This is a genomic window from Arthrobacter sp. YC-RL1, from assembly GCF_001454985.1.
In the GTDB taxonomy this organism is placed as follows: Bacteria; Actinomycetota; Actinomycetes; order Actinomycetales; family Micrococcaceae; genus Glutamicibacter; species Glutamicibacter soli.
Map to the genome: position 1 here is coordinate 3,133,344 of NZ_CP013297.1, position 458,450 is coordinate 3,591,793.

The 458,450-nt window shown below is 63.7% G+C and carries 397 protein-coding genes, 13 tRNA genes, 7 rRNA genes, 1 other RNA gene, 9 pseudogenes and 4 riboswitches (1 of these 431 only partly in view); of the genes and pseudogenes, 230 read left to right on the forward strand and 197 right to left on the reverse strand.

Features of this window, described 5'->3' with window-relative positions:
* Positions 1 to 48: 48 nt before the first annotated feature.
* Positions 49 to 1,164 carry a mannose-1-phosphate guanylyltransferase gene (locus tag ATC04_RS14480; protein WP_113606804.1) on the reverse strand — a complete coding sequence of 372 codons (1,116 nt, stop codon included), beginning with the start codon at positions 1,162 to 1,164 and terminating at the stop codon, positions 49 to 51.
* Positions 1,165 to 1,442: 278 nt separating this feature from the next.
* Between ATC04_RS14480 and sdhC the strand changes: the two genes are divergently transcribed.
* The 4 genes from sdhC to ATC04_RS14500 all read left to right on the forward strand — a co-directional run bounded on the left by sdhC (position 1,443) and on the right by ATC04_RS14500 (position 4,911).
* A complete protein-coding gene (sdhC, locus tag ATC04_RS14485) occupies positions 1,443 to 1,823 on the forward strand; it encodes a succinate dehydrogenase, cytochrome b556 subunit (protein ID WP_082123805.1) in 381 nt (126 codons plus the stop codon).
* A 3-nt stretch (positions 1,824 to 1,826) separates the two neighbouring features.
* The gene (locus ATC04_RS14490) at positions 1,827 to 2,270 is read left to right on the forward strand and encodes a succinate dehydrogenase hydrophobic membrane anchor subunit (protein WP_047118410.1); all 444 of its coding nucleotides are present in this window, start codon (positions 1,827 to 1,829) and stop codon (positions 2,268 to 2,270) included.
* A 71-nt stretch (positions 2,271 to 2,341) separates the two neighbouring features.
* Complete coding sequence (gene sdhA, locus ATC04_RS14495) at positions 2,342 to 4,129, forward strand: succinate dehydrogenase flavoprotein subunit (RefSeq protein WP_047118409.1); 1,788 nt, start codon at positions 2,342 to 2,344, stop codon at positions 4,127 to 4,129.
* The gene (locus ATC04_RS14500) at positions 4,129 to 4,911 is read left to right on the forward strand and encodes a succinate dehydrogenase iron-sulfur subunit (protein ID WP_047118408.1); all 783 of its coding nucleotides are present in this window, start codon (positions 4,129 to 4,131) and stop codon (positions 4,909 to 4,911) included. The genes sdhA and ATC04_RS14500 overlap by 1 nt, the downstream gene beginning before the upstream one ends.
* 258 nt (positions 4,912 to 5,169) lie before the next feature.
* On the opposite strand, the gene ATC04_RS14505 is transcribed toward ATC04_RS14500, so the two are convergent.
* The 6 genes from ATC04_RS14505 to ATC04_RS14530 all read right to left on the reverse strand — a co-directional run bounded on the left by ATC04_RS14505 (position 5,170) and on the right by ATC04_RS14530 (position 9,547).
* Entirely contained in the window at positions 5,170 to 5,688 is a 519-nt protein-coding gene (locus tag ATC04_RS14505; protein WP_047118407.1) for a 2'-5' RNA ligase family protein, read from the reverse strand.
* 1 nt (position 5,689) lies between these two features.
* Positions 5,690 to 6,700, reverse strand: a complete 1,011-nt coding sequence (gene trpS / locus ATC04_RS14510) for a tryptophan--tRNA ligase (RefSeq protein ID WP_047118406.1) — start codon at positions 6,698 to 6,700, stop codon at positions 5,690 to 5,692.
* Between the two features lie 9 nt (positions 6,701 to 6,709).
* Positions 6,710 to 7,522, reverse strand: a complete 813-nt coding sequence (locus ATC04_RS14515; RefSeq protein ID WP_047118612.1) for an exodeoxyribonuclease III — start codon at positions 7,520 to 7,522, stop codon at positions 6,710 to 6,712.
* 163 nt (positions 7,523 to 7,685) lie between these two features.
* A complete protein-coding gene (locus ATC04_RS14520) occupies positions 7,686 to 8,129 on the reverse strand; it encodes an NUDIX domain-containing protein (RefSeq protein WP_047118405.1) in 444 nt (147 codons plus the stop codon).
* A 51-nt stretch (positions 8,130 to 8,180) separates the two neighbouring features.
* A complete protein-coding gene (locus ATC04_RS14525) occupies positions 8,181 to 8,678 on the reverse strand; it encodes a hypothetical protein (protein ID WP_047118404.1) in 498 nt (165 codons plus the stop codon).
* 68 nt (positions 8,679 to 8,746) lie between these two features.
* Positions 8,747 to 9,547 (reverse strand): GAP family protein, encoded by an 801-nt coding sequence (locus ATC04_RS14530; RefSeq protein ID WP_052772261.1) that lies wholly within the window; start codon positions 9,545 to 9,547, stop codon positions 8,747 to 8,749.
* 110 nt (positions 9,548 to 9,657) lie between these two features.
* Here ATC04_RS14530 and ATC04_RS18940 point away from each other — a divergent pair, with 110 nt between their 5' ends.
* Positions 9,658 to 10,839 (forward strand): histidine kinase, encoded by a 1,182-nt coding sequence (locus ATC04_RS18940; protein WP_152666790.1) that lies wholly within the window; start codon positions 9,658 to 9,660, stop codon positions 10,837 to 10,839.
* Entirely contained in the window at positions 10,820 to 11,437 is a 618-nt protein-coding gene (locus ATC04_RS14540; RefSeq protein ID WP_120990033.1) for a response regulator transcription factor, read from the forward strand. The genes ATC04_RS18940 and ATC04_RS14540 overlap by 20 nt, the downstream gene beginning before the upstream one ends.
* Before the next feature lie 34 nt (positions 11,438 to 11,471).
* Here the strand turns inward: ATC04_RS14540 and ATC04_RS14545 are convergent, their stop codons facing one another.
* Together ATC04_RS14545 and ATC04_RS14550 are read right to left on the reverse strand one after the other, a co-directional pair.
* Entirely contained in the window at positions 11,472 to 11,828 is a 357-nt protein-coding gene (locus ATC04_RS14545) for a VOC family protein (RefSeq protein ID WP_047118401.1), read from the reverse strand.
* 49 nt (positions 11,829 to 11,877) lie between these two features.
* Complete coding sequence (locus ATC04_RS14550) at positions 11,878 to 12,786, reverse strand: LysR family transcriptional regulator (RefSeq protein WP_231735991.1); 909 nt, start codon at positions 12,784 to 12,786, stop codon at positions 11,878 to 11,880.
* 108 nt (positions 12,787 to 12,894) lie between these two features.
* Here ATC04_RS14550 and ATC04_RS14555 point away from each other — a divergent pair, with 108 nt between their 5' ends.
* Both ATC04_RS14555 and ATC04_RS18945 read left to right on the forward strand, forming a co-directional pair.
* The gene (locus ATC04_RS14555) at positions 12,895 to 14,262 is read left to right on the forward strand and encodes an MFS transporter (protein WP_047118399.1); all 1,368 of its coding nucleotides are present in this window, start codon (positions 12,895 to 12,897) and stop codon (positions 14,260 to 14,262) included.
* 90 nt (positions 14,263 to 14,352) lie between these two features.
* A pseudogene (locus ATC04_RS18945) lies at positions 14,353 to 14,502 on the forward strand (GlsB/YeaQ/YmgE family stress response membrane protein); the annotation flags it as partial.
* A gap of 113 nt (positions 14,503 to 14,615) precedes the next feature.
* Here the strand turns inward: ATC04_RS18945 and ATC04_RS19450 are convergent.
* Both ATC04_RS19450 and ATC04_RS14565 read right to left on the reverse strand, forming a co-directional pair.
* Entirely contained in the window at positions 14,616 to 14,906 is a 291-nt protein-coding gene (locus ATC04_RS19450) for a hypothetical protein (protein WP_146955906.1), read from the reverse strand.
* 215 nt (positions 14,907 to 15,121) lie between these two features.
* Complete coding sequence (locus ATC04_RS14565) at positions 15,122 to 15,574, reverse strand: MarR family transcriptional regulator (protein WP_231735992.1); 453 nt, start codon at positions 15,572 to 15,574, stop codon at positions 15,122 to 15,124.
* Positions 15,575 to 15,883: 309 nt separating this feature from the next.
* Between ATC04_RS14565 and ATC04_RS14570 the strand changes: the two genes are divergently transcribed.
* The 3 genes from ATC04_RS14570 to ATC04_RS14580 all read left to right on the forward strand — a co-directional run bounded on the left by ATC04_RS14570 (position 15,884) and on the right by ATC04_RS14580 (position 18,252).
* Complete coding sequence (locus ATC04_RS14570; RefSeq protein ID WP_152666789.1) at positions 15,884 to 16,345, forward strand: hypothetical protein; 462 nt, start codon at positions 15,884 to 15,886, stop codon at positions 16,343 to 16,345.
* Positions 16,346 to 16,582: 237 nt separating this feature from the next.
* Positions 16,583 to 16,921, forward strand: coding sequence for a hypothetical protein (locus tag ATC04_RS14575; RefSeq protein ID WP_047118396.1), 339 nt, complete (start codon positions 16,583 to 16,585; stop codon positions 16,919 to 16,921).
* Positions 16,922 to 17,865: 944 nt separating this feature from the next.
* Positions 17,866 to 18,252: a hypothetical protein gene (locus ATC04_RS14580; RefSeq protein ID WP_047118395.1), complete on the forward strand. Its 387-nt coding sequence runs from the start codon at positions 17,866 to 17,868 to the stop codon at positions 18,250 to 18,252.
* 506 nt (positions 18,253 to 18,758) lie between these two features.
* Here the strand turns inward: ATC04_RS14580 and ATC04_RS18950 are convergent.
* A pseudogene (locus tag ATC04_RS18950) lies at positions 18,759 to 18,890 on the reverse strand (bifunctional methylenetetrahydrofolate dehydrogenase/methenyltetrahydrofolate cyclohydrolase); the annotation flags it as partial.
* A 61-nt stretch (positions 18,891 to 18,951) separates the two neighbouring features.
* Positions 18,952 to 19,872 (reverse strand): LysR substrate-binding domain-containing protein, encoded by a 921-nt coding sequence (locus ATC04_RS14585; protein ID WP_047118394.1) that lies wholly within the window; start codon positions 19,870 to 19,872, stop codon positions 18,952 to 18,954.
* A 111-nt stretch (positions 19,873 to 19,983) separates the two neighbouring features.
* On the opposite strand from ATC04_RS14585, the gene ATC04_RS14590 reads away from it, so the two are divergent.
* From ATC04_RS14590 to ATC04_RS14605, 4 genes are all read left to right on the forward strand, one after another.
* Positions 19,984 to 21,246, forward strand: a complete 1,263-nt coding sequence (locus ATC04_RS14590) for a cytochrome P450 (protein WP_082123800.1) — start codon at positions 19,984 to 19,986, stop codon at positions 21,244 to 21,246.
* Between the two features lie 23 nt (positions 21,247 to 21,269).
* Positions 21,270 to 21,593 (forward strand): 2Fe-2S iron-sulfur cluster-binding protein, encoded by a 324-nt coding sequence (locus ATC04_RS14595; protein ID WP_047118393.1) that lies wholly within the window; start codon positions 21,270 to 21,272, stop codon positions 21,591 to 21,593.
* A gap of 2 nt (positions 21,594 to 21,595) precedes the next feature.
* Positions 21,596 to 22,828 (forward strand): FAD-dependent oxidoreductase, encoded by a 1,233-nt coding sequence (locus tag ATC04_RS14600; protein WP_047118392.1) that lies wholly within the window; start codon positions 21,596 to 21,598, stop codon positions 22,826 to 22,828.
* Positions 22,829 to 22,915: 87 nt separating this feature from the next.
* Positions 22,916 to 24,313 (forward strand): MFS transporter, encoded by a 1,398-nt coding sequence (locus tag ATC04_RS14605; protein ID WP_052772260.1) that lies wholly within the window; start codon positions 22,916 to 22,918, stop codon positions 24,311 to 24,313.
* Between the two features lie 90 nt (positions 24,314 to 24,403).
* Here ATC04_RS14605 and ATC04_RS14610 read toward each other — a convergent pair whose 3' ends face one another.
* On the reverse strand, positions 24,404 to 25,270 hold the full coding sequence (locus ATC04_RS14610; protein ID WP_047118391.1) for a bifunctional methylenetetrahydrofolate dehydrogenase/methenyltetrahydrofolate cyclohydrolase: 867 nt from the start codon (positions 25,268 to 25,270) through the stop codon (positions 24,404 to 24,406).
* A 201-nt stretch (positions 25,271 to 25,471) separates the two neighbouring features.
* Here ATC04_RS14610 and ATC04_RS14615 point away from each other — a divergent pair, with 201 nt between their 5' ends.
* The 4 genes from ATC04_RS14615 (at position 25,472) to ATC04_RS14630 (ending at position 28,743) form a co-directional block, all read left to right on the forward strand.
* Positions 25,472 to 26,524, forward strand: coding sequence for an NAD(P)/FAD-dependent oxidoreductase (locus ATC04_RS14615; protein ID WP_231735993.1), 1,053 nt, complete (start codon positions 25,472 to 25,474; stop codon positions 26,522 to 26,524).
* 230 nt (positions 26,525 to 26,754) lie between these two features.
* Positions 26,755 to 27,264, forward strand: coding sequence for a hypothetical protein (locus tag ATC04_RS19455; protein WP_152666788.1), 510 nt, complete (start codon positions 26,755 to 26,757; stop codon positions 27,262 to 27,264).
* Positions 27,265 to 27,342: 78 nt separating this feature from the next.
* Positions 27,343 to 28,185 carry a formyltetrahydrofolate deformylase gene (gene purU / locus ATC04_RS14625; RefSeq protein WP_047118389.1) on the forward strand — a complete coding sequence of 281 codons (843 nt, stop codon included), beginning with the start codon at positions 27,343 to 27,345 and terminating at the stop codon, positions 28,183 to 28,185.
* 39 nt (positions 28,186 to 28,224) lie between these two features.
* Positions 28,225 to 28,743: a gamma carbonic anhydrase family protein gene (locus ATC04_RS14630; protein ID WP_047118388.1), complete on the forward strand. Its 519-nt coding sequence runs from the start codon at positions 28,225 to 28,227 to the stop codon at positions 28,741 to 28,743.
* 20 nt (positions 28,744 to 28,763) lie between these two features.
* Here the strand turns inward: ATC04_RS14630 and ATC04_RS14635 are convergent, their stop codons facing one another.
* A complete protein-coding gene (locus ATC04_RS14635) occupies positions 28,764 to 29,627 on the reverse strand; it encodes an AraC family transcriptional regulator (RefSeq protein WP_047118605.1) in 864 nt (287 codons plus the stop codon).
* Between the two features lie 790 nt (positions 29,628 to 30,417).
* Between ATC04_RS14635 and ATC04_RS14640 the strand changes: the two genes are divergently transcribed.
* Complete coding sequence (locus tag ATC04_RS14640) at positions 30,418 to 31,506, forward strand: hypothetical protein (protein WP_152666787.1); 1,089 nt, start codon at positions 30,418 to 30,420, stop codon at positions 31,504 to 31,506.
* A 66-nt stretch (positions 31,507 to 31,572) separates the two neighbouring features.
* Here ATC04_RS14640 and ATC04_RS20050 read toward each other — a convergent pair whose 3' ends face one another.
* From ATC04_RS20050 to ATC04_RS14660, 5 genes are all read right to left on the reverse strand, one after another.
* Complete coding sequence (locus ATC04_RS20050) at positions 31,573 to 31,698, reverse strand: hypothetical protein (protein ID WP_286158850.1); 126 nt, start codon at positions 31,696 to 31,698, stop codon at positions 31,573 to 31,575.
* Positions 31,699 to 31,884: 186 nt separating this feature from the next.
* On the reverse strand, positions 31,885 to 32,217 hold the full coding sequence (locus tag ATC04_RS14645; protein ID WP_147407226.1) for a hypothetical protein: 333 nt from the start codon (positions 32,215 to 32,217) through the stop codon (positions 31,885 to 31,887).
* Positions 32,218 to 32,380: 163 nt separating this feature from the next.
* Positions 32,381 to 33,586 carry a cystathionine gamma-synthase gene (locus ATC04_RS14650; protein WP_047118385.1) on the reverse strand — a complete coding sequence of 402 codons (1,206 nt, stop codon included), beginning with the start codon at positions 33,584 to 33,586 and terminating at the stop codon, positions 32,381 to 32,383.
* Positions 33,583 to 34,899 (reverse strand): aminotransferase class I/II-fold pyridoxal phosphate-dependent enzyme, encoded by a 1,317-nt coding sequence (locus ATC04_RS14655; protein WP_047118384.1) that lies wholly within the window; start codon positions 34,897 to 34,899, stop codon positions 33,583 to 33,585. Before ATC04_RS14655 ends, ATC04_RS14650 begins: the two co-directional genes overlap by 4 nt.
* A gap of 140 nt (positions 34,900 to 35,039) precedes the next feature.
* A riboswitch (SAM riboswitch) is annotated at positions 35,040 to 35,130 on the reverse strand.
* A 221-nt stretch (positions 35,131 to 35,351) separates the two neighbouring features.
* Positions 35,352 to 36,293, reverse strand: coding sequence for a LysR family transcriptional regulator (locus ATC04_RS14660; RefSeq protein ID WP_047118383.1), 942 nt, complete (start codon positions 36,291 to 36,293; stop codon positions 35,352 to 35,354).
* 122 nt (positions 36,294 to 36,415) lie between these two features.
* On the opposite strand from ATC04_RS14660, the gene ATC04_RS14665 reads away from it, so the two are divergent.
* The 3 genes from ATC04_RS14665 (at position 36,416) to ATC04_RS14675 (ending at position 38,798) form a co-directional block, all read left to right on the forward strand.
* Positions 36,416 to 37,408 carry a putative oxygenase MesX gene (locus ATC04_RS14665; protein ID WP_047118604.1) on the forward strand — a complete coding sequence of 331 codons (993 nt, stop codon included), beginning with the start codon at positions 36,416 to 36,418 and terminating at the stop codon, positions 37,406 to 37,408.
* A gap of 37 nt (positions 37,409 to 37,445) precedes the next feature.
* A complete protein-coding gene (locus ATC04_RS14670; RefSeq protein WP_047118382.1) occupies positions 37,446 to 38,486 on the forward strand; it encodes a methionine synthase in 1,041 nt (346 codons plus the stop codon).
* Between the two features lie 75 nt (positions 38,487 to 38,561).
* Positions 38,562 to 38,798 (forward strand): flavin reductase, encoded by a 237-nt coding sequence (locus tag ATC04_RS14675; RefSeq protein ID WP_052772258.1) that lies wholly within the window; start codon positions 38,562 to 38,564, stop codon positions 38,796 to 38,798.
* A gap of 352 nt (positions 38,799 to 39,150) precedes the next feature.
* Here ATC04_RS14675 and ATC04_RS19460 read toward each other — a convergent pair whose 3' ends face one another.
* On the reverse strand, positions 39,151 to 39,429 hold the full coding sequence (locus tag ATC04_RS19460) for a hypothetical protein (protein WP_152666786.1): 279 nt from the start codon (positions 39,427 to 39,429) through the stop codon (positions 39,151 to 39,153).
* A gap of 27 nt (positions 39,430 to 39,456) precedes the next feature.
* Here ATC04_RS19460 and ATC04_RS14680 point away from each other — a divergent pair, with 27 nt between their 5' ends.
* Both ATC04_RS14680 and ATC04_RS19465 read left to right on the forward strand, forming a co-directional pair.
* Positions 39,457 to 40,020 carry a recombinase family protein gene (locus tag ATC04_RS14680; RefSeq protein WP_047118381.1) on the forward strand — a complete coding sequence of 188 codons (564 nt, stop codon included), beginning with the start codon at positions 39,457 to 39,459 and terminating at the stop codon, positions 40,018 to 40,020.
* 170 nt (positions 40,021 to 40,190) lie between these two features.
* Positions 40,191 to 41,867, forward strand: a complete 1,677-nt coding sequence (locus tag ATC04_RS19465) for a hypothetical protein (protein WP_152666785.1) — start codon at positions 40,191 to 40,193, stop codon at positions 41,865 to 41,867.
* A gap of 142 nt (positions 41,868 to 42,009) precedes the next feature.
* Here ATC04_RS19465 and ATC04_RS14690 read toward each other — a convergent pair whose 3' ends face one another.
* Entirely contained in the window at positions 42,010 to 43,122 is a 1,113-nt protein-coding gene (locus ATC04_RS14690; RefSeq protein ID WP_152666784.1) for a hypothetical protein, read from the reverse strand.
* Between the two features lie 336 nt (positions 43,123 to 43,458).
* Between ATC04_RS14690 and ATC04_RS14695 the strand changes: the two genes are divergently transcribed.
* The 8 genes from ATC04_RS14695 to ATC04_RS14725 all read left to right on the forward strand — a co-directional run bounded on the left by ATC04_RS14695 (position 43,459) and on the right by ATC04_RS14725 (position 49,767).
* Positions 43,459 to 44,034: a recombinase family protein gene (locus ATC04_RS14695; RefSeq protein ID WP_060617040.1), complete on the forward strand. Its 576-nt coding sequence runs from the start codon at positions 43,459 to 43,461 to the stop codon at positions 44,032 to 44,034.
* A 126-nt stretch (positions 44,035 to 44,160) separates the two neighbouring features.
* Positions 44,161 to 45,324, forward strand: coding sequence for a YihY/virulence factor BrkB family protein (locus ATC04_RS14700; RefSeq protein ID WP_052772257.1), 1,164 nt, complete (start codon positions 44,161 to 44,163; stop codon positions 45,322 to 45,324).
* 203 nt (positions 45,325 to 45,527) lie between these two features.
* A complete protein-coding gene (locus ATC04_RS14705; protein ID WP_157359295.1) occupies positions 45,528 to 46,409 on the forward strand; it encodes a hypothetical protein in 882 nt (293 codons plus the stop codon).
* Between the two features lie 78 nt (positions 46,410 to 46,487).
* Positions 46,488 to 46,874, forward strand: a complete 387-nt coding sequence (locus ATC04_RS14710) for a phage holin family protein (protein ID WP_060616989.1) — start codon at positions 46,488 to 46,490, stop codon at positions 46,872 to 46,874.
* Positions 46,871 to 47,449, forward strand: a complete 579-nt coding sequence (locus ATC04_RS14715) for a DUF3618 domain-containing protein (protein ID WP_060617041.1) — start codon at positions 46,871 to 46,873, stop codon at positions 47,447 to 47,449. Before ATC04_RS14710 ends, ATC04_RS14715 begins: the two co-directional genes overlap by 4 nt.
* A gap of 118 nt (positions 47,450 to 47,567) precedes the next feature.
* The gene (locus tag ATC04_RS14720; RefSeq protein WP_047118375.1) at positions 47,568 to 47,756 is read left to right on the forward strand and encodes a CsbD family protein; all 189 of its coding nucleotides are present in this window, start codon (positions 47,568 to 47,570) and stop codon (positions 47,754 to 47,756) included.
* 757 nt (positions 47,757 to 48,513) lie between these two features.
* Positions 48,514 to 48,954, forward strand: a complete 441-nt coding sequence (locus ATC04_RS19470) for a hypothetical protein (protein ID WP_152666782.1) — start codon at positions 48,514 to 48,516, stop codon at positions 48,952 to 48,954.
* Between the two features lie 378 nt (positions 48,955 to 49,332).
* On the forward strand, positions 49,333 to 49,767 hold the full coding sequence (locus ATC04_RS14725) for a hypothetical protein (protein ID WP_047118374.1): 435 nt from the start codon (positions 49,333 to 49,335) through the stop codon (positions 49,765 to 49,767).
* A 204-nt stretch (positions 49,768 to 49,971) separates the two neighbouring features.
* Here the strand turns inward: ATC04_RS14725 and ATC04_RS14730 are convergent, their stop codons facing one another.
* Positions 49,972 to 50,277, reverse strand: coding sequence for a hypothetical protein (locus tag ATC04_RS14730; RefSeq protein WP_047118373.1), 306 nt, complete (start codon positions 50,275 to 50,277; stop codon positions 49,972 to 49,974).
* Positions 50,278 to 50,577: 300 nt separating this feature from the next.
* Entirely contained in the window at positions 50,578 to 50,790 is a 213-nt protein-coding gene (locus ATC04_RS19475; protein WP_152666781.1) for a DUF2188 domain-containing protein, read from the reverse strand.
* A 281-nt stretch (positions 50,791 to 51,071) separates the two neighbouring features.
* On the opposite strand from ATC04_RS19475, the gene ATC04_RS14740 reads away from it, so the two are divergent.
* From ATC04_RS14740 to ATC04_RS14770, 10 genes and pseudogenes are all read left to right on the forward strand, one after another.
* On the forward strand, positions 51,072 to 51,548 hold the full coding sequence (locus ATC04_RS14740; RefSeq protein ID WP_231735994.1) for a transporter substrate-binding domain-containing protein: 477 nt from the start codon (positions 51,072 to 51,074) through the stop codon (positions 51,546 to 51,548).
* Positions 51,549 to 51,556: 8 nt separating this feature from the next.
* Positions 51,557 to 52,531: a cation diffusion facilitator family transporter gene (locus ATC04_RS14745; RefSeq protein ID WP_047118371.1), complete on the forward strand. Its 975-nt coding sequence runs from the start codon at positions 51,557 to 51,559 to the stop codon at positions 52,529 to 52,531.
* A 264-nt stretch (positions 52,532 to 52,795) separates the two neighbouring features.
* Positions 52,796 to 53,164, forward strand: coding sequence for a winged helix-turn-helix domain-containing protein (locus ATC04_RS14750; protein WP_047118370.1), 369 nt, complete (start codon positions 52,796 to 52,798; stop codon positions 53,162 to 53,164).
* On the forward strand, positions 53,161 to 55,101 hold the full coding sequence (locus tag ATC04_RS14755) for a cation-translocating P-type ATPase (protein WP_047118369.1): 1,941 nt from the start codon (positions 53,161 to 53,163) through the stop codon (positions 55,099 to 55,101). The genes ATC04_RS14750 and ATC04_RS14755 overlap by 4 nt, the downstream gene beginning before the upstream one ends.
* Positions 55,102 to 55,440: 339 nt before the next feature.
* A complete protein-coding gene (locus ATC04_RS18955; protein WP_197413537.1) occupies positions 55,441 to 56,151 on the forward strand; it encodes a GntR family transcriptional regulator in 711 nt (236 codons plus the stop codon).
* Between the two features lie 13 nt (positions 56,152 to 56,164).
* Positions 56,165 to 57,316, forward strand: a complete 1,152-nt coding sequence (locus ATC04_RS18960) for an FAD-binding oxidoreductase (protein WP_082123796.1) — start codon at positions 56,165 to 56,167, stop codon at positions 57,314 to 57,316.
* A 31-nt stretch (positions 57,317 to 57,347) separates the two neighbouring features.
* Positions 57,348 to 57,497, forward strand: coding sequence for an AbgT family transporter (locus ATC04_RS19480; RefSeq protein WP_152666780.1), 150 nt, complete (start codon positions 57,348 to 57,350; stop codon positions 57,495 to 57,497).
* Between the two features lie 24 nt (positions 57,498 to 57,521).
* The gene (locus ATC04_RS14765; RefSeq protein WP_082123795.1) at positions 57,522 to 58,892 is read left to right on the forward strand and encodes an AbgT family transporter; all 1,371 of its coding nucleotides are present in this window, start codon (positions 57,522 to 57,524) and stop codon (positions 58,890 to 58,892) included.
* Between the two features lie 158 nt (positions 58,893 to 59,050).
* Positions 59,051 to 60,274 (forward strand): NAD/NADP-dependent octopine/nopaline dehydrogenase family protein, encoded by a 1,224-nt coding sequence (locus ATC04_RS18965; RefSeq protein ID WP_082123794.1) that lies wholly within the window; start codon positions 59,051 to 59,053, stop codon positions 60,272 to 60,274.
* 189 nt (positions 60,275 to 60,463) lie between these two features.
* A pseudogene (locus ATC04_RS14770) lies at positions 60,464 to 61,872 on the forward strand (L-serine ammonia-lyase).
* Positions 61,873 to 62,230: 358 nt separating this feature from the next.
* Here ATC04_RS14770 and ATC04_RS14775 read toward each other — a convergent pair.
* Entirely contained in the window at positions 62,231 to 62,497 is a 267-nt protein-coding gene (locus tag ATC04_RS14775; RefSeq protein ID WP_047118367.1) for a hypothetical protein, read from the reverse strand.
* 335 nt (positions 62,498 to 62,832) lie between these two features.
* Here ATC04_RS14775 and ATC04_RS14780 point away from each other — a divergent pair, with 335 nt between their 5' ends.
* From ATC04_RS14780 to ATC04_RS14805, 8 genes and pseudogenes are all read left to right on the forward strand, one after another.
* Positions 62,833 to 63,240: a four-helix bundle copper-binding protein gene (locus ATC04_RS14780; RefSeq protein ID WP_038992381.1), complete on the forward strand. Its 408-nt coding sequence runs from the start codon at positions 62,833 to 62,835 to the stop codon at positions 63,238 to 63,240.
* 277 nt (positions 63,241 to 63,517) lie between these two features.
* Positions 63,518 to 65,590 carry a copper-translocating P-type ATPase gene (locus ATC04_RS14785; protein WP_231735995.1) on the forward strand — a complete coding sequence of 691 codons (2,073 nt, stop codon included), beginning with the start codon at positions 63,518 to 63,520 and terminating at the stop codon, positions 65,588 to 65,590.
* A gap of 187 nt (positions 65,591 to 65,777) precedes the next feature.
* Positions 65,778 to 66,164, forward strand: a complete 387-nt coding sequence (locus tag ATC04_RS19925; protein WP_082123833.1) for a DUF6153 family protein — start codon at positions 65,778 to 65,780, stop codon at positions 66,162 to 66,164.
* Between the two features lie 121 nt (positions 66,165 to 66,285).
* Entirely contained in the window at positions 66,286 to 66,891 is a 606-nt protein-coding gene (locus ATC04_RS14790; protein WP_047118365.1) for a DUF305 domain-containing protein, read from the forward strand.
* 84 nt (positions 66,892 to 66,975) lie between these two features.
* Positions 66,976 to 67,851 carry a F510_1955 family glycosylhydrolase gene (locus tag ATC04_RS14795; protein ID WP_047118364.1) on the forward strand — a complete coding sequence of 292 codons (876 nt, stop codon included), beginning with the start codon at positions 66,976 to 66,978 and terminating at the stop codon, positions 67,849 to 67,851.
* Positions 67,848 to 68,525, forward strand: a complete 678-nt coding sequence (locus ATC04_RS18975; protein ID WP_047118363.1) for a GNAT family N-acetyltransferase — start codon at positions 67,848 to 67,850, stop codon at positions 68,523 to 68,525. Before ATC04_RS14795 ends, ATC04_RS18975 begins: the two co-directional genes overlap by 4 nt.
* Positions 68,526 to 68,809: 284 nt before the next feature.
* Positions 68,810 to 70,336 carry a multicopper oxidase family protein gene (locus tag ATC04_RS14800; RefSeq protein WP_038992533.1) on the forward strand — a complete coding sequence of 509 codons (1,527 nt, stop codon included), beginning with the start codon at positions 68,810 to 68,812 and terminating at the stop codon, positions 70,334 to 70,336.
* Positions 70,337 to 70,527: 191 nt separating this feature from the next.
* A pseudogene (locus ATC04_RS14805) lies at positions 70,528 to 70,797 on the forward strand (TlpA disulfide reductase family protein); the annotation flags it as partial.
* Positions 70,798 to 71,063: 266 nt separating this feature from the next.
* Here ATC04_RS14805 and ATC04_RS14810 read toward each other — a convergent pair.
* Entirely contained in the window at positions 71,064 to 71,453 is a 390-nt protein-coding gene (locus ATC04_RS14810) for a heavy metal-responsive transcriptional regulator (RefSeq protein WP_047118362.1), read from the reverse strand.
* Between the two features lie 106 nt (positions 71,454 to 71,559).
* Here ATC04_RS14810 and merA point away from each other — a divergent pair, with 106 nt between their 5' ends.
* From merA to ATC04_RS14860, 11 genes and pseudogenes are all read left to right on the forward strand, one after another.
* Positions 71,560 to 72,990, forward strand: a complete 1,431-nt coding sequence (gene merA, locus ATC04_RS14815; RefSeq protein WP_047118361.1) for a mercury(II) reductase — start codon at positions 71,560 to 71,562, stop codon at positions 72,988 to 72,990.
* 274 nt (positions 72,991 to 73,264) lie between these two features.
* Complete coding sequence (locus ATC04_RS14820; protein ID WP_047118360.1) at positions 73,265 to 73,858, forward strand: recombinase family protein; 594 nt, start codon at positions 73,265 to 73,267, stop codon at positions 73,856 to 73,858.
* Positions 73,859 to 74,095: 237 nt separating this feature from the next.
* Positions 74,096 to 74,887 (forward strand): cytochrome c biogenesis protein CcdA, encoded by a 792-nt coding sequence (locus ATC04_RS14825; protein WP_047118359.1) that lies wholly within the window; start codon positions 74,096 to 74,098, stop codon positions 74,885 to 74,887.
* A 491-nt stretch (positions 74,888 to 75,378) separates the two neighbouring features.
* Positions 75,379 to 75,678: pseudogene (locus tag ATC04_RS14830) on the forward strand (DNA polymerase V subunit UmuC); the annotation flags it as partial.
* 154 nt (positions 75,679 to 75,832) lie between these two features.
* Entirely contained in the window at positions 75,833 to 76,945 is a 1,113-nt protein-coding gene (locus ATC04_RS14835) for a tyrosine-type recombinase/integrase (RefSeq protein WP_231735996.1), read from the forward strand.
* A 2-nt stretch (positions 76,946 to 76,947) separates the two neighbouring features.
* Positions 76,948 to 77,277 carry a helix-turn-helix transcriptional regulator gene (locus ATC04_RS14840; RefSeq protein ID WP_047118356.1) on the forward strand — a complete coding sequence of 110 codons (330 nt, stop codon included), beginning with the start codon at positions 76,948 to 76,950 and terminating at the stop codon, positions 77,275 to 77,277.
* Between the two features lie 2,153 nt (positions 77,278 to 79,430).
* Positions 79,431 to 80,852 (forward strand): MFS transporter, encoded by a 1,422-nt coding sequence (locus ATC04_RS14845; RefSeq protein ID WP_082123792.1) that lies wholly within the window; start codon positions 79,431 to 79,433, stop codon positions 80,850 to 80,852.
* Between the two features lie 171 nt (positions 80,853 to 81,023).
* Positions 81,024 to 81,575 (forward strand): annotated as a pseudogene (locus ATC04_RS14850) (DNA polymerase V subunit UmuC); the annotation flags it as partial.
* A gap of 84 nt (positions 81,576 to 81,659) precedes the next feature.
* Complete coding sequence (locus ATC04_RS20110) at positions 81,660 to 81,977, forward strand: hypothetical protein (protein ID WP_353580000.1); 318 nt, start codon at positions 81,660 to 81,662, stop codon at positions 81,975 to 81,977.
* Complete coding sequence (locus tag ATC04_RS20115) at positions 81,978 to 82,226, forward strand: YdeI/OmpD-associated family protein (RefSeq protein ID WP_353579999.1); 249 nt, start codon at positions 81,978 to 81,980, stop codon at positions 82,224 to 82,226.
* Positions 82,227 to 82,693: 467 nt separating this feature from the next.
* Positions 82,694 to 83,437, forward strand: a complete 744-nt coding sequence (locus tag ATC04_RS14860; RefSeq protein ID WP_047118355.1) for an SDR family oxidoreductase — start codon at positions 82,694 to 82,696, stop codon at positions 83,435 to 83,437.
* Between the two features lie 67 nt (positions 83,438 to 83,504).
* Here the strand turns inward: ATC04_RS14860 and ATC04_RS19485 are convergent, their stop codons facing one another.
* Positions 83,505 to 83,699, reverse strand: a complete 195-nt coding sequence (locus tag ATC04_RS19485; RefSeq protein WP_152666779.1) for a hypothetical protein — start codon at positions 83,697 to 83,699, stop codon at positions 83,505 to 83,507.
* 143 nt (positions 83,700 to 83,842) lie between these two features.
* On the opposite strand from ATC04_RS19485, the gene ATC04_RS14865 reads away from it, so the two are divergent.
* The 3 genes from ATC04_RS14865 (at position 83,843) to dgt (ending at position 87,196) form a co-directional block, all read left to right on the forward strand.
* Positions 83,843 to 84,769 carry a 2-hydroxyacid dehydrogenase gene (locus ATC04_RS14865; protein WP_047118354.1) on the forward strand — a complete coding sequence of 309 codons (927 nt, stop codon included), beginning with the start codon at positions 83,843 to 83,845 and terminating at the stop codon, positions 84,767 to 84,769.
* A gap of 59 nt (positions 84,770 to 84,828) precedes the next feature.
* Complete coding sequence (locus ATC04_RS14870; RefSeq protein ID WP_047118353.1) at positions 84,829 to 85,503, forward strand: GntR family transcriptional regulator; 675 nt, start codon at positions 84,829 to 84,831, stop codon at positions 85,501 to 85,503.
* Positions 85,504 to 85,663: 160 nt separating this feature from the next.
* Positions 85,664 to 87,196 carry a dGTP triphosphohydrolase gene (dgt, locus tag ATC04_RS14875; protein ID WP_047118352.1) on the forward strand — a complete coding sequence of 511 codons (1,533 nt, stop codon included), beginning with the start codon at positions 85,664 to 85,666 and terminating at the stop codon, positions 87,194 to 87,196.
* Positions 87,197 to 87,388: 192 nt separating this feature from the next.
* Here dgt and ATC04_RS14880 read toward each other — a convergent pair whose 3' ends face one another.
* From ATC04_RS14880 to ATC04_RS14890, 3 genes are all read right to left on the reverse strand, one after another.
* Positions 87,389 to 87,868: a GtrA family protein gene (locus ATC04_RS14880; protein WP_047118351.1), complete on the reverse strand. Its 480-nt coding sequence runs from the start codon at positions 87,866 to 87,868 to the stop codon at positions 87,389 to 87,391.
* 340 nt (positions 87,869 to 88,208) lie between these two features.
* Positions 88,209 to 90,443 (reverse strand): NADP-dependent isocitrate dehydrogenase, encoded by a 2,235-nt coding sequence (locus tag ATC04_RS14885; RefSeq protein ID WP_047118350.1) that lies wholly within the window; start codon positions 90,441 to 90,443, stop codon positions 88,209 to 88,211.
* 213 nt (positions 90,444 to 90,656) lie between these two features.
* Positions 90,657 to 91,250 carry a TetR family transcriptional regulator gene (locus tag ATC04_RS14890; RefSeq protein ID WP_052772254.1) on the reverse strand — a complete coding sequence of 198 codons (594 nt, stop codon included), beginning with the start codon at positions 91,248 to 91,250 and terminating at the stop codon, positions 90,657 to 90,659.
* Between the two features lie 145 nt (positions 91,251 to 91,395).
* On the opposite strand from ATC04_RS14890, the gene ATC04_RS14895 reads away from it, so the two are divergent.
* Both ATC04_RS14895 and ATC04_RS19490 read left to right on the forward strand, forming a co-directional pair.
* Positions 91,396 to 92,853 (forward strand): MDR family MFS transporter, encoded by a 1,458-nt coding sequence (locus ATC04_RS14895; protein WP_052772253.1) that lies wholly within the window; start codon positions 91,396 to 91,398, stop codon positions 92,851 to 92,853.
* A 160-nt stretch (positions 92,854 to 93,013) separates the two neighbouring features.
* Positions 93,014 to 93,166: a hypothetical protein gene (locus ATC04_RS19490; protein WP_157359296.1), complete on the forward strand. Its 153-nt coding sequence runs from the start codon at positions 93,014 to 93,016 to the stop codon at positions 93,164 to 93,166.
* An 87-nt stretch (positions 93,167 to 93,253) separates the two neighbouring features.
* Here the strand turns inward: ATC04_RS19490 and ATC04_RS14900 are convergent, their stop codons facing one another.
* Complete coding sequence (locus tag ATC04_RS14900) at positions 93,254 to 95,359, reverse strand: catalase (protein ID WP_047118349.1); 2,106 nt, start codon at positions 95,357 to 95,359, stop codon at positions 93,254 to 93,256.
* A 247-nt stretch (positions 95,360 to 95,606) separates the two neighbouring features.
* Between ATC04_RS14900 and ATC04_RS14905 the strand changes: the two genes are divergently transcribed.
* From ATC04_RS14905 to ATC04_RS14920, 4 genes are read left to right on the forward strand one after another with little or no spacing between them, the layout of a single operon-like run.
* The gene (locus ATC04_RS14905) at positions 95,607 to 96,365 is read left to right on the forward strand and encodes a 5-oxoprolinase subunit PxpA (protein WP_047118348.1); all 759 of its coding nucleotides are present in this window, start codon (positions 95,607 to 95,609) and stop codon (positions 96,363 to 96,365) included.
* Positions 96,362 to 97,996, forward strand: coding sequence for a carboxyltransferase domain-containing protein (locus tag ATC04_RS14910; RefSeq protein WP_047118347.1), 1,635 nt, complete (start codon positions 96,362 to 96,364; stop codon positions 97,994 to 97,996). The genes ATC04_RS14905 and ATC04_RS14910 overlap by 4 nt, the downstream gene beginning before the upstream one ends.
* Positions 97,993 to 99,735 (forward strand): biotin carboxylase N-terminal domain-containing protein, encoded by a 1,743-nt coding sequence (locus ATC04_RS14915; RefSeq protein ID WP_047118346.1) that lies wholly within the window; start codon positions 97,993 to 97,995, stop codon positions 99,733 to 99,735. The genes ATC04_RS14910 and ATC04_RS14915 overlap by 4 nt, the downstream gene beginning before the upstream one ends.
* 41 nt (positions 99,736 to 99,776) lie before the next feature.
* Positions 99,777 to 100,472: a GntR family transcriptional regulator gene (locus ATC04_RS14920; protein WP_047118345.1), complete on the forward strand. Its 696-nt coding sequence runs from the start codon at positions 99,777 to 99,779 to the stop codon at positions 100,470 to 100,472.
* A gap of 21 nt (positions 100,473 to 100,493) precedes the next feature.
* Here the strand turns inward: ATC04_RS14920 and ATC04_RS14925 are convergent, their stop codons facing one another.
* Entirely contained in the window at positions 100,494 to 101,762 is a 1,269-nt protein-coding gene (locus tag ATC04_RS14925; RefSeq protein ID WP_047118344.1) for an MFS transporter, read from the reverse strand.
* Between the two features lie 307 nt (positions 101,763 to 102,069).
* Here ATC04_RS14925 and ATC04_RS14930 point away from each other — a divergent pair, with 307 nt between their 5' ends.
* From ATC04_RS14930 to ATC04_RS14940, 3 genes are all read left to right on the forward strand, one after another.
* Positions 102,070 to 102,822, forward strand: a complete 753-nt coding sequence (locus tag ATC04_RS14930) for a GntR family transcriptional regulator (protein WP_047118343.1) — start codon at positions 102,070 to 102,072, stop codon at positions 102,820 to 102,822.
* Positions 102,822 to 103,481, forward strand: coding sequence for a cache domain-containing protein (locus ATC04_RS14935; protein WP_052772252.1), 660 nt, complete (start codon positions 102,822 to 102,824; stop codon positions 103,479 to 103,481). Before ATC04_RS14930 ends, ATC04_RS14935 begins: the two co-directional genes overlap by 1 nt.
* A gap of 85 nt (positions 103,482 to 103,566) precedes the next feature.
* Positions 103,567 to 105,072 carry an amino acid permease gene (locus tag ATC04_RS14940; protein ID WP_047118342.1) on the forward strand — a complete coding sequence of 502 codons (1,506 nt, stop codon included), beginning with the start codon at positions 103,567 to 103,569 and terminating at the stop codon, positions 105,070 to 105,072.
* A gap of 78 nt (positions 105,073 to 105,150) precedes the next feature.
* Here the strand turns inward: ATC04_RS14940 and ATC04_RS14945 are convergent, their stop codons facing one another.
* From ATC04_RS14945 to ATC04_RS14965, 6 genes are all read right to left on the reverse strand, one after another.
* Positions 105,151 to 105,960: a putative hydro-lyase gene (locus ATC04_RS14945; RefSeq protein ID WP_047118341.1), complete on the reverse strand. Its 810-nt coding sequence runs from the start codon at positions 105,958 to 105,960 to the stop codon at positions 105,151 to 105,153.
* A gap of 12 nt (positions 105,961 to 105,972) precedes the next feature.
* Complete coding sequence (locus ATC04_RS14950; RefSeq protein WP_047118340.1) at positions 105,973 to 107,193, reverse strand: NRAMP family divalent metal transporter; 1,221 nt, start codon at positions 107,191 to 107,193, stop codon at positions 105,973 to 105,975.
* Between the two features lie 40 nt (positions 107,194 to 107,233).
* A complete protein-coding gene (locus tag ATC04_RS19495) occupies positions 107,234 to 107,422 on the reverse strand; it encodes a hypothetical protein (protein WP_152666776.1) in 189 nt (62 codons plus the stop codon).
* A 91-nt stretch (positions 107,423 to 107,513) separates the two neighbouring features.
* A complete protein-coding gene (locus ATC04_RS14955) occupies positions 107,514 to 109,400 on the reverse strand; it encodes a BCCT family transporter (RefSeq protein WP_047118339.1) in 1,887 nt (628 codons plus the stop codon).
* A 530-nt stretch (positions 109,401 to 109,930) separates the two neighbouring features.
* Positions 109,931 to 111,601: a bifunctional phosphoribosylaminoimidazolecarboxamide formyltransferase/IMP cyclohydrolase gene (purH, locus tag ATC04_RS14960; protein ID WP_047118338.1), complete on the reverse strand. Its 1,671-nt coding sequence runs from the start codon at positions 111,599 to 111,601 to the stop codon at positions 109,931 to 109,933.
* Positions 111,602 to 111,697: 96 nt separating this feature from the next.
* The gene (locus ATC04_RS14965; protein WP_047118337.1) at positions 111,698 to 112,357 is read right to left on the reverse strand and encodes a hypothetical protein; all 660 of its coding nucleotides are present in this window, start codon (positions 112,355 to 112,357) and stop codon (positions 111,698 to 111,700) included.
* A 268-nt stretch (positions 112,358 to 112,625) separates the two neighbouring features.
* On the opposite strand from ATC04_RS14965, the gene ATC04_RS14970 reads away from it, so the two are divergent.
* Positions 112,626 to 113,963: an MFS transporter gene (locus ATC04_RS14970; RefSeq protein ID WP_047118336.1), complete on the forward strand. Its 1,338-nt coding sequence runs from the start codon at positions 112,626 to 112,628 to the stop codon at positions 113,961 to 113,963.
* A 9-nt stretch (positions 113,964 to 113,972) separates the two neighbouring features.
* On the opposite strand, the gene ATC04_RS14975 is transcribed toward ATC04_RS14970, so the two are convergent.
* On the reverse strand, positions 113,973 to 114,548 hold the full coding sequence (locus ATC04_RS14975; RefSeq protein WP_047118335.1) for a TetR/AcrR family transcriptional regulator: 576 nt from the start codon (positions 114,546 to 114,548) through the stop codon (positions 113,973 to 113,975).
* A 451-nt stretch (positions 114,549 to 114,999) separates the two neighbouring features.
* On the opposite strand from ATC04_RS14975, the gene ATC04_RS14980 reads away from it, so the two are divergent.
* Entirely contained in the window at positions 115,000 to 118,008 is a 3,009-nt protein-coding gene (locus ATC04_RS14980; RefSeq protein ID WP_060617042.1) for a glycoside hydrolase family 38 C-terminal domain-containing protein, read from the forward strand.
* Positions 118,009 to 118,115: 107 nt separating this feature from the next.
* Here ATC04_RS14980 and ATC04_RS14985 read toward each other — a convergent pair whose 3' ends face one another.
* Together ATC04_RS14985 and purN are read right to left on the reverse strand one after the other, a co-directional pair.
* Positions 118,116 to 119,627 carry an SDR family NAD(P)-dependent oxidoreductase gene (locus ATC04_RS14985; RefSeq protein WP_047118334.1) on the reverse strand — a complete coding sequence of 504 codons (1,512 nt, stop codon included), beginning with the start codon at positions 119,625 to 119,627 and terminating at the stop codon, positions 118,116 to 118,118.
* A 32-nt stretch (positions 119,628 to 119,659) separates the two neighbouring features.
* Complete coding sequence (gene purN / locus ATC04_RS14990) at positions 119,660 to 120,226, reverse strand: phosphoribosylglycinamide formyltransferase (protein ID WP_047118333.1); 567 nt, start codon at positions 120,224 to 120,226, stop codon at positions 119,660 to 119,662.
* A gap of 147 nt (positions 120,227 to 120,373) precedes the next feature.
* Between purN and ATC04_RS14995 the strand changes: the two genes are divergently transcribed.
* Complete coding sequence (locus ATC04_RS14995; RefSeq protein WP_047118332.1) at positions 120,374 to 120,895, forward strand: DinB family protein; 522 nt, start codon at positions 120,374 to 120,376, stop codon at positions 120,893 to 120,895.
* 18 nt (positions 120,896 to 120,913) lie between these two features.
* Here ATC04_RS14995 and ATC04_RS15000 read toward each other — a convergent pair whose 3' ends face one another.
* From ATC04_RS15000 to ATC04_RS15015, 4 genes are all read right to left on the reverse strand, one after another.
* Positions 120,914 to 122,224 (reverse strand): DUF6350 family protein, encoded by a 1,311-nt coding sequence (locus tag ATC04_RS15000; RefSeq protein WP_231735997.1) that lies wholly within the window; start codon positions 122,222 to 122,224, stop codon positions 120,914 to 120,916.
* Positions 122,225 to 122,308: 84 nt separating this feature from the next.
* Positions 122,309 to 123,118 carry an aldolase/citrate lyase family protein gene (locus ATC04_RS15005; protein ID WP_082123788.1) on the reverse strand — a complete coding sequence of 270 codons (810 nt, stop codon included), beginning with the start codon at positions 123,116 to 123,118 and terminating at the stop codon, positions 122,309 to 122,311.
* Positions 123,103 to 123,888, reverse strand: coding sequence for a 2-oxo-hept-4-ene-1,7-dioate hydratase (gene hpaH, locus ATC04_RS15010; RefSeq protein ID WP_047118331.1), 786 nt, complete (start codon positions 123,886 to 123,888; stop codon positions 123,103 to 123,105). Before hpaH ends, ATC04_RS15005 begins: the two co-directional genes overlap by 16 nt.
* A gap of 240 nt (positions 123,889 to 124,128) precedes the next feature.
* On the reverse strand, positions 124,129 to 124,815 hold the full coding sequence (locus ATC04_RS15015) for a CE1759 family FMN reductase (protein WP_047118330.1): 687 nt from the start codon (positions 124,813 to 124,815) through the stop codon (positions 124,129 to 124,131).
* Positions 124,816 to 124,970: 155 nt separating this feature from the next.
* Between ATC04_RS15015 and kynA the strand changes: the two genes are divergently transcribed.
* The gene (kynA, locus tag ATC04_RS15020) at positions 124,971 to 125,834 is read left to right on the forward strand and encodes a tryptophan 2,3-dioxygenase (RefSeq protein ID WP_047118329.1); all 864 of its coding nucleotides are present in this window, start codon (positions 124,971 to 124,973) and stop codon (positions 125,832 to 125,834) included.
* On the forward strand, positions 125,824 to 126,663 hold the full coding sequence (locus tag ATC04_RS15025) for a PaaX family transcriptional regulator C-terminal domain-containing protein (RefSeq protein ID WP_052772250.1): 840 nt from the start codon (positions 125,824 to 125,826) through the stop codon (positions 126,661 to 126,663). The genes kynA and ATC04_RS15025 overlap by 11 nt, the downstream gene beginning before the upstream one ends.
* On the opposite strand, the gene ATC04_RS15030 is transcribed toward ATC04_RS15025, so the two are convergent.
* Positions 126,660 to 128,033, reverse strand: a complete 1,374-nt coding sequence (locus ATC04_RS15030) for a CoA transferase (protein ID WP_052772249.1) — start codon at positions 128,031 to 128,033, stop codon at positions 126,660 to 126,662. The two genes, ATC04_RS15025 and ATC04_RS15030, sit on opposite strands and share 4 nt — an antisense overlap.
* Before the next feature lie 141 nt (positions 128,034 to 128,174).
* Positions 128,175 to 128,927, reverse strand: a complete 753-nt coding sequence (locus ATC04_RS15035; RefSeq protein ID WP_047118328.1) for a transglycosylase family protein — start codon at positions 128,925 to 128,927, stop codon at positions 128,175 to 128,177.
* 594 nt (positions 128,928 to 129,521) lie between these two features.
* Here ATC04_RS15035 and ATC04_RS15040 point away from each other — a divergent pair.
* Positions 129,522 to 130,697: a YihY/virulence factor BrkB family protein gene (locus tag ATC04_RS15040; protein ID WP_052772248.1), complete on the forward strand. Its 1,176-nt coding sequence runs from the start codon at positions 129,522 to 129,524 to the stop codon at positions 130,695 to 130,697.
* Here the strand turns inward: ATC04_RS15040 and ATC04_RS15045 are convergent.
* The gene (locus ATC04_RS15045) at positions 130,680 to 131,399 is read right to left on the reverse strand and encodes a M50 family metallopeptidase (RefSeq protein ID WP_052772247.1); all 720 of its coding nucleotides are present in this window, start codon (positions 131,397 to 131,399) and stop codon (positions 130,680 to 130,682) included. The two genes, ATC04_RS15040 and ATC04_RS15045, sit on opposite strands and share 18 nt — an antisense overlap.
* 176 nt (positions 131,400 to 131,575) lie before the next feature.
* Between ATC04_RS15045 and ATC04_RS15050 the strand changes: the two genes are divergently transcribed.
* Together ATC04_RS15050 and ATC04_RS15055 are read left to right on the forward strand one after the other, a co-directional pair.
* A complete protein-coding gene (locus ATC04_RS15050) occupies positions 131,576 to 131,890 on the forward strand; it encodes a hypothetical protein (RefSeq protein ID WP_047118327.1) in 315 nt (104 codons plus the stop codon).
* A gap of 79 nt (positions 131,891 to 131,969) precedes the next feature.
* Positions 131,970 to 135,428, forward strand: coding sequence for a bifunctional RecB family nuclease/DEAD/DEAH box helicase (locus tag ATC04_RS15055; protein ID WP_047118326.1), 3,459 nt, complete (start codon positions 131,970 to 131,972; stop codon positions 135,426 to 135,428).
* A gap of 38 nt (positions 135,429 to 135,466) precedes the next feature.
* Here ATC04_RS15055 and ATC04_RS15060 read toward each other — a convergent pair whose 3' ends face one another.
* Positions 135,467 to 136,738 (reverse strand): polysaccharide deacetylase family protein, encoded by a 1,272-nt coding sequence (locus ATC04_RS15060; protein ID WP_231735998.1) that lies wholly within the window; start codon positions 136,736 to 136,738, stop codon positions 135,467 to 135,469.
* 221 nt (positions 136,739 to 136,959) lie between these two features.
* Between ATC04_RS15060 and ATC04_RS15065 the strand changes: the two genes are divergently transcribed.
* Genes ATC04_RS15065 through ATC04_RS15075 form a run of 3 tightly spaced genes read left to right on the forward strand, consistent with a single transcriptional unit; the run spans position 136,960 to position 142,436 of the window.
* Positions 136,960 to 138,420, forward strand: a complete 1,461-nt coding sequence (locus tag ATC04_RS15065; protein ID WP_047118323.1) for a DUF3375 domain-containing protein — start codon at positions 136,960 to 136,962, stop codon at positions 138,418 to 138,420.
* Positions 138,417 to 139,109 (forward strand): DUF4194 domain-containing protein, encoded by a 693-nt coding sequence (locus ATC04_RS15070; protein ID WP_047118322.1) that lies wholly within the window; start codon positions 138,417 to 138,419, stop codon positions 139,107 to 139,109. The genes ATC04_RS15065 and ATC04_RS15070 overlap by 4 nt, the downstream gene beginning before the upstream one ends.
* A 3-nt stretch (positions 139,110 to 139,112) precedes the next feature.
* Positions 139,113 to 142,436: an ATP-binding protein gene (locus tag ATC04_RS15075; protein WP_047118321.1), complete on the forward strand. Its 3,324-nt coding sequence runs from the start codon at positions 139,113 to 139,115 to the stop codon at positions 142,434 to 142,436.
* A gap of 86 nt (positions 142,437 to 142,522) precedes the next feature.
* On the opposite strand, the gene ATC04_RS15080 is transcribed toward ATC04_RS15075, so the two are convergent.
* The 5 genes from ATC04_RS15080 to ATC04_RS15100 form a co-directional block, all read right to left on the reverse strand.
* Positions 142,523 to 142,852: a DUF6176 family protein gene (locus ATC04_RS15080; protein WP_047118320.1), complete on the reverse strand. Its 330-nt coding sequence runs from the start codon at positions 142,850 to 142,852 to the stop codon at positions 142,523 to 142,525.
* A 103-nt stretch (positions 142,853 to 142,955) separates the two neighbouring features.
* Entirely contained in the window at positions 142,956 to 145,463 is a 2,508-nt protein-coding gene (locus ATC04_RS15085) for an ABC transporter permease (protein ID WP_047118319.1), read from the reverse strand.
* Between the two features lie 3 nt (positions 145,464 to 145,466).
* On the reverse strand, positions 145,467 to 146,216 hold the full coding sequence (locus ATC04_RS15090; protein ID WP_047118318.1) for an ABC transporter ATP-binding protein: 750 nt from the start codon (positions 146,214 to 146,216) through the stop codon (positions 145,467 to 145,469).
* Positions 146,217 to 146,343: 127 nt separating this feature from the next.
* The gene (locus ATC04_RS15095; protein WP_047118317.1) at positions 146,344 to 147,270 is read right to left on the reverse strand and encodes a cation diffusion facilitator family transporter; all 927 of its coding nucleotides are present in this window, start codon (positions 147,268 to 147,270) and stop codon (positions 146,344 to 146,346) included.
* A 4-nt stretch (positions 147,271 to 147,274) separates the two neighbouring features.
* Complete coding sequence (locus tag ATC04_RS15100; RefSeq protein WP_047118316.1) at positions 147,275 to 147,646, reverse strand: metalloregulator ArsR/SmtB family transcription factor; 372 nt, start codon at positions 147,644 to 147,646, stop codon at positions 147,275 to 147,277.
* Between the two features lie 80 nt (positions 147,647 to 147,726).
* Here ATC04_RS15100 and ATC04_RS15105 point away from each other — a divergent pair, with 80 nt between their 5' ends.
* Positions 147,727 to 148,323, forward strand: coding sequence for a DNA-3-methyladenine glycosylase I (locus ATC04_RS15105; RefSeq protein ID WP_047118315.1), 597 nt, complete (start codon positions 147,727 to 147,729; stop codon positions 148,321 to 148,323).
* A 326-nt stretch (positions 148,324 to 148,649) separates the two neighbouring features.
* Here ATC04_RS15105 and ATC04_RS15110 read toward each other — a convergent pair whose 3' ends face one another.
* The 3 genes from ATC04_RS15110 to ATC04_RS15120 all read right to left on the reverse strand — a co-directional run bounded on the left by ATC04_RS15110 (position 148,650) and on the right by ATC04_RS15120 (position 151,135).
* Positions 148,650 to 149,522, reverse strand: a complete 873-nt coding sequence (locus tag ATC04_RS15110) for a siderophore-interacting protein (RefSeq protein ID WP_342352846.1) — start codon at positions 149,520 to 149,522, stop codon at positions 148,650 to 148,652.
* 63 nt (positions 149,523 to 149,585) lie between these two features.
* On the reverse strand, positions 149,586 to 150,053 hold the full coding sequence (locus ATC04_RS15115; RefSeq protein ID WP_047118314.1) for a thioesterase family protein: 468 nt from the start codon (positions 150,051 to 150,053) through the stop codon (positions 149,586 to 149,588).
* The gene (locus ATC04_RS15120; protein ID WP_047118313.1) at positions 150,053 to 151,135 is read right to left on the reverse strand and encodes a phosphatase domain-containing protein; all 1,083 of its coding nucleotides are present in this window, start codon (positions 151,133 to 151,135) and stop codon (positions 150,053 to 150,055) included. Before ATC04_RS15120 ends, ATC04_RS15115 begins: the two co-directional genes overlap by 1 nt.
* 95 nt (positions 151,136 to 151,230) lie before the next feature.
* Between ATC04_RS15120 and ATC04_RS15125 the strand changes: the two genes are divergently transcribed.
* Positions 151,231 to 151,665 carry a pyridoxamine 5'-phosphate oxidase family protein gene (locus tag ATC04_RS15125; RefSeq protein ID WP_047118312.1) on the forward strand — a complete coding sequence of 145 codons (435 nt, stop codon included), beginning with the start codon at positions 151,231 to 151,233 and terminating at the stop codon, positions 151,663 to 151,665.
* Positions 151,666 to 151,745: 80 nt separating this feature from the next.
* Here the strand turns inward: ATC04_RS15125 and ATC04_RS15130 are convergent, their stop codons facing one another.
* From ATC04_RS15130 to ATC04_RS15140, 3 genes are read right to left on the reverse strand one after another with little or no spacing between them, the layout of a single operon-like run.
* The gene (locus ATC04_RS15130; RefSeq protein WP_047118311.1) at positions 151,746 to 152,606 is read right to left on the reverse strand and encodes a 3-hydroxyacyl-CoA dehydrogenase family protein; all 861 of its coding nucleotides are present in this window, start codon (positions 152,604 to 152,606) and stop codon (positions 151,746 to 151,748) included.
* Between the two features lie 37 nt (positions 152,607 to 152,643).
* A complete protein-coding gene (locus ATC04_RS15135) occupies positions 152,644 to 154,110 on the reverse strand; it encodes an aldehyde dehydrogenase family protein (RefSeq protein ID WP_047118310.1) in 1,467 nt (488 codons plus the stop codon).
* Between the two features lie 34 nt (positions 154,111 to 154,144).
* Complete coding sequence (locus tag ATC04_RS15140; RefSeq protein WP_047118309.1) at positions 154,145 to 155,323, reverse strand: acyl-CoA dehydrogenase family protein; 1,179 nt, start codon at positions 155,321 to 155,323, stop codon at positions 154,145 to 154,147.
* Positions 155,324 to 155,494: 171 nt separating this feature from the next.
* Between ATC04_RS15140 and ATC04_RS15145 the strand changes: the two genes are divergently transcribed.
* Positions 155,495 to 157,039 carry a PucR family transcriptional regulator gene (locus ATC04_RS15145; protein WP_047118308.1) on the forward strand — a complete coding sequence of 515 codons (1,545 nt, stop codon included), beginning with the start codon at positions 155,495 to 155,497 and terminating at the stop codon, positions 157,037 to 157,039.
* A 9-nt stretch (positions 157,040 to 157,048) separates the two neighbouring features.
* Here ATC04_RS15145 and ATC04_RS15150 read toward each other — a convergent pair whose 3' ends face one another.
* From ATC04_RS15150 to ATC04_RS15165, 4 genes are all read right to left on the reverse strand, one after another.
* Positions 157,049 to 158,212, reverse strand: coding sequence for a CaiB/BaiF CoA-transferase family protein (locus ATC04_RS15150; protein WP_047118307.1), 1,164 nt, complete (start codon positions 158,210 to 158,212; stop codon positions 157,049 to 157,051).
* Positions 158,213 to 158,353: 141 nt separating this feature from the next.
* A complete protein-coding gene (locus tag ATC04_RS15155) occupies positions 158,354 to 159,535 on the reverse strand; it encodes a hypothetical protein (RefSeq protein ID WP_052772246.1) in 1,182 nt (393 codons plus the stop codon).
* Between the two features lie 83 nt (positions 159,536 to 159,618).
* Positions 159,619 to 161,178 (reverse strand): MFS transporter, encoded by a 1,560-nt coding sequence (locus ATC04_RS15160; RefSeq protein ID WP_197413538.1) that lies wholly within the window; start codon positions 161,176 to 161,178, stop codon positions 159,619 to 159,621.
* Complete coding sequence (locus ATC04_RS15165) at positions 161,171 to 161,677, reverse strand: MarR family transcriptional regulator (protein ID WP_052772245.1); 507 nt, start codon at positions 161,675 to 161,677, stop codon at positions 161,171 to 161,173. The genes ATC04_RS15160 and ATC04_RS15165 overlap by 8 nt, the downstream gene beginning before the upstream one ends.
* 101 nt (positions 161,678 to 161,778) lie before the next feature.
* Between ATC04_RS15165 and ATC04_RS15170 the strand changes: the two genes are divergently transcribed.
* Positions 161,779 to 162,648, forward strand: a complete 870-nt coding sequence (locus ATC04_RS15170; protein ID WP_231736000.1) for an inositol monophosphatase family protein — start codon at positions 161,779 to 161,781, stop codon at positions 162,646 to 162,648.
* Between the two features lie 67 nt (positions 162,649 to 162,715).
* Entirely contained in the window at positions 162,716 to 162,934 is a 219-nt protein-coding gene (locus tag ATC04_RS15175) for a hypothetical protein (protein ID WP_146955929.1), read from the forward strand.
* Positions 162,935 to 163,020: 86 nt separating this feature from the next.
* Here ATC04_RS15175 and ATC04_RS15180 read toward each other — a convergent pair whose 3' ends face one another.
* The 3 genes from ATC04_RS15180 to ATC04_RS15190 form a co-directional block, all read right to left on the reverse strand.
* Positions 163,021 to 164,685: a thiamine pyrophosphate-binding protein gene (locus ATC04_RS15180; RefSeq protein ID WP_047118305.1), complete on the reverse strand. Its 1,665-nt coding sequence runs from the start codon at positions 164,683 to 164,685 to the stop codon at positions 163,021 to 163,023.
* Positions 164,682 to 165,671 carry an agmatinase gene (gene speB, locus ATC04_RS15185; RefSeq protein WP_047118304.1) on the reverse strand — a complete coding sequence of 330 codons (990 nt, stop codon included), beginning with the start codon at positions 165,669 to 165,671 and terminating at the stop codon, positions 164,682 to 164,684. The genes ATC04_RS15180 and speB overlap by 4 nt, the downstream gene beginning before the upstream one ends.
* A gap of 216 nt (positions 165,672 to 165,887) precedes the next feature.
* The gene (locus tag ATC04_RS15190) at positions 165,888 to 167,243 is read right to left on the reverse strand and encodes an aminotransferase class III-fold pyridoxal phosphate-dependent enzyme (protein ID WP_047118303.1); all 1,356 of its coding nucleotides are present in this window, start codon (positions 167,241 to 167,243) and stop codon (positions 165,888 to 165,890) included.
* An 81-nt stretch (positions 167,244 to 167,324) separates the two neighbouring features.
* Between ATC04_RS15190 and ATC04_RS15195 the strand changes: the two genes are divergently transcribed.
* Positions 167,325 to 168,833 (forward strand): PucR family transcriptional regulator, encoded by a 1,509-nt coding sequence (locus ATC04_RS15195; protein WP_047118302.1) that lies wholly within the window; start codon positions 167,325 to 167,327, stop codon positions 168,831 to 168,833.
* A 66-nt stretch (positions 168,834 to 168,899) separates the two neighbouring features.
* Here the strand turns inward: ATC04_RS15195 and ATC04_RS15200 are convergent, their stop codons facing one another.
* The 3 genes from ATC04_RS15200 to ATC04_RS15210 form a co-directional block, all read right to left on the reverse strand.
* A complete protein-coding gene (locus ATC04_RS15200) occupies positions 168,900 to 170,429 on the reverse strand; it encodes an amino acid permease (protein ID WP_082123786.1) in 1,530 nt (509 codons plus the stop codon).
* A 134-nt stretch (positions 170,430 to 170,563) separates the two neighbouring features.
* Positions 170,564 to 170,989: a hypothetical protein gene (locus tag ATC04_RS15205; RefSeq protein ID WP_047118301.1), complete on the reverse strand. Its 426-nt coding sequence runs from the start codon at positions 170,987 to 170,989 to the stop codon at positions 170,564 to 170,566.
* A 148-nt stretch (positions 170,990 to 171,137) separates the two neighbouring features.
* Positions 171,138 to 171,701 (reverse strand): helix-turn-helix domain-containing protein, encoded by a 564-nt coding sequence (locus ATC04_RS15210; RefSeq protein WP_047118300.1) that lies wholly within the window; start codon positions 171,699 to 171,701, stop codon positions 171,138 to 171,140.
* Between the two features lie 201 nt (positions 171,702 to 171,902).
* Here ATC04_RS15210 and ATC04_RS15215 point away from each other — a divergent pair, with 201 nt between their 5' ends.
* The 3 genes from ATC04_RS15215 to ATC04_RS15225 all read left to right on the forward strand — a co-directional run bounded on the left by ATC04_RS15215 (position 171,903) and on the right by ATC04_RS15225 (position 174,131).
* On the forward strand, positions 171,903 to 172,502 hold the full coding sequence (locus ATC04_RS15215; RefSeq protein ID WP_047118581.1) for a DinB family protein: 600 nt from the start codon (positions 171,903 to 171,905) through the stop codon (positions 172,500 to 172,502).
* A gap of 74 nt (positions 172,503 to 172,576) precedes the next feature.
* A riboswitch (SAM riboswitch) is annotated at positions 172,577 to 172,690 on the forward strand.
* 15 nt (positions 172,691 to 172,705) lie between these two features.
* Positions 172,706 to 172,972, forward strand: coding sequence for a hypothetical protein (locus tag ATC04_RS15220; protein ID WP_047118299.1), 267 nt, complete (start codon positions 172,706 to 172,708; stop codon positions 172,970 to 172,972).
* 55 nt (positions 172,973 to 173,027) lie between these two features.
* Positions 173,028 to 174,131: a VIT1/CCC1 transporter family protein gene (locus tag ATC04_RS15225; RefSeq protein ID WP_047118298.1), complete on the forward strand. Its 1,104-nt coding sequence runs from the start codon at positions 173,028 to 173,030 to the stop codon at positions 174,129 to 174,131.
* Between the two features lie 69 nt (positions 174,132 to 174,200).
* Here the strand turns inward: ATC04_RS15225 and ATC04_RS15230 are convergent, their stop codons facing one another.
* Complete coding sequence (locus ATC04_RS15230; protein WP_047118297.1) at positions 174,201 to 175,379, reverse strand: LOG family protein; 1,179 nt, start codon at positions 175,377 to 175,379, stop codon at positions 174,201 to 174,203.
* A gap of 87 nt (positions 175,380 to 175,466) precedes the next feature.
* On the opposite strand from ATC04_RS15230, the gene ATC04_RS15235 reads away from it, so the two are divergent.
* Both ATC04_RS15235 and ATC04_RS15240 read left to right on the forward strand, forming a co-directional pair.
* The gene (locus tag ATC04_RS15235; RefSeq protein WP_052772243.1) at positions 175,467 to 178,817 is read left to right on the forward strand and encodes a DEAD/DEAH box helicase; all 3,351 of its coding nucleotides are present in this window, start codon (positions 175,467 to 175,469) and stop codon (positions 178,815 to 178,817) included.
* Between the two features lie 113 nt (positions 178,818 to 178,930).
* Entirely contained in the window at positions 178,931 to 179,263 is a 333-nt protein-coding gene (locus ATC04_RS15240; protein WP_047118296.1) for a hypothetical protein, read from the forward strand.
* A 184-nt stretch (positions 179,264 to 179,447) separates the two neighbouring features.
* Here ATC04_RS15240 and sucD read toward each other — a convergent pair whose 3' ends face one another.
* The 3 genes from sucD to pcrA all read right to left on the reverse strand — a co-directional run bounded on the left by sucD (position 179,448) and on the right by pcrA (position 184,163).
* Complete coding sequence (gene sucD, locus ATC04_RS15245) at positions 179,448 to 180,350, reverse strand: succinate--CoA ligase subunit alpha (protein WP_047118295.1); 903 nt, start codon at positions 180,348 to 180,350, stop codon at positions 179,448 to 179,450.
* A gap of 16 nt (positions 180,351 to 180,366) precedes the next feature.
* Positions 180,367 to 181,539 carry an ADP-forming succinate--CoA ligase subunit beta gene (gene sucC, locus ATC04_RS15250; protein ID WP_047118294.1) on the reverse strand — a complete coding sequence of 391 codons (1,173 nt, stop codon included), beginning with the start codon at positions 181,537 to 181,539 and terminating at the stop codon, positions 180,367 to 180,369.
* A gap of 242 nt (positions 181,540 to 181,781) precedes the next feature.
* Positions 181,782 to 184,163, reverse strand: a complete 2,382-nt coding sequence (gene pcrA, locus ATC04_RS15255; RefSeq protein ID WP_047118293.1) for a DNA helicase PcrA — start codon at positions 184,161 to 184,163, stop codon at positions 181,782 to 181,784.
* An 88-nt stretch (positions 184,164 to 184,251) separates the two neighbouring features.
* Between pcrA and ATC04_RS15260 the strand changes: the two genes are divergently transcribed.
* Positions 184,252 to 184,917, forward strand: a complete 666-nt coding sequence (locus ATC04_RS15260; protein WP_052772242.1) for a hypothetical protein — start codon at positions 184,252 to 184,254, stop codon at positions 184,915 to 184,917.
* A 65-nt stretch (positions 184,918 to 184,982) separates the two neighbouring features.
* Positions 184,983 to 185,059: transfer RNA gene (locus tag ATC04_RS15265), tRNA-Arg, on the forward strand.
* Positions 185,060 to 185,202: 143 nt separating this feature from the next.
* On the opposite strand, the gene ATC04_RS15270 is transcribed toward ATC04_RS15265, so the two are convergent.
* Positions 185,203 to 186,432 carry an ROK family transcriptional regulator gene (locus ATC04_RS15270; protein WP_047118291.1) on the reverse strand — a complete coding sequence of 410 codons (1,230 nt, stop codon included), beginning with the start codon at positions 186,430 to 186,432 and terminating at the stop codon, positions 185,203 to 185,205.
* Positions 186,433 to 186,619: 187 nt separating this feature from the next.
* On the opposite strand from ATC04_RS15270, the gene ATC04_RS15275 reads away from it, so the two are divergent.
* A complete protein-coding gene (locus tag ATC04_RS15275) occupies positions 186,620 to 187,030 on the forward strand; it encodes an NUDIX domain-containing protein (RefSeq protein WP_047118290.1) in 411 nt (136 codons plus the stop codon).
* 30 nt (positions 187,031 to 187,060) lie between these two features.
* Here the strand turns inward: ATC04_RS15275 and ATC04_RS15280 are convergent, their stop codons facing one another.
* From ATC04_RS15280 to ATC04_RS15295, 4 genes are all read right to left on the reverse strand, one after another.
* On the reverse strand, positions 187,061 to 187,555 hold the full coding sequence (locus ATC04_RS15280; RefSeq protein WP_047118289.1) for an HNH endonuclease: 495 nt from the start codon (positions 187,553 to 187,555) through the stop codon (positions 187,061 to 187,063).
* Between the two features lie 230 nt (positions 187,556 to 187,785).
* Entirely contained in the window at positions 187,786 to 188,667 is an 882-nt protein-coding gene (locus ATC04_RS15285; RefSeq protein ID WP_047118288.1) for a C40 family peptidase, read from the reverse strand.
* Positions 188,668 to 188,672: 5 nt separating this feature from the next.
* A riboswitch (cyclic di-AMP (ydaO/yuaA leader) is annotated at positions 188,673 to 188,837 on the reverse strand.
* Positions 188,838 to 188,967: 130 nt separating this feature from the next.
* Positions 188,968 to 189,993 (reverse strand): M23 family metallopeptidase, encoded by a 1,026-nt coding sequence (locus ATC04_RS19500; RefSeq protein ID WP_052772241.1) that lies wholly within the window; start codon positions 189,991 to 189,993, stop codon positions 188,968 to 188,970.
* Between the two features lie 2 nt (positions 189,994 to 189,995).
* Positions 189,996 to 190,174: riboswitch (cyclic di-AMP (ydaO/yuaA leader) on the reverse strand.
* 75 nt (positions 190,175 to 190,249) lie between these two features.
* On the reverse strand, positions 190,250 to 190,948 hold the full coding sequence (locus ATC04_RS15295; protein ID WP_047118287.1) for a metal-dependent transcriptional regulator: 699 nt from the start codon (positions 190,946 to 190,948) through the stop codon (positions 190,250 to 190,252).
* Positions 190,949 to 191,203: 255 nt separating this feature from the next.
* Here ATC04_RS15295 and serC point away from each other — a divergent pair, with 255 nt between their 5' ends.
* Positions 191,204 to 192,325: a phosphoserine transaminase gene (serC, locus tag ATC04_RS15300; RefSeq protein WP_047118286.1), complete on the forward strand. Its 1,122-nt coding sequence runs from the start codon at positions 191,204 to 191,206 to the stop codon at positions 192,323 to 192,325.
* A gap of 80 nt (positions 192,326 to 192,405) precedes the next feature.
* Here serC and ATC04_RS15305 read toward each other — a convergent pair whose 3' ends face one another.
* Both ATC04_RS15305 and ATC04_RS15310 read right to left on the reverse strand, forming a co-directional pair.
* Positions 192,406 to 193,020, reverse strand: coding sequence for a DUF3027 domain-containing protein (locus tag ATC04_RS15305; RefSeq protein ID WP_047118285.1), 615 nt, complete (start codon positions 193,018 to 193,020; stop codon positions 192,406 to 192,408).
* 3 nt (positions 193,021 to 193,023) lie between these two features.
* Complete coding sequence (locus ATC04_RS15310; protein WP_047118284.1) at positions 193,024 to 193,407, reverse strand: cold-shock protein; 384 nt, start codon at positions 193,405 to 193,407, stop codon at positions 193,024 to 193,026.
* 251 nt (positions 193,408 to 193,658) lie between these two features.
* Between ATC04_RS15310 and ATC04_RS15315 the strand changes: the two genes are divergently transcribed.
* The 4 genes from ATC04_RS15315 (at position 193,659) to ATC04_RS15330 (ending at position 196,621) form a co-directional block, all read left to right on the forward strand.
* Entirely contained in the window at positions 193,659 to 193,877 is a 219-nt protein-coding gene (locus ATC04_RS15315) for a hypothetical protein (RefSeq protein WP_047118283.1), read from the forward strand.
* A 58-nt stretch (positions 193,878 to 193,935) separates the two neighbouring features.
* A complete protein-coding gene (locus ATC04_RS15320; protein ID WP_047118282.1) occupies positions 193,936 to 194,643 on the forward strand; it encodes a response regulator transcription factor in 708 nt (235 codons plus the stop codon).
* 40 nt (positions 194,644 to 194,683) lie between these two features.
* A complete protein-coding gene (locus tag ATC04_RS15325) occupies positions 194,684 to 196,234 on the forward strand; it encodes a HAMP domain-containing sensor histidine kinase (RefSeq protein ID WP_047118281.1) in 1,551 nt (516 codons plus the stop codon).
* Positions 196,235 to 196,330: 96 nt separating this feature from the next.
* Positions 196,331 to 196,621, forward strand: a complete 291-nt coding sequence (locus ATC04_RS15330) for a WXG100 family type VII secretion target (RefSeq protein ID WP_047118280.1) — start codon at positions 196,331 to 196,333, stop codon at positions 196,619 to 196,621.
* A 108-nt stretch (positions 196,622 to 196,729) separates the two neighbouring features.
* On the opposite strand, the gene ATC04_RS15335 is transcribed toward ATC04_RS15330, so the two are convergent.
* On the reverse strand, positions 196,730 to 197,998 hold the full coding sequence (locus ATC04_RS15335) for an LPXTG cell wall anchor domain-containing protein (RefSeq protein ID WP_047118279.1): 1,269 nt from the start codon (positions 197,996 to 197,998) through the stop codon (positions 196,730 to 196,732).
* A gap of 233 nt (positions 197,999 to 198,231) precedes the next feature.
* On the opposite strand from ATC04_RS15335, the gene ATC04_RS15340 reads away from it, so the two are divergent.
* Positions 198,232 to 199,128 carry a DUF4031 domain-containing protein gene (locus tag ATC04_RS15340; RefSeq protein WP_047118278.1) on the forward strand — a complete coding sequence of 299 codons (897 nt, stop codon included), beginning with the start codon at positions 198,232 to 198,234 and terminating at the stop codon, positions 199,126 to 199,128.
* A 96-nt stretch (positions 199,129 to 199,224) separates the two neighbouring features.
* On the opposite strand, the gene groL is transcribed toward ATC04_RS15340, so the two are convergent.
* From groL to ATC04_RS15355, 3 genes are all read right to left on the reverse strand, one after another.
* Positions 199,225 to 200,859 carry a chaperonin GroEL gene (groL, locus tag ATC04_RS15345; RefSeq protein WP_047118277.1) on the reverse strand — a complete coding sequence of 545 codons (1,635 nt, stop codon included), beginning with the start codon at positions 200,857 to 200,859 and terminating at the stop codon, positions 199,225 to 199,227.
* A gap of 297 nt (positions 200,860 to 201,156) precedes the next feature.
* A complete protein-coding gene (locus ATC04_RS15350; protein ID WP_047118276.1) occupies positions 201,157 to 201,768 on the reverse strand; it encodes a LytR C-terminal domain-containing protein in 612 nt (203 codons plus the stop codon).
* A 46-nt stretch (positions 201,769 to 201,814) separates the two neighbouring features.
* Complete coding sequence (locus ATC04_RS15355; RefSeq protein ID WP_047118275.1) at positions 201,815 to 202,105, reverse strand: DUF3263 domain-containing protein; 291 nt, start codon at positions 202,103 to 202,105, stop codon at positions 201,815 to 201,817.
* A 157-nt stretch (positions 202,106 to 202,262) separates the two neighbouring features.
* Between ATC04_RS15355 and ATC04_RS15360 the strand changes: the two genes are divergently transcribed.
* Entirely contained in the window at positions 202,263 to 203,036 is a 774-nt protein-coding gene (locus ATC04_RS15360; protein ID WP_306462527.1) for a uracil-DNA glycosylase, read from the forward strand.
* Between the two features lie 6 nt (positions 203,037 to 203,042).
* Here ATC04_RS15360 and ATC04_RS15365 read toward each other — a convergent pair whose 3' ends face one another.
* Positions 203,043 to 204,713: a threonine/serine exporter family protein gene (locus ATC04_RS15365; protein WP_047118274.1), complete on the reverse strand. Its 1,671-nt coding sequence runs from the start codon at positions 204,711 to 204,713 to the stop codon at positions 203,043 to 203,045.
* Between the two features lie 210 nt (positions 204,714 to 204,923).
* Between ATC04_RS15365 and ATC04_RS15370 the strand changes: the two genes are divergently transcribed.
* Positions 204,924 to 205,982: an LLM class flavin-dependent oxidoreductase gene (locus ATC04_RS15370; RefSeq protein WP_047118273.1), complete on the forward strand. Its 1,059-nt coding sequence runs from the start codon at positions 204,924 to 204,926 to the stop codon at positions 205,980 to 205,982.
* 55 nt (positions 205,983 to 206,037) lie between these two features.
* Here the strand turns inward: ATC04_RS15370 and ATC04_RS15375 are convergent.
* Positions 206,038 to 206,111 (reverse strand) — tRNA-Val (locus tag ATC04_RS15375).
* Positions 206,112 to 206,519: 408 nt separating this feature from the next.
* Here ATC04_RS15375 and ATC04_RS15380 point away from each other — a divergent pair.
* A complete protein-coding gene (locus ATC04_RS15380) occupies positions 206,520 to 207,278 on the forward strand; it encodes a GNAT family N-acetyltransferase (protein ID WP_231736001.1) in 759 nt (252 codons plus the stop codon).
* Here the strand turns inward: ATC04_RS15380 and ATC04_RS15385 are convergent.
* The 5 genes from ATC04_RS15385 to ATC04_RS15405 form a co-directional block, all read right to left on the reverse strand.
* Entirely contained in the window at positions 207,275 to 208,201 is a 927-nt protein-coding gene (locus ATC04_RS15385) for a hypothetical protein (RefSeq protein ID WP_052772240.1), read from the reverse strand. The genes ATC04_RS15380 and ATC04_RS15385 overlap by 4 nt on opposite strands.
* A 2-nt stretch (positions 208,202 to 208,203) precedes the next feature.
* A complete protein-coding gene (locus ATC04_RS15390; RefSeq protein WP_231736002.1) occupies positions 208,204 to 209,853 on the reverse strand; it encodes an N-6 DNA methylase in 1,650 nt (549 codons plus the stop codon).
* 104 nt (positions 209,854 to 209,957) lie between these two features.
* A complete protein-coding gene (locus ATC04_RS15395) occupies positions 209,958 to 210,908 on the reverse strand; it encodes a DUF808 domain-containing protein (RefSeq protein WP_047118270.1) in 951 nt (316 codons plus the stop codon).
* A gap of 234 nt (positions 210,909 to 211,142) precedes the next feature.
* Positions 211,143 to 211,216, reverse strand: a tRNA-Thr gene (locus tag ATC04_RS15400).
* A gap of 171 nt (positions 211,217 to 211,387) precedes the next feature.
* On the reverse strand, positions 211,388 to 212,257 hold the full coding sequence (locus tag ATC04_RS15405; RefSeq protein WP_047118269.1) for a thioredoxin domain-containing protein: 870 nt from the start codon (positions 212,255 to 212,257) through the stop codon (positions 211,388 to 211,390).
* Between the two features lie 420 nt (positions 212,258 to 212,677).
* On the opposite strand from ATC04_RS15405, the gene ATC04_RS15410 reads away from it, so the two are divergent.
* The 3 genes from ATC04_RS15410 to ugpC all read left to right on the forward strand — a co-directional run bounded on the left by ATC04_RS15410 (position 212,678) and on the right by ugpC (position 216,080).
* The gene (locus tag ATC04_RS15410) at positions 212,678 to 214,123 is read left to right on the forward strand and encodes a trehalose-6-phosphate synthase (protein ID WP_047118268.1); all 1,446 of its coding nucleotides are present in this window, start codon (positions 212,678 to 212,680) and stop codon (positions 214,121 to 214,123) included.
* A 49-nt stretch (positions 214,124 to 214,172) separates the two neighbouring features.
* On the forward strand, positions 214,173 to 214,952 hold the full coding sequence (otsB, locus tag ATC04_RS15415; RefSeq protein WP_047118576.1) for a trehalose-phosphatase: 780 nt from the start codon (positions 214,173 to 214,175) through the stop codon (positions 214,950 to 214,952).
* A 66-nt stretch (positions 214,953 to 215,018) separates the two neighbouring features.
* Positions 215,019 to 216,080: a sn-glycerol-3-phosphate ABC transporter ATP-binding protein UgpC gene (ugpC, locus tag ATC04_RS15420; protein ID WP_047118267.1), complete on the forward strand. Its 1,062-nt coding sequence runs from the start codon at positions 215,019 to 215,021 to the stop codon at positions 216,078 to 216,080.
* A gap of 162 nt (positions 216,081 to 216,242) precedes the next feature.
* Here the strand turns inward: ugpC and rrf (ATC04_RS15425) are convergent.
* The 15 genes from rrf (ATC04_RS15425) to ATC04_RS15495 all read right to left on the reverse strand — a co-directional run bounded on the left by rrf (ATC04_RS15425) (position 216,243) and on the right by ATC04_RS15495 (position 238,219).
* Positions 216,243 to 216,359: ribosomal RNA gene (gene rrf, locus ATC04_RS15425) — 5S ribosomal RNA — on the reverse strand.
* 716 nt (positions 216,360 to 217,075) lie between these two features.
* Positions 217,076 to 217,192 (reverse strand): 5S ribosomal RNA (gene rrf / locus ATC04_RS15430).
* A 155-nt stretch (positions 217,193 to 217,347) separates the two neighbouring features.
* A 23S ribosomal RNA gene (locus tag ATC04_RS15435) occupies positions 217,348 to 220,486 on the reverse strand.
* A gap of 580 nt (positions 220,487 to 221,066) precedes the next feature.
* Positions 221,067 to 222,592: ribosomal RNA gene (locus tag ATC04_RS15440) — 16S ribosomal RNA — on the reverse strand.
* Together the 16S, 23S and 5S rRNA genes form the textbook arrangement of a ribosomal RNA operon.
* A gap of 1,543 nt (positions 222,593 to 224,135) precedes the next feature.
* Positions 224,136 to 224,208, reverse strand: a tRNA-Glu gene (locus ATC04_RS15445).
* Positions 224,209 to 224,254: 46 nt separating this feature from the next.
* Positions 224,255 to 224,326: transfer RNA gene (locus tag ATC04_RS15450), tRNA-Gln, on the reverse strand.
* Positions 224,327 to 224,534: 208 nt separating this feature from the next.
* Positions 224,535 to 224,611 (reverse strand) — tRNA-Pro (locus ATC04_RS15455).
* Between the two features lie 109 nt (positions 224,612 to 224,720).
* Positions 224,721 to 226,127: an FAD-linked oxidase C-terminal domain-containing protein gene (locus tag ATC04_RS15460; protein WP_047118265.1), complete on the reverse strand. Its 1,407-nt coding sequence runs from the start codon at positions 226,125 to 226,127 to the stop codon at positions 224,721 to 224,723.
* A 1,655-nt stretch (positions 226,128 to 227,782) separates the two neighbouring features.
* Positions 227,783 to 227,899, reverse strand: a 5S ribosomal RNA gene (gene rrf / locus ATC04_RS15465).
* 154 nt (positions 227,900 to 228,053) lie between these two features.
* Positions 228,054 to 231,192, reverse strand: a 23S ribosomal RNA gene (locus ATC04_RS15470).
* A gap of 580 nt (positions 231,193 to 231,772) precedes the next feature.
* A 16S ribosomal RNA gene (locus ATC04_RS15475) occupies positions 231,773 to 233,298 on the reverse strand.
* A 577-nt stretch (positions 233,299 to 233,875) separates the two neighbouring features.
* Positions 233,876 to 234,823, reverse strand: coding sequence for a 23S rRNA (guanosine(2251)-2'-O)-methyltransferase RlmB (gene rlmB, locus ATC04_RS15480; protein WP_047117919.1), 948 nt, complete (start codon positions 234,821 to 234,823; stop codon positions 233,876 to 233,878).
* Positions 234,824 to 234,850: 27 nt separating this feature from the next.
* Positions 234,851 to 236,302 carry a cysteine--tRNA ligase gene (cysS, locus tag ATC04_RS15485; protein ID WP_047117920.1) on the reverse strand — a complete coding sequence of 484 codons (1,452 nt, stop codon included), beginning with the start codon at positions 236,300 to 236,302 and terminating at the stop codon, positions 234,851 to 234,853.
* Between the two features lie 91 nt (positions 236,303 to 236,393).
* Positions 236,394 to 237,629, reverse strand: a complete 1,236-nt coding sequence (ispD, locus tag ATC04_RS15490) for a 2-C-methyl-D-erythritol 4-phosphate cytidylyltransferase (protein ID WP_047117921.1) — start codon at positions 237,627 to 237,629, stop codon at positions 236,394 to 236,396.
* A gap of 104 nt (positions 237,630 to 237,733) precedes the next feature.
* Entirely contained in the window at positions 237,734 to 238,219 is a 486-nt protein-coding gene (locus ATC04_RS15495) for a CarD family transcriptional regulator (protein WP_047117922.1), read from the reverse strand.
* 355 nt (positions 238,220 to 238,574) lie between these two features.
* Here ATC04_RS15495 and ATC04_RS15500 point away from each other — a divergent pair, with 355 nt between their 5' ends.
* Positions 238,575 to 239,111 carry a hypothetical protein gene (locus ATC04_RS15500; protein WP_047117923.1) on the forward strand — a complete coding sequence of 179 codons (537 nt, stop codon included), beginning with the start codon at positions 238,575 to 238,577 and terminating at the stop codon, positions 239,109 to 239,111.
* Positions 239,112 to 239,222: 111 nt separating this feature from the next.
* Here the strand turns inward: ATC04_RS15500 and ATC04_RS15505 are convergent, their stop codons facing one another.
* Complete coding sequence (locus ATC04_RS15505; RefSeq protein ID WP_047117924.1) at positions 239,223 to 239,903, reverse strand: response regulator transcription factor; 681 nt, start codon at positions 239,901 to 239,903, stop codon at positions 239,223 to 239,225.
* Entirely contained in the window at positions 239,900 to 241,114 is a 1,215-nt protein-coding gene (locus ATC04_RS15510) for an ATP-binding protein (protein ID WP_047117925.1), read from the reverse strand. The genes ATC04_RS15505 and ATC04_RS15510 overlap by 4 nt, the downstream gene beginning before the upstream one ends.
* A gap of 211 nt (positions 241,115 to 241,325) precedes the next feature.
* Here ATC04_RS15510 and phoU point away from each other — a divergent pair, with 211 nt between their 5' ends.
* On the forward strand, positions 241,326 to 241,979 hold the full coding sequence (phoU, locus tag ATC04_RS15515; protein ID WP_047117926.1) for a phosphate signaling complex protein PhoU: 654 nt from the start codon (positions 241,326 to 241,328) through the stop codon (positions 241,977 to 241,979).
* 195 nt (positions 241,980 to 242,174) lie between these two features.
* Here the strand turns inward: phoU and ATC04_RS15520 are convergent, their stop codons facing one another.
* The 4 genes from ATC04_RS15520 to ATC04_RS15535 form a co-directional block, all read right to left on the reverse strand.
* Positions 242,175 to 242,477, reverse strand: coding sequence for a DUF4193 domain-containing protein (locus tag ATC04_RS15520; RefSeq protein WP_038993831.1), 303 nt, complete (start codon positions 242,475 to 242,477; stop codon positions 242,175 to 242,177).
* Positions 242,478 to 242,678: 201 nt separating this feature from the next.
* Positions 242,679 to 243,422, reverse strand: a complete 744-nt coding sequence (locus ATC04_RS15525) for a phosphoglyceromutase (protein ID WP_047118194.1) — start codon at positions 243,420 to 243,422, stop codon at positions 242,679 to 242,681.
* Positions 243,423 to 243,549: 127 nt separating this feature from the next.
* Positions 243,550 to 243,867 (reverse strand): DUF2516 family protein, encoded by a 318-nt coding sequence (locus tag ATC04_RS15530; protein ID WP_052772188.1) that lies wholly within the window; start codon positions 243,865 to 243,867, stop codon positions 243,550 to 243,552.
* A gap of 67 nt (positions 243,868 to 243,934) precedes the next feature.
* Positions 243,935 to 245,092, reverse strand: a complete 1,158-nt coding sequence (locus tag ATC04_RS15535) for a PLP-dependent transferase (protein ID WP_047117927.1) — start codon at positions 245,090 to 245,092, stop codon at positions 243,935 to 243,937.
* 96 nt (positions 245,093 to 245,188) lie between these two features.
* On the opposite strand from ATC04_RS15535, the gene tmk reads away from it, so the two are divergent.
* The 4 genes from tmk (at position 245,189) to ATC04_RS15555 (ending at position 248,722) form a co-directional block, all read left to right on the forward strand.
* Complete coding sequence (gene tmk / locus ATC04_RS15540) at positions 245,189 to 245,842, forward strand: dTMP kinase (RefSeq protein WP_047117928.1); 654 nt, start codon at positions 245,189 to 245,191, stop codon at positions 245,840 to 245,842.
* Positions 245,839 to 246,993, forward strand: coding sequence for a DNA polymerase III subunit delta' (locus ATC04_RS15545; protein ID WP_047117929.1), 1,155 nt, complete (start codon positions 245,839 to 245,841; stop codon positions 246,991 to 246,993). The genes tmk and ATC04_RS15545 overlap by 4 nt, the downstream gene beginning before the upstream one ends.
* Before the next feature lie 54 nt (positions 246,994 to 247,047).
* On the forward strand, positions 247,048 to 248,568 hold the full coding sequence (locus ATC04_RS15550; RefSeq protein WP_231736003.1) for an alpha/beta hydrolase: 1,521 nt from the start codon (positions 247,048 to 247,050) through the stop codon (positions 248,566 to 248,568).
* A gap of 82 nt (positions 248,569 to 248,650) precedes the next feature.
* Positions 248,651 to 248,722: transfer RNA gene (locus tag ATC04_RS15555), tRNA-Thr, on the forward strand.
* Between the two features lie 54 nt (positions 248,723 to 248,776).
* Here the strand turns inward: ATC04_RS15555 and ATC04_RS20120 are convergent.
* Positions 248,777 to 248,995: pseudogene (locus ATC04_RS20120) on the reverse strand (helix-turn-helix transcriptional regulator); the annotation flags it as partial.
* Positions 248,996 to 249,097: 102 nt separating this feature from the next.
* On the opposite strand from ATC04_RS20120, the gene ATC04_RS15560 reads away from it, so the two are divergent.
* The 23 genes from ATC04_RS15560 to ATC04_RS15665 all read left to right on the forward strand — a co-directional run bounded on the left by ATC04_RS15560 (position 249,098) and on the right by ATC04_RS15665 (position 265,211).
* The gene (locus tag ATC04_RS15560; RefSeq protein WP_047117930.1) at positions 249,098 to 249,313 is read left to right on the forward strand and encodes a hypothetical protein; all 216 of its coding nucleotides are present in this window, start codon (positions 249,098 to 249,100) and stop codon (positions 249,311 to 249,313) included.
* Positions 249,314 to 249,879: 566 nt separating this feature from the next.
* Positions 249,880 to 250,185, forward strand: coding sequence for a hypothetical protein (locus ATC04_RS19505; RefSeq protein ID WP_152666754.1), 306 nt, complete (start codon positions 249,880 to 249,882; stop codon positions 250,183 to 250,185).
* A gap of 55 nt (positions 250,186 to 250,240) precedes the next feature.
* Positions 250,241 to 250,471 (forward strand): hypothetical protein, encoded by a 231-nt coding sequence (locus ATC04_RS15565; RefSeq protein ID WP_047117931.1) that lies wholly within the window; start codon positions 250,241 to 250,243, stop codon positions 250,469 to 250,471.
* A gap of 32 nt (positions 250,472 to 250,503) precedes the next feature.
* Positions 250,504 to 250,701: a hypothetical protein gene (locus ATC04_RS15570; protein ID WP_047117932.1), complete on the forward strand. Its 198-nt coding sequence runs from the start codon at positions 250,504 to 250,506 to the stop codon at positions 250,699 to 250,701.
* Between the two features lie 2 nt (positions 250,702 to 250,703).
* Positions 250,704 to 250,922, forward strand: coding sequence for a helix-turn-helix domain-containing protein (locus ATC04_RS15575; RefSeq protein ID WP_231736118.1), 219 nt, complete (start codon positions 250,704 to 250,706; stop codon positions 250,920 to 250,922).
* Complete coding sequence (locus tag ATC04_RS19760) at positions 250,919 to 251,146, forward strand: hypothetical protein (protein WP_047117934.1); 228 nt, start codon at positions 250,919 to 250,921, stop codon at positions 251,144 to 251,146. The genes ATC04_RS15575 and ATC04_RS19760 overlap by 4 nt, the downstream gene beginning before the upstream one ends.
* A 100-nt stretch (positions 251,147 to 251,246) precedes the next feature.
* Complete coding sequence (locus tag ATC04_RS15585) at positions 251,247 to 251,822, forward strand: HNH endonuclease (RefSeq protein WP_160309064.1); 576 nt, start codon at positions 251,247 to 251,249, stop codon at positions 251,820 to 251,822.
* 207 nt (positions 251,823 to 252,029) lie between these two features.
* Entirely contained in the window at positions 252,030 to 252,308 is a 279-nt protein-coding gene (locus ATC04_RS15590; protein WP_047117935.1) for a hypothetical protein, read from the forward strand.
* Between the two features lie 49 nt (positions 252,309 to 252,357).
* Positions 252,358 to 253,740, forward strand: coding sequence for a hypothetical protein (locus tag ATC04_RS15595; protein WP_047117936.1), 1,383 nt, complete (start codon positions 252,358 to 252,360; stop codon positions 253,738 to 253,740).
* 83 nt (positions 253,741 to 253,823) lie between these two features.
* On the forward strand, positions 253,824 to 255,047 hold the full coding sequence (locus tag ATC04_RS15600) for a phage portal protein (RefSeq protein ID WP_052772190.1): 1,224 nt from the start codon (positions 253,824 to 253,826) through the stop codon (positions 255,045 to 255,047).
* Positions 255,044 to 256,657 (forward strand): HK97 family phage prohead protease, encoded by a 1,614-nt coding sequence (locus ATC04_RS15605; RefSeq protein WP_047117937.1) that lies wholly within the window; start codon positions 255,044 to 255,046, stop codon positions 256,655 to 256,657. Before ATC04_RS15600 ends, ATC04_RS15605 begins: the two co-directional genes overlap by 4 nt.
* A 2-nt stretch (positions 256,658 to 256,659) precedes the next feature.
* Positions 256,660 to 256,977, forward strand: coding sequence for a hypothetical protein (locus ATC04_RS15610; RefSeq protein ID WP_047117938.1), 318 nt, complete (start codon positions 256,660 to 256,662; stop codon positions 256,975 to 256,977).
* Positions 256,978 to 256,980: 3 nt separating this feature from the next.
* Positions 256,981 to 257,343 carry a hypothetical protein gene (locus ATC04_RS15615; RefSeq protein ID WP_047117939.1) on the forward strand — a complete coding sequence of 121 codons (363 nt, stop codon included), beginning with the start codon at positions 256,981 to 256,983 and terminating at the stop codon, positions 257,341 to 257,343.
* 9 nt (positions 257,344 to 257,352) lie between these two features.
* Positions 257,353 to 257,769 (forward strand): hypothetical protein, encoded by a 417-nt coding sequence (locus ATC04_RS15620; protein ID WP_047117940.1) that lies wholly within the window; start codon positions 257,353 to 257,355, stop codon positions 257,767 to 257,769.
* 2 nt (positions 257,770 to 257,771) lie between these two features.
* Positions 257,772 to 258,173, forward strand: a complete 402-nt coding sequence (locus ATC04_RS15625) for a hypothetical protein (RefSeq protein ID WP_047117941.1) — start codon at positions 257,772 to 257,774, stop codon at positions 258,171 to 258,173.
* A gap of 2 nt (positions 258,174 to 258,175) precedes the next feature.
* Positions 258,176 to 258,478 carry a hypothetical protein gene (locus tag ATC04_RS15630; protein ID WP_052772191.1) on the forward strand — a complete coding sequence of 101 codons (303 nt, stop codon included), beginning with the start codon at positions 258,176 to 258,178 and terminating at the stop codon, positions 258,476 to 258,478.
* 132 nt (positions 258,479 to 258,610) lie between these two features.
* Positions 258,611 to 260,530: a hypothetical protein gene (locus tag ATC04_RS15635; RefSeq protein ID WP_052772192.1), complete on the forward strand. Its 1,920-nt coding sequence runs from the start codon at positions 258,611 to 258,613 to the stop codon at positions 260,528 to 260,530.
* Complete coding sequence (locus tag ATC04_RS15640) at positions 260,530 to 261,852, forward strand: hypothetical protein (protein ID WP_047117942.1); 1,323 nt, start codon at positions 260,530 to 260,532, stop codon at positions 261,850 to 261,852. The genes ATC04_RS15635 and ATC04_RS15640 overlap by 1 nt, the downstream gene beginning before the upstream one ends.
* On the forward strand, positions 261,853 to 263,250 hold the full coding sequence (locus tag ATC04_RS15645) for a hypothetical protein (protein ID WP_047117943.1): 1,398 nt from the start codon (positions 261,853 to 261,855) through the stop codon (positions 263,248 to 263,250).
* The gene (locus tag ATC04_RS15650; protein WP_047117944.1) at positions 263,247 to 263,951 is read left to right on the forward strand and encodes a hypothetical protein; all 705 of its coding nucleotides are present in this window, start codon (positions 263,247 to 263,249) and stop codon (positions 263,949 to 263,951) included. Before ATC04_RS15645 ends, ATC04_RS15650 begins: the two co-directional genes overlap by 4 nt.
* A gap of 10 nt (positions 263,952 to 263,961) precedes the next feature.
* Complete coding sequence (locus ATC04_RS19765; RefSeq protein ID WP_052772193.1) at positions 263,962 to 264,675, forward strand: peptidoglycan DD-metalloendopeptidase family protein; 714 nt, start codon at positions 263,962 to 263,964, stop codon at positions 264,673 to 264,675.
* A 9-nt stretch (positions 264,676 to 264,684) separates the two neighbouring features.
* The gene (locus tag ATC04_RS15660; protein ID WP_047117945.1) at positions 264,685 to 264,906 is read left to right on the forward strand and encodes a hypothetical protein; all 222 of its coding nucleotides are present in this window, start codon (positions 264,685 to 264,687) and stop codon (positions 264,904 to 264,906) included.
* A 20-nt stretch (positions 264,907 to 264,926) separates the two neighbouring features.
* The gene (locus ATC04_RS15665) at positions 264,927 to 265,211 is read left to right on the forward strand and encodes a hypothetical protein (RefSeq protein WP_152666757.1); all 285 of its coding nucleotides are present in this window, start codon (positions 264,927 to 264,929) and stop codon (positions 265,209 to 265,211) included.
* 53 nt (positions 265,212 to 265,264) lie between these two features.
* Here the strand turns inward: ATC04_RS15665 and ATC04_RS15670 are convergent, their stop codons facing one another.
* The 3 genes from ATC04_RS15670 to ATC04_RS15680 form a co-directional block, all read right to left on the reverse strand.
* Positions 265,265 to 266,092 carry a tyrosine-type recombinase/integrase gene (locus ATC04_RS15670; RefSeq protein WP_047117947.1) on the reverse strand — a complete coding sequence of 276 codons (828 nt, stop codon included), beginning with the start codon at positions 266,090 to 266,092 and terminating at the stop codon, positions 265,265 to 265,267.
* A gap of 186 nt (positions 266,093 to 266,278) precedes the next feature.
* Positions 266,279 to 267,121 carry an aldo/keto reductase gene (locus ATC04_RS15675; protein WP_047117948.1) on the reverse strand — a complete coding sequence of 281 codons (843 nt, stop codon included), beginning with the start codon at positions 267,119 to 267,121 and terminating at the stop codon, positions 266,279 to 266,281.
* A 64-nt stretch (positions 267,122 to 267,185) separates the two neighbouring features.
* Complete coding sequence (locus ATC04_RS15680; RefSeq protein ID WP_047117949.1) at positions 267,186 to 267,635, reverse strand: hypothetical protein; 450 nt, start codon at positions 267,633 to 267,635, stop codon at positions 267,186 to 267,188.
* 74 nt (positions 267,636 to 267,709) lie between these two features.
* On the opposite strand from ATC04_RS15680, the gene ATC04_RS15685 reads away from it, so the two are divergent.
* Together ATC04_RS15685 and ATC04_RS15690 are read left to right on the forward strand one after the other, a co-directional pair.
* On the forward strand, positions 267,710 to 268,606 hold the full coding sequence (locus ATC04_RS15685; RefSeq protein ID WP_047117950.1) for a hypothetical protein: 897 nt from the start codon (positions 267,710 to 267,712) through the stop codon (positions 268,604 to 268,606).
* Positions 268,607 to 268,751: 145 nt separating this feature from the next.
* Positions 268,752 to 269,225: a DUF4913 domain-containing protein gene (locus tag ATC04_RS15690; RefSeq protein ID WP_047117951.1), complete on the forward strand. Its 474-nt coding sequence runs from the start codon at positions 268,752 to 268,754 to the stop codon at positions 269,223 to 269,225.
* Positions 269,226 to 269,406: 181 nt separating this feature from the next.
* Here ATC04_RS15690 and ATC04_RS19510 read toward each other — a convergent pair whose 3' ends face one another.
* The 7 genes from ATC04_RS19510 to ATC04_RS15720 all read right to left on the reverse strand — a co-directional run bounded on the left by ATC04_RS19510 (position 269,407) and on the right by ATC04_RS15720 (position 281,039).
* Positions 269,407 to 269,880, reverse strand: coding sequence for a hypothetical protein (locus ATC04_RS19510; RefSeq protein WP_146956095.1), 474 nt, complete (start codon positions 269,878 to 269,880; stop codon positions 269,407 to 269,409).
* 5 nt (positions 269,881 to 269,885) lie between these two features.
* Positions 269,886 to 276,332 carry a DNRLRE domain-containing protein gene (locus ATC04_RS15695; RefSeq protein ID WP_152666759.1) on the reverse strand — a complete coding sequence of 2,149 codons (6,447 nt, stop codon included), beginning with the start codon at positions 276,330 to 276,332 and terminating at the stop codon, positions 269,886 to 269,888.
* Between the two features lie 54 nt (positions 276,333 to 276,386).
* On the reverse strand, positions 276,387 to 276,854 hold the full coding sequence (locus ATC04_RS15700; RefSeq protein WP_152666760.1) for a hypothetical protein: 468 nt from the start codon (positions 276,852 to 276,854) through the stop codon (positions 276,387 to 276,389).
* Between the two features lie 255 nt (positions 276,855 to 277,109).
* Positions 277,110 to 277,439, reverse strand: a complete 330-nt coding sequence (locus tag ATC04_RS15705) for a TraM recognition domain-containing protein (protein ID WP_047117954.1) — start codon at positions 277,437 to 277,439, stop codon at positions 277,110 to 277,112.
* Positions 277,440 to 277,508: 69 nt separating this feature from the next.
* Positions 277,509 to 277,700 carry a YbdD/YjiX family protein gene (locus tag ATC04_RS15710; RefSeq protein WP_047117955.1) on the reverse strand — a complete coding sequence of 64 codons (192 nt, stop codon included), beginning with the start codon at positions 277,698 to 277,700 and terminating at the stop codon, positions 277,509 to 277,511.
* Positions 277,701 to 277,702: 2 nt separating this feature from the next.
* The gene (locus ATC04_RS15715; RefSeq protein ID WP_231736004.1) at positions 277,703 to 279,937 is read right to left on the reverse strand and encodes a carbon starvation CstA family protein; all 2,235 of its coding nucleotides are present in this window, start codon (positions 279,935 to 279,937) and stop codon (positions 277,703 to 277,705) included.
* A 112-nt stretch (positions 279,938 to 280,049) separates the two neighbouring features.
* Entirely contained in the window at positions 280,050 to 281,039 is a 990-nt protein-coding gene (locus ATC04_RS15720; RefSeq protein WP_197413540.1) for an NAD(P)H-quinone oxidoreductase, read from the reverse strand.
* Positions 281,040 to 281,089: 50 nt separating this feature from the next.
* On the opposite strand from ATC04_RS15720, the gene ATC04_RS15725 reads away from it, so the two are divergent.
* Positions 281,090 to 281,177: transfer RNA gene (locus tag ATC04_RS15725), tRNA-Ser, on the forward strand.
* Between the two features lie 73 nt (positions 281,178 to 281,250).
* Here ATC04_RS15725 and ATC04_RS15730 read toward each other — a convergent pair.
* A complete protein-coding gene (locus ATC04_RS15730) occupies positions 281,251 to 283,290 on the reverse strand; it encodes an FAD/NAD(P)-binding protein (RefSeq protein ID WP_082123756.1) in 2,040 nt (679 codons plus the stop codon).
* A gap of 56 nt (positions 283,291 to 283,346) precedes the next feature.
* Here ATC04_RS15730 and ATC04_RS15735 point away from each other — a divergent pair, with 56 nt between their 5' ends.
* Both ATC04_RS15735 and ATC04_RS15740 read left to right on the forward strand, forming a co-directional pair.
* Positions 283,347 to 285,437 carry a prolyl oligopeptidase family serine peptidase gene (locus ATC04_RS15735; protein WP_047117958.1) on the forward strand — a complete coding sequence of 697 codons (2,091 nt, stop codon included), beginning with the start codon at positions 283,347 to 283,349 and terminating at the stop codon, positions 285,435 to 285,437.
* Between the two features lie 63 nt (positions 285,438 to 285,500).
* Positions 285,501 to 285,592, forward strand: a tRNA-Ser gene (locus ATC04_RS15740).
* 507 nt (positions 285,593 to 286,099) lie between these two features.
* Here the strand turns inward: ATC04_RS15740 and ATC04_RS19515 are convergent.
* From ATC04_RS19515 to ATC04_RS15750, 3 genes are all read right to left on the reverse strand, one after another.
* Positions 286,100 to 286,258, reverse strand: a complete 159-nt coding sequence (locus ATC04_RS19515; RefSeq protein ID WP_157359297.1) for a hypothetical protein — start codon at positions 286,256 to 286,258, stop codon at positions 286,100 to 286,102.
* A gap of 122 nt (positions 286,259 to 286,380) precedes the next feature.
* Positions 286,381 to 287,310: a hypothetical protein gene (locus ATC04_RS15745; protein ID WP_047117959.1), complete on the reverse strand. Its 930-nt coding sequence runs from the start codon at positions 287,308 to 287,310 to the stop codon at positions 286,381 to 286,383.
* A gap of 30 nt (positions 287,311 to 287,340) precedes the next feature.
* The gene (locus ATC04_RS15750) at positions 287,341 to 289,461 is read right to left on the reverse strand and encodes a RecQ family ATP-dependent DNA helicase (protein WP_047117960.1); all 2,121 of its coding nucleotides are present in this window, start codon (positions 289,459 to 289,461) and stop codon (positions 287,341 to 287,343) included.
* Positions 289,462 to 289,616: 155 nt separating this feature from the next.
* Between ATC04_RS15750 and ATC04_RS15755 the strand changes: the two genes are divergently transcribed.
* The 4 genes from ATC04_RS15755 to ATC04_RS15770 all read left to right on the forward strand — a co-directional run bounded on the left by ATC04_RS15755 (position 289,617) and on the right by ATC04_RS15770 (position 293,393).
* Entirely contained in the window at positions 289,617 to 291,041 is a 1,425-nt protein-coding gene (locus tag ATC04_RS15755; protein WP_152666761.1) for a phosphomannomutase/phosphoglucomutase, read from the forward strand.
* A gap of 9 nt (positions 291,042 to 291,050) precedes the next feature.
* The gene (locus ATC04_RS15760; protein WP_047117962.1) at positions 291,051 to 291,521 is read left to right on the forward strand and encodes a hypothetical protein; all 471 of its coding nucleotides are present in this window, start codon (positions 291,051 to 291,053) and stop codon (positions 291,519 to 291,521) included.
* Positions 291,522 to 291,612: 91 nt separating this feature from the next.
* Positions 291,613 to 292,065 (forward strand): Rrf2 family transcriptional regulator, encoded by a 453-nt coding sequence (locus tag ATC04_RS15765; RefSeq protein WP_047117963.1) that lies wholly within the window; start codon positions 291,613 to 291,615, stop codon positions 292,063 to 292,065.
* A 152-nt stretch (positions 292,066 to 292,217) separates the two neighbouring features.
* Positions 292,218 to 293,393 carry a globin domain-containing protein gene (locus ATC04_RS15770; protein ID WP_047117964.1) on the forward strand — a complete coding sequence of 392 codons (1,176 nt, stop codon included), beginning with the start codon at positions 292,218 to 292,220 and terminating at the stop codon, positions 293,391 to 293,393.
* A 79-nt stretch (positions 293,394 to 293,472) separates the two neighbouring features.
* On the opposite strand, the gene ATC04_RS15775 is transcribed toward ATC04_RS15770, so the two are convergent.
* Entirely contained in the window at positions 293,473 to 294,585 is a 1,113-nt protein-coding gene (locus ATC04_RS15775; protein ID WP_052772195.1) for an alpha/beta hydrolase, read from the reverse strand.
* The gene (locus tag ATC04_RS15780) at positions 294,582 to 295,109 is read right to left on the reverse strand and encodes a PadR family transcriptional regulator (protein ID WP_047117965.1); all 528 of its coding nucleotides are present in this window, start codon (positions 295,107 to 295,109) and stop codon (positions 294,582 to 294,584) included. The genes ATC04_RS15775 and ATC04_RS15780 overlap by 4 nt, the downstream gene beginning before the upstream one ends.
* Positions 295,110 to 295,255: 146 nt before the next feature.
* On the opposite strand from ATC04_RS15780, the gene ATC04_RS15785 reads away from it, so the two are divergent.
* Positions 295,256 to 296,458, forward strand: coding sequence for a multidrug effflux MFS transporter (locus tag ATC04_RS15785; RefSeq protein WP_047117966.1), 1,203 nt, complete (start codon positions 295,256 to 295,258; stop codon positions 296,456 to 296,458).
* 87 nt (positions 296,459 to 296,545) lie between these two features.
* On the opposite strand, the gene ATC04_RS15790 is transcribed toward ATC04_RS15785, so the two are convergent.
* Complete coding sequence (locus ATC04_RS15790; RefSeq protein WP_047117967.1) at positions 296,546 to 298,378, reverse strand: phosphoenolpyruvate carboxykinase (GTP); 1,833 nt, start codon at positions 298,376 to 298,378, stop codon at positions 296,546 to 296,548.
* Positions 298,379 to 298,696: 318 nt separating this feature from the next.
* Between ATC04_RS15790 and ATC04_RS15795 the strand changes: the two genes are divergently transcribed.
* The 3 genes from ATC04_RS15795 to ATC04_RS15805 all read left to right on the forward strand — a co-directional run bounded on the left by ATC04_RS15795 (position 298,697) and on the right by ATC04_RS15805 (position 299,576).
* A tRNA-Arg gene (locus tag ATC04_RS15795) sits at positions 298,697 to 298,770 on the forward strand.
* Between the two features lie 201 nt (positions 298,771 to 298,971).
* Positions 298,972 to 299,412 carry a GNAT family protein gene (locus tag ATC04_RS15800; RefSeq protein WP_353579997.1) on the forward strand — a complete coding sequence of 147 codons (441 nt, stop codon included), beginning with the start codon at positions 298,972 to 298,974 and terminating at the stop codon, positions 299,410 to 299,412.
* A gap of 90 nt (positions 299,413 to 299,502) precedes the next feature.
* Positions 299,503 to 299,576 (forward strand) — tRNA-Arg (locus ATC04_RS15805).
* Between the two features lie 90 nt (positions 299,577 to 299,666).
* Here the strand turns inward: ATC04_RS15805 and ATC04_RS15810 are convergent.
* The 6 genes from ATC04_RS15810 to ATC04_RS15835 all read right to left on the reverse strand — a co-directional run bounded on the left by ATC04_RS15810 (position 299,667) and on the right by ATC04_RS15835 (position 307,811).
* Complete coding sequence (locus ATC04_RS15810; protein ID WP_047117968.1) at positions 299,667 to 300,680, reverse strand: LacI family DNA-binding transcriptional regulator; 1,014 nt, start codon at positions 300,678 to 300,680, stop codon at positions 299,667 to 299,669.
* A gap of 89 nt (positions 300,681 to 300,769) precedes the next feature.
* A complete protein-coding gene (locus tag ATC04_RS15815) occupies positions 300,770 to 302,188 on the reverse strand; it encodes a GH1 family beta-glucosidase (RefSeq protein WP_047117969.1) in 1,419 nt (472 codons plus the stop codon).
* Positions 302,188 to 303,069, reverse strand: a complete 882-nt coding sequence (locus ATC04_RS15820; RefSeq protein ID WP_082123757.1) for a carbohydrate ABC transporter permease — start codon at positions 303,067 to 303,069, stop codon at positions 302,188 to 302,190. Before ATC04_RS15820 ends, ATC04_RS15815 begins: the two co-directional genes overlap by 1 nt.
* Positions 303,062 to 304,192, reverse strand: coding sequence for a sugar ABC transporter permease (locus ATC04_RS15825; RefSeq protein WP_047117970.1), 1,131 nt, complete (start codon positions 304,190 to 304,192; stop codon positions 303,062 to 303,064). The genes ATC04_RS15820 and ATC04_RS15825 overlap by 8 nt, the downstream gene beginning before the upstream one ends.
* Before the next feature lie 64 nt (positions 304,193 to 304,256).
* A complete protein-coding gene (locus ATC04_RS15830; RefSeq protein ID WP_047117971.1) occupies positions 304,257 to 305,588 on the reverse strand; it encodes an extracellular solute-binding protein in 1,332 nt (443 codons plus the stop codon).
* 309 nt (positions 305,589 to 305,897) lie between these two features.
* Positions 305,898 to 307,811, reverse strand: coding sequence for an ExeM/NucH family extracellular endonuclease (locus tag ATC04_RS15835; RefSeq protein ID WP_047117972.1), 1,914 nt, complete (start codon positions 307,809 to 307,811; stop codon positions 305,898 to 305,900).
* A 221-nt stretch (positions 307,812 to 308,032) separates the two neighbouring features.
* On the opposite strand from ATC04_RS15835, the gene ATC04_RS19770 reads away from it, so the two are divergent.
* The 3 genes from ATC04_RS19770 to ATC04_RS20055 are packed head-to-tail and all read left to right on the forward strand — an operon-like array spanning position 308,033 to position 311,943.
* The gene (locus ATC04_RS19770) at positions 308,033 to 309,004 is read left to right on the forward strand and encodes a hypothetical protein (protein WP_052772196.1); all 972 of its coding nucleotides are present in this window, start codon (positions 308,033 to 308,035) and stop codon (positions 309,002 to 309,004) included.
* Positions 309,005 to 309,007: 3 nt separating this feature from the next.
* Positions 309,008 to 311,338 carry a YhgE/Pip domain-containing protein gene (locus ATC04_RS15845; RefSeq protein ID WP_047117973.1) on the forward strand — a complete coding sequence of 777 codons (2,331 nt, stop codon included), beginning with the start codon at positions 309,008 to 309,010 and terminating at the stop codon, positions 311,336 to 311,338.
* Positions 311,335 to 311,943 carry a TetR/AcrR family transcriptional regulator gene (locus ATC04_RS20055; RefSeq protein WP_047117974.1) on the forward strand — a complete coding sequence of 203 codons (609 nt, stop codon included), beginning with the start codon at positions 311,335 to 311,337 and terminating at the stop codon, positions 311,941 to 311,943. The genes ATC04_RS15845 and ATC04_RS20055 overlap by 4 nt, the downstream gene beginning before the upstream one ends.
* Here the strand turns inward: ATC04_RS20055 and ATC04_RS15855 are convergent.
* The 4 genes from ATC04_RS15855 to ATC04_RS15870 all read right to left on the reverse strand — a co-directional run bounded on the left by ATC04_RS15855 (position 311,940) and on the right by ATC04_RS15870 (position 316,295).
* Positions 311,940 to 313,550 carry an ABC transporter ATP-binding protein/permease gene (locus ATC04_RS15855; protein WP_052772197.1) on the reverse strand — a complete coding sequence of 537 codons (1,611 nt, stop codon included), beginning with the start codon at positions 313,548 to 313,550 and terminating at the stop codon, positions 311,940 to 311,942. The two genes, ATC04_RS20055 and ATC04_RS15855, sit on opposite strands and share 4 nt — an antisense overlap.
* 21 nt (positions 313,551 to 313,571) lie before the next feature.
* Positions 313,572 to 314,705 (reverse strand): malic enzyme protein, encoded by a 1,134-nt coding sequence (locus tag ATC04_RS15860; protein WP_052772198.1) that lies wholly within the window; start codon positions 314,703 to 314,705, stop codon positions 313,572 to 313,574.
* Positions 314,706 to 314,892: 187 nt separating this feature from the next.
* Positions 314,893 to 315,417 carry a histidine phosphatase family protein gene (locus ATC04_RS15865; RefSeq protein WP_047117975.1) on the reverse strand — a complete coding sequence of 175 codons (525 nt, stop codon included), beginning with the start codon at positions 315,415 to 315,417 and terminating at the stop codon, positions 314,893 to 314,895.
* Positions 315,418 to 315,509: 92 nt separating this feature from the next.
* Positions 315,510 to 316,295, reverse strand: a complete 786-nt coding sequence (locus ATC04_RS15870; protein ID WP_047117976.1) for a winged helix-turn-helix domain-containing protein — start codon at positions 316,293 to 316,295, stop codon at positions 315,510 to 315,512.
* A gap of 617 nt (positions 316,296 to 316,912) precedes the next feature.
* On the opposite strand from ATC04_RS15870, the gene ATC04_RS15875 reads away from it, so the two are divergent.
* Complete coding sequence (locus tag ATC04_RS15875; protein WP_047117977.1) at positions 316,913 to 317,653, forward strand: response regulator transcription factor; 741 nt, start codon at positions 316,913 to 316,915, stop codon at positions 317,651 to 317,653.
* The gene (locus tag ATC04_RS15880) at positions 317,650 to 319,167 is read left to right on the forward strand and encodes a HAMP domain-containing sensor histidine kinase (protein ID WP_047117978.1); all 1,518 of its coding nucleotides are present in this window, start codon (positions 317,650 to 317,652) and stop codon (positions 319,165 to 319,167) included. Before ATC04_RS15875 ends, ATC04_RS15880 begins: the two co-directional genes overlap by 4 nt.
* A 105-nt stretch (positions 319,168 to 319,272) precedes the next feature.
* Here ATC04_RS15880 and upp read toward each other — a convergent pair whose 3' ends face one another.
* Positions 319,273 to 319,920 carry a uracil phosphoribosyltransferase gene (upp, locus tag ATC04_RS15885; RefSeq protein ID WP_047117979.1) on the reverse strand — a complete coding sequence of 216 codons (648 nt, stop codon included), beginning with the start codon at positions 319,918 to 319,920 and terminating at the stop codon, positions 319,273 to 319,275.
* Positions 319,921 to 320,064: 144 nt separating this feature from the next.
* On the opposite strand from upp, the gene tadA reads away from it, so the two are divergent.
* The 4 genes from tadA to ATC04_RS15905 all read left to right on the forward strand — a co-directional run bounded on the left by tadA (position 320,065) and on the right by ATC04_RS15905 (position 322,805).
* Positions 320,065 to 320,538 (forward strand): tRNA adenosine(34) deaminase TadA, encoded by a 474-nt coding sequence (gene tadA, locus ATC04_RS15890; RefSeq protein WP_047117980.1) that lies wholly within the window; start codon positions 320,065 to 320,067, stop codon positions 320,536 to 320,538.
* Positions 320,539 to 320,636: 98 nt separating this feature from the next.
* A tRNA-Ser gene (locus ATC04_RS15895) sits at positions 320,637 to 320,727 on the forward strand.
* 773 nt (positions 320,728 to 321,500) lie between these two features.
* The gene (locus ATC04_RS15900) at positions 321,501 to 321,761 is read left to right on the forward strand and encodes a GlsB/YeaQ/YmgE family stress response membrane protein (protein WP_047117981.1); all 261 of its coding nucleotides are present in this window, start codon (positions 321,501 to 321,503) and stop codon (positions 321,759 to 321,761) included.
* An 834-nt stretch (positions 321,762 to 322,595) separates the two neighbouring features.
* On the forward strand, positions 322,596 to 322,805 hold the full coding sequence (locus tag ATC04_RS15905) for a DUF1653 domain-containing protein (protein WP_047117982.1): 210 nt from the start codon (positions 322,596 to 322,598) through the stop codon (positions 322,803 to 322,805).
* Here ATC04_RS15905 and ATC04_RS15910 read toward each other — a convergent pair.
* From ATC04_RS15910 to ATC04_RS15920, 3 genes are read right to left on the reverse strand one after another with little or no spacing between them, the layout of a single operon-like run.
* Positions 322,802 to 323,344 carry a YaeQ family protein gene (locus tag ATC04_RS15910; protein ID WP_047117983.1) on the reverse strand — a complete coding sequence of 181 codons (543 nt, stop codon included), beginning with the start codon at positions 323,342 to 323,344 and terminating at the stop codon, positions 322,802 to 322,804. The two genes, ATC04_RS15905 and ATC04_RS15910, sit on opposite strands and share 4 nt — an antisense overlap.
* A gap of 11 nt (positions 323,345 to 323,355) precedes the next feature.
* Positions 323,356 to 323,877: an NUDIX domain-containing protein gene (locus ATC04_RS15915; RefSeq protein WP_047117984.1), complete on the reverse strand. Its 522-nt coding sequence runs from the start codon at positions 323,875 to 323,877 to the stop codon at positions 323,356 to 323,358.
* Positions 323,878 to 323,889: 12 nt separating this feature from the next.
* Positions 323,890 to 325,119, reverse strand: coding sequence for an MFS transporter (locus ATC04_RS15920; protein ID WP_047117985.1), 1,230 nt, complete (start codon positions 325,117 to 325,119; stop codon positions 323,890 to 323,892).
* Between the two features lie 212 nt (positions 325,120 to 325,331).
* Here ATC04_RS15920 and ATC04_RS15925 point away from each other — a divergent pair, with 212 nt between their 5' ends.
* The 4 genes from ATC04_RS15925 to narI are packed head-to-tail and all read left to right on the forward strand — an operon-like array spanning position 325,332 to position 332,144.
* Positions 325,332 to 329,051 carry a nitrate reductase subunit alpha gene (locus ATC04_RS15925; protein WP_047117986.1) on the forward strand — a complete coding sequence of 1,240 codons (3,720 nt, stop codon included), beginning with the start codon at positions 325,332 to 325,334 and terminating at the stop codon, positions 329,049 to 329,051.
* A complete protein-coding gene (gene narH / locus ATC04_RS15930) occupies positions 329,048 to 330,685 on the forward strand; it encodes a nitrate reductase subunit beta (RefSeq protein ID WP_047117987.1) in 1,638 nt (545 codons plus the stop codon). The genes ATC04_RS15925 and narH overlap by 4 nt, the downstream gene beginning before the upstream one ends.
* Positions 330,682 to 331,380 carry a nitrate reductase molybdenum cofactor assembly chaperone gene (gene narJ, locus ATC04_RS15935; RefSeq protein ID WP_052772199.1) on the forward strand — a complete coding sequence of 233 codons (699 nt, stop codon included), beginning with the start codon at positions 330,682 to 330,684 and terminating at the stop codon, positions 331,378 to 331,380. The genes narH and narJ overlap by 4 nt, the downstream gene beginning before the upstream one ends.
* Positions 331,377 to 332,144, forward strand: a complete 768-nt coding sequence (gene narI, locus ATC04_RS15940) for a respiratory nitrate reductase subunit gamma (protein ID WP_047117988.1) — start codon at positions 331,377 to 331,379, stop codon at positions 332,142 to 332,144. Before narJ ends, narI begins: the two co-directional genes overlap by 4 nt.
* A gap of 68 nt (positions 332,145 to 332,212) precedes the next feature.
* Here narI and ATC04_RS19935 read toward each other — a convergent pair whose 3' ends face one another.
* The 7 genes from ATC04_RS19935 to modA form a co-directional block, all read right to left on the reverse strand.
* Positions 332,213 to 332,410, reverse strand: a complete 198-nt coding sequence (locus ATC04_RS19935) for a DUF3021 family protein (RefSeq protein ID WP_052772200.1) — start codon at positions 332,408 to 332,410, stop codon at positions 332,213 to 332,215.
* A 463-nt stretch (positions 332,411 to 332,873) separates the two neighbouring features.
* On the reverse strand, positions 332,874 to 334,325 hold the full coding sequence (locus ATC04_RS20060) for an HNH endonuclease signature motif containing protein (RefSeq protein WP_047117989.1): 1,452 nt from the start codon (positions 334,323 to 334,325) through the stop codon (positions 332,874 to 332,876).
* 272 nt (positions 334,326 to 334,597) lie between these two features.
* The gene (locus ATC04_RS15955) at positions 334,598 to 335,464 is read right to left on the reverse strand and encodes an NTP transferase domain-containing protein (protein ID WP_047117990.1); all 867 of its coding nucleotides are present in this window, start codon (positions 335,462 to 335,464) and stop codon (positions 334,598 to 334,600) included.
* A complete protein-coding gene (gene glp / locus ATC04_RS15960; RefSeq protein WP_047117991.1) occupies positions 335,461 to 336,720 on the reverse strand; it encodes a gephyrin-like molybdotransferase Glp in 1,260 nt (419 codons plus the stop codon). Before glp (ATC04_RS15960) ends, ATC04_RS15955 begins: the two co-directional genes overlap by 4 nt.
* On the reverse strand, positions 336,710 to 337,468 hold the full coding sequence (locus ATC04_RS15965) for an ATP-binding cassette domain-containing protein (RefSeq protein ID WP_052772201.1): 759 nt from the start codon (positions 337,466 to 337,468) through the stop codon (positions 336,710 to 336,712). Before ATC04_RS15965 ends, glp (ATC04_RS15960) begins: the two co-directional genes overlap by 11 nt.
* A gap of 28 nt (positions 337,469 to 337,496) precedes the next feature.
* Positions 337,497 to 338,303 carry an ABC transporter permease gene (locus ATC04_RS15970; RefSeq protein WP_047117992.1) on the reverse strand — a complete coding sequence of 269 codons (807 nt, stop codon included), beginning with the start codon at positions 338,301 to 338,303 and terminating at the stop codon, positions 337,497 to 337,499.
* Positions 338,296 to 339,096 (reverse strand): molybdate ABC transporter substrate-binding protein, encoded by an 801-nt coding sequence (modA, locus tag ATC04_RS15975; RefSeq protein ID WP_060617043.1) that lies wholly within the window; start codon positions 339,094 to 339,096, stop codon positions 338,296 to 338,298. The genes ATC04_RS15970 and modA overlap by 8 nt, the downstream gene beginning before the upstream one ends.
* Before the next feature lie 144 nt (positions 339,097 to 339,240).
* Between modA and moaA the strand changes: the two genes are divergently transcribed.
* Positions 339,241 to 340,281, forward strand: coding sequence for a GTP 3',8-cyclase MoaA (gene moaA / locus ATC04_RS15980; RefSeq protein WP_047117993.1), 1,041 nt, complete (start codon positions 339,241 to 339,243; stop codon positions 340,279 to 340,281).
* 40 nt (positions 340,282 to 340,321) lie between these two features.
* Here the strand turns inward: moaA and ATC04_RS15985 are convergent, their stop codons facing one another.
* Entirely contained in the window at positions 340,322 to 341,176 is an 855-nt protein-coding gene (locus ATC04_RS15985) for a hypothetical protein (RefSeq protein WP_152666762.1), read from the reverse strand.
* An 88-nt stretch (positions 341,177 to 341,264) separates the two neighbouring features.
* Positions 341,265 to 341,813: a DinB family protein gene (locus ATC04_RS15990; protein WP_231736006.1), complete on the reverse strand. Its 549-nt coding sequence runs from the start codon at positions 341,811 to 341,813 to the stop codon at positions 341,265 to 341,267.
* A 90-nt stretch (positions 341,814 to 341,903) separates the two neighbouring features.
* On the opposite strand from ATC04_RS15990, the gene ATC04_RS15995 reads away from it, so the two are divergent.
* Positions 341,904 to 342,860, forward strand: coding sequence for a YafY family protein (locus tag ATC04_RS15995; protein ID WP_047117995.1), 957 nt, complete (start codon positions 341,904 to 341,906; stop codon positions 342,858 to 342,860).
* Between the two features lie 245 nt (positions 342,861 to 343,105).
* Here the strand turns inward: ATC04_RS15995 and ATC04_RS16000 are convergent, their stop codons facing one another.
* On the reverse strand, positions 343,106 to 343,513 hold the full coding sequence (locus tag ATC04_RS16000; RefSeq protein ID WP_047117996.1) for a molybdenum cofactor biosynthesis protein MoaE: 408 nt from the start codon (positions 343,511 to 343,513) through the stop codon (positions 343,106 to 343,108).
* Positions 343,510 to 344,676: a ThiF family adenylyltransferase gene (locus tag ATC04_RS16005; protein WP_047117997.1), complete on the reverse strand. Its 1,167-nt coding sequence runs from the start codon at positions 344,674 to 344,676 to the stop codon at positions 343,510 to 343,512. Before ATC04_RS16005 ends, ATC04_RS16000 begins: the two co-directional genes overlap by 4 nt.
* Before the next feature lie 53 nt (positions 344,677 to 344,729).
* On the opposite strand from ATC04_RS16005, the gene ATC04_RS16010 reads away from it, so the two are divergent.
* From ATC04_RS16010 to ATC04_RS16025, 4 genes are read left to right on the forward strand one after another with little or no spacing between them, the layout of a single operon-like run.
* On the forward strand, positions 344,730 to 344,981 hold the full coding sequence (locus ATC04_RS16010) for a MoaD/ThiS family protein (RefSeq protein WP_047117998.1): 252 nt from the start codon (positions 344,730 to 344,732) through the stop codon (positions 344,979 to 344,981).
* 3 nt (positions 344,982 to 344,984) lie between these two features.
* Positions 344,985 to 346,217 (forward strand): gephyrin-like molybdotransferase Glp, encoded by a 1,233-nt coding sequence (glp, locus tag ATC04_RS16015; protein ID WP_047117999.1) that lies wholly within the window; start codon positions 344,985 to 344,987, stop codon positions 346,215 to 346,217.
* Complete coding sequence (moaC, locus tag ATC04_RS16020) at positions 346,210 to 346,692, forward strand: cyclic pyranopterin monophosphate synthase MoaC (RefSeq protein ID WP_047118000.1); 483 nt, start codon at positions 346,210 to 346,212, stop codon at positions 346,690 to 346,692. The genes glp (ATC04_RS16015) and moaC overlap by 8 nt, the downstream gene beginning before the upstream one ends.
* On the forward strand, positions 346,679 to 347,182 hold the full coding sequence (locus tag ATC04_RS16025; RefSeq protein WP_047118001.1) for a MogA/MoaB family molybdenum cofactor biosynthesis protein: 504 nt from the start codon (positions 346,679 to 346,681) through the stop codon (positions 347,180 to 347,182). The genes moaC and ATC04_RS16025 overlap by 14 nt, the downstream gene beginning before the upstream one ends.
* 52 nt (positions 347,183 to 347,234) lie before the next feature.
* On the opposite strand, the gene ATC04_RS16030 is transcribed toward ATC04_RS16025, so the two are convergent.
* Positions 347,235 to 348,440 (reverse strand): glycerophosphodiester phosphodiesterase family protein, encoded by a 1,206-nt coding sequence (locus ATC04_RS16030; protein ID WP_047118002.1) that lies wholly within the window; start codon positions 348,438 to 348,440, stop codon positions 347,235 to 347,237.
* A 343-nt stretch (positions 348,441 to 348,783) separates the two neighbouring features.
* On the opposite strand from ATC04_RS16030, the gene ATC04_RS16035 reads away from it, so the two are divergent.
* Genes ATC04_RS16035 through ATC04_RS16045 form a run of 3 tightly spaced genes read left to right on the forward strand, consistent with a single transcriptional unit; the run spans position 348,784 to position 352,157 of the window.
* Complete coding sequence (locus ATC04_RS16035) at positions 348,784 to 350,295, forward strand: APC family permease (RefSeq protein WP_047118003.1); 1,512 nt, start codon at positions 348,784 to 348,786, stop codon at positions 350,293 to 350,295.
* A gap of 51 nt (positions 350,296 to 350,346) precedes the next feature.
* On the forward strand, positions 350,347 to 351,570 hold the full coding sequence (locus tag ATC04_RS16040) for a saccharopine dehydrogenase C-terminal domain-containing protein (protein WP_047118004.1): 1,224 nt from the start codon (positions 350,347 to 350,349) through the stop codon (positions 351,568 to 351,570).
* A 35-nt stretch (positions 351,571 to 351,605) separates the two neighbouring features.
* Complete coding sequence (locus ATC04_RS16045; RefSeq protein WP_047118005.1) at positions 351,606 to 352,157, forward strand: TetR/AcrR family transcriptional regulator; 552 nt, start codon at positions 351,606 to 351,608, stop codon at positions 352,155 to 352,157.
* Here ATC04_RS16045 and ATC04_RS16050 read toward each other — a convergent pair.
* The 5 genes from ATC04_RS16050 to ATC04_RS16070 all read right to left on the reverse strand — a co-directional run bounded on the left by ATC04_RS16050 (position 352,122) and on the right by ATC04_RS16070 (position 356,372).
* Complete coding sequence (locus tag ATC04_RS16050; protein ID WP_052772202.1) at positions 352,122 to 352,784, reverse strand: hypothetical protein; 663 nt, start codon at positions 352,782 to 352,784, stop codon at positions 352,122 to 352,124. The genes ATC04_RS16045 and ATC04_RS16050 overlap by 36 nt on opposite strands.
* A 119-nt stretch (positions 352,785 to 352,903) precedes the next feature.
* Entirely contained in the window at positions 352,904 to 353,686 is a 783-nt protein-coding gene (locus tag ATC04_RS16055) for an IclR family transcriptional regulator C-terminal domain-containing protein (RefSeq protein WP_047118006.1), read from the reverse strand.
* A 93-nt stretch (positions 353,687 to 353,779) separates the two neighbouring features.
* The gene (locus tag ATC04_RS16060; protein ID WP_047118007.1) at positions 353,780 to 354,430 is read right to left on the reverse strand and encodes a 3-oxoacid CoA-transferase subunit B; all 651 of its coding nucleotides are present in this window, start codon (positions 354,428 to 354,430) and stop codon (positions 353,780 to 353,782) included.
* Positions 354,430 to 355,101: a 3-oxoacid CoA-transferase subunit A gene (locus ATC04_RS16065; protein WP_047118008.1), complete on the reverse strand. Its 672-nt coding sequence runs from the start codon at positions 355,099 to 355,101 to the stop codon at positions 354,430 to 354,432. Before ATC04_RS16065 ends, ATC04_RS16060 begins: the two co-directional genes overlap by 1 nt.
* 65 nt (positions 355,102 to 355,166) lie before the next feature.
* The gene (locus tag ATC04_RS16070; RefSeq protein WP_047118009.1) at positions 355,167 to 356,372 is read right to left on the reverse strand and encodes a thiolase family protein; all 1,206 of its coding nucleotides are present in this window, start codon (positions 356,370 to 356,372) and stop codon (positions 355,167 to 355,169) included.
* A gap of 222 nt (positions 356,373 to 356,594) precedes the next feature.
* On the opposite strand from ATC04_RS16070, the gene ATC04_RS16075 reads away from it, so the two are divergent.
* Both ATC04_RS16075 and ATC04_RS16080 read left to right on the forward strand, forming a co-directional pair.
* Positions 356,595 to 357,788: an aromatic acid/H+ symport family MFS transporter gene (locus ATC04_RS16075; RefSeq protein ID WP_047118214.1), complete on the forward strand. Its 1,194-nt coding sequence runs from the start codon at positions 356,595 to 356,597 to the stop codon at positions 357,786 to 357,788.
* A 103-nt stretch (positions 357,789 to 357,891) separates the two neighbouring features.
* The gene (locus ATC04_RS16080) at positions 357,892 to 358,641 is read left to right on the forward strand and encodes an IclR family transcriptional regulator (protein WP_047118010.1); all 750 of its coding nucleotides are present in this window, start codon (positions 357,892 to 357,894) and stop codon (positions 358,639 to 358,641) included.
* On the opposite strand, the gene ATC04_RS16085 is transcribed toward ATC04_RS16080, so the two are convergent.
* Both ATC04_RS16085 and betT read right to left on the reverse strand, forming a co-directional pair.
* Entirely contained in the window at positions 358,638 to 359,435 is a 798-nt protein-coding gene (locus tag ATC04_RS16085) for an aspartate dehydrogenase domain-containing protein (RefSeq protein WP_047118215.1), read from the reverse strand. The genes ATC04_RS16080 and ATC04_RS16085 overlap by 4 nt on opposite strands.
* 103 nt (positions 359,436 to 359,538) lie before the next feature.
* Positions 359,539 to 361,818 (reverse strand): choline BCCT transporter BetT, encoded by a 2,280-nt coding sequence (gene betT, locus ATC04_RS16090; RefSeq protein ID WP_052772203.1) that lies wholly within the window; start codon positions 361,816 to 361,818, stop codon positions 359,539 to 359,541.
* A gap of 289 nt (positions 361,819 to 362,107) precedes the next feature.
* Here betT and ATC04_RS16095 point away from each other — a divergent pair, with 289 nt between their 5' ends.
* The 6 genes from ATC04_RS16095 (at position 362,108) to pcaC (ending at position 367,466) form a co-directional block, all read left to right on the forward strand.
* Positions 362,108 to 363,304: a 4-hydroxybenzoate 3-monooxygenase gene (locus ATC04_RS16095; protein ID WP_047118012.1), complete on the forward strand. Its 1,197-nt coding sequence runs from the start codon at positions 362,108 to 362,110 to the stop codon at positions 363,302 to 363,304.
* A 43-nt stretch (positions 363,305 to 363,347) separates the two neighbouring features.
* Complete coding sequence (gene pcaH / locus ATC04_RS16100) at positions 363,348 to 364,181, forward strand: protocatechuate 3,4-dioxygenase subunit beta (protein ID WP_047118013.1); 834 nt, start codon at positions 363,348 to 363,350, stop codon at positions 364,179 to 364,181.
* Complete coding sequence (gene pcaG / locus ATC04_RS16105) at positions 364,182 to 364,760, forward strand: protocatechuate 3,4-dioxygenase subunit alpha (protein WP_047118014.1); 579 nt, start codon at positions 364,182 to 364,184, stop codon at positions 364,758 to 364,760. It begins immediately after the preceding gene.
* Positions 364,761 to 364,869: 109 nt separating this feature from the next.
* A complete protein-coding gene (locus ATC04_RS16110) occupies positions 364,870 to 366,273 on the forward strand; it encodes a lyase family protein (protein WP_047118015.1) in 1,404 nt (467 codons plus the stop codon).
* Positions 366,255 to 367,052, forward strand: a complete 798-nt coding sequence (locus ATC04_RS16115; protein WP_047118016.1) for an alpha/beta fold hydrolase — start codon at positions 366,255 to 366,257, stop codon at positions 367,050 to 367,052. Before ATC04_RS16110 ends, ATC04_RS16115 begins: the two co-directional genes overlap by 19 nt.
* A gap of 15 nt (positions 367,053 to 367,067) precedes the next feature.
* Positions 367,068 to 367,466, forward strand: coding sequence for a 4-carboxymuconolactone decarboxylase (pcaC, locus tag ATC04_RS16120; RefSeq protein WP_047118017.1), 399 nt, complete (start codon positions 367,068 to 367,070; stop codon positions 367,464 to 367,466).
* Here the strand turns inward: pcaC and ATC04_RS19950 are convergent.
* A pseudogene (locus ATC04_RS19950) lies at positions 367,423 to 367,708 on the reverse strand (hypothetical protein); the annotation flags it as partial. The gene pcaC and the pseudogene ATC04_RS19950 sit on opposite strands and share 44 nt — an antisense overlap.
* A 724-nt stretch (positions 367,709 to 368,432) precedes the next feature.
* On the opposite strand from ATC04_RS19950, the gene ATC04_RS19520 reads away from it, so the two are divergent.
* The 6 genes from ATC04_RS19520 (at position 368,433) to ATC04_RS16150 (ending at position 372,055) form a co-directional block, all read left to right on the forward strand.
* Complete coding sequence (locus tag ATC04_RS19520) at positions 368,433 to 368,897, forward strand: hypothetical protein (protein ID WP_146956084.1); 465 nt, start codon at positions 368,433 to 368,435, stop codon at positions 368,895 to 368,897.
* A gap of 76 nt (positions 368,898 to 368,973) precedes the next feature.
* Complete coding sequence (locus ATC04_RS19775; RefSeq protein ID WP_160309065.1) at positions 368,974 to 369,630, forward strand: CPBP family glutamic-type intramembrane protease; 657 nt, start codon at positions 368,974 to 368,976, stop codon at positions 369,628 to 369,630.
* Between the two features lie 2 nt (positions 369,631 to 369,632).
* Positions 369,633 to 369,977 carry a PadR family transcriptional regulator gene (locus tag ATC04_RS19780; RefSeq protein WP_047118020.1) on the forward strand — a complete coding sequence of 115 codons (345 nt, stop codon included), beginning with the start codon at positions 369,633 to 369,635 and terminating at the stop codon, positions 369,975 to 369,977.
* Position 369,978: 1 nt separating this feature from the next.
* Positions 369,979 to 370,368 (forward strand): hypothetical protein, encoded by a 390-nt coding sequence (locus tag ATC04_RS16140; RefSeq protein WP_047118021.1) that lies wholly within the window; start codon positions 369,979 to 369,981, stop codon positions 370,366 to 370,368.
* 2 nt (positions 370,369 to 370,370) lie between these two features.
* The gene (locus ATC04_RS16145) at positions 370,371 to 371,282 is read left to right on the forward strand and encodes an ATP-binding cassette domain-containing protein (RefSeq protein ID WP_047118022.1); all 912 of its coding nucleotides are present in this window, start codon (positions 370,371 to 370,373) and stop codon (positions 371,280 to 371,282) included.
* Between the two features lie 2 nt (positions 371,283 to 371,284).
* Positions 371,285 to 372,055: a hypothetical protein gene (locus ATC04_RS16150; RefSeq protein WP_152666763.1), complete on the forward strand. Its 771-nt coding sequence runs from the start codon at positions 371,285 to 371,287 to the stop codon at positions 372,053 to 372,055.
* Positions 372,056 to 372,185: 130 nt separating this feature from the next.
* Here ATC04_RS16150 and ATC04_RS16155 read toward each other — a convergent pair whose 3' ends face one another.
* The gene (locus ATC04_RS16155; RefSeq protein WP_052772204.1) at positions 372,186 to 373,310 is read right to left on the reverse strand and encodes a hypothetical protein; all 1,125 of its coding nucleotides are present in this window, start codon (positions 373,308 to 373,310) and stop codon (positions 372,186 to 372,188) included.
* A gap of 113 nt (positions 373,311 to 373,423) precedes the next feature.
* On the opposite strand from ATC04_RS16155, the gene ATC04_RS16160 reads away from it, so the two are divergent.
* Positions 373,424 to 374,395 (forward strand): D-2-hydroxyacid dehydrogenase family protein, encoded by a 972-nt coding sequence (locus ATC04_RS16160; protein WP_047118024.1) that lies wholly within the window; start codon positions 373,424 to 373,426, stop codon positions 374,393 to 374,395.
* Positions 374,396 to 374,467: 72 nt separating this feature from the next.
* Here the strand turns inward: ATC04_RS16160 and ATC04_RS16165 are convergent, their stop codons facing one another.
* The 4 genes from ATC04_RS16165 to ATC04_RS16180 form a co-directional block, all read right to left on the reverse strand.
* Positions 374,468 to 375,754 (reverse strand): sodium/glutamate symporter, encoded by a 1,287-nt coding sequence (locus ATC04_RS16165; RefSeq protein WP_047118025.1) that lies wholly within the window; start codon positions 375,752 to 375,754, stop codon positions 374,468 to 374,470.
* 5 nt (positions 375,755 to 375,759) lie between these two features.
* Positions 375,760 to 376,698: a formimidoylglutamase gene (hutG, locus tag ATC04_RS16170; RefSeq protein ID WP_047118026.1), complete on the reverse strand. Its 939-nt coding sequence runs from the start codon at positions 376,696 to 376,698 to the stop codon at positions 375,760 to 375,762.
* Positions 376,695 to 377,429 carry an IclR family transcriptional regulator gene (locus tag ATC04_RS16175; protein WP_160309066.1) on the reverse strand — a complete coding sequence of 245 codons (735 nt, stop codon included), beginning with the start codon at positions 377,427 to 377,429 and terminating at the stop codon, positions 376,695 to 376,697. The genes hutG and ATC04_RS16175 overlap by 4 nt, the downstream gene beginning before the upstream one ends.
* Before the next feature lie 414 nt (positions 377,430 to 377,843).
* Positions 377,844 to 378,548: a phosphatase PAP2 family protein gene (locus ATC04_RS16180; protein WP_052772206.1), complete on the reverse strand. Its 705-nt coding sequence runs from the start codon at positions 378,546 to 378,548 to the stop codon at positions 377,844 to 377,846.
* A gap of 56 nt (positions 378,549 to 378,604) precedes the next feature.
* Here ATC04_RS16180 and ATC04_RS16185 point away from each other — a divergent pair, with 56 nt between their 5' ends.
* From ATC04_RS16185 to ATC04_RS16205, 6 genes are all read left to right on the forward strand, one after another.
* Positions 378,605 to 379,063 carry a 23S rRNA (pseudouridine(1915)-N(3))-methyltransferase RlmH gene (locus tag ATC04_RS16185; RefSeq protein ID WP_197413541.1) on the forward strand — a complete coding sequence of 153 codons (459 nt, stop codon included), beginning with the start codon at positions 378,605 to 378,607 and terminating at the stop codon, positions 379,061 to 379,063.
* A 321-nt stretch (positions 379,064 to 379,384) separates the two neighbouring features.
* Entirely contained in the window at positions 379,385 to 380,782 is a 1,398-nt protein-coding gene (locus ATC04_RS19005; protein ID WP_082123762.1) for an exonuclease domain-containing protein, read from the forward strand.
* A gap of 181 nt (positions 380,783 to 380,963) precedes the next feature.
* Positions 380,964 to 385,628, forward strand: coding sequence for an ATP-dependent helicase (locus ATC04_RS16190; RefSeq protein ID WP_047118027.1), 4,665 nt, complete (start codon positions 380,964 to 380,966; stop codon positions 385,626 to 385,628).
* 54 nt (positions 385,629 to 385,682) lie between these two features.
* Entirely contained in the window at positions 385,683 to 386,510 is an 828-nt protein-coding gene (locus ATC04_RS16195) for a DNA-formamidopyrimidine glycosylase family protein (RefSeq protein ID WP_047118028.1), read from the forward strand.
* A gap of 47 nt (positions 386,511 to 386,557) precedes the next feature.
* Positions 386,558 to 387,571 carry a pseudouridine synthase gene (locus ATC04_RS16200; protein ID WP_047118220.1) on the forward strand — a complete coding sequence of 338 codons (1,014 nt, stop codon included), beginning with the start codon at positions 386,558 to 386,560 and terminating at the stop codon, positions 387,569 to 387,571.
* A 76-nt stretch (positions 387,572 to 387,647) separates the two neighbouring features.
* Positions 387,648 to 388,547: a hypothetical protein gene (locus ATC04_RS16205; RefSeq protein ID WP_047118029.1), complete on the forward strand. Its 900-nt coding sequence runs from the start codon at positions 387,648 to 387,650 to the stop codon at positions 388,545 to 388,547.
* A gap of 24 nt (positions 388,548 to 388,571) precedes the next feature.
* On the opposite strand, the gene ATC04_RS16210 is transcribed toward ATC04_RS16205, so the two are convergent.
* On the reverse strand, positions 388,572 to 389,348 hold the full coding sequence (locus ATC04_RS16210; RefSeq protein ID WP_047118030.1) for an SDR family NAD(P)-dependent oxidoreductase: 777 nt from the start codon (positions 389,346 to 389,348) through the stop codon (positions 388,572 to 388,574).
* A gap of 159 nt (positions 389,349 to 389,507) precedes the next feature.
* Positions 389,508 to 390,935, reverse strand: coding sequence for an MDR family MFS transporter (locus ATC04_RS16215; protein ID WP_231736008.1), 1,428 nt, complete (start codon positions 390,933 to 390,935; stop codon positions 389,508 to 389,510).
* 216 nt (positions 390,936 to 391,151) lie between these two features.
* Here ATC04_RS16215 and ATC04_RS16220 point away from each other — a divergent pair, with 216 nt between their 5' ends.
* Positions 391,152 to 391,691, forward strand: coding sequence for an NUDIX hydrolase family protein (locus ATC04_RS16220; protein WP_047118032.1), 540 nt, complete (start codon positions 391,152 to 391,154; stop codon positions 391,689 to 391,691).
* Here ATC04_RS16220 and ATC04_RS16225 read toward each other — a convergent pair.
* Positions 391,688 to 392,788: an FUSC family protein gene (locus tag ATC04_RS16225; protein WP_231736010.1), complete on the reverse strand. Its 1,101-nt coding sequence runs from the start codon at positions 392,786 to 392,788 to the stop codon at positions 391,688 to 391,690. The genes ATC04_RS16220 and ATC04_RS16225 overlap by 4 nt on opposite strands.
* A gap of 143 nt (positions 392,789 to 392,931) precedes the next feature.
* On the opposite strand from ATC04_RS16225, the gene tgt reads away from it, so the two are divergent.
* Positions 392,932 to 394,230 (forward strand): tRNA guanosine(34) transglycosylase Tgt, encoded by a 1,299-nt coding sequence (gene tgt / locus ATC04_RS16230; RefSeq protein ID WP_047118034.1) that lies wholly within the window; start codon positions 392,932 to 392,934, stop codon positions 394,228 to 394,230.
* A gap of 51 nt (positions 394,231 to 394,281) precedes the next feature.
* Here tgt and ATC04_RS16235 read toward each other — a convergent pair whose 3' ends face one another.
* The 3 genes from ATC04_RS16235 to ATC04_RS16245 are packed head-to-tail and all read right to left on the reverse strand — an operon-like array spanning position 394,282 to position 397,309.
* The gene (locus ATC04_RS16235; protein ID WP_047118035.1) at positions 394,282 to 395,832 is read right to left on the reverse strand and encodes a DUF6297 family protein; all 1,551 of its coding nucleotides are present in this window, start codon (positions 395,830 to 395,832) and stop codon (positions 394,282 to 394,284) included.
* Between the two features lie 7 nt (positions 395,833 to 395,839).
* Positions 395,840 to 396,535 (reverse strand): ABC transporter ATP-binding protein, encoded by a 696-nt coding sequence (locus ATC04_RS16240; RefSeq protein ID WP_047118036.1) that lies wholly within the window; start codon positions 396,533 to 396,535, stop codon positions 395,840 to 395,842.
* 60 nt (positions 396,536 to 396,595) lie between these two features.
* Complete coding sequence (locus tag ATC04_RS16245; RefSeq protein WP_047118037.1) at positions 396,596 to 397,309, reverse strand: queuosine precursor transporter; 714 nt, start codon at positions 397,307 to 397,309, stop codon at positions 396,596 to 396,598.
* A gap of 337 nt (positions 397,310 to 397,646) precedes the next feature.
* Here ATC04_RS16245 and ATC04_RS16255 point away from each other — a divergent pair, with 337 nt between their 5' ends.
* The 5 genes from ATC04_RS16255 (at position 397,647) to ATC04_RS16275 (ending at position 404,489) form a co-directional block, all read left to right on the forward strand.
* Positions 397,647 to 398,351 (forward strand): TetR family transcriptional regulator, encoded by a 705-nt coding sequence (locus tag ATC04_RS16255; RefSeq protein ID WP_047118039.1) that lies wholly within the window; start codon positions 397,647 to 397,649, stop codon positions 398,349 to 398,351.
* Positions 398,352 to 398,495: 144 nt separating this feature from the next.
* Positions 398,496 to 399,110, forward strand: coding sequence for a hypothetical protein (locus ATC04_RS16260; RefSeq protein WP_147407293.1), 615 nt, complete (start codon positions 398,496 to 398,498; stop codon positions 399,108 to 399,110).
* Positions 399,111 to 399,146: 36 nt separating this feature from the next.
* Positions 399,147 to 399,971: a hydroxymethylpyrimidine/phosphomethylpyrimidine kinase gene (locus tag ATC04_RS16265; protein ID WP_047118041.1), complete on the forward strand. Its 825-nt coding sequence runs from the start codon at positions 399,147 to 399,149 to the stop codon at positions 399,969 to 399,971.
* 385 nt (positions 399,972 to 400,356) lie between these two features.
* Positions 400,357 to 400,845: an FBP domain-containing protein gene (locus ATC04_RS16270; protein ID WP_047118042.1), complete on the forward strand. Its 489-nt coding sequence runs from the start codon at positions 400,357 to 400,359 to the stop codon at positions 400,843 to 400,845.
* 380 nt (positions 400,846 to 401,225) lie between these two features.
* Positions 401,226 to 404,489, forward strand: a complete 3,264-nt coding sequence (locus ATC04_RS16275; protein WP_047118043.1) for a S8 family serine peptidase — start codon at positions 401,226 to 401,228, stop codon at positions 404,487 to 404,489.
* Between the two features lie 117 nt (positions 404,490 to 404,606).
* Here ATC04_RS16275 and ATC04_RS16280 read toward each other — a convergent pair whose 3' ends face one another.
* Genes ATC04_RS16280 through umuD form a run of 3 tightly spaced genes read right to left on the reverse strand, consistent with a single transcriptional unit; the run spans position 404,607 to position 407,681 of the window.
* On the reverse strand, positions 404,607 to 405,896 hold the full coding sequence (locus ATC04_RS16280; RefSeq protein ID WP_047118044.1) for a glycoside hydrolase family 3 N-terminal domain-containing protein: 1,290 nt from the start codon (positions 405,894 to 405,896) through the stop codon (positions 404,607 to 404,609).
* A gap of 56 nt (positions 405,897 to 405,952) precedes the next feature.
* Positions 405,953 to 407,245: a Y-family DNA polymerase gene (locus ATC04_RS16285; protein WP_047118045.1), complete on the reverse strand. Its 1,293-nt coding sequence runs from the start codon at positions 407,243 to 407,245 to the stop codon at positions 405,953 to 405,955.
* Positions 407,235 to 407,681, reverse strand: coding sequence for a translesion error-prone DNA polymerase V autoproteolytic subunit (gene umuD / locus ATC04_RS16290; RefSeq protein ID WP_231736011.1), 447 nt, complete (start codon positions 407,679 to 407,681; stop codon positions 407,235 to 407,237). Before umuD ends, ATC04_RS16285 begins: the two co-directional genes overlap by 11 nt.
* A gap of 166 nt (positions 407,682 to 407,847) precedes the next feature.
* Here umuD and ATC04_RS16295 point away from each other — a divergent pair, with 166 nt between their 5' ends.
* On the forward strand, positions 407,848 to 408,702 hold the full coding sequence (locus tag ATC04_RS16295) for an NAD-dependent epimerase/dehydratase family protein (protein WP_047118046.1): 855 nt from the start codon (positions 407,848 to 407,850) through the stop codon (positions 408,700 to 408,702).
* Positions 408,703 to 408,798: 96 nt separating this feature from the next.
* On the opposite strand, the gene ATC04_RS16300 is transcribed toward ATC04_RS16295, so the two are convergent.
* On the reverse strand, positions 408,799 to 410,073 hold the full coding sequence (locus tag ATC04_RS16300; protein ID WP_047118047.1) for an FAD-dependent oxidoreductase: 1,275 nt from the start codon (positions 410,071 to 410,073) through the stop codon (positions 408,799 to 408,801).
* A gap of 308 nt (positions 410,074 to 410,381) precedes the next feature.
* Between ATC04_RS16300 and ATC04_RS16305 the strand changes: the two genes are divergently transcribed.
* A complete protein-coding gene (locus ATC04_RS16305; protein WP_047118048.1) occupies positions 410,382 to 411,605 on the forward strand; it encodes a hypothetical protein in 1,224 nt (407 codons plus the stop codon).
* A gap of 88 nt (positions 411,606 to 411,693) precedes the next feature.
* Here ATC04_RS16305 and ATC04_RS16310 read toward each other — a convergent pair whose 3' ends face one another.
* The 3 genes from ATC04_RS16310 to ATC04_RS16320 form a co-directional block, all read right to left on the reverse strand.
* Positions 411,694 to 412,314, reverse strand: coding sequence for a malonic semialdehyde reductase (locus ATC04_RS16310; protein WP_047118049.1), 621 nt, complete (start codon positions 412,312 to 412,314; stop codon positions 411,694 to 411,696).
* Between the two features lie 342 nt (positions 412,315 to 412,656).
* Complete coding sequence (locus ATC04_RS16315) at positions 412,657 to 413,841, reverse strand: histidine kinase (RefSeq protein ID WP_047118050.1); 1,185 nt, start codon at positions 413,839 to 413,841, stop codon at positions 412,657 to 412,659.
* 49 nt (positions 413,842 to 413,890) lie between these two features.
* Positions 413,891 to 414,079, reverse strand: coding sequence for a hypothetical protein (locus ATC04_RS16320; RefSeq protein ID WP_047118051.1), 189 nt, complete (start codon positions 414,077 to 414,079; stop codon positions 413,891 to 413,893).
* An 85-nt stretch (positions 414,080 to 414,164) separates the two neighbouring features.
* Between ATC04_RS16320 and ATC04_RS16325 the strand changes: the two genes are divergently transcribed.
* The 6 genes from ATC04_RS16325 to ATC04_RS16350 all read left to right on the forward strand — a co-directional run bounded on the left by ATC04_RS16325 (position 414,165) and on the right by ATC04_RS16350 (position 420,294).
* Entirely contained in the window at positions 414,165 to 414,842 is a 678-nt protein-coding gene (locus ATC04_RS16325) for a response regulator transcription factor (protein ID WP_047118052.1), read from the forward strand.
* Between the two features lie 123 nt (positions 414,843 to 414,965).
* Complete coding sequence (locus ATC04_RS16330; RefSeq protein ID WP_047118053.1) at positions 414,966 to 417,521, forward strand: ATP-dependent Clp protease ATP-binding subunit; 2,556 nt, start codon at positions 414,966 to 414,968, stop codon at positions 417,519 to 417,521.
* A gap of 131 nt (positions 417,522 to 417,652) precedes the next feature.
* The gene (locus ATC04_RS16335) at positions 417,653 to 418,009 is read left to right on the forward strand and encodes a VOC family protein (protein WP_047118054.1); all 357 of its coding nucleotides are present in this window, start codon (positions 417,653 to 417,655) and stop codon (positions 418,007 to 418,009) included.
* 4 nt (positions 418,010 to 418,013) lie between these two features.
* Complete coding sequence (locus tag ATC04_RS16340; RefSeq protein ID WP_047118055.1) at positions 418,014 to 418,601, forward strand: hypothetical protein; 588 nt, start codon at positions 418,014 to 418,016, stop codon at positions 418,599 to 418,601.
* 94 nt (positions 418,602 to 418,695) lie between these two features.
* A complete protein-coding gene (locus tag ATC04_RS16345; protein ID WP_157359298.1) occupies positions 418,696 to 419,604 on the forward strand; it encodes a hypothetical protein in 909 nt (302 codons plus the stop codon).
* 18 nt (positions 419,605 to 419,622) lie between these two features.
* Positions 419,623 to 420,294, forward strand: coding sequence for an alpha/beta family hydrolase (locus tag ATC04_RS16350; RefSeq protein ID WP_047118056.1), 672 nt, complete (start codon positions 419,623 to 419,625; stop codon positions 420,292 to 420,294).
* 333 nt (positions 420,295 to 420,627) lie between these two features.
* On the opposite strand, the gene ATC04_RS16355 is transcribed toward ATC04_RS16350, so the two are convergent.
* Together ATC04_RS16355 and phnA are read right to left on the reverse strand one after the other, a co-directional pair.
* Positions 420,628 to 421,989: an MFS transporter gene (locus tag ATC04_RS16355; protein WP_197413542.1), complete on the reverse strand. Its 1,362-nt coding sequence runs from the start codon at positions 421,987 to 421,989 to the stop codon at positions 420,628 to 420,630.
* A gap of 129 nt (positions 421,990 to 422,118) precedes the next feature.
* Positions 422,119 to 423,534 (reverse strand): phosphonoacetate hydrolase, encoded by a 1,416-nt coding sequence (gene phnA / locus ATC04_RS16360; protein WP_197413543.1) that lies wholly within the window; start codon positions 423,532 to 423,534, stop codon positions 422,119 to 422,121.
* Between the two features lie 283 nt (positions 423,535 to 423,817).
* Between phnA and ATC04_RS16365 the strand changes: the two genes are divergently transcribed.
* Entirely contained in the window at positions 423,818 to 424,492 is a 675-nt protein-coding gene (locus ATC04_RS16365) for an AAA family ATPase (RefSeq protein WP_047118057.1), read from the forward strand.
* A 422-nt stretch (positions 424,493 to 424,914) separates the two neighbouring features.
* Here ATC04_RS16365 and ATC04_RS16370 read toward each other — a convergent pair whose 3' ends face one another.
* On the reverse strand, positions 424,915 to 426,399 hold the full coding sequence (locus ATC04_RS16370; RefSeq protein WP_197413544.1) for a helix-turn-helix domain-containing protein: 1,485 nt from the start codon (positions 426,397 to 426,399) through the stop codon (positions 424,915 to 424,917).
* A gap of 342 nt (positions 426,400 to 426,741) precedes the next feature.
* Between ATC04_RS16370 and ATC04_RS16375 the strand changes: the two genes are divergently transcribed.
* Entirely contained in the window at positions 426,742 to 427,659 is a 918-nt protein-coding gene (locus ATC04_RS16375) for an IS5 family transposase (RefSeq protein ID WP_197413545.1), read from the forward strand.
* 47 nt (positions 427,660 to 427,706) lie between these two features.
* Here ATC04_RS16375 and ATC04_RS20125 read toward each other — a convergent pair whose 3' ends face one another.
* Both ATC04_RS20125 and ATC04_RS20065 read right to left on the reverse strand, forming a co-directional pair.
* A complete protein-coding gene (locus ATC04_RS20125) occupies positions 427,707 to 428,387 on the reverse strand; it encodes a GNAT family N-acetyltransferase (protein WP_353611643.1) in 681 nt (226 codons plus the stop codon).
* A 70-nt stretch (positions 428,388 to 428,457) separates the two neighbouring features.
* Positions 428,458 to 428,592 carry a hypothetical protein gene (locus ATC04_RS20065; protein WP_286158851.1) on the reverse strand — a complete coding sequence of 45 codons (135 nt, stop codon included), beginning with the start codon at positions 428,590 to 428,592 and terminating at the stop codon, positions 428,458 to 428,460.
* Between the two features lie 616 nt (positions 428,593 to 429,208).
* Between ATC04_RS20065 and aceA the strand changes: the two genes are divergently transcribed.
* The 3 genes from aceA (at position 429,209) to ATC04_RS16400 (ending at position 433,455) form a co-directional block, all read left to right on the forward strand.
* A complete protein-coding gene (gene aceA / locus ATC04_RS16390; protein WP_047118062.1) occupies positions 429,209 to 430,513 on the forward strand; it encodes an isocitrate lyase in 1,305 nt (434 codons plus the stop codon).
* Positions 430,514 to 430,593: 80 nt separating this feature from the next.
* Positions 430,594 to 432,231 (forward strand): malate synthase A, encoded by a 1,638-nt coding sequence (gene aceB / locus ATC04_RS16395; RefSeq protein WP_047118063.1) that lies wholly within the window; start codon positions 430,594 to 430,596, stop codon positions 432,229 to 432,231.
* Between the two features lie 159 nt (positions 432,232 to 432,390).
* Positions 432,391 to 433,455 (forward strand): alpha/beta hydrolase, encoded by a 1,065-nt coding sequence (locus ATC04_RS16400; RefSeq protein WP_047118064.1) that lies wholly within the window; start codon positions 432,391 to 432,393, stop codon positions 433,453 to 433,455.
* Positions 433,456 to 433,470: 15 nt separating this feature from the next.
* Here ATC04_RS16400 and ATC04_RS16405 read toward each other — a convergent pair whose 3' ends face one another.
* Positions 433,471 to 434,034 carry a histidine phosphatase family protein gene (locus ATC04_RS16405; protein ID WP_047118065.1) on the reverse strand — a complete coding sequence of 188 codons (564 nt, stop codon included), beginning with the start codon at positions 434,032 to 434,034 and terminating at the stop codon, positions 433,471 to 433,473.
* Between the two features lie 243 nt (positions 434,035 to 434,277).
* Here ATC04_RS16405 and ATC04_RS16410 point away from each other — a divergent pair, with 243 nt between their 5' ends.
* Positions 434,278 to 435,654, forward strand: a complete 1,377-nt coding sequence (locus ATC04_RS16410) for an amino acid permease (protein ID WP_082123781.1) — start codon at positions 434,278 to 434,280, stop codon at positions 435,652 to 435,654.
* Positions 435,655 to 435,670: 16 nt separating this feature from the next.
* Here the strand turns inward: ATC04_RS16410 and ATC04_RS16415 are convergent, their stop codons facing one another.
* Positions 435,671 to 436,387 (reverse strand): YoaK family protein, encoded by a 717-nt coding sequence (locus ATC04_RS16415; protein ID WP_082123767.1) that lies wholly within the window; start codon positions 436,385 to 436,387, stop codon positions 435,671 to 435,673.
* 119 nt (positions 436,388 to 436,506) lie between these two features.
* Here ATC04_RS16415 and ATC04_RS16420 point away from each other — a divergent pair, with 119 nt between their 5' ends.
* On the forward strand, positions 436,507 to 437,199 hold the full coding sequence (locus ATC04_RS16420; protein WP_047118067.1) for a DsbA family oxidoreductase: 693 nt from the start codon (positions 436,507 to 436,509) through the stop codon (positions 437,197 to 437,199).
* Positions 437,200 to 437,221: 22 nt separating this feature from the next.
* Here ATC04_RS16420 and ATC04_RS16425 read toward each other — a convergent pair whose 3' ends face one another.
* Positions 437,222 to 437,851 (reverse strand): LytR C-terminal domain-containing protein, encoded by a 630-nt coding sequence (locus tag ATC04_RS16425; RefSeq protein ID WP_052772209.1) that lies wholly within the window; start codon positions 437,849 to 437,851, stop codon positions 437,222 to 437,224.
* Positions 437,852 to 437,894: 43 nt separating this feature from the next.
* Positions 437,895 to 438,197, reverse strand: coding sequence for a type II toxin-antitoxin system VapB family antitoxin (locus ATC04_RS16430; RefSeq protein ID WP_047118068.1), 303 nt, complete (start codon positions 438,195 to 438,197; stop codon positions 437,895 to 437,897).
* A gap of 279 nt (positions 438,198 to 438,476) precedes the next feature.
* On the opposite strand from ATC04_RS16430, the gene ATC04_RS16435 reads away from it, so the two are divergent.
* Entirely contained in the window at positions 438,477 to 439,517 is a 1,041-nt protein-coding gene (locus ATC04_RS16435) for a 2OG-Fe(II) oxygenase family protein (RefSeq protein ID WP_047118069.1), read from the forward strand.
* A gap of 307 nt (positions 439,518 to 439,824) precedes the next feature.
* On the opposite strand, the gene ATC04_RS16440 is transcribed toward ATC04_RS16435, so the two are convergent.
* From ATC04_RS16440 to ATC04_RS16450, 3 genes are all read right to left on the reverse strand, one after another.
* A complete protein-coding gene (locus tag ATC04_RS16440; protein ID WP_052772210.1) occupies positions 439,825 to 440,577 on the reverse strand; it encodes a response regulator transcription factor in 753 nt (250 codons plus the stop codon).
* Between the two features lie 63 nt (positions 440,578 to 440,640).
* Positions 440,641 to 441,006 carry a VOC family protein gene (locus ATC04_RS16445; protein WP_047118070.1) on the reverse strand — a complete coding sequence of 122 codons (366 nt, stop codon included), beginning with the start codon at positions 441,004 to 441,006 and terminating at the stop codon, positions 440,641 to 440,643.
* Between the two features lie 344 nt (positions 441,007 to 441,350).
* A tRNA-Ser gene (locus ATC04_RS16450) sits at positions 441,351 to 441,438 on the reverse strand.
* 188 nt (positions 441,439 to 441,626) lie between these two features.
* Here ATC04_RS16450 and ATC04_RS16455 point away from each other — a divergent pair.
* The 10 genes and pseudogenes from ATC04_RS16455 (at position 441,627) to ATC04_RS16500 (ending at position 455,146) form a co-directional block, all read left to right on the forward strand.
* Complete coding sequence (locus tag ATC04_RS16455; protein WP_082123768.1) at positions 441,627 to 443,159, forward strand: HNH endonuclease signature motif containing protein; 1,533 nt, start codon at positions 441,627 to 441,629, stop codon at positions 443,157 to 443,159.
* Between the two features lie 700 nt (positions 443,160 to 443,859).
* Positions 443,860 to 443,956: signal recognition particle sRNA small type (gene ffs, locus ATC04_RS16460), an RNA gene on the forward strand.
* Between the two features lie 26 nt (positions 443,957 to 443,982).
* A complete protein-coding gene (gluQRS, locus tag ATC04_RS16465) occupies positions 443,983 to 444,903 on the forward strand; it encodes a tRNA glutamyl-Q(34) synthetase GluQRS (protein WP_060617044.1) in 921 nt (306 codons plus the stop codon).
* Between the two features lie 9 nt (positions 444,904 to 444,912).
* Positions 444,913 to 448,704, forward strand: a complete 3,792-nt coding sequence (locus tag ATC04_RS16470) for a DNA polymerase III subunit gamma and tau (protein WP_047118072.1) — start codon at positions 444,913 to 444,915, stop codon at positions 448,702 to 448,704.
* 131 nt (positions 448,705 to 448,835) lie between these two features.
* Positions 448,836 to 449,426, forward strand: a pseudogene (recR, locus tag ATC04_RS16475) (recombination mediator RecR); the annotation flags it as partial.
* Between the two features lie 362 nt (positions 449,427 to 449,788).
* Positions 449,789 to 451,507 (forward strand): DHA2 family efflux MFS transporter permease subunit, encoded by a 1,719-nt coding sequence (locus ATC04_RS16480; protein WP_231736015.1) that lies wholly within the window; start codon positions 449,789 to 449,791, stop codon positions 451,505 to 451,507.
* A gap of 8 nt (positions 451,508 to 451,515) precedes the next feature.
* Entirely contained in the window at positions 451,516 to 451,992 is a 477-nt protein-coding gene (locus ATC04_RS16485) for a helix-turn-helix domain-containing protein (protein WP_047118073.1), read from the forward strand.
* A gap of 213 nt (positions 451,993 to 452,205) precedes the next feature.
* A complete protein-coding gene (locus tag ATC04_RS16490; RefSeq protein WP_047118074.1) occupies positions 452,206 to 452,757 on the forward strand; it encodes a hypothetical protein in 552 nt (183 codons plus the stop codon).
* Between the two features lie 208 nt (positions 452,758 to 452,965).
* Complete coding sequence (locus ATC04_RS16495; RefSeq protein WP_047118075.1) at positions 452,966 to 454,252, forward strand: aspartate kinase; 1,287 nt, start codon at positions 452,966 to 452,968, stop codon at positions 454,250 to 454,252.
* 114 nt (positions 454,253 to 454,366) lie between these two features.
* On the forward strand, positions 454,367 to 455,146 hold the full coding sequence (locus ATC04_RS16500; protein ID WP_047118076.1) for an aminoglycoside 3'-phosphotransferase: 780 nt from the start codon (positions 454,367 to 454,369) through the stop codon (positions 455,144 to 455,146).
* On the opposite strand, the gene ATC04_RS16505 is transcribed toward ATC04_RS16500, so the two are convergent.
* Complete coding sequence (locus ATC04_RS16505) at positions 455,143 to 455,817, reverse strand: response regulator (RefSeq protein WP_047118077.1); 675 nt, start codon at positions 455,815 to 455,817, stop codon at positions 455,143 to 455,145. The two genes, ATC04_RS16500 and ATC04_RS16505, sit on opposite strands and share 4 nt — an antisense overlap.
* Positions 455,814 to 457,508, reverse strand: a complete 1,695-nt coding sequence (locus tag ATC04_RS16510; RefSeq protein WP_047118078.1) for a sensor histidine kinase — start codon at positions 457,506 to 457,508, stop codon at positions 455,814 to 455,816. Before ATC04_RS16510 ends, ATC04_RS16505 begins: the two co-directional genes overlap by 4 nt.
* Before the next feature lie 188 nt (positions 457,509 to 457,696).
* Here ATC04_RS16510 and ATC04_RS16515 point away from each other — a divergent pair, with 188 nt between their 5' ends.
* A protein-coding gene (locus ATC04_RS16515) for an SLC13 family permease (RefSeq protein WP_047118079.1) crosses the window boundary here: on the forward strand, positions 457,697 to 458,450 show its 5' portion. 680 nt of this gene lie beyond the right edge of the window; 754 of the gene's 1,434 nt are visible here — the first part of the coding sequence; it begins with the start codon at positions 457,697 to 457,699; its stop codon lies beyond the right edge, outside the window.

The window sequence follows — 458,450 nt, forward strand, 5'->3', positions numbered from 1 at the left end:
CACGCGCCGGCTTCCCGCACGCTGCGGGAGGCCGGCGCGTGGGCAGGTCTAGAGCACTTCGGTCGCGCCGTCGGCCTTGAGCTGCTCGACGGTCTGCTTAACCTTCTGCGCATGGTCCTTGGTGGTCACCAGCAGCGCGTCGGCGGTGTCGACCACCACGACGTCCTCGATGCCGACCAGGGCCACCACGCGCGGGCGGTCCGAGTAGACGACGCCGGTGGCGCTGTCCGCGTAGACGCGCACTTGCTTATCACCGAGATTGATGATGCCTTCATCCGCGCTGGCCTTGTTCAGCCGTCCGATGGCGGCGAAGTCCCCCACGTCGTCCCAGTTGAACACGCCGGGGATGACCGCCACGTCGCCTGCCGCGGCGGCGGGCTCGGCCACCGCGTAGTCGATGGCGATCTTCGGAAGGCCCGGCCAGATTTCGGCCATGACCTCGTCGCGCGCCTCGGTGTCCCAGGCCTGCGCGATCTTCATCAGGCCCTCGTGCAGCTGCGGCTCGTTGGCCTGCAGGTGCTTGAGCATCAGGCCCACCGGGGCCACGAACATGCCCGCGTTCCAGAGGAAACCTCCACTGGCCAGGTAGCGGCGGGCGGTGTCCTCATCCGGCTTCTCGACGAACTCGACCACGCCGCGCGCGCTCGGGGCGCTGGCCACGTCCAGCTGCTCGCCGGTCTTGATGTATCCAAAGCCGGTGGAGGGGTGGGTCGGGTGGATTCCGATGGTCACGATCTTGCCGCTGGCGGCGGTGTGGATCGCCTCGCCCAGGGCCGCCTGGAAAACCTCGACAGGCTCGATGACTTGGTCAGCTGCGAAGGAGCCCATGATGATCTCCGGGTCGCGCAGCGACAGGATCGCGGCGGCCAGGCCGATGGCCGCGGCGGAGTCGCGCGGCTCCGGCTCCAGGACCAGATCCTCGTCGCACAGCTCGGGCAGCTGGGCGACCACGGCGCCGCGGTGGGCGCGTCCGGTCACCACCATGATGCGGTCGCCGGCCAGCGGCACCAGGCGGTCGTAGGTGGCGCGGATCAGGGTCGAGCCCGATCCCGTCAGATCGTGCAAGAACTTGGGAGCCGATGCACGGGAAAGGGGCCACAGTCGGGTACCGACTCCGCCGGCGGGAATCACGCCGTGGAATCGGGCTAATAGGTCTGCATTCACGCATTCCAGACTAATTCATTCTCCGGGAAATACCGGTATTGAGAGCGACACCTGCAGGGTAAATAGACAAGGCCCGCATGACCTAATATTCGGGCTTTGCGAGCCTTTTACCGCATAGACGACACTATTCGGTGAACATACTCACAGGATCGAGACACGAAATAGATTGAGACCCGGCAAGTGGTTTAGACTCGCACAAGGAACGCTCGCACAAGTGCGTCAAATCTCATTGTGTGCAATATACACATGCGCCGTTGCGAGCCTTGGAGGTTAGTTCAGTGTCGAAGACTTCGTCAGGCACCCTATACCGCGGCCATGAAGGCATGTGGTCCTGGGTGGGACACCGAGTCACCGGTGTCGTAATTTTTCTTTATCTACTCGTTCACGTGCTGGATACGGCCCTCGTGCGCGTGGATGCCAATGCATACAACGCAGTAATCAGCACCTACCAGACCCCGTGGATGGCACTGGGCGAGACCGGCCTGGTCGCGGCCATTCTCTTCCACGCATTCAACGGTCTGCGCCTGATCCTCGTTGACTTCTGGAAGCAGGGCACCAAGTACCAGCGCCAGATGCTCTGGGGCGTCATGATCCTGTGGGTCGTCGTCTTCGCAGGCTTCGCCATCCGCCATCTCTCCCTCGCATTTGGAGGACACTAAGCCATGAGCGTCACCATTCCTGCTCCACGCAGCCAGCGCATCGACCCGAAGTACAAGCGCGGTCCGAAGTCCCGCGGCAGCTTCGAAATGCTCGCATGGCTGTTCATGCGCCTATCCGGCGTGGCCCTGATCGTCCTGATCTTCGGCCACCTGATCTCCAACCTGATCGTTGGCGACGGCATCAACGCCATCTCCTTCGGCTTCGTCGCCGGCAAGTGGGCCGACCCGATCTGGCAGTTCTGGGACCTGGCCATGCTGTGGCTGGCCATGCTGCACGGCACCAACGGCGTGCGCACCATCATCAACGACTACGCAGAGAAGCACTCGACCCGAGCATGGCTCAAGGGCATCCTGTACGTCGCGACGATCTTCATCGTTGTGCTCGGCACCCTGGTGATCTTCACCTTCGACCCATGCGTCGCGGGCAGCACCCTGCCACAGTGCTAAAACCCTAAAACCCCCGTTTTAGAGCCGAACTTTTAGCCAGACAGTTTTTTGTAGAAAAGAGAGCATCAAGAATGCAGGTACATCAGTACGACGTAGTCATCGTCGGTGCCGGCGGTGCAGGTATGCGTGCAGCGATCGAATCCGGTCAGCGTGCACGCACCGCAGTGCTAACTAAGCTTTACCCAACCCGCTCCCACACCGGCGCGGCCCAGGGCGGCATGTGCGCCGCACTGGCGAACGTCGAGGAAGACAACTGGGAGTGGCACACCTTCGACACCATCAAGGGCGGCGACTACATCGTCGACCAGGATGCAGCAGAGGTCATGGCCAAGGAAGCCATCAACGCCGTGCTGGATCTGGAAAAGATGGGTCTGCCGTTCAACCGAACCCCTGAGGGCAAGATCGACCAGCGCCGCTTCGGCGGCCACACCCGCGACCACGGCAAGGCCGCCGTGCGCCGCGCCTGCTACGCAGCAGACCGCACCGGCCACATGATCCTGCAGACCCTGTACCAAAACTGCGTCAAGCACAACGTTGAGTTCTACAACGAGTACTACGTGCTGGACTTGCTGATGGTTGAGGAAGAAGCCTTCCGCGAAGACGGCACCGCCTACATGCAGAAGCGTGTTGCCGGCGTCGTCTCCTACGACCTGGCCACCGGCGAACTGCACGTGTTCCAGGCCAAGTCCGTGATCTTCGCTTCCGGCGGCGCAGGCAAGGTCTTCAAGACCACCTCCAACGCCCACACCCTGACCGGCGACGGCATGGGCATCGCGTTCCGCTCGGGCCTGCCGCTGGAAGACATGGAGTTCTTCCAGTTCCACCCGACGGGCCTCGCAGGCCTGGGCATTCTGCTCACCGAGGGCGCCCGCGGCGAAGGCGCAATCCTTCGCAACTCGGACGGCGAACGCTTCATGGAGCGCTACGCTCCGACCATTAAGGACCTGGCCCCACGTGACATCGTGGCCCGCGCCATGGCCAACGAAGTGCGCGAAGGCCGCGGCTGCGGTCCTAACAAGGACTACGTGCTGCTGGACCTGACCCACTTGGAGCCAGAGCACATCGAATCCAAGCTGCCGGACATCACCGAATTCGCCCGCACCTACCTGGGTGTCGAGCCGTTCACCGATCCGGTGCCGGTGTACCCGACCGCGCACTACGCCATGGGCGGCGTGCCGACCAACATCGAGACCGAGGTCCTGCAGGACAACAACACCACCATCCCGGGCCTGTTCGCAGCCGGCGAGGTCGCCTGTGTTTCGGTCCACGGCGCGAACCGCCTGGGCACCAACTCGCTGCTGGACATTAACGTCTTCGGCCGCCGCGCCGGCATCGCCGCCGCCGAGTACGCCAAGACCGCTGACTTCGTCGAGCTGCCGGAGAACCCTGAAGCACTGGTCACCGCCCAGCTGGACGGCCTGCTGAACTCCACCGGCACCGAGAACGTCGCAGAGCTGCGCAAGGCCCTGCAGGAGATCATGGACGCCAACGTCCAGGTGTTCCGCGACGAAACCTCGCTGAAGGGCGCTCTGGAGGTCATCGAGAGCCTGCGCGAACGCTACAAGAACGTGTCCATCCAGGACAAGGGCAAGCGCTTCAACCTGGATCTGCTCGAAGCCGTGGAACTGGGCTTCCTGCTGGACCTGGCGGAGGTCATGACCACCGCAGCGCTGCACCGCAAGGAATCACGTGGTGGTCACTACCGCGAGGACTTCCCGAACCGCGACGATGAGAACTTCATGGTCCACTCGATGTCCTACCGCGACCACAACGCTACTACCGAGGGCATCGCCGGCATCCGCATGGAAACCAAGCCGGTTGTCTTCACCCGTTACCAGCCAATGGAGCGTAAGTACTAATGAGCACCGAACTGCCAGAACCACCATCAAAGATTGAGTTGAAGGCCGGTGTTGGTGGCGGCGGAGAGATCCCTACCTTCAACATCACCCTGCGCGTTCGCCGCTACCTGCCGGAGACCACAGCAGAGGCCTACTGGGAAGACTTCAAGCTGACCATGTACGGCACCGACCGAGTGCTGGACGCCCTGCACAAGGTCAAGTGGGACCACGACGGCTCGCTGTCGTTCCGCCGTTCCTGCGCCCACGGCATTTGCGGTTCGGATGCCATGCGCATCAACGGCCGCAACCGCCTGGCCTGCAAGACCCTGCTGAAGGACCTGGACACCTCCAAGCCGATCACCGTTGAGGCAATCAAGGGTCTTCCGCTGGAGAAGGACCTGATCGTGGACATGGAACCGTTCTTCCAGTCCTACCGCGAGATCATGCCGTTCCTGATTTCCAAGGGCCACGAGCCGACCAAGGAACGCTACCAGTCGGTCGAGGACCGCGAGCGCTTCGATGACACCACCAAGTGCATCCTCTGCGCCGCCTGCACCTCCTCCTGCCCGGTGTTCTGGACCGATGGCCAGTACTTCGGCCCGGCAGCGATCGTCAATGCGCACCGCTTCATCTTCGACTCGCGCGATGATGCAGGCGACATGCGCTTGGAGATCCTGAACGACAAGGAAGGCGTGTGGCGCTGCCGCACCACCTTCAACTGCACCGAAGCGTGCCCACGCGGCATCCAGGTGACCAAGGCTATCGCCGAGGTCAAGCAGGCGATCCTCTCGCGCACCGTCTAAGTACGCGAAGCAAAGGCCCGAACCAGTTTCATGGTTCGGGCCTTTTGGCATTGCTGGAGGAAAGAGCCGTTCCCCGGTCCCCCGCGGGGCCTGAAGTCCGCCGAACCCCTTGCCCGGCAACTGCCACCGCGGGGCACCTGCAACGGCGCCGCCATGCTGCGTGCATGGGCCGAGCCAGAGGCTTGGGCTGCCGAGCAGACCTTCAACGAAAAGAACGCCAGCCTTTGGGCTGGCGTTCTTTTCGTGTGTCGGCGGGCCTTAGCCCAGTTCAATCTCTTCGCTCAGGCTCCACTGCCCGCCGCGGGTGTCGAACAGCTGGATCGAGCTCACCTCGAAGGACAGGCCCACTTGGTCCAGCGCTGCCTGCGCGGCGTCCAGGTTCTCCGGGGGCACGTTCTGCGCAATGGTCAGGTGCGGATGGTACGCGAAGTTCGACTCGTGGCGCAGCGCGTCGGAGAGCAGCCCGCGGTGCAGCGCCCAGCATTCCTCCGCCCCGTCCAGCAGCGGCAGGTAGACCACTTCGCTGGCTGGACGGAAGGTCCGCGCGGCACCCAGCTGCACTGTGAAGCTCGCGGTTTGACCCGCCACCTGGCGCACCTGCGCGGCGGCCTTCTCCCAGGTGTTCAGGTAGGACCCGGACACCAGCGTGATGTGGGGAGCGATCACCTCGGTGTCCGCTCCCCCGAACTCCCGGCGCCAGGCGCGCAGGGTCTCCCGCTGCGGCTGCGGCACCGGGATCACCACGCCCAGCGTGAATCGGGGTTCAAGGTTATCCATGTCAGACACCCAGCGGCGGCAGGAAGCCGACCTTCTGGTAGACATCTGCCACGGTCTTGGAAGCAACCTGTCGGGCCTTCTCGGCCCCGGCTAGCAGCAGGCGGTCCAGTTCCGCCGGATCGTCCAGCAGCTCCAGGGTGCGGGCGCGGATCGGAGCCAGGCGCTCCACCACGGCGTCGGCCACTGCCACCTTCAGGTGCCCGTACATCTTGCCCTCGAATTCAGCGACCAGGTCCGGCACGTGGCGGTCGGTCACGGCGGCCAGGATGTCCAGCAGGTTGGAGACGCCCGGCTTTCCGGCCTTGTCGTAGGCGATCACGGTGTCCGCGTCGGTGACCGCGGACTTGATGCGCTTGGCAATCAGCTTCGGCTCGTCGAGCACGTTGATCAGGCCCGCAGGGGACTCGGCGGACTTGGACATCTTGGAGGTCGGGTTCTGCAGGTCGTAGATGCGCGCGCCCTCCTTCGGGATGAAGGCCTCCGGCACGGTGAAGGTCTGCCCGAAGCGGTGGTTGAAGCGTTTGGCCAGATCGCGGGCAAGCTCCACGTGCTGGCGCTGGTCGTCGCCCACCGGAACGCCCTGCGGCTGGTAGAGCAGGATGTCGGCGGCCATCAGCACCGGGTAGGTGAACAGGCCGACGCTGGCCGCGTCCGCGCCGCCCTTGGCCGACTTGTCCTTGAACTGGGTCATGCGGCTGGCCTCGCCGAAGCCGGTGATGCAGTTCAGCACCCAGGCCAGCTGGGCGTGCTCGGGCACCTGGGACTGCACGAACAGCGTGGACTTCTCCAGGTCGATGCCGCCGGCGATGAACTGGGCGGCGGTCTTGCGCGTGCGGGCGCGCAGCTCGGCCGGATCCTGGCTCACGGTGATCGCGTGCATGTCGGGGATGAAGAAGAAGGCGTCGAACTCGTCCTGGGTCTTGACCCAGTTGACCAGTGCGCCGAGGTAGTTGCCCAGGTGCAGGGAGTCGCCCGAAGGCTGCATGCCCGAAAGAACGCGGGACTTAGTCATGAAAATTCCTTAAAACTGGTAGTCGACGACCAGCGGTGCGTGGTCGGAGAAGCGCAGGTCGTAGCCTGAGGCGCGGTCAACATGGGACTTGATGGCCTTGCTGGCCAGCGACGGGGTGGCCATGTGGTAATCGATGCGCCAACCGGCGTCGTTGTCGAAGGCCTGTCCGCGGTAGGACCACCAGGTGTAGGGGCCCTGGACGTCTCCGGCCAGTTCGCGGGCCACGTCCTTGTAGCCGACCGAGGAGAAGAAGCCGTCGAAGTAGGCGATCTCCTCATCCATCACGCCGGCGCGCTTGTTGTGGTTCGGCTTCCAGTTCTTGATGTCCTTCTCGGTGTGCACGACGTTCAGGTCGCCCACCACCAGCACATGGTCCTTTTCCGCTGCCAGGGCCGGCAGGTAGTCGGTCATGCGCTGCAGGAAACGGTACTTGTCCTCCTGCTTCTGGGTGCCCAGTTCGCCCGAGTGCACGTAGCAGGAGACCACGGTGAAGGTTTCCCCGTTGACCTCGAAGTCGGCTTCCACCCAGCGTCCGGAGTCGGCGAAGTACTCGTCGCCGATGTTCTCGCGCACGGCCACCGGCTCGACGCGGGAGAGCACTGCCACGCCTGCACGGCCCTTGTCCTTGGCTTCGGCATGCAAGATGTGCCAACCCTCGCCGATCAGTTCGCGCAGCACCTTGTCCGGTGCGCGCACTTCCTGCAGGCACAGGATGTCGACGTCGCGGGCGGCGACCCAATCTGCCATGTTCTTGCGGTAGGCGGCGCGAATGCCGTTGACGTTGACCGAAGCCACGCGCAGGGCGCCGGCGTTCTTGCTCAGAATTTCCACGCTGGTTGGTATCACCCTTCCAGCTTACAAAATTCGCGTGCTGATTACCCGCTGATCGACTCGCGCCCCTCCGGGAAACGCCGAGTGCGGAGAACGTAGCCTCCCTCCGCGCGGGCAGCTCCCATCAGCCTGCGCGAATCGTCTGGAGTACTGGTTAGTCCAGCCCGGCAGGCGGCGTGAAATCGCCGAACGATCCGATCCCCGGAACGCCGGAGCACAACTGGCCCAGGACATGCAATTCATGCGGGACCACGGGACTAGGCAGCGCCTTCAGGTCGAACCATTGCAGCTCGGCGGCCTTGTCCGGCTCCATCAGCTTGGGCTGGCCGGACCAGCTGGTGCACTGGAAAAAGAAGTCGACGCGGTTCGGGGCTCGGTGCAGCACGGCCAGCGGCTCCAGGCCATCCGGCTCGATGCTCATCCCCAGTTCCTCGAATGCCTCGCGGCAGGCGGCCTGGTGCACGGTTTCCCCGGCCTCGACATGCCCGGCGGCCCCGGAGGCCCAATGCCCGTCCATGAAACCGGTTCCGCGGCGCTGCTGCAACAAGATCCGGTCCTCGCGCCGGAACACGACATAGACCACGGGAATCAGATGCATGCGGTCCTTAAAGACATCGAGACGGCCGGAGCCGTCTCGAAAAGTTTGAAGTTAACCGATAATTTCGCCGTCAAGCGGCTTGGCCGGCTTGATCATATCCCGGGCGTTGCTCGCGGTCATCTGGATGGTGTCCAGGGCCCGGTCGATCATTTCTTCAGACTCAGGGTTCTTCAGCTCGCGCTGCTCGGCGATGACGCGGGCCTGGACCTGGACGATCTTGAAGGAGTGGTCCAGCTTCATGTCGCGCTGGCTGGTGGCTTCGTCGACCACGACGGTGCCGGCCTGGGCGCGCGGGGTGGCCGCGGCGGTGGCTTCGCGCAGCGAGTTGTTGATCTTCTGCGCTCCGCGCTTGAGGCCGAACATCATGAACCCGGCGAGCAGCAGCCAGCCGGCGGAGATGACGACGACGAACCAGCCGACGATCTCATTCGAATTGGCGGCGAAGATGACCGCCACCAGAAGGACGATGACCATGACCGACATTGCCAGGGTCGATGCGTTGAGGGTGATTTTCCGACCCTGCTTCGCGCTGCTGCCTAGAGGTTCCATGCCTTCAATTCTCGCATCATCCCCGGATGCAGGCCAATCGCACGGCTGTCCTTTCGCCCACAGCGTGGCTATCCCAGCACGCTGCCGACCAGCTCGCGCAGCTGCACCCCGTCCAGGCTGAACCTGATCAGGAAGTACCCGGCGATGCCCACCACCCAGCCCAGCGTCTCCTGCGCGTAGCGACCTAGTTTCCTTCCCGCAGCCTGCAGCCAATGCTCGATCCGGTCCCCGGCCGCCCTGCGCACACCCACCAGCACCAGCGCCGGAGCGATCATCACCAGGCAGTACCCGGCCAGCACCAGCACCTGCACCCCGGAGCTCCATCCGGCGCCTTGCAGCACGCCCATGGCGCCGAGGTAGGGAAGCATGGTGGGCAGCTCCAGCAGCCCCGCCAGCAGGGCCAGCGCCACGACCCCGGTGCGGGTATCCAGCGCGGTCCCCAGCCTCCGGCGCAGCGCCCCGGAAACCTGCGGCTGGCCGGTTGCGGTTTCCTGCAGCCCGCCGGCGTTGACGGTCTCGCCGCTTGCGGTCCCGGCCTTGCGCGCCGCGGCGAGCTTCTGCTCGTCGGTGCGGTAGGTCAAGGCCCAGATGATCATCCCCGCCCCCAGGGCCAGCCCCAGCAGCCGCATCATCGGGGTGTCCAAGGATATCCGGGAGTACGCCAGCTGGAAGCCGGAGCGCAGCAGCAGACCGATCGCCCAGTAGAAGCCGGCCAGCAGTCCAAGGTAGAGCAGCACCCGGGGAATCGCCCGGCGGTAGTCGCGGCGCAGCAGCAGCCAAATGGGGATGACCAGGGTGCCGATGCTGGTGGCGTCGATCAGCGCGAGCACCACCAGTGAGGCGGGTGCGGCATTCGTGAAGATGTCCATGCTTCCAGCCTGTCCCGGGTCGCGGCGCAGGGGTATCGGGCAGCAGGACGGCTCGATCTCCCCCTTAAGGCGGATGCCGCGTGGCCCTGCGGATGGGGCATGCTGGAATCATGACGACGTTGATCCGGCGTATCGGCAGCGGCCAGGACGAGCCGGAGACGGCCGGGATGTATCTGCTGCTTGCCGCGGTGCTGCACGCCTTCGGCGTGGTGAACCCGCCGCTTTCCGGGCTGCCTGGCTGGCTCTGGTTCCCGGTGCTGCTGCTGGGCTTGGGCGCCGTCCTGCTGCGAAGGCGCTGGCTGCTGCCCGCCGTGCTGGTGATGACGGGCTCCGGGCTGGGATTGCTGGCGTTGGGCAGCATTGCCGGATACTTCATGGCCTTCGAGGCGGTCTTCAGCGTCTTCCTGCTCGGCGGATTGACGTTGCGCCGGATCTCGTTCACGCTCATGTGCCTGGTGTCGCTGCTGATGGCGGTGCTCGCCTGGGATGCCACGCACCTGGCGCAGCAGGTGGTGCTGAGCCTGTTCCTCACCGGCTTCATCCTGTTCACCCCGATGCTGTGGGCGCAGAACGTGCGCACCGCCCAGGACCTTTCCGCCTCGCAGGCCGAGCGTTCCGCGGCGCTGGCCGCCGCCGCCGAGGCGCGGGCGGAGCGGCTGAGCGCCGAGCACCACGCGGCCCGGATTTCCGAGCGCACCGCGCTGGCCCGCGAAATGCACGACGTGCTCTCCGCCCGGCTCTCCTCCATCGCCCTGCTCTCCGGAGCGGCGCTGGCGGCCGCGCCGGGCAACGAACCGCTGGCGGCCATCCGCCGCGAAAGCGTGACCGGGCTGGAGGAAATGAGCGAGATGGTGCGCATGCTGCATGCGGGAACCCCGGCGCTGGCGGCGCGGCTGACCGACGTGCCGCAGCTGGTCGCCGAGGCTTCCGAAGAGATCGAGCTGGAGTACTCGGTGCCGCACCCTGAGTCCATCCCCGCCGCCGTGCACACCGCCGCGCACCGCACGGTGCGCGAGCTGCTGGTCAACCACGCCAAGCACGCCCCGGGCAGCACTCTGAGCTTGCGTCTGGAGCAGCTGTCGGACCGCGTTTGGATCCATGCCAGCAACCCGGTCCCGGAGCATGCCGGACACGGCTTCGGCAGCGGCATCGGGCTGCAGAGCATCCGCACCCGCGCCCAGGCCGTGGGCGGCAGCTGCGACATTCGCACCGTCCCCCAGTTCCAGGTTCAGGTCACCCTGCCCACCGCCGCCCAGCTACAGGATGGAATCCATGAAGATCCTGCTTGTTGACGACCATTCGACCGTGCGCCTGGGCATCCGCCTGGTGCTGCAGGCGGCAGAGGACCTGGAAGTTGTCGGGGAGGCTGCGGACGGGGCCGCGGCGGTGTCCATGGTCCTGGCGCTCAGCCCAGACGTGGTGCTCATGGACCTTCGTATGCCGGTGATGGACGGCATCGCGGCGACCGCGCAGATTTCCGGGCAGACAAGGGTGATCGTGTTGACCACCTTCGACGATGACGACTACCTCTTTGGCGCCTTGCAGGCCGGCGCCCACGGCTTCTTGCTGAAGACCGCCGAGCCGCAGGCGATCATCGACGCGGTGCGTGCGGCGGGCCGCGGCCAATCCGTCCTGGATCCGCAGGTCACCGCCCGGGTCATGGAACGGGCGCTGGCCGCGGCGCCGCCCGCGGTGCTGCCCGAGGGGCTCACTGCCAGGGAGCGTGAGGTGCTCCAGGGAATCGGCGAGGGACTGAGCAATCCGCAGCTGGCGCAGCGCCTGGGCATTGGGGAAAGCACGGTGAAAACGCACGTGTCGGCGGTGCTTGCCAAGCTCGGGGTGAGCACCAGGCTGCAGGCGGCGAAGATCGCCTACGGAGCCGGCGGCTAGCTAGCGGCGGATGGGCGCTGCTGCGATACTGCGGCTACCAGCTCACCAGGCAGAAAGGGTGGTCCTGCGGGTCGAGGTAGACACGGAAGGTCTTGGTCCCCTGCCCGGTGCTCCGGGCGCCGAGGTTCAGCACCAGCTCCTCGGCCAGATCGAGATCCTTGACCCTGACGTCGAGATGCATCTGCTGCGGGTGCACATGCCCCGGCCATTCGGGCGCGACATAGGGGCTGACGGCTTGGAACGCGACGGCCGGCCGGTCGGGCGCGGCGCCGATGCTCACCCAGTCAGGGTCGTTGTCGATGCGGACCATGCCCAGCAGCTGCTCGTAGAACGCCGCCAGCGAGTCCGGGTCTTCGCAGTCGATCACCAATGCCTGCCATGTGCCAATCATGATGCCTCCTGCGCCCCATTATGCGGGAGCCGCCGGCGCTTGGGTAGGGCTACCAGGAATCCGCCATGGCTTCGCGGCAGTGCTCGATCAGCGCCTGCACCCGGGCCGGCACCTTGACCCCGAGCGGGGTGATCGCCACGACCGAGCTCAGGGAGCTGGGAGCGGTCGGCGACACCGGGGTATGCAGGTCGCGGAAGGCCAGCGGCTTGCCCTCCAAGGACATCTCGGCGTTGTTCGGGCGGCGCATCAGCAGGCCGTAGCCCAAGCCTCGCCCGACCATCGCGGAGACCAGGATCATCTGCGGCACCTCGGCGATGACCTTGGGGTTCAGGCCCTGCGCGGCGAACAGCTGGAGCACGTATTCGGTGGACGGATCGGATTCGTACATCACCAGCGGCTCGTCCACCAGGTCGGCAAGTTCCAGCGGTCGTTCCAGGCGCGCCAGCGGGTGCTCCGGATGCAGCACCACCTGCATATGCGTCCCGTAGATCTCCTGTTTGTCCATGTCCGGTGGCAGGCCCAGATCGTAGACGAAGGCGACATCCAGGTCCGCATTGCGCAGCGCCGGAAGCAGCGACTCATGGGTGCCAACCTGCACCGAAAGTTCCACCTGCGGGTGGTCGAATCCCTGCATGGTCGAGGGGATCAGGTGCGGGGAGAGCGAGGCGAAGCAGCCGAAGCGCACGGGTCCGCGCAGCACGCCTTCCTGCTGCGGGAAGGTGGCCGCCAGTTCCGTAACATCGGAGATGATTTTGCGGGCCATCGCCGAAAAATGCACTCCGGAGGCTGTCAGGGTGAAGCCGTGCGCCTTGCGCCGCAGGCACAGCGTTTCGCCGGCCAGTTTCTCGATGGCGGTAATCGCTTGGGACAGTGCTGACTCGGAAATACGCAATTCGTCCGCGGCGGAACCGAGGGTCCGGTGGTCCGGAAGCTCGGCCATGATTTCAAGATGCCTCATCGAATACATAAGCCAACCTTCAGAAGTTCTACAGATATTTGAAGTTTACCTTACCTATGTGTGGTGTCACACTGAAGTGATTCACCTCTCCAAGGAGCTGCCCACTTCATGAACGCAAACCAACGGCGCGTCGCGTTCGCCACAGTCATCGGTACCACCGTCGAATGGTACGACTTCTTCATCTACGCCACCGCGGCAGGCCTGGTCTTCAGTCACCTGTTCTTCGAGCCCGCCGGCAAGGACATCGCGCTGCTGATCTCCTTCGCCTCGGTCGGCTTGTCCTTCCTCTTCCGTCCGCTCGGCGCCTTCCTGGCCGGACACTACGGCGACAAGATCGGCCGCCGCGCCATGCTGGTGCTGACCCTGTCGCTCATGGGGGCTGCCACCACGCTGATCGGCGTACTGCCGACCTACGAGACCGCCGGGCTGTGGGCTCCGATCCTGTTGCTGCTGCTGCGCATCATCCAGGGCATCTCCGCCGGCGGCGAATGGGGCGGCGCCGTGTTGATGGCCGTCGAGCATGCCGAGGAAGGCAAGCGCGGCCGTTCGGGCTCCTACCCGCAGGTTGGCGTTCCCCTGGGCATGCTGCTGGCCAGCGGCATGATGGCGCTGATGACCGGCGTCATCTCCCCCGGTGATGCATTCCTCGAGTGGGGCTGGCGCGTGCCGTTCCTGGTCTCGATCATCCTGATCGCCATTGGCTTCTTCGTCCGTCGTTCCGTGGACGAGTCCCCTGTCTTCGAGGAGATCGCCGAGCACAAGGCGCAGACCAAGGTCCCGATCCTCGTCCTGTTCAAGAAGCACTGGCCGCTGGTGCTGATTGCCGCGCTGGTCTTCGCCGGCAATAACGCCGCAGGCTACATGACCACCGGCGGGTTCTTCCAGGCCTACACCACCGATCCCGAGGGACCGATCGGCTTGGAGCGCACCGACGTGCTCATCGCCGTGGCCTTCGGCGCCGCCGTGTGGCTGGTCGTGACCCTTATCGCCGGCGTTATGGCGGACAAGATCGGCCGCGTGCGCACCTACCAGATCGGCTTCGTGGTTCTGGCCGCATCGCTGTTCCCGGTCTTTGCACTGGTCAACTCAGGCTCGCTGGGCATGCTCTATCTGGCCTTCGGCCTGTTCTCCATCGGCTTGGGCCTGACCTACGGGCCGCAGGCGGCACTGTACTCCGAACTGTTCCCGGCTTCGGTGCGCTTCTCCGGCGTCTCGATCTCCTACGCCATCGGCGCGATCCTCGGCGGTGCCTTCGCCCCGACCATCGCCCAGGCGCTGGTCCAGGCAACCGGTGGCACCACCGCCGTGGCCGTATACCTGCTGGTGGTTGTGGTGCTCGCCTTCATCGCGGTCTCCCTGATCCGCGACCGCCGCGGCATCGACCTGTCCTTCCACAACCAGGCTGAGCAGGAAGTCGGCGCCCTGGTATTCGACAAGCGCGCCGTCGAAGCCCAGACGCAAGAGGTTTCCAAGTAGCGTTGACCCCCTGTTAGGCGCAAACCCCGTTCCAGCGAATTTGTTTCGCTGGGGCGGGGTTTTCTTTGCCCGGCTTTGCCGGAAAGTGAGCTCGGCGCGGTCGTGGGTGGCTGGATCGGTTCAGCGCTGTTCGATGTCGAAATCGACCGCTTCTGGTCCCTTTCTACGTGGCTGCTCGCTATCGGTGGTTCGCTGATCGTTCTGGTGATCTGGGGGCTTCTTACCCACAAGCGCGCCTAATTGGTCCTATCGTAGAGCGGTCCACCACACAATGTGGTGGACCGCTCTTTCGGTTGGATTCTTGAGACAATACCCGCGTCGGGCGGATGGGATGATTAGGCATTCCGAACCAATTAATTGCGTGGCTCGGATTCGGGATCCAGATCCAGAGCCGATTCTGCCTCCCGTGGAAGATCCGAATCCGCAGGTGGAACGTCAGGTTCGTCAGCACTATGCTCGTGCACCGACTCACGAAGACCTTCCACTTCTTCGGCTCGACCGGTCCAGTAGGCGGGCTCGAGGCCGAAACCGTTGATTGCCTCCTGCGCCATCCTCTTGAACCCATCCCGATGGTCTTCCAAAGCGTTGTTAAGATCTTCGAACTCATCATGACTGAGAGAAACATCAAGACGCTTACGTGGCATTAGCTATCACTCCATTCTTCCAGAACGAGTTGAATTTACTATTTTCCTAATCTACGTTCCTGAACCTAAGACGAAGGGCGACCGTCAGATTTTCATCAGGAACGATACGGTAGAAGCTGAAATCGACTTCGCACCCCAGGTGGATCTGGTGGCTTCCACGCCGGTCTGCGGCGGCGGGAGTCCGGTCGATTCCCAACCTCCATGCAACCCTCGGACTACCGCAGATGATCCGAAGCCGAGGAAGCTGAATTCCTATCAGATTTCCGATCTGGCAACGAGGAGGAAGCAACCGCGGATTCGCGGGACTGAATTTCTTCCGCTTCGTCGGCTTCAACACTTCGGATCATGGCTGCCAAGAACTTGGCCGCCCCAATCCGCTCGTCAGCGGTCAGGGTGTTCACTGCATCCATCATGCGCTCATGCATCTTGTGCAGCGTTCCGCGAACTTCGGAATCACTGTATTCGGTGGGCACGATCCCCACCGAGCGGCGATCGGCAGGGTGGACAATGCGCTCGGCATACCCGTCGCGGCACAACCGGTCTATCAACACCGACACGGATGCATTAGAGATGCCCAGCTCTTCGGCAAAATCCCGTTGACGCGGAATCACCCCCTTACGATGCTCACCGAGCAGGAATCGCAGAGCGGACATATCGGTTTCGTTCATTCCCATGGATCCACGCGTTTTGGCCCGCATCTTACGTTCCGACTCTCGATACCTGCGCATCAGGTTCAACAAATCAACGGCCCCTGGCGCCGTGGTAGCCGTGTCATACCAATATCCACTTGCTCCATAACTACTCATGAGAATTCCCTCCGCCGGGTACGAACTCATCGCTCGTACCTCCCGATGCTCCTTCCTCGCCATTGCCTGCGGTCAGCTTGCCTAATCAAAAAAGTATAATGTAACCTAGCTAATAGTTAGCCTGTCTACATATATTCTACTACGAAACAGCTATCAATACCGGAGTGAATAATGAAAGAATCCTTAGCAGTTCCAGTAGATCCCTCGACGCATCCTGCCAACGCATGGGCGGAGCGGATGCAGCAGATCGCCGCTTTCGGATCACACGAGTGCCGGAGCAAAGATACGGTTCATTCGGCTATATGCACCATTACCGGTACCCCGGATCAATTGGTCTTGAACCTGGCATGCACCGCGAAAAGCGAAGACCATGTTTCTGAGCTGATGCAATACGTGAATGACACGCTGCTGCCACAAATGGAGAACTCCCTGGGCATCCAGTTCGAAGTCCGCAATCTACAATTTGCGGTCGCCGGCAAAGAAAACCTAGCGCTTCCCTCGGAACCTCTGGACGTAGCTTTGCATCCGCAGCAAGATTGGCTGGAACAGCCATTCATCGCCCCCTCGCCAACCCCCACAGGCGGTCTCGATTTTGGCCGGGGTGGAACACCGTCGGACCTGAGCATCGCCTAATCAGCGCAGTATCCGTTGCCCGCCAATGCGGCAGCGTCGAAAGTTGGGGCTATTTTTTGAGTTCCGCTTACGGAGGTTTCCACCTCCTCATCACTTATCAAATGAGCAGTGCAGGAAAGGGAAGTATCTTAAATGCCAGGTCGAATCGCTAGAACCCAGACAGCTGTCCGAGTCGCTGATTTTCTCGCCACCCGCGAAGGCAAAGCTCATCTGTCGAATTATGGATGGGAGCCGGGCATGCCCATCGTGATGACCCAGCCGAACGAATCACTCACCGATGCGATGGGCATGGTTTCCATCCACGGACGTGATGTCCTAGTAGCGATGATCAACCCCGAGACAGAGGAACTGCAGCTGCTTTATGTCACGACGCCGCAGCCAGCGCTGAAAGTCAAGCAGCCGTCACCTTCCAAGTGCACCACAGGGGAGTTCTTCCACGAACTCGGCTCATCCCGCGTGATGGAATTTCGCGTGAAATTCTGGAAGCACACCGCGGTGGCCCACTTAATCCCGTCCTGCCCGCAGATGCAAGCGCAGCGTACGCCGTCTACCCGCTACTCACTGCCGACACGTTGAATGACTCCAACATCGGGCAACTCTGCTAATTCGAGGTAATCAAGCTTCGGTTCCGGCTCTTGCTCTGCTCCATCGATCAGTTCATGGTGCTAGGCACGGGCTGGGATCGGAGTTCTCTCCCTAAATGCTTGCGGGCGAAGCCCCGCCCTCTTCGATCGCAGTCGGAATCATCCAGTTCTTGTGTAGCACCATGGGCTCTATCCAAGTCGGCGGGTACCAGTCCTCGGCGTGAACATCGTGCAATTCCGCCTGCCTGATTGAAATGTTCCGAATCCAGTTGGGCTCGTTTGGATTGACCCGGACCGAGAGTCCAGCGCATTGCTTGGTCCAGCGCGGCAGGTATCCAATGTGTGAGCCTGGGGTCGGCTGCGGGGCTCCAGCACGGCTGCCTGTCGAAATGGTTTGGGATCCAGCCGTGCCACCGTCAATCTGGACAGTGCCGTCGTACGGAGTAGCCTCTGACGAAGCGTCCCGTAAGATGGATAGCCTGCGAAGAGCACGGGCAGCAAGATTCCCGCGTTCCGTGGTCAAATTGGTCCGGCTACCTACTGCGAGTCCGCCTGCGCCGCAGACGCCATTGTTCCGTGCCTTCGCACTACCAGGACCAAGGTCTCGGCGCATTTCGAGTCTGGGCAACCTCTGGATACCAACGCTATGTTCACGGGGTATTCATTGCAGCCCATGACCAAAGGGTATCTATTAAAGTGAAAGACGCGTACAGTCCAAAAGACACTCCGCGATAATATCCGTGGCCTGCTTTGCCATCAGGACAACCACTTTGACTCATTGCGGTGTGGTTCCTCGGAGATACCGGAAGAGCTACAGAGCGGAGGTTAGCCATGTCAACCCACGAACTGCGAACCCAAACAGCCGATCACGTCAAACACATCCTCGGATCCCGCCAAGCCCGCGTACATCTCGCCTCCTACGGCTGAAGGGAAGGAATGCCCATCGTGCTGGCGGAGCCGCACGAACTCGTTGATGATGTGATGGGCCTCGTTTCAGTCCATGGACGATCCGTACTGATTGCAATCTATGACATCAGGGCCGACGACTTGAGCTTCTGGTTCGTCTCGGTGCCAAATCCGGCTCTGGAGAATGTACCGGTAGAAGCCAAGGGCCAAGTGATGAGCCAGTTCATTGCCAAAGGCACGCCTGAAGGCGCGAGGACTTTCCGGGTCAGGTACTGGGCGCACAGCGCGATCACCTTTGAAATTCCGTGCTATGTGCGCAGCGACAGGGACTACGAGACCTCGTACAACACCCGTCCGGGCGCCTTGGGAAAACCGGATGCTGAACGTTCGCTGGATGATCCAGACCTTATGAACTGAGCTACCCCACTGGATGTTAATCTGGTCTTGTTTATAACTGAAAGAAGCCCTTTCGCACTGAAGCATCCCGCAGTCACCGTGGGATGCTTCAGTGTTTAACCCGCTGGACTCCCGCCTGCCAGCATCAGGCACCAGTAGCATGATGGCTGGCCAGCGTCTCGACGTTCGCAATAATCACTATGCCGACAAGAATCCACCAGTCGGCTTCGGCGCATGCATGCTCTCAAATCGCCGTCCCTCCCGAATCCAGTCCGGCAAGCCACAGCAAAGACCCAACTCAGGGCCTATGAATTGTCTGAGCTACGTCGCCCATGCGTAGTAGGCGGATGCGAGGCATCGCCCTTAGGGGAGGCTGACCTCGACGCTCCTCGTCCAATCCCGAGCTACAAGTTCTTACAGTTCATTGGCTTGAACGGGGAGAACTTTTTCGACCCTGCCAAGATCGTGGATGAATGCTGGCTGACGGTCCCGCTCGGGGGCGTCCGCCGGCTTTCACCCCGAGACTTCTACTTCGCGGCGTTGCGCTCCGCGGCTTCCAGCACGTTGTTCAGCAGCAACGCGCAGGTCATCGGGCGCACGCCGCCCGGGTTCGGGGAGATCCAGCTGGCAACCTCGTACAGGGCCGGGTCGATGTCGCCGCACCCTGCCGTGTACGCCCGATTTCCGGCGTACCGCTGCTATCCCTCTAGCAGTATCGGCTCAGAGGCAGCTACGGGCAGGTTTGGTGGAATACAGTTCCAGTGCCAGCGAGTGCATGGCAGTTGCAGCCTTGGACGGTTGCACTGCAAGGGAGCGGACCATGGTGATGCGTACTTTCCTGGCCACCGGATGGATCGAGCGCACGGCGAGGGGCAAACCCTCATATGAGACATCTGCTGCAGGCCGTTGAACCAGGACCGCGTAGCCCAGTCCCCTGGCGACCATCGATCGAGTGACTTCGAAATCCGCAGTTCGGTAGCGGATCCACGGGCTGACCCCGGCCGCTTCGAATAGTGCCTCGGTGTGCTCCCGGCTGGGCGGGACATCCAGCAGAATCATCGGTTCCTTCGACAACTGCGCCAGCGAAACCTTGGGGGCCCGAGCGAGCTCATGGTCCGAGGGAAGCAGCACGTTCGGCTCGGTTGTATACAGAACCGTTCGTTCGATTCCCTCGGGCAAGCCGAAGTCGTAGACAAAGGCCAAGTCCAGCATGCCGTTGGCGAGCCGGTGAAATATTTCCTGCTGCGTCCCGGCAAAAAAGTCGACTTCCACCTGGTTGAATCTGGAACTGTATTCAGCCAGCAGCTCTGGCAGCACGGTGGGAGCGAGGGAAGAGTAGCAGCCCACCCGCACCCGACCGGCAAGCAGCGTGCCTGCGCCATTGGCCATCTCCTGTAGGTCGCTGGAGGCCTGCAGAATTCCCTGGGCCTCTTCAAGCACGTACTTGCCGGAAGGAGTAAGGCTCACCCCGTGCGCTTTTCGACGAATGGTCAGCTGCGTATTCAGTATGCGTTCCAGTTCATTGAGCGCGCCTGTGATTGCAGAGGCGGACAGGTTCAATTGCTCGGCTGCCGCCGCGATGGATCCGCCATGGCCGACTGCGGCGAGGCATTCAAGCTGTCGAAGGGTAAAACGCGGCACGCAACCTCACTAGAACCGTGGATATTGAACGAATATAACCATTTTACCCGTGGTTATGTCCCGCCTCACACTTGATACCAAGTTAGCCTTTCAATCCAGGAGCACATTCCCATGAGCCAGACACCGGCCACCTGCCCGTTCACCGGGGCGCAGTCAGCGCAGACCGTCCCCGCGGCTATCGAGACCTCGACTGGCGAAGGACGCGAAGCTCCGGTTGCGGATTGGGTGAAAATCTCCGACCTCTACACCAATCCTTTCCCGATCTACAAGCGCATGCGCGAAGAAGCTCCGGTGCACTGGGTACCGGAAGTGAACCGGTACATGGTGACTTCGTACAGCGCATGCCACGAAATCGAGCAAAACGAGGCGCTCTTCTCCGCCGACGAACGCAATTCCTTGATGAAGCGTTCGATGGGTCATTCAATGCTGCGCAAGGACAACCCGGAGCACCAGGTCGACCGCGATTCCTACGGCGCAACCCTTCGCCCGGCCACCATCAAGAAGCACTGGAACGACATCTTCGCTGCCAACAACGAAAAGTACCTGGCTCAGCTCGTCGCCAAGGGCCCCGGTGCCGACTTTGTATGGGACTACGCGGCCCCCTACACCGCGGAGAACCTTCGCCTCATTTGCGGCTTCCACAATTCCACGCAGGCGGACATGCAGCGCTGGAGCCAGACGTTGATCGACGGGACAGGCAACTACGCGGATGATCTAGAGGTCTGGGCCAAGGCTGCCGCATCCTCGGCGGAAGTTGACGCCGCCATCGATGAAATGCTCCCCTACCTCGCTGCCAATCCGGACCGGTCGTTGCTTTCGAATCTGGCGTCATTGCCCATCCCTCTGGAAGCCATCCGAGCGAATCTGAAAATGACCATCGGGGGCGGGCTCAACGAACCGCGCGATGTCCTGGCCACCACAGTGTGGGCCCTGCTCTCCAACCCGGAACAGCTGGATGCAGTGCTGGAGGACCCGGGCCTGTTTTCACGTGCCTTCGAGGAATCGGTGCGTTGGGTGGCACCCATCGGAATGTATCCCCGCGAAACCACGCAGGATCTCGTGCTGGAGGGCATCAAGCTGCCTGCCGGGGCGCGTCTGGGTGTTGTGCTCGGCGCGGCCAACCGCGATCCGAAGGTCTTCACCGATCCCGAGGAGTTCAACATCTTCCGGGAAAAGAAGCCTCACCTGGCCTTCGGCGGCGGAGTGCACTTCTGTGCCGGCACCTGGATCGCCCGCGCGCAGGTGGCGCAAATAGCGCTTCCCGAAGTGTTCCGCAGCCTTCCAAATCTTCGACTGGATCCGCAGTCGGCCAGCATCGATGCCGGCTGGGTCTTCCGCGGCATGACCAAGATGCCGGTCATCTGGGATTCGTAACCACATTCGTATAGGAGCTTTCAATGCCAACCATTATTTTCGAACAGCCCAACGGCACCGCTACCGAGGTCGAGGTCACTGACGGCTGCAACATCATGCGCGCCGCAGTCTCCAACGGCATTGCCGGAATCGTCGGCGAATGCGGCGGACAGGCCATGTGCGCCACCTGCCATGTCTATGTCGCGCCGGAGGATGCCGCAAGCCTTTCGGACATCTCCGAGGACGAAGACGAAATGCTCGACTGCACAGCCGCAGAACGCACGGAATTCAGCCGACTGGGCTGCCAGGTCCGCCTCGGTGGAGCCACCCAGCAGCTGCGCGTCACCGTGCCCAGCGACCAGGTCTAGCCATGGAACCACGCATCGTCATCATTGGGGCCGGGCACGCGGGAGTGCAGCTGGCGGCTTCCCTGCGCGAGGCAGGACACCGGGGCCCGCTCTCCCTGATAACCCAGGAAACTGAACTGCCCTATCAGCGCCCTCCGCTGTCCAAGGACTACGTTGCGGCGGATGCCGCGTCCGGGCCCCTGGCCCTGCGCCCGGAAAGCTTCTACGCCGAGCACGATATCGATTTGATCCCGGGGGCAAGGGTCGAATCCATCGACAGGGCCGCCGGCATCGTCACGCTCAGCACCGGCACCCAGCTGTCCTACGACCGCCTGGTGATCGCCACCGGCGCCCGCAACCGCCCACTTGGCTGTGCCGGAAGCGAGCTGCCGGGAATTTACGGCCTGCGCACCTTGGATGATGCACGTACTCTCCAGCGCCGGCTGGCCGAGGCGCGCCGCGTGGTAGTCATCGGCGCGGGGTTCATCGGACTGGAGTTCGCCGCTGCGGCCAGGAAGCGCGGGCTGGAGGTCACAGTGCTGGAATTCGCCGCGCGCCCGCTGGGACGCGCAGCATCCGAGCCGCTGTCCGTCTGGTTTGCCGCGGCGCACCGCGGCAGCGGCATCAACCTGCGCTGCAACGAAGGCGTGGAGCGCATCGAAGCGCAAGATGGTCATCTTCAGGTCCTGTCCACTGCCGGACATGGTTACGAGGCAGACCTGGTGGTCTACGGCATCGGCGTCCTGCCCAATACGGAGCTCGCGGCGGATTCGGGGCTGGCCTGCGACAATGGCATCCTGGTGGATGCTTTCCTGCGCAGCTCGGATGAACGGATTTACGCCCTGGGCGACTGCGCAAACTTCCCTCTGGCTGCGACCTCGGAGCGAGCGCGGCTGGAATCCGTGCAGAACGCCAATGACCAAGCCCGGGCGCTTGCGCTCACCCTGACCGGCCAGCCAACCGAATACCGCGAGCTTCCCTGGTTCTGGAGCGTCCAAGGCGAACACCGGCTGCAGATCGCCGGGTTGTCCGCGCCAACCGATGACGCGGTGCTGCTGGGCGAGCCGGAAACCGGCAAATTCTCCATCGCCCTGTTCCGCGGCGGCGTCCTGGCCGCCGTGGAATCCGTCAACCGTCCCGCGGACCATATTTCCGCCCGAAAACTCCTCTCCAGCGGGACGCCAATCACCACGTCCATGCTGGAAGCGTCGGCCTCCTTGAAGGAGCTTGCCCGAAGCACCCCGATCCCGGCCTGATCCACGGCTGCCATGAACCGGACACTCCCACGAGGAGCCCGATGGTTCGCACTTGCACTGTTCGTTCACACAATCAGAGGTAACCCCGTGAGTACTGTTCCTCCCCGGCAACACGGCGCCACCGCCAGCCAGCGACGAGTCGCTTTTGCCACCATCATCGGCACCACCATCGAGTGGTACGACTTCTTCATCTACGCCACCGCGGCTGGTCTGGTCTTCGCCCACCTGTTCTTCGAACCCGCCGGTTCGCAGATCGGCCTGCTGCTCTCCTTTGCCAGCGTCGGCATCTCCTTCCTGTTCCGTCCGCTGGGTGCATTCCTGGCCGGTCACTTCGGCGACAAGATCGGCCGCAGGGCCATGCTGGTGCTCACGCTGACACTCATGGGTGCCTCCACCACGCTCATCGGCGTGCTGCCGACCTATGAGACCGCCGGCATCATCGCTCCGGTCCTGTTGCTGCTCTTGCGTATCCTGCAGGGTATTTCGGCGGGCGGCGAATGGGGTGGCGCCGTGCTGATGGCAGTTGAGCATGCGCCCACGAACCGCCGCGGTCGGGCTGGCGCCTACCCGCAGCTGGGTGTTCCGCTGGGCATGCTGCTGGCCTCGGCCATGATGGCACTGATGACCGGCGTGATTTCCCCCGGCGAGCAGTTCGTGGCCTGGGGTTGGCGTGTTCCGTTCCTGCTGAGCTTCGTGCTGGTCATAGTCGGATACTTCATCCGCCGCTCGGTCGACGAGTCGCCGGTGTTCGAGGAAATCGCCCAGAAGAAGGCCCAGACCCGGGTACCGATCGTCGTGCTGTTCAAGAAGCACTGGTTGCTGGTGCTGATCGCCGCGCTGGTCTTCGCCGGAAACAACGCCGCTGGCTACATGACCACTGGCGGGTTCCTGCAGGCCTACATGACCGATCCGGAAGGTCCGGTCGGCTTCAACCGGACCCAGGTGCTGCTGGCCGTGTCCTTCGGCGCAGTCATGTGGTTCGTCTTCACTCTGCTTTCCGGCTTGGTGGCCGACAAGATCGGCCGTAAGCGGACCTACCAGATCGGTTTCGTCAGCCAGCTGCTGTGCATCTTCCCGCTGTTCTGGCTGGTCAACACCGCAAGCCTGCCGCTGCTTTACCTGGCCTTTGCGTTGTTCGCGGTCGGGCTCGGTTTCTCCTACGGTCCGCAGGCGGCGCTGTACTCCGAACTTTTCCCCGCCTCGGTGCGTTTCTCCGGAGTCTCGATCTCCTACGCCTTCGGTGCGATCCTGGGCGGTGCCTTCGCCCCGATGATCGCCACCGCCCTGGTGCAGGCGACCGGCGGCACGGACGCGGTGGCCTGGTACCTGATCGGGCTAACCGCCATCTCACTGGTTGCGGTTTCGCTGGTCCGCGACCGCAGTGGCATCGACTTGTCCATCAGCAACCAGGCCGAGCAGGAAGTGGGGGCGCTGGTATTCGACAAGCGCACCGCGGCGCAACCCGTAGCCCAGGACGCGCTGTAGGTCCAGGAAAGACCGCCGCGCGCGCATACTAGAAAGCCGACAGCCCGCCAGTAATTCACTGGCGGGCTGTCGGTTTTGGTTTTTTCGCGTCTACTTCGCGGCGTTGCGCTCCGCGGCTTCCACCACGTTGTTCAGCAGCATCGCGCGGGTCATCGGGCCCACGCCGCCCGGATTCGGGGAGATCCAGCTGGCAACCTCGTACAGGGCCGGGTCGATATCGCCGGTGACCTTGCCGTCAACGCGGGAAACTCCCACGTCCAGCAGGATGGCGCCCGGCTTGGCGGTCTTGATCATGTGGGCCGATCCGGCGGCGGCGATGACCACGTCGGCCTGCGCCAGCAGCTCGTCCAGGTTGGTGGTGCCGGTGTGCGCCAGGGTGACGGTGGCGTTCACGTCGCGGCGGGTCAACAGCAGGCCGACCGGGCGGCCAATAGTCACGCCGCGGCCGACCACCAGCACGTGCTTGCCGGTCAGGTCGATGTCGTGGCGAGCCAGCAGCTCGACGCAGCCCAACGGGGTGCAGGGCAGCGGGGAGGCCATCGGGCGGTTCACGTTGGCGACCAGGCGGCCCAGGTTCATCGGGTGCAGGCCATCGGCGTCCTTGGCCGGGTCCATGGCTTCCAGGATGACGTCCTGGTCGATGTGCTTGGGCAGCGGCAGCTGCACGATGTAGCCGGTGCAGGCAGGGTTCTCGTTCAGCTCGCGCACCTTGGCCAGCAGCTCGTCCTGGGTGGTTTCCTCCGGCAGGTCCACGCGGATGGATTCGATGCCTACCTCGGCGCAGTCCTTGTGCTTGCCGCCCACGTACCAGGCCGAGCCAGGATCGTTGCCGACCAGAATGGTGCCCAGTCCGGTGCTGTGGCCGGCGGCCTTCAGCTTGGCAACGCGCTCGGTCAGTTCCTGCTTGATGGTGGCCGCGGTGGCCTTGCCGTCGAGAATGCGTGCGCTCACGCTCATCCTTCCGTAGGGGCCCTGTTGCCAAGGCAGGTGGTGTGCGAACCCAGGCGCGCGGCTCCCACGATTAGCTCCCCGGTGGTAGTCCACCAAACGCCAGTCACGGGTTCAATTCTATCCAATGCCCAGCCATAGCCCGTGTGACAACCGCCTCACGCGGAATGAAGGTCCTGCGGAACCGGTTACACGGGTAAGGAGGCAGCAGTGTATTACCAGAACATCGTGATTGGTGCGGGGCAAGCGGGACTGTCCGCCGCATTCCATCTTCAGCGCCGGGGACTGAAGCCCTGGGAGGACTACGTGGTGCTGGATGCCAATCCGGGTCCGGGCGGTGCCTGGCAGCACCGCTGGCGCACGCTGACCCTGGGCAAGACCCACGCGGTGGCTTCGCTGCCCGAGTTCCCCTTCGATAACCAGGACCCGACGCGTCCGGCTTCCGAGGTCGTCTCCGAATACTACGGCGCCTACGAGCGGGAGAAGAACCTGCCGGTGCGCCATAATGCCGAGGTCCGCGCGGTCACCCACGAGGACGGCATCTTCACGGTCGAGCTCGCCGACGGAAGCACGCTGCAGGCGCGCAGCATCATCAACGCGACCGGCACCTGGACCAACCCCAACTGGCCAAGCTACCCGGGCCGATTCGACGGCCCGCAGGTGCACACCAATGGCTTCATCGGCCCTGAGCAGTTCGCCGGCCAGCGGGTGTTGGTGGTGGGCGGCGGCGCGAGCGCCACCCAGTTCATCGTGCAGCTGCGCGCTGCCGGCGTGGACACCCTGTGGTCCACCCGCTCCGAGCCGGACTGGCGCACGCCGAGCGCCGACTGGGGCATCCAGGTGGAGCGCGAGGTCAACGAGCGCACCCGCGCGGGCCTGCCGCCGAAGTCGGTGGTGGGCGCCACCGGACTGATGCTGAACCCGGTGATGCAGGCGGCCATCGACTCCGGCGCGCTGGTTTCCCGTGGAAAGATCGACTTCCTGGGCCCGCACAGCGTGCACTTCGAGGACGGCAGCACCGAGCCAATCGACGCCATCCTCTGGGCCACCGGATTCCGCCATGCTCACGACCACCTGCGCCCATTGCATCTGCACACGCAAGCTGGCGGCATCCTGATCGCCGAGGATTCGGTCAGCGCGGTTGAGCTTCCGGGTATGTACTTCGTGGGATACGGTGCCTCGGCCTCCACGTTGGGTGCTACCCGCGCCGGGCACAAGGCAGCGGTGGCAGCCAGCAAGTTCTTGGCGGCAGTTCCGGCCTAGTCGGGAACCTCACCGGCGTATGCGGGGCGGAGCACGTGTCCGAATCCCCGCGTATGCCCCGTCTGAAGATGCTACAAACCCTGATTCGTCGCTCCACGCACAGCGTCGAACAGGTTCCCAGCCCGGCAAGCCGATGACGCGGCGTAGCTGGATGGCCGTGTGCATTCTGTGCTGTTGTCTTATTTCTGCAAACGATCGACTTTAATTGTTCCCGACTGTAGTCTCCTGAGATGAAAAATCTCAGGAAGGCTAGTGCTTTCTCATTGTTCGTATTCTTGAGCGTTGCCGCAGTTGGCTGCACCGGTCAGGCAGATCCAGCCGGTGAAACGACAACTGGGGCAAGCCCCACTGCCGGCAGCGCAAGCCCGGAAAGCGCACCAAAAACTTCCGATATCTTCGAAGCCCAGGCTTCGGTGCTCAAGAACGGCAGCCCGTCATCAGAGATTCGCCAGCAGCTTGCCGGTGCGGGCACCACTTCTTTCGACGTAGAACCGATGCCCCCGGGATACTCCCACCTGGGCGTAGCCGTCCAGTGCTCGGGCACCGGCAAATGGTCTGCCTCCCTCGACGGCGTAGGCGGCAAGGAGGTCTCGAGTGATTGCTCGCTGAACGGCGGAGCCGCAGGGTTGTTTGACATCAGTGACCCGGCTGCCAGCCAAACCGTCACCGTCAAGGTGGCTGATGGCACCGATATCTGGGTGACTATCTTCGCCGATTCGCCTGACGAAGCAGACAAATAGCAGCAACACGGGACGCCGGAAGACGTAACCGTAGGCGGCGAATGTGCATGCAGGGCGTTAGACGGTTAACCTCAATGCATGAACAAGTACACCGTCACCCTGTCCTGCGTAGATCGTCCCGGCATCGTCCATGCCATTTCCGGAGGTCTGCTGGGTGCCGGTTGCAACATCACCGAGTCCCAGCAATACGAGTCCCCCGAGTCCGGAACCTTCTTCATGCGCATCGAGGTGGCAACCGAGCAGTCCCTGGTGCAGGTGCGTGCGGCGTTGGCTCCTATCCGGGACGAGTTCCACATGTCGCTGCGCGTGGACGACACCACCGCACGCACCCGAACGCTGATCATGTGCTCCAAGGCCGGGCATGCGCTGAACGACCTGCTGTTCGCCCAGCGCGCCGGCACCCTGGCCATCGATATCCCGGTCATCGTCTCCAACCACCTGGACCTGAAGTCCATGGCCGAGTTCTACGGCGTGGACTTCGTCCACCTGCCGGTCACCCCCTCCAACAAGTCCCAGGCCGAGGCCGAGCTGCTGAAGCTGGTTGACGACTACGACATCGAGCTCGTGGTGCTCGCCCGCTACATGCAGATCCTCTCCGATTCACTGTGCCAGCGCATGGAGGGTCGGGTCATCAACATCCACCACTCGTTCCTGCCGTCCTTCAAGGGCGCCAAGCCCTACCACCAGGCCTACGCCCGCGGCGTGAAGCTGATCGGCGCCACCGCCCACTATGTCACCTCGGATCTGGACGAGGGCCCGATCATCGACCAGGAAGTCACCCAGGTGAGCCACGCGCGCACCCCGGAGCAGCTGGTGGCCCTGGGCCGAAGCGTCGAGGGCCGCACGCTGACCCGCGCCGTGCAGTGGCACGCTGAGCACCGCGTCATGCTGGACGGACAGCGAACCATCGTCTTCTCGTAATAGTCGCAGGGTCCTATCCGCCCCTATTACAGTGGTGCCATGAATCACATTATTACCATCGACGGCCATACGCCGCAGGTCGGCCAGGATGTTTTCACCGCCCCTACCGCTACCCTGAGCGGGGACGTGGTGATGGGCGATCGTTCCAGCGCGTTCTACGGCGTTTCCGTGCGCGGAGACTCGGCGCCGATCCGCGTTGGCGAAGGCAGCAACCTGCAGGACAACGTGGTGCTGCACGCCGACACCGGATACCCCTGCACCGTGGGCGCAGGGGTGTCCGTCGGGCACAGCGCAGTGGTCCACGGGGCCACCGTGGGTGACGGCTGCCTGGTGGGCATGAGCGCCACCATCATGAACGGCTCGGTCATCGGCGAGCAGTCTCTGGTGGCCGCCGGTGCCCTGGTGCTTGAAGGCACCCAGGTTCCGCCGCGCTCGCTGGTGGCCGGTGTCCCGGCCAAGGTGCGCCGCGAACTGACCGATGAAGAGGTCGCCGGACTGAAGAAGAACGCCGACACCTATCTGGGCCTGGCCGCCAAGCATCTGGTCGCCAATTCCTGATCCGCGGCGGGCCGGCTGCCCTACCCGCGTTCCACGGGCAGCCACAGCTCGCAGGTGGCGGTGCTGAAGTCCTCGGACCGCTCAAGCACCGCCACCCTGGACGGCCCCTCGCGCAGCAGCCACGGGTTCGACGGGAACCACTGCGTAGCGGTGGAAGCCCAGACGTTTTGCAAGGCCGCAGGGTAGGGGCCCGACGTGCGGAACACCGCCCAGGTCCCGGCGGGAACCGTGATGGCATCCAGGTCCTCTGGCACGTTCCCATCCAGCATCGCGACACCGTGCAGGTACGTGAGCTCGGTGCCCTCCCGGTAGTCTGCATCCACATCCGCGCTGACCTGGAGCAGGCCTGCCGGCTCGGTGTTGCCCAGTTCCTTGAGCCTGGCATGTTCGGCCAGCGGCAGCGAGGCGATATGGGCCTGGATCTGCGGGTTGACCCCTTCATGGATCAACGGCACACGGGCAGCGTGGCCCACCAGCTTGAATTCCGGGCGTTCAACAATTCGGGCATCCATGGGGACACTCCCTTCGACTGTCAGGCTGAACCTGAGTATTGGTTGGCTTCGAAGGGGGCCGCCCTCACGGCGGACATCGCCCGGGCCCGCACCGTGCACCGCACGGAACGCCCGGCCGAAGGCCTCTGCCGAGCCGTAGCCATAGCGCACGGCAAGACCCAGCAGATCCTGGCTTTCCAGCAGGTCCGCAGCCGCCACCGTCATGCGCCGACGGCGCACGTACTCGGACAGCGGCATTCCTGCCAGCGAAGAGAACATGCGGCGCACGTGGTACACGGTGGTACCCGAGCCCGCCAGCAACTGGCCGAAATCAATCTCGGCATCAAGGTGCTGTTCGATCTGCTCCATGAGCCGATTCAGAATTCCGATCATGTTCCCACCCTTCACCATCCACTATCCCGAGGGGAAGCATAGTCACGCCCGACTTTTGCGGTTCGTTCAGATCAGGTCGTCCGATGGCACCAGCTTGCGACAGCAGTCAGTACGGGGCGTATCACTGCACGTTGTGTTGCGTGCCGGTTCCGGCTTTCCCGCGCCGGGGCGGTTCCGCGAGGCATCATGAACTGCAAAATCTGGCACGTGTTGCCATGCCTGCCGCCGCTCGAGCGCTGACCACCGGCGGCCTCACCGTCGCGGCGCTTCCGACACAGGCCGGTTTCTCCAGCCTGCACTCCAGGGAATACAAGACTTCTGATGCCGGTAACACCAAACGCCTTACCATGAATTCATCATGGACTGACGCCAGCCAATGCTTTATCTACTACGCTACTGAAGGCTACGATAATCGGATCGGACCTAAGATGTTGAAATTCTCCGTCACCGTCCGATGCATCGTTTCCCCCTCCATATGGCTACGACCGCAGAGATAGTCGATGACACAGAATTGAGAAACCACACGCGTGGGTACTTTCACAGGCGCTTTCGGGCTGGAAATCTCTGTAACCCTGGCGCTATCTGGCCTGCCGGTAGGGGCCCATTTGACCACCATTCCCGACGGTTATCGATTGATAAACTGGGCCGTCCCATTCGCAGGAGGCATGCGATGCATACCGCCGGTAACACGACCCCCTTCAGCATAGGAGCGGAAGCCAATCACTCCGACGTCATGACGTACCCAACCCAATAGGACCCAACATCAAGCGCGTTCTCATAGACTGCTTGGATGGTGAAGACGTATGAAAAGACGCAAATGGTGGCAGCGCTCGTCGTGACTGCCCTGTCAGCTTTCGGAGCATGGCACTTTTCTGAGCCAGCCCTCACTTCCGTCCCAAAGCTGAATATGCCCGGTGCGATTTTCGTCGGCGTGAAGCATGGATCAGCATCGGCGCCCGTCCGCGTGGATATTGACTTGCGCTTCTACCCTTCTCCGAACCTGACTAAATTCGACATGGTCCTGAAAGGAGATAGCGCCGCTGCTGTGCCGCCAGACCAAGCCGGGGAGCTGATGGTTGGGTTTTGTGGAGCGATGAAGGACGTTCATCTGCGCAAGACGAGCAACGGCGAAGAGCTCAGATTTGCGCCTCCGATACCGCCGACGGATTCGAATCCGAGGGTAAGTGGGATCGGACTCGAATTTTCAATTGATGACGACTGCGTTATGACCCGTATCTGGCCAACGGATTTCCGGGATACGACCATCGGAGAAGCTGGTATGGGCTGGGCTGTGTCTCTCCAAGGCAATACGTCTGCGCCCACTGAAGCCTTTGCGGGATCCCATCACCGCTATGCCTTCCCTCGTATCGCTACCATGACATTGCCCGCTGTCACTGACCTTCTGGACATTCAGTCGGTAGCTACTGAATCTGTGGTCAGCATCCAACCCAGAGATCTCCCAGCCGAGTACGTACCGACCATCTCAAGCCCACAGGTAGTAGACCCGACTGCTCCCACATGGAGGCTTCCCATTCGAAGTGCTGACACCAGCGCGGGATTTCGGTTAGCCGGCATCGACCAGCAAGAGGAGACAAACGTCCAGCGCAAGCTCTTCCTCGCCTCCGCAGCGGCCGGTATCACCGGGGGTGGTTTGATCTGGCTAGTTGGAACCATAGGCCCTGTGTTCAATAAAGTTGTCCAGAACCGACGGAATCGCAGAGCACCTGCAGCAGACGTGGCAGGAGAACTGACGCCGGATCTAGGCAGTAGGACCGATGTCCCGGATTCTTCTGCCTACCCCCGCTTATTCACAGCATCCGCGCTTCTATTCCTTGCTGGATCTACAGTAGCTTGGGCGATCAGGAAACTCAGGCGTTAGCTCCAAGGTGTTGCCACCGCGCAAAGAATGAGAGGTCACTCATGTTCGATGGCACTGGTCGGTGAGCTACGGATTGGCCACGGCGACGGCGTTCTCGGACTTCACGAGGCCGCCAGCGACCGACATGGTGACGAAAATCGGAGCGGCAGGAAGATCAATTACATTAATGATCTCCAGAGTTATGTGCTTCATACACCCACGCTAGGACTACCGAGGGTCCGTTGCGCTCATCCGAACCTCTAACGGCGGATGGCTATGGTGCCCGTAAACCGGTCGCCCTACATGGCTAGCTGGCCGTTCTCAGCGTCCCAGACCTACCCCGGCCTCCGTTGAGGATTGCGGTACCCACGCGAGTGGCTTTCAACGTCATTGGATTCTTCAAGAGACATGAGACCTATTTTCCATGGCGGCATGCTGCAGGACACCTGTGTTCTTGACCAGCAACACAATAGCCAGCAAATCCAGAACGACAACCATCAGCACGGAACCGTGCGCTGCCAACCACATCAATTCCGAGTTCGGAAGCATCTGGCCCGGATCAATACTGGATTCCGATTCCATGCGGCCAATGGCGGCGCTGTCGGCAATCAGCCACAAGGCAAAGAAGGCCAGCACGGTGATGTTCAAACCGACCATGTCCACCGCACCCGCGATGCCAAGTGTTTTCATTGGATTTTGCGACCTGTTCGGCTCCCGGAATGCAGTTGTCATTTTGGTTCCCCAATCACAGTTACCGGAGATCATCGCATTTGGAACCCAGTATTCCGTGCATGGCGCGCACCACAGGAGAGAATTAACTGAGCCGTGCCAACGATTTGCCGTCGACGCGAGCTTTCCGGTGCGGAAGACCACCGGACAATCTTCTGACGGCAGATCAAGCGGTAGCAAAGCTCTGGTGCTGAATACTGCCGGCCCTGGACGCCTTTGCCGCTGCAGCGAACCCGCGTTCCAGGTCGCCCAACAGGTCGTCGGCTTCCTCGATGCCCACCGACAGCCGCACCAGATTCGCAGGGATTTCCAGCGGGGTGCCGATCAACGACGCATGGGTCATTTCCCGCGGATAGCAGACCAGGGATTCCACCCCGCCCAGCGACACCGAGAGCTGGAAGAGCTCCATAGACTCGGCGAAGGCGCGGGCGGCTGCCTCGTCAGCCAACTGCAGCGAGAGGATCCCGCCGAAGTCCCGCTGCTGCCGGGTGGCGAGCTCGTGTCCTGGATGCCCGGGTAGCCCCGGGTAGTAGACACGAGTGACATCCGGCCGGTCCTCCAGCCATCCGGCCAGCGTTGAGGCGGTGGTGCAGTGGCGTTCCATGCGCAGGCCCAGGGTCTTCAGCCCGCGCGAGGCCAGGTAGTTGTCCTGCGGCCCGGACACCGCGCCGCCGGCGAACTGTTGGTAGCCCACGGCCTCGGCCAGCGACTGCCCGCGGTGCAGGTGCTCCCCCACGATCACCGCGCCGCCAAGCACGTCCGAGTGCCCGCCGATGTACTTGGTGGTCGAGTGCACCACCGCGTGCGCGCCGAATTCCAGCGGACGCTGCAGGTACGGGGTGGCGAAGGTGTTGTCCACGACTAGCAGCGCGCCGGCTTCCGCGGCCACGGAGGCCCAGCCTGCCAGATCAGCGATGCCCAGCAGCGGGTTGGAGGGGGTTTCCACCCACAGCAGCGCGGTGTTCGGGCGCAGCGCTGCGCGCACCGCATCGAGGTTGGTGATGTCCACGGCGCTGGCGGTGATGCCCCACTTGTGGTGCAGGCGGGTGATCAGCCGGTTGGTGCCGCCGTAGCCGTCGGCGCCCAGCACGATGTGGTCGCCCGGGGCGAGCAGCGCCCGCAGCAGCGCGTCTTCCGCCGCGATCCCGGAGGCGAAGGAGAAGCCTGCGGCTCCGCCTTCCAAAGCGGTGAGCTGGGTTTCGAACCCGTTGCGGGTCGGGTTGGATCCGCGGGAGTACTCGTGGCCCGCGCGCAGCACGTTGATGCCGTCCTGGATGAAGGTGCTGGTCTGGTAGATCGGAGGGATCACCGCACCGGTGTGCGGATCCTTTTCCTGGCCGGCGTGCACCGCCAGCGTGTTGAAGCCGCTCATGCGAAGCTCTCCTCTCGGGTGGCGGCCTGGGCCGCATTCAGCGCGCGGTCCAGGTCGCGGATCAAGTCTGCGGGGTCTTCCAGTCCTACCGAGATCCGCAGCACCGCGCGGTTCAGGCCCGCGTCGGCCAGCTGCGCTTCGGAGAGCCGGCAGTGGGTCATGGTGGCAGGGTGGGCGATCATGGTGCGGGTGTCGCCGATGTTGGCGGCCAGCACAATCACCTCCAGGCTGTCGATGAACGCGGAGACCAGGGCCTCGTCGTGCAGTTCCACCGCCAGCACGCTGCCGGTGCCGCGCGGGAAGAAGCGTTTGGCCCGCTCAAAGTGCGGGTGCCCGGGCCGGCTGGGGTGGTGCACCTGCGCCACCGCGGGGTGCGCCTGCAGGAAGTTTGCCAACAGCAGCAGGTTCTGCTGCGCCGCGGCGGTGCGCACGGACAGCGTCTCGATGCCTGTCAGGATGCCATGGGCGCTGGCCGCCGGCAGGGTCGGGCCCAAGTCATGCAGGAACTTGGAACGCACCAGCATGGAATAGGCTCCGGCCCCGTAGCGTTCGAGCAGCGAGGTGCCGGCGTAGCGGGCCCGCGGCGCGGCGACCTGCGCCCAGCGGACCGGGTCCGAGAAGTCGAAGGTCCCGGAGTCCACGACCACGCCGCCGAGCACCTGGCCGTGGCCGGCCAGGGCCTTGGTGGCCGAATGCACCACGATGTCCGCGCCGTGCAGCAGCGGCCGGAAGTTTGCAGGGGTGGCCAGTGTGTTGTCCACGACCACCGGGATGTTGTGGCGGTGGGCGATCTCGCTGAGCGCCGGCAAATCCGGCAGCGTGGACAGCGGGTTGGTGACCGATTCAAGGAAAAACGCGCGGGTGTCTTCCTCGATGGCGGCCTCCCATGCCGCCGGGTCATCCGGGTCCACGAAGCTGATGCGGATGCCGAAGTCGTTGAATGAATCGGTGAGCAGGTCCACGGTGCCGCCGTACAGCTGGCTGGAGGCGATGATGTGCTTGGGTCCCTGGGTTAGCGCCAGCAGCGCCAGCGCCACGGCAGCCTGGCCGGTGGCGGTGGCCACCGCGTTGGCTCCGGCTTCCAATGCGGCGGCGCGCTGCTCGAAGACCGACACCGTGGGGTTCCCGGTGCGCGAATAGGTGAAGCCCGACTGGCGCAGCGCGAACTTCTCCACCGCATCGGCGTGCGAGGGAAATTCGTAGGCCGCGGAGGAATACAGCGGCACGGTCAGCGGTCGGTAGTCCCCGCTCGGGGTGTATCCGGCGTGGATCGCCGCGGTTGACTGCTGTGCGAGGTCTCGTGGCTGGGCCATGGCAGTACTCCTTCTCGTTGTGTAGTCCACGAGAGAGTGCACCGAACACGGTGCCGCGCACCGCCGGTGCCAGGCCGATTGCCGGCCTGGACATCACGGTACGAGGCACAGCGCCGCGGTTTATAACGCGGCTCGGAGCTGCTCCATCGTTCCTGGCATTAGCACCTTTCGGTTTCCCGATGGTTGCTGCGACGTCGACGAGCCAGATCTCTTAGTCGCTCTAGATGGGTAAGTAGTTCCATGGTTGGCCACCGGTGCCGGCAGGCGCAAGCGGGGGCGCGGCCGGCGCTTAATGCAGTGCCGCGGCCCGTCATATGTCGCGGTTTCGTCATGCTGGGCCATGCCCCGTATGGCCCATGTGACGCGCTAAATGGGGCAAAAACCCCTGAATTCCGGGAATTATGGGCTTATATGTGTCGCGTGAGGACGAATTGAAGACTCACTATGACGTTTCAGCCCAGCAAGTGAACGCCGAACTCGGAGACCACCGAGCGTACTTCCTCAAGGTAGCGCTGGGCCTGTTCGGTCAGCGGGATCGCAGCGTGGTCGATCCAGCCGATCTCGATCCGCTCGTCGATATCCAGCGGGATGGCAACGATGGACGGGTCCAGCTCGTCGCTGATGATGCCGGTGGAGATCGTGTACCCGCCTAGGCCGATCATGAGGTTGAAGATGGTCGCGCGGTCCGAGACCCTGATCTCGCGCTTGCTGGAGAGGGTGGAGAGGATTTCCTCGGCGAAGTAGAACGAGTTGTTCGCGCCCTGGTCGAAGGTCAGCCGGGGCAGGTCCTCGAGGTCCTCCAGGGTGGCGCGCCGGCGGGATGCCAGCGGGTTGGTGCGCGAGATGAAGATGTGCGGATCTGCAAGGAACAGCGGGTGGAACACCAGCCGGGATTCGCGCAGCAGCTTGTCGATGACCTTGCGGTTGAAGTCGTTGCGGTAGAGGATACCTATTTCGCTGCGCAGCGTGCGCACGTCCTCGATGATCTCCTCAGTGCGGGTCTCGCGCAGCGAGAACTCGTACTCCTCGGCCCCGCTGGCCTGGACCATGCGCACGAACGCATCCACGGAGAACGAGTAGTGCTGGGTCGAAATGCCCAGCAGGCGGCGGGAAGGCGGGCGGCCCAGGTAGCGATGCTCCAGCAGCTGCACCTGTTCGAGCACCTGGCGGGCATAGCCCAGGAATTCAGCGCCCTCGACGGTGAGCGTCACGCCCTTGGCTGAACGCACCAGCAGCGTGCGCCCCAGGCGTGCTTCGAGCTCCTTCATCGCGGCAGACATGCTCGGCTGGGCCACGTAGAGCAGGTCAGCGGCCGCGGAGATCGAGCCCTCGGTCGCGACCGTGGTGAAGTAGCGAAGCTGTTGCAGCGTCAAGCCGCTTGCCTTTTGAACCATAGGCTGAGTCTATATCAATCCATAGTTAGCCCCAGTTACCCGATATCGAAAAAGGCCCTGCATGATTGAGGCATCCACTTGATTCAGGCCTGTCCAGGCCCATGAGCAACAGATTGGCCGCCATGGCAGACGCATTGACCTTCAGCATTTCCAGCACCGATTTCAACCAGGACTACACTCCAGCCGAGAGTTCGCGCATCACCACGAATTTCGCGAATCTGGCCCGCGGCGAGAACCGCCGGGAGAACCTGGGCAACGCGCTGACGATGATCGACCGGCGCCTGAATTCCCTGATGCACTGGGACAATCCGGACGGCGAGCGCTTCACGCTGAAGCTGGAAATCATCTCCGCCAACGTGCACTTCGACTCGGCACAGGGGGCGCAGGACTTCCCGCTGCTGGAGGTGTTGAACACCAGCATCCTGGACCGCTACACCGGGACGAGCACCCACGGCATCGTGGGCAATAATTTCTCTTCCTATGTGCGGGACTACGACTTCAGCGTGCTGCTGCCGGCAACTGCCGACGCCTCGGGCAAACCGGTGGTCCCGGAGGACTTCGGGGAGCTGCACGGCCGGCTTTTCCAGCACTTCCTTGACTCGGAAGCCTACCGCCAGCGCTTCGAGCAGCTGCCGGTGATCTGCATCAGCGTCTCCACCTCCAAGACCTACCGCCGCACCGGCAACAGCCACCCGGTGCTGGGCCTGGAATACCAGCAGGACGACTACTCCCTGACCGACGAGTACTTCGCGAAGATGGGCCTGCGCGTGCGCTACTTCATGCCCGCCGGCTCCGTCGCGCCGCTGGCCTTCTATTTCCGGGGCGACCTGCTGAACGACTACACCAACCTGCAGCTGGCCAGCACGATTGCCACCATGGAGACCTTCCAGAAGATCTACCGCCCGGAGATCTACAACGCGAACTCCCCGGCCCCGGCGGTCTACCGTCCGAGCCTGGAGGTGCAGGACTTCTCCCGCACGTTGGTCTCCTATGACCGCGAGGAACGCACCCGCCTGGGCGCGAGCCAGGGCAAGTACACCGAAGAACACTTCATCACCCCGAACCGCGCACTGCTCGAAGAGTGGGCCGCCGGCTACGCCGTCCCCGCCGCCTAAGCGCCCCTGAACACCTCACGAATTCAAAGGACCAGTTATGACCAACACCCTGCTTCCCACCTCCATCGTCGGCTCCCTGCCCAAGCCTTCGTGGCTCTCGGAAACCGAGACCCTGTGGTCGCCGTGGAAGCTTGAGGGGGCGGTGCTGCCCGAGGGCAAGCAGGACGCGATGCGCGCCGCGGTGCTGGAGCAGACCCGGCGCGGGATCGACATCATTTCCGACGGCGAGCAGACCCGCCAGCACTTCGTCACCACCTTCATTGAGCACCTGTCAGGCGTTGACTTCGAGAACAAGCAGACGGTGCTGATCCGCGACCGCTATGAGGCCAGCGTGCCCAGCGTGGTCGGCGCGGTGGAGCGCAAGGCCCCGGTCTTTCTGCAGGATGCGAAGTTCCTGCGCACCCTGACCGACCGCCAGATCAAGTGGACCCTGCCCGGCCCGATGACCATGGTGGACACCCTGCACGACGGCTACTACGGCAGCCGCGAGAAGCTGGCCTGGGAGTTCGCGGCCATCTTGAACCAGGAGGCCAAGGAACTGGAAGCCGCGGGCGTGGATGTCATCCAATTCGACGAGCCGGCGTTCAACGTGTTCTTCGACGAGGTGGCCGACTGGGGCGTGGCAGCGCTGGAGCGCGCCTGCGAGGGCCTGAAGGCCGAGACCGTGGCGCATATTTGTTTCGGCTACGGCATCAAGGCGAACAACGACTGGAAGGCGACCTTGGGCACCCAATGGCGCCATTACGAGAAGTCCTTCCCGTTGCTGCAGCGCTCCTCCATCGACACCATTTCCCTGGAATCCCACCACTCGAACGTCCCGGTGGAGGTCGTGGAGCTGGTGCGCGGCAAGCGGGTCATGCTCGGCGCCATCGACGTGGCGAATCAGCAGGTCGAGACCCCTGACGAGGTGGCGGAAACCCTGCGCAAGGCGCTGGCGTACATGGATGCTGACAAGCTCATCCCGAGCACCAATTGCGGCATGGCGCCGTTCCCCCGTGATGTGGCACTGGCCAAGCTAAGTGCGCTAAGCGCCGGGGCCGCTGTGCTGCGCGAGGAGCTTGTCGGCGCCCGCGTCTAAAATCGCAGTGGCGGAGCCGTCGCTGCCCCCGCGGAAGACTTCAAGGCGCTCTTTCGCGGGCGCTCCGGCGGCATCGTGCTGATTACCACCGATGCAGGACAGAGCCCGGTGGCGCTGACCAAGTCGTCGGTGACATCGGTGAGCGCGCAGCTGCCGTTGCAATTGTTATCAGTGGCTCGATTCTCTTCATCGTCTGCAGTGCTCTTCATTGGCCATTGCTTCATCGTGCATTTTCTTTATATGTGGGACGTAGAGGAAACGCAACTGAGCGCAACCAGCGGCATCGGCTGCTTCGCCCAGGCACAGATTTGAACATAACTGAGTAGCGCCGAATCTGTGTTAGATCGCGTACGCGCATTGCTGTGCTGCGAAATCGTCAAACATATTCAGGCAAGAGAACCTACGGTGTTCATTGCCTGCGCCATCAAATCCGACTTTGCCCGCAATCAAGCATCGCGAGAGGCCGGCGATGCATTGGACTTCCACGACTAGACGTGACGCCACCTGGGAGATCATTCCGTCATCGACAGCGGGATGACCAAATAGCGCAATCAGTATCCCCTAACACTGTCCTAGAAAATCCTCGTGTCTGCGGAGATCTTGCGTATGAACCGTCGCAAAAATAATGCCGCTAAATAACTAACGGCATGATTTCCGGGACGGTTCAGAACACCGCTATCCCCACCAGCAAGTGGATGCCGTGGTGGCGTCCGCCTGAGAGCTTACCAATGCTGGAACACATCACGATGGACAGCGGTGGGAAGGAACGGGCTGCGGTGTCCCGCAGAGCGTTCCTTTTGCAGGACATCAAAAACGGTCGTTTATGACACATCCATCCGTCGGCTTCGCCGAAAATTTTCAACAGCTGAAAACTCAACAGATTTTTAGGTGCGTTTCGTCGCAAAACCCAATGCCATAAACTATGCATCGAAACAGTGACCATTGCACGAGTATTGATACATTTATACGCATGGGACACCTCCTCGGATACGCCAGAGTCTCTACTGGTGACCAAGACGCACAACTCCAACACGACGCACTCACTGCAGCGGGCTGCTATCGCGTCTTTACTGACACCGCCTCCGGCGCCCTCGAGTCACGGCCAGAGCTTGATAAGCTCCTGGACCAGATTCGCCCTGGTGACACTCTCGTGGTCTGGCGCCTGGACCGTCTCGGCCGCTCCATCCGGCACCTGATCAACCACATGGATTCGCTTCAACAACAAGGAATCGAGTTCAAGTCCTTGCAGGAGAACATCGACACAAGCTCCTCCGGCGGCCGACTCGTTTTCAACATCTTCGCGTCTCTCGCCGAATTCGAACGAGACCTCATCCGCGAACGTACAAATGCGGGACTGCAAGCAGCTCGTGCCCGCGGGCGCACTGGAGGCCGTCCGCCCTCCCTATCCTCCGATAAGTTGCGCACTGCCAAAAGACTCTACGAACAGAAGGACATGACTGTGGCGCAGATCGGTGAAGTGCTCGGCGTCAGCCGTAGTACCGTGTACCGAGCGCTGAGAAAGATCACTTCTTAAGAAATGGAACGCGCTAGTTAAGGCATCTAGTTTCGAGCAATCCTGCGTGAACTGTCCCAGAAATTATGCCGGCAGTAAATTGGCGACATCATTTCTGGAATGGTTCAGCATAGGCATCCTTTGTAAATAATTAATCTTTCCTTCTAACGACGAGAGGCATACTCCCCCGCATGGTGTCAAATGATGATCAACAGTTTCAGAAGGCCGAAGAAACACTCAGGAGGTTCGTCCTCAGAGCAAGACGCATTGCTGCGCATTCCTTAGCAAAAGAACCGCGCGAACTTGAAACGCTCGCAAATCCTAAGATGTCTGGGAAGATCAACCTTGACGGAACAATCGAACTCCGACGAAAACTCCCGGACGAGGAAATCTTCGAGTCCTTAGCTTCCCGGATTAGACCTCTTCTCCTAAAAACCGAATCGATCCACTATGTCGAAGTGCTCAAAGCAATCGAGGCTGTCATACGGCGGCGCGAAAAAGCACAAACCAATTCGGATGCGCTTCGTGAAAAATACACGGTCTTAGGTAACGCCTGGGGGCAATTTAACGAAGCGGAACCGATAGCACTGCGATATTCAACCCAGATGGCAAGGAAAGACGGTAGCGAATCTACGCCTGAAGTCTCCGACAGCCAGTTAGCCTTAGCGTGGCTTTATGGCGACCTCGTACATGTTGATGTCAGAGGAAAAAAGGCTCCAGGAACTCTCCTACCTATTAAAGAACGTTACTCAGCAGCAGTATCCTACTTTTCCTCTGTAGCCATTTTGTGCGCTAGGACAATGGAGCTCGTCTCCGAGCTGGCGGATCTCGGCGCCTTAGAGTTACCTCAAGAAACTACCTCTACAGACGTCGTTGTAGGCACTAAAGAAATCGTTGAAACTGGGACAGCGCATTTCGCACCAATTGGTACTGAGATGCCGAGAATTGATGTATTAGATCAGCAGTTCCCCGAGGACTTCCGACAGTTCACCGTCACTGAGATGCTTCGCTTAGACGACCGGAACCACGTTAAACTCCAAATTGAATCCTCAGACGGATCACTGGTAACAGAATACGATGCGGCGGTCACTCACCGCGGAACGCACGAAGAGCGCATGGAGTGGCATGTTCTTGTAGCGGGCTGTATCGAGTACCGGTTCACTTTCCGAATCGAAGGCGACGTCGCATGCGACCTGCAACTGGAGACTAAAGTTTTAACATTAGCCACAAACAAGATGGTATTGGACAAATACCTATTTGAGAGAGCTTGCAAGCAAGGTAGTTTGTTGCAATTCAAAGTCCTTGAAAGAGATTTTATAGCTCTCAAGCTGGAGGATCACTCTAGTGATAACATCCAGGATCTGGATATCAGTATTGGATTTTTGCAAGATCTAGTCACTATTGAGCAGATCACCTCGGAACATCTGTTAATACCTAATGATCCTGCCACGATCCGAGAGATCGTGGAACTACGACAGATGAGGCTGCTGTGGGAAGGGAACGTCGTCCCGCTTAGACGCGGCACGATAAAAATAACAGCACTTGCGGACCAAACCCCTCAGTACGTCCTAGCACCTGCAGGAACCCGAACAATTGGTGGCACCTCATACCCCACTCCTCAATTTGTGGTAACACACCCATTGATGAAACCCACCTCAGTGGAACCAATACCCCATACCGAGCCACCCCAAGATTCGATCACAATGAATATTCCTACCGAAGAACCATTTGTTGCCTGGGTACCAGAGAAGAAAGACGTAACCACCCACTCCGATCTGCAGCGACCAGTTACCTTAGATTTGCCACAGCACGATCTAACCTATCTATTTGGAACGTGGAAAACCGAGAATGGCATTTCTATCCCGTAGGCCGGCTAGTTCCGCGGCTAGCTGCAGCTTCTCCCTCGCACGATTGGTCCAAAATTACTTGGAATAAGTTTCTAAACCAGCCGTCTTAAAATTACCCGAGCATCTTGGCGGGTGTGCTCATCATCGGCATACATGCGAGTCCTCACTCCGACGGCTGACGGAGGAAATCAAATAATGTGAACCCACTATCACCACCCTCTAGCAGCCATGCGTCAATGGTTTCGGCCAACAGATTGAGGCATTGATTTACTAGGTCAGCAAATTCTTCGATTTCCATACGCGTGTAAGTTATAACGGGCGATAAGATGTTCGGATTCTTTGGTAGATCAGCAGCGATGTCTCCAAGACCAAGGTGAAACCAACCGTTCCTTAACTTACGAAATGGATCGGAAACAATTTTCTGAAGATCAGCGGAATCAGATAGGGACTTAACATATGCCGCTGCAACCGGACCCCGGACCTCAGCACGTTCACGCAACTGCAGGATCGAGCGAACAGAATGATGCAGGACAACAAACCGATGCTTGAGTGCTGCCGCAATGCACGTGTTGCAGCACTCCGCATGCGCCCAACGTCGCGCAGACTGAACCGTGGACTGGATACTGATCATTGATAGCGCAAAATCGGTGTCAAACTCCCCACCGAAGGTAGCTGGGACAACCTTGGCAATGTCCCCGTCTAAGTAAGTAGGGAATCCATCAATATGACTTCCATGAACTGAAAGTTCTTGAACATTCATTCCGGTGAGAGCGCCGGCCATCTGCCCGATCCCCATCGTAAGCTTCCGAATATGAGGTCCCCACAAATTAAGATCAGCTCCTCGGTGGGGAGAAAGACCAACCATGAAGTGCCCAGTGACATTAGTCAAGACCAATTCGGATCTGTCGCAAACTACCGACAGGTCAGCTCGGAGAAAATCAAAAGCACGTCCACGTCGATCTTCAGGGTAGTACGCCCTTGTCGTCGCTTCTGCCAAAAGACGAAAGTCGTTAAGGATGCTATCGATTTGCGTAGAGCGCACGTCGAAAAACTTTCCGCCATGCCTGGCGGCCTCTGCCACATCGTCTTCCCAATCAAAGTTCAAGGAAGTGCCGTGAACGTCTTTCAAATGCTTCTGCGTTTCAAATGCGACCATAACTCCCCACTGGGAAAATGGCCATGACCGAGGGTGATCGCCCGCATTCAGCAAACGTCCAGCGGTATAGCGAGCGTCGCTCACCGCGATAGCTATCGACAACTGCTCATGAAGCTCCATACCCATCGAGTTTACAAGGAGCGTTATGCGCGCTCTGCTTCGAGGCTCTGCTTCTACACGGCAGGTTCCGACACCTAACTTCCGCCAAGTTTCCATATTCAATAAATCCGAGGCGAGTCCCTGACTTATCCAACTCCGTGAAGGGACCCTGGGATTTGAGAGTGACCCGCAATATGTTTTGTAACCTATAGGTTGCAAGACGTCTCACCACGCACCACGCTCCTGATGAAAAATCCGCGGGAACTCAATGGTCCAAAATTCTCGCAACTATGTGTCGCAACCAATGGCGTAGAATCGGGTCTACACCATTAGTTGCGAGACACTTTCGAGGGACCGATGACCAAGCTGATCGGCTATGCCCGCGTATCCACCAAAGCCCAAGATGCCGACCGACAAATCCAGGATCTTCTTGCTGCCGGGGTCCGCCGTGATGACCTCTATATCGACCACGGCCAATCCGGAGCACTCGCCAAACGCCCCGGACTGGATAAAGCACTGACCGCCCTGCACCCGGACGATACCCTCGTCATCACTACCCTGGACCGACTCGGGCGCTCCACCCAGAAAATGCTCGAACTGGCCGAAGAGCTACGCGAACGCAATATCGGACTTCGCATCTTGAACCTGGGTGGCGGCGACGTAGACACCAAAACCCCCATGGGCGCCATGGTCTTCACCGTTATGGCAGCCCTGGCCCAAATGGAGTTGGAGATCAAACGCGAACGCATCACCGACTCCGTCACCAAACGCCGCACCACTGGCGGCGACCTCGGCGGCCGTCGCCCCACCTTCACCGAATCCCAAATCCGCACCGCGGCCAAGCTGGTTCGATCTGGTGAACCAGCAACCCAAGTCGCCAAGGACATGGGAATGTCCCGGGCCACGCTCTATCGCAGAATCAGGGCCTTGTAAGGACGTTGCCGTCCCCGGTGCCAGAGTACCTGAGGGTTGCTGCAATGCCATTGCTGCTGGTTCTTGGTACTGATTCAATGTGGCACATCGTTTACTCGCCAAGGAAGATGCCGTGGAGGTTTCAAAATGGCCAACTCACATTCTGCCGGGGATCGCCCCAGTCAGAATCTGCCCCAGGTGGATGAGGGCACTGCCGCAGATACCATAGATAAGTACCAACATGCCCCTGAACCAGAAGACGATTCGAAACCGGATTCACCAGCGCATCTTCATGGCAGTTCATGGAAATACATTTTCAAGCGCTCTATCCGCGAGTTTTCACGCAATAAGTGTACGGATTTAGCTGCCTCACTCACCTACTTCGCGATGCTCTCCATCTTCCCCGGATTGCTTGCCGTGGTCTCCCTATTGGGGCTGGTAGGCCAAGCCGAAGCCACGACGAAAAACATGGTGAGCATTCTGGACCAGTTCGCCAGCGACCAAGTTGTCGAGACCCTCAAGCAGCCAATCGAACAACTCTCCGCAGCGCCGTCCGCCGGACTGGCCTTAGCGGTCGGTTTAGTCGGTGCGTTGTGGAGCGCGTCGGGTTATGTGGGCGCATTCGGCCGCTCCATCAACCAGATCTACGACGTCCAAGAAGGACGCCCCGTGTATAAGTTGAAGCCGATCATGTTGCTGCTCACCTTGACGCTGTTGCTGTGTGCGGCCTTGCTGGTTGTCCTGCTTGTGGTGTCCGGGCCGGTGGCGCAAAGCATCGGGGAGGTGTTCGGGCTCGGTGAAACAACGATCCTGATATGGAATATCGCCAAATGGCCAGTGATCATAGTAGCCGCGGTGTCCATGATCGCACTGCTGTATTACGGGACGCCGAATGTCCGGCAACCTAAGTTTCGTTGGATCAGCCTCGGATCATCCATTGCGCTGCTGGTTCTGGCCATGGCAACTTTGGGATTCTTCTTCTACGTTTCGAACTTCTCGAACTACAACAAGACCTACGGCGCCATCGGCGGCGTGATCGTGTTGCTGCTGTGGATCTGGATAGGCAACCTGTCGCTGCTCTTTGGTGTGGTGTTCGATGCTGAAATTGAACGGGCGCGTGAGCTGCAGACCGGCATCCTCGCAGAGGGCTCGATTCAGCTTCCGCCGCGTGACATCAAAGCCAGCGAGAAGCAACTAGCGAAGGAGGAGAAAGATGTCCGCGAAGGTAAAGATCTGCGCGTCTCTGCAGACAGGAACGAAGAGTCCGACGATGACCCCTTCGAAGGGAATGCGACAGGACCACGACACTAGTGGGATGGCGTGATCTAAGGTTTTAACCACATCGCACCATAAGACTTATCAGGCAGTAGTGCTCCTGCGTCTCTGCCCGGATATTCATGTCAGTTCAACCTGAGTGCAACCTCATGATCCTTTCTTAGGTCAGTATCCCAGGCTGGGTGCCTTTACTCTCGTTGTCATACCGAAGAAGTTCCCTAAGTACAGGAAGGTATGACATGAGCAACGAGAATTTTCCCAACACCAGCTCGTCTCCCGATCGGTCCGAGCCGGCCAGCGGGACGGGAGTCCCTCCCCAGCCACCGGTGGCCCCGGCTCCGCCAGTTCCGCCAGTGAATGACCAGTTCCTCCCTGAGCACGTGGAAACCGACGCTGCATCGCGCTTCGGCGCTGCCCACGGCGACGAGGACGAATCCAAGCTAGCCCAGGCCGGCGAGGCGACCAAGGACCTTGCCGCCGAGGGCCAGCATTCGGCAGCCGAAGTCATGGACACCGCGAAGCAGGAAGCCACCCTGGTCGCGGGCCAGGCGAAGGAGCAAGCTTCCCATCTCTTCGAAGAGCTCAGTGCAGACCTGCGCGAGCAAACTTCGGTGCAGCAACGCAAGGTGGCCGAAAACCTCAGAGACATCAGCAACGAGTTCCGCACCATGCTCGACCAATCGCAGGCTTCTGGCACCGCGGCGACGCTGGTGGATCAGGCGTCCCATCACAGTGGCCGCGTCGCGGACTGGTTGGACCAACGCGAACCGGGCGATCTGGTGGACGAGGTCAAGGATTTCGCCCGCAAACGCCCCGGCGCGTTCTTGGGCATCGCCCTGGGCGCTGGCCTGCTGGCCGGCAGGATCACGCGCAATGCCAGCGCCTCGAAAGAACGTCAGCGGCAGTCGCCAGAGGCAACCGCCAATGCCCCGGCGGGCACCAGCTATCCTTCCGAGCGACCGCACGCCGAACCGCTGAAGACCGCTCCCCGTGTCACGCCGCCACCGCTGGGCCAGGCCGATCCATCGGCGCTTCGCACCGGCACGACCGAGGACGAGCTGAACGACAATCCACTTCAGAAATACCCAGGGCTGAACCCGCGCCCTGAAGACTACCGGTAGGAGGCACCGATGAGTCATTCTGCTCCAGACTACGAACCTCATCCAGAGAACCCCGATACCCGCCCCCATAACCCCCGAATGGAAGAACCAAACACTCTGGGAACCCTCTTCAGCGACCTGACGCAGAACGTTTCGGTCCTGGTCCGGCAGGAAGTGGAGCTGGCCAAGACAGAGCTGAAGGAGTCCGCGAGCAATGCGGGCAAGGGCGCCGGGATGTACGCCGGAGCCGGGATCGCAGCGCATTTCGTCCTGCTTTTCCTCTCCGTAGCCGCATGGGTAGGAATCGGCCAGTGGACTGGCCATGGCTGGTCCGCGGTGATCGTTGCGGTGATCTGGGCAGTCATTGCCGCGATCCTCGCGGTCGTGGCGCGCAAGCAGCTCAAGTCGGTCAAGGGCATGCCGAAGACCGCCCAAACAGTGAAGAAGATCCCATCAGCTTTCAATCCGAAAGAGGAAACCCGATGAGCAAGGATTCAAATGAACTTCGAGCAGACATCGCGCAGACCCGCGATGAGCTGCGCAACGATGTCGATGCGATTGTCGACAAGGTCAGCCCCAGCCACATCGCACACCGGCAAACCGCCAGAATCAAGGATTCGGTGAGCAGGGTCAAGGAAACAGTCATGGGACGGAGTGAAGACGTGAGCGAACGAACCCAGCAAGCAGCGCACGATGCCAGCGACGCAGTCCATGAAGCACCGCAGAAGGTCGCAGAGCAGACCCGCGGCAACCCCCTGGCCGCCGGGCTCATCGCTTTCGGTGCGGGGCTGCTCGCCTCGTCCCTTATTCCGGGAAGCCGCCAGGAGGAAGAGATGGTTCAACGCTTGAAGGACAAGGCCGAGCCGTTGACGACTGAGCTTAGCGATGCGGCCAAGCAGGTGGCTGAAGACATGAAAGAGCCGGTGTCGGCCGTAGTGGATGACCTCAAGGACACCGCTCAGCAGTCCGTGGATCGGGTGAAAGCGGAGGCCGTGAGCGAATCCGAGCATCTGAAGCAAGAAGCCAAGAGCAGCGTCCAGGATTACAAGGGCCAAGCGTAGAAGAACTCTGGGATCTTGGCTCCTCGCGACTTTCAGGCAACACTAAGTCTCGAACGAGATTCGCTACCTGGAGCTACAGTTTCCACTATCCGTTAAGTCAACGAACTAGGAGTGCATCATGGGTTTGGGCGACAAAATTCAGAATAAGGCTCAGGAGATGAGTGGTAAGGCCAAGGAAGAAACTGGCAAAGCTACCAACGACGCCTCCTTGCAAGCCGATGGGGTGAAAGATCAAGCTGAAGCCAAAGCGAAGCAGGCCGGCGAACACGTTAAAGACGCGGCGAAAGATATTACCGGACAGAAATAAGTTTGGGCTGTTCGTAATCCACATCGCGGTAAGAAAAAATTGATGGCAACAGTGTGGTTCAACTTTTTTGGTTGAACCACACTGTTGTTTTGAGCCATAGGTTCTCAGCTGCGAAGGACCGAACTGCGGTCAACACACACTTTCCCATAGAAGATCATTTGCGGTACTCAATATGACGCCGAAACGATAGATCGAGTATCTCCTGCGCTGTTCCGGTTCAAAGGCCCAAAAAGAGTAGCGTAGCTGAGTGCCACGACAGGTTGGAACGTCTCACAGCACCAGGAATAGGACATGATGTATGCCGCTGGTCTGACAGCGCGTGAAATCGCCGACTGATGCCTCACCAATGGGGTGACGGTTAATCTGCATGTTGGCGCCAGAGAGAAATATGCACCGGAGCTGCACGCCTTCCATGCCGCAGGCCCGCCCTCACCAAGTCCCAAATCTGCACCGAAACAAAACTCGTCCATGCCTGCGAACCGGCAGCTCAAGTTGCGAAGAGCCCGGGGCACGGTCAGGGCCATGCGCGTCCGGCGAATCAAAGAACAACCGACAGAGAACTTCTTCTAAGGCAACCCGCGCAGCCTCTGCTTAGATGGGTATCTCATTTTGTGAACTTAGGCGGTATCCTCAAAGAAACACTCCACGATGATCACCGAGCGCCCACCAGCGAAACACGGGGAACCCTTCCGCAACTTCACGCTGCGGACTTCGTGAACGATCACCTTTTGGCGAGCTGACATCAGCGGAGGCATAAATGAATACCCCTGAACTACAAACCCCTGCCACCCAACGCATCCAAGAACTGCTGGGATGCCCCGAAGCAAGAAGACATCTCTCATCCTATGGATGGATAGAAGGCATGCCGGTAGTTTTCGCACACGCTGCCGAACGCGTGGAAGACATCATGGGTTTAGTCTCCGTCCACGGACGAGCCGTGCTCCTTGTCCTCAGTGATGATCAAACAGAGAACCTACAGCTATGGCATATTACTGTTCCCAGCCCGATCTTCACCCGCGTGGAGCCAACCACCCCCGGGATGATGATTCAAGAACTTTGCACCAGGCACCCTGAAAGCCGGATCATTCCTTTTCGAGTAGCGTACTGGTCCCACAGTGCCGCCATCCACGAAATCCCCCTAGATCCCTACACCGATCGAAATGATCTGAGAGGGTCCGTTTTTCCTTATCACGGTTAGATTACGACGGGTTACACCTCGTTTACCTGCATGAATCCTGAGAAGATTCGCTCCATAAAAGATCAGTGCACTCTTGATCCAAATCACACAGATCCTAAACGTTCCTAAAAAGCCCCTGACTAGGACATATAAGTCGAAGTTTAATGTTTCATCGACTTCGCAGACGCCCATTCCAGAGCTCTATTCAGCGCGCATTTCCGTCTTGACATGGACTTTAATTCAGCCTGAATGGACCTCTATCGCTGGGACTACTAATCTTCTAGGATACAAATAACACCGCAAACAGGCAGGATGAAAGGTAGCCGGTTTGCGTGGTGACTTGTTCCAAGTTGATGGGGATCACTCGGAAGACTCAAGAACACAGTGGAGGTAGTACCAATGCCAGGACGTATCGTACGCACCAAAACCGCCGAGCGCGTGAGTGAACTGCTCGGTTCCCGCGAGGGGCGCCAACACCTGACTAAGCACGGGTGGGTCCAGGGAATGCCAATCGTGATGTCGATTCCCACAGAGCCTCTCAATGACGTCATGGGGTTGGTCTCCATGCACGGCCGCCCGGTCTTGGTGGCCATGCTCGACTCAACGCTCGATGAACTAAAGTTCCTCTACGTCTCCACCCCTAACCCTGCCCTGCGGAGTGTGGACGTCGAGAAGGATTCCACCCCCATTCAAGATCTCTTCGCTCGTGCCGAGCAGCATGGGCTGGTCACATTCCGGGCTAAGTACTGGGATGCAAGTTCGGTGGCCCACCCGGTTCCGGCGTTCCAGCCGGCCAACGAGAGCAGGAGCTACGCGCACCGTTTCAGCGCTTAGGTCCTGCTGGCCAGCGTTAATCTGCGGAGGGTACCAGTTCCAGGCATCGAGGCCAGTTATCGGTCATGCCTGCGGCACCAGTCGTAACGTTCTAGAAGTTCCGGCCACTGGCGCCCCTCCCGCAGTTCTGCACAGAAGACCACGAACATGATTTCGCTATGGCTGGTCGAGTAGCCTCGACGCTCTCGGCCAGGTTTGGTGCCCTTAGTCCTCGGGAGCAACCTCGGTGCCCGAGTCTGGGGGCAAGTGCTTTGCTGCGTTCCCCTGTGCTTCCTGCTTCACGCCCTGAGGGTTTGCTCCCAATGCCAGTCGATGCACCGTATCGATCAATTGCTGCACTTCGGTGACTCGATGGGTCCAATACGCGGTATCAAGATACCCAAAACCATTGCTCGCTTCAGCGGCTAAGTGCTCAAAGCTGTTCCTTTGAGTTTCCAAGGCACTGGTCAGATCGTCATATTGATCGCCGGTCAGGGAGAGATGGATGTCTTTACGGGGAGTATTCGTCATAAGTTCCAGGATTGTTCACTAGATATCAACTTCTTTGAGCCTACGCGTCGGCAACGGGGTGAGCTCACCACTGTAAGGATTTACCCAGCACCGTTCCCACAAGCCGGTAAGACCCCAACACTATAGAAACCAATGACGTACGTTTCTACTCCGGCCGTACATCTACTGGAATTCAGAATCCCTGTCTATGGAAAAGTCTATTCTGAAGTGCGGATACTCAGCCGAACAACACTTTACTGTTCCCTCAGAGATTCCTCCCAAGTAAATATTCCTGGTGTTGTGCACGGAATAGCCACCCCTTTATTCGGTCACGGCCGAACGAACATTTTCATGGAATTCGAGTTCACCAGCAGCATCGTGGACGAAAATCTCTCCAGACCCCAGCTCCTCAGCTTTCAACCGGGCGGCTTCATAGGCTCCGGCGCGCGAGTGGCAGGTTGCCAGAAGCTTCCCACCGAGGGTGACCACCCAGGCCTCGCTGTTAGCCAGGATCTGAAAGTGATTTGCGCTCATGTCCTTGCCTTCCGGGGAGTTGCCGCTGAGGTTTAGGTTGCGGCGTGCCGGCCTTCCTCTGTGGGTGGCATCGTACCGTTCCAGAATCCCACCCACCCCCGGAATAATGGAACGGCTTCAGCAAATGTTCAGAGAAGATCTGTCCTGTTGTTCTGGGCGGGGGTTCTGGTGGTTTCCCCCAATCTTATGAATTCGGATGAACTCTAGCTATACCCGACCTAGAGTGGGGTGATCACAGTCTCGGCCCCACGCCGGACGATGAACGAAGGGAAGACCACGTCGTGCCAGCCAAAGAAGGAACACTGCAAAGACTTCTGTTGGGCCTCGGCACGGTGCCGTTGATAGCAGGTTGCGTCCAGGGCATCCCGACAGATCCACAAGGAACGCTGAATGAAGTGCGTTCCGGAACGATCAACGTTGGTGTCACCCCCAACGAGGATTTCGTGAAGGTCGCTGACGGGCAACCGCAGGGTAACGATGTCACGGTGGTCAGAGGCTTCGCTGACAGCCTGGGCGCGGACGTGAAGTGGACCGTTGCCGGTGAGGAACAACTCGTGACCGATTTGGAAGCCGGGCGCCTGGATCTGGTGGCTGGCGGAATCAGCTCAAAGACTCCCTGGTCCGAGAAAGTCGGAATGACCCGCCCCTACACAACACACGTGAATGGAGACGGCAAGGAAATCAAGATCGTCATGCTGACGCCCCCCGGTGAAAATGCATTCCTCTTCGAACTGGAAAGCTATCTCGACAAGACCTAGGAGATGCCATGAAAAGTTCGCCAGGAACCCATCTGCCCAACGAACAGAAACAGCAAATGCGCCGGGCCGCCAAACTGGAATGGATCAGCATCGGCTACGCCGCATGCACGATCACCCTCGTCGCTTTGATTGTCGGAAATTCCCAAGCCATGCGAACAGCCTGGGTGGAAGACATGCTTTCGGTGCTGCCACAGCTCGTTTTCCTCATCGCGTTGAGCTGGACACGCAAACCACGCAAAGCCAGCCACCCTTACGGCTACCACCGGTCAATGGGCGCCGGGCACCTCGTCGCCGGGGTGGCATTGCTGGTCGTTGGTGCCATGTTGGCTTACGAGTCCATCTCTGCACTGGTGAAAATGGAACATCCAACCATTGGCACCATGAATCTATTCGGCCATACGATCTGGCAGGGATGGCCGATGATCATCGTTATGGCGGTGATTGTTATTCCAGCGGTCATTCTGGGCCGGCTCAAGATCAAGGTCGCCAAACCTTTGCACAACAAGCTGCTCTACGCTGATTCAAAAATGGCCAAGGCCGATTGGCAGACTAACGCCGCATCAATAGTAGGCGTCGCAGGAATAGGTATCGGACTGTGGTGGTTGGATGCCGTAGCGGCGCTGTTGATCTCCTGCGGAATCCTCAAAGACGGCTGGGACAACACCCGGTCCGCTATCACGGATCTTCTCGACCGACGCTCCACCGGCCTGGACGGCACCGATCCGCACCCATTGGTCACGCGGATAGAAGACCAGATGACACACCTGGATTGGGTGAAAGAATCAGCCGTTAGATCCCGCGAATTGGGACAAGTCCAGCACATCGAAGTCTTCGTGGTCCCTCGAACGGGCGAAGTCAATGTCAAGCAGATCACCAGTACTGTCGATGAGTTAAAGGACATCGATTGGCCCGCGTACGACGTGGTCGTCATTCCCGTGGATGAGCTACCCGACTACCTGGACAAGGTCCCTGCCAATAACTGAGACGACGTGAGCTGTTGCCGTCGCGTGTTGCTAAAGCATCACTGTTTCCAAAGTGATCGAAGTACTAGCAACCCCGCCCACCGCTTCCCGAAATCGCTAACGCAGCATTTCGGGCACAGCAGTATCGAGCCCAGGTTTCGGGAATCCAATAACAGCATCATCGCGCCATTCGAGCACTCAGCTCGGATGACGCTATTTTTCATCCCAAAAACCATCGATTTTGGGCGGTGCCACTAGTACATCAAGTGCTGTACAGTACATCGTATGATGAACATTGAATCACGGATCGATGCGATGAACCGGCTTGGCCGCGCCATGGCCGACCCCACCCGGTCACGCATCCTCCTGTCCTTGCTGCACGAACCCGGATACCCAGCGGAACTTGCCCAGGCCCTAGGACTGAGCCGCGCCAACGTTTCCAACCATTTGACCTGCCTGCGCGGCTGCGGAATTGTCGTGGCGAAAATGGAAGGCCGCAAAACCCGGTACGAAATCACCGATCCTCACCTCACCACCGCCCTGAGCGCCCTGGTTGACGTGACGTTGGCCGTCGATGATCAAGTACCTTGCCTGGACTCTTCCTGCCCTGACTGCGCCACCAGCGCCGATCGAGAACAAGAGGAGCAAGCATGAGTTCCGCCTGCGGTTGCGATTCACCGGAACCCACCGAAGAATTCGAAGAGGAACTGCCCTGGTGGCGGGATTGGCACGTGCTCGTCCCCATAGCCTCAGGCGTTTTCTTCCTCGCTGGGCTCGTCCTTGAATGGAGCACCCACGGCGAAAGCGCCGCCATCGTGGCCTTGGTGCTGTTTTGGATCGGCCTGCTGCTGGGCGCTTTTACCTTTGTGCCCGGCGCCCTGCGAAACCTGTTCACGAAACGGAAACTCGGCATTGGGCTGCTGATGACCATCAGCGCCACCGGTGCGGTCATCCTCGGATATATCGAAGAAGCCGCAGCCCTGGCATTCCTGTATTCCATTGCCGAAGCCCTGGAAGACAAAGCCATGGACAGGGCACGCTCGGGCCTGCGCTCTTTGTTGAAGCTCGTCCCGGAAACGGCCACCGTCATCCGTGACGACGCACCGGTCGTGGTCAGTGCAGCAGAGATCAAGATTGGCGATGCCCTGCGCGTGAAGCCTGGTGAACGCTTGGCAACCGATGGCGTGGTCAGCCAAGGATCAAGCAGCTTGGACACCTCCGCTATCACGGGGGAATCAATTCCCGTGGAAGTAACCGTAGGCGACCAGGTTGCTGCTGGTTCCATCAATTCATCCGGCGCGCTAGTAGTCACTGCAACGGCAAACGGCACGGACAACTCCCTGACCACGTTGGTGAGCCTGGTCGAGCAAGCCCAGTCGGAACGTGGCGAACGGGCACGGCTCGCTGACCGCATTGCCCGCCCGCTGGTTCCCGGTGTCATCGTCCTGGCCGTACTGGTTGCTGTGCTTGGAGCGATCTTCGGCGATCCCGAAACCTGGATCACCCGCGCACTGATCGTGCTGGTCGCAGCCTCGCCTTGCGCGATGGCCATCGCCGTTCCTGTCACCGTTGTTTCCGCCATCGGAGCTGCCAGCAAGTTCGGTGTCATCATCAAAAGCGGAGCAGCCTTCGAACGGCTTGGTTCCCTGCGCCGCATCGCGGTAGATAAAACTGGAACACTCACACGCAATCAGCCAGTGGTCACGCAAGTCGAGACCGTTGATGATGCGACTCGCGAAGAGGTGCTCGCCGTTGCTGCCGCCCTGGAACAGCACAGCACCCACCCTCTAGCTACGGCCATCACCGCAGCAGTACCCGCGATCCCGGAGGCAGCGGCGGTTAACGAAGAGCCAGGACACGGCATTACCGGCGTCCTGGATGGTGTTCAGGTCGGGGTCGGCAGTCCTCGATGGATTGCCCCAGGATCGCTTGCTTCCGCTGTTGAATCCATGGAGGCCTCCGGGCAAACCTGCGTCATGGTCACCCGTGCAGAGCAGGTCATTGGCGTGATCGGCGTGCGCGATGAACTACGCCCTGAAGCGGCCGAGGCAATTCGAGACCTGCATAACCAGGGAATCGACGTGGTGATGCTCACCGGCGATAACTCCCGTACTGCCCACGCGCTGGCTTCAATCGCCGGTATAGACACCGTTCATGCCGAACTGCGACCTGAAGACAAGGCCCGTGAAATCGCTTCGTCGGTGCAGCAGGTTCCTACAGGGATGATCGGTGACGGGATAAACGATGCCCCTGCCTTGGCTAGCGCTACCGTGGGGATTGCGATGGGCGCTACCGGTGCCGATGCCGCCATAGAATCAGCCGACGTAGCCTTCACCGGCCATGACTTGAGACTGATCCCGCAAGCCTTGTCCCATGCCCGACGGGGCCGAGCGATCATGAATCAGAACATCGTCCTGTCAATGGCGATCATCGTTGTCCTGCTGCCCTTGGCTATTACCGGAGTGCTTGGATTAGCCGCGGTAGTGCTGGTTCACGAGGTCGCAGAAGTCATCGTGATTGCCAACGGCCTTCGTGCTGCCCGTATCCACCGCAAGCAGCTCACCCAGCAGCCGGGCAACGTCCTGCATTAGCGCTGGTTTCGTTGCCGTTGAAGGCGGGGCACTATTTCCACCGGGAAATTAGCGCCCCGCCTTCAACCATCTAAAACCAAAGTGGGTGGTGCTGTGCGATGCTCCATTTTTAACGGTGATAAACCGCCAATTGAAACTAACAGTCATACGCCGGGGATTCCTGGTTCTTGGTTGTCTGGTCAAAAACGATCGTTTGTGAATTCATCACCCCAGCCCTATTCATCCTCAGATCTGCCTTCATAGGACTGCCGGAACTGCTGAGTGTCTCGCTTCAGCACAACGAAATCCAGCCACGAATACATCTTGCCATAACAACTTTTAACCTGTACGGTCATCTTCATGACGATGCATCGGGCTATCTATCGAGACTTAGAGCAGAAGATTATTGAGGGCGAGTTAGCTCCAGGCGCTCGTGTGCCTAGCGAACATGAACTGAGGGAACAGTACGGAGTCAGTAGGGCAACTACTTCAAAGGCGCTCAATGATCTGATGAATGCTGGTCTGATCGAACGCCGCAAAGGCTCTGGTTCATTCGTTTCTGAAACAAGGCAGCAAATCAATCTTCTCCAGTTTGCTTCTGTTAAAGACGCCAAGCATGGAACAGCCGGCAGGCACGAGATCTTATCTTCACGGATCACGATTGCTTCCGATGCCTCACTTCAACTACCAGGGGCCTCGCCGAAAGATGCAGTGATAGAGCTTGTCAGAAGAAAGCTAGATAGCAATGACACTCCAGTTGCTATCGAGACGCACGTTCTCTACTTCGCGCTGTCCCCTCGGCTTTTGGATTCGGATTTGGAAAACCTCATCATTCTTCAGCATCTGACTGAACTTGGCGTCGCGGTCGACACGATCAGGGTCTATTTGGAACCTGTCAGCATCACAGACCAACGCTCCGAATTACTCGGAGTGCCTGAAGGTACGCCAGCTCTCCAACGACGACGCGAGCTGAAGGCACCTGATGGTCGAATTCTAGAGACCACGACCTCTCTTATCCGACCCGATCTGGCGGATTTCTTCGTCGAAATTCCTGCACCAAACACTAAATAAGAAGGAAATCACCATGCGAATCATAACTATTGGATCAGGGATCCTAGGCCTGAGCGTTGCCTTGAACCTCGCCCGTAAAGGCGCCAGCGTTGAACTCATAGACAGCCAGGAAACTCTCGGCAGGACTTCTGAAACTAGCTATGCCTGGACTAACGCCAGCGGAAAGCTTGATCCTAATTACCACCAGCTCAACGTAGCCGGCATGGAAGAACACCGAGTTCTGCATCGTGAGTTTGGCATGGAATCTTCTTATACCGAGTCCGGTGGCCTTTTCATAGCCGATGCAGCACAGGAATCAGGTCTGCGAGAGCGACTTTTGCAGCTCGAGCAGCATCAGTATCCCTTCCGTCTCGTGAATGCGCATGAAGCTGAGGAACTCTCCGGCATTACTCCAAGAGAGAATGCGGCACTAATCGCCTACTTCCCCAAGGAAGGGTACGTTCTCCCCAAAAAGCTCATGCACAACCTACGCATTGCTGCTGAAACGGCAGGCGTTCAGGTAACTCCAGGAGTTGTCCGTTCTATAGCCGATCATTTCACTTCGGTTTCAGTTGAACTTATGGATGGCCAAGTTATCCATGCAGATCGAGTTGTTCTTGCTGCTGGGCGATGGTCGAAAAGCCTAGCTTCGACCGCCGGTATCGACCTTCCAATGCACGATGAAGTGGCAAAAGGGTCCGCCACGATCGGGGTTCTAGGTTACGCACTAGCACCGCAACTCAATCTTCGAGCAGTAGTTCACGAACCAACAATCAACCTTCGCCCAAGCGCTCCAGGACAAGTCGTAGTCCAGGCATTGGATCTTAACCCTCAAGCAGATCCGGCTTCGGCCACCACCGCCGGTGATCCCATTGGGGTTGAACTGCAGAACCGCTTCATTGACCTAACCGGCATCAAACCAGAACGTTTTGAGCTACGGCTCAGTGCAAGGTCACTTCCTGCTGATGGAATGCCGATCGTGGGATCCGCACACGCTGGATCAAATGTCTACACACTCGTGAGCCACAGCGGAGTAACTCTCGGCCCATTGTTAGGGAAACTAGCTGCTGCCGAAATTCTAGAGGGCACCGAATCGGACTTGCTAAGCCCCTACCGCATTGGCCGCTTTGAAGATGGCAGCCGCTCCTTCGAGGCCCACATTCCGACTCGCATAGGCGAGCAATAGCCAGAATCAATCCGTTCAAAGGAGACCGGAAATGAGCCAGGTTCAGGACACTCGCACCAATGGGCGAGCCATGGCAACATTACTCAAATTCATTAATTTCGTAGAACGGTTGGTCAATATGTTGCCGCATCCGTTCTGGCTCTTCTGGGTCATGGCCTTGCTCCTCGGAGTGGTAAGTTAGGCACTTGCAGGAACCACTGTTGAAATACCGAACTCAGACAAACATGTCACGGTTCAGAACCTGTTTTCTCTAGACGGCCTAAACTTCGCTGTCACCTCGGCCTTCGATAATTTTGCGGGTTTCCCGCCTCTTGCGATCGTGCTCGTCGTGCTCCTGGGTGTCTCCGTTGCTGAGAAAAGCGGCATCCTGGAAGCGCTCCTGCGCCTCACGATCGTCCGCTTGCCCAAACGCTGGGTCACCTTCGCCATCGCCTTTAGCGGAATGATCGCCCACATTATGGGGGATGCTGCGTATCTGGTGATGATCCCGCTGGGTGCCTTGGCATTTCGTGCCGCTGGAAGGCACCCCATGCTTGGCGTCATGGTGTCCTACGTTTCAGTATCCGCAGGATTCAACGCAAGCCCCTTGATCACGCCTTCCGACGCGATACGGTCTTCGCTAGCCTCTGCAGCGGCCCAAACGATCGCCCCGGAAGCATCAATTACGCCGGCAGCAACATACTTCTTTTCTGCTTCCTCTTCGCTTGTACTCGCGCTGATCATCACGCTCGTTGTTGAACTTGTTCTGAGCAAACGAGAAGATTTTCGGATTGTTCCCGGAGACGTTCTCGATCTCGATGGACCACAATCCATACACATCGAAAAGCATGAAACACGCGCCCTAATCACCGCGCTAGTTTCAGCTGTTGTTTTCGTAGCTATAGTCATCTTGCTACTGTTCGTGCCAAATTCCCCATTTATTGAGCCAGGGCAACAGCTCGTCCAGTCAGTAGTTTTCTCTGAGATCGGCGTATTCGTCTCGCTGCTGTTCACCCTTATCGGATCCGTTTACGGATTCAAGACAGGAAAATACAAAAGCTTCGGTGACATTCCACGGGCTATGATCGCTGGAGTGGCTGCCATGGCACCTGTACTGGTGCTCTTCTTCGCCGTCTCACAGTTCTTGGCCTACTTCACCTGGACTGGCCTGGGATCCGTACTCACCGTGAACGGTGCTGCACTTCTCCAAGACCTCCAGGCACCGCATTTCCTGGTGCTGCTGATCATCATTTTGGCGATTGCATTCACCAACATGATCGTGACTAGCGGATCAGCGATGTGGGCGATATTCGCACCGATTCTGGTGCCGATGATGATGTATTACGGCATACGGCCTGAAGCGGCCATGGTCTCGTTCATGATCGGTGACTCGGTCACTAACGCCATCACTCCGATGAGTGCATATTTCGTTCTCGCACTTGGATATGTACAGAAATATAAGCGTGATGCAGGCATCGGTACACTCATGGCTTTCACTCTGCCCGTTTCCGTTTCAATCCTCATCGGGTGGACCGCCTTCTATGGCCTCTGGTATGCCCTCGGTCTCCCCCTGGGCCCTGGCGTACCCCTCAGGTAACAAATGCGCGAGATCAGTCATCAGTTTCATCCATACGCCGACTTTCCAGCCATTGACACAGGCCTGAGAGCTGACAACTGAACGGCTAGATCGCGCAGAGCGCCGCAGCATGCGCTGCCTGGCATCCTCAGGTATCCGAGGACAGCAGGCAGCGCATCATGGCGATAAATACCAAAAGTGCACATAAACCATCGGTTGATCATCACCCAATGGAACAAAAGTCCCCATTCGGCCAATCAGCCACAAACCACGAAGGCACCATGACAACGATCACTGTAATAGGAGCAGGCAACCTGGGTCATGCCGTTGCAGGCTTTCTCGGAATGTCTGGACACACGATTCGACTTTGGAATAGAAATGCACCTGACGAGGTGCAACGCTGGCTGCTTCCAGTTTCGCAACATGGCGAAATCGAGTTGCAAGGAGCCATTCAAGGCACTGGAACTATCAAACTAACAACTACTGATCTGGCCGAGGCCGTGATCGGCGCAGAACTCATCATCATTTGCACCGTTGGCAATGCGCTCGGGCACATCGCTCAAGGCCTCGCTCCATTACTCGAACCATCCCAGAATATTCTTCTGCTCTCACCTGGAACTCTCGGCGCCTTAGAAGTTGCCCGAAAAATCGCGCTAAACGGCGGCCCAGACGTTCTTGTCGCTGAAACTTCGACCACTCCGTTTGGCTGCCGTGCTGCGCACGACGGAAAAGTAACAATTTCCAGCCGGAAGAAGAAGGTTTCTGTCTCGTGCCTTCCGGGAAATTCCATCGACGCTATCTTGAATCAAGTACCCGAGCTTAATTTATCGGCGGTTCATAGCATTCTGTCAACGGGGTTCGACAACGTCGGATTCTCACTGCATGTGGTTCCAATGGTATTCAACGCGGCACGCATCGAGAATGATGAAAAGTTCAGATTCTATATAGATGGTGCAACGCCCAGTGTTGCCGCAGTGATTGAGCAGTTAGACCGCGAGCGGTTGGAAACTGCCGAGGCTTTCGGAATACAGGCTTCGTCCACAGTTGACTATTTAGTGGGTTCGCTGGGTGCCCCTGCCGGGAATCTGCATACGGCTATACAGGGAACCGCAGCTTACGAAGGAGTCATCGCACCTACGACGCTAACTCATCGTTTCCTGGTGGAAGACTCGCAGACTGGCCTTGTACCACTATTGACTCTAGGGGAGATCGCAGGTGTCCAGATGCCAGTTGCCGCATCACTCTTACATCTAGCTAATTCGCTTCTTCGTCCTCAAAGCAGCAATGCCTCTGACTCAAGATCCCGTACAAATCTGGGCCTTGATGCGATGAATCAACAAGGACTTGGCGAGCTCGTTACGGACTCTTCTGCACTCCGCAACTGGAGAAATTCTCAAGATTAATCATTGCTTACTGGGGTGCCGGGTGCAACACGGAGCAGTTGTTTGCTTATGAGATCAGGTGTTGCCATGGGCTTTGGCTGGCCTGCTGAATCCCGGCTCGGCACCCGGCAGAAGCAAGCCTGCCACCCCCACCGCTGATCCGGTCTGAGTAAACCTGGATACCCAAAGTTTCTAAGGATGTGACCCGCCATGGCGGTTAGCGTATTCGATCTCTTTTCGGTAGGCATCGGACCTTCGTCCAGCCACACCGTAGGGCCAATGCGTGCAGCGCACGCGTTCATCGCACACGTAGTGCGCGAAAACCAGCTTGATGCCCTGGCGTCCATCCGCGTCGACGTCTACGGTTCGCTGGCGGCCACGGGCAAGGGCCACGGCACCTTCACCGCGATCATGCTCGGCCTGGAAGGCTATGAGCCTGAGACCGTGCTGCCCACCCAGGTCGACGACCGCCTGGCGGACATGGCGGCCACCGGCATCCTGCGCCTTGCTGAGCAGCTGGATGCCCGCAAGGACATCGGCTACAAGGTCGAGGACATGATTCAGCACCCGCTGACGGTCCTGCCGCGCCACACCAATGGCGTCAAGTTCATCGCCCTGGACGCCGAGGGCAACGAGCTGGCCAACGAGACCTTCTTCTCCGTGGGCGGCGGCTTCATTGTGCGCGAAGGCGCCGAGGAACGCCTCGAAGCGAACCTCGAAGAGAAGGTCAAGCAGCAGCCGTACCCCTTCACCACCGCGGCCAAGTTACTGGAACACTGCGCCGCCACCGGCAAGTCAATTGCTGAGATCATGATGGCCAACGAAGAGGCCTACCGCAGCACCGAAGAGATCCGCTCCGGCCTGATCCACATCTACGAGGTCATGGAAGCCTGCAAGGATTCAGCCTTGGAGCGCAGCGACGTGCTGCCCGGCGGTCTGAAGGTCCGCCGCCGCGCGCCCGAATGGCATGAGCGCCTGAAAAGGAGGACAAGGACCGCGACCCCGTCTACTGGCAGGAATGGATCAACCTGGTTGCCCTGGCGGTCAACGAGGAGAACGCCTCCGGCGGACGTGTGGTCACCGCACCAACCAACGGCGCCGCGGGCATCATCCCGGCGGTGCTCTTCTACGCCATCCACTACGCTCCGGGCGCCAAGTACTGGAACGAAGAGGAAAAGCACGACGCGATTGTCCGCTTCCTGCTCACCGCCGGCGCCGTCGGCGTGCTCTACAAAGAGCAGGCATCTATCTCAGGCGCCGAGGTCGGCTGCCAGGGTGAGGTCGGTTCGGCATCTTCCATGGCCGCCGGCGGCCTGGCCGAGGTGCTCGGCGGCACCCCCGCCCAGGTGGAAAACGCTGCGGAGATCGCCATGGAGCACAACCTTGGCCTCACCTGCGATCCCATTGGCGGCCTGGTGCAGATTCCATGCATCGAGCGCAACGCCATTGCCGCTTCCAAGGCGGTCAACGCGGCGAAGATGGCGCTCATGGGCGACGGTGAACACCACGTGAGCCTGGACGAAGTCATCATCACCATGCGCGAAACCGGCAAGGACATGAGCGACAAGTACAAGGAAACCGCCATGGGCGGCCTAGCCGTCAACGTCGTGGAGTGCTAACCGCAGTCGAGGATCGGCCATCAGCGAGCCACCGGTCGACACCGGTCCCCAAAAAATTCGTGCTGCTCACAGTGCTACGTTTTGGCTCTCCGAATATGGGCGATTCCTCAGGACTTCGGAAGGTGCCCACCACGTCCGATGTCTTACGTCGCCCCTCCTGACTAGCGGAGTCCGGAGCTAAGTTCGTATTGTGTATAACTGAGAATCCCCATTTTCGCGCTGACGCATCTCGCAGGCACCGCGGGATGCTACATTGCCTAACGACGCGGCAAATACCACGTTGGTTCGTTGGCTCCAATAAACCTAAAACGACCGATTATGGGACGGTCAGTGCGCCACCGTCCGACCTCAGCCATCCCTATCTTTTCGAGACCAACCCAAAGAACCTCTCAAAGAACTCCCCAAGCTTCTGCACCACCCGCCGTTTCTTCTCCCCATGGTTCTTCTCCTTTGAAAAACGAGACACCGGAGGCAAGACCTTGGTGATCGCTGTTCCCGAGGCCCGAATGCTTCCCTCACGGAACGCAGCATCGATGAACTGGGCTGTTTCTTCCGGCTTCAAATTCTCCGCAGCGATGATCTCGCCCAGTTCCTTCTCCCGCTGGGCTTCCAAGTATGCAGTCACCGGACCCTGGACCCGAGAAGCTATATAGTTGCAAATTTCTTCTTCCTCGGCACCAAGATTTACGGTTCTTGGCGGTGCTTAAGCTGACCGGTGGTACTGCTCGTGGACTCGATCCATAACCTTTCCGATACCCCGGCAGCAGACATACTCACTCTTGGAAACGATGCTGCATTAACGGTAAGGAAACAGCTATGCGCCATCGCTGAAATTTGTGTATCCGACGCTCATGCGGGGTCGTGTTTGTTGCGCTACTGTACAAGTTGCTTAAAGGCTTCAGTTCACGATCTCAAAGTGGTAGCGTCCGCGGTATCCATCGAGACTAAGGAGCAAAATCAATGAGTCACATCATCTCCATGCTGAAAACCCACCCCAACAAACCCAATGACCCGGTCCTTCAAAAGCTTGCGGACTGTATCGCCGCCTGTTTCGAATGCGCCCAGAGCTGTACCGCGTGTGCCGACGCGTGCTTGGCCGAAGACATGGTCGCCGAGTTGCGTCTCTGCATCCGGACCAATCTCGACTGCGCCGATATCTGCAACGCCACCGTCAACGTGCTGACCCGCCAAACCGGCCAGAACCCATCGGCAGTCAAGGCAATGCTTGAAGCCTGCCGGACAGCCTGCCAGCAGTGTGCCACCGAATGCGAGAAGCATGCTGGCATGCACGAGCATTGCCAGGTCTGCGCTGAAGCTTGCCGCCGGTGCGAAAAAGCTTGTGCCCTGCTGTTGGCGGCCATCGGCTAATCGTCTGTTGTTGGGCACGAGTGGACAGATGAGTCTTGTCAGAAAACTCGATTTATACCCCCATGGGGTATATTCTGAACCTACGCGGGACTTAACGGGCGGTTGCCGCCAGTGTTAGGGCCGGCGTATTCAGACGAGAATTCGAGGCCGCCCTCGGGGGTCCAGGAGGGAAGCCATCATGAACCACGCACCGGAGAACCGGGAACACGGCCACTCAGTCTCCCCTGGGCACGGGGGTCGCACTCTCGCATCCAAAGACAGTCACACGGGACACCCGATGTCTGAACAGCCGACTCATGGCCAGGCGACGCCGGCTGGCCATGCGCATTCGGCAGTTGACGATGAACACGCCGTCCACAGCCACGGCGAGCACGCAGGACACAGTACCGCGATGTTCAAGAATAAGTTCTGGCTGAGCCTGGCACTCTCAATCCCGGTGGTAATTTTCAGCCCGATGTTCGCCCACCTCTTCGGCTATCAGATCCCGGACTTCCCCGGCGCCGCCTGGATCGCTCCGGTGCTCGGATCGGTGATCTTGTTCTACGGAGGACTGCCCTTCCTGAAGGGCGGCTGGAAAGAACTGCGCAGCAAGCAGCCTGGAATGATGCTGCTGATCACGCTGGCAATCACTATCGCCTTTCTCTCCTCGTGGATCACCACGCTAGGCATCGGCAACTTCAACCTCGACTTCTGGTGGGAACTGGCCCTGCTGGTAGTGATCATGCTTCTGGGCCACTGGATCGAGATGCGCGCCCTAGGCTCGGCGCGCGGCGCACTAGATGCTCTGGCAGAACTGCTACCTGATGAAGCCGAACGCGTCACCGCAGAGGGCACGGACACAGTACGAATCAGCGATCTATCCGTCGGCGATATCGTACTGGTCCGCTCCGGTAGCCGGCTGCCTGCTGACGGGGAAATCACCGAAGGCCAAGCGGAACTGGACGAATCGATGATCACCGGCGAATCCAAGACCGTACCGCGAGGTCCCGGAGACAGCGTAGTGGCCGGCACTGTGGCCACGGACAGCTCCCTGCGCATCAAGGTGGCAGCCGTCGGGTCAGATACCGCTCTAGCCGGAATCCAGCGTCTGGTCTCTGAGGCCCAGGCCTCCTCCTCGAAAGCCCAAGCGCTAGCGGACCGTGCAGCGGCTTTTCTGTTCTACTTCGCTCTGGGCGCCGGCATCATCACTTTCCTCACCTGGGTGCTCCTGGGCAGTCCCAACGAGGCGGTTATCCGCACCGTCACCGTTCTGGTCATCGCCTGCCCGCACGCACTGGGCCTTGCCATTCCACTGGTCATCGCGATCTCCACCGAACGGGCGGCACGGGCTGGAGTGCTGATCAAGAACCGCATGGCCTTGGAACGGATGCGCACCATCGATGTGGTCCTCTTCGACAAAACCGGCACTCTAACTCTGGGCCAGCCTGCTCTGACCGGCATTGCCACAGCCCCTGGTCTCAGCGATAACGACTTGCTGGCACTGGCGGCCGCAGTTGAGGCGGACAGCGAACATCCCTCGGCCCGGGCTATCGTCGCAGCGGCCCGGGCCCGAGACATCCGGATTCCGACTGCAACCGAATTTACCTCGCTGACCGGGCGTGGCGTGACCGCCAACGTCGATGGAGCCGACATCATGATCGGCGGACCGAACTTGCTTGACTCCCAAGCCCTGACGATCCCGCGAGAACTGCAGGAGCAGACTCAGCCTTGGGTCGAGCGAGGCGCCTCCGTACTCCACGTGGTTCGTGCTGGGCAAGTGATTGGTGCCCTGAGTTTGGAAGATGAGATCCGCGCCGATTCCCGCCAGGCCGTTGCCGCGTTGCAGTCCCGGGGCCTCAAAGTCGCGATGATCACCGGTGATGCGCAGCAGGTCGCCGAAGCAGTGGCTGGAAAGCTGGGCATCGACGAGGTCTTCGCCCAAGTCCTGCCCCAGGACAAGGATAAGAAGGTTGCCGAGCTGCAGGCCCGCGGCCTGAAAGTGGCCATGGTCGGGGACGGGGTCAACGACTCCCCAGCACTGGCTCGGGCCGAGGTTGGCATTGCCATCGGTGCCGGCACCGATGTGGCAATAGAATCGGCGGGGGTTGTCTTGGCCGGCAACGACCCGCGGGCGGTGATGTCTATGCTGGAACTATCCAGAGCCAGCTACCGCAAGATGATCCAGAACCTGGCGTGGGCCACCGGCTATAACGTGATTGCGGTCCCGCTGGCTGCCGGAGCACTGGCGTTTGCTGGGGTGTCGATCTCTCCGGCCATCGCAGCGATCCTGATGTCCCTGTCCACCATCGTGGTCGCGCTCAACGCCCAATTGCTGCGACGCATCAATCTCGATCCAGACACCATACATTAATCACACTAGACCAGTTTCAAGCGCTTTCTTTTGCCGGGCACAGGATGCGCCAGTACCCTTGAGATGAAAAACCTTCACTCAGGTGGAAAGGCAGGATGCGATGAATCAGGTTATGACGCCTCGTCGTTTCCTGTCTCTGCTTGTCTCTGCACCGGACAATCCTGCTGGCCGCCGCCCGGTTATTCTTATGCTGGGTTTGGCCGGAATCATCCTCGGAATCTTGGGGATGCATGTCTTAGGAACGTCCCACCAAGCGCCAGATACTGCTGGTCTGAGCGCGACCTCTGCACACCAAGCAGTCTCCCACGATCACGGTCCACCCGTAATGGCCACAGATGGGACGGTCGGTGGCGAGGCAGATAGTACCTGCTACGGGCCATGCAATGGCGAACATCATCTCATGGCTGCCATGTGCGTACTCATAGTCATTGTCCTGGCCGTCTTGTGGTTTCTTCCTAAGCGTTGGTTCATTATTCCTGGCAAGGGGCTGCGCGCCCCGCCAGTCATGCCTGCACCGGCAAACCGGTTGCCGTGGACTCCCTCACTCATCGAACTCTCTATCAGTCGCACATAAAAACGCCGGCCGCTTTCCCCATACCGGGGAGAGCTCCGGCTATTCGTGCGCACCCTTGTGTGCCGTCTTGGCCGGGTATTGATGGATACCCCGTTTGAGAACACTTTGAAGGAATACCCACATGAAACGCCTGACTTCCATTTCGGCAACCGCTCTTGCAGCAGCACTCGTCCTGTCCGGATGCTCCACGGACGCTGGCACCACCGAACCTGAAAGCACTATGTCCGGCATGGATCATGGCAGCATGCCGACGTCGGCCTCCGATGCTGCAGCCGACCACAATAGTGCCGATGCCATGTTCGCGCAGATGATGACGCCTCATCACGAACAGGCTGTCCAGATGAGCGACATCATGCTGGCCAAGAAAAACCTGGATCCCCGGGTTACCGAGCTTGCCCAGGACATCAAAGCCGCCCAGGGGCCGGAAATCAAGAAAATGAACGACTGGCTCCAGACCTGGGGCGAGCCTATGAAGATGTCCGGAAGCCATGAGATGGACGGGATGATGACCCCGGAGGACCTTTCCAACCTCGAAGCCACCCAGGGCACCGAAGCTTCGCGGTTGTTCCTGACCCAAATGATCGCCCACCATGAGGGGGCCATCACTATGGCTGAGGACGAAGTCGCCAACGGATCGAATCCTGCAGCCGTCGAGCTGGCTAAGGATGTTGTCTCCAGCCAGGGAACCGAAATTCAGGCCATGAAGACCCTGCTAGCCGACCTCTAAAGACTCCACGTTGCCGCTGCTGCCTAGGGTGCCGCCTCCCCTGACCCATCTGAGCAGCACTTCTGATTGATTCAAGGAACCACCATGCTTACACAGAACTCACTTTTGCGCGCTCAAAAACGCGCAGTCTTGTCCGTCGCCGCGCTCTCTATGGCCCTACTCACGGGCTGCACGCAGTCAATCAGCGAAGGACCCGCTGCGCAAGAAGCTGCCAGCGTCGCAGTCTTCAGCCACGTCCACGGCATGAGCGTTGACCCGGATTCCGGGCGCATCCATTTGGCCACCCATGAGGGACTCTTCGATGCCACAGCTGACGAACCGCAGAAAATCGGGCCCACCATTGACCTGATGGGATTCGCCACCGCCGGAAAAGACGAGTATTACGCTTCCGGGCACCCGTCGACTGAGACCGGTCTGCCCGACCCGGCGGGTTTGATCCGATCAACTGATGGCGGGTCCACGTGGGAACCGCTCTCTCTTCAAGGCAAATCCGATTTCCACGCCTTGGCCGTCACCGGCGAGAGCGTCATCGGTTTTGACGGCACACTGCGGGTGACCGATGACACGGTCACATGGAACAACATAGATGCCGGCATCCAGCCCTATCATCTCGCCGGAAGCCCGCTGTCCCAAGTCGTGCTGGCCACCACCGAACAAGGAGTACACCGTTCTGAAGATGGCGGGAAAACCTGGACCTTACCCCAAGACGCTCCGGTCCTGCTGCTGACCGCTTTTGCCAGCAAATCGGTCGTCGTCGGAGTGGAACCGGATGGTGCGGTACAGCTCAGCCGCGATGCCGGACGCACTTGGCAAAAGACTGCTGGAGTCGTCACCGGGCAACCGGCTGCCATTGCCGCCACCGGCGACGATGGCGGACACGTGCGGATCTGGGTGGCCACCAGTACGGGTATCTCACACTCCACGGACGACGGAGCGACTTTCACCGAGAAAACCCCATGAGCCGAATAACCTCAAAGAATCCCGGCACCGGCTCACCTGTCGTCATCAGAGATGCCACAGAACAAGACCTGAGCAGGATGGCCTCGGACATGATCCGCTACCTTCCAGATGGATTATTCCCCCACTTAGGAAACCACTTCGTACGTCGTTGGATGAAAACGTTCCTCACCGAACGATTCGGGATTGCCCTTGTCGCCGTGAGTGACGATGAACAGCCAATAGGCTTCCTAATTGGCTCGACCAACCAAGTCCGCCACATCGCTGACGTACTAGCCAACCAGAAGTGGGGACTTCTCCTCTCGGGTCTCGCGGCGCTCTCCATCCGGCCACGTGTACTTCTACATTTTCTGGGCACCCGCGCACGTCCCTATGCCCGTCGTCTGCTAGGACGCACCGCTAGCCCGGTATCCAGCGACAGAGTGATACCGTCGCCTGCTGTCATTACATCACTTGTGGTGTTGCCAGATCGGCGTGGTGAAGGAATAGGCGTTTTTCTGATGGACGCATTCCTTAAACGTGCAACAGCGGACCATGCTAGGTTGGCCGAGCTCGCCACCGCGGCCGGTGCCAACGGGGCAGGTAAATTCTATGAGAAGCACGGTTGGACATGCGTCGAGCAGCGATTCTCCAAGGATGGAATGGCAACCAGTATCTACCACCGCTATCTTCAGTAACCGGAAATGTAGGCTTCGGCCAGATCAACGACCCGCCGAACGTCGGTCACGATCTCTAATCACTGCAGGTTAGCTCTTAGGCACCGTGTTCCTCCAAGATCAGAGAGCTAGGAGTCGAAATACCAGACGGCGGCCAGCGGCATTGCAGACACGGCGGACCACCAAAGCGGCATGAGGCTGCGTAAAAACCGTAATCCGTTGGATTGACTGCGTGCCACGAGCTGGCCGCCATCCTCTATTTTCCTATGCTCCCCCAAGACTCACACTTCATAAAGGACTGCTTCATGACTTACCAATTCAACCGACGTTCCTTCCTTGGACTGTCCATTGCCACGACCGCAGCTGCTGCCCTAAGCGCCTGCGCACCCAAGGCCCAGAACTCCACCGGGGTGTCCCGAGTCCTGCCCACCGACCCGCTCATCGCAGAAGTCGAAAACTTGCGCCCCAGTACCGGAAAGACGGTCACGAAAACGCTGAAGGCAGAGTCGATAAGCACGGCAATGGCCGGAGAGAAGATCACTACATGGGGATACGACAAGAAGCTGGTCGCCCCCACACTACGTGGCATGGTCGGTGACCAGCTCAACCTGAACCTCACCAATGAGCTTCCTGAATCCACCAGCATCCACTGGCACGGTCTTGCCTTACGCAACAACGCCGACGGCGTGCCGGGACTCACACAGGAGGCAGTGGAGACTGCGACCAGTTATTCCTATGACTTCAAGCTGGCACATCCCGGCACGTATTGGTATCACTCCCACGTCGAGATGCAGCGCGAACGCGCCCTCTATGGCGCTCTGATCATTGATGATCCGCAAGAACCATTGCAGTACGACAAGGAGTGGGTGATCGTCTTGGATGACTGGCTTGATGGTGTCACCGGAACGCCTGATGAAGCGATGAAGGAGCTCGCTAAGGGGATGGCACCGATGAGTGGAATGAGCCACGGTAGCGAAGACGGCGGCATGGTGATGGGCCATATGCTCATGGGTGCAACCAGCGATTTTTTGGGCGGAGATGCCGGTGACGTGGCCTATCCGTTGCATTTGTTCAACGGCACCACCATCGAAAAACCCGAGGTTTTTATGGCACAACCCGGGGATCGAGTTCGATTGCGTATTGTCAACGCCGCGGGCGACACTGCCTACCGGGTCGGAGTTCCGAAACAGAAACTTATCGTGACCCATACCGATGGATTCCCGGTCGTTCACGCTGAGGTTGACGCCGTCGTCTTGGGCATGGGAGAGCGCATCGACGCGCTTTTGACGATCCAAGATGGTTTCACACCGTTGTTGGCCTTGGCCGAAGGGAAAGCCCAAATGGCCTACGGTCTCATTGCAACCGGGACAGGTACGGCCCCAAGAAAGGGTGATCTCCCGACGGCCTTGACCGGAGAGATCGTTGACGGTGGACAGCTCACCGCCGACCCTTCCGTGAATCTTGCGGTCAAGACGCCGGACCAAGTCCACGAGCTGCGGTTGACCGGCGGAATGGAGAACTACGACTGGGGCATCAACGGCCATCGTTTCGACATGGCCAAGCCCTTTGAGCATACCTTTGATCTGAAAGAAGGACAGCGCGTGGAAGTGAAATTCATCAACGACACCGACATGTGGCACCCGATGCACATCCACGGCCATACCTTCCAAATCGGGCAGTCCGGGGCACGAAAGGACACCGTGATTGTCCGTCCACGGGAAACTGTCACCGTCCAATTTGATGCCGATAACCCGGGCCAATGGCTCACACATTGCCACAATGCTTATCATGCGGAACGCGGCATGATGGGAGTATTCTCCTACGTCAAGTAGCTCACGAAACCATGGGCATGTGCATAAATCCAGTTCTACAACCATGTATAAACCGGCGCCGATCTCACAAACCGTCTCTGCAAACCTCTCAGGAGTCTGACAACATGAAAACCCTCAGCGAGTCCCAAGCACAGCGCTTGGGACGGCGTACCTGCTTGCGCGCCGGCATGCTTGCTGCCTTAGTTAAAGTGAAGGCCGAATTTATCGGCATCAATATCCGTGACGAGAAAGAAGCCGCACAAGCCTTCGAGCGCATTTTTGGGATCTCATACCCATCGGTGCAAGACACCCAAGGTGAAATCCGGCTGGCTATGACCCAATATGTCCCATTGCAGGCAGTGCCCACCACGCTGGTGCTCGACAAACAGGGACGGGTCGCGTCACGTGTCCTTGGAGCGGCCGAAAAGGCCACGCTTAAGGCCCTGATAGATACCCTTCAGGAGTCGGGGTTTCGGGAGTAACGACGTGAAATTGCGCGCTAGGCCTCAAATGACTTGTTAGGGTAAACCCCAAACAGACGTAAGCCTGATGAAACGTGTGGTTTTCAACGCTAAATGTCGTAGCCACAAACCTCGGAAGGTGCTTCGGCCCGCCCCGGCGCCAGTCCAACGGGCGACCATGAAGCCGCCAAGCCCTCGTGGGGATGCGCGGTCCATGGGCGCCCACCTTTAACGCCTGGCAGGTATTCCCGGCCGCGCGACCCGCAACCAGCGGGGTGGGACATCGATCAGATGTAGCGGCAGACCTGGTCGGCGGAGCAGGAATCCGGCTCCGGCTTGCTTGCCTTTTCGTGGAGCTGGAAAATGGTTTCCCGGAGGGCCAGGAGTTCGGCGATCTGGGCATCGAGTTCCCCGAGGCGCTGCCCGAGCAGGCCCTGGACGTGCGAGCACGGTGTCTGGCCGTGCTCGCGGATCTTCAGGATCTGGCGGATCTGGCCGAGGGTCAGCCCGGCGGCCTGTCCGCGGTGGATGAACGCGACCTGCCCCACGGCATCCTCGGCGTAGTCCCGATAGCCGGATGCCAGGCGCTCGGCGGGAGGGAGTAGCCTCGACTCCTCGTAGAACCGCAGGGTCTTGGTCGTCGTGCCTGTTGCTTCCGCGAGCTGTCCGATCCTCATGTTCCCCGATTCCTCCTTCGGTGGCCACCCAACTTGACCTTCCATTGTACTGGAAGGTTCATGATGGTTCATGGGAAGTCTTGAACGACAGTGAAGAGGTATCTTGATGAGCAACGAACAGTTCGATTTGGCGGTTGTTGGTTCCGGGGGCGGCGCGTTTGCGGCCGCGATCCGGGCCACCGGACTGGGCAAGCGGGTCGTGATGGTGGAGCGCGGCACCGTGGGCGGGACGTGCGTGAACACCGGGTGCGTGCCCTCAAAGGCGCTCCTGGCCGCCGCGGAGGCACGTCACGTGGCGTTGGACGCGGCCCGCTTCCCCGGGGTGGCGGCCTCGGCGGGCCCGGTGGACATGCCGGCCCTGATCCGGGGCAAGGCCGCGCTGGTGGAAAGCATGCGAACGGAAAAGTACATTGAACTGGCCGCCGACCACGGGTGGACCATGCTCGAAGGGGAGGCCTCGTTCACCGGAACCCAGGACGAACCCCGACTCCGGGTCGCCTCCCCGGACGGTGCCGAAAAAACGATCGAGGCCGACCACTATCTCGTGGCCACCGGCTCCGCCCCCTGGACGCCTCCCGTCCCTGGACTGGACGAGACAGGGTACCTGACCTCGACGACGGCGATGGAACTGGACGAGATCCCCGAATCAATGCTGATCATGGGCGGGGGCTATGTTGCCCTGGAAATGGCGCAGCTTTTCTCCCGGCTCGGTTCCCGGGTGACCATGCTGGTCCGTTCCCGGCTGGCCTCGCAGGAGGAACCGGAGGCATCCAAGGCATTGGCCGAAGTTTTTGCCGACGAGGGGATCCGGGTGGTCCGGCGGGCCTCCGCGGAGACTGTGGAGCGCGATCACGCCAACGGAGGGGTCCTGGTCTCGGCATCCGTGGCCGGCGGCAGGGAAACGTTCCGGGCATCCCGGCTCCTGGTGGCCACAGGCCGACGCCCCGTCATCGACGGGTTGAATCTTGACGCCGTCGCCGTGAAGACCGGCGCCACGGGCGAGATCGTGATTGATTCCCGCCTGGCCACGTCCAACCCGCGCATTTGGGCTGCCGGGGACGTGGCCGGACACCGGGAGTTCGTTTACGTCGCCGCGGCCCACGGCGCCCTGGCCGTGGACAATGCGTTCACCGACGCCGTCGCCGAGGTTGACTACCGGCACCTGCCCCGGGTCACCTTCACCAGTCCCGCCATCGGGTCGGTCGGCATGACGGAGAAGGAAGCCGTCGCTGCCGGGATCCGCTGCGAGTGCCGGGTCCTGCCCCTGGAGTACGTGCCGCGAGCCGTGGTCAACCGCGACACCCGCGGCTTCATCAAGGTCGTCGCCGAGCTCGGCACCGGACGGATCCTGGGCATTTCCACCGTCGCCAGGGACGCCGGGGAACTGGCCGCCGCCGGCGTCTACATCCTCGCAGCGGGGATGACAGTCGCACAGGTCGCCGCCGCCTGGAGCCCCTACCTGACGATGGCCGAGGGCATCAGGATCGTCGCCAAGGCCTTCACCACCGACGTCGCCAAACTGTCCTGCTGCGCCTAAGCGAAACCCACCTGAAGCAGAGGACTTCAATCTCAGGTGTCCGCTGCACTACAACCGCAGTGGCGCACCTACCGACAGGGGAAAGCGGTCAGACCAACCGCTGACGGTCGCGAGGCGTCTTGAAAACCTAAAGCTTTTTGAGACATAAGAACTGCACCAACTTTGGCAATCGGTCGCATTGAAGTCCCGGGAGGCAGTTTGTTCCAAAAAGTCGTCTTGCCGTAAAACGTCTTACGAGGTTGGCATCCAAGAGTTTTTGAGACAAAATGGCCATGTGAGACATTTGGGATACACGCGTGTGAGTACTTCGAGCCAGGATGCGCAGTTGCAGCTCGACGCGCTTCTCAAGGACGGGGTGCAAAAGCGGGATGTGTTCGCCGATGTCACCTCCGGCAGCAGGACGGCGATCGAGCGGCCCGGGATGAAGAAGCTGCTGGAATACGCCGAGGCCGGGGACACCGTGGTGGTCTGGCGGGTCGACCGGCTCGGCCGTTCCTTGATCGATGTGCTGAACACCGTGAACCTGCTGCGCGAACGCGGTGTGCAGGTCCGGTCTATTTCGGACGGGATCGACCCGGCGACCTCGACCGGGCGGATAATGCTGAACCTGCTGGCTTCCTTGGCTGAGTATGAGCGTGAGCTGATCGTTGAGCGCGTCAACGCAGGGATCGCCGCGGCCCGGCAATCGGGCACCCGTTTCGGCCGGCCGCTCTCGGACCCGGCCGTGATCGCGGACAAGCTCGCGATCGCGAAGGACGCCCGCGCGAGGGGACGCACCGCAGAGGACGCAGCACGCTTGGTCGGGTGGAGCCGCGCGACGCTCTACCGCCATCTCGGGCAAGACTCCGGATCCGTCAAGGGCCAGTGATCGCTGATTTCTCTGCGGAGTGCGGTCAAATTCTGAACGGCACATGTCCGAAGAGAAAAACCTCCGCGAGCGTCATTAACTTCACCCTCAGCTGGGGACCAGGATCATACGCTTAGCGCCAACCGCTGTAACGATGGTCCTACAGGCCAAATTTCAACATCCACATACGAAATCAATACCGGTCCGTCCTTAGCGTGAATTTCCGTAAGGATCTTCCCCAGACCCCGAGTCGCTGTGATGAATTTGCCGCTCACCACCACCTTGGCAATTTCGGTCCAGAGCAACCCTTTTGCTGAGGTTATCCAAGATGGATCCTTGCTGCTTGCGGTTCCCGTGGCCGTCCTTGCCGGCCTCGTCTCGTTTCTGTCGCCGTGCGTTCTTCCTTTGGTTCCGGGTTATCTTGGCTACGTGACTGGGCTATCTGGTGCTGATCTCGTCGAGCAGAAACGTGGCCGCATGGTCGCGGGTATTGCTCTGTTCATCCTCGGATTCACTGCCGTCTTCGTGCTCGCCGGAGTGGTCTTTTCTCAAATCGCCGCATGGATGCGGTTCGAAGGTGCCTGGGTCACTCAGCTTCTCGGTGTGCTGGTGATTTTCATGGGCATTGTGTTCATGGGTGGATTTTCTTTCATGCAACGCGACGCGAAGATGCACCGCAAACCACCGGCTGGCTTGTGGGGTGCCCCGGTACTGGGTGTGACCTTCGGGCTTGGTTGGGCACCTTGTATCGGACCCACACTTGCCGCAGTGTTGACAATGAGTACCGGCCTTGACCCCAACCCTGCGAAGGGCGCCTTACTGACATTCTTCTATTGCATGGGGCTGGGGCTGCCATTCCTTTTCATCGCAGTGGGGTTGCGACGCGGAATGGGTGCCATGAAGTTCCTGCGTCGGCACCAGCTATCGATCATGCGCGCGGGCGGCGGCATCTTGATTCTTCTTGGAATTCTGATGGCCACCGGCCTGTGGGGCTCCTGGGTGACGCAATTGCAGGACTGGTTCGCCAATGAGATCAGGTTGCCCATCTAATGGCACAAAAGATGTAATGGTCACAGCTACTGCCTGGACAGGCATGTGGCACTCGCTCTGAACACAGCCCACCAGCGTGTATACCGACACTCTGCTGCTGAACCGTCGCTGTAGCTAGGCATAGTTCTTCTCCGGCACTTGGTAAACCCAGAATCGGCGACAAAGTATTGGTTACTAATCTTTTCCGATGAGGCCAGAGCCGTCCAGATATGGCCGAGTCGCTGTGATTGTTACCCGAAGATGCTGCGGTGAACCACAGCCGGTCACCCTCGGATTCCTCCATGGATTCACCGAATCTCAAGCAAGAAATAACAACCACCTTATGGGTAGGCACCTCGCGAAGAGTTCGAGGTGGCTACCCATTTATTTATCCAAACTGTCAAACCTATGTTCTATATTTTAAGAAACCAATTCGCTTAGATAGATCATGGGTTCAATAAAGGTGTCATTGGGTCAACTCTTCTTAGCGAATATCAACGAAAGTGATACCGATGGTTACCAACATAGACTCCCCCGACCCGGCACAGCGGGGCGAATACATCGCACACGTGGACGTGAACAGCTTCTATGTCTCCTGCGAACGTGTCTTTGACCCGAAGCTCGAAGCCCGCCCGGTGATCGTGCTGTCCAATAATGATGGCTGCGCGGTCGCGCGCAGCAGCGAAGCCAAAACCCTGGGGATTGAGATGGGTGCGCCCTGGTTCAAACTCGCGGCCGACGCTGACCGCCTCGGGCTGGTCGCGAAGTCCTCTAATTACGAGCTGTATGGGGAAATGTCGACCCGCGTCATGAACCGTCGACTGTTGTGCGAAATGCAACTCGCAATCATTCTTTGACTCGGCAATAAGCGATCATTCTCATTTGCGAGGGCAGTTTACCCAGTGTAGTTCAAGTCTTCTCGGTCGGCTATTGACCGTTGATGCATGCGCCCTTACATTGTTGTATGTGGTGCAACATTCAGATGATTTAATGCGGACTCTTCGCGCCGTGTCGGACTCGTCCAATGTGGCGTTTGTGACGCCGGAAGCGACGGTGTTTGAGGCCATGCTTGGTGGTTGGGAAAGCCAACAGCGCAGTCGGGGGCTGCGTTCCACGACTATTGCGACTCGGCGGCGTCTGATCCTGCGGTTGCAGGAGTTTTCTGGAAGGATGCCGTGGGAGTGGAATGCTCAAGATGTCGAAGAGTTTATTTCGGGGCCAGATCAACGGCTCAAGTCGCTTTCAACTATGCGGCACAATCACAATGCTATTAAGACGTTCTGTGCGTATTTGATTGATCCGAATTATGACTGGGTGGAGATTTGTGAAAACCAGTTTGGTAGCCACCCGGTACAGGTTTGTCTGTCCTGGAATACGGTGGCACATAAGGCTCAATATGAGGGGTCTGGAAAACGTCGTCCTCTGTCCTTCGACGAGGTTGAAACCCTATTTGACACGGCCGATGCCAAAGTCGAAGAACTCGCTGCGTCAGGGAAGAAGGGCGCGCTGGCCGCGCTTCGAGACTCTCAGATATTCAAAACAGCTTATGCTTTTGGGCTACGACGAAATGAGTTAGCCCAGTTGGATCTTGCGGATCTGCACTACAATCCCGAAGCTAAACAGTGGGGACGTTATGCGGCTTTGCATGTGCGATGGGGCAAGGCCGCCGGCGGCGGTGCACCTCGACGTCGTACTGTTTTGCTCGTGCCAGAATTCGATTGGTGGGTACCGGGTATGCGGCAGTGGGTTGAACAAGGCCGTGATCGGTTTGATCCAGGAGAACTCGATGCTATTTGGGTTACCGAGCGACGGACTCGCATCTCTGGGGGTTATCTTGATCGCCGATTTGCCGAGCTTCGTGCCGAAGCTGGGTTGCCGGAAGAGCTGACGTTGCACAGTCTGAGGCATTCGTATGTCACGCATTTGATTGAACATGGGTATGCTGACCGCTTCGTGCAGGAACAAGTGGGGCACCAGCACTCGTCTACCACCTCGATTTATACCTCCGTGAGTGGAGATTTCAAGAATAGAATTTTGGCCCAGGCGCTGCGAAAAATTACCGAGGAGGAGGAGGGGTAGGAATGATTGAGCTTCATACTACGTGGAACCTTCGAGCCATTATGGCTTCGAAAGGGCTATTCCAAACGACTGATCTTCGCCCTTTATTGGCCGAGCGAGGCGTTGAGCTGTCGCGGGAGCAAGTGTATCGGTTGGTCACAACGCCACCTCGCCGCATTAGTCTGGAGGTGTTGTCTGCGCTGTGTGATGCGCTGGAGTGTTCTAAGGATGAGTTGATCGTGACGGAGCGGCGTGAAGTCGAAGCGCCGAAGACTGCTGTGGCTGAAGGTAGTAAAGCGCCTATTGGTGATCTGCGTCCGGTGCGGGCCAGGATCAGACGGCCTAAGTACTAACGAAAGCTCCTTATGGATACAGTGACACAAGACATTGTCTTGATTCTGGAGCCTTATGTCCCAGAAATTGCGCCGAGTGTTCTGGCCGCCATGATCGATTCTATTGCGCCGGTCCATCGGACGCGTCGGAGGCTGTTCATCGCGATCAGTAAACGGCCCGGGATTCTGACTGGTGAGGACCCGAACGTGCCCGTGACGGTTCAAGCCTTGACCGCTGCTCTCAGGGAGGCTGGGGCCGTGGCGATTGTGGTGCCGGGATGTGAGAGTTGTGGCCGAAAGATGCAGTTGCCGCATCGAGCTCCTCAAGGAGGTCGCCACTGTTCTCGATGCGAGAAAAATTATCGAGCGAGACCATGTGTTGGCTGCGGGCAACGGCGACCCATCCATAAAAACCTTGATGGACAGTACTTTTGCAGACCGTGTTGGAGGCTCGATCCACGCTCCTTTGGCGCATGCCATCGCTGTCAGGAGACAACCTCTGTTAAGAATGCTTTAGACGGAACGTTGGTCTGCAATCGCTGCTATGAGCGTCCCAAGGCTGATTGTTTCGGCTGTCAACGTCTTCAACCCATAGCCCTACACCTGCAAGGGAAGACGATCTGTCCCAATTGCTACTACGGGATGCGTTATCCTCGGCCTTGCCCAGGCTGTGGTGAAAAGAAATTCCTCACCCACATTGTAAACGACCAACTGTGCTGTGCTTCGTGCGCAGGTCAACCCGAAGTTTTAGCATGTCCGGGATGCGGTTCAGTGAAGAACGTGCGCAAGTTCCACCTGTGCATCGAATGCCACCGCCCTGAAACAATCCGAACGATGCTGGCAGATGCCGACGGGGCTGTGCGGCCTGAGCTTCGACCGTTAGAAAAGTATTTATTGGAAGGGCCTGCGCGAGCTGACTCCCTCATGGGGTGGCAATACACCAACCGTGTCAGTGCTGCGGTGCTGCGAGAATTAGCCACCGGGCAGTTGCCCCTAGAATTCGAGGCAATCTTTACCCGATGCGGAGGAAAACAAGGGGCAACGTTCTTACTGAGCCTGCTCGTGACCTCCGGCGTGCTCCCAGACATCGATGTCAATGAGGAACGATACTACCCCTGGTTGACCTCGTGGCTCTCGGAACAGACCAACTCGACTCATCGGTTGTTGCTGCGCCGATACGCGCAATGGGGGCTCTCGACCAAACCCTGGGCAGGGTACGCGATACGACCTACCGATCCCAATAACCGGTTTCACCGGCTCCGATCTCGACTACAGACCTGTGCTGAATACCTTCAATTCGTCGAGGAGCAGGGATATACGACCTTGACCTTGCCCCAACGCGTGCTCGACGCCTACGTTGCTGGCTCAGCGAACCGGCATGATCACATAAGCCACTTCACGCGATGGCTTAAAGACAATGGACTTGCTACAGCTGTCTCATCATATCGTCCAAAAAGAGAACCCGTAAGTTCGATGCCTCCGGATGAACGCTGGGATCTAGCGCGCTGGTTGCTCCGAGATCAAACCCTAGAACCGCAAGACCGTGTCGCAGGACTATTTGTGTTGTTATACGGACAACCACTGACTCGTATTGTCGCCATTCCACGTACTGCGGTGCATTTCAGCAAGCAAGGCGTTTCCGTCACCCTCGCCGATGATCCTATTGAGCTGCCTGAACAACTCGGGCATGCTGTCACGCTGTTGTACCAGAACCCACCCAGAACTCACCGGGATATAAATGACACATGGATATTCCCCGGAAGGTGGCCAGGTAGACACCTCACCGCAGGGGCCTTAGGAAGCCGGTTGAATCGATTGGGTATTCCGGTCAATCGTTCTCGTTCGGCCGCACTCCTGGAACTTGCCGCTGAAATACCTGTGCCACTCTTATCGGATCTGCTCGGTATCTCCACCGTCTCAGCTGCAGCCTGGGCAACAGCAGCAAACCGCGACTGGTCAACATATCCTGCACTACGCACGAAGGCTTGCCCGGCAAGATATCCGCCACGGAACTGATACAATCCAGGGTATGGCAGGTTCCTCTGCGGCTGCAGCCGCCGTGACGAAGATGCTCCGCTAGCGGCGGAGCACGTAGTCCTTTAATCTTTAGATGCTTCGCCGCTCTACGGCCAGTCCGGAGCGGCGCTTAGTGCTGCCCGGAGTTCTTCTGAACGATGGAGCACGACTTGGTTCCCACTAATCTTTCTTCTCAATCTAAAACCACGGCGGTGCGGGCTTGGGTGACGCTCGCCTGTCTTTCCATGTTGCAATTCTTGATCGCGGTAGATGTGACCGTAGTGAACGTTGCCCTTCCGTCCATCGGTGCCGAGTTCGGTGCCAATGCTAGACAACTGACATGGGTTGTCGTCGGGTACACGATCACCGGTGGCGGTCTATTAATGCTTGGCGGCCGGCTCGGGGACCTACTCGGGCAGCGCCGGTTGTTAATGATCGGCACAACTGTGTTCGGCCTCGCTTCACTGCTGGCGGGACTTGCCCCTACGTATCCTATTCTTGTAACCGCGAGGCTGCTTCAAGGGGCAGGCGAAGCAATGGCTTTGCCAGTCGCAATGGCTGTGATTGTTCTCTTGTTCCCCGAAGGTCGTGGACGATCACGCGCGCTGAGCGTGTGGGCGGCAGTTGCTAGCTGCGGGCTTGTGCTTGGCTTCATTCTCTCCGGAGTCATCACTGAGTTTTTAGGGTGGCGCTGGATCTTCCTAGTATCGGTACCCTTTATCGTGTTCGTCCTCATCGCTTCGGGCATTCTCATCCCGGCAGACCAGCCAAGAAGGCGTATGAAACTCGACCTTCCTGGTTCGGTCCTGTTGACAGCTGCGCCACTTCTGTTGGTATTCGGGATCGTCGAAGCAGGAGAGACTGACGGAATCCCCCGTTGGGCGGCCGTGGTCGTGCTAGTTGCAGCTGTGATAGCAGCCTATATGTTTGTTGTCGTTGAACGACGGGCCACGAATCCGCTGATACCCCTGGAGTTCTTCCGCAACCGAACGCGAGTGGGGGCCAATCTTGCGACTGCTCTGCTCAGCGGTGCTTTGTCCACATCGTTTTTGCTGTTCACTTTCTACCTACAGAACCGGCTGGGGCTCAGTCCGTTGACCACAGGACTGACGCTGGTGCCACTAGCGATCTCGCTTATTGCTGCCGCAACCTTGGTACCTCGATTCCTCGGACGATGGGGCGCGCGATTTTGCGCCGTGACCGGCATCGGGTTTACGGCTCTCGGGATGGTGGCTATCGCCATCGTCACCTACGTAGAGGCTGCGGCTATTGCGATGATTCCAGCTATGGTTCTTATCGCCGTAGGGATGGGTTTTGGGCTAGTCGGACTTCAGTACGCGGCTGTTACTGGAGTGACCGAATCGGATGCCGGTACAGCTTCTGGAGTCCAGCGGGCGGCAGATCAGCTCGGCGGGTCAGCAGGCATCACCCTCTACATCGGTCTCGGCTTTTCTGGAGCTTCTTTCGGAATAGACCCATTTCTGCTCAGTAGTGCGTTTGCCATCATCGGGTTAATCGGGGCAGGACTGATAGCCATGCGGATATCCATGCCGCGTCATGGTGCTGAGGAATACGCCTAGCAACGAAACCATCCGAGTCAGCCCCGTGAAAAATGCTGGGCGCATCGTGAAACCGTCTTCTCCGTCTTGGCACAGCGCAGTGATAGGCCCACGACGCGCCCAGCAGGGTATATCCTGCTGGGCGCAATCAGCACAAGCCAATAGTGAACAAATCGATATTCGCCATTACCAGTAAGACTGTTGGGCCGCTTCTCGGCCTGGGTGGAGGTCTATTCCATTGACGAAGCGTTCCTGGGCGTGTCCGGCACCCTGGATGAGCTGCAAACCCTTGGTGAGCAGATCAAGGCGGAGGTGTTCCGGCTGACCGGTTTACCCGTCTGCGTAGGCATCTCGAAAAGCAAGACTCTCGCAAAGCTAGCCAATAAGACGGCGAAGCACATCAAGGAACTGGGTGGGGTGTGCGTGTGGGATCGGGCCCCAGCGCAGACCACCGAGAACCTGCTGGCGCGTCTGCCGGTAGTTGAGGTGTGGGGTATCGGCCCCCGGCTGACCAAACGGCTGCGCGCGTTAGGGATCTGGACGGCTAAAGACCTCCGGGATGCGAACGAGGTGCGGATCAGGGATAAGTTCTCCATTGTGCAGATGCGCACCGTTTTAGAGCTGCGCGGGATTCCCTGCATTCCGATGGAAGAAGAACGGGTGATTAAGGATCAGTTGATCCTCTCCCGCAGCTTCTCCGATCCGATCACTGACAGGGTGGGGATGGAGCAGGTGATGGGGATTTAAGCGCAGCAAGCCTCCGCACGTCTGCACAAGCTTTCAGCCCCACTGTTTCCAACGGGAAAGATTCACTTCACAATAGTTGCCATGGACTATGACAACCCGCTGATCCTCAAAGATGTCGCTGCATGGCGTGCCTGGCTTGACGAGAATGAAGAAACCAGCGACGGAGTTTGGCTGCTCGTAGCCAAGAAGGGCACCACCGAACCAACATCCCTGATGGTTGCCGACGCGCTGCAAGAAGCATTGTGCAGCGGATGGATCGACGGGCAGCGCCGCAGCCGCGACGAAGCAACATTCCTGCAGCGCTACACTCCCCGCCGCAAGGCGTCAGTCTGGTCGGAGAAAAACACGCAATTCGTGGCAGCGCTGATCGAGCAGGGCAGGATGCGCCCACGCGGATAGGTGGAGATCGACAAGGCGAAGGCCGACGGCAGGTGGGACGGCGCCTACCAAGGGCAAGCGACGGCTCAGGTTCCCGAGGACCTGCAACGTGCCTTGGATGCGCAGCCAGCCGCCAAAGCCGCCTTCGAAGCACTGAAGTCCCAGCCGCGCTATCACATCCTGCATCAGCTGATGATTGCCAAGACCGAGAGGACCAGGGCTGCGCGCATCGCACGTTTTATTGCGCAATTGGGCGAAGAGTCCGAGTGACGCGCGCTGAATAACAATGTCCAAGTATTTCCGCATGGTCTATTGGCGGCTTGACTCGGCTTCATGAAGAATCCTTTAAGTGCTCTCCACACCCGTTTCATATGCGTAGACCATGAGGAAATCTGTGAGGGAAAACAAAGGACCATTCTAGTCGTCGGGCTCTTGCTGATCCCAGAATTTCACCTCATTGAAATCGCAGCCGAGGTACCGCATCCTGCATCAACTGATGATTGCCAGATCCGAGGAAACCAGAAGCACCAGGTTGGAGCGATTCGCCTCTGGATTGAATCGCGAAACCCTTGATCAGACAAGGGTTTTGCTCCGCGGTCAGCTGAACGATTGACTTAGGTGACCTTTTCTACGAGCTGTCGAATATAGCGAGTAGACTCTGAGTTATTCAGGGGGTCGCCCCCACCGACCCGAGATGAGCTACCTCGGATCGCCATGATTTTCGAAGGGAGTTCAGCATGCAGCTTGAAGGCAAGGTCATCATTGTTACGGGTGGCGCGTCCGGCATCGGCGGGGCCATCAGCCGCGTCCTGCTCCGCCGCGGGGCCAAGGTCGTCGCAGTGGACCTCAACGCCGAAGCGGGAGCCAAGCTCAAGGAAGAAGTCGGCGACTCGCTGGCCTTCATCGCCGGCGACGTCAGCAAGCAGGAAACCGCAGATGCAGCCGTTGCCGCAGCCGTGGAGAACTTCGGCGGACTGAACGGCCTGGTCAACAACGCGCACGCTTCCCGCCAGGCACCGTTCACCGACCTGGACCAAGCTGCCTGGGATCTCTCGTTCAACACCGGCTTCCTGGCCACCCGCCAGTTCATGCTCGCCGCCTACCCTCACCTGAAGGACAACGGTGGTTCGATTGTGAACTTCGGCTCCGGCTCGGCCATGGTGGGCCAGCCGACCCAGGCCGCCTACGCCTCGGCCAAGGAAGCCATCCGCGGCCTGTCCCGCGTGACCGCCAACGAATGGGCGGCCAACAACATCCGCGTCAACGTGGTTTCGCCAATGGCACTGACCGACGGCGTCAAGGCCTGGAGCCAGGCCTTCCCAGACCTGTACGAGCAGTCGCTGACCAAGGTTCCGCTGGGCCGCTTCGGCGATCCCGAGACCGACGTCGCACCGGTTGTCGCATTCCTGCTTTCGGATGACGCCAAGTACGTCACCGGCCAGACTCTCATGGCAGATGGTGGTGCCAATAAGCTCTACTAACCTCTAGACCTCTTTCCTACATTTCAGGCTCCGGGATATTGCCCCGGGGCCTGAACTGTTTAAAGGCCTAGCGTCTGACGGACTCGGCAATCATCGCGCCCGCATGAAGCACGGCCCCGGACACCACCAGCAGTCCGCCGCCCACCGGTTCGCCCAGCACGAATATGCCCAAGCCGATCAATACCAGTGTCCAGCCGACAACCATCGTTGTGGTGGAACCTGCTGTGGCCTTCCGGCCAGCGCGCTCTGAAGTTTGGGTCATGGCCAGATTCTATCCGCTGGATCATTTCTGCACCGATGAATGACGACAAATATTTCTTTGCGCTTCCAATTCGACCCCCGGTTTGTCCCGCCGCAAGGCAACGGGACACAATAGCCAGATACCTACCGAAGATTGGAAGTACCGTGACCTTGCGTGTTCTCGTCCCCTGGCAGCGACTCGTCGACGCGTTGCAGATTCCCGGGATTGAACCGATCCTCTGGCATATCAACGACGATCCCGAGGATGCGCCGGAAGCCGAGGTGCTGGTCACCGAGCGCCCGTCGAACCCCGAGCTGCGATCGCGTGTTGCCCGCATCAAGGAACTGCGCCACGTGCACCTCTTGTCCATCGGCTACGAGTGGGTGCTAGAGCATCTGCCGCAGCACGCCACGCTGACCAACTCCCGCGGCGCGGTGGAAGACGCCACGGCGGAGCACTGCCTTGCCTTGATCCTGGCCAGCCTGCGTGAGCTGCCCAAAGCCCTGGAACAACAGTGTGAACAGCACTGGGAACGCATCTGGACATCCTCCCTGCACGGCTCGGTGGTCCTGCTGCTGGGAGCCGGAGGAGTCGGCAGTGCCATTGCCGAGCGTCTTGCCCCGTTCAGACCTGCACAGGTCATTACGGTGGCGTCGAAGTCCAGAACCTTGGATGATGGCACGCTCGTCCACGGGATCGACGCCATCGAAGCACTGCTTCCGCAGGCGGATGTCGTCATCGTAGCCTTGCCCCATACCGCCCGAACCGAGAAACTGGTCAATGCAGAGTTCCTTGCACGCCTGCGCGACGGCGCGCTGCTGGTCAATATAGGCCGCGGCCCCATCGTCGACACCGAGGCTCTGCTGCAGGAGCTGGACAAGGGGCGCCTCCGGGCGGCGTTGGATGTCACCGATCCGGAACCCCTGCCCTCCGGGCACCCGCTGTGGACCGCACCGAATTGCTTGGTCACCCCTCATATGGCCGGCGACACCGGAGAATTCCTCAAGCTGGTCAGCGAGCTGGCGGTCCGCCAGGTCCGGGGACTGCTTGCCGGTGACGAGCCGTTCAACATCGTGGCCGACCGGAGCTAGAAGTGCTTCCCTGGTTCTAGAATGAATATCCCGCCGAATGAACATGGTAAACAAGTAGTATGACTACCAGCAGCCGCCCTCCCCTGAGAGCTGTCAGCCTCAGGGAGCAGGCTCGCAACGCCATTCGCACCTCAATTGTCATGGGCGACATTGCGCCCGGGCAGGTGGAAAGCGTGGTCAAGGTCGCCGCCGAGCTCGGCGTCTCCATCACTCCGGTGCGCGAAGCGGTCATGGATCTGGCCAACTTGGGCATCGTCGAGGTCATCAGGAACAAGGGATTCCGCGTCCCGCAGCTGACCGACCAGGATTTGGATGAAATTTTCAAGATCCGCACCATGCTTGAAGTTCCGGCCATGCGGGAAGCCGCAGAGAAATTCGGAGACCGCGACCCCGGCCCTTTCCGCACCCTCGCCGAGGACATCGTTTTGGCCGCCGAGGCAGGCGATGTACGGTCTTTCCTGGACAGCGACCGGTTATTCCACAAGGCGCTGCTTCAGACTCTGGGGAACCGGCGCCTCGTGAACACCGTCGAGCAGCTCCGCGACCAGGCGCGGATGCAAGGACTGCAAAAACTCGCAGACCACGGAGACCTGACAGAGTCCGCGGTCGAGCACATGGAGATCCTCGAGGCGATCATCTCCCACAACGGCGAACTCGCCGCCGAACTGATGAAGAAGCACCTGACGCACAGCAGGGGCATCTGGGCCGACCGCCCCGAACCCTCCAACGGCTAGTCGCGGCGCACGCCGCCCCTGCAGCGCAACGGGCTTCGACCCTTGGCTGCCACGGCACCTGCTCGACTGGGCTTTGCCGTGGCGGCTCCGTCCACTTCAGACACGCAACCACCAGCAAACCATCCCTCCCTGCCCGGTGTCATCTAGGCTGGATCCTACGATGGATATCAGGGAAAAAACACACCAGAGCGGCGGCCGCGACCGAGCCATCGCCGAGCCGCGAGTAGCCAACGAGGACGAATTCCGCGTCGATATCGAGCGGATCCGCTTCTCCCCCTATTTTTCGCGTCTGTCTTCGGTCACCCAGGTGATCCCGCAGGCGGGCTCCGGCACGCTGGTGCACAATCGGCTGACCCATTCGCTCAAGGTGTCCGCGGTGGCCCGCTCTATCGCCATCAGGCTGCGGACAGCTGACGAAGCAACTAGAAGACTAGTCAGCGAGTTGGGTGGCTGCGACCCGGTGGTCGTGCAGGCCGCCGCGGCGGCGCACGACCTCGGCCACCCGCCGTTCGGCCATTTGGGCGAGCAGGAACTGGACCGGGTGGCCCGCAGCGTGCTCCGGCTTCCGGACGGTTTCGAGGGCAATGCGCAGACCTTCCGCATCCTCACCGCGCTGGACAGCTGCGACGCGACCGCGCGCGGCATGAACCTCACTCGGGCCGTGCGCGCGGCGGTGCTGAAGTACCCGTGGACCCGCAACGAGTGGCGCGCCCTGGCCCCGCTGGCACCGGAACTGCTGCCGCGCGGCGTGGGCATCGACCCTGCCGCCGGGGCCGTGAAGTTCTCCGCCTATGACGTGGATGCCGACGAAATGCGGGACGTGCTCTCGGTCTTCCCGGGCATCGCCAAGTACCAGCAGACCGTGGAAAGCTCGGTCATGGATATCGCGGACGACATCGCCTACGCGGTGCACGACCTCGACGACTTCTACCGTGCAGGGGTGCTGCAGTACACCAGCGTCTCCGCCGAGCTGCGCGCCTGGCTGGAGCATTCCACGCAGCTGAACAGCTTGAAGCAGTCCGAGCTGGATGCGCGCCACCCGGGCCATGCCTTGGAACTGACCTGGCGGCGCACCCGCGCCAAGGATCCATGGATCGCCGAAGCAGATGCCTTCCGTGAATCCGTGGAAAGGGTCGGGCACGACCTGGTTGAAGGCCTGCTCGCAGTGCCCTATGACGGCGGCCTGGAAGCGGACCGGGCGGTCACCGCCTTCACCCGGCGCTGGATCGACAGGCTGCAGGAGTCGGTGTCTGTGGAACGCACCCCGACCGTGCGCAGCGGCCACGTCAGGCTCGGCGACGCCGCCTGGCATGACGTCATCGTATTGAAGTTCGTGCATTCCCGCTTCGTGCTCGAACGCCCGGATCTGGCCGTGTACCAGCGCGGACAGACCCGCATCATCCGCTCGCTGGCCGAAGGCTTCCATGGCTGGCTCAACGACCCCGACGACGCAGGCCGCGCCCCGCGCCGCCTGCTGGACTCGGTGGAGGCCACCACGGAGGAATACCGGCAGCTGCGCGAAGTCAGCCCGCACCTGTTCCTCCAGGCGGGCCCGGACGAAGTGCAGCGTCTGGGGCAGGCGCGGGCCATCGTGGACTACATCGCCTCGTTCACCGATGCCCAGGCGGTATCGCTGAACGCGCTGCTCACCGGCACAGCAGACAATTTGTGGGAAGCCGGCCGGGGACTCTAGACCGGCATGCGCGCAGCCCCGTTCCCAGCTGCTGCCCAGCGGCTGGGAACGGGGCTGCCGTTGCGGCAGCAACGGCTCCCAGCTTCGCACGCATAGAAACAGCCGCCTTCGGAAAGTTCCATCTTTCCGAAGGCGGCTGTTTCTGTGTGTCCAAGAGCTTTCGGGATGCGATCCCGTGAAGCGGCATGCGGGCTAGGCGGCCAGCTCGACCTTCTGCTCCTTCTTGGAAGCATCCGGGAAGACGAACTTGTGCAGGGCCCACCAGCGGAAGACCATCGCCAGCGCGGTGCCGATGATCGGTCCGGAGATGAAGTCGGCGGCTTCCTGGAACAGGAAGGAGACGTTCGGGTAGTGCAGGCCGAAGACCCAACGCGAAATGTACAGCGGAGCCGAGTTGATCACGATGCCCATCGCGGAGACCGCGAAGAAGCCGATGACCTGGATGCGCTTGCGGTGCGCATCATTGCGATCCTGGAAGGTGTACTGGCGCGAGAGCACGTAGGACACCACGGTCGCCACGGTGTTGGCGATCAGGAATGCAGTGGTCGGATGGTCTTCCATCACGGTGTACTTCAGGCCGTAGTTCACGGCCAAGGTCACGATGAAGCAGAACCCACCGACGCCGAGGAAACGCAGGGCACGGACTACCACTGGATTTTCACGTAGAGCCATACTTCTCCTGAGTTCGGTGAGCGCGAAAAAACGCCTAACACACCGATTTTAGTTTCACACTCTGGGAAGAGCCAAAGAGACAATCGGTTTTCACCTGTTGGTTACCTCGTGGGACTTCGAAAATACCCAGTGCCCACAAGGAAATTTCCTGCGCTGTGTGAGTTGCACCGCAAAACCTGGGAGTCTGCCGAAAACATTCCGCGGCCAGCCGTTTTCAGGTTCCCCGGCCGGTTTGCGGCCAGTTGCAGGTGGTTCGATGCTCCCGGGGTAACCGGTGGTTAAAAGCCGCACGGCACCATCCCCGAAGGGGTGGTGCCGTGCGGCGCGCAACCGGTGAGGGTTACTTGGAGACTGCGTTGGTCAGCAGTTCAAGGGCCTTGTTCAAGGTGGCGCTTGGACGCATCACTGCGCTGGTCTTTTCCTCGCTCGGGCGGTAGTAGCCTGCCAGGTCGACCGGCTTGCCCTGGACCTCGGCGAGTTCGGCCACGATGGTTTCCTCGTTCTCGCCCAGTGCCTTGGCAACGTCGGCGAAGGCCGATGCCAGCTCGGCGTCCTTGTCCTGCTTGGCCAGTTCCTCGGCCCAGAACTTGGCCAGGTAGAAGTGGCTGCCGCGGTTGTCCAGCTCGCCGACCTTGCGCTTCGGCGACTTGTCTTCCAGCAGGAAGGTGCCGGTGGCGGCATCCAGGGTGTCTGCCAGGACCTGTGCGCGGGCGTTGCCGGTGGTGACTGCCAGGTGCTCGAAGGAAGCGCCCAGTGCCATGAATTCGCCCAGCGAATCCCAGCGCAGGTGGTTCTCGGACACCAGCTGCTGCACGTGCTTCGGAGCGGAGCCTCCGGCGCCGGTCTCGAACAGTCCGCCGCCTGCCAGCAGCGGCACGATGGACAGCATCTTGGCGCTGGTGCCCAGTTCCAGGATCGGGAACAGGTCGGTCAGGTAGTCGCGCAGCACGTTGCCGGTGACCGAGATGGTGTCCTCGCCCTTGCGGATGCGCTCGATCGAGTACTTGGTGGCCTCGATCGGGGACAGGATCTCGATGGTCAGGCCCTCGGTGTCGTGCTCCTTGAGGTACTCGTTGACCTTGGCGATCAGCACGGCGTCGTGGGCGCGGTTCTCATCCAGCCAGAACACGATCGGGGTCTGGGAGGCGCGGGCGCGGTTCACTGCCAGCTTCACCCAGTCGCGGATGGCGACGTCCTTGGTCTGGCAGGCGCGCCAGATGTCTCCGGTGAAGACCTGGTGCTCGATCAGCACGGTGTCGTTCTCGTCGACGATCTGCACATGTCCGTTGGCGGCCAGCTCGAAGGTCTTGTCGTGGGAGCCGTATTCCTCGGCCTTCTGGGCCATCAGGCCGACGTTCGGCACGGTGCCCATGGTGGTCGGGTCGTAGGCGCCGTTGGCACGGCAGTCCTCGATCACGGCCTGGTAGACGCCTGCGTAGGAGGAGTCGGGCAGCACGGCCAGGGTGTCTGCGGTCTCGCCCTTGGCGTCCCACATCTTGCCGCCCAGGCGGATCATGGCAGGCATGGAAGCGTCCACGATGACGTCCGATGGGACGTGCAGGTTGGTGATGCCCTTGTCGGAGTCGACCATGGCAACTGCCGGGCCCTCTTCCAGGCCCTTGGCGATCAGCTTCTCAACGCCGGCGCGCACGTCGTCGGAGAGCTCGTCCAGGCCGTTGAGGATGGCGGCCAGGCCGTTGTTCGGGTTCAGGCCGGCTGCCGCCAGCTCGTCCCCGTAGGTGTCGAACAGCTCGGAGAAGTAGGCCTTGACGACCTGGCCGAAGATGATCGGGTCGGAGACCTTCATCATGGTGGCCTTCAGGTGTGCCGAGAAGAGGATGCCCTCTTCCTTGGCGCGGGCCACGGAGGCCTTCAGGAAGTCCTGCAGGGCTGCCACGTGCATGACGGTGCCGTCGATGACCTCGCCCTTGAGCACCTTGAAAGGCTTCTTCAGGACCTTGACTTCGCCGTCTTCGCCGACGAAGCGGATGGAGATCGACTTGTCCTTGTCGATGACGATGGACTTCTCGTTCGAGGCGAAGTCGTCAACGCCCATGGTGGCGACGTTGGTCTTCGAGTCCGCGGCCCAGGCGCCCATCGAGTGCGGGTACTTGCGGGCGTAGTTCTTCACGCTCAGCGGTGCGCGGCGGTCGGAGTTGCCCTCGCGCAGCACCGGGTTCACGGCGGAGCCCTTGATCTTGTCGTAGCGGGCGCGGACGTCGGTCTCTTCGTCGGAGGAAGGGTTGTCCGGGTAGTCCGGCAGGGCGTAGCCGGCGGCCTGCAGCTCGGCGATCGCGGCCTTCAGCTGCGGGATCGACGCGGAGATGTTCGGAAGCTTGATGATGTTAGCTTCCGGGGTCTTGGCCAGGTCGCCAAGCTCAGCCAGGGCGTCGCCGATGCGCTGCTCTTCGGTGATGTAGTCCGGGAAGGTGGCGATGATGCGGCCGGCCAGCGAGATGTCGCGGGTCTCCAGCTCCACACCGGCGGTCGAGGCGAAGGCCTCCACGATCGGCAGGAACGAGTGGGTCGCCAGCATCGGCGCTTCGTCGGTGTGGGTGTAAATAATCTTGGCCATAGGTGTGGCTTCTCCCTGAACGTCGTGCGGAAGCGGGGTTATCCGCCCTGAACTCAACGTTCCAAATCTACCCGATTTTGCTCCGCGCCACACTTTCCAGTCCCGGAAAATACGCCGAAAGAGCCCTAAAATTCGCCCAATTGCCGGGTGGGAGGGGCTACGAGCAGTTCGTCACATTTAAGTTAATCGTCGATAACTCAAGCGCCATGTTCGCTATTCGGCCAGCTGCGCCGTCAGCACGCCGAGCGATGCCGCCACCTCATCGAAGATGCCAGCAGGGTCCGCGGATTCGCCGGACCGCTCGGCCAGGCCGAAGCACTGCCAGGTCACGCGCCAGCAGGTTGCGAGCATTTCGCCGATCAGCAGCGCAGGCATGGCCGCGAGCAGCCCGCGTCCGGTCAGGTAATCGGAAACCGCGGCCACCAGCTCCTGCTCCTGCCGCGTGGCCACCAGCAGCAACCGCGGCTCGGCCACCATCAGCCGCGAAACACGGCGGAATTCATTGCCCTGGACTTCTTCCAGCAGCATGCTCCGGAAGGCGGCCAACAGCAGGCGCAGAATGCTTGCCCCATCCGCGCCGTCGGGGATGTCGCAGCCCTCCACCGCTTCAAACAGCCCGCGCTCGGCAGGCAGCATGGCCGCTTCCCTGGAGGGAACGTAGCGGAAAAAGGTCCGTTCGGAAATTCCGGCACGCTGGGCGATGCGCCCCACCGTCACCGCGTCGAAGCCCTGCTCTTCCAGAATGTCCAAGGCCGCGGACCGGATGCCCTGCAAGGTCGCGGCTTTGCGTTCGTCTCGGATTCCCACCGTGCACTCCTTGCGTTCGGTTGCCTGTCGCCATGGTATCCCGGGTACTCCAGCATATTTCCTGTCACACTCTGACAGAATCCTCCCTTAAATGTGTCAGACTATGACAGAATCTTGGAGTCTTCCCTTCAAGAACGAGGTAACCGTGTCCACCGAACACATTCAAACCGCCCAGAGCGCGCCGCCGGCCGGCCCCCAGCTGTCCACCCGGCAGGTGACCGGGATCATCGCGGCCCTGGCGCTGGCCGCCTTCATGATGATCCTCAACGAGACGGTGCTGACCGTGGCGCTGCCCGGCATCATGAACGACCTGCAGATCTCAGCTGCCACGGGTCAGTGGCTGACGACCGGATTCCTGCTGACCCTGTCAGTGGTGATTCCGACGACCGGCTTCCTGCTGCAGCGCTTCACCCACCGTTCGCTGTTCATGTTCGCCATCATCAGCTTCATCATCGGCACCGCCGTCGCGGCGCTGGCTCCCAGCTTCGTGCTGCTCCTGGCCGCCCGCATGGTCCAGGCGCTGGGCACGGCCATTGTGCTGCCCCTGCTCATGACCACCACGCTGCGACTGGTGCCGGCGCAGCGCCGCGGCACGGTCATGGGGCTGAACTCCGTGGTCATCGGCGTGGGACCGGCCGTGGGACCCACCGTTTCCGGCGCGGTGGTCCACGCGTGGGGCTGGCACTACATCTTCGCCATGATGCTGCCGATCGCGGTGCTGGTCCTCGTTCTCGGCGTCGTCTTCTTCAAGGTTCCCGCCAGCGCGCAGAAAACCCGCGTCGACGCGGCGTCCGTGCTCCTTTCCGCAGTGGCCTTCGGCCTGCTGGTCTACGGCATTTCAAGCATCGAGCACGCCTCGCAGAACCCCGCCATGGCCATCGCCAGCTTCGCCATCGGCGCGTTGTCCCTGGTCTTGTTCATCCGCCGCCAGCGGGGGCTGGCGCGCGAGGGGCGGGAACTGCTGAATCTCGCTCCCTTCGCCTCGCGCAACTTCCGGCTGGCCATGATCCTGATCATGATCGCCTTCGGCACGCTGCTCGGTTCGCTCATGGTTGTGCCGATCCTCCTCGAATCCGGGCGGGGACTGGACTCGTTGACCATCGGCCTGATGCTCCTGCCGGGCGGGTTGGCCCAGGCGGTGGCCTCCCCGGTCTTCGGGCGCGTCTACGACCGCTTCGGCCCGCGCCCGGTATTGATCCCGGGAACCGCCATGCTGGCCGGGGGCCAGTGGCTCTATGTGGGCGTGCGCGCCGACAGCCCGCTGTGGCTGTTCGCCACCGCGCACGTGGTCTTCTCCATCGGATTCGCGCTGCTCATGACCGGGCTGATGTCCTCGGCCATGGCTTCGGTGGATCCGCGCCTGTTCGGCCATGGCTCCGCGATCTTCAATACCGGCCAGCAGCTGGGCGGCGCGATCGGCACTACGCTGTTCGTCACCATCCTGACCCTGCTGTCCACCGCGCAGGAGGCTTCCGGAACCAGCGCCGTCCAGGCCCTGTTCGACGGCGCGCACATGGCCTTCCTCATCGGCGCGGTGCTGGCCAGCGCAACGGTGGTTCTCTCGCTGTTCATCGGACGCGGCACCGCGCCCACGGGCAGGTAGCCGCATCCCTCCGAGGCAGGGCCTCGGGCAGTTTCCCAGCCTCCGCCAAGGTTGGGAGCCTCGTGAAGCGCAGCTCGCTAGGGTTAGGTCATCTGCCAAACCCAGGCGGAGGCCGAGCAGCTTGAGCGGTCGGCACGCTACCGAAGACAAGGGAGAGAACATGGGCAACAACCACGACGAAACCGTCGCACCAGACAAGACCCCTGATCCGCAGGGCAAGAACACCACCGTCCCGGATTCCCCGACCTCGTCTCCGATTCCCTTCGGCCACGAAGACGACGACGAGCAGAAGAAGGACTCGACCCAGCGATAGGAGTTGCACGCTTCTTCACAACGGACAGCGGGCCGGCAGGTACGAGATTCGTACCTGCCGGCCCGCTGGCTTGTGCAGCAGGACTGGTTAGCCCTCGGCCGGGAACCTGCCCCACACGCGGTGCCGGGAGACCAGTTCCTCCAAGACCCCGGTCAGTGCGTCCGCGTCAACCAGTTCCACGCCCGGATCGCCGCTTGGCAGCCCGGCGGCGTTCACCGCGCCATAGGCCGCTTCATCCAAGCACAGGATCGGCTTGCTCTGGCGGTAGGCCTCCTGCACCAGCAGGACCACGCGGGGATCCGCCGACTGCGGCACGCCCACGCCGGCTCCTGCCTTGGTGTCCAGGGGAACCTGCGCATCGGCCGCCGGAGGCAGCGCGCCGGCAAGCACCAGCGCGTCGAACTCGATCGAGCGGGTAGTGAAATAGGTCCGGTCCACTTCCATCCCCGACTCGGTTTTCCCGCCATGGGGCGCGACAATCAGCGGGGTCATCCCCTTGGCGCGGATCGCCTCGGCCAGCTCCTTGTCCTGCGGGTAGCCGGGCAAGCCGACGACTATCCCGATCTGGCGTCCGTCCACCGGCCAGGTGCCGCCAACCTGGGAGAGGGCCGGGCTCAACGGCAGATCGTCGATGTCCTGCTGCGGCGCAGGCGCCGGCAGCCCGAGCGCGCTGGCCACCGCGGCGGCGAGGTCCGCGTCGATCTCCGCCAGGCACTGGACCTGGCGCTCGCGGATCGTGTTATCCGCGCACTTGCCCAATTCAAAGCTGTAGGCCTGCTTGATATGGTCGCGTTCCTGGGCGCTGAGGCTGCGGTAGAACAGCCGCGCCTGGGAGTAATGGTCCGAGAAGCTCACCGGTTCGCTGCGCTGCTTGGTGCCCGCGGTTTCCTGCGGGTACTCCAAGGCCGGGAATTCCTGGCCGTTGGCCAGCTCCGCCATGAACGGGCATCCGCCGTCCAGCGAATTCGGCTTGTAGGGCGCGATGCCCTCATGGATATTGTGCTGGTGATAGCCATCCCGGAACATGTCGTTGACCGGGTTCTTCGGGCTGTTGATCGGGATCTGGGCGAAGTTCGGCCCGCCCAGGCGGGTCAGCTGGGTATCCAGGTAGGAGAACAGGCGCGCTTGCAGCAAGGGATCATCGGTGATGTCGATGCCCGGCACCAGATGGCCCGGGTGGAAGGCAACCTGCTCGGTTTCGGCGAAGTAGTTCGATGGATTGCGATCCAGCACCATCTTGCCGATCAGCTGCACCGGGCACAGCTCTTCCGGGACGAACTTGGTGGGATCGAGCAGGTCGATGCCCTGGAAGGTCGCGGTGCCGTCATCCTCGAAAAGCTGGACGCCCAGCTCCCATTCCGGATAGGCGCCGGCATCAATCGCGTCAGCCAGGTCCCGGCGGTGGAAGTCCGGGTCCGCTCCTGCGGCCAGCTGGGCTTCTTCCCATGTCAGCGAGTGGACACCGAGCTTCGGCTTCCAGTGGAACTTGACCAGGGAGGCCTTGCCGCCCGGTCCGATCATGCGGAAGGTATGCACGCCAAAGCCTTCCATCATGCGGTAGGACCGCGGAATCCCGCGGTCGCTCATGTTCCACATGGTGTGGGCCTGCGCCGGGGTGTGCAGGGAGACGAAATCCCAGAAGGTATCGTGCGCCGACTGGGCCTGCGGAATTTCCCGATCCGGCTCGGGCTTTACCGCGTGGACGATGTCCGGGAACTTGATTCCGTCCTGGATGAAGAAGACCGGGATGTTGTTCCCCACGAGGTCGAAAACGCCTTCCTCGGTGTAGAACTTCGTGGCGAAGCCTCGGGTGTCGCGGGCCGTGTCCATCGAACCGCGGGAGCCAGCTACCGTGGAGAAGCGCACGAAGACATCGGTCTGCTTGTTCGGCTTCAGGAAATCCGCAACGCAGAAGTCTGCGGCATTGCCGTAGCTGACGAACTTTCCATGGGCGCCGGCGCCGCGGGCGTGGACCACGCGCTCCGGGATGCGCTCATGGTCGAAGTGCATGATTTTCTCGCGCAAATGGTGGTCTTGAAGGAGGATCGGTCCCCGCTCGCCCACTTTCAAGGAGTGGTCGGTATCCGTCAACGGGGATCCCTGGCTCGTGGTCAGGTGCTTCGAGGTCTGCCCCGGAGCCTTGTCCCGGCGGTCCGCTTCCGGATTGGTGGGATGTGCTGATTCGGTCGTCATTGCGTGCTCCTTCGTCCTGGAATTCTTTCGGAATGCCTTCGGCTGTCCCGCGCGGTGCTCCGCGATACGGTGAACAGCAAGGTCTTTGCCACGCTATGGGTTCGGGCAGGCCGTTTCCATGAAGCCTGCTAATTCCCATGCTCTTTCCAGCCTTGGTGCTCCCAGCGCCATACGACGAGAGATTGTTGAACAATCTTGGTTTTTGGTGCATTCTGTAAGCAACACATTTATCGAGACGGGGATCACAATGCCATTCATAGACCTGAATTCCGATGTCGGCGAGTCCTTCGGCAACTGGAGCATGGGCGACGACGCCGCCATCTTCACCTCCGTCTCCTCGGCCAATGTCGCCTGCGGATTCCACGCCGGCGACCCCAGCACCATCCGCCAAACCTGCAAGGACGCGGTCGCCGCCTCGGTGACCATCGGGGCGCATGTGGGCTATCGCGACCTGGCCGGATTCGGCCGCCGCTTCGTTGACTGCTCGGCCACGGAACTGGCCGACGACGTGCTCTACCAGCTCGGCGCCCTGCAGGCTCTGGCCCGCTCGGCCGGCGGGGAGATCAAGTACGTCAAGCCGCACGGCGCGCTCTACAACACGATCGTGCACCACGAGGTGCACGCCCAGGCCGTCGTGGACGCCATCAAGGCCTTCGGCGAAGACCTGCCGGTGCTGCTGCTGCCCGGATCCGTGGCGCTGGCCAAGGCCGAGAAGGCAGGGCTGCGCGGGGTGGCCGAAGCCTTTGCCGACCGCAACTACAACCCGGACGGCACCCTGGTCTCGCGCCGCGAAGCCAACGCCGTGCTGCACGACCCGGCGGCAGTCACCGCGAACATGATCCGTCTGGCCACCGAGGGCACCTTGGAGGCAGTGGACGGCAGCACCATCACCATGCCCGCCGAAAGCATCTGCCTGCACGGCGACACCGCCGGAGCCGTGGCCATGGCCGCCGCGGTCCGCGAAGGCTTGGAATCCGCCGGCGTGAGCATTAAGAGTTTTGCATGAGCCAGCGCGACGTACGACTGGCCGGCAGCCGCTCGGTGCTGGTAGAGCTCCCGGACCTGGATTCAGTGCTGGGCTTGTCGGCCCTGCTGCGCACCAGCCCGCTGCCCGGACAGCTCGACGTACTCGCCGCGGCGAGCACCGTGTTCATCAAGGCCGACTGCGCGGCCAACGCTCAGGCCATCGCCAAGACCGTGCGCACCCTGGAACTGGGGTCCTCCGCGGCCGCGACCGGTTCGCTGATCACTGTGCCCGTCCATTACGACGGCGAAGACCTGGCCGAGGTGGCCCGGCTGACCTCGCTGAGCCCCGAGGCGGTCATCAACGCCCATTCCCAGCAGACCTGGCGGGCGGCCTTCGGTGGCTTCGCCCCGGGCTTCGCCTACCTGCGCGGCGAGAACCAGCTGCTGAACGTGCCGCGCCGCGCCACCCCGCGCAAGGCGGTCCCCGCCGGCGCGGTGGCGCTGGCCGGAGAGTACTCGGCCGTCTACCCCCGCCAGTCCCCCGGCGGCTGGCAGCTGATCGGCCACACCGATGCAGTGCTGTGGGACCTTGAGCGCGAGAACCCCGCGCTGATCCGCCCGCAGGACCGCGTGCAGTTCATCCCCAGCCGCGCCGCATTGACCGTGGCGGACGCCCCCGCCGCCGAACCGGCCCCAGACACCGAGCGCCCGGCGTCCTCCGCCGCCCAGCTGGAGATCCTTGATCCGGGACTGCAGTCGCTGATCCAGGACGCTGGCCGTCCGGGCCTGGGCGATCTGGGAGTCAGCACCGCCGGCTGGGCCGATGCCATCTCCGCCGCCCAGGCCAACCGCCTGGTCGGCAACCAGCCAGGCGCAGCCGTCATCGAGAACCTGATGGGCACGCTCACCCTGCGCGCCCGCGGGGATGCGGTGCTCGCGGTCTCCGGAGCCTGCGCCACCGTGGACATCACCCCGGTGGACGGCGACGACTTCCACGAATTCCGGCAGATCCCCATGGACACGCCCTTCGCGCTGCTCGACGGCGAGCTGCTCGCCCTCACCCCGAACGGCGCCGGACTGCGCAGCTACCTAGGCGTGCGCGGCGGGTTCGACGTCCCTGCGGTGCTGGGTTCCCGCTCCAGCGACTCGATGTCTGGCATCGGCCCCGCGCCGCTGCGCGCTGGGCAGCTGCTGCCGGTCGGAGAAGTCTCCGGCCTGCAGGTGGTGGGCAACCCCGAGCCCTCGCCGCTGCCGGTGCCCGACGAGCACGGCGTCTTCACGCTGCGCATCACCCCCGGCCCGCGCGAGGACTGGTTCGGCGCCCCGGGACTGGCCCGGCTGGCCGGCCAGCTCTGGAAGGCCTCCGCGGATTCGAACCGCGTGGGCGTCCGGCTGGAATTGGGCCAGGACGACGCGCGGCCGCTGGAACGGGTGCGCGCGGGCGAGCTGCCTTCCGAGGGCGTGGCCCTGGGCTCGCTGCAGGTCCCGCCCTCCGGTCTTCCGGTGCTGTTCCTGGCCGACCACCCGGTCACCGGCGGCTACCCGGTGATCGCCGCGGTCGTCGACGAAGACCTGCCCGCCGCCGCCCAGCTGCCCCCTGGCTCGCTGATCCGCTTTGAACTGACATCCCACCCAGGCTCCCGCACTCCCCTGAAGGAACACCGCGCATGAAAAAAGTACTGATCGCCAACCGCGGCGAGATCGCCGTCCGCATCGCCCGTGCCTGCACCGACGCCCAGCTGGTCTCCGTGGCCATCTACTCGGATCCGGATGCCGACGCCCTGCATGTGCGCCGCGCCGACGAGGCCTACGCGCTGAACGGTTCGCAGAGCGCCGACACCTATCTGGACATCGCCAAGATCATCGAGATCGGCACCCGTGCCGGCGCCGACGCGGTGCACCCGGGCTACGGCTTCCTGGCCGAAAACGCCGACTTCGCCCAGGCGGTCATCGATGCAGGCATGACCTGGATCGGCCCGTCCCCCGAAGCGATCCGGGCTTTGGGCAACAAGGTCACCGCCCGCGAGATCGCCGTGCGCGCCGGAGCCCCGCTGGTGCCGGGCACCGACGGCCCGGTGGCCGACGCCGCGCAGGTGCGCGACTTCGCCGAGCAGTTCGGCCTGCCGGTGGCCATCAAGGCGGCCTTTGGCGGCGGCGGACGCGGCATCAAGGTGGTCCGCGCGATGGAAGACATCGAGGCCTCCTACGAATCGGCGGTGCGCGAGGCGACCGCGGCGTTCGGCCGCGGCGAATGCTTCGTCGAGCGCTTCCTGGACAAGCCGCGCCACGTCGAAGCGCAGGTGCTGGCCGATGCACACGGCAACGCCGTGGTGGTGGGCACCCGCGACTGCTCGCTGCAGCGCCGCCACCAGAAGCTCGTCGAGGAGGCCCCGGCCCCCTTCCTCACCGACGAGCAGCGCGCCTCCATCCACTCCTCCGCCAAGGCGATCTGCCTGGAGGCAGGCTACGTGGGCGCCGGAACCGTTGAATACCTGGTGGCCCCGGACGGGCTGATCTCCTTCCTGGAGGTCAACACCCGCCTGCAGGTGGAGCACCCGATCACCGAGGAAACCACCGGCGTGGACCTGGTGGCCGAGCAGCTGCGCATCGCCGCCGGCGAGCCGCTGTCCTTCACCGAGGATCCGGCCCCGACCGGGCACAGCTTCGAGTTCCGCATTAACGCCGAGGACCCGGCGCGCGGCTTCCTGCCGGGCCCCGGACGCATCACCGGCTTCGAGGCTCCGACCGGCTCTGGCATCCGCGTGGATTCGGGAGTACGCACCAACTCGGTGGTCCCCTCCTACTACGATTCGCTGATGGCCAAGCTGATCGTCACCGGAGCCACCCGCGCCCAGGCGCTGCGCCGCGCGAAGCAGGCCCTGGATGAAATGGTCATCACCGGAGTGCCCTCGGTGCTTCCCTTCCACCGCGCCGTGGTGCGCAACGCCGAGTTCACCCGGGATGACGCCTACGGGGTCTACACCACGTGGATCGAGGCGGAGTTCGCCGAGGACCTCGCGTCCAGCCCGGAAATCGCCGCCGCCCAGCCGGGCGCCGAACGAGAGACCCTCACCATCGAAATCGAGGGCAAGGCCATGAACATCGGCCTGCCGGCCTCGCTGGTGGATTCCATCCGCCATGGCGGGCACGGGGCCGCCATGGAAGCCGCCGCGGACAACGTCGAGGCCGCCGCCAGCGCAGCCACCCTGAGCGCCCCGATGAACGGGAACCTGGTCAAGTGGGTGGCCGAGGACGGCGCCGCGGTCGCCGCCGGCGACACCGTGGCAGTGCTGGAAGCCATGAAAATGGAATCCAACGTCACCGCGCACGCCTCCGGCACCTTCACCCGGGGCGCGCAGACCCCGGGAACCATGATTTCCCGCGGGGAAGACATGGGGCGCATCGCTTAACGCTTTGCGCTGCGTCCTTCAGGGTGAATTAGATTGGAAGCATGCTCGTGAATGACCTGATTCGTGCTCTCCCGCTGGAGGAGGAGGCAACCCACGCCCATACCGGCGCCTGGGTTGCCTCGGTGCTGCGCACCAAAATCGCCGAGGGGCAGCTGCGCCCGGGAACGAAGCTCTCCGAGCAGGCTCTGGCCCAGGCCCTGGGCGTCTCGCGCAACACGCTGCGCGAGGCATTCACCGTGCTGGGCAACGAGCTGATCATTACGCGTATCCCCAACCGCGGGGTGTTTGTCGCCTCCCCGGGCATGGACGATGTCAAGGAAATCTATGCGGTACGCCGCATGATCGAACCCGCGGCGCTGCACTGGGGCCCGAAGCTCAACGTGCCAGCCCTTGAACGGATCATCAAGAAGGCCCGCACCGCCCTGGCCTCCGGGAAGATCGAGGCGATGGCGACCGCCAACCAGCGCTTCCACGAGGAGGTTGTGCGCGCCAGCGGCAGCGCCCAGCTGCAGGAGCTGATGACCCGGGTGTTGGCCCAGATGCGATTGGTCTTCCACGCCATGAGCGATGCCCCGGACTTCCACTCGCACTACGTCGAGCTCAACGCGTCGCTGGTCGAGATGCTGCGCGACGGCGAGCGCGAGCAGGCCGCGGCCGCGCTGCGCAACTACCTGGACGTCGCGGAAACCGAGTTGCTCTCCCATCTGAAGGAGCGGATGGACGCCGACGGCAGTTAGGCCTGCCGGCGCGGCTCAGGTTCAGGCGTTCTCGGGAGCCGCGAGCGCTGCCCCTGAGTCGATGCGCTCCAGCGCACGGGGCAGGTGCTTGCGTGAATTCACGGCAACCACTGCAAGGGACAGCAGGCACAGGAGAACCACGGCGCCCATGATCCACAGGCTGGAGACCCACTGGGCCATCAGGGCAATCACCGTGGGCGCCAGGAACCCGGCGTAGGCAAAGGTGTAGAAGAAGCCCGTCAGCAAGCCAAGCTCGTCCGGGCCCGCTGCGCGCTGCAGTTCAAGCAGCCCGCCCACCATCAACAGGCCATTGCCGCAACCGAGCAGCACCGAAGCGCCCAGGCCAAGCGCCGGGCTGTTGAGCAGGATCGCCCCGATGATGGCCAGCATGCCGCCAAGCACCACTGCGACGCCCAGCAGCAGGGTGCGGGCGCTGTTGACGGTATCGACCCTGCGTCCCAGCGGCTGGATCAGCACACCGCATCCCATGGTCAGCGCCACCGCCACGGTGGTGTAGGTATGGCGTGCCGCACCGCCCATGGCGGGAACCATCTCCGGAATCACCACGAAGCCCATGGTCGCCGCCGCGAACACCCACGGGGCGGCGGGTGCGATGACCGCCCAGAACCGTTTGCCGCCGCGCTGCTGCGCCGCACCGCCCGGTATTGGCCGGGTCTGGGTACCGGGTGCCGTGGCTTGCGGGAGTTGGCGTTGCCTGGTTTCGGGGAGCTTGCGCAGCAGGATCAGGACCGGCAGGCACAACAGGATGTGAGTTGCGTAGGGAAGGACATCCGGCATCGGCGCCCACGCCACCAGCATTCCCCCGGCCACCGGGCCCAGGCAGAATCCGGTGGAGGTCAGCAGCGAGGCACGCCGGGCCCCGGATCCGGCCGTCGAGTTCGGATCCCAGGGTGCTTGGGAGAGCTCCTTGACCCAGCTTGTTGCAGCCGCCATGCCCAGGCCGGTCGCCGTGCCGGCCAGCAGCCTGCCGGCGAACAGCGGCAAGGGACCGAGGTGCGAGAGCATCAAGGCAAGGCTCGCGGCAATGGAGATCAGCACCGCGATCATCGTGAGGCGTTTGCGTCCACGCAGGTCAGAGGCGCGCCCGCCGAGCAGCAGTGCCGGTACCAGTCCCAGCACGTAGATGCCCAGCAAGGAGGTCACCAGCACTTCCGAGAAGCCGTGGTCCTGCCTGTAATGCACCAGCAGCGCGACGTATTGGTTGGCTCCCCATCCCACCAGAAGCAGGCACAGTGCTGCGGGAAACCAATATTTTGCCTGTTGTGCCATAGACCGATGTTTCTTTCACGTTCAAGAAGTGATGGCGACCAACTGTCCACCATTCACGCCAGTGTGTCATGATTCACAGCGCAAAGACGGATTCATGACGCCGCTTCCACGCGACCCAGCGGCGCAGCTGGCAATCCGGCGTCCAGCGCTTGTCGATATGATCAAACCTGGGCTGGATATTTTCCCCTCCCAGGAGAAGGACAGCCGATACATTCCAGCGTCAGAGAGGTCGACAGATGCGCAGCGCACTCACGAGGCGGACCAGCCAGCGCCACTCCGCCTTCCGCCCCGGGCGACAGGCGGCCTGATGACGGAGCAGACATCACCAGCCAAGGGCTCCCGCACGGCGGTCTTCGCTCCCTTGAGCTCCGACACCCGCACCGCGCAGGTCGCCCAGCGGCTCACCGATGCCATCTTGCTGGGTGTGCTGGCTCCCGGCGAGCGCCTGCCCACCGAAACGGATCTGGCCAAGAAGTTCGGTGTTGCCGTGGTGACAGCACGCGAAGCCTTGGCGGACATGCGCAAGGATGGTCTGCTGGAAACCCGCCGCGGCCGCGAAGGCGGTTCCTTCGTCCGCACCGAAGCCCCCAATGCCTCCCAGCAGTTGATGACCTCCAGGCTGCGCGGCATCTCGCGCACCGAATTGCTCGATGCCGCGGTCTACCTCGACGTCATCACCAGCGGTGCGCTCGACCGGGCCACCCACGTGTGCACTTCGGCCGAAGCGAAAGCCCTGGAAGCCTGGCTCGACCGCGCGGATTTCTCGACCCCGGCCAACGCCGCCCGCGACCACGGAGGATTCCTGCTGGAACTGTGCGTGCTGTCCCAGTCCCCACGGCTGGTCCGCGAGCAAATCGGCTTCCAAGCGCAGTACGGGCAGCTCATGTGGCTGGGTCTGCGCGATGAAGCGCTCGCCGGACGGATCGCAGAACTGGACCGAGCCATGGCGCAGGCCCTGGCATCACGCGATGCGGCGCCGGGCCGCGCGGCATGCCAGGAATCATTCACGCTGCTGTCCACCTGGCTGATCAGCCGCAAACAAGAACTGGAGGTGGCCTGATGGCCGTCGCAGCCGAGCTTGGAGAATGGTTCGAGCGGTATTTTAAACGTTTGGATGCGCTGCACACCCAGATCGCGCAACTACCTGCCGAGCACTTGGGCGCCACCGTCCAGGATCTGGTGCGCCCATGGCTTCTGGATGATGCCAACGGCATCGTCGGCGCCGGCTACATTGGCGAAAGCGCCGGGCAGATGCGGTTCGAATGGTGGCTGGCACCGATGCAGGACAATCCGCTGTTCGCTGCCGGTTCCGAAATCAATCGGCTGCAGCTGGAGCAGCGCGAGTACGCGGACTATGTTCGCGACTACCGCAGCCTTGAATGGTATTCGGTCCCCCACTCCTCGGGACGCCGGCATATCACCGGTCCGTTCGTCGATCACCTGTGCATCTGCGACTACGTGCTGACGCTGACTATTCCGGTCACCGGCAGCGCCGAAGGAATTGTCGGTTTGGATCTTCGGGTCAGGGATGTCGAACCCGCGCTCCAGCGCCTGCTGCTGGGCTTGGACGGGCCAGCCGCGCTGGTCTCCGCGCACGGCCGGGTGATCACTTCCTCTGATCCGCGGGACGGCTTGGGTGCCCTGATTGCCCCTGAATCCCTTGAAAATTCGGACGTGGTAACAGGTACGAGCCTGCTGGTGGTGCGCAGCCAAAATTAAACCTTCTATATAGAATCTTTAAGTGTTATTCTCGGTGTGTCACACTTCACACGCAGCTTCTGCGTACGCTCGCAACGAGGATTCCATGAATTCACAACACGATCTCCAAGACGGGAACCATCTGGCCGTCCTGGGCTATGAACAGTCCTTTGACCGTTCAATGTCCCTTTGGGCCAACTTCGCCCTGGGCTTTACCTATTTGTCTCCACTGCTGGGCGTCTATTCGCTCTTCGCCCTGGCCATGGCCACCGGCGGTCCGCCATCGGTCTTCTGGATCCTCATCGTGGCCGCGGGGCAGTTCCTGGTCTCGCTGGTCTTCGGCGAGGTGGTTTCGCAGTACCCGATCCACGGCGGCATCTACCCGTGGACCCGCAGGCTCTGGGGCAAGCGCTATGCCTGGATGGCAGCCTGGATCTACATCTGGGCCATGATCGTCACCATCACCTCGGTGGCCCAGTTCGGCTCCGGGTTCGTGGCCAGCACCTTCAATGTCGAGCTGACCGAGGTCACCACCTTCTGGTTCGCCACGGCCATGCTGCTCATCGCCCTGCTGCTGAACTTCTCCGGCACCAAGATGCTCGCGCGCATCGCCCGCATCGGCCTGGCCGCAGAGCTGATCGGCGTGATCGCCGTGGGCTTCTACCTGCTGGTCTTCAAGCGCGAGCAGCCGTTCAGCGTTTTCTTCGACTCCATGGGTGTTGAGGGCGACGGGAGCTACGGCGTGGCCTTCATGGGCGCGGCGCTGGCCGGCCTGTTCCTCTTCTACGGCTTCGAGGCCTGCGGCGACGTCGCTGAAGAGGTCAGCAACCCAGCCCGGCGCATCCCCAAGGCCATGATGATGACCATCCTGGTCGGCGGCGTGTCGGCACTCATCTCATTCACCGGCTACGTGCTGGCAGCCCCGAACCTCCAGGAAATCGTCAACGGCGAAGACGTGGACCCCATCCCGGCCATCCTGGAAGCTTCGCTGGGCGCCGTGGGCGCCAAGATCTTCCTGGTGGTTGCGTTGACCGCGTTCCTGTCCTGCGTGCTCTCGCTGCAAGCCGCCGCATCCCGGCTGATCTATTCCTTCGCCCGTGACGGCATGCTGCCGGGCCACCGCTGGCTCGCAAAGGTCTCCCCGCGCAACAAGGTGCCGTCCAATGCCCTGCTGGTGGCTTGCTGCATCCCGCTGCTGCTGTGCGTGTTCATCTACTTCGGGCCGGAGACCCTGCTGACCCAGATCACCGGCTTCGCCATTCTGGGCATCTACGTCGCCTTCCAGTCAGTGGTGCTGGCCGCCCTGCGCCAGCGGCTTCGCGGCTGGAAGCCTGCAGGTCCGTTCTCGCTGGGCGCCGCCGGCATGCTGGTCAACATCCTGGCCCTGGCCTACGGCCTCTTCGCCATGGTGCTGCTCGCGGTCCCCGGTTCCAGCGGCGATGTCCTGGCCGACTGGATCGTCTTGATCGGGCTTGCAGTGGTGGCAGGAACCGGGGCGCTGTACCTGTTCATCGCCCGCCCCGATGCCAAGTCCGATGCGCCGAGCAATGACGCCATCGAAGTGGCCGAGAAGCTGCGCGCGGCCCAGCGCTCTGCCGCGCCGGTCGACTGATCGATACAGAACGCAAAGCCGCAGGCGTCGCATCCCCGATGGGGTGCGCCGCCTGCGGCTTTGCTGCGTATTTGGAGCCTATGGCACCTGGTAGAACGTATCCTTCACGTCAGTGATCAGCATGTGCCCTGGCGCGTGGCCGATGGCCAAAGCCGGGCGCGATTCCATGACCGCCGCCTGCGGAGTGACGCCGCAGGCCCAGAACACCGGAATGCAGCCTTCCGGGATCTGCACGGCGTCGCCGAAATCGGGTTTGCCCAGATCCGTGATGCCCAGCTCCTCCGGGTTGCCGATATGCACCGGCGCCCCGTGCACCGCTGGGTAGCGGGAAGTGATGCGCACCGCGTCGGCAACCTGCGAGGCCGGAATCGGCCGCATCGAAACCACCATGGGCCCGGACATGGATCCTGCCGAGGCGCTGCGCCGCGTCGTCTTGTACATGGGCACGTTGACGTCCTGCTCGATGTGGGCCACGGAGATGCCTGCCTCGATGAGCGCCGCTTCGAAGGTGAAGGAGCACCCGACGATGAAGGTCACCAGATCCTCGCGCCAGTACTCGGCAAGATCCGTTGGCTCGGCGACCTTTTCGCCGTTCTCGTACACCACGTACTTGGGGACGTCGGTGCGGATGTCGCCACCGGCCAGCAGCTCGTTGGACACCTGCCCCGCTTCCAGGACCCCGAGGATCGGGCAGGACTTGGGGTTGCGCTGGGCGAAAAGCAGCACGTCGAAGGCCAGCGCCTGCGGCATGATGATCAGGTTCGCCTGCGCGTAGCCGGCGCTGAAGCCCGCGGTGGGCACCACCTGTCCCTGGCGGAAGTACTCGCGCGCTTCGCGGGGGCTCAGGGCCGCCCGCTCGCTGATGCTCAAGTCTCGAACGTTTGCCATGGGTAATCCGCCTTAGGCATTCCACAGGGCCGAGAGCCCCGACAGGGAGTTGTAGCCCAGGAAGACCGTCAGGAGCCAGGCCAGGGCGCCGATGAAGAGCAGGAATTTGGGGTACTTATAGCCGCCCATCAGGTCGCGGCGGCGCCAGGCCACCCAGAGCAGGACGGCCAGGCCGACCGGAAGGATCAGGCCGTTGAAGGCGCCGGCGAAGATCAGCAAGGTTGCCGGGGCCTTGCCCAGGAAGACGTAGATCACGGCGCAGACGGCGATGAAGCCGACGGTGATCAGGTTGCGGGTGCGTTCGGGGGTGGTGCTCTTGGTGATGAACGAAACCGAAGTGTAGGCGGCGCCGATGACGCTGGTCAGCGCGGCGGCCCAGAGGATGATGCCGAAGGAGCGCAGGCCGATATCTCCTGCCGCGGCGCCGAATGCCTCGGCTGCCTTGTTGTCGCTGGTCAGTGCCACGCCGCCGGCAACGACGCCGAGGATTGCCAGAAAGAGCAGCACCCGCATGATGCCGGTGACGATGATGGCCAGCACCGAGGTCTTGGAGATCTCCTTGACGTGCTCGACGCCGGTGGTCCCGGAGTCCAGCATGCGGTGCGCGCCGGCATAGGTGATGTAGCCGCCGACCGTGCCGCCGATCAGGGTGGTGATGATCAGGAAGTCGACCTGCTCGGGAAGCACCACGTTGCGCAGCGCATCGCCAACCGGAGGCGCGGCGACGATGGCGACATAGAGCATCAGCAGGATCATGATGGCGCCCAGCAGCACCACGATGCGGTCCAGGGCCATGCCCGCTTTCTTGGACAGGAAGATCAGGATCGCAATCACTGCGGAAATGGCACCGCCGATCTTGGCGTCCACACCCAGCATCGCGTTCAGGCCCAGGCCGGTGCCGGCGATGTTGCCTATGTTGAACACCATGCCGCCGATGAAGACCAAGGCGGCCAGCAGCCAGCCGACGCCGGGAATGATCTTGTTGCCCAGCTCCTGGGCGCGCAGGCCGCTGACGCCGATCACGCGCCAGACGTTGAGCTGCACCGCAATGTCGACGAGGATCGATACGACGATGGCGAAGGCGAAGGCCGCACCGATTTGCACGGTGAACTCAGTGGTCTGGGTAATGAAACCAGGGCCGATGGCGCTGGTGGCCATGAGGAACATGGCGCCCAGCAGCGCTGTGCGCCGGGCTTTTGACGTAGCCTGAGGCTTCGAATCGGGAGTAGACATGATTTCATCCGTTGCGGTAGCGGTGACTGCTGTCACAGAACTAATGTAACGCACAAGACAATACAGGTTGTTGAACAATCTGGGCAAGTAGTTGTTGAACAATTTCTTTTCCGCTCACGCCTTGCTCAACGCCGGCGCCGAACACTGAGGTGGCTTGGCTGTCTACCTCAAGCAGGCTGCCATCACGCCGCAGTAGAACGCTGGCATAGCGCTGGGAATACGCCGCCAAGCGCATTCCCCGGATCGGAACACAGAAGTCCACCGCTTTTTGGCAAACGCCGAAAAGCGGTGGACTTCATTGGAACGACTTTTGGATCAGGTCAGCTCTTGACCGTTTCCGGGGCGTCGTCGTCCTCTGCCTTTTCGAGGCTCGGTTGCACGTCCTTCCCTGTCAGCTCAGCAGGCTTCGGGCCACCGGCCTCGACCTGCGGCTGCTCGCCGGTGAATTCCGGCGCATTGTCGGTGTACCACTCGGTCAGCGCCGGATCCTCGCTGTCGAAGTCGGCACCTGCGCCGAGTTCCTCCGGAACCTGCGAGATCCCGAAGACGAAGTCGTCGCCGTGCTCGTCGATGCCCTGGCGGACGCCGCCCTTGATGGCTTCCAGCGCATAGCGGCGGCGGATCATCAGCGGGTCGTTGCGCAGTTCGATGCCCCAGGAAATCATCACGCCGATCAGGATGATCGCGAACGGCAACGCGCAGGTGACCATGATCGACTGCAGCCCGGACAGCGCATTGCGCCCGCCGGCCAGCAGCAGGAACATGGAGATCAGGCCCAGCGCCACGGCCCAGACGATGGTGACCGGCTTGGACGGCACCGGGCGGCCGGACTGCGACATGGAACCCATGACATTCGACGCGGAGTCCGCGGCGGTCACGAAGAACACCAGGATCGCCAGCAGGGCGACGATCCACATCACCGGGCTCATCGGCAGGTTGGCCAGCAGGTCGAACATGACGTTCTCGCCGGATCCCTGGATTTCGATGTCCTGGCCGTTGAGGTTCATCCAGATGGCGGAGCCGCCGAAGACGGTGAACCACATCATGGAGATCGCCGAAGGAACCAGCATCACCACGGTGACGAACTGGCGCAGCGAACGGCCCTTGGAAATCTTGGCGATGAACATGCCCACGAACGGCGACCAGGAAATCCACCACGCCCAGTACAAGGTGGTGTAGGCGGTCAGGTATTCCTTCTCGACGGTGCCCTCGCTGGCGAAGACCGTGAGCATCTGCGGCAGGTTGTCGAAGAAGGCGATGACCGAGGCCGGAAGCAGGTCCAGGATGTACATGGTCGGTCCGGTGACCAGCACGAAGATCGCCATGAAAATGACCAGCGCCATGTTCGTGTTGGACAGCAGGCGGATGCCCTTCTTGATGCCGGCCACCGCCGAAATGGTGAAGACGACGGTCAGCAGGCTGATCGCGACGACCACGAACCCGTTGCCCAGTTCCGCTCCGGTGACGATGCTCGTACCGGTGCGGATCTGCAGTGCGCCGATGCCCAGCGAGGTCGCGGTGCCGAACAAAGTCACCAGCACGGCGAAAACGTCGATGATCTTGCCCAGCACGCGGTTGTTGCCGTTTGGGAACACCGGTTCGAACAGGGAGGAGATCAGCGGCAGGCGCCCACGACGGTAGGAGACGTACGCCAGCGCGCCGCCGACCAAGGCGTAGATGCACCAGGCGAAGGTCGCCTGGTGGAGGAAGGAGTCGGTCATCGCCGGGAGCACCGCGTCGTTGGTGCCTGCCTGCGCATCGGTGGATGGCGGCGGAGTCTTGAAGTGGCTCAGCGGTTCCAGCGGGCCGTAGAAGATCAAGCCGATGCCCAGGCCCGCGGCGAACAGCATGGAGATCCACGACGTGGTGGAAAATTCGGGAATGCTGTCATCCGCTCCGAGGCGGATCTTGCCGGTGGGCCCGTAGCCGACTACCAGCATGAACAGCACGATGCCCAGGACGATGACGTTGAACAGCCAGCCGAAGTGGGTGACGACCCAGGTCTGCATGCCCACGCCGACTTCGTTCAAATTCGTCGGGGCAATGATGGCCCAGAGCAGTACCGCGAGGACGGCAACCAACGCGGAAATGAATACTCCGCGGCGGGTCGGGAACGTGGCTCCGGTGTCTTCAACACTGATGCCGGGGATCAATCCCGGATGGATGCCGAAGGACGGTTCCTTGGCATGGCGCAGGGCGTTGAGCACGCGTTCGCCCTTGCGTTCCCGGTGTTGTTTTGGGTCTTTTTCACGTCCCTTTTCGGTCGCTTTCGATCCCGTACCTGACGGGTGCGGACGTGGCGTGTGAGATTCCATAGCGTACAAGTTTACTATGAAAACCTTGAAATCCCGGGCTTTTTGGACCTCTCCGGGCTGGATTCAGGCATCTCGGGCAGCGATCCTGCCCCGTGATCACGGGCTGAAATGGGGATTCGCCAACCGCAGAAAAAAGATGCTTTTTGCTGGCGGGGCAGACAGTGTTTCGGCTGCCCCGGACCCGACTCCGGGGTTCCGGCTATGCGGCTTCACCGTACTCTTTCGCGTTTTTCCCGCGAACACTTCCACGGCTTTGACCCAAGCTCCGGCACCGCTCGCTGCCGAACATCATTTCCGAACCAATGACTGTACTGCAGCTGCGGGCGGCGCTCCCCCAGCTGCAGTGCTCGGTTAAGCACCGCGGGCCGTGCAGCCAGCGCGCAAAGCGTTGGCGGCACGGCCCGGAACGGCGCGATTAGTTCCTAGTGGAAGAAGTGGCGTGCACCGGTGAAGTACATGGTGATGCCTGCTTCGTTCGCGGCGGCGATGACTTCCTCATCGCGGACCGAGCCGCCCGGCTGGACAACTGCCTTGACGCCGGCGTCGATCAGGATCTGCAGGCCGTCGGCGAACGGGAAGAACGCATCCGAGGCGGCGACTGCGCCCACGGCGCGCTGCTCGGAGGCCGCGGCATCGGCGTTCTCCGCACCACCAGCTGCATCCGCACCGGATTCGACCTTCACACCCAGGGTGTTGGCGCGCTCCACTGCCAGCTTGCAGGAGTCCAGGCGGTTGACCTGGCCCATGCCGATGCCTACCGCGGCGCCGTCCTTGGCCAGCAGGATGGCGTTGGACTTCGCGGCGCGCACCGCGCGCCAGGCGAAGGCCAGGTCGGCCAGGGTGGCGTCATCGGCGGCGTCGCCGGCGGCCAGGGTCCAGTTGGCCGGATCATCGCCGGCGGCGTCGATCTTGTCGCCGGCCTGGACCAGCATGCCGCCGGAGACCTGGCGCAGCTCGTTGCTGTTGCGGCCGTAGCCGTCCGGCAGGGCGAGCAGGCGGATGTTCTTCTTGGCCGAGAGGATCTCGACGGCTTCCGGCTCGAAGTCGGGTGCGATGACGACCTCGGTGAAGATGCCCTTCACGGTTTCCGCCATGGACTTGGTGACGGTGCGGTTGGCCGCGATGACGCCGCCGAAGGCCGAGACCGGGTCGGTGGCGTGCGCCTTGCGATGCGCGTCGGCAATCGGGTCTGCTGCGTCCTCGGAGGCCACCGCCACGCCGCACGGGTTGGCGTGCTTGATGACTGCCACGGCAGGCTTGTCGAAGTCGAAGGCCGCGCGCAGCGCAGCGTCGGCGTCCACGTAGTTGTTGTAGCTCATCGGCTTGCCGTGCAGCTGGTCCGCCTGGGCGATGCCGGCAGGGGCCGCCTCGTCCACGTACAGGGCGGCCTGCTGGTGCGGGTTCTCGCCGTAGCGCAGCACTGCGGCGCGCTGCAGGGCGACGCCGGAGTAGGCAGGCCAGTCGATGACGCCGTCGCCGTCCTCGTCGAGGAACTGGCTGGCGGTCCAGGTGGCGACCGCGGTGTCATAGGCGGCGGTGTGCGCGTAGGCCTTGGCGGCCAGGCGCTGGCGGGTCTTCAGCTCGAAGCCGCCGGCTGCGGCTGCCTCGATGACCTGCGGGTAGAAGCTCGGGTCGACCACGATGGACACGGCAGCGTGGTTCTTCGCGGCGGAGCGGACCATGGCCGGGCCTCCGATGTCGATCTGCTCGACAACCTCGTCCTGCGCGGCGCCGGAGGCGACGGTCTGCACGAACGGGTACAGGTTCACGACCACCAGGTCGATCTGGCCGATGTTGCGCTCGGCCAGGGTGTCCATGTGCTCGGGCACGCGGCGGTCAGCCAGGATGCCGCCGTGGATGATGGGGTGCAGGGTCTTGACGCGGCCGTCGAGCATTTCCGGCGAACCGGTCACCTGCTCGACCTCGGTCACTGGGATGCCTGCGGCGGCGATCTTCTTGGCGGTGGAACCGGTGGAAATCAGCTGGACGCCTGCGTTGTGCAGTCCAGCGGCCAGTTCCTCCAAGCCGGTCTTGTCGTAGACGGAAATCAATGCGCGGCGGATAGCGACTTTGTCCAAGACGGTCTTACTCACGAAAATTTTCTCCCGGCGGTGAGAATGAATGGGGCGGGCGGCGAAAGGCCGCCGCCCCTATTCTAGCGAAATCTGCCGGTTGCCCCTCAGTTCGTGTCAGTGCCCCTGGACCAGATCACCCAGCTGCGGAAAATGCGCAGCCAGCTGCTGATCGGTCAGGCAAAGGCGCAGCAGCTTCTCCGCATGGTCCTCGTCGGCGACGTAGGACACCAGATCCACCGAGGTCCGTTCGTTCAACTCGTCGCGCAGCGAGTGGGCCACCGCCACCAGGCAGTGGTAATAGCGTTTGATGGTCGGTTCCCATCCCTCGCGGGATGCCTGGTCGGTCAGGGCCTCGGACCAGATGCCGGCCGCGGGTTCCTCGCACAGGTCGATGGAGGACCAGTGCCAGTCGCTGGGCTCCCACTTGTCCGAGTAGAAGCTCTCCGCGTCGTCCTCGTCCAGATCCGCTTCGATGACCGCGAGCACCGCATCCAGGTCCTCGCCGTCGTCCGCGTCTTCGTCGTCCTCGGAGTCCTCGTCGTTCTCTGCGTCCGAAATCACCAGTGAATCCTCGTCGGCAACCGGCGGCTCGGGTTCCAGGGTGTTGTGCTCGTCAGCGTCGGGGCGGTCCTCGTAGTCGTCCGGCTCATCCACGTCTTCGCCGCGTTCGACCAGTTGTTCGCGGGATTCGGCGGCCCGGTCGCGCGCCAGGGCCTGAACCGAGTTCAGGGCCAGCAGCGGCATCGCAATGGCTTCGCTCTCTTCGGTGCTCACCCCATGCAGGGCAATCGCATAAAAGGTCTGCTCCGGGTGTGCCTCAATTACTTCAGCCGCGTGTCGAAGGGCTGCAACCCGTATCGCCTCTTCGAGAGCGGTCCAATCTACTCCCATGTCCAGAGATTACTCCCTTACCCGAACTTGCAAAAGGCCTTGACGGCTTAGGCAATCAGACGTAAGGCGGGTACCCGCCGCGCGCGGATATCGGCTAAGCTTCGACGCGGTAGAAGCCACATCATCTGCACCGTGCGAAAGGTACACCACCGTGTCCACAGCCACCCTCCCCTCCGGCACCCATGTGGTGCAGGAGCTTCCGTTCAAGTGGAAGGTCCAGGGAACCATCTTCATCATCGGCGGGCTCGGCTTCATGTTCGACGCCTGGGACGTGACGCTCAACGGCGCGCTGATCCCGCTGGTCGCCCAGGAATGGGGGCTGGACCGGCCGACCGCGGCGCTGCTGGGAACCTCGAACCTGGTGGGCATGGCCATCGGCGCGTTCCTCTGGGGAGGCATCGCCGACCGCTACGGGCGCAAGAACGCCTTCAGCCTGACGCTGCTGATGTTCGCCCTGTTCACCGTGCTCGGCGCCCTGTCGCCGAACTTCGGCTTCTTCGTGGCCTTCCGCTTCCTGGCCGGCGTGGGCCTAGGCGGCTGCATCCCGGTGGACTACGCGCTGGTCGGCGAATTCACCCCGGCCAGGTACCGCGGCCGCGTGCTGACCGCCATGGACGGCTGGTGGCCGGTCGGCGCCGCCCTGTCGTTCTTCGTCTCCGGCTGGGTCATGGCGACCTCCAACAACTGGCGGCTGATCCTCGTGGTGATGATCCTGCCGGCCTTCATGGTGTACGTGGTGCGCCGCTCCATCCCGGAATCCCCGCTGTATCTGGCGGCCAAGGGCCGTGAATCCGAGGCTCGCGCGGTTATCGACCAGCTGGTGGCGCGCACCGGAGCTGCGCCGCGCGAGTACGTGATCGAGCAGGCCGAGCTTCCCAAGACCCCGCGCTGGTGGGAGCAGGCTGCCTCGCTGTGGCGCCATTCGTGGAAGCTGACGGCCACCAGCTGGCTGCTCTTCGTGACCATCCTGCTGGTCTACTACCTGGCTCTGACTTGGCTTCCGACCATCCTGACCGAGGCGGGCATGGCACAGTCAGCGTCCTTCTTCGCCACCGCGGTGATGGCGCTGATGGGCCTGATCGGCGTGGTCATCGCCGCGCTGCTGGTGGAGAAGATCGGGCGCAAGTGGCTGCTGGGCATCTTCGGCCCGCTCTCGGGCCTGGTGCTGGTTGTGGTGGCGCAGAGCCTTGATGTCCCGGCCACCGCCGTGGGCTGGGTCCTGGTCTTCGGCGTGGTGGTCCAGGTGGCGATCCCGGTGCTCTACGCCTATGTCTCCGAGCTGTATCCCACCGAACTGCGGGCCAGCGGCTTCGGCTGGGCTTCGACCATGTCCCGTTTCGCCGCAGGTTTCGGTCCGCTGCTGTTCGCCGCGCTCTGGCCGGTTGTCGGCCTGTCCTGGCTGTTCGCCGGCGCCACCGCGCTGGTGCTGCTCGCAGTGCTGTTCATGGCGAAGTTCGCTCCGGAAACCCGCGGGCGGGAGCTGGGCTAAACGCCTCGGCTAGGGATTTCCCATGGCCGGATTGGGCAGCATGCCGTCGAGCATGATGCGGGTCAGCCGGTTGCCGATCCCGGGAGCGGCCTTGGCGAAGGCGCGCGGCAGCGGCCTAGTGGCCAGTCCGATGCCGGTGATCAGCTCGTTGCCGGTGAGGTCCTGGCGGACCAGGTCGGCCGCTTTGGCCAGTTCCAGGGCCTGGCTGACCACCCGCACGGTGTCCCGCTGAGGCTGCATGATCCGCTCGCCGATGGTCTGCGGGAGCTGCAGGCTCAGCGATTCGCTGAGCGCACCCAGGTTCAGTCCCACCAGGGCGTCCAGGAATTCCTGCCAAGCCTGGTTCTCGCCCCGGGCCAGGCCGGCGGCGGCGCGCTCGGCGGCCTGCCGGACGTCCTGGAGCATGTCCAGGGTGACTTCCTCAACAAGTTCGGGGCGTGCGGCGAAGTTCCGGTACAGCGTGCCGATACCGACGTCGCTGGCTTCGGCGATTGATTCCATGGCCACATTGGCGCCATGGGTTGCAAAGAGTTCACGAGCCGTGCGGAGAATTTGCTTACGTCGTCGTAGTGCATCTGAGCGCATGCGTTTCCCCACCTTTCACAGTTTCCAGGGTGCCCGGGGCAACTTTCCTGCCCCGCAACGTTCTAACGGTAGTCGTTGATGGGAGATCTGACGAAGTGGAAGCGATCATTCCATTCTGGGAGGCATTCAGTGTAGTTCCAGAACTTGGGCATCTGCTGGGCTTCATCCGGATCTGCGCTGAAAAGACGCCTGTTTTCGCCTGCCCCATCTCGATTTGTCGAACTCAGAAGGCTTCACGCGCGGTCGATAGGATTCCGGCCAACACCATGCGAAGGCCGCGAAGCTGGTACGGCCCGATCCTGCGGGAGACCGCGGGGCGCGCTTCCCGCGCGCAGGGAACTGCCAGCTTGCGCCCGCGGCCAGGGGGAGTTGCACCAGCTCGCGCCCCGGTTTTTTCGGTAGTGTGGCCAGTGAGCTGTACCGAAGCAGGTCCCACCCTTGAAAGGTCTTCATGCACGACGACACTTCGCTGACCATCGGACGAGTCAAGCGCGTACTAGACGAACGAATTCGTCCGGCCATCTACTCGGAAAGCATTCCGCTGCAGGTGTCGTGGCACGAACTGCCCGGTGAACCGGTGACGCCGGCCGAGGGCCTGGCGCTGGAGTACACCCCGGCCTCGGTCGGCACCCCGTGGGGCGCGGCTTGGGGCACCACCTGGTTCCACCTCCAGGGCCAGGTTCCCGCCTCCTGGGCCGGGCGCCGCGTCGAGGCGGTCATTGACCTGGGCTTCGATATCAACATGACCGGCTTCCAGTGCGAAGGGCTGATCTACCGCCCGGACGGCATCACCATCAAGGCACTGAACCCGCGCAACCAATGGGTGCCGGTCGCCGCGGCCGCCGAGGGCGGCGAAGTGGTGGACCTGTACATGGAAGCGGCCTCCAACCCGGTGCTGCTGGACTACCATCCCTTCCTGCCCACCGAGCAGGGCGACATCCTCACTTCCTCCTCGCGCCGGCTCTACACGCTGCGCCGCCTGGATTTGGCGGTCTTCGAACCGGTGGTGCACGATTTGGCCCTGGACTTGGAGGTGCTCTTCGACCTGCAGGAGCAGCTGCCCGACGGCCCGCGCCGCTTCCAGATCCTGCAAGCCATGGACAACGCCCTGGACGTGCTGGACCTGCAGCGCATCCCGCAGACCGCGCAGGACGCCCGCGACCAGCTGGCGGCTGTGCTCGCCGCCCCGGCCGAGCACAGCGCCCACCGGATCTCCGCCATCGGGCACTCGCACATCGATTCGGCCTGGCTGTGGCCGCTGCGCGAAACCATCCGCAAGGTCTCGCGCACCTGCTCCTCCATGGTGGAGCTGCTGGAGACCGAGGAGGAATTCCTCTACGGCATGTCCAGCGCCCAGCAGTACAAGTGGCTGAAGACCCACCGCCCCGAGGTCTGGGACCGGGTCAAGCGCCAGGTGGCCGAGGGCCGCTTCCTGCCGCTGGGCGGCATGTGGGTGGAATCCGACACCGTGATGCCCTCGGGCGAATCCCTGGTGCGCCAGTTCCTCTACGGCCAGAACTTCTTCCGCGAGGAATTCGGCATCACCTCCAAGGGCGTCTGGCTGCCCGACTCCTTCGGCTACTCCCCCGCCCTGCCGCAGCTGATGCGCCGCGCCGGCTTCGAGTGGTTCTTCACCCAGAAGATCTCCTGGAACCAGCAGAACAAGTTCCCGCACCACACCTTCGACTGGGAGGGCATCGACGGCTCGCGCATGTTCAGCCACTTCCCGTCCATGGACACCTACAACTCCCAGCTCTCGGGCGAGGAAGTGGCCAAGGCCGCCCGCCAGTTCCGCGAAGCGCGGGTCACGAACAATTCGATCGCCCCGGTGGGCTGGGGCGACGGCGGCGGCGGCACCACCCGGGAGATGACCGGCAAGGCCAAGCGCCTGGCCAACCTGGAAGGCAGCGCCACGGTGGCCTGGGAGCATCCCAACGACTTCTTCGACCGCGCCAAGGCCGAGCTGCCCAACCCACCGGTGTGGGTGGGCGAGCTCTACCTGGAGCTGCACCGCGCCACCCTGACCAGCCAGCACCAGACCAAGCAGGGCAACCGCCGCACCGAGCAGCTGCTGGTCGAGGCCGAGCTTTGGGCCGCCACCGCTGCGGTGTACACCGGCGAGCCCTACCCCTATGAGCAGCTCGACGAGCTGTGGGAGACGGTGCTGCTGCACCAGTTCCACGACATCCTGCCGGGCACCTCGATCGCCTGGGTGCACCGCGAGGTGGTGGCCCGCTACGCCGAGGCCATCACCCAGGCCCGGGCCTTGATCGCCCGCGCCCAGCAGGTGCTGGCCGGATCCGGCGGCCTGCAGCTGGAGTTCAACGCGGCGGCCTACACCCGCCACGGGGTGCCTTTCGGCGCGGCCCGCGAGCCGGAGCCCGCCACGGGGCAGCCGGTGCGCGCCGAAGCCCTGGACGGCGGATACGTGCTGGGCAACGAGCTGGTGCGCGTGGTCATCAACTCCGAAGGCCTGATCACCTCCGCCGTGGACCTGGCCACCGGCCGCGAAACCATTGCCGAGGGCAAGGAAGCCAACCTGCTGCAGCTGCACCAGGACTTCCCGAACATGTGGGATGCCTGGGACGTGGACAAGTACTACCGCAACCAGGTCACCGACCTGCGTGCGGCGGACAGCCTGCAGCTCTCCGAAACCGGGGGCACTGCCACCGTGACGGTGACCCGCAGCTTCTCCAACTCCACGGTGGTCCAGGAACTGTCGCTGGCTCCCGGGGAGCGCACCGTGCAGATCTCCCAGAGCACCGACTGGCACGAGGCGGAGAAGTTCCTCAAGGTCGCCTTCCCGCTGGATATCCGCGCCGAGCAGACGATCGCTGAAATGCAGTTCGGCTACCACCAGCGCCCCACCCACGTGAACACCAGCTGGGAGGCGGCGAAGTTCGAAACCTCGATGCACCGCTTCGTGCTGGCCCAGGAACCCGGTTTCGGCGCCGCGCTGGTCAACGACTCGATCTACGGGTTCGACGTCACCCGCGACGCCGAGGACGCCCGGGTCACCACCACCGTGCGGCTCTCGCTGCTGCGCGCCCCGCGCTTCCCGGATCCGCAGACGGACCAGGGGCTGCAGACCCACCGGTACGGGCTGGTCATCGGCGCGGACATCGCCAGCGCCACCGAAGCCGGCGCACTGCTGAACAGCGCGCAAACCGTGCGCTCCGGCGCCCGCGAGGTCGAGCCGCTGGTGGCGCTCTCCGGCGACGGCCTGGTGGTCTCCAGCGTGAAGCTGGCCGCCGACCGCTCCGGGGACCTGGTGGTGCGGGTGTATGAATCGCTGGGACGCCGCGCCGCCGGCGCGCTGAGCCTCAACCGCCCGGTGGCCTCGGCCGCCACGGCGAGCCTGCTGGAGGATCCGCTGGAGCCGGTGGAAGTGAACAAAAATTCTGTTCAGCTCAAGCTCGGAGCCTTCGAGGTGCGCACGCTGCGCTTTACTCTGGCCTGATCCACCAGCCGCGCCTGACCCGGCAGCTAGGTCCTATTAACCCGTGATGGCGGGGCAGTTCTTCGCGAACTGCCCCGCCATCACGGGTTTTGCTGGTTGACCGTCCGTCACCACGGGGACGGTTCGTAGTCCTTGAGGAAGCAGCCGTAGAGGTCGATGCCGCGCTCGCCGTCGACGATGGGCTGGTAGACGCGGGCGGCGCCGTCGATCAGGTCCAGCGGGGCGTGCCAGCCCTCGGCGACCATCCGCACCTTCGAATCGTGCGGGCGCTCGTCGGTGATCCAGCCGGTGTCCACCGCGGACATCAGGATCCGGTCGGTTTTGAGCATTTCCTCGGCGCTGGTGCGCGTGAGCATGTTCAGCGAGGCCTTGGCCATGTTGGTGTGCGGGTGCCCGGCGCCCTTGTAGCGGCGGGAGAACTGCCCCTCCATGGCGGAGACGTTCACGATGTACTTGCGGCGCGCCTCGGAGGCGGCCAGCGCCGGGCGCAGCCGGGAGGCCAGCAGGAAGGGCGCGGTGACGTTGCACAGCTGCACTTCCAGCATCTCCAGCGCATCCACGTCGCCCAGGATCTGCGTCCAGGAATTCTCGGTGACCACGTCAGGCACCAGACCGCCGGCGTCGATGGCGGTGCCCGCGGCAATGCGCTCCAGCGAGGCGGAGCCGGCGGTCATCGCCAGGTCCGCGAGCTGCTGTGCGTCGTAGCTGCCCAGCGTGCTCGGGGCCAGCAGCGCCGAGTCCTCCAGGCGGAAGGCGCTGGCCAGGGCGCGGGGGTGCTCGGCCGGCGGGTTCGCTTCTCCCCACAGCTCCGGGCCGCCCTGCCCGAAGGCCAGTTCCCCGGCCAGCGGCTGCTGCTCTGATTCGATCAGGTGCTGGTAGGAGTTCGCCGTGCGGCGCACGGTCTGGGCGGCGTTGTTGATCAGGATGTCCAGCGGGCCTTCGGCCGCGACGCGGTCGGCCAGCGAGATCACCTGGGCCGGGTCGCGCAGGTCGATGCCCACGATGCGCAGCCGGTGCAGCCAGTCCGCGCTGTCCTCCAGCGCCGCGAAGCGCCGGGCCGCGTCCTTGGGGAAGCGGGTGGTGATGGTGGTGTGGGCGCCGTCGCGCAGCAGGCGCAGGGCGATGTGCATGCCGATCTTGGCCCGTCCCCCGGTGAGCAGCGCGCGCTTGCCGGTCAGGTCCGCGCGGGCGTCGCGGCGTTCGCGGCCTGCGGCGGCGCAGTCGGGGCACAGGTAGTGGTGGAAGGCGTCCACCGTGGTGTAGCGCTGCTTGCAGATGTAGCAGCCGCGCGGCTTGCGGAATTCCCCGGCGCTCTGTTCCAGGGTCGGAGTGCTCAGATCCAGGCCCAGGGTCTCGTCGTCCAGCCGTTGCGGGGAGCCGGTGGCGGTGCGCTCGATCAGCGCGCGGTCCGCGGCGCTGATCTCGGCGCGCTTCTGGGACTTGCGGTAGCGCTTGGCGGCCTTGAACATGTTGCTGGTCGCGCGGCGCACGGCGATATGCCGTTCGTCCTCGGAGTCCAGTTGATGCACCACGGAGAGCACCTTCAGCGCGGTGGCCAGTTCCTCGGCGGTGAAAAGTTCGGGATCGCCGGCCGCGGCCGGGGAAGTGTGTTCGGTCATCTCAGTCTCGTTAGGGTGCGGCCGGCGGGCGGCTACTTGGCGGCCAGGTCCGCCAGGGTGGCGATGAGCAGGCGGCGTTCGACCACCTTGATGCGCTCGTGCAGGGTCTCTTCGGTGTCGGTGTCCAGAATGGCCACGGCTTCCTGGCGCAGGATCGGGCCGGTGTCCACCCCGGTGTCCGCGATGTGCACGGTGCAGCCGGTTACCTTCACGCCGTAGGCCATGGCATCGCGCACGCCGTGGGCGCCGGGGAAGGACGGCAGCAGGGCCGGGTGGGTGTTGATGTAGGTGCCGTCGAAGGCGTTGATGAATTCCTCGCCCACGATGCGCATGAAGCCGGAGGACACCACGTAGTCCGGGGCGTAGGACAGGCACTTTTCGGTCAGCGCGTGGTTCCACTCGCCGCGGTCAGCAAAGTCCTTGAAGTTCACCACGAAGGTCTCGATTCCGGCGGCCGCCGAACGCTGAACCCCGTAGGTGCCGTGCTTGTCGGCGCCCACCGCCGCGATCTGCACATCTGCCAGTTCGCCGCTGGCGACCGCGTCGATGACTGCCTGGAGATTCGAACCGGTGCCGGACACCAAAACCACAATACGCATATCTTCCATTCTACGGTTGGCGGCAAGCCTGCACCGACCCGGTGCCTGCTGCGGCCTTCGAACTTCGTCACATCGAACCGGCCCCCTGTCCATGGGCCCGGCCCAGGCCTAGACTGAATTTCCGGCCGAGCAACCAAGGAGTGGACCATGAGCCAGATCGTCCCGGATGACAAGGACTGGACCTTCGTCCTGCATGAAGTGTGCCCCGAGTGCGGTGTCGACGTGCGCACCCTGTCGGTGCAGGAAACCGTGGAGCAGATGCCGCAGGTGGTCAAGCGCTACCAGTCGGTGCTGGAGCGCCCGGGGGCCGCGACCCGTCGCAACCCCGCCCGCTGGAGCGACCAGGAGTACGTGGTGCACGTGGCCGAGATGCTGGAAGTCATGCTCGGGCGCCTGGATTTGATGCTGGAGCAGGCCGACCCGGGCTTCCCGAACTGGGACCAGGATGTTGCCGCCGAGCAGGGCCCCTACAACACGCTGAGCCCGGAACAGGCGTCGCAGAAGCTGCGCGCGGCGGCCGAGGCCTATGCCGCCAGGCTTGAAAGCATCAGTCCGGAGAAATATTCCCGCAGGGGCATACGCTCAAATGGCGCCGCGTTTACGGTGGAAACACTGAACCAGTATGCCTGGCATGACGTGGTGCACCACCTCTGGGATCTGGACGCCTGAACCGATGCGCCGCCGGCGCTAGCCTTCGAGCACCGGGTCGGTTTCGAACAGCGGGGCGATCAGGTAGCCGATGGCGGTGCCCAGGCCGATCTGCAGGGCCAGCGCCCCGGCGGTCACCCAGGCGTGCGGGCCGATCTCGGTCAGCCGGCCGATGGCCAGCGAGCCGGAGGACAGCCACGAACCGGCCAGCGACATCAGGCCGGCAACGATGCCGGTGAACACGGCCAGGCAGGCGGTGGAGGCGCCCAGCGCCAGCGCGTTGAACGGGATGCGGCGGGCGAACCAGTCTTCCAGGTGGTTCTCCCCCACACGCAGGAAGTACCAGCCGGCCAGGATGCCTGCCAGCACCGGGATCAGCAGGTAGAGCCACTGGTTGGCCGGCTCGCCGGAAGGCAGCGCCGCCAGCATCGGGATCGAGGGCAGCGGGCCGACGGTGGTTTCCAGCGTGGACAGCGTGCTGCCCGCACCCAGGCTGAACCCGCCGCCGCTGATCCAGGAGAGCACCCAGAACACCGCGTTGGGGATCAGTGCCAGCTGCAGCAGGGTCAGTGCGGCGGACCCGATGGGCCCGGGGCGCAGTTCCTGGTAGACGTTGGCGACCTCGGTCCAGTGCAGCCCCAGGGTGATGGTCAGCAGGATGCCGGAGATGCCCACGGCGGCCACGTAGCCCATGAAGCCGGAGACGATCACATGCCATACGTAGGAGCCGGCCCAGCGGCGGTGCGGAGAGACGCTGTGCAGGTAGGCGGCGGTGTCCATGCCGAACAGCCGGCCCCAGGAGCCGGCCTCGCGGCGGGCGCCGATGATCAGGCCCAGCGAGGCGATGATCAGCGGGATGAAGGTGGCGGCCAGGATATTGACCCGGCCGTAGTCGTTCGCGACCAGGAAGCCGACGCCGGTGCCGATGGCCCCGTAGGCCAGGATGGCACCGAGCAGGCCCTGCCAGAGCTGGTCGGTGTAGGAGGCGCGGGCGATGCGGCGCCCGGCGCGCAGGCAGAAGAGGAAGGGCAGCAGGCTCAGCCCCAGCGGCATCAGCGTCAGCCAGCCGGTGACCGAGCTCGGATCCGTCTCGGGCCCCAAGTTGAAGACCTCGATGGGCACACCGTGGATGAGCAGCCAGACGAACCCGGCGAACTGCAGGATCACTTCGAAGGAGTCCTCCAGGAAGCCGCCGCTGAAGTAGACAGCGACCAGCGGCAGGGCAATCAGCGCCAGGGCGAACACGACCGATTGCAGCATCTCGAAGACTCCCTGCAGGGCAAGGGGCATCGGCCAGCCGTTGCGCAGGCGCAACATCACTGCCTTCATGGGTTTCTTTTCGCGGCTCATCATCTTCCATGGTGCCACCATCGGCGCCGACCGATCATGATCGACGCGCAATGATGGCACCTTGGGTAAGGCAGATCGCCTGGGTCAGTAGCTGTCAGGCGTTGCGCCCGAGGCCTCGGCCCGGTAGCTGGCGGCCAGCGCCTCGGTGGAGCGGGCCAGCAGCGCCACATCCGCGCCGACGCCCACGTACTGGGCCCCGGCTTCGATGTACTTGCGCGCGGTGGCCGCATCGAAGGCGTTCACGCCCACGTACCTGCCGGCGGCGCGGGCCGCGGCAATGGACTTCATCACGCCGGCGACCACCTCGGGGTGGTTCTGCTGGCCGATCACTCCCATGGAGGCCGCGAGGTCCGAAGGCCCGATGAAGATGCCGTCCAGGCCCGCGGTGGCCACGATCGCCTCGACGTTCTCCAACGCTTCGGCGGATTCGATCTGCACCATGACGGTGATGGTCTCCCCGGCCCGGTTCAGGTAGTCGGGGATGCGGTTCCAGCGGGCCGAGCGGGCCAGCGCCGAGCCGACGCCGCGCACGCCGGCCGGCGGATAGTTGCAGGCCGCGACAGCGTTGGCCGCCTGCTGCGCGTCATTGACCATCGGGATGATCAGCGACTGCACCCCCAGATCCAGGTACTGCTTGATGACCACCGGGTCGTTCACCGGCGGGCGCACCACGGGCACCACCGGGTAGCCGCGCACCGCCTGCAGCTGGGCCAGGATGCTGCCCAGGTCGTTGGGCGAGTGCTCGCCGTCGATGAACAGCCAGTCGAAGCCGGCGCCGGCGCAGATCTCTGCGACCAGCGGGGAGCCCGAGCAGACCCACACCCCTGACAGGGCGTGGTCGGCGTCCTTGAGCGCGTCCTTCAGCGAGGCATCGGGTTCTACTCGAAATGGCATGTCACGGTTCCCAGCGGTCCGTAGTCGGCGAAAACGGTGTCGTTTTCGTAGACCCACATCGGACGGGTGAAGGATCCGGCGAGGATGATCTCGCCGGCGTTGAGCTTATCGCCGTGGGCGGCGATCTTGTTGGCCAGCCAGTACACGCCGGCGGCCGGGTGGTTCAGCACGCCGGCGGCGACGCCGGTTTCCTCTACGGTCTGGTTCTTGAACAGGATGCCCGAGACCCAGCGCAGGTCCACGGCTTCCGGACGCACCGGATTGCCGCCAATGACCATGGCGCCCATCGCCGCGTTGTCGGAGATGGTGTCCACGATGGTGCGGCCTTCCATCTCGATGCGCGAATCGAGGATCTCCAGGGCGGGGATGACGTATTCGGTGGCTTCCAGGACGTCGAAGATGTTCGCATTCGGACCCTTGATGTCCTTCTTGAGCTTGAACGCCAGTTCCATCTCGATGCGCGGGTGGGTGTACTGGTCCCACTTCACGGTGCACCCGGAGTCCAGGACCATGTCGTCGAAGATGATGCCGTAGTCCGGCTCGGTGATGCCGGTGGCCATCTGCATGGCGCGGGAGGTCAGGCCGATCTTGCGGCCTGCCAGCACACGGCCGTTGGCCTCGGAGCGCTGGCGCCAGAGGTTCTGCACTCGATAGGAGTCCTCGACGGTCATTTCCGGGTAGCGGGCAGTCAGGCGGGGCACCGGGGTACGCGTGACTCCTGCTTGGACCAGTTCATCGGCGATTGCCGTGATTGTTTCCTCGGATAGCATCGACTGCTACACCTTTCACTGGTAGTACAAAGCTGCGCGGGCACCGCCGAACGCCGTCGCGTCGCTGCTTGGCCCACAATCCTTGATGTTATCGGTGTTCAGCAGGCATGGCACATCGTACTAACATTTTCTCCCTGCCCTCGACGAATCCGGTCGAGATGCCGGCAGGCATGGAAAATCCCGCGGGGCACCGGGCTTGGAGCTCGGCGCCCCGCGGGATTCACGGGTTTCGGGGCTTGCCTAGCTGGCTCCGGAGCGGACGTTGGCCAGCAGCGCTTCGAAGGGCAGGGAGGTCATCTCGTCGTTGGGGTCGGCGGTTTCGCTGACCGACGGGGCGATGGACCGGGTGTCGCCCAGATCGACGTCGGGCTTCAGCTCCCCGTCGGAGGACGCCAGGGCCATGGCCACCTCGCGGGCCACGCGCTGCGCGCGGTCGGACAGGGTGCCTGAGATGCCCTGGCCGCCGAAGTCCTCCGACGCGGCGAAGACGGTGGTGGGCATGACCTGCGCGCGCAGGTAGGCGAAGATCGGCCGCATGGCGTAGTCGATGGCCAGCTGGTGGCGCTGGGTGCCCGCGGTGGCGGCGAGTACTACCGGCTTGCCGCTGAGCGACTTGGGATCCAGGATGTCCAGGAAGGACTTGAACAGGCCGGATACCGAGGCGGTGAAGACCGGCGTCACGGCCACCAGCACGTCGGCGCCGACCACCGCGTCGATGATCCGTTGCAGGGTTGGCGCGGCGAATCCGGTGAGCATGTTGTTGGTGATGTCGCTGGCGTGCTCGCGCAGCTCGATGTTGGCCACGTCGGCCTGCACGCCGGCGAGCGCCAGCTGCCCGGCGATGGATTCGCCCAGCTGGCGTCCCAGCAGCGAGGAACTCGACGGGCTTCCCAGGCCACCACTGATCACCACAACGGACTTGCTCATGTTCACGCCTTTCCCGAGGTTTAGATGCGTATGCATGTAACAACCCGCAACATCGGAGATCTATTCCCGAGGCCCGGAAAGACTGACTGCCCGTGCGCGAAAACTGCGAATTTCATTATTGTGACGAGCGAAACGATATTGATACTCTTGTCTCCATGAGCAAAGACCAGCATGGAACCAATCAGCGTGACATCGAGTCGGGGGTCCGCACCGACTTCCACAACACGATGTCCTACGGCAGCTACCTCGACCTGGAGCGGATCCTCTCCGCGCAGCATCCGGTCAGCGTGCCGGAGCACCACGACGAGATGCTGTTCATCATCCAGCACCAGACCTCGGAGTTGTGGCTCAAGCTCATGCTCCACGAGCTAGTCGAGGCGCGCCGCCTGCTGGGCGCCGACGACATCGGCAAGGCACTGAAGTGCCTTGCCCGCGTCAAGCACATCCAGAAGACGCTGACCGAGCAGTGGTCAGTGCTGGCGACGCTCACCCCGCGCGAGTATGCGCAGTTCCGCGGCTTCCTCGGATCCTCCTCGGGATTCCAGTCCTTCCAGTACCGCGCGGTGGAATTCATCCTCGGCAACAAGCACGCCGGAATGCTCAAGGTCCACGAAGCGGATCCCAAGGCGCACGAGCTGCTCAGCAACCTGCTGAACGAGCCGACCCTCTACGACGTGTTCCTCGCGGCGCTGGCCCGCCACGGCTACGACATCCCGGCAGAGGTGCTCGAACGCGATATCACCAAGCCGTGGACCTTCCAGGAATCGCTGATCCCGGTCTACAAGGACATCTACGAATCCGAGGACACCTTGTGGAGCCTCTACCAGGCCTGCGAGGACCTGGTGGACGTCGAGGACAACTTCCAGGCCTGGCGCTTCCGCCACCTGCGTGTGGTGCAGCGCACCATCGGCTTCAAGCGCGGCACCGGTGGCTCATCGGGCGTCGACTTCCTCAAGCGCGCCCTGGACCTGACGTTCTTCCCCGAGCTGTTTGCGGTGCGCACCGAAATTGGCAGCTAGCACGCAGCTCGTCGCCTTCACCCTGGATGATTTCGAGGCGCGTACCGGCAGCGCCGCCTCCATCATCCGCACCATCGCGGGCCTGTACCTGCGCCATGAAGCCGCTCCGGTAGCCCGCACCAAGATCCTGGCGCTGGCCACGGCCGCCGAGGTCTCGGCCCCGACCGCGCAGACGGCGATTTCGCGGCTGGCGGACCGCGGCGTGCTGGAGGCCGCCGGGACCTCCAGCCTGCAGGTCACCGCCGCGGCCCACGCGATGTTCGCCCGGGGCGACCGCCGGATCTTCACGCCACGCCAAATGGCGGACGAAGAACTATGGTGCCTGGTGGCCTATTCGCTGCCGGAGACCATGAGACCCCTGCGGCACCAGGTGCGCAAGCACTTCCTGCAGCTCGGCGGCGGCCTGGTCAATGCCGGGCTGTGGATCTTCCCCGGCTACCTGCGCGAGGAAGTGCTCCAGGTCCTCGGCGCGCTGGAGGTCCGCTCCTACGCCACCGTCTTCACCACGCAGACCCCGGACTTCCCCGAGGGCGCCATGCAGGCCGCACGGCAGTGGTGGGACCTCGGCCGGCTGGAATCGATGCATTCAACCTTCCTGGAGAGCACCGCCGCGCTGGACGCGCAGCCAGCCTCGCCGGCCGCCGCCTACCGCGGCTACGTGGCCATGGTCGACGCCTGGCGGGCGCTGCCCTACCTCGATCCCGGACTGCCTGATGCCATGCTGCCTGGCAACTGGCCCGGCCGGCCCAGCCGCGAACGTTTCCTCGCCCTGTCCCGGGCCTATGGACCCGGCGCGCGGCATTTCGCCACGGCCCTCCTCAAAGGCTAGGCCCACGCGGGCTGGTCCGTGCCGTAGCGCGTCGGCGCCTGCGGGTAGTCCAGCTGCGCGCCATTGAGCTCGAAGGGCGGCAGCGCGTAGTCGAGCATGCCGTAGCCGCTCTCCCGGCGGGCGGTCGCTGGGGTTCCGAGCTCCACTGCCGGGGCGGCGGGGCGGCCGAAGTCGAACAGGGCCTGCGCGGTCCTGGCCAGCGAAAACCGCACGGTCCCGGTCCGCTGCCGCTCGGTGCGGGCCCGAAGCAAGGCGATCACCGCGGCCGCAATACCGTATCCGGCGGCGTAATCCAGCCCCTGAACCGGAAGAGCTCCGGGTTTCCCGCCCGGCGTCCGGTACGCGTCCGCGATGCCGGTGGCAGCCTGCACGATGCTGTCGAACCCGCGGCGGGATGCCCACGGACCTGCGAAGCCCCAAGCGCACAGCTGGGCGATGACTAGTTGCGGGTAGCGCTCCCGCAGGCTCTCGGCGGACAGTCCGAGCGTTTCCAAGGCCCCGGGCCGGTATCCCAGGATCACCGCATCCGCCTGCGCCAGCAGCTCGTGGACTGCCGCCAGCCCCGGCACCGTGGCAAGGTCCAGCACCGTGCTGCGCTTCGCGAATCCTGTGTCGATGTGCTGGTCGGGAAGTTCCGGGATCCGGGGTCCGTCCACGCGCAGCACCTGCGCGCCCAGCAGTGCCAGCGTCCGGGACGCCGTGGGACCGGCGATGACCCGGGTGAAGTCCAGGATTTTCAGTCCTTCCAGGGGCAGCCGGGACTCCGGATGGAACCGCCACACGCCGGTCTCGGGCATTGCGGACAACTCGAACTGCGCCCAGGGTCCTGCCGCTGCCGGCTGCGCTTGCGGTTCGTCGAGCCATTGCTTGCGGCTGCGTACCGCGGCGGCGATGCCTCCGGCGGCCACGATGCGTTCTTGGGCTTCGAAGGCATCGGACTGCGCGAGCGCGGTAGTCAGCTGCTCAGGGCCGCTGGCATTCATCGCATCCAACAGCGCACGTTCATGGTGCGGATAGTTTGCATGGGTCCGGATCCATCCCCGGGCGGTCGGGAAGAATCCGGACAGCGGCGCGAAAGCCTGCACCGTGCGCCCCGCGATCTTCAGGTGCCGGAAGGACTCGAAGCCCGCGGCCAGCTGGGACGGCCCACTGCGCAGCTCGCATCGTCCGGCGGACAGCTCGGCGACCGCCTGGCCGACTAGTCCCACGCTGTGGCTCGCCAGCCCTTCCACATCCAGCGCCCCGCCCCACCAGCTGCCGGGAGCGCCGCCCCTCGTGCCGGGCCGTTCGAGCAACGCGGATTCTTGGAATCCTGCACCCAGAATGTCCCATTGCACGGCCGGTTGCGGATGGGTGAAATCGGTTTTCATGACGCCACCATATGCCGCTTTTATACCTTTATATATAGGTATAAAACGAGTACGCGATTCCAGAGGCTTCCGACGCCTTAAAAGACGAGTCCCACGACCGGCTGAATGCCAATCGTGGGACTCGGGAATCGTTCTGCGAAATTACTTCGTAGGAACGTTCAGGGTCTGTCCGACCATGATCAGGTCTGGGTTGCTCAGCTGGTCGTCATTCAAGACGAACAGCCCGCGCCAGTCCTTGATGTCCAGCTTCTTGGCAATCTTTGCCAGGGTGTCGCCGGACTTCACGGTGTAGTTCTTGCCCGAATCGGTGACGTCGATGTTGAAGCTCACCGGAGCAGGGGCTGCGGCGACGCGCTTGCCCGAGGTTGCCGGAGCAACCGACTTGGTCGACTTGACCGACTTGACCGACTGGGTTGTAGCTGCGCTGCGCGAAGCAGTGCGCTCGTAGTCGTTCGAGTACGACTTGTACGACTTGGCCTTCTGCGTAGTCTGGGTGCTCGACTTCTTGGCGGTCGAGGTTGCCTGCTTAGTGGCGGTGCCCTTAGGCGAGCCGCTGATGCCAAGCTTGGCGGTGCAAGCTGGCCATGCGCCCCAGCCCTGGCCCTGCTGGACCTTGGTGGCCACGCGGATCTGCTCGGCCTTCGACGCGTTATGGGCCGAACCCTTGCCGCCGTAGGCCTTCCAGGTCGACGGCGAGAACTGCAGGCCGCCCGAGTAGCCGTTACCGGTGTTGATGGACCAGTTTCCGCCGGACTCGCACTGGGCCAACTTGTCCCAGGTGCTTGCTGCCGAGGCAGGTGCGGTGGTGGCAACCATGGCGCCGCCGGCAACTGCGAACGCGGCCAGGGTGGCTCCACCGCGACGGACAATCTTCTTAGTCTTCTGCTGGATCATTATTCTCCAGTGCTCTTCCGCACTCAGGCCTTCCAAGACCATCCTTGTGCACCGCTCAGCGTCGCATTTCGACGTTGATTAAGCACTGCCCTGACGAGCGGTTCGGAAGTTCCGGCAGTACCTGTTTCCCCATAACACCGCGAGTGTTATCGAAACGTTATGAAAGACGATAGCGCACCTCCCCGCCACCTTGGCAACTCAGTGAATTCTCAGGGACACTAAAACACGAGGTCAAAGTCAGAAAAAAAATTTAAGAAATCTTCTCCCCAAGCCCTGATTCCCACATCGAAGCACCCCGAGCGTTATGTTTTCGAAATGGATTCCTGGACCCCAATTGTGATATGGAACCACTTCATTTTGTCTGAGCTATTCAATCCAAGCAGCAAAGGGTTCCCTGCCCGGTGTGCCCGACGACACATGCATCTTTTCGATACCGCGCCGCGAGCGGAGAAATGAGTGCCCGATACTGCATAATCCCGTATTTATCCCTAGGCAGGGCGCAGTTGCGGAACGTGCGAATCCGATCTTCTGTAGGCTGAAACCAAGATGCAACGCCAAGAGCCCGGCATTGGGCAACAGAGGAAGCTCATGCCCATGACGAAAAGGTCCGCGAAGGACAGGCTGCGGGAGGCTTACCTCTGCTATCCGCGCGCAGTGCGCGAGTTCTTCAGAAACGATGGACTCGATGGCGGCGCCTCCCTGTCCTTCTACATGGTGCTCGCCATGTTCCCCGGACTTCTCGCACTCATTTCGCTGTTGACGCTCGCGGGCGCCACCGAAAGCGGCACCGAATGGATGCTGGAGGTGCTGCACATGGCCTTGGCCCCGAACGGCGAAGTACTGACCGGCGACTCGAAGCAGCTGCTGGACACGGCCGAACAGCTGCTCGACACCTTGGCTGAACATGCGGCCGGGACAACGCTGGCGATCGTGGCAGGTTCGCTGGGTGCGTTGTGGAGCACCTCGGCCTACGTTGCCGCATTCGGCCGGTCGATGAACCGGCTGTACGGCGCAACCGAAGGCCGGCCCCAGTGGAAGCGCCGCCCGCAGATGTTCCTGATCACCCTGCTGATCATGGTCTTGGCGGTCATCACCATGGTCCTGCTGGTCGCCTCCGGATCCGTCGCGCAGGCGCTGGGGAACATCTTCGGCCTGGGCGACAGCTTTGTCACGATCTTCAACTTGGCCAAACCTCCCGCACTGCTGGTGGTTTTCCTGCTGGTCCTTGCGCTGCTGTATTACTACACCCCGAACGTGAAGCGCCCGCGCTTCCAGTGGTTCTCGCCGGGCACTGTCACTGCGATGTTCATTCTGGGACTCTCCATGGCAGGCTTCAGCATCTACCTGAGCAACTTCGCCAACTATTCGGCAACCTACGGGGCCATCGGCGGCGTCATCGTGTTGATCGTCGCCTGCTGGGTCAGCAATATCGCCTTGATCCTCGGAGCCTTGGTCGACATCGAATTCATCAGGCTCAGGCAGCTGCGCACCGGAATGCCGTCCGCCGAAGAGGTCCAGTTGCCGCTGCGTGATTCAACGCTGGTGGCCAAGAAGTCCCTGTCCAACTACCGCGACCTGGTCCAGGCCCAGGAAATCCGCATCAAGCACGGCGGCGATCCGCTACAGGACATGGCGGTGGACCCGGAAGGGAAAACCAAACGCAAGGCCAAGGTCGCGCCGATCGTCCTGGTTGCCGCGGCGGCCTGGGCTGTCACCCGATGGGCGACCAAGAAATCAGTGGACAAGCATGCCTCAGAAAAGTCCGACTAGGCTGCTCACGGCCCACAGCAACGCCGCAGTCCCCAGCGCCAGCATCACCACAAGCCACAGGGTGGCGAAGGTACCGGTCGCGCGGGCTATCAGGTAGGCATCGGACTGCCCCAGATCGCGCCGCCGCCAGGTGTGCACTCCGATGACCTTGATGAAGTCCTTGACTCCGGCCAGCAGCAGAAAGCCGGCAATCAGCAGCGACAGGTAGACATAGGTGCCGGCCGGGGCGAAGAACACCACGGCCAGGGCCACCGCGGAGGTGACCAGGCAGACCACCACCGCGGGCCAGTTGCGGGCGAAGAACAAGGCCAGCAGGAAGAACAGCGCGTAGACGCCCAGCGCCCGGCCGGCATAACCCTCGGAAATCGCCCACAGCATCACCGCCGACACCCACAACGGCGCCGGATACCCGAAAAGGCCCGAGAAAATGACCGAGAATTTTCCCCGGCCGCGGCTGACCACTTCGCCGGAATGGTCCCATCCCAGACGCAGGCCCATGACGAATCGCCCGGTGAGCATCGCTGAGACAATGTGCCCCATCTCGTGGATGAGTGTTGAGTACAGCCCGGTGATGCGCCAGATCCGGCGCGGCAGGACCAGCAACCCGACGGCGACGGCCAAGGCTGCCCACTGCCAGGCCTGCAGGTCGACAGCAACCGGTTCGGCCAGACGAGCCCATGCTTCGCCGATATTCAGGTTCATTCGCCGCTCTTCCGCTCGGGCTGCGCGAGCCCTGGACTATATTCGGTTCCATTCTTCCAAGCCCGGGCCGGCGAACCGAACCGCACGACACGTGCAGGGAGAAGTTCTATGAATAGTCACAGCTGGCAGCCATACGATGGATGAAGCAAAACAACATATCTCACTGGAGGTTCATCGTGTCACGTTTGGCATCAACTGCACTGGCAGTCACCGGTCTGGCTGGCGGCTACGCAACCGGTCGTGCCACCAAGAAGCGTCCACTGGCGGCAGTGGTTCTGGGTGCGTCAGGCGTGGGTGCATTCATGATCTGGAAGAAGGACGCCGGAACCGCGCGGGCAGTCACCCTGGCCTCCGCCTACGTTTCAGGCTTCGGCGCGTCCCACCCGATGGCCAAGTCGATGGGCGCATGGCCTGCAGTCAACACCGTCACCGCAGGCGTCGGTCTGCTCTCGCTGCTCCTGGGCGGCAAGAAGAAAGCCGCTGACCAGTAGGAATCCCAATAATCCTTTTGTCGGGGTCGAGTGCTACGTTGACTAGGTAACTATCTAGTCGGCGAAAGGCACCGGCCCCGTGTTCTTTTTGAACCAGCACCTCGTATACTCGGCCAGCGACCTGTCAATCGCCGTCGACTGCCAGTACCAGTCGCTGTTCCTGCTGGACGTCCGGCTGGAACGCCGAGAGAAGCCGGACGCCGTCACCGACGAAATGCTGCACCGCACCGCGGTGCTCGGCGACGTGCACGAACACCGCGTCCTGGACCAGCTTGTGCAGAGATACGGCGAGTACAACCCGCAGACCGGGACCGGGGTCAAGAAATTCACCGACCGGCCGGAGATGACCGAGCAGTCCCTGCGCCGGGCCCATGAGCAGACGCTGGCAGTGCTGCGCAGCGGTGCCGACGTCATTTTCCAGGCGACCTTCTTCGACGGGTCATTTGTCGGCTTCGCCGACTTCCTGGTCCGCCAGGAAGACGGATCCTGGGCCGTGTGGGACACGAAGCTTGCCCGCCATGCCCGCGTCAGCGCGCTGCTCCAAGTCGCAGCCTACGCGGACCAGATGATGGCCGAGGGCATCGAGGTCCACCCCCACACCACGCTGGTGCTGGGCGACGGCACCCATTCGTCCCATCGCATCGATGAGATCCTGCCGGTCTTCCGCGCGCAGCGCGACCACTTCCTGTCCATGGTGCGCGAGCACCAGGCCTCCGGCCAGCCCGTGGCCTGGGATTCGGACCAGCTGCGCCTGTGCGGCCGATGCAGCCTGTGCGCCGAACAGGTGGAGCAGACCCGCGACCTGCTGCTGGTCGCCGGCATGTCCATGGCCCAGCGCGAAAAGCTGCGCCGCCAGGGCATTTCCACAATCGACCAGCTCGCCGCGCTGGAGCCCGATCCCAAGACCTCGCTGGCCCGCGCCGTGGAGCAGGCCCGCATGCAGGTGGGCGCCGACCCGTTGGCCACCACCATCCAGAACGTGTCCTACCGGGTGAAGTCGGACCAGACCATCACCAGCCTGCCCAACCCCGACCAGGGGGACATCTTCTTCGACTTCGAGGGCGACCCGCTCTACCAGGAACCGCTGGATGATTCATGGGGCCTGGAATACCTGTTCGGAGTGATCGAGAACGACACCGGTAAACCGGTGTTCCGTCCGTTCTGGGCGCACAGCCGGGCCGGCGAACGCCGGGCATTCCTCGACTTCATCGAGTACGTGGAACAGCGGCGCCGCCGCTTCCCGGGCATGAAGATCTACCACTACGCGGCCTATGAGAAGAGCGCCCTGCGCAAGCTCTCCCAGGTCCACATCGCCGGGGAGGACGAGGTGGACCAGTGGCTGCGCGAGAACCTGCTGATCGACCTGTACGACACCGTGCGCAATTCGCTGGTCGTCTCCACCCGCTCCTACTCGATCAAGAAGCTTGAACCGCTGTACATGGGCGAGCACCTGCGCTCGGGCGATGTCACCGACGCCGGCGCCTCGGTGGTCGCCTACGCCCAGTACATGCAGGCCCGCGATTCAGGCGCCGATGCCGAGGCGCAGCAGGTGCTGGATTCCATTGCCGACTACAACGAATACGACTGCCTCTCGACGCTGCGCCTGCGCGACTGGCTGCTGTCCCTTGTCGATTTCCAGCCGCACACGCTGATTCCGGACTCGGCTGTGCCCGAAGCCGTCGAGGAGTACGAGCCGGCCCCGGAGGAGCTGCGCCTGCAGGAGTACCTGGCGGCGCTGCCCGAGGGCGAGGCGCTCGGCGCGGACGACCGCGCCATCGCGATGGTCGCCGCCGCGACAGGCTACAACCGGCGTGAGAAGAAGCAGTACTGGTGGGACCACTTCGACCGGCTCAGCAAAAACATGGACGAGTGGGCGGACGTGCGCGGGGTCTTCATGGTGGATTCGGCGCAGGTGCTCGAAGACTGGCACAAGCCCACGCCGCGGGCCCGCACCGTGACCAGGATTTCAAGGCTGCACGGCACCCTGGCCGAGGGCTCGCTGCTCTCCCCCGGCTCCGGGGTGTTCGCCATGTTCGCCGGCCCGCTGCCCGAAGGCATGGAGGTCGACGACAAGGCGCTGCGCGGCGGCGCCTTCAATGCGACGGTGGTGGAGGTGGGCGAGGGCTGGATCACCATCGCGGAGAAGACCAGCGGCAAGATCCCCGAATACGGGGCCTTCCCGGTCGCGCTCACCCCCGACAAGCCCATTGCCACCAAGAGCATCGACGAGGCGCTGGCGCAGCTCGCCATCGCGGTGGGATCCACTGTCCCGGTGCTGCCGCAGCAGCCGGGCATCGACATCCTGCGCCGCATCCCGCCACGGCTGAAGACCCTGGCCGCGCCGGTGGAGCCGGCCGTGGTGGACGGCAGGGCCCAGGTCTACCAGGCCGTGGTGCGCACGCTGCAGGACCTGGACAACTCGTACCTGGCGGTGCAGGGCCCTCCGGGCACCGGCAAGACGTTCGTCGCCTCCCACGTGATCCGCGAACTGGTGGATGCCGGATGGAAGATCGGTGTCGTGGCGCAGTCCCATGCGGTGGTGGAGAACGTGCTGCGCAAGGCCATTTCCGCCGGCGTCGACCCGGATCTGGTGGCCAAGGAGGTCAAGCACAAGGACCCGGTGCCGTGGCACGGCACCGACAAGGAGGACCTGGAGCGCGTGCTGTCCGGCCGGGACGGCGCGCTGATCGGCGGCACCGCCTGGACCATGACCGGATCCAGGGTGCCGGCCGGCAGCCTCGATCTGCTGGTGATCGACGAGGCCGGGCAGTTCTCGCTGGCCAACACCCTGGCGGTGTCCCGGGCGGCCCGCAACCTGCTGCTGCTCGGCGACCCGCAGCAGCTGCCGCAGGTGACCCAGGGCTCGCATCCGCAGCCGGTGGACGAATCGGCGCTCGGCTGGCTGTCCAACGGCCGCCCGGTGCTGCCCCGGGAGCTGGGCTACTTCCTGGCCGCCTCGTGGCGCATGCACCCGGCCTTGTGCGCCAAGGTCTCCGCGCTGAGCTACGACCACCAGCTGTTCTCCGCGCAGGCCGCCGGCCAGCGCAGCCTGGCCGGCAGCGCCGCCGGGGTGGAAACCCGGCTGGTGGAGCACCGCGGGAACACCGTCAGCAGCGCGGAGGAAGCCGCGGAAATCGTCGCGCTGGTGCGCGAGCATCTGGGCATGCAATGGTCCCCGGGACAAAACGCCGCCTCCCGCACGCTGGCGGCCTCGGACATCCTGGTGGTCGCCGCCTACAACGCGCAGGTCAACATGGTGCGCGAGGTCCTGGAATCAGAGGGGCTCGGGGACGTGCGGGTCGGCACCGTGGACAAGTTCCAGGGGCAGGAGGCCCCGGTGGTGCTGATGAGCATGGCCTGCTCCAGCGCGGCCGACGCGGCGCGCGGCATCGATTTCCTGCTCAACCGCAACCGGGTCAACGTGGCGATCTCCCGCGGCCAGTGGAAAGCGGTCATCGTGCGCAGCGACCGGCTGACTGACTACCTGCCCTCCAGCCCGGCGGCCCTATCCCAGCTGGGCGCCTTCATGGCGCTCTAGCCCGGCTGGATCCCGCCGTCCGCCGGCCCGGCGCGCGTTCAGCGTGCCGGGTCGATGACCTTCTTGACGTCGAAGAACTCGGAGAGCACCGGACGGTCCCCGCGCAGTTCCTTGTCGAACTGCAGCCCGTCGATGTTGATGCGCATCTGGCGCTGGTAGTCGTCGGTCTGCTGCATCCACGCGCGGATGGTGCCGTCCACGCCGTAGAAGTACTTGAATCCCTGGTCTTCCAGGTATTCGTACCGGCTTCCGGAGTACTTGGCGGTGCGGGCGATGTCCGAGCCGAACGGGTAGATCAAATGCTCGGTCTTGCCCACGATCGGCTCGACTTCTTCCTTCCACAGCTTCATGTCCCGCTTGAAGCGCGCCATGTCCACGGTGCCGGTGGAAATGTGGCCCCAGGAGTGCGAGGCGAAGATCCAGCCCTCGTCCTTCATGGCGTCCGCGACCTCGGTCGCGGCCTTCTGGTCCTTCTTGATGTTCTTGTTTTCCGGGTACTGGCTGGCCGAGGTGCGGTAGCCGAATTCGCCGTTGTACCCGGTCATGGCCACGAGGCCGCGGGCGTCGCGGTAGGAGAAGTCAGGATGCTCCTCGATGAAGTCGTCGAGCATGGTGGTCACGTCGTAGGCTCCCACATGCGTTTTGCCCTTGGCATCGGTGTATTCGTTGCGGACCTTGCCGTCCTTGTCCACCAGCAGCTTGCTCGCGAACCCGTCGCCGTCCATGTACTCGTAGTAGCTCACGTCATCCACCGACAGCACCAGCGGCTGCTTGCCCTTGGGAAGCATGATCTTGCGGTAGGCCATGTTCCCCTTCTTGTCCGGGCCGGCGAAGTCCGCGGGGTTCACCAGCACGAAGTCCCGGGCGTAGAGCTCCTCGATGATCGCGGTGAACTCCTTCTGGGTCACCATGTAGTCCTTGTAGCCCTGGGCTTCGCCGTCCCCGTCGAAGGCGCGGTCGGTGTCGATGACCAGCGAGTGGAAAAACAGGTGCGGGATCTGGTTCGGCTTCTCCCAGGCCACGGTCTGGGACTTTTCCTCTTCCAGCCCCGGGACCAGTTTCTGCAGTTCCTCGCTGGGGTCCTTGGAAGCCATCTTGATGGCGGCCGGGTAGTCGTAGCCGTCGGCCAGCCGGTTGATCTCCGCCTTGGCCTCGGCCACGCGGGCTTCTTCCTGCGCGGCCTGGGCGGAGGCGTCCGGGGCGGCCGACGCGTCGTTCGCCGCGTCCTGCGGGTTGGGTTGCTCACTACTGCATCCGGCGAGCGCCGCCACCAGGATCCCTGCGGCCAGCAACCGTGCGAACTTCATCATCTTCGACCTCCATGCCCGAAACGCGCCGAAAACCAGCAGATACGGCGTTGTCATCGTCTCGTTCCGACACTACACAGGCAGCCCTGCCAAAAACACCGAATGGCAGTTCATTACTCCAATCGATACAAAACTGGCATCTGCCGCGCAGGGGGCGCACATCTGGCGTGAAGCCGGATGCTCTAGAATTAGGAGGTTAGGCGTCAAGAAGATCAAGGAAATGCATGCAGCCCTCGCACCGCGCGAATAGCCTGTGGATCCAGTCCCAGCAGTTCAGAAGCTCGGCGGCGTACCGGCTCTTAACGGCCCAGCCCTGGGCGGTCGCCTTCATCCGCGCCGAGTTCACCGCGGACCGCCCGCGCATCGCGCTGGAACTGTTCCACGCTTCGCTGGATTCCTTCCTGAAAACCGCCCGCACGAGCGACGAGCAGATCCCGCAGACCTACAGTGCGCAGGACTTCGCCGAAACCTGGGTCAAGCAGGGATTGCTGGCCCGTCCGCTGATCGACGGGCGCTTCGTCTACGAGCCCAGCGCCCAGACCCTGCGCACGCTGCGCTTCCTAGCCGATTTCTCCACCGACGACTCGCACCTGAACTCCTCGCGCCTGAACACGCTGCTGTCCTCGCTGGAATCCCTGGCCCACGAAACCGACCCGGATCCCGAGGCGCGCATCCGCGCGCTGGAATCCCAGATCGCCCAGCGCCAGGCGCAGATCGACCAGCTGCGCTCCGGCACCGATCCGGCGGTGCTCTCCCGCACCACCGCGCTGTCCGCGGCCCGCTCGGTGCTGGATCTGGCCGCGAGCCTGCCGGCGGACTTCCGCCGCATGCGCGACGGGGTGCAGGACATGCTGCATTCGCTGCGCGAGGGAATCCTGGACGCCTCCACCGCCAAGGGCGTGGCGGTGGGCCAGGTGCTGGAAGCCGACCGGCAGCTGCGCTCAACCGCCGAGGGCGAGACCTTCCGCGGCTTCACCGAGTTCCTGAATTCCCCCGAAGCCCAGCAGCGTTTCCGCGCGGCGCTGGCCGAGGTGCTGGAGCGCGACTTCGTGGACGACCTGGACACCCCGGAACGCCAGATCCTCACCAACCTGCTGCGCGAGCTGCGCCGCCAGGCCGCCGAGGTGCACACCTCCTACGGCAAGCTCTCCGAGTCCCTGCATGCCTTCGTGCAGTCCGAGGACTACAAGCAGGCCGAGTTGCTGCGCCGGGCGGTGCGCGAGGCGGAGGCCGCGATCAGCAAGTCCGCGGGTCTGAAGCCGCGCAGCGGGCTGGCCCCGCTGGAACTGTTCGCCCCGCAGTTCGTCACCCTGCACGGGCTGGGCATCTACGATCCCTCCGAGCACGTGGCCCCGCCGCCGCTGGCCCATGCCCCGGAATTCAGCGCCGAGGACATCGTGCGCACCCCCAGCACCCCGGAGGCCGACATGCCGGCGCTGCGCAGCGCGATCGCGCAGCGGCTGCGCGGCGCCGCGCAGGACCCGGTGCCGCTGGATCAGGTGTTCGCGGCCTTGCCCGCCGAGCACCAGCACCTGAATACCATCCGCGCGCTGATCGAGATCGGGCGCACCAACGGCGAGAACCTCGACGAGTCGCAGCTGCTGGGCATCGAATTCACCCAGCTTGATGGTTCCACGCGCACCGCCTACCTGCCCGCCCTGAGCTTCACGAAGGAGCCGCTATGACCTACACCGACTCATATGCCGCACCGATCACCGATCCGCTGTTCGATGGGGATACCGGCAGCTTCCCGCTCCCGCTGCGCCAGCTGCTGGTGCGGCTGCTGCGCGGCCCGTACCTCGACGGCTCCGTGGACGCCGCGGCCTGGCAGCTGCTGCTGGATTCGCAAGGCGCTGTCACCAAGTACTTCTCGGAGATCTTCCTGGCGCTGAGCCTGGACATGGACCGCAAGATCGCCATGCTGGCGCCGGTGGACATCGAGCAGGCGCACACCGCGCCGATCGCCCCGCGCCGCCCGCTCAAGCGCGACGAGACCCTGCTGGCGCTGCGGCTGCGGCTGCTGCTGGAGCAGCAGTCGGGCACCGGGGCCGATGCGGTGATCTCCCGCGCGGGCATGCACGAGATCCTGGCCGAGCACCGCGCCGCCGCCGACCGCGACGACAAGCGCTTCGCCGAGTCCTGCGATGCGGCCATCGCCCGGCTGGGCTCGCTGCGGCTGCTGACCAATACCGAGCTGGCCGACGAGTTCCGCATTTCCCCGGCGCTGGCCATGGCCCTGCCCTTGGCCTCCATCCAGGACATCCCGCGCTACATCGCGGCGATCGACGCCAACGAGGGCGTGCTGAACCTCGCGGAGGCGGAGCCCGACGAGGCCGACGCATCCGAACAGACCGACGCACTGGTGCAGGAGTAGCCGATGAGCATTGAAATGACGCTGCCGCTGGGCGGCGAGATCAACCCCGGCCAGCACCGCCTCTCGCGCGTCCAGCTGGTGAACTGGGGAACCTTCCACGGGCTGCACGACCTGGGGGTGGACCGCGCCGGAACGCTGGTCACCGGCCATCCCGGCGTGGGCAAGTCCACGCTCTTCGACGCCATGGGCCACGTGTTCTTCGCCAGCCCGCGGCTGAACGAGTCGGCCAACGACGCGGCCACCCGCGAGGACCGCCGCACCACCTATTCCTACATGCGCGGACGCAAGTTCAAGACCAGCTCCGGCACCGTGTTCCAGCGCCCCGGCGCCACCTGGAGCGCCGTGCTGCTCAGCTACCAGGACGGCCTGGGCAACACCGTCAGCGCCGGCGCGGTCTTCGACCTGCCGGACGCCGGGCTGGAAGGCCAGGTGTCCAAGCACTACCTCTTGTGCGAGGGCGCGCTGGACATCGCCGAACTGGAGAACCACGGCCCGCGCCGCTTCACGGTCTCCTCGCTGTCCAAGGCGCTGTCCCCGGCCGAGGCCTTCGACACCCACAAGGCTTTCATCGACCGGCTGCGCCGCCGCCTGGGCGTGGAAAGCGACAAGGCCTTCGCCCTGCTGCGCACCCTGCAGAACGGCAAGGGCCTGGCCAAGGGCGTGAACCAGTTCTTCCGCCACGAGGTGCTGGAGGAACCTGCCACGCTGAAGGCCGCCGCCGCCGCGGTGGAGGACTTCGCGCACCTGCGCGGCATCTACCGGCAGCTGGACACCGCCCGCGCGCAGCGCGACGTGCTGGCCGCCGTGCCGGAGCAGGACCGCGCCTACCGCTCGCTGGCCGAGAGGATCGGCACCACCCGCCAGCTGCTGGAAACCGAGCTGGCGCAGCTCGAAGCGCAGGTGCGCCAGCTGGTGCTGCGCAACGACCTGGCAGCGCACCGCGCCGAGCATGCGCAGCTCACGGCCAGGCAGGCCGAGCTGGGCGAACGCAAGGCCAAGCTCGATGACCAGCTGCAGTCGCTGGAGGCCGCGCACGACGCGGCCGGCTCCGCCTCGCTGATGCTGCTGGAACGCGAAGCCGACGCCGCCCGCAAGGCGCTGAGCGAGAAGGAGCGCGTGCTGCGAGCCCTGCAGGAGCAGGCCGACCAAGCCGGGCTGGCCTTCGAATTCAGCGCCACCGGGCTGGACGAGCTGCGTGCCAACGCCGCCCGCACCCTGCAGCAGCTGGACTCCATCACCAAGGACGCGCAGACCGTTGAATACGAGGCCATGGCCTCGCTGGTCAACCTGCGCAAGCGCGCTGACACGCTGGCCGAGCAGATCCGCTCCTACCAGCGCCGCAGCACCAACATCGACGACCGCTCGGTCGCGGCCCGGCGCGCCATCGCCTCGGCCTGTTCGCTGCGCGAGGAGCAGCTGCCCTTCGCCGGCGAGCTGATGGACGTCTCCGCCGACTGCGCCATGTGGCGGCTGGCCGCGGAGAAGGCGCTGCACTCGGTGGCCCGCACCCTCCTGGTGCCCGGCGAGTTCCTGGCCCAGGTCACCCACGCCATCGACAAGCTCGACGGGCTGGGCCGGGTGCGCTGGGCGGACATCTCGCTGGCCCCGCGCGAGGCCGAGGCCGGCCCGGCGGACCTGGTCACCAAGCTGGACTTCGCCCCGGGCGAGGCCGGCGCCTGGCTGCGTGCAAAGATCACCTCCGACTATCCGCTGGCCTGCGTGGAGAACGACGCGGCCATGCACATCCATCCCAAGGCCATCACCCCGGCCGGCACCATCAAGACCGGCACCGGCCTCTTCGAGCGCGACACCCGCACCCTGCCGGCCTCCGAATACCTGCTGGGCTTCACCAACGAGGCGAAGATCTCCGAGCTGCAGTCCAAGGCCGCGCGCCTGGAAATCAAGGTGCAGGACGCCAAGAATGCCGCGGATGACCGCAGCGCCGCCAAGGCCAAGGTGCTGGCCAAGGCGCAGCTGCTTGGCGCGCTGATCGAGGACGAGCGCACCTTCGCGCAGCTGGATGCGGCCCCCGCGCTCCAGGCGCTGCGCCGCAGCGAGCAGAAGCTGGGCGACGCGCTCACGCTCTCCGGGGATTCCTCCCGGGTCCGCGCGCAGATCGAGGCAGCCAAAGCCGAGTCCGAGCAGCTGGTCGGAGACCTGGCGCTGGTCCGCTCCCGAGCCGGCGAGCTGGGCCTGCAGATCGAGCGGGCCGAAAAGGTCCTGGCCGCCGATCCCGCGGACAGCGGCGACTGGCTGGAGCGGGTCCCGGCGGCGCTGCGCGGCCACGAGCTGCTCGGCGGATTGCTGGAAACCATCGGCGCCGGCAGCAGCCCGGCCTCCGAGGAGATCTCCAGCGCCTTCGCCGAGGCCAGGCTGCAGCTGGCGGGCCAGCTGAGCGAGCTGACCGCGCGGCGCCAGGAAATCGGCGGGGCGCTGAGCGAGACCTTCCGCCGTTTCGCCCGTGAATTCGGCGGCTCCCACGCGCAGACCCACGGCACCTCCCCGGAGGCCGCGGAGCACTACGCCCAGCTGCATGAGCAGATCGTCGCCGACGGCCTGCCGCACCATGAGGCGCAGTTCCGCGAATACTTCGCCAACCGCTCCTACGAACGTTTCAGCGACCTATTGCAGCTGCTGGACGAGGAGCGCCGGATGATTTCCGAGCGCATCAAGCCGCTGAACCAGATCCTCGGCGAGGTGGCCTTCGAGCACGGCTCGCTGCTGCGCCTGGAGGTGGAAAACTCCATCCCGGTGGAGGCCGCCACCTTCCGCAAGGACCTGAAGAACGCGCTGCAGGACGCCTACACCACCAAGGACGAGGGCACGCTGGCCAGCTCCTACCAGGCGCTGGAGGCGCTGGTCTCGGCGCTGAGCGACCCGGGCCTTTCGGCCTGGCGTTCGACGGTGCTGGACGTGCGCCAGCATGTGGTGATCAGCTGCAACGAGCACAAGCCGAACGGCGAGGTGGAAACCGGGCTGGAACCGGGCACCCTCTCCGGCGGCGAGGGGCAGCGTTTCACCTCGTTCATCATGGGCGCCGCGCTGGCCTACCAGCTCGGCTTCGCCACCGCCGGGTTCACGTCCTTCGGCACGGTGATGATCGACGAGGCGTTCATCCAGGCCAACTCCGAATATGCCGCGGCGGGTATCCGCGCGCTGCAGGAATTCGGTTTCCACCTGGTGCTGGCAGCCCCGGAGGACAAAATCGATTTGAGCCGCCACCTGGGATCCATCACGGACATCATCAAGCATCCGGGATCCAACATCTCGGGCTTCGTCACCACCGGCCGCTCCCCGGCCATGGCCACCACCATCACGCTGCGCTAGCTGCGCGGCACAGCACGGGGCCCGCAGGACGTTCCGCCACGCATCCGGCAAAGCGTCCTGCGGGCCCTTGCCTGCCTTCGGCGTGGCTACTGCATCTGTTCCCGGATCCGCTGCGGGATCATGCTCACCCGGGTGACCAGCGTCTGCGGGGCGAACTCGGGATCGATGCATTCGTCCCAGTATTCCAGGTGCTTCTCATCGAGCCAGTGCGCCGAGTCGCGGACCTCGGTACCGCCGTGGCCCTGGATGCTGTACCAGTACAGGTATTCGGCCCCGTCCAGCGTCTCGCTGAAAATCGTCTCGACGTACATCCGCTCCCCCTCCAGGGTTTCCAGCACCGCCGGCATATTGGAATTCAGGAACTGGAGCCACTGGTCGACTCGTTCGGTTTTGCCTGGTTTCACGCGAAAACGCATCAGCTCAATGTTCGTTGAACCAACGGTATACGAGCAACGCCCGGGCCCGATGACGAGAAGTCATCGGCCCCGGGCGTCTGCCTGCCGGTCGCGAGGCGCCGGGCTACTCGGTCGCCAGCCCCTGGACCGGGGAGAGCTTCGCGGCGCGGCGTCCCGGGGTCACCGAGGCCAGCAGGGCGGCCACGATGCTGACTACCAGCACCAGGGCCAGCTGCAGCCACGGGATCTCGTAGGACATCTGGCCGACCGCAGAGAGCGTGGCATGCGCGCCGAGCAGTCCGTAGACCACGCCGAGCACCAGACCCAGCAGGGCCGCCACGCCGCCGATCAGCACGGCTTCCTGGGCCAGCATGGCCCGCAGCTGCTTCTTCTTCAGGCCCAGGGCCCGCAGCAGCGAGTTCTCGCGGGTGCGTTCGAGCACCGAGAGGCTGAGCGTGTTGGCCACGCCGATCAGCGCGATCAGCACCGCCACGGCCAGCAGGGCGGACACGATGGCCAGCAGCACGTCGATGACCTGGGAGAACATGGCGTTCTGCACCACGCCGCCGTCGATCATGTACGACTCGACGTTGGCCACATCGGCGATCTGCTCTACCAGGGCGGTGATGTCGGCGTTGGACAGGTCGGGGGCCGCCTTGATCAGCACGCCGCCGTACTCGTTCTCCGAGTCGGCCAGCTTCAACGATTCCAAGGTGTCCTTGGTGACCAGGTCCTGGTACAGCGCCGCGGAGGACACCTTGACGTCCAGTTCCCTGCCGCCGACGGTCAGCTTCTTGGGCTGTTCTTCTGTGCCAGTGTTGAAGCGGATGATCTGCCCGTCCGCCGGCACGATGCTCTGGTCCAGCACGGTCTTGGAGAAGCCCTGCGGATCGACGCCCATCAGCTGTACCGGGGCTTCGTCCTCCCGGCCCTTGATTTCCGCGGTGCCGGCCACGAAGGTAGAGGTTTCCTCGATGCCGTCCAAGGAGGCCAGCTCGCGGGCCAGTTCCTGGGTCTTCGCGTCGTCGACCTGGCGCTCGTACAGCGAGAGGGTCAGATCCACGGGGAACTCGCCGGCCAGGGAAGTGTTCAGGCTGGACTTGGCCGTCTGTCCGCCGACCATGATCATGGAAACCAGGGTGACGCCGATCAGCAGGGCCGTGGCGGTGGCGGTGGTGCGGCCCGGGTTGCGCACTGCGTTCAGGGCGGCGAGCTTGCCAGCCACCGAGCGCCCGGCCACCAGCTTGCCGATGCCGAAGACGCTGGCCGGGACGAACAGCGATGCGAGCATCAGGATGCCCGGGAAGGAGAGCAGGCCGCCGAGGAAGGCGATGGGCAGCGAACCGTCGATCGCGCCCCAGGCCAGCAGCCCGGCGCCGGCCAGGGCCAGCAGGATCCCGATGACGATGCGCAGCTTGCCGGCGCGGTTTTTCACGCTCGCCGCGTCGAAGGGACGCAGGGCCGCCAGCGGGGCGAGCTTCATGGCGCGGCGGGCCGGCAGGCTCGCGGCGATGACGGTCATTGCGATGCCCACGACCACCGGGATCACCAGGCCCTTGGCATCCAGCGCCAGCGTGGCGTAGGACAGGCTCGGCACCATCACGTGCAGCAGCTGGATCAGGCCTGCCATCAGCGCGACGGCCAGGGCCACGCCGATCGCCGAGGCGACGATGCCGATGACCAGGGCCTCGATGAGCACGGAGCTGCGGATCTGCTTGCGCTTGGCGCCCAGGGTACGCAGCAGCGCCAGTTCGCGGGTGCGCTGGGCGATCACCACGTTGAAGGTGTTCACCACGACCAGGCCGGTGACCACCAGGGCGACCAGGGCGAACACCAGCAGCACCACGGTGAGCTGGTCGGTGCCGTCCGTCAGCATGGCGACGTCCTTGATGACCTTTTCATCGGCGGTCAGTACCGAGACGTCCCTCATCTGGTGCTCGGCGAAGTACGCGGCCAGCGCCTGCTGGGCGGCCGGGAGGGAGTCCTTGGCATCGATCACGATGTTCTGGAAGGAACCGGAATCGCCGGCGATCTTCGTCCAGACGGATTCCGTCAGGCCCACCATGGCGTAGCCGGAGAGCTGCGGATCGGTGCTGGTGCGCTGGATGCCCACCACCTTCATGTCCTTGGTGGACTCGGAGGTGGTCAGGCCGACGGTGTCCCCCACCGAGACCTTCATGCGATCGGCGTGCTCGTCGTCGAGGATGACCTCGTCGGCGTTCAGCGGGGCACGGCCTTCGAGCAGCTCCATGCCGCCGAGGTTCTGCTCGGCGGACACCGGCTGCAGCAGCACGCCATAGCCGTCGTCCGCGGTGTGCAGTTCACCGGTTTCGTAGGCGGTGCCGTAGGCGGTGGAGATCTCCGGGAGCTTGCGGATGTCCTCGACCTGTTCCATGGCCAGTTCGGTGTACTCGAAGTCGGGATCATCCTCCGGCACCAGTTCCCAGTCCTGGAAGGCGACCAGGTCGGCGTTCTTGTAGGTGTCGCCCAGCGAGTTCTTCAAGGTCGCGCGGGTCGAGGTGTTAACGGCCAGGGTGGCCGCGAGGAAGGCGGTGCCGATGGCGACCGCCAGGACCACGGCGATATAACGCCGTGCATAGGTCTTGATATTGGCGAGGGCTACGTGCAGCATCGACTACTCCGCCAGCGAGGCCAGGGCCTCGGTCACGGTGGCCACGGTCGGGTCATCCAGCTGGCCCACGATGCTGCCGTCCTTCATCAGCAGCACGGTGTCCGCGTAGGAGGCGGCGGCCGGGTCGTGGGTGACCATGATGATGGTCTGGCCCATTTCGCGGGTCGAGGTGCGCATCAGCGAGAGCACCTCGGCCCCGGTGCGGGAGTCCAGGTTGCCGGTGGGCTCGTCGCCGAAGACGACCTCGGGGCGGGTGAGCAGGGCGCGCGCCACGGCGACGCGCTGCTGCTGGCCGCCGGAAAGCTCGTGCGGCTTGTGACTCAGGCGGTCGCGCAGGCCCAACGCGTCGATGACGGTGTTGAACCATTCGCGGTCGTGGCTCTTGCCGGCCAGCGACAGCGGCAGCAGGATGTTGTCCTTGGCGTTGATGGTCGGGACCAGGTTGAAGGACTGGAATACGAAGCCGATCTGCTCGCGGCGCATCATGGTCAGCTCGTCGTCGTTCAGGTTCATCAGGTCGCGGCCGCCGATGATGATCTCTCCGGCGTCCGCGGTGTCCAGCCCGGCCAGGCAGTGCATCAGGGTGGACTTGCCGGAGCCCGAGGGGCCCATGATGGCGGTGAAGCGGGAACGGGCAAAGGCGACGTCTACTGTCCGCAGCGCCTCCACGCGGGTGCTGTCATGTCCGTAGCTTTTGGTCAGACCTCGGGCGCAGACCGCGTATTCGGTAAGGGGCAGAGTTTCAGATGTCATGTTCCAAGACTATAAAAGGCCAAGAGAAACCCGTATCGGCCGACAGGCCGGTCTTGGATGCCGCCGGCTCATACCTGGGTATGAGCCGGCATCCTGGACGCTGGTTCCGCGGGTGCGCGCCGCCCGGTCAGCACCCTGTATGGCGCTCGGTGACGCTGTGCGATTCCGGTTCGATCTGGAAGGTCGAGTGCTCGATGCTGACCTCGAAGTGCGCTGCCACGCACTGCTGCAGGTTGCGCAGCAGGCCCCCGGCAGCGTCCGCGTCGAACATCTCGTTCTTGACCACCACGTGCGCGGTGAGCACCGGCAGGTTGGAGGCGATCTGGCTGGCGTGCAGGTCGTGCACGGCGAGCACGCCCGGCTGGCCTTCCAGGTGGGTGCGCACCGCGCCCAAGTCCAGGCCGCGCGGGGTGGATTCGAGCAGGATGTGCGTGGTTTCCTTCAGCAAGGTGGCGGCGCGGGGCACGATCAGCGCGCTGATCAGCAGCGCAGCCACGGAATCGGCGCGCATCCAGCCGGTCAGCGCGATCACCACGGCCGCGACGATCACGGCGACCGAACCCAGCGCGTCATTGACGACTTCCAGGAAGGCCGCGCGCATGTTCAGGTTGTGGCCCCGTCCCCCGGCGATGATCAGCATGGAGGCGATGTTGCCGAGCAAACCGATGATGCCGAAGACCAGCAGCCCGGCGGGCTGGACCTCCGGCGGGTCGAAGAGCCGCTGGACCGCGTCCACCGCGGCGTAGATGCCCACGGCCAGCAGCAGCGCCGACTGCAGGGTCGCGGAGAGCACCTCGGCCCGGCGGAAGCCCCAGGTGCGTTTCATGGTGGGCTTGCGCATGATCAGGTTGGCAGCGGTCAGCGCCATCAGCAGCCCGGCGGTGTCGGTGAGCATATGCGCCGCGTCCACCAGCAGGGCCAGCGAGTTGGTCATGATCGCGCCGATGACCTCCGCGACCAGGATGCTGGCGGTGATGCCCAGCGCCCAGGCCAGCCGGGTCCGGTTGGTGGCGGAATGGTCGTGGGAATGCTCGTGGGAGTGGTCGTGGCCCATGGAGCTACACCCCGCCTTCCGGAGAGGGGTGGCCCTCATGCCACTGGTGGTTGCGGTTGGCCGGGCGCCCCAGGCGCAGCGCCTGGCTCTGCACGGCGGCCAGGTCCTGGGCGTGGCTCAGGGAGTACAGGCTCGCGCGGCCCTGGCTGCGGACGCTGACCAGGCCGCTGTCCTTCAGGCAGGAAAGGTGCGCGCTGACGGTGCTCTGCGCCAGGCCCAGATGCTCGGTGAGGTCTTTGACCTTGTGCTCACCGGTTTTCAGGTGCTCAAGGATCAATAGCCGCGTGGGGTCGGCCAGCGCATGGAACAGCGCCGCGAGCTGCAGGCGCTGCTGGGCCTCTTCCATTGCATCGATCTGTGACTCTATTATCGCCATATGACGATGATAGCATTTCAGGCCGCCGCGCAACAGGGTCGCTCAATCCCGGCGCCATCTGCCAATGGCAAGATGGAGGAATGAGCAACGACCTGATCATTGGCGATGACGGGCTGGCCCGGCCGCTGTGGGCTTCGAGCAACGAGATGCTGCGCCGGTACTACGACACCGAATGGGGCATGCCGATCACCGACGAGACCGGGCTCTTCGAGCGGCTGAGCCTGGAGTGCTTCCAGTCGGGCTTGTCCTGGGCGATCATCCTGTCCAAGCGCGAGGCGTTCCGCGACGCCTTCGCGCAGTTCGACCCGGAAAAGGTCGCCCTGTTTTCCGAAACGGATTTCGAGCGGCTCATCGAGGATCCGCGCATCGTGCGCAACCGGTTGAAGATCCGCGCCACGATCGCCAATGCGCAGGCCACCCTGGCCCTGCGCGACGAGGGTGGGCTGGCGCAGCTCATCTGGTCGCACCAGCCGGAGCAAACCCCCAGACCGCGCGCCATGTCGGAGATCCCTACGCAAAGCGAGGAGTCCAAGGCGCTGGCCAAGGAATTGAAGAAGCGCGGCTTCAAGTTCGTGGGGCCGACCACCATGTTCGCCCTCATGGAAGCCGTGGGCATGGTCGACACCCACCTGCTCGGGTCCCATCGCCGCGGCACCTCCGGGATCTGGCCCCGGTAGGCTTCCCGCCGCGCGGTGTCGGCCGCGACGGCATAAAAAATGAGACCTGCCAGGGTGTGCGATCCCGGCAGGTCTCATTTTTCTGCGACTCGGCTGACTGAGCAGGTCAGCCGCTTCCCTATTCCCCTTATTTCAAGCCGGCTAAGCCGACCACCAGAGCAGGATGAGCATTTCCTGGCTCGCGGTGAACAAGCCGATTCGCATCGGTCAAGTTTGCAGCTTCTCCCGACCACACACGGGAGAAGCTCTTGAATAAGCATAACCCGGCAGTGGGCAATAACGTCAACCCCTGCATGCTAATTTAATAAAAATTAACTTAGGTGACTCTAACTTCTCTGGAGCGGAGCTTCTTCGAAGATCTGGCCGACCGGGCTGCGCTTCTCCGCCTGGAAGTCGTCTTCCGCGCGACCGAAGGCCCAGTAGGCGGAAAGCGACATGTCACGGCGGTCCACGCCGCGCTCGTTGTAGAAGTAGCCACGCAGCTTCTTGGTCACTTCGCGCTCGCCATGGGAGAAGACCTGCACCGTGCCCTCGGGCCACGGGTAGTCGCGCACCACGGACTCCAGCTTGGTGTTCTCGGGGGTGAAGGCTCCGTTGCGGTGAACCCAGCGGATCTCCACGCCGGCCGGGGCCTTGAGGTCCATCTCGTCCTCGGCGGCGGAAACCTCGATGATCGCGACGCCTCGCATGTGCTCGGACATGGATTCCAGCGCCGCGGCAATGGCCGGGATGGCCGTCTCGTCGCCGACCAGGAAGTGGAAGTCGAATTCCTCCTTCGGGTAGTACAGGCCGCCGGGGCCGGAGAAGCAGACGGTGTCGCCGATCTGGGCGTCCCGGGCCCAGGGGCCGGCCAATCCTTCGTCGCCATGGACCACAAAATCCACCTGGATGGTTCCGGCTTCCGCGTCGCTGCTGCGCACGGTGTAGGTGCGCCGCACCGGCAGGTCCTGCATGTCCAGCTTCTCGCGCAGCTCATCCATGTCGTAGGGAGGAGTTAGACCGAGCTCCGGCTTGGCGAACAGGATCTTGATGTAGCGGTCGGTGACCGGCTTGTCGACGAAGGTCTCGAAGCCCGGGCCGCCGAGGGTCAGGCGCACCAGGTGCGGAGCAATCTGCTCGCGCTTCATGACCTGCAGTACGGTCTGCGGACGGGCAGCGCGCCCGCCACCCTGCGGGCGTTCGGCTTGGGGATTGGCCACGGTAGCACTTCCTATCTGAATAAGACTAGATAACTCAATCCTAATTCACCCAAGCCGTGCGCCCTACTTTGCGAAGGTCGGCGCCCCTTCGAACGCCGCGAGCCCCTGGCGCTCGGCCTCGCTCAGGCGCTGGACGCGGCCCACCGCCGGGTCGAAATAGGCCAGGGTGGTGGCGGCCTTGACGCAGAGGTAGTCCTCGATGGGGTCGCGGAATTCGTAGCAGATCTCGAAGCTGGCCGGCTTGATGTTGGCCACCCACAGATCCACGTTCACCGGGACGTTGCGGTATTCCAGCGGCCGCGAATAGCGCACGCGGTGCTCGACCACGAGGATCTGCACCCCGGCAGGCACCGCGGAGAAGATATCCGCCTTCGGGTCCATGCCCGGCGCCCCGGTGCCGCCCGGCACGCCGAACCCGGCGATGCGCGCCTCCTCCATCAGCCTGATCAAGTTCACGTTGTTCACGTGGCCGTAGGCGTCCATGTCGCCCCAGCGCATGGGCACCTGGACCCGCAGCGGTGCACCGCTCATTAGTCTTCCTCCTGGAAATCGGTATCGAAATCGACCAGCCCGAGCCGGGCCAGCCCCTGGAGGATCCGCGCCCCGTCGGGCTCATAGACCCAGGGGATCCCCGGCGTGGTGCGCCACAGCTCCTGCGAGCGGCCGCCGGCCAGCACCGCCTCGGAAGGGGTCAGCTGGCGGATCACGATGGCGCGCACGTGCTCCGGGTAGCGGCGGGCGAACTCGGCGTAGATCGCCGGGTCGTGCTGCCCGTCATCGCCGATCAGCACCCAGGAGATGTTCGGGAATTCCTCGGCCAGCCGGCGCAGCTGGTCGACCTTGTGCTGCTGGCCGCTGCGGAACCAGGCCCGGTCGGTCGGCCCCCAGTCGGTCAGCAGCAGCGGTCCGCGCGGGTAGAGGTTGCGCGACATGAAGCGCTGCAGCGTCTGCGCGACGTTCCACGCACCGGTGGACAGGTAGATGGTGGGGCTGTGCGGGTGCTCCTTGAGGATGTGCTGCATCATCACCGCCATGCCCGGGGTTGCCACGCGCGCATGCTCGGAGAGTACAAACGAGTTCCAGGCGGCCAGCAGCGGGCGCGGCAGCGCGGTGACCACCACGGTGTCGTCCACGTCGCTGATCACGCCGAAGCGCTGGCTCTCGTCGATGACCAGGATTTTCGCGCTGGCGTCATCGCCGTCGTGGGCGCGCAGCGAGACCTCGTGCCACCCGGGGTCCAGGTCCACCGCCAGCTTCGCGTCGATGACCCCGCCGCGGTCGGCCTGCACCTCGAAGCGCTGGCCCGCCACCTCGATGGAGACCTTGCCGCCCGGCAGGATCGGGGACGTGAAATTCCGGAAACCGCGGATGCCGTCGGCGATGACCTGCGCCTGGTGGTGGCCGTCCTCGAAGGCGCCGGGCTTGGCGAGCACCACCCGCGCGAGCACGCGGATCCAGCCGCCGGCGCTGCTGGCGTAGCCGTAGCCGAGGTAGGGCAGGATGACCGGACCCAAGCCCTTGCGTTCCGCGTTGCGGACCCTCCAGCGGTGGTAGCCGTCCTCGAACCGGGAGGCGACATGGCGCGCAACTCCGTCGCTTGCAGCGTGACTCATGCTCCAAGTCTTTCATGCCTGCCGTCGGCAGGCTTGACCAATCACAATGTGTCGCAGACCTTGCGGTTTTCTACTTTACGTAGAAAGATCAGAGTATGAAATACGATCACGACAACAACCATCCGGTCCTCGTCCTGAACGAGGAGCAGTCCTGGGAACTTCTGGCCCATACCTCGCACGGTCGCGTTGCCACCTCCGTCGCAGGTGATGTCGATATCGTCCCGGTCAACTACGGGGTCCACAAGGGCAAGCTCTTCCTGCGCACCGCACCGGGCAACAAGCTGGCATCCATGACCATCAACGACAAGGTGGCCTTCGAAGCCGACGGGATCCTCGCCGACGAAGCGTGGTCCGTTGTGGTGCACGGCTCCGCCGAGGTGCTCGAGCACGAGGCCGACATCCAGGAAGCCCGCGAAAGCGGCGTGAGCCCTTGGGTTCCGACGCAGAAGGACTTCTGGATCCGCATCCACGTCCGCTCCATCTCCGGGCGCCACTTCCAGCTCGGCGAGCAGCCCGAGGTCGGGCAGTAGGCGCCAGCAGCCATTAAGCGCAGGACCCGCAGCACCGGTTGGCGCTGCGGGTCCTGCGTATGCCCGAAACGGGCGGGGGCTCAGCCCTTGTACGGGTAGAAGCCCTCGCCGCTCTTGCGGCCCAGCTTGCCGGCCTGGACCTTCTCGACGATCAGGGCGTGGGGCTTGTCCGCCTCCAGCCCGGTCTCCTCGAACGTGGCCTGCGCGATGAAGTCCACCACATCCAGGCCCACCAGGTCCATCAGCTCGAACGGGCCCATCGGGTGGCCCAGCGCGGTGCGGGCAGTGGTGTCGATGTCCTCGATGCTGGCCACCCCGGCCGCGGCCAGGTCCAGCGCCTCGCGGTTGATGGCGCCCATCATGCGGTTGGCGATGAAGCCCGGGATCTCCTTGTTCACCAGCACCGGCTGCTTGGCCAGGCGCTTGGCGACCGCGGTGACCGCCTCTACGGTGGCGTCGCTGGTCTGCTCGTTGCGCACGACCTCCACGCACTTCATGACCAGGGCCGGGTTGAAGAAGTGCATGTTGCACACCAGTTCGGGGCGTCCGCTGGCCGCGGCGATGCGCGAGGAAGGCAGGGTCGAGGAGTTGGTCGCCAGGATGGCGTGGGCCGGAGCGGCCTGGCCGAGCTGCGCGAAGATCTGCTCCTTGATGTCCAGGCGTTCCACCGCGGCCTCGATGACCAGATCCGCCTGCGCGGCGGAGCTGGCCAGGTCGGTGGACTGGGTCAGCAGCCCCAGCGCCCGATCGGCCTCATCCTGGCTCAGCTTGCCCTTGGCCACGCGGGAGGCGGCCCAGCCCTCCAGCTCGGTGCGGGCTGCGGCCAGGGCCTGCTCGGAAATGTCCTGCAGGATGGTCGTGTAGCCTCCCAGCGCGCAACTCATGGCAATTTGCCGTCCCATGGTTCCTGCGCCAATTACCAGAATGCGTTCGATCGTCATTGATTCCTCTGTTTTCTGCTCGGGTACTGTTACGTCACTAGCCGCGCAGGTACACCGTGGTGGTGTGCGTGTAGAACTCGCGCGCGGCGGCGCCCTGCTCCTTGGGACCATAGCCTGAGGCCTTGGCTCCGCCGAACGGAACGTGCGGGTCGGCACCCGCTGATTCCGAATTTACATGCAAAATCCCCACATCGAGAGTCTGTTGCGCGGCCAGCGCCACAGACAGGTCGCGGGTGAACAGCGCCAGGCTCAGCCCGAACTGAGAGTCCTCCGCGGCCTCGAAGGCCTCCTCGGTCCCGTTCACGCGCACTACGGAAAGCACCGGAGCGAAGAATTCCTCGCGCCAGGCGGTGTTCGCGCGTCCGGCCGGCCCGGCCGGCAGTTCCAGGATGGTCGGCGCCATGAAGCTACCGCCGTTCGGAGCCTTGCCGGAGTAGGCCACGGTGGCGCCTTCGGCGATCGCCTTGTCCACCCCGGCGCGCACCGAGACCGCGGCCTTGGCGTCCACCAGCGGGCCCATGTGCACGGAAGGATCCAGCGGATCGCCGGTCACCCAGGAATCCAGGCGGCCGGTGAGCTTGGCCAGGAACTCCTCGGCAATCGACTCGTCCAGGATCAGCCGGCTGGTGGCGGTGCACTTCTGACCGGTGGAGCGGAAGGCGCCGAACAGCACCTGCTCGCTGGCCAGGTCCAGGTCCGCGTCAGCCAGCACCACGGAGGCGTTCTTCCCGCCCATTTCAGCCTGCACCGGGATGCCGCGGGCGGCGCCGGCGGCGCACAGCCGACGGCCCACCCCGGTGGAACCGGTGAAGCTCAGCGCGTCAAGGTGCTCGTGCTCCATGATCGCATCGCCCAGCGAGCCCGGTCCGATGACCAGGTTCAGCACGCCGGCCGGCAGGCCGGCGTGGGCCAGGGCCTCCACCAGGCGCACCGCCAGCAGCGGCACCAAGCTGGCAGGCTTAAACACCACGGTGTTGCCGAAGACCAGCGCCGGGGCGATCTTCCAGGCCGGGATGGCGATCGGGAAGTTGAACGGGGTGATTACGCCGACCACGCCCAGCGGCTTGTGGGTGACCATGATCTGCTCCCCGGCGCGCGGGGACTGGTAAACGGTGCCGGCGGCGCGCTCAGCCTCCGCGGCGTAGTAGGTCAGGATCTGCGCGGCGCGCAGCACCTCGCCCACGCCTTCGGCCTTGGTCTTGCCTTCCTCGGCGGAAAGCTGCTCGCCGAAGCTGGCGGAGTTCTCCTGCAGGTAGGCGGCCGCCTTGACCAGGATCGCCCCGCGGGCGGCCATCGGGGTGGCCGCCCAGGACTTCCGGGCCGCTTCGGCGGCCTGGAATGCCTGGTCGATCTGGTCCGCGCTGGCGGCGTTGCCGGAGGCCAGGACCACGGCGGAGTCCGAGGCGCTCTGCGTGGTGATCATGCCGCCTTCGCCCTGCACCCAGACACCGTTGATGTACTGGTCGAGCTGGGCGAGCAGGTTTGCGGAGGTCGATAGGGTCATCGAAATATGCCTTCTCTCGTGCGGTTCGGCCGGTTTAGCGGAAGGCCGGAACGCCAGTCAGCTTGTTGCCCAGGATCAGGGTATGGACCTCGTCGGTGCCCTCATAGGTGCGCACGGATTCCAGGTTGTTGGCGTGGCGCAGCGGCGAGTAGTCGAGGGTGATGCCGTTGCCGCCCAGGATGGTGCGGGCCTCGCGGCAGATCTCGATGGCTTCGCGGCAGTTGTTCAGCTTGCCCACGGAGATCTGGTGCAGGTCCAGGGTGCCGGCGTCCTTCTGGCGGCCGATGTGCAGCGCCAGCAGGAAGCCCTTGTTGATTTCCAGTGCCATGTCCACCAGCTTCTGCTGGGTCAGCTGGTAGCCGGCCAGCGGCTTGTCGAACTGCAGGCGCTCCTGCGAGTACTTCAGGGCGACCTCGAAGGCATCGCGGGCGGCGCCCATGGAGCCCCAGATGATGCCGTAGCGCGCTTCATTCAGGCAGGAGAACGGACCCTTCAGGCCCTTGACCTCGGGCAGCACTGCCGAGCCCGGCAGGCGCACGTCGACCAGCTCGATTTCGCACTGGATCGAGGCGCGCATGGACAGCTTCGGCTCGATCGGGGTGGCCTTGTAGCCCGGGGTGCTGGTCGGCACCACGAAGCCGCGGATGCCCTCGTCGGTCTGCGCCCAGATCACTGCGACCTTGGCGACGTTGGCCAGGCCGATCCAGCGCTTGGAGCCGTTCAGCACCCAGTCGTCGCCGTCGCGGCGGGCGAAGGTCTTCATGCTGGACGGGTCCGAGCCCGCGGTCGGCTCGGTCAGGCCGAAGCAGCCGATGGCCTCGCCGGCGGCCATCTGCGGCAGCCACTCCCGCTTCTGCTCCTCGGAGCCGTGCTTGTAGATGGCGCTCATGGCCAGCGAACCCTGCACCGAGACGAATGTGCGCAGGCCCGAGTCGCCGGCTTCCAGCTCCGCTCCGGCCAGGCCGTACTCCACGGCCGAGCGTCCGGCGCAGCCGTAGCCGTCCAGGTGCATGCCCAGCAGGCCGAGCTTTGCCATTTCCGGCACGATCTCCAGCGGGAAGACTGCGTCCTCGTACCAGCGGGCGATGTTCGGCTTGATGCTCTCGTTGACGAAGCCGCGCACCGAGTCGCGCAGGGCGAGCTCTTCGCTGGTCAGCAGCGCGTCGAAGTTGATCAGGTCTGCCGGGTCCAAAACGCGTTCTGCCAGTGCCATGGTGGTCTCCTTGAAGAGGTGTTGAAACGTGAGGTTCGGCGTCTTGCCGTCCCGTTGGCCGGGACTGCGTCACACACCGTCGAATTGCTTACCTCTGAAATTACGCAACAATTGTGATTCGCGCCTTAGACATTCTGTACAAGAGAGTCCGAATTGTCGGATACTTTTTCTATGATCACGCTTCTTCAACTCGGCACCGCCCTCGCGTCGGACCTGGAGCCCGGTCCATCGGGCCGCTACAGCACCACCCCGATTGCCGGCGTCCACGTCTCCGAGCTGGAGGACCCGACCCCGTATCTTTCGGGCGGCGAGCTGCTGCTGACCACCGGGATGATTTTCGCCCGCGGCCAGGTCGACCCGGCCGTCTACGTGCGGCGGCTTCAGGAGAAGTCGGTCAAGGTCCTGGGCATCGGGCTGGGGCCCTCGCTCACCGCCATCCCGCCGGCGCTGGCCGCGGCCTGCGCGGAAGCGAAACTGGAAGTGGTGGTGGTCCCGGACCAGGTGCCGTTCCAGAACGTTTCGCGCGCCTACTGGAATCTGGCCATGCGCAGCAGCAATGCCGACCTGATGGATTCGCTGGGCACCCAGACCGCCATGGCGCGAGCCGCCATGCGCCCCGACGCAGTGCCCGCGGTGGTGCGCGGGCTGGCGCAGTCGCTGGGCGGCTGGGCGGCCTACGTGCCGCGCTTCGGCGAGGGAGAAACCGTCTGGCCCCCGTCCGCCGAGCAGTTCATGCCCAAGGTGCGGCGGGAAACGCACCGCATCGACAAGCTGGAGGCGCCCAGCACCGCGACCTTCGAGATCCTGAACCAGCCGGTGGTGCTGTATCCGGTGCTGGTCAACGCGCAGGTGTACGGGGTGCTCTCGCTCGGTCCGGGACGGCGGCTGACCCCGGCGGACCGGCAGGTCATCACGACGGTTTGCGTGCTGCTGGCCATGCGCTCGCGCCAGCGCGAGCAGCAGGCCGAGTCCACGGCGGTGCTGGGCAGCGCGGTGGCCAAGCTCGCGGTGCGCGGGCAGCTGGAAGCGGCCAGGATGCTGGCCGAGGATTCGGGACTGCCCGATGTCCCCTCGACGCTGCGGCTGCTGGCGTTGCGCGCGCAGGGAAGCATCCCGGTGTCATTCGCCGCCGAGTCGGCCCGCGGGCTGCTGGGCCCGGAACCCTACGACCTGGGGCCGGCGTTGAAGGCCACGCCCTTCGTGTTCGAACACGAGTCGTCCTTGATTGCCCTGCTTGACGCGTCGCTGGTGGCCCCGCTGGGCGAGCGCCCCTTCGACGATCTGGAGGGCACCGAGTTCCAGGTGCTTGGCTTCTCCCCCGAGAAGCAAAACCAGGTCCCTGAAACGGCCGCCGTGCTCTCCGCGGAAATCCACGGAACGCAGATCCCCGCCATCTTCCAGGCGCTGCGCGCGGCGATTGCGCGGGCGCCGAAGGGCATGCTGACGCATCTGGGTTCCAGCGACGAATCCAAGGCGTCCAACTTGGTCAAGGCGCTGCACGAGTATGCCAGGGCGGACCTGGTGGCCACGGTGACCAGCTACCTGCGCCATCGCGGCACCTGGGAAGAGGCGGCCCGGGAACTGGGGCTGCACCGCAACACGCTGCGCTACCGGATGCAGCTGGTGAATTCGCTGATCGGCGTGGATGTGGATGACCCGGACGTTTCAGCGCACCTGTGGCTTGCGCTGCGGCACGCTGAAACGCACGGATTCTAGGAACCGGCCTTAGACGGTGGCGGCGGCCCCCAGCCATCCGCGCACCACGTCATTGTGCTCGCCGAGCTTGGGCGGGGCCTGACGCGGGGCGTCCAGCGCCGGGGTCCAGATGGCCGGGTGGCGCACCTGCTCGCCGACCGCCACGCCCTGCGCATCCAGCACTTCGATGGTGGGCTCCAGGCCCAGCGAGGCGGCGTAGTCCAGGCCTTCGGCGATGTTCGCGACCTTGCCGGCCGGCACGCCGACCTCGGTCAGGCGGCTTTGCCAATTGGCGCCGGTGTCGGCGCGCAGGGCCTGTTCCAGCAGCGGGATGAGCTCCTCGCGGTGCGCGACGCGCTGGGTGTTGGTGGAGAACTTCGCATCGCCGCTCAGCTCGGGAACCCCGAGCTCGGCGCACAGCTTGACGAACTGGCCGTCGTTGCCGCAGGCCACGGCCACCGAGCCGTCCTGGCAGTCCAGCAGCTGGTAGGGAACGATGGAGGGGTGCGCATTGCCCATGCGCCCGGCGATCTTCCCCGCGCCGAGGTAGGCCTGGCCCTGGTTGGCCAGCGCGCCCTGCAGGCTGGAGAGCAGATTGACCTCGATGTGCGCGCCGCGGCCGGTCTTCTGCCGGTTCTGCAGCGCCGCGAGGATCGCGATGGTGGCGTCCTTGGCGGTGAGCACGTCCACCAGCGCCACGCCGGCCTTCATCGGATCCGCATCGGCTTCGCCGGTAATGGACATCAGCCCGCCCAGGGCCTGCACGATGAAGTCGTAGCCGGGGATCTTGGATCCGCCCGCCGACCCGAAGCCGGTGATCGAGGCGTAGATCAGCGACGGGTTCAGCTCCGAGAGCTCCTCGTAGCCCAGGCCCATCTTGTCCATGCCGCCGGTGATGAAGTTTTCCACCAGCACGTCGGCCTTGGAAACCAGGTCTCGGGCGACCTCGCGGTCCTGCTCGTTGCGCAGGTCCAGCGCGATGGACTGCTTGTTGCGGTTGACCGATTCGAAGTAGGTGGCGCCGGTCGCGGAGAATGGCGGGCCCCAGCTGCGGGTGTCATCCCCGGTTTCCGGGCGTTCGACCTTGATGACGCGCGCACCCAGGTCGGCGAGCGTCATGGTGCTCAGGGGTCCGGCGAGAACCCGGGAAAAGTCAGCGACGACAATTCCTTCCAATGGTCGAAGTCCGCTCATGATGCTCCCCTACTCGTTGATTTCGTCCTTCTCTACCCTAGGTGTGCGCGCCGTCACGAGCTTGGGTTGTTCTGCCCAAGTTCTTGTGAAGAATGCACAAAAGCTCGGACGGTTTGCCGTCGCACAGACGCCCGGCGGCGGCTACGGGGCTGCCGGTTCGGGGTGCAGCGCGTCGCGGATCAGCTGCGAGCTGCGCTCATTGCCGAAGCTGAAGGAGCCGGTGGCGTCGATCCGGCCCAGCACCTCGGTTCCGGCCGGCGTGGATTCAAGCCGCCAGTCGGTTTCCTTGTCCATGTTGAACAGGTTGACGAACAGCGCGCCGTCCGCGTGCGCCTGGAGCATCATCGTTTTCATCCAGCCAGCCTGGGTGATCCAGTCATCGGCCTCGGCGTAGAACGGCGGGCTCTGCGGCCACTGGAACACCCAGGAGCCCCAGGCCTCGGCGCATTCACCTCCCGCGGTGAAGAAGGATTCGCCGCGCGAGGCCGAGGCGACCTCCGCAATGCCCCAGGGCTTGCCGCCGGCCAGCTGCTTAAGCTGCGCCACGGGCGCGCCGAAGACGTCGTCGTAGGACTGCCAGTTGCAGTTGACAGCGGGGTCGTTGGCGTCGGCCCAGTTGAAGCCGTCCAGCGCCAGCATGTCCACGGAGTCGGCGCCCGGGTAGACCGAGGCGAAGTCGACGGGTGTCCCATCCGGGGCGGATCCGGCCACCAGCGGGTTCCAGACCAAAGCGGCATCCGGCGCCCAGCGTTCCTTGAGCTGGTACACGTGCCGGAACATCCGCACGTAGTCGGCGGCGGTGTTCCCGCCGTTCACCCCGACGGACCAGGGACGGATGGCGTCGTTCATTTCCGGGGCGAAGCGCACCAGGATCGGCTGGTTCGCCGCGTACTTCTGGGCCTGCTTCAGCCAGGAGACCAGATAGTCGTCGTGGCTTCCAGCCGCGATGGCCGCCGGGCGGTATTCCGGCTGGTCCACGCTGCGGTTCTCCCAGTCGTAGGGTTCCCAGGCGATCAGCAGGGCCGCGTTGCGCCGCGCGGCTTCGGCCGCGTAGTCCGCGGGGAATCCGGGTTGGTTGGCGAAGTCCACATAGGTGGAGAGCATCCCGTTCGCGGCCCCGAGCTCGGCTTCGTCCCCGGGCACGTCGCCGAGCTGCGCGGCGGCCCACCCGATGACCGTCTGGCAGGTGTCCGGATCGGCGGTCCCGCTGCACCCCTGCGGCGCTTCGGTGGCCTGCGCCGCCGGAACGGCGGCGAGGCACAGCGTCGCGGCAAGCGCGGCGGCGCTGATCCGGCGGAATGTTGGAAAACGTGGGTGCGGCACGGCAGTTCCTTTCCTGGGCGGCCCCGCCCGGTTCGGAAGGGCTCTGCGGTGGTCGCCGGAACGGGAGCGTCCCGGCGCAGGTCCTAGATGGTCTTGCGCAGCGGGACTTCCTTGATGAACAGGATGCAGATGAAGGCGATGGCCGCGACCGCTGCCGAGACCAGGAAGACCAGTCCCGTGGCTTCCCCGTAGGCGGATTCGACCACGCCGCGCACTGCCGGCGGCATGCCCGACAGGTTCAGCGAGTCTCCGGAACCGCCCTTCGAGGTGTCAACGCCCAGCTTCGCCAGGCCCTCGGAGACCAGGGAGACCACCTGGGTGGAGAGCATCGCGCCGAGGAACGCGACGCCGGCGGAACCGCCCACGGAACGGAAGAACGCCACCGAGGAGCTGGCCGCGCCGATGTCGGTGACCTTCACGGTGTTCTGCACAGCGAGCACCAGGTTCTGCAGCATGAAGCCCATGCCCACGCCGTTCAGGAACATGCCGATGGCCAGGATCCAGTACTCGGTGTCGTGGTGCATGGAGCCCAGCAGGCCCAGCCCGGCCACGTTCAGCAGCGAGCCGATGACCAGGTAGATTTTCCAGCGTCCGAAGCGGGTGATCATCTGGCCGGAGAATACGGAGCCGCAGTAGTTCCCCGCGATCATCGGCAGCGTCATCAACCCGGCCGCGGTGGGTGTGGCTTCCCGGGCGATCTGGAAGTACTGCCCGATGAACGCCCCGCTGCCGAACATGCCCACGCCGATCGCCACGGAGGCGATGATCGCCAGCGAGGTGGTGCGGGTGGTGATGATCTTCAGCGGAATGATCGGTTCCACGACGCGCGATTCGACCAGCAGCAGGGCCGCGGTGAGCACCGCGACGCCGCCGAGCATGGTGTAGGTCTGCCAGGAGTTGAAGGCGAAGAACTCGTCCTTGCCCACATAGGACACCCAGATCAGCAGCGTGGAGACCGCCACCGTCAGCAGCAGCGCCCCGCCCCAGTCGATGCGCACCTTGCGCTTCTGGTGGCTCAGGTGGAGGGTTTTCTGGATCAGGATCATGGACAGCACGCTGATCGGGATGCCGAAGAAGAAGCACCAGCGCCAGCCCAGTGGCGAGTCGACGATGAATCCTCCCAGCAGCGGGCCGGCCGCGGTGGACACCGCCATGACGGCGCCGAAGTACCCGGAGTAGCGTCCGCGTTCGCGCGGGGCGATGACCGTGCCGATCACCGCCATGCCCATGGCCGTCAGCCCTCCCATGCCGATCCCCTGGATCACGCGGGCGGCCAGCAGCACCGGAATGGACCAGGCCATGCCCGCCAGGAAGGACCCGAGGATGAAGACCAGGATGCCCGCCTGCAGCATCTTCTTCTTGTTGAACAGGTCCGCCATCTTCCCCCAGATCGGGGTGGTGGCGGCGTTGGCCAGCAAGGTGGTGGACAAAACCCAGTTGAAGTCGGTCTGCGATCCGCCGAGCTTGTCCATGATGGTGGGCAGCGCGATGGCGACGATGGTGGCGGCGAGCATCGCCGCGAAGAACGAGGCCAGCACGCCGGCGATGGAGCGCAGCACCTCGCGCTGGGTCATCTGCGGGGTGTCGGCGGCCGCCTCGGTCAGGTCGGTCGGGCCCGCGGCCCGCGGAGTCCGGTTAGCCATCCGAGCCGCTTCGCGGTTCTTCGGCCTGCAGCTCGCGGTGTTCGTGGATGCCCTGGATCATCGAGTTGTTCAGTTCGCCCAGCGCGTCGGCGATCAAGGTCAGGCGGTCGTTGTCCCAGTCGGGCAGCAGCGGGCGCAGGCGTTCGATGCGCAGCTGGGCCCGGGCTTCGAGCCGGTCGCTGCCGGCTTCGGTGACCCACAGGAGCTGGCGGCGTGCGTCCAGGTCGCTGGGCCGCTTGTCCACCAGCCCCGCCTGCTCCAGTTCGGCCAGATGCCGGCTCATCGCCGCCGTGCCGATGCCCAGATGGCTGGCGAGGTCGGCCGCGTGCGTGGGCTGGCGCATGTCCAGGGTCTTGAGCACATGGTGCGAAGCGTTGGAGACTTCGGGATCGGTCTGGTCCAGGTGCGAGAAGGAACGCAGCAGCCGCGAGGTCCGCGCCAGCTCGTCCAGCAGGCGTCCGAGTAGCTCGGTCGGAGCCTTGTTCACTGGCCACTGCACAATATATCGCCTGCCTATCTTCGGGGGTTCCACTCAACTCTAAGTTTAGATAGTTGCCTTGGTCAACGTTTTCTGGGTCTCGCTCCCGATAGGCTGGAGTCGTGATTGATCTTTCCGAAGCGCACCTGGAATCCTCCGCCGAAACCCTGAGAAGCGCCGCGCTCGCTGCCGGGAGGCAGGCCGCCGAGCTGCTGCGCGGCGCCTTCCGTGGCGGCGTGCGGGTGGAGGAGAAAACCAACACCCACGACCTGGTCACCGCGATCGACCGGCAGAGCCAGGAACTGATCACCCGTTCGCTGCGTGCAGCGGTTCCAGGTTCCTGGGTACTGGGCGAGGAACAGGTCGAGGCGGAAGCCGGCACCGCCGCGCCGGGTGCCGTGCAGTGGATCGTGGATCCGATCGACGGCACCAGCAACTTCGTGCACGGCATTGCCTTCTTCTGCGTGTCCATCGCGGCGGCTGTCGACGACCGGCTGGTCGCCGCGGCGATCATCGACCCGGTCTCCGGGGACGAATTCAGCGCCGATCTGTCCCACGCCTTCCTCAACGGGCAGGTCCTGAGCCCGGCCGCGCGTCCGGAGCAGGCGCGCGCGAACCTGATGACCGACTACCCCGGTGCCGAATCGCTTCAGGCCGACGGCCCGCTGGCCCTGGAGCTGCTGGGCGCGTGGATCCGTGATTTCGCGACGGTGCGCCGCAAGGTGTCCGCCGCGCTGGCGCTGGCGCATGTGGCCGCTGGATGGAGCGATGCGACCATCGGGTTCGACACCAAGGTGTGGGACGTGGCCGCCGGCGCGCATCTGGTGCGCATGGCCGGCGGCAGCTACCGGGGGCTGGGCTATGGATCCGACCCGGCGGCGGACCACCTGTGCCCGGGATTCATCGCCCAGGGGCCGGGCGCCGACTACCCCTCGCTGTCCCGGGCGGCCCAGCGGATACATGCACTGCGCACCGCCGGGTCCGCGATGTAATCTGACAACTCCAAAGATCTTGCGCAAACCCCTCGGAATTCGAGATTCCCGGTCGTACGATACGAGTATGGAACCACTATTCCACCGGAACGCACACTCCGCCGTGCGTCATCACGGGGGCGGAGGGTTGATCCTGGGAGGGATCGGAGTGATGATTCTCTTCGGTGCTTTCGCAGTGATGTTGGCATCCCAGAGTCACACGCAGGACTGGGTGCCGCTGCTCATCGGCGTCAGCCTGGGCTTCTCAACGATGATGTTCGGCATCGTCTACCATTTCACGCACTGAGCACCATACTGGGAACACCAATTACAGTGCAGAATGCGGCCAGGGGCGGCGCCCGTACGGGTGCCGCCCCCAGCCGCGTTTCGGCGCTAGAGGTGGGTCGGCGCGAACATCTTCAGCAGCGTCTTGACCACCACGACGTTCGGGCCCTGCGCCGCGAAGGATTCTCGCAGCGCCTGCCCGACATCCTGCGGCTGCACCTCGCGGGCCGGGACGCCGAAGGACTTCGCCAGCGCGACGAAGTCGGGGCGGGCCAGTTCCGTGGCGGTGGCCTTGCCGAAAGCCCCTTCCATGTATTCGCGCAGGATGCCGTAGCCGCCGTCGTCCACGATCAGCCAGGTCACCGGCGCCTCATGCTGCTTGGCGGTGGCCAGCTCCGCGATGGAGTACATGGCCGAGCCGTCGCCGCTGACCGCCAGCACCCGCTCGCCCAGGCCGATCGCCCCGCCGATGCCCGCCGGGAAGCCGAAGCCCAGGCCGCCGGCGCCCTGCGCTGAATGGAACTGCCCCTGCCGCGAATCCCAGCAGCTCCAGCCCCAGTAGGCGGAAATCGTCATGTCCCAGAAGGTCTGCATATCCGCCGGAACCGCCTCGCGGATGTCCGCCATGAAACGGCGCTCCAGGCCCAGGTCCTGGGCATCCAGCCGGGCTTCGACCTTGGCCAGGGTGTCGGCCACGACCTCTTGCGGGCTGCGCCCGCGCCACTCGGCGCGGGCGGCGAAGCCTTCCCGGCGCAGCTGCGCGTTCAGGAAGTCCAGCGCCGCCCCGGCGTCCGCGCGGATGCCCAGGGCCGGGGTGTTCGACTCCAGCACCCGCGGTTCCGCGTCGATCTGGATCAGCCGGCCGCGCGGGGCCAGGGTGAAGTAGTTGCTTGACACCTCGCCCAGCGAGGAGCCGATGACCACCAGCACGTCCGCGTCCTCCAGGACCTCGGAGACGTAGCGGTCCTCCACCCAGGACTGCAGCGAAAGCTCGTGCTCCCAGGGGAAGGCGCCGTTGCCGCCGGGGGTGCACAGCACCGGAGCCTGCAGCGTCTGGGCCGCTTCGAGCAGCTGGGCCCGGGCCTTGGCGCGGCGCACGCCGCCGCCTGCAACGATCACCGGGCGCTTGGCCTCGGACAGCCAGCGCACCGCCTCCTCGATGAGTTCCACGCGCGGCGGATGCTCGTAGGCCTCGGCCAGGGCGTCGCGCACCGGAGGCACCATGACCGGGGCCAGCAATACGTCCTGCGGCACCTCCACCCAGACCGGGCCCATGGGCACCGTGATAGCCCTGGCCCAGGCGTCCTGGATGGCCGAGGGGATGCCGGAGGCGTGGTGCACCGTCTGCTGGAACTTGGTGACGTTCGCGGCCGAGGCCTTCTGGTCGTCGAGCTGGTGCAGCATGCCCTTGCGGCGCGCGCCCAGTCCGTCCAGCGGGATCTGGCTGGCGATCACGACCATCGGCACGCCGGTGGCATAGGCCTCCTGCAACCCGGCCAGCGAGGTCAGCGCGCCGGGACCGGTGGACAGGAACAGCACCCCGACCTCATCGGTGGCCCGCGAATAGCCGTCGGCCGCGAAGGCGGAGTTGTTCTCCACGCGCGAGGAGACGAAGTGCAGCTCAGAGCGCGAGAGCGCGTCGAAAAGCCCCAGCGCGTGCTGCCCGGGGATACCGAACACGGTTTTCGCGCCCAGCGCGGTGAGCGTCTCGATGACCAGGTCGCCGCCGTTGCGCTGCGCGGTGCCCTGTACGGTGTCCTGTACGGCGGTCATCGGGCGTTCACCCCGCCACGGCTGCGGAAGTCGCTGATCAGGGAGATCAAGTCGTAGGTGACATGGCTGGCGGCCACGCCGGTCATCTCGGCATGGTCGTAGGCCGGGCAGACCTCCACGATGTCCGCGCCGACGATGTTCAGCCCGCGCAGCCCGCGCAGGATCTCCAGCAGCTCGCGGCTGGTGATGCCGCCGGCTTCCGGGGTGCCGGTGCCCGGGGCGTGGGCAGGATCCAGCACATCGATGTCCACCGAGATGTACAGCGGGCGGTTGCCGATGCGGACCCGCAGCTTGTCAACGATCTCGCGCACGCCCTGGTAGTAGACATCCGAGCTGGTCACGATGCCGAAGCCGAAGCGCTTGTCGTCCTCCAGGTCCTTCTTGCCGTAGAGCGGGCCGCGGGTGCCGACGTGGCAGATGGCCTCGGTGTCCAGGATGCCTTCCTCCACCGCGCGGCGGAACGGGGTGCCGTGGGTGTATTCGGCGCCGAAGTAGGTGTCCCAGGTGTCAAGGTGCGCGTCGAAGTGCAGCATCGCCACCGGGGCGCCGGCGCGCTGGGCGGCCGCGCGCAGCAGCGGCAGCGCGATGGTGTGGTCGCCGCCCAGGGTCACCAGGGTGGAGCCGTCGGCGGTCAGTTCCAGCGCCTCGTGCTCGATGGTCTCGATGGCCTCGTGGATGTTGAACGGGTTCACCGCCATGTCCCCCGCGTCGGCGACCTGGCTCTGCGCGAACGGCGAGGTGTCGGTGGCCGGGTTGTAGGGGCGGATCAGGCGCGAGGATTCGCGCACGTGGTTGGCGCCGAAGCGGGCCCCTGGACGATAGGAGACCCCGGTGTCGAAGGGGATGCCGACGATCTTGATGTCGGCCTGCTGCACCTGGTCCAGGCGGGGCAGGCGGGCGTAGGTGCCGGCACCCGCATAACGCGGAATCTGGGCCGCGTTGATGGGACCCAGGTTGCCGTTCTCTTCAATCCTGATTTCCTTCATGGGAGCATCCTTCCGACAACCCGGACCAGTCCGCAACTAGTTGTCTAATATGAAACTTCAGTTTCCTATTATGCTATTTTGCGATCTGCGCCACGTCAAGGCGCTGGCCGCCGCGAAACTCCGGAGTCCCCGAAACTTCCCGGCGCAACAAAAGGGACCGGCTCCGCCGTCCCGGTCAGGGGCGGCGGAGCCGGTCCGCAGGCCAGCGGCGGGCGGTTAGCCGGCCAGCTCGACGATGTTCTGCGCAAGCACCTCAAGTCCGTCGCGCAGCAGCGCTTCGCCGATGACCAGCGGAGGCAGCAGGCGCAGCACGTTGCCGTGGGTGCCGCAGGTCAGGGTCAGCACACCCTGGGCGTGGCAGGCCTTGGAAACGGCGGCGGCGAGCTCCGGACGCGGGGCCAAGGTGCCGCGGTCGGCGAACTCGACCGCCAGCATGGCGCCTCGGCCGCGGACCTGGGCCACCACAGCGGTGGATTCAAGCAGCGGCTCCAGCACTTCGCGGGCCACGCGCTCGATCAGTTGGGCGTTTTCCAGCAGGCCGCCGTCCTCGAACTGCTCGAAGACCGCCAGCGCGGCTTCGCAGGCCAGCGGGTTGCCGGCGTAGGTGCCGCCCAGGCCGCCGGCGTGCGGGGCGTTGAGCAGCTCGGTGCGCCCGGTGACCGCGGACAGCGGGACGCCGTTGGCCAGCGCCTTGGCGGTGAGGATCAGGTCGCCGGCCACACCTTCGTGCTCGGAGGCGAACAGCGTGCCGGTGCGGCCCATGCCAGCCTGGATCTCGTCGATGACCAGCACGATGCCGTACTTGTCGGCCAGCTGGCGCAGGCCCGGGATGAAGCCGGCCATCGGGACGATGAAGCCGCCCTCGCCCTGGATCGGCTCGATCACCATGGCGGCGAAGCTGCCCGGGTCGTTCTCGATGAGCGTTGCCTCCACGGAGGCCAGCGCCGCCTCGACGCCGCCCTCGACAGCGGGGCGCAGCGGGTTGGCCGACGCGGCGCGGATGACATGCTCCGGCATCGGGCCGAAGTTCAGCTTGTACGGGTTGACCTTGGCGGTCATGCCCATGGTCAGCAGCGAGCGGCCATGGTAGGCCTCGTCGAAGACCAGGACGTTGGCGCGGCCGGTGGCGGCGCGGGCGATCTTGACAGCGTTTTCCACGGCTTCGGCGCCGGTGGAGAACAGTGCGGTGCGCTTGTCGAAGTCGCCCGGGGTGTTGCGGTTCAGCCAGTCGCAGACCTGGGTGAAGGACTCGTATTCGGTGACCATGAAGCAGGTGTGGGTGAAGGCTTCCAGCTGCTTGGCCACGCGCTGCGCCACCCGCCGGTTGGAGGCGCCCAGCGAGGTCACGGCGATGCCTGAGGCGAAGTCAATCAGGCGGTTGCCGTCGACGTCCTCGATGATGCCGCCGTCGGCGCGGGAGACGAAGACCGGCAGGGTGATGCCCAGGCCGCTGCTGACCTGCTGCACACGTTCCTCGTGTAGCTGGGTGGAGCGCGGTCCCGGAATGGCGGTGGCCAGGTAGCGGGTCTGGGTCAGCGTTTCGGCGTCGCGCGCCGCAAGAGTTTCGGTCATGCATCCAACGATAGAAATCCATGTGACACGCGTCATTAGCTTTTATGTCCAACGAGCGGTAAATGATTGGATAATTTACCCATGATCACCTTGCTGCAGTTGGGGTCAGAGCTCGGAAACGAGTTTTTCCCCGCCGATTCGACCACCTTCAGCGCCGCCCCGGTCACCGGCGTGCACATTTCCGAGCTGGAGGATCCCACCACCTATCTGGAGGGCGGCGAACTGCTGCTGACCACCGGCATGCCCTTCGGCCATTCGGCCACCGCCTCGCTGGCCTACATGCAGCGGCTGAAGGACAAGGACGTCAAGGCGTTGGGCCTGGGTCTCGGCCCGTGGCTGGACACGGTTCCGCAGCACGTGATCGACGCCTGCCGGCAGACCGGAGTGGAACTGGGCATCGTTCCGGACGGCGCGCCCTTCCAGAGCGTTTCGCGTGCCTATTGGCGGCTCTCGGCCAGGGACGACACGGTGAACCTGATGAGCTCCTTGGGTACCCAGACCGCGCTGGCGCGGGCCGCGATCCGTTCCGATGCCATCAACGCGGTGGTGCGCGGGCTGGCGCAGGCGCTGGGCGGCTGGGCCGCGTTCCTCCCTGACGACCCGCAGCCGGCCACCGTTTACCCCGCTTCCGCGCAGGGCTTCGTGCCCCTGCTGCGTCAGGAGTCGCAGCGTTTCCCGCGCACCGGCATGCCCTCGGCGTCCACCTTCGGCATCAACGGCCAGGCCGTGGTGCTGTATCCGATCCTGGCCGGGACCAGGATCCACGGCTTCCTGGGGGTGGGCTCGGGACGCACGCTGACCAAGGCCGACCGGCAGATCATCATGACCGTGTGCATGCTGCTCTCGCTGCGCGCCCGCCAGCGTGAGCTGATGGTCAGCACGAATGCGGCCCTGGGCGGAGCCACCGCCAAGCTGCTGCTGCACGGGCAGCCTGAATCCGCCCGGCTGGTTGCCCAGGAGGCTGGCATGGACGAGTTGCCCTCCCGGGTCAGGGTCCTGGCGCTGTCCGTGGGCGACGAGGCCGAGGCCCGCTCCGCAATCCAGTCCCTCGGCGCGCTGCCGGCGAGCGCCGCGCTGCCTCCGGTGGCGGATGCCGCGGCACGCTGCCAGTTGCGCTTCACGGATGATGCGGTGCTCTACCTGCTGCTGGACGAAGCCCAGCTGGGCAAGGCCCCTGCCGCCCCGGCGCAGGAACCGGACGCCGGGGCCAGGGAGAGCGCACGGAGCCTGCGTGCGGTGCTCTCCGCCCCGCTCACGCTGGCCGAGCTGCCGGCGAATCTTCCGGCGCTGCGCCAGGCGCTGTCCGGCGCCCCGGCCGGGGAGCTGAGCGACGCCGGGGCGGACTTAGACGCCAGCGCGCAGACGTGGGTGGAGGCGCTGGCCGCCTACACCCGTGCCGACCTGCTGTCGGCCGTCACCCAGTACCTGCGCCACCGCGGGCATTGGGAGGACGCCTCGCGCGCGCTGGGCATCCACCGCAATTCGCTGCGCCACCGCATCACCGTGGCCGGGGACCTGCTGGGCATCGATCTGGATGACCCGGATATCTCGGCGTCGCTCTGGCTGGCGCTGCGCCGCAACCAAGGCTGAGCCGGACCGGCAAGCCCTGCGGCGCGGCAAAGCCCCGACCTTCCGGTCGGGGCTTTCCTGTCGGTTTTAGCGTTTCGCGTCGGTTGCCTGCCGGCGTCGCCCCCTGCGGGAGGTGGCGGCCGCGCCGTCGGGTCCGATCGCGCCCAGCTTGGACTGCTGGCGGATGCTCAGCAGGTGCAGCAGTTCTTCTTCGGCATTCTCGCCGGGCTGGACGCCGCGCGGGACCCGGAACAGGAAGAACGTTCCCAACACCCACCATGCGGCGAACAGGGCCCACGGCTGCCAGGTGATGGCCGCCGGCATGCCCGGCAGGTACAGGGAGATCAGGCCGGCGCAGAAGAGCACCGACATCACGCCGATCACCTGGCCGAAGTTGCCCTTGCCGCCGATGCGCAGCGGGCGGTCCATCTGCGGTTCGCGGCGGCGCAGGATCAGGAAGGCCACGCCCACCAGCAGGTAGGCCACGACGATGGACGGCGAACCGGAATCGACCAGCCAGCCGAGCATCGCGGTGCCGAAGAACGGAGCCAGCACGGACAGACCGCCGATGAACAGCAGCGCGTGGTGCGGGGTGCGGTACTTCGGGTGCAGCACGGCGAACCAGCGCGGCAGCATGCCGGAGGTGGCCATGGCGTACATCAGGCGCGAGGCGCCCATGAGCAGCGAGTTCCACGAGGTCAGGATGCCCGCGATGCCGCCGGCAATCAGGATCTTGGCCATGATCTCGGAGTTGAACAGCGCGCCCATGGCGTCCGCGGTGGCCATCTCGGAACCGGCGATCGCCGCCGGGCCCAGGCCCGAGGAGGTGGCCAGCACCACCATCACGTACCAGGCGGTGGCGATCAGCACGGAGATCACCACGTACTTGCCGATCTTGCGCGGCGGGATGTCGCATTCCTCGGCGGACTGCGGGATGACGTCGAAGCCGACGAACATGAACGGAACTACGATCATGACCCCGAAGAACCCGGCCAGTCCGTTGTCGAAGAACGGTTCCATATTGGCCGATTCGCCGCTGGCGAAGGAGCCGGTGAGCAGCATCGCGCCGATGATGAACAGGAAGAGTACCACGAAGGTCTGCACCAGGCCGGCGGTCTTGATGCCGCGGATATTGATCCAGGTGATCACCACGGCGCCCAGCACACCCACGAGGGCCCAGGTCAGGTAGACCTCGGAGCCGGCGATGTCCCAGAGCTTGATCTGCGAGAGGTTGGGGAAGATGTACTGCACCGACTTGGGCAGCGCGACCGCTTCGAAGGCGACGATGGTGATGTAGCCGCCGACGATGGCCCAGGACCCGGCGAAGGACCAGCGGGCACCCATGGCGCGCAGCAGGTAGTTGTGCTCTCCGCCGGCCTTGGGCATGGCCGCGACGAGCTCGGCGTAGGTCAGGCCGACGACCGCCATGATGCCGCCGCCGACCAGCATGGCCAGCGAAGCGCCGATCGGGCCGGCGGTGGTGATCCAGTCACCGGTGAGCACCACCCAGCCGAAGCCGATCATGGCTCCGACGCCGATGGCCAGTGCGTCCCACTTGCCGAGAACCTTTTTGAGTCCTGGCTCAGCGCCCTGCTGGTTCGCCGCTGCTTGCGTCATGGCAACCCCTTTCAAAATAATGATGTGGATCACATTACGAAAGAGGCGGGGAGAAATCCTTGGACGAATAAACCAAAGGGAAAGTCAAAAGTTCCAAAGAACGCGGCGCGGGATGGCGTCCTTCCGGCCGATGATCAGGCTTTTTTCGCCGAGGTGGCACCCTTGACCATCGCGCGGTCGACTTCATGGATTCCCAGGCAGAATCCAACCGAAAGGATGATCGACTTGATGGTGAGCTCGCTGATGTCGTCGGGAACATAGACCAGCTGCACCGGTCCGGCTAGGACGATCAGGACCAGAGCCCAAATGTTGTAGGCCCAGGACGTCCGGGCCTCCATCATTTCCGGATGCCGCGCCCGGCGGCGGATCGTGCGCACACCCAGCATGATGATGACGACCGCGAGAATGGCGGCGCCAAGGAAAAAGAAGTTGCGCTGGGTCCGCAGCCACGCAAGGGTCGATCCGACCAGGATGCCGACCAGGGCCGAAGCCCACCAGCTGATGGAGCGCAATTCGTGCGGTTTGGACTCCGCGCTTCCGGTGGATTTACCAGTCGCCATTGCACTCCTTCCTGTCTTCACTAGCCTGCATGCGTCGGCGGGCACTATTCCAAGAATACGCGGTGCAGTGGCCAGCCGTGAACGCGGCGCCTCTTCGCGGCAGGCTCTGTCCGGGGAGTCACACCACACCGGGAGCCACTGCACAGACTCAGAGAATCAGGGTCCAGAGCACCACGGCAGGTTCATCGCCGGGGTTTTCCCAGCTGTGCGGTTCCCGCCCCGGAAAGGTCATGGTGTCCCCCGCAGCGAGCTCGACCACCCGTTCGGGCAGCACCAGCGTGAACACCCCGGAGGCCACGTGCAGCACTTCGAGCTCGCAATCCACCGAATACAGTTCGCTCTCCCCCTTGCCCCGGGGTTCCACTTCGGCGCGAATGACCTGGACGCGCTTTTCGCCGCGCGGGGTGACCAGCTTCTCGGTGATGCCCGAGCCTCCCAGCGAGATGCGCGGCGCATCCCCCAGTCGCACCAAAGTCGTGTCCGGTACTTCGAACAGGGTCCCGACCTCGATCCCCAGCACCTCGCAGAGCTTGAGCAGCGTGGAGACCGACGGACTGGTCAAGTCGCGTTCGACGCGGGAAAGAAACCCCTTGGTCAACCCGGAAAGCTCGGCGACCTGGTCGATCGTCATGTGCTGCTGCTGGCGGACGCCGCGCAGCCGTGCTCCGATGTTGATTGACGAGCCTGAGGGTTCGACGGGCAGAGCTTTCATCCGTGGGGCACCTGGACCTGTTCACTCGAAGGATAGGCAGCGACCGCGGGAGTGTACTTCTGCCGGCCGCTCTGCGTCCCCAGTTTACCAATACGCAACTTCCGGCCAACCGGAGCGGAAGAATATGACACCTTGGCTTCGGTGGCTTCCCATTTCCTGAAGCGGGTTCCCCGAACCGTGGCCTGCACCTACACTCGGTCCATGGACGACACCCCGAACAGCACCGCGGCCAGGCTGCGCGAATACCTGAACGACGCGCGGCAGGCAGTCATCTTCAAAAGCCGGCAGCTCGGCGAGGAGCTGGCCCGCCAACCCATGACCCCCACCGGCACGCACGTGCTGGGCGTCGTGCACCACCTGGCGATCACCGAGTACGGCTACTTCGGTGCGTGCCTCAATCGGCCGGTCAACGACTCCTACGTCCAGCAGCTGCTGGACATCGACGACCCGCAGGCGGATTTCATTCCGCCAGCCGATGCCAGCGCGCAGCAGGTCATCGAGCTCTACCAGCGGGCCATCGCCTTCGCCGAGGCCGGGTTCGACCAGCTGGAGCTCGCCTCCCCGGCCGAAGTCCCCTGGTGGGTCCGCCACCGGCACACCACCCTGGAACATCTCATGGTGCACATGATCGCAGAGACCTCGCGCCATGCAGGCCATCTGGACATCGTCCGCGAGCTCCTGGACGGCCAGGTCGGGCTGCGCGCGGAAGCGCCGAACCTGCCGGACTACACACCCCGGCAATGGCAGGACCAGCGCGACCGGCTGCAGCAGACCGCGCAGTCCAGGCGCGGCTCCGACTAGCGCTTCGCGCGGAGTTCATATTACGGAATGAAACTTCACGACTTAATATTGCGGCGGTAGCATCGACACTGTTGCTTCACGAGACGCGGCGCCAAGCTCCGACTGGCCGCGCACCAACCCCAGGTTCATGGGTGGTTCGGATGAAGAAGCGGTCCGGGCATCGACCGATGCGCGGGCAAGAGCTCAGCGAGAGTTGTCGTGTCATGGCATTTTCCGTCCTCCCCATCATCGATCTGCAGACCGGACAGGTGCAGTTCACCGTGCAGGACCGCTGGTACACCCGCTACGTTTCAGACCCGGCGCACCTTGAGCGGCTGATCACCCGTTCCTCCCGGCGCCCGGTCTTCGATCCCGCGGCCGGCGAGCTGGTGGTGTTCGTGGCGTCCGCCGGGCAGCCCGATGGGCGCAGCCTTGCTTTTAGGCTTGCCAAATTCCCCGGCACCATCTCGCTGGCTAAACTGAGAGGCTGAACAGAATCCCGGGTTTCGTTGAGAAATCCCAAGCCGTAGGAGAGTCATCCTCGTGATGTCACACAGCCCCACGACTGAGCCCACCCCCGCCCAGATCCGCCGCTGGCGCAAGTACGTTGCGGACGAGGTCGCCGAAGGCGCCATCTACCGCGCGCTGGCCCAGAAGAAGACCGGACAGGAAAAGCAGATCCTGCTGGGACTGGCCGCGGCGGAAGAACGCCATGAGGAATACTGGCGCACCAAGCTCGGGGCGCATGCCCGCCCGGTGCGTCCCTCGCTGCGTCGCAGCTTCCTGCGTTTCCTCGCCCTGAGCTTCGGCTCGGTGTTCGTGCTCGCGCTGGCGCAGCGGGCCGAAAGCAGCACCCCCTACGCGACCGATGCCGACGCGTCGCCGCAGATGGCCGCCGACGAGCAGGTCCACGAGGAAGTCGTCCGCGCCCTGGCCACCGCGGGCCGCGCGCAGCTGTCGGGCAACTTCCGCGCCGCGGTCTTCGGCGCCAACGACGGCCTGGTCTCCAACCTGGCCCTGGTCATGGGCATCGGAGCGACCGGTGTTTCCTCCGGACTGGTGCTGTTCTCCGGCATCGCCGGCCTGCTGGCCGGCGCGCTGTCCATGGCCGCCGGCGAATACGTCTCCGTGCGTTCGCAGCGCGAGCTGCTCACGGCTTCGCGTCCCACTCAGGTGACGCTCACCGCCGCCCCTGACCTGGATTTGGACGCCAACGAACTGGTGCTCATCTACAAGGCCCGCGGCATGACCGACGAGGATGCCGAGCACCGCGCTGCAGAACGCATGGGCCTGTTCACCTGCGACTGCAACCCGTCCTTCTCGCTGAACCCGGAAGCCCGGGCCGAAGAGCTGGCGAACGAGCACGAGGAACTGGGCTCGGCCACCGGCGCCGCGGCGACCTCCTTCTGCCTGTTCGCCTCCGGAGCGGTCATCCCGATCCTTCCCTACATCTTCGGCATGTCAGGCCTGGCTGCGATCATCACCTCGGTGCTGCTGGTCGGCGCCGCGCTGATGATCACCGGCGGCATTGTAGGGCTGCTGTCCGGGGCCTCGCCGATGAAGCGCGGCCTGCGCCAGCTGGCCATCGGCTGGGGCGCCGCCGCAGTCACCTACTGCCTCGGCTTGCTGTTCGGCACCAACGTGGCCTGAGCCCCGCCGGCTCGATGAGCCATTCCCACGGCCGCCGCCTGCTTCACCAGGCGGCGGCCGTTGCCGTTCTCAGAATCTGGTGCGCCGGCGCAGCGACTGCATGCCGCCGATGAATTCCACCGCTTCGGCCACCGAATCGACCAGAGCGATCTTGTCCTCCATGATCTGCTCGGCGGCCAGCGCCTTGAGCAGCTGCCAAGCCGGCAGTGTGCGGGTCCAATGCTCGCGGCCGACCAACACCAGCGGCACCACCCTGGCCCCGGTGGCGTAATAGTTCTCGCAGGCGTCCTGGAAGATTTCCTGCACCGTGCCGGCGGAACCGGGCAGCACCACGATCCCGCCGTTGGATTGCTCCAGCAGCAGCGCCTCGCGGGTCGCGTTGGCGAAGAACTTGGCGATGTGCGTGGCGAACAGGTTCGGCGGTTCGTGCCCGAAGAACCAGGTCGGAACCCCCAGCGAGGTGCGTTCCGAGGGAAAGCGGGCCTTCACGGCGAGCGCGGTGCGCGCCCAGCCGGTGCGCCGGTGGATCGCGTCCGGTTCCGCCGCCAGCATCTGCAGGGCCGTGGAGATCTCCTCCCGCCCGCGGTCGGCCAGCCAGGCACCGGCGTTCGCCGCTTCCATGGCTCCCGGTCCCCCGCCGGTGGCCACGGCGTATCCGGCGCGGGTCAGCCGCGCCCCGAGGTCCAGCGCCTGCGCGTACTGCTCGGTGCCTCGGCTCAGGGCGTGCCCGCCCATGACTCCGATGATCGGGGTGTCCTTGAAGGCGCCGTCGTAGACCTCGGAGATCAGCGCCTGCCCCACGTGGTGGTCGTGCAGCGTCGATGCCATCGCCTGGTCGTCGCTCAGCAGCTGGCGCGGACCGTGCTGCTGCGAGTAGGTGTAGATCCGCGCGTCCGGCACATGCTCATAGGTCTGCGTGCTGATTCCCTCGTACAGTTCCTCGGGGGTGTACAGCCCGCGGTCGCTGGTGCGGAAGGGCAGCTGCTCCCCCGAGTCCATGCACAACCCGCCGGTGCTCTGGACCAAGGCGCGGCCGGCTTCACTGAACTGGCAGTCGATGAACAGCGCCTCGGCCAGGTCCAGCGCGGCGAGCACCGTATCGCGCCCGCGCAGATCCACGCGGTGCACCCGCCAGCTGCGGCCGCGGGAGCGCTGGAAACCCAGCGCTTCGGCCGCCAAGCGGTCGAATTCCGCCAGTGAGGTGATGTTGACGGCGCGCGCCGGAAGATACGGCCAGACTTGGGACATGGCTCCACGCTACGTGACAGTTAGGGATTATTCACAGTAGGGGGCTCTCAACTTTCACGACGGGCCAGAACGTGAAACGATTAGCGGATGACTAATGCTGTTCCACCGACCATCGACGCAAGGCACCTGCTGGCGTTCTTGGGCAATGTTCCCTTCTTCCACGGCAAGAAACTCGCCGACGAAGCCAATGCCGTGGTCGATGTTGAATTCGATGAGTCATCGGGGCAGATCGAAGGCACCGTGTTTGCCGGCGGCGAGGACTTTTCGCCCATGGTCCAGCTGCGCCGCGGCGCCGCCGGCTGGGAAATCGACTCCGGCGAATGCAGCTGCGACACCCCCGGCATCTGCCCGCACATCGCGGCCCTGGTGCTGACCTCCAACAAGCTCTCCGGGCTGGCCAAGGTGGCCACCAAGATGGAGGAGAAGGTCGTCACCACCTGGTCCAAGCAGGCAGACACCTGGTACGCCGAACGCGAGCCGCGCCCCAGCGACGGGCTGGTCGGCTCCCCCAACGACCCGGTGGTGCCGATGGCGCTGCAGTTCCTGCTTTTCGATGCCAAGAACACCACCCAGCAGCAGCAATGGATGCCGACCGGCAAGCTGCCGCACGCCACCCACCGCAACCGCCGCTTCCGCCTGGGCGTGCGCCCCATGGTTCGCAACTCCGAGGGCCGTTGGGTGCGCGGCCAGCTGCGCTGGACCACCATCGGCTTCAAGACCTTCGGCTGGAACCTGCTGCGCGCGCAGCACCACTGGTTCTGCAGGTTCGCGGCGATGGCCCGCAGCAACACCCAGACCAACTTCAAGACCGACGAGGACTGGCTGTTCCTGGACGAGTACTCCTCGAACCTGCTCTGGCCGCTGCTCGATGAAGCCCATGAACTGGGCATCGAGCTGATCGGCACCCGCAACGACCTGTCGGTCCTGGTCGGCGGGCAATCCTGGACCGAAATGGTCGCGGACCTCGATGACGAGGACAACCTGCAGGTGCACGGCATCCTGCATGCCGCCGGCCACGACCTGACGCTGGAGGACTACAGCCCCGCCGGCACCATCGGCGACCACGGCTTCTACGTCCAGCTTGAGGACCCTGAGCAGATCCTGATCGCCCCGAGCCTGGACCGCCTCTCCGACAAGCAGCTGAACTGGTACGACTCGCACCAGCGGCTCCAGATTCCGGCGGCCGACCACCAGCTGTTCTTCGATACGGAGTATCCGCGCATGGCCCGCACCTTCGGCGTGCGCAGCATCTCCGAGGCCCTGGTTTTCCCTGAGCTGAAGCCCCCGTTCGTCCGCGCCAAGGTCGACTACAAGGTGGAGCAGACCGAGGAAGGCTCCAAGGAATCGGCCACCCTGGACTTCTCCATCAGCTACCCGGGGGTGGACGACGAGCACAAGCCCCACGACGCGGAGGCGGAGAGTTTCCTGCGCGCAGCGGTCAACGAGGTCTTCGAGCAGGTCATGGGTGTCGGCAACCCCGACTTGTCCCCCAAGTTCTACTCCGGCGAGCAGATGATCGCCTTCGTCTCCGACCTGGTTCCCGCCCTGGGCGCGCTGAAGACCGTCAAGCTGGAGGAAACCGGGCCGCGCCCGGTCTACCGCCAGCTGCGCGAGCTGCCCAAGCTGAAGATCAACGCCGTGGACCACGAACGCAACGACTGGCTGGATCTGGGCCTGCTGATCTCCGTCGGCTCCCATGAGGTGCCCTTCGCGGACATCGTGAAGGCGATGACCAATGGCGCCATGAAGCTGAAGCTGCCGGACAACTCGTGGTTCTCCCTGGACCAGCCGATCTTCGCCAAGCTCAAGGCGCTGGTGGACGAGGCCCAGGCGCTGAACGACAAGCCGAAGGACGCCGACCTGAAGCTCTCGGTCTTCCAGATCTCATTGTTCGAGGAACTGGACGAGCTGGCCGAGGGAATCGACGGAGCCGACCTGTTCATCGGGCGCATGCGTTCGCTGCTGCGCGTCGCCGAAGGCGGCCAGGCCTCCGTGCCGGACACCCTACAGGCCACCCTGCGCCCCTACCAGGTCGACGGCTTCCGCTGGCTGGCTCGCCTCTACCAGGGCGGCTTCGGCGGCATCCTGGCCGATGATATGGGCCTGGGCAAGACCCTGCAGACCATTGCCCTGGTCCTGCACGCCCACCAGCTGTGGGAGGACCCCGAGGCCTGCGCCGAGCTGCCGCCGGCCCAGCGGGTGCGCGCACCGTTTTTGGTGGTCGCCCCGAGCTCCGTGGTCTCTAACTGGGAGATGGAGGTCCGCCGCTTCGCGCCGAGCCTGCGCGTTATCAGCATCGATTCCACGCTGGGCGACGCCCGTCAGCTGCGCGAGCTGGCCGAAGGCTACGACGTGGTGCTCACGACCTACACGCTGCTGCGCCTGAACGACGAGATCTATGAGTCCCAGCGCTTCGCCGGGCTGATCCTGGACGAGGCCCAGTTCGTGAAGAACCGCTCGACCAAGGCCCACCGCACCGCGGTGAACCTGCAGACTAGCTTCAAGCTGGCGGTGACCGGCACCCCGATGGAGAACAACCTCTCCGAGCTCGGCGCGCTGCTGTCGCTGACCTCCCCGTCGCTGTTCATGAACGTCAGCCGCTTCAACCGGCAGTTCGCCCGCCCCATCGAGGTGCTGGGCGACAAGGACACCCTGGCCCTGCTGCAGCGCCGCGTGAAGCCGTTCATGCTGCGCCGCACCAAGGAATCCGTGGTGCTGGACCTGCCGGCCAAGCAGGAGCAGCAGGTGCTGGTGCGCTTGTCCGACGAGCACCAGCACATCTACGACACCCACCTGAACCGCGAACGCCAGAAGATCCTGCACCTGGTCGAGGACCTGGACAAGAACCGCTTCACCATCTTCCAGTCGCTCACGCACCTGCGCATGCTCGCGCTGGAGCCGTCGCTGGTGGACCCGGAGCTGGCCGAGGTGCCCGGATCCAAGCTCGAGGCGCTATTCGACCAGCTCGACGACGTGCTGAACGAGGGCCACCGCGCCCTGGTGTTCAGCCAGTTCACCTCCTACCTGAAGGTGCTGGCCGGGAAGCTGACCGCACGCGGGATCAAGTTCGTCTACCTGGACGGCAGCACCCGCAACCGCGCCGAGGTGATCGAGCAGTTCAAGGAGGGCGAAGCCCCGCTGTTCCTGATTTCGCTGAAGGCCGGCGGTTTCGGGCTGAACCTGACCGAGGCCGACTACTGCTTCCTGCTTGACCCGTGGTGGAACCCCGCCGTGGAGGCCCAGGCGATCGACCGTACCCACCGCATCGGCCAGACGCGCCAGGTGATGGTCTACCGCATGATCTCCAAGGGGACCATCGAGGAGAAGGTCGTGGCCCTGCAGGATTCCAAGCGGAAGCTGATCAACACCGTCATGGACGAGGCCGATGGCTTCTCCAAGGCACTGACCGCGCAGGACATCCGGGGCCTGCTCGAGTAACAGGTTGATTAACTCTTCGTGGTTTAGCAGGCGCTTACCAGCAAGACGCGATATATTCAATATGCCACCTCATGTGCGTTACGCCACACCGGACGCACAAGTAGGGCACCCCCATGGAGGTCTTCTTCAGGGGGCAGCGCAAGATGAAGGCGGTTATAACCGTGTCCCTGATCAAATCGGAGACTCTGAGTACACCGAGCGACGACTGGATGAACGCTTCGGTGACGACGGAAGCAGATCGTGTGGTGATTGAAACCGAGCAGGAGCGCCTGCTCCTGGAGAACGACCGGCTTCTGGAAAAAATCCGGAAGGTCCTAGCTTCTCCGCTGGATGAGATTTTCTACAACCCGAAGCACCGGATGCTGTTGATTCCGGGCGCCTTCGCGGTCATTGGATCCTCATTCCTGAGGGTGGACACCGAGGCCGCGACCGGCCTGCGGGGCTAAGCTCCCCGCGCACCGCATTACCCCCGGGCCGGCATCCCAGAGCCGGCTTAGGGCTGTTTCCCAAATCTTTGATCCGTCGCCACAACGCCGTGGAGACGGAAAATGGCCGCCCGCGCCACGGTAATCCCGTGGCACAGGCGGCCATTACGCTCTCACCCGGGTTATCCGGGCTTCGAGACCTCGCTTAGAGGGCTGCGAAAACTTCGCGCAGCAGGCGTGCGGTCTCCGAAGGAGTCTTGCCCACCTTCACGCCGGCAGCTTCCAGTGCTTCCTTCTTGGCCTGGGCAGTGCCAGCCGAGCCGGAAACGATGGCGCCTGCGTGGCCCATGGTCTTGCCCTCGGGGGCGGTGAAGCCTGCCACGTAGCCGACAACCGGCTTGGTGACGTTGGCCTTGATGTATTCGGCTGCCCGCTCCTCGGCGTCGCCGCCGATTTCGCCGATCATCACGATGGCCTTGGTTTCCGGATCCGCCTCGAACGCAGCCAGGGCGTCGATGTGGGTGGTGCCGATGACCGGGTCGCCGCCGATGCCGATGGCGGTGGAGAAGCCCAGGTCGCGCAGTTCGTACATCATCTGGTAGGTCAGGGTGCCGGACTTGGAGACCAAGCCGATCGGGCCCTTGCCGGTGATGTTGTTCGGGGTGATGCCGACCAGCGCCTCGCCCGGGGTGATGATGCCTGGGCAGTTAGGGCCAATGATGCGGGTGATCTGGTTGCCGTCGGCGTCGACCTTGGACTGGGCCAGGGCCCAGAACTCAGCCGAGTCCTGCACCGGCACGCCTTCGGTGATGACCACAACGAGGCCGACCTCGGCCTCGATGGCCTCGACCACTGCGTCCTTGGTGAACTTTGGCGGAACGAAGACGATCGACACGTCAGCGCCGGTCTCGGCCTTGGCCTCTGCCACGGTGCCGTAGACCTTGATCTCCTGCTCGCCGTGGGTCACGGTGGTGCCGGCCTTGCGTGCGTTCACGCCGCCGACGATGTTGGTGCCGGCCTTGAGCATCAGGGCGGTGTGCTTGGTGCCTTCGCCGCCGGTGATGCCCTGGACGATGACCTTGGAGTCCTTGTTCAGGTAAATGCTCATTGTTCGCTTATCCCTCTTACTTCGCTGCGTTGGCGAGCTCGGCGGCCTTGTCGGCGCCCTCGTCCATGGTTGCTGCCAGGGTCACCAGTGGGTGGTTGGCTTCGGCCAGGATGGCGCGGCCTTCTTCAACGTTGTTGCCGTCCAGGCGGACAACCAGCGGCTTGTTCGCTGCGTCACCCAGGGTGTTCAGCGCGCCGACGATGCCGTTGGCCACTGCGTCGCAAGCGGTGATGCCGCCGAAGACGTTGACGAACACGGACTTGACCTGCGGGTCGTTCAGGATGACGTCCAAGCCGTTGGCCATGACCTCAGCCGAGGCGCCGCCGCCGATGTCCAGGAAGTTCGCCGGCTTCACGTCACCGTGGTTCTCGCCAGCGTAGGCGACGACGTCCAGGGTCGACATGACCAGGCCTGCACCGTTGCCGATGATGCCCACTTCGCCGTCCAGCTTGACGTAGTTCAGGCCTGCAGCCTTGGCCTTGGCCTCCAGCGGATCGGCTGCGCCCTTGTCCTCGAGCTCTTCGTGAGCCGGGTGGCGGACCTCGGACGCGTTGTCATCCAGGGAGACCTTGCCGTCCAGTGCGACGATGTCGCCTGCGCCGGTCTTCACCAGTGGGTTGACCTCAACGAGGGTTGCATCCTCTTCCTTGAAGACGGTCCACAGCTTCTGCAGGGTCTCTTCGACCTTGGCACGCAGTTCCTCGGCGAAACCGGCAGCTGCGACGATCTCGGCGGCCTTTTCGGCGTCGATGCCGACCAGCGGATCAACTGCAACGCGAGCCAGCGCCTCCGGGCGCTCCTCTGCCAGCTGCTCGATCTCCATGCCGCCCTCGACGGAGCACATGGCCAGGTAGTTGCGGTTTGCGCGGTCCAGCAGCACGGAGAAGTAGAATTCCTCGGCGATGTCCGCACCCTGTGCGATCATGACCTTGTTCACGGTGTGGCCCTTGATGTCCATACCGAGAATGTTCGATGCGTGCTCGAAAGCCTCGTCTGCGGTCTTGGCAACCTTAACGCCGCCAGCCTTGCCGCGGCCGCCAACCTTGACCTGAGCCTTAACGACTACGACGCCGCCGATCTTTTCAGCTGCTGCCTTGGCTTCTTCAGGGGTGTAAGCGACGATACCGGCAAGCACGGGTACGCCGTGTGCCTCGAATAGATCGCGCGCCTGGTACTCATACAGGTCCACGGGTTTGTGTCCTTCGTTCGAAGTTCATGCTGACTCGCGGCACAGTCACGGACCAGTGTCCGCGCCGTACCCAAAGAGAGCGCACCGCAACCAAACAGACGCCGAAACGGCGTCTTAGCCCGTGCGCATTTCTCAGACTATCCTTACTTTCGCGATCTTCCCACTTTTACAAGTTGTAGAGATTCCGCGCATTTCACCGATTGGCTATCGCTGTGACCAAGCCAATATCGCAATGGGGTTGACTACTCGACAATTTCGAGGGGCGCGTACCGAAGCAGAAGTCGTTTCTCGGAATCCGGAAATTGGACCTTGGCCACGGTTTTGTCGCCAGCGCCTTCCAAGGCGACGACTGTGCCCAAGCCAAAGGCCGTATGCTTGACCGACTGCCCGACCTTAGGGATCACGATCTTCTTGTTCTGCACCACACGCTGCTTCGACACCGGAGCGGCGTTGTGTCCGCGGACAGTATTGTTCGCCACCGACGAACCTGCTCCCCAATGGCTTCCGCGCTCGTAGCGGCTCGTGGCGAAATTCACCGAGCTGGAACCGAAGGACAGGCCCGGGCCGAAGGACGATCCCTCGCGCTTCCAGTCGATCAGCTGGGAGGGAACCTCTTCCAGGAACTGGCTGGCAGGGTTGTACTGCGCCTGTCCCCAGAGGCTTCGCTGCTCGGCACGCGTCAGGTAGAGGCGCTCGCGGGCGCGGGTCAGCCCCACGTAGGCCAGGCGGCGCTCTTCGGCCAGCTCCTTTTCATCGGTCATGGAGCGCTGATGCGGGAAGACTCCGTGCTCCATGCCGGTCAGGAACACGACCGGGAATTCTAGGCCCTTGGCCGTATGCAGGGTCATCAAGGTCACCATGCCCTCGCGTGCCGCCATGGCTGCGCCCTCGTCATCGCTAGGGGCTTCCGGGATCTGGTCTGCGTCGGCCACCAGCGCGACCCGTTCCAGGAATCCGGCCAGGCCGCCCTCCGGTTCGTCGTTGACGTAGTCGCGCACGACGGCGACCAGTTCCGCGAGGTTCTCAACCCGGGACTCGTCTTGCGGGTCGCTGGAGGAACGCAGGGTTTCGAGGTATCCGGTCTGCTCAAGCACTGCTTCCAGCGCTTCGGCCGGGCCCGAGCCTTCGGCCACGATCTGCAGGTCGTCCATGAGCGCCACGAAAGCCGCGGTCATCTTGATGCCCCGGGTGCCCAGGCCCGGAGCCTCGTCCGAGCGGCGCAGCGCTTCCATGAAGGAGATGCGCTCGCGCTCCGCCAGCGCGGCGACGGCGCCTTCGGCGCGGTCGCCGATGCCGCGTTTCGGCTCGTTGAGGATGCGCCGGACGTTGATGTCGTCTTCCGGGTTCACCAGGGCGCGCAGGTATGCCAACGCATCCTTGATCTCCTTGCGGTCGTAGAAGCGCGTTCCGCCGACCACCCGGTATTTCAGATCGACGCGCATCAGCTGCTCTTCAAGCGCGCGCGACTGGGCATTGGTGCGATAGAAGATGGCGATGTCGCCGGGGCGTACGTCTTCGTCGTCGTTCAGCCGCAGGATCTCCTCGGCGATCCAGCGGGCTTCGTCCGACTCGGACTCCCCCACGTAGCCGACGATTTGCTCGCCGTCGCCGCTGGCGGTCCACAGGCGCTTGTCGTTGCGGTCCGGGTTGAGCTTGATGACCTCGTTGGCAGCGGTCAGGATGTTCTGCGTGGAACGGTAGTTCTGCTCCAGCTTGATCGTCGCCGCGTTCGGGTAGTCCTTCTCGAACTCGATGATGTTCCGGATGTCGGCGCCGCGGAAGGCGTAGATGGACTGGTCCGAATCGCCCACCACTGTCAGTTCGCCCGGAGGGGTCTTCCCGTCGGGCCCGGTGAGTTCGCGAACCAGCGAATACTGGGCGTGGTTCGTATCCTGGTATTCGTCGATCAGCACATGGCGGAAGCGGCGGCGGTAGTTGTCCGCCACGGCCGGGAACGCGCGGAACATGTAGACGACCTGGCCGATCAAGTCGTCGAAGTCCAACGCGTTCGCCGCCCGCAGGCGCTGGGTGTAGCCGCGGTAGACCTCGGAGACGGCCCGGGAGAAGGGGTCGTTCGTGTTGATGGTGGCCGCGTAGTCCTCGTCGTCGATCAGCTCGTTCTTCAACGAGGAGATCTTGTGCGCGATCGCCTTGGGCGTGAAGCGCTTCGGGTCGATCTCCAACCCCTTGGAAACCAGGGTGATCAGTCGCAGCGAATCCGCCGAGTCGTAGATCGAGAAGTTCGACTTCAAGCCGATGGTGGCAGCTTCGCGGCGCAGGATGCGCACGCACGACGAGTGGAACGTGGAGATCCACATCTTCTTCGCCTGGTCCTCGCCGATGAGCTCGGCGGCGCGTTCGCGCATTTCGGCGGCGGCCTTGTTGGTAAAGGTAATGGCCAGGATTTCATGCGGGCGCGAACGCCCCGTTGCCAGCAGGTACGCAATTCGATGGGTCAGCACACGCGTCTTGCCCGAGCCGGCGCCGGCGATGATCAGCAGCGGGCCCCCTGCATAGCGCACGGCCTCTTCCTGCTGTGGGTTCATGCCTACCAGCAGTTCGTCCGCGGTCGGCAAAGCCCGAGCTGTGGGTTCAGGAGCGAAGTCATCAAAAAGGAAATCCATGGTGTAGCCAGTCTACGTGCCGCATTGGACAGTATCGTGATGCCGGCCGAGCGAACCGGGACACAGCCTACCGGGCATAATGGAAGGTATGGCAAAGAAGGTCAGGAAGTCCAAGGAATACCGCAAACCCTCCCAGTTCGTCGAACAGCAGGGTGAGGCTCTGGACCGGAAGCTGAACAAATACAACGTCCAAAGCACTTCCCACGAGAACAAATCCAATCCCATGCTGCTGATCTCCGCTGGATTGGCCATCAGTCTTTTTCTGTTTATCTATCTCCACGGGATGGCGTTGAGCCAGATGACCGATCTCAGCAACAACCTGTCCATGCCGGACCAGCGGGTCTTCGGCTACACGGTGGAGGATATTGAAGCGCTGCGCAGCGCCATGGACGAGGACGCCCGGGGGCAGCTGAACTACGTTCACAAGACCGCCGGCATGCTCTTCCCGCTGTTCACCGCCGCCATGAGCATGCTGCTGTTCATCCGCTGGATTCCGAACCGCCGGACCCGGTTGCTGGCGTGGTGCGCCCCCTTGGGGTTCGCCGTGGCGGATATCGTGGAGAACTTCGCTATCGATGCCCTGTTCACCGCCAACGAGGTGACTGCCGGAGCGGTCATGTTCGCATCGATCCTCACCACGATTCGTTGGGCGTTGCTGATCATCACCGCTGGGTTGATCATCGGGCTCGGACTGTCCCGGGCCAACCGGTCGTTGAAGCGCAAGATGGCCGAGGTCCGCGACCAGAGCTCCTAGCGTGGCAGCGTGGTTCACGACAGCAAGTACCTAGTAGGATAGTCTTGTTGGTGTTTTCACGCCCAGCCTCTGTAGCTCAGTAGGATAGAGCGACCCTCTCCTAAAGGGTAGGCCGTCGGTTCGATTCCGGCCAGGGGCACCAATACGAGAAAGGCGCTTCCCCGCGATATTCATCGTGCGGAAGCGCCTTTCTCGTCTGCCGCGTCCGGGCGTCAGCTCCCGGACGCGCCAAAGGGCGCGTTCCACGGGGAACGCGCCCTTTGGCGGCCTAGCTGCGACGAACGCTTAGCGCAGCAGCAAAGCGGTGGCCTTTGGCGACAGCGAGGCGTCCATGACGACGCAGGCGCCGCCGACGGCGCCGACGTTGGCGCCCAGCGCGGAGGTGCGGGTGTCGATGTCGTGCACCGTACGCAAGCCGAAGCGGCGCTTGACCGCTGCGTCGACGTCTGCGCCGACGAGCTCGCTGACCTTGTCCCACTGCGGACCGCCGAAGACAACCTCGCGGACATCCAGGGCGTTGGCCAGCTGGCCTGCGACTTCGCCAGCCATGACCATGGTCTCGGTGACCAGTTCCTTGGCCACGGCATTGCCTTCCAGCGCCAGCTCGGTGAGGCGGTTCATGCCTTCTGCGCGCTGTTCTGGGCCGAGGATTTCGTAGGCCGGTAGTTCCAGGCCGCGTTCCTTGGCCTTTGACGCGATGAATTCGTAGGAGGTGCCGGAAGCCAGGCAGTCATCTGCACCGCACTCTTCGCAGAACACGGACTTGTGGCCCGTGGAGTAATGCCCGATCTCGCCGGCGTTGTTGCTCGAACCGTGGTGGACTTCGCCATCGATGACGATGCCGGCGCCGAAGCCGTGGCCGCAGTACACGAAGACGAAGTCGTCGGTCTTTTCTTCCTTCGACTGCCACAGTTCCCCAACTGCGGAGGCAATCGTGTCCTTTTCGATGATGACCTGCAGGCGCAGGAGCTTGCGCAGCGGGTTGACGAGTTCGACGTCGGCCCAGCCGTCAAGCAGCGGCGGGTTCAGAACCACCCCTTCCTCGACGTTCACCGGACCCGGCACGGCAATGCCCACTCCGACAATATGCTTCTTCGGAACACGGATCTCTGCGATCAGTTCCTTGACGGTGGTCGCCATCAGCTGCACGGTTTCGGAAGCCACTTCGAGGTTCGGGACTTCGATGCTGCGCTCGCGCAGGACTTCGCCGCGCAGGTTCATGGCCACGAAGGTCAGAATGCTGGGGTCCAGATGGATACCGATCGAAACCAGACGGTTTCCTTCCAGCTCGAGCACGGTGCGTGGCTTGCCCGGGCCGGAAACGATGGTGCGGTCTTCGCGCACGATGCCGTCGTCAAGAAGACGACGCACAACATTTGAAATGGTCTGCGGTGACAGACCCGTCGAACTTGCCAGTTCGACGCGGCTGATTCCATCCGGTGCCCTGCGGATGGATTCAAGAATTACGGCTTGGTTGAAGTCTCCCAAGCGCCCTAGGTTGGTACCCCGTCGCATTAATGCTCCATAGATCTATAAATTTGATGGATCGATCTTTCCGTTCCTCGGCTTTCACCTGCCACCACCCACTCGGTCAAAAAATTGCGAGTAATAAGACCACGGCGAACAACAACTAAAAACGTTGGAGATCCACTTATGCACGTTACCACCTGCGACGGCTTCGCACACGCGATATTGTGAATTCATGAAGAAAAAATTGACTATATCAGCCGCTTGTTTAATCAACAACCAAGGAGAAATATTGCTGGTCCGCAAACGCGGGACGAGCAAATTCATGCAGCCTGGCGGCAAACCCGAGAAAGGCGAGTCACCTTTACAAACTGTCATTAGAGAAATTAAAGAGGAGCTCGGTGTCGAGTTCGCACCGGACGAGCTCGAGTACCGCGGCGAGTGGCATGGCCCTGCCGCCAACGAGGCTTCGACCTCGATTCACGCGCATCTTTTTTCGGGGCGTTTCAGCGGCGAGCTCGAACCGTTGGCCGAGCTTGAAGAGCTGCTCTGGATCGATCCAAAGCAGGCGCTGCTGCGTGACGATCTCGCGCCGCTGCTGCGCGAGCACGTGCTCCCGTCGGCAATTGAACGCGCCAAGGCCTAGTCGAGGTCTCCCGCCTGCAGTTGCGCGGTGTCAGCCCGCCTGGAGGTAGACATCCCACGAATCGTGGATCTGGTTGAGCCCCGAGACCAGATGCCCGCCATAGCGCGGGCGGTGCGGGGTGACGCGGAGCTGCCAGCCGAGCTGTGCGAGCATCTTGTCGGCCTTGCGGCTGTTGCAGGCCAGACAGGCCGCTACCAGGTTCTCCCAGGTATTCTGACCGCCCCTGCTGCGGGGAATGACATGGTCGATGGTATTGGCGGACTTGCCGCAGTAGGCGCAGGTAAACCTGTCCCTACGGAGAACGCCCCTACGGGTGACATGATTCATGTCCCTGTAGGGGCGTCGTACATAGCGCTTTAAGACGATTACCGTTGGCCGCGGTAACTCGCCGTGAGCGCTGCGCACGGGCGACGAGTCATCCTGCAGGACGATAGTGGCTTTCTCCGCCATCACCAGCAAAAGGGCTCGACGGAAGGTCACCACGGCCAGGGGCTCGTAGCCGGCATTCAAAACCAGTGTTCGCATCTTGCAGTACTTCCTTCTTGAACCGATAGCCGCCATCTGGCATTGGTGGGGCTCGCGTTCCCTACGGAGAGGCTCTATCGCAAGCCTAAAGGATCAGCCCTCTGCTATGTGAGGGTTCAAGAAAGAAATTCTGCGAAGTTCATCTGCGAAGACCCAGATGTTCATCCTGGTTAAAGGCATAAGCCGCCGAACGTCTTTCACGTTCGGCGGCTTATGGAAAGTTTTTAGGCTTAGCGAGCCAGGGTGTAGTAACCGTACAGCGGGTTACGGCTCACCGAGTGGATCATGGTGTCCACGGTTGGGTTCTGTGCCCCGATCATCTGACCGCCGCCCAGGTAGATGCCTACGTGGCCGCCACCGTTCTGGAATACCAAGTCGCCCGGCTTAGGGTTGCTGGTGCGCTTGAACTGGCCGGAACCCAGGATTGCCGAGGTGCCGCGGGCGATGTTGATGCCGTGCTGTGCGTAAACGTACTTCACGAAGCCCGAGCAGTCCCAACCCGATGGGCCGTTGCCGCCCCATACGTATGGAACGCCGACGTACTTGGCAGCGGTAGCCGCGATACCTGAGAGGTTCGAAGTGTTGACCGAAGAGCTGCTCTTGGCCTTCTTCTTGGTGCTGGTCGACTGGGTGGAGTTCGACTGGGTGGAGTTCGACTGGCTGTTGACGTTCTGGCGGGTCACCGGAGCGAAGTCGTCCGAGGAGCTGCTGGAGGACGACTGGTTGGAACGGGTGGTGGGCGCCGTGGCGTTCGACGAAGTCGAGGTGACCTCGTTGGCCACTGCGATAACAACCGGCTCCGGCTTCTCGTCGGCGGTGAAGCTGGCGCGCTCGATATCAACCGAAGACTTCTTGTCTGCGGCAACGCTGACAGCCTTGACTGCCACGCGCTCTGGGTTGATGGTGTCAACCGGAGCCGCGGAAACGTCGCGTGGAGCAGTTGCCTGGCCAGGCACGCCCAAGGTGATGATCAGACCGGAAGCTGCAGCTACGACTGCTGCCTGACGACCTACAGAGCCAGCGTTCGATGCAACAGCCTGCGAGATCGCTTCCAGAGAATTGGTACGTGGCACATCGGCGCGGCGACGTCCATGAGTTTGACGCTTGGTCACTTTTTAAAGCCTCTCCTTGATACCTACGAGGTAAGCTGTCGGGTTCGAAGTGGAGTTACCTCGGTGGATTCGAAGTTTCCTTCTCTTCCACTTCACCCCTAGGGTTGTTAGTTCAAACTAACGACCCGATATTGGTTCCCCCGCCACTGCCGTACGAGTTGTTTATAACTGCACATTGCGTGTTGGCAGTGCTCGGTTCTCACGCAATGTTGCTCAGGGAGATCCCCCTGGCACGCATATAAGCCTATAGGATGATTTTCCAAATGTCACGTTTAGGTCACGGAATGGTGACGAAGAACGTTACAACCAGCCGGCTGGGTCTTTGAACTGCCCGTCGATTATGACGTCGAAGTGCACGTGGCAACCGGTGGAGTTGCCGGTGGTGCCGCTCAGCGCGATCAGATCTCCCCGCTTGACCTTGTCGCCCACGTTGACCAGAACCTTCGTGTTATGGCTGTAACCGGTTTCCAGTCCATCGCCATGGTCCACCATGACCCGGTTGCCGGAGTGCCCGGCCCACCCTGCGACGGTTACGGTACCCGAAGCGGAGGCGTAAACCTCAGTGCCGCAGGCCACACCGTAATCTGTACCACCATGGATCATGGTGCCAGCGCCGGTCGGGTTATTGCGGTGCCCAAAAGGCGAGGTAATGCGGTTCGACTTCACCGGGCGGTCAAGCAATCCGGACGTCGACTTGATGGCAGTGACGTTGCCGCCAGAGGCTGCCATAACCTCGGAGAGCTTCTCTTCTCCCGCAACATTAGGGTTCAGTTCGGAAGTCAGCGCTGCGCGTTCAACTTCCAGTCCAACCGATCCTGGCGCGGTGACGTCCACGACTGCGGAAGTTGCGGTGCGTTCGGCGGCAACGGCCACGTCGTCGCTGGACGAACCCGAGAACTGTGGCGCGATAGCGGCAAGGGCCAGGCCCGAAACTGCGGCAACTGCAGCGACTTTGTGGCTAAAGCCAAGTCGCGATGGTTTTTTGGTATCAGCGTCCAGCTGCGAGATGAACTCGACATTGCTCGAGATCTCTGCGGATTCAGGCTGGGCAGCGACTGCGCCCGGCAGAGCAATGACATTGCTGTCTGCATCTTCCAGCACCAGCATCTGGCGGGTAGGGGCGATGCCGTAGCGTGCGCGTTCCTCGAAACGGCGACCTACGTAGTTGGCATGCACCGGTGCTGCAGGCTCGATGGCAACAGCCGATTCGCTCACCCGCGATGCGCGGCGTCCACCCGCACGCTCGGTAGCGGCAGCTGCGATTTCGCCAATCACATCCAGCTCAACAACGGCGGCGCGGCGGCCGGTCGTCTTGGTTTCTACCAAAACATTCCTCTCATGTAGCGCCTACGAAGTTAGCTGTCGGATTCGGCTCCTGAGAATGAGCCGGCCTGCTTTTGGCAGGACTTCACCCCTAGACGTAAACGTCGGAAAGTGGGTCCCCCGCTATTGCCCCATAAACTGACTTCCCATCCGCGCGCAGGGCAATACTAGGCGTTCGCGCAATGTATGGGCTGGTGCGGGTCTAACCCCGTGCACCGTGTACTAACGTTACCCGTCAAAAGGGAAAGTTACAATTTCGTTATCTTTTGTGGGACTTGACGAATACATGGCTGCTGACCTCTACCGGAAGCTCCAAAGCGCCCTCTACACCCTGCACGCGTACGACGATGTAGTCTTCAGCACGCTCAAGGGTGACAATCGCCCCAGGGCGGATTCCGCCTTCATTCAGCTGTCCCAGCAGGATCGGGTCAGTCTGGATAGGTTCCGCGAGGCGCTCGATTGCCAGCGGTCCTTCCACTCCATCCAAAAGAGCCTGGTCAAGGTTCTGAACTTCCGATGAGATTTCGCTCACTTTTGGCCCGCCAAGGACCTCTAAACCCGGAATTGGGTTGCCGTACGGGGAGACCGTCGGCTTCCCCAGCAAGTCGTAGAGCCGGCGCTCGACGCGCTCGCTCATGACGTGCTCCCAGCGGCAGGCTTCTTCGTGGACGTACTCCCAGTCGAGCCCGATCATGTCTGCCAGCAGTCGTTCAGCAAGGCGGTGCTTGCGCATGACGCTCGTTGCCAGTTCGTGACCTTTCTGGGTCAAGGCAAGATGGCGGTCGGTGGAAACCACGACGAGGCCGTCTCGTTCCATCCGGGCTACGGTCTGCGACACAGTCGGGCCTGAGTGGCCCAGACGCTCTGCGATTCGGGCGCGCAAGGCCACGATTTCCTCTTCTTGCAGTTCAAGAATGGTACGCAGGTACATCTCGGTTGTATCGATAAGGTCAGACACGGCAGCCGCTCCTGGAAGTCACAACAATAAGTTCGTAAAAATAATGAGACGTCACTACACACTCTACTGGGTGCGCTGGACATATTCGTTACGGGGCCGGCCACCGAGGATGTCGTAACCCTCCGTCCGGTTTTTCTCTGAAACGCTCACGGTTTGCGAAGATAGTACTGAAACGCCTGAACCCACCCACCTTATTCCGCGCCGCGGAACAGCGGGTTTTCAGCCCTTCAATCTATAGCTATATCGAGGAGCACGATGAGCACGGACATCACCATTCCACAGAATCTTTTGCCAGCCGACGGTCGTTTCGGCGCCGGTCCGTCCAAGGTTCGCGCAGAGCAAGTCCAGGCGATTGTTGAGGCAGCGGATTCCCTCCTGGGCACCTCGCACCGTCAGGCTCCGGTCAAGAACCTTGTGGCATCGGTCCAGAACGGACTGAAGGAAATGTTCAACGCGCCAGAGGGCTATGAAGTTCTGCTGGGTGTCGGCGGCGCTACCGCGTTCTGGGATTCGGCCGCCTTCTCCCTGGTGCGCAACAAGGCGCAGCACCTGTCGTTCGGCGAGTTCGGCTCCAAATTCGCCAAAGCCACGGACAAGGCCCCGTTCCTGGCTGCCTCGACCATCATCACCAGCGAGCCGGGCAGCGTTCCTGTTCCCGCCGCCGAAGCCGACGTCGATGTCTATGCATGGCCTCACAACGAGACCTCCACCGGCGCTGCAGCCCCGGTCAAGCGCGTAGCTGGCGCCAACGATGACGCACTGATGGTCATCGACGCCACCAGCGGCGCCGGCGGATTGGCCGTGGACTTGGCCGAAACCGACGTCTACTACTTCGCGCCGCAGAAGAACTTCGCAGCCGACGGCGGCCTGTGGATCGCGTTCGTTTCCCCGGCGGCCATTGCGCGCATCGAGGAAATCGCCGCCACCGACCGGTGGATCCCGGACTTCCTGAACCTGAAGACCGCTCTGGACAACTCGTTGAAGAACCAGACCTACAACACCCCTGCACTGACCACGCTGGTCATGCTGGATTCCCAGATCAAATGGATCAACGCCAACGGCGGACTCGCCTGGGCCGCTGAGCGCACCGCCGAATCCGCGGCCAAGGTCCAGGCCTGGGCCGAGGCCTCCGACATCGCTGCGATGTACGTGGCGAATCCGGAACACCGCTCCAACGTCATTTCCACCGTCGACTTCGACGACAAGATCGACGCCACCGCCATCGCCAAGGCGCTTCGCGCCAACGGCGTGGTCGATGTGGAGCCTTACCGCAAGCTCGGCCGCAACCAGCTGCGTATCGCAACCTTCGTCGCGATCGATCCGAGCGACGTCCAGGCACTGCTGAACTGCATCGACTACGTGATCGAACAGCTCTAGTCCCCACGACGCACGACACCACAACAGCGAAGGGCTCGGACCACATGGTCCGAGCCCTTCGCTGTATGCCTGTTTCGGCGCTAGCCGTCCTTGCGTGCGCGGTTGCGTTGCGCGGCGCGGCGACGTGCGGCGGTTCGCTGGGCAGTGCGCCGACGGCGGACCTGGCGTCGAGCCGGTGACTTGACCGACTGCAGCTCTTCCTCGTCCGCAACCTCGTCGGTCGCGAGCTCGTCCTGTGCAGGAACGGCGTCAGCTTCTCCCTCAGGAATTGCCTGCGGCTGCTCCGAACCCTGCTCATCCTGCGCGGCCGCCGAGGTCTCAGCCTCTGTAGGCTGCTCGCCTTCAACGGCGCTGTGCTCGGCCTCTGCGGCTTCGATCTCCTCCTTGGCCAGACGATCCGCCCACGGCACCCAGGCAGGAGCCAGCAGTGAATCCTCGCCGGCAATGATCCCGACCTCGCACACTGTCAGATCTTTGGCCTTGGCCCGTGGCACCCGCGCGAGTGTCGCGAACCATGTCCAACCTTGGTATCCCTTTTTATGGGAGATAAATCTATGGGTGACAAGTCGCTCACCCTCGGCCGTGACGCCGAGGTGTTCGCCGATTTCGGATTCCCCGGCGATTTCAGCCAGGGATAGCCGCGCGGTATCGACCGCTTCAGCGAGGAGGGTGTCCAGCTTGGGTTTACGGGCCATTGTTTATGCGTCCAGATCGTCGGCTACCGCGCGCAGCACGGTAGCTACCTTTTTGCCGTATGCATGTTCAGGATAGCGCCCATTGCGCAAGGTATTCGAAACGCTGTCCAGCAATTTGATTAGGTCCTCGATGACGACGGCCTCGGCTTCGGGCTTCTTGCGCTTGGCGCGAGCCACCGACGGGGCCGCTTCGAGCACCCGGAGGCTCAAGGCCTGCGGTCCGCGACGGCCCTCGGCCACACCGAACTCAAGGCGCGTTCCCGGGCGCAGCTCATGCATGCCGTCGGGCAGGGCCGCTGCGTTGACGTAGATCTCTTTGCCGTCTTCTGCGGTAATGAATCCAAAGCCCTTGGACTTCTCGTACCACTTAACCTTGCCGGTAGGCATGCTGTAATACCTCGTTCGTTTCTCGTGCGTAGCTGCATGGCCGAGGCCTGCTCAGCACCATGCATATTCAGGTGTTCGCTTCCGCGGAGCTTTCACCGGGCTTTTCGAATTCTTTTCCCGGGTGCTCGACGCACGGAGTCGAACCAAGTCGTTTACCTTTGATTATGTCATTCATCCGGACACAAAATCACCTTGGGCGCTCTTTGACTCGGGACTCCCTCCTCCGGGACGGCAACGGTAAAGTAGGAACGGTGAGCACCTTATCCGTCACCCTGTCCGTTGTTTCGCGTCTAGCCATCGGCGTTGCCGTAGTTTCCACCCTGGCATTGGCTGCGACGCTGGTGCTCTATTTCCAGGAAATCAGCATCCCGCCCTTCCTGATGATTCTGGGCGTCTGGGGCCTTCCGGTCGCCTTCCTGCTGGGCGTTGCAGTCGTTATCGGCAACGTCATCCGGCGTCGCAACAACTAATTTTCTACCCCAGCATTCATACAGGAATCTCCCAGACTTCTTAGGCACACTGGGTTTCATGAGTGCAAAAACCCCAGAGGCAAAACTTCTCGTTGTCGATGACGAGCCGAATATCCGCGAGTTGCTGTCCACTTCCCTGCGCTTCGCAGGTTTCGAAGTTGTCTCCGCAGCCAACGGCCGGGACGCCCTGGCAGCGGTTGAGGCCGAGGAACCTGACTTGGCAGTGCTCGACGTGATGCTTCCGGACATGGATGGATTCACCATCACCCGCAAGCTGCGCGCCGCGGGGCGCCATTTCCCGGTCCTGTTCCTCACCGCACGTGACGACACCTCGGACAAGGTCACCGGCCTGACCGTGGGCGGCGACGACTATGTCACCAAGCCGTTCAGCCTGGACGAGGTCGTCGCACGCATCCGCGCAGTCCTGCGCCGCACGTCTTCGGGCGAGGAAGAGAACGCCACCATCGTGGTCGCCGACCTCGAGCTGGACGACGACGCGCACGAGGTCCGCCGCGCCGGCGAGATCATCGACCTCTCCCCCACCGAGTTCAAGCTCCTGCGCTACCTGATGATGAACCCGAACCGCGTGCTGTCCAAGTCGCAGATCCTGGACCACGTGTGGGAGTACGACTTCAACGGCGACGCGTCGATCGTCGAGTCCTATATCTCGTACCTGCGCCGCAAGGTCGACCGCCCCGAATGGCCTGCGCTGATCCAGACCAAACGCGGCGTCGGCTACCTGATGCGCACCCCGGACCGCCGCTAGCCGCGTCCGTCCACGAGCAAGGGACTTGTAAAGTCATCCTATGAAGTCGATTCGTTCCCTCTGGCGGCGCACCACGCTGCGCACCAAACTGGTGACAGTGATGTTCGGGCTGATGATCCTGGCCATCGTAGCCACGGCCGTGGGCTCGGCCCACACGCTGCGGATCTCGATGACCAACCAGATCGATGACCAGCTGGTCGCCGCCGGACCGACGATGGGGCTTGGTCTGAACAAGGCCTACCTGTATTCGGTGGACAACCCCGGGGACCCCGACGGCTTCAAGGACTTCGACCCGACGCTGCTCGGGCTGAACAGCTCCTACGCCGACATCCGTGATAAAGACGGGAAAATCGTCTACATCATGCCGCGCTCGCGGGTTTCGCCGAGCACGGCCTTGGATTCGCCGCTGTTGAATCCGGCCAATATCGATAAGCTGCTGGAAACGCCGAACAAGCCGGTGACCATCCCGGGCATCCAGGCGAACTCCGCCGGGTGGCGGACCATGGTGATTCCGCTGAAGAGCAGCAGCCTGAACCTGTTCCTGGCGATCCCGCTGAGCACCGTCAACAACACCGCGCAGCAGGCGGCGGTGCTGGTGCTCTCCACCGGCTTGCTCGCCGCGCTGGTCATGTCCATGATCGCCTATGCCCTCACCACCCGGTCGCTGAAACCGCTGACGAAGGTCGAGCGCACCGCGTCCATGATCGCCGCCGGCGACCTCACCCAGCGCGTGACGGACTATCCTGCGGAGACGGAAGTCGGCAGGCTCTCACGCTCGCTGAATTCGATGCTGGCGCAGATCGAGAAGGCTTTCAAGGACCGCGAAGCTTCCGAACAGAAGATGCGGCGCTTCATTCAGGATGCCTCCCACGAGCTGCGCACCCCGCTGGTCACCATCCAGGGCTACTCGGAGTTCTACCGCCACGGCGGACTGGCGAGCCCCGAAGCCCTCGATTCGGCGATGGGGCGCATTGAGAGCGAATCCAAGCGCATGGCGCAGCTCGTTGAGGACCTGCTGATGCTGGCGCGCCTGGACGAGCAGCGCCCGATGGAGAAGCAGGCTGTCGACCTGCTGGTGCTCGGACAGGACATCGTGGAGGACACCCGGGTGCGGGCGCCCGACCGCAAGGTCACCTTGGTGGGCCTGTCCAGCAACCAGCCCAGCCCCGCCAGCACTGTCGGAGACGACGCCCGCATCCGCCAGGTCATCGCCAACCTGCTGACCAATGCCCTGCGCTACACCCCCGAAGGGTCCCCGATCGAGATCGCGGTGGGTGTGCGTTCGCTGGTGGCCGGTGCCCTCGACGCAGTACTCGAGGTCCGCGACCACGGCCACGGCATTCCCGAAGAGGACGCCAAGCGAATCTTCGAGCGCTTCTACCGCTCGGATGCCTCGCGCCAACGCGAAACCGGCGGTTCCGGCCTGGGGCTGGCAATTGTCGCAGCCATTGTCCAACAGCACGGCGGATCCGTGTCGCTGAGCGAAACCGAAGGCGGCGGCGCCACCATGGCCATCTCGCTGCCCTACGTTCCGATGCCCGAGCCGCGCGACGACGACTTCGACTTCCATCCGGAGCACGACGAGTCGTAGCCTCATTGTCCACAACCGGCCTGCGGCTTACTCTGCTTCGGTGCCATAGCTCCTATCGTTAGGTCATCACGATCCGATGAAAGGCGAGCAGGAATCATGAGCACGTTCTCCACCAACACCGGCGAAATGCAGGCCAAGTCCCAAGCGGTTATGGGCACCATCGACCGCCTGCGTTCAGAAGTCGCCACGATACAGATGAATCTGGACCAGTTGCAGGGCACATGGCATGGCTCGGCGGCCGCATCGTTCCAGGCCATCGTGGCCGAATGGCGAAGCACCCACCTGCGCATCGAAGAAGCCTTGGGCAACATCGCCACGGCGTTGCATCATGCCTCGGCGCAGTACGAGGAAGTCGAGCAGGTCAATACCTCGCTGTTCCGCTACTAAACGGCGCATCCCCAGCGAAAACAGCGCCAAAACCACAAAGAACTGGCCGCTGGATCAGCTTCAGGGAAGATGATCCAGCGGCCAGCATCCATGCGTTGGCTACGAGGCTCAGGCCTTGCGGCGGCGCAGAACCATGGCGGCTCCGGCCAGCATCAGCAGCAGACCCGCGCCCGCAGCCGCCAGCAGCGCACCGTTGAAACCGGTATCAGCTAGTTCGTTCTCCGAGGCCTGCGGCTTCGCGTCGCCCTTGGCCGATTCGGAGCCGGTGTTCTCCGGCTTCTTGTCGATGGATCCTGCCGGCTTGATTTCTACCGGCTTCTCGGATGGCTTTGCTTCAGGCTTGGCTTCGGGCTTCGCCTCGGGCTTCTCGCCCTCCGGCGCTTCTTCACCGAAGTAGAAAGCCAGGAAATCTTCGAGCCACTGCTGATCGCCGGGGAACTCCGCCCAGATCGATTCCAGGAGCTCTTCAAGCTCCGCTTCGCTGCTGACGCTATCCAAAAGATAGGTCAGCACGAGCGCTAGGTACTCCTGGCCATCTTCGGTCGCGAAGAATTCGCCCCACTGCTCATCGGTCCACTCTTCAGCGCCTGCGGGGAGACGGTCCATCATCTCTTCGAGGAACTGCAGGTCCTCGTCGGAGATCTCCGGATCTTCGGTACCGAATTCTTCCTCGATCAGCTGCAGCAGCTGCTGTCCTTCTTCGGTTTCGTAGAAGGCATCCCATTGGGCATCATCCCAGCCTTCGCTGCCCTCAGGCAGCAATGCATCAACCTTTTCCCAGAAGGCCTGCTCCTCCTCGGAGATGTCAGAGTCGAGATCGCCGAACTCGTCCGACAGCTGCTGGACAGCCTCGGATTCGAGGAACGATGCCAAAGAGTCCTTGTCCGATTCGACTCCTTCGATGTAGTCGGAGTCGACCGTCTCATCGGTTGCGGAGCTGGTCTCGTCCGCTGGCTGGGTCGCGCCGGTCTCGGTGCCGGCAGCTAGGTCCTGCGCGGGAGCCGAATCCTCAACTGAAGCATTCTCCTCCACCGGTGCAGCCGGAGCCGTTTCCTCGACGCTGTCCTCGACTGGGGCCTGCGACTCCTGGACGACGGTCTGCTCTGCCGGGGCTTCCACTGCAATGTCTTCCACGTTGTCGGTGGGCACTTCGGCGACTGGCGGCGCAGGCACGACAGGGGTTTCGACGGCAGGCTGCTGCACGGGGGCCTCAATGGCCGCCGGCGCTGCCGGCTCGGTCTGGGTTTCCTGCTGTGCAACGGTGATGCTCTGGAGGGCATCGTCCGTGGTTTCGGTAGCCTGTGCCGGAGCGGCAGAGACGAGAAGTCCAGAAATAACCGCTGCCGAAAGCAGGGTGGTATTGATCTTAGGCGACATGGTGTCTCGATTCCCCAAAGAAGTCACAGGCAGTTGCGGGACGCCGAGGCGTTCCGCTTCAGTGATGACAGATTTATGGCCTGTGAAAGTGCTGAATGATTAAAGTACAACCTATCCGAAGAATGCACCGCCGCCAAGTAATTCCACGTCTCTTACAACGGGACTTTGCCCACCCGTGCCCAGGGCCCCCGAACGGGACTTCAAAACCGCTACCAACACGTAGGCTAGAGCCTATGAGCATCCTGATCGACCCACCGTCATGGCCTGCCCATGGAACGCTCTTTTCGCATCTGGTTTCCGATGCGACGCTCGATGAACTGCATGCCTTTGCCCGTGCGCACCAGCTGCCCGAGCGCGCGTTCGACAGGGACCACTACGACGTGCCGCAGTCCCGCTATGCCGAGCTGGTGCGGGACGGCGCGCACGAGGTTTCGGCCGGCGACCTGGCTCGGGCGCTGATCGCCTCCGGGCTGCGCATCCCGGCCAAGTACCGCCCGGAAAAGCTGGGACCGGTGCTGTCCCGCCGTTGGGCCCGAACTCTGCCCACCGAACCCCAGCTGGGCCGCGAGCTGCTGGAACGCTGGTCGCAGTCGCATCGCAGATACCACGACAGGGTCCACCTGCTGTCCGTGCTGGAGGCCTTGGATTGGCTGGCGAAGGACCAGGCCGACGGCGAGGAGCGCATGCTGCTGCAGCTGGCCGCCTGGTTCCACGACGCGGTGTACCACGGAGCCTCGGACGACGAGGCCAAGTCCGCGATCCTTGCCCGCGAGCGCCTCTACGGGCTGCTGAGCCCCGGGGCGGTGTCCAGGGTCAGCGAACTGATCCTGCTCACCGCAGGGCACTCCCCCGGCGACCACGACCGCCTGGGCCGGATCCTGTGCGATGCGGATCTTGAGGTGCTGGCCCGCCCGCAGCCGGCCTACCAGCGCTATGCCCAGGCGATCTACCAGGAGTACGCGCATTTCTCGCGCCCGGCCCTGGCTGCCGGACGGATCAAGGTGCTGGGCTCGCTACTGGAGAAGGACAACATCTACAGCACCGTGCGAGGCATCGACCGCTGGGAAAACGCGGCCCGCAGCAACGTCGGCGCGGAGATCTCAGTGCTGCGCGGCTGGCTCGGCGAATAGCTTCCGGCTTTTAACGGCCTGTGGCCCGTTTCCCCAGGGGAAACGGGCCACAGGCACCAGGTAGTCTCGGCGTGGTGCCGAGCCGGGCGGGGAAGCTTAGAAGCCGCCCATGCCGCCCATGCCACCCATGTCGTCACCGGCTGGTGCGGCGCCGGCAGGAGCTGGCTTGTCCGCGACAACGGCTTCGGTGGTCAGGAACAGGCCTGCGATCGATGCGGCGTTCTGCAGGGCCGAACGGGTCACCTTCACAGGATCGTTCACGCCGGCTTCCAGCAGGTCGACGTACTGGCCGGTGGCGGCGTTCAGGCCGTGGCCGGCAGCCAGGCCCTTGACCTTGTCGGCGACAACGCCTGGCTCCATGCCGGCGTTCAGGGCGATCTGCTTCAGCGGAGCTTCGATGCCGACGCGCACGATGTTCGCACCGGTTGCCTCGTCGCCTTCCAGCGACAGCTTCTCGAAGGCTGCTGCGCCGGCCTGGATCAGGGCTACGCCGCCGCCGGCGACGATGCCCTCTTCCACTGCTGCCTTGGCGTTGCGCACGGCATCTTCGATGCGGTGCTTGCGCTCCTTGAGCTCCACCTCGGTGGCTGCGCCGGCCTTCAGCACGGCGACGCCGCCGGAGAGCTTTGCGTGGCGCTCCTGCAGCTTCTCGCGGTCGTAGTCCGAGTCGGTGTTCTTGATCTCGGCTGCGATCTGGGCCTTGCGGCCTTCGATGGCGTCGGCTTCGCCGCCGCCTTCAACGATGGTGGTCTCGTCCTTGGTGATAACGACCTTGCGGGCGGTACCCAGAACTTCCAGGCCCACGTTGTCCAGGGACAGGCCGATCTCCTCGGAGACAACCTGGCCGCCGGTCAGAATGGCGATGTCGGTCAGCATGGCCTTGCGGCGGTCGCCGAAGCCCGGAGCCTTGACGGCAACGGACTTGAACAGGCCGCGGATCTTGTTCAGGATCAGGGTGGCCAGGGCTTCGCCCTCGACGTCTTCGGCGATGATCAGCAGCGACTTGTTCGACTGCATGACCTTCTCCAGCAGGGTGACCATGTCCTTGACCGAGGAGATCTTGGAGTTCACGATGAGGATGTATGGGTCCTCCAGCACGGTCTCCTGGCGCTCTGCGTCGGTGACGAAGTATGCGGAGATGTAGCCCTTGTCGAAGCGCATGCCCTCGGCCAGCTCCAGCTCGAGGCCGAAGGTGTTGGACTCCTCAACGGTGATGACGCCCTGCTCGCCGACCTTGTCGAGAGCCTCGGCGATCAGGCCGCCGATCTCAGGGTCGCCTGCGGAGATCGAGGCGGTAGCAGCGATCTGCTCCTTGGACTCGATCTTCTTGGCGGCGGCGAACAGCTCGGCAGTGACGGCCTCTACGGCCTTGTCGATGCCGCGGCGCAGCGCGATCGGGTCGGCGCCGGCGGCAACGTTGCGCAGGCCTTCCTTGACCAGTGCCTGGGCGAGAACGGTTGCGGTGGTGGTGCCGTCGCCTGCGACGTCGTCAGTCTTCTTGGCAACTTCCTTGACCAGCTCTGCGCCGATCTTCTCGTATGGATCCTCGAGCTCGATCTCCTTGGCGATGGACACGCCATCGTTGGTGATCGTCGGGGCACCCCACTTCTTTTCCAGAACAACGTTGCGGCCGCGTGGGCCCAGGGTCACCTTTACGGCGTCTGCAAGGGTGTTCAGGCCGCGCTCAAGTCCGCGGCGTGCTTCCTCGTCAAATGCAATCATCTTGGCCATAGTGGCTTTCGGTCCTTTCGGGACGATTTTGCGAAAATGCAACCGACAGACAGCGCCCGCGACGGACGAGTGCAACGGCTGGGCATCGGGCCTGCAGCCGCGTCAGCTCTCGCTATCTGAGGTATTCTTCACGCTCCCTGCGAAGCGACGTCTGAGGCCGGACCGGCTGCGGTTAAAACGCGAAAAGCCAATCGGCGTTAGCAGTCGCAACGCATGAGTGCTAATACAAATATTGGCACTCTCGCCCTGCGAGTGCAAGCTGATCGGCTCACAGCGAAGCAATTGGATACTGCGGGGTTAGCGTACTTCGAGGGTGTCGTCTGAGCCCATCACCACGGTCACCCGGTTCGGAATGTTCTGGGTCTGCAGAACCTCGTCGATATTCAGCACCTCAGCGGCCTTTTCGGCCGTGGTGCGATAGGCCTCCGAGGTGTAGTACACGGTGGAGGTCTCGGCCGGGCGGGTCCAGTTGCTGGCGGTGATATTGGTGAATCCGGCCTCGGACAGGGCGTCTTCGCCGGCCGAGGCGATGCCTGCGATGCTGGCGCCGTTGTAGACGCCGATCAGCTGCCCGAAGAGCACGTCGTCATCATCGATGGTGCTGGAGGCGGAGGGGGTGGCGCTTTCGGTTTCGCTCGGGCTGGAGGTGGCGTCCTCGCTCGGGGCTGCCGAGGTGGTTTCGGTGGGGTTCGGGGCGGAGCCGACAATCGGCTTCAGGCCGCCGGGGCCGAAGAAGTAGGCGAATGCGCCCACCAGGACGACAAGCACGGCTGCAATAACTACCCAACGAAGTTTTCCACCGGACGTCGTGGAGGCGGCAGACTGCGCCCACCCGTTGGCGTGGTGCGAACCCACACGGGTGTTGAACTCCGGAACGCGATCGAATTCGTCACGTGGGTAGTTGGTCATTCTTGTCCTTGCTCGAGGTCTGACTGGTCGCGGCCGGTTCCGGAAACTAGCGTCCGGAGCCGACGGTACCGCTCACACGACGTCTGGTAGACCTAAGCCTACGCAGGCGTTTGACCAGCATTGGGTCGTAAGCCAACGCCGCGTCCGTCTCAATCAGCTGGTTCAGCAGCTGGTAGTAATTCGTCGGCGACATGGAGAACTGTTTGGTAATGGCCTGTTCCTTGGCGCCGGCATACTTCCACCACAACTTTTCCATGTTCAGGATCTGCTGGGAACGCTCATCGAGTTCCGAGTCGGGATTCATTACGAAATCCACCAGCACTTCACCCTCAGCCATGCGTCCACACCTCTTTCCTTCACCCGGCAAAGTCCGGTCTCGGCCCTGCGTTCTGCTCCGCCAGTGGCGGACATACCACCGATATTCTAACCAACTCGCCTGTGCTGCGCCGCGCCCGCGGGCACAGCCACGCCATAATACCGGCAGAATGGATGCCATGGACAACCTGCAGCCCTCCCTGTTCGGCGACCCGGAGCCGGTACCGGTCCCCCGCTACGAGCCGGAGGATTTCCCCTTCCACCACGGCGCCAGATCCATGGCGGAGCGCGGATTCATCGCCCAGGACTGGGTCCCGGTGCTGCTGCCACTCGATGGCAAGCTCCGGAAGATCGCCGCTGAACTGGCACGACGCAGCGCCGCCGGAGAGCAGATCCTCCCGGAACCGCACGTGATGTTGCGCGCACTTCGCATTCCGCGCTCGCAGGTGCGCGTCGTGCTCATCGGACAGGATCCGTATCCGACCCCGGGCCATGCCAACGGCTTGGCCTTCGCCGCCCAGGCTTCGGTGCGTCCGCTGCCCCGGTCGCTGTCCAATATCTACAAGGAGCTGAACGACGATCTGGGCATTGCCCCGGCAGCCCACCCGGATCTCAGCGCCTGGCATGAGCAGGGAGTTCTGCTGCTGAACCAGTCGCTGTCGGTCCAGGCGGGTCATGCCGGGGCGCACCAGCGCCTGGGCTGGTCCGCGGTCGTCGAAGCGGCCATCAGCGCGCTGAACCAGCGCGAGAACCCTCCGGTGGCGCTGCTCTGGGGCAGGCATGCGCAGAAGCTGGCGGGGCTGATGGACCGGATGCCGCAGCTGGCCAGCGCCCACCCCTCGCCGCTGTCCGCCTCGCGCGGGTTCTTCGGCTCGCGGCCCTTCTCCGAAATCAATCGGCGGCTGTCCGAATCCGGACAGCCGCCGATCGACTGGTCGTTGCCTGCGCTGTAGCCGCACTCAGCGGCGGCGGATCAGCCGCCGTTCGCGCCGCGCGCTGGAGGTCAGCGGCCGGCACAGGGTGTCGCCGAAGACCACGCCGCCGGCGATGGAGAGCATGATCGCGAAGGCGTTGAACATCTCCACCAGGCCGCTGGACATGTCGCTGGAGTCGAACACGATGGAGTACATGGCGCGGAAGATCATCAGGCCCGGCAGCAGGAACATGACCGCTGGAGCCGCGATGACCAGCTGCGGGGAATGCAGCTTGTCCGCCGCGAAGCGCGCCGCGAAGCCGATGACCGTGGCCACCACCGCCGGAGTGGCCCGGACGCCCAGCCCGATGTACTCGCACAACAGCTGGATCAGGTAGCCGCCCACGGCGATCCCGGCGGTGGGCAGCAGCAGCTTCACCGAGCTCTGTTCCGTGACGGCGCCGGCGATGATCGCCACCGCCACCAGGATCACCAGCAGCCAGGCCGGGTAGGCGATCTTGTCGATCTGGTGCACGTCCACGCTGTCCCAGCCCAGCACCGAGGAGATCACCAGCGCGGTGGAGATGCCGGAGACGATGGCCGTATAGGTCAGTCCCGCGGAGAACAGGCGGCCCACGGAGGTCACCGGGAACCCATTGATCGCATCCTGCAGGGCGGAGACGAACCGCCCGGAAGGAAGCAGCAGCAGGATGCCGCCGGACACCACCAGCGCCGGGTCGATGGGCGCATGCAGCTCGTAGCTCACCAGCGCGATGCCCGTGACCACAAACGTGGAGGCCGCAATGGTGAAGAAAGCCGGCACGCGCCACCGGGCGCCGTAGCGCCCGATCTGCGAGACGATCGAGGACGAGCCCATGGCCACCAGCGCGCCGAGCCACGACCCGCCGATGAACAGCACGAAGGCCGCCGCGAACACCGCGTTGCCGCTGGCAACGATCCAGCGCGGGAACGGCTTGGGCTTGCGCATGATCGCCTTGAGCCGCTTGGCGGACTCGCTGCGCGAGACGCCGCCGGCGATGATGTCGGAGACCAGCTGGTGCACCAGCACCAGGCCCGCGTAGTTCGCCGTGGAGGAACGCACCACACGCAGGATCGAGTAGCTTTCGGCGTCCGGCGGGCTGTAGTTCAGGTGCAGCGACTGGTTGGTGATGTCCACGTCCAGGTAGCTCAGGCCCAGCGCCGCGGTCACCGCGATGATGCTGGTTTCCACTTCCAGCGCGCCGGCGCCGTAGCGGATCAGTGTCTCGCCCAGGTCCAGCGCGAACTCCAGCGTGCGGCGGGCCGACGCGTCCTGGTCCTTGTTGACCGTGGGGTTCGCGTAGGGGGTGCCCTGCAGGCGATCCACGATGTCCAGCGCCTGGGTGGGCGGCGAGGTGGAAATCCACATCTTGGCCAGCAGGCTGCGGGCCACCGGGTTCGCCCGCGTGGGCACCAGGGTGATGCCTTCGTCCGTAGTGTGAACGCGGCCGGTGCGCGATTCGGGGTCCGAGGCAGGGGCCGCGGCGACGCTGGCGCTGACCGCAGTGTTCAGCGGCAGTTCCGAGGCCGTGGGCTCCTCATGATGCTCGGGTTCGGCAAGCTGCCCCATCTTGATTTCGCTGGTGCTGATCCGCGGCAATGCGCCGACGGCCGGATCCGGATCGTCCCCCGCACCACGTGGATTTCCGGAGAACTGGTCGTTGTTCAACTGCGCCACGGATCACCTTCCCGAAACGTTCGATGTTGCATGTAAATCACGATACAACCCGACTTCTGGAAGTTGCTGGGGAATCCTCCAAATCACGGCGTATCGCCGAACACATTCGGGCGTGGCACGCCCCCGGGGGGAATAGTTCCGGGGCGGGGCAAGTTACGCCCAGTGGGAAATTAGATGTATATGCATGCAATATAGCGAGAGGCCGAACCCATGAACACCACCGTGAAACTTCCGCAGGTTGGAGCCGAGACCTTCGGCGATATCACCGAGGACGCCAATGGAACCCCGCTGTCCCACGCCCAGGTGATCCGCAACGTGCTGGCCGAGGGCCAGAAGGCCGAAGAAGTCGGACTCGACTTCTTCGGGATCGGGGAACACCATCGCGATGACTTCTCGATCTCCTCACCCGAGACGGTGCTCGCGGCGCTGGCGGCGACCACGCAGAACATCAAGCTCGGCACCGCAGTCACCGTGCTGTCCAGCGACGATCCGGTCCGCGTGTACGAACGCTTCGCCACCCTGGATGCGCTGTCCAACGGCCGCGCGGAAATCATCGCAGGGCGCGGCTCGTTCATCGAGTCCTTCCCGCTGTTCGGTCTCGACCTCGAAGACTACGAGGAGCTCTTCGAGGAGAAGCTCGCGTTGATGGCCAAGTTGCGCCACGGCGATCCGGTGTCGTGGTCCGGCAGCCACCGAGCGGCCCTGCGCGGCCAGCAGGTCTACCCGCTGCTCGAAGGCAAGCCGTTGACGACCTGGGTCGGAGTGGGCGGCAGCCCGCAGTCAGTCATCCGCGCCGCACGCCATGGCCTGCCGCTCTTCCTGGCCATCATCGGCGGGCAGCCCGCGGCCTTCGAACCACTGGTCGACCTGTACCACCGGGCGTTGAAGGAGTTCAGCGAACCGGAACAGCCGGTCGGGGCCCACTTCCACGGACTCGTGGCCGATACCGACGAAGAAGCGCTGGAGCTGCTCTGGCCGCACTACCAGCGCACCATGAACCGTTTGGGCGCCGAACGCGGCTGGGGTCCTGCCAGCCGCATCCAGCTGCAAGCGGCCATGGGTCCGCAGGGCGCCATGATGGCAGGCAGCCCCGAGACGGTGGCACGAAAGATGGCCAAGGCGGTCCGCACGCTCGGACTGTCCCGCATCGATATCAAGTACTCCGCCGGTTCGCTGCCCCACGAGCACCTCATGAAGAGCATTGAAATGCTGGGAACCGAGGTCAAGCCGAGGATCTACGAGCTGCTCACCGAAGGCTCGCAGAACTAGCGGCCAGCCCGGATACGAAAAAGCCACCGCATTTCTGCGGTGGCTTTTTTACCGGTGGATCTTACTGGACTCGAACCAGCGACCTTTCGCGTGTGAGGCGAACGCTCTAACCAACTGAGCTAAAGATCCATCTGCGCTGTCCGTTTCCGGTTCAGCACCTAGATAATCCTAGCCGTATTCCGACCTACGTTCCAAATCGTGCCGAATCGGCGCCATCCCCGGGCCGCTTCGACCGCCAGGAACACCACGCGCCGAGGGAATCAAAAATCTCCAAAATGGTCGATGACAAGCACTGAAAAACGGTGGCAATTCGTTTATTTAGAGTTCACTTCGCAGCCCTCGTTTCAACTTGTCAAAGTGCACTTTCAGACCCCATAATTTTTCTAGCTCATCGAGCTCAAACTGGGCCCTACAAGGAAGCTGCCGGAAGCCGCCGGCAACGGTCCCCTCAAGGCCAACGAAACCGCCGAACGGATTTTTCTCCGGGAAGCAAAGCCACTTTTTCGTTCGTTCTTAGCTTTTTAGGACCGTACCCCAGTGTTTGAAAACCTGACTTTTGCCTTGTCATGCCTGTCTCCAAATGAGGCGGAACGTGCTGAATTGGCTGGCCTGTACGCCGTGACCGATGCCCGCTGGCACCAGAAAATGGACCGCGCCCGCGCGGTCGTAACCGTCCGCGACGGCGAGCTCCTGGTCGCCGCCGGGGTGGTGCACGATTCGATCATCGCCCCGACCAGCGCCATGGACGCGCTCGAGCTCGGCTCCATGGCGGTGCGCCCGGACTACCGCCGCATGGGCATCCGCCAGCATGTCGCGTCGATGCGCCTCGAATTCGCGCTGCACGCCGGAGGCACGCCGATCACCATCATCGATTCTGCGAACCCCGCCTCGTGGGCGTACTACGAACGTTCCGAGCTGTGGGAGCGCGAGCGTAGCTTCGAGCAGGACGGGCAGACCAAATTCATCTACCGGGCTACCGACGCCGCGCGCGCCTGGGCCGCCGGGCTGCCGCAGCCTGAACCCGCTGTGCAGGACGTCGTCCTGGTTGCCCTGCCGGCCGAGGATTCCCTCGCACCGGTATCGCTGCAGCCGGCGTTGGAACAGCCGGTGCAGGCCCAGCCGGCGCCGTCGCTGGCCATGGAGCTGGGCGCGGAGCTGGGACAGCTTCCCTCGCTGGTGCCTACGTTGCACATCGGCCCGGAGGCCGAAGAGGCCGACCAGCATTTCCCGAGGCTCGGCATGGAGGCCCCGGACAACGACTGGCTGGGAACCACCAGCGTCGATCCGGCGTTCTAGAAGAGCGCTTCCTGCTGCTCATCCACAGCTTCGTGGCCGGGCAGCGGGGCGACTTCTCCGGCCCGGCGAGCGCGGGCTGCCTCATGCAGGTCGATCGGGGTGACCTTCAGGACCTCGTCCACCATCGCGTTGAGGAACTGCGGCGCGGCGATATCCGCGGGCACCGGCGAGTGCACGCACTTGACCTGTGGGTTCTCTGCTTCATCGTCCCAGTCCACGAGCAGCAGCCCGGTGGCGGTGTAGCCGAAGCCGTCTCCGAAATCGCGCAGCTTGCGGATCATGTCCACCGTGCGGCGGTAGGCCGCCGGCTCGGATTCCAGGATCGTGGCGCGCTGGACGAAGAAGAATCCGACGGCGGCCAGCGGATAGCGGGCGCGCAGGTTCGCGGCGTCCCCGTAGGCCTCCTCGTAGCGGTTTGACAAGTTCTTGCCGAATGAGGAGGTCATCGCCTTGGTGCTCAGCAGCAGCTCCGGCCCGGTGGACCAGTGGGTCATCACCACGTCGGTCTGCTTCATGTAGGCGCGGCCCAGGATCCGGGCGTCGGTGCTTCCCGCCTTGCCCGCCATGATGGCCTCGTGCACCTCCTCGGAGAGGCGCTCGGGCAGCCGGCGCAGCAGCTCCAGGATGTCCTTGGAGAGCACACGGGGCGCCTCGGTGCGCGGCCAGACCAGGTCGGCGTCGAATCCCGCGCGGCGCAGTTCGTGGGCCAGCCAGGTGTCCACGCCCTGGGCGAAGCGCCCGGAGCGGGTGGCGGCCTTGGAGCGCACCGGGATGCTCAGCAGGCGTTCGAGCACCTCGTAGGAGGGATTGAATTCCTCGGTCACCGCGCCGCTGCGGATCCAGGGCGAATCCTTGGCGGCGGACATCAGCGTGGTGTCGAACTCCGCAAAGGCGAGGGTCTTTTCAATCGCAGGGTTTGCCACGTCTAGTTTTTCACCGTCTTACTTCGTGCCTTCCGGCGATCCAACATGTCGGCGCGGGCCTGGTGCACCGCGGCGATGGCCGCGGGATCCAGGCCCAGCAGCTGTTCAAGGACAATCCCGTCGACCAGCGCGGTGGCTTCGGCCTTGCGGCCGTGGGCCAGATGCTCGCGCACCTGGTCCTTGATCTCGCGCAACGCCGGGGCATGGGCCGCCACTGCCGGGGCCGAAGGCACCGGAAGCCGGTCCGCTTCGCGCGGCTCGAGCTTCAGGATTCCGCCGCCATAGGAGCGTCCCACCATTTCAGCGCCGAGCATGCTCAGCGTATTCAGCGAGGCCAGCGGCAGCAGCTCGCGCCCGAGCCCGCGCACGTCGGCGCCCAGGTAGACGCCGTGGATCGAGTTGATGTGGTGCACCGCGGCTTCGTTGGCGGTCAGCCGCGGGGTGTCGGCGTTCATGTAGGTCATGAACAGGTCCGGCACCGACAAGAGCGGCACCCGCCACCAGGGGCTGCGCACCCGGCACTTGTAGGCGCTGTCCACCGCCAGTACCTGCCCGGCGTCAACCATCCGGTGCCCGGCCGCAGAAGGCTGCGCGGCGGGCCGGAACAGGTAGGTGGCGCTGCCATGGGCACCGAGGCGCTCCCACTGCTCGTTGTCCAGTTCCAGGCCGCGCAGGTGCCGGGAACCCGGAGGCGAGATGCGCACCAGGTCCTCGGGGGCCAAGCCCAGCTCGCTCACCTGGGCCGGGGAGAGCGTGAACCACTTGTTGTTGCCGGTCACCGCGCCCAGCGAGGTCTCGCCCCAGCTCTGCAGCGGCGCGAAACGGCCCGTGGCCAGGGACTGCTCCAGCACGCCCTGCGCTTCGAGGCCGACCAGCGATCCGGTCCAGCGCTCTAAGGTGCTGGCCGGGGTGTGCTCGATGCCCTCGCCCAACCGGTCGAGGTCCGCGGCGTTGCGGAACTGGTGCAGGCGCAGCGCGGTGCTGGAGCCCTGGCCGTAGCCTTCGGCCAGCAGCAGCACCACTTCCTCCTGCGCGTCGGCGAACAGCCGTTCTTCGAAGACCGCCAGGTGCACCCGCTCGAAGCGTTCGAGCAGCATCCGGCGCACCGGGGCCGCATAGTTCACGAACATCAGCTCGGCCGGCAGCACCAGGGCCATGCGCGCGCCCGGAGCCAGGAAGCTGGTGGCATGCACCACGAAGGCCGCCCAGATGCTGGCAAGCTCGTTGAGTTCGACGCCGGCTTCGCGGGCCGCGGCACGGGAGAGCTTCCGATCCTCGCCGCGGTGCAGCTGGTAGCGCACATAGGGCGGGTTGCCGATCACCGCGTCCATGTCATGGCTCCCGGCGACATGGAAGAAATTCGCGTGGGTGATCTGCGCGGCGGCACCCTGCCGGTCCAGCACCGCACGGGCTGCCTGCACCGAGGGCTCGTGCAGCTCGATGCCGAACAGCTCCACCGAGCCGCGGCCGTCGTCCACGATGTCATGCGCGGCGGCGAGGAACTGCGCCTCGCCGCAGGAAGGCTCAAGCACCCGGTGCCCGTGCTCGCCCAGCGCCCACTGGGCCATGAAGCGTGCGACGGGTTCCGGAGTGAAGTACGCACCGCGGGCGTGGCGCCCTGCGGGGTCCTGCTTGGTCTGTTCTCTACTCAACACACATCGATCTTTCCATGGCATCCGGACAGAATGGCCGGACCGAGGAGCTTGGCCTTCGGAGGCGATCCAATAATTCTACGCACGCTGCGCGGCGGCAATAGCTAGTGCGCCGCGGCCGGCTTGTTCTTGCCCAGCAGCTTCTTGATCCCGAGGATGACGACTGTCAGCAACGAGCCGATGATCAGTCCGGCCAAGCAGGAGAAAGCGGTGTTGACCAGCCACCCCAGCACGCCCCCGGCGGCACCGGAGGCGTCGTGGACCAGCATCTCGACGTGGTGCACGAAGCCGTAAGGCGCGTGCCAGCCCAGCTCGTCCATGCCGGTCAGCAACAGGTGCCCGCCGACCCAGAGCATCGCGACCACGCCGACCTTGCTCAGCACCGACATCACAATCGGCATGCCCTTGACCAGGCCGCGGCCGAGCTTCTGCGAGAACTGGCGCTGCTTCTGGGCCAGCACCAGGCCAATGTCGTCCATCTTCACGATCAGGCCCACGGCCCCGTACACCAGGACGGTCATCAGGAAAGCCACCGCGACCAGGATCAGCGCCCGGGTCAGGAACGGTTCGTGGGCCACCTCGTTGAGCGAGATCACCATGATCTCGGCCGAGAGCACGAAGTCGGTGCGCGTCGCCGAGCCGATGATCACCTTTTCGTCGCGGACCTTGCCGTCCTCGGCGGCGCCGTGATGGCCGATCAGCCCCATGGCCTCGAGGATCTTCTCCGCGCCTTCGAACACCAGGTAGGCGCCGCCGATCATGAGGATCGGGGTGAGCGCCCAGGGAAGGAAAGTGGACAGCAGCAAGATGGCCGGCAGGATGAACAGCAGCTTGTTGCGGATGGAACCGACCGCGATCTTCCAGATGATCGGCAGCTCGCGCTTGGGAGAAATTCCGTCGACGTACTGCGGGGTGACCGCAGCGTCGTCAATCACCACGCCCATGGCTTTGGTGCTGGCCTTGGCCGCTCCGAGCGCGATGTCGTCCAGCGACGCGGCCGTGACCTTGACCAGCGCGGCTACATCATCCAGCAGGGCTACTAGGCCACCGGCCATGATTGGTCTCCTTGTAATTGTGGTCCCCGGTCGCGCGGATCCGCGCACGGGAAAATACCTTTGGTCCAATTTTACCGAGGACGACGTGGTCCACGCCCGATTTCATCCAACTTCCAGCGAGTGGTTAGGCACGTTTGCCGGGTTCGGACCGGCACCAGCGAGCCGGGAAAAGCCGCAGTCAGCAAAAAATCCCCGGAAGACCTGCACTCATGCAGAACTCCGAGGATTTGTTCGAGCCCCCTACCGGATTCGAACCGGTGACCTTCAGTTTACAAGACAGACGCTCTGGCCAGCTGAGCTAAGGGGGCGTACCGCATAAGAATATCGGAGAACCCAGCCACTGTGCGAATTGAGCCCGTCGCCGTTTTAAATGCCGGAGGGGAGAAAGCCGTCGCTGGCTTTCTCCCCTCCGGTCTTGGCGCGAGATCAATATGGAATTCTACCCGATCCGCATCCGTTCTCCGCCGACCCGAGCGGATTTACTTCTTGTTCGCCTCGATGGCTGCGTTCACCACGGTCGGGAAATCGTCCTTGGCCAGATCCAGGACCTTGCCCTGGACCACCAAGGTCGGGGTGCCGCTTACGCCGTCGTACTTGGCCACGTCGGTCGTGTACTGGACGAACGGACGGAAGGTGCCGTCTTCGATGCAGCTGGTGACCTTGTCGCTGGCACCGGCGGCGATCGCCATCTCGGCCAGCTGGGCGTTCTTCATTTCACCCTGCTGGTAGTGGCCCCAGATCGCGGTCACGAATGGCATGTACGCTGCCGGGTTGTCGTTGGCAACGCAGGCCAGCGCATTGGCACCGCGCGAGGAGAAGTTGGTCGGCGAGCCGCCGTCGAGGTATCCGACGTTGCGGTAGTCCACGGTGATGTCGCCGGCCGCCAGCCACTCGTTGATCTGCGGGCCATAGGTGGCCTCGAAGTCCGCGCAGTGGACGCAATTCACGTCGGCGTACATGGTGATATTGACCGGTTCGCCCTTTTTCCCCACGGTCAGGTCGCGGGGTTCCGGGGTTGCCGGTTGCTGGGCAGGGACTTCGAGGGACTTCACGTCGACATTCTCCACGGTGCGCTCACCCAGGGTGGTCGGGGAAGTGACCAGAATGCCGCCAGCGGCGTTGCCGCCCGCAGGAACGGCGCCGGAATCGGCAACCTTGGCATTGTTGTTCTGCACGATCAGGGTAACTACCAGGGCGATCACAAGGATCACGGCACCCAGCACGCCAAGCTTGACGAACAGCGACTTGCGCTTGGCGGCTGCTTCCTGTGCGGCGCGCATCTGCGAAGCCTTCTCGCGGGCGCTTGCCGTACGCTCAGCCTTCGACGGCCGCGGATTATTCGTAGACATAAATTTAATGGTTCCTTGCTCAGCGGAATACTGTCATCTGCAATCAAGTTTAGCCAATGCCGGGACCCGGTCTACCTAGTTCATTGATAATCCCGCACCTTCACAGGAGGCGCATATACTCCTCAAATTGCCGCCAAAGCCCGGTCTTAAGCCACATAGCGCGTCCGGTGGAATTGTTGCATCAGGCAGGCCTCGATACACGACTGTGCTTGACCAGTTCAATGTGGTTGTTTACGTCACTATCGGAGTAAATCCTGAACATAATTCCGTTGACCCTGATATTTCACTAGGCTCAAGGCATAAGTCAATGAACTTGCAGGGCAGGGATTCGCACCAATCCAGGGATCGCTAAACGGCCGGTTTGCAGGTTGAAGGTTAAGCCAGGAGTTTGTCGTGAGTAGCTCGATACAAGATGGCCACATGGCTAGTACATCCGACTTCGTCGTTGTTGCCAATCGCTTGCCGGTTGACCGGGTCACAAACCCGGACGGCACCCAGGGATTCCAGCGCGCACCCGGAGGACTGGTCACCGCACTGGAACCCGTCATGTCCGCTTCGGAAGGAGCATGGGTTGGCTGGCACGGCGGAATTGATGAAGAGCTGGACAGCTTCGACAAGGACGGTATCCATCTGGTGCCGGTGCCGCTAAGCGAAGACGACCTCGAGCTCTACTACGAAGGTTTCTCGAACTCGACTCTGTGGCCGCTCTACCACGACGTCATCGTTCCGCCGTCGTACCACCGCACCTGGTGGGACAGATACCAAAAAATCAACCAGCGCTTTGCCGACGCGGTGCTGCGGATCGCGGCGCCCAACGCCACGGTGTGGGTGCACGACTACCAGTTGCAACTAGTGCCGCGTCTGCTGCGCTTGGCCCGTCCTGACCTCAAGATCGGTTTCTTCCTGCATATTCCCTTCCCCGCCGCGAGCTTGTTCGCGCAGCTGCCGTGGCGCAAGCAGATTTTGCAGGGTTTGGCCGGTGCCGACCTGGTCGGTTTCCAGCGCGAAACCGACGCGACCAACTTCCTGCGAAGCCTGCGCCGATTCACGGACTACCAAACCAAGGGACGTGAGGCGACCCCTTCCTTGGACAACGACCTGCAAAATATCTGCCGCGCCGACGCCCACCCGATCTCCATCGACTATGAACAGATCCAGCGGCTGTCCCGGGATCCGCAGATCATTGCGCGAGCCGCGCAGATCCGGCATGAATTGGGAAACCCGAAAACCATCATGCTCGGCGTGGACAGGCTGGACTACACCAAGGGTATCCGCCACCGGCTCAAGGCCTACGGCGAGCTGCTGGCGGACGAACAGCTCCACGCCGGCGAGGTATGCCTGATCCAAGTGGCAAGCCCCAGCCGCGAAAACGTCGGTTCGTACATGGAACTGCGCGATCAGGTAGAACTGATGGTCGGCCAGATCACCGGCCAGCACGATACGCTCAGCCACACTACGCTGCGCTACCTGCACCATTCCTATCCCCTGCGCGAAATGATTTCCCTGTACCTTGCGGCAGACGTCCTGCTGGTCACTGCCTTGCGCGACGGTATGAACCTGGTCGCCAAGGAATACGTGGCAGCGCACCAGGACGGGCGGGGCGTGCTGGTGCTCTCCGAGTTCACCGGCGCCGCCGACCAGCTGACCCAGTCGGTGCTGGTCAACCCCCATGACATTGACGGCATGAAGGTCAAGATCATGGAGGCAGTCAACATGGACGAGGCCGAACAGGCCAAGCGCATGAAGCGCATGAACCACCATCTGGAGGAATTCGACGTGGCCGGCTGGTCTGATCGTTTCCTGTCGGAGCTGGCAGACATCAACTCGAAATCCGTTCCGGCCAAGGAGAATGTTGCCCGCACCTAACTTGCCGCAAACCGCCGAAACTACCGCCCCCGAAGGATGGCTTAAGCACGTGTCACCTCTTTCGCCGCAGCTCTCCGCTGCGCTGCAGGATTTCGCCCGCCATCCCCGGGTGCTGGTCGCGCTCGATTTCGATGGAACGCTCTCACCGCTGGTCGACCGGCCGCAGGATGCCAGGCCGCTGCCCGAATCCGCTGTGCTGGTGGAGCAGCTGGGACGAATGGCCGGCGTTTACACCGCGGTGATCTCCGGACGCAATCTGCAGTCCCTGGCCGAGGTGTACCCGGAGCCGCTGCCGGCCATCCGCATCGGGTCCCACGGGGCCGAACGGCTGGTCCCCGAGCAGTTCTCGAACGGCTGGTCCGACGCGCCGCTCAGCCTCGACCAGACGCAGCTGCTGGGCACCCTGACCGGCCGGCTTCAGGCGATCGCGGACAGGCACGAGAACGTGAACCTGGAATTCAAGCCCTCGGCCACCGTGCTGCATGTCCGCCAGGCCAGCCCTCAGGCCGCGCAGGCGGCCATGGCCGAAGCGCTGGAATCGCTGCAGGAGCTGGAGGGCGTCAAGCTGATGTCGGGCAAGGCGGTGCTTGAAGCCTCGGTGCTCAACGCCCACAAGGGCGAGGCGCTGGCTTGGCTGCGCCGCACCCTGGATGTCCAGTCGGTGCTCTTCATCGGAGACGACGTCACCGATGAAAACGGCTTCAAGGTGCTGACCGAAAACGACCTCGGAATCAAGGTCGGCAGCGGGGACACGGCGGCGACGCAGCGTATTGATTCCCCGTTCGATATCCCGGACCTTTTGAAAAGTTTGATTTCCATGCGAAACTAACGGTGTCCCAATTCACTTTCACTTAGGATCGTCGGGCACGTACCTGCCCGTGAAAGGATTGTCGTTATGGCAACTGTGACCTTTGATAAGGCCACCCGTATTTACCCGGGCGCTCTTGTGCCATCCGTCGACGGAATCGACCTGGAGATCGCCGACGGCGAATTCCTGGTTCTGGTCGGCCCCTCGGGTTGCGGCAAGTCAACCACCCTGCGCATGCTTGCCGGCCTGGAGGAAGTCAACTCCGGCCGCATCCTCATCGGCGACAAGGACGTGACCAACGTTCCGCCGAAGGACCGCGACATCGCCATGGTCTTCCAGAACTACGCGCTCTACCCGCACATGACCGTCGCCGAGAACATGGGCTTCGCCCTGAAAATCGCCGGCGTCGACAAGGTCGAACGAGCCCGCCGTGTGAAGGGAGCCGCGCAGCTTCTCGATCTGGAGCAGTATCTAGACCGCAAGCCGAAGGCCCTCTCCGGTGGCCAGCGCCAGCGTGTGGCCATGGGCCGTGCCATCGTGCGCTCCCCCCAGGTCTTCCTGATGGATGAACCGCTGTCGAACCTCGATGCCAAGCTGCGGGTCCAGACCCGTACCCAGATCGCGTCGCTCACCCGCCGCCTGGGTGTCACCACCGTGTACGTGACCCACGACCAGGTCGAGGCGCTGACCATGGGCGACCGCGTCGCGGTGCTCAAGGACGGTGAATTGCAGCAGGTCGGGACTCCCCGCGAACTGTACGACCGTCCGCGCAACGTCTTCGTTGCAGGCTTCATCGGTTCGCCAGCCATGAACCTCGTGCAGCTGGAAGCGAGCAATGGCCAAGTAGAGTTCGGCAATACCGTCCTGAGCGCGCCAGGCGCTGCAGGCGGCACTACGCTGGGCATCCGACCTGAAGACATCGAGTTCGTTGGCGAAGGCGAGGGTGTGGAGATCACCATCGACGTCGTCGAAGAGCTTGGCGCCGATGCCTATGTCTACGCAACCGCCGAGCTGGCAGGCCGCCCGCAGACCATCGTTGTCCGCGTCGATGGCCGCACCCCACCGGCCCGTGGCCAGCGGCTGAACATCGCACCGAAGCTGCAGCATGTGCACCTGTTCGATACGGAAACCGGTCTGCGACTTGGCTAGTCCGCAAAGACTCTGACGCATGACCAAGGGCTCGGATCCATGAGGATCCGAGCCCTTGGTCATCGTCGGCATCTCCGGCGGCTGCTGACCCAGCCTCACTACCCTTATCGACTTGTTAAACATCGAAGGCCCCGAGATATCTCGGGGCCTTCGGCACATTGTGCCCGGCGATGACCTACTCTCCCACACCCTCCCGAGTGCAGTACCATCGGCGCAGTGGGTCTTAGCTTCCGGGTTCGGTATGGGACCGGGCGTTTCCCCCACGCTATGATCGCCGTAACTCTAACCCGCACAGCTTGGCCGTGGGAAAACTACGGTGTCATTCGCGATTGCGACAACTCCATAACTATAGCAGGATCTCCGCCCTCCGCGCCAATCGAGGAACTCTTTCGGCAACGTGGCCTTCGCCATAGATGCTTTCTGGCGATCTAAGCTTCCAGAAGGCCTCAGACGCCAGTCTCCGGCCACGATACAGCGCCTGGCAATCCCATGCCGGTCCGGCTCTGGATTGGAGCTTGAGAGCGGCGTGGGTGCGCGCCAGCGGCAGCGCAGATGGTTTGCCATGTACCCAGGAACGGCAAAGCCAGCACAACTACGCAGTGAAGCAAGGATGGGTGAAGTCTGCTACCACCACTGCCGCTGCGAGCCATTCATCCCAATGGCGGCAAGCACGAAGGCCGTGAAAGGACTAGCGATTCGAAATCAGGGGTTTTGTTGTGGTCCGGGCTCTTCCCCGCTCCGCAGCCAACCGCACCGCGCCGCGGCCCCGGCAGCGCTCCCCTTGCCCACGCCATCCCCACGGTGCCGGCCGCAGGACAGCACCCCAAACCGCCCAGAAGGCACCGCGCCACCACCGAAAACCCCCGCTTAAACAGAAAAACGGGGAGCCACCGCTCCCCCCGCCGGCCACCCAGCCAGGCCAGGCGCCCAAGCACCGACCGGGTTAAACAGCAGAAGACCCCAACACTGTTGGAGCCTTCCACTTCTCAAGTTAAGTCCGGCGGTGACCTACTCTCCCACACCCTCACGAGTGCAGTACCATCGGCGCAATGGGCCTTAGCTTCCGGGTTCGGTATGGGACCGGGCGTTTCCCCCACGCTATGACCGCCGTAACAATCACGAAGCACACAAACCAACCATGGTGGTCCGGTGGATTCGTCCTGGCAAAGTCTCTTACTTTTTGTGGTTCGAGGTTGTTGTCTCGTAACCGCATAGTGAACGCGAACAATCAGAAAAACGTATTTTGTCGACACACTGTTTTGATAGTGTGTTGTAAGCCATCGGCCTATTAGTACAGGTCAGCTACACAAGTCTTTGGTCCTTGCTTCCACATCCTGCCTATCAACCCAGTAATCTAGCTGGGGGCCTCACCCACACACAGTGGATGGAAATCTCATCTCGAAGCAGGCTTCCCGCTTAGATGCTTTCAGCGGTTATCCCTTCCAAACGTAGCTAATCAGCGATGCACTTGGCAGTACAACTGACACACCAGAGGTTCGTCCGTCCCGGTCCTCTCGTACTAAGGACAGCCCTTCTCAAATTTCCAACGCGCGCAGCGGATAGGGACCGAACTGTCTCACGACGTTCTAAACCCAGCTCGCGTACCGCTTTAATGGGCGAACAGCCCAACCCTTGGGACCTACTCCAGCCCCAGGATGCGACGAGCCGACATCGAGGTGCCAAACCATGCCGTCGATATGGACTCTTGGGCAAGATCAGCCTGTTATCCCCGAGGTACCTTTTATCCGTTGAGCGACGGCCCTTCCACGAGGTGCCGCCGGATCACTAGTCCCGACTTTCGTCCCTGCTCGAGCTGTCACTCTCACAGTCAAGCTCCCTTGTGCACTTACACTCAACACCTGATTGCCAACCAGGCTGAGGGAACCTTTGGGCGCCTCCGTTACATTTTAGGAGGCAACCGCCCCAGTTAAACTACCCATCAGGCACTGTCCCTGAACCAGATCATGGTCCGAAGTTAGGTGACCGGTACAGCCAGAGTGGTATTTCAACGATGACTCCACCCGAACTAGCGTCCGAGCTTCACAGTCTCCCACCTATCCTACACAAGCTGCACCGAACACCAATACCAAACTATAGTAAAGGTCTCGGGGTCTTTCCGTCCTGCTGCGCGTAACGAGCATCTTTACTCGTACTGCAATTTCGCCGAGTTCATGGTTGAGACAGCGGGGAAGTCGTTACTCCATTCGTGCAGGTCGGAACTTACCCGACAAGGAATTTCGCTACCTTAGGATGGTTATAGTTACCACCGCCGTTTACTGGGGCTTAAATTCTCAGCTTCGCACACAAGTGTGCTAACCGGTCCTCTTAACCTTCCAGCACCGGGCAGGAGTCAGTCCGTATACATCGTCTTGCGACTTCGCACGGACCTGTGTTTTTAGTAAACAGTCGCTTCCCCCTGGTCTCTGCGGCCCACACCCGCCTCCCCACCGCAAGGGTGGTTCACGGGGCAGGCCCCCCTTCTTCCGAAGTTACGGGGGCATTTTGCCGAGTTCCTTAACCATGATTCTCTCGATCGCCTTAGTATTCTCTACCTGATCACCTGTGTCGGTTTAGGGTACGGGCGGACTGGGACCTCGCGCCGATGCTTTTCTAGGCAGCATAGGATCACCGAATCACCCCACAAACGGGGCGCCTATCAGGTCTCAGAAACAATGAACAGCGGATTTGCCTACCGTTCTTCCTACACCCTTGGACCAGGTCAATTCCATTGCCTGGCTCGGCTACCTTCCTGCGTCACACCTGTTAATACGCTGACCTCACAACATCGGTTCCCACCACACCAACCAACAAGACACCTAAAAGGCATCAACGCTGGAATCCGTCATGGTTAGCATCCATTGCTCAGTATGGGCGGTCCTTCGCCGGTACGGGAATATCAACCCGTTGTCCATCGACTACGCCTGTCGGCCTCGCCTTAGGTCCCGACTAACCCAGGGCAGATTAGCTTGACCCTGGAACCCTTGATCATTCGGCGGACGGGTTTCTCACCCGTCATTCGCTACTCATGCCTGCATTCTCACTCGTGTGGCCTCCACCGCTGGTTTCCACCGCGACTTCACCGTCCACACGACGCTCCCCTACCCATCCAAACCACTGGACCACAAAGGCCAATGACATGTTTGAATGACGCAACTTCGGCGGTGTGCTTGAGCCCCGCTACATTATCGGCGCGGAATCACTTGACCAGTGAGCTATTACGCACTCTTTCAAGGGTGGCTGCTTCTAAGCCAACCTCCTGGTTGTCACAGCAACTCCACATCCTTTCCCACTTAGCACACGCTTAGGGGCCTTAGTTGGCGTTCTGGGCTGTTTCCCTCTCGACTATGAAGCTTATCCCCCACAGTCTCACTGCTGCGCTCTAACTTACCGGCATTCGGAGTTTGGCTAAGGTCAGTAACCTTGTAGGGCCCATCGCCTATCCAGTAGCTCTACCTCCAGCAAGAAACACGCAACGCTGCACCTAAATGCATTTCGGGGAGAACCAGCTATCACGAAGTTTGATTGGCCTTTCACCCCTACCCACAGCTCATCCCCTCCATTTTCAACTGAAGTGGGTTCGGTCCTCCACACGCTCTTACACGCGCTTCAACCTGGCCATGGGTAGATCACTTCGCTTCGGGTCTAGATCACGCCACTGAATCGCCCTATTCAGACTCGCTTTCGCTACGGCTTCCCCCCACGGGTTAACCTCGCGACGTAACACTAACTCGCAGGCTCATTCTTCAAAAGGCACGCCATCACAACCACAAGTGGCTGCTCTAACGGATTGTAAGCGCACGGTTTCAGGTACTATTTCACTCCCCTCCCGGGGTACTTTTCACCATTCCCTCACGGTACTGATTCACTATCGGTCATCAAGTAGTATTCAGGCTTACCAGGTGGTCCTGGCAGATTCACACAAGGTTTCACGGGCCCCGTGCTACTCGGGCATCCACACAAGAACGGCAGACACGCATTACACCTACGGGACTATCACCCTCTCTGGTCCGGCATTCCAACCGATTCACCTATACGCCTGCACCTCATCCCACCAGCGTAGATAGAACTGGTACATGTGGACCCCACAACCCCGATGATGCAACGCCTATCCGCTATCACACACCAACCGGTTTAGCCCCATCCGCGTTCGCTCGCCACTACTAACGGAATCACTATTGTTTTCTCTTCCTGCGGGTACTGAGATGTTTCACTTCCCCGCGTTCCCTCCACACAGCCTATACATTCAGCTGCAGGTCACACCACATAACATGGTGCGGGGTTCCCCCATTCGGAAATCCTGGCCTCAACGTCCGGTTATCGACTCCACCAGGCTTATCGCAGATTCCCACGTCCTTCATCGGCTCTTGATGCCAAGGCATCCACCGTGCGCCCTTAAAAACTTCAACACAAAACAAAGTTCTCAAAAATTGAGCTATAAAACAATCAACAAAATCACTACAAACAAGACTCAAACACCACACACACCCAGGACAGGCGCACACGGCTCATCTTGTCTGCAAGATGCTCGCGTTCACTATACAGTTCCCAAACAACAACCCCGCACCCCCAACCACAGCACCCCACACACCAGCCCCAAAAGGACCAGCCAGGACACCATGCCAGCAGACACAGGACAAACACCGAAACACCAAGCACCCAACCCACCAAACCCCGCAAAGGGACCAGGCGGCCAGGAGGCTTGTTGCCTCAAAACCCAACAGTGCACCAAACATTATCTATCGCATCACACGACCCATGCGCCCTTCCAACACCACCAACCCCACAAGAGGGCCGGCACTGCGTACTAAACCACACACGCCACACAACACAAACCATGCCAACACCCGAACCCCCGAAAACAACCACACGATCGCCCTCGAAAACCCGTTTCCCGGTGTTGAGTTCATTGACATTCCACCCTCGAGCAACCCACCTGCACCACACTCGGGCACAGACATGGGCAACCAAAACTGGTTAGCTCCTTAGAAAGGAGGTGATCCAGCCGCACCTTCCGGTACGGCTACCTTGTTACGACTTAGTCCCAATCGCCAGTCCCACCTTCGACGACTCCCCCCACACAAGGTGGTTAGGCCATCGGCTTCGGGTGTTACCAACTTTCGTGACTTGACGGGCGGTGTGTACAAGGCCCGGGAACGTATTCACCGCAGCGTTGCTGATCTGCGATTACTAGCGACTCCGACTTCATGGGGTCGAGTTGCAGACCCCAATCCGAACTGAGACCGGCTTTTAGGGATTAGCTCCACCTCACAGTATCGCAACCCATTGTACCGGCCATTGTAGCATGCGTGAAGCCCAAGACATAAGGGGCATGATGATTTGACGTCATCCCCACCTTCCTCCGAGTTGACCCCGGCAGTCTCCCATGAGTCCCCGGCATAACCCGCTGGCAACATGGAACGAGGGTTGCGCTCGTTGCGGGACTTAACCCAACATCTCACGACACGAGCTGACGACAACCATGCACCACCTGTGAACCAGCCCCGAAGGGAAACCCCATCTCTGAGGCGATCTGGAACATGTCAAGCCTTGGTAAGGTTCTTCGCGTTGCATCGAATTAATCCGCATGCTCCGCCGCTTGTGCGGGCCCCCGTCAATTCCTTTGAGTTTTAGCCTTGCGGCCGTACTCCCCAGGCGGGGCACTTAATGCGTTAGCTACGGCGCGGAAAACGTGGAATGTCCCCCACACCTAGTGCCCAACGTTTACGGCATGGACTACCAGGGTATCTAATCCTGTTCGCTCCCCATGCTTTCGCTCCTCAGCGTCAGTAAATGCCCAGAGACCTGCCTTCGCCATCGGTGTTCCTCCTGATATCTGCGCATTTCACCGCTACACCAGGAATTCCAGTCTCCCCTACATCACTCTAGTCTGCCCGTACCCACCGCAGATCCGAGGTTGAGCCTCGGACTTTCACGATAGACGCGACAAACCGCCTACGAGCTCTTTACGCCCAATAAATCCGGATAACGCTTGCGCCCTACGTATTACCGCGGCTGCTGGCACGTAGTTAGCCGGCGCTTCTTCTGCAGGTACCGTCACTTTCGCTTCTTCCCTACTGAAAGAGGTTTACAACCCGAAGGCCGTCATCCCTCACGCGGCGTCGCTGCATCAGGCTTGCGCCCATTGTGCAATATTCCCCACTGCTGCCTCCCGTAGGAGTCTGGGCCGTGTCTCAGTCCCAGTGTGGCCGGTCACCCTCTCAGGCCGGCTACCCGTCGTCGCCTTGGTGAGCCATTACCTCACCAACAAGCTGATAGGCCGCGAGTCCATCCCCAACCGATAAATCTTTCCACCCTCAACCATGCGGTCAAAAGTCATATCCGGTATTAGACCCAGTTTCCCGGGCTTATCCCAGAGTCAGGGGCAGGTTACTCACGTGTTACTCACCCGTTCGCCACTAATCCACCCAGCAAGCTGGGCTTCATCGTTCGACTTGCATGTGTTAAGCACGCCGCCAGCGTTCATCCTGAGCCAGGATCAAACTCTCCATAAAAAACAAAAAGCCACCACAACCCCACCGGAAAAAGACGGGACCACACGTGGTGATGAAATCCTGGCGAATAAAAACACTCGGAACAACACACGGGGGTGCATCATCCCAAGCAAAATGTTTCGTATTCACCAAACAAAAAATAATTTGGTATCAACAAACTTGGCACACTATTGAGTTCTCAAACAACAAACACTTACCGGTTCTCCGCCACCCCTATTCCAGGAGGCGATATCGTCCAGCGTTAGTTTCCGAAATTGCAAAACAAATCTTTTAGATCATTTGAATCTCGGGGATTTTCGCTTCGAATTCGGTTCAGATTTCATCGAACCTTGTTTCGGCGACAGATAAAAACTATACACACCTTTTTCGGCACTTACAAATCGTAGGGCTACTTTTCCGGGTGACTGTCGCCACAGGCATTAGAGGGCCGGTGCGCACGATAAGCAGTTACCCAATGCCGCCTGCTCTCCGGACAGGCTGCCGCGCCACACCAACGTGACAGCACGAGCTCCGGTCTGTGGAGAGCGCGGTTCCCTGCTTGCTGGATACTGCGGGCTCGGGGCCAGCCAGTCGAAATCTTGTAAGCGGTGTTCTCTCCGAATGCTGCCGGAGGTCACCGGCAGAACGGACAGCATGGCAATGGGCCTTATCCCGTCGACAGCATGAGCTGATGAAGCCAGCTACAGTTCATTGGGTTTCATAGCTGCCCGGTTCGATGTATGGGTTCACTCCTGGTATCCGTTGCGACGATGTCTTGATATCTGACGCTGCCAAGTTTCCGTGCAACCGCGGTGAGACTAAGCCCTAGGGCGACCTTCCCTCCTAAAACAAACCGCTTACCCAACGACAGCAATCCGGGATGGTTCCTGGCTAGTAGTCGCATCCGTGGTCCACTGATACAGCAGATGTCTTGCACCCTGTGTTGGACATGTCCGACGAGAGCAGTGTCAATGCCCGCCTGTTGACGTTCGCGGCGTCAAATTCAACGCAGACCAGAATCATATGACTTGTCACCCAATAAGCACGGACTAGCGGAGATGTCCATGAATCGATGGCTTGCTGACCGCACGTGCCTGGAACCCACTCGGATTTTCATACAGTCTGACCTCATCGGGAAACAAGGCCGGCTTGTAGTGCCGCCATCGATGTTCGGTCAATTAGTGGAACCATTCGTTGCCCCATAGGGCGTCGCCATACTGCTTTCGATTGCTGTCGGCCCAAGTGCGCAGCTCCTTATCCCAAGCTCTTGGCATGACCATGAACTTTGGGTCCAAGAAACTAGTCGGGCCCCAACGCATAGCTACTCCGCTTTGTACGCACCACAGGCCCAAGCCCTTATCCGGTTCTCATTGGTTCTGAAGCCAGCGTGGCGAATCTTGTGAATAGTGGGGTCTGGCCTTGGCTGTCCGGGCCAGACACACTTTGTGGCCTATAGCCCTACATTTTGGCCTCTAGCCCGGAGTCAAGAACTCTCTTCCTGCGGACGGACAAGAAGAACTGGTTAAACAAAAAACGCGGAACCGAAGTTCCGCGTTTAGATTTGTGACCCCAACGGGATTCGAACCCGTGTTGCCGCCGTGAGAGGGCGGAGTACTAGGCCGCTATACGATGGGGCCGTATGCTGAAGTTTCCTTCAGCTCACCGAATTGCTCCGGTGAAGCGCTGGGATACCAGGACTCGAACCTAGAATGACGGAACCAGAAACCGTTGTGTTGCCAATTACACCATATCCCAATATGACTTGGCCTCCGCCAGAATCAATTACCTAGGTAATGATCTTTTGGATGCCTTAGCACGAGATATAACTATACACAGTAAATCTGGATATCGCACATCCTGAGTAGCTTTTCGATAGTGATCTAAGACTCGCTGGCTGTTCAGCCTGCATTTGTGAGCTTCAGTTAAACAACAAGGAGGAATCCGAAGATTCCTCCTTGCGTTCTGGTCGGGATAACAGGATTTGAACCTGCGACCTCGTCGTCCCGAACGACGCGCGCTACCAAACTGCGCCATATCCCGTAATCAAGAACGTTTTTACTCTACACCCGGTTACCTCAGATCGCATAATCGAGGCTTCGATTCGATTGTCATCGTACGTATCTGTCGTAATAGAAGCGCTTGTCGCAGGCTATATCGCCTTGCCCGGGTTCAATATGTTCATTGGATCCAGCAGCCCCTTGATCTTTTGCTGCAATTCGATAACTTGGCTGGATTGCTCCCAGGGGAGCCAGTCTTTCTTGATGAGTCCGACGCCGTGCTCGCCTGTAATCGTGCCTCCCATTTCAAGGGCAATGCGAACGGACTCCTGCACAGCGCAGTCCAGTCGCTCCAGCGGGTTCGGCCCATCCGAGGGGTCGACGTAGAACGTCGGATGCAGGTTTCCGTCACCGGCGTGGGAAATCAGCCTCAACTGAACCTGTTCTTGCGTCGCGGCCTGTTGCACACGATGAACGTACTCAACCATGAGACTTTTGGGGACGGCTACGTCTTCACCAGTACGGTACGCATCGTCTCTCGCATCTCCACGGCTGGTGCGACGCATTTCAATGAGAGCCGTTGCAGATTCATCGCCGCTCTCGCTCAGCCGTACGGAGTCGTTCTTGAAGGTTTCACGAAGAACCGCTTCTTCTTGCTCTGCACCATATCCGTCTAGTCGAACGAGCAGCATTGCACCGCCACTGCCAGCATGAGCTGTCCCATACTGTGCGTCCAAGACCTTCATCGTTGCGTGATCGATCAACTCCAGAATCGCTGGTTGGATACGTGCCTTGGCAATCCTTTGGACTCCTTCGACAGCAACTTCAAGATCCTCGAAAACTAATGCGACGTCTCGTTCGTCAACGGGCAAATAACGAAGCCGTAGCACCGCGCGAACGATCACACCCAATGTTCCTTCGGAACCTGTGAACAAGGCTGTCAGATCATAGCCTGCAACGCCCTTGAACGTATTCTTTCCAACATGTATTAGGCTCCCGTCCGCCAAGACAACGTCTAGCCCAAGAACCGACTCCCGGGTGACACCGTACTTCGCGCAACGCAATCCCCCGGCGTTCGTCGCAATGTTTCCACCGATGGTCGACATCTTGTAACTTGCCGGATCCGGAGCGTACATCAGACCGAACTCGGAGACGGCAAGATTCAAATGATGGTTAATCACGCCGGGCTCGACGACCGCGACTTCGTCCTGAGGCCGAATCTCGATGATCCTGTTCATCTTGCTGAGATTCAGGATGATAGCTTCATCAGTGACATGGACGGCGCCCGATACGCCAGTACCAGCACCGCGGCTGATCACCGAGAGCCGGTGTTCACTGGCCAGCTGCATTAGTTCCTGGACTTGCCCAACTTTTGTTGGAAAAACGACAGCGAGTGGCATCATGGGCTCATCTGCCAGTTGGCCGAAATCTCTCGAATTTTCCATGAGCACGGAATCACTAACGGATACCATGCCTGCAGGAAATCTCGCCGTGAGCTCATCAAGCAATTTCTTATTACGTCGCATGCGTGGTCTGACTTCCTGGTCATTCGGGCTCATAGTTCAGACACTACATCTGACAGCGCCAGGAGCGACAGTAAGCGCCGACGAAAGGCTGCGGCAGGCGGTCGCGAACCGTGGCGCAATCATCTCTTTCTCGTCACTAGCCATATGAAAAGTCACCTATGCCCATTAGCGCTCCTCCATCAATGATGACGATTCCAGTCGTCAATGCGCATCGGATCACGGAAGCCGCTCCGTACGAGCCATGGCCGAGGCATCTAAGAAATCTACAGAGCTTACGACGAAACAGCGTTGTCATTTCACTCCGTCAGTGAATCGTCAGGCACTTTCCGCCACACGGTTATGCAGCTGATCGAACGGGTGCCGAGGTCCCGCCCGGGTCTGGATACTCTGCCAGGCTAAGACCATCGACGACCATCTGGGCATCGTCGAAGGCTTCGTTTAGGGAAAATGAGGCAAGGTCCGCGCCACCGCAATGCGCAAATGGCTGGCCGGCATCGGTTGCCACGATACGAGGTCGAGGCTCCTCGAGCCGCCGGCACGACGATGAAGGTATCGACTCAAGGAACACAGGTCCCAGCATGAGTAACTGCATGACTCAAGGGAGACTAAGCCATGCAAATGGCTGAAGCACGCGTACGCCGAGAACTTGTCGCCAACGGAACTCGCACGGCGCTGCTAAACGCGAGGCCGGACTAGCGCCATCACCAGATGTTGGTCCCCTGGCGGTTCGGGAAATATCCATCGCATACGTGTCCGTGGGTTGGAGCTTCCTCGCGATTGCTCTATCCAGGAGTATGCCCTGTGGGTATCGAAAAATCCGTGGTCGCGAAGCCTATGGCCGGCATCATGGAGTGCAATCCATTGGTCGTCACGTTCTCTGCCACGTTTTCTGTACAGAGGCCCGCATCAGCAATCGGGTGAACCCGTCAGGCAAGGACGGGCGGGAGAACTCCGCGCAAAACGCCCGTACCGGTCTATTGCCAACTGGCACCCGCTCCTACCCTAGAGTACTTGTTTTTCAACGATTCAGAAGCCTCGTGCGGCTCGATCATCGCCTTGGCGCTGTCAAGGGTATCGGGGCACTCCTCGTTTATCAGCAGCGATGCAGCCTCGGGTAATGACAACTTCGCCCAATCCCTTCGAGACGTTCGTCAACGAGTTCGGTGCCAAACTGAAGGTGCCTGCTCATGAGCGCAGAGAGAGCAGTTGAAAAGGACCAGCATTCGGTCCCGCGCCCGTTGACTTCTTCCTCCAGTGGCCAAAGACTCACTGTGGATTCTCAAGTGCTCAGGCGGAAGTCAAAACCTTTTCCTGGATCGGTAGGCATTACCGACCCGAACATGCCTGACGAATCGTGCCTATGCTGCTAGGACGTCAATATTCAGCATCTCTTGCCCAGGGGTTTTGTTGTGGTCCGGGCTCTTCCCCGCTCCGCAGCCAACCGCACCGCGCCGCGGCCCCGGCAGCGCTCCCCTTGCCCACGCCATCCCCACGGGGCCGGCCTCAGGACAGCACCCCAAACCGCCCAGAAGGCACCGCGCCACCACCGAAAACCCCCGCTTAAACAGAAAAACGGGGAGCCACCGCTCCCCCCGCCGGCCACCCAGCCAGGCCAGGCGCCCAAGCACCGACCGGGTTAAACAGCAGAAGGCCCCAACACTGTTGGAGCCTTCCACTTCTCAAGTTAAGTCCGGCGGTGACCTACTCTCCCACACCCTCACGAGTGCAGTACCATCGGCGCAATGGGCCTTAGCTTCCGGGTTCGGTATGGGACCGGGCGTTTCCCCCACGCTATGACCGCCGTAACAATCACGAAGCACACAAACCAACCATGGTGGTCCGGTGGATTCGTCCTGGCAAAGTCTCTTACTTTTTGTGGTTCGAGGTTGTTGTCTCGTAACCGCATAGTGAACGCGAACAATCAAAAATATCATTTTGTTGACACACTGTTTTGATAGTGTGTTGTAAGCCATCGGCCTATTAGTACAGGTCAGCTACACAAGTCTTTGGTCCTTGCTTCCACATCCTGCCTATCAACCCAGTAATCTAGCTGGGGGCCTCACCCACACAAAGTGGATGGAAATCTCATCTCGAAGCAGGCTTCCCGCTTAGATGCTTTCAGCGGTTATCCCTTCCAAACGTAGCTAATCAGCGATGCACTTGGCAGTACAACTGACACACCAGAGGTTCGTCCGTCCCGGTCCTCTCGTACTAAGGACAGCCCTTCTCAAATTTCCAACGCGCGCAGCGGATAGGGACCGAACTGTCTCACGACGTTCTAAACCCAGCTCGCGTACCGCTTTAATGGGCGAACAGCCCAACCCTTGGGACCTACTCCAGCCCCAGGATGCGACGAGCCGACATCGAGGTGCCAAACCATGCCGTCGATATGGACTCTTGGGCAAGATCAGCCTGTTATCCCCGAGGTACCTTTTATCCGTTGAGCGACGGCCCTTCCACGAGGTGCCGCCGGATCACTAGTCCCGACTTTCGTCCCTGCTCGAGCTGTCACTCTCACAGTCAAGCTCCCTTGTGCACTTACACTCAACACCTGATTGCCAACCAGGCTGAGGGAACCTTTGGGCGCCTCCGTTACATTTTAGGAGGCAACCGCCCCAGTTAAACTACCCATCAGGCACTGTCCCTGAACCAGATCATGGTCCGAAGTTAGGTGACCGGTACAGCCAGAGTGGTATTTCAACGATGACTCCACCCGAACTAGCGTCCGAGCTTCACAGTCTCCCACCTATCCTACACAAGCTGCACCGAACACCAATACCAAACTATAGTAAAGGTCTCGGGGTCTTTCCGTCCTGCTGCGCGTAACGAGCATCTTTACTCGTACTGCAATTTCGCCGAGTTCATGGTTGAGACAGCGGGGAAGTCGTTACTCCATTCGTGCAGGTCGGAACTTACCCGACAAGGAATTTCGCTACCTTAGGATGGTTATAGTTACCACCGCCGTTTACTGGGGCTTAAATTCTCAGCTTCGCACACAAGTGTGCTAACCGGTCCTCTTAACCTTCCAGCACCGGGCAGGAGTCAGTCCGTATACATCGTCTTGCGACTTCGCACGGACCTGTGTTTTTAGTAAACAGTCGCTTCCCCCTGGTCTCTGCGGCCCACACCCGCATCCGGAGAGCAAGTCTCCATCACGGGGCAGGCCCCCCTTCTTCCGAAGTTACGGGGGCATTTTGCCGAGTTCCTTAACCATGATTCTCTCGATCGCCTTAGTATTCTCTACCTGATCACCTGTGTCGGTTTAGGGTACGGGCGGACTGGGACCTCGCGCCGATGCTTTTCTAGGCAGCATAGGATCACCGAATCACCCCACAAACGGGGCGCCTATCAGGTCTCAGAAACAATGAACAGCGGATTTGCCTACCGTTCTTCCTACACCCTTGGACCAGGTCAATTCCATTGCCTGGCTCGGCTACCTTCCTGCGTCACACCTGTTAATACGCTGACCTCACAACATCGGTTCCCACCACACCAACCAACAAGACACCTAAAAGGCATCAACGCTGGAATCCGTCATGGTTAGCATCCATTGCTCAGTATGGGCGGTCCTTCGCCGGTACGGGAATATCAACCCGTTGTCCATCGACTACGCCTGTCGGCCTCGCCTTAGGTCCCGACTAACCCAGGGCAGATTAGCTTGACCCTGGAACCCTTGATCATTCGGCGGACGGGTTTCTCACCCGTCATTCGCTACTCATGCCTGCATTCTCACTCGTGTGGCCTCCACCGCTGGTTTCCACCGCGACTTCACCGTCCACACGACGCTCCCCTACCCATCCAAACCACTGGACCACAAAGGCCAATGACATGTTTGAATGACGCAACTTCGGCGGTGTGCTTGAGCCCCGCTACATTATCGGCGCGGAATCACTTGACCAGTGAGCTATTACGCACTCTTTCAAGGGTGGCTGCTTCTAAGCCAACCTCCTGGTTGTCACAGCAACTCCACATCCTTTCCCACTTAGCACACGCTTAGGGGCCTTAGTTGGCGTTCTGGGCTGTTTCCCTCTCGACTATGAAGCTTATCCCCCACAGTCTCACTGCTGCGCTCTGACTTACCGGCATTCGGAGTTTGGCTAAGGTCAGTAACCTTGTAGGGCCCATCGCCTATCCAGTAGCTCTACCTCCAGCAAGAAACACGCAACGCTGCACCTAAATGCATTTCGGGGAGAACCAGCTATCACGAAGTTTGATTGGCCTTTCACCCCTACCCACAGCTCATCCCCTCCATTTTCAACTGAAGTGGGTTCGGTCCTCCACACGCTCTTACACGCGCTTCAACCTGGCCATGGGTAGATCACTTCGCTTCGGGTCTAGATCACGCCACTGAATCGCCCTATTCAGACTCGCTTTCGCTACGGCTTCCCCCCACGGGTTAACCTCGCGACGTAACACTAACTCGCAGGCTCATTCTTCAAAAGGCACGCCATCACAACCACAAGTGGCTGCTCTAACGGATTGTAAGCGCACGGTTTCAGGTACTATTTCACTCCCCTCCCGGGGTACTTTTCACCATTCCCTCACGGTACTGATTCACTATCGGTCATCAAGTAGTATTCAGGCTTACCAGGTGGTCCTGGCAGATTCACACAAGGTTTCACGGGCCCCGTGCTACTCGGGCATCCACACAAGAACGGCAGACACGCATTACACCTACGGGACTATCACCCTCTCTGGTCCGGCATTCCAACCGATTCACCTATACGCCTGCACCTCATCCCACCAGCGTAGATAGAACTGGTACATGTGGACCCCACAACCCCGATGATGCAACGCCTATCCGCTATCACACACCAACCGATTTAGCCCCATCCGCGTTCGCTCGCCACTACTAACGGAATCACTATTGTTTTCTCTTCCTGCGGGTACTGAGATGTTTCACTTCCCCGCGTTCCCTCCACACAGCCTATACATTCAGCTGCAGGTCACACCACATAACATGGTGCGGGGTTCCCCCATTCGGAAATCCTGGCCTCAACGTCCGGTTATCGACTCCACCAGGCTTATCGCAGATTCCCACGTCCTTCATCGGCTCTTGATGCCAAGGCATCCACCGTGCGCCCTTAAAAACTTCAACACAAAACAAAGTTCTCAAAAATTGAGCTATAAAACAATCAACAAAATCACTACAAACAAGACTCAAACACCACACACACCCAGGACAGGCACGCACAGCTCATCTTGTCTGCAAGATGCTCGCGTTCACTATACAGTTCCCAAACAACAACCCCGCACCCCCAACCACAGCACCCCACACACCAGCCCCAAAAGGACCAGCCAGGACACCATGCCAGCAGACACAGGACAAACACCGAAACACCAAGCACCCAACCCACCAAACCCCACAAAGGGACCAGGCGGCCAGGAGGCTTGTTGCCTCAAAACCCAACAGTGCACCAAACATTATCTATCGCATCACACGACCCATGCGCCCTTCCAACACCACCAACCCCACAAGAGGGCCGGCACTGCGTACTAAACCACACACGCCACACAACACAAACCATGCCAACACCCGAACCCCCGAAAACAACCACACGATCGCCCTCGAAAACCCGTTTCCCGGTGTTGAGTTCATTGACATTCCACCCTCGAGCAACCCACCTGCACCACACTCGGGCACAGACATGGGCAACCAAAACTGGTTAGCTCCTTAGAAAGGAGGTGATCCAGCCGCACCTTCCGGTACGGCTACCTTGTTACGACTTAGTCCCAATCGCCAGTCCCACCTTCGACGACTCCCCCCACACAAGGTGGTTAGGCCATCGGCTTCGGGTGTTACCAACTTTCGTGACTTGACGGGCGGTGTGTACAAGGCCCGGGAACGTATTCACCGCAGCGTTGCTGATCTGCGATTACTAGCGACTCCGACTTCATGGGGTCGAGTTGCAGACCCCAATCCGAACTGAGACCGGCTTTTAGGGATTAGCTCCACCTCACAGTATCGCAACCCATTGTACCGGCCATTGTAGCATGCGTGAAGCCCAAGACATAAGGGGCATGATGATTTGACGTCATCCCCACCTTCCTCCGAGTTGACCCCGGCAGTCTCCCATGAGTCCCCGGCATAACCCGCTGGCAACATGGAACGAGGGTTGCGCTCGTTGCGGGACTTAACCCAACATCTCACGACACGAGCTGACGACAACCATGCACCACCTGTGAACCAGCCCCGAAGGGAAACCCCATCTCTGAGGCGATCTGGAACATGTCAAGCCTTGGTAAGGTTCTTCGCGTTGCATCGAATTAATCCGCATGCTCCGCCGCTTGTGCGGGCCCCCGTCAATTCCTTTGAGTTTTAGCCTTGCGGCCGTACTCCCCAGGCGGGGCACTTAATGCGTTAGCTACGGCGCGGAAAACGTGGAATGTCCCCCACACCTAGTGCCCAACGTTTACGGCATGGACTACCAGGGTATCTAATCCTGTTCGCTCCCCATGCTTTCGCTCCTCAGCGTCAGTAAATGCCCAGAGACCTGCCTTCGCCATCGGTGTTCCTCCTGATATCTGCGCATTTCACCGCTACACCAGGAATTCCAGTCTCCCCTACATCACTCTAGTCTGCCCGTACCCACCGCAGATCCGAGGTTGAGCCTCGGACTTTCACGATAGACGCGACAAACCGCCTACGAGCTCTTTACGCCCAATAAATCCGGATAACGCTTGCGCCCTACGTATTACCGCGGCTGCTGGCACGTAGTTAGCCGGCGCTTCTTCTGCAGGTACCGTCACTTTCGCTTCTTCCCTACTGAAAGAGGTTTACAACCCGAAGGCCGTCATCCCTCACGCGGCGTCGCTGCATCAGGCTTGCGCCCATTGTGCAATATTCCCCACTGCTGCCTCCCGTAGGAGTCTGGGCCGTGTCTCAGTCCCAGTGTGGCCGGTCACCCTCTCAGGCCGGCTACCCGTCGTCGCCTTGGTGAGCCATTACCTCACCAACAAGCTGATAGGCCGCGAGTCCATCCCCAACCGATAAATCTTTCCACCCTCAACCATGCGGTCAAAAGTCATATCCGGTATTAGACCCAGTTTCCCGGGCTTATCCCAGAGTCAGGGGCAGGTTACTCACGTGTTACTCACCCGTTCGCCACTAATCCACCCAGCAAGCTGGGCTTCATCGTTCGACTTGCATGTGTTAAGCACGCCGCCAGCGTTCATCCTGAGCCAGGATCAAACTCTCCATAAAAAAACAAAAAGCCACCACAACCCCACCGGAAAAAGACGGGGCCACACGTGGTGATGAAATCCTGGCGAATAAAAACACTCGGAACAACACACGGGGGTGCATCATCCCAAGCAAAATGTTTCGTATTCACCAAACAAAAAATAATTTGGTATCAACAAACTTGGCACACTATTGAGTTCTCAAACAACAAACACTCTCGACACCGCATCCCGAACCCAAAGGGTTCGAACTGCTTCGCTCCGGAGCAACTTTTCAAGCTTACCACCTCGTTGACCAGTGTCAACTCGACGTTCCAAGCCTGTTCGCTTCGCGTTGACTTCCCGTCCGTTTCCGTTCGGTCCGTGTCAGCGGCACGAGATAAAACTTTACACGCCCTGCGCCCCCACGCAAAATCGGCCTATTCCCCGGATAGGAGACGGGAATTCCGCATGATTCCGGGGATTTCCCCGCTCAAACAGGCTTAAATTCCCGGAATTATCCCAAAAAACATGTTTATGAAGCGGCTCACTTAGCGCAATAAGGCTGTAATCTGCGCATTTCAGTGCGCGGATTACAGCCTTATCGGTCAGGGATGCAGTTACTTGGCTTCTTCTGCACGCAGTCGCGAGACCTCGTACAGCGAGATGCCCACCGCCATCGACGCGTTCAGCGATTCCATGGCGGAGTTGATCGGGATCGAGACGATCGCATCGCAGTGCTCGCGGACCAGCCGGGACAGGCCCTTGCCTTCGGAGCCCACCACGATGCACAGCGGACCGGTTGCCAGTTCGAAGTTCGGCAGCTGCATGTCGCCGCCGGCGTCCAGGCCGATCACGAAGATGCCTGCGGCCTTGATTTCCTTCAGGGCATTGGTGAGGTTGGTGCACTTGGCCACCGGGACGCGGACTGCTGCGCCGGCACTGGTCTTCCAGGCCGAAGCGGTCATGCCGACGCTGCGGCGCTCGGGGATGATCACGCCGTCGGCGCCGAAGGCGGAAGCCGAACGCACGATGGCGCCCAGGTTGCGCGGATCGGTAATGCCGTCCAGGGCTAGAAGCAGCGGCTGCGCGGTGCGGTAGCCCTTTTCGTAGTCCTTGACGACCTTGGTCGCCAGCTGGACTGCATCCTTGTACTCGTACGAAGGGATCTGCAGGGCCAGGCCCTGGTGGATCGCTCCGTCGGTCATGCGGTCGAGCTCGGTCTTGGAGGCTTCCATCAGCGGGATGCCCTGCTCTGCGGCCAGCTTCAGGGAATCGCGGACGCGGTCGTCAACGTCGATGCGGATGGCAACGTGCAACGCCTTGGCCGGAATGCCGGCGCGCAGCGCTTCGACCACGGAGTTGCGCCCGGTGACGTATTCGGCGTTAACGCGGATGCGGTCGGTGCGCTTGTTCTCGGTCCGCTTGGCAGCCGAACGCTCGGCCAGCTGCTTGTTGCGGTAGGCCTTGTGGTACGGGCGGTCTTCCGCCTTGGGGGTCGGGCCCTTGCCCTTGAGGGAACTGCGTCCCTTACCGCCACTACCCTTGGTTGGGCCCTTCTTGCTCATCTGCTTGTCCTTTGGTTTGAAGTCGTTTTAGTTCTCGAGGGTCCAGCGGGCGCCGTCCGCTGAATCAACTACGGTGATTCCGGCGGAGGCCAGCGCGTCGCGGATGGCATCCGAGCGGGCCCAGTCCTTGGCGGCGCGGGCTTCGGCTCGTTCAGCCAGCTGCGCCTGGATCAGCGTGTCAAGCACCTGATGTTCGGCCGAGGCCGCGGCTCCGGTGTCCTGGCGGGCGTCGTCCAGCCCCAGAACCCGGGTCATCGCCAGTACCTGGCCCAGCGCCTCGGCCACCGCGCCGTCCTCATGCGCGTCCAGCGAGGCGTTGCCGTGGCGGACCGTCTCATGCAGCGAGGCCAGCGCCATCGGCACATTCAGGTCGTCGTCCATCGCGGCGCCGAACGCCTGCGGCACGTGCGTGGCGGTGATGGCCTGGGCGGCCTCGCCCAGCCGGTATCGGGCGTTGGAGATGAAGGTGTCGATGCGCTCCACCGCGGCGCCGGCCTCCGTCAAGGAGTCCGGGCGGTAGTCCAGCATGGAGCGGTACTGCGCCTGGCCCAGGAAGTAGCGCACCACGCGGGCGTCGGCCAGCTCCAGCATCTCTTGCGGGGAGATGGTGTTGCCCACCGACTTGGACATCTTTTCGCCCTCGTAGGTGACCATGCCGTTGTGCATCCAGTAGTTGGCGAAGCCGTGGCCGGCGGCCGCGGACTGCGCCAGCTCGTTCTCGTGGTGCGGGAAACGCAGGTCCAGCCCGCCGCCGTGGATGTCGAAGTGGGTGCCGAGGTACTTGGTGGCCATGGCGGAGCATTCAAGATGCCAGCCCGGGCGTCCGCGTCCCCAGGGGCTCGGCCAGGACGCGGTGAGTGGATCGGTGTCCTTGTGCCCCTTCCACAGCGCGAAGTCCCGCGGGTCGCGCTTGCCGCGCGGATCCGCGTCGGTGGCCGCTTGCATGTCGTCGATGTTCTGGCGGGTCAGCGCGCCGTACTGCGGATAGGAACGCACGTCGAAGTACACGTCCCCGGAGCCGTCGGTGGCCGGGTAGGCGTGGCCGCGGTCGATCAGCAGCTGGATCAGCTCGTGCATCTCGGTGATGTGGCCGGTGGCGCGGGGCTCGTAGGTCGGGCGGCGCACGCCCAGCGTCTCGTAGGCGCGGGCGAATTCCTGCTCGAACCGGTAGCCCAGCGCGAACCATTCTTCGCGCGGCGTGTAGTACTCGTCGGCGGTGAAATCCTCGGCGAAGGAGTTCGCCGACTTTTCCAGGATCTTGTCTTCAATATCCGTCACGTTGCGCACCGTGGTGACCGCGAAGCCGCGGTACTCGAGCCAGCGCACCAGCACGTCGAAGACGATGGCGCTGCGCACGTGCCCCACGTGCGGCATGCCCTGCACGGTGGCGCCGCAGTAGTACAGCTTCACTTCACCGTCGGTCAGTGGCTGGAAGTCGCGTACGGAAGCGGATTTGGTGTCATAGAATCGCAGGCTCACGGTTTAAGGTTATCCGAAGAACCTGCCGCTTGCGTGCGGGGCTTGGAGCTCGCCGCGCTGAGCGCCGCCCCGCCAGCTTCCGGGATGGAGCCTACGGGCGTTCGTAGACCAGTGCGGTCGCGTAGGCGGTGATGCCTTCCCCGGCGCCTTCATATCCCAGCCCGTCGCTGGTGGTGGCGGTAATGCTCACCGGTGCTCCGGCCGCCGCGGAGAGCACGCGGTTGGCTTCCTCGCGGCGTGCGCCGAAGCGCGGGCGCCGCCCGACGAACTGCACCGCGATGTTACCGATCTCAAATCCTGCCTCGCGGACCAGGCGCGCCGCTTCGGTGAGCAGGCTGACGCCGCTGGCCCCGGCGAACTCCGGGCGGTCGACGCCGAAGTGGGTCCCCAGGTCCCCGATGCCGCTGGCGGAGAACAGTGCATCGCAGGCGGCATGGGCCACGGCGTCGCCGTCGGAGTGCCCTGACAGCCCGATGTCTTCCGGGAAGTACAGCCCGGCCAGCCACATTTCGCGCTCCGGGTCGGTGCTTACGGCGTGGATGTCGATCCCGGTGCCGACGCGGGGCAGCAGCATGTCCTGGGGCTCATTCCTGTGGGGTGCTTCGGTGGTTGCGGCGGCCAGCTGTTCGGCGGCGGCCAGGTCATCCGGGTGGGTGACCTTCAGCGCCCGGGCGTCCCCTGCCACCACATGGACCGCGCCGCCGGCGGCGCGGACGATCGAGGCGTCGTCGGTGACCGCAGCGAGCTGCTCTTCGCTCAGCGTCCCGAGCCCGGCGTGCGCTTCGCGCAGCGTGGCGGCACTGAATCCCTGCGGGGTCTGCACCGCGCGCAGGGTCGAGCGGTCGGGGGTCTGGACCACCAGCTCGCTGCCGGCAGGGTCCGTAGCGACGACTGAAATGGTGTCGGTGACGGGCAGCGCGGGGATGGCCGCGTCGCAGCCGGGAACTTCCAGCTGCTCCAGCACCCGCTGGAACAACGCGGCGGGGGCGAAGGCGCGGGCGGCATCGTGGACGAGGATGAGCTCGGCATCCGGACAGACCTGAGCCAGCCCGTTGCGCACGGATCCGGCGCGGCTCGAGCCGCCGGGGGCGGTGCGCACCGAATCGGGGTAGCCACGCAGCGCTTCGGCCAGGCGGTCGTCATCGGGCGGGGTCACCACGATGACCTCGCGAATCCCGGGCACTTCCAGGATGCGGTCCACCGCGTGCTCGGCCAGGGATTTGCCGGCGATTTCCACCCGGGCCTTGGGGATTCCGGCGCCCAGCCGGGTGCCCATTCCCGCGGCCACCAGGATCACCGATGCGTTGCGCTGTTTCACTTGGTTCACAGGGAAGAGCTTATCGCGCCCGAGCGACGGCCACCGGCCGTCGGGTTAAATGCAAAACCGCGGGTGCGCATGATGCGCCCCGCGGTGTTGTCAGGTGATTCTTCCTAGGCGGAAGCCAGAACCTCGTCCAGCAACCCCTCGGCCTTGGTCTCGTCGAGATCCTTGGCCAGCGCCATTTCGCTGATCAGGACCTGGCGCGCCTTGGCCAGCATGCGCTTCTCGCCAGCGGAGAGGCCTCGGTCGTTCTCGCGGCGCCACAGGTCGCGGACAACCTCAGCCACCTTGATGACGTCACCGGAAGCAAGCTTCTCAACGTTCGCCTTGTAACGGCGCGACCAGTTGGTCGGCTCTTCGGTGAATTCAGCACGCAGGACATCGAACACATGGTTCAAGCCCTCCGGATCTACCACGTCTCGCACGCCAACCAGATCAATCTTGTCGGCGGGAACTTCGATAGTCAGGTCTCCCTGAGCTACGCGAAGCTTGAGATACATTTTCTCTTCGCCCTTGATCTTGCGCAGCTTGATCTCCTCGATCGTTGCAGCGCCGTGGTGCGGGTAGACAACAGTCTCGCCAACCTCAAAAACCATGTGGATAAACCCCTTTCCCACCTTCCAGTCTACCATGTCTGGCGCGGACGCCGGTTCCACCGTGCCCCGAATAACCGCGAAATCATGCGGAATTCCCTCTTCCAATCGCCGGAGGAACGTGGTATGAAAAGAGTGTGCACGTTGCCCACCTGACCCTTTCCCCATCGGGCAACTTGTCTACAAGCTGTCGAAAAGTGTGTGTTGCACGTCGCTAAATCGCGTCTTTGACCAAAAAACGGCTAGGCTTAGAGGTAATCGTGGTCAATACGGCTGTCTGCACTGATCCTTTGGTGCCGACCGTTTCACGCGGCCGCGAACCGAAGCATCTCATTATTCTCACCGAGGAGTTAGTGTCGTGATCACCGCACGCATGACCGTTGGACGCCGCGTTGCCGCGTCCCTCGCTGTGGCTGCCCTGGCATTCGGTGTCACCAGCTGTGGCGCCATCAACCAGCAGGCCACCGATATCGACTACGCAGCCAGCGACGGAATCAACGTCGACGTTGCCGATGCCGAGGTCCGCAACCTGATGTTCGTGACCAACGCCGAGGCCACCGACGCTCGCCTGATCGGCACCGTCGTCAACGACGGCAAGTCCGACCTGAGCCTTCAGATCAAGGCCGGCAACGCCTCGCCTGTAACCGTCAAGGTGGCCGCCGAGGGCCAGACCAAGCTGGAAGACGAGAAGAACAAGACCGTCATCAGCGACCTGGGCATCATGGCCGGCCAGCACGCCGACACCAAGTTCACCGTGTCCGGCACGACCGTAGACTTCTCGGTTCCAGTGGTTGACGGAACCCTGGCCGAATACCGCGACTTCGTTCCGGGCGGCTACGAGGCAAGCACCAACGAGCACCTGGTTCCAAGCCCTAAGTCCGAGTCCGGACACTAGGCTTCAGAACAGACGAACCCCGGCGGCGCCCACTGCACAGTGAGGCACCGCCGGGGTTTTCTGCTTGCCGACGGCCGCCGCCCGCAGCGGCTCCCGGCAGGGCAGTTCCTGCTAGGCCACGAACTTGTATCCCAGGCCGCGCACGGTCACCAGCAGTTCCGGCGCCGCCGGGTCGCCTTCGATCTTCGAGCGCAGGCGCTTGACGTGCACGTCCAGGGTCTTCGTGTCGCCCACGTAGTCGCTGCCCCAGACGCGGTCGATCAGCTGGCCGCGGGTCAGCACGCGTCCGGCATTGCGCAGCAGCATTTCCAGCAGTTCGAACTCCTTCAGCGGCATGGCCACCTCGGCGTTGTTGACCGACACGATGTGGCGCTCCACGTCCATGCGCACCGGGCCGGCGGTCACCACGTTGCTGACCAGCTCTTCGCTTTCGCCCTGGCGGCGCAGTACTGCCCGGATGCGGGCCAGCAGCTCGCGCGAGGAGTACGGCTTGGTGACGTAGTCGTCGGCGCCCAGCTCCAGGCCGACCACCTTGTCGATCTCCGAGTCCTTGGCGGTGAGCATGATGACCGGAACCTGGCTGTTCAGGCGGATCTGGCGGATCACCTCGGTGCCGGGCTGGCCGGGGAGCATCAAATCCAGCAGGACCAGGTCCGCGCCATGGCGTTCGAACTCGCTCACCGCGACAATCCCGTCGTCGGCGACCCTGACCTCGAATCCCTCCCGCTCCAGCAAATAGGACAGCGGGTCCGAAAGCGATTCCTCGTCCTCGACAATCAAGATGCGGGTCATCGGCGTCCTCCTTCACGGTCTTCCGCAGACGCGGCAACCGCTTGTTTCTTCTTCATATCTGCGGCCGGCTCAAGCGCTGCAGCCGGTTCTTCATCCATCATGGGAAGTCTGAGTGTGAACGTGGAGCCCTGGCCCGGCTGCGACCACAGCGACACCTCGCCGCCGTGGTTGGCCAGCACGTGCTTGACAATGCTCAGGCCCAGCCCGGTGCCGCCGGTCTGGCGCGAGCGGGCGCCGTCCACGCGGTAGAAGCGCTCGAATACGCGTTCCTGGTCCTCCGCTGAAATGCCGGGGCCCTGGTCGGTCACGGAAATCTGGGCGTAGCCGTCGCGTTGCCGCACCCCCACGCCCACGGTGGTGTTCGGCGGGGAGTAGCGGATCGCATTGTCGATCAGGTTGCGCAACGCGGTCATCAGCAGATCCGGATCCCCGTGGAGCTCTTCCTCCAGGCTGCCGCCCACCGAGACGGTGATGCCCTTTTCCTCTGCGAGCAGCTTGTTGCGGTCCACCGCTTCGGCGATGACCGGGGCGAGCTGGAACTCGCGGCCGTGGGTGATCGCGTCGCTGGACTGCAGCCGCGAAAGCTCGATGATGTCCTGCACCAAGGCTGCCAGGCGCCGTGATTCCTTGCCCATGCGCGTCGAGAAGCGCAGCACCGCCTGCGGGTCGTCGGCAGCTTCGCTGATCGCCTCGGCCAGCAGCGAGATCGCGCCGACCGGGGTCTTCAATTCATGCGAGACGTTCGCGACGAAGTCGTTGCGCATCGCCTCGGTGCGGGTGATCTCGGTGCGGTCGTCGGCCAGCAGCAGGATGTACTCGTCCCCCAGCGGGGCCACGCGCACATGCACGATCAGCTGCCCGGCACCCAGGGTCGCGCGCTGCAGCTCGTACTGGCTTTCGGCGATCACGCCGTCGGCGCGTACCTGGCGCACCAGCGCCAGCAGCTCGTCGTGCACCAGGGTGTGCCCGCGGACCAGGCCGTAGGCGTAGGAAGCGGGGTTGGCGCGGACCACTCCGTCGACGTCGTCGAGGATGACGAAGGCGCGCCCGATCACGGAGAGCACCGCGGCGGCGCCTTCCGGCAAGACTGGCTCGTCGACCTCGGGCAGCCGGGCGGTGCGGCTTTGCGAGAACCGGAAGGCCAAGATGCCCACGACTCCCAGCGCCAAACCGAGCACCGCGGCAATCAAGATCGAGATTACTTCGTTCACATCTTTAGACTATCTTTCATCCATGGGACTTTTGTCCGCAGATGACGCGAAAACAGCCATTTCGGCGCGCTGTTCACCAAACGTTCACCTTTCCGGGAATAATCGTTAATCACCCGCTGGCATTCTGGATTCAGACCCTCCGCCATGCCCGAAAACAGAACCATGTTCACGCGGGCGTGAGCACCTTCCGAACCTTGAAAGGGAATATTACGTGCGCAAGGTATTTCAGGCCGATCTGCAGCAGATCGGCGAAGAGCTGATCGAGATGGCGAACCAGGTTGCCGTCGCCATGGACCGGGCGTGGGAATCGCTGGCCAACGCCGATGTGGAGCTGGCCCAGGAAGTGATCGCCGCCGATGCAAAGATCGACTTCCTGCAGAACCAGCTTGATGAGCGCGCCATCGACACCCTCGCGCTGCAGGGTCCGGTGGCTTCGGACCTGCGCATGATCGTCGGCTCGCTGCGCATGAGCGCCTCGCTGGAACGCATGGGAGACCTGGCCCGCCACCTGGCCCAGTTGACCCGCCTTCGTTTCCCGAGCCGTGCGTTGCCATCGGAAATCACCGGCACCTTCTCGCAAATGGCCCAACTCGACATCCAGATCGCCGAGGCCGTCGCGAAGCTCCTTGACACCCGCGACCTGCAGATTGCCCGCGACATCATCGAACTGAACCACCGCTTGGACGCCCTCCACGCCAGCGTGTTCACCCAGGTGGCCGACGAGGCCTGGACCGCGAATGCGCCGACCACCGTCGACGTGTCGCTGACCAGCCGCTATCTGGAGCGCTTCGGCGACCACGGCGTCTCCGTCGCCCGCAAGGTCACCTACCTGGTGACCGGTGAATGGGATCCGTCAGAGGTCTAGGCGCACCAAACCAGCTTGAACGCCGCGGGCGCCGGGGAGAATTCCCCGGCGCCCGCGGCGTCCTGGCTTAATCGACGGCAAGCCCCTGACGCGGCCCGGAAATCCGGCTTAAACGACTGTAGAGGCCACCTCGGCGGTTGGCCTCTACCGTCAATGTGTTCTGCGCATTCGCAGAGCACGGCGTCTAGGGAAGGCTTAGCCTTCGCACTCGACGCAGAATCCTACATTGCCCTCTTCACGTACAAGCTGTGAACGGTGGCGGATCAGGAAGCACGAACCACAGATGAATTCGTCGTCTTTCTGCGGAATGACCGTAACGGTCAGTTCCTCGTTGGACAGGTCTGCACCTGGCAGGTCCATGCCGTCGGTGTGATCGGTTTCGTCGAGCTCGCGCACCACGGACTTGGCGTCTGGTGCGTTGGCGGACTTAACCGCGTCCAGAGAAGCCTTGCGCGCCTCGGCAACGTCCGGGCGGACTTCGTCGTAATCAGTTGCCACGAATTGCATTCCTAACGTGAGCCATTGAGCCTATTCGAAATAGGAGATTACAGCATAGTAATACCAAAAAGACAATCCTTAGTCATGGTTTCGCTCACAGCCGGAGATTTCATGGCAACCTCCCGTTAAACAGCAACGGCGGCACCGCTGGCCAAGCTTGTGGGAGCTGGCCGGGGCGGTGCCGCCGAAAAGCCGGGTTGGCTAGCGGCCCTGGTTGGCGACTGCCTTGATGGCGTCAGCCGCGGCTTCTGGATCCAGGTAGGTTCCGCCGGCAGTGATCGGCTGGAAGTTGTCGTCCAGTTCATACACCAGCGGGATGCCGGTCGGGATGTTCAGTCCGGCGATGTCCTCGTCGCTGATGCCGTCCAGGTGCTTGACCAGTGCGCGCAGCGAGTTGCCGTGCGCGGTCACCATGACGGTCTTGCCTGCGGACAGGTCGGCCTTGATGTTGTTCTCCCAGTACGGCAGCAGGCGCTCGAGGACGTCCTTGAGGCATTCGGTGCGCGGTGCGTCGTCGCCCAATGCGGCGTAACGCTCGTCGCCGATCTGGCTGAACTCGGAGTCGTCGGCCAGCGCCGGCGGCGGGGTGTCGTAGCTGCGGCGCCACTGCATGAACTGGTCCTCGCCGAATTCGGCCAGGGTCTGGGCCTTGTCCTTGCCCTGCAGCGCACCGTAGTGGCGCTCGTTCAGGCGCCAGTCGCGGTTGACCGGGATCCACGAACGCCCGGCGGCTTCCAGCGCCAGGTTCGCGGTGACGATGGCGCGGGTCAGCAGCGAGGTGTGCAGAACCTCAGGCTTGTAGCCTGCCTCGGCCAGCAGCTGGCCGCCGCGGGCGGCCTCTGCGCGACCCTTTTCGGTCAGCGACACGTCGTACCAACCGGTGAAAAGGTTCTTTTCGTTCCATTCGCTCTGTCCGTGGCGAAGCAAAATCAAAGTGTGGCTCATGATTTCCATCTTATCCAATGGCGGGGCATCTCCGGCTGAACGTTACCGCCGAACGCAAAACCCGGGCCGCGACATGTATTACATGCTGCGACCCGGGTTGAGCCGAAAACTTCGCCGGAGGACCGGGCTAGTAGTTGTACCAGCCGCCGCCTTTGCCGCTCACTGCGGGCTTCACGTCGGCCAGGTAGACGCAGGCGACGCAGGCGCCGATCAGCTGGAGGAATCCGCCGCTGCCGGCGCTGAGCACGGACAACGCCGCGACCACGGCACTGCCGACGGTCAGCGCGGTCCAGAAGCCCTTGGTGCGCTTGCCCTCCTGGGCGAAGCGGTCTGCCGGGTGGCGCAGGCAATCAACCACTGCCCAGACGGCCAGCACCAGGATGACAATCCCGAGGGCGCGCAGCATGTAGGCCTCGATCAGGAACGCAAGATTCATGAATTGCATGTTTTCACCTTACCGTCGACTCGTGCTCCGCGCTTCACATGCCACGCGACTGATATCCGAGCTGGCCTCAGATCCGTTCCAGCGCCTGGGACAGGTCGTTCCACAGGTCTTCCACGTCCTCGATGCCCACCGAAAGGCGGATCAGGTTCGCCGGGACAGTGGCCGGCTCCGAGGCGTGCCGGGCACGGCGTTCAGCCAGGGTTTCAACCCCGCCCAGCGAGGTGGCCGCGGTGATCAGGCCGAAGCCCGCGACCACCGCATCCGCCTCCTGCGCGGCGGACCCGACTTCGAAGGCGATGACCGAGCCGAAGCCGTCCATCAGCTCACTGGCTCGCGCATGGCCGGGATCCTGCGGCAGGCCCGGATAGCGCACCACATTGACCTTCGGGTGCGCGGCCAGGCGCTCGGCGAGCAGCTGGCTGTTGACCTGCGAGCGCTCCAGCCTGACGGCCATGGTGCGCACCCCGCGCAGCGCCAGGAAGACGTCCATCGGGGAGGCGATCGCACCGTGCAGGGTGCGGTAGCCGTGCAGCTTGGTGTGCAGCGTTTCGTCGCGGGTGGCCAGCGCGCCCATGATGACATCCGAATGCCCCGACAGATATTTTGTCACCGAGTGCACCACGAGGTCCGCGCCCAGTTCCAGCGGCCGCTGCAACAGCGGGGTGGCGAAGGTGTTGTCCACGATGCCCAGCACGCCCTGCGCCTTGGCGGCGGCCAGCAGCGCCGGAAGCTCGGCGACTTCCAGCATCGGGTTGGTGGGAGATTCCAGCCACAGCACGTCCGCGCCCTGCAGCGCGCCGAGCACCTGCTCGGTGTCGGCGACGTCCACCGCGCGCAGGGTGAAGCGCCCGGCAGTTTCCAGTTCCTTGGCCAGGCCCAGCGTGCCGTTGTAGGAGTGGGCCGGCAGCACCATGGTCCCGCCCTCGGGCACCAGGCTCAGCGCCGCGGCGATCGCCGCCATGCCGGAGGAGAACACCAGCGCCGGCAGCTCGGAGCGCTCCAGCGCGCCGAGCACCTGCTCGAAGGGATCCCAGGTGGGGTTCGAGAACCGCGCGTAGACCTTTTCGCCTGCAGCGGCGATCCCCTGCGAGTGGTAGGTGGAGGTGAAGGTCACCGGGTGGTTGACCGGAGCGTCCAGCCCATGGGCCGGACGTCCCCCGGCAACGATCAAAGTCTTGGGATCCCAAGAGGCAACAGGGGCGGCGGATTCTGCGGGGTTGGTCATATCCACCAGATTACGCCTGGCGTTTGTCTGCGTCCCGAAGCGTTTCACTTCATTTCGTCGCACGGGATCCACAGGCAGGTTCGTTAGGCTAGTGGGGTGAGTATCGATTCGTCCGCCCCTGCCCGCGGCCTGTTCATTGTCTTTGAAGGCGGCGACGGCGCCGGCAAGTCCACCCAGGTCCAGCGCACCAGCCAGTGGCTGCGGGAGCGCAACGCCACCGTGCTGACCACCCGCGAACCGGGCGGCACGCAGATCAGCGAGGAGCTGCGCGCCCTGGTGCTGGAGCACGGGCACGGAGAGATCGACGCCCGAACCGAGGCCCTGATGTACGCCGCGGCCCGCGCGGCCCACGTCCAGCAGGTCATCATCCCGGCGCTGGAAGCCGGCACCCACGTGGTCTGCGACCGTTTTGTCGATTCCTCCCTGGCCTACCAGGGCGTGGGGCGCGAGCTCGGCGTGGAGGCTGTCGCGTCCATCAACAATTTCGCCACCGGCGGCCTGGCCCCGGACGCCACCATCCTGCTGGACATCTCCGCGGCCGACGGCCGTTCCCGGCGCATCGCCGGCACCGGCGGCGTCGAGGAATCGGACCGGCTGGAATCCGAGCCGGATGCCTTCCACAACCGCATCCGCACCGCCTTCGCGGACCTGGCCGCCAAGTCGCCGGAACGCTACCTGGTGCTCGACGCCAACCAGGGCATCGAGCAGCTGCAGGCGCAGATCACCGCGCGTCTGGAGGACCTGCTGTGATCCGCCCGGTCTTCGCGGACCTGGCAGGCCAGCAGCGTGTCATCACCACGCTGACCGAGCAGGTCGACCAGGGCGACCCCACCCACGCATGGCTGTTCACCGGTCCCCCGGGTTCCGGGCGCACCACCGCCGCACGCGCCTTCGCCGCGGCGCTGCAGTGCACCCAATCCCCCGCCGGCTGCGGCGCCTGCCCCACCTGCGTCAGCGTCGTTGCCGGCAAGCACCCGGATGTCACCTTCATCTCGACCGAGAAGTTCGAGTACCAGGTCAGGGACGTGCGGGAGATCATCACCCAGGCCCAGGACAAGGCGTCCCAGGCCCGCTGGCGCATCATCATCATCGAAGACGCCGACCGCATGTCTGAGCGCAGCGGCAACGTGATGCTCAAGGCCATCGAGGAACCACCGGCGAACATGATCTGGATCCTGTGCGCGCCGTCCCCGGCCGACGTGCTGGTCACCATCCGCTCGCGCTGCCGCGCAGTGAACCTGTCCATCCCCTCCACCGAAGAGGTCGCCCAGCTGCTGGTCCGCCGCGACGGACTGGACCTGGAACTGGCGCGCTTCGCCGCCCGCGCCTCGCAGTCGCACATCGGCGTGGCCCGCCTGCTGGCCCGCGACGAACAGGCCCGCATCCAGCGCGAGAAGGTCGTCACCCTGCCTTTGCGCGTGACCACCCTGCCGCAGGCCATGGAGGCCGCCGCGGAGATCTCGAAGCTGTCGGCCGAGCGCGCCGAGCACATCACCGGCGCCGACCTGCAGCACAAGGTCGCCGAGCTGCGCAAGGCCAACGGCCTGGGCGAGGAGGAGAACATCCCCGCCGGGCTGCGCGGGCAGTTCCGCGAGCTGGAAGAGAACGCCAAGCGCTTCGCCCGGCGCGCCAGCTTCGATGCCATCGACCGCACCCTGACGGACCTGACCACTTTCTTCCGCGACGTGCTCAGCCTGCAGCTGCACACCCAGGTCGAGCTGGTCAACGAGCACCTGCGCGAGAAGCTCAACGCCTTCGCCGCCCACCAGAGCCGCGAAAAGACCCTGTCGCAGATCGACGCGATCGATGAAACCCGCCGGCGCATCGCCGCCAACGTCAACCAGCTCATGGCGCTCGAGGCCCTCATGGCCCGGCTGCTGCAGAACCCCGGCCGCCGCTAGCTTCCCGGATTCCCCCACCCGGACTGCGCATCCACCCCCAAGGAGACCACCATCTTGTCCGCACGACGCAACCTGTACCGCCTGTCCGCCACGGCCGCCGCGCTCGCCCTGGGATTGACCGCCTGTGCGCCGACCTCCGGCGAAGACGGCGAGGGCAACGCAGCCGACGCCACGAAGACCGAGGTACCTGCACTTCAGCAGTACTACACCCAGCAGGTTGATTGGGAAAAGTGCGGCAGCACCATCGAATGCGCTGACATCGAGGTCCCGCTGGACTACGCCGCACCGGAAAAGGACAGCATCATGCTGGCGCTGAACCGCCGCGCCGTCGACGGCGCGCAGGGCAACCTGCTGGTCAACCCCGGAGGCCCGGGCGGCTCGGGGCTGGACATGGTCGCCGAATCGGTCCAGCTGATGCTCAGCAACGACCTGCAGCGTGCCTACAACATCATCGGCTTCGATCCCCGCGGCGTGGGGCAGAGCACCCCGGTGACCTGCCAAACCGACAAGGAAATCGACGCTAGCCGCCAGGAGAACCTCAAGGCCTGGGATCCGGCGGACCGCGACGAGGTCGAGGCCGATACCGAGGACTACGCCAAGGACTGCGCGGAAAACACCGGAGACCTGCTCGGGCATGTGGACACCGTCTCCGCGGCCAAGGACATGGACATCATCCGCGCCGTGCTCGGCGACACCCAGCTTGACTACCTGGGCTACTCCTATGGCACCTTCCTCGGCTCCACCTACGCCGATCTCTTCCCGCAGAAGGTCGGCCGGTTCGTGCTGGACGGCGCCATGGACCCGCTGGCCACAGCGCAGCAAATGACCCTGGCCCAGGCCCAGGGCTTCGAAGGCGAGATCGACGCCTGGCTGCAGAACTGCCTTGAAGGCGAGAACTGCCCGTTCACCGGAAATCTCGACGAGGCCAAAACCCAGCTGCAGGACTTCTTCGCGCGCATCGAAGAGCAGCCGCTGGAGTCTTCGGACGGGCGCACCGTGCCGATCATCGACTTCATCAACGGCTTCATCATCCCGCTGTACGACGACATGAACTGGCCGTACCTGACCCAGGGCATGGCCGCGGCCATGCAGGGCGACGTGGACCAGATCCTGTACTTCTCCGACCTGTCCGCCGACCGCCAGGAAGACGGCAGCTACGGATCCAACTCGACCGATGCGTTCACCGCAGTCAACTGCCTGGACCGCCCGATGGACGCGAGCGAGCAGGCCATGGAGGCTGACGCCAAGGCGCTGGAAGAGGCCTCCCCGACGATCGGCAAGTACTTGGCCTACGGCGAGCTCACCTGCGACAAGTGGAGCTACAAGGCCACCGGCCAGCCCGAGTCGCTGGACGCTCCGGGGTCCAATCAGATCCTGGTGGTCGGCACCACCGGCGACCCGGCCACTCCCTACGCCTGGTCGCAGTCGCTGGCCGAACAGCTTCAGAACGCCACCTTGCTGACCTACGAGGGCCACGGCCACACCGCGTACGGACGCTCCAACCAGTGCATCACCGACGCCGTGGACGGCTACCTGATTGACGGCAAGGTCCCCGAAGCGGGCACCGTCTGCTAATTGGCAGCGCGAATTCGCCCGTCGTTTTGACGTTGCTAGTTCTACTTGGATAAAGTTACACAGTGCCTGCTTGCAGGCGCAGGCCTCCTTAGCTCAGGGGTAGAGCAGCTCCCTCGTAAAGAGCAGGTCGCCGGTTCAAATCCGGCAGGGGGCTCGATACGCCGTCACCATCTGGTGACGGCGTTTCGTCTTTAACCTCTCCAGTCTCGATCCATTCCAGCGGAACGCCGGTGCGCAGCGCCCAAAGTCTTACGAATGAACGGTTAGGTTCGCGCTCATCATTGATCCAGCGCGAAACGGTGTTTCGGCTGACTTCCAGATAATCAGCCATTTCCTGCGAGGTAATATCTGCAAGCTGTAGCGATTTACGCAGCCTGTCACCCTGCGAGAAACGCAGCAAGTCATGTCTAATCGGTTCAATGCTCATACATCAATCATTGCACCTCGGGGCGACATTTTGCAACGATCGGTGCACCGTGCCCGTTAGGTGATTTGCACCCAACGATGAATATGGTGCACAATGTGTTGCATGACTGGATTCATTGCACCCAACGGGAGCGTTTCACCTAAGGACCTTATTGGCTCCGGTGGCGCTGCTGCGCTGCTGCAGGTGGACAAGTCCACATTGAGCCGCCGCATATCCTCCGGCAAGATCAAGCCCTTAGCTCGCCTGGACGGGCCACATGGCCCGTTCGTTTTCGATCGTTCAGAGATTGAGCAGCTGGTCAAGGAGTCGACCAAGTGAGCGGCCCACCAGATCCACGCACAGACGCGGACTACGCACAGCTGATCCGGGGCTACCTCAGATGGCTCTCACGCCGACAACGGCGACTGGCAGGTGTTGCCAGATAGTCCAAAACACCAAACCCCACCACTAGCCGGGAACCACGGCATCAAATTGGTTCACTCACGCGAAACCCGCCAATGGGCACAAGGGAACTAGCGGGGTCATCGGCCGTCAGAGGGCGTCGAAACCCCGTGCCTAAAAGATTGCCACGGCCATCCGTCCAGCTCCGGCTGGTATCGCTGCCCCTACGGATTAGAGCCCGTCGTGCGCAAACATGCCGGGCAGGCACGAAAGTGCGCGTATACAAGCACCACCCGGTGCCCGTGTGATGACTCAGCCGTTCCGACCGAAGTCACCAGTTTTGTACGTCCCCAGAAATGGAGGCGTGCCCCGCGCTCCGATCTAGCGAACCTCCCAAAGTGCTCGCTCGAACCCGCTGGAACGCAAACACTGGCACTCAGTACCGGCACGGGGCACAAAACAGAATCAAGCAAGCACCGATCAAAGAAAGGACACCGGAAAACATGGGCGACGTAATACCGATCAGCAAGCAAGGCCGCTTCAATCTGGGGCCGGGAACCGCTCCGAGCAACAGCACCGCTAATCCATCCAACAAGTACGTGCGACCGCGCGACGTGAACACCTGCTGGGCATGCGGAACTCACAAGCCGATACCAGGGGAAAAGTACTGCATCGCCTGCGTGAAAGCCGGTCGCGACAATCCAATGATCGAGTGCATGTACTTCGACGAATGCCACACGATGTCACGCCGCCGCTACAAAGGCCAGCAATACTTCATCTGCCCACGACACAAGGAGAAGCGACCGTGATCGGTTCATGGTTCTGGGAATTCATCATCACCGCCTACACACATTGGATGCACTCATGGCTCTAACACCAAAGCTCAGCCTGGACGAAGTCCGGTCACAGCACACCGCCGCGATCAAGGCCGTCCAGGAAGCCGCCGTAGACCACGACGAAGCCGAACGCGACAACGAAGCCGGCACCTGGGCACGCTCCCAGACCTACGCCGTGTTCCTCAACGCCCTGCTGGACTACGAAATCATCGCCCGAGCCTATAACGAAGCACTGGCCAAGGCTGTGATGCGCGGATGATCACCACACCGCCCCGGCCATGGTCGCTCCGCATGCGCAACGCCGCCCGAGTCCTGCAGGCATATCTCGACGTGGAAACCCGGTTGCACGCCGATGCCGAAGCCGCACAAAAGATGGGCCTTGTTAACGCCGAAACAGCGATCCTACGCCGCATCGAAGCCGCCCAACTACAGACCACCGCAGCCCGTGCCCAGATGTGGATCATCCACCAGGAGGAACAGAACAAGTGACCATGCCGCAGCGCGAACGCGTCAACCTGCTGTCCAGCGACCAGCTAGCCGAATACTTGCAAGTCTCCGAACGCACCGTGCGCACCATGCGCGAGGACGGCACGGGGCCACGCTTCATTCGCCTGCGCGGCAAGATCCGCTACGCCCCATGGGACGTGCGCCAATGGCTCGACTCCCAGAGCACCAACCAGACCACCAAAGACAAGGAAGCGGCACTGTGAGCACACTGCACAAACTCAAGACTTTGTTAACCGATCTGCGCGACAAGATCCAGCGCCGCCAGTGGCACGTTTGCTGCCAGCTCTGCGCTTGGCAAGTCCACAATCTAGAGCATGAGCGCTTCGCCATCCGTCGTGCAGAAATGCACTTCCGAAACACCCATGATGGTCCGTTCGACGGTGCGAACTGGGATTGCTACACGAGCACCTGGCATACCCGTGCGTAGGCAGCGGCGGCGTGGTGGCCGGGCATCTGCCGAACTGACCCGGCAGGTGCTCGAATACTACGGGCGCGCCTGCTGGCTTCGCCTGCCGGGATGCACCAAGGTGGCCACCACCAAAGACCACATCATCCCGTACGCCGCCGGCGGTAGCGACCAGCTAGAGAACTTCCGGCCAGCATGCCAGCCGTGCAACTCGAAGCGTCAAGACCGCAAGGTAGGCGGTCAGGTGCGCATCATCACGGGGCCACCTGCTGCCGGCAAGGCCGCATACATTCAAGAGCACGCCTACCCACACGATGTAGTGATCGACCTCGACCGGCTCACCGCCGCGCTGACCGTGGCCGGCACCGTGGATCCAGCCCTGCGCGTGCCTGACCACATCAAGCACGTGGCCATTGGCGCACGCAAGGCAGCCATCGGCAGGGCCACCAGGCTACGCGAGAACGTGAGCATCTGGATCATCCATGCCATGCCATCACCTGACCAGCTCCAAGAGTACAAGTCGATGGGCTGGCAGATCATCACGATTGATCCAGGCGAACGCATCGTGCGTGAACGCATCGCCAACGAACGTGATTCATCGCTTCATCACGCTGCAGATCGTTACTATCACGCATCGCAAACCATCGAATCGCAATCATCGGTTCAACCATCGCGTGATTGGGGAATCGCGCAATGAACCGCCGCCGTTCGCCCCGTTTTTTTGGCTGGAAACGCCTAGGAAGCCCCGCGCCCCCTGTCCATCTCTCCCCATTTTCAACATAAAAATAAAAAAAGGAGGTGCAGAGTTTTGCCTGATCAGGACGGCCCCCAGGGCGAATTATTCGCCATGAATTCGGGGGTAAATTCGGGAGGATTCCCACTAAGCCCACTAGAAAAAAGCGTAATGAAAGCAGTAGCGAAAACTATCGAGCTGCGCCCCGATGATTACATGGCTCATGCCCTGGGCGAGCTTGCCATGGATCTTGCCCGCAACATCACGCTTGGAAACCGCAAGGGCCGCGCCGTCGCCAATGAAGCCGCGCAGCTCGCAAGCACACTAGACCAGATCAAGGGGGATACCTCCGCCGATGACGCTTCCAAGCTCCCAGCTGACGTACTCGAATTCGCAAAGGCGCTACAGTCTCGACCAGCTCAACCACCCGAGGTACGTCACACCGCGTAACTACGCCCGCGCCACCTACGGCGACCACACCGGGGCCATAGCCCACGCCATGGGCTGGCCATTTCTCACGTGGCAGCAGTACGTTGCCGACGTAGCCGGCGAAATCGAAGAGGACACCGGCACCTACTACTACAGCACCGTCGTAATCACCGTGCAGCGACAAGCCGGCAAGACCACCCTCGACGCAGCCGCCGGCATCCAGAACGCCATGCTGGGCAAGAACCGTCGCGTTTGGTACACCGCGCAGACCGGCCAGCACGCATCGGCGAAGTGGCGCGAAATGGTCGATGACTTTTTCCTGCAGTCGCCCATCGGCTGCCTGGGCAACCCGTCCTACTCGAACGGTGCCCAATCCCTGCGCTTCCTCACCGGCTCGACGCTCTCACCGCACCCACCCACCGAAGATTCTTTGCACTCGAAGCAGTCCGACCGCAACACCATTGACGAGTACTGGGCGTTCGACGCTCTGCAGGCGCAGCACCTGCGCGGTGCCATCGTGCCGACCACGACCACCCGCCGTAAATTGACCGGGCATCGACCGCAGCTGTGGATCATGTCCACCGAGGGTACCGGCGAATCCGAAGCGCTCAACGAGCTGCTGAAATCCCTGCGCGCCCACGTGCCCGACCGGGTAGCGTTCTTTGACTGGGGCATCCCGCATGACGTGCAGATCCCCGATGCCGACGAACCCGAAGAAGTCGGCAAGTTCCTAGACACCTGCTACCACTACCACCCCGGCGCAGGCCGGCTATTCGAGCGCGAGGACATGGACGGATTCTTGGCCGATCTGGGCCTGCCCGAGTTCACCCGCGCCTACGGCAACCGCCGCACCGGCGCCGTTTCCCGCGTCATCCCCGAAGCCGATTGGCTACGCGCTGGCACCGCTGACCCGGCCCCGCCAGATCTGCCAATGTGCCTAGGCGCTGCCGTGGGCAAGGACGGCACCGATTCCACGATCACCGCCACCTGGGCGCTACCCGACGGGCGCAAGCTAACCGAAGTCATCAAGCACGCCATCGGCACCTCATGGGTGCTCGATGACCTCGAAGTGCTCTCGCAGACGTTCGACGCGCACGCCGTCATCGACTCAGCCGGCCCGTCCGCTGACCTGTATGAGAAAGCCGTGAAATCCGAGCACATCAAACTGATCGACATGACGATCAAGCAATACACCGGCGCGTGCAGTGCCGTGTATTCCGGCATCGTCCACCTGGACAAGGACGGGGCCAAGCTCCCGCCGACATGGTTGCACCGTCCGCACCAGGCACTGAACGACGCAGCGGACACCGCCGCGAAACGCTCCACCGGCGACGGGGCATGGGCGTGGGGTCGGCGCGCGTCCACCGGCTCGATCAGCGCCATCGAAGCGGCCACCCTGTCCAGCTTCGGCGTGGACAACCTGCCCGAGAAAATCGGCATGCAGCTGTTCTAGTTTTGCCGTCGGTTGCCGTCCGTTGCCGTCGAATTGTCCGAGGGCTTCGCCGGGCGCAGTGAGCCATCCTAGCGTTTCATGCCATGGGATGGCTCACTGAATTCTTCCGAGGACGCACCGGCTCGCTGGACACGACCAGCAACGTCGCCGCGCGAGCGGTCATTGAGGCATCCCGCTCTACTTCGATCACCGCACCGTACACCCGCTCCACCCCTGACCAGTGGATCAGCGAAACCGATGCCGTGAGCTTGCACGATGTGTACCGCGCCATTGACATCATCTCCACCGCCGCAATCCAGCTGTCCATCGATGTGGAACGCAACGGGCGAGTACTGCCGGCATCCCAGCGCCCACCGCTGGTCACGTCGCCATCGGTGTTCATGGATCAGGCCGACTTCATCGAACAGTGTGTGCTCTCGCTGGTTGTCTCCGGCAACGCCTACTGGCGCAAGCAGTACGGCCCCGATCTGAACGTGGTCAACCTCGACTTGCTGAACCCTCATGAAGTGTGGGTCGGCTGGAATGAAACCCGCACCGCGCTCGAATACCAGTACCGCGGGGAAACGATCAAGGCCAACGACATGCAGCACATCACCCGCATGAAGCTGCCCGGCGAGGTCAAGGGACTGGGGCCGATCCAAGCCGCACGCCAGGAACTGGCCGGCGCGGCACTGACCCGCCGTTACGCGAACGAGTGGTTCGACGGCTCCGGCCAGCCCTCCGGCATCCTGTCCAGCGATCAGCATCTGGTTGGCGACGAGGGCAAGCAATACCGCGACGTGTGGAACGGCCTAGACCCGGAAACCGGCGAACCGATCCCGCAGCACGCGAACCCGTCCGGCATCAAGGTGCTGGGCAAGGGCCTGAGCTACGAACCGATCCTGCTTAGCCCCAAGGACGCGCAGTGGATCGAGTCGCAGCAGTTCGACACCACGAAAATCGCCCGGCTGTTCGGCATCCCGCCGCACCTGATGCTCGCAGCAGTAGAGGGCAGCTCGATGACCTACACCAACGTCGAACAGGCTTGGCAGGACTTCATCCGAACCACGCTCATGGGCTATCTACGCAAGATCGAACTGGCCCTAACCAAGCTAGTGCCGCGCGGCCAGTCCGTCCGCTTCAACGTGGAAACCCTGCTGCGCTCCGACACGAAATCACGGTACGAAGCGCACAACATCAGCCTGGGCCGCTGGAAAACCGTGGACGAGATCCGCGCCGACGAGAACATGGCCCCGCTGACCGACGCGCAGCGCGAAGAACTCAAAGCCACCGAACCCGCACCGACCCCAGTGGAGACAACCCCATGACCCGCACCGCCCCCACCGAACCGCTGATCCGCACCGCGCAGGTGCGCGCCGCCGGCTCCACCGATGCCATGGAATTTACCGGCATCGGCGTGCCCTACGGCGAACGCATCGAAGTCATGGATTGGTTCGGCAAGCACTCCGAGGAATTCGCGCCCGGCTCGGTAGAGCTGGCCGAAACCGGCGCGAAGATCTACTGGCGACACGGCGAAATCATCGGCCGTCTCACCGAGGGCCGCGACACCGAAGCCGGCTATGAACTCGACGCGAAGATCAGCGACACCACCCTTGGCCGCGACGCATACACCATGCTGCGCGACGGCACCATTGATCGGCTGTCCATCGGCTTCCAGCCCATCGAATGGCGCGAGGATGACGAGGGACATATCACCTACACCAAGGTGCGCGCCGTCGAATTCTCCCTAGTTCCCCACCCTGCTTACGCCAGCGCCGGCGTGAGCGCAGTCCGCTCCGCACAGACCCACACCCCGAAAGGCGACACCGTGCCAACTGACACCCTGACCCGCGACGACCTGAACCCGGTCAACGAAACCCTGGACAAGCTCGAACGCCAGATGGCCCTGATCCAGGCGAACACCACCCCATCCGGTCCGTCCGTCCCGCAGTTCCGCAGCATGGGCGAGTTCGTCAAGGCCATCGCCGACGGCGACGAGTCCGCAGCCGAATTCCACCGCCAGTACACCACCGGCGAACTGCAGCGCGCCTACACCGGCGGCACCACCGGCGATGCTGCCCTGACCGACACTTTCGTCGGCAACTTCATCAAGCTGGTTGGCCAGCGCCGCCGCATCATCAACAAGTTCACCACCGGCACCCTGCCGGCCAAGGGCATGAACGTGGACTACGTGCAGCTGCTCGATGACGGCACCGTCGTTGCCAAGCAGGCCGGCGAGGGCGAGCCGCTGCCATTCGGCAAGGTCACCCTCAAGCGCGATTCGGCTCCTGTCGAAACCTACGGCGGTTACGGCGACCTGTCGCTGCAGCTGGTCAAGCGTTCCGACACCCCCGTAATTGACACCACCCTGGAAGCGTTCGGTCTGCGCTACGCCAAGGTCACCAACGCCGCCGTGGCCACCGAGGTCAACCAGGTGATCACCGACCGTCTGGCCGCGTTCAACGACACCGGCGATCCTGACACCACCGCTGCCGTTACCCTGGCTGCCACCCGTACCCCCGACGAATGGCTGGACCTGATCGTAGATGCTGCGATGAACCGTGAGGACTCCGGCTTCGCCATCGAGGGCCTTATGGTGTCCGTGGACATCTTCAAGGAATTGATCCGGCTCAAGGACGGCGACCACCGCCTGATGACCGTCTACGGTCAGGGCACCAACACCGTGGGCCGGCTGGACCTGTCCGCAGTCTCTGGCGATCTGGCCAACGTCACCGTGGATCTGCTGCCCGGAGTGACCGGCGACCGCGCCGTGTTCTACGACCCGGTAGCGATCAAGACGCTGGAATCCCCAGGCGCACCGGCACGACTGCAGGACGAGAACATCATCAACCTGACCAAGCAGTTCAGCGTGCACGGTGATATGGCGATCCTGACCCCGTTCCCGGAAGCGATCCTGCCGGTCAACTTCGCCGCCTAGCCATGACGGTCACCATCCAACAGCTCGCAACGGAGACGGGCGCAAACGCCGTCCAGGATGCCACCCGTCTCCAAGAGCAGCTGACTGCCGCAACCGAGATTGTCACCAGGCTGACTAAGGGCTCTACAGTTCCCGCCGCCATGGTGGACCGGGCAATCCTCGAAGCGGCGGCAGACCTGTGGCGACGCAACAAGGCCCGAACCGGCGTACCGCAGTTCGATAGCTACGACGGCAACCCCGAGCCGCTGCCGAGCCTGCGCGACCCACACACATCGGCGTACATCATCCTGCGCCCATGGCTCCGACCCGGAATTGGATAACCCATGCTCAACGAAGCCATTACCGAAGTCGTGGACTTCATCACCGGGCTGGGGCTGGATGCCGACGTGACCGAGAACGCGACGGCAGCAGCCAACAGCCTGTCCCAAGGCCGCGCCGTGATCGTGGTTCCCCCACCGCGCATCACGGCGCTTACGACGGTCACCGCAGAATTCGAGTTCAAAACCATCGTCGCCGCCGGCCCGTTCGATAACCAAGGCCGTGCCGTCCAGACGCTCGAACCGCTGCTGCTGGCCCTCATGCGTAGCGACCTCATGCCGTCCGACGCGGAACCAAACGTGTTCCAGTCTGCTGACAACTACCCATACCCGTGCTACGTGCTCACGCACACCACCTATTCCGATTAGGAGAACCCCATGGCTATCAAGTCCCACAAGCTGGGCCCCGGCTCGCTGACCTTTGGTGAAGTCGCCAGCGAAGAGGAATTCGCCTCCCAGCTGCGCTCCGCGTCCCTGACCCCGGACGTGGAAGAGGAAGACCCCATCCCGGTGCTCTCCGGCGAAGAGATGGCCGGCGACGAGGACTACACCTGGACGATCGGCGGCACCATCCTGGACGACTACACCGCTGACTCGCTGGCCGTCTGGGCGAACACCCACAAGGGCCAGGAACTGCCGTTCGAGTTCCAGCCCAACGCCGAGACCGGAACGCTCAAGGTCACCGGCGTGGCGAAGATCCGCCCGATTGCCATCGGCGGCGATGTGAAGTCCCGCAACGAAAACGACTTCGAATTCAAGGTCGTTGGCCAGCCGACGTTCGGCACCATCGCCTAACCATGGCCAGCAAACCGATTGTCTCGGTGGACGGTGGCCGCATGCTACGCGCCACCCTCAAAGCCGCCGAGCACGATCTGTCCACGCTCCAAGGCATCCACGCGCGTGTTGCTTCCGTCGTGGAGGGCCGCGCCCGCCAGATGGCCCCCAAGGTCACTGGCACGCTGGCCAGCACCATCCGGTCATCGGGCACCAAGACCGCCGCCGTGGTGCGCGCCGGCTTCAAACGCACCCCGTACGCCGGCCCCAATAACTGGGGCTGGCCCGAGGGCGCATCCGGCATCAAAGGCAGTTTCGGTGGCGAGCACTGGATCACCGTGGCTGCCAAGCAGACCGAACCACAATGGCTAGCCCTGTATCTAGCCGAAGTGAACAAAGCCATTTCCAAAGTCAAAGGAATCTGAACATGTCCAAGCTCAACAAGATTGCCGGCTACTACGAAGACGAGCACGGCACCGAACACGGCCCGTTCCGCATCAACCTGCACGACAAGCTGCAATACGAAAAGACCGCCAAAGCACGCAACTGGGATGCCGAAGCCGACTCGATCACCTCCGACGTGTTCCTTGTCTGGCACGCGTCCCGCCGCGCCGGTGCCCACCAGCTGACCTTTGAGCAGTTCACCGACCAGATGGTCGATGCCGCCGCTCAGAAGCTCGAAGAGGAAGACACCGAGGACGCGCCCTTATCAGCAGGGGACTCTCTCTAGGAACTTAGTCGCGCTGGCCATCCGCTCCGGTATCGCACCGGACGTATGGCGAGCACAAGACCCTGCTGATCTGATGACCGCTTTCGACCTGCTAGAGGAAGAAAGCAACGAACTCGAAGAGGACTGAACCCCATGGCAAAATCGGCGATCATGTCGCTGCGCGTCATCGCAGACACCAAACAGGCGCAAAGCGGCCTGAAGCGTGCCGGCTCTGCCGTGGGAACATTCCTGAAAGTAGCCGGCGGCGCAGCACTCGCGTACGCCGGCATCAAGCTGCTCGAATACGGTAAGAACGCCGTGAAGATGGCCGGCGACCTCGAACAGTCCGTGGGCGCGATCGACACAGTGTTCAAGGGCAACTCAGGGCAGATGCACCAGTGGTCTAAGGACGCGCAGACGAACGTCGGTCTGACCCGTAACGAGTTCAACGAGCTGGGCACCCTGATCGGCACGCAGCTGAAAAACGGCGGCACGGCCATGGATCAGCTTGCACCGAAAACCAACCAGTTGATCACCCTGGGCGCAGACCTGTCCAGCATGTTCGGCGGCACGTCCAAGGAAGCCGTCGAAGCGCTATCGAGCGCGCTCAAGGGCGAACGCGACCCCATCGAACGCTACGGCGTATCGCTGAATCAGGCGAAGATCGACGCGGAAGCCGCCGCGCTGGGCTTCAAGAAAGTGGGCGGTTCGCTGTCCAACGAAGCCAACCAGGCGGCCACCCTGTCGCTGATCATGAAGCAGACCGCCGACGCGCACGGCAACTTCGCCAAGGAATCGAACACCATGCAGGGCCAGATGGCCCGAGCCGATGCCACCTGGAAGAACATCCAGACCACCATCGGTCAGCTGTTCCTGCCGGCGATCACCGCCGTGATGACGTTCATCAACACCAGCGTACTGCCGGGCTTGCAGTCCATGGTCAACGGGCTGGGGCAAGGCGGCAGCGCGTTCGGATTCATCCAGGGCGCTATCGCCAAGCTACAGCCGATCCTCGACGTGTTCGGCGCGATCTGGCGCGACTCCCTGCTGCCGGCCATCCAAGGCTTCGCACTGCAGGCCGCGCCGATCATTGGCATGGTCAAGGAAACCATCGCCGTGTTCGCCCGTGAGTCCGGCCCCATCATCCAGGGGCTTGCCACGCTGTTCGCTAACGTCTGGAAAGTTATTGGCCCTGTAGTCATCGCTATTGTGTCCGGCATCGTCGGCAACGTGGTCGGCTTCATCAAGGGCATGCTGAACGTCATCCAGGGCGTAGTGAAATTGGTGTCCGCTCTGTTCCGTGGCGACTGGAAAGCCGCATGGGAAGCAGTCAAGCAGATCGTTTCCGGCGCAGTGCAGGCCGTCTGGAACTTCATCCAGCTAACCCTGATCGGCAAGGCGTTCGGCGCGATCAAGATCGGCATCAACGCCGTGAAGGGATTCTTCCGCACCGGCTTCAACGCCATGAAAAACAGTGTGTCCACGGCCATGAACGGCATCAAAGCCATCGGCTCCAACATCATGACCGCGTTCAAGTCCATCGTGAAGCGCGGCATCGACGGCGCACTGGGCTTCATCAAGGGCATGCCCGGCAAGATCAAGTCCGCACTAAGCAACCTGGGCGGTCTGCTCAAGGGCGCAGGCAAGGCCATCATCGACGGCTTTGTAGGCGGCCTGCGCGGCGCATGGGACAAAGGCATGGAATTCGTCAAGGGCATCGGTGGATGGATTGCCGACCACAAGGGCCCGATCAGCTACGACAAGAAGCTGCTGATCCCCGCCGGCAAGGCCATCATGGGCGGCCTGACCAAATCGCTCAAGGGCGAAATGCCGCAGCTCAAGCGCGTGCTGAACAAGGTCACCGAAGAAATTGGCGGACTGTCCGCAGCACCGAAGATCAGCCTGGCCACCGACCCGCTGGGCCGCACTCGACTCAAAGCCACCGGTGCCAACGGCCAAACTATCTTCAATATCACCATCAATGCCGGCGTTGGCAGTGACCCAATTGCCATCGGCCGCGAGATTGAGAAGATCCTCAAGCGGTACCGCAAGCACATGAGTGGAGCGAACTAATGGCGCTGCCCCCACGGCTCTACCTGAACGGCCGACAGCTGGCCGGCACCCGTGCTGCTAACGCGCCGGTGCTGGCCCCTGCCGAACTCACTTGGGGTTCCGATGGAGCCTATGAGCAGCCCGAGCCCGACAACCTCAAGTTCACCCTGCTGTTCAAAGAATCCATGTATGACGTACCCGATCTGGTCAAGGGTGCCGAAGTGGAACTGCTGGTCGCCACCTCCGAGGGCTGGCGCACGCTCTTCGCAGGGCGCATCCGCACGCTCAGCGCTGCCCCGTCCACCCGTTATGAGGGCGGGCTGGAAGTCACCGCGAACGCGACCAGCCACAAGGCCGACATTGAGAACGCGTATATCTCGACCAACTGGCCATCTGGCGCGAACCGGGTCTCGCATCTGAACGCCGCGTTCCTGGCCGAGAACTGGTTCGTCTACTTCCCCGAAAACAGTCAGGACAGCGCGCAGGCCGTCTACAACAGCGTCAAGCTGATGACCATGCTCGAACGCTACATGAACCGATACCGGGGCAAAGCATTCGATACTTCATACCGAGGTTCGGACGGAGATTTGAGAAAGCGCCTGACCGTCATGGAGGGATCATCCCGGTACGTCAAGCCTGACCAGCTGCTGGCCAGCCCGCCGGGCGTGTGGAAGAAAACCTACAACAGCCCAATGATCAGCGGCGCCCCGTCGCAAATCCTGTACCTGCCAGCGTCCAACGCGCTGCAAGACCCGTCGTGGACTCAAGACCCCGACAACGCGATCACCGCCGTCACCCTGTCCACTATGGCGCTGGGCGATGACGGGTTCACCACCCAGACCGAACGGAACTACCGGGCACCGCAAGCCATCCGAGACCAGTTTGGCGTGCAGTCCGTGGACTTCGAAACCGACCTGCTGAACTCCGCCGATTGGCAGTCCGCCGCGAACGACTGGATGACCACCGACTCGCCGTGGAAGATGAGCGAACTCACCATCAACGACAGCGACCTGATGACCGAAGCCGACCTTGCCGACCTGCTAGCTAACGACACGCGCTTCAACACGCTGATCGTCGTCACCGGCATCATGGCCAACCGTCCCGACCCCGGCCCGTCCGACCTGCGCAGTTACCTGCTGGGAGGAACCTACACCTGGGACGGGAAAGCCTGGGCGATGACCCTGACGCTAGAGCGCACCATCACCGCCTTGGACGGGGCCGGCGACTACTGGACCTGCCAGTTAGTTGGCGCATCGGCCAACCCCAACATTGCGAATGCCACCTGCGCCAGCGTTGGCGACACGCTGACCGTAGGCGATTTCAAATTCATAGGAGCACCATAAATGCCTGAAACACCGCTAGGTATCCCCACCCCCGCGGATAGCGTCAAAATATCTCAGCTGGCCGCGTCCATCCGCGCCGCCGCCGGGAAGATTGACGACCTGCTGCAAGGTGGGCTGACCCCCGAGCTAATCGAAGCAGCAACCCAAGTCGCCGTAGACGCTGTGCAGGACGCAGCGATCCAGCTGGACTTCATCACAGGAAGCGACGACCGAGTATTGCGCACGACCAACGAACTGAACTACGCCATCCCCTTCGCCGACGATGACGGATACACCGCCGGCGGGTTCTACGACTCCGGCGAATTCAACACCGAAATGCCGCCGCTGATCCAAGGCCAGACCGGCATGGTCGGCCAGCCCGTCAACGCTCCCGGCTGGCAAACCGTGGTCACCGACGAAGACGGCGTAGTAGCGTTCGGTATCCGCGATGACGGGTACACGCATATTAGCTACGGCAACATCGCCCCCCAGGACAGCGCCAACACCGCCGTGGGCTACACCCGTTCCCAGCGCAACCGTGTCGCCTGCATCGGCGACTCGCTGACCTACGGCTACTTCGACGGAAGCGCCGGCCCCACCAGCGACTCATACCCGGCCAAGCTGGCCGACCTTGTGCCCGCCGGGGTGGACGTGTTCAATCTGGGCACCTCCGGCTGGTGCGTGGATGAGGTGGCCGTGCGCATCGGCGCCATCCCAGTTCCGCTCACTGCCACGCTGAACCGTATCCCGGCCAGTGGCCCGGTCAACGTCATCACCGATGAAGTGATCGGGTTCCGTGCACTCGGCTCCGCTGTGAGCTTCCCCGGCACTTTGGCCGGCGTGCCCGGCATACTGCGTCGCCAGGACTCCAACACCCTGCTGACGTTCACCCGCTCTACCGCCGGCACCGAAGTGCCCTTGGAACCGGGCACCGTGTTCGTCCCGGACATGACCGGACACGACGCAGACACCTCGATCATCCTGCTGGGCCGCAACGACATCGCCCTGGGCGTGACCGGCGCTGAATCATCGGTTGCAGAACACATCATCGCCGGCGTGCAACGCATCGTGAACTGGCATACCCGTCAGCTCAAGCAGGTGCTTGTCGTGCCACCGACCACGACCGTGGGCGAGGAGGCAGGCACTGCCGGCTATGTCACCGCAACGACAGTGCGCGACGGGCTCCAACTGGCCTATGGGCCAAAGTGCTACGACCTGCGCCACGAACTGGTCCATGAAGCGATCTATGAGCAGGGCATCACCCCGACTCCCACCGACCTAGCCAAGATGACCGCCGACACGCTCCCGCCCTCCATCATGGATCCCGGCGACGGAACACACTGGAGCCGGCAAACCGCAGTATGGGTAGCCGCCCGATTCAACACCTACATGACCCAACGAGAATGGATTCGACCATGACCATCGCCCGCGCCATCATCCGACCCGGCAAGTGGACCGCACGCAACGACACCTGGCCAAAGGTCGACCTGACCTATGTGGAACCAATCCGCGACGCATATTTCGACTGGGCGGCCGACCAGCTGCCCTTGGGTTCGCTCACCCAGTGGTCTTCCCTGATCGACAACTCGCCGCTGCTCGCCGATGGCGGCGCGCCACAAGTTGTCAACTCCGGCGGGAAGAAAGCCGTCCGATTCAACGGCTCCACCAACCGCATGCGTGTGCTCACCCCCAACGTGCCTGCCGCGCACACAGTGGTGACAATCTTCCGACTGTTAACACCCGAATACGGAGATGCCGCAGTATTCGACTATGCGTCAAGCGGTGCTGGGGCTGTTTTCGTCGCATCAGACGCTTTACGCATTGAAGGTCGAATCGCCGGCCTCGGCACTACTTTGGATCCTGCGATTCCAGCAGACACGAATTGGCATATTGCGATCTTGACTTCGAACGGAGCAAATTCTGCCCTCCGCATTGATGAAGTCGAAGCCGCCAAGTCTGTCACTTCCACGGCCCGGCAAGGCATCACGCTCGGATTCAACCATAATTCGGCTGATAGTCGTGCCCATATTGAGTATCGGCGCAACATCATCATGCCGCCGCTGAACGCGACCGAACGCGCGGCGCTGTACTCCAAGCTCAAGACCGCGTACGGAATCTAGAAAGGCAACCATGACCAAGTTTTCTAGCCCCGTCCCCGTAGGCGCACGCTACACCAGCGCGTACGGACGCCGTTGGGGCACGCTCCACGCCGGCGACGATTACGCGCCGATCAAGCCGGGCGACCATGACCCGATCTACGCCGCCGCCGACGGCACCGTGCTGGACTCCGGCACCGGGATCTTGGCCGGCCATACCGGGCAGATCGTGATCATCGACCACGGCCTGCTCACCGGCAACGGGTCCAGCGACTACACCATGACCAACTACGGGCACATGTCCAAGATCGTCGTAGTGCCCGGCCAGCGCGTGCAGGCTGGCCAGCTGATCGGCTACATGGGCGACACCGGCAACGTGACCGGCGTGCACGTCCATGCTGGGGTGCGATTCAAGCGCAAGGGCTCCAAGTCTTGGAAGTGGGCGAGCTTTCACAAGTGGATGCGATCCAAGGGCATCACCCCCGGCAAGACCGCCCCGCGCCGCCCTGTCGAAGCGTCGAAGCCAGCCGGCAAGACCTACCGGAACCTGTCGCTCAAGAACAAGTCCACCGGCAACGACGTGCTGGCCGTGTCCCGTGCGCTGCGCTCCGAGGGCTACACCCGCCAGGGCGACACCAAGGTGTTCACCGCGCAGCTCGACGTGAACGTGCGCGACTTCCAGCGCCGCACCGGACTCGTCGTAGACGGCGTGGCCGCTGAAAGGACCCAGAAACGACTAGGACTGTAGGAGGAAAGAATGGCTGAATCGAAGCGTACCGTTGGCCCTGTCACCGTGGCTGCCGGCGGTGGCTCCGTCGTGGGCTACGCGGCGGCGACCGTGATCGTGTGGATCTTGGCGCAGCTGGGCGTAGACGCTGCCGAGATTGAAGATGCTATCGCGGTGCTGCTGACCGTGGCCGGCACCGTGCTGGGCGGTTGGCTGGTGAAGCCCGGCACCGGCAAGCGAGCGATAGAGTGACCCCGGCAATGGATGAATATGTGAATCTCCGAACCGACATTGCCGAGCTGCGCGGCGTGCTCACCGGCCAGCTCAGCTCGCTGCAGGCCGGGCAGGATCGACACGACGAGGAATCGAAGCGTGTGCATGCCGAGTTCGACATGGTGCACCAGCGATACAACCAGCTCGAATCGAAAACCGCCACGCATACGGTGGAAATCGAGAACCTGAAACAGCGCGACGGGCACGCACGCGCCAACGTGTCACTGTGGATTGCCGGGGCCGGTGTCATCATCGCGCTGGCCAGCAAGATCACCTGGGCATAGCAAAAGGCCACCATTTTCGTCAAGCGACGAATATGGTGGCCTTTGCGCTGCGCTCATGCTGCCTTGGGCAACTCCAAACGTGCCAGCGCTTCCACGCGCCGCTCATTGGGCACAAGGGTGTAGATCTGTGTGCTGGTGATCGACTCGTGCCGCATGAGTTCCTGCACCGTGCGCAGATCCGCGCCCGAGGTCAGCAGGTTGGTGCCGAACCAGTGCCGCAGCTGATGACCGGTAGCCGGCACCCCGGCACGCTGCATCGCATGGCTCATGACCGTAGACACGCTCTTTGCCGTGACATGCCCGGTGCTGGTCAGTTCGGACGGGAACCACCAGGAGCGCTTCGGCATCGCTTCCACCAATTCGAGCATGCCAGGGTGCAACGGGATCACCGCCGTTCCACCGCCTTTGCCTTGGACTCGCAGTTGCATGGCGTGCACGTCGAAGTCATCCCCGCGCACCTTGGCGACCTCATGGGCGCGAAGCCCTTGGAGCGCGGCCAGCATGATCTTCATCCGCGTGAGCCGGCGCGGCGTCGATTCCAGCAGCGCGATGAAGTCACCGTTAGTGATAGGCCGGGGCACGCACTTGGGACGGCGCGGTGCCGGCAGATCGGTCATGGGGTTATCGTCTCGCAAGCCGATGAGCACGGCCCACTTCGAGAACGCCTTGACCTGTGTGTAGTAGCTGGCGCGACTGGCCGGCTTCAATCCTTTGCGCCCGAGGTATCGCACGACGTGGCGTTGCGTGAAACTCTCCGGCGTGGTGCCGGTGAACTCGAAGAAGTGCCAAAGCGTGGTCTGTCGTTCGCTGATTGTCCGCTCTGCTCGCCCGATGCCACGCATCCAGGCACACCAATCCGCAATAGTTCCGCTTGTGTCCATAACCCCCACCTAATCCGATTCTTACATTAGACACGCCGGGGAAGCGCTAGGCGGCCATAGCTAGGCGGTGAACGGGGAACTCGTAAAGAGCAGGTCGCCGGTTCAAATCCGGCAGGGGGCTCCATGTGAAGAAAAGGTCCTTGGTTTCAGCTGAAACCAAGGACCTTTTCGCATCCGCAGTGGGTGCTAGGCGAAATCTGCGGTGGCCGGGTCGGCGGCGATACGGCCTTCGGCTCCCCGGTCCAGGCCGTTGATCGCGGCCAGGTCCTCGTCATCCAGGGTGAGCTGCAGCGAGGCGAAGTTCTCGATGATGCGCGCATCGGTCACCGACTTCGGGATGACCACGTTGCCCAGGGCCAGGTGCCAGGCGATGACCACCTGCGCCACGGAGGCCTTGTGCTTTTCGGCGATCTTCACCAGAACCGGGTCGGTCAGGAGGTCGCCGCCCTGGCCCAACGGGGACCAGGACTCGTGCAGGATGCCGTGCTGCGCCTCGTAGGCGCGCAGTTCGGACTGCGGGAAGTACGGGTGGGTTTCCACCTGGTTGATCACCGGGCGCACGCCGGTCTCGGCGTAGAGCTCTTCCAGCGCCTCGATGGTGAAGTTGCAGACGCCGATGGACTTGGCCTTGCCGTCCTTCTGCAGCTGGATCAAGGCCTTCCAGGTGTCCACGTAGGTGCCGCGCTTGGGCTGCAGCCAGTGGATCAGGTACAAGTCGACGTAGTCCAAGCCCAGACGCTGCAGCGACGCGTCGGCAGCGGCCAGGGTGTTCTCGTAGCCCTGGTCGGCGTTCCACACCTTGGTGGTGATGAACAGTTCTTCGCGCGGGACGCTGGATGCGGCAATGGCGCGGCCGACGCCTTCTTCGTTGCCGTAGATCTTGGCGGTGTCGATGTGGCGGTAGCCCGCATCGATGGCCTTGCCGACCACGATTTCAGCCTCGGCGTCAGGCACCTGCCATACGCCGTAGCCGAGCTGGTCGATGGTGTTTCCGTCGTGGAATTTCAGTTCTGGAACAGTTTGGGTCATGCACTTAATCTAGTGCATCCCCAGCCCTGGCCGCAGGGATTTTCAGGAACATCGTAAGGTAGCTTTACTTGAGCGCTTCCAAAAGCTGTGCAGCCCGGTTGACGTCCTCTTTCACGATCTGGGCGCGGTGCACGACGGACAGGACATTGATCGGCGAACCGGCTTCAGCCTGCATGCGCATCATGGCGATCACCTGGGCGGTGGTCGCCAGGTCGTTGGCAGACTTGGTCAGCGAGCGGTGCACGCTGGCGGTGGCCTGCGGAATCACCTCATCCTCGCTGGGAGTGATCCGCTGGGCATCGGTGCACAGCTGGCGTACCATGGGCAGCAGGTCGGCCATCTCGTTAGCCGGCTTCACCAGCTGGTTGTAGACCTCGACGTCGTTGATGCCTTCGAGCACCTGGAAAATGCGGTCCAGGGATCGGGTGAAGCGATCGTGGGCACGGCGCCACACGCCCTCGCCCAATTCGCGATTTGCCGCACGCTGTGCGCGCAAACGTGAGAAGAATGCCATCGCTCTACTTTGCAAGTTGTCGTTTCAAGTCAGTACCAAGCCTACCGGGCAGTACCGCCGCGTGGAGTATCGAAGTGGACTTCGGTGGCGTCGCGCAGGCTGAGTTGGGTTCAGGGATGCAACTGGTCGTACACGCTCAGCGTCGGGCGCAGATGCGAGGTGCGGAAGCGAACGCCAACGCAGAACACGAACGCAACATCGCGCAGCTTGTGCACCGCGATTTATCCTCTCCAAAGTTTTGGAACACTGCTGGCAGCGAAGCGATTGCAGATCGTATGATCGTGGCTAGTGAACTGGCGGGCCGGCACGAAGCCGCCTCCCAGGCATTCATGGCTGGCGCTGACCGTATCCGCAACCAGTTCGGGATCAACGTGGAGGATCTGAATCGGGATCATCCCACGGCGGCCACTGACCGGCACCGTGCCTTGCGCGATGCGCTGGATGACTATTTGGCTGGCCAGCGAGCCAAGGCCGAGCAGCCACCCATGGGCCAGGAGCCGTGGTTTGCGCAGCCGCAGGGGACGTTCCGGGATTATGACTACAACGATGGTTTGGAACGTCCTGTGGAGATCAGCAAACAGGAAGTGCTGCGTCGCTTGGAACTGATGCCGGCGGATACGGTGCGTGACCCGTCCATTGGTGGGCGCGACACGATTAGTTTTGTTCCGTCGTGGTATGGGCATGACGATGAGGTGGACCGGGCGATTGCCGGGAAGTTCCCGCACCTGGTGCCCGAGGGTGCAAAGCTGCCACCGGAGAGACCACTACTGGCGAGGCGGCGGAAGCCCAGCAGGACGAGGCCGCGCATCTGCGGCAAGCTGAACGAGCTGAGGGTCAAGAACATCTTGACCGGGTCAACGCTGACACCGCTGAAGCCAAGGAAGCGGGCACAACGTCCCCGGCGGGGGCTGGCCCGGAGGATGCGGGCACGCTGGCGTTGGATCGGCATAGTGCCGCGTCGGAACGGGTGATCGCTGTCTGGAAGCAGAAGGGCGGGAAGGACGCTGATTTTCCGTTGCCGCCGAGCACCCAGAATCCGCAGACGGCGATGAAGCACCGCAAACGCGGTATGGCAGCGGCAGCGCCGGCCCGCACCCAAGGACAGGAGCTGTCGCGATGGTCGGCATCCCACCGAATGATGATGAGCTGGATCTGGACGGTGACGAGCCCCAGGAACCCGCGGCGCAGCCGGCGACCTCGCCGCAGGATACCGAGCACGCAGTCTCGGAGCGGCCTTTCGTGTATGAGGACGCGCAGCAGTGGTTGCGCGGCTACGCGCTACCGCGTTACCTGCGGAAGTGCGGTCCTTCGGGGCATGCGTGGGCGCCGAACTGGTATGAGTACTCGGAAGTGTATTCGGTGGTTACCGCGTTGTGGGAGACGTGGGAGCAGATGCGGTGGGATGGACCGCAGCAGATCTTGGTGTTCTATCGCGACTACTTCTATCCGTTGATGGATCGGCTCACCGCTCAGGACGGCCCGTTCCATGCGTATGACAAGGTGATGCACCCGCAGCTTCCAGAGATGTTCCCGGTGGCTGAGGCGCCGGAGGGGTACTTCCGCTCATCGGTGGTTTCGGGAGGACAGTGAAAAACCTGGCCAGCTAAGTTCAGCCGGCCAGGTTTTATTGCATTGATTGTCAGATGTATTTCAATAATTAAATACCGATATATGCTAAGTGAATTTCATTTAAATAATGGTGAATTCATTCTGCGACTCGGCAGTATTATAAAATAGGTTTCCTTAATGCGAAAGAACGATCTTCGAGATATTAGAATTTTACGAACTTCGACAAGTTTTTAATTGCTTGTTCGTCGATCGAATATTTCGTACTCTTCTTTTGAAAATGAGGATACTTCGACTCGTCGAATGTAGTCTCGAATTTCTCTCCGAGCTTGGATGGCACTCGAGTGAATTCATAATGGTCAAGAAAGCTTTTTCCGAACCAGTATGTTGTGCGTTCTGAACTGGACGTTGTGCGAGCAATCCAATATCCGATCCGTGGAGCTGATGTTGAATTGAAACTAGACGTTCTGAGGCTACTCATCATTGCATCCCAAGACTTTTGCGACCAGCGAAGCTTTTTTGCGCTAATTATCAGACCGCTAACTACTGTCAGCGATAATACCAAGGCAAATCCATACTCTTCGATGTATATCATCAAGGCAATGATGGCAATGCCGAATAATGAGGATGTTAAAATATCACTTTTTGTCAAATATGATATTTTTTTGTTATTTTTCACGAACACTACCTCCTTTGTCTTGATTTTTTATACGCCCTATAATCTGTGTACATCCCATAGCTTGAATAGCTTGCGGTACCAGTGCTCCAGATTCGGTCAAATCTGTCATAGCGTTTTACAACTCTGTTGTTGTACTTTCGGTACTTTCTTGCTATTTTCTTCCTTTTATATTTGTTGACTCGGTGACCTTTGGGGTACTTCTTCATCTGGGATTTTTTCCACAGTTTACCCGCAGCTCGAAGTCCTTTACCTACGCCAAAGGTAACCGAGCCCGCGATATCTACCCAGCCTTCGCCCTTTTTTCCGTTACGTATTTTATAGATACCTCTGCCAAGCCCAATAGCCGCAGAACCTGCGGCACAGAGCGCACACCCAAACATACCTGCGACAGCGAGCCCTGTGCTTGCTCGATCTAACCATTTTCCCCACTGAAAGAGTCCACTAAGGTCATTCGTTCCCACTGGGTCTTGTGGGTAGGCGTAGGTCGTGGTGTTGCCGCCCTCGACCGGGTCCCGGCTGCTAAACAGCCCAGTGACCGAGTTGTAGAGTCGAGCGCCCATCAGGATCAGCCCGCTGGTGTCTACGGCGCGTTCATCGGCTCCGTGCCATCCGTAGGTGGTGGCGCCGGTGTTCACTGGTTCGGTGAGCTGGTTGCCGTACTCGTCGTACTGCGCCCATCCGGTGATACCTTGCCCTGCCCCGGTACCGGTCAACGGCACGGTGGCGACCACGTCCCCGTGAGGGTTATTCACCGCAAGTTCCACAGTGTTCCCGGTGATGGTCAACGCCAGGTCTCCACCGATGGTGGATTCGTACCTGGTGGTGATGGTTTCGGTGCCTTGCTTACGAGTGGTCCAGGCAGGGTTATCCGAATCATCGGCGTAGTGCTTGGTTTCGGTTCCGGCAGCCGCGGTTCCGGACGAGGTCACCGTCAGGCGGCGCCCTGCAGGATCCCGGGCGATGGTAGAGGTGGTGCCGTTGCGGGTGATGGCTGCGGCAGCGTCATCAGCGAAGTACTTCACCGTGATCGCCCCAGCCCCGGCCTTGACCCCGCCAGCAGCTGCTGGTGCATCGGCGGCTGGGATCGTGGTCTGCCGTCCCAACCCGTCATACACATACCCAGCGCCCACACCGACACGGTCTGCGGCGTCGTAGGCCCAGGTCCGCTTAGCGGTCTGGGTGCCGTTGACCGTGGTGGTCAGCGAGGCGCGGTTGCCGTTCTTATCAAATGCATACTTCCGCACCGTCGTTGGAGTCACGGCCCCTTCCTCGGGGTCGGTGTTCACCGTTTCTCCCGGGGTAGCGGTGATGTCCTTGACCTCGGTGAGACGTCCAGCCCGGTCATAGGTGAACGCACGGTCATAGGCCGCCGCACGGTCCCCGGCAGTCGAGGTGCCAGCGAGCACATCTCCTTCAGGGGTAGTTTCACCCATGATGCGTCCGGTGACGTCACGATTCAGTTCCCACGCGATCCAGGTGCCGATCGAGCTGGTGCCGTCTTCGGCTTTCAACGGTCCGTCATAGGCCAGGCGGACCTGCTTGCCGGATTCGTCGTAGTCCATCCTCTGGATGAAGCCCCCGGGGATGGCCTGGGTGAGGACGTTGCCATCCCCGTCGTAGGTGGCTTTGTAGGTTGCGGTGTTGGTGCCGCCGTGTTTGGACACGGTCATGCTGGTGACTACACCTTGGTATTCACCCATGTTCTCCGCGTCATTGGATAGGGCCCCGTACTTATACGTAGTGGTCGAGACCGGGGAGACCGTCTTGGAGACGTTGCCGAACAGGTCGTATTCGGTGGTAGTCGTTTCTCCTAGTGAGTTGGTGTAGGAAGTGGTACGTCCCCACAAGTCCTGGGTCCATTTCACTTCGGATTGCGGCAGGGAGCCGGAAGCTACTGCCCGCACGCCGTTCTGTACTCCGGTGACGTCGTAGAGCTTCTCCACCGGCTGTACCGCAGTGGTGGTGATTCCACTAGTGGTGACCGTGGTCTTCTCTTCCTGGCCATCAGCCCGGTACGTCTGGGTGGTGATGCGCTTGGCCCCATCGGTTCCGGTCGAGGACTCGGTGAACGTGGCTGGCTGGCCGTAGATGTTGAACCCGGTCTGATGCTTAGCGACCGACCCGGCACCCTGCGGGGTGTTCTTGCACAAGTACCCCGCATATTCCGGTTTGCTTCCGCAGTCACTATCCGCTGCGTTCGCTCCAGCGGTGTAGTAGATGCTCTTCGTCGTTCCAGCATCAGCGCCGGCGGACTTCGGCTGCCGGGATTCGATCACGCGTCCTTGGTCATCGAACCGGGTCTCGGTCACAATGTTGTCACCGCTGGTACTCATGACTTGGGTGACCTTAGTGGGTGAACCGATCACCCAACCTGAACGCAGATTGTTCTTATCGGTGGTCGCCTTCCCGTTCTTGTCGACGGTGTAGGCGTTGTAACCGTTCTCCACCTGGGTGATGATCGGTTCGTTGTCAGCGTCGCGATCAATCTTCCCGGAGCTGGCCTTCGAAGTCGCCACCGTTGTCGGCAGCATGCGCGGCATGCCCCCTGCATCAACATCCGTGATCGGAGTGTAGCTGGTCTTGGTATGTACCCGGGAGGGCTCATCGTTTTCATCGGTGGTCACCGGTGAATAGGTGTCGGTGACGTAGCCTCGCAGGAACTCGGCGGTCGCCTCATTCTTGGAAATTTCTTCAGCTTTCTCCGTGGCGTCAGTTTTCGTTGAGAGTCCGTTACCCTCCTTGTCAATCAGCGTTTCCAGATCTGAGTAGTAGACATTCACCTGAGCGTGTTCTTCATGGCTGTTCAACACCCCATTGACGACGTTCGCGGGGGTTCCTGCTGCAGCCTGGATGGTGCGGATCGCTCTAGCATCATAGGCCCGCTCGATATTCCCCTCCGCGTTGAACACGTTCGCGGTGAGCTGCCACGCACCTGCCGCATAGGAGGCGGTGTTAACGACGCGGTTCTGCGCATCAACGTATTGCAGGTCAGCGTACTTGTAATCCGCCATAGCGACCGAAGCCGCTTTGGACGAACCAATATTCTTGCCTGGACCGAACACTGCATAACCGGTCACCGGCTTGTGGGTACCGTCCTGTTCCCAGAGCTTGACCTGGCTCTCTGCCAGCTTGGGCGTGTTAGCTCCGTCCCCTGACGGGTTCAGGCCATACACGAACCGAGCATACTGCACTCTGGTATTTCCATCGATGGCATTGCCTCGCTCGACCAGTTCCAGCCAATCGGACCGGTTTGAATCGTTGGCCTTACCGTATTTGTAGTAGGTTGGCGCATCTACTCGGGTGCCGCTACTGGTTTTCTCCTCCGTTGAGGCAAGCAGGGGTACCCCTGCCGCAGATTCTGCCCCGTAGGTGTAGGTCGTGATGTCTCCGGTGCGAGAATCCTTGACGCTGGTCAATCGGGAGTCCAGGCTGGCGCCATCGTAGCCGTATTCAGCAATATTGACGGTCTTCATGGCGCTCGTGGCAGGATCCCAGGCGGTGTAGGTGACCTTGGTGATCTTGCCTGCGGCGTCATAGGACAGGTTGATGCGACGGCACCCCTTCACCGCAGTCGTCTCGGTATGCACAAGTGTCGCTGCTTCGCAGTTAAGGTTCGTTTCAGTACCGGCGATGACCATGGTGGTTTGACCGGCGGTATTCGAAACGAATTTGCTAGTCCCGGTGCCGTTGCCGCCGGTGACGGTCTCGGCGATCCATTCCCAAATCTTGGGGTTGCCCTCAAGGTTGGCGCCGCGCTTGAACGTGGTGACCGTTCCATCTTCTTCTGTGATCTTGATCCGCGCGCTGGTTCCTGAACCTGATACGACCAGTTTCCAACCAGACGCAATGGCATCTTCGTTAGCAGGCTGATAGGTGCCGGTTTTCAGAGATACACGCCCGTTACCTGGCTGGCGGAACACCGCCGCGGTTTCATCATCACTGATCAGGGTGATGGTGCCATCCAATGCGGTGGATTCAGCGACCAGCAGTCCTGCCAGGCCTTCGTCCGGGCCGTCGATGTTAGCGCGCCAGCCTTTGCCGAAGATGCGGGAGTTGGCTCCGATCCCGGAATAGGAGGAATAGGAACGGCTTACTGATAAGCCGGTGTTGCCGGCGTTGACCTCGACATCGGTTTCCGAAAGATTCAGCTCACCAGTGGTCAGAGCGACCTGGCCGTCGCCGGCCTCGGCCACGGGGTAGTTATCCCCGAACGCGTGCGGCAGCTTGGTGACCTGAACTGGTTTCTTGGACTTGTTGGTGGTGCATTGCAGCTTGGAGGCCGCTGGTGCGCCGGCATAGTCGAAACATACCTGCAGCTCCACCAGTGCGGCGATACGGTCCTTGCCCAGCTCTTTGAGCTTCCCGGCCGGAGCCGCAGAGATGTCGATCATGGTATCGAGTTTGACTGGCTGACCCGCTGCGATCTCTGGCAGGGATGCTGCTTCATGCCATCCCGCGTTGGAACCGTAGGTGGCGGTATCGGCGGTCACGCTGTCAGCTTCGCGCCAATACACCTTCGGCGTCACCGCTCCAGTGGAGGAGGTGGGGCCTTGGCCGGTGACTTTGAACGAATCGGAGGTCGTGGACCCGGCTGCAGGAGAAGTCAAGGAAGCCACCCCGTTGCCGAAGGTCCACGTGATGGTGCCCGATGTATTGGCAGCCTTGTCAATGGCTTTTACCCGCAGGATGTTCGCCCCGGTCGGGTTCCAAGACACCGTAGATTTCCCAGAGGAAGCCGCGACAGTTTTCCAGGCCTCGTTATTGAGCTGATAAGAAAACTTGTCGGTGTCCGCGCTGGAAGAGAACGTGAAGGTGTTCGACCCAGGCTTAGATGCTTGCCAGCCGTTGTTAGTGATCCCGGCTGATGAGCTGATGGTCGGGGCTGTGGGTGCAATTGAGTCGACCGTGAATGTCGTGGCAGCTCCGGCCGCTTTGGACCGCAGCGTCCCGTCATTGGCCCAGGCCTTGACGGTATAAGTGCCGTTTTCTGCCAAGTTGGCCTTGTAAAGGGAAACCTGCTTGGAGGCGACCATGGAACCGGCTTGCTTGCTCAGTGTGCCGGTACCGGTCATGTCGAACTCGGCTTTGACGTTCCCACCGTCCGGGTCGGTGACCGTCGAACGGAACGTCGGGGTCTTCGACTTCACCCATAGCTTCCCTGAACCATCCTTTACCGATTCACCGGAGTTGAAAGAAACACCAGAGGGGGTGCCGGGGTAGGAATTGTAGGTGACGACGAATGTGGGTTCGTTCGGATCGTTCGCACCTGTGACGTAGTTCGCTGAGCGGTAGCGTTTCCAGGTGTAGTTGTTCGTCTCATCGGCCGCGATCAACCGCACCCCGTAGTTCTTGGTGGGGTTATCTGCCCAGTACTGGGCAATCGGAGTGATCGGGTAGTAGACGTACCCGGCAGCACAGCTCGAAGAGTAACCTTTGGACACGTTGTTTGTGCCTTCGCCACTGGATGTGGCGGTTGGCTGTTTGGTCCAGCGGACGTCGGTGGAAATCCATTCGCTGGTGACGCGTTGGACCTTCACCGGGGAAGAGGTGCACGAGTACGAGTGGTAGTTGTGCATTCGCAGTTCGGCCTTGGTGATCTTCTTCCCGTCCAGCGCGGTGGAAGCGAACTGCAGGAAAGAACGGGACTTCAATGTCCCGCCGTTGAACGTTCCCACACGTAGTTCCGGATCACCGGCCTTGGAGCCGGGAACGTCGGCCTGCACCCAGGTATCGGAGGCATTGGAAGACCAGGTCGGGTCAATGGTGACCGGGTACTGACGTTCCGGATCTTGCAACCATGCGGCGTCAGCGTTCAAGGTGAGTACCGGGACGCCGTCTTCTTCGGTGAGGGTGGTTTCCACCAGGCGTTCGGCCGGGTGCAGTCCGGAGGCTTCATCGATCTTGGCATCCCACATCGTGGGGGCCGGGGCGAAGAACACGGTCTCGCCCTTGCTGTTTACCGCGCGCAGGTCACCGGTGTCCTGGTCTTTGCTCAACTTCAAGCCCTTGGACAGCTTGATCGGGAAACGCAGCGACACCTCACCCTCAGGGGCCTGCTCCAGCACGGTGCGGTGCGAGAAGCCCGACCGCAGCGGCTCAACGATCACGCTCGCATCCACCGGCTGGGATTCGGCGGGCATGTCGAGTGACGGCGCTTCTGATTCGGCCGCTTGCTCCGATGAATCAGCGGAGGACTCTGAAGGCTCAGGGGTCGGGACGGAAGACGAGTCATCCTCGCCCTCTGCGGGCTGCTCATCAGCGACCTCCGGAGCCTTGGTGTCGCGGGGAGACTCGGCAGGAGTATCCGAAGGGACTGGGTCCACGGTGGAGGTTTGTGGCATGACGTCGCCGGATGGATCTTCGATGACGGGTACCTGCACCTGATCGGCATAGGTGGCTTGGTTCTCACTGATCTGCGGGGCAGGTAGTTCGCCCTCCCACCCCAGCTTCATGGTAGATCCTTCGTGCTCCCCGGTGGACTCCAGCTCAGCGAGCACAACCGAATCCTAGGTGGGACCATCACCGAGCGCGTCCTTGCCGTCAGCGACGGTGAGCTCGGTGCCATCACCTACGACCGGGGATGCGGCGTCGGTGAGCTCCCCGTCGGTGCCCAAGGGCACGAAGCTGCCTTTTTCTTCTTTGAAGCGGGCTGCTGAGGTCGTCTCGGACGTCCAGGTTCCATCCGGGTTGGCGAACACCTGTTCGGTGGCCGTGCGGAGGGACAAATCCTCGACGCGGTGGCCGGTGGCTTTCGCGGTAATTTGGGCGGACACCCCGTCGGGACGTTCGGTGACGTCTTGAACGGTTTGTGTGGCGTCTTGCGGTTCTTCGTCGGCGAACGCCGACGGGGCGATGAGTCCTGAGGCCAGCAATGCGCTGGTGCTGGCGATCGCGATAGTCGATAGGATTTTTCTCTTGCGTACTGTGAAATCTGTCCACAGGCGCGCAGAGGTATCCCCTCTGAGAAGGTACACTTTGACCCCAATTTTCGATAAGAAATTAAGCTGACACATAGCCAGCACATAGATTCTGCTATATCTGGCGCGCGCGAAATACCAAAAAGAACGCTCTGGGGAAAAAGTATCCTAAACGTTATTTAGCCAATTATCTTACGAAACGAGAGGCTGAAGACCAGCCTCAAAACTTTAAAATTATTTAGCCTAGTCAACAGACAGAGCAACGATATTCGTCGTAGCAACAGACGAACGGGAATCAACTTCTGCGATTCGCTAGATCTTCAACTGTCCCTCGTAATATCGTTGCGAGTCTTGCACATCTTCTCCGTAGGGTTTGGTGGAGTAGTGCTGTAGCTCGATCAGTCCAGCCGGCATGCCCGAGCTGGTCAAGATCGCTCGACCCCGTGGGAGCGCCGCCAAATCGGCCACGTCCAAGATCCGCTCGCGCTGCATCGAGCTAGAGACGGAGCGCCCGCTGCGGCCACTGGTGCTGGAGGAGCGTTTGTCCAGATCACCGACGAGTTGGGCGAGGAACGGTAGGAACTTATCATCCGAGAGCCCTGAGCCGGCGACGCGGATGTTGGCGGCACCCCAGAACGCCATAATCGACCCACGACGGCAGAACGGGCAACCACCGGGTGGTTGCCCGCTCTTCCCGGGGGATGCGCAGCGTCAGCAGCAGCGTCCCTGCGGGTGCTTGTCCTGCCAGTCGGAGTAGTCCCTCCAGAACGCCCGCTCGGTCATCGGGGTCTGCCCCGGATGGGTCCGCGCGTGGTGTTCCAGGTAGTGCTGGTACTTGTCGGCGCCCAGCACCCCGTCGACGAACCGCTTTGCCTGGCCCAGGCGTTCGCGCAGGCCGGCCATCGCTAGTGCCCGCCCCGGTGGATCCGGTGCTCCGGGGCAACCTGCTTCCAGGCCGCCGCCAGCTCCTTCTCGGCAGGGCTGGAAATCAGCCCCGACGGGGCGTACATCTTGGATTCGACCACCGGATCCTCGGTGTCCACTCCTCCACCGTTGATCTTCGCTTTCACCGTGGCGACGATGGCCGAGGTGATGACCACGGCGGTCAGGATCAGGAAGACCACGGACAGCCAGCCCTGGACACCGGTGTTGCGGACCACCGCTTCCATGGCCTCCACGGTCTTGGCCGAGCCCAGCGATGTCTCGCCGGCGGCCAGCGCGTCCTTGTACGCGAAATGGTTGGCGAAGTAGCCGACCTTCACGTCCGGGGAGAAGATCTTCTGCCAGCTGGCGACGAACGTGACCACCACGGCGAAGGCCAGCGGCAGCACCACCACCCACAGGTACTTGAACTGGTTGCGCTTGGCCATGATGGCCATGACGACCGCCAGCGCAATGGCCGCGAGCAGCTGGTTGGAGATGCCGAACAGCGGGAAGAACGTGTTGATGCCGCCCAGGGGGTCGGTCACGCCGAGGATCAGGATGTATCCCCAGCCGGCCACCATGATGGCGGTACACACCCAGACGCCCGGACGCCACGAATTGTCCTTGAACTTCGGGAGGAAGTTGCCGATGGTGTCCTGCAGCATGAAGCGGGCCACGCGGGTACCGGCGTCAACGGCGGTCAGGATGAACAGCGCCTCGAACATGATCGCGAAGTGGTACCAGAAGCCCATCATCGCGGTGCCGCCGAACCACTGGTGCATGATGTGGGCGATGCCCACGGCCAGCGTCGGTGCGCCGCCGGTGCGCGAGACCACGCTGTTCTCGCCGACGTTGTTCGCCAGCTCGTTCAGCGTGCCCGGTTCAAGGTTCACCCCGGCCAGGCCCAGCGAGTTCACGAACGCCACCGCGGTTTCCACGGTGCCGCCGGTGGCCGCCGGGGAGGCGTTCATCGCGAAGTACACGCCGCGGTCGATGGAGATCGCCGCGACCAGCGCCATGATGGCCACCATGGATTCCATCAGCATGCCGCCGTAGCCCAGGAAGCGAGTCTGCTTTTCCTTCTCGACAAGCTTCGGGGTGGTGCCCGAGGAGATCAGCGCGTGGAACCCGGACAGCGCGCCGCAGGCGATGGTCACGAACAGGAACGGGAACAGGTGCCCTGCCACCACCGGTCCGTCGTTGCGCGAAGCGAACTCGGACACGGCCGGGACGCTGATCTGCGGCTGGACCACCAGGATCGCCACGGCCAGCAGCAGGATCACGCCGATCTTCATGAAGGTCGACAGGTAGTCGCGCGGGGCCAGCAGCAGCCAGACCGGCAGCACCGCGGCGATGAATCCGTAGATGATGATGGCCCAGGCGATGGTGGTGCGATCCAGATGGAAGAGCTCGGCGCCCCACGGCGACTCGGCGATCCAGCGTCCGGAGATGATGGCGAACATCAGCAGCGCGAAGCCGATGATCGACACTTCCAGCACCTTGCCCGGGCGGATGAAGCGCAGGTAGATGCCCATGAACAGCGCGATCGGGATGGTCAGCCCGACCGAGTAGACGCCCCATGCGGATTCGCCCAGGGCATTGACCACCACGAGCGCCAGGATGGCGGTAATGATGATCATGATCGCCAAGGTGGCGATCAGCGCGGCGGTGCCGCCGATCAGGCCGAGCTCCTCGCGGGCCATCTGGCCCAGCGAACGGCCGCCGCGGCGCATGGAGAAGAACATGACCAGATAGTCCTGGACTGCTCCGGCCAGCACCACGCCGACGATGATCCAGATGGTGCCCGGCAGGTATCCCATCTGGGCTGCCAGGATCGGCCCGACCAGCGGGCCTGCGCCGGCGATGGCGGCAAAGTGGTGGCCGAAGAGCACACGCCGGTCGGTGGGCACGTAGTCGCGGCCGTTGTTGATGCTTTCGGCCGGGGTCGCGCGGAAGTCGTTGGGCTTGGCGATCTTGCGCTCGATGAACTTCGAGTAGAAGCGGTAGGCGATCAGATAGGTCGCCACCGCGGCGAAGACGAACCAGATGGCGTTGATGGTCTCGCCGCGGGAGAAAGCCAGCATGGACCAGGCGATGCCGCCGACCAGCGCAATGGCGATCCACACCGCGATGCGCAGCGGGGTCCAGCGCTTCTCTTCCTGTTCGGCCACATCCGGATCCACGCCGGCTGGGGGCAGGGTGTTCTGGGTACTCACTCGGAGCAACCTCCTCGTAGGGGGACAAGTGATGCACGTGACCCGCGGCTATGCCTCAGGTCACGATGTTGGGGATATGCCTGTCACTCTACGCCCACCCGATGGGGACAAATCAAACTTCGATGACAATTTTTCCGGTATGCACGCCGGAGTCGAAATATTCATGGGCCCTGGCCAGTTCGGAAAATTCAAAGGACTTGCCGACGTTCAGCTCCAGCTTGCCCTCCGACAGCAGGGGCATCACGCGCTGCACTGTCTCCTGGATGATCTCCGACTTCTCGGACAGCGGCCTGGCCCGCAGCGTGGTGCCGATGATCCTGGCGCGCTTGGCCAGCAACACTCCCAGGTTCAACTCCGCCTTGGCACCCTGCTGCAGTCCGATGACTACCAGCCGGCCTCCGACGGCGAGCGCCTTGAGGTTCAACTGCAGGTACTTGGCGCCGACCACGTCCAGGATCAGATCCACCCCGCGGCCGCCGGTCAGTTCCTTGACGCGTTCCAGGATGTCCTCGTCCTTGTAGTTGATCCCCGCATCCGCGCCCAGCCGCGCGCAGTACTCCAGCTTGTCGGCCGAGGACGCGGTCACGTAGACGGTAGCCCCGGCGGCCTTGGCCAGCTGGATCGCCATGGAACCGATGCCTCCGGCGCCGCCGTGGACCAGCAGGCTCTGCCCCTGGCGCAGCCCGCCTTCCAGGAACAGGTTGGACACCACGGTGGCGGCCACCTCGGGCAGCGCGGCCGCGTCGGTGAAGGACATGCCGTCGGGGATGCGGATCAGCAGTTCCTGGGCGACGTTGACGTATTGGGCGTAGCCGCCGCCGGCCAACAGTGCGGCCACCCGGTCCCCGAGGTTCCACCCGGTGACGCCCTCACCCAGTGCCGCAACGGTTCCTGACACTTCCAGTCCGGGGATGTCGCTCGCGCCGGGCGGCGGCGGATACACGCCGCGGCGCTGTTGGACATCGGCCCGGTTGAGCCCGAAGGCCGCGGTCTTGATCAGCACCTCCCCCGGCCCCGCCACAGGCACTTCGCGCTGCTGCGCTTCGATCACTTCCGGGCCGCCGGCTTCGCGGTAAATATAGGCGTTCATAACGTCGTTCATCGTTGCCAATTCCTGTCCCTAGCTATTCATGCCGTATAATTTTTCGGGTTGGATGGTTGTCCGAGCGGCCGAAGGAGCTGGTCTTGAAAACCAGTAGGCGGCAACCCCGTCTCATGGGTTCAAATCCCATACCATCCGCGTGAGTAGAAACCTCCGGTTCTCGGTTCCCCGAGTTCCGGAGGTTTTTCATTCCACGGGAACTCCTTGGAACCTACGGCTGCATCTCATAAGCGGGTGCGCCGTGCTCCAGCTGCAGCTCGTTGTAGGGAAGCCCCACGAGCCGGGCGACCTCGTTGACCACATACTGCGCGTCCTGCAAGGTTCTGGCCGCGGGGTTCTCGATGCTCCCGGCCTGGGCTGCGATGGCAGTGCCCCACTGCACCGAGGACAGCTGCAAGCCCAGCACGAAAATCCCCCGGTGCGCCATCCCCTCGCTGTTGACCAGCCGGTAGGGCTGTCCCACCACATCGAAGCCGCTGCCCGGCAGCACCCCGCCTTCGGCGTTGTTCCAGGTGTGCACCCGGGCCACATGCTCGGACAGCAGCTGGGTGATCAGCGGGGTGTCGTTCTGCAGGACGCGGTTGGCGGGCATCATGGCCTCGCACAGCGTCCGGGCGGTGTGCACTTCCGAATCTACCCAGGGCGACGAGGCGGTGAACTGGCCGTTGACCTCGTCGAAACCGAATTCCGGATCCGGCCCGACGAAGGTCACCAGTCCGGCGCGCGACAGCGCGAGCAGCTGCTCGATGCGCTGCAGCGGCGGTCCGGAGGACAGTCCTTCGACCAGCGGCTCGAAGTGCGCCTGCACTTCCTCGATGCGTGACTGCTCGTCCAGGATCCCATTGGCGACCAGGTCCTTGATGACCATGCGCCCCAGGTTCATGGTCATGATGGCGCGGGAGAGCGGATCTTCCAGTCCGGCGGCGCTGCGCCGCGCGTTCTCCTGCATGTAGTCGCGTACCGCCTGCTGGTACTCCTCGCTGGAGCCGAAGCCCACCTCGTCGAAGGGGCGGGCCAGGGCCGGCACGTCCAGCCATTCGAGCTCCGGGAAGCCGGCGATGAATTCGCGCAGCTTGCCCAGCCAGACCTGGCTGCCTTCGTGGTGCTCAGCGTCCAGGATCGCCTCGAGCGACCGGATGAATTCGGCGGCCGGAATCTCCCAGCGGCCGTCGCAGTTCACGGCGCACTGGCGGTAGTAGGCCAGCAGGATGTCGCGGTGCAGGCTCGGCCAGATATGCCGGGAGAAGACCAGCGCCGCCTCTGGGTTCCCGGCGCGCGCCTCGGCCAGCCTGCCGATGAGCTCTTCCGCGTCGAAATGGTGCAGGCTGATCTCGTCCGGGATGAACTGGTCCACCACAGGCTTGCCCCAGTACGGCGTTCCGCGGCGCGAGGCGACCACCAGCTGCGGTTCACGCCCGGAGGCCACGTACTCGAACCGGGAGCCGGGCTCGTCGCCGACTTCCCGGAAGATGCCTCCGCGGCCGGCGGTCAGCTCCGCCATGCCGTCGAAGAAGTTCAGCCCCAGTCCCCTGACCAGTGCGGGCTGGCCCTCGGCGAACTGCGAGTAGTCCAGGTCCGCTGGCACGTTTGGGGGCATGTAGGTGGCACCGGACTGGGCGGCCGAACGCTGCAGCTGCTTCTGCCACGGGTTCAGTTCCGCGCTCTGGTGCCCCAGGGCGAGCACCACTCCGTCGGTTTCCAGCGTTTCAGCTGTGCCTTGCCCTTCCGGGCCGCGGCGGAATTCCACGCGGTAGCCGTTCGCTTCGGGGCGCACGGCCACGACCTCGGCCTGCACATGGGAAATTTCGAAGCCGGGGTGCGCGGCCAGGATCGCGGCACTCGTGTCGTACACGTGCTCCAGGTATTCGCCGTAGAGCGCGCGGGCAGGATAGGTGCCGTCCTGGATGCCGTGCAGCTGCGCAGCGTGGGCTTCGCTCATCCGCTTGCCGTCCCCCTGCGCGGCGACGAACTGGCGGAAGCTCAGCCCGGGTTCGCTGCCCCGGCGTTCCGGGGCCACCGTGGGGAAGGAGGCCGGAGTGTTCATCAGGAAGTGGTCCGACTGCTTCGGGCTCCAGACATGGCCCGAGCCCGGACGGTACGGATCGAAAACTGTCACGCGTACACGCACCGCCGCATCGGGAAGCTTCTGGGCCAGTGCGGCGAGGCGCTCGACAACGCTCGTGCCGCGCGGCCCGGCTCCGACGATGGCCAGGCTGAACTCGGGTCGGGGGTTCTGCGTCAAGGTGCTCACACTCCTAGGGTATTACCCTCCGGCGCACGTTCCGCACCGAGCCTTAGACTGTGAGCATGACTGACCGCGCTTCCACCGCCGCCCATCTGCCCGATACCTATACCTGGCTCGAGGGAATCCACGATGCAACCGCCTTGGACTGGGTCCGACGGCAAACCGAACGCACCGAGGCCGAGTTGTACGACACCGAGTTCGACGGCACCGTCCAGCGCATCAAGACCGTGCTTGATTCCCAGGACCGCATCCCGATGGTCACCAAGCGCGGGAACCACTACTACAACTTCTGGCGCGACGCCGAGCACCGCCTGGGCTTGTGGCGCCGCACCACCTGGGATTCCTACCTGACGGACTCGCCCCGATGGGAAACCCTGCTGGACCTCGACGCCTACGCCGAGCAGCAAGGCAGCGAGTGGCACTTCGCCGGCTCGCAGCTGCTGCGTCCCGCCGAAGGCGAACCGCACCGCCGTGCCCTGATCCGGCTCAGTCCCGACGGCGGCGACCAGGTGCGGGTGCGCGAATTCGACCTGGATGCCCTCGACTTCCCGGAGGACGGCTTCGACCTGCCCGTCGCCAAGACCAACGTCTCCTGGATCGATGCGGACACCCTGCTGGTCGGCTCCGCCACCACCGAGGCGAACACGACGCGCTCCACCTACGCCAGCACCCTGCGGCGGCTTTCCCGCGGGGCGGACCTCGAAGCCGCCGAGGTCGTCTACGAGGTGGATCTGGCGCACGTGGCAGCTTTCGGCTACTTCGACTCCACGCCGGGATTCGAGCGGATCGTCACCACGGATGCCATCGACTTCTACAACTCGCGCACCGGCGTGATGCTCGGCTCAGAGCACCGGATCATCGAGGTGCCCACCGATGTCAAGGTCAGCCTGCACCGCGAGTGGCTGCTGCTGGCCCCGCAGACCGACTGGACGCACCAAGGCCAGCTGATCCCCGCTGGCTCGCTGGCTCTGGCCAAGCTTGAGTCGTTCTTGGAGGACGGCACGCTGGAACGGCTACTGTTCACCCCGGATGCCAGCACCTCGCTGCAGTCGCTGAGCTTCACTGCGAATTATGTGCTGCTGACGGTCCTGAAGGACGTTGCCGCGGAAGTCCGCGTCATCGACTTGATCAAAAATTTTGATCAGTCCACGCTTCCGCTGGAAGACCCGATGCTCAGCGTCTCGGTGGCCGCGGTGGATGACGAGGATGGCGAACGGCCGGACGACTACTGGATGACCATCACCGGTTTCATTACGCCAACCACGCTGCTGCGCGGCACCGTGGGCAGCGGCCAGGCTGCCGTCAAGACCTCGCCCGAGCGCTTCGATGCCACCGGATTCGAAGTCACGCAGCATTTCGCGCGGTCGGCCGATGGAACCAGGATTCCGTATTTCCAGGTCTCGGCCCGGCAGATGCCGCTGGACGGGAAGAACCCGGTGCTCATGGACGGATACGGTGGGTTCCAGCACAGCATGATTCCCGGTTATGCACCGGCCATGGGCGCCGGATGGCTCAGCCGCAGCACCGCCAGCGGCCGCCGCCCGGTCTATGTCATGACCAACATCCGCGGCGGCGGGGAATACGGCCCGGCCTGGCACCGCGCGGCGCTGCGGGAGAAGCGCCACCGCGCGTACGAGGACTTCGCGGCCATCGCCGAGGATCTCGTGGCCCGAGGAGTCACCCGGCGGGCGCATTTGGCGGCCACCGGCCGGTCCAACGGCGGACTGCTCATGGGCAACATGATCTCCGGATACCCGCGGCTGTTCGGCGCGATCTCCTGCGGGGTCCCGCTGCTGGACATGCAGCGCTACACCCAGCTGGCCGCCGGGCATTCCTGGATTGCCGAGTACGGCGATCCCGAGGTCGAGGAGGACTGGAAATTCCTGCGCACCTTCTCCCCCGTCCACCGGCTCTCGGACCAGCCGCACGCGCACGACGACTATCCGGCGTCGCTGATCTGGACAACGACCTCGGATGACCGGGTGGGACCGTCGCAGGCACGCGTCATGGCGGCCAAGATGATGGATCTGGGCATCGAGAACGTGCGATATCACGAGCCGGACGGCGGTGGCCACGCAGGGTCGACAGACAATGAATCCACGGCCAAGATGCTGGCGACCAGCTACGAGTTCTTATGGCGCCAGGTCAGGTAGAACCCTCGTTTTGGAACACGCGCCCATCTTCGGGTAGGCTTAATTCTGCTGGAAACAGCGGATGGACACGTGCCAGAGCGGCCGAATGGACTTCACTGCTAATGAAGGGTCGGGGTTAAACTCGACCGGGGGTTCAAATCCCCCCGTGTCCGCCAAAAACCCCCTAGATGACTAGGGGGTTTTGCTTTTAACAAGCTTCCTCCCCGAGACTATCCGGCGCCGCGGTAAAGCGATCCGCACGTCCGGTTCCGGCATTCTCCAACTTAAATGGTCAGGCCCCGCAGAATCCTAACGAATCCTGCGGGGCCTACACGGTGAACACCCGGTCCCCCAACCAAATGTTCCAGCGACCAGAACATCCCCATAATGTCCAGTCAACCGCTTAACGCACTTCTGAGATTACCGCTCATTTCATCCCGAAGCAAGAAATATCGACCAGATCGCTAAAACTAGGTAGTTTGCAAAGACAAACCAGGTAGCGACGAGCCTCACGCTCTGGGTAGGAGCGTTTAAACCTTATTTGCTTGAAGAAAACAGTGAACAAGGACACTCTCGAGGAATTTTCCGCGCGTCGGTTTCATAATTCCGGGCGCTTGTGGCGTCGCCGCTTCCGGATACGCGAAAACCCCGGGTCTAAACCCGGGGTTTTCGCAAAGCACTATCTATTTGAGGTTGCGTTCAACGTCGTGAGCCGTCTCCTTGACCTGGTCTTCAGCCTGCTTGAGGTTTTTGGCTGCTTCGGCATTGAGCAACTCGTTGCGCAGTGCGTCGTCGCCGATTGTCTCGCCCGGCTGGGACCTGTCGGCCTTCTTGTCTGACATGGTCGATCCCCTTCCACAATTCGTTGCGGCGAAATGTGGAATCCAGACTAACAAGTCATTTCCCCTGGTACAACGGCGTGTCCCCAACGTTCATGGATCTCCCAGTCGCGCGACGCCAGCACCTAGTCCTGGCGCTTGACGAACGTGCGCAGCATGTTCTGCACGATGTCGTCCGGCAGCGAGGTGTGGCGGGCGATGATGTCGGTCATGCTCTGCAGGTCGTTATCGGCGATGGCGTCGAAGAGCGCCTCGCGTTCGGCTTCCGGCAGATCTGCTGCGTCGAAGTGCACCGGACCGTCGGGTCCCTGGCCCTCGAAACGGAAGTCCGCCACATTGCCCTGGATGTTGTCTCCGGACATCGGCGAGGAGGCGATCATGCGTTCCAGGTCTTCCAGCGGCAGCCCCGTGTAGCCGTGCAGGACACTTGCGGCGCCGGCGAAGTTCGAATCGCGCAGCATGGAAAACAGCTGGTCGTATTCATTGGGCGGAAGCTGCTCGCTGGAGAATTCACGCTGCTCGCCGTCGAGTTCGAACGCCATTTTGAAGTGGGTGGCGCTTGGCTCGGATTCGGAGCCGAACTGGTCATGCCATTCCTGCGGGATGACCCAGGAATCCTCGGAAGACGCCGGGCCTGCCGCAGGGAGCTGCTCGGCCTGGGCGGGCTCGGAAGCCGGGGTTTCCTCATCGATGGCGGTCTGCGCTTCCAGCTTTTCGCGCAGCGCCTGGATGTCCTCTTCGCTGACCGGAAGCTCCTTGGCCGGTGCGGTCTGCGGGTACTTGTCGAGGCTGCGCACGGCAATAACGCAGTTCTTCACCGTATCGCCGGTCACCGCGCGGTAATTCTGCACCGCACCCATGACATCGCCCTTGGCGAGGTTGCGGTAGATGGCGTTGCGCGAGGCATCGTCCAGTTTCGCGTTGGCCGCCTGCGCGGCCTCACGCGTCACCGCTTGGGCAACTTCCGCGGAGTTCTTCTTGCGAAGCGACTGCAACCCGAGGTAGCCCAGGCCAATCACGGCAATGATGACGATGAGCCAGATGAGAAATTCCATACATCCAGCGTACTTCGTTTAACTGAACATTTACCCAGCGATTCCCAAAGTGAAAGGCAAAACACCGGGAGCCCCGGCGATGCGCAGGGCCCTTCCGGCCATGGCCAAGGACCACCGCGAATCGGTCAGGTCGTCGACCAGCATGACCGGCCCCGGGGCATTGGCCAGCAGCGCCTCGAGCGGTTCCGGGATCTCGAAGGCATCGGCCACCGCCGCAACACGGAAGGCCGAGTTGCCGCCCGGCCCGTTCTGCGGCGGCTTCCCCCGGTATTCAAGCTGTCCCAGGTACCTCAGCCGACCCACGGCGGCCAGCTGCTGCGCGAGCGAGGTGACCAGCTGCGGGCGGGTGGAGGACGGCATCGCCACCACGCCCACCGGGCGCTGTTCCCAGTTCCATTCCGAGAGCACCTTGATGCAGGCCTCGAACATTGCCTTGTCGATCGGGTGGTCGGCGGGATCAGCGAAGAGCTGGCGCAGCCGGTTGCCCCAGCCAAGGTCGGTCAGGCGCGCCAGCGCCCGGCCGATCGAGACCTGCTCGTCCTCGGGAATCTTGCCCTTGAGCGTGTGCCCCAGCCGATTCAGTCCAGAGGGATAGAGCTTGCGCGGTTCAATGCTCACCCCGGCGCGTCCCAGGGCATTTTGCGCGTTGTCCTTGGACTCTTCGGGAATGTGGTCGTTGTACCAGGCGCCGGCGCAGTTGTCGCAGCGCCCGCAGGCAGCGGAGCGCGGGTCGTCCAACGACGCGGTCAAAAACTCCATGCGGCAGCCGCGGGTGTTCTCGTAGTCGATCATCAGCCGCTGTTCGTGCACGCGGCTGGCGGCCACGCGCTTGTAGCGGTCAGCGTCGTAGGACCAAGGCAGGTCGGTGCGCATCCAGCCGCCGGCCACGCGTTCCACGGCGCCATCCACGGCCAGCACCTTCAGCAGCAGTTCCAGCGGGGAACGGCGCAAGTTCACCGCGCTCTCCAGCGCCGGGACGCTCATCGCTCCGTCGGCCTGGCCCAGCGCCTCCAGCACCGCGGTGGCGCGCACCTGGTCGGGCATGGAGCTGGTGGCGAAGTACTCCCAGATCTCAGCGTCGTCGGTCCCCGGGAGCAGCAGCACGTCGGCGTTGATGCTGCCGCGGCCGGCGCGGCCGACCTGCTGGTAGTAGGCCACCGGAGAGCTGGGGGCGCCGATGTGGATCACGAAACCCAGATCCGGCTTATCGAAACCCATGCCCAGCGCGCTGGTGGCGATGAGGGCCTTGACCTCATTGTTTTTCAATGCCGCTTCCAGGCGTTCGCGCTCTTCCAGATCGGTGCGCCCGGTGTAGGCGGCCACCTGGTGGCCGGCTTCGCGCAGCATCCGGGCGATGTCCTCCGCGGCGGAGACCGTGAGCGTGTAGATGATGCCCGAACCGGTGAAATCCTCGATATGGCTCAGCAGCCAGGCCAGCTGCATGCGCGGGGACGGCAGCCGCAGCACCCCCAGGCGCAGCGAATCGCGGGCCAGCGTGCCGCGCAGGGTGAATACTTCCCCCGCTCCCCCGGCCAGCTGCTCGGCCACGTCCTCCACCACCCGGGAGTTGGCCGTCGCGGTGGTCGCCAGCACCGGCAGCCCGGCAGGCAGCTTGTTGATCAAATCGCGGATGCGGCGGTAGTCGGGGCGGAAGTCGTGGCCCCAGTCGGAGATGCAGTGCGCCTCGTCGATCACCAGCAGACCCAGTCGGTCCAGCAGCATCGGCAGCTGCTGTTCGCGGAAGGACGGGTTGTTCAGCCGTTCCGGGGAGACCAGCAGCACGTCGATCTCGTCGCGTTGCAGCTTCTCCAGGATCTCGCGCCATTCAAGCACGTTCGCGGAGTTGATCGCCGCGGCCCGCACCCCTGCACGTTCGGCGGCGGCCACCTGGTCGCGCATCAGCGCCAGCAGCGGGGAGACGATCAGCGTCGGCCCGAAGCCCTGCTCGCGCAACAGCAGCGAGGCGATGAAGTACACCGCGGACTTGCCCCAGCCGGTGCGCTGCACCACCAGGGCGCGGCGGCGCTGGGCCACCAGCGCGCTGATCGCTTCGAACTGGCCATCGTGGAACTGCGCGTCCGGGTTGCGCACCAGGGCGCGCAGCTTGGCCGTGGCGGAGGACAGCAGGTCCGAGTGCAGTGAGGCATCCATGCCCCCAGTATTTCAGTTCCCACCCACGAAATGCCCGCACCGCACGCGCGCTGGGGATCCGCGGTGCGGCACGGGCCTGAAATGTAAGGCAATTCCCATGGTCCACGGCGTGATCCACCGGCCAACGTGCCGTTCCAGCCGGTAGGCTGAAAGATGTGAGTGAAGAAATTGATCTGAGCCAGAGCTTCAAGGCTTACGACGTGCGCGGCATCGTCGGACAGTCGCTGAACGCCGAAGCAGTGGAGGCCATCGGCGCGGCCTTCGTCGACATCCTGGGCCTGACCGGGGACACCGTGCTGGTGGGCGGCGACATGCGCCCCTCCTCGGCCGAATTCTCCGAGGCCTTCGCCCGGGGCGCCACCTACCGCGGCGCCAACGTGGTGATGCTGGGGCAGATCTCGACCGACGAGCTGTACTTCGCCTCCGGCCAGCTGGACGCCGCCGGCGTCGTCTTCACCGCGAGCCACAACCCGGCCCAGTACAACGGCATCAAGATGTCCAAGGCCGGCGCGCTGCCGATCTCTTCGGACACCGGCCTGTACGACATCCGCGACCTGGCCCAGCAGTACCTTGACGAGGGCCTGCCGGTTTCCTCCGACGCCCCGCAGGGCTCGGTCAGCCGCCGCGACGTGCTGGCCGACTACTCCGGCTACCTGCGCAGTCTGGTCGACCTGTCCGCCATCCGCCCGCTGAAGATCGTGGTGGACGCCGGCAACGGCATGGGCGGGCTGACCACCCCTGCGGTGCTGGGCGACGCGGTGCTTGACGGCCTGCCGCTGGACATCGTGCCGCTGTACTTCGAGCTGGACGGCACCTTCCCGAACCACCCGGCCAACCCGCTGGAGCCGGAGAACCTCAAGGACCTACAGGCGGCGGTGCTCAAGCACGGCGCGGACCTGGGCCTGGCCTTCGACGGCGACGCCGACCGCTGCTTCGTCATCGACGAGCGCGGCCTGCCGCTGTCCCCGTCGGCCATCACCGCGCTGGTGGCAGTGCGCGAAATCGCCCGCGTGCAGGCTGCCGGCGAGGCAAGCCCGGTGGTCATCCACAACCTGATCACCTCCAAGGCAGTGCCTGAATTCGTCACCCGCGCCGGCGGCACCCCGGTGATGACCCGTGTGGGCCACTCGTTCATCAAGGCGGAGATGGCCGAGCAGGGAGCGGTCTTCGGCGGCGAGCACTCGGCCCATTACTACTTCCGCGACTTCTACAATGCCGACACCGGCATGCTGGCCGCCATGCACGTGCTGGCGGCGCTGGGCGGGCAGGACTTGCCGCTGTCCCAGCTGGGCGCCGAATACGAACCCTACGTCGCCACCGGGGAGATCAACTCCGAGGTGGAGGACAAGGCCGGGGCCACCGCCCGGGTCGTGGCCCACTTCGAGGGCCAGCCGGTGGAGATCTCCACCATGGACGGCACCACCATCGCCGCGGCCGACGGCAGCTGGTGGATCAACCTGCGCCCGTCGAACACCGAACCGTACCTGCGGTTCAACGGCGAGGGCGCGACCGCAGAAATCATCGAACCGATCCGCGACGCCGTGCTGGCGATCGTGCGCCAAGAACAGCCAACCGACTAGGGGACAGCCATGAACTTCGAATCACTGGACGAAGGCGTCAAGGACGCGCTGAACAAGGTGCTGAGCACCGCGCTGGGCGTGGCCCGCGAGCAGCTGGAGGAGCAGGGCGTCTTCCTGCCCTTCGCCATCGGCCTGGAGCCGCAGGAAGGCTCCGACGAGGGCGAACTGCGCCTGATCGCGGTGCCGCCGACGGACGACCCGGAGGATCCGGAAGCCGACATCGACACCGAGGCCATGGCCGCGGACCTGGTGGAGGTGCTCAACCAGCAGGGCACCCATTTCGAGGCCATCGCCATCGCCTCGGACGTGCTGCTCCAGGAGAACGACCAGGACGCCATCCACGTGGTGGCCGAGCACAAGGTCGGCGCCGCGCTGGCCATCGTGCAGCCCTACCTGATGCCGGCCGAGCCGGGCGGCGAGTGGACCTTCGAGGACCCTGCCGCCGAAGCCGCAGAAGCCGTCTGGGCCAACGCCCGCTAAAACGAGCCCGCAGCAACTTCACGCCCTCCGGCCGACCAGCAGTGACCTGCACCGCTGACCGGCCGGAGGGCGTCGTCGTAGACTGGAGAACATGAAACTCAGCGCCTTTGCCGATGTCTGCCTGCGGACCGTCATGGTGCTGGGCGCGCCCGGAGCCGGCCAGCTGACCAGCCGCGAGATCGCGGACCTGGTCTCGGTGCCCTACAACCACGTCACCAAGGCGGTCCTGGAGCTGCGCACGCTGGGCGTGCTGGACGTGGTGCGCGGCCGCAACGGCGGCGCCTCAATCACGCAGACCGGCCTGCAGACCTCGGTCGGCGCCCTGCTGCGCACCCTGGACAAGCGCGAGGACGTCGTTGACTGCACCGACCACGACGCGAACGGCAACTGCCCGCTGGCCGGCGGCTGCCGCCTGCGCGGCGCCCTGCGCGCTGCCCGCGAAGCCTTCTACGCGGCCCTGGATCCGCTGACGATCCAGGAGATCTGCGAGACCTCCCCGGCCATCACGCTGCTGCCTTTCCCCACCGTGCGACGCAGCGCGTAATCTTTCCCACCAGAAAACCACTAGTCAAACCGGAATTTTCCGGATGTGGCGCAACTCAACTTGCAATTCGTTTCTACGTCGCGTAGAACTTAAAGCATAAATCCTGCATTTCAAATGCAAGATAAACCAGATACTCTCCGAGGAGATACACCATGCTGTCCACCCAGTCCCGCCCGGTCATCGAAGCAACCCTGCCGATCATCGCCGAACGAATTTCGAGCATCACCCCGAAGTTCTACCAGCGCATGTTCGCCGCCCGACCGGAATTGCTGGATGGCATGTTCTCCCGCTCGAACCAGAAGAACGGCACCCAGCAGCAGGCGCTGGCCGGATCCATCGCGGTCTTCGCCACCTACCTGGTCAACAACCCGGAAACCACCCCGGAGACCATGCTGTCCCGCATCGCCCACAAGCACACCTCGCTGGGTGTCGTCGAGGAGCAGTACGGCATCGTGTACGAGCACCTGTTCGCAGCCATCGCCGAGGACCTGGGCGACGCGCTGACCCCGGAAATCGCCGAAGCCTGGACCGAGGTGTACTGGCTGATGGCCCAGGCGCTGATCAAGATCGAGAAGGGCCTCTACGCCCGGCAGGCCAACGCCACCATCTACAGCAACTGGAAGCTCGTCGAGCGCACCGCGACCGGCGCGGATTCGGTCAGCTTCAGCTTCGAACCGGCCGATGACACCGCCGCCACCATCGCCAAGCCGGGCCAGTTCGTCTCCATGCGCATGCCGATGGCCGACGGCATCCGCCAGGTCCGCCAGTTCACCCTGAGCAACGACGTCGAGTCCACGACCCGCCGCACCGTCACCGTGAAGCTGGACGTGGACGGCGAATTCACCCCGGTGCTACACAACTCGTTAAAGGTCGGGGACGTCGTGGAGCTGTCCAACCCGTACGGCGACCTGGTCATCGACACCGAGGGCGCCCCGCTGGTCATCGCCACGGCCGGCATCGGCTGCACCCCGAGCGCCGCAGCCCTGCAGACCCTGGCCGCGGCGGGCTCCACCCGCGAGATCACCGTGCTGCATGCCGACCAGGAGTTCGCTTCCTGGCCGCTGCGCGAGCAGATGCTCGAATCGCTGGGCCAGCTGCCCAACGCCAAGATCCGCACCTGGTTCGAGCGCGGCGAGCTGCCCGAGGGCCTGGACGCGAAGGCCGGCTACATGGACCTGACCGATTCGCTGACCGCCGACAGCCAGGTCTATCTCTGCGGCCCGCTGCCGTTCATGCACGCGGTGCGCTCGCAGGCGCTGGCCGCCGGCATACCGGCCGAGCACATCCACTACGAGGTCTTCGGACCGGACGTTTGGCTCGCCGCCTAAGGCGCGCAGCCCACTAGACCGGAACAGCCCGGACTGGCCATATGGGGGTCCAGTCCGGGCTGTTCTGTCTGCCGGGAAACTATTCGGCGGAGCCGTCGGATTCGGAAGGCCGCTTGGCCACCGGGGGCTTCTTGGACAGCGCGCTCTTCAGGTCGAGCTTGCGCGGGTCCAGCTTGCGCGGATCAAGCCGGTCGGCGAAGCCCCTGGCCTTGGATTCCGGGGCGGGCTGGCCGCTATCGGCCACGCCGGCGTCAGGGGCCTGCGCCGCGCCGGCGGCTTCTGCTTCCTGCGGGTCGATTTCCTCCAGGGTGGAGGTGCGCTTGAACGATGCACCGCGCAGCTTGGGCTCCACCGGCTCACGCAGCACCTGGTGCAGCTGCTGCCCGGTGATCCAGCGGCGCAGCACCGAGTTGAACAGCAGCGGGTTCTCGATATTCCACTGGTGGTGCATGCCGGGAACCACGCGGATGGCCGCCTGCGGCAGGGCCTCGGCGAGGGCCGGGAAGGAGCGCTGGACGAACTTCGGCTCGCTGGCGCCGGCCAGCACCAGGGCGGGACCGGTGTAGGCCGACAGGTCCGCCGGCAGTCCGCCGGAATCGAGGTCGCCCATGATCGCGCGCATGTTCTCCGGCTTGAGCTTGACCCCGTGCTCGGCGAACAGCTCGCGCTCGTTGTCCACCATGCCGTAGGCGCCAGCCTGGAACTTCCAATACCACTCGCTGCCGATCAGCTTCAGCTGCATACGCTGCACCGCCTTGGCCGCGGTGCCCAGCGGTGCGATCGACACCCCGGTGGCGAATACCGACTCGACCAGCTCCGGGTGGCGGGCCGCCACGTGCAGGGCGATGACGCCGCCCAGGGACATGCCCACCAGGTGGACGCCGCCCTCGGAAACCTCGTCAGCGATCAGCGCTGCGACATCGTCCGCCGCGGAGTCCAGGCCCTCCCAGTTCTCCTCGAACCGGGCGCCGAACGCCGGCAGATGCAGGGTGAGGATGTTGAAGTCCCCGAAGGCCAGCACCTGCGGATCCCAGCTCCAGTTGCCCACGTTGCCGCCGTGCAGGAAGACCAGGGTCTGCACCGGAGCGCTGTCCTCGGGCTTTCGGCGCGCCGGATGCACCTCGGGATAGTCGGTCGCGTCCCGCGCCGGATCGGCCATAGGGTTCTTTCCCTGGTCGTTGGCAGAGGTCATGGCAAATGCTCCAATACTGCGTCAAGCCACTCCAGCTCGGCGGCCTGTTGTCTGATTGCATGGTCCAAGGTGGCGGCCATGAGGAAGCTGCGGCGGTCAGCTGCCGCACGCATGTCGATCCCCTCGCGCTGGGAAAGGTAGTCGTCCAGCACGTATTGGGTGGCTTGGCGGCGTTCGAGCAGCAGCTGCTCGATGCCCTCGCGCTCCAGCTCCGCGGCGAAGAAGACCTGCCCCATGAACGGATCGCGTTCCGGGGAGCGGGCGGCCCCGCTGGAAAGCCACTGGTTCAGCACTTCCCGGCCGGCCTCGGTGATGTGGTGTTCCTGCCGGTCCGGATAGTTCGACTGGGGGACGGTGCGCACGGTGGCGTACCCCTGGTCCACCAGCTGGGCCAGGGTGCGGTAGATCTGCGCCTTGTCTGCATTCCAGAAGTGGTTAATAGAGGAGTCAAAATGCTTCTTGAGCTCGTAACCGGTCATCGGCGACAAGCACAACAGCCCGAGGATCAATCGTGCCAAAACCATAACTTCATCTTTTCACAGTTAGTTGATTTTGCACCCACCCGCCGGGGCGTGGGAAAAGTGTTCCCCGATTGTGACCTTGGTTCATACGCCTCGCATTGCGCGGTCATCTTTCTCAGTTCACCTGCAGCGATCCATAGAATTGGCTCATGCCCAATGCCCCTGAACGTTCCCGCCTGACGCCGCCGCTGTTCGCCCTGCTGATCCTGCTGGGCACCACCGGCCCGTTGGCCACCGACATGTATCTGCCGTCTTTTCCGGCAATGACCCGCGAATTCGCCACGTCCGCTTCGGGAATCCAGCTCACGCTGACCGCGTTCCTGATGGGTATCGCCTTCGGTCAAATCTTCTGGGGGCCGCTCTCCGACCGGCTGGGCCGGGCCAAGCCGCTGCGCTGGGGCACCGCGCTGTTTGTCGTCGCATCCATCGTGGCAGCCGTGGCGCCTACGCTGACGACGCTGACGATAGCCCGCGCGCTGCAGGGCCTGGGCGGCGCGGCAGGCCTGGTGATTTCCAAGGCCATCGTCGCTGACACCACCCGGGGCGTGCAGACCGCCCGCATCTTCTCGCTGCTGATGACCTTCGGCGGCGTGGCACCGGCTGTGGCACCGTTGATCGGCTCGGTGCTCGGCGAGTTTGGCGGTTTCCGCACCGTGCTGTGGTTCATCGCCCTGATTGCGCTGCTGATGGCGGCGGGCTCCTTCGGCATCTACCGGGAAACCCACCCGCAGCACCAGCGCTCGACGGGAAGCTTCGTGGCGCCGCTGCGCATCGCGCTGTCCAAGCCCCGGTTCGTGGGCTACATGATCCAGTTCGCGTTCGCCTTCGGCGCGATGATGGCCTACATCTCCACCTCGCCATTCTTGTACCAGAACGTGATGGGCCTGAGCCCGCAGGGCTATGCGGTCTTCTTCGGCATCAATTCGCTGGGGCTGGTGACCGCCGGCCTGGTCTCGGCCCGGCTGGCCACACGCGTACCGCTGCGCCGCACGATCAGCATCGCGTTGAGCGTCCTGCTGGCCTCCAGCATCGCCATGGCCGTCATGGCCCAGCTGGGGGTGCGCAGCCTGGCCCTGGCCGCGGTCATCTTCGTCATGGTGACCTCGGTGGGCTTCACCATGGGCAATACCACCGGGCTGGCCGTGGCCGAGGTCCGCGAGGTTTCCGGATCCGGCTCCGCGCTGCTGGGCTGCGCGCAGTTCTTCATCGGCGCGGTGGCCACCCCGCTGGTCGGCCTGAGCGGCGATAACTCCCCCATTGCCTTCTCGATCACCGCGCTCGCCTGCGCCATCGTCGCGGCCAGCGCCCTGGTCTACACCGCGGACCGCTTCCACCAGCCGAAGCTGGGTTAGGAATCCCGGCGGGCGCAAAAAATCCCCGGCACCCGTGCTCCGCACCGAAGGGCGGATGGCGGGGGGCCGGGGATCCTCTTGTAATGCCTAAGCGCTCAGGCGGGCCTTCAGGCCGTCCAGCTCGGCGCGCAGCGAAGCCGGCAGCGCCTCGCCGAACTTGGCGTACCACTCTTCGATGCTCTCGACCTCGGTCAGCCACTCGTCGGTGTTCACCGCAACGGCGGTTTCCACGTCGGCAGGGGTAAAGCCGTCAAGACCGGTCAGGTCCAGGGCTTCGCCGGTCGGCACGTAGCCGATGGCGGTTTCCTTGGCATCTGCGGTGCCTTCGATGCGCTCGACTGCCCACTTCAGGACACGCGAGTTGTCACCGAAGCCAGGCCAGGCGAAGCCGCCCTCAGGGGTGCGGCGGAACCAGTTGACCAGGAAGATCTTCGGCATCTGCTCTTCATTGAGCTTGCCCGAGATCTGGTCCCAGTGGTTCAGGTAGTCGCCGGCGTTGTAGCCGATGAATGGCAGCATGGCCATCGGGTCGCGGCGGACCTGGCCCACGGCGCCGGCAGCTGCCGCGGTGGTCTCCGAGGACAGGGTCGAGCCCATGAAGATGCCGTTGGTCCAGCTGCGGGCCTCGGTCACCAGCGGGATGGTGGTCTTGCGGCGGCCGCCGAACAGGATCGCGTCGATCTTCACGCCGTTTGGCGAGTAGTAGTCCTGCGACAGCATGTCGACCTGGTCGATCGGGGTGCAGAAGCGGGAGTTCGGGTGCGCGGCCTTGGTGCCGGACTCAGGGGTCCAGTCGTTGCCCAGCCAGTCGATCAGGTGCGCAGGAGCCTCGTCGGTCATGCCTTCCCACCACACGCCGCCTTCGTCGGTCAGGGCGACGTTGGTGAAGATGGAGTTGCCCTTGGTGATGGCGCGCATGGCGTTCGGGTTGGTGGACCAGCCGGTGCCCGGCGCCACGCCGAACAGGCCGTATTCAGGGTTCACGCCGCGCAGTTCGCCGTCCTTGCCGATGCGCATCCAGTTGATGTCATCGCCCAGGGTCTCGGTCTTCCAGCCGTCGATGGTCGGATCCAGCAGCGCCAGGTTGGTCTTGCCGCAGGCCGACGGGAAGGCGGCTGCGATGTGGTACGACTTGTTTTGCGGGCTGGTCAGCTTCAGGATGAGCATGTGCTCGGCAAGCCAGCCCTCGTCGCGGGCCATGGCCGAGGCAATGCGCAGCGAGTAGCACTTCTTGCCCAGCAGGGCGTTTCCGCCGTAGCCGGAGCCGTAGGACATGATGGCGCGCTCTTCAGGGAAGTGCACGATCCACTTGTCTTCGTTGCACGGCCAGGCGACATCTTCCTGTCCCGGCTCAAGCGGGGCACCAATCGAGTGCAGTGCAGGAACGAAGAAAGCGTTCTCCGCTTCCATCTTGCGCAGGACTTCATTGCCGATCTTGGCCATGATGCGCATGGAGGTGACAACGTAGGCGGAGTCGGTCAGCTCGACACCGTAGGCTGGCTGCTCTGCATCCAGCGGGCCCATGACGAAAGGAATCACGTACATGGTGCGGCCGCGCATGGAGCCGTCGAACAGGCCGTTCAGACGCTCCTTCATGATCTTCGGGTCTTCCCAGTTGTTGGTGAAGCCCGCATCTTCTTCCTTTTCGGAGCAGATGAAGGTGCGCTCTTCTACGCGGGCAACGTCCTTGGGATCGGAGAATGCGGCGTAGGAGTTGGGGAAGTTCGGGTCGGTCAGCTTGACCAGGGTGCCGGCTTCAACGAGCTCGGCGCACAGGCGGTCATTCTCTTCAGCTGATCCGTCAACCCAATAAACACGATCCGGCTTCGTCAGTGCGGCAACTTCCTCGACCCAGGCTGCCAGCTTCACATGCGAAGTGGGCGCTGCGTCGATTACGTTCTGATCCGAGCTCGTGCTCATTGTCGATTCCCTCCATTGGGCTGAACTAGCGATAAAACAAGGCTAGGGGGTGGCACTTCCCCAAACCCTGTGACTCAAACCTCACGATTCAAGGTGGGCTAAAGTGAATTAGTACAGATCCCCGGAATTCCGGGGGTTTGCCAATTCAGCACCCCGCGTTAATGTGATGAAGGTCACGTAGACCGGTACCCTTTCCGGTTCTTCATAAAACCGGTTTTCCGCCACTTCCCGACGGTACGCACCCTCGATTTGTACGTACGTGCAACCACCTGTATAGTTATTCGAGGTTCGCCACAGCGGATCAAAACAAATAAATATGCGCCCATAGCTCAGCTGGATAGAGCGTCTGTCTACGGAACAGAAGGTCAGGGGTTCGAATCCCTTTGGGCGCACAAAGTGAAATTCCCACTCGAAAGAGTGGGAATTTTTTTGCTTCCCGAGGAGCGCTATGCAATTTCCAGTGAGTTCAAGCCACGGCGCGACACTGCGCCTTCTTCACCTGGGCGACGCCGAGGAATTGGCCGCCGCCTATCGTCGCAACAGGGAACACCTGCCCCCCCTGGGAACCCGAGCGCACCGAGGAATTCTTCACGCTGGACTGGCAGCGGAGGAATCTCGAAATCCAGCTCGGTAGCCACGCCGCCGGGCTCGCCTATCCGGCGGCGCTCTTCGAGGAGGGCCGGATCATCGGACGCTTCACCCTCGCCGGGGTTGTCCGGGGGCCCTTTCAAAGCGCCAGCCTCGGATACTGGATGGATGCCAAGCTGGCCGGCCGGGGATTAGCGACCTTCGCGGTGCGCGCCATCTGCCGAATCGCCGGCTCGGCCCTTGGCCTGCACCGCATCGATGCCAGCACGCTGCTGCACAATCACGCATCGCAAAGGGTGCTGCAAAAATGCGGCTTCGAGCAGATCGGCATGGCGCCGGGCTATTTGAAGATCGCGGGCCACTGGCAAGACCACGACCTTTACCAGCGCCTGCTGGAAACCGGGCCCGACGAGGCACTTGCCGGGCAGGACTTCCCTTCGATGTGAGACCGGGCACTTTTGGCCTTTTCGATTTTTGCCGCCGCGGAATCTCGTGTATTGTTATTTAAGTCGTCAAGGCGGCAAACAAATGAATATGCGCCCATAGCTCAGCTGGATAGAGCGTCTGTCTACGGAACAGAAGGTCAGGGGTTCGAATCCCTTTGGGCGCACAAAGTGAAATTCCCACTCGAAAGAGTGGGAATTTTTGTTTTAACCTGCGCTCCGACTTCCCGCCGGAACGCAGGACACCCCTGAGAGTGCTAGTGCGAGGCGCGCAGGATTAATTCGGTGTCCATGATGCTCCATTCGGGCACACTTTCGCCATTGATCCGTTTGATCAGTATCTCGGCCATGACCGCCCCTTGGCGCTCCGGATGCTGGGCAATCGTGGTCAGCGGCGGGACGGCGTTGCGTGCGAAAGCGTCGTCGTCGACCGTGGTCACGGAGACATCCTGCGGAATATTGAGCCCGGCGCCCGCCATCGCCTGCAGCGCACCGAAGGCCATTTGGGCGCTGGCCACGAACAACCCGTCGATGTCTGCACCCGATTCGATCAGCTGGCTCATCAGGTGGTGTCCGCTATCGGGGGTGAAATCGCCTTCCAGCACCGCCGCTGGTTCGAGTCCCGACTCGGCCAGCGCTTGGGTGAACCCGGTCAGGCGGTCGAGGCTCGCTCCCATATCCTGCGGTCCGGCTATGGTGGCGATGCGCCGGCGTCCGCGATCGATGATCACGTTGGTGGCCTGCTTCGCCGCGGCGATATTGTCGATGTCGACCACGTAGATTTCGTTCTGGTCGGTGCTCATGGTTCGGCCGCCGAACACCAGCGGGAGCTGCCCGCCGAGATCCGCGTAGGAACGGTCGGCGGAGTGGTGGGACAGCACCAGGGCGCCGTCCACATTGCCGCCGCGCAGATAGCGTGTGGTTTTCCCGGGATCGGATTCGGTGGACAGCAGCAGCGAGAGCATGAACTCGGTATCAGCCAGATACTGGGCGGCGCCCTGGACCACCTTTGCGAAATACGGATCGGCGAAGAATTTTGCGGTGTTTTCCGGAACCACCAGCGCGATCGCGTTGGTTCTTCCTTGGGCCAGCGAGCGGGCCGCCCGGTTGGGCACGTAGTTCAGCTCTCGGATCGCCTGTTCCACCGCGCGCATCGCTTCCGGTTTGACCTTCTCCGAACCATTGACGACGCGGGACACCGTGGCGCGGGAGACCCCGGCGCGCTCTGCAACGAGTTCCAGCGTCGGTTGCTGCTTGCGTGCTTCGGACATGCTTGTTCTCTTTACTTCAAGGGCTTTCGCCGATCCTGGACGCTGGGGATCCGGGGCGCGGTTTGATCGCCGCACCCCGGGTCCGGGCGTCATGCCATTGTACGGTTGGCGGCGATGAGCCTGGCGTAGGCCCGGCCGCTGTTCTTGATGGTGCGTTGCTGCGTCCGGTAGTCCACGTGGATGATTCCAAACCTCTTGTTGTAGCCCCAGGCCCACTCGAAGTTGTCCAGCAGCGACCAGAGAAAGTAGCCCCGCACGTCCACCCCGTCGGAGAGGGCCCCGGCCACCGCGTCCAGATGGCTGAAAATGTATTCCTCCCGCTCCGGGTCCTCCACCGTGCCCTGTGCGGTGACCGCGTCCTCATACGCCGCCCCGTTTTCGGTGATGTACAGCGGCGGCAAGTTCGGATAGTCGTCCCGCAGCCGGTTGAGCAGCACGCGCAGCCCCTGCGGGTTCACCTCCCAGCCCATGGCCGTGCGCGGAAGGTGGCGGGTGGGGAAGGTGACGTGCTCGCTGCCGACGAACGGCGAGGATTTCGGCGAATCCGTGGGTACCAGGGCCGCCGGTTCGCCAGCGGCCAGCGGATGCCCGGACACATTGTCGTCATGGTAGTGGTTGACGCCGAGGAAATCGATGGGCTGCGCGATGAGCATCGCATCCGCGTCCTTGATCACCGCATTCAGTCCGAGGTCGCCGACGTCCTCCAACAGGTCTGCCGGGTATCCGCCGCGCAAGATCGGGTCCAGGTACATGCGGTTCCACAGGGCGTCGATTCGGCGCGCGGCTTCAAGGTCCACCGGGTCGGCGGGGTCATCGGGCACCGCGTTGGTCAGGTTCAAGGTGATGCCCAGGTGTTCTGCTCCCAGCTCGCGCAGCCGGGCAGTGGCCAGCCCGTGCGCCAGATGCTGGTGGTGCACGGCGGCCAGCGCGGCGGCAGGTTCCCGCCGTCCCGGCGCGTGCTCGCCAGCGGCGTAGCCGATCAGCGATGAGCACAAGGGCTCGTTGAATGTCGTCCAGTGGGTGACCCGGTCCCCCAGCTTCGCATGGACCACCTCGGCATACTCCAGGAATCGGAACGCGGTATCCCGGTTGGCCCAGCCGCCGAGTTCCTCCAGTGCCTGCGGCAGGTCCCAGTGGTACAGCGTCAGCCAGGGCAGGATGTCGTGCTCCAGCAGTTCGTCGACCAGACGCGAGTAGAAGTCCAGGCCCTGCTGGTTGACAAAACGTCCCCCGGGTACGATTCGGGCCCAGCTGGTGGAGAAACGATAGGAGTCCAGATGCAGTTCGCGCATCAGGGCCACGTCTTCGCGGTAGCGATGGTAGTGGTCCACGGCGACCTGCAGGTCCTCCCCGCCGGCGATTGCCCCGGGCCTGCGGGCGAACGCGTCCCAGATGGAATCCTCTTTTCCGTGGGAATGGCCTGCGCCTTCGATCTGCGCTGCTGCAGTGGCCGAACCCCAGATGAAGTGCTCGGGCCATGCGAATGATTGGGATAGGTGTCGAGTCATTAGCCTTTGACAGCTCCTGTCATGATTCCGGAGACGAGTTGCTTGCCTGCGACAACGAACAGTACCAGCAGCGGGATGGTGGCCATCAGCGCACCGGCCATCACGATGGTGTAGTCGACGTAGCGGGCGGATTGCAGTTGGCTCAATGCCACCTGCAGCGTGGGGTTCTGCGGGGCCACCAGCATTGGCCACAGGTAGTCGGTCCATGCGGTCATGAAGGTGAACAGCGACAAGATCGCCATGGCCGGGCGGGCGGCGGGCACCCCCACATGCCAGAACGTGCCGATCATGCTTGCGCCGTCCACGCGGGCCGCCTCGATCAGTTCATCGGGAATGTTGTCCACCAGATACTGGCGCATGAAGAATACCCCGAACGCGGTGACGAGGGTCGGGATCATGATGGCTCCCAGGGATCCGGTCCAGCCGAATTCCTTCATCATCATGAACAGCGGGATGATGCCCAGCTGGGTGGGCACCGCTAGGGTCGCGATCACGAAAACCAGCAGGCCCTCGCGGCCGCGGAAACGAAGCTTGGCGAAGGCGTACCCGGCCAGCGTGGAGAAGGACACGACCGACAGCGTGATCACGGAGGACACCACCAGGCTGTTGCCCAGGGCCGCCCAGAAGTCGACGGTGTTGAACACCTCGGCCACGTTGCTCCAGAAGTGTCCGCCCGGCAGCAGCGGAGGCCAGGCCGAAGCGAAGACCCCAGAATCCGAGGATCCGATGACCATCGAATACCACAGCGGGTAGGTGCTGCCCAAGAAGAACGCGAGCAGGATGCCGTAGACCAGGAATCCCGGCCGGCTTTCGGTTGTGAAGCTATGGGACCGCTTGCGTCGCGGCAGCGGGGCTGCCCTATTAAGGGTCTGGTTAACCATGGTTTCTCCTCCTGGCCTCTGCCATGTCCTGTCCGCTGGCCGGTATGGCGGTTTTGCCGGCTCTCCGGCCGAGACGCGCTGGCCGGCGGCCGGCGCGCTTCTCGCCGGAGGAAGCGATCTTCCTGGACAACAGGAAGTTGATGACTCCGATGAGGATGATGATCAGGAACAGCATCCAGGCCACGGCCGAAGCCCGGCCGAAGTCCCCGCGATTGAACGCCAGATCCCACAGATACAGCACGGTTGTCTGGTATTGGCGGTCGGGTCCGCCGGGGACCGAGCTGCTGGCGTTGAAAAGCTTCGGCTCGGTGAAGATCTGCATTCCGCCGATGGTGGCCGTGATGATCACGAAGATCATGGTCGGCCGGATGCTAGGCAGCGTGATGGAGAAAAACCTGCGCAGCTTGCCCGCGCCGTCGAGCGCGGCCGACTCGTGCAGCTCGCGCGGAACCGCCTGCATGGCGGCCAGCAGGATCAGCGCGTTGTATCCGGTCCAGCGCCAGTTCACCATCGTGGCTATGGCCAGGTGGGATGGGAACACGGAGGTCTTCCAAGCCACTGGATCCACGTTGAAAACCTGGAGCAGGTTGTTGATCAAGCCGTATTTTTCGTCGAAGGCGTTGGAGAAGATCAGCGTGACGGCGACCGGGGTCACCACATAGGGCACCAGCACGCTCATGCGCCAGAAGGTCTTGGCTCGGAGGTTCTGGTCCAGCATCGCGGCGATGAACGTCGCGATCGCCAGCTGCGGGATGGCCGAGAGCAGGAAGATGCTGAACGTATTAAACAGGGAGTTCCAGAACAGCGGCGAGGACAACTCCGCGGTATAGTTTTCCAGCCCCACCCACTCCCCCGCTCCGCCCAGCAGATCCCAGTCGTTGATGGAGACCACGAAGGTGTAGACCAGCGGGAAGAGCCCGACGAGTGCGAAGAGGATGAAGAACGGTGCAACGTAGAGGTACGGCGAGTACTTGTAGTCCAGCCGGCTGAAGAAGTGGCGGTGCCGCTGTTTCCCGGTCAGCTGGTCCTCCCGGAGCTTCTCGGGTGTGGGTGCTGACGGCCGAGCTTTGCGCCCGGCAGGCCCGGTGCTGGCTCCGGGAGGCTTGTTGGTCATGGTGCTCATGAAAATTGTTCGCTTCTTCCTCGGTACCCGGGTCGGCAGACCCGGGTACCGATTGCGTCGGCCGCTACTTGATGTCCAGGTCCTTCAGGGTTGCCAGCGCGTCGTTCCACGCTTTCTGTCCATCCGTTCCGGAATCCAGCGCGATGGTGGCCGGGCCGAAGACCTGCTCCTGGATGACCGAGTCGTTCGGCCCCTTGAACTGGGCCTTGACTCCCTCGGCGCGGTTGGCCAGGATCTTCCCGATCGGCGCGTCGTTGAAGAACTCGGTCAGCTCGTTGGATCCGGTCACCGCTTCGGACTGCTGGGCGTCGAGGCTGCTCGGGAAGGTTCCGGCCACCTCGAAGGCGGCGGCTTGGGAATCCGCGCTGGTCAGCCACTGGGCCAGCTTCGCCGCCTCGGCAGGATGCTCCGAGGTCGCAGGCACGGTCAGGAAGGTCCCGCCCCAGTTCGCGGGACCGCCGGGGAAGACATCTGCGAAGTCCCAGCCGTCGGTCGAATCGCCGCCGGCGCCCTCGATCTGCCCCTTGACGACTCCGAGCATCCATCCCGGACACGGCATGGTGGCGAAGGAACCGTCGACGAATGCCTGTCCCTTGCCCCAGTCCCACTGGGTCTGCCCGGAAGACAGTCCGTTGGAGGCCGCATCGGCCAGCAGGTCCCAGCGCTCGCGCAGCTGCGTGTTGCCCTCGATGTTCAAGGTTCCGTCGGCCTTGTAGTAGCCCTCGTCGAGCTGGTTGACCATGGAATTCCATACGAAGCCGGATTGGTCGTAGAAGGCCTTGTCCGAGGCCTTCACGTAGTCCTTGCCAACGTCGACGAACTGCTCCCAGGTGGCGTTGTCGCCACCGAAGAGTTCGGCCACCGCATCGCGCTCGCTGGGCAGGCCCGCTTCCTTGAAGAGGTCCGCGTTGTAGCACAGCCCCATCGGCCCGATGTCGGTGCCGTAGCCGATGATTCGGCCTTCGTCGTCGGTGGCCTGCTGGACCTTCCAGTCGACCCATTGGCCGGCAATGTCACCCGCGCCGTAGTCGCGCAGGTCGGTGAACGAGTCGGAGACGGTCATGACCTGGCCAAGCCACCCCTCCTCGACGGCCTGCACGTCGGGAAGGCCCGCACCTGCCGCCTGCTTGGTTTTCCAGTCGGTCAGCGCGTTGCCGCCGGTATCAATGTTCGTCGCCTGGATCTTGACTCCCGGATTCTCTGATTCGTACTTCGTATACAGGTCATCCAGCCCCATGGTGCCGAAGGTGATCACTGTCAGGGTGATCGGGTTGTCTGGGGATGCCGGCTGTTCACTGGTCGCGTTGTTGTTGCCGCCGCAACCTGTGGCCAGCAGGGCCAGGCTTCCGGCGACGGCGGCCGCTTTGGCGATGCGGGATGTGCGTGTGATGTCCACGGTGACTCCGTTCAGAGTGCTGAGCTTGCGAGTGAAATTTCGAGCGTCCCGAGATGTCGTGAGAGCGCTCTCAAAATTGAGGAAAAAATAAAACTCCGCAGAGTTTCCGATGCAGCATGAGTCGCAACAGCACTCGCGCATCAACCGTGTGAGCGCTCTCACAAATCATCTCCACTAAGATTGCCCGGGGATCCACGAAGTGTCAACCCCCAATTTCCCTGCCGTCGGGGCGTCGACGCAAGCGGCCCGGTCGCGTGCACGCAATCTGCGCGCAGGCGACCGGGCCCGGCAGCTATTAGCCTGGCGCCGCTATTTCTTGTCCAGCTGCAGGCCCACCAGCACCGGATCGTGGTCAGAGGAGCGGTACTGGTCTCCGGTGACCAGCTGGGTCACGTTGTAGTTGTAGCGGCTGTACTCGTAGCCGATGGATTCGGTCGCGTTGATGTTCCAGATGTCCTGTCCTGCCACCTTCCGCGCCAACGGCTTCGAGGCGAAGACGTGGTCTAGCGAACCGGTCAGCCCGGCAAACAGGTAGCTGCGCGAATCCGCCGCGGCGCCCAGGTCGACGTACCCGGCATCGGCCAGCACCTTGATCGGATCCTCGGCCGAGTAGGAGTTGAAGTCACCGGCCAGCAGGATCTGGTCGGTGTTCGAGGTCTTCTTCAGCGAATCGGCGAACTCGACCAGCGCGGTGGCCTGCTCGACGCGCGCGGCGTTCCACGCGCCCTGGCCGTCGCCCTTGTCGGCGTTGGCCGACCCGTCCTTGGGATCGGATCCCTTGGACTTGAAGTGGTTGGCAACCACCAGGAAGCGGGTCTTCTGGTTGCCGCCCACACGCTGGAAGGCCTGGGCCATCGGGTCGCGGGCGTTGTCGAAGGCGGGGTCCTGGAGGATCGTGGACTTGCCGATCAGCTTCACCGCATCGCGCTGGTAGATCATCGCCGTGCGAATCACGTCCTCGTCGGCCCGAACCGCGCCGGGGCTCGGCACGTAGCTCCAGCGGTTCTCCCCGGCCGCGGCATTCAACTCGCCAACCAGGTGCGCCAGCGCGGCGTCGCGGTCCTGGCCGAAGCGCGCCGAGTTCTCGATCTCCTCAAGCACCACGACGTCGGCGTCGAACTTGTTCAGCGCCGCCACGATCTTGGACTGCTGCCGCTCCAGACTTGCCTCCGTGGCCGCGCCGCGGGCGTCGCAGCCCCCGCGCACCGTCACCGGAACACCCTGGCGGTCGTTGTAGTAGGTGCAGCCCTCGAGGCTGTCGCCGGTAGTCGTGAAGTAGTTGAGCACGTTGAAGCTGCCGACGCTCACATTGCCCCCGACGTCCTCCGGCTCGCCGCTGTCGATCTGCTCGAAGCTGACCGGGATGTCAGCATCCTGCGCACCGGTCACCTGTCCGGTCGGCTGCAGCCTCCACAGGTCGTAGCGGTAGTCCATGATCACCGGATCGGTGAAGGTCGCAGCCGCTCCCACGGTGACCCGGCGCTGCGCATCGAGGTACGGCAGCGGCACCGAGGTGTTGGAGGCGCTTGAGAAGTTCAGCGTCGCGCCGTCGTCCAGCACGATGGCCCGCTGCTCGTTCTCGGCGGCCAGCTGCAGGGCCTGGGCGCTGCCCGGGGCGAAGACGTCGGTGGGCTGGCGCAGCGTGCGCTCTCCGGGCACGATGCTGCTGGTTCCCTGCGCGAGGGTGACCTCGCCGAACTGGTTCAGCGAGTAGTTGTCCGAGACAGTGAACCGACCCTGCGGGTCGACCACCATGGATTCGAAGCGCTCGCGGGCGGCATCCGAGGCCGGCAGCGCGATCGCCAGCGGCTTGACCGCTTCGGCCGGTTCGTCCAGCTGCTGCACGCCGGAGGCGCTGATCTGGGTCAGACCGAAGTATTCGGACACGGTGCCCGCGACTTCCACGTGGTCGCCCACGGCGAGCGAGGAAACCTGCCGCGGCGCGTAGATGAAGATGCCGGAGCTGCCCAGCGGCGAGATCTCCGCGCCGCTGCCCGCGGTCTGCAGGTAGAAGCCGCGGATGCCGCCTTCGGCATAGGCCCCGGTGACTACACCCTGGACCGTCACCTTTTGCCCCGCGAGAGGAGAAGCGTCGGTGGTTCCCTGGATTTCCTCGATCGAGGTGATTCCGGAGTCGTCGGCCGTGGCCGGCACGATTCCGCCAGCCGCGAGGCTGGCGCCCAGAACAGCGGCCGCAAGAGCCATGCTGGTGCGTTTGCGCATGTGATTCCCAACGTCGGTGTCGTGAGCGCGGACAGGTGACCGCGCCGTAAGCTCAGCACCGAATAAACCAGACGAACTTGAATTCGCCGTGAATTCCCCCGGGCGCACTCGGTGACAGCTCATGAATCATCCAAATGCATTACGCGCTTTACGTCCAGAGGTGATGCAAAAGATATTCCCACTAATTGAACTGACCGGTCAGTTCAATTAGTCTCGTTAACGTGCTTGTTGCAGACTCGATTTCATTCCAGGGGCGCCATAGCGAACTGGTTCCGCCCACTTCCCTGAGCGTCGCGCCCGGGGAAATGCTGCTTGTCGCCGGGGAACCGCAGGGCGCGCGCACCGCGTTGGCCCTGCTGCTTTCAGGCCGGATGAAGCCCGGCGGCGGCACGGTGACCTGGGGCAGTAGCTCGCGCCTGGCCCACCTGCGCAAGCACAGCGCGGTGGTCGACTCCCCGAACATCAACGATCCCGAGGCGCACCTGAAGGTCCGGGACGTGGTCAGCGAGGACCTCTCGCTGATCCCCTCGCCGCCGTGGCGCAAGCCGAATCCCAAGAAGTGGATGGCGGAGCACGGCTACGGCGACATCGCCGGCGACTGGGTCGACGCGGTCGATCCAGTGCGCATGACCGAGATGCTCACGCAGCTGGCCGCCGAGAATCCGCAGATCAGGCTGCTGGTCGTGGATTCGCCCGACCGGCACCTGGGCGAGGACGAGGCATGGCTCGAAGCCCTGGAGCGCTTTGCCCTGTCGGACCGCCAGTTCGCCGTGGTCGCCACGGTGGCCCGGATCCCCGACAGCTGGACCGGTCCGGTGGCCTACCTCGGGGTGGCCGAATGGGCCGATGGCCTCGCATCGGATGAAGCACCTGCACCGCTCCCCGACGCCGCGCCGGAAGAAACCTCCGAGGACTCCGATGACCGGATCCGGACCGGGCTGGACGAGCACGTCGAACCGTCCGAACCAGGTGAGCCTGCCGAGCCGGTTATGCCGATCGAGCCGGCCACCGCCATGGTGCCGGCCGTCGCAGAACCGCCGCACGAGCCCGCCGAATCGGAGCCCGCCGAACCCGAGCCTTCCGAACCGGTTCAAGACCCATCGGCCAGCGCGGAACCCGGAACGCCGGAAGAACAGGACACCCCCACGCCGACCCCGCGGCCGGCCAGCGACCCCAGCCAAGCAAAGGACTAACCCATGACGACACTGCGTCTGGCGCTTTCCGAACTCAAGCGCATGACCCGCGGCACGCTGCCCAAGCTCGCGCTCATCGCCATCACCTGCGTGCCGCTGCTGTACGGCGCGCTCTACCTCTACGCCAACTGGGATCCGCAGTCCAACCTGGACAATGTCACCGCCGCGGTGGTCAACCTCGATGAGGGCGCCACCGTCGACGGCAAGGAGAAGCAGGTCGGCGACACCGTGGTCGAGTCGCTGGACGAGGACGGCACCTTCAGCTGGGCCCAGCTGGACACCCGCGAAGCGGCCGAGCAGGCGGTCTCCGACGGCACCTACGCCTTCGCGATGATCCTGCCCGAGGACTTCTCCGCGGCGCTGACCTCCCCGGGGGACTTCAAGGACGCCACCCAGGCGGACATCGAGCTGCTGACCAACGACGCGAACAACTTCATGGTCAGCAACTTCGCCAAGACCCTGGCCGGCGAGGTGCGCACCTCGGTGGCCAACGAGGTCGGCACCGAAACCGCCTCCGCCATGATCGCCGGCTTCGTGGACATCCACCAGTCGATGGGCGAGGCCGCCGACGGCGCCAAGCAGGTCTACGAGGGCACCCTGTCCCTGGGCGACGGCGTGCTCACCCTGGCCGACGGCACCACCAAGCTGGTGGACGGCAGCTCCCAGCTGGCCGACGGCACGCTCGCGCTCAAGGACGGCACCAGCTCGCTGAGCACCGGGCTGGATTCGCTGGTCGCCGGGCAGGGCAAGCTGGCCGACGGGGCCGACTCGCTCGCCTCCGGCGCCGCCGAACTCTCCGCCGGCGCAGGCAAGCTCTCCGCCGGGCTGGACACCTTGGAGTCCAAGACCGCAGCGCTGCCTGACTCGGTAAAGCGGCTGGATGACGGAGCGCACAGCGCCAAGAAGGCCGCCGACCAGCTGGCCGCCGGCTCCAAGCAGGTCGCCGACGGCAATGCCAAGCTCGCCGCCACCGCGGACGGGGCCATCGAGGTGATCGACCAGCTGCAGGTCGACGCGAAGGACCGGCTGGGCCAGGTGGAAGATGCGATGTCCCAGCGCCTGGATGCACTCGTGGCCTCCGGCGCGCTGAGCGAAGAGCAGGCGGCGAAGATCGCCAAGGACCTCGCCGGCGCCGTGGACGACTCGACCGCGAGCCAGGCGGTGAAGGACGAGGCGGCGAAGGTCCGCGCCGAGCTGGGCGCCGTGCAGTCAAGCCTTGACGCGCTGGCCGGCGGCTCCCAGCAGGTGGCCGACGGCAATGCCGAGCTCGCCAAGGGCCTGGGCACCCTGTCCGCGGGCACCGGCAAGCTCAACGCCGCGGTCCCCTCCCTGGTGGAGGGCATCTCCACGGCCGCCGACGGCGGCTCCGACCTGGCGTCCGGCGCCAAGACCCTGGCCTCCGGGGCCTCTACCCTGGCCGGCGGCCAGCACGACGCGCTGGACGGCGCTACCCAGGCGGCCTCGGGCGCCGGCGAGCTGGATTCCGGCGCCGGGGCGCTGGTGGACGGCTCCGGGGCGCTGCACTCCGGGCTGGTGCAGCTCTCCGAGGGCGTCGGCGAACTCTCGGACGGCACCACCCAGCTGGAGGACGGCTCGGGCGAGCTGTCCAGCGGGCTGGCGGACGGCGTGGGACAGGTCCCCGACCCGGATGCGAAGACCAGCGACAAGCTGGCGAACGTGATCGGCGACCCGGTCTCGGTGACCCAGCAGAAGCAGGCCGAGGCGCACGCCTACGGCGAGGGGCTGGCCCCGTTCTTCATGACCCTGGCGACGTTCATCGGCGTGCTGATCCTGACCCAGGTGGTCCGCCCGATCACCACCCGCGCGCTGGCCTCCAACGGCGTGAACTGGAAGATCGCCATCGGCGGCTGGCTGCCCTTCGCCGGGCTGGCGCTGCTGCAGACCAGCCTGCTGTTCGCGGTGGTGCACTTCGGGCTCGGCCTGAACACCGCCCACCCGTGGCTGACCTGGGGCCTGTTCCTGCTCGCGGCGCTGTGCTTCAGCGCCCTGATCCAGGGCATCTACGCCCTGCTGGGCACCGCGGGCAAGTTCGTGGTGCTGGTGCTGATGGTGCTGCAGCTGGTCACCGCCGGCGGCACCTTCCCCTGGGAGACCCTGCCCGCACCGCTGCACGTGCTGCACCAGATCCTGCCGATGAGCTCGGTGGTGCTGGGCATGCGCCACCTGATGTACGGGGCGGATCTGGGCATGCTGTCGGCCATCGGCGGCGTGCTGGTTGGCTACACGCTGCTGGGCCTGGGCTGCAGCCTGCTGGCGGTGCGCCAGCACAAGACCTGGACGCTGAAGACCCTGCAGCCGGAGCTGGGCGAATGACAGGGCAGTTCGGCGCCCGCCCGCGGGTGCGCGCCACCGATTCGAAGGAGCGGCTGTTCGCCGCCTCGATGGCGCTGCTGGGCCGGCGCGGGGTCAACGCAGTGTCGGTCGACGAGATCGCCCGCGCCGCGGGAGTCTCCAAGGGCACCGTCTACTACAACTTCGGCTCCAAGGAGAAGATGATCGGCGCGCTGCTGGAGTTCGGCGCGCGCAAGCTGCTGGACCAGCTGGGCCGGGACGCGGCGGTCGAGGATCCGATGGCGGCGCTGGAGGCGATGGTGCGCTCCGCGTTCGGCTTCGTGCAGGAGTACCCCTCCTACGCCCAGCTGTGGGTCAGCGAGCAGCAGCGCGGCGAAAGCCCGTGGGGCGACCAGGTGCAGGAGTTCCGCCACCGGATCACCGACCAGATCACCGAGGCGCTGCGCCGCGCGGTGCAGGTGCCCGAGCCGCTGCTGGCCGCTTCCGCCCGCGCGATGTTCGGCGCCGCATTGCTCACCGCGCGCGAACGGTCGGGCGGCGAGGCGCCGCCGGATCTGGACACCAATACACTGGCGGTGATGGCCACGGTGCACGGGCTGCGCGCGATGTCCCGGGACGCTCGCTAGGTGCGCGCCTGCGGTTCCCAGCCGCGGGTGGGCTGCAGTCCGGGCAGCGTCCCGCGGTAGAGCAGCACCCCCGGGTAGTCCTGCAGCAGCCTGCCCGCCTCGCGGGCCGCGCCCGGCAACAGCGCCCCCGGCAGCCCGTCGAGCACCAGCAGCGCCGGCTTCTCCAGCAGCGCCCGGGCCAGCAGCAGCCCGGCGCGCTGCGCGTCGTCCAGCGGTTCGCCGCCGCGGCGCAGCATGGTCGCCTCCGCGTCGGGCAGCTCGTCGACATCCAGCCCGAACAGCTGCGCCAGCCGCAGCGCCTCCTCCAGGCTTCCCTGAGGGCGCCGGTAGCGCAGCGCACGGGCGATGGACCCGCGCTCGAGCACCATCCCGGACAGCGCGGCGCCCAGCAGCCGGCGCCGGCTGCGTTCGGGGACCAGCCCGAGGTTCCGTCCGCCCACCCAGGCCCCGTGGGGCTGGGGATCCGAGGCCAGCCCGGTGGTGGCCAGCCGGTGCAGCAGCTGCTGCGCGGCCCGGCCGCCGCCCACCTCGATGCGCTCGCCCGGACCTGCCAGCAGCGTGGGCCAGGCCCGCCCGTCCGGGCCGGCGGCCGGTTGCAGGCGCACCACGTCCGGGGTGTTGCCAGGCGCGCCCACCGGCAGCCGGGTCCCGGCGCCGGTGCCGCGCGCGGCCAATTGGGCCAGCAGCGGGGCCAGGATCCGCCGGGCGGCCTTGTAGTTCTGCCGGTATTCGACCATGCGCCCGAATTCCCCGAGCACCGCGCTGCTGATGCCCAGCAGCAGCAGTCCGCTGGTGATCGCGGAGGCCGGCAGCCCGGCGCTGGAGGCAAGGCCCACCAGCAGCACGCTGCCCATCAGCGGCACGGCCAGCGCGCTGGCGCGCAGCGCCCCGGCGAATCGCGCGCGGTGCACTGCGGCGGCTGCCATGCGACCGGCGGTGTCCTGCAGCCGGCCCACCTCGCGCCCCACGCCCCCGGCGGCCCGCACGGAGGTGGCGGCGCCCAGGGTTTCGGCGATCCGCGAGGCCAGCGCCCCGCGGCGCCGGCGCAGCACCCGGGCCGCGCCGTAGGCTCCCGGGGCCAGCACCCCGAGCAGCAGCAGTTCCAGTCCCAGCGGGATGAGCAGCGCCAGCGCCAGCGGCGGCGCGCTGAGGTACAGCCCGGCCAGCGCGAAGAGCAGCAGCGGGATGCCCGCCATGAGCGGCACGATGCCCTGGATCACCCAGTTGCGCACCGAGGAGAGGTCGTTGGTGGAGCGGGCGACGGTGACGCCCAGCCCCGGGGCCCGGTCGGCGGTCAGCGACTGCTTCAGCAGCCCGCCGCGCAGCTGCGCCACGTAGTGCTGCCCCAGCTTCTCGGCCAGTACCCGCTCGGCGAACTTGCCCAGCCCGAACGCGAGCGCCAGGCCCAGCACCAGCCAGAGCCCGGAAACGGTGAAGGCGCGGGTCAGCTGCCCGGTGAGCCAGGCCAGCAGCACCGTGAGCGCGCCCATGCCAAGCCCCAGGCTCAGCAGCCACGACAACGCCGCCCGGCGCCCGGGGGCCCACAGGGCCGGCAGCCTGCCGCGCCGTGCCCGCGCGCCCATCCCGGTGTCCGTCTTCTCCTGCATGGCTTGCCTTCGCCGCCGCGGCTAGGAGCGCGGCAGCAGCGCCGTGGCGACCTGCGGGTCGCACAGCTCGAAGGTGTCGATGACCTGGGTGCGCAGGTTGGCGCGGGCCTCGTCGGCGGCCAGCGGGGAGGCGGTCAGGCGCCCGGAGACCGCGGCCAGGTCCAGTCCGGCGGAGAGCAGGATCTGCTCGCCGGCCAGCGCGCCCAGCGCGTCCTGGGCGCTGAACAGCACCCGGTCCACGTGCCGGGAGAAGACCGGGTCGTTCAGCAGGCGGGAGGTCTCGCCCTGGAACAATCCGTCGGCGATCTCGATGACGACCACGTCGGCGCCGGTGGCGGCCTGCTCGCGGATCATCGCCACCAGCAGGTCGCGGACCTGCTCGTAGCGCACCATGTAGGTGGTCGGGTAGCCGAAGTCGGTGAAGTCGGCCACTGACACCGCGCCGGCGTCCTTGAAGAGGTTCGGGTCGTTGCCGGCCCCGGTGCCGGTGGCCTTGCCGGCTGCAACATCCAGCCCGGCATTGGTCAGCCCGTTGACCAGGCAGCCCAGGGTGGTGGACTTGCCCGAGTTCATCGAGGTGCCCAGCACCGCGATGACCGGCACGCCGGTCCGGGCCGGCTGCGCGCTCGCGCCGGCCGAGGGGGTGTGCACCTGCAGCGGGGCGAAGTCGGCCAGGTTCACGACCTGCCCGTCGCGGGCCAGCAGGCCCAGCGGCTCCAGCTCGGTAGCCGCCTCGATGGAAGCATGCATGGATTCCACGCGGCTTGCCACGCCGCCGCCGGCCACCAGCTGGCACGGGCCCAGGTCCAGCGGCACGTGGGCCAGGAACTGGTCAGGGGCGTAGCGGTCGCCGTAGGCCACCAGCACCAGCTGGCCGACGAACAGCTTCTGGCGGCGGCCCTCGGCCGACTGCAGCGCGGTGTGCTGGCCGATCTCGGTCACGCGGGCCACCACCACGTCTCCGGCGGCAGGGGCCAGCGCGGCGCCACCCAGAAGATGGAAGTCGCCCGGGTTGCGCTGCAGCTGCGCGCCGACGAAGCGGGTGGTGTAGGCGGTGCGGATGGCGGCCACGGTGCGGGCGCCCAGCTCCTGGCGGTCGCTCGACGGCGCGGCCGATGGGGTTGGGTGCTCTTCGATGATTGGTGCAATACCCATGGCGGGTTCTCCTTGCTCGCTTTCCACGGGGAGCCTGGGCCCCGCGGCCGGCCGTTCGGCTCGACTATTTACAGTGAAGTCGCCCAGGGTTAACCGAACGTGGACATCCGATGAGATGGTCAGGAGAATCCCGTGAGGGTTTTCTCATCTTGGGCCGCAGGCGTCCGACCCGCGGATTGGCCGGGGCTCAGGGCCGTGGAACGGCGAAGTGGGTGACCTTCGCGTCGCGCGCGTCCAAATGCGAATAGGGGTGGCCGGTCTCCAGCACCGTGGTGCCCAGGGTCGGGTAGTTCATCGCCAGCTCGTAGACCGCTTCCTCGTCGGAGTCGGCCGAGGCCAGGCGCAGCGCCAGCTCCTGCAGCACCGGCTGGTGCCCGATGACCAGCAGCGTGCCCACGGTGTCCGGCACCTCGTTGATGATCGAGCACAGCGCGGAGACCGAGGCGGTATATATGCGCGAGTCGATGTACGGGGTCGGGCCCTTCTCCCCCAGCTCGGAGAGCACCCAGGCGCAGGTCGACCGGGTGCGCAGCGCGTCGGAGCAGATGATGTAGTCCGGGATGAGGTCGTTCTCCACGAGCCAGGCCCCGGCGGCGGGGGCTTCGCGGTTCCCGCGCGCGGCCAGCGGGCGCTCGTGGTCGGGCACGCCCAGCGGGTAGTCCGCCTTGGCATGGCGCATCAGGATCAGGCGGCGGGTCTGGGCAGCATTCATAGTCCCAGCTTAAGACAAGCGCGGCGGGCACACCCAATGGTTTGCCCGCCGCGCCGCCGGTTCGTCCCGCCCAGGGACGCCGACTCCGAAGACTAGATGGAGTATTCCGGCGCCGCCCAGACAACGACCTCCGGGTGCTCGTAGAAACGGTAGCCCTGGCCGCGCACGGTGCGCACAGTATTCGCCAGACGGCCCAGCTTCGAGCGCAGGCGGCGGATGTGCACGTCGATGGTGCGCTCGTTGGGCACCTCGTCGGCATTGCGCCACAGGTTTTCCAGCAGCTCCTCGCGGCCCACGGTGCGGGTGCCGTTCTCCACCAGGAAGTTCAGCAGCTCGAATTCCTTGAAGGTCAGGTTCAGGGTCTCGCCGTCCAGGTAGACCTCGCGGCGCGAAAGGTCGATCAGCACGCCCGACGGACGCGGGGTGCTCGGGCGCGCCTCGGCGCGCGGGCGGCGGGAGAGGGTCGGATCGCCCAGCGCCTGGCGCACGACGTCGATCGGCTCGCCCTGGGCGCTGGTCGGTGCCAGTGCCACGGCCGCGTGGGTCTGCGCCTGCGGCGACAGGGTTGCCAGGAAGGCGCGCACCTGGGTGGCCAGCTTGCCCAGCGAGGTACCCTGGGCCTGGGCTGCCGCTTCGTCCAGGCCTACATACAGAACGAAGCCGCGGGCCGAGGTGTCAGCGCTCTGGGCTCCTGCTGACTGGACAGGTGCGGCGGCAGGCTGATGCATTGGTTCGCGGGTCTCATGCACGTTGGAAACGGCGCGCAGCGGGCGATAGCCTGCCGGGGCATAGCTTCCTGCGGCCGCGCGCTGCGCCGCCGCTGCCCGGTTCTGGGCATTGCGAATTGAAACGTGAACGTATCCGGATCCTGCCGACATATTGCTTTTCCTCTATGTGTGCGAAGGCCAAGTGATTTGGCGCTGATGCTTCGGGTTTTGCTTGCGCTGCCAGCGGCCTTCGTCCACCAGCAGCAGTTGGGTTTCCCGTCAACGGCTGCCCGTGAACCGAATTCCAGTAACTCAGAAATTCGATGCGGTGCCGCTGACGCCGAGCATTCGACAACAGCAAAGGGAGGCCAGCGGCGATGTCCCGCCGGGGTTCCATTTACTGCTCTGCGCCTTACTCACACCTCTAGTTTCCTCGTAACATTGGGAACTTGCAAGTAACAATGAGCACCCATGTCCACGATGTGAGACGGATGTGTCCGAAAGTGACGTGCGCCACTTTAGGCAAAACATGGCGATCTAAGCGCTTAACTACTCAATATGTTCAGGATTTTTTGGATCAATGCGCAGTATGCCTACCCTATGCAGAGGTCTGAATATTCATTCATTGACATTCGATGTTCACACTTCAAACATTCGCCGTTCTGCACCCTTGACCAAATTAAGCGCTATCTGATTGCAAATATCTCGCATAAAATCGTCATGTGGACATAGCTTCTGCACAGGTAAATCATAAAGTCAGCCCAAGGCAATAGGGGATGCTCTTAAACATGAACGATTCCCGATTCTCTCCCGCCCAGCTTCCACGTCTCACCCATCCGGACGGCACGCCGATCAAGGTACTGGTGGTTGACGACGAGCCATCGCTCGCCGAACTGGTAGCCATGGGAACCCGCATGCTCGGGTGGGAAGCGACCATGGCCCATGACGGCCCCGAAGCCGTCGCCACCGCACGTTCCTTCACCCCTGACGTCCTGGTCTTGGACTGGATGCTGCCGGGCTTCGACGGTCCCGAGGTGCTGCGCAAGGTCCGTACCCACCTGCCCGACGTCCCGGTGCTGTTCCTGACCGCCAAGGATGCAGTCGAGGACCGCATTGAAGGCCTGGGCGCCGGCGCCGACGACTACGTCGCCAAGCCCTTCAGCCTGGAGGAGGTGCTGATCCGCCTGCACCGCCTGGTCGAGCGCTCCGGAGCCACCACCGCAGATACCGCGGAGCTGGTGGTCGGCGACCTGGTGCTGAATCTCGACTCCCACGACGTCTCCCGCGCCGGACGCGAGATCCAGCTGACCGCCACCGAGTTCGACCTGCTTTCCTACCTGATGAACAACGCGCGCCGCGTGGTGTCCAAGTCGCAGATCCTTGACAATGTCTGGCACTACGACTTCGACGGCCAGGCGAACATCGTTGAACTGTACATTTCCTACCTGCGCAAGAAGATCGACGTCGACGCCGAACCGATGATTCACACCGTGCGCGGCGTGGGATACGTTTTGAAGCCCGCTGCATGAGCATGTTCACCACCACCCCGAAGGTGAGTTCTCCGCATGCGCTGCAGCGCAAGCTGATGATCATCCTTCTCACGTCGGTCACGGCAGTCTCCGCGCTGCTCGGGCTGCTCTACAACGCCGGCATGCGCCAGACGCTCATGGACCAGCTGGGCGACCAGCTCAAGCTGACCACCGAGCGCGCCCTGAACTACTCGCAGGAAGCCGGCAACGGCCGGATCGAGGCCCCCGGCCAGTCCGCCGGCACGCTCACCGCGCGCTTCGACCGGCTGGTCTTCGTCGGCGGCGTGCTGGACAAGAAGACCGGTGAATTCAAGCAGCTGGGCCAGCAGGACGCCATCCCGATGGTGCAGCTGCCGGTCAGCGACCTGCACACCCCCGGAGCATTCCACCCGCGCCGCGCAAACCTGACGGTTGGCGACTACTACCTGGTCGCGGTGCAGGACGCCGGCACCAACACCGTGCTGGTGGTCGGCCTGCCGCTGTCCGACACCGACGTGGCGTTGCGCGAAATGGCCTGGCTGACGCTGTTCATCGCGATGATCCTGATCGTCGGCGCGGGCCTGGCCGGTTCCTGGCTGATCAGCCGCTCGCTGGCTCCGCTCAAGCGCGTGGCGGGGGTGGCGGCCTCGGTGGCCGACACCGACCTGGATTCGGGCAAGGTCGAGCTGACCCAGCGCGTGGCCGAGGAGGACGCGACCCCGGGCACCGAGGTCGGCAACGTGGGCTACGCCCTGAACGCGATGATCGACAACGTCTCCACGGCGCTGACCGCCCGCGAGAAGTCGCAGGCGCAGATGCGCCAGTTCGTCGCCGACGCCTCGCACGAGCTGCGCACCCCGCTGTCCTCCATCCGCGGCTACACCGAGCTGCTCGCCGCGACCGAGCACTTCTCCCCCGACGGGCAGCGTTCGGTGGAGCGGGTGTTGCAGCAGAGCCACCGCATGGGCTCGCTGGTGGAGAACCTGCTGCTGCTGGCCCGGCTGGACGAGGCGAACGCCTTCCGCCGCACCAAGCTGGATCTGGGGCTGCTCACCGCCGACATCACCGAGGACTTCAAGGTCACCGCGGACGACCACATCTGGGAGTTCGACTGCCAGGACCCGCAGACCTTCGTCTACGCCGACTCCTCCTCGCTGCGCCGGGTGATCACGAACCTGCTGGCCAACGCCCGCAAGCACACCAGCCCGGGCAACACCGTGACCGCCACGGTCCGCCAGGACCCGGACAGCAACGAGGCGGTGCTGCTGGTGCACGACACCGGCGAAGGCATCGACGCGGATTTCCTGCCCACGGTCTTCGAGCGCTTCACCCGCGCGGACAAGGCCCGCTCCGGCTCGGACGGCACCACCGGGCTGGGCCTGCCGATCGCCAAGAGCATCGTGGAAGCCCATGGCGGCAGCATCTCGGTGCGCTCGGTCCCCGGGGACACCGTCTTCGAGGTCAGGCTCCCGCTCATCGACCAGGACGCCGAACCCGCCGACTCAGCCGGACGTTCCCCCAAGGCCTCGGTCTAGCCCAGGGGCAGGAGCGAATCGGGGATTGAGAAAGGGGCTGCCCGCACCAGTGGTGCGGGCAGCCCCTTTCGCGTTGTCCGGCGGAGAACCGCCGGCGCCGGAAAACTAGGCGATCGGCGGGGTGACGCCGTACAGGCGGTCGCCGGCATCTCCCAGGCCCGGGATGATGTAGGACTTATCGTCCAGCTTCTCGTCCAGCGAGGCCAGCACCACGTGCACGCGGTCGTCGTCGCCGTGGATCGACTTCAGGCGTTCGACGCCCTCCGGCGCGGCAATCAGGCAGATGCAGGTCACCGAGCTGGCGCCGCGCTCGAAGATGAACTTGATGGCCTCGGCCAGGGTGCCGCCGGTGGCCAGCATCGGATCCAGCACGAACACCTGGCGTCCGGCCAGGTCGTTCGGAACGCGGTCGGCGTAGGTGATGATGTCCAGGGTTTCCTCGTTGCGGGCCATGCCCAGGAAGCCGACCTCAGCGGTCGGCACCAGGCGTGTCATGCCTTCGAGCATGCCCAGGCCTGCGCGCAGGATCGGGACGACGAGCGGGGTCGGCTTGGCGATGGTGGTACCGGTGGTGACCGCGACCGGGGTGACGACCTCGACCTGCTCGGTCTTCACCTCGCAGGTGGCCTCGTAGGCCAGCAGGGTGACCAGTTCATCGGTCAGCTGGCGGAAAATCGAGGACGGGGTGTTCTTGTCACGAAGAACTGAGACCTTGTGTGCCACCAACGGGTGGTCGACTACCTGTACGCGCATGCATCAAAATCTATCAGCCGGCCTTTGCCCGATCGAGGAATTCCGGCAATTCCCCGACGGAAATCCGGATTATGTGCCCAAGCGAACAGTAAAACCGCCCGCCGTCCCCGGCGGCGGCACCCGAACACGTATGGTTGGAGCACTATGAACCGTGAACACGAAGCCTGGATGGACCTCGCGCTGGACGAGGCCCGGGCCGCCTTGGCCACCGACGACGTCCCCATCGGCGCGGTGGTCATCTCCCCCGACGGAAAGCTGCTGTCCACCGGCTGCAATGAACGCGAAGCCCTGAAGGACCCCACCGCCCACGCCGAGGTCGTCGCCATCCGCAACGCGGTCTCCGCCCTGGCCGCGCGCGGCGAGGACGACGGCTGGCGCTTGGAGGACTGCACCCTGGTGGTCACGCTGGAACCCTGCGCGATGTGCGCCGGAGCGATCGTGCTCGCGCGCATCCCGCGGGTGGTGTTCGGCGCCTGGGACGAGAAGGCCGGGGCCTGCGGCTCGGTGTTCGATATCGTGCGCGAACCGCGGCTGAACCACTGGGTCGAGGTCTATCCCCGCGTCAGGGAGCAGGAATGCGCCGGCCTGCTGCGCGACTTCTTCAGATCCAAGCGCTGAGCCGCAGCCGGGAAAACTGTGTTTCGGGCCACTTGCGCCCGATTGGAGTCCCTTCGTTTTGGCATTCGCCAGATGTTCGTTATAGAGTTATCAGGTCTGGTGACGTGTCCGAGCGGCCGAAGGTGCAACACTCGAAATGTTGTGTACGGTAACCCCGTACCGTGGGTTCAAATCCCACCGTCACCGCCAATGAAAACCCCTAGTTAGCTAGGGGTTTTCTTCTTTTAACGATCCGACGCTGCGCACCGGGCGCGGGCGCGTCGTCCAGTGGAAGGTCGCCGTGGCATGCCCTCATGCATGGCGAGAACGGCTTCCACCACCACGCCGGCCCGCACGCTTGCGCCCAGGAAACCACAGTCTGAGGTGTCCTTTGTGAGCATCGCGTAAGCAGGACGAAATACACCACTAGCCTGCCGGGGCTGCCGGACGGGCTACGCACGCGTGCCCTCAGGAGCCCGGGTGCAGAACCCAGTCCTCCTCCGGCTGGATGAGGCAAGGGGCTCATCGGGTCGGAGAAGGAACAGGCATTGCCTACTGGGCCCGAAACACCTCCACACGCCGACCAGCTCCCGCCTCAATACGCAGGATCCTGTTTTTCTTTGGCAACGGCAGGACTTGAACACTAAGTTTCCCCGACACCCCCTAACCCTGTTCACCCTTCCCAGAATGCCAGGGCGATAATCTGTGGCGTCGAACTGAACCGTGCACCGAACAATCGAGGCACGCAGATGGATTGCTTTACTCTGCAACCAGTTGTCGCAAGCCGATATCGTAGACACAACGGATGCTGTCGCGGATGGCACAAGCGTCAATATTGCGCAGCAGACAACCGAATTTCGGCGAATGCCTAATAAATGCCCTCGTGTCCATGCTTACCACATACTGATCGGTACGCTATCGTTCATAAAGTGCATCTCAGTCCAGATGCTGAACGAAGTCACTCGATCCACTAGGAGGAAGTTATGGGTTTCATTGGTTGGATTGTTTTGGGCCTCATCGCCGGTGCGATTGCTAAGGCGATCAAGCCAGGCGAGCAGGGTGGCGGCTGGATCGCCACGTTGCTCCTCGGCGTTGTCGGCGCCGTCATTGGTGGCTGGATTGGTTCCGCGGCATTCGGTGTCGGAGTGAACGAATTCTGGTCGCTTTCGACGTGGTTGCTGGCCATCGGTGGTTCGCTGCTCGTCCTCATTATTTGGGGACTGCTTACGCGTAAACGGGCCTAGCCTGCACGACAAGGACAGGGGTCCTACTTTGCGAAGTAGGACCCCTGCTCCATTGATCGCTCTCCACCAACTCAGGATTGGCTCTTCAATGCCACTTTCGCCGTCCGGCACGGTCACGGGGAGGGTCTTGGCTTTCAAGCATGCTCGCGACCCATATGCACGAGAAGAGGCATCTTTGGCATTCTGTTGGGGGGGGCAAATTAGAAAGCTGGTCTCTGCCGCCATCACAGCACCAGAGACCAGCCGAAGAAGTGGTAGATCACCGTATCCCCCCAGATATCAGTCGCCTGCACAGAGGCCTCTGCGCGCCTACGTGGCACGGCACTTCTTGCAATGAGAATACCTGCGCCTGGATGGTTGGCCATGGGCAATCCCATTCTCCGCAGATGCGTGATGCTGGTTGCTTCGGCGAAAATCGAAATCCTTTCCTGTCGAAGATCGCTAGCCTACTGACTTTTCCACTTCCTGAAAATCCAAAATGAAACGGATGGGGAAGCAAGTATCGACGGTAGGGATTTCCCGCCAGCGCGCCACAGTTTAGATCGCGTCAAGTATCGACTTCTTCCGCTCGGGAAGGTCGGAGGCCGCGGTTGTTCCGCCGTAGATATGATGATGGTGCCTTTCGCATCGTCGTGCTTGAGCCATATGTCGCAGCCAGCGATACCCGCAAGACGAATCGCGGACCAAACGCCACGGCGAACCAAAAACCCCGGCGGACCGGTCGCATCCAAACGGCCCGTGGCCACCGCGCCCGGGAGATGCCATTCGGTTGCCGCGCGGTTCCATCCGCGCGCACTATCTGCAGATCAACAACATTTCAGAAGGATCGTATCCATGGGCATCGAACCCGGAATCTATGAGCATTTCAAGGGACAGCGCTACGAGGTGCTCGCCGTGGGCAGGCACAGCGAGACCGAGGAGCAGTTGGTCTTCTACCGCACGCTCTACGGCGACTACAGCTTCTGGGCCCGCCCGCTGGAGATGTTCGACGATCTCGTCGAGCGCGGGGACTACGAGGGCCCCCGCTTCCGACGCATCGCCTAGCCGATCTGGTGTTCCTGCATCTGGGTTTCCAGCGAGGCGCCGTTGAGCTCCAGGTAAAGCTGGCCCTCGGTGACCGACAGGGACATGATGTTGCGGCGGGTCAGCTCTGCCGCGGCAACGTCGACGAACTTCGAGTCGAAGGAACGCACCACGATGTCCTCGGCACGGTGGATGGTTTTCCCGCTCCAGGAGGCCAGCAGCCGCTGCGGGTCGCGGTGGGTATAGACGGCCGCACGGTCCGCCAGCTTGCTGCCGGCATGCAGGCGCTGCGCGTCAGGCGCGCCGACCTCGATCCAGGCGGTGGTCAGGCCCGTGAGGTCCTTGACCAGCACGGCCGGCTCCTCGCCGTTGGACACCCCGGCCGCGGCGAAGGCGATGCCCTCCTCGAATTCCAGGCAGTACGCCAGCACCCGGGTGACCAAGTAGGCGTCGGTTTCCGAAGGGTGCTGCGCCACGCGCAGGGACAGTTCCTCGTACACCCCTCGATCCATGTCGGAGAGCTGGATGTCAAAGGTCCGTATAGTTGCGCCAATAGCCATGGTTCACGATTTTACCGGCCGGCGGCCGGCGGCAGCGCCGCCAAGGAAGCAAGCCACGGCAGGAATAACGCGACCGCGTCGGGCATGAAGCGCCAGCGCTCGGCGTCGACCTGGGCGAGCAGCTCGGAAACCTCCATCCATTCCCCGCCCAGCACCTCCGCGGCCTGCAGTTCCAGCGGGCCGGGAGCGATCGTCCAATAGCGGAACGCGCGGTACCTGGCGTGCGCGTCGGCGTAGTCCGCCTCGCCCAGGCTCACCAGCTCGCCGCGCACCCCGAGCTCCTCGGCCGCCTCCCGGCGCGCCGAGTCGAACGGGTCCTCCCCGGCCTGGATGACCCCGCCCGCGGTGAAGTCGAACAATCCGGGGTACAGGTCCTTGCTCCAGGTCCGCTGGTGGACGTAGACCTGTCCCTGCGGGTTGAACACCACGATTCCGGTGGCGCCGTGGCGCAGGTTCTCCCTCCGCACCCGGGACCGCGGGGCCCGGCCGATGACGGCTCCCTGCTCGCTGTACAGCGCCGCCTGCTCTTCCATGAGTCCAGCCTGCTACGCGGCCTTGTCCCGGGAGCCGCGCAGCATTCCGGCGACCACCAGCGCGAAGGTGCCGACCAGCACCAGCAGCCAGAGGCCCAGCGCGTAGGAGTTGGTTTCTGCATGGTAGGTCGCGCCCATGGCCAGCGGCGGGAAGTAGCCACCCAGGCCGCCGGCTGCGGCGACCACGCCGGAGACCGCTCCGACCTTCTCCGGCGGGGTGGACGGGCCGATCCAGGCGAACACCGCGCCCATGCCCAGACCCATGGCGGAAGCCATCAGGATGAACACGGTTCCGGTGAGGATGCCTTCCTCCGGCTGCTGGCCCACGATGTAGGCCAGCGACACGATGCCGGCCAGCGAGATCAGCGCAATGACCTTCGGCCCGAACTTGTCCGCTAGCACGCCGCCGATCGGACGGGCGATGACCGCGGCCACCGCGAACAGCGCGGTGCGCGTGCCGGCGCCCACCGGGTCCACCTGGTCGGGATAGATGGTGGTCAGGTACTTGGGCAGGAAGGTGGAGAAGGCCACGAACCCGCCGAAGACGATGCCGTAGAGGAATGACATCTGCCAGGTGATCGGCAGTTTCAGCGCGCCCATCACCTTGGGGACCAGCGGCTGGGCGTTCGGCGTCCAAGCCGGGGACTCGCGCAGGAAGAACCACACCAGCGCAGCCATGGCCACCAGCAGCCCGGCGATGAACAGGTGGGTGCCGAAGTAGCCAAAGCCGCTGAGCAGCCGTGGGGTGAAGAACGCGGAGACCGCGGTGCCGATCATGCCCATGCCGAACACGCCGTTGGCGAAGCCGCGCCGCTTCGGCTCGTACCAGGCGCTGGAGAACGGGACGCCCACCGCGAAGATGGTGCCGGCGATGCCCAGCAGGGTGCCTGCGACGATCAGCAGCACGAAGCTTCCGATCGTTCCGGCGAGCGCCACGAGCAGCACGGCCGGCACCGACGCCAGCAGCACCACGGTGAACATCTTGCGCGCCCCGAAGCGGTCGGTCAGCGCTCCGGTGACGATGCGCCCGAGCGCTCCGACCAGCACGGGAGTGGCCAGCATGAGGGAGATCTGGCCCTCGGAAAGGTTCATGCCTTCGGAGTAGTACTTCTGGATCGGGGCGATCAGCGTCCATGCCCAGAAGCCGACGGCGCTGGCCAGGGTGGCCAGCAGAACCTGCGGAAATTGGCCGCGCAGCTCGGGCTGGGCGGTCGCCGATGACGGTGCGGAATTCGTGCTCATTTCAACCCTCCACGGGGCAAAGTTACAGAGTTTTCACACAGCTTCTATTGAGCACCCTAAACGCAGATCCAGCCCCGCGCCAGAGTCCGGGACTAAATTCGCGCCAGTGAACACCGGGTACTCGATCTACACCTTTTAGAGCCCCACCCCTTGAAACTCTCGAACTTTAGGACGAAGCTGGTGGCACGAGTCACAGTTAGGGAGACCCAGCCATGACAGATCGGCCACACCGCACACCGCCGGCCACTGATGGCCCTCTCGCTGATTCGCTGCTTTCCATGGGCAGATTCCTGCGCCGCGGCGATACCAGTGAAGACCTGCGAGCAATGTTCCTTTCCGGAGGGCGCCAAGGCGACGTCTTCTACCGCGACCGCTGGTCTCACGACAAGGTGGTCCGCTCCACCCACGGGGTGAACTGCACCGGGTCCTGCTCCTGGAAGGTGTACGTCAAGGACGGCATCATCACCTGGGAAACCCAGCAGACCGACTACCCTTCCGTCGGCCCGGACTCCCCCGAATACGAACCCCGCGGCTGCCCGCGCGGCGCGGCGTTCAGCTGGTACACCTACTCCCCCACCCGGGTCCGCTATCCGTACATCCGCGACGTGCTCGCCAAGCTGTACCGCGAGGCCAAGGCCGCGCACCCCGACCCGGTGGAGGCCTGGGCCTCGATCGTCGAGGACCCGGCCAAGGCCAGAAGCTACAAGAAGGCCCGCGGCAAGGGCGGGCTGATCCGCACCACCTGGGACGAGGCGCTGGAAATCGCCGCGGCCGCCCAGGTCTACTCGGTCAAGACATACGGCCCGGACCGGATCGCCGGGTTCTCCCCGATCCCGGCGATGTCCATGGTCTCGCACGGCGCCGGCTCCAGGTACCTGAACCTCATCGGCGGCACCATGCTCTCCTTCTACGACTGGTACGCCGACCTCCCGGTGGCCAGCCCGCAGGTGTTCGGCGACCAGACTGACGTGCCCGAATCGGCCGACTGGTGGAACGCGCAGTACCTGATCATGTGGGGCTCGAACGTCCCGGTCACGCGCACCCCCGACGCCCACTTCATGGCCGAGGCGCGCTACCGCGGGCAGAAGGTCGTCACCGTCTCCCCCGACTACACCGACAACACCAAGTTCGCCGACGAGTGGGTCGCACTGCAGCCGGGCACCGACGCGGCGCTGGGCATGGCCATGGGTCACGTGATCCTCAAGGAGCACTACGTCGAGAAGCGCACCGCGCCCTTCGAGGACTACATGCGCCGCTACACCGACTCTCCGTTCCTGGTGGAAATCGACAGCGCCACCGGCACCCCGGTGCCCGGCAAGTTCCTCACCGCCGCGGACCTGGGCCTGGAGCAGGAGGAGAACGCGGCATTCAAGCCCGCCCTGCTGGATGCGAGCGGCACCGCCCGCGTCCCGCGCGGCACCTTGGGCCACCGCTTCTCCGGCGCGGACAAGGGCCAGTGGAACCTGGATCTGGGAGACATCACTCCCATGCTCTCGGTCATGGACCTGGACAGCTGGGACGGGCAGGCGGCGGCGATCAGCCTGCCGCGCTTCGACCTTGCCCCCGAGGCCGGGCAGGAGCATGCCGGCGGATCCGGGGTGCTCTCCCGTGGCGTGCCGGTGGTGAGGATCGCCGGCAAGCAGCTGACCACGGTATTCGATCTGATGCTCGCCCAGTACGGCGTGGGGCGCGATTCGCTTCCCGGCGACTGGCCGACGGGCTTCATGGACGCCTCCACCGTCGGCACGCCGGCCTGGCAGGAGGAACACACCGGGGTCCCGCCGCAGCAGGCGATCCGCATCGCCCGCGAGTTCGCCGACACCGCCCAGAAGTCCGGGGGCCGCTCAATGATCCTGATGGGCGCGGGCACCAACCACTGGTTCCACTCGGACACCATCTACCGCACCTTCCTGGCGCTGACCATGATGACCGGCACCCAGGGCGTGAACGGCGGCGGCTGGGCGCACTACGTCGGGCAGGAGAAGGTCCGCCCGATCACCGGCTACCAGCAGTACGCGGCCGCCGGCGACTGGGGCCGCCCGCCGCGGCACACCATCGGCACCGCCTTCTGGTATTTGGCCACCGACCAGTGGCGCTACGACGGGCTGCCGGCCACTTCGCTGGCTTCCCCGCTGGCCACCGGCAAGTTCGACGGCCGCACCACCGCCGACTGCCTGGTCGAATCGATCAAGCGCGGCTGGATGCCCGACTACCCGACGTTCAACCGCAATCCGCTGGACCTGGTGGACGAGGCGGAGGCGGCGGGCAAGGAGCCCGCGGCCCACGTGGTGGACTCGCTGAATGACGGCTCGCTGGCCTTTGCCTGCGAGGACCCGGACTCCCCGCAGAATTTCCCGCGGGTGGTGCTCATCTGGCGCGCGAACATCCTGGGCTCCTCCGGCAAGGGCAACGAGTACTTCCTCAAGCACCTGCTGGGCACCGACGCCTCGGTGCGCGCCCCGGAAACCCCGGAAGGCTCGCGCCCGGTGGACATGGCCTGGCACGAGGCGGCGCCGGAGGGCAAGCTCGACCTGCTGGCCACCGCGGATTTCCGCATGACCAGCACCACGCTGTTCTCCGACCTGGTCTTCCCGGCCGCCACCTGGTACGAGAAGTACGACCTGTCCTCCACCGACATGCACCCGTTCATCCACTCCTTCAACCCGGCGATCGCCCCGCCGTGGCAGACGAAAACCGACTTCGAGCTGTTCGGCCAGATGGCCAAGCGCTTCGGGCAGTTCGCCGCGACCCACCTGGGCAAGCGCAAGGACCTGGTCGCGACCCCGCTGCAGCACGACACCCCGGATGCCATGGCCACCGTTAAGGGCCAGGTGCCGCAGGATGCGCCGCGGGTGCCGGGGCTGACCATGCCCAAGCTGGCGGTCGTGGAGCGCGACTACCCGAACCTCTACGAGCGCTGGAGCACCCTGGGACCGCTGACCGGGAAACTCGGCATGGTCACCAAGGGAGTTAAGTACCAGGTCGCCCCGGAGATCGAGACGCTGCGAAGCCTGAACGGGGCCACAGCCGAGGGCGCGGTCAAGCTGGACACCGACCAGAAGGCCTGCGAGATGATCCTTGCCTTCTCCGGAACCTCCAACGGACGGCTGGCCACTGCAGGCTTCAAGCAGCTGGAAGAGCACACCGGGCAGCAGATGGCGTTCCTCTCCGAGGAGCACGAGGGCTCGCGCATCTCCTTCAAGGACGTGCAGGTGCAGCCGCGCAGCGTCATCACCTCCCCGGAGTGGTCAGGCTCGGAGCACGGCGGTCGGCGCTACACGGCGTTCGCGATCAACGTCGAGCACCTCAAGCCCTTCCACACGCTCACCGGGCGCATGCACTTCTACCTGGACCACGACTGGATGCAGGAGCTGGGCGAGACGCTGCCGATCTACCGGCCGCCGCTGGACATGCACCGGCTGTTCGGCGACGCGCGGCTGGGCGAGGTCGGCTCGCACCAGTCCGGCAACGCCGAGGTCGCGGTGCGCTACCTGACCCCGCACTCCAAGTGGTCCATCCACTCCGAGTACCAGGACAACCTGTTCATGCTCTCGCTCTCCCGCGGCGGCCCCACCATCTGGATGTCCCCGCAGGACGCGGCGAAGATCGGAGTGAGGGACAACGAGTGGATCGAGTCCTACAACCGCAACGGCGTGGTGGTCGCCCGCGCGATCGTCTCGCACCGCATGCCCGAGGGCACGGTGTACATGTACCACGCGAAGGACCGCACGGTGGATGTGCCGATCGCGGAAACCAGCGGCAAACGCGGCGGCATCCACAACTCGCTGACCCGCATCCTCATGAAGCCCAGCCACCTGATCGGCGGCTATGGGCAGCTGGCCTGGGCGTTCAACTACCTCGGCCCCACCGGAAACCAGCGCGACGAGGTCACCACGATCCGCCGCCGTAACCAGGAGGTGCAGTACCGATGAAGGTCATGGCCCAGATGTCCATGGTGATGAACCTGGACAAGTGCATCGGCTGCCACACCTGCTCGGTGACCTGCAAGCAGGCCTGGACCAACCGGTCCGGGGTGGAGTACGTGTGGTTCAACAACGTGGAGACCCGGCCCGGCGTCGGCTACCCGCGCACCTATGAGGACCAGGGCAAGTGGCGCGGCGGCTGGACGCTGAACAAGCGCGGTCGGCTGAGGCTGCGCGACGGCGGGCGCCTGCACAAGCTCTCGCGCATCTTCTCCAACCCGAAGCTGCCCGAGATCCACGACTACTACGAGCCGTGGACCTACGACTACGACATGCTGCTGAACTCGCCTTCCGGCGAGCACACCCCGGTGGCCACCCCGAAGTCGCTGCTGACCGGAAAGGACATGAAGATCTCCTGGTCCGCGAACTGGGACGACAACCTGGGCGGCTCGCTGGAGACCATGGACCAGGACCCGCTGCTGGCCAAGATGAGCGAGGAGGTGAAGGCCGAGTACGAGAAGGCCTTCATGTTCTATCTGCCGCGCATCTGCGAGCATTGCCTGAACCCCTCCTGCGTGGCTTCCTGCCCCTCGGGCGCGATGTACAAACGCGCGGAGGACGGGATCGTGCTTGTGGACCAGGACGCCTGCCGCGGCTGGCGCATGTGCGTCTCGGGCTGCCCGTACAAGAAGGTCTACTTCAACCACCGCACCGGCAAGGCCGAGAAGTGCACGCTGTGCTACCCGCGCATCGAGGTCGGCCTGCCCACGGTCTGCGCCGAAACCTGCGTGGGACGGCTGCGCTACCTGGGTCTGGTGCTCTACGCCGCGGACGCGGTGGCCGCGGCAGCCAGCGTGGAGGACGAGCACCAGCTGCTCGACGCCCAGCGCAACGTGCTGCTGGACCCGAACGACCCGGCGGTCATCGAGGCCGCCCGCGCCGAGGGCATTCCGGAGGACTGGATCGCCGCCGCGCAGGCCAGCCCCATCTGGCGGCTGATCCGCGACTACAAGGTCGCGCTGCCGCTGCACCCGGAATACCGCACCATGCCGATGGTCTGGTACATCCCGCCGCTCTCCCCGGTGGTGGACGTGGTCACCAACACCGGCAACGACGGCGAGGACGTGAACAACCTGTTCGCCGCGATCGACAAGCTGCGCATCCCGGTGGGCTACCTGGCGGAGCTGTTCACCGCCGGGGATCCGGCGCCGGTGGAACTGTCACTGCGCAAGCTGGCGGCCATGCGCTCCTACATGCGCGGCATCTCGTTGCACGATACGCGCGAGGAGTCCATCGCGAACGCGGTGGGCATGAGCGGCGCGCAGATGGAAGAGATGTACCGGCTGCTGGCCATCGCGAAGTACGAGGAACGCTACGTCATCCCGGCCGCACACGCCGAGCAGGCCCACGACTTGGAGGAAATGGGCTGCTCGCTGGACTTCGAGGACGGCCCTGGCATGGGCGGCGCCGGACCATTCGGCTCCTCTTCCGGCGCCTCGGTCCCGGTGGCGGTGGAGAACTTCCACTCGCTGAAGAACCGGCAGACAGCGGACCGGCCATCCAGTCCGGGGCGCGTGAACCTGCTGAACTGGGACGGCAACGGCAAACCCGAGGGATTGTTCCCGCCTGAGGAGAAAAAATGATTCCGCGGCTATTCAACCGGGCGACCCCCACCCGCCCGCTGCCCGGGCGGCTGGAGCCGGTGAAGATGAACCGCTCCGAGCGCTCCAGGGTGCACATGCTGGCCTCGCTGCTGCTGAACTACCCGGACGAGGCCTGGTTCGCCCGGCTCGACGAGCTCGAGTCCCATCTGGTCCGGGTTCCCCCGCAGATCGCCGGCCTCTTCGCCGGGTTCATCGACGCCGCCCGGCAGACCGGGGCCGGGCAGCTGCAGCGCGACTACGTGGACACCTTCGACTTGAAGCGCAAGTGCAGCTTGTACCTGAGCTACTTCGCTACCGGGGACACCCGCAAGCGCGGCACCGCGTTGGTCACCTTCATCGAGGCGTACCGGGCCGCCGGCTGGGACTTCGAGGCCGAGGAGTTGCCGGACTACCTGCCCGCGGTGCTGGAATTCTCCGCGCGCAGCGAAGACGAGATCGCCGAGGCCCTGCTGGCCGCCCATGTGGAGGGCATCGAGGTGCTGCGCGCCGCGCTGGAAGCGACTGGCAGCATCTGGGCACCGCTGGTCCGCACCATCACTTTGTCCCTGCCTCCGGTCGACGCAGCCACTCAGGAGCGGGTGCTGGCGCTGGTCAGCGAAGGGCCTCCCACCGAAACCGTGGGCCTTTCATTCCTTGGAAACCTTCCACCGTTCAGTCCTAGGGGGAACCCGTGAGTACCGGATCGCTTCTGCTGTGGGTAGTGCTTCCCTACGCCTGCGCCGTGGTCTTCATCGTCGGGCACATCTGGCGCTACCGCTTCGACAAGTTCGGCTGGACCACCCGTTCCAGCCAGACCCACGAAAGCCGGCTGCTGCGCTGGGGTTCGCCGATGTTCCATCTGGGCATCTTGATGGTGATCGCCGGCCACGTGGTCGGCCTGCTGATCCCGCGCGAATGGCTGTACGCCATCGGCATCGACGAGCACATGTACCATCTGGGCGCGACATGGCTCGGCACCGCGGCTGCCATCCTGACGCTGGCCGGCCTGGCGATCCTGATCTACCGCCGCCGCACGGTCGGCCCGGTCTTCCTGGCAACGACCCCGATGGACAAGATCATGTACGTGTTCCTAGGGGCCACGCTGTTCTTCGGCACCTTAGCCACGCTGGTGTACCAGGTCTTCGGGGCGGGCTACTCCTACCGCGAGTCGATCTCCCCGTGGATTCGGCAGATGATCATCTTCCAGCCCCACCCGGAAATGATGGAGCAGGTTCCGATCTTCTTCCAGCTCCACGTGATCACCGCATGCCTGTTGTTCGCGTTGTGGCCATTCACCCGTCTGGTCCACGTGTTCTCGGCGCCGATCCCGTACCTGTTCCGCCCGTACATCGTCTACCGTTCGCGGGATGAGTCCCGGGGTGCCGGCGCCCGCCCGGTACGCCGCGGCTGGGATCCGATCACGACTCCTCCGAACAATCGCGGACGGCGCAGTCGATAATCGTATAAGCATTTGTGCCGGTTCCACTACTCTGGTGGAACCGGCGCAAATGCCTAAAACGCTGTGGATCAGCTGCTCACCTGCTTGAAGGAGAACCTGGGCTGAAGCTCCCCGAAAATCAGATAGAACAGAAGCCACAAGGCCGCGCCGACCATGAGGAATATGCCGAGCACCTGCAGATAGTCCATGGCGTTGCCCAAGGCGAACCAGCCGCTGAGATACATCGCGAGTAGCACCGTGACCAACATGATCCCGAAATGGATCACTGACTGCGTCTTGAGATTCCACGCCTTGACTTGGTAGACCGCCGACGCGCCGCTGACGGCCCCACGATCATGCCGAGGGCGAAGGTGCTCCGGGCATTTGCGGCATCTCCTTGGAGAAGTAGAGCCACCCCTATTGTTGCCATGACGATGAGCGTGATACCTGCAAGGCTGAGGCGTAATGGCTCCATGGCTCCATGGCTCCATGGCTCCAGACTAGGACACCAGGGAAATTTATTCTACGAATTTGAGGATCTCGCTTCGGTGCGATCCATCTGTGTGTGATGGATCCACCGGACCACTGCGTCATCCTCAGACGGCGGCATTTGCTGTACTGCGAATTCGAGTGGCCGTTTTTCGCACGCGCGCGTGGTGGGCAGGCTCCAGCCCCGGAATAGGGGGTAGGGGCCTGCCCACAGGGCATAGCGTCCATGCCGTCATGCCAGCGTGGCGGGTTGGTGGTGGGTTAGTAGATGGTGATGCCGTCGGGATCGGGTGGCGGGTATTTCACCGGGACCGGCGGGATGAGGTGTTCCCCGTCGTAGAACATGCGGTTCAGCCGTCCCATTCCGGTGGTCGGCGGGCTGGAGGAAACGTATTCGACGCCGGAGGTGGGGCGGATGCGGATGCGGTGCGGGGCACTGGATTCGACTTCTTCTTCCCAGCCGGGTGCTTCTTTAGCGAGGTTGCAGCTGGCGCATTTGAAGGCGCCGTTGCCGAAGCTGGTGCGCCCACCCCTGGCGGCTTGGCGGACGTGGTCCAGGTGTTCGGGCTTATTGGTGCAGTAGGGGGTGCGGCAGAACTGGTCGCGCAGCTGGATCAGGTGGCGCAGCTGGCCGCGGTAGCTGCGTTCGTGGGAGTCCATGGTGACCAGGTCCTGGGAGTTGGGGGCCATGAACAGGCGGCGGAACATCGGGTAGGCGTGCACGCGGGCGGAGAAGTTCTCCTGGATGTGCTGGGGCGGGGTGGCACCGAAGGAGGCTTTAATGTCGGCGATGAGCTGGCGGGCGTATTCGGCCGGAATGCTGCCGTAGCCGGGCAGGCTGGCGGTGTCTGGGGTGCGCATGAACAGGGCCCGGTCGGTCATGACCAGGTTCACGTGCAAGGTGACCGGCAGGGGTTCATCGAGTTTGTGGCCGGTGATGGCGCGGGTGAACAAATCGGCGCGTAGTTGACTGCGCGAGCGGGGGTCGCCGGCAGCCAGGGCCTTGTCGACTTCGCGGGTGAGGAAGTCCTCCAGGGCCAACCCGATTTCAGGAGAGACTTTCCCGTTAATGTGCATGCAGTCCTTACCCTTGCGGATGCGCACGTAGCGTTCGGCGGTGGCGTGTTCGATCTCTTCGGTGCGTGGGGTTTCGCGCATGAGATCGACCGCTTTTTGGGCGGTGTCCTTGGCTTGGGTGGTGCTGGCGCCGTCGAACAGGTCGGGGTGCTGCTCGTAGAAGCGGTCGAATTCGCGGCGCTCGGCGGTGGTGGAATCGTCCAAGGGGGTCATGATGGCCAGAATCATCTCTTCGCCGAGGTGGCCGTGTTCGAAGCGCGAGAAAAGGTAGGGCATGTCGGGGATGAGGTTGCGCATACGACGCAGGTAGACCAAGGAGCCTTGGGGTGTTTGGTGGCGGGCCAAGGCAATGGCGTGGGCGGTGCCGCGTTCGACGCTCAACGGGTGGTGCTCGGGGGTGGTGCCGGTCAGGGAGTCCAGGCGAGCGGCGGCGCGGGCCTGGATGGAGGCGTAGAAGGATTTGAACCGTTCGCATTGTTCCAGCACCCGCAGCTGCAGAGCGGGGTCGGTAGAGCCCAGGGCGGTGTTGATGAAGGTGGCATCCCAGGGGTCCAGACAGGGGTTTTGTTCGAAGGTCCCGGCTTTCCAGGGAGTGACTTCGAAATAGTCTTCCTCTGCTTCGTATGAGTCGAACATACCTCCATTATATGACGGAATAACGGGAATGTGAAGACTTATTTTGACCTGAACGCGCTCCGCATGTCATAGGTGTGGTTCGAAAGTTGGGACATAGTGTAGGTTGATGAGGCTGGGTGTGGGGGCGGTTGGTGGCGGGATGTGGACAACCAACCGGGCAACAGCAAACGCCCTCCGACCCCGCGGTGCAAAAGCAGCCCGGTGCCGGAGTGCGTTCAATGCCAATCGTCCAATGCCGGCCATCCACAGAAAAGCAGGTTGACTGGGTGGGCTTATTCGTCGGGGTGCTCGTCGGCCCAACGGTGCGCGCGCTCGATGAGCTGGGCGGAGAGCCCGGCGAGATCACCCTTGCCGCTGCCGACGGCCAGACCGAGCAGGAAGGTGCTCAGCGGGGCGGCCGGACGGGCGACCTCGTGGGCGACGTGCTTGGCGGCGTCGAGCACGGTGGCGATGTCCACGGCGGAGGCGTCGAGCTCCAGCTCCGCGGCGGCCGCGGTCAGCCAGTCCTCCAGGGCCTCGGGCGGCAGGTACTGTCCCATAGTGTTCCTCTCCTTCTGGCGGGCGCGCTCCAGCGCCTGCGGGGTATCGATGTCGCTGCTGGTGTCGTTGTCCACCGGCAGCTGCTGCAGGTCCAGTTCGCCCAGCACCCGGCGCACCGGCGCGTTGGCGACCCCGTCCCCCAGGGCGGTGCAGGCCGTGCGCAGGGCCTGGGTGCGGTAGATCCCGGCGAGCCACTGGATGCGGCCGTCCGCATCGCGCAGCAGCGCGCCGTCGCCGGCCGAGCCTTCCGCCAGGGCGGCGGCGTGCGCGGCGGCCAACGCGGAGGCCACTGCGGCCGGGCGCTGCAGGTCGCAGGCCAGCACCATGGTCCACGGCGCGGTGAGCTCGGGCAGGCCGGCGGCGATGGCCGCCAGCGGTCCGGAAAAGGGCGGGTCCTCGCGCAGCACCGCGTCGGCCAGGGTGCCGGCGGTGTCCGGGCCGATGACCACCACGCGCGAGGCGCCGGCGCGGCGGGCGGCGTCCACCGCGCGGTCCACCAGCCGGCGCCCGTGCAGCAGCAGGCCTGCCTTGTCGGCCCCGCCCAGCCGGGAGCCGCGCCCGCCGGCCAGCACCAGCGCCTGGAACTGCCCGGCGCTCACGGCTGCAGCCTGAGCACGTCGACGGTGTCGCCCGGGCGGACCTGGGAGGTGTCCGGGCCGATCAGCGCGTAGCCCTGCGCGGCGCCGAAGCCGCCGACCGAGTGGGAGATGCTGGCGGCGTCCACGGCCGGGGCGCAGCCGCCGTGCTCGTCGAACACCACCGGCAGCGCCTGCAGCCGGCCCGGCGGGGATTTCCACCCGCGCAGCACGGTGCTGCGCAGCATCGGGCGGCGCGGGGATGCATGGCCCTGCAGGGCGCGCAGGGCGGGGCGGACGAACAGCTCGAAGCCGACCGCCGCGCTGACCGGGTTGCCGGGCAGCGCGAACACCAGCGCGCCGGCGCGCAGCCGGCCCACGCACTGCGGGGCTCCGGGGCGCAGGGCCAGGCGCACCGCGCGCACCTCAGGCTCCTGCTCGAGGACCTGGCGCATGACGTCGTATTCGCCCGGGCCAACGCCTCCGGTGGAGATCACCGCGTCGTGGCTCGACCCCAGCGTGTCCAGCCGCTGGCGGACCAGCTCGGGATCGTCGGGGCAGTGCTCGACGGTGGCCGCCGGCAGCCCGGATTCGGCCAGCAGGCCTGCCAGCAGCAGCGAGTTGGACTCCGGGATCTGCCCGCGGGACAGCGCGCTGCCCGGGGTGCGCAGTTCCGCGCCGGTGATCAGCACCGCGATCTTCGGGGCGGGGCGCACCAGCAGGGCTGCGGCCCCGGCGGCGGCCAGCGCGGAGAGCCGGGCGGCGGTCAACGGTTCCCCGGCCAGCGCGACCGGGGCGCCGGCGGCGCGGTCCTCCCCCGCCCGGCGCACGTCGCGCCCGGGCTGCACGGCGGTGTTGATGCGCACCGTGCCGGGGTGGAAGCCGCTGGTGTCCTCCACGCGCACCACCGCATCCGCGCTGCTGGGCAGCGGGGCGCCGGTCATGATGCGCACGGTCTGCCCGGGACCCAGCACCGGGTCGGCCCCGCTGCCGGCCGGCACCACGCCGAGCACCTGGAGGTCCACCGGGGCCTGCGCGGTGTCCGCGGCGCGCACCGCGTAGCCGTCCATCGCGGAGTTCTCCCACAACGGCAGCGGGTGCGCGGCGGCGACATCCTGCGCCAGCACGGCCCCGTGCAGGGCGGCGAAGTCCCCCGGCTCGGCCAACGAGAGCTGCACCGGCGGCAGCGGGCGGACCAGCTGGAGCACCGCGCGCAGGTGCTCTTCGGGCGGGACCGGGGCGGCGCCTGGGCCTGCGCCGGAACGGGAATCAGGCGCCATCGATGGCCTCCTTGAGCTGTGCGGGGGCGCCGGCTGGCAGCGTGGCGACGACGGCGCGCATGAAGCGGGTGGCCGGCGCGGCGAAGACCTGCGCCACCGGCCCGTGGTGGGTGGCGGCTCCGCGTTCGAGCACCAGCAGCTGGTCGGCGAGCGCCTGAGCGTCGGCCGCGGCGTGGGAGACGATGACCGCGCTGATGCCGGTGCGCTGCAGCTGTTCGCGCACCAGCAGGCGCATGTCCACGGCGGCTTCCACGTCCAGCGAGGCGAAAGGCTCGTCGATCAGCAGCACCCGCGGCTCGGCGGCCAGCGCGCGGGCCAGGGCGATGCGCTGGCGCTGGCCCCCGGACAGGGCGGCGGGGCGCTGCCCGGCGATCTCCCCCAGGCCCAGGCGGTGCAGCCAGCGGGCCGCCTCGCGGGCGGCGGCGGCCTTGTCCATGCCGCCGGCGCGCGCCCCGAAGGCGATGTTCTTCGCCGCGTCAAGGTGCGGGAACAGGTGCGGGTCCTGCCCCAGCAGGCCGATCTGCCGGCGGTGCGGGGGCACGTGGGTGCGGGCGTCGGCCAGCACAGCGCCGTCCAGCTCGATCCGCCCGGCGCCCAGCTTCTGGATGCCTGCCAGCGCGTGCACGATCGTCGACTTGCCGGCGCCGCTGGGACCCATGAGCGCCAGCACCTGACCGGACTCCACGGTGAATTCGGCGCGCACGGTGAAGCCGGTGCGCGGGATCTCCAGCCGGGCGGTGAGCGTCATTTCAGCGCCCCGATCATTTGAGGGCCGTTCATTTAAGGGCTCCCGGCCGCCAGGCGCGCACGCAGACCAGCACCAGCACGGCGGCGCCAAGCAGCAGCAGGGACAGCGCCACGGCGGCGTCGCGCCCGTCGCCGGCCCCGTTGAACGCGGTGTAGATGGCCAGCGGCATGGTCTGGGTGATGCCCGGCGCGTTGCCCGCGAACAGCGCGGTCGCGCCGAATTCGCCGATGGCCCGCGCGAAGCACAGGATCACCCCGGCGACCAGGCCCGGGGCGGCCAGCGGCAGGGTGATGCGGGTGAGCACCATCCACCGCCCGGCGCCCAGGGTCGCGGCGGCCTGCTCGTACCCGGTGCCCAGCGAGCGCAGCGAGCCCTCCACCGAGAGCACCAGGAAGGGCAGCGCGACGAAGCTCTGCGCGATCACCACCGCGGCGGTGGAAAACGGCAGCGTGACCCCCCAGACGGAGTCGATGAACTGCCCGATGGGGCTGGTGCGCCCGAACAGGAACAGCAGCGCCACACCCCCGACCATCGGCGGCAGCACCAGCGGCACCGCCACCAGGGCGCGCAGCAGCTGGGCGAGCTTCGGGCCGCTGCGGGCCATGAGCACCGCCAGCGGCACCCCCAGCAGCACGCACACCACGGTGGCCGCGGCACCGGTGCGCAGCGAAAGCCACAGCGCGTCCAGCGCGGCGGGGCTGGTCACGTCGGTGAGGAAAGTGTCCCAGCCGGCGCGGGCCACCAGCGCCACCAGCGGCATGACCAGCAGGGCGATGCCCAGCAGCGCCGGGGCGATGGCCAGCCCCGGAGCACGCACCCCGGTGTCGCTAGCCATCGGCGCCCGCCGAGGCGCTGCCGAAACCGTGGTCCTTGAGGATCTGCTGGCCCTCGGGGCCCAGCACGAAGTCCACGAAGTCCTGGGCGCCGGGCTGTTCGCCCAGCGCGGTGATCGGGTAGGAGTTCACGACCTGCTCGGATCCCGCGGGCACGATGGATTCCACTGCATCTTCGCCGGCCACGTCGGTGGCGTAGACCAGGCCCGCGTCCGCCTCCCCGGCGATGACCTTCTGCAGCACCGCGGTGACGTTCTGCTCCTGGCTCGCGGCCTTCACCTCAACCCCCTGGTTCTGCAGCAGCGTGGCGGAGGCCGAGCCGCACGGCACCTGCGGGGCGCACAGCACGGTGGTCGCCCCGGCCAGGTCCGCCAGGGACTTGACCTTGCCCGGGTTGCCCTTCGGCACCGCGATGACCAGGGTGTTGGTCGCGAAGATGACCGGGTCGCCGCCCAGCCCGGCGTCGGTCACCACTGCCATGTTCTTCTCGTCGGCCGAGGCGAACACGTCCACCGGGGCGCCCTCGACGATCTGGGTGGCCAGCGTGGAGGAGCCGTCGTAGGCGATGGTGGAGATCGCGGTCTCGGGGTGCGCGGCGGTGAACTCCTTGGCGATCTCGTCGAAGGAGCGCTGCAGCGAGGCGGCGGCGGAGATGGTCAGCGTGCTGGTGGGCGCCGCGGTGGCCACTGCGTCGCCGTCCTGGGAGCCCGGCTGGCCCGCGCATCCGGCCAGCGCCAGGGTCCCGGCGGCCAGCAGGGCGAGGGCGCGAAGTGCGGCGGGCGGCGAAAGGCGCATGGGGTTCCTTAGAAGTGGCGGACGGTTCTCTCCTGCCTGCCATGCTACAACCGCCAAGGCCGCTGACGGGAGCAAGGTGACCGCCGGTGAGCTGGAACTTTCGCGCCTCTTCGCAGCGGCCGGGCAAGGGGCTACGCTGGGAGGATGAAGGCACAACCTGCGGCAGCGCTGCTCGACGCACGCTCCCGGCCGCTGCACGACCTGCGGATCTCGGTCACCGACCGCTGCAACTTCCGCTGCGTGTACTGCATGCCCAAGGAGATCTTCGGGCGCGACTTCGCCTTCCGCGAGCGCTCCGAGCTGCTCAGCTTCGAGGAGATCGAACGCCTCGCCCGCGTGGCGGTGTCCCTGGGGGTGCACAAGCTGCGGCTGACCGGCGGCGAGCCGCTGCTGCGCCGCGGCATCGTCGACCTGGTGGGCATGCTTTCGAAGCTGGCGACCCCGGACGGCAAGCCGGTGGACCTGGCGATGACCACCAACGGCTCCGCGCTGCCGGTGATGGCGCAGCAGCTGAAGGCCGCCGGGCTGCGGCGCGTGACCATCTCGCTGGACTCGCTGGACGATGCGCGCTTCAAGGCGATCAACGACGTGAACTTCCCGGTCTCCCGGGTGCTGCAGGCCATCGACGCGGCCGAGCAGGCAGGGCTGGGCCCGGTCAAGGTCAACACCGTGCTCAAGCGCGGGGTCAACGACGACGAGATCCTGTCCCTGGCCGAGCACTTCCGCGGCACCGGCCAGATCCTGCGCTTCATCGAGTTCATGGACGTGGGCACCACCAACGGCTGGAAGCTGGATGCGGTGGTCCCCTCCAGCGAGGTCGTCTCGCGCATCAACGAGCGCTGGGCGCTGGAACCTGTGGTCAAGACCGAGCCCGGGGAAACAGCGAACCGCTGGCGCTACGCGGACGGGGCCGGGGAGATCGGCGTGATCTCGAGTGTCACCAACGCGTTCTGCGGGAACTGCTCGCGCGCCCGGGTCTCCGCCGAGGGACAGCTGTACACCTGCCTGTTCGCCGGCTCCGGGTACGACCTGCGCGCGCTGCTGCGCGGCGGGGCCGATGACGCGGAACTGGCCCGGGCATTGACCGGTCGCTGGCGCCAGCGCGACGACAACTACTCGGAGCTGCGCGCCGCGCTCACCCCGGGGAACCGCAAGCGCATCGAGATGTCCTACATCGGCGGGTAGCTAGCTTGGAAGTTGCCCGCTGTGGGCGCCAAGCAATTCGTCAATTGAACGAATCCTCCGAGTCGGGAAGGCTCGGGTGATAGGCGACCTTGAACCGCTCCGACCAATCAGCGGGACGGTGGGGCCAAGCCTCGACCAGCCATTTCGGCGGCTTGTCTTCGAAATCGATGAAGATGCTCTCCGCCCTCAAATCCCATAGTGAGGAGCCGGCGTCCAACAGCCTGACGCCGTTCAGGTACAGGTGCTGGAAAGGCCGAGTCTGCGACGCTTCGACGAGGCCCCTCACCGAATTGGCCCAGCGGATGCTGACGCTGGGAGGCCATCCATTTTCCGGCGGGTAGGCCTTGAACGCTCCTGCCTGATCGATGTTGAGCTCCTGAAGTCCAGAGACTTCGTTCCACGCCGCAGGGCAGTCGGACTTTCGGGTCCGGAACAATGTCAGTTCCCGAAGGTCCGCACGCAAGTCGAGCAAAATGTCGATGGTGGAGCCGTCGACTTCCAGGGCATTGAGTCGCGGTGCGCCCACCAGATTCTCGGTCATTCCCGGAAAATATCCGGTGGACAGCCTACGCAGTCGAAGATCCGAAACCTCAATTCGCTCCGAGACGACGACTTCGCCATGCGGCGCCGCACTCAGGAATTCCAGATTCTCCAGTGCTTCAAGTCCCGACAGGTCGGCAACGGCTGTTCCGCGGGCGTCGGATTCGTCCAACTCCACGGTGAGGGCCCCGACCTCGGGGCAAGCCGCAGCGAGTTCCTCGATGAAATGACCATTTTGGGGAAGCGAGCGGACACGAACATGAACCAGCTTTTTCTTGATGCCCGAGCCCAAAAGAATTTGTTCCTTCTGAGTGTTCCAAATCAGACCGCTGGCGGATTCGGTTCGGACGGACATTTAGACCCCTTGTGACTTTGGCTCAGCCATAAATGGCCAGAATAAGGCTCAATTATCCTTGTCCGCTCGCCGAACCGTAAGTACCGTCTTAGCCCATGGACTTCTGGCCGTCCAGGGACTCGCGGATGATGTCCGCATGCCCGGCGTGCTGGGTGGTCTCCGCGATGATGTGCAGCAGCGTGCGGCGTACGGACCAGTGGGTGTCCACGAACCACGGAGCCTTGGGCAGCTCGTGCGTGGCGTCCAGATCGATGTCAGCCAGCAGCGCATCGGTTTCTGCGGCGATCTGAGCGTAGCTTTCCAGCAGCCCTTCAAGTGTCTCGCCGGGCTGCATGGTGAATTCGACGGCGAAGGCTTCCCACTGTTCCGGCGTCGGATTGCTGAAGTCCATCCCGTCCCAATTCATGGCCGCCTTGCCCTTGACCATGAACTGTTGCCACTGGCGCTCCACCGCGCTCACGTGCTTGACCAATCCGCCGAGGGTCAGTTCGCTGACGGTGGTGCGGGTTGTGGCCTGCTCGTCGGTCAGGTTCTGGGCGGTGAAACGCAGGAAGTGGCGGGCGTTGGCCAGGGCTTGGTGCAGGTCGGCGCGCTCTCCGGTGAGCGTGGTTTCGGTGGCCTTCATGGTGGTGCTCATGGTCTTGCTCCTCGTTCTTGATGTGCTGATAAATCCACGATAGGAGCCATAAGTGCCAGTTTCTGTCCTAAATAGAGGCAGAATATTTTTATGAGTACCAGCCAACGATCCCTGCGCCTGCTCTCGCTTTTGCAGACCCGGCGCTACTGGTCCGGCGAGGAGCTGGCGCAGCGCCTGGAGGTCTCGCTGCGTACCCTGCGCCGCGACGTGGACCAGCTGCGCGAACTGGGCTACCCGGTGCAGGCCGAACGCGGTGTGGGCGGCGGCTACCAGCTGGCCGCCGGTGCGGCGCTGCCTCCGCTGGTGCTCGACGACGAGGAAGCGGTGGCACTGGTCGTCGGCCTGCAGTCGATAATCCACGGAGGCGAGGATGCGCTGGCCGATGCGGGGCTGCGCGCTCTGTCCAAGGTGGTTCCGGTGCTCCCGGCCAAACTTCGGCAGCGGGCCCAGGCGCTGGCCGCGAGCACCGTCCCGCTTGACTCGCAGCATTCCACCCCGGAACCGGTGGATCCGCAGGTGCTGGTGGTATTCGCCCAGGGATGCCGCGACCGCGAACGTATTGCCTTCGACTACCGCGATGCACGGGGCAATGCCAGTTCACGACGAGTGGAGCCGGTCAAACTGGTCAACGTAGGCAACCGCTATTACTTGGTGGCCTACGACCTGGACCGTGCTGATTGGCGCAGCTTCCGGGTGGATCGGGCGGAAAATGCCGAGCCTCGGGCGCTACGCTTCGCACCCCGGGAAATCCCGGGCGGCGATGCGGCGCAGTTCGTCCGCGCCGGACTGCGCGGAGCCGGAAACCTGCGGGTCAGCGCCCGGGTGCATGCCAGAGCGGACGAGCTGGAGTCGCGGATCGGCAGGTGGTTCGAGATTCAGCAGCTTGATGAGCACAGCTGTTTGGTACGGGCCGAGGACTCGGACCTGCGCTGGGTGGCGTTCGGTCTGGCGCTATGCGAGGCGAAGATCAGCGAGGTGCAACCTGCAGAACTGCGCGAGCTGCTGAATGGTTGGTCCTCAAGACTGCTGCAGGGTTCTGAAACGTAGACAGATGTCTTGGTTGACGCTAACCCGGCTCGTCGCACCTCCGGAGGACTGCCGGGCCTACTTTCGAGCGCTACTGCCCTCAACTCTTCAATTATGCCAAGTTGATTCGACCGGTGTGCACATGTCGTGCCCCATGCGTACGTCCTGCATACGTCGACCGAGCGCGGTCCATTACCTTCCTGAATCGAACACCCGAACTAGGCGAAGTTAATAATCTTCGAAGGGTTGCGCATCTAGCGGCGAGCCTACAGGCCCACCCATTCAGAAGACCCGGAAGCAAAATGCTGGCGCTTCCAAATCGGTACCTCCGCCTTGATGCGTTCCACCAGGTTCTCGATCGCGTCAAAGGCTTCCTTGCGGTGCGAGGCGGCGCTGGCCGCGATGAGCGCGGCATCCCCGATGGTCAAAGGGCCGACACGGTGCACCGCGGCAAGCCTCAGGCCGGTGCGCGCTTCTTCTTCGGCAATGATGTTCTCTAGGAACTTCTGGGCTTCGGGATGGTGAGAGTAGTCCAGGGAATTCACCGACTTCCCGCCGTCGTGGTTGCGGATGATGCCATGGAACATGACCACGGCGCCCGCGGTGTCGCTGAGCACGGCAGCCTGCACGGCGGCTTCATCGATAACGTCCTCGGTGATCAGCGCGTAGCTCAATCCATTCCTCTTTTCGAGACGGTCAGTTCGGGCGCGAGCGCGGCCACCGCCGGTACTCCCCCGGGCACGTAGCGGGTCGTGATGCCCCGACGCGCCAACAGCTGGGCGGCGCGGATGGCACGCGGTCCCTTGGCACAGTATATGGTCAGTTCTTCGGGCAGTTGTGGCAAGTCCTGCCCCGCGTCCAGCGCAGCTTCCAGCTGTGGCAGCGGCAGGAAGATCGATCCGGGGATGCTCAGCTCCTCGCGCTCGTCCTGGTTCCGCACGTCCAGGAGCACCGGAGGGTTCTGGGAATGCAGGGCGGCAACCAGGTCTTCGGGAGCCATCTGCGCCGGTTCCTGCAGCCCGCCCGCGCAGAACAGTTCGTAGTCGATCAGCCTGGTCACCGGTGTGGCGGCAGGATCCCGCGAGTACTCCAAGGTGCGGGTTTTGGCACCCAGCGCGTCGTAGACCAGCACCCGGCCCACCAGCGGCGCGCCGATACCGGTGATCAGCTTCAGGGCTTCGGTCGCCAGCAGCGAGCCGATGGTGCCGCACAGTCCCGGCAGCACGCCCCCGGTGGCGCAGTCGGCCACGGTGCCCGGGGCCGGAGGAACGGGGAACAAGTCCCGGTAGCCCGGGCCGTGCTCATGCCAGGCGACGGAGACCTGCCCGTGGTGCTGCAGGATGGAGCCCCAGACCAGCGGGATGCCGGTCAGCTGGGCTGCGTCATTGCTCAGGTAGCGGGTCGGGAAGTTGTCGCTGCCGTCGATCACCAGGTCGTAGCCGGAGAAGATTTCCAATGCGTTCCGGGAAGTCAGCCGCAGGTTGTGCTCGATGATCCGCACGCCAGGATCCAGCGCCCGCGCGGCGGCGGCCAGCGAGGCGGTCTTGGGCAGCCCGATATTCGCGGTGGTGTGGGTGATCTGGCGGTGCAGATTGGACAGCTCCACCACGTCGTCATCCACGATGCCCACGGTGCCAACCCCGGCTCCGACGACGTACGGGATGCTGGCGCTGCCCAGTCCCCCGGCGCCGATCACCAGCACGCGGGCGGCGGCCAGGCGGCGCTGGGCAACGGGCCCGAATCCGGGCAGGGCAAGCTGGCGTTGGGCCCGGGCCTGCTGCTCGTCGCTCAGCGCCGGGGCCGGGTCGACCAGGGGCTTAAACGCGCGATCACTCATAGTCGGATCCTACGCGCCCGGCCGCGCCGGATGATAGGCGATAGCATGAAGTCATGTCGCAGATTACGATACGCTACTTCGCCGCCGCGGCGGCCGCGGCGGGCACCGAGCAGGAGAGCTGGCCGCGCGCCGAGTCCCTGGCCCAGCTGCGGGCCGAACTGGTCGGCGCCTACGGCGATCCCATGGCCCAGGTCCTGCGCGCCGGAAGCTTCCTGATCAACGGGGTGGTGAGGCGCGATGACGGCGAGCTCGGCCCGGAAGGCGAGCTGACCGTGGACGTGCTGCCGCCCTTCGCCGGCGGATAAGCCATGGCCTGCACCCTGGATGGACACCGCGCGGAAATCGCCGCACTGCTGGTCCCGGCGATCGCGGCGCTGGGTTCCGAAACGCTGCCGGTCGAGGCCGCGGACCTGCCCGGACGGGTTGCCGCGGCCCAGCTGCCTGCACTGCTTCCCATCCCCGCCTTCACCAATTCCCAGATGGACGGGTATGCCGCCCGCAGCGCGGAGTTGTCAGGCGCGAGCGGCGAACACCCGGTTTCCCTGCCGCTGGGCTTCACCGCCGCGGCCGGGGATCGGCAGATCGAGCTGCTGCCCGGCACCGTCTCCCCGGTGATGACCGGGGCAGTGATCCCGGCCGGGGCTGACACCGTCGTTCCCGTGGAAGCCACCTCGGACGGCGTTTTCGGGCAGCTGGTGCGCGCCGGCGAAGGCGGGCCAACTGGCTCTGCGACCTTCACCGCACCGTCCGAGCCCGGGCGTTTCATCCGCCCCGTCGGCCAGGACCTGCAGGCAGGCGCACTGGTCGCCGAGGCCGGGGCGCGGCTGACCCCCACGCTGATCGGCGCGCTGGCGGCCAGCGGCGTGCGCGAGGTAGCGGTGCGCAGGAAGCTGCGGGTGCTGGTGTGCACCACCGGCAACGAACTGATGGGCGGAACCTCTCAGGCCGGACGGATCCCGGATTCGAACTCGCCCATGCTCGCCGCCGCGCTGCGCGGCTACGGCGCGCAGGTGGACACCCTGCGGCTGCCCGACGACGCGCAGGCACTGGGCCTCGCGCTGGAGGCGCAGGCCCGGCAGGTCGATCTCATCCTCACCGTGGGCGGCATCAGCGCCGGCGCCTACGAGGTGGTGCGCGAGGCGCTGGCCCCGCGCGGCGGCAGCTTCCACCACGTGGCGCTGCAGCCCGGAGGACCGCAGGGTTTCGCGCAGCTGGACGGCACCCCGGTGCTCTGCTTCCCGGGCAACCCGGTCAGCGCGCTGCTCTCGCTGGAACTGTTCCTCGCCCCGGCCCTGCGCCAGCTGGCCGCACTGCCCGAGCCGGTCCCCGAACCGTACGAACTGGCTGCGGAGGTTCACTCGCCTGCGGGCAAGCACCAGGTGCGCCGCGCGCTGCTGGAGCAGGGAAAGGTCCGGGTGCTGGATCCGGGATCGCACCTGGTCCACGACCTGGCCCGTGCGGACGCGCTGGTGCACATCCCGGTGGGAGTCGAGCAGCTGGCCGCCGGAACCACGATCGATGTTTGGAGAATGAATGTCTGAGAAACTCACCCACCTGCGCGAGGACGGCAGCGCCCACATGGTCGACGTCAGCAACAAGGCCGTGACCAAGCGCGTGGCCACCGCGCAGGCGCTGTTCACCACCCGCCCGGAGGTGGTGCAGATGCTGATGACCGGCAACCTGCCCAAGGGCGAGGCGCTGGGCACCGCGCGCATCGCCGGCATCATGGCCGCCAAGCGCACCTGGGAGCTGATCCCGCTGTGCCATCCGCTGCCGATCTCCAAGGTGTCGGTGGACTTCGAGGCGCAGGACTCCGCGGTACTGGTCACCGCGCAGGTTACCACCAAGGGCGTGACCGGGGTGGAGATGGAGGCGCTGACCGCCGCCAGCGTCGCGGCGCTGACCTTGTACGACATGGTCAAGGCCGTGGACAAGCAGGCAGAGGTCACCGAGGTGAAGGTGCTGGCGAAGTCCGGCGGCAAGAGCGGGGACTGGGCCCGTGATGCAGTTGAGTAGGCGCGCCTCGGTCATCGTGGCCTCCACCAGCGCCGCGGCCGGGCGCGCCGCGGACACCACCGGACCGGTGCTCGCCGGCTGGCTGGCCGAGCGCGGATTCACAGTGGCCGGCCCGCTGGTGGTCACCGACGGGCAGCCCGTGCGCTTCGCGGTGGACGCGGAGATCGCCACCGGCGCCTCGGTGGTGCTGACCACCGGCGGCACCGGGGTCTCCCCCGATGACCAGACCCCTGAAATGGTCGCCCCGCTGCTGGACGTGCAGCTGCCTGGCATCATCGAGGCCGTCCGCCGCCGCGGCGAAAGCTCCACGCCCATGGCGGTGATCACCCGCGGGGTGGCCGGATTCGCCGGCCGCACGCTGGTGGTGACGCTGCCGGGATCCTCGGGCGGGGTGGAGGACGGGCTGGCAGTGCTGGATCCGATCCTCGAGCACCTGCTGACGCAGCGTTCCGGTCCCCGGGCCGACGACGGGCACGGCCCGCGCCGCTAACGAGATGCAGGTCCCGGGTATTCGCCCGGGACCTGCTGCTTTCCGACCGCTCCTAGTTGGCGTAGGTGTCCATCAGCTTCGCCTTGGCGTTCCACAGCGCCAGCGAATCGCCGCCGTTGTTGAGCACCGCGACGCCGCCGTCCAGGTAGACCGCCTGCGCGCCGTTGGTGCCCGGCCCCGGGTAGAGGCGCAGCTGCTCGCCCGGCTCCAGCTGGTAGCCGGCCGGAATGCGCATCACGTTGTTCGCCGCGTCGCGCACCAGGTAGCCCTCCAGGGACAGCGTGCGCCGCCCGGTGTTCTCCAGCACCACATGCTCCCCGGTTTCAGGCTGCAGGTCGTTGCCCGGCACGTCGTTCACCGATTCCGCGATCACCAGCCCGTCGTTGGACGGGAAGGGCTTGCGCCCGGACAGGTGGCGCGCCACCTGCTGCGGGAAGTCGCCGGTGATGCGCTCGACACCCAGATCCAGCGACTGCTCGGCGGCCTCGGTCGAGTTCACCGTGTAGACCCCGAGCTGAAGCCCGGCGTCCTTCACGCGCTGCGCGCCGGAGGCATCCAACGTGCGGTAGCTGGTGCCGAAGGAGTCGGCGAACTGCGCGTAGCTTTCCAGGGTCGCGGCGTCCGGCACGCTTCCGGCCAGCTGCTGCAGCGGCACCTCGGGCGCCAGCTGGGCGAAGGTCCGGTTCGAGGCGGCGTCGAAGCCGAGCACCTCGATCCGGTCCTGCTCCAGCAGCCGCGACCAGCCCTTGTCCTCGGCGAGCGCGTCGGCGACCAGCTGCTCCACCCCCGGGGACTTCGCCGGGGACTTGATTTCGATGTAGACGCCGGTGGTGCCGGCCAGGGCTCCGGGCACGCTGTCGAAGTGCGGGATCTTCTCGCCGGCGAAGGCCGCGGAGAAATAGGATCCGGCATCCAGCTGCTGCAGCTCCTCCCAGGTGAAGGAGGTGATCGGGTCGTTTTCCCGGCCCGGGAACACGTCCTTGGCGTTGGTGGTCCGGTTCGGGGTTTCGTCGTGGAAGATGAAGGGCACGCCGTCCTTGCTCAATTGGACGTCGATCTCGATGTAGTCGGCGCCCGACTGGCTGCCGGCCTTGATGGCGGACAGGGTGTTCTCGGGGGCCACGCCGGCCGCCCCGCGGTGGCCGATGAGGGTGGCGTCCTGCGCCGAGTGGTCCACCGGAGCCGCCGCCGCTGGAACCGCGATGCCTGCTGCCATGCCCAGAGCCAGGGTGCCGAGTGCGAGAGGTCGCAACGTCATGGGTTTGTTCCTCCTGTAGGTCTCCTTGATGCCGTCAACTGTGCCGAAGTCCGGCAAAGGACCAGCCACGGAGGAATTAACGCCGGATGAGAATCGAGGAAACACTTGATTCATCCTGCGGTCGAAGGGACCGCCGCGCCGCCGGATCCGCAGCCCGCGGAAACACCGCACCGGGAAGGTTTCCTTGAACGATTCAAAGTAACCCCGCCCACACCCGGTGGTGCAGCGCGTCACCCGGGGGTGTAACTTGACTCACTTCCCCGAAGTTGGCAGGATATAGCAGACCAACCAGTTGGTTGGTTAAATTTCAGGCTTGACGTATTTCCCGGGAGGACTTCCACGTATGACGACGACGCAGCAGCACACGAGCAGACTCCCGAAGCTGACCAGCAAGGGGCTCGCGGCGGGAAAGCTCGGGCTGATGCAGTCCACCGTCATCGGCCTGGCCTCCACCGCGCCGCTGTACTCGCTGGCCGCGACCCTGGGCTTCATCGTCATAGCCGCCGGGGCGCAGACCCCTGCGGCTCTGATCGTTGCGTTCATCCCGATGTGCCTGACCGCCTTCGCCTACCGCGAGCTGAACACCGCGATCCCCGACAGCGGCACCGCCTTCACCTGGGCCGCCAAGGCCTTCGGCCCGAAAACCGGCTGGATGGCAGGCTGGGCGGTGATGGTCGCCGGCGTGATCGTGATGTCCAGCCAGACCGAGGTCGCTTCCAAGTACCTGTTGCTGCTCATCGGCGACGGCTCGATCGCCGACTCCAAGGTGCTGGTCACCGCGTTCGGCGCGCTGATCATCATCGCCATGACGTGGATTTCCTACCGCGACGTGGAAACCGGCGCGGTCACCCAGTACCTGCTGATGGCCCTGCAGTACGCGGCGATCATCGCCTTCTGCATCGGGCTGTACTTCGCGATCCAGACCATGCCGGAACTGGGCCTGCAGTTCTCCTGGGACTGGTTCAACCCCTTCGCCACCGACAACCCTGCAGGCTTCGTGCAGGGTGTGCTGATCGCGATCTTCATCTACTGGGGCTGGGACACCTGCCTGGCGCTGGCCGAGGAAACCAAGAACCCGCGCACCACCCCGGGTCTGGCGGCGCTGCTGTCCACCGCCATGCTGCTGGTGACCTACATCGGCATCACGGTGCTGACCATGATGTTCGCCGGCATCGGCGACACCGGCAAGGGACTGGGCAACCCTGAAGGCGCGGACGACGTGTTCTTCGCGCTGCGCTTGGACGCCATGGGATCCTGGGGCTGGCTGCTGGTGCTTGCCGTGGCGATCTCCGCGCTGGCCACCTGCCAGACCACCATCCTCCCCACCGCCCGCGGCACCCTGTCCATGGGCGTCTACGGCGCGCTGCCCAAGCGCTTCGGCGTGGTCAACGAGGCCTTCAAGACCCCTGCATTCTCGACGCTGTTCACCGGCTCGGCCTCGCTGGTCTTCTACGTGGGCATGACCATCATCTCCGGCGACATCCTGGCCGACACCATCGAAAGCACCTCGCTGGCAGTGGCCCTGTACTACGCGATCACCTCCTTCGCCTGCATCTGGTACTTCCGCTCCTCGCTGACCGACTCGCTGCGCAACCTGTGCTTCCGCCTGGTCATGCCGCTGGTCGGCGGGCTGATGATGTCAGCGGTGTTCATCTACTCGGCCATCAGCATGCTCGACCCGGAATACGGCACAACCACCATCCTGGGCATCAGCGGCACCTTCGTGATGGGTGTCGGCTCGCTGGCCCTGGGCCTGGTCGTCATGGGGCTGTGGGCGCTGCGCCCGGCGTCGCGCGACTACTTCGCCGGCCGCTCGCTGAACCGCGACACCCCGGTACTGGTTCCGGAAAACTAGGCACCCCAGAATCCTTCGACACCCGGCAACTACACCAAAGGAACACCTTCCATGCAGATCCTGATCATCGGCGCCGGCGGCGTCGGCTCCGCCGCGGCCCGCATCGCCTCCCGCCGCAGCTTCTTCGAAACGCTCACCATCGCCGACTACGACCCCGCCCGCCCGCAGCAGCTGATCGAGGCGATCGGCGACACCCGCTACGCCGCCGCCCAGGTCGACGCGTCCTCCGAGGACTCGCTGGTGGAACTGATCCGTTCCACCGGGGCCACCCACGTGCTCAACGCCGTGGATCCGCGCTTCGTGATGCCGATCTTCAACGCCTGCAAAACCGCCGGGGTCACCTACCTGGACATGGCCATGAGCCTGTCCCAGCGCCACCCCGAACAGCCGTTCGCCCAGACCCACATCAAGCTGGGCGACGAGCAGTTCGCCGTGGCCGATGAATGGGAGCGCGACGGGCAGCTGGCCTTGGTGGGCATCGGCGTGGAGCCGGGCCTGTCCAACGTGCTGGCCCGCTACGCGGCCGACGAGCTGTTCGAAACGATCGAGGAGCTCAGCGTGCGCGACGGCGCCAACCTGGGCGTTGAGGGCTACGAGTTCGCCCCGTCCTTCTCCATCTGGACCACCATCGAGGAATGCCTGAACCCGCCGGTGATGTTCGACAAGGCCAAGGGCGGCTGGTACACCACCGCGCCGTTTTCCGAGCCGATCCTCTTCGAGTTCCCGGAGGGCATCGGCGAAGTCGAATGCGTGAACGTGGAGCACGAGGAAGTCACCATGATGCCGCGCTGGCTTGACGCGCAGCGCGTGGACTTCAAGTACGGCCTGGGCAACGAATTCATCGAGGTGCTCAAGACCCTGAACAAGCTGGGCCTGGATTCCACCGACCCGGTCCCGGTGCGCGGCGTGCAGGTTTCCCCGCGCGACGTCGTCGCCGCCTGCCTGCCGGATCCCGCCACCCTGGGCCCGCTGATGAAGGGCAAGACCTGCGCCGGCGTGCTGGTCACCGGCACGCTGAAGGACGGGTCCACCGGCTCGCGCTACCTGTACCACGTGGCTGACAACGAGGACACCATGGCCCGCGACGACTCCCAGGCAGTGGTCTGGCAGACCGCGCTGAACCCGGTCATCGCCCTGGAGCTGCTGGCCAACGGCACCTGGTCAGGCGCCGGCGTGCTCGGCCCGGAGGCCTTCGAGGCCACCCCGTTCCTCGACCTGCTGGCTGCGGCCGAACCGGCGGGCTATGGCTCGCCGTGGGGTATCGTCGAAAAGTAAACTTGCAGCCCTGAGCCCCTGGAGAAACCGCGCCCATGAGCACCGCAACCAAACAGGAGATCATCCTCGACGCCTACGTGGCGCTGCTCTACGAGCACGGCGCCCGCGAGGCGACGATCGATGCCACCGCCAAGCGCAGCGGCTTGTCCAAGGCGGGGCTGCTGCACCACTTCCGCTCGCGCCAGGCGCTGGACACCGAACTGGTGAGGCGCCTGAACGAGCTGATCGACGCGGACGTGGCGACGATGAGCGCGGATCCCGCGCAGGCGGTGCACTACTATTTCGCCTCTTCCATGGAGGAGGACTCGCCGCTCGAACGCATGGTCGTGGCTGCCACCCGGCTGGCCCAGCGCGGCAACGAGGATGCCTCTGCGGCGCTGCGCCGCGGGCGCGACCTCTGGTACCAGGTGCTCAACGACGCGCTGGGCGACCCGGTGCTGGCCAAGCTGGCGCTGCTGGCCGGCGACGGGGTCAGCTACCACCTGGACATCTCGCGCGGTCACCAGGACGGCTTCCTGACCGCCGACACACTGCAGCAGCTGGTGAGGCAGCTACTGGCCTGCAGGCCGGCGGCCGAGACAGCTTGAGCGCGATCCTGCTCCTCGGCGGACTTGCTTGTCTGCGGGCCCGCCGCTGGTCCAGTCGTAGCCGGAATCGGTGACGATGGTTTTCCACGGTCCATCGGGCACGTCCACCTCGTCCACGAAGCGCCAGGACACCCCGGCCTGCGTGCCGTTCAGCTCGGCGTCGTTGTGCTTGGTGCCCTTCGGACCGGTGCCGCCGTCGCCGAACACGTAGTCGAATTCGTCGTATTCGGCCGGGCCGGCGTCCTGGATCTGCGCGGAGCAGGTGTTCCCCTTGTACTGCAGTTGCACCCAGCGGTTCTTCTTGCAGGAGAACTCCCGATTCTCCAGGTCCCCGGCGTAACCCGGATCCTGCGCCAACGGGGTCTGCCCGCGCAGGGCGAAGGCGGCGACGTTGTTCACGTCGGCGAAGGGCAGGTCCAGGTAGAAGGGGGTCTGCTTCGGGGTCATGGAGCTGGGGAAGAAGCCGTTCTCCGCGCTGCGCGGCTCGGTCTGGCAGACGCCGTCCTCGATGACCCCGTTGCAGCCGCCGGAGCGCTCATACCGCCAGCCTTCGTAAGCGCTGATGACCTGGGAGCCGTCCGCGGCCTCGGGGTCGAAGACCTCCCCCACCCAGAAGGTCGTCGCCACCAGGCGCAGGTGCCAGGGATACTTCCGGCCGCGCAGGCCGTCGCCGGTCGCCCGAGGCCCCGAGCTGGCGGCCGACAGCCTCCACCCCGGACAATGTGTCTTCGAACTCGGCGCGACTCCTATTTCCTGGCGGCCAGCGCCTGTTCCACCTGGGCGGCGGCGGCCGTCAGCTGCGGCAGGATCGCCTGCGCGGCCTCGGAGGCGTCAGCCGGTCCGGTCGGACCCACGCTCATGGACACGTTCATGGCCGCGGCCACGGTGCCGTCCGGGCGGTGCACCGGGACCGCGACCGAGCGCAGCCCCACCGACAGCTCCTGGTCCACCACGGCGAAGCCCTGGGCGCGGACCAGCGCCAGTTCGGCGCGCAGCGCGGCCGGATCGGTGATGGTATTCGGGGCCAGCGGACCCTGGAGGCCGGCCAGCGCCGCCTCGATGGCCTGCTCGCCGGCGTGGGCCAGCAGCACACGCCCCATGGAGGTGTGGATGGCGGGGAACCTGGTGCCCACCGAGATGCCCACCCGCATGATGGAGCGGGTGTGCACGCGGGCCACGTACATGATCTCGCTGCCTTCCAGCACGGCGGCGGAGGCTGATTCGCCCACGGCGGCCGACAGGCTTTCGAGCACCGGCTCGATCAGCTGCGGCAGCGTGGCGCTGGAGAGGTAGGCGTAGCCCAGCTGCAGGACCTTGGAAGTCAGCTCGAAGTACTTGCCGTCCGAGCGGACGTAGCCCAGCTGTTGCAAGGTGAGCAGGAAGCGCCGGGCGGTGGCGCGGGACAGGCCGGTGCGGGCTGCCACCTCGGAGAGCGTCATGGAGGCGTGCTCCGCGTCGAAGCTGCTGATCACCTGCAGGCCGCGGGCCAGGGACTGCACACCGGCGGTGCCCGTGCTCTGCTCGCTCATCGGCCATCCTTTGAAATTCGTCGAAAAATACCAGCGGGGGCGCCCGCAACGGGCACCCCCACTAATCTACTTGGTCTGCCAAAGCCGATCCGCTTAGGCGCGCTCCAGCGTCACCGGGATGCGGGCTTCCAATTCCTCGAAGCTGACGCCGTGGGTGGAGCGTACGAACACCTTGGAATCGCGCAACTCGAACACCGCCACCTCGGTGTAGATGCGCGAAACGCAGCCCAGCCCGGTGACCGGGTAGCTCAGCTCCTTGACTAGCTTGGATTCGCCGGCCTTGGTGAACAGGCTCATCATGACCCAGGTCTGCTTGGCGCCGATGGCCAAATCCATGGCGCCGCCCACGGCGGGGATGGCGCCCTCGGCGCCGGTGTGCCAGTTGGCCAGGTCCCCTGCCTCGGAGATCTGGAAGGCGCCGAGCACGCAGACGTCCAGGTGCCCACCGCGCATCATCGCGAAGGAGTCCGCGTGGTGGAAGAAGCTGGCGCCGGGCAGCTCGGTGACAGGGATCTTGCCTGCGTTGATCAGATCCGGGTCGATGTCCTCTCCGGTGGCGACCGGGCCCATGCCCAGCATGCCGTTCTCGGTGTGCAGGGTGACGCCCTGGTCGGCGGTGAGGAAGTTCGAGACGTTGGTCGGCTGGCCGATGCCCAGATTCACGAAGGCGCCGGCGGGGATGTCCGCGGCCACCTGTTGCGCCATTTCATCGCGGGTGAGTTTTTCTGGCGTGTACGTAGTCATTAGTTGCTGCCTCCCAGCGCCACCACGGTGTCGACGTAGATTCCCGGGGTGATCACGTTTTCCGGATCGATGCCGCCGGCCGGCACGATTTCGTCCACCTGGACGATGGCCTGCGCGGCGGCGGTGGCCATGATGGGGCCGAAGTTGCGTGCGGTCTTGCGGTAGACCAAGTTGCCGAAGCTGTCCGCGCGCAGCGCCTTGATCAGCGCGAAGTCAGCGTGGATCGGCGATTCCAGCACGTAGCCGCGCCCGTCGATGATGCGGGTTTCCTTGCCCTCGGCCAGCAGCGTGCCGTAGCCGGTCGGGGTGAAGAAGCCGCCGATGCCGGCGCCGGCGGCGCGGATGCGCTCGGCCAGGTTGCCCTGCGGGACCAGCTCCAGCTCGATCTCCCCGGCACGGTAGGCCTCATCGAAATGCCAGGAGTCGGACTGGCGCGGGAAGGAGCAGATGATCTTTGTGACCCGGCGCTCCTTGATCAGCAGCGCCAGGCCGGCGTCGGCCTGTCCGGCGTTGTTGTTGACCACCGTGAGGTCGGTGGCGCCGCACTCCATGAGCGCGTCGATCAATTCCATGGGCTGCCCGGCGTTGCCGAAGCCGCCGATCAGGACGGTGGAACCGTCGGTGATCTGCGCGACCGCGTCGGCCGCGCTGGTGGCGATGCGTGGTGCCATCTTGTTGCCTCTCTAGGTTCAGGATGTCGTGGGACCGGGGGTTCGCATCCCCCGTTGGTCGGCTGTTAGTTGGTGGTGTTTTCCAGGACCACGGCAAGGCCTTGGCCTACGCCGATGCAGATGGCGGCCACGCCGTAGCGTTGGCCGGATTCGGCCAGGCGGCGGGCCAAGGTGCCAAGGATGCGCAGGCCCGAGGCGCCCAGCGGGTGGCCGATGGCGATCGCTCCGCCCCAGGCGTTGACGATGGATTCGTCGATGTCCCAAGCGCGCACGCAGGCCAGCGACTGGGCGGCGAAGGCCTCGTTCAGCTCGACCGCGGCGATGTCCTTCCAGGTCAGTCCGGCCTTGGCGACTGCCTTGTTGGCCGCTTCCACCGGCGCGAAGCCGAAGAACTGCGGATCCAGCGCGAAGGCCCCGTTGGAGACGATGCGGGCGATGGGCGCGGCGCCCAGCAGCTGCCCGCCGCGCTCGGAGCCGATGAAGGCCGCCGAGGCGCCGTCGGACATCGGCGAGGCGTTGCCGGCGGTGACGGTGGCGTTCTCTCCGGTGCGGAAGACCGTGCGCAGCCCGGCAAGGGTCTGCGCGGTGGAATCGGCGCGGATGGTTTCATCGCGGGTGACTTCGGCTCCGCGCTTGTTCGCCGGCGGCACCGGGACCACCAGGTCCTGGTACTTGCCGGCGTCCCAGGCCGCGGCGGCCTGCTGGTGCGAGCGGGCGGAGAATTCATCCTGGTCCTCGCGGGTGATCTGGTGGCGTTCGCGCAGCTGCTCGGTGGCCTCGCCCAGCGAGACGGTCCATTCGCCCGGCATGGCAGGGTTGACCAGGCGCCAGCCCAGCGTGGTGTTTGACAGCTCGAGGTTGCTCATCGGGAAGGGGCGCTCGGTCTTGGGAAGCACCCACGGGGCGCGGCTCATCGACTCGACGCCACCGACCAGCACCAGATCGGCGTCCCCGGTGGCGACCTGGCGGGAAGCGGCGATGGCAGCGTCCAGCGAGGAGCCGCACAGGCGGTTCATCGTGGTGCCGGGGATGGAGGTGGGCAGCCCCGCCAGCAGGGTGGCCATGCGCGCGACGTTGCGGTTTTCCTCGCCGGCGCCGTTGGCATTGCCGAAGATCGACTCGTCGATGGTTGCCGGGTCCAGCGAGGCCGAGCGGGCCACCAGCTCGCGCACCACATGCGCGGCCAGGTCGTCAGGGCGGTGCCCGGACAGCGTGCCGCCGATCTTGCCGAACGGGGTGCGGATTGCGTCGTACAGGTAGGCCTGCTGCATAGTCACTGCTCCATCACGATTGAAAAGTTCACTATGTGAACTTAAGTTCATAATAAGAACTTTACCAGTCCCGCACCTGCGGCCTCAAGGGTTTAGATGGAAACGATCGATTCAAAAAGTTCGCAAAGTGAACATTTGTCCACACTGCGAATGAGGTGCTAGTCTCACTAGGTCATGATGAGCGTCACCATTCATGGCGAGGAGTTTTCGAAAGGACCTGAATTGGCCACGACATCCGCTGGCACCACCCCAGTCAAACTCGGTGGCTGGATCGCCGCCCTCTGCTTCTTCATCGTGGTCTTCGAGGGCTACGACATCGTCGCCCTGGGCGCGACGATCCCAGTGCTCACCGACCCGAACGTCGGCGGCTTCAGCGTCAATGAAATGAACTGGGTCAACACCTTCTCCCTGATCGGCGTGGGCGTCGGCGCGGCCTTCATGGGCCGGCTGGCGGACCGCTTCGGGCGTCGCCGCCCGCTGCTGCTCGCGGTGCTCGTCTTCTCGATCTTCACCCTCATCTTCCCGATCATGCCCTCGGCCAACCTGATGGGCCTGGTGCGCTTCATCGCAGGCCTCGGCCTGGGCGGCTGCATGCCGGTGGCGTTGGCGCTGATGCAGGAGAACGCCCCGGTGGGACGCCGCGCGCTGGCCAACAACCTGCCGATGGTCGGCTACCACCTGGGTGCGGTACTGGCCTCGCTGGCCGGCAAGGCCGCCGGGGTCCACTGGTCGCTCCTCTACTACCTGGGCGGCGGCCTGGGCCTGGTACTGCTGGCGCTGCTGTGGTTCAAGCTGCCCGAAAGCGACATCACCCCGTCCGGCGAGCGGACCTCCATCATGGACGTGCTCAAGCCCAAGTACCTGCGCAGCTCCATCGGGTTGTGGATCGCCGCGTTCATGGGCCTGGTGCTGGTCTACGGCCTGAACGCCTGGCTGCCGAAGATCATGGGCGCCGCCGGCTACCCGGTGGCCGATTCGCTGACCATGCTCTTCGTGTTGAACCTCGGCGCGATCGCCGGCCTGATCATCAGCGCCTACGCGGCCGATGCCAAGGGCATCAAGCTCGTCTCGCTGCTCTGGTTCGCCGCCTCCGCGGTCTTCCTGGTCCTGCTGGCAGTGCCGTTCGGCAGCCAGGTGCTGCTGAACACCGTGCTGTTCGTGACCGGCGTGTTCGTCTTCAGCTCGCAGTGCCTGATGTACGCGTATGCAGGCCACGTGTACCCGCGTGACATGGTGGCCACCGGTATCGGCCTGGCCTCGGGCATCGGACGCTTCGGGGCGATCATCGGCCCCTACGTCACCGGCCTGATGGTGGCCGCCGGCACCGCCTACCCGGGCGCGTTCTTCCTCTACGGAGGCGCGGCGCTGATCGCGGTCCTGGTCATCGCGCAGATCCCGAAGCCCAAGAGCGCCTAGCGGCGCACTCAATCAATTCCATTCGAGCAACGCCGGGCCCCTCCCAAGGGCCCGGCGTTCGTCGTCCGACCGCCTGCCGGATCGGGCAGTTAGAGTAGGTTCCATGGCCAATTCGCCCAGTGGGGATTCGATGCTGGACCGGCTGGTCCGCATCCTCGACGCGTTCGACCAGCACACGCCGTCGATGAGCGTACTGGCCCTGGCCCGGCGCGCGCAGATCCCCAAGGCGAGCATGTACCGGCTGCTCGACGAGATGGTGTCCCACGGACTGCTCTCCCGCGGCAAGGACGGCCAGGTAACCCTGGGCCTGCGCTTGTGGGAGCTGGCCAACCGCAGCGCCGCGACGCAGGGCCTGCGCAAGGCGGCGCTGCCCTTCATGGAGGACATCAACGCGCTGCTGGGGCAGAACACCCAGCTGTCCCTGCTGCACGAGGACGAGGTGCTGATCATCGAGCGGCTCTCCCGCCCGGGATCCGTGGTCAACCAAGCGAGCGTCGCCGGGCGCATGCCGGTGCACCGCACCTCGATGGGCATGGCGCTGCTTGCCTTCTCCAAGCCCGAAGTCATCCACGGGTTCCTTGAACGCCACCGCGAGCTGATGCTGGCCACCCACCCGAACTTCCGCGCGGAAATGGCCGAGATCCGCCGCAACGGCTTCGCCTCCATGGACGGCTACATCGATGAGGAAACCACCGGCGTGGCCGCGCCCATCCTGGACCTGCAAGGCTACGCGCTGGCGGTGCTGTCCGTGGTGGTGCCGCGCGGTTCCGCGACACTGCCGGCCGCCGCGCTGGCGTTGCGCACCGCGGCGCGCGGCATCTCCCGCGCGCTGGGCTACGCGGCGGAGAGCTAGATCAGCCCGCCGCGCGCTCCGAGCGCGGCTTCGAGCGAGCGAAGCACCGCCCAGGGCACCACGCCGCTGGTGCGGGAATTGCGCGCCGAGGGCTGGTTCTTGATGGAAAAGCAGTAGTCGCCGCTGGCGCCGCGGGCTTCGATCGTATGCTCGGTCAGCTCGGCCAGGGGGTCGGCCAGCAGGCGCACGGAAACCACGTCCCAGTTCCCGACCGCCAGCGCCACCGCCGCCGCGACATTCAGTGACTTGGGGAACTGCTGCGCCGCCTGCCTGGCCGGCCCGGCAAAGACCTCGACGGGCGCGGCGGCGGATTCCAGCCCTGCGCGCCGGGCGGCGCCCATCCACGGCTGGACCAGCGTTGAGGGGAGTTTGCGGGTGGTGATGAGAACCTCGGAGAACGCGCCCATGCGGGCGCCGGAGGCCAGCAGGTCCAGGCCTCCCACCGCGCCCGGGCTGCAGAACAGGCGGCCGGGCCCGGCGTGGGCCAGCCGCTCGGCGAGGCCCCGGTCCGCCAGCGCGCCCAGGGAGATCAGCAGCAGGTCGACCCCGGCGTCGAGGATCGCCGCCGCATGGTCGCGCACCGCCTGCTGCCCGGCGCATTCGACGATCAGATCGCAGCGTTCCAGCGCGTCATCCAGCGAGAACTGCGCGTAGGGTAGCTCCTGCCCGCGGCGCAGGATGACGCCTTCCAGCACGCCCCCTGCCACGCGGCCGGCCGCGAGCTCGGCGGCCACCAGGGAGCCGATGGCTCCATGCCCCAGGACTCCAATACGCTGTGCGGTGCCCGGTGCCATGACCATCCATTCAGTAGAGCAAGTTTCCAATCCGCCAGGCAGGTGGCGGGTTACCGCCAGCTTAGGCCAGCGTGGAGGTTATGCCTAAGCTGGCCGGGCCCTGTCACCCTCGATCCTCCGGCGGATCGCCCGGGGCGGCCTCGTCCGGCTCGTCGGCCGCCTCGTTGTCCACCACCGGGATCGTGCCGGTGGGAGGCGGGGGCGGGGTGAGCACCGAGGCGTAGTCCTTCTCGCTGGAGTACTGCAGGAATCCCAGGTGCGACTCGAAGCGGTCCAGCACGTCGTTGATGATCTGCTGGCGGCTCAGCCCCATCAGGTCGTAGCCCTCGGAGCCGGTGTGCGTGAAGACTTCCAGCCGGTAGTACACGTCGATCTGGCGCGACATGGCGCGGCCGCCGAAGGCCGGCACCGGCGCCTGCACCGCGGCGGTGCGGTACTGGAAGCTGCGGTGGCCCTCGATGTTGACCTGCAGCGTGTACTCGGTGATCCCGCTGTCCGCGCCGGCCAGCGAGGACAGCTGCGCGTCGTAGCCCAGCTGCGTGAATTCCGCGGCCACGTCCTGCAGCGCGGGATGCAGGGTCTCGCGCACGTACTGGCCGACCGCGCGGTCCGAGGGGTAGGCGCGCAGCCCGGCCAGCCGTTGGCGCCAGGTCTTCTCCGGGGCGGTGCCGCCGTCCGCCGCGGTCGAGCGGCGGCGCAGCACCTGACCTTCGCGTTCCGCGCGTTCCATGCGCAGCACCTTGAAGAAGGAGGCCATCACCAGGTAGGCGATGATGGTCACCGGCAGCGCGAAGATCAGGGTCGCGTATTCCATGGTGGTCACCCCGCCGGCGATCAGCATGGCGATGGTGAGCAGCGCGGTGACCAGCGCCCAGAAGATGCGCATCCACTTGGCGCCGTCCTGGCTCGGGTCCTTGATGGTGGAGGAGAAGTTCGACATCACCATGGCCCCGGAGTTGGCGCTGGTCAGGTAGAACAGCAGGCCCGACAGCGTGGCCAGGCCGATCAGGAAAGGCGCTCCGGGGAATTTCGAGAGCAGCTCGTACCAGCCCTGCTCCGGGTTCGCCATGGCCAGTTCGGCGAACCCGCGGTTCCCGTTGAACACCTCCCAGAGCGCCGAGTTGCCGAAGGTGCAGACGATGAAGAAGTCGCACAGCACCGGCGCGGTGATCGCGGCGATCACGAATTCGCGCAGCGTGCGGCCCCGGGAAATCCGGGCCAGGAACAATCCGACGAACGGGCCCCAGGCCAGCCAGAAGGCCCAGAAGAACAGCGTCCAGCTGCCCATCCATTCGGCTCCCCCGTCCTGGTAGGCGAAGGTCTGCAGCGTGCGTTCGGGCAGGGTGACAATGAACCGGCCGATGTTCTCCACGAAGGAGTTGAGCAGGAAGGAGGTATGGCCGGTGACCAGGATGTAGAGCACCATGGCACCGGCCGCCCACATGTTCAGCTCGGAGATCAGCCTGATGCCCTTGTCCATGCCGGAGGTGCACGCCACGATGGTCATCAGCACCGCCACCAGCACCAGCGCGATCTGCAGCGCCAGCCCTTCGGGCAGCCCGAAGATTATCGAGAAGCCCACGTTCAGCAGCACCACGCCGATGCCCATCGACGTTGCCACGCCGAAGACGGTTCCCATCAGCGCGAAGATGTCGATGACGTCTCCGGCCGCGCCGCGCACGCGCTTGCCCAGCAGCGGGTAGAGCACCGCGCGGATGGACAGCGGCATGCCCCAGCGGTAGGCGAAGTAGCCCATGGCCATGCCCAGCAGCGAATACATGGACCAGCCGGCGATGCCGTAGTGGAACATCGTCCACACCACCGCGTCCTGCGCGGCCGCCGCCGACTCGGGGTCGGCCGCCGGCGGGACGAGGTACTGGGTGATCGGTCCGGTGACCGAGTAGAAGAGCATGTCGATGCCCACGCCCGCCGCGAAGAGCATCGCCACCCAGGTCACCAGCTTGTACTGGGGTCGCGAATGATCCGGCCCCAGGCGCACGCTGCCCTCCTTGGAGAAGGCGACCCACAGCACGAAGGCCACCACCAGGGTGACGGTGATGACGTAGAACCAGCCCAGGTTCTCCGCGATCCAGGACACCATGCTGTGCATCGTGGAGGCCGCGTGCCCCGGGGCGAACATGGCCCACAAGGAGAAGGCGACGATGACCGCAGCGGCGATGGCGAAGACCCGCCAGTTGACCTTCGGCCCGGGATCCTCGCCCAGGTCCTTCGGCCCCCGGCTGAGCTCCGCACTGGAAATCGGGGCCTTGAGCTCGTCGAGGCCCGCTTCCCGGGGCTTCCTGCTCACCCCGAACAATTCCCTCTCGATGACGACGTTGTCCTCCCCGCCCTTCGTGAACGGCTGCTTTCCCGGATCAGACATTTTTTCTGGATCAGACATTGGTGCTCCTCAGAATCATCAGCGAAGCGGTGCGGTAGGCCCGGCATCCTGTAGCGAAAGTACCACCGCGGCCGCCGGGTCCACCACGGCGCCTTGCAGATTGCCAGCCGCGCGGAAACCCCATTTTTCTCATTCATCGGGAAGGGAGGGGAAGTGTGAGGCACCGCACCGTCATGCTGTAGAGGATTCAACGTCGGCGTCCATGTAGACGGCGCGGCCGCGCTGGCCGGTCCTCTCCCGCAACACATGGCAGTACACACGAAGGAACCCCATGGCGCAGGCAGCCCGTATTCTGAAAACCAAGGTCGGCATCATCGGCGGCGGCCCCGCCGGCCTGATGCTCTCCCACCTGCTCTCCAAGTCAGGCATCGACAACATCGTTGTCGAGATGCGCGACCACGAGACCATCCGCAACACCCACCGCGCCGGCATCCTGGAGGCCCAGGCGGTAGCCATGCTGACCGATTCCGGCGTCGACAGCCGCGTGCTGACCCACGGCGACGAGCACGCCGGCATCGACCTGCGCTTCAACGGCGAATCCCACCCGCTGGACTTCCGCGATCTGGTGGACGCCACCGTCACCCTCTACGCGCAGAACGAGGTGTTCGTGGACCTCGCCGCGGCCCGAGCCCGCGACAACGGCGACGTGCGCTTCAACTGCGAGGTCACCGAGATCCTGGACATGGAGACCAGCACCCCGAAGTTCCGCTTCACCGACGCCGAGGGCGTCGAATTCGAGGTGCACGCCGACGTGATCGTCGGCGCCGACGGCTCGCGCTCCTTCGCCCGCCGCCAGATGCCTGATTCCGTGAAGCAGGACTTCAAGGTCACCTACCCGTTCGCCTGGTTCGGCATCCTCACCGAGGCTCCGAAGTCCTCCCCGGAGCTGATCTACGCGAACTCCCCGCACGGCTTCGCGCTGATCTCCCAGCGCAGCGAAACCGTGCAGCGCATGTACTTCCAGTGCGACCCGAACGAAAACGTGGATAACTGGAGCGAGGACCGCATCTGGACCGAGCTGAACAAGCGCGTGGCGGGGCCTGACGGCTTCGAGCTGAAGACCGGGCCGATCTTCGACAAGACCGTGCTGGGCTTCCGCTCCTTTGTGCGCCAGCCGCTCTCGCACGGGCGCATGTTCCTGATCGGCGACGCCGGGCACACCGTGCCGCCCACCGGCGCCAAGGGCCTGAACCTGGCATTCGCCGATGTCAAGGTGCTTTTCGAAGCGCTCGACTCGTTCTTCTCCACCGGCAGCGACAAGCTGCTGGGCGGCTACTCGGACCTCGCGCTGAAGCGGGTCTGGAAGGCCCAGAACTTCTCCTACTGGATGACCTCCATGTTGCACACGCCGGTGAACGCCGATCCGTTCATGGCCCAGCGCGCCCTCGGGGAGCTCGACACCGTGACCTCCTCGCGCTACGGGATGCAGTACTTGGCCGAGTCCTACACCGGCTGGCCGCACTCCTAATTCCCGCACCCCACGCCCGCCAAACCACGAAAGGAGCCCACCGATGAGCACCCAGACCGCACCGGACGAGTCCTTCGAGAACGCCCACGTCCTGGATCCCGCCGCGTCCACCGCGTCCCAGGAGGAAATCAGCACCGAGATCAGCGAGATCCACGAGGCCTACCGCCAGCAGGTGCTGGCCGGGGCCAAGGAAGAAACGCAGCCGCGCGTGGACTTCGCGCCCTACCGCTCCTCGCTGCTGCGCCACCCGACCAAGGACCTGCACCACACCGACCCGGAGACCATCGAGCTGCACTCCCCGGCCTTCGGCCAGCGCGACGTGCACATCCTCGAATCCGACTTGACCATCCAGCACAACGGCGAACCGATCGGCGAGCGCATCGTCGTGGCTGGCCGCGTGCTGGACGGCGACGGCCGCCCGGTGGCGGGACAGCTGATCGAGATCTGGCAGGCCAATGCCGCGGGCCGCTACGTGCACAAGCGCGACCAGCACCCGGCCCCGATCGACCCGAACTTCACCGGCGTGGGCCGCGCGATCACCGGACCAAACGGCGAATACTCCTTCACCACCATCAAGCCGGCCCCGTACCCGTGGAAGAACCACCACAACGCCTGGCGTCCGGCACACATCCACTTCTCGCTGTTCGGCACCGACTTCACCCAGCGTATGATCACCCAGATGTACTTCCCGGGCGATCCGCTGTTCGCCCTGGACCCGATCTACCAGGCGATCACCGACCAGAAGGCCCGCGACCGCCTGGTCGCGACCTACGACCACTCGATCACGAGCCACGAATGGGCCACCGGCTACAACTGGGACATCGTGCTCACCGGCAGCAACCGCACCTGGATGGAAGACGAAGAGGGGGAGAACTAAATGGCACAGGCACCTGAACTGAAGCTCGTCCCGACCCCGGGACAGACCATCGGCCCGTTCTACGGCTACGCGCTGCCCTTCGAGAAGGGCGGCGAGCTGGTCAACCAGGCCCACCCGGCCGCGGTGCGCCTGCACGGCGTGGTCTACGACGGCAACGGCGAGGTCATCCCGGACTCGATGCTTGAAATCTGGCAGGCGGACGAGCACGGCAACGTGGCCTCGGCCGACGGTTCGCTGGTCCGCGACGGCTACACCTTCACCGGTTGGGGCCGCGTGCCGGTGGACAACGTGGGCCACTACACCTTCACGACGGTGAACCCGGGCCCCACCGAGGAGGGCAAGGCCCCGTTCATCATGCTCACCGTCTTCGCCCGCGGACTGCTCAACCGCCTGTTCACCCGCATCTACCTGCCGGAGGACACCGAAGCGCTGGCCAATGACCCGCTGCTGACCTCGCTGCCCGAGGACCGCCGCAAGACGCTGATCGCCACCCGCGAGGCGGACGGTTCGCTGCGTTTCGACATCCGCCTGCAGGGCGAGGACGAGACCGTGTTCCTGTCCTACCCGCGCGAAAGCTGAATACAAGAAGACCATGTGCCCCGCTAGGGTGGAAGCTGCAGGTGCCCGCGCACCGCGGCCTTCCACCCCGGCGGGGTATTGGACGTACTGCCACAAGTGAGGTTTTGCCATGATGATTGCCGACTACGGGGTGCTGAACCCGGTCTGGGCCGGCGGGGCCGGCGCCCGTCTGGCCGATGACGCGGCCTTCGTGCAGGCGATGCTGGATGTCGAGGCCGCCTGGGTGCGCGTGCAGGCGGCCGCCGGGTTGTGCACCGCCGCGCAGTCTGCCGCCGTGGAGGCGGTAGCCGACGTTGGGCGCTACGACTTGGCCGAGCTGGCCGCGCTGACCCCCGACGGGGCCAACGCGCTGATCCCGCTGCTGGGCATGATGCGCGCCCGGCTGGTCGACGACGGCGCTCCGGCCGGTTCAGGCACTGCCCTGCACCGCGGGGCCACCAGCCAGGACATCATCGACACCGCGCTGATGCTGCTGCTGTCCCGCGGCATCCGCGAGCTGCTCCCCCGGCTGCGCTCGGCGGCCTCCGGGCTGGCTGAACTGGCCCGCAGCTACGACGACACCCCGTGCATCGCCCGGTCGCTGACCCAGCATGCGCTGCCCACCACCTTCGGCTGGAAGGCCGCCTCCTGGCTGTCGGCGGTGCTCGCCGCCGGCCGCCAGCTGGAATCGGTGGCCGCCGAACTGCAGCTGCAGTGGGGCGGCGCGGTGGGCACCCTCGCCTCGCTGGACCAGTTCCTCTCGACCTCGGCCAGCGCCGCGGACAGCGCGCAGCTGGCCGCGCAACTGGCCAATCAGCTGCAGCTGAGCGACCCGCAGGTCCCCTGGCACACCAACCGCGTGCCGCTGCTGCAGGCAGGCTCCGCCTTGGGCGCGGTGATCGCTGCGCTGGGCACCTTCGGCACCGACGTGCTCACCGCCTCCCGCCCGGAAATCGGCGAGCTGTCCGAACCGCGCGAGGCAGGCAAGGGCGGCTCCTCGGCCATGCCGCAGAAGCAGAACCCCGTGCATTCGCTGCTGCTGCGCACCGCCGCGCTGGGCGCCCCGGGCCTGGTCTCCACGCTCTTCACCGCCGCCGGCACCGCGGCGGACGAGCGCCCGGACGGCGGCTGGCATGCCGAATGGCCGGCACTGCGCGAGCTGCTGCGCCTGGCAATTGGCGCCGCCGAGCACGCGGATGTGCTGGCCAACGGGCTGACCGTCAACGAGCCGGCGCTGGCCCGCAACCTCGCCCTGGGCGGGGATGCGGTGCTCTCCGAGCGCATCGCCACCGTGCTGGCCCCGGTCATCACCGGCGGCAAGCCCTCCATCCAGAAACTTGTGCTGCGTTCGCTCACCGAGCCGATCGGGCTGCGCCAGCTGCTGCGCCTGGAGGTTTCCCACGCGGACCTCTCCGACGCCCAGCTCGACGCGCTGCTGGATCCCGCCGGATACCTGGGCAGCGCCGCACGCTTCACCCATACAGTTCTTGCCGATTATGCCCTGTGGAAGGAATCATGGCTGTCCCACAACTAACCCCCTCGCTGCTGAACCTCGATACCTCGCTGCCGACGCTGATCCTGGGCCCCTCGCTGGGCACCTCCTCGCTGCACCTATGGGGGCCGGCCGCGCCTTTCCTCAAGGACCACTTCCAGCTCATCGCCTGGGACCTGCCCGGCCACGGCGAAAGCAAGCCGTCCGCCGAACCGTTCACCATGGCGCAGCTCGCCCAGGGCGTCATGGACGCCATCGACGCGCTGCGCGGCGACGGGGTCATCGGCCAGGACGCGGCGCTGTACTACGCCGGCGTCTCGGTGGGCGGGGCCATCGCCCTGCAGCTGGCCAACGACCATGCAGGCGTTTTCAAGGCTCTGTCCGTGGTTTGCTCCGCGGCGAAGATCGGCACCCCGGAAGCCTGGACCGAACGCGCCGAACTGGTCGCCCAGGCCGGCACCCCGACCATGGTGGTCGGCTCCGCGCAGCGCTGGTTCGCCCCCGGCTTCATCGAGAAGGACGCGGTCACCTCCACCAACCTGCTGCACAACCTGCAGGATGCCGACCGCTTCTCCTACGCCCACGTCTGCGGTGCGCTGGCCGGGTTCGACCTGCGCGAGCAGCTGGCGGCCATGACCGATCCGATCCTGGGCCTGAACGGCGCCCACGACCAGGTCTGCCCGCCAAGTGACGCGCAGTTCATCGCCGAGCACGCCCCGAAGGGAGCCTTCGCCGTCATCGACACCGTGGCCCATCTGGCCCCGGCCGAGGACCCGGCCGCGACCGCACGAGAACTGATCAACTTCTTCACCGCCAACTAGCAAAGGCCTAGCTACATGACTGACTCCCAGCGCCTGCCCGGCGACACCTACGACGCCGGCATGGTGGTGCGCCGCGAAGTGCTCGGCGGCGAGCACGTCGACCGCGCCACCAGCACCTCGAACGACTTCACCGACGAGTTCCAGGAGATGATCACCCGCTACGCCTGGGGCACCATCTGGACCCGCGACGGCCTGCCGCGCACCACCCGCAGCGCCATCACCCTGACCGCCATGATCGCCGGCGGCTACTGGGAGGAGCTGGAAATGCACGTGCATGCGGCCCTGCGCAACGGCATGACCCCTGATGAAATCAAGGAAGTTTTCCTCCAGAGCGCCATCTACTGCTCGGTGCCCGCGGCCAACGTCGCGTTCAAGATCGGCAAGAAAGTTTTGGCCGAGTACGAGGCCTCCTAGCTGTGTTGCCAAGGTTGAGAACACTGTCGGTCGGTACTCGGGCCTTCAGCGAAGCTTGCCCTCGACGGTAGTTCTCATAACCTAGCCACCCCTGCAAAGCAGCAACCGGCTCAGCCACCGCGCGGTACCGGATCGCGTACGCCCACTGCTCCAGCATCGTCCGGTTGAACCGCTGCACCTTGCTCTTGGTCTGCGGCCGGCACAGACGCGAATGCGGATGCTTCTTCCCTGGCCCCCGCGTCCGTGAATGCGTGGTGCCGGCGGAACAGCCCGTTGTCGTTCGGCACCCAGCGCACCTTTAACTTTGGCGCTATTACACCTGGCATTCGAACCAACGCTGAAATTCTTTGAGGCCACGGCACCGCGCGAGTTGCTTCTGCAACCGCCATCGCGTGCCGCGCACGGGCCACGTTTCGAATCGACCGGGTCATCTGCTACTCATTCATTGCCTGTCGGCGAACGATCTGACGGAAGCCACAAGGCAGTCGCGTACGCATCTGTTGCCGCACAGGCAAAAGCAAGTTCCGACCTTAAATACCTTTTTCGGAAGTGCGGCTAGGCCGCGCCCGAACGGACGGACTGCGCAACCCATCAGAAAGCAGTTCAAAACACTAACAGATAGTGTTTTGTGTCGCCAACCGCGAATTGCGTCAATCCCCCAGATGCAACAGGCGGCCGAACAGGGGCCAAACACGCACCGCATCTACAAGCATTCAGAATGATCTCAAGACAAAAATAGGTCATTTTGCTTGCTAATACTTGATAACTTAGCGTGAATGAATTGGGGTTTAGTCAACTTACGGCAATATAACATGACTCTGCCGCCAAACCGCTACAGGATATCCGAACGCACCACGCTTGCCTTAACATTTTGTCGTATTGGACATAAATGCGATGGATTTATATACATTGGTCTCGGATCCTGCAGGACCATCATCATTCACAAGAGAGACAAAGGAACTCGAAATGAGTCAAGCTCGAAAGACGACGCCATCGGCCAATCCGATCAAGCGTCGCACCCTGGCTGCGGCACTCTGTGGCGCCCTGCTGTTTGCGCCAGTTACCGGAGCCGCTAGCGCCATTGCCCAGCCCTCAATCTCGTCCGTCCAAACTGTCGCATCGTCGGCGAGCACCGTATCGTCCGGATCCATTGCTGCGGATAGCGGCACGCGCAGCGTCGCCTCCCCGGATCTCGGAACAGCTTCGGCCTCCGACGCGCAGAAGAGAATCAGCATCAAGCCAGTCATTGACTGGATCAAGAAAAATGCTCCTCAAATCTGGAACAGCATGAAGTCCGCCGTCAAAAAAGGATGGAACGCGTTTAAGAAATGGTGGAATAGCCTCGCTTCGTGGATCCGCTGGGGAATCGACTTCGTTGCCTCGGGTGGCCTCTGGGAGCTCTTCGACGCTCTCTGGCACTACTTCTTCTAGCATCTAGCGGGTCGCCCGCGAGCAACGCGGGCGACCCTGTAGAACCCAATTCGAAATGACAAGACTTCTTGCATATGTGGCCATCAGCGCCATGCTAACTCTCGCTAGCCTGGCGCTAGCATGGGATCACCTCGTGGCGAGCGAATGGTTTGGCGCGCTCGTTATGGCAACCGCGGCCACGGCCGCCTACCTGATCTGCAACAACCCTGAAAAATATCCAGAAGCCGGAAGCCCGTCTACCGGAAAATTCATAGGCGTGGTCGCCGTCCTATTCGCCTTGATCGCGGGAGTCGCCCAGTGGACGTCTCCCGCAGTGCTCATCGGGCTGGCCCTCGCCTCATGTGCGGAAGAGCTTGCCTTCAGGTACTTTCCCTGGAGGATGCGCAAGCATCTTCGTCCACGCCATCGATGGATGATCCCAGCTGCAGCGACTGTTGGATTCTGCCTAGCCCACCCGATCAGCAACCCCTGGCTAGTTGCTGATCGAGCATTGTTTTCCTTGGCGGCATTCGCCATATGTGCGCTGACTGGCTCATGGATTGCCTCTGCAGCCACTCACTTGATCGCCAATCTCATGGTTATATCCCTTTCGGAAACAGCCAGCGAGTTGTTGGTAGGTCCCGTGATTCTCGGCATGGATATTGCGCTGGTCCTTGCGGTCAGCTGGCTACTGCTCCTTGGCAACGCAAAGCGACCTTCATTGACTTCCTTTGTAGATCGGATTACGATCTAGTTATGAATCAAGCGGAGAAATGGCCCAGCGGGTGGCTCAAGGCTTCCTTGACGCTATGTGTGCTGAGGACCATCCATCGCCACAGCGGAACGTACGGGCATGAAGTTATCGGATTGTTGGCGGGCTACGGCCTCGGGAATGTTGGCGGAGGAACCCTGTATCCGCTCCTCCGACGCCTCGTCGACGACGAATTGGTCGAGACTGAATGGGTAGAAGGGGAGCACGGCCCAAGCCGCAAGACATATCGAATCACCGCCGCCGGCCTTGTTGCTCTGAAAACGGAGACCAAAATGTGGCGTGAGTTCACTGCGGTCACCAATCAATTACTAGACGAAGAGAAGCACTGACATGATGAACGACGAATACTTCAAGAACCTGGCCTATCAGCTTCGCTGGCGCCGCATGCCGGAGTCCGTCGTCGCACAAACCCTCCGGGAAGTCCGCGCGGAATCCGAGGCGGCTCAAAGCACCCCATTGGAACTTTTCGGTCCGGAGAAAAGTTTCGCCGAAACGTTCACCAAGGGGAAAGCCACATCGAAGGGTTTTTGGATCATCACCGTTGCTGTTGCCGTCGCCGTACTAGTGGTCCTCGGCCGGGTGGTTACCTCGTTTGCCACAGCCGGGGAGTCCAACCCGCTGATCAGCGTTCTGACCCTCGTTGGCGCGCTGGCCATAGCTTTCATCGGCTCGATCATTGGCGCAATGGTAGATCATCGAATCCCAAAGGGCGTTGAATAAGCATGCATATCCAAGTTTCTTCGGTATCCAAGCATTACGGGAAGGCGCATATCCTCAAGGAGATATCGTGCTCGATACCTGCAGGACAAATCACCGGCCTTTTGGGCCCTAACGGTTCCGGAAAATCTACGCTGATGCGAATGGTGCTGGGTCTGGGCACCCCCGATTCAGGCTCCATTCTTTACGACGGGGTCAGGTATTCCGACCTGCCGAACCCGGGAGCGGCAGTCGGTTCGCTGCTGGACGCAGCCGCTCGGCATCCAGGACGAAATGTTCGCGACAGCTTCAGTCTTGCAGCAGGCATGCTCGGGATCAGCAACAGCCGCCGCGACGAAGTTATTGAGCAAATGGGATTGGAATCTGTTGCCAAACGACGATTCAAGTCCCTCTCTCTCGGGATGCGCCAGCGCGTCGGGCTTGGAATTGCAATCCTGGGGCGTCCTCGGTGCCTGATCCTGGATGAGCCCGTCAACGGGCTGGACATCGAAGCCATCAGCTGGCTGCGCGGCTTGTTGACAGGGTTCGCCCAGGACGGGGGAAGCGTTTTGGTTTCCAGCCATCTCCTGCAGGAGCTGCAATCCTACGCTCATCGCGTGGTCATCATCGACCGCGGCAGCGTCGCGACGGAATCCACGCTGTCGGATCTCAGCAACCCGGATTCACAAGTCAGCGTCGAAGCCGACGAGCCGGAGAAACTCGCCAAGTTGCTGCTGGCTCATGGATTTGCCGTCTCGGACCATGCCGTCCCTGGTTGGCTCAAGGTCCAGGCCAGCAATCGACAGGTGGCGCAGATTGCCATGGAGCACAGAATACTGATCACCTCGCTGGGATCGCAACAGGAACACCAGCTGGAGGAAGCCTACCTGCGCCTTACACAGGGTGAATACAGTGTTCACCGGACGGAAGTACTTTGACTATGAAAACCACTGATACACCAGAACGGCAACCGCTTGTTGGATCCCGGCCCACACTGGGCCGCTTGGTGGGGCTGGAATTTCGGAAACTGACAACGGTTCGTTCCGGGCAGTCAGTGCTGTGGAGCATGCTTGGGCTTGGGCTCTTGCTGTCCTTCGGAGTGTGCTGGGTGCTAATTGCCCAGGAGGAAGCCGAGTTGTCCTTCTCAGTCATCATGATGGCGTTTACCGTATGTGCTGCCTTGGGAACCCCAATTCTTGGAATTCTGGTCTATACGATGGATTGGCAGCATCGGGACATACTGACGATTCTGGCGTTGGAACCACGTCGCCACCGTGTTTTCCTGGCGAAACTGGTGACCTCCGTGCTCATCGGCGTCGCTCTTTGCGCGGCGTTCGTCGCGACCGGCCTGGCAGTTAGTTTCGGGCTGGCCAGCGCCTTTGGGATGGCCTGGACTGCCCAAGGTTCGCTGGAGGTCCTCGGCATGCTAATTGTGTTGTCGTTTGCCGGTTCGCTGAGCGGTGCGGCATTGGGCTCCGCGTTGCTGTCGACGCCGCTTTCGGTGGTGATAGTGATCATCCAAGTGCTGCTCATCGACAATCTGCTGTTGTTGCTGCCCGGTGGCATCGGACCTTTCCTGCAAACCGCCTCGATGTCCAATTCCTTGATCGGCGACGGAAGTATAGGCACTGCGTTGTCCTCATTTGCCCTATGGGTTCTCCTGCCGTTTGCGGTGGGATTCATCCGCATGCGGCGCGCCGAACCGCATTAGCCGCCGCGATGTCGCGCATTGGCGCTAAAAAATCTGCGGGGCGGCTTGCACCCGAACAGCTTGGAGCTGCGCGAGTGCGGACCGTCCCGCTGGAGTGTCCTGAATGCCGGGTCCATGCGCACCGCAAAGGCTATCTTCGCAACCAAACATCGCGCCCACCCGCATCACTGATTCCCCACGTACGCACCTCGTCCACCGGTTGCACGGCATCGGTGAACCAGTAGGTCTCATCGGGGTTCCATCCGGCGATGACGCTGGCGCGCCGGGCATCCACCGCGATGATCTCCCCCGCTCCGGCCAGATAGGCGCCAAGGCCCAGATGCACCCCGTCGTAGTCCTCGGCCACGGCCTGCCAGTCCGGCTGGACCCAGAGCCCGTCGCGCCCGGTCGTGTCCAACCAGTTGCGCCGCATCGTTGCGCTGACTTCCAGCGGGTAGCGGCGGCACAAATCGGCCCAGTGCCTTGGCTCGGTGATGTGGAATACCGGCTTCCGGCATTCGATCTGCAGGCGCCGCACCAGCGCCGAGCTCCATCCCATGCCGTCCTCCACACAAGCCAGGCCGATGGGCTCTTCAAGCTCGAAGGTTCCGAAGCTGCGGTACAGCCCGCCCGGCGGATTCGACCACCAGTGCCCGCTGGCCAGCTGGTCCATCTTTTCCCGCAGGTCTGCCTTGCTGGCGCGTTCTTTCTCCGCGAGATCGAGGTTCCACGCCTTCAGCTGGGATTGCGCAGGTTCAAGGCCCGGTTCCCACTGGCCTTCGGCGCTTTCGCCCGTCCAGGTGATCATCCACTGGTTCGCCTGCGTGGATGCGCCCATCCAGCTCTGGATGATGCCGGTTGACGCGACATGCTCTGCTACCCGCTCCAGTGCTTGAACGAGTCGGGGGTCGCCGAACAAGGTGTCCTCGGCATCCGGAGGCTGCCAGTACATGGCCCAATCGACGCTGTCCGCCAGCGCTGAGCGAATCAGCTCGGGCATCGCTTCGGGCAGGGGCACGGTGCGGAGCATCTGCGCAATCTGGGCAATCGATGGCGCCGTTTCATCCGCGGCGGATTCCTGCGGCTCTGCACCTGCACTTTCCTCGGCCATGGTGAAGCGCACAACCCCGTCGCCTCGTTGCTGCGCCAATTCGAAGGACGCGTCGAACACCGAACGCATCAGGTGTTGCGCCTCGGGGGCGGTCCCGGACAGCACGATACTGCTGAGCAGCCGGCGGCCGCGGCGCCCGGCGAGCAGGGATTGTTTCAAGTCCATGGATGTTCCCTTCACCCGGAAGTTTCCACCCAGTCTGCCAGAGTGCGTGCTGGTCAGCGGAAATAAGGGAAATACTCTCGTTTCCCGGCACCGGTGGTGCTTAGTATTGAGCCATGCGAATTGCCGTCCTCGACGATTACCACGACATCTCCCGCACGCTCGCCGATTTCCAGTCCCTGGCCCAGGAGCTGGACGCCGAACTGAGCGTCTTCACCGAATTCCTGGGGCATGACGACGCCACCGTGATCGCGGCGCTTGAGCCCTTCGACGTCATCGTCGCGATGCGCGAACGCACGCCGTTTCCGCGCTCCCGGCTGCAGGCCCTGCCGAACCTGAAGCTGCTGGTGACCACCGGACGGCGCAACGGCTCCATCGACCTCGACGCGGCCGCGGAGCGCGGAGTGGTTGTCAGCCATACCGGCTACATCGCCACCGACGCCGCCGAGCACACCTGGGCGCTGATCCTCGCCGCGGCCCGGCGCCTGGATGTGGAGATTTTCTCCGCGCAGCGCCCGCTGGAGCACTCCACAGGGTGGCAGAGCACCATGGGCATCGGCTTGTCGGGCAAGACCCTGGGCGTCTACGGGCTGGGAAACCTCGGCTCCCGCGTGGCGAAGATCGGGCTGGCCTTCGGCATGCACGTGATCGCCTACAGCCAGAACCTGACCGCGGAGCGCGCTGCGGAAGTCGGCGTGCGCAAGGTCAGCGAGCACGAGCTGTTCGCGACCAGCGACGTGCTGACCATCCACCTCAAGCTCTCCGAGCGCAGCACCGGGGTGGTGGGCTCCAAGCAGCTGGCCTGGATGAAGCCTGACGCGATCCTGGTGAACACCTCGCGCAGCCGCATCGTGCAGACCGATGCGCTCATTGATGCGTTGGAAAACGAGCAGCTCTACCTGGCTGCGGTGGACGTCTTCGATGTGGAGCCGCTGCCGCAAGGCGACCGGCTGGCCGCAACCCGCGGGGTCATCGCCACCCCGCACATCGGCTACGTGACCGTGGAGCAGTTCGCGATATTCTACCAGGACGCGGCCGCGGACATCCGGGCCTGGGCCAAGGGCAAACCGGTGCGGGTGCTGAATTAATCCCGTGCAGACAGCAGTGCCCTCGGCGCATCGCATTCCCGATGCGCCGAGGGCACTTGGTGTTGGGCGGATTTAACCTGCCACGAGGTTCATGCACCACACGATCCAGGGCAGCGCCACCAGGTCGATGAGCACCGCGCCGGCCAGCGGCACGATCAGGAACGCCTTCTCCGAGCGCACGCCGTACTTGGCGTTGAAGGAGTCCATGTTCGCCAGGGCGTTGGGGGTCGCGCCCAGGCCGTGGCCCATGAAACCTGCGACCATGGTGGCCGCGTCGTAGTTCTTGCCCATGATGCGGAAGACCACGATCGCGCTGAACAGGGTGATGAACACCAGCTGCACCAGCAGGATGATGGACAGCGGGCCGGCGAGGTTCGCCAGTTCCCAGATCTTCAGGCTCATCATGGCCTGGGTCAGGAAGAAGCCGAGGGTCAGCTGGGAGATCAGGTTGACCGAGTCGTCATTGATCTTCACCCAGTTGAACTTGTCGTTCAGGTTGCGGAAGATCACCGCGGCGATCATGGCGCCCACGTAGGCGGGCAGCGAGAAGCCGGTCATCTGCGCGATCCAGTCGCCCAGCAGCATGCCCAGCACCATGATGATGCCGATGATGGTGGAGGTGGAGAGGATCGAGGAGTAGTTGCTGATCTCGTCGCCCGGCTGCTTGATGGCCTCGTCGAGGTCCTCTCCGGTGGCCGGGCCGCCGGCGAAACCGCCGCCGCCTGCAAGCTTCTTCACGCCGTAGCCTGCGCCGACCTTCTGGGCGATCGTCTGCGGCTTGGCAGGAACTTCCAGCTTGTGGCGGTGCATCAGGAAGCTGGCGAGCATGCCGCCGATCAGGCTGCCTGCCACCAGGCCGAAAGTGGCCGAGGCGATGGCCACGGTGGTGGCGCCTTCGACGCCCATGGATTCAGCGGTAGGGCCGAAGGCCGCGGCGCCGCCGTGTCCGCCTTCGAGGCTGACCGCGCCGGCCATGATGCCCAGCATCGGGTCCACGCCAAGCAGCTTGGCCATGCCCATGCCGATGATGTTCTGCGCGAAGGCCAGCGTCCAGCAGGCCACCAGGTAGATCAGCAGCAGCTTGCCGCCCTTTTTGATGGTCGCCAGCGAACCTGCCAGGCCGATGGTGGTGAAGAAGGCGATCATCGCCGGGGTCTGCAGGGAGGTGTCCAGGCTGATTTCCACGGTGCCGGTCTGGCGCAGCACGAGCACCAGCAGGGCGAACAGGAAGCCGCCGACCACGGGGGCCGGGATGCAGAACTTCTCCAGAAAGGCGACGCGGCGGCGGGCGAACTCGCCGAAGACCAGCAGGATCAGCGCCAGTGCCGCGGTCTGGACCAAGGATAGTTGTAATTCCATATATCTTAACCTCGGTTCAAGATCAGGTCATTGAGCAGTCGCGCGCCAGTGCGGGCGGTGCGCTGATCGATGTCAAAGAGAGGGTTGAGCTCAGCAATATCTGCGTGCTTGAGCTTGCCGCTGCGGGCGGCGGCCAAGACGATCTCGCGGACCATTTCAAGGCTGACGCCGAAGCCGGCCGGGGCGCTGACGCCCGGTGCCACGCTGGCCGGCAGCGCGTCCAGGTCGATGGTCAGGTACAGGTGGTCCACCGAGTCGGCGAAGTTCGCGATGAATTCGCGCACCGCCTGCAGGTTGCCCAGATGGCATTCGGTGTCCAGAAGCACCTCGACGCCAAGCTCGGCGGCGCGGTCGAAGAGCACCTTGGTGTTGGCTGCTTCGCTGATGCCCACGGCCGCATAGCGGAAGGGGCGCCCGGCGGCTGCCTGGGCCTTGGCGATCTGCGCGAAACCGGTGCCGGAGCTCGGCAGCGGCGCCTCGCGCAGGTCGAAGTGCGCATCGATGTTCAGTATGCCCAGACTCCAGCTGGAGTCCTCGCCGAGGGCGCGGGCCAGTCCGGCGTAGCTGGCGAAGGTGATTTCGTGGCCTCCGCCAAGACCCACGGTGAAGTGTCCTTCGCGCAGCAGCTGGGCCAGCACGTCCGCGAAGGCCTCTTGCCCGGATTCCAGGTCTTCGCCGTCGACCTCGATGTCTCCGGCGTCGTAGAGCTTGACCGGTTCGTGCAGGGCAATGGAGGACAGCGCGGTGCGCAGGGCCTGCGCCCCGTCGCGCGCACCCACTCGGCCCTTGTTGCGGCGCACGCCTTCGTCGCTGGCGAAACCCAGCAGCGCGGCGCCGGGTTCGGCCCCGGCGGTCCAGGCCTGGATGGTGTTGTGCCAGCGGGCATGCTCCGGACCGGGACCATCGTTGCGTCCGGTCCAGTCGGTTGCCTGTTTCCAGGTCATTTGATTCCTCCACTCAGGCTCAGTGCGGTTCTGCAGGTTTGTTGGATCAGTTCAGCTTGGCGTTCGAGGCTGCGCTGGGCGGGAGCCATTAGGCTCACCACTGCTTGCAGCTCTCCGTTCAGGTCCGTGACCGGGGAGCTGACGCACCAGACGCCTTCCTCCACCTCAGAGAGGCTGACTGCGTAGCCCGCTCGGAAGGCCGATTCGCAGGCCTGCTCAAGGCGTGTCCTCGACGGAGCATCGACATCATGGAAGTCGAAGATTTCGGCGCGTTGCTCCCGGGACATCAGGGCCATCAGCATGGTGCCCGAGGCCCCGAGGGTCAGCGGGTGGGAAGTGCCCACCGAGTAGCTGCACCGCAACGCCTGGGTGGACTCGATGGTTTCCACGCACACCGATTCGGCGCCATGGGCCACGATGAAGGCGGCGAGTTCGCCGGAGTCCTGCGACAGCTGGCGCAGGTAGGGGGCGACGGTTCCGCTCGCCAGGCTGGAATCCCAGTAACGTTCGGCAAGCTGCACGGCCGCGGCGCCGGCGCCGTAGTGTCCGGAGGAAGTTTTGTGGACGAAGCCGGAGAACACCAGGTGGTCCAGCAGACGGTACACCGAGCTCACCGGAATGCCGGTTTCGGTGGACAGCTCGCGCACGCTTGCCTGCGGAACCTTCGCCAATGCAGAGAGAATCCACAAGACCCGTGCGGTCTGTGAATCGGACTCTTTCCTTACGCTCATGACACCTTCATCGAGAGGCCGGGGACGGCCGTGAACAACTTTTTCGTGCGGGTCCGCCCGCCGGCGGAAATTGGCACAATGAACCATTGTTCTGTCATGTATGCGGCGAGGACAAATCGAAATTCTCACCGAGTGAGAATGAATCGGGGCAAATTCTCAGTCGCTGGAAAAAGGTGTGCCTCACCGGCAGCGCCCCGGAATCATGCCCAGATTCTCCAATGGATTGTTGAACAACATGAAATCTCCCGAGGTTTCGCGTACTGACGTGCGCTAAAGCGGCGCTTTTGAACTCCGGGCTAGTTGAGCAACACCAATAGGGTCGTTAAGGAGCGCATCGCAGGCCGATAAGTCGGCCCGCGATGTCGGAATCATACTTGAAGTTAATGTCACATCCACCCGGAGATGTTCAGCAAGCTAGGAAGATTGCCGAATCCTCTTCGAGGGGACGAAGAAATAGTGCAAGATAGCGACAACAGCCGCCCAGCCTGCGCCAATGAGTAAGCCGACTAGGACGTCAGAAACCCAGTGGTGGGAAAGGTAGACCCTCGAGGCTCCCATGGCCGCGACGAACAACACCGCTATGCCGCCCAGCAGGTATGCGTAGCGACGCAATCCGTAGACCACAGCCAGGTAGGTGGCGATGCCAATCAGCGCTGCCGCATTCAGCGTGTGCCCGCTGGGGAACGAGAAGGACCCCGGCGGCGCAGGGCCTCCGGGCACGCCAGTCGGGCGCGCAACCTGCAGCACTGATTTGAGCACCACCGTCAGCAGCACCGACCCCAAGGCGGTGAAGGCGACCGTAGCCAAAGGCCACCAGCTGCGCGCCCACAGGCAAATGATTGCCGTCAGGATCACCATGGTCACCGTCATGCCGGGCGTTGATCCCCAGAGATAGAGCACGGTGGCAACCGAGTGCCACACAGGATCCTGGTGAGCCAGAACCCACTGCTCGACCGGCAGGTCGACATCCTTGGACCATCCCCCGATCCTGAGGGAGACCAGCATTCGCCGGGTGAAATAGAACAGCACCACGATGAGCCCAAAGGCGATCCACAACGCCTGCACGCCGCGTGATCGCTGACCCGGGCGGAAAAACCATGAAGATCGCATGGTCTCCATCGTATCCACAGACCCCCTGTGTTCGCTGACTGTCGGCTATGCGCAAGAATAGAACCATGACAATCAAGGTGTTGGCCGTCGGCAAGAAGCATGAGTCTTGGGTGGACGAGGGGATCTCCCGCTATGAGAAGCGGCTGAAGAAACCCTTCGACCTGTCGTGGCAGCTACTCTCGCATTCCTCGCGGGAAAACGACGCGGCACGCACCGAGGAGTCGGCCCGCATCCTGGCCAAAATCGACGACCGGGACTTCGTGGTGCTGCTCGATGAGCGCGGGAAGAACGTCGACTCCCCAGCGCTGGCCAATACCCTGCGCACGCCGATCGACTCCTCGCGAAATGTCGTGATCATCATCGGCGGAGCCTACGGCGTTGCTCCAACCGTTCACGCGCGGGCGAACTTCACCTGGTCGCTGTCCAAGCTGGTGTTCCCGCACCAGCTGGTCCGCCTGATCCTCACCGAACAGCTCTACCGCGCCCAGGACATCCTGGCCGGCGGCAAGTACCACCACATTTAGGCATGTCGACTGTTTCATAAATTCGGTGCTGACTGGTCAACGCATAAAATAGACGAAATCATGCTGCTTCAAAAAAGCGGAGCCACAACATTCTATAGATCCTCGGCTTTAAAAACTTCGCATGTCTCAAACTCCAGAAACATTTTCGTCTTGCTGAGTACGTTGAAAACTTTATAGATCGGATCCCGTCGCAGTTTCGCCCCTGCGACAGCGTAAAGTTTAGAACAAACAGATAGTAGCTCCGCCAAGATGAGAACATTTCGATGGAATTGAGTGGCTAACGCGGCATGAAACCGTTCAGCCCTGGGGAAGGTGTTAAGAATGGATTTCACGGCGATTGATTTCGAGACCGCAAATGGCAAGCGCGCCTCAGTGTGTGCCGTTGGCATGGCAAAGGTCCGAGACGGCGAAATCGTCGCTCAAACGTCATGGCTGATCAAACCTCCACAAGGATTCGATCATTTCGACAATAGAAATATCGCAATTCACGGAATCACAAAAGCTGATGTGACTGACGCAGCAACTTGGGTAGAATCAGCAGCTCGAATCCGAAACTTCATTGGCGATGACTTCGTGGTGGCTCACTACGCACCATTCGATAAATCTGTGTGGAAACAAGCTTCAGAATGGTCTGGTGTTGATTTTGGGGACTTCAACTGGTTTTGCTCGCGCGACTTGGCCAAAGCTCATTTAGCGCTTCCGGATTGCAGTCTGCCGCAGGTAGCAGATGCACTTGGAATCACTGGTCTAGAACATCACAACGCGCAATCTGATTCTCTTGTCTGCGCACAAGTGGTTTTAGCAATTGCCAAAAGAGCTGGCGTCTCTTCTTGGGTCGATTTACAAACCGTAACTCCCAGTAAATCCGCACTATCCAAATCTGGTCGAGCATATGCTGCTAGCACATCAATCAAGAAGAACGATCTGCCGGAACCAAATATGGAAGCTGACCCGACACACGAGCTGTTTGGCCAAGGCCTAACAATCACTGGTGGCTTCGAACTACTAAGTAGGATGCAAGCGTTCGAACTAGCAGCCAGCTTTGGCGCAAAAGTTCAGCTCGGGACAACGCTTAAAACTTCGATATTGGTAATCTGCTCTGAAAATCCGCATGCCCCAGGGTTCGCGCTTGACCGTGGCTCAACGAAAGCTAAGAAAGCATATAAGTATATTACTGAGCGTGGACAACAAATTCGCCTGATGAGTGAATCTGAATTCTACGTCGCGGTTGGCATGGCGCCGAATTCAATAATTCAACTTCAGCCTGTCGAGGAAGAAGAATCAACGGCTCAGGAGAATTTGGAAGTTTTGGGTACTTCCGTCAATACGAAGGATCGTTCTCCTAAAACGATCGCATTCGAAAATCCTATCGACTCGTATCCCATTTCGACCCAATCATCACCTGCACAATTCAATACTGAGGAGTCGGATGGAAGTCTCACGTCGCATGAATTCATTGCGACGTCAGATCTGCAGGAGAACATAAAGGCAGTCATCACAGAAGAAGGTATGACGCCACCCACGTCAATTACACGGCGATTCCGTCGGATCTCGTTGTCTGTTTTAGCATGGTTCCTCGTACTTGCAACAGCATTCTCACTACTCTGCACAGCAGCGGGCTATAGCTTCGATGCTGTCGCCGGCACTACATTCTTGATTTTCTCAGCTCTACTTGGGCTGGGCAGCTATTTCGCTTTCCGAGCTGCGAAACGCAAATAGTTCCGAGTTGTGGGCCTTCACAGTATTGACTGAACGTTATGTGCGGAGATCTCCGGCGCTAGCCTCACTTCATGGAAAGGGAAGCCCAAGGTGTATTTGACCTTACGGTACAGTGCTACGCAAGATCACCGAGGGCGAATAAGCCCTCCAGCTGTCCGTGGCAGAACGTAGGATCGATTCCATGAGCGATGTCCTGACCCGCTTCGGCGCGGCCACCCAGAAGTGGTTCACCGAAGTCTTCACCGAGCCGACCACCGCACAGGTCGGTGCCTGGACATCCATCTCCGAAGGCAACCACACGCTGGTCATCGCCCCGACCGGCTCCGGCAAGACCCTGGCGGCCTTCCTCTGGGCGCTGGATCGGCTGCACCACGCAGAATTGGATGCCCCGGCACTGCCCGGACTGGACCAGGACAGCGACCATCCGACGGGCACCGGTACCAAGGTGCTCTACATTTCGCCGCTGAAGGCCCTGGGCGTGGATGTGGAGCGCAACCTGCGCTCCCCGCTGGCGGGCATCCGGGCCACCGCCCACGAGCTGGGACTCTCCCAGCCCTCGGTCTCGGTGGGCGTGCGCTCGGGCGACACCCCCGCTTCCGAGCGCCGGCAGCTGCTGCGCAATCCCCCGGACATCCTGATCACCACACCCGAGTCGCTGTACCTGATGCTGACCAGCCAGGCGCGCACCACGCTGTCGCAGGTGCACACGGTCATCATCGACGAGATCCACGCGATCGCCAACACCAAGCGCGGCACCCATCTGGCGCTGTCCCTGGAACGGCTGGATTCCCTGCTCGCCGCCCCGGCACAGCGCATCGGCCTGTCAGCCACCGTCGAGCCGCCCGAGGAAGTCGCGCGCTTCCTGGCCGGCTCCGCACCGGTGAACACCGTGCGCCCGGAATCCACCAAGCAATGGGAGCTTGAGGTGCGGGTTCCGGTCGAGGACATGACCGACCTGCCCTCCGCCGCCGCCGCCCACGACCTGGGTCCCGGCTCCTCGCCGGCCGCCGCGGCCAGCATCTGGCCGCACGTGGAGAACCAGCTGGTGGACCTGGTGCTGGCCAACCACTCGACCATCATCTTCGCCAACTCCCGGCGGCTGGCCGAACGGCTGACCGGGCGGCTGAATGAAATCTATGCCGAGCGCGAGGGCTTCGCGGTAGAGAACCAGCTGTCCTCCTCCCCCGCGGTGATGATGGCGCAGGCCGGGTCCACCGCGGCCGCGGATCCCGAGGCGCCGCTGCTGGCCCGCGCCCACCACGGCTCGGTCTCCAAGGACGCCCGCGCGGCCATCGAGGAGGATTTGAAGCTCGGCCGGCTGCGTGCGGTGGTCGCCACCAGCTCGCTGGAACTGGGCATCGACATGGGGCTGGTGGACCTGGTGATCCAGGTCGAGTCCCCCAACTCGGTGTCTTCCGGACTGCAGCGCGTGGGCCGCGCAGGCCACCAAGTGGGTTCGGTCTCCCAGGGAATCTTCTTCCCCAAGCACCGCGCCGACCTGCTCTCCACCGCGCTGGTGGTCACCCGCATGCGCGAGGGCAAGATCGAGAAGATGGCGATCCCTGCCAATCCGCTCGATGTGCTGGCCCAGCAGACCCTTGCCGCGGTGGCCATGGAAGACCTGGACGTCGAGGCATGGTTCGACACCGTCCGGCGCGCGGCCCCCTACCAGCAGCTGCCGCGCAGCGTGTACCTGGCCACGCTGGACATGCTCACCGGCAAGTACCCCTCCGACGAATTCGCCACGCTCAAGCCGCGGATCATCTGGGACCGCGATGCCGGGGTGCTCTCCGCGCGCCCCGGAGCGCAGCGCCTGGCCGTGATCTCCGGCGGCACCATCCCTGACCGCGGGCTGTTCGGCGTGTTCCTGGCCGGATCCGAGGACGACAAGGCGCCCAAACGCGTGGGCGAGCTGGACGAGGAAATGGTCTACGAGTCCCGGGTGGGCGACGTGTTCGCCCTGGGCGCCACCAGTTGGCGCATCGAGGACATCACCCACGACCGGGTGCTGGTCACCCCCGCCTTCGGCCAGCCCGGCAAGCTGCCTTTCTGGCACGGCGACGGGCTGGGCCGACCGGTGGAGCTGGGCGCGGCGCTGGGCGAATTCACCACCGGCCTGCTGGCCCGCGAACGCTCCGAGGCCGCCGAAGTGCTGGGCGCAGGAGGACTGGATGCCTTCGCCGCGCAGAACCTGCTGAACTACCTGGGCGAGCAGCGCGAGGCCACCGGGCAGGTCCCCAACCACCAGACCTTCGTGGTGGAGCGCTTCCACGACGAGCTGGGCGACTGGCGGGTGATCCTGCATTCGCCCTTCGGGCTGGCGGTGCACGCCCCGTGGGCGTTGGCAGTCGGTGCGCGGGTGCGTGAACGCTGGGGGCTGGACGCCTCCGCGATGGCCGCCGATGACGGGATCGTGCTGCGCATCCCCGCCATGGACGACGAGCCGCCCGGGGCCGAGCTGTTCGCGTTCGAGTCCGACGAGATCGTGGATCTGGTCACCGGGCAGGTGGCCAATTCGGCGCTGTTCGCCGCGCGCTTCCGCGAATGCGCCGCCCGGGCGCTGCTGCTGCCGCGCATCAACCCGACCAAGCGCACCCCGCTGTGGCAGCAGCGCCAGCGCGCCAGCCAGCTGCTGGACGTGGCCCGCAACTACCCGGATTTCCCGATCATCCTGGAAACCGTACGCGAATGCCTGAACGACGTGTACGACCTGCCAGCGCTGACCCGGATCCTGTCCCAGGTCTCTTCGCGCGCCATCCGGCTGGTGGAGGTCACCACCGAGCTGCCTTCGCCCTTCGCGCAGTCGCTGCTCTTCGGCTATGTGGCGCAGTTCCTCTACGAATCCGACGCTCCGCTGGCCGAACGCCGGGCCGCGGCGCTGAGCCTGGACCCGGTGCTGCTGGGCGAGCTGCTGGGCCGCAACGACGTGCGCGAGATCCTGGATCCGCAGGTCATCGCCGAGCTGGCGCAGCAGCTGCAGTACCTGGCGCCCAAGCGCCGGCTGGCCGGCATGGAGGGGGCCGCGGACCTGCTGCGGCTGCTGGGCCCCCTGACCGCCGCTCAGCTGGCTGAACGCCTGCGTGATCCTGCCGACGAGCAGGCCCCGCTGGCCGAGGCGGCGGCCCGCGCGCACGCCGAATCGCTGGTGGCCACCCGGCGTGCGTTCACCCTGCGGATCGGCGGGCAGCTGGCCTACGCGGGAATCGAGGACGCGGCCAAGCTGCGCGACGCACTGGGCACCCCGCTGCCCACCGGCATCCCCGCCGCCTTCCTGGAGCCCGCGGCCCAGCCCGTCGAGGACCTGGTTTCGCGCTATGCCCGCACCCACGCCCCGTTCACGCTCACCGAGATCTCCGGGGTGCTGGGCCTGGGCGTGGCGGTGCTGCGCCCGGTGCTGGATGCCATGACCGCCGCCGGGCGGCTCTCGCTGGGAGCATTCCGCCCGGTGGAGCTGATTCCCGAGGGCGTCAGCGGGGACGAGTACTGCGACGTGCAGGTGCTGCGCACCATCCGCACCCGCTCGCTGGCCGCCCTGCGCGCCGAGGTGGAGCCGGTGGACCAGCTGGCTTTCGCGCGTTTCCTGCCGGCCTGGCAGCAGGTCGGCTCCCGGCTGGAGGGCAGCGACGGAGTCTACGAGGTGGCGATGCAGCTGGCAGGCGTCGAGCTGCCCGCCTCCGCGCTGGAGTCCTTTGTGCTGCCTGCCCGGCTGCCCGGCTACCAGAGCGCCTGGCTGGACGAGCTGACCAGCGCCGGGGACGTGCTCATCTGCGGCGCCGGCGCGGCCGGGGGCAAGGACGGCTGGCTCTCGCTGCATACCGCCGAGCATGCCCCGCTGAGCCTGCCGATCCCGGACCCCGCGCCGCTGGATGCGCTGGCCCGCCGGGTGCTTGAATCCTTCGACCCGACCGGCGCGTACTTCGTGCAGGAGATCGCCGCGCGCATCCACCCCGGCGAGGGGCGCCCGCCCAGCGAGCAGGAGATCACCGGGGCTTGCTGGCAGCTGTTCTGGGCCGGGTTCATCTCCCCTGACACCCTGGCGCCGGTGCGCGGCTACCTGGCCGGGGGCAGCACCGCGCACAAGATCGCCAAGCCCGCCCCGCGCGCCCGCGCCGCCCGGCTGAACCGGCTGTCCGGACTCAGCCGCATGGCCCGCGAGCAGGGCGTGGTGCATGCGCGCAGCACCCGCGGTTCGGCGCGCTGGGCGCTGCTGCCCGAGCCGGTGCGCGACCCCACCATCGCCGCGCACGCCACCGCGGAAATCATGCTTGAGCGCTACGGGGTGCTGACCCGCGGCTCGGTGGCCGCCGAGGCGGTGCCGGGGGGCTTCGGACAGCTTTACCGGGTGCTGTCCAAGCTGGAGGAGGCCGGGCATGCGCGCCGTGGCTACTTCATCGAGAAGCTGGGCGCCGCGCAGTTCTCCACCTCGAACACCATTGACCGGCTGCGCGGCTTCGTGCTGCCCGAGGACCCGCGCCGCCAGCCCGAAGCCGTGGTGCTAGCCGCCACCGACCCGGCCAACCCCTATGGCGCGGCGCTGCCGTGGCCCGCCACGCAGACCGGGCACCGCCCCGGGCGCAAGGCCGGGGCGATCGTGGGCATGCTGGACGGCGAGCTGGTGCTGTACCTCGAACGCGGCGGACGCACCGTGCTGGCCTTTGGCGAACCCGGAGAGCAGGCCTGGGCGCTGCTGGCGGCCAGGCTGGTTGCGGCGCTGCGCCGTGCCGGGGTGGACAAGATCGCCATCGCCACGGTCAACGGCGAACCTGTGCAGGAGCACCCGGCGGCCGCCGCCCTGCTGGGCGCCGGTTTCTACTCGACCCCGCAGGGCATCCGCTTCCGGCGGTAGCCTGGACACCAGCGCGCTGTACGCGGCGGCTGGCAGCAGCAAAGGAGATGCACCATGCCGGAAGGCGATTCCGTTTACCGGGCCACCGCAAGGCTGCACCATGCGCTGGCCGGGAAGAGCATCCTGCGTTCGGACTTCCGGGTCCCGGCACTGTCCACGGTGGACCTGGCCGGCTACACGGTGTCCGAGGTCCTCCCGCGCGGCAAGCACCTGCTCATGCGGCTGCAGCCTCCCGCCACGGCGGAACCTGCCTTCAACCAGCCGCCGCTGACCCTGCATTCGCACCTGCTCATGGAGGGGCGGTGGGATCTCTACGGTCCGGGAGCCCGCTTCAAGCGTCCGGCGCACACCGCACGCGTGGTGCTCGCCTGCGACGGCGTCGTGGCGGTCGGCTTCGACATCGCCCAGGTCAAGCTCGTGCCCACTGCCGAGGAAGCGCAGCTGGTCGGGCATCTGGGCCCGGACCTGCTGGGGCCCGGCTGGGACGCGCAGGCGGCGGCCGCGAATTTCCGGGCGCAGCCGCACCGCGGGATCGGCGAGGCGCTGCTGGACCAGCGGCTGATGGCGGGGGTGGGCAACATCTACCGCTGCGAGGTCCTGTTCCTCACCCGGCTGCACCCACTCACGCCCGTGGGACAGGTCGTGGACCTCGGGAAGGTCATCGAGATGTCGCAGCGCCTGCTGGAAGTCAACAAGGAGCGTTCCCGCAGGGTCACCACCGGCCTGGCCCGGACCCGCGAGCCCTACTGGGTGTACGGGCGCGCCGGCAAGCCCTGCCTGCGCTGCGGCGCGAAGATCCAGCTGCTGAAGATCGCGGCCGAGGATTCGGGCCTGGAGCGAGACTGCTACTTCTGCCCTTCCTGCCAGCCGGCTGCGCACTGATGAGGACAACGGCCCGGGGCAAAGATGAAAGAATGGGAGCCATGGCCATGGCATCTCCGCTCCCCGTCCGCAACGGCGTCAACGCCACCCGTCTGCACCTGCCGCGCACCGGTCCATGGGATACGGTGGCCCAGTATCTGCTCGAACGGTTCGGGCATGTGGACCCCGAGGGCATCCTGCGCCGCTTCGATGACGGCGAGATCGTGGGAATCGGCGGGGTGAAGCTGGACCGGCAGACGCCTATGGGCGAGCACGAGTTCATCTGGTACTACCGCTCGCTGCCGGTGGAGATCCCGATCCCCTTCGAAGCCAAGATCCTCCACCAGGACGAGCACCTGCTGGTGGTGGACAAACCGCACTTCCTGCCCACCACTCCGGGCGGCAAGTTCATCCAGGAATCCGCCCTGGTGCGGCTGCGCAACCAGACCGGCATCGACGATCTGGTGCCGATGCACCGGCTGGACCGGGCCACCGCCGGGGTGATCCTCTTCGCCGTCAACCCGGAAACCCGCGGCGCCTACCAGATGCTCTTCGAGCGCCGCGAGATCGCCAAACGCTACAAGGCGGTGGTCGCGCTGGCCCCCGGCGACGGGCTGGAGACCGGCGTGGTGCTGCAGGCCAATGGGGAGCACAGCCAGCAACGCACCAGCGAAGAACTGCGCGCCCTGCTGGCTGGCATGCCGATGACCTACGAGAACCGCATGTCCAAGGTCAAGGGCCAATTGCGCTCGATCGTCGAGGACGGCGAGCCCAACGCGCAGACGCTGATCAGCGTGGAGGCCATCGGCCGCAGCGCCGGATTCCACGCGGGCACCGAGGTGGCGCTGATGGATCTGGAGCCGCATTCGGGCAAAACCCACCAGCTGCGCATCCACCTCGCCTCGCTGGGCCTGGGCATCGTCAACGATGCCTTCTACCCGCGGCTGTGGGACCTGGCGCCGGACGACTACGACCGCCCGCTGCAGCTGCTGGCGCACACCATTTCCTTCACCGACCCGATCACCGGCGCCGCGCGCAGCTTCAGTTCCGCGCAGAGCCTGCGCGAAGCCCCGGCCGCCTAGCGCCTCTTCTCACCTCGGCATATTTACCCTAGGCTGTTGCACACCCCTGCACGGGCCCGACGAAGGATGGTATGCCATGGCCGAGCCACAGCCCAATATGCAGCTGCGCACCCTGGTGGGCTCCGCCCAGCGGGCCATCGCCGAGTCCGCGCGCAGGCCTGCGTTCGAGCTGCCCTATACGGCCCCTGACCTGCGGCCCAATCCCGCGGTGGAAGTCTTCGACAAGGTCCGCGCCGGGCTGTTCGCCCTGTCCGGGGTGCTGCTGCTGGCCACCTCGCTGGCCTTCGGCGCCGGGATGGATGCCCGCAGCCAGGCCAGCCTGCTGGATACCGGGCTGGTGCATGCGGTGATCTGGCCGGTCATCGGGATCGCGCTGATCGCCAGCGCCGCCTTCAGCGCCCTGCCTGCCCAGCTCTCCTCGCGCCGGCAGCGCGCGGCCGGCATCCATGCGCTGAGCGCTGCGGCCCTGCTGAGCTGCGCGCTGACGCTCGCCTCCGGGTTCTTGCCCTGGACCGCCGCGGCGGTCTCCGCGGCGGCCGCCGGGATCGCGCTGTACGGGGTGCACCAGCTGAACCTGAATACCGCCCGCAACCGGACCGAGCGTATCGCCACGGACATGCCGCTGGGCTTCTTCGCCGGATTCGCCCTGGTCTACACGCTGCAGCTGGTGTTCGCAGCCGCCGGCTGGAACGAGCCGGGCCATGCGCTGGCGGTGTCGCTGGTCGCGGTGGCCGCCGCGGTGCCGGCGGCGGTGTTCGCCCACTCCGAACGCGGCAGGCATGCCTTCGCCAGCGGGTTCGGCCTGGCGCTGGCCGCTGCCGCGGCCCAGGGCTGGATGCTGGGCGCCACCCCGCTGTGGGCCTGCGTGCTGTGGGTGTTCCTGGCGATCGTGGTGTTCGTCTGCGCGGAGAACCGGCGGTTCCAGATCAGCCACGCCGAGCATCGGGTGCAGGCGGGCCGGACCCTGGATTTCTGAGTCCGGCCCACCGGCGCCGCGGGTTTAGCGCGGCGCCATGCGGATGGCGCCGTCCAAACGGATCGTCTCCCCGTTGAGCATCGGGTTGGCCACGATGTGCTCCACCAAGGCCGCGTACTCCTCCGGGCGGCCCAACCGCGAAGGGTGCGGCACCTGCGCGCCGAGCGAATCCTGCGCCGCCTGCGGCAGCCCTGCCATCATCGGCGTCTGGAAGATGCCCGGGGCGATGGTCATGACGCGGATCTGGTGCTGCGCCAGCTCACGGGCCAGCGGCAGCGTCATTGCGGCCACGGCGCCCTTGGAGGCGGCGTAGGCCGGCTGCCCGATCTGCCCGTCGAAGGCCGCCACGGAGGCGGTGTTGATGATGACCCCGCGCTCGGCGGTGCCCTGCGCATCGATGAGCGACTCGCTGTGCGCCATCAGCTCGGCACCCAGGCGGATCACGTTGAACGTGCCGTTGACATTGATCTGGAGCACCTTGGCGAACTTCTCCAGCGGCAGCACGCCCTCGCGTCCCAGCACCTTGCCCGGGGTTGCCACCCCTGCGCAGTTCACCAGCACCCGCAGCTGGCCCAGCTCGCGCACGCGCTCCATCACGTCGGCCACTTCCTCGGAACTGGTGACGTCCGCCGGGGCGTAGCGCACGTTCGCGCCGATCGCCGCGGCGATTTCATCCCCGTCCTCGCGCGGCAGGTCCAGCACCACCACGTGCTTGGCCTGCGCAGCCAGTTTCTGGGCCGTGGCCCGTCCCAACCCGGACAGTCCGCCGGTCACCAGCGCGACCGAATCCCGTAGCTGCATGCAAACCCCTTCGATAGTCGTGAATCTCCGGTCAGCCTATCGCCCGCATGGACAAAGGTGAAGATCCGGCTCCCGGTGCCCGGGAGCCCGCTGGCACGCAAAAGCCCGGCACCACGAGGGTGCCGGGCTGCGCGGCAAAGCCGGAGAATTCCGCTCTGGCTAGTGGGATGCCACCGGAGCCTGGTCGGAAGGCTGCTGGGTCTCCTGCTTCTTGCCGCCGAGCAGGATCCCGATGACCAGGATGCCGATGCTGCACGCGGCGCCCACCAGGAAGCCGGGCTTGAAGCCCTGAACCGTCGCGGTGACGACGTCCGTGCCTGCGGCGATCTTCGAGGCGGTGGACGCGGCCACCACGCCGACGATCAGCGCGGTGCCCATGGCGCCGGCCAGCTGCTGCAGGGTGGAGAGCAGCGCCGAGCCGTGCGAGTGCAGGTGGTGCGGCAGCGGGTTCAGCGCGGTGGTGAACGCCGGGGTGAAGATGAAGGCCAGGCCCAGGCTCATGACCAGGTGCAGCAGAACCAGCAGCCAGATCGGGGTGGCGGCGTTCAGGATCAGCGCGTAGCCGAACAGCGACGCCAGCAGGATGATGGAGCCCGGAACGATCAGCGGGCGGGCGCCGACCTTGTCGTAGAGCTTGCCGACCAGCGGGGCCAGCAGGCCCATGAGCAGGCCGCCGGGCAGCATGATCAGGCCGGTGGTCAGCGTCTCGATGCCCAGCACCGTCGTGAAGAACAGCGGCAGCAGGATGATCACGCCGAACAGGGAAATCATCGCGCACATCATCAGCGCCAGCGACAGCGTGAAGTCGCGGTAGGTCAGCGAGCGCAGGTCCAGCAGGGCCTTGTCCCCGTGCTGCAGCTTGACCTGCAGCAGCACAAAGGCGGTCAGGCACAGCACCGAGACCGCCAGGATCCCGAGGCCCAGCGGGGTCACGCCGGCCGACAGGCCGCTCAGGCCGTAGACCAGGCCGCCGAAGCCCGGCACGGCCAGGATCAGCGACGGGATGGACAGCGGCGCGGAGTTGTCGCCCGGTTCGTTGGACAGGCGCGGGGTGCCGATCAGCAGCGCCGCCACGGCGATCGGGATGATCACGATGAACATGAACCGCCAGGACAGGTACTGCAGGATGATGCCGGACAGGGTCGGGCCGATGGCAGGGGCCACCGAGATCACGATCGACACGTTGCCCATCAGCACCCCGCGGCGTGCCGGCGGCACCAGGTCGAGGATCGTGGTCATCAGCAACGGCATCATGATCGCGGTGCCGCAGGCCTGGATGACGCGGGCGACCAGCAGCACGGAGAAGCCCGGGGAGACCGCGGCCAGCACGGTGCCCAGGGTGAACAGGCCGATGGCCAGCACGAAGACCTTGCGGGTGCTCAGCCGCTGCAGCAGGAATCCGGTGGTCGGGATGACCACCGCCATGGTCAGCATGAAGATCGTGGCGAGCCACTGGATGGCGTCGGCGGTGACGTTGAATTCCTCCATCAGCACGGGCAGTGCCACGTTCATGATGGTTTCATTGAGGATGACAACGAAGCTGGAGACGATCAGCACGGCAATCGTCGTGAAATTTTGTTTGCTCAAGCGGTCCGGAGCGTGTGACACAACAGGTCTGCTTCCAAGAGAAGTGCGAGAATGGTCGGCCGATCCAGGGTCAGATGCATTCTGATTGGGATAGCCCAATCAATTCTACAGAGCGCCTCGGCGCGATACTAGGGCGCAGGCGCAACAGATTGGTGAGTTGCGCAACACGGATACAGATTCATGGCCTAAGAGGTGTTTGTGTACCAAGATGGAACCATGAACGTGCGCACGCCTGATCCCTACCCTGGATGGCTCTCTGAGGAAGATCTCTACGAGGCCCGCCAGCGCCTTCCCATGCTGTACGTCGAGGCCATTCCGGTGCGCTTGGACCCGCTGGGCTACGTCAACGAGGTCGGCCTGCTGCTGACCGCGGACAACGACGGGCGCATGTTGCGCACCTTCGTCTCCGGACGCGTCATGTACCGCGAAACGATCCGTGCCGCATTGATCCGGCACATCGAGAAGGATCTGGGCACCATGGTGCTGCCGCAGCTCCCGGCGTCCCCGGTGCCGTTCACCGTGGCCGAGTACTTCCCGGCGCCCAGCGAAACCGGGCTGACCGACGACCGCCAGCATGCGGTCTCCATGTGCTATATCGTGCCGGTGCGCGGCGAGTCCTCGCCACGCCAGGACGCGCTGGAACTGACCTGGCTCACCCCTGCCGAAGCGCTGAGCAGCGACATCCAGGGCGAGTTCGCCGGAGGCCGCGAAAATATTCTTCGGCAGGCATTAGCCCACGTCGGAGTGAATATCTAAAACTGCTTGCCCGGGTTTGGCGGGTCGATGCCGGCCTGGCGCCGCTTGATCCCGCCAAACCAGCTCCCCAGGAGCACCCCGAGGATGCCGACCACGGAACCGATCACGGTTTCCACCATGCGGTCGTAGAGCAGCGCCGTGGACAGTCCCGACATCACGGAGACGCCCACCAGCGCCAGCGGGGTGACGAAGATCTGCGCCATGAAGTAGTTGCGCATGACCAGCATCTCGGCCATGAACTGGAAGAATCCGATCAGCGTCAGCAGCAGCCACAACGGCGGATTCAGCACGATCAGCAGCGCCATGAGCACCAGCCCGACCAGGGTTCCCAGCACGCGGTGGATGCCGCGGCGCATCCTGAGCTTGGTGGTGTGCCCGACCAGCGGCACCACCGCGGCCACCATGGCCCAGTAGTTGTGGCCGGCTTCCAGCCGACTTCCCACGATGTTGGCCAGGGCTCCGGCGATGCCGGCGGTCAGGATGTAGAACAGCCCTTCCCACCAGATCGCGGAGCGGACGTTGTCCGACAGCGGTGGCAGCGGCGTGCGCTGCCACAGGCTCGACCACTGGCCCAATGCTCCGGCCGCGCCGATCACCAGCGCCAGCATCATGGTCAGCACCGCCACCAGCAGTCCCTGCCAGGCCGGGACCGGGTTGGAAATGGAGGCAATCGCGGCAAACGCGAAGATGTGGAACAGCGAACCGGCCGGACGCAGCCGCAGGAATCCAACGAGCACCGAGCAGAGCCCCGCAACCAGCGTCGTGGCGCCGACGATTTGCCATGCCTTGAGCTCCGGCTGGTCGTGGGCGATCCACAGGTGGGAAGCGGCCAGCGCCGCGGCGATGACGCCGAACAGCAGCGCGCTTGAACGCACCTGCATGCGCAGGCGGTTCCAGTAGCCGTCCACCCGGCCGTAGACGCCGACGAAGGCGCCGAAGACCGCGAACACCACCAGGTCCAGGCGGTCGATGGCCATCAGGAAGATCAGCGGGGCGAAAACGCCGACGGCGGTACGCAGGCCGATCCAGTGGTCCTTGCGGGCAGGGCCCAGCGTGATCAATGACTTCGCGGATTCTTTCAATTGCTCTAGACCCACAGCTTCCTTCCGTCGCGTTGCACACAACAAGACAGCCTCCATTATTCGCTCTTTCCCATGTGAAAGCCTAGGTTTCGGGGCCGGATCACACTGTCGTTTTACTCACCGGCTCTTTAATACGGCAAACTTGGTACGTGCCCGATATGAACTTTGATCCCAGTGCCCCCCACCCGCGCCAGCAAGAATTCGGCTTTGAAGTCGGGACCCGACTGACTGCCGAGGACGGAACCCCGATGCTCGGACGCACCGGCGTGATCCGCACGCCGCATGGCGAAGTGAAGACCCCTGCGTTCATCGCCGTCGGCACCAAGGCGACAGTCAAGGCGCTGACCCCCGAGCACGTCAAGCAGCTCGGCGCCCAGGCGGTGCTGTCCAACGCCTACCACCTGTACCTGCAGCCGGGCGCCGACATCCTGGACGAGGCCGGCGGTCTGGGCAAGTTCATGGGCTGGGACGGCCCGACCTTCACCGACTCCGGCGGATTCCAAGTGATGAGCCTGGGCTCGGGTTTCAAGAAGGTCATCGACATGAAGTCCGTGGACCAGTCAGGCCCGGACGACGCGGTCGCCCCGGGCAAGGAACGCCTGGCCAACGTGGACGAGGACGGCGTCTGGTTCAAGTCCCACCTGGACGGAAACCGCCACCGCTTCTCCCCCGAGATCTCCATGGGCGTGCAGCACCAGATCGGCGCGGACATCATGTTCGCCTTCGACGAGCTGACCACGCTGCAGAATTCGCGCGGCTACCAGGTCGAGTCGCTGGAGCGCACCCGCCGCTGGGCCGAGCGCTGCATTGCCGAGCACTTCTCGCTGACCGATTCCCGCGAGGGCAAGGACTACCAGGCGTTGTTCGGGGTCATCCAGGGCGCGCAGTACGAAGACCTGCGCCGTAAGGCCTGCCGGGATCTCGGCGCCATGGCATTCGACGGCTTCGGCATCGGCGGCGCGCTGGAGAAGGAGAACCTGGGAACCATCGTCGGCTGGTGCGCCGAGGAGCTGCCCGAGGACAAGCCGCGGCACCTGCTGGGCATTTCCGAGCCGGACGACATCTTCACCGCGATCGAGAACGGCGCTGACACCTTCGACTGCGTCTCCCCGACCCGCGTCGCGCGCAACTCCGCGTTCTACACCCCGTGGGGCCGCTTCAACCTCTCCGGAGCACGGTACAAGCGCGATTTCACCCCGCTGGTGGACGGCTGCGAATGCTACGCCTGCCAGAATTTCTCCCGCGCCTACATCCACCACCTGTACAAGGCCAAGGAGCTGCTCAGCCACACGCTGATCTCGATCCACAACGAGCACTTCACCGTGAGCCTGGTCGAGTCCGCCCGCCAGGCGATCGAGGACGGAACGTTCTTCCAGCTCAAGGAGCGGGTGCTGGCCAGCTACTACGCCGGCGCACCGGACCCGCAGGGCCAGCCGGTAGCGCAGCCTGCCAAGTAGGAGCCGCGCACCACCCGCCGGGCGGCGAACCTCCGCAGGATTCGGGGTTCGTCACCCGGCGATCTTTTTAAGCGACGGGGCGGCGCTGAGCAGGCACACCGCCCAGATCCCCCACGGGACGGCGGCCGCCGGGGCGAGGATCAGGACATACAGCGCAGCTCCCGAGGCGGCTGCGCGCAACAGGGTCCAGGCCTGCGGGATGAGCACCGCCGCGAGGGACATCTCATTCGCGGCTCCGGCGAAGATTTCTTCCCAGTCGCGCTCCGCACGCCGCGCGTGCGCCAGGCCTGCCGAGGCCAGGCCCAGCGCGGCGAACAGCACGGCCGCGGCCCAAGCCCACCAGGTCGCCTCCGCCAGCGCTCCGATACCCCACAGCCCGAGACTCCAGAAGCCCAGGACCGCCAACGACAGTCCCACAGCGACCACGGTCATTGCGCGCTCCATCTGGCTGCGGGCCACCCCGATCATCAGCCCGAGCTCCGGCTGGGTGGCGGTGGGCCGGAGCACCTCGGCCAGGCTCGTGCCCAGGACCACCAACAGGATTGCCAGAGCCCCGGCCAGTGCCAGCGGATTGGCCGCAGCGCGGACACTGAGCAGCAGCACCAGGATCGCCGCGCTGAACCCCAGCGCCGGCTTCCAGTAGCCTCCGCGCACGCAGCGCAGGACGATAACCGCTAGGGCCACCGGCAGCCCGCGGGCAAGCCGGCCACTGCCGCGGTTCCGCCTGCGGCCAGCATCCAGTTGCACGCCGCGCGCATCGGCCTGCATGATCGCTCCGGCAAGCTGCTGCTGGCGCAGCCCGCCCTCGCGCAGCGCCGCCCCGGGGGTTCCGGCAAGCCGCCGCGATGACCAGAGAATGCATGGCACGGCGGCGGCCAGGGCGCCGCTGCACAAAATCATCCAGAGCCCGACCTCCAGCAGCGACTGCTGCCAGGCCACCTGCCCGGCGTCGGCTGCGCCCATCCCGAACAGCTGCGACGCCCACAGCAGCACATAACTGGCGGCGAGCACCCGCAGCCCTGCGGAGCAGAACCGCCTCGCGGCCTGTTGGCGTCCGGCGCCTTGAAGCACTCCGGCCGCTGCCGCCGAGCCGAGCCCGGCCAGCGCGAAAAAGCCCACTGCCCACATCAGCAGCGGCGGGGACCAGGTACCCGTCAGCGCGAAGAGCGCCAGCACCCACAGCAGCCCGAGGAAAATGCCGGCAGCGGCGCCCAGCCCCAGTGCACGGCGCCAAGCCGGGAGCAGCAGCACCCGGCGGTCCGCCGGCAGGGGCAACCACCAGTCGGCCTGCTGGGGTCCCACGGCGTTGGGACCGAGATAAAGCATGAGCCGGAAGACCAACAACAGCAGCACCGGCAGCAGGAACAGCACCACCGCATCAAGGCTCCACCGCGCGCTGGCCAGCTCCAGGTGCGGCACGCCTTCGCCCAGCAGCACGAAGATCGTTCCATAGAGGGCGCTGGCCAGATAGGTCAGCGCCACGATGGCGGCGAGCACCCAGACGTAGATGTCGGAGAACGAGTCGAAGCGTTCGGAAAAACTGCGCGCCGAACGCACACGTCGAAGGATCTCGCGCGGATCGTAACTGGTGGCCGATGGCATGCCTGGACTAGCGTTCAAGCCACTGCGCTCCGCGCTCGGACTCCAGGTATTCCCCGGTGTCGCCGTCCAGCAGGAGCGCCTGGTCCAGGCACAGCCGCAGCATGGCAGGATCGTGCGTCACCGCCAAGATGCTGACCGCTTCGCGGCGCAGCCCGGCCAGCCGCTCGTAGAACTGCTGGCGGATCCTCAGGTCCAGGCGCTGTTCGGGCTCGTCGAGGATCAGGAGCTCGGCCGGGCGGATCAGCGTCGCGGCGAGCAGCAGCTTGCGCCGTTGTCCCGAGGAGAGTTCCCCCGGAAGGTGGCCGGCGACCGTCGTGAGCTCGAAGAACTCCAGCTCGTTCTGGACTTTCTTTTCCCAGCCGGGCACCGAATGCCCCCGTGCCACCATTTCCAGGTGCTCGGCGACACTCAGTTCTTCGAAGAACGCGCCGTCGCTGACCTGCACGGCAACGTTCCGGCGGAAGTCCAGCGAATCCTCGTCCAGGGGCAGGCCGCGGAACGCTGTTTCACCGGATTGGGCCGGGGTGCGTCCGAGCAGGGTTGCCAGCAAAGTGGATTTGCCGCTGCCGTTGGAACCGATGATTCCCAGCCCGTCGCCGGTGCCGATCTTCAGGTTCAGGGGGCCGCAGATTGTGCGCTCCGGATAGCCGATGACCAGTCCGCGGGCTTCCAGATGCGTCCGGGTCTCTGATTCTGTCGCCATCTGCCCAGCGTATCGAGCGCGAGCACGGCAGGGAGTCGCTCGAAATGATGACTTGGAGGATTACTCCTGTCCGGCCGCCAGCCGCCCGTATCCCGGCTCGCGCTTCTTGAACCAGCGGATCACCAACGAGGTGACGGGGACGAAAATAATCTCCACGGCGGTCTTGTAGAGGAAACCGACCACCACGTAGTTGATGAACGTCGGGGCGTCGGCAATGCCGATGACCGGAGCTGCGATGGCGCAGAAGATGATGGTGTCCAGCAGCTCGCCGACGCCGCTGGAACCGATCAGGCGCGCGACCAGTCCGCGTTCGCCCGTGCGTTCCTTGAGCTTGACCAGCACCCACGAGTTGGCCAGCTGGCCCACCAGGAAACCGGCGGCCGAGGCGGCAACGATCTGCCAGATCGGTCCGAGCGTACGCTCAAGGGCTTCTTGGCCGTCGTAGAAGTCGGCGGCTGGCAGCTGGATCATGATCCAGAAGCAGGCCACCGCGAAGAATGCGAGCACGAAGGTGGTGATGATCGACCGCCGCGCCGCCTTCAGCCCGTAGACCTCGGAAATGACGTCGCCGAGGATATAGGCCAGTGGAAACAGGAAGAACCCGCCATCGGTCACCAGCGGGCCTAGGGTGACGCCCTTGGAAGCGCCGATGTTCGAGAGGATGACCACCGCTCCCATCAGGGTCAGAACGGTGGAGAAGTACGGGGACCCCGCAGCGGCGAAAACCGCCTTTGAAGATGGGGGCAGAGTGGTTTTGGCGTTGGATTCGCCCATGATTATTTTCCTTGTCAAAGTGGTTCGCCAGGACCGCCCTTGGCCGATGCCGCCTCGCCACGGTACGTGGTTCGAGATGCGCAGGGCGTTCAGCATGCTGTCCCGCTGTATTAGCACTTACCCAGCAAGTATCCCATGCACCAGCATGCCCCGCCGAGTGACCTACTTCATAGTAACAATGATTCGCGTATTCAAGAGTTGCAAAAGAGACATCTCACTTGAACTTCTTTGGAACATGAAATCGAGGTACGAAGAAGCCTGGTGACGAGCCTCCCCTACTTCCGCATGAACTCGACATGTTTTTGAACGCGTTCAAAAACTCGGTAGAATCGTCCACATGACCATTCAGCCGCGCACGCTCAAAGGGCAGGAAACCCAAGCCAAACTCCTGCACACGGCGCTGGACTGCTTTGCCGCCGAAGGGTATAAAGCCTCCAGCATGCGTGTCATTGCCGCGCGCGCCGGGGTCTCGCTTTCCCACGCCTACTACTACTTCTCCTCCAAGGAGGACATCGTCGCCCGGCTGTTGCTGAATCTGCGCACCGAGCAATTCGATCAATGCCACGCCGCACTCAATGAAGGAAACACACTCGAAAGCAACATCCGTTCAGTTTTCACCTCGGGCCTGGATGTCATGCAGCCCTACCATGAGTTCGGGCCCGCATTCCTGAAGGTTCTGCTGTCCCAGGATCTGATGGACAACGAACTTTCCGCGGTGGAATTCTCCCTCTGGGAAAAAGCCGTTTCCGGCGCACGGCCGCTGCCCCCATTGGGCATCCGTAGGGATCTGCCGAAATTCCTCTGGCTCCTGTCGCGGCAGCTGTTCTCCGCCTGGGCCTACGACCAGTCAGCCAACCAGCGACGCTCGATGCTGCTCATGAACAACGCCGCGCCCGTGGTCGCAAAGTTCGCGGTGCTCTGCAGGCTGCCGGTGGTGCGCTCTTTGTTCGAAGATGTCCTGTCCCTCATGGATTCGGGAAACTCGATTCGGGATCAAGAGGAAGGCCAAGCATCGGATCCGAAGGTTTTCAAAGCTTCTTGATTCGGGCCCCTGCGCGGCAAGCGACAGCGGAGCTCCACGCCTCGCACAGGACGTTCACGGTTCGCATTCTGGCGGTGCCATGTTTTGGGCGTAAAGTCGGAAGTGACAACCGGTGACACTGGCTTCGAAGGAGTGCGATACAACATGAGCGGAACACGACGTGAATTGCCAGCCTGGACCGAGGCATACGCGCTCCTGCGGGACCGCATCGCTTCGTTTCCCACTCCCGGCGAGATTCGTTCGGTTAACCATGACGGCGAAGATGTCGAGGTCCTCGGATACTGGCCGGATGCCTCCTGGACCGCTCCGGCCGATGCCCAGCGACTGATCTTCCTCGGACCTGTCGACGAACAGACCGCGGCAGGCCTGCAAGATGCAGGCTGGAAGGAAACCGCGAAGATGTCGCTGCTGGCAGGCAAGCCGGAGGACGTCGAACAGGTCGTGAAACTTCCCGACACCTCGGCATTGTTCGAAGCCCCCATGAACGACTACGACGTCGTCGAGGTCACGGACTTCGATCGCCCGGTTGCCCGCGGCCGAATGCACTACGGTTCCAACTTCGGCCTGCTGTCGGATCCCGACCTGCATGCGCCCAGCGACCCCGATACCGCCCGCCGGGCGATTCTCGCGAACTTTGCCGGAGCTGCCTACGGGCACGGTATACCATGGCTGTTATTGGTCGCGTCCAGCGAAAATGCGGGAACGTTGGCCGAAGGCTGGTCCAAGGCCACCGACCTCAGCTTCTGGCAACAGGGCTAAAAGTAACCACCAGTACGCACAACCATTCATGGGACTATGACTAATACAAACACCGGAAGCAGCCCTGCGCTCACCCTGACCATCGCAGGCTCCGAGGCCACCGGCGGCGCCGGTGCCCAGGCCGACCTGAAGACCTTCCAGGAACTGGGAACCTACGGCATCGTCGCGCTGACTTGCATCGTGTCCTTCGACCCCAAGGATTCCTGGAACCACCGCTTCGTGCCAGTGGATCAGCAGGTCATCGCCGACCAGCTCGAAGCCATCCAGACCTGCTACGAAGGCAAGCTCGGCACCGTGAAGCTGGGCATGATGGGTTCGCCTGCCACGATCAACACCGTCGCCACCGCACTGAAGTCCCAGGAGTGGGACAATATCCTGCTGGATCCGGTCCTGATCTGCAAGGGCCAGGAGCCAGGCCATGCCCTGGACACCGACGAGGCGCTGAAGGCCAACCTGCTGCCGCTGGCCACCTTCGTCACCCCGAACCACTTCGAGGCCGAACAGCTCTCGGGGCTGACCATCACCTCGGAAGAGGATCTGGTGGCCGCGGCCAAGAAGATCCATGAAATCTCCGGCGCAGCGGTGCTCGCCAAGGGCGGAGTCCGCATCGCGGACGACGACGCCGTGGACGTGTTCTACGACGGCGAGACCCTCGAAATCCTGCGCGAGAAGAAGATCGGCGAAGTCGCCGTTTCCGGCGCCGGCTGCTCCCTGGCCGCCGCAGTGACCTCCGAACTGGCCAAGGGCGCGACCCCGCTTGAGGCTGCACGCACCGCGAAGGCATTCGTCACCGAAGGTATCCGCAACCGCGTCGCCGGCAAGACTCCATTCGACGCCCTGTGGCAGGGCGGCCGCCGCTAGTCCGCCCCGCACGCGGAACCGCCGACGCCGAGGAAAACCACCGTTCTCCTCGGCGTCTGTATTTAACCACCTGACCAGACGTTCTTGGGGGCAAGCGGGCTGGCTTGCTAAAGTGGTTGAAGTATCTCAATTTGTTGCGTGCCTGGGCACGGGAAAGGGCGGTCGGCGATGCACGCCACTTTGACGCTCTGCCCGTTCGTCCCTGCGGCGGACGGGGCAACTGGCAAATAGCGCGGCTTCAACTCCAGCGTTGACGGCCAATGCCTTGCTGCCCTGCATCGTTTCCGCGCCTTAGACGGGACCCGATCCTTCCCACTATTCAGCGCCTTTGGCGCGCCGTCCGGCATTCCCGCCGGGCACCGGACGGAACCTCCAAGGAATTACCATGCAGCCATTGACCGAAAAAACCATCCGCGCCAGCTTCATCAACGCCAGCCGCCAGGAAGCCAAAAAACTCACCCTGCCGGAAAACTTCAACAGCCTCGACTGGGAGTCGCTGGAATACCTCGGATGGCGCGATCCCAAGATGCCGCAGCGCGGCTACATGATCTATACGAATACCGCAGGGGAAACCCGCGGCCTGCTGCTGCGCGCCACCGACGGCGCGCGCAAGGGTGGCAGCGCCGCCATGTGCGAGATGTGTCGCGACGTCACCTTGCCGTGCGCGGTGGGAATGTTCACCACCCGCCGCTCCGGCCAGGCCGGCCGCGACGGGGACACGTTGGGCACCCTGCTCTGCACCCGTTTCGAATGCTCCGCCAACGTACGCATCGCTCCGCCGAAGGACCCCATCAATCCCGATCCCATGGCGGTCGTTGCGCAGCGCATCATCCAGCTCGATGAGCGCGTGGACAGCTTCATCCAACGCGTCTAGCTGGCCTCCGGCGGAGCAGGGAAACATGCCTTGTTCCGCCGGCGTCGCCTCCCCTGCCGATGCACTTTCCGTCACAGGCCGCGTGCCCCGGAACGGAATAATCTAAAAATTTTGGCTCTCGCACGTTGACCTATCGGCGATTCTCCGTTGAAATTTCCGCCAACTGAATATGAAAGACGGATTCAGGCCGCCCGCCGGGCCCGCAATAATTGTTCAATATCCCCTTGATATATGGCGTGCGTCACCTATGATTCCAGACTAGGGGCTTGATGCTTCGGCGGACGTCGGCCCCTGGACGATCATCATGGCACGCACCGCTTTGTCGTATCGGCCGCCCGGCCTCGGGAGCATTTCCGCTGTCCAGCTCGGCTAGGAGAATCATGGTCACACGGCGCACTGGCACACTGCCGCGCCTGCTGCTGGGATCAGCCACTGCTTTGGCATTGGCGGTCACCATCGGCGGTCCGGCAAGCGCAGTCAATATTCCACAACCTGCGGACGGGGATGAGGCAGCTTCGCTGTCCGTCACCCGCAGCGATACCCTTTCAAACCTCAAGGTTTCCAAGCCCTTGGCCAAGGCCAGCGGAGAAGTCTCGGTCTTCGTCCAGCTGGAAGGCGACGGAGCCTTCCAGGAGGTCAAGAAGTCCGGCAAGTCCAAGGATGCGGCCAAGGTCAAGAAGATCCGCTCAGAGGTCAAGCAGAAGGGCAAGGAGCTCGCCGCCCAGGCGGATTCCGAGGTCATCTACTCGACGTCCAACGCCGTGCGCGGCGTGGCATTGACCGGTGACGCAGACGCGCTCCGGGCACTGGCCGAGCGCACGGATGTCGCCAAGATCAGCGCCATTGTTCCCAAGAAACCATCCAACCGCGGGTCGGTTATCGATACCGGCGCGCTGGAGTCGTGGACGGCACTGGACAAGACCGGTGACGGGGTGAAGATCGCGGTGCTGGACACCGGCATCGACTACACCCACGCCAGCTTCGGCGGCCCCGGAACCCTGGAGGGCTACAAGCAAGCCCAGGCATCGAAGGGCCTTCCCGCTGCGGATTCTGGCCTGCTTGACCCGAAGAAGTTCATCGGCGGCTGGGACCTGGTCGGAGACAACTACAACGCCGACCCGGATGCCGACGACTACCAGCCGATCCCGAATCCTGATCCCAACCCGTTGGACTGCGAACTCGCCGGGCACGGATCCCACGTGGCAGGCACCGCAGCCGGGTACGGCGTCAACGCGGACGGCACCACCTTCACCGGCGACTACTCCAAGCTCAAGGCTGACGACGTCATGGGCATGAAGGTCGGTCCCGGTTCCGCCCCGGAGGCGCAGCTGATCGGCATCCGCGTCTTCGGCTGCACCGGTTCATCCGACGTGGTGGGCCAGGCACTTGACTACGTGCTTGATCCCAACGGCGACGGCGATTTCTCCGACCGCGCCGACGTGGTGAACATGTCCCTCGGTTCGGACCACTCCCCAGTGGAAGATCCGGAAAATGACATCGTCGATGCGCTGTCGGCTGCAGGCATCCTCTCCGTGGTGGCCTCCGGCAACGCCGGCGACGTCACCGATGTGGGCGGCTCGCCGGGCAACTCCCGCAGCTCGCTCACCGTGGCAAACTCGGTCGGCTCGAAGCTCACCATGGACAAGATTCGCGTCGACGCCCCGGCAGATGTCGCCGGTGACGTGGCTGGCCAGTACTCTGCGAACTTCAATTACACCAACGCAGATCCTGCCGAGCTGACCGGCGAAGTTGTTATGGCCCCCTCGTCCAACGCCTTCGGTTGCAGCCCGTTCGAGCCCGGTTCGCTGAAGGGCAAGTGGGTCTGGCTGCAGTGGAGTGAAAACGGCGAATTCCCCTGCGGTTCCGCAGCTCGATTCAATAACGCGGAGGCTGCAGGCGCCACCGGTGTCCTGCTGGATTCCGAAGCCAACGTCTTCGACGCCGGCATCGCCGGCAACACGACCATCCCCGGCGCCCAGCTGACCTTGGATAATTCCACCAAGCTGCGCCCTGCCGCCGATGCCGGAACGCTGAAGGTCACCCTCTCCCCCGACTTCGCCGGCGCGGCTTCCAGCCCTTCCGGTGTGCTCGATACCTTGAACTCGTCCTCGTCGCGAGGCGTGCATGGGTCCAACGGCATCGTGAAGCCGGATGTCGCCGCCATGGGTACCCAGATCGGTTCGGTCGGCGTGGGCACCGGCAACGGCGTCGCCGTCATGTCCGGTACGTCCATGGCCACCCCGCTGGTTGCCGGCATTGCAGCACTGGTGCTTGAGGACACGGATCTGACGCCGGCCCAGGCCAAGAGCATCGTGATGAACACCGCCGCCACCGACATCAAGGATGCCGACGGCGATATCTACGGTCCGAACCGCGTGGGCGCCGGCCGCGTCATGGCAGACAAGGCCATCTCCACTCCGGCCTACGCCTACGCGTCCAAGGACTCGGATCTGACCAGCGTTGTCTTCGGGGTTGTCGAGCTTGAGGGCAAGAAGAAGTACAAGGCCAGCCGCGACATCACGGTGAAGAACACCAGCAAGAAGACCCAGACCTACGCGGTGAAGTATGTACCTGCCACCGAGATTCCGGGTGCCACCTACAGCCTCGACCGCCGTTCGGTGACTGTCGCCCCGGGCAAGAGCACCAAGGTCAAGGTCACCTTGCAGGTTGATCCGAAGCGTTGGGCCAAGACCATGGATCCAACCATGGACGCCCAGCAGTCGGGCCTCGACCGCGCGTGGCTGGCAGACGCCACCGGACGCGTAGAGCTGACCAGCAAGTCCGCGCCAACCCTGCGCGTGCCTGTCCAGGCTGCTCCGAAGCTAGTCGCCGACATGTCGGCCAAGGTCAAGAAGGTCAAGAACGGCAAGCACGATTCGGCTCTGGAACTTTCGCTCAAGGGTGATGACGTCATCGCGGGCCAGGGCCCAAGCCAAGTCTTCTCCCTGATGGGAGCCTTTGAACTGGGCGCTAGCAGCAAGCGCGGCCCGTCCTCGCTGGACGCCATTCCAGGCGCACGGTCGATGGACCTGCAGCACGTCGGTGCCTCGACCACAGCTCCGCGCACCGGTGTTGCCGACGGTCTGCTGAATATCGGTATTTCGACCTACGCCAACTGGGCTCACCTGGCCGGCGGAACCGAGCTTGATGTCGAGATCGACACCAACAACGATGGCGAGGCCGACTTTGTCAGCTTCACCACCGCGATCGACGAGATCGATCTCGATCTGGTGGCAACCTTCGATTTGAAGACCCTCCAGCAGGTCGACCTGCAGCCGGTCAACGGCGTACTGGGCGATGTGGACACCAACAGCTTCGACACCAACACGGCAATCCTCCCGGTGTCGCTGGCTGCTCTGGGCCTGACCGAGAAGTCGTCGGACATCTCCTACCGCGTGGCGAGCTACTCCTGGTACAACACCAACGAGGAGGGTTCGATGGTTCCGATTGACGAGACCGGATGGGTCAAGTTCAATGTGACCGCTCCGAAGGTCGACTTCGGCGCAACCGGAACCTTGTTCACCGACCTGGACGACACCCGCCTGCCAGTCTCGGTTGCCCGCAACGCCAAGGATGCCAAGGCGCTGCTGCTGCACCTGCACAATGAGTCGGGCGAACGTGCCCAGGTGCTCAAAATCCGCTAGGACCGCAGGCTCCCAGCCAGCGTCCCAGCAATAGACCGGCCCGGACGGCTTCTTCGCGAGTAAGAAGTCGTCCGGGCCGCCGCCTGTTAAAAACGATTCCCCCGAGGTGCAGTCTGGCTATCTTCCTTCCAGCTTCTCCTCCAGCACCATCACCGCCGCCTCGCGGACCTGGGCAGCGAACTGCTTGTCCGATTTGGCTTCACGAGCCAGCGCCGCGGCCATCGTGACGGCGTCCGAAGTATTCACGCACAGCGGCACGGTGCCGCCGGCCGCAACGAATTTCACCGCACGCTGCCCCACCGAAACGCTCGACACCTGTTCCGCCTCGCACAGGTCATCGGAGATGACCAGTCCGTCGTATCCCAGCTTGTCGCGCAGCAACCCGGTGATCACCTTGGACGAAAATGGCGCGTCGTTCTTCCCATCGATCTGCGTGTAGCGGGCGCTGGAAACCATCACCCAGGACAGGTCCTGCGCAATCGCTTCCTTGAAGGGCTCAAGATCCTGGGACCCGGCGCCAACCGATGTGTCAGTGACGGAGCTTGAGGTGTCGGTATTCGCGGTGACTCGCCCCAGCCCCGGGAAGTGCTTGACCACCGGCTGGACACCTTCGGCCGCCAGCGCCTGGTTGATCGTCAGCACGTCCGCGACGGCATCCGCGGCGTTGTTCGCATACTCGCGGCCGAAGTAGCCGATCGGGTCGTTGGCCGTGCCGATGCTGGAAGGAACCACATCGGCCACTGGCGCCAGGTTCACGTTGATGCCTGCCTCGGCCAGTTCGCCGCCAACGGCGGACATCCTTGATTTCAGCGTGGCCTGGGACCAGGCACCCTGTGTCAACGCAGTGGGCAGTTCGGTGAACCCGGGGCCCTGCAGGACTCGGACGAAGCCGCCTTCCTGGTCGGTGGCCACCCATACCGGCAGCTTGCCCGGGACATTCCGGTCCAGGGCGTCGGTGATTTTCCGGACCTGCGCCGCAGTTTGGGAGACCGAGAGCTGCGAGCGTCCGCGCAGGAAGACATTCGAGATACCCTGCTCCTCCAGCGCGGCGATCTGCGCTGCGCCGGCGCCGGTGGCTGGAACACCGGCCATCACCAGGCTGGCCGCCTGGTCATCCAGAGTCATCTCATCAACCAGCGCCTCGGCCTGCTCCCGCACGCCGGATCCGCCAGCGGGCGTCGAAGACTCGGTGCCCTGGCTGGATGGCGCTGAGCTCTGCTCCGGGCCTTCGGTCGGAGTGGAGGACGGCTGCGGGCTTGCGGACGCTGAGCTGCCCACCCCCGGTGCAGACGTTGCGGACGCGCTGGGGGTGGGGTTCTGGTTGCCGGGCTGGGCGGCGCTGCAGCCGCCCAACACCAGGACGGAAAGCATACCCAGCGAAACAAGCCGGCGCGTACAAGGTGTCATGGGAACATTCTTCCATTCGATCCTGCGAGGAAACTTGGCTTGGCGGGCCGGGAATCTCAGGCCTTCACCAGGGGCAGCTCGTCCCACTCGGTGGTGTAGCGCTGGGAGATGTGCTCGCGCTTCATCGACCATGCCGGAGCCTGCGCGATCCCCGCGCGTCCAAGGCCAATGGCCTTGGCCCCGAATCGCGCCGAGATGTCCTGCACCACGCCCGAGACGTTCACCGGTTCGTGCTCCGGATCATTCCCGCCCTGGCCGAAGAGGTCCAGCTGCGCTTCACCCGGGGAGTCGCTTAGCCCGGAGAGGATGACTCCGCCGCGCACATAGTCCACGCCGGTGTGCATCAGCCCGTTCATGGCGGCCACGGCCAGACGCGTCAGCAGGATCGGGTCGCGGGTGGGCTTGGGCAACCGCACCTGGGTGCTGGGGAAGGAGGCCTCCCCCTGGGCGAAGCGGCTGGTCCCGGCCATCACCGTCAGCAGCGACGCATAGCGGCCTTCCTTGGCCAGGCGCGCGGCGGCCTTCTGCGCGTAGATGGACATGACTTCTTCCATGGCTTCGCGCGTGCGCACCGGGGAGGAGAAGGATCGGGTGAACATGACCTGCCCCTTGTCGCTGCGCTCCTCGACCGGGCCGATGCATCGTTGCCCGTTGAGCTCGAACACCGTGCGTTGCAGGACCACCGAGAATTTTCGCCGGATCAGCATCGGATCGGCTGCTTCGAGGTCCGCAATGGATTCGATGCCCATGCCGGCCAGCTTGGCGCCGGTCTTGCGCCCGACGCCCCAGACATCCGTGGCTGGCACCAGCGACTTGATCCGTGCGAGCACGTCCGGGTCCATGAGGTCCTGCACGCACACCCCGCCGAGGTTCGCATTGTGCTTGGCGACGTGGTTGGCGAACTTGGCCAGCGTCTTGGTCGAGGACACCCCGACACACACCGGGACCCCGATCAGGCGGTCGATGGACGAACGGATCTGCGCGGCCGTGGTACGCACCTGTTCCAGGCCGCCCTCCAGTCCGACGAATGATTCGTCGATGGAGTACACCTCATGCCAGGTGCCGAAGCGGCCGAGCAGTTCCATGACCCGCGCCGAGATGTCGCCGTAGAGTTCGTAGTTGCTTGAGCGCACGGCGAGGTTGTGGGTTTGCATGTAGCGCTGCACCTTGAAGAACGGCTCGCCGGTCCCGATGCCCAGGTCCTTGGCCTCCTGGGAGCGGGCCACCACGCAGCCGTCGTTATTGGAGAGCACCACAACCGGCCGGTTCATCAGCGAGCGGTCGAAAACACGCTCGCAGGAGACGTAGAAGTTGTTGACGTCGACGAGCGCGACGTGGTCACCGGACATGGTGCAGGCACCTCGTGACCACTCCGAAGACGCTCACGTCGTCCCCCTCGGCGAGCACCACCGGCAGCGTGGACTCGTCGCACAGCAGCCCGACCCGCTGTCCGTCGATCTGCCAGCGGCGCACCAGCAGCTGGCCGTTGAGCGTCAGGACCACCACGGAGTTGTGGCGCACCGGCATCGAGCGGTCCACGATGATCTCGTCGCCGTCGTAGATTCCGGCGGACTGCATGGATCCTCCGCCCACGCGCATGATGAAGGTGGATACCCGGTCCTTGACCAGCAGGCGGTTCAGGTCGAATCCGCCGTCGAAATAGTCGCGGGCGGGGGAAGGAAAGCCCATCGCGGAGACCGCTTGCACGGGCCCCTGGCTGGCGCCTTCCGGCACGTACGGCTGCGCATCTGCCACCGCTTTCTCACCTGCTTCGATCCATCCCACGGAGAATTTATTCGCATAAACTTTCGAACAATTGGAATTGTACCCTGTTTGATCGACACCGTGCCGACGACTATTTGTGAAGCCCGAAATGGCCAGGGCACACGGCTGCACCTACGCTGGGAGAGCGCGGCATCCGCAGCCCGCACCGTTCCAGCCAAGGAGTACCGTGAAAATTCTGCTGATCAGCTGCGGCGACGTGGCCACCGAAGCCGGGCTGCGCTTCGCCGCCCTCGGCCACGAGGTGACCGGATGGCGCCGGAACAGCTCCAAGCTGCCCGCGCCGCTGCACGGCCAGGACGTCGATTTGCAGGGCGACGAGCCCTGGCCGCGGATCGACCCGGAAACCCGGATCGCGGTGCTCACCCCGGTGCCTGCCAGCCGCGACGTGCCGGGCTACGAGCGGGCCTACCTGCAGGTGGCCGGCAAGCTGGTCGGCGCACTCAAGGAGCAGGCGCCGCAGCTTGAGCGCATCATCTATGTTTCCTCCTCGGCGGTCTCCGGCGGAGACCACGGAGACTGGGTGGACGAGTCAACCCCTTCGGAACCCAACCGCGAAACCTCGGTGGTGCTGGCCCGCACCGAGCAGGCACTGCTCGATTCGGGACTGCCGGTGACGGTGCTGCGCGCATCGGGCATCTACGGCCCGGGACGCAACCACCTGATCACCCAGGTGCGCAACGGCACCGCACGGCTGCCTTTCGGATCCCACTGGACCAACCGCATCCACCGCGACGACCTGGCCCGGGCCATCGTCCATGTGGCGGAACTGGGCGACCTCGCCGAGCAGCTGTATCTGGTGACCGACAACGAACCGGCGCAGCTGGAGGACATCTTCACCTTCCTGGCCGGCGAGCTGGACCTGCCGATTCCCCCTGCGGCCACCGAACCCGCCGCCCGGCGCGCCGCGGACCGCAGGATCGATAACTCCAAGCTGCTGTCCACCGGCTTCACGCTGGCATTCCCCGGGTACCGCGAAGGCTACCGCTCGGTGCTGGCCGGGGAATCATCGCGCCACCCCTGAGCAGCGGTTAAACGTAAACGAACCGGCTTGCACGACCCGAATGGGTGCGTGCAGGCCGGTTCGCCTTTTCACGTTCCGGGTGTGGACCGAAACGGGCTAAAAACCCTTGCGCAGCGGGTTGAAATGGCGGGAAATGGCCGGTGCGGCCTGGCCGGTGATCTGGGCGGCAAGGATCTTGCCGGTCAGCGGGCCGAGGGCGACGCCCCACATGCCGTGCCCGCCGCCGACCGAGACGCGCGAGGAGGAGGTCTGGCCAACCAGCGGCAGGCCGTCAGCAGTGCACGGGCGTCCGCCGACCCATTCTTCCTTGCGGTTCTCCCAGTTGATGCCTTTGTAGACCGGGGTGGCCGCTGCCACGATGGCCTCGATGCGCTTCGGTTCCAGCTTGTGGTTGACGTCGCGGAACTCCATGGTGCCGGCCACGCGGAAGCGGTCGCCGAGCGGGGTGCAGGCCACGCGCTGGGACGGGAAGTAGATCGGGTGGGTCGGCATGCTCTCCGGTTCCACGGTGAACGAGTAGCCACGGCCTGCCTGGACAACCACCTTGACGCCGAACTTGGCCGCCAGGTCGGTCATCCATGCGCCGGTTGCCAGCACCACGTGGTCGGCGGTGATGGCGCGGCCCTCGGAACCGATCACGGTGACCGATCCACCGTTGTCGCGCACATCGGTGACGTTGAAGGCGCCGATGATGTCGCCGCCGCGGGCGACCACGGACTCGGCGAGCGATTCCATGAACTTCGGCGGGTTCAGGTAGCGCTGGCCCTTGATGGCGATGCCGGCGGCAACGTTGTCCGACAGGGTCGGCTCGATGCTGCGCAGCTGGTCCCCGGAAAGCAGGTCGAAGTCGACATGGCCACCGGTCTTGTGGATCATCTCGAACTCATGCAGCAGCGCGTCGCGGTCCTTCATGGAAACGAAGCCGGTCAGGAACGGGTCTGCAGGCTTGGTCAGCTCGCGGGCGCCCGGTCCCGCGGAGGTGTCTTCGGCGATTTCGTCGAATGCGTCCAGGCCGGTGTGGCCCACCTCGGAGAAGATGCGCATAGCTTCTTCCCACTTCTTCGGGGTCGAGTGCCAGGCGAAGCCGAGCAGGAAGCGCAGCAGCTTCCCATCGGCCTTCAGCGGAATGTAGAGCGGCGAAGCTGGATCCAGCATCATCTTCAGGCCGTTGGAGAACACCGACGGTTCGGCGATCGGCAGGGTCAGCGCCGGGGTCAGCCAGCCGGCATTGCCCCACGACGAGCCGGAGGCCACGCCGCCGCGGTCCACGACGGTCACCTTGACGCCGGCTTCCTGCAGGTACCAAGCGGTCGACAGGCCAACGAAACCTGCGCCGACAACTACAACATGATCAGGAACAGCTGCACCCATGATCCACACTCCTAAGTTTTCAGAGCCCCTCCACACGGGGCCGTCGCAACTCACTTTTGCGTGAAACAGGGCGAAAATCAACGAGTCCTGAGGATTCGACGGTGAGCGATGACACACCACCCTGTGATCTGCGTTTTATACGGAGGTCAAACTCAAGCGCCGCATTTATTTCGGCCAATCACGCTTCGACGGATAGAAAGCCTCCGGAGCACCGCTGATTCGCACAGTTGGGAGTCGAGGATTTCGCTGCCTGCGTAGACTGGAGTGGAATCATCTTTCCTGCCTAGCTAAGGAAAATCAGCAAACTTATGGCATCACGCAAACCAGCCAAGAAAAAGCAGTCGCAGGGCCATCCAGCCCGCCGTGAAGGCGCAAGCTCGGTTCCCTTTGAATCCGAGGTCCGACAGGATCTGCAGCCTTTCAAGTCCCAGCTCTTCCGCCATTTCCAGGAAGAGGGCCGTCCTGCCAGCGAAACCCGTGCGGCGCTGGAAGGACTGACCACGCTGCTGACCGTGCACGCCCAGCTGCGCAAGTCCGTGGACGTGAAGACGCTTGACCCTGAAGTTCTCGGCGAACAGCTGGGCCATCTGTCGTCACTGGGCAAGGAAGTTGCCGAGGCCAGCGCGGCGATCCTCAAGCACTATTTGACCTTCCTGGGCACCACCGCCAACTTCGGCGGCAGCGTGGATGACTTCAAGCAGACCTTCGAGTTCCTCTCCCGCATGGCCGGCGATTCGCCGATCATCGCACCGTTCCTCGAAGACGACGAGGCAAACGCCGCGCTGGAATCCATGCCGTACGTCTATGCCGCCCGCGAGCTGGTCAACTGGGTCGGCGAAGGCAAACCCACTTCGCCTTCGGGCGTGCTGACCGGCCAGACCCTTCAGGATGCGGCGTCCGCACTGGGCCTGCTGATCACCGTCGACGAGAGCGCGGAACCCGCGGCGGCCGGATCGGTCCTCTGGGAGCCGGAAGACGGCACAACCGTATCCAGCCTGGCCGAAGTCCCGCGCCTTTCGGCCTACTGGGACGCGCTGATCGGCACCGCCATGCTGCGCTACCAGGCACCGAACGCCATGCCGACCGAGTCTTTGGCCCAGGCATTGCTCGGCTCGACCGGCCCCGGCTCACGCCTGGTCAAGGAACTCATCGCGGAAGTCCTCTTCTCGCACGTGCTGATCAATACGCTGGAAACCCCGGGCCAGTCGACCATCGCGGAAATGACGGCCGGCGTGCTGAGCAACGCGGCCTCCAGCACGCCTCCGCGCACGGAGTTCGCGCTGCAGGTTCCAACCACCGACGACCTGCCGGAAGAGCAACACCACCTGATCCCGAGCCTTGAGATTGTCATCCCGCAGGTCGAAAGCCTGCTGCGCAATTTCGAGCGCGAAGGGCTTGTGGTGATCGACGAGGAGATCACCGTGCCTGTCGCTCTGCGCTCCGCGCTGGAACGTGCGCTCGCCAAGGTTTCCAACCACGTACTTGGCGGCAACGCGGAATCCGAGGATGCTGAGGCCGATGTGGCCAAATAGGGCGCATCGCGGAAAACCTTAAAGGCTGAAGGAGTGCGACAGATGCGTCGCACTCCTTCAGCCTTTATTTCCTTGAACAAGCCATCCGCTAGATGCTGCGGGTTGCCAGCTCGCTTGAGTGGCGCGGCAGGCGGTCGAACCACGGGTTCTCGCCTGGCTTGCCGACGTTCACGATCAGGAACGACTTGTGGTTGTTGTCCGCGTTGATGGCCTGGTCGACAGCAGCCTTGTCGAAACCGCCCATGGGGCCGGCAGCCAAGCCGACGGCGCGCACGGCCATGATGAAGTATCCGGCCTGGAGCCAGGCATTGTTGTTGCCCACCGCGGTGCGCACGTCGGGATTCTCGAACATGGACTTGCGCTCTGGAGCGTGGGGGAAGAAGCTCGGGAATTCTTCATGCCACTCGGTGTCGAAGGACAGCACCGCCAGCGCAGGAGCGGTCAGCGCCTTCTGCGCATTCGTTCCCGACATGGTTCCAGCGATGGTTTGCCGTGCTTCGTCCGATTTGACCCAGGTAATGCGAAGCGGCTGATTGTTCATCAGCGTAGGACCCATCTTCATCGCGTCGTAGATGGCATCGAGGGTTTCATCGGATACTGGCTCATCGCTGAATGAATTCGCGCTGCGGGCTTCGAAGAAAAGTTGATCGGCGGCAGCCGGATCGATCGAAAGTGCTTCGTAGATGCTGGATTCAGCTTGAATGGTCATGGGCTCGCTTTCGCAGTTTTCACGGATCCTTGGTGAATAGGATATAAAGTTCCCGTGCCGCTATTGCCGCTTTGTGAACACTGTCACTAGAATGCGCATAAGCCCTGCGTTATAAAAGGTACGTTACGTCACTTGCGGACAACGGCGTGCGATGGGGGCACAACGCCGATGAAAGATCGTCCGCTCAGTAACGCAACGTACCTTTTAATCACCCTTGGTCCTTCGTGGTGCCACTCGCAAAACACCACCAAGTACCTAACCGGTGATCGGTCTTCACCGATACATCTATAACTTATCGTGTCTGCAAGAATTGCGAAATCATACTTTAGTAGGAGGGTAGGCCTAGAACGGGATACTGGCCGTCAAAATCCAGCGCCCATTGCGCTCTGAAGTATTGAATCTTCCGCCGAAAGCCTTCATGCGGTCCTCCATGCCGATAAGGCCGCTGCCGCCGATTGGCAAGGAAGATTTTCCGGAGCTCGAATCCGTGGTCTGATTAGTAATCTTAAGCCGTGCCTCGTTGCCATGAACGGTCAGAGAGATGGAGCATTCACCGCCAGGCAATGCGTGCTTAATGACGTTGGTCGTCGCCTCCTGCATGACTCGATAGAGCGCGGTTTGCGCCGAGCGCGGGAGGTCGGAAATTTTTTCCTCGGTGTGCGAGGACACAACAAAATTCGCCTCACGTAGCCGTTGGGAGAAAAGCTCGACGCCCTGGACCGCATAAACCGTAGTTGCCGCTGGCTTGTCGGAGGCGCTCACGGCCGGATCCGCCATGGTTCCATCCGTACGCAAGACATTGAGCATCAGGCGCAGGTCATGAAGAGTTTCGGTACTGAGCTTGGCGATAACGTCGATTGCATCCAACGCCATCTGTCCATCATTGGCGAATTTTGCAGCCTTGGACTGCATCGCAACTACAGTGATGTCATGAGCCACGATGTCGTGGAGATCGCGTGCGATATTCTTCCGCTCGTCTTCGATGGATTGCTGCGCCCTGCGGCCAGCTTCTTCAATATCTTTGACTGCTTTGACGTTCCGTTCACGCAGAACGAAGATGCTCCGCGTCAGCGCGAAAGACAATGCCGCAAACGGTGCCACCATAAGAATTAGGATCGCATCGTCACCAGCTCTTGCAATGAACTGCACCATCCAACCTACAAAGAGAGTCAGGTACCAAACGCGAATTTGCTTGGATGATGCTGTTGCAGCCAATGCCGAAAACGCCACAGAAGAAAGCACTATCCAGAGGAGAAGTTGCCCATTCCCGAAGAAAAAAAACGCTGAGGCAATATAAATACCCAAAGACGCGCCAACCCAGCGACGGCCAATAATCAGCGCCGTACAAAGCACCACTCCTGCTAGCGCTCCACGGATCGCCCTCTCAGGCGCTTCGTTAAATCCATCTTGAAGTATGGTGATGATCTCGGTGGCTGAAATCGCCAACAGTACTGCGGTGCCACCCCAAACAACGACACCCCGACCAGCAAACTGCTTGGTCAGGGTGTCTTTCAGCCTTGCTTTCATACGCCGAATACTTCACTGGCTAGATGGTGAAGTCAAGCAGATGAAGTTCTTAGCAGGCCAGACCGTAGTTCTTGCAGAACCAGTTCGAGAAGTCAGTGCCCCAGCCAGCTGGGGTCGCAACTGCGCCACCCTTCGAGATCAGCTGGCTGCCAGCGGTTGCGGCCGATGCCGGAGCTGCAACTGCAGTAACCGGCGCAAGTACCAATGCCGCTACCGCGAGCATCTTCAGTGCCTTCATAACACACCCCATGGTTGAGTATTCTTATATATAGTTTCGAGTGAGCAGTCCGGACCTGGCCTGCAGTATCTTTCTAAGGAAACTGATGGAGCAGATCAAAGTGCTCATCGTCGACGACGAGCCTCTAATTCGGAATGCGCTGGGCACAATCCTAGCAACGGATCAGAGAATTGTAACGCTTGAATCTGTAGATAACGGATTAAAAGCGGTTGAATTTTGCCGGGACAATAAAGTCGACGTTGTTCTGATGGATTTGCAGATGCCGGTCATGGACGGCGTCGAGGCTACACGCGAAATCAAGGCCACTCGAAACAGCCCCGCAATCCTGGCCATCACCGCCTTCTCCTCGGACGATTACCTCGTCCCCGTGCTGGCTGCCGGAGCCGGAGGCTACTTGGTCAAAGACACCGAACCGGCTGAGATCATCAGCGCGATCCATGCGGTCCACAACGGAACCGCAGCCATTTCCCCCTCGGTTTCTTCGGATCTCGTCTCCGCAATTCAATCGGCATACCGGGACACCAGTCAGGAAGTCCGGGATCTGATCGAGGATCTCGGCCTCACTGCGCGCGAGGTGGAAATTCTGAACCTTCTGGCGAACGGACTTAATAACACTGAAATCAGCCGAAAATTGAAGATTTCAGAAGCCACCGTAAAAACGCATATGGCCAAGATCTTCTCCAAGCTCGAAGTTCGCGACCGCGTCCAAGCGCTGGTCGCCGCTACGCGCATGGGCCTCATCGAGATTCCACGCGATCAGTAAGCAGCTTCGCCGATGGTGAAATAGGTCTCCTAACACGCCTTCCCGGCAGGTGCCGGGAATAGATTTGTGCCGAATACGTTGAACATGAGCATAGACCGCTCAAGTTTCTACTAGGAGGTTCACTTGCCAGCATTCTTCGGCTCACCCGACAACGGCTCGTTCGAGGAATTCCTCTCCCGGTTCCTTTCCTCGCGCGCTCAAGCTGCCCGGCCGATCGATATCACCCGCCTGCTTTCCGCACGCACCCATGAGGCAGTCACCACCGCAGCCTCGATTTCGCATGAGCACGGCCATGACGAAATCGATTCGCTCCACCTTCTCATTGCGCTGTTGCGCACCGAACCCATCCGTTCGCACCTCGAAGCCATGGGCACGGACATCGAGTCCCTGTCCAAGGATGCCATCGCCCACCTGCCGCAGAGCCAGGACCAGCAGGAGAAGCCGACCCGGCTTTCCTCCGCCGCACAGCGCAGCCTGTTCGACGCCTACCAGGTGGCGCGCAACTACGGTTCGACCTACATCGACCCGGACCACCTGTTCCTTGCCTTCGTCTTCAACCCGGAATCCCCCGTCAGCAACCTGCTGGCCCAGCACGGGATCACCGGCCAGTCGCTGCAGCAGGCAGCCATGGAGCAGGTCCAGCGCGCCCAGTCCGGCCAGGCGCAGGACTCCGAGGAGTCCGACGTCTCGATGCTGGAGCGCTACGGCACCGACCTGACCGCATTGGCCGCGGACGGCCAGATCGACCCGGTCATCGGACGCGACGACGAGCTGGCCCAGGTCATCGAGATCCTGGCCCGCCGCACCAAGAACAACCCGGTGCTCATCGGCGAAGCCGGCGTGGGCAAGACCGCCATCGCCGAGGGGCTGGCCCGCGCCATCGTGGCGGATGAGGTCCCGGAGCAGATCCGCGGCGCCCAGCTGATCTCCATCGACCTGCCCGGCATGCTCGCAGGCACCCGCTACCGCGGCGACTTCGAGCAGCGCCTGACCGGCCTGCTGGAAGAGGTCGCCGACGCCGAGGGCCAGGCCATCGTCTTCATCGACGAGATGCACCTGCTGGTCGGCGCGGGCTCGGGCGAATCGGGCAACATGGACGCCGCCAACATCCTCAAGCCGCGCCTGGCGCGCGGCGAGCTGCATCTGATCGGCGCCACCACGCTGGACGAGTTCCGCAAGGTGGAGAAGGACTCCGCGCTGGCCCGCCGCTTCGGCAAGGTCACCGTGGAGGAGCCGTCCCAGGAGATCGCGCTGGCGATCCTCGAGGGTCTGCGCGAATCCTACGAGGACCACCACCAGGTGCAGTACACCCCTGAGGCGCTGAAGGCCGCGGTGAGCCTGTCGGCCCGCTACTTGACGGACCGCCGCCTGCCGGACAAGGCGATCGACCTGATCGACATCGCCGGCGCCCGCCGTTCCATCGCGGCCGGGGACACCGAGGACGTCCAGGGCCTGCGCGCCGAGCTGGTCGATGCAGAGCGCGACAAGGCCCGGGCGATCTCCGAGGAGCGCTTCGAGGACGCCGGAGCCTGGCGCGACCACATCACCGCGCTGAGCGAGCGCATCGCCGCGGCGGAGCAGGCCGGCGACGCCGGTATCACCCGCGTGGTCGACGAAGCCCAGATCTCCGAGGTCATCTCCCGCTCCACGGGCATCCCGGCCTCGCGGATCTCCGGAGACGACAAGGCGCGCCTGTCGACGCTGGAAGAGTCGCTGCACGCCTCGGTGATCGGCCAGTCCGAAGCCGTGGCTGCGGTGGCCCGCGCGGTGCGCCGCAACCGCACCGGCCTGTCCCCCGCCCAGCGCCCGATCGGCTCCTTCCTGTTCCTCGGCCCGACCGGCGTGGGCAAGACCGAGCTGGCCAAGGCCCTGGCGACCAACCTGTTCGGCTCGGCCGACGCGATGATCCGCGTGGACATGAGCGAATACGGCGAGAAGCACACGGTGGCACGCCTGATCGGAGCGCCTCCGGGTTACATCGGCCATGACCAGCCCGGCCAGTTGACCGAAAAGGTGCGCCGCAACCCGTACTCGGTGATCCTGCTCGACGAGATCGAGAAGGCCCACCCGGATGTGTTCAACGTGCTGCTGCAGGTGCTTGACGACGGCCGGCTGACCGACTCGGCCGGGCGCACCGTGGATTTCTCCAACACGCTGATCCTGATGACCAGCAACCTGGGCGGCGAGTATCTGGCCAACAAGGCAGGCAACTTCGGCTTCACCTCGGCCAATGCGGCCAGCGAGGCCGGGGAGATCCGCGCCAAGGTGATGGGCAAGGTGCGCGAGTTCATGCGCCCCGAGTTCCTGAACCGGCTGGACGAGGTGCTGCTGTTCAGCAAGCTGAGCCAGTCGGAGATCGGGCAGATCGTCAAGCTGGTGCTGGCCGAAACCGGCGAGCGCCTGGCCGACCAGGAGCTCTCGCTGGATGTCAGCGACGCCGCTGTGGCCTGGCTCGCCGACGAAGGATACGACCCGGAGTTCGGCGCCCGCCCGCTGCGCCGCCTGGTGCAGCGCAAGGTCCAGGACGCGATTGCCGACCTGCTGATCAACGACGCGGTCGCCGCCGGGGACACCATCGCCGTGGACTACGCCGACGGGAAGCTGAAGGTCGCCAAGCAGGTCGCGCCCCCGGCTCCGCCGGCAGCCGAGGAAAAGGTCATGGACTTCTTCGGCAGCTAGCCAGCGCAGCCAGACCAGCGAAGGGCGGCCTGCGGGAACCGGCAACGGTCCCGCAGGCCGCCCTTCGCCGTCCCGGTCAATTGCTTGCGTTGCCCTACCCAAGATCCCCGCGCCCCGGTAGGTTGGTACCCATGGCGAATATCGGCATGATCACTCTCGATACCCTGGACGAGCAGTCTGCGGCTGCCTGGTGGCGGCTGGTGCTGCACGGCGAATACGCGGGCCAGTACCCCGGCTTCACCATGCTCTCGATTCCCGGGTTCCCGGCCAGAATCGGCTTCCAGCAGGTCGACGAGGTGACTGAAGGCAAGAACCGGGTGCATCTGGACCTTGAGGCCAAGGCCGACCGTGCCAAGGAAGTCGGCGAGCTGCTGGCGGCCGGGGCCACCCTGGTCGAGGAGCACACGGATGACCCCGACTTCGGGTGGAGCGTGCTGCGCGACCCCTTCGGCATCGTCTTCTGCGTCTCGGATCCCCACGGGGACTAGTCTCATGGGCCTTTTCTCCAGGAAGACCGAGCAGCCGGCAACCCACCGCATCGATGTGCATTTCGCCCAGCCGATGACCGTCCGCCTGCGCCAGCAGCAGGAGCAGGCCCTGCTGGAAGTGGCGGCGGCCAAGCAGCAGTGCGCCGCGCGCGTGGTCGCTTCGGGAACCGCGATCTCGGAGCACGAGGAACCGCTCTCCAGCGATGTGCAGTTCGAGGTCTCCTGCCCGGACCTGAAGAAGCTGGTCGCGGCCCTGAGCGGTTGGCTGGTGGCCAACGGGCTGGCGCGCGGTTCATGGATCGAGGTCGACGGCGAGCGCACCGCGCTGGGCACCAGCGAATACGTGCTGCTGCGCACTCGTCTGGCCGAGGAATCAGATGCGGATCTGGAAGCAACCGTGCTGGCGCTGCACCGTGCGCTGGGCGACGGCACCATCGGATGGCATGAGGATGTCTATTTCCGCTTCGACGGGCCGGTGTTCGTCTTCAACGGCGACTCCGCGCAGGCGATCCTGGACGCGCTGGGCGGGGAACTGGTCAAGCACCCACTGCTCCGCAAGGCCGAACTGGTGGCAGCGGCCCCGGCCAGCTAGCGTATTTCCAGCCGCGTTCGGCGAATTGTTCATTTTTGCGTGCAAAGAAGGCTCTTCTCGGCCGTGCACATAGACTGGAGATTCTGTAATATCGTTGGAGGTCGTCATCCGAATCCGCATTCTGGGCCTTGCAGTTGCCGCAGCATTCCTGCTGTCTGGTTGCAGCTCCACCCCGCCACAGCAGCCCGAGGTGGCTCCCCCGGCAGTGGGTTCAACCGCGTCGAGCCCTGCCGCCGAGGCCGTAGCACCGTCATCTACCCAGTCCGCAGAACAATCGGTGGAACCACTCCGGAATTCCGGGCAGGACTGGGCCGACGAGAAAATCCAGATGTGGGTGGACAATTCCGGGATCAAGTCCACCAAGGGATTCCTGTACCCCTACAACTTGATGACCGGCTGGACCTCGCCCAAACCCGGAGTCATCGACATCAAGCTCGCGAATGACATGGTCTTCAACAAGGACGGAATGCAGGAGTCCTACCAAGGGCCGACCGATGAGCTTCGATTCATGGGTCTGATCATGTTCGAGAGCATCGGCAAGGACTCGCCCGAACTTGAAACCATTACGTTCTCCACCGAAAACAACAAGTACTCAGGCACCTACACCCGCGCATTGACCGGGGCCGATCCGGAGGACCGCGAAGCCTGGGCGCAGGAGAAATACGTCCAATGGCTGAACAGCATGAACGACACCTACGAATCGTTCTGCAAAGCGGAAATCACCAGCCTCAAGATCTACCGTCAGTGCATTCCGAGCGATCCGCATGCCTACATCGACAAAGTTGAATCTCCCGCACCCGGTGAACTTGTGGTAACCCTCGAGGATGGACCATGGATGGACGGCACCTACGATTTGCCGGCATCAGGGTTTGTATCCAGCAACATGATGATCCGCATCAACGAAAAGAACGACGGTCTGCAGCCTTTGGAGAAACTGACCGTCACAGCACGCGGCGGCGAAGACACCAGCGTCGAAGAATACGATGAGTCCATCAATGGCTAAGCCATCTACGCTGGTCCCATGAGCCTAGAACTTTCAATCCCGGTTGAATCCGGTGCGGTCAGCGCCCTGCTGGACACCGCGGATGATCCAACCGCACTGCTAGTCGTAGCGCACGGCTCCGGAGCCGGCAAGGACCACCCGTTTATGGCTGGCTACGCGCAGGCGGTCGCCGCACTGGGTATCAGCGTCCTGCGCTTCAACTTCCCCTACATGGATGCAGGCAAGAAGTTTCCGGACAAGGCGCCGACGGCTGTCTCAGTATGGAATCACGTGCGCGACTGGGCCGCGGAGAACCTTGCCGGCGATCTTCCCATCTTCGCCGCCGGCAAATCCTTCGGCGGCCGCATGGCATCCGTGGCCGTGTCCGAGGGAATGGACACCGCAGGCTTGGTCTTCCTCGGCTACCCGCTGCATGCGCCGAAGAAAGAGGAGAAGCTGCGCGACGAGCACCTGTACCCGTTGCAGGTTCCGATGCTTTTCCTCGAAGGCACCCGAGATCCCTTCGCCAACCCGCAGATCATGGCGGATGTGGCATCCAGGCTGAATAACCGCACCGAACTGGTTTGGTTCGAAGGCGGAGACCACTCGTTCAAGGTGGCACGCTCGGGGCGCACCCCGGAGCAGGACGGGTCAGGTCTTGCCCAGGCCACGGCTCGCTTCATCGAGTCCGCCCTCGGCCGTCGCGACTAAAATTCTTCATGCCCTGCCAATGGCTCTGGCCCTGCCCGGAAACCGGGCAGGGCCAGAGCCTGCATGTTCTAGGGACTGTCATCTCCCGGCGATGACACTGGCGTTCTCCGGGCAAGAAACCGATCACGTCGGTGGTTTCGCTGGGATTCTCGTTGGCGAACGTCTGTCCAGAAGCGGAGGGAACCCAGGCCCCGTTGATGAAGTTGTTGCCCAGCTTCGGGTCCAGAGCGGCCCTGCCCGAGAGTTGCGTTTCCAAAGTCGAGAGGTTCATTGAGTGTCCTTTGTTCAGGCGGCCTGAGCCGCATCCGAGGAGGAGTGGTGGCGTCCACAGCCCTATGGGGAGGCTGGGCGGCTGTTCCAGGAAGGAAGGAGCATCAGTGCCGCCAGCAGCGCGGCTGCTGCAAAGAGGTTGAAGACGACGGTGCCGGAGAAGAAGCCCGGCAGCAGGCCGCCGAGGATGGCGCCGACCGAGCCACAGCCGTTGATGAATCCGGTCGCGCCGGTCGCGTACTTGGCCGTGCCGAAGTCCACCGCAGCGACTCCGGAGATCATGGCGTCGGCTCCGTACGCTGTCAGCCCGACAAAGCTGAGCAGGACGGTCAGCAGGACAATGGACTGCTGGGAGGTGACTACCGGCCACAAGGCCAGCGCGAGCACCAGCATGCCCAAGCAGATGACTGTCGGTGGGACGCGTCGGGCTTTGAACAGCGTGTCCGAAATCCAGCCAATGGCGATCGGCGCGATCAATCCGGTCAATCCGAAGGCTACGGGAACCATGATGGCCGTCACCGCGTCGAGATGCGGCATCGCATCCAGCACTAGTACCGGGCCCCAGAGCAGGATGGCGTAGCGTGCCGGCTTGAGCAGGAAGTAGACCAGCCCGAGGCGCAGCACCATTGGGTCGTGTTTGGCGGCTGCCAGCAACTCCATCGGAGAGAACTTCTTATTCTGGACCTTCACTACCGCTATCGGCGCACGGGTCTTGCGCGGCACATGCTCGCAGTCGAGCAGGCTGGGATCCTCATCGATCCCGGGAAGCCCGACTTCCTGCGGACTGTTGCGCTGGAAGATCATGAAAGCTAGGAAGGCGGCGAGCATGATGGCCGCTCCGGAGAAGAACGCCCAGCGCCAGCTGTCGAACAGCGAGTAGGCTACCCAACCGGTGACCGGGGCCGCGACCAGGCCGCCGAAGGCGTAGCTGGTGGAGAACAAACCCATGGCGCGGCCGCGGCGGCGCAGGGTGAAGAAGGATGCGATGTTCTTGCTCAGGCCGGACCAGCCGGTGGACTGTGAAAGGCCTTGGACGATCATGACCGGCAGGAACAACCAGACGGCAGGGGCGATGCCCATAGTCATCGCCGCGATGGCCGCCATGACCATGCCGCCGCCCACAACGACGCGGGTACCGAAGCGTTCAGTCATGGCGCCCCAGACGAACTGGCCGACCGCGTAGGCGGCGAGATAGGCGGAATCCAGCAGGCCGAGAGTTTGGCGGGTGAGGAATCCTTCATCCAGGATTCCGATCTTCGCTGAACTAAATGCCTGGCGGGGAAAGTAGAAGGCTGCGTAGGCGAGCCAGGACAGCGCGAAGATCCGGATCTGCCATTTGAACAGTTCCTTGCGCTTTGTGGTGACTTTTCCGGTAGCGACTATCGTGGAGTCGTCAGGTTCTGTGGTGTTGCGTAGATCGGACACAGGGGGTCCTTTCACATGCACGGAGGAGGGGCACCTGGAAGTTTCGAACGTGGTTCATGGAGCTGGGCCCCGGAGAATAGATTTTCGGGGCCCAGCTTTTCAGCGAGGTGGGTGTTCCGAGCGTGGAATCTAGCCCTGCACAGCTGCCGGGCTGTGGCTGTTGACGTAGCTCGTGGCCAGCCAGTAGGCGTCGTAGTTGTGCAGAACCGCGCGCTCGCCGGAGGGTCCGGTGCTTGCGGTGGTTTCCGGTGCCGGCAGCGCACGGTTGACGAAGAACGGGATATTCAGCTCGCCCAGACCGCCGTGCGAGCGCAGTGGCACTTCCAGATTGTTCAGGTCGTGCCAGGCTCGGTATCGACCCAGGGCGGTGTTCTTGTCCGAGAGGACGGTGATGTCGCCCATGCGGTCCAGCGGCATCTGGAACAGCTCGGCGGCTTCCTCCGAGGCGTGCACGAAGGTGATGCCTTCGCGGCCGTTCAGTGCGTCGATGACCGCCTGGCGGTCTGCGCCCTCCGGAAGGTAGACGTTGGCGAACGAGCCCAAGGCTCCGTGGTGCACGGTGTACGGGTCGGTGATCGGCAGGATCACGCGGCTGCCGTTTGCCGCCTCGGTTTCGGTGACGCCAAGGATCTTGTTCACTTCCTCTTCGAGGTAGATGACCCGCGGCGTGCCGTCTGATTCATGGTGCTTCGGGCTCATGCCGTGGTCGGCGGTGATCACCACGACGGCACCCAGCGCGTCGAGCTGGCCGGCGTACTTGTCGACCATCGCGTAGAAGTCATTGGCGACTTCGGTGCCCGGCGCATTCTTGTGCTGGATATAGTCCGTCAGCGTCAGGTACATCAGATCCGGCTGCTGGGTTTCCAAGATTTTCACGCCAGCGGCCAGGGCGAATTCGCTCAGCTCTGCCGAGTAGACGCTTGGCAGCTCCATGCCCACCAGCTCCAGGGCGTTTTCGATACCGTTGTCTTCCATGGTGACGGTGTCGGCCTTCTCGGCGGAGAAGCAGATGCCCTTGCATGCCGGGGTGACGTATTCGCCCGAGCCGTTCGGATCCAGTCCCGGCTGGGTGATGCCGGTGGCCAGTAGGCGACGCAGCTTGTCCTTCGCGGTCACTATGGCCACGTCCAGGCCGGCGGCGCTGGCTGCGGAGAAGACCGTGGGTACCCGCAGGAACTTCGGATCATTCATCAGCACTTCTTCGCCGGTGGCCGGATCCAGGATGTAGTTGCCGCAGATGCCGTGCACTGCTGGCGGGTGCCCGGTGGCGATCGACATGTTATTCGGGTTGGTCAGGGTCGGGATAGCGCAGTGGGCGCCCCAGGAGGTTCCACGGCCTTCAAGCAGTTCCTTGAGCCATGGCATGCGGCCGGCCTTGATTGCTTCCTCATGGTACGCGGGCTCGCTACCGTCGATACAGATGACGACAACCGGGTCGCCCTGGTGAATGTATTCGCGACCATTGACCGAGAAGGTGGTGTGACTCCTGGAGATGACTCCTTCATACTTGGGGGTTTCTACCCGTATCCGTCTTGCTACCTCCAAGCATCGTCAATCTCATTTCCGCCCGGAAGATGGATATTCGCGATGGGACCATCAGCTAAAACTATGGCCTACATCACACCCTGTCGATGGCCTGCCATTCCCTATTCCACATGGCGAGACACAGTTACAGATACGTGCAGGAGCCCTTCCTGCTGTCTGCTCCCGGGCCGAAAGCGATAGGGCGTCTGCTTGCTTCCACTCATGAAACCCACAGGGCAAATGGGGATAAGACAGCGACCGCCAGTCGTTGGAAGGAGTAATGCACCATCCACAAAGGAGGACCATGGCGACAGTGACGCAGCAGGCCGCGATCTGCGGCAACCCTGCCTACAACATCCCGCGCACACTGGTCATCATGGGCACCGACGGAGCGGGGAAGACTACTGCGGCCAAGGAGTTCGCCCGCGAACTGGAACGCGACGGATTCACCGCGCAGTTCGCCGCAAATGTCTCTGGACGGCGCTGGCTGACGCGACGCTCTCGGGCCTGGGGAATAACCTTCCCCACCTTCACCCAGGACTTCATCGAGGCGGTTATCCGCACCGCCACCGTGGCGGCCAATTCGATGCGGGCAAGCCACATCAACGGGTTAACCGTGATGGACCGCCACCTGTATTGCCAGTTGGTTCTGCGCAGCGTGCGCGGCCAGCCGCTGGGTCTGCTTTTGCCATGGCTCGCCCACGCATCGATCCAGAAGCCGCTCGTCGTGGTCTTGGATGTCGACCCGCAAGAAGCCTTCGACCGTGTGGTCGCACGCGAAGACGACTTCGAGACCATGGATTACCTCAATGCCAGCCGGAAAGAATACCTGAGGCTTGCCAGGGAGAACAGTTGGACCATCATCGATGGTTCGCAGCCGTTGCCGGAAGTTGTAACCGCGCTGCGTTCGCTGGCTGGCTATCCGGCATCGCAGTCCCGGGACCGGACGGTGCCTTCCGCCGGCCGAGACAGCCTTTAGCACCAGCGGGACCGGTCGAGCCCCGAAACTGCCTCGGCCTGGACCTGGGCAGCCGATTCTTTGGCGCCTAACCTGCTAACGAAAAGCCCAGTCGGACGAAGTAGCGGTGCGCCGCCGGACCGGGACCAACAACTTGGCGATCGATTTCAGGGAGACCCCGCACCCTTTGACTTCTGGATGCTGCAGCTGCGTGTCGGCGCGCGCGGAGGTGCACCGCGCGTGGGATTCAATGAAAAGCAGGTGAATAGTTCCTACATTGTGCCGTTGCCCAATTCGCTCAGTGCTCGGGTCAGCTTCCCCATAATAGCCAGCGCGATCCTCAGAACTCTAACCCCGGCAGGGATCTGGCTGCAGCGCAGCTGACGGTAGAACGGTTGGCTCATCCCAAGGACGACGGATGGAGGGCACCGCTTCGCCGGGACTCAGGCCTGCTCCTCCAGAAACCTGTAGACCTCGGTCTCATCTACGCCCGGGAAGGCTCCGGTGGGCATCGCCGCCAGCAGGTGGGTGTTGGCGCGCGTGGCCGGCCAGGCATTGCCGAACCAGGTGGAGGACAATTCCGCCGGTGGGCGGCGACAGCAGTTCTCGTCCGGGCACTTGGACTGGCAGCGTTCCTTGGTATCCCGCCCGCGGAACCATTTCACGTGCTCGAAAGGCACGCCGATGGACAGCGAGTACATGCCCGAGGAATGCCGCTCGGTGCGCGCGGTGCACCAGTAGGTGCCATTGATGGTGTCGGTGAACTGCTCGAAAGAGCGGAACTTGTCAGCCACGTCGAACACGACGCGACTGGTCCAATAGCGGCAAATGGTCTGACCTTCGATGGCCCCCGTGTGATCGGCGGGGAAATTCACACCATCGTTCTCATAGGCCTTGTGCAGGATACCGGTCTCGTGGACCTTCTGAAAGTGACAGGTGATGCCCAGGTGCTCGGTGGCCAGGTTCGTGAAGCGGTGCGCGGCGGACTCGTAGGACACGGCAAAAGCGTCACGAATGTCCTCCACAGCCAAGGTGCGCTCTTTCTTGGCACGTTGCAGGAAGGCGGTCGTCTCCTTTTCCGGCATCATCAGCGAGGCGGCAAAATAATTCGTGGCCACGCGCTGGGACAGGAAATCTGCGTAATCTGCCGGGGTCTGGTGACCCAGCACGTAGTGGCCCAGCGCCTGCAGCAGCACCGATCGCGGATCATGATCCGCGCGGCCGGATTGAGTCAGATAGATCCGGTGGTTTTTCAAGTCGGTGACTGAACGGGTGGAGTGCGGCAGGTTGCTCACGTAGCGAAGACTGAATCCCAAATACTCGGCGATGTCCGCAGCACGATGGTGCGATAGCGGGCCGCCGGTGTGCCCGGAGGCCTTGAGGATGCGCTCTGCTTCCTGTTCGATCTCCTGGTAATAGTTGTTGCGCTGGCGCATTTCCTCGCGCAGCTTGGTATTGGCCCGGCGGGCTTCCTCCGGGGTGGCCGCCTGCTCATCGAGCCGATGCTCCAGCTCGCGTTGCAGCCCGACCAATGATTCAAGCACGTCCATGGGCAGCCGGCTGGAGATCCGCACCTTCGGCAGACCCAGCGAGTCGTAGAGCGGCCCACGCTGGGCGCGCTCCAGCTCGATTTCCAGCGCGGCACGCCGCGAGGGGGGCTCGGCTCCCAGCAGGTCGTCCACACTCACGCCGAGCGCCGCGGCCAGCGACTTGAGCAGCGAGAGCTTCGGCTCGCGCTTGCCGTTCTCCACCAGCGACAGGTGGCTCGGCGCGGTTTCCACCAGTGCGCAGATGTCGTCCAGGGTCATGCCCTTTTCCTTGCGCAGGTAGCGAATGCGCCGCCCCAGCGCGATGACGTCGAGCTCTTCATCGACGCCGGCGCCCGGTCCCTCGGGACGAGCATCTCGATTCCATGTGGTAGCAGTCACACAACCAGAGTAGAGGAAGAAGTTGCAAAATTTCCAGCAAAGTACGGCACATGTCCTTTGATTACCTGCGATTCGCCGTTACTGGCGCGAATTATGGTGAATATTTATCCGATGACGCTCAAACCACGCCGGCCGCAGGCAAGGCCACAATCTCCGCCAACACGGCTCCTGCGCACCCACGGGCGGCGGCCGGCACCAGTTGCGGTTCGTACGCACCAACTCAGGTGCAGCAGTCTTCAAACGTCGGGTCCGGGCGGCCGGCACCGTATCAGAGTGCGATACTTCGGGCTTCCGGCTAGAGCGTGTCTTCCATATGTGTGGTGGGGTTCGGGAGAGTCTGGGGTGATGAGCTCTACGGGTTCGCGGTATCGGGTGTTCACGGACGAGCAGTGGGAACGGATCGAACCGCTGCTGCCCTCGAATGCGGGCCGTCGGGGTCATCCGTTCGGTGAGAACCGGCGAGTCGTGGAGGGCATCGCCTACCGGTTCCGGACCGGGATCCCGTGGCGTGACCTGCCCCGGGAGCCGTTCGGCCCGTGGCAGACGGTATGGAAGAGACACCGCCGCTATGCCAGTGACGGCACCTGGGATCGCGTGCTGACCCAGATCCTCGCCGAGGCCGACGCTGCCGGGAAGATCGATTGGGCAGTGTCGGTCGACGCGACGATCGCGCGTGTGCATCAGCACGCGACGAACACGACCCGCCCTGAGCAGGACACAGGGACCGCGTCGAATCACAAGAAGCTCCCACTCGATGAGGTCGAACCGCCTGGTCATGGCATCGGTCGCTCTCGTGGCGGGTTGACGACGAAGATCCATCAGGCCGTCGATGGGCATGGCAGGCCCCTGGCGATGGTCCTCACCGGCGGGCAGCGCAACGACGGCGCGATGCTCGCCGACGTGCTCGGCGAGCTCCACGTTCCCCGGCACGGTCCGGGCCGGGCGCGGACCAGGCCTCAGGCCGTGATCGCTGACCGTGCATACGCGACCGGTGTGATCCGCAGTGAGCTGCGCCGCCGCGGCATCAAAGCCGTCATCCCCGACAAGCGAGACCAGATCGCCGCGCGCAAGCGGCGTGGGAGCAGGGGAGGACGCCCGCCCGCACTCGATATCGACGCCTACCGTGGCCGCAACGTGATCGAGAGGTTCTTCGCCCTGGCCAAGCAATGGCGCGGCATCGCCACCCGCTACGACAAACTCGCCATCACCTACCGAGCAGGCGTCATTCTCTGCGCCATCCTCACCTGGCTACGGGCATGACCTGCACCGGACGGCCATTCCGCAGGCCACGCCGCGTAGCTCAAACGTCAGATAATGAGAGCACGTTCCCATATGGCAGTCGAACTATTCACATCCCCAGAGGCATACGGCGTGGTCTCGCCTGTCGGCCGGTATCCGAGGGCCTGCCAGAACGGCTCGGCCATAGCCGCGTTCGTCGCGACGATCCCGAGGCGCAGAACATCGACATCACCCCACTGCACGGCTTGCTCCACGACACCGTCGTGCAGCTGGCTACCGATACCTCGTCCGCGATGCGCGCCATGCACCACCAAGAGGCCGACGTGAGCGACGCGAGATCGCGGCCATCCATGAAGAACATCCGCGAACCCGAGGAGCTGGCCAGAGTCTTCGCTCCACAGTCCAAGGTCGAGCTTGCACCGAGGGTCAAGGCCGCGAGGAAGAGCCTCAAGCACTTCATGGCCGTCCGATGGTCGAGGGGCGCTGCCCGTGATACGGCGGGAGTAGTCCGGAGCGGACTCCAATAGTGCTTGAAGGGCCTCAACATCGCGGTCCCGCTCGGGACTCAACTCTCTCAACACGGCCACATCGCAATATCGTACGCCCTTGAGAACGCCTAATGGGAGACACGCCCTAGCTAAAAATCCTCCGTGCAACACAGTCCACCCGGTTACCCGCCCAGTATGCGTTGCAGCCCCTGCCGACCAAGAAATTCCAGCGCCGGGCCAAGCTGACAAAGAAATGACCATCTCCACTGTCCAGCACCGACTCTCGTTCTTACACCCCGAACCCCTCCCGCGATATGATCCAGCACTCCAATCAGACGAGGCTGCCGGCGCCCCGCGACGAGAAGAGCACCATGACCCACAGGGTAACCTCGCGGACCAGCTGCGCGACTTCCTCGACCCGAACCCCGGGACCCAACTCCGCATCGTCCGCTCCAAGCCAATGCACAGCCGCCCCTAAAGGGCCGGTTCGACCACGATTGTCTAGGCCCAGGCGGGCCGGCGGCGCTTCCAGCTCCCGGACTGACGAAAAAGGCACCCGCCCCCCCGGCAATCGCAAATAGGGCATTTTGAAAGAATTCCACTTCTTCAACCGCGCGCACAATGACGCTTTCCTTTTACTTTCCATGCCATAGTGACATGGCGCACAACATGCGACGCATGGGAACCACCCGAATCTACAACCCCCGAACCCACACCGAATCCTCTAAAAATTTCCCGGATACAGCCCTGAAGCACGCCTCTCACCTGCCATGTCAACCTAGTGTCACGCTCCCCGCAGCGAAGAGTGCACCCTGCTCATCATCACCCAGACAAGGAATTCTGTAATTTCTTAACATCGATTTCGACCCAAAATCTCGACTTTCTGCCTCTTGGATCACAATCAGCATCAAGAAGTGTAAAACTTCCAGAAAAACGAAGAACGGCGAATCTTAATCTGAAATTCCCCTGTTGGAGGGGTTACAGGCAGGGAATAGTTGTTGTCACGAAGAAGTTCACCGGATCGAAACCGCCAGGTTCACCGGTCCGAACGAACACCGAGCTTGTGCGAAGGAGCCAGCAACATGACTACCAACGAGAATTCGATCGAGAACCGCGTCGCAGCCCTCGAAAACGACTGGGCAACCAACCCCCGCTGGGAAGGCGTCACCCGCGATTACTCCGCTGCAGACGTCGTGAAGCTCCAGGGTCGGGTCCAGGAAGAGCACACCCTGGCCAAGCGCGGTTCCCAGAAGCTCTGGAAGCAGCTCACCGAGGAAACCCCGACCGGCGGCTACACCAACGCACTGGGCGCACTGACCGGCAACCAGGCAGTCCAGCAGGTCAAGGCCGGCCTGCGAGCCATCTACCTTTCCGGCTGGCAGGTTGCAGCCGACGCAAACCTCTCGGGCCAGACCTACCCGGACCAGTCGCTGTACCCGGCTAACTCGGTTCCGCAGGTTGTCCGCCGCATCAACAACGCGCTGCAGCGTGCAGACCAGATCGAGTTCTCCGAAGGCATTCAGACCGTCGAGGACTGGATGGTCCCGATCGTCGCAGACGCCGAGGCCGGCTTCGGCGGCCCGCTGAACGCCTACGAGCTGATGAAGTCCATGATCACCGCCGGCGCTTCGGGCGTCCACTGGGAAGACCAGCTGGCTTCGGAAAAGAAGTGCGGCCACCTGGGCGGCAAGGTCCTGATCCCGACCCAGCAGCACATCCGCACCCTGAACGCCGCCCGTCTGGCAGCTGACGTCGCCGGCACCCCGTCCGTCGTCATCGCCCGCACCGACGCCGAGGCAGCAACCCTGATCACCTCCGACGTCGACGAGCGCGACCGGGAATTCATCACCGGCGAGCGCACCGCGGAAGGCTTCTACAAGGTCCGCAACGGCATCGAGCCATGCATCGCCCGTGCCAAGGCCTACGCTCCGTACTCGGACCTGATCTGGATGGAGACCGGCACCCCGGACTTGGAACTTGCCCGCAAGTTCGCCGAGGCAGTCAAAAAGGACTTCCCGGACCAGATGCTTTCGTACAACTGCTCCCCTTCCTTCAACTGGAAGAAGCACCTGGACGACGCAACCATCGCAAAGTTCCAGCGCGAACTCGGCGCCATGGGCTTCAGCTTCCAGTTCATCACCCTGGCCGGCTTCCACGCACTGAACCACTCGATGTTCGATCTGGCCAAGGGCTACGCGAAGGACGGCATGAGCGCCTACGTCGAACTGCAGGAGCGCGAATTCGCTGCCGAGGCTGACGGCTACACCGCCACGAAGCACCAGCGCGAAGTCGGCACCGGCTACTTCGATGCCATCTCCACCACGCTGAACCCGAACGCCTCCACCCTGGCGCTGGTTGGTTCCACCGAAGAAGGCCAATTCCATTAGACCCTGACGGGTCGATGGTGCCGGCTGACAATGACGTCAGCCGGCACCACCACCATTTTTAAGCTTTTAAGGACGCTGCCATGAACACCCCGATCACCCTGAACAACATCACCATCGCCGCCACCGAAGTGCGCTACCAGGAACAGATCCTCACCAGCGAGGCACTGGACTTCCTCTCCGCACTGCACCAGGGTTTCGAACACCGCCGCAACGAGCTGATGCAGAGCCGCCAGCTCAACCGGGCCCGCATCGCCAACGGCCGCGACCCGAAGTTCCTGGAAGAAACCCGGAACATCCGCGAGGACGCTTCATGGCAGGTCGCCCCGATCGCACCGGGCCTGGAAGACCGCCGCGTGGAGATCACCGGGCCGATCGAGCGCAAGGCAGCAATCAACGCACTGAACTCCGGCGCCAACGTTTGGCTGGCCGACATGGAGGACGCCTGCTCCCCGACCTGGCAGAACGTGATCAAGAACCAGGTGAACCTGATCCGCGTGCTCGACAACGAGCTGGACTTCACCACACCGGACGGCCGCGAGTACAAGCTGGCCGCCCACGACCTGAAGCAGCTGCCGACCATCGTGGTCCGCCCCCGCGCACTGCACCAGCCGGAGAAGCACCTGCGGGTGGACGGCGCACCGATGTCGGCCTCGCTGGTTGACTTCGGACTGCACTTCTTCCACAACGCCAAGCGCCTGATGGCAGCCGGCCGCGGCCCGTACTACTACCTGCCGAAGCTGGAGAACCACCTGGAGGCACGCCTGTGGAACGACGTGTTCAACATGGCGCAGGACATGCTGGGCATCGACCGCGGCACCATCCGCGCCACCGTGCACATCGAGTGCATCACCGCGGCCTTCGAGATGGAGGAGATCCTCTACGAGCTGCGTGAGCACTCCTCGGGCCTGAACGCCGGCCGCTGGGACTACATCTTCTCGATCATCAAGAACTTCCGCTCCCGCGGACCGCGCTTCGTGTTCCCGGACCGCGATTCGGTGACCATGACCGCACCGTTCATGCGGGCCTACACCGAGCAGCTGGTGCGTGCGTGCCACCGCCGCGGCGCCACCGCCATTGGCGGCATGAGCACCTTCGTGCCAAGCCGCAAGGACGCCTCGATCAACGAGCTCAATCTGGCCAAGGTGCGCGAGGACAAGGCCCGCGAGGCAGCCGACGGCTTCGACGGCTCGTGGGTGGCCCACCCGGACCTGGTGGCAGTGGCCCGCGAGGTGTACACCGAGGTGCTGGGCGAGAACCCGAACCAGATCGGCCGCACCCGCGAAGACGTTCAGGTTTCCGCCACTGCGCTGCTGGACGTGGCCGGCCTGGAAGGCAAGATCACCGAGCAGGGCATCCGCGACAACATCGAGATCGGCATCCGCTACATCGAGTCGTGGCTGCGCGGCAACGGCGCGGTGGTGCTGCGCAACCTGATGGAGGATTCGGCCACCGCCGAGATCTCCCGCTCGCAGCTGTGGCAGTGGATCCACCAGTCGGCCATCACCGACGAGGGCGAAATCGTCACCCGCCGCTGGGTGCAGGAGCTGGCCGAGGAGACCATGGACCGCATGGAGCGCTTCGAGGGAGACCGCTTCGAATCCGCCATGGAGATCTTCGAGGCCTGCGCACTGCGCGACGACTTCCCGACCTTCATGACCCGCAACGCCTACCTGCGCTACCTGGACATGCCGGTTCCAGTACTGGAAATGGCAGGCTAGCCGCGCAGGCAGGCAGCACCTAGAGACCCGGCCGATTGTCAACCAGTCGTCCTCGTGAATCGGCCACGAATTGCGGCATTCATCCGTTGGTAACCAGTCCCGCGGGTGGATGCCGTTTTTCGCGCCCTGCGGCCCTGCGGTGTTGGGTAGGCTGAACACATGGCGTTCCAGTTCAAAAACCCGGCCGAGCAGCTGTGGGAGCCCGACCTGCTGGGCGAGGGCTTCTCCCGGCGCACGCTGCCGATGCTCGACGGCTCCACCGCCACGCTGGTCCGCCACCGCCGGCCGTCCCGCCTCCCGCGGCTGGCCCCGCCGCTGCGCGGGCTGTCGATCCTCTACGTGCACGGCTGGTCGGACTACTTCTTCCAGGGCGAGCTGGCGCGGTTCCTCACCGATGCCGGGGCCGACTTCTACGCCCTGGACCTGCGCCACTACGGGCGCAACCTCCCGCTGGACGCCGAGCGCGACCCGGCCGGGCAGACCCCGCCGGGATTCACCAACAACCTGGAGCAGTACTTCGAAGAGTTCGACGCGGCGCTGCGCATCATCACCAGCGCCCACCCCGGCACCCGGGTGGTGCTACTGGGGCATTCGACCGGCGGGCTAAGCGCGTCGCTGTACGCGGCGGCGAACCCGCACAAGATCGAGGCGCTCGCGCTGAACAGCCCGTGGCTGGAATTCCAGGCCAGCGAGCTGGGGCGCACCGCGCTGTCCAGGCTGTTCCAGGCCTCCAGCGCGCGCAACCCGCACCGCTTCCTGCCCAGCATCGACCCCGGTTTCTACACCCGCACGGTCTCCAGCCAGTTCGAGGGCGAATGGGACTACGATCTGGCCTGGCGCCCGGTCAACGGCTTCAAGATCACCACCGGGTTCATCTCCGCGGTCTTCGACGCGCAGGCGAAGGTCAAGAAGGGCCTGGACCTGCAGGTGCCGGTGCTGGTGATGCTCTCGGCCAAGGACTACCTGCTGCCGCGCTGGCAGGACGCGGCCTCCAAGTCTGATGTCGCGCTGAACGTGCAGCAGATCGCCGAGCGCAGCCTGGACCTGGGCCGCGAGCTGCACCTGGTGCGGCTGGCCGACGCCCTGCACGACGTCTTCCTCTCCGCGCCGCCGGTGCGCACCCGGGCCTACCTGGATCTGGGATCGTGGCTGGCCGCGATCAAGAACCGGCAGCACGACTCGCAGCTGACCGCCAGCGTGCGGCGCGTGGTTCCGGGCGCCTAACCCGGCCCTCGGGCGCTACAGCGCGGCGGGCGCCTGGTCGTTGACCAGTTCCAGGCGCAGCCGGCCGCGCTCGTCCTGCTCGAGCACCGCCACCGAGCCGTTGCGGATGGTATCCAGCGTGTAGCCGGCGAAATCCGACAGCGTATACCGGATGATCGTGCCGTGGCAGATGACCGCGACGTTTTTCCCGGGGAAGTCCTCCATGATCTGCCCGATGGCGCGCAGCCCGCGGTCCACCACCGATTCCAGCGGCTCGATGCCGCCGCCGAGCTTCCCGGGCCAGCGGCGCAGCGCCTCGGCCTCGATCATGCCCTCGCCCTGCGCGTAGTCGCGCTCGACCAGCAGCTCGTAGCTCGGGCCCAGCTCAAGGCCCAGCCCGTCGGCGATGATCTGCGCGGTCTGCCGCGCGCGGTCCAGCGGGGAGGAGACGACCACATCCCAGTTCCCGCCGGCGAGCACCTGTACCGCCGCGGCAGCCTGGGCACGCCCGGTGTCGTTCAGCGGGATGTTGCTGCTTCCCTGCAGGCGGCCTTCGAGGTTCCATTGCGTCTGTCCATGGCGGACGAATCCCAGCTTCATGCGTACCATTCTTCCACCGCGACGGGTCCGCGCCCGGCGGGTGTGGGCAATCCCACGGGTTTGCCCAGACACATTTTTACCCCATCTGCTTGCCGACCCACGTACGATTTGGTATGTTCCGCCCGCCCAGCGCGGCGCAGGGACACGCGCACCCCATCCCCCATATGAGGATCCAAGTAGTTCATCGTGACCGAAATCAAGGCATCCCTCGCCCGCGGGCTCACCGCCCGCCACATCCGCTTCATGGCCCTGGGCTCGGCCATCGGAACCGGCCTGTTCTACGGCTCGTCCGCCGCCATCCAGGCCGCCGGCCCGGCCGTGCTGTTCGCCTACATGATCGGCGGCGCCGCCGTCTTCATCGTCATGCGCGCCATGGGCGAGATGGCAGTGAAGCATCCGGTCTCCGGGTCGTTCGCGCACTACGCCTCCCGCTACCTGGGCCGCTTCGCCGGATTCATCACCGGGTGGACCTTCACCTTCGAGATGGCGATCGTGGCGATCGCCGACGTGACAGCCTTCGGCGTCTACATGGGCTTCTGGTTCCCCGACGTCGCCACCTGGATCTGGGTGCTGGCGGTGGTGCTGCTGATCGCGGCGATCAACCTGATGAAGGTCAAGGTGTTCGGCGAGACCGAGTTCTGGCTGGCGATCGTCAAGGTCAGCGCCATCATCGCGATGATCGGCGGCGGCATCGCGCTGATCATCTTCGGCTTCAACGCCCCCGACGCGCAGACCGCGACCGGCATCGACACCCTGATGGCCGCCGGAACGCTGTTCCCCAACGGCTTCATCGGGCTGCTGCTGTCCTTCGCCGTGGTGATGTTCGCCTTCGGCGGCATCGAGACCATCGGCATCACCGCCGGCGAGGCGGACGACCCCTCGCGGTCGGTGCCTGCGGCGATCAACACCGTGCCGTGGCGCATCCTGCTGTTCTACGTGGCCTCGCTGGCAGTGATCATGATGCTCTTCGACTGGCGCCAGATCGACGGCAGCGCCAGCCCGTTCGTGCAGATCTTCGACGCGCTGGGCATCCCGGCCGCGGCCCACGTGCTCAACGCCGTGGTGATCACCGCCGCCGTGTCCGCGATCAACGCCGACACCTTCGGCGCCGGGCGCATGCTCTTCGCGATGTCGGCCGAGGGCCACGCCCCGAAGTCCTTCGCGAAGGTCTCCTCCAACGGCGTGCCGTGGATGACCGTTCTCATCATGACCATTGTGCTGCTGGTCGGCGTGGTGCTCAACGCGCTGCTGCCCGAAAAGCTGTTCACCATCATCGCCTCGATCGCCACCTTCGCGACAGTATGGGTCTGGATCATGATCCTCGCCTCCTACTTGGCCATGCGCCGGGCGGAGAAGAAGGAGGCCGCGGCGGCCTCGCAGGGCCCGCGCGAGTACGCGGTTCCCGGCGGTTCGGCCACCGCCTGGATCGCCATGGCGTTCATGGTCTTCATCGTGGTGCTGCTGGCGCTGAGCGCCGAAACCCGCGTGGCCCTGTACACCGGCGTTGCGTGGCTGGCCATCCTTGCCGTGGTCTACCGCTTCGCGGTGCGCGGCACCTCCGGCGGTCCTTCGGCGGACGGCCGCGAGCGCGATTCGGAAGCTGTCTCCACCGGCCGCTAGACGGTCCGGCTCCCAGCTAATGGATCTCGCGGCGCGCCGGGGCGGGGGCTTGGACCTCCGGCCCGGTGCGCCGTTCCGCCGCCAGCGCCAGCGTGGCCCACAGCAGCATGCCTCCGGCCGCGATCCACAGGCTGGACAGGCCCAGATGCAGGTAGGAGAATACCCCGGCCAGCGAGCCGAGGGTGATCATCGCCCACAGCACCGCGTAGCGGACCCAGAGCAGCCGCCCGGACCCGCGGTCCGAGCCGGTCAGCAGCCCCAGGATCGCGCCGCCCAGGTGTTGGCCGAGCTTGACCAGCGTGCCGGTCATGTAGGTCAGGCCCAGCGACACCTCCCCCGAACGCGTGTAGGAGACGTTGACCGCGCCCATCGAGGCCGCCAGCAGGCAGGCCCCGCCGAATCCCAGCTCGCCCAGCGAACCGAGCAGCGCCGCGGTGACCAGCAGCGCACCGCTGAGGTACATCACGATCGGACGGCGGTAGCGCGCGGCCCGCGCGGTGAGCACGGTCGCCACCACCACACCGCCCACGAAGCTGCCCACGAAGCCCATGGCCATGGACCAGCCGCCGGCATCGCCGGTGAGCAGGGCTGCCGAGGAACGCGTCGAGTTGCCGGACATGAAGGACAGGAAGTAGCCGCCGAGGTGGATGAAGCCCACGCCGTCGACGAACCCCGCCATCGCGGTGATCGTCCCCGCGAAGAAAATTCCGCGCCATCCCAGATTCCTGGCCACCGAACGCCGTCCCGTCCTTTCCGTCCCCGACTGCGGTTTCCCGCCTGAAGCCATTATCCCGTGCCGCGGGCAACGCCCCGTTGAAGGAATGCCTGCGCGCCGCGGCGCGTTATACGGGCATGAGTGAAACCACTGCTTCCCAGAATCCCGCCGACGCCAAGCGCCTGCGCGTGGATATCTTCTCCGACATCGCCTGCCCGTGGTGCTTCATCGGCAAGCGCCGCTTCGAATCCGGTCTGGAATCCTCCGGCCTGGCCCAGGACGTCGATGTCTACTGGCACGCCTACCAGTTGGATCCGACCCTGCCCGAGCACTACGACGGCAGCGAGCTGGACTACTTGGCCAAGGCCAAGGGCATGGATCCGGCCCAGGTCGAGGGCATGCTGGAGCACGTCACCGCCCAGGCCGCCGAGGAAGGCCTGTCCTACGATTTCCGGAAGCTGGTGGTCGCCAACTCGTTCACCGCGCTGCGTGTGCTGGAACATGCCAAGCAGCAGGGGCTGGGCGGCGAAATGAAGGAAGCGCTGCTCTCCGCGCACTTCGAGAAGGGCCTGGACACCGGCAACGTGGACACCCTGCTGCAGCTGGCCGCCGAGGTCGGGCTTGACGCCGCCGCGCTGCACACCGCGCTGGAGGCAGGCAGCTACGCCGACGAGGTCAACGCGGACATCGCCCAAGCGCGCCAGATCGGCGTCACCGGGGTGCCGTTCTTCATCCTCGACGGCAAGTACGGCATCTCCGGCGCGCAGCCGGCCGAGGTCTTCGCCAACGCGCTGACCCAGGTCCACGCCGAAACCGTCGGCGCCAACTAGCGGCTGCCGGGCCGGTTCCCCGCTACTGCTGCGCGATGCACTCTAGCGTGCCCGGGGCGGTGTTCAGTTTGCGGTCCTTGACCAGGTTCTCGAATCCGGTGCCCAGCGCCAGGTCCACCTCGGTGCCGTACATCATCTCGTCGTAGACGAACTCGGAGCCGGGCACCTGACGCTGGATGGTCAGCGCCTGCGCGTACCCCTTGGGGCCGGCCAGCACCACGGCGACCTTGTCCTCATACCTGTCCAGCCCCGAGGTGGTGGCCGAAATCTGGAAGCCTCGCTCCTTCAGCGCCTCCGCGGTCCTGCCGGCCAGTCCCGAAATGGTGGTCGTGTTCAGCACGCGCACCTTGAAGCTTGCGGGGTCCTGGTAGCTGAAGCTGGCCGTGGGGCAGGCCGGGTTGGCAATCTGCTCCGCGGGCTGGTCGTCGGCCTGCACCGCCGTCGGCGCGCCGCCGATCTTCAGCACCCCGGTGAAGGCCAGCGTGGCGGCGATGAACGCCACGAGCACCATGATTGCCATGATCGAGAATATGACGTTCTGCCGCTTGCGCGCGTCGCGCTTTGCCTGGGCGTTGGACACGAAACTCAGCTCTCGCTCGCCAACGATGTGAGCCCCGCGCAACGTCGCAGGGTCCTCGCGTTCGTGCATCATCGCACCCACTTTCAGGCAGCTCCCCTTTGTGGCGAAAGCATACCTAATCCGCGTCGAGATCCAAGACCCTGGCGTGGATCACCGAACGGTGGTGCAGCGCCGAGCGCAGCGCCCGGTGCAGCCCGTCCTCCAGATACAGCACGTTCCGGTAGCGCACGACGTGCGGGAACAAGTCGCCGAAGAACGTCGAATCCTCGGAGAGCAGCGTTTCCAGATCAAGCGTTGACTTGGTGGTTACCAGTTGGTCGAGCTTGACCTGCGAGGGCGGAATGGCGCTCCAGTCGCGGGTGCTGGTCAACTCGTGCTCGGGGTACGGACGCGAATCGCCCACTGCTCTGAAAATCACCCTTCAAGCATAGGCACCCGCGTAACAAATTACCCGAGGAAGCGACCAGATCACCGGGCCGGGCGCTGAATCGGGCATTATGCACGTCGAACGGACCACCGCCGAATCGCGAACCTCAAACATCCGCTTCGCAGATAAATCCGGTCCCGAACCCCTGCGAGCGCAAAGTATGCGCCCAGGTTCAGGGCTTGGCAAGGATTGTTACAACGGCTGAAACGTGGCGGAACGGTGCGTCATTTTAGATAGTAACAATCCATCAGTCGGGTGCACCCTAGGGTTATGAACAACGTAGTAACCGAGATCCCAGTCCTTGATATCTCCACTTCCCGGAATGCCGATGGCACGTTCAATCCCGAGTTCGTTGCCGCACTGCTCGACGCTGCCCACCGCGTCGGCTTCTTCCAGATCGTCGGGTACGCCTCGCGCGCCAACCAGGATCAGGAACTGCTGGACACGGTTGCCGAGTTCTTCGCGAAGCCCGTCGAGGAGAAGATCGGGCTCGACAACCGCAACAGCGCCCAGTTCCGCGGCTACACCCGCCTGGGCACCGAGATCACCCGAGGCCGCGCCGACTCGCGCGAACAGATCGACTACGGGCCGGACCGTGAGCCGCTGGCCGTCGTGCCGGCCGACAAGCCGTACCTGAACCTGCAGGGCCGCAACCAGTTCCCCGAGGACTTCCCGCAACTGCGCGAACACGCCATGGAATGGGCCGAGCTGATGAACCGCACCGGGCATGAACTGCTCTCGGCGATCTCCGTCGGTCTGGGCCTGGGCGAGGACTACTTCGACGAACCGTTCTCCGGAGCTCCCGCATGGATGGGCAAGCTGGTGCACTACGTGGGCGGCGGCATCGTGCCGGAGGCCGGCAACCAGGGCGTCGGTCTGCATGCGGATTACGGTTTCGTCACCCTGCTGCTACAAGACCAGGTCGGCGGGCTGCAGGTCCAGCCCTACGGCCAGGATTCGTGGATCGAGGTTCCGCCGACTCCAGGGGCACTCGTGGTGAACCTGGGAGAAATGCTCGAGGTCGCCACCGACGGCTACCTGATGGCCACCATCCACCGCGTAATCGCCCCGCCGGCCAATGTCGACCGCTATTCGGTGCCGTTCTTCTACTCCCCGCGCCTGGACGCTGTCATCGACAAGGTTGAGCTTCCGGCCGAGCTGGCCGCCGACGCGCGCGGCGTCTCAGACGACCCGCACAACCCGATGCTGGCCTCATACGGGGCCAACGTGCTCAAGGGTTGGCTGCGCGCCCATCCGCAGACCGCTGCGATCCACTACCCGCAGCTGATCCAGAATCGGGCTACCGCCTGACCCCAACAGCTCAATGAGCGACCGGGTTCCGGACAGAACAAACGTGAAGACTTCGACGGGGTATTGCGCCACCGCATCGAAGTCTTCACGTTTTTCGCGAGCTTGCTGTCTTACCCGACGCCTCCCCCAAGGCGATTTGGCCATTCCCCCAAAAACCAGCCATCGTTCAGTTTCGTAGTTCTCGCTAGACCTTTCGGCCATGGGACTCATTGTGCAAGACCACACTTAAGCTGTGTTATCAATTAGCTCAAGATTGCATCAAGCCTCCGAAAATCCAATAGTTTTCTTTAAAAAGCTTCAGGTATCACTAGTATGAACCGGGATCATTTACCAATCTGTATCCAACGCCCCTCACGGTCTCAATCCACTGCGAAGAACGCGCAGAGTCACCTAACTTGCGCCGGAGGTTTGCTATGTGAACCTCAATGCTTCGAACGTCCGAGTCGGAAACATAGCCATGCTCAAGATCGTCGCCTTCAAGGCTGACCCTCCGAGCAAGCTCTTTCTTGCTGCGCACCCTGCCCGGAACTTGCATTAGCACATGGAGGAGGGTGAATTCGGTAGCCGTCAGGACGATGGGCATGCCATCCAGATGAACTTCCCACGTTGAAGAGTCCAAGCGCAACGCGCCATGACTCAGCACCTCGACGGCGGAGCCCTGCCTGTCGCTCAACATCTGGTTGATGCGGGCTTGACGTCGCGAGAACGAATCGATCCTGGCCCGGAATTCACGTTCACGCAGCGGCTTCGGAGAATACCCGTCTGCTCCTGCATCGAAGGCCAAAACCACTTCAATCTCTTCGCTGACGTCCATCACCGCCAAGATGTACGCGTCAAGATGGGCGCTTAAGCGGCGAATCGTTTCGATGCCATCGATATCGGGCAGGCCAAAGCCCACGACAATGAGATCCGGCTTTGCCCTATGGGCCAGCGCAACTCCCCTTTGCCCGCTGGACTCCTCTTGTATGGCAAACCCGATCTGCCGAAGCAGAGTTGTCATTTTTCCACGCACGGCTTCGTCGTACTCAATGACGACAGCCTTTGCTATTTCCCCAACCACGTTTTTCCCCAATCCCCTGTTAAGGCGATCGCGGCGGCCTAACGTTACAGACCGCTGCGTGGACTAAATGCTACCGGAGAGCACGCAGAACTCGTTACCTTCCGGGTCATAAAGAACAACCCAGTCTTCGTCGTCGCGTTGCCCGACGTCCGCGTACTGCGCCCCCAGCGCCAGCACACGGTCGACTTCGTCCTGTTGCGAACTACCCTGCGGCCGAAGGTCAAGATGCATCCGGTTCTTGATGCTCTTCTCCTCTGGCACCTGCGCGAAACAGATCACTGCTTCATTTGACCCATCTCCGCGCCGCCCAATGGTCACCAAGCCTGCGGCTTCTTCTCGAACTTCATAGCCCAATACTTCGCACCAAAACTTGGCAACAAGCATTGGATTCTTACAATCAATGGCAATCTCACTGATGACTACGGACATGGCCCACAACTTCCCGCTCCACAGGCAGCACTTGGATGACCGCCTTCGCCTCGGATGATACGCCTATCTCCCTTTAACGCGACCAAACCGGAAGTTGCCAGCGAATCAGCAAAAAAGCGCCTCGCTGAACTTCGCCCAAGACCAGATCCTAGGGGAACCGCGTATCACTTTGAGGCGTCCAATTGCTGTCTAGGGCTCGAAACTACAAGTTGTCTTTGGAGGTAACGGCGAATCAGCTGGCAATCCGACATCTTGCAAGAACACTTCAAGATCGCGTGGACGGCGGGGATCCCGTTCCAGTGAAATTAAACGAAAAAACCCCCGATTTCTCGGGGGTTTTCCATTGGCGGAGGATAGGGGATTTGAACCCCTGAGGGCGTTAACCCAACACGCGTTCCAGGCGTGCGCCATAGGCCGCTAGGCGAATCCTCCTCAGTCTGCTCCGTGGAGCAGAATCAAGCATATCTAAATTTCCACACAATCACGAATCGAAGACCACGCGCTGGCAAATCGCTTTCCGAGCGACTCCGCGATCCCCTAGATTTAGCCGATTTTCCGCGCTTTCCCCACGCTGCAACAGGCCCCACCAAACTGTCCGTAGTGCGGAGGATACTCAAAACATGAGCAAAAGAGAGGTATTTCACAGCGACGATGATGCCCATCGTCTACCGATGTATCCTCCTGGTCTTCGAAAGAATTTCGGTTCAGGAGGAGTGTGGGACGCGGAACTTGACCAGCACAAGTTCTTCAATAAATTCGCGTCCACCGCCTTGGATCTATACAACCTTCCGCCTGTGGATACACCAGCTGACGGGTTCAGGCGTCTTGAAGCCATCGGCCGGCTTCGAAGCATGCTGGACGCAGCCGAAGCGTCACTCATGGCGGACACCTTGGAAATGTGTGCCCGCGAATCTGCCAACAGGGGCGTCCAAGATTCCTTGCTCGATCAGGAGGACGATCAGGCCCGAGAGCTGTCGGCTAAGTACTACGGCGTCAATTTGGCTGACGAGATCACGGTCAGGTCGTCTTTCATCGCCGAAGCGGCAGTCGCCATGCGAGATTCGGAAACTCACATTCAAGGCAAGCTGTTCACCGCGGAAGGTCTGCGCAACTTGTGCGTAGATACCTTGTCAGCTCTGGCCAATGGCGATATCACTACGAAAGCGGCCAAAGAGATAGTCAAGCAATCTCAGGATCTGGAGCCTGAAGACATCAAACAGATGGAACACGTATTGCTTCCCCTGGCCAAGACAGCTACAGACTCAGCGATCTCGCAAAGAGCCCGCCGAATGAGAGAGCGGCTTCATCCGAAGCCCCTTGACGAACGACATAAAGAGGCACGTGAAGGTCGCTCCATTACGTGGTGGGCGGATGAAAATGGCATGGCCACGATTCAGGTCTATCTTCCCGCGGAGGATATTTTCAGTATGATCAACACAGTCAACTGGTTCGCCGTGACGAATGTTGATGAGGATGATGAGCGCACCGAGCGGCAGCGCCGAGCTGACATTTTCCGCGATGCAATGATTGATGGCTGGCCTGACACGAATGGCACTCCTTTGAAAGCGCGCGTAGCCGTAACTATCCCTGCCTTGGAAATGTTGGCCGACCCCAAAAAGTCCCTCGCCGAGCTAGAAGGCTACGGTCCGATACCTATTGGTACAGCACTGAATATTGCAAGGGATGCACCATCGTTCATCAAGGTGCTAACAGACCCGTGGACGGGTGCCGCGATTGATGTTGCCCGGGAAAAGTATCGCCCAAGCAAGGCGCTAAAGGATCTTCTGCGTTTCCGCGACGTTCAGTGCCGTTTTCCCGGTTGCAATCGGCTGGCCGAGCAGTCAGAGGCCGACCATATTGATGGCTGGGCGCAGGGAGGCCACACATCACGCACTAATACCGAACTCCTATGCAAAAGGCACCAGCTGTTCAAACACGCGTTGGGTTGGGAAGTAACCTATCGCCCTGATGGATCTGTCAACTGGCGCACACCTAATGGGATTGTTTGTCTTGAGGTTCCGGGGAGCGTGAAATCAGTACAGAACTTCGACTTCGAGAGAAACCAGACGCCGGTCCTTCCCGAGGTTGAGATGACTGATCGCGTTCGCAGGGTACTTGGCTGGTACGACCCTCCAGAAGCCGCTGCTGGATAGCCTCCGCAACAGATCACCAGTTGATGAGATGCTGATCCATTTTTTTGATCAGAAACCCAGCCCTAAAGTTCTTTCGACAGCCGCACGACATTCAAAGTATTCTTCCCGTACGTCGTGGACCCGTTCAGAAGGGCTCACATCGCCATGTCGTTCTGGTCCAAATGGCCGTATTCTCCGGTCAAGATATGCAACAGCCCTCGCTCATCATGCGTAGGGCTGCAGCCGCGAGTACAAGTTGGAGACCTCGACGAATTCTGATCAAATTTTTCGTTCAGTTCGCCGAGACCTTCAGCGCAGGCCGCCGCCTCCGGCGCTTGGCGACTTAGTTGTCTTCCTGATCAAATTTTTTGATCAGAATTCTGGGCAATGCCGTCACAACGAGTGCATCTGACGCAAGCTCACTAGCCCACGCAGTGGCACTAAAAGATCTTGACAAGATTTTTAACTCTGTAAACCGCAAGCGCAAGGGATTACAAATCTCAGCCGCCTACGCCCGATCTTCGCCTGAACAAATTTCTTGATCAAAATTTTGCGTCAACTCCGGCCTTAGTCGCCGACAAGCAATTGACTGGCCACCCGGAAACGAGCCGCGTGAGAAATCTGATCAAATTTTTGGTTCACTTTCACTTGCGGGCACCCGGTGAGAGCAAGCGCACGCCCTACGATTTTTATCCACACCCCTTCCTCGGGTAGTATTTTTGGTGACCCCTCGTGTGGTGTCATCCTGTTGAACTCCCCCAGGACCGGAAGGTAGCAAGGGTAGATGGGCTCTGACAGGTGCATGAGGGGTCTTTACTTTTTACGCAAGCCGAATGGAGTCCACGTGGGCGCTGGCCGTTTCGCCCCTAGCCCGTCAGGGCGCCTCCACATCGGCAACCTGCGCACCGCTGTCCTGGCTTGGCTTTTCGCCCGCTCCACTGGCCGCGATTATCTTTTGCGCGTCGAAGACTTGGATCGCGTTCGTGCCGGATCCGAAGACGAGCAGCTTGCCGAGCTCAAAGCGCTGGGTCTAAGTTTCGACGGAACAATGGTGCGTCAGTCCGATCGGTTGCCTGTATACCGCGCCATTGTGGATGATCTCAAAGCGCAGGGGCTGGTCTACGAATGCTTCTGTTCCCGCAAGGACATTGCCGAGGCCGGCAGCGCTCCGCATGCCGCTCCGGGCTCCTATCCCGGAACTTGCCGGAACCTCACCGCGGAAGAGCGTGCCGAAAAGGCCCGGCACAGGCCAGCGGCGCTGCGTCTGCGCGCCGAAGCGAACGTTTTTACTGTTCAGGACGAGCTCGCCGGCAGCTACACGGGGACGGTGGATGATTTCGTCCTGGTGCGTAACGACGGTGCACCGGCGTACAACTTGGCGGTCGTCGTCGACGATGCGGCCAGCGGAATCGACCAAGTAGTCCGCGGCGATGACTTGCTCTCGTCGGCACCACGCCAGGCGTATCTCGCGCAGCTGCTCGGCTATACCGTTCCGACGTACGCGCACGTACCGCTGGCGCTGAACGAGAAGGGCCAGCGGCTGGCCAAGCGCGATGGCGCTGTAACGCTCGAAGAGATCACCGAACAAGGTGTGCATCCAGCCGAAATACGTGCATTTTTGCTAGAGTCATTGGGCTTGCCGGGTCAGGATTTGCAGGCAGCCTTGGAGGCATTCGACCCAGCCGCGCTTCCGCGCGAACCGTGGATCGTGAGGCCTGAAAACATTGTCCAACAGCTGATGCCCCCGGCATCGCGCAACCGATAGGGAACCGGTGTGACTACAGCGCTTTACCGCAGATATCGTCCCGATACCTTCGCCGACGTCATCGGACAGGAGCACGTTACCGCTCCGCTGATGACCGCTCTGGAGAAGAACCGGGTCAATCACGCATACCTGTTCTCCGGACCGCGCGGTTGCGGCAAGACCACTTCGGCCCGCATCCTCGCGCGCTGCCTGAACTGCGAGCAGGGTCCCACTCCGATCCCGTGCGGCACCTGCCCGAGCTGCGTCGAGCTGGCCAACGGCGGCCCCGGTTCCCTGGACGTCATCGAAATCGACGCCGCCAGCCACGGTGGCGTGGAAGATGCCCGCGACTTGCGCGAGCGTGCGACGTTCGCCCCTGCCCGCGACCGCTACAAGATCTTCATCATCGATGAGGCCCATATGGTCACCTCGGCAGGCTTCAACGCGCTGCTGAAGATCGTCGAAGAGCCGCCGGCGCACATCAAGTTCATCTTCGCGACGACCGAGCCGGACAAGGTCATCGGCACCATCCGTTCGCGCACCCACCACTACCCGTTCCGCTTGGTGCCGCCCGAGGCGCTGCTGGAATACCTCAAGGTCCTCTGCGACCGCGAAAACGTCGCGGTGGCCGAGGGCGTGCTGCCGCTGGTCATTCGCGCCGGAGCAGGCTCGGTCCGCGATACCCTGTCGGTGCTTGACCAGCTCATGGCCGGCGCCCGCGAAGGGATCCTGGACTACGAAACCGCCATCGCGCTGCTGGGCTACACCCACTCCACGCTGCTGGACGAGGTCGTCCTCTCCCTGCACGAATCAGACGGGGCCGGATTGTTCAGCGCGATCGACCGCATCATCCAGACCGGACTTGATCCGCGTCGCTTCGTCGAGGACCTGCTGGAGCGCTTCCGCGACCTGGTGATCGCCAAGGCGATGCCGGAGGGCCTGGAGAAGATCCTGCGCGGAGTTCCCGCCGACCAGCTCGAAGCCCTGCACCTGCAGGCCGGGCTGGCCGGAGCCGGCGAGCTGTCCCGCTGGGCCGATGTCACCAATCAGGCGCTGACCGACATGACCGGCGCAACCTCCCCGCGCCTGCACCTTGAGCTGCTGGCCGCGCGCCTGCTGCTTCCCGGTTCGCAGAGCTCGGACAGTTCCTTCGCCGCCCGGCTGGACCGCTTGGAGCGCCATGCCATGACCGGCGGGGCGCTGCCCGCGCTGGATGGCGAGGGATCCGAGGACGTTGCCGTCTCCATGGGCTCGGCGCCGAATCCTGGCGCAGCGCGCCAGGGCGCCGCCGCCGTACGCCAGGCTCTGGCCGCGGCCAAGGCCCGCCGCGACGGAGAGCCGATTCCCGAAGCGCTTGCAGAAGCTCCGGCCGAAACCCAGCCTGCACCGGTTCAGCAGGCTCCCGTGCAGCAGGCTCCGGCGCAGCCCGCATCGGCCCCGCAGGATCAGCACACCCAGCCAGCCCAGCGGCACCAGGAATCCCAGGTTCCGCACGCTTCCCAGGCGCCTGCCCAGCCGCAGCCAGACGCACAGCAGCAGACCGCCGCCCAGGCTCAGGCCGCGGACGATCTCAACGCTCCGCTGGATCCGGGAGCGGCAGCCTCGCTGAACACCGGCGCGGACGCCGATTGGGGCGCCACTTGGGGACCGAAGGAAGACCGGAACCCGGTCACCACCGAGATCCAGCCCGGCCCGAGCGTTCCGGCCGAGCGCCCCGACGGCGTCGCGCCGTTCAGCCTGGTGCCGGATCCAGCCAGCGGCGAAGACCTGTCCTTCGGGACCGGTGTCTCCATCGACGACGTCAAGCAGAACCCTGCCATGGCTGAATTCGCCCGCCGCGCGGCAGAAACCCGCGCCCAGCAGCAGTCGCAGCAGCAAGCCCAGGCCGCTGCCCGGCAAAACCAGGCCCCGCAACAGCAGCAGGCAGCCCCGGTCCCGCCGATCCAGCCGGACTCCGAAGCACAGCAGCGCGCCGCCTACGAACAGGCACAGCACTTGCAGAACCCGGCTCAGCAGAGCCAGGCACCGCAGCAACACCAGCAGCAGCATGTCGCCCAGGTCCCGCCAATCCAGCCGGACTCCGAAGCACAGCAGCGCGCCGCCTATGAACAAGCTCAGCGTGAGCAGGCCCAACGTGAAGCCGCCCAACGCCAGCAGGCCGAACATGAAGCAGCCCAGCGTGCAGCCCAGGAACAGGCCGCCCGTGAACAGGCGCAGCGTGAAGCCGCCCAGCGCCAGCAGGCCGAGTACGAAGCAGCCCAACGCGCAGCCCAGGAACAGGCCGCCCGAGAGCAGGCACAGCGCGAACAAGCCCAACGCGAAGCGGCGCAGCGCCAGCAGGCGCAGTCCGCCCAGCAGCAGAACCAGTACCAGCAGCAGCACCCTCAGCAGGGAAACCAGCCAACGGCTGCTCCAGCCGGAGCTTCTCCGGTCGCCAAGTTCCAGCAGGCCTGGCCGCAGATTCTGGAACAGCTGCAGTCCAACTCGCGCGTGCTGCACTCCATGGTGTCGAACTACGGATCGGTCGCCGGATTCGACGGCCGCACGCTGACGCTTGCCTTCAGCAATTCCGGTCCGATCGTCAATCTGAGAAACCGACCGGACATGATGCAGACGCTCACCGGAGTGCTTTCGCAGGTGGCTGGCGGGCCGATCGAGGTTGTCATCACCGAAGGCGGCTCGAACCCTGCAGGCGGTGGTTCCCCAAAAGGTGAGCGCCGGCCGATCCCGGCGCCAACCCCAGCACCAACCAAGTTCATCAAGGCTGATTCCGCTGGGGTAGCTTCGCGCCCCTCGAAGCCTGCATCGGCCCGGACCGCGGCCGCTCCGGCGACACGCAAGTCCCCGGCACCCGCTGCGCCGGCTGCCGCCGCGCCCGCGCGAGACAACGGCTACGTATCCAGCTACGACGACGTGCCTCCGCCGTACGACGAGCCGTACATGGACGAGCCGCCGTTCCCTGACGACGGCGCCTTCGGCGACCCCTACGCAGCGACGAAACCCCAGGCTCCGTCGCCTGCTCCGGCTCAGCCAGCGGCTCCCGCCGCGCCACCGGTCCAGCAGGTCCAGCCGATCCAGCCTGAAGCACCTGCTTTCCAGGCTCCGGTGGCTCCGGCCCCGCAGCGCAGCAGCGCCCCGCGTTCCTTCGACGGCCCGCCGGTGGCTCCGCGCCCGCGCATGACCGCCGGGATGAACGCCCGCCAGGCCGAACGTCCCGGCTTCTCGATCGACCGCCCGGTGTCCTCGACGCCGCTGCGCCCGGGCAGCACCACCGGCTCCTTCGAGCCGGCGGCCAGCGCCCGCGAGCCCGAGCCGCAGGCCCCTGAACCGATCCAGACGCAGTCCCAGGCCCCCGCGCAGCAAGCTCCGTCCCAGCAGGCAGCTTCGGCACCCGTTGCCCCGGCGCCGCACGGCGCTCCGCAGCAGTTCCGGCCCGCGCAGCCGCCGCAGGCCCCTGCCCGGGAAACCGCTCCGTCTTGGGGCGCCCCGGATCCGGCCGCGCAGCCCGCGAGCACCCCGTCGGACCCGCGTCCGAGCGCAGGCTCCGGGCGCATGAGCCGCTACCAGCAGCTGATGAACCAGGCAAAGGACGCTGCTCCGGCCGCCGCGCCGGTGCAGTCCGCCAGCGGCTGGGGTGGCGCGCCGCTGCCGCCCGAACCTGCGATGGAGGATCCCTACGAGTTCGTCCCGAGCGACGACGACATCGAGGTGGAGGACTCCGCCCTGATCGGCGTTCCTGCGGTCGAGCGGCTGCTCGGCGGTATGGTCATCGAGCAGCGCGACGTGAACGGCAACATCGTGGAAATCAAGCGCAGCCTGTGACCGATCCGGCAGCCATACCAACTGTCGGAGTGAGACACTAGTGTGTACGTTGGCGGGGTGCGTTGGCCTCCCCGCAACCGGCCCGCGGGCCGCTCAAGACCTATCCCTGCAAGCGACGAAAGAAGGCGCACGTGTACGAAGGTGCTGTACAGGAACTGATCGATGAGCTCGGTCGGCTGCCTGGGATCGGCCCGAAATCGGCGCAGCGCATCGCTTTCCACATTCTCGATGCCGACGCCGAGGACATGACCCGCCTGGCCGCCTCGATCCAGCTGGTCAAGGAGAAGGTGAAGTTCTGCGAAATCTGCTTCAACATCTCCGAGCAGGACACCTGCGCGATCTGCCGCGATGAGCGCCGCGACGGCACGACGATCTGCATTGTCGAGGAGTCCAAGGACGTGCTGGCGATCGAGCGCACCCGGGCCTTCGCCGGCCGCTACCACGTGCTGGGCGGCTCCATCAATCCGCTGGCCGGGGTGGGACCCGAGCAACTGCACATCCGCGAGCTGGTCACCCGCCTGGCCGACGACTCGATCACCGAGCTGATCCTGGCCACCGACCCGAACCTCGAGGGCGAAGCCACCGCGGTGTACCTGGTGCGCGCACTGGCCCCGCTGGGCATCAAGATCACCCGCCTGGCCTCCGGCCTCCCGGTGGGCGGCGACCTGGAGTACGCCGACGAGGTCACGCTGGCTCGCGCCTTCGAGGGCCGCCGGGTTGCCGGACGGGCCGCCGCCCCGCAGGTTGCGCCGCAGCTGCCGGATCCCGAACCGCAGCCGCGCAGGGAGACCCCTGCGCCGGACCAGCCCGCCGAGCAAGGCCCGGAGCCGGCTTCCGAGGCCGGTGCGGAAACGCAGCCGCGCTTCGTCGTTCCGGAGATGGACGACCATCGCAGCGCGACCCGCTGACCACCCGCTCTCCGCAGGATCCACCTCGCCGCCCGCGCTCAACGCGCCGTCGGCGGGGTGTTTTTATTCCCGCCGCGGCACTTTTGTGGAGCACCCCACACATGGTTGATGATTGTCAACTAATCATTTATAGTTGATGAGAATCAACCTTTCTTCTCTTCTTCTTTGGAGCGCTTATGACCGCAACCGCACCGGTCGCCCAGCCCAAGATGAGCCACCGCGAAATCATGCAGTCCCTGACGGGCCTGCTGATGGGTATGTTTGTCTCCATCCTGGCCGGCACCGTCGTTTCCAGTTCACTTCCAGTGATCGTTTCCGATCTGGACGGCGGCCAGACCGCCTTCACCTGGGTCGTCACCGCCACGCTGCTGGCGACCACCATCTCCACCCCGATCTGGGGAAAGCTCGCCGACCTCGGCAACCGCAAGCTGCTGCTGCAGCTGGCGCTGGCCATGTTCGTACTGGCTTCGGCCGCCGCGGGCTTCGCGCAGAACACCGAATTCCTGATCGCCATGCGCGTCATCCAGGGCCTGGCCGGCGGCGGCATGGGTGCCCTGAGCCAGATCGTCATGGCCGATATCCTCTCCCCGCGTGAACGCGGCAAGTACATGGGCCTGTTCGGCGCCGTCATGGCCGTGGGCACCGTGGGCGGACCGTTGATCGGCGGCTTCATCACCGACACCATCAACTGGCGCTGGAACTTCTTCGTGGCGCTGCCGTTCGCCGTGGTCGCGATCCTGCTGATCCAGCGCACCCTGCATCTTCCGGCCCTCGCCAAGCGCAAGGTCAAGATCGACTACCTGGGCATCATGCTGCTGTCCTCGGGCGTAGCCCTGCTGCTGATCTGGATGTCCATGGGCGGCTCGCAGTTCGGCTGGAACTCCACCACCAGCTACCTGATGGCCGGCGGCTCCGTGGTTCTGCTGGCACTGTTCGTGCTCACGGAATTCAAGGCGGCCGAACCGCTGCTGAACCTGGGTCTGTTCAAGAACCGCACCTTCACCTTTGCAGTCATCGCCTCGCTGGCCATCGGCGTCTCGATGTTCGGCACCTCGGTGTTCCTCAGCCAGTACATGATCATGGCCCGCGGCGCGACCGCCACCCAGGCCGGTCTGATGACCTTCCCGATGATGGCCGGCCTGCTGGTCATCTCCACCATCGCCGGCGCGCTGATCACCCGCTTCGGCAAGTGGAAGGCCTTCGTGGTCACCGGCTCGATCCTTCAGGTCGTCGGCCTGTTCCTGCTGGGCACCATCCACTACGACACCAACTTCGTCCTGGTGGGCGTGTACATGTTCATCCTGGGCGCCGGCGTCGGCCTGGTCATGCAGAACATGGTCCTGGTGGTGCAGAATGCCGTTCCGGTCAATGAACTCGGCGTGGCTTCCTCGGCCGTGAACTTCTTCCGCACCCTGGGCGGCACCGCCGGCACCGCAGGGCTCGGCGCCCTGCTGGCAATCAACATTCCGAACATGATCGCCGACCGCCAGTCCGATCTGGCCAAGGCGATGGCCACGCTGGGCGACAAGGCCGCCGAGGTCTCCGCGCAGCTGGCTTCCGGCAGCCTGCCGAGCATCTCCACGCTGCCCGAGCCGGTGCGAGTGATCTTCGAATCCGTGTACGGCGACGGTGTCGCGGCGCTGTTCGCAGTGGCCGCCCCGATCTCCCTGATCACCGTCGTGGCCGTGTGCCTGCTGCCGAACCAGAAGCTGCGCACGCAGACCGCGGTTGAACGCCATCAGGAAGGCGAAGGCCAGGCTCCTGCCTCGGCCCCTGCCGTTGACGGCGCTAAGGGCTTGGAGGCGCAGCGCGCCGAAGGCACCCTGCTCACCGAAGCCCCTGTCACCGCTGACGGCGACAACGAGAAGAAGCCCGGCTCCCCCGCCGGGGCGTAGGAAGGCCCATGGATACCGTGAGCGGCCGCGTCGCCAGCACCAGCGCTGAGCGCGCCGAACTCTACGAGGCCGCCGAGCAGCAGTTGCTGGACTTCATCGCGGTCATCGCCCGCACCAAGCGGGAAGTCGCCGCACGCATGGAGCACCGGCTGACGACGGCGGCGCTGCCGGTGCTCGGGCTGGTTGTTCGCTCCAAGGGCATCTCGCAGTCCGAGATCTGCGACCGCCTGCTGATCGACAAGGCGGCACTCTCTCGCATGGTCACCAAGCTCGAGGAACTCGGCCTGGTCACCCGCGAAGTGGATCCGGACGACCGCCGGGTCTCGCAGCTGCTGCCCACCGAGCTGGCGGTGACCCGGCGGCGCGAATGGCTGCACAACTGGCGGCTGGACCTCAGGGCCCGCATGGAGCAATGGAGCGATGACGACCTCGGCGCGCTGACCACGCTGATCGGCCGCTTGAATCTGGACTTCGACTGCGCCTAGATTCCGGACGCCGCAGGAATAGCCGCGGACTTCGACACATATCGAAGTCCGCGGCTCCTTTCGTTTATGGATCCGGACAAGAAAATCGAAGCTGCGCCGAAATGTCCCGGAGAACGAACGCCTGGCGCTGGCGCGTTCCATCGTGTGCGCCTATTTCAGGCAATAGCACGTCCCCAACTGGAGGGTGCGGCGCATTCACGCTAGATTTCAAGCATGGCAACACGAAGCAGCAACACCGACGCAATCGCCCGCGCCACCGGACGGCCGTGGAGCCAATGGTCGAAGGCCCTGCATGAGGCTTCGGCGACCGAGCTGGTCCATCAGCAGATTGCCCAGCTGGCCGCCACGCTGATGCCGAAGGACCTGAAGAACCCTGAATGGTGGGCCCAGAGTGTCGCGGTGGCCTTCGAACAGGAAATCGGCCGCCGAGTTCCCGGCCAGGCCCAGGATGGAAGCTTCCAGGGATCGACCACCGCGACGCTCCCGACGACGCTGGACGGCGCACTGGAACGCTGGCTGCAGGCGGTTTCCGGCTTGGCCGAATTCAACGGGCAGACGCTGGCCGAGGACCCTGCGCTCAGCTCCAGCGAACGTTGGCGCTACTGGCGGGCGAGTTTCAGCGACGGCACCAAGACCCAAGTAGACATTGGGCTCAAGGGCGAAAAAGTCAGCATTGCCGTAAACGTCACTAAGGCTGGGAACCCCGAGATGGTGTCGGAGTGGAAGTCCTTTTGGCGACAAATTTTGGCTCTCACCAAGGGATAGGGAGCGATTTAAGGCACATTCCCCGGCGCCCTCTAGGCAATATGACCAACCGTTAACGTCACAAGTAGGTCATGATCGAGCGAAGCTGTCACAATATTTATCTGGTAGATGTCTCGCGCGGCATTTTCCTGCGCCCGCCACCCGCGGTGTCGGCGGTGCTTCGGACAAGCGCGTGAGCCACAGCTTTCAACAGGTGGAGTGAGTGCCCATGGGCCTAATTGTGCAAAAGTTCGGCGGTTCGTCCGTATCGGATGCCGAAGGCATCAAACGCGTCGCGCGCCGAATTATTGACACCAAGAACCAGGGCCACGAAGTGGTCGTGGTGGTCTCCGCCATGGGCGACACCACCGACGACCTGCTGGACCTTGCCGGCCAGCTGACCGACGAGGCGCCCGCCCGCGAGATGGATATGCTCCTATCCGCCGGCGAACGCATCTCCATGTCCTTGCTGGCCATGGCGATCGACCAGTTCGGCGAACGCGCGGCCTCCTTCACCGGTTCCCAGGCCGGCCTGATCACCGACTCGACCCACGGCAAGGCCCGCATCATGGAGGTCTCGCCGCAGCGCGTGCGCCGCGCCATCGACCGCGGATTCATCGCCATCGTCGCCGGTTTCCAGGGCATGAGCAAGGAATCGAAGAACATCACCACGATGGGCCGCGGCGGCTCCGACACCACCGCGGTGGCGCTGGCCGCAGCGCTCGGCGCCGACGTCTGCGAGATCTACACCGATGTGGACGGCGTCTACACCGCCGACCCCCGAGTGGTTCCTTCCGCAACCAAGATCGAGCAGATCACCAGCGAAGAAATGCTGGAGATGGCGGCCAGCGGCTCCAAGATCCTGCACCTGCGCTGCGTGGAATACGCCCGCCGCTTCGGAGTGCCGCTGCATGTGCGCTCCTCCTTCAGCACCAACGAGGGCACCTGGGTGCTCCCGGACCCCAACGACAAGATCAAGATTCAAGAGGGAGAACCCTTGGAACAGCCAATCATCTCCGGTGTTGCCCACGACCATTCCGAGGCGAAGGTCACCGTCATCGGTGTCCCCGACATCCCGGGCAAGGCGGCGCAGATCTTCGGCGTGATCGCCGCGGCCCAGGCCAACATCGACATGATCGTGCAGAACATCTCGACGCGCGGCTCGGGCAAGACCGACATCTCCTTCACCCTGCCGATGACCGAGACCAAGCATGTGCTGGACGCGCTGAACACCGCCAAGGGCGAGATCGGCTTCGAGGACATCGAGCACAACGACGAGGTCGGCAAGCTGTCGCTGATCGGCGCCGGCATGCGCTCGAACCCGGGCGTCTCCTTCACCTTCTTCGAGGCACTGCACCAGGCCGGAGTGAACGTGGACATGATCTCCACCTCCGAGATCCGCATTTCCGTGGTGACCGACGCCGACAAGCTCAACGACGCGGTGCGCGCCATCCACACCGCGTTCAACCTGGACACCGAGGTGGAAGCCACCGTGTACGGCGGCACCGGCCGCTAGGCTCACCATCCGCTGGATCCTCAGGCGGCCAGGCACTTCGGTGCCCGGCCGCCTGAGGCGTTAACGCGCCGGCGGGCTTTGCGGGGCCGGACGCGGCGCTGTCATGCTGGGTGCATGAGCAAACCCCTTTTCCTCGCCGCCGCCCCGCCGGAGAATCTTCCCGTGCCGCCCCGCGTGCTCCAGGCTGCCAGGGGCGAGGCGGTCCACGGAGTCTGGCTCAACGCGCTGGGCGGGGTGACCTACCGCCTCGGCGAAGGACCGGCGCAGCGTTTCGCGAAGTGGTCCCCGTACACGGCCTCTGCCAACGGGGCGGGCCGCAGCGCCGCCGATGAGCTCGACCTGCGCCTCGAGGCCGAGCGCCTGTGCTGGGCCGCGGACTACCTGGCCGTGCCGCGGGTGCTGTCGCTGGAGGAGTTCGACGACGGCCAGCTCATGGTCACCGCCGCGTTGCCCGGCCTGAACCTGGTGTCCGATGTCGGCAAGGCCGAACCGAAGCTGTCGGCCCGCGCACTGGGCCGCGGGCTGCGCCGGCTGCACGAGGCGCTGCCGGTCGAGCGCTGCCCGTTCCGCTGGGACGTAGCCACCCGCGCGGGCTGGCTCGCAGGCGAGCTGCGCGAGCGTTTCCTCACCGAGGCGCCCGAGGAGGACCTGGTGGTCTGCCACGGGGACGCCTGCGCGCCGAACACCTTGGTCGGCCCCGGGTACGAGGTCACCGGGCACGTGGACTTCGGCGAGCTGGGCGTGGGCGACCGCTGGGCCGATCTGGCGGTGGCCGCATGGAGCACCGAATGGAACTTCGGGGCAGGGGTCCAGGCCGAGGTGTACGCCGGCTACGGCATCGAGCCCGATGAACGGAAGATCGACTTCTACCGCCGTCTCTGGGACGCCACCTAACGCGAGATATAGCGGTGCTCGGGGCGGCCGCGCGTCCCGTAGCCCAGCTGAAGCTCCAGCGCCTCGTTGGCCACCAGCGCTGCGAGGTAGCGCTGCGCGGTGGCCCGCGCGACGCCCACCGCCTCGGCCACTTCGGCGACGCTCATCGGCTGCGCCGACTGCTTCACGCAGGCCAGCACCGCCTGCTCGGTGGGCGCGGCGCTCGCGCCTGCGGCGGCCGCGTCGTCCACCCCCTGCAGCGTCTTGTAGAGCCGGTCGATGCCCTGCTGGTCCAGCTGCCCGGCGCCCTCCAGCTGCCGGCGGTAGCGGGCCCAGCCCTTGAGCTTGGAGGACAGCGTCTTGGCGCCGAAGGGCTTGATGATGAAGGACAGCGCCCCGCGCGAGATCGCCTGGGAGATGTTCTCCGGCTCGGTCGCCGCAGAGATCATGATCGCGTCCACGCCCAGGGCTGGCAGCAGTTCCAGCCCGCTGACATGCGGCAGGTACAGGTCCAGCAGGACCAGGTCCGGCTTCTGCGCGGCGACGACCTTGGGCACCACCCGCGGATCCTGCACCGGTTCCAGCGCCTGGAAGCCGGGCAGCGCGTTGACCATCTCCGCGTGCAGCGCGCCGACACGGAAGTCGTCGTCGACGATCAGCACTCGGTAGTTTCCCGTGGTTTTGCCGCTCATGGGCGCTGTCCTTCCGGTGGGGTTTCGGTGGGGGTTCGGGGTTCGGCGAGCGCCGCGGGCAACCGGGCAGCCAGCACCGCCCCGCCGTCGGCGCCTCCGGGATCTGCCACCCAGACGTCCCCGCTGCGCGACTGGGCCAGCCGGCGGATCAGCGGCAGCCCCACCCCGGCGCCGTGCTCGCCGCCCAGGGCGGAGCCGGTGGAGACCTCGGGCGAGAAGATGTCCAGGCCGGTGGTGATGCCCGGCCCGGAGTCCGCCACGGCCAGGTGCAAGGTGGTTCCCTCGGAGAGCAGGTCCACCTCCACCCAGGGTTCCCCGGCGCCGCGCAGCGCGGCGGTGAAGGCGTTGTCCAGCAGGTTGCCGAGCACCGCGGTGGCGTCCTGCGCGTCATGGGCGGAGGCGATCTGCCCGAAGAGCATCGACTGCGGCGAGACGCGCAGCTCGATGCCCTGCTCGTGGGCGCGCACCGCCTTGGCGGAGATGAATGCCGACAGGTAAGCGTCCTGCACTGCCTCGAGCCCGGGGACCTGGGCGATCTTCGGCCCGGTTTCCATGACTTCCTGCAGGTACTGCTCGGCCTGCTCGATCTTGCCCAGGTTGATCAGCCCCAGCACCGCATGCATGCGGTTGGCGAATTCGTGGCGCTGGGCGCGCAGCGCATCGGCCATGTCCTGCACCGCGTCAAGCTTGGTGCCCAGCGCCTCGACGGTGGTCACGTCGTGGAACAGCACCACCTGCCCGAGATCCACGCCGTCGCGGTTCACGTCCGTGACGCGGGCGATCAGCGAATTCCCGTTCGCGTTCAACCGCAGCGGCGCCTTGTCGTGCTCGCGGATGGCGCGCACCAGGGCCGCATCAAGCCCGGCCGACGCGTAGTGGCGCCCCACGACGTCCTGCAGCTCCGTGCGGTGCGGCAGGCCCAGCAGCTGTCGGGCCGCCTTGTTGCGCACCGTGATCCGGTTGTCCACGCCGATGCCCATGACGCCTTCGGTCACGCCGTAGAGCACCGCCTGCTGGTCGCGGACCAGCTGCGCGATCTCCGAGGGTTCCAGGCCCAGGGTCTGCCGCTTGAGCTTGCGCACCGTGTAGCGTCCGGCGAGCACCGCCAGCGCGGCGGCCAGCAGGGCGAACAGCGCGATCCAGCTGAAGGACTGCGCCAGCGCCCCGGTCAGCGAATCGGTGGTCACGCCAACCGATACCTCGCCTATGACCATGCCGGAAGAGGAATATATCGGGACCTTGGCGCGCACCGACTCGCCCAGGGTGCCGTGCTCGCGCGAAACGTCCTCGATACCAGCCAGGGCCACCGGCTCGGTGGAGACCTTCAGCCCCAGTTCTGCGGGGTTCGGATGGCTCAGGCGCAGGCCGCGGTCCTCGGTGATCACGACGAAGTATGCATCTCCGCGGTTCACGATCGCCTGGGCCGTCTCCTGTAGCGGGCCGGTCCTCAGCGCCTGGACATCGAGCCGGTCCTGGGCCGCGTAGCGCTCGACCTCCTGGACCACCGAGGGCATGACTGCCACCGAACGCGCGATGGTCAGCGAGCGGTCCTCGGCCCGGTTGAACACCTGGTTGTAGCTGGCGTAGAGCGTTCCCGCCGTGACCAGCACGATCAGGAAGCCGACCACGATGAACTGCAGGCGCATGATGCGCGAGGCGAAGTGCCGGGTTCCGGGTCGGGAGGAATGCATGGCACCAAGCATATCCACCGGAGTGCGCCCGAGTGAGTTTTATGAGCAAAAAGATTCCAATGACCAAAAGGGGGCGGTAATCAGCACAAGCCCCGCAACGTGAGCGCCGACACGTAGCGTGGAAGGGATTCCTCATTCCACCGGATGCCACGCCGATGTGGCACCACAGATCCAAGGAGGTCGGGGCAATGCTCGTTGCACTCGGATTCCTCATGGTCATCACCTTCATGGTCCTGATCATGACCAAACGCATGACCCCGCTGCTGGCGCTGATCATCGTCCCGACCGCGTTCGGCCTGTTCGCCGGCGCCGGCTTCGGCCTGGGCGACATGATCATGGACGCCATCAAGTCGATGTCCGGCACCGCGGCGCTGCTGATGTTCGCCATCATGTACTTCGGCCTGATGATCGACGTCGGGCTCTTCGACCGGCTGGTCGCCGGCATCCAGAAGCTGGTCGGCAACGACCCGGCCAAGGTCGTCGTGGGCACCGCCCTGCTGACCGCGGTGATCTCGCTGGACGGCGACGGCTCCACCACCTTCATCGTGGTGACCGCGGCCCTGTTGCCGATCTACCAGCGCCTGGGCCTGAGCCCTGTTGTGCTGACCTGCGTGGCTGGCCTGACCAACGGCACGCTGAACATCGTCCCGTGGGGCGGTCCGACCGCCCGCGCCGCCGCGGCGCTGGGGGTCGAGGCCTCCGACGTGTTCGTCCCGATGCTCCCGTCGCTGGGCATCGCCCTGGTGGTCATCGGCATCTTCGCCTGGCAGATGGGTATCGCCGAGCGCCGCCGCATGCAGCGCGAGCATCCCGAGCTGTGGGGCACCTCGTTCGGCGGCGGCAACCTCGCCGGCGGCCAGGGCGGTTCCGGCAAGGGCGGCAAGACCCGGGGCGGCGTGTCCGGTTCCCCGATCGCCGTGCTGGAAGCCGTAGCCACCAAGG

Coding starts and splice junctions, on each gene's coding strand:
- ATC04_RS14750 (WP_047118370.1), top strand. CDS start 52,796: ATGATGAACATTGAATCACGGATCGATGCGATGAACCGGCTTGGCCGC.
- ATC04_RS15115 (WP_047118314.1), bottom strand. CDS start 150,053: ATGAGCGGTGCACCGCTGCGGGTCCAGGTGCCCATGCGCTGGGGCGAC.
- ATC04_RS14825 (WP_047118359.1), top strand. CDS start 74,096: ATGAATTTGCCGCTCACCACCACCTTGGCAATTTCGGTCCAGAGCAAC.
- hutG (WP_047118026.1), bottom strand. CDS start 376,698: ATGACCTGGAAACAGGCAACCGACTGGACCGGACGCAACGATGGTCCC.
- ATC04_RS19450 (WP_146955906.1), bottom strand. CDS start 14,906: ATGCCACGTAAGCGTCTTGATGTTTCTCTCAGTCATGATGAGTTCGAA.
- aceA (WP_047118062.1), top strand. CDS start 429,209: ATGACTACCAACGAGAATTCGATCGAGAACCGCGTCGCAGCCCTCGAA.
- ATC04_RS16340 (WP_047118055.1), top strand. CDS start 418,014: ATGGGCCTTTTCTCCAGGAAGACCGAGCAGCCGGCAACCCACCGCATC.
- pcrA (WP_047118293.1), bottom strand. CDS start 184,163: ATGGATTTCCTTTTTGATGACTTCGCTCCTGAACCCACAGCTCGGGCT.
- ATC04_RS19005 (WP_082123762.1), top strand. CDS start 379,385: ATGGATTTCACGGCGATTGATTTCGAGACCGCAAATGGCAAGCGCGCC.
- ATC04_RS16150 (WP_152666763.1), top strand. CDS start 371,285: ATGAAAACCACTGATACACCAGAACGGCAACCGCTTGTTGGATCCCGG.
- ATC04_RS16085 (WP_047118215.1), bottom strand. CDS start 359,435: ATGGCACCGGGCACCGCACAGCGTATTGGAGTCCTGGGGCATGGAGCC.
- ATC04_RS16320 (WP_047118051.1), bottom strand. CDS start 414,079: ATGAAGGCACTGAAGATGCTCGCGGTAGCGGCATTGGTACTTGCGCCG.
- ATC04_RS15870 (WP_047117976.1), bottom strand. CDS start 316,295: ATGTCGGCAGGATCCGGATACGTTCACGTTTCAATTCGCAATGCCCAG.
- ATC04_RS15220 (WP_047118299.1), top strand. CDS start 172,706: ATGGCATTTTCCGTCCTCCCCATCATCGATCTGCAGACCGGACAGGTG.
- ATC04_RS15180 (WP_047118305.1), bottom strand. CDS start 164,685: ATGACCGCCGTACAGGACACCGTACAGGGCACCGCGCAGCGCAACGGC.
- ATC04_RS14610 (WP_047118391.1), bottom strand. CDS start 25,270: ATGAGCGTGAGCGCACGCATTCTCGACGGCAAGGCCACCGCGGCCACC.
- ATC04_RS15695 (WP_152666759.1), bottom strand. CDS start 276,332: ATGAAGCTGGGGTGGGAGGGCGAACTACCTGCCCCGCAGATCAGTGAG.
- ATC04_RS15620 (WP_047117940.1), top strand. CDS start 257,353: ATGGCTATCAAGTCCCACAAGCTGGGCCCCGGCTCGCTGACCTTTGGT.
- ATC04_RS14650 (WP_047118385.1), bottom strand. CDS start 33,586: ATGAGCGGCTTCAACACGCTGGCGGTGCACGCCGGCCAGGAAAAGGAT.
- ATC04_RS15230 (WP_047118297.1), bottom strand. CDS start 175,379: ATGTCCCAAGTCTGGCCGTATCTTCCGGCGCGCGCCGTCAACATCACC.
- ATC04_RS14810 (WP_047118362.1), bottom strand. CDS start 71,453: ATGAGGATCGGACAGCTCGCGGAAGCAACAGGCACGACGACCAAGACC.
- ATC04_RS16005 (WP_047117997.1), bottom strand. CDS start 344,676: ATGAGTGATCGCGCGTTTAAGCCCCTGGTCGACCCGGCCCCGGCGCTG.
- ATC04_RS15995 (WP_047117995.1), top strand. CDS start 341,904: ATGAGTACCAGCCAACGATCCCTGCGCCTGCTCTCGCTTTTGCAGACC.
- ATC04_RS15015 (WP_047118330.1), bottom strand. CDS start 124,815: ATGAGCAAGTCCGTTGTGGTGATCAGTGGTGGCCTGGGAAGCCCGTCG.
- ATC04_RS14935 (WP_052772252.1), top strand. CDS start 102,822: ATGGCCGTCGCAGCCGAGCTTGGAGAATGGTTCGAGCGGTATTTTAAA.
- ATC04_RS19475 (WP_152666781.1), bottom strand. CDS start 50,790: ATGAGCGCAAATCACTTTCAGATCCTGGCTAACAGCGAGGCCTGGGTG.
- ATC04_RS15745 (WP_047117959.1), bottom strand. CDS start 287,310: ATGGAATTTCTCATCTGGCTCATCGTCATCATTGCCGTGATTGGCCTG.
- ATC04_RS15075 (WP_047118321.1), top strand. CDS start 139,113: ATGAGCATTGAAATGACGCTGCCGCTGGGCGGCGAGATCAACCCCGGC.
- ATC04_RS16070 (WP_047118009.1), bottom strand. CDS start 356,372: ATGCAGCAGGCCTACCTGTACGACGCAATCCGCACCCCGTTCGGCAAG.
- rlmB (WP_047117919.1), bottom strand. CDS start 234,823: ATGAGCAAGAAGGGCCCAACCAAGGGTAGTGGCGGTAAGGGACGCAGT.
- ATC04_RS15395 (WP_047118270.1), bottom strand. CDS start 210,908: ATGGCCGGTGGCCTAGTAGCCCTGCTGGATGATGTAGCCGCGCTGGTC.
- ATC04_RS16040 (WP_047118004.1), top strand. CDS start 350,347: ATGCAGATCCTGATCATCGGCGCCGGCGGCGTCGGCTCCGCCGCGGCC.
- ATC04_RS15600 (WP_052772190.1), top strand. CDS start 253,824: ATGGGATGGCTCACTGAATTCTTCCGAGGACGCACCGGCTCGCTGGAC.
- ATC04_RS15145 (WP_047118308.1), top strand. CDS start 155,495: ATGATCACGCTTCTTCAACTCGGCACCGCCCTCGCGTCGGACCTGGAG.
- ATC04_RS15615 (WP_047117939.1), top strand. CDS start 256,981: ATGCTCAACGAAGCCATTACCGAAGTCGTGGACTTCATCACCGGGCTG.
- ATC04_RS16045 (WP_047118005.1), top strand. CDS start 351,606: ATGAGCACCGCAACCAAACAGGAGATCATCCTCGACGCCTACGTGGCG.
- ATC04_RS15130 (WP_047118311.1), bottom strand. CDS start 152,606: ATGACGATCGAACGCATTCTGGTAATTGGCGCAGGAACCATGGGACGG.
- ATC04_RS15855 (WP_052772197.1), bottom strand. CDS start 313,550: ATGCAGGAGAAGACGGACACCGGGATGGGCGCGCGGGCACGGCGCGGC.
- ATC04_RS16270 (WP_047118042.1), top strand. CDS start 400,357: ATGCAGCCATTGACCGAAAAAACCATCCGCGCCAGCTTCATCAACGCC.
- ATC04_RS15040 (WP_052772248.1), top strand. CDS start 129,522: ATGACGAAAAGGTCCGCGAAGGACAGGCTGCGGGAGGCTTACCTCTGC.
- ATC04_RS15590 (WP_047117935.1), top strand. CDS start 252,030: ATGAAAGCAGTAGCGAAAACTATCGAGCTGCGCCCCGATGATTACATG.
- sucD (WP_047118295.1), bottom strand. CDS start 180,350: ATGAGCATTTACCTGAACAAGGACTCCAAGGTCATCGTCCAGGGCATC.
- ATC04_RS14705 (WP_157359295.1), top strand. CDS start 45,528: ATGAGCAACGAGAATTTTCCCAACACCAGCTCGTCTCCCGATCGGTCC.
- ATC04_RS20055 (WP_047117974.1), top strand. CDS start 311,335: ATGACAGGGCAGTTCGGCGCCCGCCCGCGGGTGCGCGCCACCGATTCG.
- ATC04_RS16420 (WP_047118067.1), top strand. CDS start 436,507: ATGAGTGAAACCACTGCTTCCCAGAATCCCGCCGACGCCAAGCGCCTG.
- ATC04_RS14945 (WP_047118341.1), bottom strand. CDS start 105,960: ATGGCAAACGTTCGAGACTTGAGCATCAGCGAGCGGGCGGCCCTGAGC.
- ATC04_RS15605 (WP_047117937.1), top strand. CDS start 255,044: ATGACCCGCACCGCCCCCACCGAACCGCTGATCCGCACCGCGCAGGTG.
- ATC04_RS14640 (WP_152666787.1), top strand. CDS start 30,418: ATGGTGAAGACGTATGAAAAGACGCAAATGGTGGCAGCGCTCGTCGTG.
- ATC04_RS15335 (WP_047118279.1), bottom strand. CDS start 197,998: ATGTCGCCTAAGATCAATACCACCCTGCTTTCGGCAGCGGTTATTTCT.
- ATC04_RS16035 (WP_047118003.1), top strand. CDS start 348,784: ATGACGACGACGCAGCAGCACACGAGCAGACTCCCGAAGCTGACCAGC.
- moaA (WP_047117993.1), top strand. CDS start 339,241: ATGAAGGCACAACCTGCGGCAGCGCTGCTCGACGCACGCTCCCGGCCG.
- ATC04_RS15360 (WP_306462527.1), top strand. CDS start 202,263: ATGGACAACCTGCAGCCCTCCCTGTTCGGCGACCCGGAGCCGGTACCG.
- ATC04_RS14930 (WP_047118343.1), top strand. CDS start 102,070: ATGACGGAGCAGACATCACCAGCCAAGGGCTCCCGCACGGCGGTCTTC.
- ATC04_RS15370 (WP_047118273.1), top strand. CDS start 204,924: ATGAACACCACCGTGAAACTTCCGCAGGTTGGAGCCGAGACCTTCGGC.
- groL (WP_047118277.1), bottom strand. CDS start 200,859: ATGGCCAAGATGATTGCATTTGACGAGGAAGCACGCCGCGGACTTGAG.
- ATC04_RS14980 (WP_060617042.1), top strand. CDS start 115,000: ATGCACGACGACACTTCGCTGACCATCGGACGAGTCAAGCGCGTACTA.
- ATC04_RS15030 (WP_052772249.1), bottom strand. CDS start 128,033: ATGAAAACCGATTTCACCCATCCGCAACCGGCCGTGCAATGGGACATT.
- ATC04_RS15790 (WP_047117967.1), bottom strand. CDS start 298,378: ATGAGCACGAGCTCGGATCAGAACGTAATCGACGCAGCGCCCACTTCG.
- ATC04_RS14590 (WP_082123800.1), top strand. CDS start 19,984: ATGAGCCAGACACCGGCCACCTGCCCGTTCACCGGGGCGCAGTCAGCG.
- ATC04_RS16425 (WP_052772209.1), bottom strand. CDS start 437,851: ATGATGCACGAACGCGAGGACCCTGCGACGTTGCGCGGGGCTCACATC.
- ATC04_RS15495 (WP_047117922.1), bottom strand. CDS start 238,219: ATGGTTTTTGAGGTTGGCGAGACTGTTGTCTACCCGCACCACGGCGCT.
- dgt (WP_047118352.1), top strand. CDS start 85,664: ATGGATATCAGGGAAAAAACACACCAGAGCGGCGGCCGCGACCGAGCC.
- ATC04_RS14870 (WP_047118353.1), top strand. CDS start 84,829: ATGACTACCAGCAGCCGCCCTCCCCTGAGAGCTGTCAGCCTCAGGGAG.
- ATC04_RS16315 (WP_047118050.1), bottom strand. CDS start 413,841: ATGAAAGCAAGGCTGAAAGACACCCTGACCAAGCAGTTTGCTGGTCGG.
- ATC04_RS14885 (WP_047118350.1), bottom strand. CDS start 90,443: ATGGCCAAGATTATTTACACCCACACCGACGAAGCGCCGATGCTGGCG.
- ATC04_RS14540 (WP_120990033.1), top strand. CDS start 10,820: ATGAAGATCCTGCTTGTTGACGACCATTCGACCGTGCGCCTGGGCATC.
- ATC04_RS18960 (WP_082123796.1), top strand. CDS start 56,165: ATGCGAATCATAACTATTGGATCAGGGATCCTAGGCCTGAGCGTTGCC.
- ATC04_RS15910 (WP_047117983.1), bottom strand. CDS start 323,344: ATGGCTATTGGCGCAACTATACGGACCTTTGACATCCAGCTCTCCGAC.
- ATC04_RS14880 (WP_047118351.1), bottom strand. CDS start 87,868: ATGGCTCTACGTGAAAATCCAGTGGTAGTCCGTGCCCTGCGTTTCCTC.
- ATC04_RS14800 (WP_038992533.1), top strand. CDS start 68,810: ATGACTTACCAATTCAACCGACGTTCCTTCCTTGGACTGTCCATTGCC.
- ATC04_RS14790 (WP_047118365.1), top strand. CDS start 66,286: ATGAAACGCCTGACTTCCATTTCGGCAACCGCTCTTGCAGCAGCACTC.
- ATC04_RS14530 (WP_052772261.1), bottom strand. CDS start 9,547: ATGGACATCTTCACGAATGCCGCACCCGCCTCACTGGTGGTGCTCGCG.
- ATC04_RS16205 (WP_047118029.1), top strand. CDS start 387,648: ATGGCCGAGCCACAGCCCAATATGCAGCTGCGCACCCTGGTGGGCTCC.
- ATC04_RS16190 (WP_047118027.1), top strand. CDS start 380,964: ATGAGCGATGTCCTGACCCGCTTCGGCGCGGCCACCCAGAAGTGGTTC.
- speB (WP_047118304.1), bottom strand. CDS start 165,671: ATGAAGGAAATCAGGATTGAAGAGAACGGCAACCTGGGTCCCATCAAC.
- betT (WP_052772203.1), bottom strand. CDS start 361,818: ATGTCTGATCCGGGAAAGCAGCCGTTCACGAAGGGCGGGGAGGACAAC.
- ATC04_RS14555 (WP_047118399.1), top strand. CDS start 12,895: ATGAACGCAAACCAACGGCGCGTCGCGTTCGCCACAGTCATCGGTACC.
- ATC04_RS16025 (WP_047118001.1), top strand. CDS start 346,679: ATGCAGTTGAGTAGGCGCGCCTCGGTCATCGTGGCCTCCACCAGCGCC.
- ATC04_RS18940 (WP_152666790.1), top strand. CDS start 9,658: ATGACGACGTTGATCCGGCGTATCGGCAGCGGCCAGGACGAGCCGGAG.
- ATC04_RS14690 (WP_152666784.1), bottom strand. CDS start 43,122: ATGGAGCTTCATGAGCAGTTGTCGATAGCTATCGCGGTGAGCGACGCT.
- ATC04_RS19490 (WP_157359296.1), top strand. CDS start 93,014: ATGGGCAACAACCACGACGAAACCGTCGCACCAGACAAGACCCCTGAT.
- ATC04_RS19460 (WP_152666786.1), bottom strand. CDS start 39,429: ATGGTCACTGTTTCGATGCATAGTTTATGGCATTGGGTTTTGCGACGA.
- ATC04_RS16505 (WP_047118077.1), bottom strand. CDS start 455,817: ATGAGCGGCAAAACCACGGGAAACTACCGAGTGCTGATCGTCGACGAC.
- ATC04_RS15765 (WP_047117963.1), top strand. CDS start 291,613: ATGAAACTCAGCGCCTTTGCCGATGTCTGCCTGCGGACCGTCATGGTG.
- ATC04_RS16185 (WP_197413541.1), top strand. CDS start 378,605: ATGACAATCAAGGTGTTGGCCGTCGGCAAGAAGCATGAGTCTTGGGTG.
- ATC04_RS16410 (WP_082123781.1), top strand. CDS start 434,278: ATGGCCCTGGGCTCGGCCATCGGAACCGGCCTGTTCTACGGCTCGTCC.
- ATC04_RS16210 (WP_047118030.1), bottom strand. CDS start 389,348: ATGCAGCTACGGGATTCGGTCGCGCTGGTGACCGGCGGACTGTCCGGG.
- ATC04_RS18955 (WP_197413537.1), top strand. CDS start 55,441: ATGACGATGCATCGGGCTATCTATCGAGACTTAGAGCAGAAGATTATT.
- ATC04_RS15625 (WP_047117941.1), top strand. CDS start 257,772: ATGGCCAGCAAACCGATTGTCTCGGTGGACGGTGGCCGCATGCTACGC.
- ATC04_RS16055 (WP_047118006.1), bottom strand. CDS start 353,686: ATGAGCGAGCAGAGCACGGGCACCGCCGGTGTGCAGTCCCTGGCCCGC.
- ATC04_RS16455 (WP_082123768.1), top strand. CDS start 441,627: ATGAGCAAAAGAGAGGTATTTCACAGCGACGATGATGCCCATCGTCTA.
- ATC04_RS15060 (WP_231735998.1), bottom strand. CDS start 136,738: ATGATGAAGTTCGCACGGTTGCTGGCCGCAGGGATCCTGGTGGCGGCG.
- ATC04_RS15340 (WP_047118278.1), top strand. CDS start 198,232: ATGAGCATCCTGATCGACCCACCGTCATGGCCTGCCCATGGAACGCTC.
- ATC04_RS15240 (WP_047118296.1), top strand. CDS start 178,931: ATGGAGGTCTTCTTCAGGGGGCAGCGCAAGATGAAGGCGGTTATAACC.
- ATC04_RS15065 (WP_047118323.1), top strand. CDS start 136,960: ATGCAGCCCTCGCACCGCGCGAATAGCCTGTGGATCCAGTCCCAGCAG.
- ATC04_RS14575 (WP_047118396.1), top strand. CDS start 16,583: ATGCCCATCGTGATGACCCAGCCGAACGAATCACTCACCGATGCGATG.
- ATC04_RS16285 (WP_047118045.1), bottom strand. CDS start 407,245: ATGTCCGGTGACCACGTCGCGCTCGTCGACGTCAACAACTTCTACGTC.
- ATC04_RS14680 (WP_047118381.1), top strand. CDS start 39,457: ATGGGACACCTCCTCGGATACGCCAGAGTCTCTACTGGTGACCAAGAC.
- ATC04_RS15195 (WP_047118302.1), top strand. CDS start 167,325: ATGATCACCTTGCTGCAGTTGGGGTCAGAGCTCGGAAACGAGTTTTTC.
- ATC04_RS15920 (WP_047117985.1), bottom strand. CDS start 325,119: ATGAGCACGAATTCCGCACCGTCATCGGCGACCGCCCAGCCCGAGCTG.
- ATC04_RS15720 (WP_197413540.1), bottom strand. CDS start 281,039: ATGAACGACGTTATGAACGCCTATATTTACCGCGAAGCCGGCGGCCCG.
- merA (WP_047118361.1), top strand. CDS start 71,560: ATGAGCAACGAACAGTTCGATTTGGCGGTTGTTGGTTCCGGGGGCGGC.
- ATC04_RS20125 (WP_353611643.1), bottom strand. CDS start 428,387: ATGGTCATTTCTTTGTCAGCTTGGCCCGGCGCTGGAATTTCTTGGTCG.
- ATC04_RS15320 (WP_047118282.1), top strand. CDS start 193,936: ATGAGTGCAAAAACCCCAGAGGCAAAACTTCTCGTTGTCGATGACGAG.
- ATC04_RS15070 (WP_047118322.1), top strand. CDS start 138,417: ATGACCTACACCGACTCATATGCCGCACCGATCACCGATCCGCTGTTC.
- ATC04_RS15880 (WP_047117978.1), top strand. CDS start 317,650: ATGAGCATGTTCACCACCACCCCGAAGGTGAGTTCTCCGCATGCGCTG.
- ATC04_RS14925 (WP_047118344.1), bottom strand. CDS start 101,762: ATGGCACAACAGGCAAAATATTGGTTTCCCGCAGCACTGTGCCTGCTT.
- ATC04_RS16280 (WP_047118044.1), bottom strand. CDS start 405,896: ATGACACCTTGTACGCGCCGGCTTGTTTCGCTGGGTATGCTTTCCGTC.
- ATC04_RS15670 (WP_047117947.1), bottom strand. CDS start 266,092: ATGGACACAAGCGGAACTATTGCGGATTGGTGTGCCTGGATGCGTGGC.
- ATC04_RS15780 (WP_047117965.1), bottom strand. CDS start 295,109: ATGGTTTTGGCACGATTGATCCTCGGGCTGTTGTGCTTGTCGCCGATG.
- purN (WP_047118333.1), bottom strand. CDS start 120,226: ATGCGTATTGTGGTTTTGGTGTCCGGCACCGGTTCGAATCTCCAGGCA.
- pcaH (WP_047118013.1), top strand. CDS start 363,348: ATGAGCACCCAGACCGCACCGGACGAGTCCTTCGAGAACGCCCACGTC.
- ATC04_RS16165 (WP_047118025.1), bottom strand. CDS start 375,754: ATGGAATTACAACTATCCTTGGTCCAGACCGCGGCACTGGCGCTGATC.
- ATC04_RS15080 (WP_047118320.1), bottom strand. CDS start 142,852: ATGCGTTTTCGCGTGAAACCAGGCAAAACCGAACGAGTCGACCAGTGG.
- ATC04_RS14730 (WP_047118373.1), bottom strand. CDS start 50,277: ATGACGAATACTCCCCGTAAAGACATCCATCTCTCCCTGACCGGCGAT.
- ATC04_RS16485 (WP_047118073.1), top strand. CDS start 451,516: ATGGATACCGTGAGCGGCCGCGTCGCCAGCACCAGCGCTGAGCGCGCC.
- ATC04_RS19485 (WP_152666779.1), bottom strand. CDS start 83,699: ATGACCCAAACTTCAGAGCGCGCTGGCCGGAAGGCCACAGCAGGTTCC.
- serC (WP_047118286.1), top strand. CDS start 191,204: ATGAGCACGGACATCACCATTCCACAGAATCTTTTGCCAGCCGACGGT.
- ATC04_RS15775 (WP_052772195.1), bottom strand. CDS start 294,585: ATGACCTCTGCCAACGACCAGGGAAAGAACCCTATGGCCGATCCGGCG.
- ATC04_RS16490 (WP_047118074.1), top strand. CDS start 452,206: ATGGCAACACGAAGCAGCAACACCGACGCAATCGCCCGCGCCACCGGA.
- ATC04_RS15175 (WP_146955929.1), top strand. CDS start 162,716: ATGGAACCACTATTCCACCGGAACGCACACTCCGCCGTGCGTCATCAC.
- ATC04_RS14910 (WP_047118347.1), top strand. CDS start 96,362: ATGAGCCAGCGCGACGTACGACTGGCCGGCAGCCGCTCGGTGCTGGTA.
- ATC04_RS15825 (WP_047117970.1), bottom strand. CDS start 304,192: ATGAGCACCATGACCAACAAGCCTCCCGGAGCCAGCACCGGGCCTGCC.
- ATC04_RS15835 (WP_047117972.1), bottom strand. CDS start 307,811: ATGCGCAAACGCACCAGCATGGCTCTTGCGGCCGCTGTTCTGGGCGCC.
- ATC04_RS15200 (WP_082123786.1), bottom strand. CDS start 170,429: ATGACGCAAGCAGCGGCGAACCAGCAGGGCGCTGAGCCAGGACTCAAA.
- ATC04_RS15235 (WP_052772243.1), top strand. CDS start 175,467: ATGACTAATGCTGTTCCACCGACCATCGACGCAAGGCACCTGCTGGCG.
- ATC04_RS19465 (WP_152666785.1), top strand. CDS start 40,191: ATGGTGTCAAATGATGATCAACAGTTTCAGAAGGCCGAAGAAACACTC.
- ATC04_RS14710 (WP_060616989.1), top strand. CDS start 46,488: ATGGAAGAACCAAACACTCTGGGAACCCTCTTCAGCGACCTGACGCAG.
- ATC04_RS14635 (WP_047118605.1), bottom strand. CDS start 29,627: ATGATCGGAATTCTGAATCGGCTCATGGAGCAGATCGAACAGCACCTT.
- ATC04_RS18965 (WP_082123794.1), top strand. CDS start 59,051: ATGGCGATAAATACCAAAAGTGCACATAAACCATCGGTTGATCATCAC.
- upp (WP_047117979.1), bottom strand. CDS start 319,920: ATGCGCGTACAGGTAGTCGACCACCCGTTGGTGGCACACAAGGTCTCA.
- ATC04_RS15570 (WP_047117932.1), top strand. CDS start 250,504: ATGCGCAACGCCGCCCGAGTCCTGCAGGCATATCTCGACGTGGAAACC.
- ATC04_RS19455 (WP_152666788.1), top strand. CDS start 26,755: ATGAAAAATCTCAGGAAGGCTAGTGCTTTCTCATTGTTCGTATTCTTG.
- ATC04_RS16145 (WP_047118022.1), top strand. CDS start 370,371: ATGCATATCCAAGTTTCTTCGGTATCCAAGCATTACGGGAAGGCGCAT.
- ATC04_RS16310 (WP_047118049.1), bottom strand. CDS start 412,314: ATGACCATTCAAGCTGAATCCAGCATCTACGAAGCACTTTCGATCGAT.
- ATC04_RS16255 (WP_047118039.1), top strand. CDS start 397,647: ATGACCATTCAGCCGCGCACGCTCAAAGGGCAGGAAACCCAAGCCAAA.
- ATC04_RS15575 (WP_231736118.1), top strand. CDS start 250,704: ATGCCGCAGCGCGAACGCGTCAACCTGCTGTCCAGCGACCAGCTAGCC.
- ATC04_RS15820 (WP_082123757.1), bottom strand. CDS start 303,069: ATGGTTAACCAGACCCTTAATAGGGCAGCCCCGCTGCCGCGACGCAAG.
- ATC04_RS14920 (WP_047118345.1), top strand. CDS start 99,777: ATGCTCGTGAATGACCTGATTCGTGCTCTCCCGCTGGAGGAGGAGGCA.
- ATC04_RS15210 (WP_047118300.1), bottom strand. CDS start 171,701: ATGAAAGCTCTGCCCGTCGAACCCTCAGGCTCGTCAATCAACATCGGA.
- ATC04_RS19470 (WP_152666782.1), top strand. CDS start 48,514: ATGAATACCCCTGAACTACAAACCCCTGCCACCCAACGCATCCAAGAA.
- ATC04_RS16080 (WP_047118010.1), top strand. CDS start 357,892: ATGGCCAATTCGCCCAGTGGGGATTCGATGCTGGACCGGCTGGTCCGC.
- ATC04_RS19515 (WP_157359297.1), bottom strand. CDS start 286,258: ATGTCAGACAAGAAGGCCGACAGGTCCCAGCCGGGCGAGACAATCGGC.
- ATC04_RS18975 (WP_047118363.1), top strand. CDS start 67,848: ATGAGCCGAATAACCTCAAAGAATCCCGGCACCGGCTCACCTGTCGTC.
- ATC04_RS15225 (WP_047118298.1), top strand. CDS start 173,028: ATGTCACACAGCCCCACGACTGAGCCCACCCCCGCCCAGATCCGCCGC.
- ATC04_RS14545 (WP_047118401.1), bottom strand. CDS start 11,828: ATGATTGGCACATGGCAGGCATTGGTGATCGACTGCGAAGACCCGGAC.
- ATC04_RS15785 (WP_047117966.1), top strand. CDS start 295,256: ATGCCCAATGCCCCTGAACGTTCCCGCCTGACGCCGCCGCTGTTCGCC.
- trpS (WP_047118406.1), bottom strand. CDS start 6,700: ATGACTAAGTCCCGCGTTCTTTCGGGCATGCAGCCTTCGGGCGACTCC.
- ATC04_RS16350 (WP_047118056.1), top strand. CDS start 419,623: ATGAGCCTAGAACTTTCAATCCCGGTTGAATCCGGTGCGGTCAGCGCC.
- ATC04_RS15630 (WP_052772191.1), top strand. CDS start 258,176: ATGTCCAAGCTCAACAAGATTGCCGGCTACTACGAAGACGAGCACGGC.
- ATC04_RS14490 (WP_047118410.1), top strand. CDS start 1,827: ATGAGCGTCACCATTCCTGCTCCACGCAGCCAGCGCATCGACCCGAAG.
- ATC04_RS14915 (WP_047118346.1), top strand. CDS start 97,993: ATGAAAAAAGTACTGATCGCCAACCGCGGCGAGATCGCCGTCCGCATC.
- ATC04_RS15525 (WP_047118194.1), bottom strand. CDS start 243,422: ATGAGCCACACTTTGATTTTGCTTCGCCACGGACAGAGCGAATGGAAC.
- glp (WP_047117991.1), bottom strand. CDS start 336,720: ATGGCGCCTGATTCCCGTTCCGGCGCAGGCCCAGGCGCCGCCCCGGTC.
- ATC04_RS19480 (WP_152666780.1), top strand. CDS start 57,348: ATGAGCCAGGTTCAGGACACTCGCACCAATGGGCGAGCCATGGCAACA.
- ATC04_RS15675 (WP_047117948.1), bottom strand. CDS start 267,121: ATGACCCAAACTGTTCCAGAACTGAAATTCCACGACGGAAACACCATC.
- ATC04_RS16495 (WP_047118075.1), top strand. CDS start 452,966: ATGGGCCTAATTGTGCAAAAGTTCGGCGGTTCGTCCGTATCGGATGCC.
- ATC04_RS16195 (WP_047118028.1), top strand. CDS start 385,683: ATGCCGGAAGGCGATTCCGTTTACCGGGCCACCGCAAGGCTGCACCAT.
- ATC04_RS14500 (WP_047118408.1), top strand. CDS start 4,129: ATGAGCACCGAACTGCCAGAACCACCATCAAAGATTGAGTTGAAGGCC.
- ATC04_RS15965 (WP_052772201.1), bottom strand. CDS start 337,468: ATGACGCTCACCGCCCGGCTGGAGATCCCGCGCACCGGCTTCACCGTG.
- ATC04_RS16010 (WP_047117998.1), top strand. CDS start 344,730: ATGTCGCAGATTACGATACGCTACTTCGCCGCCGCGGCGGCCGCGGCG.
- ATC04_RS14975 (WP_047118335.1), bottom strand. CDS start 114,548: ATGCGCTCAGATGCACTACGACGACGTAAGCAAATTCTCCGCACGGCT.
- ATC04_RS15610 (WP_047117938.1), top strand. CDS start 256,660: ATGACGGTCACCATCCAACAGCTCGCAACGGAGACGGGCGCAAACGCC.
- tgt (WP_047118034.1), top strand. CDS start 392,932: ATGAACTTTGATCCCAGTGCCCCCCACCCGCGCCAGCAAGAATTCGGC.
- kynA (WP_047118329.1), top strand. CDS start 124,971: ATGAGCAAAGACCAGCATGGAACCAATCAGCGTGACATCGAGTCGGGG.
- ATC04_RS15640 (WP_047117942.1), top strand. CDS start 260,530: ATGGCGCTGCCCCCACGGCTCTACCTGAACGGCCGACAGCTGGCCGGC.
- ATC04_RS14670 (WP_047118382.1), top strand. CDS start 37,446: ATGACCAACACCCTGCTTCCCACCTCCATCGTCGGCTCCCTGCCCAAG.
- ATC04_RS14985 (WP_047118334.1), bottom strand. CDS start 119,627: ATGACCGAACACACTTCCCCGGCCGCGGCCGGCGATCCCGAACTTTTC.
- ATC04_RS15140 (WP_047118309.1), bottom strand. CDS start 155,323: ATGGCACTGGCAGAACGCGTTTTGGACCCGGCAGACCTGATCAACTTC.
- ATC04_RS16325 (WP_047118052.1), top strand. CDS start 414,165: ATGGAGCAGATCAAAGTGCTCATCGTCGACGACGAGCCTCTAATTCGG.
- ATC04_RS14715 (WP_060617041.1), top strand. CDS start 46,871: ATGAGCAAGGATTCAAATGAACTTCGAGCAGACATCGCGCAGACCCGC.
- ATC04_RS16300 (WP_047118047.1), bottom strand. CDS start 410,073: ATGGGTGCAGCTGTTCCTGATCATGTTGTAGTTGTCGGCGCAGGTTTC.
- ATC04_RS15810 (WP_047117968.1), bottom strand. CDS start 300,680: ATGTCCGAAGCACGCAAGCAGCAACCGACGCTGGAACTCGTTGCAGAG.
- ATC04_RS15760 (WP_047117962.1), top strand. CDS start 291,051: ATGAACTTCGAATCACTGGACGAAGGCGTCAAGGACGCGCTGAACAAG.
- ATC04_RS14755 (WP_047118369.1), top strand. CDS start 53,161: ATGAGTTCCGCCTGCGGTTGCGATTCACCGGAACCCACCGAAGAATTC.
- ATC04_RS15985 (WP_152666762.1), bottom strand. CDS start 341,176: ATGTCCGTCCGAACCGAATCCGCCAGCGGTCTGATTTGGAACACTCAG.
- ATC04_RS15120 (WP_047118313.1), bottom strand. CDS start 151,135: ATGAGTCACGCTGCAAGCGACGGAGTTGCGCGCCATGTCGCCTCCCGG.
- ATC04_RS15710 (WP_047117955.1), bottom strand. CDS start 277,700: ATGGCCGGCCTGCGCGAACGCCTGGGCCAGGCAAAGCGGTTCGTCGAC.
- ATC04_RS15355 (WP_047118275.1), bottom strand. CDS start 202,105: ATGGCTGAGGGTGAAGTGCTGGTGGATTTCGTAATGAATCCCGACTCG.
- ATC04_RS15845 (WP_047117973.1), top strand. CDS start 309,008: ATGACGACACTGCGTCTGGCGCTTTCCGAACTCAAGCGCATGACCCGC.
- ATC04_RS16365 (WP_047118057.1), top strand. CDS start 423,818: ATGGCGACAGTGACGCAGCAGGCCGCGATCTGCGGCAACCCTGCCTAC.
- ATC04_RS16200 (WP_047118220.1), top strand. CDS start 386,558: ATGGCATCTCCGCTCCCCGTCCGCAACGGCGTCAACGCCACCCGTCTG.
- ATC04_RS16115 (WP_047118016.1), top strand. CDS start 366,255: ATGGCTGTCCCACAACTAACCCCCTCGCTGCTGAACCTCGATACCTCG.
- ATC04_RS14780 (WP_038992381.1), top strand. CDS start 62,833: ATGAGTCACATCATCTCCATGCTGAAAACCCACCCCAACAAACCCAAT.
- ATC04_RS15705 (WP_047117954.1), bottom strand. CDS start 277,439: ATGGCGTTCTGGGGTGCCGCCAACATCCGCGTCGCCGGCTCAGGGCTC.
- ATC04_RS16155 (WP_052772204.1), bottom strand. CDS start 373,310: ATGGACTTGAAACAATCCCTGCTCGCCGGGCGCCGCGGCCGCCGGCTG.
- ATC04_RS15535 (WP_047117927.1), bottom strand. CDS start 245,092: ATGACCAACCCCGCAGAATCCGCCGCCCCTGTTGCCTCTTGGGATCCC.
- ATC04_RS14600 (WP_047118392.1), top strand. CDS start 21,596: ATGGAACCACGCATCGTCATCATTGGGGCCGGGCACGCGGGAGTGCAG.
- ATC04_RS15860 (WP_052772198.1), bottom strand. CDS start 314,705: ATGGGTATTGCACCAATCATCGAAGAGCACCCAACCCCATCGGCCGCG.
- ATC04_RS14505 (WP_047118407.1), bottom strand. CDS start 5,688: ATGGATAACCTTGAACCCCGATTCACGCTGGGCGTGGTGATCCCGGTG.
- ATC04_RS14595 (WP_047118393.1), top strand. CDS start 21,270: ATGCCAACCATTATTTTCGAACAGCCCAACGGCACCGCTACCGAGGTC.
- ATC04_RS14995 (WP_047118332.1), top strand. CDS start 120,374: ATGAGCCAGATCGTCCCGGATGACAAGGACTGGACCTTCGTCCTGCAT.
- ATC04_RS14525 (WP_047118404.1), bottom strand. CDS start 8,678: ATGGAACCTCTAGGCAGCAGCGCGAAGCAGGGTCGGAAAATCACCCTC.
- ATC04_RS15270 (WP_047118291.1), bottom strand. CDS start 186,432: ATGCGACGGGGTACCAACCTAGGGCGCTTGGGAGACTTCAACCAAGCC.
- ATC04_RS14565 (WP_231735992.1), bottom strand. CDS start 15,574: ATGAACGAAACCGATATGTCCGCTCTGCGATTCCTGCTCGGTGAGCAT.
- ATC04_RS16335 (WP_047118054.1), top strand. CDS start 417,653: ATGGCGAATATCGGCATGATCACTCTCGATACCCTGGACGAGCAGTCT.
- ATC04_RS15735 (WP_047117958.1), top strand. CDS start 283,347: ATGACTGACCGCGCTTCCACCGCCGCCCATCTGCCCGATACCTATACC.
- ATC04_RS20050 (WP_286158850.1), bottom strand. CDS start 31,698: ATGAAGCACATAACTCTGGAGATCATTAATGTAATTGATCTTCCTGCC.
- ATC04_RS15635 (WP_052772192.1), top strand. CDS start 258,611: ATGGCAAAATCGGCGATCATGTCGCTGCGCGTCATCGCAGACACCAAA.
- ATC04_RS14725 (WP_047118374.1), top strand. CDS start 49,333: ATGCCAGGACGTATCGTACGCACCAAAACCGCCGAGCGCGTGAGTGAA.
- ATC04_RS14745 (WP_047118371.1), top strand. CDS start 51,557: ATGAAAAGTTCGCCAGGAACCCATCTGCCCAACGAACAGAAACAGCAA.
- ATC04_RS16445 (WP_047118070.1), bottom strand. CDS start 441,006: ATGTCCGTAGTCATCAGTGAGATTGCCATTGATTGTAAGAATCCAATG.
- ATC04_RS19765 (WP_052772193.1), top strand. CDS start 263,962: ATGACCAAGTTTTCTAGCCCCGTCCCCGTAGGCGCACGCTACACCAGC.
- ATC04_RS15095 (WP_047118317.1), bottom strand. CDS start 147,270: ATGGGCCACGACCACTCCCACGAGCATTCCCACGACCATTCCGCCACC.
- ATC04_RS16510 (WP_047118078.1), bottom strand. CDS start 457,508: ATGCATTCCTCCCGACCCGGAACCCGGCACTTCGCCTCGCGCATCATG.
- ATC04_RS14695 (WP_060617040.1), top strand. CDS start 43,459: ATGACCAAGCTGATCGGCTATGCCCGCGTATCCACCAAAGCCCAAGAT.
- ATC04_RS14630 (WP_047118388.1), top strand. CDS start 28,225: ATGAATCACATTATTACCATCGACGGCCATACGCCGCAGGTCGGCCAG.
- ATC04_RS14655 (WP_047118384.1), bottom strand. CDS start 34,899: ATGGCCCAGCCACGAGACCTCGCACAGCAGTCAACCGCGGCGATCCAC.
- ATC04_RS15645 (WP_047117943.1), top strand. CDS start 261,853: ATGCCTGAAACACCGCTAGGTATCCCCACCCCCGCGGATAGCGTCAAA.
- modA (WP_060617043.1), bottom strand. CDS start 339,096: ATGCGCCTTTCGCCGCCCGCCGCACTTCGCGCCCTCGCCCTGCTGGCC.
- ATC04_RS14580 (WP_047118395.1), top strand. CDS start 17,866: ATGCCCATCGTGCTGGCGGAGCCGCACGAACTCGTTGATGATGTGATG.
- ATC04_RS16160 (WP_047118024.1), top strand. CDS start 373,424: ATGCGAATTGCCGTCCTCGACGATTACCACGACATCTCCCGCACGCTC.
- ATC04_RS15410 (WP_047118268.1), top strand. CDS start 212,678: ATGGCTAGTACATCCGACTTCGTCGTTGTTGCCAATCGCTTGCCGGTT.
- ATC04_RS15190 (WP_047118303.1), bottom strand. CDS start 167,243: ATGACCGAAACTCTTGCGGCGCGCGACGCCGAAACGCTGACCCAGACC.
- sdhA (WP_047118409.1), top strand. CDS start 2,342: ATGCAGGTACATCAGTACGACGTAGTCATCGTCGGTGCCGGCGGTGCA.
- glp (WP_047117999.1), top strand. CDS start 344,985: ATGGCCTGCACCCTGGATGGACACCGCGCGGAAATCGCCGCACTGCTG.
- ATC04_RS16260 (WP_147407293.1), top strand. CDS start 398,496: ATGAGCGGAACACGACGTGAATTGCCAGCCTGGACCGAGGCATACGCG.
- ATC04_RS15750 (WP_047117960.1), bottom strand. CDS start 289,461: ATGGATGCCTCACTGCACTCGGACCTGCTGTCCTCCGCCACGGCCAAG.
- ATC04_RS15560 (WP_047117930.1), top strand. CDS start 249,098: ATGACTGGATTCATTGCACCCAACGGGAGCGTTTCACCTAAGGACCTT.
- ATC04_RS16240 (WP_047118036.1), bottom strand. CDS start 396,535: ATGGCGACAGAATCAGAGACCCGGACGCATCTGGAAGCCCGCGGACTG.
- ATC04_RS20110 (WP_353580000.1), top strand. CDS start 81,660: ATGGACTATGACAACCCGCTGATCCTCAAAGATGTCGCTGCATGGCGT.
- ATC04_RS15260 (WP_052772242.1), top strand. CDS start 184,252: ATGGCAAAGAAGGTCAGGAAGTCCAAGGAATACCGCAAACCCTCCCAG.
- ATC04_RS14905 (WP_047118348.1), top strand. CDS start 95,607: ATGCCATTCATAGACCTGAATTCCGATGTCGGCGAGTCCTTCGGCAAC.
- ATC04_RS15085 (WP_047118319.1), bottom strand. CDS start 145,463: ATGCTGCACGTAGCCCTCGCCAATATCAAGACCTATGCACGGCGTTAT.
- ATC04_RS16060 (WP_047118007.1), bottom strand. CDS start 354,430: ATGACTACGTACACGCCAGAAAAACTCACCCGCGATGAAATGGCGCAA.
- ATC04_RS15105 (WP_047118315.1), top strand. CDS start 147,727: ATGAGCAACGACCTGATCATTGGCGATGACGGGCTGGCCCGGCCGCTG.
- ATC04_RS15325 (WP_047118281.1), top strand. CDS start 194,684: ATGAAGTCGATTCGTTCCCTCTGGCGGCGCACCACGCTGCGCACCAAA.
- moaC (WP_047118000.1), top strand. CDS start 346,210: ATGTCTGAGAAACTCACCCACCTGCGCGAGGACGGCAGCGCCCACATG.
- ATC04_RS19505 (WP_152666754.1), top strand. CDS start 249,880: ATGGGCGACGTAATACCGATCAGCAAGCAAGGCCGCTTCAATCTGGGG.
- ATC04_RS15505 (WP_047117924.1), bottom strand. CDS start 239,903: ATGACCCGCATCTTGATTGTCGAGGACGAGGAATCGCTTTCGGACCCG.
- ATC04_RS15045 (WP_052772247.1), bottom strand. CDS start 131,399: ATGAACCTGAATATCGGCGAAGCATGGGCTCGTCTGGCCGAACCGGTT.
- ATC04_RS15100 (WP_047118316.1), bottom strand. CDS start 147,646: ATGGCGATAATAGAGTCACAGATCGATGCAATGGAAGAGGCCCAGCAG.
- ATC04_RS15970 (WP_047117992.1), bottom strand. CDS start 338,303: ATGGCTAGCGACACCGGGGTGCGTGCTCCGGGGCTGGCCATCGCCCCG.
- narH (WP_047117987.1), top strand. CDS start 329,048: ATGAAGGTCATGGCCCAGATGTCCATGGTGATGAACCTGGACAAGTGC.
- ATC04_RS15915 (WP_047117984.1), bottom strand. CDS start 323,877: ATGGAAGAGCAGGCGGCGCTGTACAGCGAGCAGGGAGCCGTCATCGGC.
- ATC04_RS15460 (WP_047118265.1), bottom strand. CDS start 226,127: ATGAGCCCGAATGACCAGGAAGTCAGACCACGCATGCGACGTAATAAG.
- ATC04_RS15135 (WP_047118310.1), bottom strand. CDS start 154,110: ATGACCCTATCGACCTCCGCAAACCTGCTCGCCCAGCTCGACCAGTAC.
- ATC04_RS14550 (WP_231735991.1), bottom strand. CDS start 12,786: ATGAGGCATCTTGAAATCATGGCCGAGCTTCCGGACCACCGGACCCTC.
- ATC04_RS15160 (WP_197413538.1), bottom strand. CDS start 161,178: ATGGCTAACCGGACTCCGCGGGCCGCGGGCCCGACCGACCTGACCGAG.
- ATC04_RS19780 (WP_047118020.1), top strand. CDS start 369,633: ATGAATCAAGCGGAGAAATGGCCCAGCGGGTGGCTCAAGGCTTCCTTG.
- ATC04_RS16500 (WP_047118076.1), top strand. CDS start 454,367: ATGAGCAAACCCCTTTTCCTCGCCGCCGCCCCGCCGGAGAATCTTCCC.
- ATC04_RS15660 (WP_047117945.1), top strand. CDS start 264,685: ATGGCTGAATCGAAGCGTACCGTTGGCCCTGTCACCGTGGCTGCCGGC.
- ATC04_RS16275 (WP_047118043.1), top strand. CDS start 401,226: ATGGTCACACGGCGCACTGGCACACTGCCGCGCCTGCTGCTGGGATCA.
- ATC04_RS15305 (WP_047118285.1), bottom strand. CDS start 193,020: ATGGCCCGTAAACCCAAGCTGGACACCCTCCTCGCTGAAGCGGTCGAT.
- ATC04_RS15215 (WP_047118581.1), top strand. CDS start 171,903: ATGGACGACACCCCGAACAGCACCGCGGCCAGGCTGCGCGAATACCTG.
- ATC04_RS16065 (WP_047118008.1), bottom strand. CDS start 355,101: ATGGCACCACGCATCGCCACCAGCGCGGCCGACGCGGTCGCGCAGATC.
- ATC04_RS20060 (WP_047117989.1), bottom strand. CDS start 334,325: ATGTTCGACTCATACGAAGCAGAGGAAGACTATTTCGAAGTCACTCCC.
- ATC04_RS14645 (WP_147407226.1), bottom strand. CDS start 32,217: ATGACAACTGCATTCCGGGAGCCGAACAGGTCGCAAAATCCAATGAAA.
- ATC04_RS16235 (WP_047118035.1), bottom strand. CDS start 395,832: ATGCCATCGGCCACCAGTTACGATCCGCGCGAGATCCTTCGACGTGTG.
- ATC04_RS14660 (WP_047118383.1), bottom strand. CDS start 36,293: ATGGTTCAAAAGGCAAGCGGCTTGACGCTGCAACAGCTTCGCTACTTC.
- ATC04_RS16140 (WP_047118021.1), top strand. CDS start 369,979: ATGATGAACGACGAATACTTCAAGAACCTGGCCTATCAGCTTCGCTGG.
- ATC04_RS16305 (WP_047118048.1), top strand. CDS start 410,382: ATGGCATCACGCAAACCAGCCAAGAAAAAGCAGTCGCAGGGCCATCCA.
- ATC04_RS15125 (WP_047118312.1), top strand. CDS start 151,231: ATGAAATACGATCACGACAACAACCATCCGGTCCTCGTCCTGAACGAG.
- narJ (WP_052772199.1), top strand. CDS start 330,682: ATGATTCCGCGGCTATTCAACCGGGCGACCCCCACCCGCCCGCTGCCC.
- ugpC (WP_047118267.1), top strand. CDS start 215,019: ATGGCAACTGTGACCTTTGATAAGGCCACCCGTATTTACCCGGGCGCT.
- ATC04_RS15150 (WP_047118307.1), bottom strand. CDS start 158,212: ATGAGCGGACTTCGACCATTGGAAGGAATTGTCGTCGCTGACTTTTCC.
- hpaH (WP_047118331.1), bottom strand. CDS start 123,888: ATGCTATCCGAGGAAACAATCACGGCAATCGCCGATGAACTGGTCCAA.
- ATC04_RS14570 (WP_152666789.1), top strand. CDS start 15,884: ATGAAAGAATCCTTAGCAGTTCCAGTAGATCCCTCGACGCATCCTGCC.
- ATC04_RS14940 (WP_047118342.1), top strand. CDS start 103,567: ATGAATTCACAACACGATCTCCAAGACGGGAACCATCTGGCCGTCCTG.
- ATC04_RS15565 (WP_047117931.1), top strand. CDS start 250,241: ATGGCTCTAACACCAAAGCTCAGCCTGGACGAAGTCCGGTCACAGCAC.
- ATC04_RS15770 (WP_047117964.1), top strand. CDS start 292,218: ATGCTGTCCACCCAGTCCCGCCCGGTCATCGAAGCAACCCTGCCGATC.
- ATC04_RS15000 (WP_231735997.1), bottom strand. CDS start 122,224: ATGAGCCGCGAAAAGAAACCCATGAAGGCAGTGATGTTGCGCCTGCGC.
- ATC04_RS19520 (WP_146956084.1), top strand. CDS start 368,433: ATGAGTCAAGCTCGAAAGACGACGCCATCGGCCAATCCGATCAAGCGT.
- ATC04_RS15530 (WP_052772188.1), bottom strand. CDS start 243,867: ATGCAATTCATGAATCTTGCGTTCCTGATCGAGGCCTACATGCTGCGC.
- ATC04_RS14795 (WP_047118364.1), top strand. CDS start 66,976: ATGCTTACACAGAACTCACTTTTGCGCGCTCAAAAACGCGCAGTCTTG.
- ATC04_RS14845 (WP_082123792.1), top strand. CDS start 79,431: ATGGAGCACGACTTGGTTCCCACTAATCTTTCTTCTCAATCTAAAACC.
- purU (WP_047118389.1), top strand. CDS start 27,343: ATGAACAAGTACACCGTCACCCTGTCCTGCGTAGATCGTCCCGGCATC.
- ATC04_RS16175 (WP_160309066.1), bottom strand. CDS start 377,429: ATGAGCGTAAGGAAAGAGTCCGATTCACAGACCGCACGGGTCTTGTGG.
- ATC04_RS14860 (WP_047118355.1), top strand. CDS start 82,694: ATGCAGCTTGAAGGCAAGGTCATCATTGTTACGGGTGGCGCGTCCGGC.
- ATC04_RS15595 (WP_047117936.1), top strand. CDS start 252,358: ATGGGCTGGCCATTTCTCACGTGGCAGCAGTACGTTGCCGACGTAGCC.
- ATC04_RS14950 (WP_047118340.1), bottom strand. CDS start 107,193: ATGTCTACTCCCGATTCGAAGCCTCAGGCTACGTCAAAAGCCCGGCGC.
- ATC04_RS16265 (WP_047118041.1), top strand. CDS start 399,147: ATGACTAATACAAACACCGGAAGCAGCCCTGCGCTCACCCTGACCATC.
- ATC04_RS16180 (WP_052772206.1), bottom strand. CDS start 378,548: ATGGAGACCATGCGATCTTCATGGTTTTTCCGCCCGGGTCAGCGATCA.
- ATC04_RS15275 (WP_047118290.1), top strand. CDS start 186,620: ATGAAGAAAAAATTGACTATATCAGCCGCTTGTTTAATCAACAACCAA.
- pcaG (WP_047118014.1), top strand. CDS start 364,182: ATGGCACAGGCACCTGAACTGAAGCTCGTCCCGACCCCGGGACAGACC.
- ATC04_RS19925 (WP_082123833.1), top strand. CDS start 65,778: ATGCTGGGTTTGGCCGGAATCATCCTCGGAATCTTGGGGATGCATGTC.
- ATC04_RS14840 (WP_047118356.1), top strand. CDS start 76,948: ATGATTGAGCTTCATACTACGTGGAACCTTCGAGCCATTATGGCTTCG.
- ATC04_RS15350 (WP_047118276.1), bottom strand. CDS start 201,768: ATGACCAACTACCCACGTGACGAATTCGATCGCGTTCCGGAGTTCAAC.
- ATC04_RS15205 (WP_047118301.1), bottom strand. CDS start 170,989: ATGGCGACTGGTAAATCCACCGGAAGCGCGGAGTCCAAACCGCACGAA.
- ATC04_RS15925 (WP_047117986.1), top strand. CDS start 325,332: ATGACAGATCGGCCACACCGCACACCGCCGGCCACTGATGGCCCTCTC.
- ATC04_RS15905 (WP_047117982.1), top strand. CDS start 322,596: ATGGGCATCGAACCCGGAATCTATGAGCATTTCAAGGGACAGCGCTAC.
- ATC04_RS15090 (WP_047118318.1), bottom strand. CDS start 146,216: ATGACATCTGAAACTCTGCCCCTTACCGAATACGCGGTCTGCGCCCGA.
- tadA (WP_047117980.1), top strand. CDS start 320,065: ATGAACCGTGAACACGAAGCCTGGATGGACCTCGCGCTGGACGAGGCC.
- ATC04_RS15680 (WP_047117949.1), bottom strand. CDS start 267,635: ATGGCATTCTTCTCACGTTTGCGCGCACAGCGTGCGGCAAATCGCGAA.
- ATC04_RS16030 (WP_047118002.1), bottom strand. CDS start 348,440: ATGACGTTGCGACCTCTCGCACTCGGCACCCTGGCTCTGGGCATGGCA.
- ATC04_RS16400 (WP_047118064.1), top strand. CDS start 432,391: ATGGCGTTCCAGTTCAAAAACCCGGCCGAGCAGCTGTGGGAGCCCGAC.
- ATC04_RS15865 (WP_047117975.1), bottom strand. CDS start 315,417: ATGAATGCTGCCCAGACCCGCCGCCTGATCCTGATGCGCCATGCCAAG.
- ATC04_RS15280 (WP_047118289.1), bottom strand. CDS start 187,555: ATGCGAACACTGGTTTTGAATGCCGGCTACGAGCCCCTGGCCGTGGTG.
- ATC04_RS16480 (WP_231736015.1), top strand. CDS start 449,789: ATGACCGCAACCGCACCGGTCGCCCAGCCCAAGATGAGCCACCGCGAA.
- ATC04_RS15035 (WP_047118328.1), bottom strand. CDS start 128,927: ATGATCCAGCAGAAGACTAAGAAGATTGTCCGTCGCGGTGGAGCCACC.
- ATC04_RS16435 (WP_047118069.1), top strand. CDS start 438,477: ATGAACAACGTAGTAACCGAGATCCCAGTCCTTGATATCTCCACTTCC.
- ATC04_RS16220 (WP_047118032.1), top strand. CDS start 391,152: ATGAACGTGCGCACGCCTGATCCCTACCCTGGATGGCTCTCTGAGGAA.
- ATC04_RS14785 (WP_231735995.1), top strand. CDS start 63,518: ATGTCTGAACAGCCGACTCATGGCCAGGCGACGCCGGCTGGCCATGCG.
- ATC04_RS14700 (WP_052772257.1), top strand. CDS start 44,161: ATGGCCAACTCACATTCTGCCGGGGATCGCCCCAGTCAGAATCTGCCC.
- ATC04_RS15650 (WP_047117944.1), top strand. CDS start 263,247: ATGACCATCGCCCGCGCCATCATCCGACCCGGCAAGTGGACCGCACGC.
- pcaC (WP_047118017.1), top strand. CDS start 367,068: ATGACTGACTCCCAGCGCCTGCCCGGCGACACCTACGACGCCGGCATG.
- ATC04_RS15990 (WP_231736006.1), bottom strand. CDS start 341,813: ATGAGCACCACCATGAAGGCCACCGAAACCACGCTCACCGGAGAGCGC.
- ATC04_RS15900 (WP_047117981.1), top strand. CDS start 321,501: ATGGGTTTCATTGGTTGGATTGTTTTGGGCCTCATCGCCGGTGCGATT.
- ATC04_RS16405 (WP_047118065.1), bottom strand. CDS start 434,034: ATGAAGCTGGGATTCGTCCGCCATGGACAGACGCAATGGAACCTCGAA.
- ATC04_RS14665 (WP_047118604.1), top strand. CDS start 36,416: ATGGCAGACGCATTGACCTTCAGCATTTCCAGCACCGATTTCAACCAG.
- ATC04_RS16245 (WP_047118037.1), bottom strand. CDS start 397,309: ATGGGCGAATCCAACGCCAAAACCACTCTGCCCCCATCTTCAAAGGCG.
- ATC04_RS15005 (WP_082123788.1), bottom strand. CDS start 123,118: ATGCCATTTCGAGTAGAACCCGATGCCTCGCTGAAGGACGCGCTCAAG.
- ATC04_RS14520 (WP_047118405.1), bottom strand. CDS start 8,129: ATGCATCTGATTCCCGTGGTCTATGTCGTGTTCCGGCGCGAGGACCGG.
- ATC04_RS15330 (WP_047118280.1), top strand. CDS start 196,331: ATGAGCACGTTCTCCACCAACACCGGCGAAATGCAGGCCAAGTCCCAA.
- ATC04_RS15875 (WP_047117977.1), top strand. CDS start 316,913: ATGAACGATTCCCGATTCTCTCCCGCCCAGCTTCCACGTCTCACCCAT.
- aceB (WP_047118063.1), top strand. CDS start 430,594: ATGAACACCCCGATCACCCTGAACAACATCACCATCGCCGCCACCGAA.
- ATC04_RS16095 (WP_047118012.1), top strand. CDS start 362,108: ATGGCGCAGGCAGCCCGTATTCTGAAAACCAAGGTCGGCATCATCGGC.
- ATC04_RS15815 (WP_047117969.1), bottom strand. CDS start 302,188: ATGACTCGACACCTATCCCAATCATTCGCATGGCCCGAGCACTTCATC.
- ATC04_RS14900 (WP_047118349.1), bottom strand. CDS start 95,359: ATGACGACCGAATCAGCACATCCCACCAATCCGGAAGCGGACCGCCGG.
- ATC04_RS15310 (WP_047118284.1), bottom strand. CDS start 193,407: ATGCCTACCGGCAAGGTTAAGTGGTACGAGAAGTCCAAGGGCTTTGGA.
- ATC04_RS15405 (WP_047118269.1), bottom strand. CDS start 212,257: ATGTCTACGAATAATCCGCGGCCGTCGAAGGCTGAGCGTACGGCAAGC.
- ATC04_RS15690 (WP_047117951.1), top strand. CDS start 268,752: ATGGTCGGCATCCCACCGAATGATGATGAGCTGGATCTGGACGGTGAC.
- ATC04_RS16110 (WP_047118015.1), top strand. CDS start 364,870: ATGATGATTGCCGACTACGGGGTGCTGAACCCGGTCTGGGCCGGCGGG.
- ATC04_RS14720 (WP_047118375.1), top strand. CDS start 47,568: ATGGGTTTGGGCGACAAAATTCAGAATAAGGCTCAGGAGATGAGTGGT.